This is a genomic window from Microbacterium sp. F2 (assembly GCF_052274505.1).
Lineage (GTDB): Bacteria > Actinomycetota > Actinomycetes > Actinomycetales > Microbacteriaceae > Microbacterium.
Genome location: NZ_JBNVBV010000001.1, coordinates 504,840 through 963,007 on the forward strand (window position 1 = coordinate 504,840; position 458,168 = coordinate 963,007).

General features: G+C 66.4%; 427 protein-coding genes, 14 tRNA genes, 1 other RNA gene and 3 pseudogenes (2 of these 445 cut by a window edge). 285 read left to right on the forward strand and 160 right to left on the reverse strand.

All coding sequences use genetic code 11. From position 1 onward, the window contains the following. Positions 1-675 carry the 3' portion of an NAD(P)H-dependent glycerol-3-phosphate dehydrogenase gene (locus ACQVDU_RS02520; protein WP_300592589.1) on the forward strand. The gene continues 462 nt to the left of window position 1, outside the view, so 675 of the gene's 1,137 nt are visible here — the last part of the coding sequence; its start codon lies off the left edge, out of view; it ends in the stop codon at positions 673-675. Beyond that, positions 575-1,663 (forward strand): D-alanine--D-alanine ligase family protein, encoded by a 1,089-nt coding sequence (locus ACQVDU_RS02525; RefSeq protein WP_300592587.1) that lies wholly within the window; start codon positions 575-577, stop codon positions 1,661-1,663. Before ACQVDU_RS02520 ends, ACQVDU_RS02525 begins: the two co-directional genes overlap by 101 nt. Before the next feature lie 28 nt (positions 1,664-1,691). On the opposite strand, the gene ACQVDU_RS02530 is transcribed toward ACQVDU_RS02525, so the two are convergent. Further along, complete coding sequence (locus ACQVDU_RS02530) at positions 1,692-2,192, reverse strand: DUF3515 family protein (RefSeq protein WP_300592585.1); 501 nt, start codon at positions 2,190-2,192, stop codon at positions 1,692-1,694. A gap of 33 nt (positions 2,193-2,225) precedes the next feature. Here ACQVDU_RS02530 and thiL point away from each other — a divergent pair, with 33 nt between their 5' ends. Then, on the forward strand, positions 2,226-3,209 hold the full coding sequence (thiL, locus tag ACQVDU_RS02535; protein ID WP_443476182.1) for a thiamine-phosphate kinase: 984 nt from the start codon (positions 2,226-2,228) through the stop codon (positions 3,207-3,209). Here the strand turns inward: thiL and rsmD are convergent. Then, positions 3,179-3,784, reverse strand: a complete 606-nt coding sequence (gene rsmD, locus ACQVDU_RS02540; protein WP_300591190.1) for a 16S rRNA (guanine(966)-N(2))-methyltransferase RsmD — start codon at positions 3,782-3,784, stop codon at positions 3,179-3,181. The two genes, thiL and rsmD, sit on opposite strands and share 31 nt — an antisense overlap. An 85-nt stretch (positions 3,785-3,869) precedes the next feature. Between rsmD and ACQVDU_RS02545 the strand changes: the two genes are divergently transcribed. The 6 genes from ACQVDU_RS02545 (at position 3,870) to mutM (ending at position 9,094) form a co-directional block, all read left to right on the forward strand. Continuing rightward, positions 3,870-6,056: an ATP-dependent DNA helicase RecG gene (locus tag ACQVDU_RS02545; RefSeq protein WP_300591191.1), complete on the forward strand. Its 2,187-nt coding sequence runs from the start codon at positions 3,870-3,872 to the stop codon at positions 6,054-6,056. A 25-nt stretch (positions 6,057-6,081) separates the two neighbouring features. Then, the gene (gene coaD / locus ACQVDU_RS02550) at positions 6,082-6,579 is read left to right on the forward strand and encodes a pantetheine-phosphate adenylyltransferase (RefSeq protein WP_292712420.1); all 498 of its coding nucleotides are present in this window, start codon (positions 6,082-6,084) and stop codon (positions 6,577-6,579) included. A 112-nt stretch (positions 6,580-6,691) separates the two neighbouring features. After that, entirely contained in the window at positions 6,692-7,183 is a 492-nt protein-coding gene (locus tag ACQVDU_RS02555; protein WP_300591203.1) for a YceD family protein, read from the forward strand. 33 nt (positions 7,184-7,216) lie between these two features. Next, a complete protein-coding gene (rpmF, locus tag ACQVDU_RS02560; RefSeq protein WP_195691641.1) occupies positions 7,217-7,426 on the forward strand; it encodes a 50S ribosomal protein L32 in 210 nt (69 codons plus the stop codon). Between the two features lie 13 nt (positions 7,427-7,439). After that, complete coding sequence (gene rnc, locus ACQVDU_RS02565) at positions 7,440-8,126, forward strand: ribonuclease III (protein ID WP_331791520.1); 687 nt, start codon at positions 7,440-7,442, stop codon at positions 8,124-8,126. A gap of 44 nt (positions 8,127-8,170) precedes the next feature. Beyond that, positions 8,171-9,094, forward strand: coding sequence for a bifunctional DNA-formamidopyrimidine glycosylase/DNA-(apurinic or apyrimidinic site) lyase (gene mutM / locus ACQVDU_RS02570; protein ID WP_363497231.1), 924 nt, complete (start codon positions 8,171-8,173; stop codon positions 9,092-9,094). On the opposite strand, the gene ACQVDU_RS02575 is transcribed toward mutM, so the two are convergent. Together ACQVDU_RS02575 and ACQVDU_RS02580 are read right to left on the reverse strand one after the other, a co-directional pair. Next, on the reverse strand, positions 9,084-10,163 hold the full coding sequence (locus tag ACQVDU_RS02575) for a GNAT family N-acetyltransferase (protein ID WP_443476183.1): 1,080 nt from the start codon (positions 10,161-10,163) through the stop codon (positions 9,084-9,086). The genes mutM and ACQVDU_RS02575 overlap by 11 nt on opposite strands. Positions 10,164-10,177: 14 nt before the next feature. Further along, a complete protein-coding gene (locus ACQVDU_RS02580) occupies positions 10,178-10,420 on the reverse strand; it encodes a hypothetical protein (RefSeq protein ID WP_443476184.1) in 243 nt (80 codons plus the stop codon). A 460-nt stretch (positions 10,421-10,880) separates the two neighbouring features. On the opposite strand from ACQVDU_RS02580, the gene smc reads away from it, so the two are divergent. The 3 genes from smc to ACQVDU_RS02595 are packed head-to-tail and all read left to right on the forward strand — an operon-like array spanning position 10,881 to position 15,832. Next, positions 10,881-14,387 (forward strand): chromosome segregation protein SMC, encoded by a 3,507-nt coding sequence (gene smc / locus ACQVDU_RS02585; protein ID WP_443476185.1) that lies wholly within the window; start codon positions 10,881-10,883, stop codon positions 14,385-14,387. A 15-nt stretch (positions 14,388-14,402) separates the two neighbouring features. Then, complete coding sequence (gene ftsY / locus ACQVDU_RS02590) at positions 14,403-15,275, forward strand: signal recognition particle-docking protein FtsY (protein ID WP_443476186.1); 873 nt, start codon at positions 14,403-14,405, stop codon at positions 15,273-15,275. Between the two features lie 56 nt (positions 15,276-15,331). Further along, positions 15,332-15,832 carry a DUF2004 domain-containing protein gene (locus tag ACQVDU_RS02595; protein ID WP_300591198.1) on the forward strand — a complete coding sequence of 167 codons (501 nt, stop codon included), beginning with the start codon at positions 15,332-15,334 and terminating at the stop codon, positions 15,830-15,832. Between the two features lie 15 nt (positions 15,833-15,847). Here ACQVDU_RS02595 and lipA read toward each other — a convergent pair whose 3' ends face one another. Both lipA and lipB read right to left on the reverse strand, forming a co-directional pair. Beyond that, positions 15,848-16,894, reverse strand: coding sequence for a lipoyl synthase (lipA, locus tag ACQVDU_RS02600; RefSeq protein ID WP_443476187.1), 1,047 nt, complete (start codon positions 16,892-16,894; stop codon positions 15,848-15,850). After that, positions 16,891-17,529 (reverse strand): lipoyl(octanoyl) transferase LipB, encoded by a 639-nt coding sequence (gene lipB / locus ACQVDU_RS02605; RefSeq protein WP_331791525.1) that lies wholly within the window; start codon positions 17,527-17,529, stop codon positions 16,891-16,893. The genes lipA and lipB overlap by 4 nt, the downstream gene beginning before the upstream one ends. A gap of 78 nt (positions 17,530-17,607) precedes the next feature. Here lipB and ACQVDU_RS02610 point away from each other — a divergent pair, with 78 nt between their 5' ends. The 4 genes from ACQVDU_RS02610 to ACQVDU_RS02625 all read left to right on the forward strand — a co-directional run bounded on the left by ACQVDU_RS02610 (position 17,608) and on the right by ACQVDU_RS02625 (position 22,827). Further along, entirely contained in the window at positions 17,608-18,168 is a 561-nt protein-coding gene (locus ACQVDU_RS02610; protein ID WP_300591201.1) for a TetR/AcrR family transcriptional regulator, read from the forward strand. A gap of 35 nt (positions 18,169-18,203) precedes the next feature. Next, a complete protein-coding gene (gene ffh / locus ACQVDU_RS02615; protein WP_443476188.1) occupies positions 18,204-19,772 on the forward strand; it encodes a signal recognition particle protein in 1,569 nt (522 codons plus the stop codon). A gap of 98 nt (positions 19,773-19,870) precedes the next feature. Beyond that, positions 19,871-21,055 carry a hypothetical protein gene (locus ACQVDU_RS02620; protein ID WP_443476189.1) on the forward strand — a complete coding sequence of 395 codons (1,185 nt, stop codon included), beginning with the start codon at positions 19,871-19,873 and terminating at the stop codon, positions 21,053-21,055. Next, complete coding sequence (locus ACQVDU_RS02625; RefSeq protein WP_300594725.1) at positions 21,052-22,827, forward strand: glycosyltransferase; 1,776 nt, start codon at positions 21,052-21,054, stop codon at positions 22,825-22,827. Before ACQVDU_RS02620 ends, ACQVDU_RS02625 begins: the two co-directional genes overlap by 4 nt. Positions 22,828-22,837: 10 nt before the next feature. On the opposite strand, the gene ACQVDU_RS02630 is transcribed toward ACQVDU_RS02625, so the two are convergent. Then, a complete protein-coding gene (locus ACQVDU_RS02630) occupies positions 22,838-23,290 on the reverse strand; it encodes a methyltransferase family protein (protein ID WP_443476190.1) in 453 nt (150 codons plus the stop codon). Between the two features lie 16 nt (positions 23,291-23,306). Beyond that, positions 23,307-24,467 (reverse strand): glutamate--cysteine ligase, encoded by a 1,161-nt coding sequence (locus ACQVDU_RS02635; protein WP_300594848.1) that lies wholly within the window; start codon positions 24,465-24,467, stop codon positions 23,307-23,309. 237 nt (positions 24,468-24,704) lie between these two features. On the opposite strand from ACQVDU_RS02635, the gene rpsP reads away from it, so the two are divergent. The 5 genes from rpsP to pyk (ACQVDU_RS02660) all read left to right on the forward strand — a co-directional run bounded on the left by rpsP (position 24,705) and on the right by pyk (ACQVDU_RS02660) (position 28,262). Continuing rightward, on the forward strand, positions 24,705-25,142 hold the full coding sequence (gene rpsP / locus ACQVDU_RS02640; protein ID WP_300594845.1) for a 30S ribosomal protein S16: 438 nt from the start codon (positions 24,705-24,707) through the stop codon (positions 25,140-25,142). A gap of 3 nt (positions 25,143-25,145) precedes the next feature. Further along, positions 25,146-25,376, forward strand: a complete 231-nt coding sequence (locus ACQVDU_RS02645) for an RNA-binding protein (protein ID WP_228178146.1) — start codon at positions 25,146-25,148, stop codon at positions 25,374-25,376. A gap of 1 nt (position 25,377) precedes the next feature. Next, the gene (gene rimM / locus ACQVDU_RS02650; protein ID WP_300594842.1) at positions 25,378-26,022 is read left to right on the forward strand and encodes a ribosome maturation factor RimM; all 645 of its coding nucleotides are present in this window, start codon (positions 25,378-25,380) and stop codon (positions 26,020-26,022) included. Position 26,023: 1 nt separating this feature from the next. Then, positions 26,024-26,716 (forward strand): tRNA (guanosine(37)-N1)-methyltransferase TrmD, encoded by a 693-nt coding sequence (gene trmD / locus ACQVDU_RS02655; RefSeq protein WP_300594853.1) that lies wholly within the window; start codon positions 26,024-26,026, stop codon positions 26,714-26,716. 124 nt (positions 26,717-26,840) lie between these two features. Continuing rightward, on the forward strand, positions 26,841-28,262 hold the full coding sequence (gene pyk, locus ACQVDU_RS02660; RefSeq protein WP_443476191.1) for a pyruvate kinase: 1,422 nt from the start codon (positions 26,841-26,843) through the stop codon (positions 28,260-28,262). A gap of 20 nt (positions 28,263-28,282) precedes the next feature. Here the strand turns inward: pyk (ACQVDU_RS02660) and map are convergent, their stop codons facing one another. Beyond that, positions 28,283-29,065 (reverse strand): type I methionyl aminopeptidase, encoded by a 783-nt coding sequence (gene map / locus ACQVDU_RS02665; protein WP_300594836.1) that lies wholly within the window; start codon positions 29,063-29,065, stop codon positions 28,283-28,285. Between the two features lie 113 nt (positions 29,066-29,178). On the opposite strand from map, the gene ACQVDU_RS02670 reads away from it, so the two are divergent. The 11 genes from ACQVDU_RS02670 to ACQVDU_RS02720 all read left to right on the forward strand — a co-directional run bounded on the left by ACQVDU_RS02670 (position 29,179) and on the right by ACQVDU_RS02720 (position 37,449). Then, the gene (locus ACQVDU_RS02670) at positions 29,179-29,670 is read left to right on the forward strand and encodes an MFS transporter permease (RefSeq protein WP_363497186.1); all 492 of its coding nucleotides are present in this window, start codon (positions 29,179-29,181) and stop codon (positions 29,668-29,670) included. 160 nt (positions 29,671-29,830) lie between these two features. Then, entirely contained in the window at positions 29,831-30,178 is a 348-nt protein-coding gene (gene rplS, locus ACQVDU_RS02675; RefSeq protein ID WP_228178152.1) for a 50S ribosomal protein L19, read from the forward strand. A 143-nt stretch (positions 30,179-30,321) separates the two neighbouring features. After that, on the forward strand, positions 30,322-31,089 hold the full coding sequence (lepB, locus tag ACQVDU_RS02680; protein ID WP_363497183.1) for a signal peptidase I: 768 nt from the start codon (positions 30,322-30,324) through the stop codon (positions 31,087-31,089). After that, the gene (locus tag ACQVDU_RS02685) at positions 31,086-31,754 is read left to right on the forward strand and encodes a ribonuclease HII (protein WP_443476192.1); all 669 of its coding nucleotides are present in this window, start codon (positions 31,086-31,088) and stop codon (positions 31,752-31,754) included. The genes lepB and ACQVDU_RS02685 overlap by 4 nt, the downstream gene beginning before the upstream one ends. Before the next feature lie 62 nt (positions 31,755-31,816). Then, positions 31,817-32,140 carry a DUF2469 family protein gene (locus ACQVDU_RS02690; protein ID WP_195691615.1) on the forward strand — a complete coding sequence of 108 codons (324 nt, stop codon included), beginning with the start codon at positions 31,817-31,819 and terminating at the stop codon, positions 32,138-32,140. Positions 32,141-32,234: 94 nt separating this feature from the next. Further along, the gene (locus tag ACQVDU_RS02695; protein ID WP_300590843.1) at positions 32,235-32,597 is read left to right on the forward strand and encodes a YraN family protein; all 363 of its coding nucleotides are present in this window, start codon (positions 32,235-32,237) and stop codon (positions 32,595-32,597) included. Continuing rightward, entirely contained in the window at positions 32,594-34,114 is a 1,521-nt protein-coding gene (locus tag ACQVDU_RS02700; RefSeq protein WP_300590844.1) for a YifB family Mg chelatase-like AAA ATPase, read from the forward strand. Before ACQVDU_RS02695 ends, ACQVDU_RS02700 begins: the two co-directional genes overlap by 4 nt. Beyond that, a complete protein-coding gene (gene dprA, locus ACQVDU_RS02705; protein ID WP_300590846.1) occupies positions 34,111-35,280 on the forward strand; it encodes a DNA-processing protein DprA in 1,170 nt (389 codons plus the stop codon). Before ACQVDU_RS02700 ends, dprA begins: the two co-directional genes overlap by 4 nt. A gap of 29 nt (positions 35,281-35,309) precedes the next feature. Continuing rightward, positions 35,310-35,837 (forward strand): DUF2087 domain-containing protein, encoded by a 528-nt coding sequence (locus ACQVDU_RS02710; RefSeq protein ID WP_300590847.1) that lies wholly within the window; start codon positions 35,310-35,312, stop codon positions 35,835-35,837. Between the two features lie 76 nt (positions 35,838-35,913). Then, positions 35,914-36,813, forward strand: a complete 900-nt coding sequence (locus ACQVDU_RS02715) for a tyrosine-type recombinase/integrase (RefSeq protein WP_300590848.1) — start codon at positions 35,914-35,916, stop codon at positions 36,811-36,813. 60 nt (positions 36,814-36,873) lie between these two features. Further along, on the forward strand, positions 36,874-37,449 hold the full coding sequence (locus ACQVDU_RS02720) for a DUF3060 domain-containing protein (RefSeq protein WP_300590849.1): 576 nt from the start codon (positions 36,874-36,876) through the stop codon (positions 37,447-37,449). Positions 37,450-37,483: 34 nt separating this feature from the next. Here ACQVDU_RS02720 and ACQVDU_RS02725 read toward each other — a convergent pair whose 3' ends face one another. Further along, positions 37,484-38,035, reverse strand: a complete 552-nt coding sequence (locus ACQVDU_RS02725; protein ID WP_363495336.1) for a murein hydrolase activator EnvC family protein — start codon at positions 38,033-38,035, stop codon at positions 37,484-37,486. Between the two features lie 351 nt (positions 38,036-38,386). Here ACQVDU_RS02725 and rpsB point away from each other — a divergent pair, with 351 nt between their 5' ends. The 9 genes from rpsB (at position 38,387) to ACQVDU_RS02770 (ending at position 45,008) form a co-directional block, all read left to right on the forward strand. Beyond that, a complete protein-coding gene (gene rpsB, locus ACQVDU_RS02730) occupies positions 38,387-39,277 on the forward strand; it encodes a 30S ribosomal protein S2 (RefSeq protein WP_300591008.1) in 891 nt (296 codons plus the stop codon). Between the two features lie 81 nt (positions 39,278-39,358). Beyond that, positions 39,359-40,186, forward strand: coding sequence for a translation elongation factor Ts (gene tsf / locus ACQVDU_RS02735; protein WP_300591009.1), 828 nt, complete (start codon positions 39,359-39,361; stop codon positions 40,184-40,186). Between the two features lie 86 nt (positions 40,187-40,272). After that, positions 40,273-40,995 carry a UMP kinase gene (pyrH, locus tag ACQVDU_RS02740; protein ID WP_292712555.1) on the forward strand — a complete coding sequence of 241 codons (723 nt, stop codon included), beginning with the start codon at positions 40,273-40,275 and terminating at the stop codon, positions 40,993-40,995. A gap of 47 nt (positions 40,996-41,042) precedes the next feature. Then, positions 41,043-41,597: a ribosome recycling factor gene (frr, locus tag ACQVDU_RS02745; RefSeq protein ID WP_292712557.1), complete on the forward strand. Its 555-nt coding sequence runs from the start codon at positions 41,043-41,045 to the stop codon at positions 41,595-41,597. Between the two features lie 8 nt (positions 41,598-41,605). Beyond that, positions 41,606-42,613 carry a phosphatidate cytidylyltransferase gene (locus ACQVDU_RS02750; RefSeq protein WP_300591011.1) on the forward strand — a complete coding sequence of 336 codons (1,008 nt, stop codon included), beginning with the start codon at positions 41,606-41,608 and terminating at the stop codon, positions 42,611-42,613. Between the two features lie 37 nt (positions 42,614-42,650). Then, positions 42,651-43,241, forward strand: a complete 591-nt coding sequence (locus tag ACQVDU_RS02755) for a DivIVA domain-containing protein (protein ID WP_300591012.1) — start codon at positions 42,651-42,653, stop codon at positions 43,239-43,241. Between the two features lie 56 nt (positions 43,242-43,297). After that, positions 43,298-43,984 carry a transglycosylase SLT domain-containing protein gene (locus ACQVDU_RS02760; RefSeq protein ID WP_300591013.1) on the forward strand — a complete coding sequence of 229 codons (687 nt, stop codon included), beginning with the start codon at positions 43,298-43,300 and terminating at the stop codon, positions 43,982-43,984. A gap of 9 nt (positions 43,985-43,993) precedes the next feature. After that, entirely contained in the window at positions 43,994-44,278 is a 285-nt protein-coding gene (locus ACQVDU_RS02765) for a hypothetical protein (protein WP_300591014.1), read from the forward strand. A 1-nt stretch (position 44,279) separates the two neighbouring features. After that, positions 44,280-45,008 (forward strand): alpha/beta hydrolase, encoded by a 729-nt coding sequence (locus ACQVDU_RS02770; RefSeq protein WP_300591015.1) that lies wholly within the window; start codon positions 44,280-44,282, stop codon positions 45,006-45,008. A 3-nt stretch (positions 45,009-45,011) separates the two neighbouring features. On the opposite strand, the gene ACQVDU_RS02775 is transcribed toward ACQVDU_RS02770, so the two are convergent. Continuing rightward, positions 45,012-46,076 carry an AI-2E family transporter gene (locus ACQVDU_RS02775; RefSeq protein WP_300591016.1) on the reverse strand — a complete coding sequence of 355 codons (1,065 nt, stop codon included), beginning with the start codon at positions 46,074-46,076 and terminating at the stop codon, positions 45,012-45,014. A gap of 167 nt (positions 46,077-46,243) precedes the next feature. Here ACQVDU_RS02775 and ACQVDU_RS02780 point away from each other — a divergent pair, with 167 nt between their 5' ends. Both ACQVDU_RS02780 and ACQVDU_RS02785 read left to right on the forward strand, forming a co-directional pair. Next, positions 46,244-48,115, forward strand: coding sequence for a glycosyl transferase (locus ACQVDU_RS02780; protein ID WP_443476193.1), 1,872 nt, complete (start codon positions 46,244-46,246; stop codon positions 48,113-48,115). Next, positions 48,112-49,062: a tetratricopeptide repeat protein gene (locus tag ACQVDU_RS02785; RefSeq protein ID WP_443476194.1), complete on the forward strand. Its 951-nt coding sequence runs from the start codon at positions 48,112-48,114 to the stop codon at positions 49,060-49,062. Before ACQVDU_RS02780 ends, ACQVDU_RS02785 begins: the two co-directional genes overlap by 4 nt. 42 nt (positions 49,063-49,104) lie before the next feature. Here the strand turns inward: ACQVDU_RS02785 and glgB are convergent, their stop codons facing one another. The 3 genes from glgB to glgX all read right to left on the reverse strand — a co-directional run bounded on the left by glgB (position 49,105) and on the right by glgX (position 55,536). Then, on the reverse strand, positions 49,105-51,273 hold the full coding sequence (gene glgB / locus ACQVDU_RS02790; protein WP_443476195.1) for a 1,4-alpha-glucan branching protein GlgB: 2,169 nt from the start codon (positions 51,271-51,273) through the stop codon (positions 49,105-49,107). Further along, entirely contained in the window at positions 51,270-53,231 is a 1,962-nt protein-coding gene (locus ACQVDU_RS02795; protein ID WP_443476387.1) for a maltotransferase domain-containing protein, read from the reverse strand. The genes glgB and ACQVDU_RS02795 overlap by 4 nt, the downstream gene beginning before the upstream one ends. Before the next feature lie 202 nt (positions 53,232-53,433). Beyond that, the gene (gene glgX / locus ACQVDU_RS02800) at positions 53,434-55,536 is read right to left on the reverse strand and encodes a glycogen debranching protein GlgX (protein WP_443476196.1); all 2,103 of its coding nucleotides are present in this window, start codon (positions 55,534-55,536) and stop codon (positions 53,434-53,436) included. 107 nt (positions 55,537-55,643) lie between these two features. Here glgX and ACQVDU_RS02805 point away from each other — a divergent pair, with 107 nt between their 5' ends. Genes ACQVDU_RS02805 through ACQVDU_RS02820 form a run of 4 tightly spaced genes read left to right on the forward strand, consistent with a single transcriptional unit; the run spans position 55,644 to position 60,859 of the window. After that, positions 55,644-56,831: a cysteine desulfurase family protein gene (locus tag ACQVDU_RS02805; RefSeq protein WP_443476197.1), complete on the forward strand. Its 1,188-nt coding sequence runs from the start codon at positions 55,644-55,646 to the stop codon at positions 56,829-56,831. A gap of 9 nt (positions 56,832-56,840) precedes the next feature. Next, on the forward strand, positions 56,841-57,938 hold the full coding sequence (gene mnmA / locus ACQVDU_RS02810; RefSeq protein WP_363495300.1) for a tRNA 2-thiouridine(34) synthase MnmA: 1,098 nt from the start codon (positions 56,841-56,843) through the stop codon (positions 57,936-57,938). 40 nt (positions 57,939-57,978) lie between these two features. Beyond that, entirely contained in the window at positions 57,979-60,312 is a 2,334-nt protein-coding gene (ligA, locus tag ACQVDU_RS02815) for an NAD-dependent DNA ligase LigA (RefSeq protein WP_443476198.1), read from the forward strand. Between the two features lie 58 nt (positions 60,313-60,370). Continuing rightward, positions 60,371-60,859 (forward strand): DUF4262 domain-containing protein, encoded by a 489-nt coding sequence (locus ACQVDU_RS02820; RefSeq protein WP_363495294.1) that lies wholly within the window; start codon positions 60,371-60,373, stop codon positions 60,857-60,859. An 11-nt stretch (positions 60,860-60,870) separates the two neighbouring features. Here the strand turns inward: ACQVDU_RS02820 and ACQVDU_RS02825 are convergent, their stop codons facing one another. Beyond that, positions 60,871-62,574 (reverse strand): long-chain-fatty-acid--CoA ligase, encoded by a 1,704-nt coding sequence (locus ACQVDU_RS02825; RefSeq protein ID WP_331791552.1) that lies wholly within the window; start codon positions 62,572-62,574, stop codon positions 60,871-60,873. Positions 62,575-62,656: 82 nt separating this feature from the next. Between ACQVDU_RS02825 and gatC the strand changes: the two genes are divergently transcribed. Genes gatC through gatB form a run of 3 tightly spaced genes read left to right on the forward strand, consistent with a single transcriptional unit; the run spans position 62,657 to position 66,008 of the window. Continuing rightward, the gene (gene gatC, locus ACQVDU_RS02830) at positions 62,657-62,956 is read left to right on the forward strand and encodes an Asp-tRNA(Asn)/Glu-tRNA(Gln) amidotransferase subunit GatC (RefSeq protein ID WP_443476199.1); all 300 of its coding nucleotides are present in this window, start codon (positions 62,657-62,659) and stop codon (positions 62,954-62,956) included. Beyond that, a complete protein-coding gene (gene gatA / locus ACQVDU_RS02835) occupies positions 62,953-64,476 on the forward strand; it encodes an Asp-tRNA(Asn)/Glu-tRNA(Gln) amidotransferase subunit GatA (protein WP_292709229.1) in 1,524 nt (507 codons plus the stop codon). The genes gatC and gatA overlap by 4 nt, the downstream gene beginning before the upstream one ends. Next, positions 64,476-66,008 carry an Asp-tRNA(Asn)/Glu-tRNA(Gln) amidotransferase subunit GatB gene (gene gatB, locus ACQVDU_RS02840; RefSeq protein ID WP_443476200.1) on the forward strand — a complete coding sequence of 511 codons (1,533 nt, stop codon included), beginning with the start codon at positions 64,476-64,478 and terminating at the stop codon, positions 66,006-66,008. Before gatA ends, gatB begins: the two co-directional genes overlap by 1 nt. 19 nt (positions 66,009-66,027) lie before the next feature. Here gatB and ACQVDU_RS02845 read toward each other — a convergent pair whose 3' ends face one another. Next, positions 66,028-66,612, reverse strand: a complete 585-nt coding sequence (locus ACQVDU_RS02845; protein ID WP_443476201.1) for a DUF2202 domain-containing protein — start codon at positions 66,610-66,612, stop codon at positions 66,028-66,030. 95 nt (positions 66,613-66,707) lie between these two features. On the opposite strand from ACQVDU_RS02845, the pseudogene ACQVDU_RS02850 reads away from it, so the two are divergent. The 3 genes and pseudogenes from ACQVDU_RS02850 to ACQVDU_RS02860 form a co-directional block, all read left to right on the forward strand. Further along, positions 66,708-68,000: pseudogene (locus tag ACQVDU_RS02850) on the forward strand (DNA polymerase IV); the annotation flags it as partial. A 58-nt stretch (positions 68,001-68,058) separates the two neighbouring features. Beyond that, complete coding sequence (locus tag ACQVDU_RS02855; protein WP_195691589.1) at positions 68,059-68,379, forward strand: hypothetical protein; 321 nt, start codon at positions 68,059-68,061, stop codon at positions 68,377-68,379. Next, complete coding sequence (locus tag ACQVDU_RS02860) at positions 68,354-68,944, forward strand: hypothetical protein (RefSeq protein WP_300593552.1); 591 nt, start codon at positions 68,354-68,356, stop codon at positions 68,942-68,944. The genes ACQVDU_RS02855 and ACQVDU_RS02860 overlap by 26 nt, the downstream gene beginning before the upstream one ends. Before the next feature lie 21 nt (positions 68,945-68,965). Here the strand turns inward: ACQVDU_RS02860 and ACQVDU_RS02865 are convergent, their stop codons facing one another. From ACQVDU_RS02865 to ACQVDU_RS02880, 4 genes are all read right to left on the reverse strand, one after another. Next, complete coding sequence (locus ACQVDU_RS02865) at positions 68,966-69,469, reverse strand: DUF2017 family protein (protein WP_443476202.1); 504 nt, start codon at positions 69,467-69,469, stop codon at positions 68,966-68,968. Beyond that, complete coding sequence (gene clpS, locus ACQVDU_RS02870; RefSeq protein ID WP_443476203.1) at positions 69,466-69,768, reverse strand: ATP-dependent Clp protease adapter ClpS; 303 nt, start codon at positions 69,766-69,768, stop codon at positions 69,466-69,468. Before clpS ends, ACQVDU_RS02865 begins: the two co-directional genes overlap by 4 nt. After that, on the reverse strand, positions 69,759-70,109 hold the full coding sequence (locus ACQVDU_RS02875) for a metallopeptidase family protein (RefSeq protein ID WP_300593556.1): 351 nt from the start codon (positions 70,107-70,109) through the stop codon (positions 69,759-69,761). The genes clpS and ACQVDU_RS02875 overlap by 10 nt, the downstream gene beginning before the upstream one ends. 29 nt (positions 70,110-70,138) lie before the next feature. Then, positions 70,139-70,214: transfer RNA gene (locus ACQVDU_RS02880), tRNA-Arg, on the reverse strand. A gap of 63 nt (positions 70,215-70,277) precedes the next feature. On the opposite strand from ACQVDU_RS02880, the gene orn reads away from it, so the two are divergent. Both orn and ACQVDU_RS02890 read left to right on the forward strand, forming a co-directional pair. After that, a complete protein-coding gene (gene orn / locus ACQVDU_RS02885) occupies positions 70,278-70,901 on the forward strand; it encodes an oligoribonuclease (RefSeq protein ID WP_443476204.1) in 624 nt (207 codons plus the stop codon). 36 nt (positions 70,902-70,937) lie between these two features. Next, positions 70,938-71,013, forward strand: a tRNA-His gene (locus ACQVDU_RS02890). A gap of 7 nt (positions 71,014-71,020) precedes the next feature. Here the strand turns inward: ACQVDU_RS02890 and yczE are convergent. After that, entirely contained in the window at positions 71,021-71,653 is a 633-nt protein-coding gene (yczE, locus tag ACQVDU_RS02895) for a membrane protein YczE (RefSeq protein WP_300593287.1), read from the reverse strand. Positions 71,654-71,712: 59 nt separating this feature from the next. Here yczE and yczR point away from each other — a divergent pair, with 59 nt between their 5' ends. The 7 genes from yczR (at position 71,713) to ACQVDU_RS02930 (ending at position 77,464) form a co-directional block, all read left to right on the forward strand. Then, positions 71,713-73,137 (forward strand): MocR-like transcription factor YczR, encoded by a 1,425-nt coding sequence (yczR, locus tag ACQVDU_RS02900; protein ID WP_300593284.1) that lies wholly within the window; start codon positions 71,713-71,715, stop codon positions 73,135-73,137. A gap of 19 nt (positions 73,138-73,156) precedes the next feature. After that, positions 73,157-73,369 (forward strand): hypothetical protein, encoded by a 213-nt coding sequence (locus ACQVDU_RS02905; RefSeq protein WP_443476205.1) that lies wholly within the window; start codon positions 73,157-73,159, stop codon positions 73,367-73,369. Positions 73,370-73,500: 131 nt separating this feature from the next. Then, on the forward strand, positions 73,501-74,025 hold the full coding sequence (gene msrA / locus ACQVDU_RS02910) for a peptide-methionine (S)-S-oxide reductase MsrA (RefSeq protein WP_300593281.1): 525 nt from the start codon (positions 73,501-73,503) through the stop codon (positions 74,023-74,025). Between the two features lie 160 nt (positions 74,026-74,185). Then, positions 74,186-74,659 carry a single-stranded DNA-binding protein gene (gene ssb / locus ACQVDU_RS02915; protein WP_443476206.1) on the forward strand — a complete coding sequence of 158 codons (474 nt, stop codon included), beginning with the start codon at positions 74,186-74,188 and terminating at the stop codon, positions 74,657-74,659. A 43-nt stretch (positions 74,660-74,702) separates the two neighbouring features. Continuing rightward, positions 74,703-75,224 (forward strand): DUF6993 domain-containing protein, encoded by a 522-nt coding sequence (locus ACQVDU_RS02920; protein ID WP_331791562.1) that lies wholly within the window; start codon positions 74,703-74,705, stop codon positions 75,222-75,224. A gap of 41 nt (positions 75,225-75,265) precedes the next feature. Then, positions 75,266-76,945, forward strand: a complete 1,680-nt coding sequence (gene ettA / locus ACQVDU_RS02925; protein ID WP_443476207.1) for an energy-dependent translational throttle protein EttA — start codon at positions 75,266-75,268, stop codon at positions 76,943-76,945. 6 nt (positions 76,946-76,951) lie between these two features. Then, complete coding sequence (locus ACQVDU_RS02930) at positions 76,952-77,464, forward strand: acyl-CoA thioesterase (RefSeq protein ID WP_443476208.1); 513 nt, start codon at positions 76,952-76,954, stop codon at positions 77,462-77,464. Between the two features lie 27 nt (positions 77,465-77,491). Here ACQVDU_RS02930 and ACQVDU_RS02935 read toward each other — a convergent pair whose 3' ends face one another. After that, complete coding sequence (locus ACQVDU_RS02935) at positions 77,492-78,403, reverse strand: acyl-CoA thioesterase (RefSeq protein WP_228178195.1); 912 nt, start codon at positions 78,401-78,403, stop codon at positions 77,492-77,494. Positions 78,404-78,471: 68 nt separating this feature from the next. Between ACQVDU_RS02935 and ACQVDU_RS02940 the strand changes: the two genes are divergently transcribed. Together ACQVDU_RS02940 and ACQVDU_RS02945 are read left to right on the forward strand one after the other, a co-directional pair. Next, entirely contained in the window at positions 78,472-79,137 is a 666-nt protein-coding gene (locus ACQVDU_RS02940; RefSeq protein ID WP_443476209.1) for a hypothetical protein, read from the forward strand. Positions 79,138-79,193: 56 nt separating this feature from the next. After that, positions 79,194-80,595, forward strand: a pseudogene (locus tag ACQVDU_RS02945) (APC family permease). Between the two features lie 20 nt (positions 80,596-80,615). Here ACQVDU_RS02945 and ACQVDU_RS02950 read toward each other — a convergent pair. The 6 genes from ACQVDU_RS02950 to ACQVDU_RS02975 form a co-directional block, all read right to left on the reverse strand. Beyond that, positions 80,616-82,283, reverse strand: a complete 1,668-nt coding sequence (locus ACQVDU_RS02950) for an FAD-binding dehydrogenase (protein ID WP_443476210.1) — start codon at positions 82,281-82,283, stop codon at positions 80,616-80,618. A 37-nt stretch (positions 82,284-82,320) separates the two neighbouring features. Continuing rightward, the gene (locus tag ACQVDU_RS02955; RefSeq protein ID WP_300590523.1) at positions 82,321-82,770 is read right to left on the reverse strand and encodes a globin; all 450 of its coding nucleotides are present in this window, start codon (positions 82,768-82,770) and stop codon (positions 82,321-82,323) included. Continuing rightward, positions 82,767-83,846 (reverse strand): mechanosensitive ion channel family protein, encoded by a 1,080-nt coding sequence (locus ACQVDU_RS02960; protein ID WP_443476211.1) that lies wholly within the window; start codon positions 83,844-83,846, stop codon positions 82,767-82,769. Before ACQVDU_RS02960 ends, ACQVDU_RS02955 begins: the two co-directional genes overlap by 4 nt. A gap of 70 nt (positions 83,847-83,916) precedes the next feature. Then, positions 83,917-86,460: an aminopeptidase N gene (gene pepN, locus ACQVDU_RS02965; protein ID WP_300590374.1), complete on the reverse strand. Its 2,544-nt coding sequence runs from the start codon at positions 86,458-86,460 to the stop codon at positions 83,917-83,919. Positions 86,461-86,541: 81 nt separating this feature from the next. Then, a complete protein-coding gene (locus tag ACQVDU_RS02970) occupies positions 86,542-88,215 on the reverse strand; it encodes a SulP family inorganic anion transporter (RefSeq protein ID WP_300590373.1) in 1,674 nt (557 codons plus the stop codon). After that, complete coding sequence (locus ACQVDU_RS02975) at positions 88,212-88,580, reverse strand: ArsR/SmtB family transcription factor (protein WP_300590372.1); 369 nt, start codon at positions 88,578-88,580, stop codon at positions 88,212-88,214. Before ACQVDU_RS02975 ends, ACQVDU_RS02970 begins: the two co-directional genes overlap by 4 nt. Before the next feature lie 67 nt (positions 88,581-88,647). Here ACQVDU_RS02975 and ACQVDU_RS02980 point away from each other — a divergent pair, with 67 nt between their 5' ends. The 7 genes from ACQVDU_RS02980 (at position 88,648) to ACQVDU_RS03010 (ending at position 95,043) form a co-directional block, all read left to right on the forward strand. Then, positions 88,648-89,178, forward strand: coding sequence for a ribose-5-phosphate isomerase (locus ACQVDU_RS02980; protein WP_300590371.1), 531 nt, complete (start codon positions 88,648-88,650; stop codon positions 89,176-89,178). After that, on the forward strand, positions 89,178-90,176 hold the full coding sequence (locus ACQVDU_RS02985; RefSeq protein ID WP_443476212.1) for an Fpg/Nei family DNA glycosylase: 999 nt from the start codon (positions 89,178-89,180) through the stop codon (positions 90,174-90,176). The genes ACQVDU_RS02980 and ACQVDU_RS02985 overlap by 1 nt, the downstream gene beginning before the upstream one ends. Positions 90,177-90,206: 30 nt before the next feature. Further along, positions 90,207-90,836: an FMN-binding negative transcriptional regulator gene (locus ACQVDU_RS02990; RefSeq protein ID WP_300590369.1), complete on the forward strand. Its 630-nt coding sequence runs from the start codon at positions 90,207-90,209 to the stop codon at positions 90,834-90,836. Then, complete coding sequence (locus ACQVDU_RS02995) at positions 90,833-92,329, forward strand: amidohydrolase (protein WP_443476213.1); 1,497 nt, start codon at positions 90,833-90,835, stop codon at positions 92,327-92,329. The genes ACQVDU_RS02990 and ACQVDU_RS02995 overlap by 4 nt, the downstream gene beginning before the upstream one ends. A gap of 54 nt (positions 92,330-92,383) precedes the next feature. Next, the gene (locus tag ACQVDU_RS03000; protein ID WP_443476214.1) at positions 92,384-92,923 is read left to right on the forward strand and encodes a gamma carbonic anhydrase family protein; all 540 of its coding nucleotides are present in this window, start codon (positions 92,384-92,386) and stop codon (positions 92,921-92,923) included. 378 nt (positions 92,924-93,301) lie between these two features. Then, on the forward strand, positions 93,302-93,610 hold the full coding sequence (locus tag ACQVDU_RS03005; protein ID WP_443476215.1) for a DUF6907 domain-containing protein: 309 nt from the start codon (positions 93,302-93,304) through the stop codon (positions 93,608-93,610). Beyond that, positions 93,604-95,043 carry a tyrosine-type recombinase/integrase gene (locus tag ACQVDU_RS03010; protein WP_443476216.1) on the forward strand — a complete coding sequence of 480 codons (1,440 nt, stop codon included), beginning with the start codon at positions 93,604-93,606 and terminating at the stop codon, positions 95,041-95,043. The genes ACQVDU_RS03005 and ACQVDU_RS03010 overlap by 7 nt, the downstream gene beginning before the upstream one ends. Here the strand turns inward: ACQVDU_RS03010 and ACQVDU_RS03015 are convergent. From ACQVDU_RS03015 to ACQVDU_RS03050, 8 genes are all read right to left on the reverse strand, one after another. Further along, on the reverse strand, positions 95,040-95,984 hold the full coding sequence (locus tag ACQVDU_RS03015; RefSeq protein WP_443476217.1) for a DUF4145 domain-containing protein: 945 nt from the start codon (positions 95,982-95,984) through the stop codon (positions 95,040-95,042). The two genes, ACQVDU_RS03010 and ACQVDU_RS03015, sit on opposite strands and share 4 nt — an antisense overlap. A gap of 299 nt (positions 95,985-96,283) precedes the next feature. Then, entirely contained in the window at positions 96,284-96,550 is a 267-nt protein-coding gene (locus tag ACQVDU_RS03020) for a hypothetical protein (protein ID WP_443476218.1), read from the reverse strand. Then, on the reverse strand, positions 96,550-97,704 hold the full coding sequence (locus ACQVDU_RS03025; protein WP_443476219.1) for a hypothetical protein: 1,155 nt from the start codon (positions 97,702-97,704) through the stop codon (positions 96,550-96,552). The genes ACQVDU_RS03020 and ACQVDU_RS03025 overlap by 1 nt, the downstream gene beginning before the upstream one ends. Before the next feature lie 904 nt (positions 97,705-98,608). Further along, positions 98,609-99,697, reverse strand: a complete 1,089-nt coding sequence (locus ACQVDU_RS03030; protein WP_443476220.1) for a DUF3631 domain-containing protein — start codon at positions 99,695-99,697, stop codon at positions 98,609-98,611. 71 nt (positions 99,698-99,768) lie between these two features. Continuing rightward, on the reverse strand, positions 99,769-100,509 hold the full coding sequence (locus ACQVDU_RS03035) for a bifunctional DNA primase/polymerase (RefSeq protein ID WP_443476221.1): 741 nt from the start codon (positions 100,507-100,509) through the stop codon (positions 99,769-99,771). A 540-nt stretch (positions 100,510-101,049) separates the two neighbouring features. After that, on the reverse strand, positions 101,050-101,244 hold the full coding sequence (locus ACQVDU_RS03040) for a helix-turn-helix domain-containing protein (protein WP_443476222.1): 195 nt from the start codon (positions 101,242-101,244) through the stop codon (positions 101,050-101,052). 803 nt (positions 101,245-102,047) lie between these two features. Further along, complete coding sequence (locus ACQVDU_RS03045) at positions 102,048-103,406, reverse strand: tyrosine-type recombinase/integrase (protein WP_443476223.1); 1,359 nt, start codon at positions 103,404-103,406, stop codon at positions 102,048-102,050. Positions 103,407-103,520: 114 nt separating this feature from the next. Next, positions 103,521-103,594 (reverse strand) — tRNA-Gly (locus ACQVDU_RS03050). 242 nt (positions 103,595-103,836) lie between these two features. Between ACQVDU_RS03050 and ACQVDU_RS03055 the strand changes: the two genes are divergently transcribed. From ACQVDU_RS03055 to ACQVDU_RS03085, 7 genes are all read left to right on the forward strand, one after another. Further along, positions 103,837-103,910: transfer RNA gene (locus tag ACQVDU_RS03055), tRNA-Pro, on the forward strand. A gap of 70 nt (positions 103,911-103,980) precedes the next feature. Next, the gene (tig, locus tag ACQVDU_RS03060) at positions 103,981-105,402 is read left to right on the forward strand and encodes a trigger factor (protein ID WP_443476224.1); all 1,422 of its coding nucleotides are present in this window, start codon (positions 103,981-103,983) and stop codon (positions 105,400-105,402) included. 70 nt (positions 105,403-105,472) lie between these two features. Beyond that, the gene (locus ACQVDU_RS03065) at positions 105,473-106,006 is read left to right on the forward strand and encodes a tetratricopeptide repeat protein (protein ID WP_300590365.1); all 534 of its coding nucleotides are present in this window, start codon (positions 105,473-105,475) and stop codon (positions 106,004-106,006) included. Between the two features lie 33 nt (positions 106,007-106,039). After that, entirely contained in the window at positions 106,040-106,627 is a 588-nt protein-coding gene (locus ACQVDU_RS03070; protein WP_363495190.1) for an ATP-dependent Clp protease proteolytic subunit, read from the forward strand. A gap of 32 nt (positions 106,628-106,659) precedes the next feature. Continuing rightward, positions 106,660-107,337 (forward strand): ATP-dependent Clp protease proteolytic subunit, encoded by a 678-nt coding sequence (locus ACQVDU_RS03075; protein ID WP_300594367.1) that lies wholly within the window; start codon positions 106,660-106,662, stop codon positions 107,335-107,337. A gap of 146 nt (positions 107,338-107,483) precedes the next feature. Continuing rightward, entirely contained in the window at positions 107,484-108,752 is a 1,269-nt protein-coding gene (gene clpX, locus ACQVDU_RS03080) for an ATP-dependent Clp protease ATP-binding subunit ClpX (protein ID WP_300594370.1), read from the forward strand. 58 nt (positions 108,753-108,810) lie between these two features. Continuing rightward, positions 108,811-109,368 (forward strand): dihydrofolate reductase family protein, encoded by a 558-nt coding sequence (locus ACQVDU_RS03085; RefSeq protein ID WP_300594372.1) that lies wholly within the window; start codon positions 108,811-108,813, stop codon positions 109,366-109,368. A gap of 27 nt (positions 109,369-109,395) precedes the next feature. Here the strand turns inward: ACQVDU_RS03085 and ACQVDU_RS03090 are convergent, their stop codons facing one another. After that, entirely contained in the window at positions 109,396-111,456 is a 2,061-nt protein-coding gene (locus ACQVDU_RS03090; protein WP_443476225.1) for a M3 family metallopeptidase, read from the reverse strand. A gap of 91 nt (positions 111,457-111,547) precedes the next feature. Between ACQVDU_RS03090 and ACQVDU_RS03095 the strand changes: the two genes are divergently transcribed. From ACQVDU_RS03095 to ACQVDU_RS03105, 3 genes are read left to right on the forward strand one after another with little or no spacing between them, the layout of a single operon-like run. Then, positions 111,548-112,162, forward strand: coding sequence for an ArsR/SmtB family transcription factor (locus ACQVDU_RS03095; RefSeq protein ID WP_443476226.1), 615 nt, complete (start codon positions 111,548-111,550; stop codon positions 112,160-112,162). Next, positions 112,159-112,383, forward strand: a complete 225-nt coding sequence (locus ACQVDU_RS03100; RefSeq protein WP_443476227.1) for a hypothetical protein — start codon at positions 112,159-112,161, stop codon at positions 112,381-112,383. Before ACQVDU_RS03095 ends, ACQVDU_RS03100 begins: the two co-directional genes overlap by 4 nt. After that, entirely contained in the window at positions 112,380-113,678 is a 1,299-nt protein-coding gene (locus ACQVDU_RS03105) for an MFS transporter (protein ID WP_443476228.1), read from the forward strand. Before ACQVDU_RS03100 ends, ACQVDU_RS03105 begins: the two co-directional genes overlap by 4 nt. Before the next feature lie 7 nt (positions 113,679-113,685). Here ACQVDU_RS03105 and ACQVDU_RS03110 read toward each other — a convergent pair whose 3' ends face one another. From ACQVDU_RS03110 to ACQVDU_RS03125, 4 genes are all read right to left on the reverse strand, one after another. Next, a complete protein-coding gene (locus ACQVDU_RS03110) occupies positions 113,686-113,937 on the reverse strand; it encodes a hypothetical protein (RefSeq protein WP_300594484.1) in 252 nt (83 codons plus the stop codon). A 1-nt stretch (position 113,938) separates the two neighbouring features. Beyond that, positions 113,939-116,506 carry a valine--tRNA ligase gene (gene valS, locus ACQVDU_RS03115; protein WP_443476229.1) on the reverse strand — a complete coding sequence of 856 codons (2,568 nt, stop codon included), beginning with the start codon at positions 116,504-116,506 and terminating at the stop codon, positions 113,939-113,941. A 210-nt stretch (positions 116,507-116,716) separates the two neighbouring features. Continuing rightward, complete coding sequence (locus tag ACQVDU_RS03120; protein ID WP_300594490.1) at positions 116,717-117,280, reverse strand: GNAT family N-acetyltransferase; 564 nt, start codon at positions 117,278-117,280, stop codon at positions 116,717-116,719. Further along, positions 117,277-117,900, reverse strand: a complete 624-nt coding sequence (locus tag ACQVDU_RS03125; RefSeq protein ID WP_300594493.1) for a pentapeptide repeat-containing protein — start codon at positions 117,898-117,900, stop codon at positions 117,277-117,279. Before ACQVDU_RS03125 ends, ACQVDU_RS03120 begins: the two co-directional genes overlap by 4 nt. A 271-nt stretch (positions 117,901-118,171) precedes the next feature. Between ACQVDU_RS03125 and ileS the strand changes: the two genes are divergently transcribed. From ileS to ndk, 4 genes are read left to right on the forward strand one after another with little or no spacing between them, the layout of a single operon-like run. After that, a complete protein-coding gene (gene ileS / locus ACQVDU_RS03130; protein ID WP_443476230.1) occupies positions 118,172-121,558 on the forward strand; it encodes an isoleucine--tRNA ligase in 3,387 nt (1,128 codons plus the stop codon). Beyond that, the gene (locus ACQVDU_RS03135; protein WP_443476231.1) at positions 121,555-122,907 is read left to right on the forward strand and encodes a bifunctional folylpolyglutamate synthase/dihydrofolate synthase; all 1,353 of its coding nucleotides are present in this window, start codon (positions 121,555-121,557) and stop codon (positions 122,905-122,907) included. Before ileS ends, ACQVDU_RS03135 begins: the two co-directional genes overlap by 4 nt. Beyond that, positions 122,904-123,320 carry a DUF4233 domain-containing protein gene (locus ACQVDU_RS03140; protein ID WP_443476232.1) on the forward strand — a complete coding sequence of 139 codons (417 nt, stop codon included), beginning with the start codon at positions 122,904-122,906 and terminating at the stop codon, positions 123,318-123,320. The genes ACQVDU_RS03135 and ACQVDU_RS03140 overlap by 4 nt, the downstream gene beginning before the upstream one ends. A gap of 2 nt (positions 123,321-123,322) precedes the next feature. Beyond that, the gene (gene ndk / locus ACQVDU_RS03145; RefSeq protein WP_292709311.1) at positions 123,323-123,739 is read left to right on the forward strand and encodes a nucleoside-diphosphate kinase; all 417 of its coding nucleotides are present in this window, start codon (positions 123,323-123,325) and stop codon (positions 123,737-123,739) included. Positions 123,740-123,781: 42 nt separating this feature from the next. On the opposite strand, the gene ACQVDU_RS03150 is transcribed toward ndk, so the two are convergent. Both ACQVDU_RS03150 and ACQVDU_RS03155 read right to left on the reverse strand, forming a co-directional pair. Continuing rightward, complete coding sequence (locus ACQVDU_RS03150; protein WP_300591576.1) at positions 123,782-124,192, reverse strand: hypothetical protein; 411 nt, start codon at positions 124,190-124,192, stop codon at positions 123,782-123,784. Positions 124,193-124,244: 52 nt separating this feature from the next. Then, on the reverse strand, positions 124,245-124,853 hold the full coding sequence (locus ACQVDU_RS03155; protein ID WP_300591577.1) for a vitamin K epoxide reductase family protein: 609 nt from the start codon (positions 124,851-124,853) through the stop codon (positions 124,245-124,247). Positions 124,854-125,120: 267 nt separating this feature from the next. On the opposite strand from ACQVDU_RS03155, the gene ACQVDU_RS03160 reads away from it, so the two are divergent. Then, positions 125,121-127,442: an Rne/Rng family ribonuclease gene (locus ACQVDU_RS03160; RefSeq protein ID WP_443476388.1), complete on the forward strand. Its 2,322-nt coding sequence runs from the start codon at positions 125,121-125,123 to the stop codon at positions 127,440-127,442. A gap of 9 nt (positions 127,443-127,451) precedes the next feature. On the opposite strand, the gene ACQVDU_RS03165 is transcribed toward ACQVDU_RS03160, so the two are convergent. After that, the gene (locus ACQVDU_RS03165) at positions 127,452-127,727 is read right to left on the reverse strand and encodes a DUF4031 domain-containing protein (protein ID WP_443476233.1); all 276 of its coding nucleotides are present in this window, start codon (positions 127,725-127,727) and stop codon (positions 127,452-127,454) included. Positions 127,728-127,944: 217 nt separating this feature from the next. Between ACQVDU_RS03165 and rplU the strand changes: the two genes are divergently transcribed. From rplU to ACQVDU_RS03215, 10 genes are all read left to right on the forward strand, one after another. Continuing rightward, positions 127,945-128,253 (forward strand): 50S ribosomal protein L21, encoded by a 309-nt coding sequence (rplU, locus tag ACQVDU_RS03170; RefSeq protein ID WP_195691534.1) that lies wholly within the window; start codon positions 127,945-127,947, stop codon positions 128,251-128,253. A gap of 21 nt (positions 128,254-128,274) precedes the next feature. Beyond that, positions 128,275-128,532: a 50S ribosomal protein L27 gene (gene rpmA, locus ACQVDU_RS03175; protein ID WP_292709323.1), complete on the forward strand. Its 258-nt coding sequence runs from the start codon at positions 128,275-128,277 to the stop codon at positions 128,530-128,532. Between the two features lie 97 nt (positions 128,533-128,629). Then, complete coding sequence (obgE, locus tag ACQVDU_RS03180; protein WP_443476234.1) at positions 128,630-130,138, forward strand: GTPase ObgE; 1,509 nt, start codon at positions 128,630-128,632, stop codon at positions 130,136-130,138. Further along, positions 130,135-130,962, forward strand: a complete 828-nt coding sequence (gene proB / locus ACQVDU_RS03185) for a glutamate 5-kinase (protein ID WP_443476235.1) — start codon at positions 130,135-130,137, stop codon at positions 130,960-130,962. Before obgE ends, proB begins: the two co-directional genes overlap by 4 nt. Before the next feature lie 10 nt (positions 130,963-130,972). After that, positions 130,973-132,253, forward strand: coding sequence for a glutamate-5-semialdehyde dehydrogenase (locus tag ACQVDU_RS03190; RefSeq protein ID WP_300594275.1), 1,281 nt, complete (start codon positions 130,973-130,975; stop codon positions 132,251-132,253). A 51-nt stretch (positions 132,254-132,304) separates the two neighbouring features. Continuing rightward, entirely contained in the window at positions 132,305-132,529 is a 225-nt protein-coding gene (locus tag ACQVDU_RS03195) for a hypothetical protein (RefSeq protein ID WP_228178960.1), read from the forward strand. Positions 132,530-132,536: 7 nt separating this feature from the next. Continuing rightward, on the forward strand, positions 132,537-133,136 hold the full coding sequence (nadD, locus tag ACQVDU_RS03200; RefSeq protein ID WP_300594278.1) for a nicotinate-nucleotide adenylyltransferase: 600 nt from the start codon (positions 132,537-132,539) through the stop codon (positions 133,134-133,136). Continuing rightward, entirely contained in the window at positions 133,133-134,179 is a 1,047-nt protein-coding gene (locus ACQVDU_RS03205) for a hypothetical protein (protein ID WP_443476236.1), read from the forward strand. The genes nadD and ACQVDU_RS03205 overlap by 4 nt, the downstream gene beginning before the upstream one ends. A 73-nt stretch (positions 134,180-134,252) precedes the next feature. Then, positions 134,253-134,603 (forward strand): ribosome silencing factor, encoded by a 351-nt coding sequence (gene rsfS, locus ACQVDU_RS03210; protein WP_443476389.1) that lies wholly within the window; start codon positions 134,253-134,255, stop codon positions 134,601-134,603. A 76-nt stretch (positions 134,604-134,679) separates the two neighbouring features. After that, positions 134,680-134,755: transfer RNA gene (locus tag ACQVDU_RS03215), tRNA-Ala, on the forward strand. A 66-nt stretch (positions 134,756-134,821) separates the two neighbouring features. Here the strand turns inward: ACQVDU_RS03215 and ACQVDU_RS03220 are convergent. Both ACQVDU_RS03220 and ACQVDU_RS03225 read right to left on the reverse strand, forming a co-directional pair. Continuing rightward, positions 134,822-135,508: a hypothetical protein gene (locus ACQVDU_RS03220; RefSeq protein WP_300590448.1), complete on the reverse strand. Its 687-nt coding sequence runs from the start codon at positions 135,506-135,508 to the stop codon at positions 134,822-134,824. Between the two features lie 63 nt (positions 135,509-135,571). After that, a complete protein-coding gene (locus ACQVDU_RS03225; RefSeq protein ID WP_443476237.1) occupies positions 135,572-136,864 on the reverse strand; it encodes a M15 family metallopeptidase in 1,293 nt (430 codons plus the stop codon). A 42-nt stretch (positions 136,865-136,906) separates the two neighbouring features. Between ACQVDU_RS03225 and ACQVDU_RS03230 the strand changes: the two genes are divergently transcribed. Next, on the forward strand, positions 136,907-138,184 hold the full coding sequence (locus ACQVDU_RS03230) for a glycoside hydrolase family 3 N-terminal domain-containing protein (RefSeq protein ID WP_443476238.1): 1,278 nt from the start codon (positions 136,907-136,909) through the stop codon (positions 138,182-138,184). 9 nt (positions 138,185-138,193) lie between these two features. Here ACQVDU_RS03230 and ACQVDU_RS03235 read toward each other — a convergent pair whose 3' ends face one another. Genes ACQVDU_RS03235 through ACQVDU_RS03245 form a run of 3 tightly spaced genes read right to left on the reverse strand, consistent with a single transcriptional unit; the run spans position 138,194 to position 140,672 of the window. After that, entirely contained in the window at positions 138,194-138,919 is a 726-nt protein-coding gene (locus ACQVDU_RS03235) for an SOS response-associated peptidase (protein WP_300590451.1), read from the reverse strand. 9 nt (positions 138,920-138,928) lie between these two features. Further along, complete coding sequence (locus ACQVDU_RS03240; RefSeq protein WP_443476239.1) at positions 138,929-139,966, reverse strand: App1 family protein; 1,038 nt, start codon at positions 139,964-139,966, stop codon at positions 138,929-138,931. 4 nt (positions 139,967-139,970) lie between these two features. Beyond that, positions 139,971-140,672 carry a DedA family protein gene (locus ACQVDU_RS03245; protein WP_300590453.1) on the reverse strand — a complete coding sequence of 234 codons (702 nt, stop codon included), beginning with the start codon at positions 140,670-140,672 and terminating at the stop codon, positions 139,971-139,973. A gap of 42 nt (positions 140,673-140,714) precedes the next feature. Here ACQVDU_RS03245 and ACQVDU_RS03250 point away from each other — a divergent pair, with 42 nt between their 5' ends. The 5 genes from ACQVDU_RS03250 to holA all read left to right on the forward strand — a co-directional run bounded on the left by ACQVDU_RS03250 (position 140,715) and on the right by holA (position 148,798). Further along, on the forward strand, positions 140,715-142,037 hold the full coding sequence (locus ACQVDU_RS03250; RefSeq protein WP_366945391.1) for an anthranilate synthase component I family protein: 1,323 nt from the start codon (positions 140,715-140,717) through the stop codon (positions 142,035-142,037). Between the two features lie 80 nt (positions 142,038-142,117). Beyond that, complete coding sequence (gene leuS / locus ACQVDU_RS03255) at positions 142,118-144,688, forward strand: leucine--tRNA ligase (protein WP_443476240.1); 2,571 nt, start codon at positions 142,118-142,120, stop codon at positions 144,686-144,688. 93 nt (positions 144,689-144,781) lie between these two features. Next, on the forward strand, positions 144,782-145,360 hold the full coding sequence (locus tag ACQVDU_RS03260) for a ComEA family DNA-binding protein (protein WP_300591039.1): 579 nt from the start codon (positions 144,782-144,784) through the stop codon (positions 145,358-145,360). A gap of 12 nt (positions 145,361-145,372) precedes the next feature. Beyond that, positions 145,373-147,760, forward strand: coding sequence for a ComEC/Rec2 family competence protein (locus ACQVDU_RS03265; RefSeq protein WP_443476241.1), 2,388 nt, complete (start codon positions 145,373-145,375; stop codon positions 147,758-147,760). A 9-nt stretch (positions 147,761-147,769) separates the two neighbouring features. Beyond that, entirely contained in the window at positions 147,770-148,798 is a 1,029-nt protein-coding gene (gene holA / locus ACQVDU_RS03270; RefSeq protein WP_443476242.1) for a DNA polymerase III subunit delta, read from the forward strand. A gap of 57 nt (positions 148,799-148,855) precedes the next feature. On the opposite strand, the gene rpsT is transcribed toward holA, so the two are convergent. Beyond that, the gene (gene rpsT / locus ACQVDU_RS03275) at positions 148,856-149,116 is read right to left on the reverse strand and encodes a 30S ribosomal protein S20 (RefSeq protein WP_300591042.1); all 261 of its coding nucleotides are present in this window, start codon (positions 149,114-149,116) and stop codon (positions 148,856-148,858) included. A gap of 107 nt (positions 149,117-149,223) precedes the next feature. Then, entirely contained in the window at positions 149,224-149,949 is a 726-nt protein-coding gene (locus ACQVDU_RS03280; protein ID WP_443476243.1) for an alpha/beta fold hydrolase, read from the reverse strand. Positions 149,950-150,024: 75 nt separating this feature from the next. Here ACQVDU_RS03280 and lepA point away from each other — a divergent pair, with 75 nt between their 5' ends. From lepA to era, 11 genes are all read left to right on the forward strand, one after another. Then, complete coding sequence (gene lepA, locus ACQVDU_RS03285) at positions 150,025-151,872, forward strand: translation elongation factor 4 (RefSeq protein WP_363495106.1); 1,848 nt, start codon at positions 150,025-150,027, stop codon at positions 151,870-151,872. A 10-nt stretch (positions 151,873-151,882) separates the two neighbouring features. Next, a complete protein-coding gene (locus ACQVDU_RS03290) occupies positions 151,883-152,527 on the forward strand; it encodes a DUF1990 family protein (protein ID WP_300594398.1) in 645 nt (214 codons plus the stop codon). After that, entirely contained in the window at positions 152,527-153,735 is a 1,209-nt protein-coding gene (gene hemW, locus ACQVDU_RS03295; RefSeq protein ID WP_300594401.1) for a radical SAM family heme chaperone HemW, read from the forward strand. Before ACQVDU_RS03290 ends, hemW begins: the two co-directional genes overlap by 1 nt. 110 nt (positions 153,736-153,845) lie before the next feature. Then, on the forward strand, positions 153,846-154,880 hold the full coding sequence (gene hrcA / locus ACQVDU_RS03300; protein WP_363495104.1) for a heat-inducible transcriptional repressor HrcA: 1,035 nt from the start codon (positions 153,846-153,848) through the stop codon (positions 154,878-154,880). 48 nt (positions 154,881-154,928) lie between these two features. Next, entirely contained in the window at positions 154,929-156,044 is a 1,116-nt protein-coding gene (gene dnaJ, locus ACQVDU_RS03305; protein ID WP_292709373.1) for a molecular chaperone DnaJ, read from the forward strand. Between the two features lie 2 nt (positions 156,045-156,046). Beyond that, positions 156,047-156,784: a 16S rRNA (uracil(1498)-N(3))-methyltransferase gene (locus ACQVDU_RS03310; protein WP_443476244.1), complete on the forward strand. Its 738-nt coding sequence runs from the start codon at positions 156,047-156,049 to the stop codon at positions 156,782-156,784. Positions 156,785-156,836: 52 nt separating this feature from the next. Then, positions 156,837-157,184 (forward strand): HIT domain-containing protein, encoded by a 348-nt coding sequence (locus ACQVDU_RS03315; RefSeq protein WP_300594410.1) that lies wholly within the window; start codon positions 156,837-156,839, stop codon positions 157,182-157,184. 64 nt (positions 157,185-157,248) lie between these two features. Next, a complete protein-coding gene (locus tag ACQVDU_RS03320) occupies positions 157,249-158,277 on the forward strand; it encodes a PhoH family protein (RefSeq protein WP_443476390.1) in 1,029 nt (342 codons plus the stop codon). Then, entirely contained in the window at positions 158,274-158,744 is a 471-nt protein-coding gene (gene ybeY, locus ACQVDU_RS03325) for an rRNA maturation RNase YbeY (RefSeq protein WP_228178927.1), read from the forward strand. The genes ACQVDU_RS03320 and ybeY overlap by 4 nt, the downstream gene beginning before the upstream one ends. Beyond that, positions 158,741-160,084, forward strand: a complete 1,344-nt coding sequence (locus ACQVDU_RS03330; RefSeq protein ID WP_443476245.1) for a hemolysin family protein — start codon at positions 158,741-158,743, stop codon at positions 160,082-160,084. The genes ybeY and ACQVDU_RS03330 overlap by 4 nt, the downstream gene beginning before the upstream one ends. After that, the gene (gene era, locus ACQVDU_RS03335; protein WP_443476246.1) at positions 160,081-160,980 is read left to right on the forward strand and encodes a GTPase Era; all 900 of its coding nucleotides are present in this window, start codon (positions 160,081-160,083) and stop codon (positions 160,978-160,980) included. Before ACQVDU_RS03330 ends, era begins: the two co-directional genes overlap by 4 nt. Positions 160,981-161,002: 22 nt before the next feature. Here era and ACQVDU_RS03340 read toward each other — a convergent pair whose 3' ends face one another. Next, positions 161,003-161,620: a hypothetical protein gene (locus ACQVDU_RS03340; protein ID WP_443476247.1), complete on the reverse strand. Its 618-nt coding sequence runs from the start codon at positions 161,618-161,620 to the stop codon at positions 161,003-161,005. 186 nt (positions 161,621-161,806) lie between these two features. Between ACQVDU_RS03340 and leuA the strand changes: the two genes are divergently transcribed. Continuing rightward, a complete protein-coding gene (gene leuA, locus ACQVDU_RS03345) occupies positions 161,807-163,567 on the forward strand; it encodes a 2-isopropylmalate synthase (protein WP_443476248.1) in 1,761 nt (586 codons plus the stop codon). 27 nt (positions 163,568-163,594) lie between these two features. Here the strand turns inward: leuA and ACQVDU_RS03350 are convergent, their stop codons facing one another. Then, complete coding sequence (locus ACQVDU_RS03350) at positions 163,595-164,320, reverse strand: trimeric intracellular cation channel family protein (protein WP_443476249.1); 726 nt, start codon at positions 164,318-164,320, stop codon at positions 163,595-163,597. Between the two features lie 36 nt (positions 164,321-164,356). On the opposite strand from ACQVDU_RS03350, the gene recO reads away from it, so the two are divergent. From recO to ACQVDU_RS03370, 4 genes are all read left to right on the forward strand, one after another. After that, positions 164,357-165,133 (forward strand): DNA repair protein RecO, encoded by a 777-nt coding sequence (gene recO, locus ACQVDU_RS03355; protein ID WP_443476250.1) that lies wholly within the window; start codon positions 164,357-164,359, stop codon positions 165,131-165,133. Beyond that, positions 165,130-165,942 (forward strand): isoprenyl transferase, encoded by an 813-nt coding sequence (locus ACQVDU_RS03360; protein ID WP_300594515.1) that lies wholly within the window; start codon positions 165,130-165,132, stop codon positions 165,940-165,942. The genes recO and ACQVDU_RS03360 overlap by 4 nt, the downstream gene beginning before the upstream one ends. 98 nt (positions 165,943-166,040) lie before the next feature. Next, entirely contained in the window at positions 166,041-167,435 is a 1,395-nt protein-coding gene (locus ACQVDU_RS03365) for a glutamate decarboxylase (protein WP_443476251.1), read from the forward strand. Between the two features lie 32 nt (positions 167,436-167,467). Next, entirely contained in the window at positions 167,468-168,118 is a 651-nt protein-coding gene (locus ACQVDU_RS03370) for a hypothetical protein (RefSeq protein WP_443476252.1), read from the forward strand. A gap of 46 nt (positions 168,119-168,164) precedes the next feature. On the opposite strand, the gene ACQVDU_RS03375 is transcribed toward ACQVDU_RS03370, so the two are convergent. Beyond that, positions 168,165-168,668, reverse strand: a complete 504-nt coding sequence (locus tag ACQVDU_RS03375; RefSeq protein ID WP_443476253.1) for a glutathione peroxidase — start codon at positions 168,666-168,668, stop codon at positions 168,165-168,167. 70 nt (positions 168,669-168,738) lie between these two features. Here ACQVDU_RS03375 and dusB point away from each other — a divergent pair, with 70 nt between their 5' ends. The 5 genes from dusB to ACQVDU_RS03400 all read left to right on the forward strand — a co-directional run bounded on the left by dusB (position 168,739) and on the right by ACQVDU_RS03400 (position 174,118). Beyond that, entirely contained in the window at positions 168,739-169,902 is a 1,164-nt protein-coding gene (dusB, locus tag ACQVDU_RS03380; RefSeq protein WP_363495086.1) for a tRNA dihydrouridine synthase DusB, read from the forward strand. Beyond that, complete coding sequence (locus ACQVDU_RS03385; protein WP_443476391.1) at positions 169,877-171,211, forward strand: deoxyguanosinetriphosphate triphosphohydrolase; 1,335 nt, start codon at positions 169,877-169,879, stop codon at positions 171,209-171,211. The genes dusB and ACQVDU_RS03385 overlap by 26 nt, the downstream gene beginning before the upstream one ends. 9 nt (positions 171,212-171,220) lie before the next feature. After that, positions 171,221-173,116, forward strand: a complete 1,896-nt coding sequence (gene dnaG, locus ACQVDU_RS03390; RefSeq protein ID WP_300590508.1) for a DNA primase — start codon at positions 171,221-171,223, stop codon at positions 173,114-173,116. Between the two features lie 53 nt (positions 173,117-173,169). Further along, on the forward strand, positions 173,170-173,958 hold the full coding sequence (locus ACQVDU_RS03395) for an ATP-binding cassette domain-containing protein (protein WP_300590509.1): 789 nt from the start codon (positions 173,170-173,172) through the stop codon (positions 173,956-173,958). An 84-nt stretch (positions 173,959-174,042) separates the two neighbouring features. Next, positions 174,043-174,118: transfer RNA gene (locus ACQVDU_RS03400), tRNA-Asn, on the forward strand. 24 nt (positions 174,119-174,142) lie between these two features. On the opposite strand, the gene def is transcribed toward ACQVDU_RS03400, so the two are convergent. Beyond that, the gene (gene def, locus ACQVDU_RS03405) at positions 174,143-174,709 is read right to left on the reverse strand and encodes a peptide deformylase (RefSeq protein ID WP_300590510.1); all 567 of its coding nucleotides are present in this window, start codon (positions 174,707-174,709) and stop codon (positions 174,143-174,145) included. Positions 174,710-174,765: 56 nt separating this feature from the next. Between def and ACQVDU_RS03410 the strand changes: the two genes are divergently transcribed. Continuing rightward, a complete protein-coding gene (locus ACQVDU_RS03410; RefSeq protein ID WP_292709411.1) occupies positions 174,766-175,773 on the forward strand; it encodes a DMT family transporter in 1,008 nt (335 codons plus the stop codon). 28 nt (positions 175,774-175,801) lie between these two features. Beyond that, a tRNA-Ile gene (locus tag ACQVDU_RS03415) sits at positions 175,802-175,875 on the forward strand. Positions 175,876-176,083: 208 nt separating this feature from the next. Here the strand turns inward: ACQVDU_RS03415 and ACQVDU_RS03420 are convergent. After that, a complete protein-coding gene (locus ACQVDU_RS03420; RefSeq protein ID WP_443476254.1) occupies positions 176,084-177,673 on the reverse strand; it encodes an SPFH domain-containing protein in 1,590 nt (529 codons plus the stop codon). Between the two features lie 240 nt (positions 177,674-177,913). Here ACQVDU_RS03420 and ACQVDU_RS03425 point away from each other — a divergent pair, with 240 nt between their 5' ends. Beyond that, positions 177,914-178,417: a DUF3145 domain-containing protein gene (locus ACQVDU_RS03425; protein WP_443476255.1), complete on the forward strand. Its 504-nt coding sequence runs from the start codon at positions 177,914-177,916 to the stop codon at positions 178,415-178,417. Positions 178,418-178,554: 137 nt separating this feature from the next. On the opposite strand, the gene ACQVDU_RS03430 is transcribed toward ACQVDU_RS03425, so the two are convergent. From ACQVDU_RS03430 to aceE, 7 genes are all read right to left on the reverse strand, one after another. Continuing rightward, a complete protein-coding gene (locus ACQVDU_RS03430) occupies positions 178,555-179,844 on the reverse strand; it encodes a lipocalin family protein (protein WP_300590514.1) in 1,290 nt (429 codons plus the stop codon). A gap of 424 nt (positions 179,845-180,268) precedes the next feature. Continuing rightward, on the reverse strand, positions 180,269-181,504 hold the full coding sequence (locus ACQVDU_RS03435; RefSeq protein ID WP_300590515.1) for a beta-ketoacyl-[acyl-carrier-protein] synthase family protein: 1,236 nt from the start codon (positions 181,502-181,504) through the stop codon (positions 180,269-180,271). A gap of 51 nt (positions 181,505-181,555) precedes the next feature. Next, a complete protein-coding gene (locus tag ACQVDU_RS03440; RefSeq protein ID WP_195691493.1) occupies positions 181,556-181,804 on the reverse strand; it encodes an acyl carrier protein in 249 nt (82 codons plus the stop codon). A 93-nt stretch (positions 181,805-181,897) separates the two neighbouring features. Continuing rightward, on the reverse strand, positions 181,898-182,899 hold the full coding sequence (locus ACQVDU_RS03445) for a beta-ketoacyl-ACP synthase III (RefSeq protein ID WP_300590516.1): 1,002 nt from the start codon (positions 182,897-182,899) through the stop codon (positions 181,898-181,900). After that, positions 182,896-183,831: an ACP S-malonyltransferase gene (locus ACQVDU_RS03450; protein WP_300590518.1), complete on the reverse strand. Its 936-nt coding sequence runs from the start codon at positions 183,829-183,831 to the stop codon at positions 182,896-182,898. The genes ACQVDU_RS03445 and ACQVDU_RS03450 overlap by 4 nt, the downstream gene beginning before the upstream one ends. 85 nt (positions 183,832-183,916) lie before the next feature. Continuing rightward, the gene (locus ACQVDU_RS03455) at positions 183,917-185,134 is read right to left on the reverse strand and encodes a PucR family transcriptional regulator (protein ID WP_300590517.1); all 1,218 of its coding nucleotides are present in this window, start codon (positions 185,132-185,134) and stop codon (positions 183,917-183,919) included. 10 nt (positions 185,135-185,144) lie between these two features. Further along, positions 185,145-187,874 (reverse strand): pyruvate dehydrogenase (acetyl-transferring), homodimeric type, encoded by a 2,730-nt coding sequence (gene aceE / locus ACQVDU_RS03460; protein ID WP_443476256.1) that lies wholly within the window; start codon positions 187,872-187,874, stop codon positions 185,145-185,147. Positions 187,875-188,083: 209 nt separating this feature from the next. Between aceE and ACQVDU_RS03465 the strand changes: the two genes are divergently transcribed. The 3 genes from ACQVDU_RS03465 to rnpB all read left to right on the forward strand — a co-directional run bounded on the left by ACQVDU_RS03465 (position 188,084) and on the right by rnpB (position 189,320). After that, a tRNA-Val gene (locus ACQVDU_RS03465) sits at positions 188,084-188,156 on the forward strand. A 1-nt stretch (position 188,157) separates the two neighbouring features. After that, positions 188,158-188,889 carry a zinc ribbon domain-containing protein gene (locus ACQVDU_RS03470; RefSeq protein ID WP_292709431.1) on the forward strand — a complete coding sequence of 244 codons (732 nt, stop codon included), beginning with the start codon at positions 188,158-188,160 and terminating at the stop codon, positions 188,887-188,889. Positions 188,890-188,961: 72 nt separating this feature from the next. Further along, positions 188,962-189,320, forward strand: an RNA gene (gene rnpB, locus ACQVDU_RS03475) — RNase P RNA component class A. 31 nt (positions 189,321-189,351) lie between these two features. Here the strand turns inward: rnpB and ppgK are convergent. Then, positions 189,352-190,149: a polyphosphate--glucose phosphotransferase gene (gene ppgK / locus ACQVDU_RS03480; RefSeq protein WP_292709433.1), complete on the reverse strand. Its 798-nt coding sequence runs from the start codon at positions 190,147-190,149 to the stop codon at positions 189,352-189,354. Positions 190,150-190,221: 72 nt separating this feature from the next. Here ppgK and ACQVDU_RS03485 point away from each other — a divergent pair, with 72 nt between their 5' ends. The 7 genes from ACQVDU_RS03485 (at position 190,222) to ACQVDU_RS03515 (ending at position 197,721) form a co-directional block, all read left to right on the forward strand. After that, positions 190,222-190,434, forward strand: coding sequence for an SPOR domain-containing protein (locus ACQVDU_RS03485; protein ID WP_292709435.1), 213 nt, complete (start codon positions 190,222-190,224; stop codon positions 190,432-190,434). 22 nt (positions 190,435-190,456) lie between these two features. Continuing rightward, positions 190,457-191,794 (forward strand): type I glutamate--ammonia ligase, encoded by a 1,338-nt coding sequence (gene glnA, locus ACQVDU_RS03490; protein WP_292709437.1) that lies wholly within the window; start codon positions 190,457-190,459, stop codon positions 191,792-191,794. A 17-nt stretch (positions 191,795-191,811) separates the two neighbouring features. Continuing rightward, positions 191,812-194,805: a bifunctional [glutamine synthetase] adenylyltransferase/[glutamine synthetase]-adenylyl-L-tyrosine phosphorylase gene (locus ACQVDU_RS03495; RefSeq protein ID WP_443476257.1), complete on the forward strand. Its 2,994-nt coding sequence runs from the start codon at positions 191,812-191,814 to the stop codon at positions 194,803-194,805. A 282-nt stretch (positions 194,806-195,087) separates the two neighbouring features. Then, positions 195,088-195,312, forward strand: coding sequence for a helix-turn-helix transcriptional regulator (locus ACQVDU_RS03500; protein ID WP_443476258.1), 225 nt, complete (start codon positions 195,088-195,090; stop codon positions 195,310-195,312). Then, the gene (locus tag ACQVDU_RS03505) at positions 195,312-196,634 is read left to right on the forward strand and encodes a site-specific integrase (RefSeq protein WP_443476259.1); all 1,323 of its coding nucleotides are present in this window, start codon (positions 195,312-195,314) and stop codon (positions 196,632-196,634) included. The genes ACQVDU_RS03500 and ACQVDU_RS03505 overlap by 1 nt, the downstream gene beginning before the upstream one ends. Positions 196,635-196,709: 75 nt before the next feature. Further along, positions 196,710-197,075: a helix-turn-helix domain-containing protein gene (locus tag ACQVDU_RS03510; RefSeq protein ID WP_211255132.1), complete on the forward strand. Its 366-nt coding sequence runs from the start codon at positions 196,710-196,712 to the stop codon at positions 197,073-197,075. Then, a complete protein-coding gene (locus ACQVDU_RS03515) occupies positions 197,041-197,721 on the forward strand; it encodes a hypothetical protein (RefSeq protein WP_292709447.1) in 681 nt (226 codons plus the stop codon). The genes ACQVDU_RS03510 and ACQVDU_RS03515 overlap by 35 nt, the downstream gene beginning before the upstream one ends. Before the next feature lies 1 nt (position 197,722). Here ACQVDU_RS03515 and ACQVDU_RS03520 read toward each other — a convergent pair whose 3' ends face one another. The 5 genes from ACQVDU_RS03520 to ACQVDU_RS03540 all read right to left on the reverse strand — a co-directional run bounded on the left by ACQVDU_RS03520 (position 197,723) and on the right by ACQVDU_RS03540 (position 205,640). Continuing rightward, positions 197,723-198,817: a DNA-processing protein DprA gene (locus ACQVDU_RS03520; RefSeq protein WP_292709449.1), complete on the reverse strand. Its 1,095-nt coding sequence runs from the start codon at positions 198,815-198,817 to the stop codon at positions 197,723-197,725. Positions 198,818-199,353: 536 nt separating this feature from the next. Beyond that, positions 199,354-203,841: a helicase-related protein gene (locus ACQVDU_RS03525; protein WP_443476260.1), complete on the reverse strand. Its 4,488-nt coding sequence runs from the start codon at positions 203,839-203,841 to the stop codon at positions 199,354-199,356. A gap of 71 nt (positions 203,842-203,912) precedes the next feature. Then, complete coding sequence (locus ACQVDU_RS03530) at positions 203,913-204,437, reverse strand: hypothetical protein (RefSeq protein WP_045246583.1); 525 nt, start codon at positions 204,435-204,437, stop codon at positions 203,913-203,915. A gap of 138 nt (positions 204,438-204,575) precedes the next feature. Next, positions 204,576-205,190, reverse strand: coding sequence for a hypothetical protein (locus ACQVDU_RS03535; protein WP_102209673.1), 615 nt, complete (start codon positions 205,188-205,190; stop codon positions 204,576-204,578). A gap of 9 nt (positions 205,191-205,199) precedes the next feature. Beyond that, complete coding sequence (locus ACQVDU_RS03540) at positions 205,200-205,640, reverse strand: single-stranded DNA-binding protein (protein ID WP_048809344.1); 441 nt, start codon at positions 205,638-205,640, stop codon at positions 205,200-205,202. A gap of 271 nt (positions 205,641-205,911) precedes the next feature. Here ACQVDU_RS03540 and cmtR point away from each other — a divergent pair, with 271 nt between their 5' ends. The 4 genes from cmtR (at position 205,912) to ACQVDU_RS03560 (ending at position 209,238) form a co-directional block, all read left to right on the forward strand. Beyond that, positions 205,912-206,271 (forward strand): Cd(II)/Pb(II)-sensing metalloregulatory transcriptional regulator CmtR, encoded by a 360-nt coding sequence (gene cmtR, locus ACQVDU_RS03545; RefSeq protein ID WP_045246602.1) that lies wholly within the window; start codon positions 205,912-205,914, stop codon positions 206,269-206,271. Further along, positions 206,268-208,169 (forward strand): heavy metal translocating P-type ATPase, encoded by a 1,902-nt coding sequence (locus ACQVDU_RS03550; RefSeq protein ID WP_228162905.1) that lies wholly within the window; start codon positions 206,268-206,270, stop codon positions 208,167-208,169. Before cmtR ends, ACQVDU_RS03550 begins: the two co-directional genes overlap by 4 nt. Positions 208,170-208,216: 47 nt before the next feature. Beyond that, positions 208,217-208,765 carry a signal peptidase II gene (locus tag ACQVDU_RS03555; RefSeq protein WP_102209671.1) on the forward strand — a complete coding sequence of 183 codons (549 nt, stop codon included), beginning with the start codon at positions 208,217-208,219 and terminating at the stop codon, positions 208,763-208,765. Between the two features lie 122 nt (positions 208,766-208,887). Then, positions 208,888-209,238 carry a hypothetical protein gene (locus ACQVDU_RS03560; RefSeq protein WP_138172282.1) on the forward strand — a complete coding sequence of 117 codons (351 nt, stop codon included), beginning with the start codon at positions 208,888-208,890 and terminating at the stop codon, positions 209,236-209,238. An 11-nt stretch (positions 209,239-209,249) separates the two neighbouring features. Here ACQVDU_RS03560 and ACQVDU_RS03565 read toward each other — a convergent pair whose 3' ends face one another. The 3 genes and pseudogenes from ACQVDU_RS03565 to ACQVDU_RS03575 form a co-directional block, all read right to left on the reverse strand. Beyond that, complete coding sequence (locus ACQVDU_RS03565; RefSeq protein WP_443476261.1) at positions 209,250-211,061, reverse strand: type IV secretory system conjugative DNA transfer family protein; 1,812 nt, start codon at positions 211,059-211,061, stop codon at positions 209,250-209,252. Continuing rightward, positions 211,058-211,648, reverse strand: coding sequence for a hypothetical protein (locus tag ACQVDU_RS03570; RefSeq protein ID WP_300591509.1), 591 nt, complete (start codon positions 211,646-211,648; stop codon positions 211,058-211,060). Before ACQVDU_RS03570 ends, ACQVDU_RS03565 begins: the two co-directional genes overlap by 4 nt. 1 nt (position 211,649) lies before the next feature. Then, positions 211,650-212,528: pseudogene (locus tag ACQVDU_RS03575) on the reverse strand (ATP-binding protein); the annotation flags it as partial. A 30-nt stretch (positions 212,529-212,558) separates the two neighbouring features. Here ACQVDU_RS03575 and ACQVDU_RS03580 point away from each other — a divergent pair. The 6 genes from ACQVDU_RS03580 (at position 212,559) to istB (ending at position 219,555) form a co-directional block, all read left to right on the forward strand. Further along, complete coding sequence (locus ACQVDU_RS03580) at positions 212,559-212,939, forward strand: restriction endonuclease (RefSeq protein ID WP_300591508.1); 381 nt, start codon at positions 212,559-212,561, stop codon at positions 212,937-212,939. A 5-nt stretch (positions 212,940-212,944) separates the two neighbouring features. Beyond that, a complete protein-coding gene (locus ACQVDU_RS03585; protein ID WP_300591507.1) occupies positions 212,945-214,411 on the forward strand; it encodes a hypothetical protein in 1,467 nt (488 codons plus the stop codon). Positions 214,412-214,426: 15 nt separating this feature from the next. Beyond that, positions 214,427-216,709, forward strand: a complete 2,283-nt coding sequence (locus tag ACQVDU_RS03590) for an AAA family ATPase (RefSeq protein WP_443476262.1) — start codon at positions 214,427-214,429, stop codon at positions 216,707-216,709. Then, a complete protein-coding gene (locus tag ACQVDU_RS03595) occupies positions 216,706-216,909 on the forward strand; it encodes a hypothetical protein (RefSeq protein WP_300591505.1) in 204 nt (67 codons plus the stop codon). Before ACQVDU_RS03590 ends, ACQVDU_RS03595 begins: the two co-directional genes overlap by 4 nt. 154 nt (positions 216,910-217,063) lie before the next feature. Continuing rightward, positions 217,064-218,758: an IS21 family transposase gene (gene istA / locus ACQVDU_RS03600; RefSeq protein ID WP_138176056.1), complete on the forward strand. Its 1,695-nt coding sequence runs from the start codon at positions 217,064-217,066 to the stop codon at positions 218,756-218,758. Further along, complete coding sequence (istB, locus tag ACQVDU_RS03605) at positions 218,755-219,555, forward strand: IS21-like element helper ATPase IstB (RefSeq protein ID WP_443476263.1); 801 nt, start codon at positions 218,755-218,757, stop codon at positions 219,553-219,555. Before istA ends, istB begins: the two co-directional genes overlap by 4 nt. Before the next feature lie 15 nt (positions 219,556-219,570). On the opposite strand, the gene ACQVDU_RS03610 is transcribed toward istB, so the two are convergent. Next, positions 219,571-219,960 (reverse strand): heavy metal-responsive transcriptional regulator, encoded by a 390-nt coding sequence (locus ACQVDU_RS03610; RefSeq protein ID WP_138176040.1) that lies wholly within the window; start codon positions 219,958-219,960, stop codon positions 219,571-219,573. A gap of 100 nt (positions 219,961-220,060) precedes the next feature. On the opposite strand from ACQVDU_RS03610, the gene merA reads away from it, so the two are divergent. The 5 genes from merA to ACQVDU_RS03635 all read left to right on the forward strand — a co-directional run bounded on the left by merA (position 220,061) and on the right by ACQVDU_RS03635 (position 227,586). Next, positions 220,061-221,437: a mercury(II) reductase gene (gene merA / locus ACQVDU_RS03615; RefSeq protein WP_138176038.1), complete on the forward strand. Its 1,377-nt coding sequence runs from the start codon at positions 220,061-220,063 to the stop codon at positions 221,435-221,437. 113 nt (positions 221,438-221,550) lie between these two features. Continuing rightward, positions 221,551-221,913, forward strand: coding sequence for a hypothetical protein (locus tag ACQVDU_RS03620; RefSeq protein WP_300591503.1), 363 nt, complete (start codon positions 221,551-221,553; stop codon positions 221,911-221,913). 119 nt (positions 221,914-222,032) lie between these two features. Next, the gene (gene mobF, locus ACQVDU_RS03625) at positions 222,033-225,566 is read left to right on the forward strand and encodes a MobF family relaxase (RefSeq protein WP_443476392.1); all 3,534 of its coding nucleotides are present in this window, start codon (positions 222,033-222,035) and stop codon (positions 225,564-225,566) included. Positions 225,567-225,824: 258 nt separating this feature from the next. Beyond that, on the forward strand, positions 225,825-226,202 hold the full coding sequence (locus tag ACQVDU_RS03630) for a sulfate permease (RefSeq protein ID WP_300591501.1): 378 nt from the start codon (positions 225,825-225,827) through the stop codon (positions 226,200-226,202). 232 nt (positions 226,203-226,434) lie between these two features. Further along, entirely contained in the window at positions 226,435-227,586 is a 1,152-nt protein-coding gene (locus tag ACQVDU_RS03635) for an acetate/propionate family kinase (protein ID WP_292711164.1), read from the forward strand. On the opposite strand, the gene ACQVDU_RS03640 is transcribed toward ACQVDU_RS03635, so the two are convergent. From ACQVDU_RS03640 to ACQVDU_RS03650, 3 genes are all read right to left on the reverse strand, one after another. Next, on the reverse strand, positions 227,583-228,074 hold the full coding sequence (locus ACQVDU_RS03640) for a DUF305 domain-containing protein (protein WP_252370853.1): 492 nt from the start codon (positions 228,072-228,074) through the stop codon (positions 227,583-227,585). The two genes, ACQVDU_RS03635 and ACQVDU_RS03640, sit on opposite strands and share 4 nt — an antisense overlap. Continuing rightward, positions 228,071-228,475 (reverse strand): four-helix bundle copper-binding protein, encoded by a 405-nt coding sequence (locus ACQVDU_RS03645; protein ID WP_292710973.1) that lies wholly within the window; start codon positions 228,473-228,475, stop codon positions 228,071-228,073. Before ACQVDU_RS03645 ends, ACQVDU_RS03640 begins: the two co-directional genes overlap by 4 nt. Before the next feature lie 160 nt (positions 228,476-228,635). Further along, positions 228,636-229,157, reverse strand: coding sequence for an AAA family ATPase (locus ACQVDU_RS03650; RefSeq protein WP_228162877.1), 522 nt, complete (start codon positions 229,155-229,157; stop codon positions 228,636-228,638). Positions 229,158-229,251: 94 nt separating this feature from the next. On the opposite strand from ACQVDU_RS03650, the gene ACQVDU_RS03655 reads away from it, so the two are divergent. From ACQVDU_RS03655 to ACQVDU_RS03730, 16 genes are all read left to right on the forward strand, one after another. Next, positions 229,252-229,536, forward strand: a complete 285-nt coding sequence (locus ACQVDU_RS03655) for a metal-sensitive transcriptional regulator (protein ID WP_045246014.1) — start codon at positions 229,252-229,254, stop codon at positions 229,534-229,536. A 49-nt stretch (positions 229,537-229,585) separates the two neighbouring features. Next, complete coding sequence (locus tag ACQVDU_RS03660; RefSeq protein ID WP_138172298.1) at positions 229,586-229,939, forward strand: heavy-metal-associated domain-containing protein; 354 nt, start codon at positions 229,586-229,588, stop codon at positions 229,937-229,939. After that, positions 229,936-232,221, forward strand: coding sequence for a heavy metal translocating P-type ATPase (locus ACQVDU_RS03665; protein WP_443476264.1), 2,286 nt, complete (start codon positions 229,936-229,938; stop codon positions 232,219-232,221). The genes ACQVDU_RS03660 and ACQVDU_RS03665 overlap by 4 nt, the downstream gene beginning before the upstream one ends. Positions 232,222-232,248: 27 nt before the next feature. Beyond that, a complete protein-coding gene (locus tag ACQVDU_RS03670) occupies positions 232,249-232,539 on the forward strand; it encodes a YHS domain-containing protein (protein WP_366945417.1) in 291 nt (96 codons plus the stop codon). 29 nt (positions 232,540-232,568) lie between these two features. Next, positions 232,569-233,150, forward strand: a complete 582-nt coding sequence (locus ACQVDU_RS03675) for a hypothetical protein (RefSeq protein WP_138178304.1) — start codon at positions 232,569-232,571, stop codon at positions 233,148-233,150. A 155-nt stretch (positions 233,151-233,305) separates the two neighbouring features. Next, positions 233,306-233,785 carry a DUF6153 family protein gene (locus ACQVDU_RS03680; protein ID WP_300591617.1) on the forward strand — a complete coding sequence of 160 codons (480 nt, stop codon included), beginning with the start codon at positions 233,306-233,308 and terminating at the stop codon, positions 233,783-233,785. 110 nt (positions 233,786-233,895) lie between these two features. Continuing rightward, positions 233,896-234,522, forward strand: coding sequence for a DUF305 domain-containing protein (locus ACQVDU_RS03685; RefSeq protein ID WP_300591619.1), 627 nt, complete (start codon positions 233,896-233,898; stop codon positions 234,520-234,522). A 211-nt stretch (positions 234,523-234,733) separates the two neighbouring features. Further along, positions 234,734-235,585 (forward strand): F510_1955 family glycosylhydrolase, encoded by an 852-nt coding sequence (locus ACQVDU_RS03690; protein WP_292710992.1) that lies wholly within the window; start codon positions 234,734-234,736, stop codon positions 235,583-235,585. A gap of 52 nt (positions 235,586-235,637) precedes the next feature. After that, the gene (locus ACQVDU_RS03695) at positions 235,638-238,085 is read left to right on the forward strand and encodes a phosphoketolase family protein (RefSeq protein WP_443476265.1); all 2,448 of its coding nucleotides are present in this window, start codon (positions 235,638-235,640) and stop codon (positions 238,083-238,085) included. Next, positions 238,082-240,694, forward strand: coding sequence for a heavy metal translocating P-type ATPase (locus ACQVDU_RS03700; protein ID WP_300591204.1), 2,613 nt, complete (start codon positions 238,082-238,084; stop codon positions 240,692-240,694). The genes ACQVDU_RS03695 and ACQVDU_RS03700 overlap by 4 nt, the downstream gene beginning before the upstream one ends. A gap of 19 nt (positions 240,695-240,713) precedes the next feature. Next, a complete protein-coding gene (locus ACQVDU_RS03705) occupies positions 240,714-243,920 on the forward strand; it encodes an HAD-IA family hydrolase (protein WP_443476266.1) in 3,207 nt (1,068 codons plus the stop codon). After that, a complete protein-coding gene (locus tag ACQVDU_RS03710) occupies positions 243,917-244,066 on the forward strand; it encodes a hypothetical protein (RefSeq protein ID WP_292711006.1) in 150 nt (49 codons plus the stop codon). Before ACQVDU_RS03705 ends, ACQVDU_RS03710 begins: the two co-directional genes overlap by 4 nt. 38 nt (positions 244,067-244,104) lie before the next feature. Beyond that, on the forward strand, positions 244,105-245,163 hold the full coding sequence (locus tag ACQVDU_RS03715) for a type II glyceraldehyde-3-phosphate dehydrogenase (RefSeq protein WP_443476267.1): 1,059 nt from the start codon (positions 244,105-244,107) through the stop codon (positions 245,161-245,163). Next, positions 245,153-245,470 (forward strand): DUF2933 domain-containing protein, encoded by a 318-nt coding sequence (locus tag ACQVDU_RS03720; protein ID WP_292711011.1) that lies wholly within the window; start codon positions 245,153-245,155, stop codon positions 245,468-245,470. The genes ACQVDU_RS03715 and ACQVDU_RS03720 overlap by 11 nt, the downstream gene beginning before the upstream one ends. Next, on the forward strand, positions 245,467-246,477 hold the full coding sequence (locus ACQVDU_RS03725; RefSeq protein ID WP_292711014.1) for a DMT family transporter: 1,011 nt from the start codon (positions 245,467-245,469) through the stop codon (positions 246,475-246,477). The genes ACQVDU_RS03720 and ACQVDU_RS03725 overlap by 4 nt, the downstream gene beginning before the upstream one ends. Further along, positions 246,474-247,988 carry a multicopper oxidase family protein gene (locus ACQVDU_RS03730; RefSeq protein ID WP_292711017.1) on the forward strand — a complete coding sequence of 505 codons (1,515 nt, stop codon included), beginning with the start codon at positions 246,474-246,476 and terminating at the stop codon, positions 247,986-247,988. The genes ACQVDU_RS03725 and ACQVDU_RS03730 overlap by 4 nt, the downstream gene beginning before the upstream one ends. Positions 247,989-248,294: 306 nt before the next feature. On the opposite strand, the gene glnA (ACQVDU_RS03735) is transcribed toward ACQVDU_RS03730, so the two are convergent. Beyond that, entirely contained in the window at positions 248,295-249,719 is a 1,425-nt protein-coding gene (gene glnA / locus ACQVDU_RS03735; protein WP_300592357.1) for a type I glutamate--ammonia ligase, read from the reverse strand. Positions 249,720-249,860: 141 nt separating this feature from the next. Between glnA (ACQVDU_RS03735) and ACQVDU_RS03740 the strand changes: the two genes are divergently transcribed. Then, entirely contained in the window at positions 249,861-250,256 is a 396-nt protein-coding gene (locus tag ACQVDU_RS03740; protein ID WP_300592360.1) for an RDD family protein, read from the forward strand. A gap of 15 nt (positions 250,257-250,271) precedes the next feature. Here the strand turns inward: ACQVDU_RS03740 and ACQVDU_RS03745 are convergent, their stop codons facing one another. After that, positions 250,272-250,982, reverse strand: a complete 711-nt coding sequence (locus ACQVDU_RS03745; protein WP_300592363.1) for a DUF4191 domain-containing protein — start codon at positions 250,980-250,982, stop codon at positions 250,272-250,274. Positions 250,983-251,137: 155 nt separating this feature from the next. On the opposite strand from ACQVDU_RS03745, the gene ACQVDU_RS03750 reads away from it, so the two are divergent. Then, complete coding sequence (locus tag ACQVDU_RS03750) at positions 251,138-252,475, forward strand: hypothetical protein (protein ID WP_363494977.1); 1,338 nt, start codon at positions 251,138-251,140, stop codon at positions 252,473-252,475. A 36-nt stretch (positions 252,476-252,511) separates the two neighbouring features. Here ACQVDU_RS03750 and sucB read toward each other — a convergent pair whose 3' ends face one another. The 3 genes from sucB to ACQVDU_RS03765 all read right to left on the reverse strand — a co-directional run bounded on the left by sucB (position 252,512) and on the right by ACQVDU_RS03765 (position 257,135). Beyond that, positions 252,512-254,218 carry a 2-oxoglutarate dehydrogenase, E2 component, dihydrolipoamide succinyltransferase gene (sucB, locus tag ACQVDU_RS03755; protein ID WP_300592369.1) on the reverse strand — a complete coding sequence of 569 codons (1,707 nt, stop codon included), beginning with the start codon at positions 254,216-254,218 and terminating at the stop codon, positions 252,512-252,514. A 62-nt stretch (positions 254,219-254,280) separates the two neighbouring features. Continuing rightward, positions 254,281-255,654 carry a dihydrolipoyl dehydrogenase gene (gene lpdA / locus ACQVDU_RS03760; RefSeq protein ID WP_300592371.1) on the reverse strand — a complete coding sequence of 458 codons (1,374 nt, stop codon included), beginning with the start codon at positions 255,652-255,654 and terminating at the stop codon, positions 254,281-254,283. Then, positions 255,651-257,135, reverse strand: coding sequence for a leucyl aminopeptidase (locus ACQVDU_RS03765; RefSeq protein WP_300592374.1), 1,485 nt, complete (start codon positions 257,133-257,135; stop codon positions 255,651-255,653). The genes lpdA and ACQVDU_RS03765 overlap by 4 nt, the downstream gene beginning before the upstream one ends. An 83-nt stretch (positions 257,136-257,218) precedes the next feature. Here ACQVDU_RS03765 and ACQVDU_RS03770 point away from each other — a divergent pair, with 83 nt between their 5' ends. The 3 genes from ACQVDU_RS03770 (at position 257,219) to ACQVDU_RS03780 (ending at position 260,436) form a co-directional block, all read left to right on the forward strand. Further along, on the forward strand, positions 257,219-258,136 hold the full coding sequence (locus tag ACQVDU_RS03770; RefSeq protein WP_300592377.1) for a proteasome assembly chaperone family protein: 918 nt from the start codon (positions 257,219-257,221) through the stop codon (positions 258,134-258,136). Positions 258,137-258,364: 228 nt separating this feature from the next. Beyond that, entirely contained in the window at positions 258,365-259,741 is a 1,377-nt protein-coding gene (locus ACQVDU_RS03775) for an RNA polymerase sigma factor (protein ID WP_300592380.1), read from the forward strand. Then, entirely contained in the window at positions 259,738-260,436 is a 699-nt protein-coding gene (locus ACQVDU_RS03780) for a coenzyme F420-0:L-glutamate ligase (protein ID WP_300592383.1), read from the forward strand. The genes ACQVDU_RS03775 and ACQVDU_RS03780 overlap by 4 nt, the downstream gene beginning before the upstream one ends. Before the next feature lie 6 nt (positions 260,437-260,442). On the opposite strand, the gene ACQVDU_RS03785 is transcribed toward ACQVDU_RS03780, so the two are convergent. Both ACQVDU_RS03785 and ACQVDU_RS03790 read right to left on the reverse strand, forming a co-directional pair. Next, positions 260,443-261,459 carry a sugar-transfer associated ATP-grasp domain-containing protein gene (locus tag ACQVDU_RS03785; RefSeq protein ID WP_300592386.1) on the reverse strand — a complete coding sequence of 339 codons (1,017 nt, stop codon included), beginning with the start codon at positions 261,457-261,459 and terminating at the stop codon, positions 260,443-260,445. A gap of 32 nt (positions 261,460-261,491) precedes the next feature. Beyond that, a complete protein-coding gene (locus tag ACQVDU_RS03790; protein ID WP_443476268.1) occupies positions 261,492-261,707 on the reverse strand; it encodes a DUF7455 domain-containing protein in 216 nt (71 codons plus the stop codon). Positions 261,708-261,870: 163 nt separating this feature from the next. Between ACQVDU_RS03790 and ACQVDU_RS03795 the strand changes: the two genes are divergently transcribed. Next, the gene (locus ACQVDU_RS03795; protein ID WP_363498517.1) at positions 261,871-263,946 is read left to right on the forward strand and encodes a DNA gyrase/topoisomerase IV subunit B; all 2,076 of its coding nucleotides are present in this window, start codon (positions 261,871-261,873) and stop codon (positions 263,944-263,946) included. Positions 263,947-263,978: 32 nt separating this feature from the next. On the opposite strand, the gene ACQVDU_RS03800 is transcribed toward ACQVDU_RS03795, so the two are convergent. Further along, positions 263,979-266,438, reverse strand: coding sequence for a DNA gyrase/topoisomerase IV subunit A (locus ACQVDU_RS03800; protein ID WP_300594804.1), 2,460 nt, complete (start codon positions 266,436-266,438; stop codon positions 263,979-263,981). A 71-nt stretch (positions 266,439-266,509) separates the two neighbouring features. Here ACQVDU_RS03800 and ACQVDU_RS03805 point away from each other — a divergent pair, with 71 nt between their 5' ends. Then, a complete protein-coding gene (locus tag ACQVDU_RS03805) occupies positions 266,510-267,631 on the forward strand; it encodes an alkaline phosphatase family protein (RefSeq protein ID WP_300594801.1) in 1,122 nt (373 codons plus the stop codon). A 23-nt stretch (positions 267,632-267,654) separates the two neighbouring features. Here ACQVDU_RS03805 and sepH read toward each other — a convergent pair whose 3' ends face one another. Next, complete coding sequence (gene sepH, locus ACQVDU_RS03810; protein ID WP_443476269.1) at positions 267,655-268,701, reverse strand: septation protein SepH; 1,047 nt, start codon at positions 268,699-268,701, stop codon at positions 267,655-267,657. Between the two features lie 210 nt (positions 268,702-268,911). On the opposite strand from sepH, the gene ACQVDU_RS03815 reads away from it, so the two are divergent. Continuing rightward, positions 268,912-269,205, forward strand: a complete 294-nt coding sequence (locus ACQVDU_RS03815) for a DUF4193 domain-containing protein (RefSeq protein WP_300594779.1) — start codon at positions 268,912-268,914, stop codon at positions 269,203-269,205. A gap of 25 nt (positions 269,206-269,230) precedes the next feature. Here ACQVDU_RS03815 and ACQVDU_RS03820 read toward each other — a convergent pair whose 3' ends face one another. Then, complete coding sequence (locus tag ACQVDU_RS03820) at positions 269,231-269,701, reverse strand: DUF3093 family protein (RefSeq protein WP_300594782.1); 471 nt, start codon at positions 269,699-269,701, stop codon at positions 269,231-269,233. Between the two features lie 24 nt (positions 269,702-269,725). Here ACQVDU_RS03820 and dut point away from each other — a divergent pair, with 24 nt between their 5' ends. The 5 genes from dut (at position 269,726) to dxs (ending at position 276,613) form a co-directional block, all read left to right on the forward strand. Then, the gene (gene dut / locus ACQVDU_RS03825; RefSeq protein ID WP_300594785.1) at positions 269,726-270,199 is read left to right on the forward strand and encodes a dUTP diphosphatase; all 474 of its coding nucleotides are present in this window, start codon (positions 269,726-269,728) and stop codon (positions 270,197-270,199) included. Then, positions 270,196-270,825 carry a DUF3710 domain-containing protein gene (locus ACQVDU_RS03830; RefSeq protein WP_300594789.1) on the forward strand — a complete coding sequence of 210 codons (630 nt, stop codon included), beginning with the start codon at positions 270,196-270,198 and terminating at the stop codon, positions 270,823-270,825. The genes dut and ACQVDU_RS03830 overlap by 4 nt, the downstream gene beginning before the upstream one ends. A 59-nt stretch (positions 270,826-270,884) precedes the next feature. Then, positions 270,885-271,577 (forward strand): DUF3159 domain-containing protein, encoded by a 693-nt coding sequence (locus ACQVDU_RS03835; RefSeq protein ID WP_300594792.1) that lies wholly within the window; start codon positions 270,885-270,887, stop codon positions 271,575-271,577. Positions 271,578-271,709: 132 nt separating this feature from the next. Continuing rightward, the gene (locus ACQVDU_RS03840) at positions 271,710-274,544 is read left to right on the forward strand and encodes an aconitate hydratase (RefSeq protein WP_363498430.1); all 2,835 of its coding nucleotides are present in this window, start codon (positions 271,710-271,712) and stop codon (positions 274,542-274,544) included. Positions 274,545-274,666: 122 nt separating this feature from the next. After that, the gene (dxs, locus tag ACQVDU_RS03845; RefSeq protein ID WP_443476393.1) at positions 274,667-276,613 is read left to right on the forward strand and encodes a 1-deoxy-D-xylulose-5-phosphate synthase; all 1,947 of its coding nucleotides are present in this window, start codon (positions 274,667-274,669) and stop codon (positions 276,611-276,613) included. Positions 276,614-276,682: 69 nt separating this feature from the next. On the opposite strand, the gene ACQVDU_RS03850 is transcribed toward dxs, so the two are convergent. The 4 genes from ACQVDU_RS03850 to ACQVDU_RS03865 form a co-directional block, all read right to left on the reverse strand. Next, positions 276,683-278,830: a 3-hydroxyacyl-CoA dehydrogenase NAD-binding domain-containing protein gene (locus ACQVDU_RS03850; protein WP_443476270.1), complete on the reverse strand. Its 2,148-nt coding sequence runs from the start codon at positions 278,828-278,830 to the stop codon at positions 276,683-276,685. 12 nt (positions 278,831-278,842) lie between these two features. Next, positions 278,843-280,048 carry a thiolase family protein gene (locus tag ACQVDU_RS03855; RefSeq protein WP_363498443.1) on the reverse strand — a complete coding sequence of 402 codons (1,206 nt, stop codon included), beginning with the start codon at positions 280,046-280,048 and terminating at the stop codon, positions 278,843-278,845. A 73-nt stretch (positions 280,049-280,121) separates the two neighbouring features. Beyond that, positions 280,122-281,324 (reverse strand): HRDC domain-containing protein, encoded by a 1,203-nt coding sequence (locus tag ACQVDU_RS03860; RefSeq protein WP_443476271.1) that lies wholly within the window; start codon positions 281,322-281,324, stop codon positions 280,122-280,124. After that, a complete protein-coding gene (locus ACQVDU_RS03865) occupies positions 281,317-281,901 on the reverse strand; it encodes a DUF3000 family protein (RefSeq protein WP_443476272.1) in 585 nt (194 codons plus the stop codon). The genes ACQVDU_RS03860 and ACQVDU_RS03865 overlap by 8 nt, the downstream gene beginning before the upstream one ends. Positions 281,902-281,926: 25 nt before the next feature. On the opposite strand from ACQVDU_RS03865, the gene ACQVDU_RS03870 reads away from it, so the two are divergent. Beyond that, a complete protein-coding gene (locus ACQVDU_RS03870) occupies positions 281,927-283,135 on the forward strand; it encodes an alpha/beta hydrolase family protein (RefSeq protein WP_443476273.1) in 1,209 nt (402 codons plus the stop codon). Here ACQVDU_RS03870 and ACQVDU_RS03875 read toward each other — a convergent pair. Next, a complete protein-coding gene (locus tag ACQVDU_RS03875; RefSeq protein ID WP_443476274.1) occupies positions 283,107-283,814 on the reverse strand; it encodes a dihydrofolate reductase family protein in 708 nt (235 codons plus the stop codon). The genes ACQVDU_RS03870 and ACQVDU_RS03875 overlap by 29 nt on opposite strands. Positions 283,815-283,973: 159 nt before the next feature. Between ACQVDU_RS03875 and zapE the strand changes: the two genes are divergently transcribed. The 3 genes from zapE to ACQVDU_RS03890 all read left to right on the forward strand — a co-directional run bounded on the left by zapE (position 283,974) and on the right by ACQVDU_RS03890 (position 287,070). Beyond that, positions 283,974-285,005, forward strand: coding sequence for a cell division protein ZapE (gene zapE, locus ACQVDU_RS03880; protein ID WP_443476275.1), 1,032 nt, complete (start codon positions 283,974-283,976; stop codon positions 285,003-285,005). A 182-nt stretch (positions 285,006-285,187) separates the two neighbouring features. Beyond that, complete coding sequence (locus ACQVDU_RS03885; protein ID WP_443476276.1) at positions 285,188-286,450, forward strand: ammonium transporter; 1,263 nt, start codon at positions 285,188-285,190, stop codon at positions 286,448-286,450. Positions 286,451-286,548: 98 nt separating this feature from the next. Beyond that, complete coding sequence (locus tag ACQVDU_RS03890; RefSeq protein ID WP_363498462.1) at positions 286,549-287,070, forward strand: type II toxin-antitoxin system PemK/MazF family toxin; 522 nt, start codon at positions 286,549-286,551, stop codon at positions 287,068-287,070. A 9-nt stretch (positions 287,071-287,079) separates the two neighbouring features. On the opposite strand, the gene ACQVDU_RS03895 is transcribed toward ACQVDU_RS03890, so the two are convergent. Continuing rightward, a tRNA-Val gene (locus ACQVDU_RS03895) sits at positions 287,080-287,155 on the reverse strand. Positions 287,156-287,299: 144 nt separating this feature from the next. Here ACQVDU_RS03895 and ACQVDU_RS03900 point away from each other — a divergent pair. From ACQVDU_RS03900 to ACQVDU_RS03910, 3 genes are all read left to right on the forward strand, one after another. Beyond that, a tRNA-Gly gene (locus ACQVDU_RS03900) sits at positions 287,300-287,372 on the forward strand. Positions 287,373-287,422: 50 nt separating this feature from the next. After that, positions 287,423-287,493, forward strand: a tRNA-Cys gene (locus tag ACQVDU_RS03905). Between the two features lie 26 nt (positions 287,494-287,519). Beyond that, positions 287,520-287,594: transfer RNA gene (locus ACQVDU_RS03910), tRNA-Val, on the forward strand. A 203-nt stretch (positions 287,595-287,797) separates the two neighbouring features. On the opposite strand, the gene ACQVDU_RS03915 is transcribed toward ACQVDU_RS03910, so the two are convergent. Next, complete coding sequence (locus tag ACQVDU_RS03915) at positions 287,798-288,571, reverse strand: hypothetical protein (protein ID WP_300594764.1); 774 nt, start codon at positions 288,569-288,571, stop codon at positions 287,798-287,800. A gap of 149 nt (positions 288,572-288,720) precedes the next feature. Between ACQVDU_RS03915 and ACQVDU_RS03920 the strand changes: the two genes are divergently transcribed. The 3 genes from ACQVDU_RS03920 (at position 288,721) to ACQVDU_RS03930 (ending at position 293,369) form a co-directional block, all read left to right on the forward strand. After that, on the forward strand, positions 288,721-290,739 hold the full coding sequence (locus ACQVDU_RS03920) for a DUF262 domain-containing protein (protein WP_443476277.1): 2,019 nt from the start codon (positions 288,721-288,723) through the stop codon (positions 290,737-290,739). A gap of 66 nt (positions 290,740-290,805) precedes the next feature. Further along, positions 290,806-292,815, forward strand: a complete 2,010-nt coding sequence (gene thrS, locus ACQVDU_RS03925; protein WP_443476278.1) for a threonine--tRNA ligase — start codon at positions 290,806-290,808, stop codon at positions 292,813-292,815. Beyond that, complete coding sequence (locus ACQVDU_RS03930; RefSeq protein WP_443476279.1) at positions 292,812-293,369, forward strand: HIT family protein; 558 nt, start codon at positions 292,812-292,814, stop codon at positions 293,367-293,369. Before thrS ends, ACQVDU_RS03930 begins: the two co-directional genes overlap by 4 nt. Positions 293,370-293,378: 9 nt before the next feature. Here ACQVDU_RS03930 and pdxY read toward each other — a convergent pair whose 3' ends face one another. Then, positions 293,379-294,230, reverse strand: a complete 852-nt coding sequence (gene pdxY / locus ACQVDU_RS03935; RefSeq protein ID WP_292711124.1) for a pyridoxal kinase PdxY — start codon at positions 294,228-294,230, stop codon at positions 293,379-293,381. After that, positions 294,227-295,582: an aminotransferase class I/II-fold pyridoxal phosphate-dependent enzyme gene (locus ACQVDU_RS03940; protein WP_443476280.1), complete on the reverse strand. Its 1,356-nt coding sequence runs from the start codon at positions 295,580-295,582 to the stop codon at positions 294,227-294,229. Before ACQVDU_RS03940 ends, pdxY begins: the two co-directional genes overlap by 4 nt. A 24-nt stretch (positions 295,583-295,606) precedes the next feature. On the opposite strand from ACQVDU_RS03940, the gene pdxS reads away from it, so the two are divergent. The 10 genes from pdxS to ACQVDU_RS03990 all read left to right on the forward strand — a co-directional run bounded on the left by pdxS (position 295,607) and on the right by ACQVDU_RS03990 (position 305,813). Beyond that, a complete protein-coding gene (pdxS, locus tag ACQVDU_RS03945; protein WP_425355658.1) occupies positions 295,607-296,536 on the forward strand; it encodes a pyridoxal 5'-phosphate synthase lyase subunit PdxS in 930 nt (309 codons plus the stop codon). Continuing rightward, a complete protein-coding gene (pdxT, locus tag ACQVDU_RS03950) occupies positions 296,533-297,132 on the forward strand; it encodes a pyridoxal 5'-phosphate synthase glutaminase subunit PdxT (RefSeq protein ID WP_443476281.1) in 600 nt (199 codons plus the stop codon). Before pdxS ends, pdxT begins: the two co-directional genes overlap by 4 nt. A gap of 36 nt (positions 297,133-297,168) precedes the next feature. Further along, positions 297,169-297,927, forward strand: coding sequence for a YebC/PmpR family DNA-binding transcriptional regulator (locus ACQVDU_RS03955; protein WP_292711133.1), 759 nt, complete (start codon positions 297,169-297,171; stop codon positions 297,925-297,927). Positions 297,928-297,973: 46 nt separating this feature from the next. Further along, a complete protein-coding gene (gene ruvC / locus ACQVDU_RS03960) occupies positions 297,974-298,537 on the forward strand; it encodes a crossover junction endodeoxyribonuclease RuvC (protein ID WP_292711135.1) in 564 nt (187 codons plus the stop codon). Between the two features lie 78 nt (positions 298,538-298,615). Next, positions 298,616-299,227 (forward strand): Holliday junction branch migration protein RuvA, encoded by a 612-nt coding sequence (ruvA, locus tag ACQVDU_RS03965; RefSeq protein ID WP_331791302.1) that lies wholly within the window; start codon positions 298,616-298,618, stop codon positions 299,225-299,227. Next, positions 299,220-300,242 carry a Holliday junction branch migration DNA helicase RuvB gene (ruvB, locus tag ACQVDU_RS03970; RefSeq protein ID WP_292711139.1) on the forward strand — a complete coding sequence of 341 codons (1,023 nt, stop codon included), beginning with the start codon at positions 299,220-299,222 and terminating at the stop codon, positions 300,240-300,242. Before ruvA ends, ruvB begins: the two co-directional genes overlap by 8 nt. 68 nt (positions 300,243-300,310) lie before the next feature. Then, positions 300,311-300,763 (forward strand): preprotein translocase subunit YajC, encoded by a 453-nt coding sequence (locus tag ACQVDU_RS03975; RefSeq protein WP_300593930.1) that lies wholly within the window; start codon positions 300,311-300,313, stop codon positions 300,761-300,763. Between the two features lie 19 nt (positions 300,764-300,782). Next, positions 300,783-302,504, forward strand: a complete 1,722-nt coding sequence (gene secD / locus ACQVDU_RS03980) for a protein translocase subunit SecD (protein WP_443476282.1) — start codon at positions 300,783-300,785, stop codon at positions 302,502-302,504. After that, entirely contained in the window at positions 302,504-303,493 is a 990-nt protein-coding gene (gene secF / locus ACQVDU_RS03985) for a protein translocase subunit SecF (RefSeq protein ID WP_300593926.1), read from the forward strand. Before secD ends, secF begins: the two co-directional genes overlap by 1 nt. A 52-nt stretch (positions 303,494-303,545) precedes the next feature. Continuing rightward, positions 303,546-305,813, forward strand: a complete 2,268-nt coding sequence (locus tag ACQVDU_RS03990) for a RelA/SpoT family protein (protein ID WP_300593923.1) — start codon at positions 303,546-303,548, stop codon at positions 305,811-305,813. Here ACQVDU_RS03990 and ACQVDU_RS03995 read toward each other — a convergent pair. Together ACQVDU_RS03995 and ACQVDU_RS04000 are read right to left on the reverse strand one after the other, a co-directional pair. Then, the gene (locus tag ACQVDU_RS03995) at positions 305,792-306,343 is read right to left on the reverse strand and encodes a hypothetical protein (protein ID WP_300593920.1); all 552 of its coding nucleotides are present in this window, start codon (positions 306,341-306,343) and stop codon (positions 305,792-305,794) included. The genes ACQVDU_RS03990 and ACQVDU_RS03995 overlap by 22 nt on opposite strands. Positions 306,344-306,410: 67 nt before the next feature. After that, positions 306,411-307,667: a DUF349 domain-containing protein gene (locus tag ACQVDU_RS04000; protein ID WP_300593917.1), complete on the reverse strand. Its 1,257-nt coding sequence runs from the start codon at positions 307,665-307,667 to the stop codon at positions 306,411-306,413. A gap of 125 nt (positions 307,668-307,792) precedes the next feature. Between ACQVDU_RS04000 and ACQVDU_RS04005 the strand changes: the two genes are divergently transcribed. The 44 genes from ACQVDU_RS04005 (at position 307,793) to ACQVDU_RS04220 (ending at position 355,137) form a co-directional block, all read left to right on the forward strand. Next, positions 307,793-309,157: a replication-associated recombination protein A gene (locus ACQVDU_RS04005; RefSeq protein ID WP_300593914.1), complete on the forward strand. Its 1,365-nt coding sequence runs from the start codon at positions 307,793-307,795 to the stop codon at positions 309,155-309,157. 159 nt (positions 309,158-309,316) lie between these two features. Beyond that, the gene (gene rpsD / locus ACQVDU_RS04010) at positions 309,317-309,946 is read left to right on the forward strand and encodes a 30S ribosomal protein S4 (RefSeq protein ID WP_300593911.1); all 630 of its coding nucleotides are present in this window, start codon (positions 309,317-309,319) and stop codon (positions 309,944-309,946) included. A 172-nt stretch (positions 309,947-310,118) separates the two neighbouring features. Then, a complete protein-coding gene (locus tag ACQVDU_RS04015) occupies positions 310,119-310,415 on the forward strand; it encodes an ATPase (protein WP_300593908.1) in 297 nt (98 codons plus the stop codon). A 63-nt stretch (positions 310,416-310,478) separates the two neighbouring features. Continuing rightward, positions 310,479-313,139: an alanine--tRNA ligase gene (gene alaS / locus ACQVDU_RS04020; protein WP_443476283.1), complete on the forward strand. Its 2,661-nt coding sequence runs from the start codon at positions 310,479-310,481 to the stop codon at positions 313,137-313,139. After that, positions 313,136-313,609 carry a Holliday junction resolvase RuvX gene (gene ruvX, locus ACQVDU_RS04025; RefSeq protein WP_300593902.1) on the forward strand — a complete coding sequence of 158 codons (474 nt, stop codon included), beginning with the start codon at positions 313,136-313,138 and terminating at the stop codon, positions 313,607-313,609. The genes alaS and ruvX overlap by 4 nt, the downstream gene beginning before the upstream one ends. Position 313,610: 1 nt before the next feature. Continuing rightward, complete coding sequence (mltG, locus tag ACQVDU_RS04030; RefSeq protein WP_300593899.1) at positions 313,611-315,254, forward strand: endolytic transglycosylase MltG; 1,644 nt, start codon at positions 313,611-313,613, stop codon at positions 315,252-315,254. A gap of 1 nt (position 315,255) precedes the next feature. Then, a complete protein-coding gene (locus ACQVDU_RS04035; protein ID WP_292710330.1) occupies positions 315,256-316,095 on the forward strand; it encodes a shikimate dehydrogenase family protein in 840 nt (279 codons plus the stop codon). Between the two features lie 4 nt (positions 316,096-316,099). Then, positions 316,100-317,344: a chorismate synthase gene (gene aroC / locus ACQVDU_RS04040; RefSeq protein WP_443476284.1), complete on the forward strand. Its 1,245-nt coding sequence runs from the start codon at positions 316,100-316,102 to the stop codon at positions 317,342-317,344. Beyond that, a complete protein-coding gene (locus ACQVDU_RS04045) occupies positions 317,331-317,882 on the forward strand; it encodes a shikimate kinase (RefSeq protein ID WP_300592875.1) in 552 nt (183 codons plus the stop codon). Before aroC ends, ACQVDU_RS04045 begins: the two co-directional genes overlap by 14 nt. Continuing rightward, positions 317,879-318,955, forward strand: a complete 1,077-nt coding sequence (gene aroB, locus ACQVDU_RS04050; RefSeq protein WP_300592871.1) for a 3-dehydroquinate synthase — start codon at positions 317,879-317,881, stop codon at positions 318,953-318,955. The genes ACQVDU_RS04045 and aroB overlap by 4 nt, the downstream gene beginning before the upstream one ends. A gap of 26 nt (positions 318,956-318,981) precedes the next feature. Continuing rightward, the gene (gene aroQ / locus ACQVDU_RS04055; protein ID WP_300592868.1) at positions 318,982-319,437 is read left to right on the forward strand and encodes a type II 3-dehydroquinate dehydratase; all 456 of its coding nucleotides are present in this window, start codon (positions 318,982-318,984) and stop codon (positions 319,435-319,437) included. A gap of 44 nt (positions 319,438-319,481) precedes the next feature. Further along, a complete protein-coding gene (locus ACQVDU_RS04060) occupies positions 319,482-320,138 on the forward strand; it encodes a TetR/AcrR family transcriptional regulator (RefSeq protein WP_443476285.1) in 657 nt (218 codons plus the stop codon). Further along, positions 320,135-320,989: a 3-hydroxyacyl-CoA dehydrogenase gene (locus ACQVDU_RS04065; RefSeq protein ID WP_300592862.1), complete on the forward strand. Its 855-nt coding sequence runs from the start codon at positions 320,135-320,137 to the stop codon at positions 320,987-320,989. The genes ACQVDU_RS04060 and ACQVDU_RS04065 overlap by 4 nt, the downstream gene beginning before the upstream one ends. 176 nt (positions 320,990-321,165) lie before the next feature. Beyond that, a complete protein-coding gene (efp, locus tag ACQVDU_RS04070) occupies positions 321,166-321,726 on the forward strand; it encodes an elongation factor P (RefSeq protein ID WP_300592859.1) in 561 nt (186 codons plus the stop codon). Between the two features lie 3 nt (positions 321,727-321,729). Beyond that, the gene (nusB, locus tag ACQVDU_RS04075; protein WP_300592856.1) at positions 321,730-322,164 is read left to right on the forward strand and encodes a transcription antitermination factor NusB; all 435 of its coding nucleotides are present in this window, start codon (positions 321,730-321,732) and stop codon (positions 322,162-322,164) included. 78 nt (positions 322,165-322,242) lie between these two features. Then, positions 322,243-323,808: a Rieske 2Fe-2S domain-containing protein gene (locus ACQVDU_RS04080; protein WP_443476286.1), complete on the forward strand. Its 1,566-nt coding sequence runs from the start codon at positions 322,243-322,245 to the stop codon at positions 323,806-323,808. A 71-nt stretch (positions 323,809-323,879) separates the two neighbouring features. Beyond that, positions 323,880-324,410, forward strand: a complete 531-nt coding sequence (pyrR, locus tag ACQVDU_RS04085) for a bifunctional pyr operon transcriptional regulator/uracil phosphoribosyltransferase PyrR (RefSeq protein ID WP_300592850.1) — start codon at positions 323,880-323,882, stop codon at positions 324,408-324,410. Next, positions 324,407-325,387: an aspartate carbamoyltransferase catalytic subunit gene (locus ACQVDU_RS04090; RefSeq protein WP_300592847.1), complete on the forward strand. Its 981-nt coding sequence runs from the start codon at positions 324,407-324,409 to the stop codon at positions 325,385-325,387. Before pyrR ends, ACQVDU_RS04090 begins: the two co-directional genes overlap by 4 nt. Further along, on the forward strand, positions 325,384-326,694 hold the full coding sequence (locus ACQVDU_RS04095) for a dihydroorotase (RefSeq protein ID WP_300592844.1): 1,311 nt from the start codon (positions 325,384-325,386) through the stop codon (positions 326,692-326,694). Before ACQVDU_RS04090 ends, ACQVDU_RS04095 begins: the two co-directional genes overlap by 4 nt. Beyond that, complete coding sequence (locus tag ACQVDU_RS04100) at positions 326,691-327,212, forward strand: PH-like domain-containing protein (protein WP_443476287.1); 522 nt, start codon at positions 326,691-326,693, stop codon at positions 327,210-327,212. The genes ACQVDU_RS04095 and ACQVDU_RS04100 overlap by 4 nt, the downstream gene beginning before the upstream one ends. Further along, positions 327,209-328,366: a glutamine-hydrolyzing carbamoyl-phosphate synthase small subunit gene (carA, locus tag ACQVDU_RS04105; RefSeq protein ID WP_443476288.1), complete on the forward strand. Its 1,158-nt coding sequence runs from the start codon at positions 327,209-327,211 to the stop codon at positions 328,364-328,366. Before ACQVDU_RS04100 ends, carA begins: the two co-directional genes overlap by 4 nt. Beyond that, positions 328,359-331,646 (forward strand): carbamoyl-phosphate synthase large subunit, encoded by a 3,288-nt coding sequence (carB, locus tag ACQVDU_RS04110; protein ID WP_443476289.1) that lies wholly within the window; start codon positions 328,359-328,361, stop codon positions 331,644-331,646. The genes carA and carB overlap by 8 nt, the downstream gene beginning before the upstream one ends. Then, positions 331,643-332,497 carry an orotidine-5'-phosphate decarboxylase gene (pyrF, locus tag ACQVDU_RS04115; protein WP_443476290.1) on the forward strand — a complete coding sequence of 285 codons (855 nt, stop codon included), beginning with the start codon at positions 331,643-331,645 and terminating at the stop codon, positions 332,495-332,497. The genes carB and pyrF overlap by 4 nt, the downstream gene beginning before the upstream one ends. Next, entirely contained in the window at positions 332,490-333,398 is a 909-nt protein-coding gene (gene gmk / locus ACQVDU_RS04120; RefSeq protein ID WP_443476291.1) for a guanylate kinase, read from the forward strand. Before pyrF ends, gmk begins: the two co-directional genes overlap by 8 nt. A gap of 60 nt (positions 333,399-333,458) precedes the next feature. Continuing rightward, positions 333,459-333,713 carry a DNA-directed RNA polymerase subunit omega gene (gene rpoZ / locus ACQVDU_RS04125; protein WP_195693834.1) on the forward strand — a complete coding sequence of 85 codons (255 nt, stop codon included), beginning with the start codon at positions 333,459-333,461 and terminating at the stop codon, positions 333,711-333,713. Between the two features lie 73 nt (positions 333,714-333,786). Beyond that, on the forward strand, positions 333,787-334,980 hold the full coding sequence (gene metK, locus ACQVDU_RS04130; RefSeq protein ID WP_443476292.1) for a methionine adenosyltransferase: 1,194 nt from the start codon (positions 333,787-333,789) through the stop codon (positions 334,978-334,980). Between the two features lies 1 nt (position 334,981). Continuing rightward, positions 334,982-336,976: a primosomal protein N' gene (locus ACQVDU_RS04135; RefSeq protein ID WP_443476293.1), complete on the forward strand. Its 1,995-nt coding sequence runs from the start codon at positions 334,982-334,984 to the stop codon at positions 336,974-336,976. Positions 336,977-336,992: 16 nt separating this feature from the next. After that, complete coding sequence (gene fmt / locus ACQVDU_RS04140) at positions 336,993-337,952, forward strand: methionyl-tRNA formyltransferase (RefSeq protein ID WP_443476294.1); 960 nt, start codon at positions 336,993-336,995, stop codon at positions 337,950-337,952. Continuing rightward, positions 337,949-339,331 (forward strand): RsmB/NOP family class I SAM-dependent RNA methyltransferase, encoded by a 1,383-nt coding sequence (locus ACQVDU_RS04145; protein ID WP_443476295.1) that lies wholly within the window; start codon positions 337,949-337,951, stop codon positions 339,329-339,331. Before fmt ends, ACQVDU_RS04145 begins: the two co-directional genes overlap by 4 nt. A 26-nt stretch (positions 339,332-339,357) precedes the next feature. Beyond that, on the forward strand, positions 339,358-340,053 hold the full coding sequence (gene rpe, locus ACQVDU_RS04150) for a ribulose-phosphate 3-epimerase (protein ID WP_443476296.1): 696 nt from the start codon (positions 339,358-339,360) through the stop codon (positions 340,051-340,053). A 34-nt stretch (positions 340,054-340,087) separates the two neighbouring features. After that, complete coding sequence (locus ACQVDU_RS04155) at positions 340,088-340,351, forward strand: phosphoribosyl-ATP diphosphatase (RefSeq protein WP_363493158.1); 264 nt, start codon at positions 340,088-340,090, stop codon at positions 340,349-340,351. A 37-nt stretch (positions 340,352-340,388) separates the two neighbouring features. Then, complete coding sequence (hisG, locus tag ACQVDU_RS04160; protein WP_341579045.1) at positions 340,389-341,228, forward strand: ATP phosphoribosyltransferase; 840 nt, start codon at positions 340,389-340,391, stop codon at positions 341,226-341,228. Beyond that, complete coding sequence (gene hisF, locus ACQVDU_RS04165; protein WP_443476297.1) at positions 341,229-341,993, forward strand: imidazole glycerol phosphate synthase subunit HisF; 765 nt, start codon at positions 341,229-341,231, stop codon at positions 341,991-341,993. Further along, positions 341,990-342,349 carry a phosphoribosyl-AMP cyclohydrolase gene (hisI, locus tag ACQVDU_RS04170; protein WP_443476298.1) on the forward strand — a complete coding sequence of 120 codons (360 nt, stop codon included), beginning with the start codon at positions 341,990-341,992 and terminating at the stop codon, positions 342,347-342,349. Before hisF ends, hisI begins: the two co-directional genes overlap by 4 nt. Continuing rightward, a complete protein-coding gene (locus ACQVDU_RS04175; RefSeq protein WP_443476299.1) occupies positions 342,346-342,933 on the forward strand; it encodes a Trp biosynthesis-associated membrane protein in 588 nt (195 codons plus the stop codon). Before hisI ends, ACQVDU_RS04175 begins: the two co-directional genes overlap by 4 nt. A 42-nt stretch (positions 342,934-342,975) precedes the next feature. Next, positions 342,976-343,206: a DUF6704 family protein gene (locus tag ACQVDU_RS04180; protein ID WP_228178708.1), complete on the forward strand. Its 231-nt coding sequence runs from the start codon at positions 342,976-342,978 to the stop codon at positions 343,204-343,206. A 2-nt stretch (positions 343,207-343,208) separates the two neighbouring features. After that, positions 343,209-343,985 carry an indole-3-glycerol phosphate synthase TrpC gene (gene trpC / locus ACQVDU_RS04185; RefSeq protein WP_443476300.1) on the forward strand — a complete coding sequence of 259 codons (777 nt, stop codon included), beginning with the start codon at positions 343,209-343,211 and terminating at the stop codon, positions 343,983-343,985. Then, a complete protein-coding gene (gene trpB, locus ACQVDU_RS04190) occupies positions 343,982-345,196 on the forward strand; it encodes a tryptophan synthase subunit beta (RefSeq protein WP_443476301.1) in 1,215 nt (404 codons plus the stop codon). Before trpC ends, trpB begins: the two co-directional genes overlap by 4 nt. Then, positions 345,193-345,978, forward strand: coding sequence for a tryptophan synthase subunit alpha (gene trpA / locus ACQVDU_RS04195; protein WP_443476302.1), 786 nt, complete (start codon positions 345,193-345,195; stop codon positions 345,976-345,978). Before trpB ends, trpA begins: the two co-directional genes overlap by 4 nt. 72 nt (positions 345,979-346,050) lie before the next feature. After that, positions 346,051-347,022, forward strand: a complete 972-nt coding sequence (gene lgt / locus ACQVDU_RS04200; RefSeq protein ID WP_292710431.1) for a prolipoprotein diacylglyceryl transferase — start codon at positions 346,051-346,053, stop codon at positions 347,020-347,022. Positions 347,023-347,117: 95 nt separating this feature from the next. Next, positions 347,118-351,698 (forward strand): glutamate synthase large subunit, encoded by a 4,581-nt coding sequence (gene gltB / locus ACQVDU_RS04205; RefSeq protein ID WP_443476303.1) that lies wholly within the window; start codon positions 347,118-347,120, stop codon positions 351,696-351,698. Further along, a complete protein-coding gene (locus ACQVDU_RS04210) occupies positions 351,691-353,157 on the forward strand; it encodes a glutamate synthase subunit beta (protein WP_292710437.1) in 1,467 nt (488 codons plus the stop codon). Before gltB ends, ACQVDU_RS04210 begins: the two co-directional genes overlap by 8 nt. A 70-nt stretch (positions 353,158-353,227) precedes the next feature. Further along, a complete protein-coding gene (gene pyk / locus ACQVDU_RS04215; protein ID WP_443476304.1) occupies positions 353,228-354,676 on the forward strand; it encodes a pyruvate kinase in 1,449 nt (482 codons plus the stop codon). A gap of 110 nt (positions 354,677-354,786) precedes the next feature. Then, the gene (locus tag ACQVDU_RS04220) at positions 354,787-355,137 is read left to right on the forward strand and encodes an SHOCT domain-containing protein (protein WP_292710595.1); all 351 of its coding nucleotides are present in this window, start codon (positions 354,787-354,789) and stop codon (positions 355,135-355,137) included. 218 nt (positions 355,138-355,355) lie between these two features. Here the strand turns inward: ACQVDU_RS04220 and ACQVDU_RS04225 are convergent. Next, positions 355,356-355,438: transfer RNA gene (locus ACQVDU_RS04225), tRNA-Leu, on the reverse strand. A 38-nt stretch (positions 355,439-355,476) separates the two neighbouring features. Between ACQVDU_RS04225 and ACQVDU_RS04230 the strand changes: the two genes are divergently transcribed. Next, the gene (locus ACQVDU_RS04230) at positions 355,477-356,097 is read left to right on the forward strand and encodes an ANTAR domain-containing response regulator (protein ID WP_300590605.1); all 621 of its coding nucleotides are present in this window, start codon (positions 355,477-355,479) and stop codon (positions 356,095-356,097) included. Between the two features lie 65 nt (positions 356,098-356,162). Here the strand turns inward: ACQVDU_RS04230 and ACQVDU_RS04235 are convergent, their stop codons facing one another. Beyond that, positions 356,163-356,618: a hotdog fold thioesterase gene (locus ACQVDU_RS04235; RefSeq protein ID WP_443476305.1), complete on the reverse strand. Its 456-nt coding sequence runs from the start codon at positions 356,616-356,618 to the stop codon at positions 356,163-356,165. A 50-nt stretch (positions 356,619-356,668) separates the two neighbouring features. On the opposite strand from ACQVDU_RS04235, the gene polA reads away from it, so the two are divergent. Genes polA through ACQVDU_RS04260 form a run of 5 tightly spaced genes read left to right on the forward strand, consistent with a single transcriptional unit; the run spans position 356,669 to position 363,112 of the window. Next, positions 356,669-359,317, forward strand: coding sequence for a DNA polymerase I (gene polA / locus ACQVDU_RS04240; RefSeq protein ID WP_443476306.1), 2,649 nt, complete (start codon positions 356,669-356,671; stop codon positions 359,315-359,317). A 27-nt stretch (positions 359,318-359,344) separates the two neighbouring features. After that, positions 359,345-361,018, forward strand: a complete 1,674-nt coding sequence (locus ACQVDU_RS04245; RefSeq protein WP_443476307.1) for a DUF885 domain-containing protein — start codon at positions 359,345-359,347, stop codon at positions 361,016-361,018. Between the two features lie 60 nt (positions 361,019-361,078). Continuing rightward, complete coding sequence (locus ACQVDU_RS04250; protein ID WP_443476308.1) at positions 361,079-362,143, forward strand: LLM class flavin-dependent oxidoreductase; 1,065 nt, start codon at positions 361,079-361,081, stop codon at positions 362,141-362,143. A 4-nt stretch (positions 362,144-362,147) separates the two neighbouring features. Further along, positions 362,148-362,912 carry an SGNH/GDSL hydrolase family protein gene (locus ACQVDU_RS04255; RefSeq protein WP_443476309.1) on the forward strand — a complete coding sequence of 255 codons (765 nt, stop codon included), beginning with the start codon at positions 362,148-362,150 and terminating at the stop codon, positions 362,910-362,912. Positions 362,913-362,944: 32 nt separating this feature from the next. After that, positions 362,945-363,112 (forward strand): hypothetical protein, encoded by a 168-nt coding sequence (locus tag ACQVDU_RS04260; protein WP_292710462.1) that lies wholly within the window; start codon positions 362,945-362,947, stop codon positions 363,110-363,112. Between the two features lie 93 nt (positions 363,113-363,205). Here ACQVDU_RS04260 and ACQVDU_RS04265 read toward each other — a convergent pair whose 3' ends face one another. Then, complete coding sequence (locus ACQVDU_RS04265) at positions 363,206-364,552, reverse strand: D-alanyl-D-alanine carboxypeptidase family protein (RefSeq protein WP_443476310.1); 1,347 nt, start codon at positions 364,550-364,552, stop codon at positions 363,206-363,208. Positions 364,553-364,837: 285 nt separating this feature from the next. Between ACQVDU_RS04265 and ACQVDU_RS04270 the strand changes: the two genes are divergently transcribed. The 3 genes from ACQVDU_RS04270 (at position 364,838) to ACQVDU_RS04280 (ending at position 367,133) form a co-directional block, all read left to right on the forward strand. Further along, positions 364,838-365,479, forward strand: a complete 642-nt coding sequence (locus tag ACQVDU_RS04270) for a hypothetical protein (RefSeq protein WP_443476311.1) — start codon at positions 364,838-364,840, stop codon at positions 365,477-365,479. Positions 365,480-365,504: 25 nt separating this feature from the next. Next, on the forward strand, positions 365,505-366,476 hold the full coding sequence (locus tag ACQVDU_RS04275; protein ID WP_443476312.1) for an AEC family transporter: 972 nt from the start codon (positions 365,505-365,507) through the stop codon (positions 366,474-366,476). 96 nt (positions 366,477-366,572) lie between these two features. Next, a complete protein-coding gene (locus ACQVDU_RS04280; protein ID WP_292710473.1) occupies positions 366,573-367,133 on the forward strand; it encodes an HdeD family acid-resistance protein in 561 nt (186 codons plus the stop codon). Between the two features lie 71 nt (positions 367,134-367,204). Here ACQVDU_RS04280 and ACQVDU_RS04285 read toward each other — a convergent pair whose 3' ends face one another. Further along, a complete protein-coding gene (locus ACQVDU_RS04285; protein WP_443476394.1) occupies positions 367,205-367,969 on the reverse strand; it encodes an SDR family oxidoreductase in 765 nt (254 codons plus the stop codon). A 138-nt stretch (positions 367,970-368,107) separates the two neighbouring features. Between ACQVDU_RS04285 and ACQVDU_RS04290 the strand changes: the two genes are divergently transcribed. The 4 genes from ACQVDU_RS04290 to ACQVDU_RS04305 all read left to right on the forward strand — a co-directional run bounded on the left by ACQVDU_RS04290 (position 368,108) and on the right by ACQVDU_RS04305 (position 370,783). After that, positions 368,108-368,605, forward strand: a complete 498-nt coding sequence (locus ACQVDU_RS04290) for an NfeD family protein (RefSeq protein WP_292710476.1) — start codon at positions 368,108-368,110, stop codon at positions 368,603-368,605. Next, entirely contained in the window at positions 368,598-369,527 is a 930-nt protein-coding gene (locus ACQVDU_RS04295; RefSeq protein WP_363493202.1) for an SPFH domain-containing protein, read from the forward strand. Before ACQVDU_RS04290 ends, ACQVDU_RS04295 begins: the two co-directional genes overlap by 8 nt. Then, a complete protein-coding gene (locus ACQVDU_RS04300) occupies positions 369,524-370,306 on the forward strand; it encodes a glycerophosphodiester phosphodiesterase family protein (protein ID WP_363493204.1) in 783 nt (260 codons plus the stop codon). Before ACQVDU_RS04295 ends, ACQVDU_RS04300 begins: the two co-directional genes overlap by 4 nt. 93 nt (positions 370,307-370,399) lie before the next feature. Further along, positions 370,400-370,783, forward strand: coding sequence for an RNA polymerase-binding protein RbpA (locus ACQVDU_RS04305; protein ID WP_292710486.1), 384 nt, complete (start codon positions 370,400-370,402; stop codon positions 370,781-370,783). Positions 370,784-370,855: 72 nt separating this feature from the next. Here ACQVDU_RS04305 and lnt read toward each other — a convergent pair whose 3' ends face one another. From lnt to ACQVDU_RS04350, 9 genes are all read right to left on the reverse strand, one after another. Further along, the gene (gene lnt / locus ACQVDU_RS04310) at positions 370,856-372,406 is read right to left on the reverse strand and encodes an apolipoprotein N-acyltransferase (protein WP_443476313.1); all 1,551 of its coding nucleotides are present in this window, start codon (positions 372,404-372,406) and stop codon (positions 370,856-370,858) included. Positions 372,407-372,456: 50 nt separating this feature from the next. After that, a complete protein-coding gene (locus ACQVDU_RS04315) occupies positions 372,457-374,946 on the reverse strand; it encodes a DEAD/DEAH box helicase (protein ID WP_443476314.1) in 2,490 nt (829 codons plus the stop codon). Continuing rightward, positions 374,943-375,704: a twin-arginine translocase subunit TatC gene (gene tatC / locus ACQVDU_RS04320; RefSeq protein ID WP_228179075.1), complete on the reverse strand. Its 762-nt coding sequence runs from the start codon at positions 375,702-375,704 to the stop codon at positions 374,943-374,945. Before tatC ends, ACQVDU_RS04315 begins: the two co-directional genes overlap by 4 nt. Positions 375,705-375,773: 69 nt before the next feature. Continuing rightward, the gene (tatA, locus tag ACQVDU_RS04325) at positions 375,774-376,043 is read right to left on the reverse strand and encodes a Sec-independent protein translocase subunit TatA (protein ID WP_228179074.1); all 270 of its coding nucleotides are present in this window, start codon (positions 376,041-376,043) and stop codon (positions 375,774-375,776) included. Positions 376,044-376,143: 100 nt separating this feature from the next. After that, on the reverse strand, positions 376,144-377,121 hold the full coding sequence (locus tag ACQVDU_RS04330; protein WP_228179073.1) for a helix-turn-helix transcriptional regulator: 978 nt from the start codon (positions 377,119-377,121) through the stop codon (positions 376,144-376,146). Beyond that, positions 377,118-378,050, reverse strand: coding sequence for a helix-turn-helix transcriptional regulator (locus ACQVDU_RS04335; protein ID WP_443476395.1), 933 nt, complete (start codon positions 378,048-378,050; stop codon positions 377,118-377,120). Before ACQVDU_RS04335 ends, ACQVDU_RS04330 begins: the two co-directional genes overlap by 4 nt. A gap of 123 nt (positions 378,051-378,173) precedes the next feature. Then, on the reverse strand, positions 378,174-379,136 hold the full coding sequence (locus ACQVDU_RS04340) for an FKBP-type peptidyl-prolyl cis-trans isomerase (protein WP_292732663.1): 963 nt from the start codon (positions 379,134-379,136) through the stop codon (positions 378,174-378,176). A gap of 4 nt (positions 379,137-379,140) precedes the next feature. Further along, positions 379,141-380,178 carry a tRNA (adenine-N1)-methyltransferase gene (locus ACQVDU_RS04345; protein ID WP_443476315.1) on the reverse strand — a complete coding sequence of 346 codons (1,038 nt, stop codon included), beginning with the start codon at positions 380,176-380,178 and terminating at the stop codon, positions 379,141-379,143. Beyond that, the gene (locus tag ACQVDU_RS04350) at positions 380,175-380,858 is read right to left on the reverse strand and encodes an HAD family hydrolase (RefSeq protein WP_366945438.1); all 684 of its coding nucleotides are present in this window, start codon (positions 380,856-380,858) and stop codon (positions 380,175-380,177) included. Before ACQVDU_RS04350 ends, ACQVDU_RS04345 begins: the two co-directional genes overlap by 4 nt. A gap of 125 nt (positions 380,859-380,983) precedes the next feature. Between ACQVDU_RS04350 and ACQVDU_RS04355 the strand changes: the two genes are divergently transcribed. After that, positions 380,984-381,850 (forward strand): PAC2 family protein, encoded by an 867-nt coding sequence (locus ACQVDU_RS04355; protein ID WP_300592570.1) that lies wholly within the window; start codon positions 380,984-380,986, stop codon positions 381,848-381,850. Positions 381,851-381,874: 24 nt separating this feature from the next. Here ACQVDU_RS04355 and ACQVDU_RS04360 read toward each other — a convergent pair whose 3' ends face one another. Together ACQVDU_RS04360 and ACQVDU_RS04365 are read right to left on the reverse strand one after the other, a co-directional pair. Next, positions 381,875-382,699, reverse strand: coding sequence for an undecaprenyl-diphosphate phosphatase (locus ACQVDU_RS04360; protein ID WP_300592573.1), 825 nt, complete (start codon positions 382,697-382,699; stop codon positions 381,875-381,877). 14 nt (positions 382,700-382,713) lie between these two features. After that, the gene (locus ACQVDU_RS04365; protein WP_443476316.1) at positions 382,714-384,021 is read right to left on the reverse strand and encodes a M20/M25/M40 family metallo-hydrolase; all 1,308 of its coding nucleotides are present in this window, start codon (positions 384,019-384,021) and stop codon (positions 382,714-382,716) included. 113 nt (positions 384,022-384,134) lie between these two features. On the opposite strand from ACQVDU_RS04365, the gene ACQVDU_RS04370 reads away from it, so the two are divergent. Then, a tRNA-Leu gene (locus tag ACQVDU_RS04370) sits at positions 384,135-384,219 on the forward strand. A 199-nt stretch (positions 384,220-384,418) separates the two neighbouring features. Here the strand turns inward: ACQVDU_RS04370 and ACQVDU_RS04375 are convergent. The 4 genes from ACQVDU_RS04375 to ACQVDU_RS04390 form a co-directional block, all read right to left on the reverse strand. Continuing rightward, positions 384,419-384,550 (reverse strand): hypothetical protein, encoded by a 132-nt coding sequence (locus tag ACQVDU_RS04375; protein ID WP_363493221.1) that lies wholly within the window; start codon positions 384,548-384,550, stop codon positions 384,419-384,421. Beyond that, on the reverse strand, positions 384,547-385,209 hold the full coding sequence (locus ACQVDU_RS04380) for a DsbA family oxidoreductase (protein ID WP_300591410.1): 663 nt from the start codon (positions 385,207-385,209) through the stop codon (positions 384,547-384,549). The genes ACQVDU_RS04375 and ACQVDU_RS04380 overlap by 4 nt, the downstream gene beginning before the upstream one ends. A 68-nt stretch (positions 385,210-385,277) precedes the next feature. Beyond that, positions 385,278-386,360 carry a VIT1/CCC1 transporter family protein gene (locus ACQVDU_RS04385; RefSeq protein WP_300591411.1) on the reverse strand — a complete coding sequence of 361 codons (1,083 nt, stop codon included), beginning with the start codon at positions 386,358-386,360 and terminating at the stop codon, positions 385,278-385,280. A gap of 97 nt (positions 386,361-386,457) precedes the next feature. After that, the gene (locus ACQVDU_RS04390; protein WP_443476317.1) at positions 386,458-388,305 is read right to left on the reverse strand and encodes a DEAD/DEAH box helicase; all 1,848 of its coding nucleotides are present in this window, start codon (positions 388,303-388,305) and stop codon (positions 386,458-386,460) included. Positions 388,306-388,377: 72 nt separating this feature from the next. Between ACQVDU_RS04390 and ACQVDU_RS04395 the strand changes: the two genes are divergently transcribed. Beyond that, on the forward strand, positions 388,378-389,226 hold the full coding sequence (locus ACQVDU_RS04395) for an SGNH/GDSL hydrolase family protein (RefSeq protein ID WP_443476318.1): 849 nt from the start codon (positions 388,378-388,380) through the stop codon (positions 389,224-389,226). Here ACQVDU_RS04395 and ACQVDU_RS04400 read toward each other — a convergent pair. After that, on the reverse strand, positions 389,201-390,013 hold the full coding sequence (locus tag ACQVDU_RS04400) for a TrmH family RNA methyltransferase (RefSeq protein WP_363493228.1): 813 nt from the start codon (positions 390,011-390,013) through the stop codon (positions 389,201-389,203). The genes ACQVDU_RS04395 and ACQVDU_RS04400 overlap by 26 nt on opposite strands. Before the next feature lie 101 nt (positions 390,014-390,114). On the opposite strand from ACQVDU_RS04400, the gene ACQVDU_RS04405 reads away from it, so the two are divergent. The 3 genes from ACQVDU_RS04405 (at position 390,115) to ACQVDU_RS04415 (ending at position 392,190) form a co-directional block, all read left to right on the forward strand. Continuing rightward, complete coding sequence (locus ACQVDU_RS04405; protein WP_363493230.1) at positions 390,115-390,996, forward strand: Sir2 family NAD-dependent protein deacetylase; 882 nt, start codon at positions 390,115-390,117, stop codon at positions 390,994-390,996. Beyond that, positions 390,993-391,601: a histidine phosphatase family protein gene (locus ACQVDU_RS04410; RefSeq protein ID WP_363493232.1), complete on the forward strand. Its 609-nt coding sequence runs from the start codon at positions 390,993-390,995 to the stop codon at positions 391,599-391,601. Before ACQVDU_RS04405 ends, ACQVDU_RS04410 begins: the two co-directional genes overlap by 4 nt. Before the next feature lie 115 nt (positions 391,602-391,716). Further along, positions 391,717-392,190, forward strand: coding sequence for an Lrp/AsnC family transcriptional regulator (locus ACQVDU_RS04415; protein WP_300593749.1), 474 nt, complete (start codon positions 391,717-391,719; stop codon positions 392,188-392,190). Here ACQVDU_RS04415 and ACQVDU_RS04420 read toward each other — a convergent pair. Beyond that, positions 392,162-393,154, reverse strand: coding sequence for an EamA family transporter (locus tag ACQVDU_RS04420; protein WP_300593746.1), 993 nt, complete (start codon positions 393,152-393,154; stop codon positions 392,162-392,164). The two genes, ACQVDU_RS04415 and ACQVDU_RS04420, sit on opposite strands and share 29 nt — an antisense overlap. 88 nt (positions 393,155-393,242) lie before the next feature. Between ACQVDU_RS04420 and ACQVDU_RS04425 the strand changes: the two genes are divergently transcribed. Continuing rightward, positions 393,243-393,797: a CGNR zinc finger domain-containing protein gene (locus tag ACQVDU_RS04425; protein WP_443476319.1), complete on the forward strand. Its 555-nt coding sequence runs from the start codon at positions 393,243-393,245 to the stop codon at positions 393,795-393,797. Here the strand turns inward: ACQVDU_RS04425 and ACQVDU_RS04430 are convergent. The 4 genes from ACQVDU_RS04430 to glgA all read right to left on the reverse strand — a co-directional run bounded on the left by ACQVDU_RS04430 (position 393,757) and on the right by glgA (position 397,120). Then, entirely contained in the window at positions 393,757-394,656 is a 900-nt protein-coding gene (locus ACQVDU_RS04430; RefSeq protein WP_300593740.1) for an alpha/beta fold hydrolase, read from the reverse strand. The genes ACQVDU_RS04425 and ACQVDU_RS04430 overlap by 41 nt on opposite strands. Positions 394,657-394,753: 97 nt before the next feature. Next, positions 394,754-395,011, reverse strand: coding sequence for a type B 50S ribosomal protein L31 (locus ACQVDU_RS04435; RefSeq protein WP_292735706.1), 258 nt, complete (start codon positions 395,009-395,011; stop codon positions 394,754-394,756). 86 nt (positions 395,012-395,097) lie between these two features. Further along, positions 395,098-395,886, reverse strand: coding sequence for an ABC transporter ATP-binding protein (locus ACQVDU_RS04440; RefSeq protein WP_300590423.1), 789 nt, complete (start codon positions 395,884-395,886; stop codon positions 395,098-395,100). Positions 395,887-395,896: 10 nt separating this feature from the next. Continuing rightward, positions 395,897-397,120 carry a glycogen synthase gene (glgA, locus tag ACQVDU_RS04445; RefSeq protein ID WP_300590422.1) on the reverse strand — a complete coding sequence of 408 codons (1,224 nt, stop codon included), beginning with the start codon at positions 397,118-397,120 and terminating at the stop codon, positions 395,897-395,899. A gap of 47 nt (positions 397,121-397,167) precedes the next feature. Here glgA and ACQVDU_RS04450 point away from each other — a divergent pair, with 47 nt between their 5' ends. The 3 genes from ACQVDU_RS04450 (at position 397,168) to ACQVDU_RS04460 (ending at position 399,862) form a co-directional block, all read left to right on the forward strand. Further along, a complete protein-coding gene (locus ACQVDU_RS04450; protein ID WP_292710568.1) occupies positions 397,168-398,409 on the forward strand; it encodes a glucose-1-phosphate adenylyltransferase in 1,242 nt (413 codons plus the stop codon). Between the two features lie 48 nt (positions 398,410-398,457). Next, positions 398,458-399,093: a phosphoserine phosphatase SerB gene (gene serB, locus ACQVDU_RS04455; protein WP_300592074.1), complete on the forward strand. Its 636-nt coding sequence runs from the start codon at positions 398,458-398,460 to the stop codon at positions 399,091-399,093. 70 nt (positions 399,094-399,163) lie between these two features. Beyond that, positions 399,164-399,862: an alpha/beta fold hydrolase gene (locus ACQVDU_RS04460; protein WP_300592045.1), complete on the forward strand. Its 699-nt coding sequence runs from the start codon at positions 399,164-399,166 to the stop codon at positions 399,860-399,862. A gap of 6 nt (positions 399,863-399,868) precedes the next feature. Here the strand turns inward: ACQVDU_RS04460 and fabG are convergent, their stop codons facing one another. Further along, positions 399,869-400,579 (reverse strand): 3-oxoacyl-ACP reductase FabG, encoded by a 711-nt coding sequence (fabG, locus tag ACQVDU_RS04465; RefSeq protein ID WP_300592047.1) that lies wholly within the window; start codon positions 400,577-400,579, stop codon positions 399,869-399,871. A gap of 142 nt (positions 400,580-400,721) precedes the next feature. Here fabG and ACQVDU_RS04470 point away from each other — a divergent pair, with 142 nt between their 5' ends. The 4 genes from ACQVDU_RS04470 to ACQVDU_RS04485 all read left to right on the forward strand — a co-directional run bounded on the left by ACQVDU_RS04470 (position 400,722) and on the right by ACQVDU_RS04485 (position 402,701). Then, a complete protein-coding gene (locus tag ACQVDU_RS04470; RefSeq protein WP_443476320.1) occupies positions 400,722-401,177 on the forward strand; it encodes a DUF4190 domain-containing protein in 456 nt (151 codons plus the stop codon). A 66-nt stretch (positions 401,178-401,243) separates the two neighbouring features. Then, the gene (locus ACQVDU_RS04475; protein ID WP_363493251.1) at positions 401,244-401,609 is read left to right on the forward strand and encodes a DUF3099 domain-containing protein; all 366 of its coding nucleotides are present in this window, start codon (positions 401,244-401,246) and stop codon (positions 401,607-401,609) included. Then, positions 401,599-401,823: a hypothetical protein gene (locus ACQVDU_RS04480; RefSeq protein WP_363493253.1), complete on the forward strand. Its 225-nt coding sequence runs from the start codon at positions 401,599-401,601 to the stop codon at positions 401,821-401,823. Before ACQVDU_RS04475 ends, ACQVDU_RS04480 begins: the two co-directional genes overlap by 11 nt. Next, positions 401,820-402,701: an SURF1 family cytochrome oxidase biogenesis protein gene (locus ACQVDU_RS04485; protein WP_443476321.1), complete on the forward strand. Its 882-nt coding sequence runs from the start codon at positions 401,820-401,822 to the stop codon at positions 402,699-402,701. Before ACQVDU_RS04480 ends, ACQVDU_RS04485 begins: the two co-directional genes overlap by 4 nt. A gap of 30 nt (positions 402,702-402,731) precedes the next feature. Here the strand turns inward: ACQVDU_RS04485 and ACQVDU_RS04490 are convergent, their stop codons facing one another. Beyond that, positions 402,732-404,330, reverse strand: coding sequence for an ABC-F family ATP-binding cassette domain-containing protein (locus tag ACQVDU_RS04490; RefSeq protein ID WP_443476396.1), 1,599 nt, complete (start codon positions 404,328-404,330; stop codon positions 402,732-402,734). Positions 404,331-404,440: 110 nt separating this feature from the next. Between ACQVDU_RS04490 and ACQVDU_RS04495 the strand changes: the two genes are divergently transcribed. Then, positions 404,441-405,079, forward strand: coding sequence for a biotin transporter BioY (locus ACQVDU_RS04495; RefSeq protein WP_443476322.1), 639 nt, complete (start codon positions 404,441-404,443; stop codon positions 405,077-405,079). 3 nt (positions 405,080-405,082) lie between these two features. On the opposite strand, the gene ACQVDU_RS04500 is transcribed toward ACQVDU_RS04495, so the two are convergent. From ACQVDU_RS04500 to sufB, 9 genes are all read right to left on the reverse strand, one after another. Further along, the gene (locus ACQVDU_RS04500) at positions 405,083-406,237 is read right to left on the reverse strand and encodes a MalY/PatB family protein (protein ID WP_443476323.1); all 1,155 of its coding nucleotides are present in this window, start codon (positions 406,235-406,237) and stop codon (positions 405,083-405,085) included. A 187-nt stretch (positions 406,238-406,424) separates the two neighbouring features. Continuing rightward, positions 406,425-407,015 carry a disulfide bond formation protein B gene (locus ACQVDU_RS04505; RefSeq protein ID WP_443476324.1) on the reverse strand — a complete coding sequence of 197 codons (591 nt, stop codon included), beginning with the start codon at positions 407,013-407,015 and terminating at the stop codon, positions 406,425-406,427. After that, the gene (locus tag ACQVDU_RS04510; RefSeq protein WP_443476325.1) at positions 407,015-407,173 is read right to left on the reverse strand and encodes a DUF5993 family protein; all 159 of its coding nucleotides are present in this window, start codon (positions 407,171-407,173) and stop codon (positions 407,015-407,017) included. The genes ACQVDU_RS04505 and ACQVDU_RS04510 overlap by 1 nt, the downstream gene beginning before the upstream one ends. A gap of 68 nt (positions 407,174-407,241) precedes the next feature. Beyond that, positions 407,242-407,946, reverse strand: a complete 705-nt coding sequence (locus ACQVDU_RS04515) for a lysophospholipid acyltransferase family protein (RefSeq protein WP_443476326.1) — start codon at positions 407,944-407,946, stop codon at positions 407,242-407,244. Positions 407,947-408,003: 57 nt separating this feature from the next. Beyond that, complete coding sequence (locus ACQVDU_RS04520) at positions 408,004-408,333, reverse strand: metal-sulfur cluster assembly factor (RefSeq protein WP_195693758.1); 330 nt, start codon at positions 408,331-408,333, stop codon at positions 408,004-408,006. A gap of 9 nt (positions 408,334-408,342) precedes the next feature. Beyond that, entirely contained in the window at positions 408,343-409,113 is a 771-nt protein-coding gene (gene sufC, locus ACQVDU_RS04525; protein WP_443476327.1) for a Fe-S cluster assembly ATPase SufC, read from the reverse strand. 11 nt (positions 409,114-409,124) lie between these two features. Next, a complete protein-coding gene (locus ACQVDU_RS04530; protein ID WP_300592068.1) occupies positions 409,125-409,466 on the reverse strand; it encodes a non-heme iron oxygenase ferredoxin subunit in 342 nt (113 codons plus the stop codon). Then, the gene (gene sufD / locus ACQVDU_RS04535; protein ID WP_300592070.1) at positions 409,463-410,653 is read right to left on the reverse strand and encodes a Fe-S cluster assembly protein SufD; all 1,191 of its coding nucleotides are present in this window, start codon (positions 410,651-410,653) and stop codon (positions 409,463-409,465) included. Before sufD ends, ACQVDU_RS04530 begins: the two co-directional genes overlap by 4 nt. Position 410,654: 1 nt before the next feature. Beyond that, positions 410,655-412,073 (reverse strand): Fe-S cluster assembly protein SufB, encoded by a 1,419-nt coding sequence (gene sufB, locus ACQVDU_RS04540; protein ID WP_443476328.1) that lies wholly within the window; start codon positions 412,071-412,073, stop codon positions 410,655-410,657. A 241-nt stretch (positions 412,074-412,314) separates the two neighbouring features. Here sufB and ACQVDU_RS04545 point away from each other — a divergent pair, with 241 nt between their 5' ends. Together ACQVDU_RS04545 and ACQVDU_RS04550 are read left to right on the forward strand one after the other, a co-directional pair. Further along, positions 412,315-413,304: a COX15/CtaA family protein gene (locus ACQVDU_RS04545; RefSeq protein ID WP_443476329.1), complete on the forward strand. Its 990-nt coding sequence runs from the start codon at positions 412,315-412,317 to the stop codon at positions 413,302-413,304. A 90-nt stretch (positions 413,305-413,394) separates the two neighbouring features. Then, on the forward strand, positions 413,395-413,835 hold the full coding sequence (locus ACQVDU_RS04550) for a dinucleotide-utilizing enzyme (protein WP_300590878.1): 441 nt from the start codon (positions 413,395-413,397) through the stop codon (positions 413,833-413,835). Positions 413,836-413,935: 100 nt separating this feature from the next. On the opposite strand, the gene ACQVDU_RS04555 is transcribed toward ACQVDU_RS04550, so the two are convergent. Continuing rightward, the gene (locus ACQVDU_RS04555; protein ID WP_300590879.1) at positions 413,936-414,856 is read right to left on the reverse strand and encodes a heme o synthase; all 921 of its coding nucleotides are present in this window, start codon (positions 414,854-414,856) and stop codon (positions 413,936-413,938) included. 225 nt (positions 414,857-415,081) lie between these two features. On the opposite strand from ACQVDU_RS04555, the gene tkt reads away from it, so the two are divergent. Genes tkt through pgl form a run of 6 tightly spaced genes read left to right on the forward strand, consistent with a single transcriptional unit; the run spans position 415,082 to position 423,225 of the window. Continuing rightward, entirely contained in the window at positions 415,082-417,181 is a 2,100-nt protein-coding gene (gene tkt, locus ACQVDU_RS04560; protein ID WP_300590880.1) for a transketolase, read from the forward strand. A 27-nt stretch (positions 417,182-417,208) separates the two neighbouring features. Continuing rightward, positions 417,209-418,318 carry a transaldolase gene (tal, locus tag ACQVDU_RS04565; protein WP_443476330.1) on the forward strand — a complete coding sequence of 370 codons (1,110 nt, stop codon included), beginning with the start codon at positions 417,209-417,211 and terminating at the stop codon, positions 418,316-418,318. Positions 418,319-418,325: 7 nt separating this feature from the next. After that, a complete protein-coding gene (locus tag ACQVDU_RS04570) occupies positions 418,326-419,945 on the forward strand; it encodes a glucose-6-phosphate isomerase (protein ID WP_443476331.1) in 1,620 nt (539 codons plus the stop codon). A gap of 13 nt (positions 419,946-419,958) precedes the next feature. Next, complete coding sequence (gene zwf, locus ACQVDU_RS04575; protein ID WP_292711326.1) at positions 419,959-421,509, forward strand: glucose-6-phosphate dehydrogenase; 1,551 nt, start codon at positions 419,959-419,961, stop codon at positions 421,507-421,509. Continuing rightward, on the forward strand, positions 421,506-422,453 hold the full coding sequence (locus tag ACQVDU_RS04580) for a glucose-6-phosphate dehydrogenase assembly protein OpcA (protein WP_443476332.1): 948 nt from the start codon (positions 421,506-421,508) through the stop codon (positions 422,451-422,453). The genes zwf and ACQVDU_RS04580 overlap by 4 nt, the downstream gene beginning before the upstream one ends. Continuing rightward, positions 422,446-423,225 (forward strand): 6-phosphogluconolactonase, encoded by a 780-nt coding sequence (gene pgl / locus ACQVDU_RS04585; RefSeq protein ID WP_331791232.1) that lies wholly within the window; start codon positions 422,446-422,448, stop codon positions 423,223-423,225. Before ACQVDU_RS04580 ends, pgl begins: the two co-directional genes overlap by 8 nt. 77 nt (positions 423,226-423,302) lie before the next feature. Here pgl and ACQVDU_RS04590 read toward each other — a convergent pair whose 3' ends face one another. From ACQVDU_RS04590 to ACQVDU_RS04640, 11 genes are all read right to left on the reverse strand, one after another. Beyond that, entirely contained in the window at positions 423,303-423,656 is a 354-nt protein-coding gene (locus ACQVDU_RS04590; protein WP_292711320.1) for an RNA polymerase-binding protein RbpA, read from the reverse strand. Beyond that, positions 423,656-423,904 (reverse strand): preprotein translocase subunit SecG, encoded by a 249-nt coding sequence (secG, locus tag ACQVDU_RS04595; protein WP_292711318.1) that lies wholly within the window; start codon positions 423,902-423,904, stop codon positions 423,656-423,658. The genes ACQVDU_RS04590 and secG overlap by 1 nt, the downstream gene beginning before the upstream one ends. A 145-nt stretch (positions 423,905-424,049) precedes the next feature. After that, the gene (gene tpiA / locus ACQVDU_RS04600; RefSeq protein WP_300592528.1) at positions 424,050-424,838 is read right to left on the reverse strand and encodes a triose-phosphate isomerase; all 789 of its coding nucleotides are present in this window, start codon (positions 424,836-424,838) and stop codon (positions 424,050-424,052) included. Next, a complete protein-coding gene (locus ACQVDU_RS04605) occupies positions 424,826-426,043 on the reverse strand; it encodes a phosphoglycerate kinase (protein ID WP_443476333.1) in 1,218 nt (405 codons plus the stop codon). Before ACQVDU_RS04605 ends, tpiA begins: the two co-directional genes overlap by 13 nt. A gap of 22 nt (positions 426,044-426,065) precedes the next feature. Next, positions 426,066-427,076 carry a type I glyceraldehyde-3-phosphate dehydrogenase gene (gap, locus tag ACQVDU_RS04610; RefSeq protein ID WP_300592534.1) on the reverse strand — a complete coding sequence of 337 codons (1,011 nt, stop codon included), beginning with the start codon at positions 427,074-427,076 and terminating at the stop codon, positions 426,066-426,068. Between the two features lie 152 nt (positions 427,077-427,228). Beyond that, complete coding sequence (locus ACQVDU_RS04615) at positions 427,229-427,855, reverse strand: superoxide dismutase (protein WP_292711307.1); 627 nt, start codon at positions 427,853-427,855, stop codon at positions 427,229-427,231. Between the two features lie 148 nt (positions 427,856-428,003). Next, positions 428,004-428,981 carry a DNA-binding protein WhiA gene (gene whiA, locus ACQVDU_RS04620; RefSeq protein ID WP_292711304.1) on the reverse strand — a complete coding sequence of 326 codons (978 nt, stop codon included), beginning with the start codon at positions 428,979-428,981 and terminating at the stop codon, positions 428,004-428,006. A gap of 95 nt (positions 428,982-429,076) precedes the next feature. Further along, entirely contained in the window at positions 429,077-429,955 is an 879-nt protein-coding gene (gene rapZ / locus ACQVDU_RS04625) for an RNase adapter RapZ (protein WP_300592554.1), read from the reverse strand. Between the two features lie 71 nt (positions 429,956-430,026). Further along, a complete protein-coding gene (gene uvrC / locus ACQVDU_RS04630; protein WP_300592538.1) occupies positions 430,027-431,985 on the reverse strand; it encodes an excinuclease ABC subunit UvrC in 1,959 nt (652 codons plus the stop codon). Between the two features lie 2 nt (positions 431,986-431,987). Next, positions 431,988-434,894, reverse strand: a complete 2,907-nt coding sequence (gene uvrA, locus ACQVDU_RS04635; protein WP_443476334.1) for an excinuclease ABC subunit UvrA — start codon at positions 434,892-434,894, stop codon at positions 431,988-431,990. Between the two features lie 84 nt (positions 434,895-434,978). Beyond that, the gene (locus ACQVDU_RS04640; protein WP_300592557.1) at positions 434,979-435,227 is read right to left on the reverse strand and encodes a hypothetical protein; all 249 of its coding nucleotides are present in this window, start codon (positions 435,225-435,227) and stop codon (positions 434,979-434,981) included. Between the two features lie 31 nt (positions 435,228-435,258). Between ACQVDU_RS04640 and ACQVDU_RS04645 the strand changes: the two genes are divergently transcribed. After that, a complete protein-coding gene (locus ACQVDU_RS04645; protein ID WP_300592544.1) occupies positions 435,259-435,705 on the forward strand; it encodes a MarR family winged helix-turn-helix transcriptional regulator in 447 nt (148 codons plus the stop codon). 315 nt (positions 435,706-436,020) lie between these two features. On the opposite strand, the gene ACQVDU_RS04650 is transcribed toward ACQVDU_RS04645, so the two are convergent. From ACQVDU_RS04650 to uvrB, 3 genes are read right to left on the reverse strand one after another with little or no spacing between them, the layout of a single operon-like run. After that, positions 436,021-436,257 (reverse strand): hypothetical protein, encoded by a 237-nt coding sequence (locus ACQVDU_RS04650; protein WP_300592547.1) that lies wholly within the window; start codon positions 436,255-436,257, stop codon positions 436,021-436,023. Beyond that, a complete protein-coding gene (locus tag ACQVDU_RS04655) occupies positions 436,254-436,679 on the reverse strand; it encodes a VOC family protein (RefSeq protein ID WP_443476335.1) in 426 nt (141 codons plus the stop codon). Before ACQVDU_RS04655 ends, ACQVDU_RS04650 begins: the two co-directional genes overlap by 4 nt. A gap of 10 nt (positions 436,680-436,689) precedes the next feature. Beyond that, positions 436,690-438,771 carry an excinuclease ABC subunit UvrB gene (uvrB, locus tag ACQVDU_RS04660; RefSeq protein WP_363493292.1) on the reverse strand — a complete coding sequence of 694 codons (2,082 nt, stop codon included), beginning with the start codon at positions 438,769-438,771 and terminating at the stop codon, positions 436,690-436,692. A 79-nt stretch (positions 438,772-438,850) separates the two neighbouring features. On the opposite strand from uvrB, the gene ACQVDU_RS04665 reads away from it, so the two are divergent. Next, on the forward strand, positions 438,851-439,480 hold the full coding sequence (locus tag ACQVDU_RS04665) for a DUF4126 domain-containing protein (protein WP_292734825.1): 630 nt from the start codon (positions 438,851-438,853) through the stop codon (positions 439,478-439,480). Here ACQVDU_RS04665 and coaE read toward each other — a convergent pair. The 10 genes from coaE to ACQVDU_RS04715 form a co-directional block, all read right to left on the reverse strand. Beyond that, complete coding sequence (gene coaE / locus ACQVDU_RS04670) at positions 439,420-440,040, reverse strand: dephospho-CoA kinase (RefSeq protein WP_300592143.1); 621 nt, start codon at positions 440,038-440,040, stop codon at positions 439,420-439,422. The two genes, ACQVDU_RS04665 and coaE, sit on opposite strands and share 61 nt — an antisense overlap. Before the next feature lie 2 nt (positions 440,041-440,042). Next, entirely contained in the window at positions 440,043-441,263 is a 1,221-nt protein-coding gene (locus ACQVDU_RS04675) for a hypothetical protein (RefSeq protein WP_443476336.1), read from the reverse strand. Next, positions 441,260-442,969 carry a sensor histidine kinase gene (locus ACQVDU_RS04680; RefSeq protein WP_443476337.1) on the reverse strand — a complete coding sequence of 570 codons (1,710 nt, stop codon included), beginning with the start codon at positions 442,967-442,969 and terminating at the stop codon, positions 441,260-441,262. The genes ACQVDU_RS04675 and ACQVDU_RS04680 overlap by 4 nt, the downstream gene beginning before the upstream one ends. Before the next feature lie 117 nt (positions 442,970-443,086). Next, on the reverse strand, positions 443,087-443,707 hold the full coding sequence (locus ACQVDU_RS04685) for a hypothetical protein (protein WP_292734712.1): 621 nt from the start codon (positions 443,705-443,707) through the stop codon (positions 443,087-443,089). Between the two features lie 81 nt (positions 443,708-443,788). Next, positions 443,789-444,397 carry an alkylhydroperoxidase domain protein gene (locus ACQVDU_RS04690; RefSeq protein ID WP_292711268.1) on the reverse strand — a complete coding sequence of 203 codons (609 nt, stop codon included), beginning with the start codon at positions 444,395-444,397 and terminating at the stop codon, positions 443,789-443,791. Then, positions 444,394-445,038, reverse strand: a complete 645-nt coding sequence (locus ACQVDU_RS04695) for a CMD domain protein (protein ID WP_443476338.1) — start codon at positions 445,036-445,038, stop codon at positions 444,394-444,396. Before ACQVDU_RS04695 ends, ACQVDU_RS04690 begins: the two co-directional genes overlap by 4 nt. A 17-nt stretch (positions 445,039-445,055) precedes the next feature. Continuing rightward, a complete protein-coding gene (locus tag ACQVDU_RS04700) occupies positions 445,056-445,814 on the reverse strand; it encodes an ABC transporter ATP-binding protein (protein ID WP_443476339.1) in 759 nt (252 codons plus the stop codon). Continuing rightward, positions 445,811-446,746: an ABC transporter ATP-binding protein gene (locus ACQVDU_RS04705; RefSeq protein WP_443476340.1), complete on the reverse strand. Its 936-nt coding sequence runs from the start codon at positions 446,744-446,746 to the stop codon at positions 445,811-445,813. The genes ACQVDU_RS04700 and ACQVDU_RS04705 overlap by 4 nt, the downstream gene beginning before the upstream one ends. Next, positions 446,743-448,797: an ABC transporter permease gene (locus ACQVDU_RS04710; RefSeq protein ID WP_443476341.1), complete on the reverse strand. Its 2,055-nt coding sequence runs from the start codon at positions 448,795-448,797 to the stop codon at positions 446,743-446,745. Before ACQVDU_RS04710 ends, ACQVDU_RS04705 begins: the two co-directional genes overlap by 4 nt. Positions 448,798-448,808: 11 nt before the next feature. Further along, on the reverse strand, positions 448,809-449,969 hold the full coding sequence (locus tag ACQVDU_RS04715; protein ID WP_443476342.1) for an ABC transporter substrate-binding protein: 1,161 nt from the start codon (positions 449,967-449,969) through the stop codon (positions 448,809-448,811). 249 nt (positions 449,970-450,218) lie between these two features. Between ACQVDU_RS04715 and ACQVDU_RS04720 the strand changes: the two genes are divergently transcribed. From ACQVDU_RS04720 to ACQVDU_RS04730, 3 genes are all read left to right on the forward strand, one after another. Then, positions 450,219-452,240: an FAD/NAD(P)-binding protein gene (locus ACQVDU_RS04720; RefSeq protein WP_443476343.1), complete on the forward strand. Its 2,022-nt coding sequence runs from the start codon at positions 450,219-450,221 to the stop codon at positions 452,238-452,240. Next, complete coding sequence (locus tag ACQVDU_RS04725) at positions 452,237-452,944, forward strand: SDR family oxidoreductase (RefSeq protein WP_443476344.1); 708 nt, start codon at positions 452,237-452,239, stop codon at positions 452,942-452,944. Before ACQVDU_RS04720 ends, ACQVDU_RS04725 begins: the two co-directional genes overlap by 4 nt. Before the next feature lie 183 nt (positions 452,945-453,127). After that, entirely contained in the window at positions 453,128-455,488 is a 2,361-nt protein-coding gene (locus tag ACQVDU_RS04730) for an ATP-binding cassette domain-containing protein (protein ID WP_443476345.1), read from the forward strand. Positions 455,489-455,672: 184 nt separating this feature from the next. Here ACQVDU_RS04730 and ACQVDU_RS04735 read toward each other — a convergent pair whose 3' ends face one another. Both ACQVDU_RS04735 and ACQVDU_RS04740 read right to left on the reverse strand, forming a co-directional pair. Then, positions 455,673-457,262 (reverse strand): MFS transporter, encoded by a 1,590-nt coding sequence (locus ACQVDU_RS04735; RefSeq protein ID WP_443476346.1) that lies wholly within the window; start codon positions 457,260-457,262, stop codon positions 455,673-455,675. 48 nt (positions 457,263-457,310) lie between these two features. Then, on the reverse strand, positions 457,311-458,168 hold the 3' portion of the coding sequence (locus tag ACQVDU_RS04740; RefSeq protein ID WP_443476347.1) for an SDR family oxidoreductase. Its footprint extends 81 nt past the window's final position; the window shows 858 of its 939 coding nt (coding positions 82-939); its start codon lies off the right edge, out of view; the stop codon is at positions 457,311-457,313.

The following is a 458,168-nucleotide window of genomic DNA, read 5'->3' on the forward strand; positions in this document are numbered from 1 at the left end:
GAGCAGCCCACAGCGGCGGTCATCGCATCCAGCAGCCAGGAGACAGCGGATGCCGTCGCCCGGCGCGCCCGCAACTCGTATTTCCGGACGTTCGTGAACACGGATGTCGTGGGCACAGAATTCGGCGGCGTTCTCAAGAACCTGATCGCCGTCGCGATCGGAATCGTGGATGGCGTCGGTTACGGCGAGAACACGAAGGCCTCGATCATCACGCGTGGCCTCGTCGAGATGACGGACTTCGCCGTCGCTCAGGGCGCGCACCCCGCGACCCTCCAGGGACTCGCGGGGCTCGGTGATCTGATCGCCACATGCCAGTCCCCGCTCAGCCGGAACAACACAGCCGGCCGTCTTCTCGGTCAGGGATACAGCTTCCAGGACGTGGTGAAGCAGATGGAGCAGACCGCCGAAGGTCTTGCCTCCGTTGCCCCCGTCTTGGCACTTGCCGCGGAGGCGGGCATCCACATGCCCATCGTCGAGCAGGTGAAGATGGTTCTGGACGGCACGATGAACCCCAAGGACATCGCGCCGCACCTCACAACGGACGACGACGAACCCCAGGGCGAGAGGACGCAGAATGGCACAGGCGACGGTGGCGGTGCTGTTTGGCGGTCGCTCCAGCGAGCACTCGATCAGCTCCGTCACGGCGGGAGGGGTGCTGCGGGCACTCGACCGTGAGCGCTTCCGCGTCATCCCGGTCGGCATCACCCGCGACGGCGTCTTTGTCCTCGAAGAGGACGACCCTGACAAGTTCGCCCTCGATGCCGCGCACCTTCCCGAGGTGAGCGACAACGGCACCCGCGTGCTCTGGCCCGAAGGTGGCGCCGACCGCGTGCTCCGCGTGCGCCGCGCAGACGGCACTGTTGACACACTCGGCTCCCTCGACGTGGTCCTGCCGATCCTGCACGGAGTCCACGGCGAGGATGGCACAGTTCAGGGTTTTCTCGACACCCTCGGCATCCCATACGCGGGAGGCGGCGTGTTGGATTCGGCGCTGTGCATGGACAAGCACTTCATGAAGATCGTGCTGCAGGCATCCGGTGTGACAGTCGCGCCGTGGATCACGATCACGCGCGATTCTTGGGCTTCGGATCCGGATGCCGCGCGGCAGGCTGCTCGCACGCTCGGCGTGCCGAACTTCGTCAAGCCGTCGCGGGCCGGCTCGAGCGTCGGTGTCTCCAAGGTGCACGACTGGGACGAATTCGACGCCGCCGTCGAGCTGGCGCTCGCCGAGGATGACAAGGCGCTCGTTGAGACCGCGATCGTCGGGCGCGAGATCGAGGTCGCCGTGCTCGAGACGCCGGGCTCCGCGCCGGCGCGTGCGTCGCTGCCCGGCGAGATCGTGTTGACCACACGCGAGTTCTACGACTTCGAGGGCAAGTACCTCGGCGGTGACGGAGCCGAGGTCGTGTGTCCTGCCGTGCTCACGGATGATGAGATCGCTGCCTTGCAGGCAGCGGCGATCCGCGCCTTCGATGCCGTCGGCGGGCGGGGACTCGCGCGCGTCGACTTCTTCCTTACTTCGGCTGGGATCTACGTCAACGAGTTGAATACGATGCCCGGCTTCACACCGATCTCGATGTTCCCGAAGTGTTGGATCGCCTCGGGGATGACGTACGCCGAGTTGATCAGCGATCTTCTCGACACCGCGCTGGCGCGCCGGTGATAGCCCCGCGACGATAGTCGTGCCGCGCTCACCCGTCTGTGGGTGAGGAGCTGCTGACCTGGTCAGTGCACTCGAGACCGTTCACGGGGAGTGTGTCGACGATGATGTTCCCAAGCGTGTCGAGGACCTCGGCGCTCGATACCGTGTCGCTGTCAAGGTAGACCTCGACGGCAGGATCGGTGCCGAACGACGTGAGCCGGTAATACGGCGCGTCGGTGTCGTCGACGATCCAGTCGACACCGCTCAGGGTCGAGCACGGGAGGGTCGTCGGGCCGGGAACTGCGACGCCGCAAGACACAAGAATGTTGCTCTTGCCGCCCTCGCCCCAGGCGCCGGTGGACTGAGCATCCGTCCACCGGCGCTCGAAACCATCGAGCGTCTGAGGGAACCGGACTGTCACATCAGCGCAATGCGGGTTGTTCGCATCGGGCGCCGGCTGCATCGACACCGTCGTGCTGCAGGCAGCGAGCACGAGGAGGCTCGTCGTGCACAGCACCGCCGCGGCGGAGGCGCGGCGGGCGAGTGGCATTGGTCCAATCTACCGCCGCGGTAGCGTGGAGCGATGCAGGATCCCTGGGTCGGTGAGCTCTCGGAGGGCGAGATTCTCTCTGCCATCCTGCGTGAGCTGGGTCCGTCTGCGGCAGAGGTGGGGCCGGGGGATGACGCAGCCGTGCTGACCGCGGCTGACGGACGTGTCGTCGCGACGGTTGACACGCTCGTGCACGGTCCGGACTTTCGCCTCGCCTGGTCGAGCGGCTTCGACCTCGGGTGGAAGGCCGCGGCGGTCAATCTCGCCGATATCGCGGCGATGGGCGCGCGCCCGACATCGCTTCTGGTCGCGCTCGCGATGCCAGACGCCACTCGGCTTTCTTTTGTCGTCGACCTTGCCCGGGGGCTTCGCGCCGGGTGCGACGAACTAGCACCGGGTTGCGTCGTGGAGGGCGGTGATCTGACGGTGTCTGACGTGCTCACCGTCGCCGTGACCGCGCTCGGCACCCTCGAGGGTCGCCCTGCGGTGCGTCGATCGGGCGCACGGGTCGGAGACATCGTCGCCGCCACGGGAGGTCTCGGAGATGCAGCTCGCGGCTTGCGCCTCCTCTTCGACCGCTTCCGGGATGCCGCCGGCAACCCGATCGCGGTAGACCGGGCGGGTCTCACGGCCGAGGAGGCGCGGGAGCTCGACGCGCAGCTTCGGCCTTCACCGCACATCGCCGACGGGGTGAGGGCCGCGATCGCGGGTGCGTCGGCCATGATGGATCTGTCGGACGGCCTCGTCCTTGACGCCGGGCGCATGGCGGCGGCATCCGGTGTCACCCTTGACCTGCACCGGGATGCGCTCGGCCCGCACCCCGACGACGCCCTCTCCGGCGGTGAGGACCACGGCCTCTTGGCGACCTTCCCGACGACGGATGCCGTACCCGACGGCTTCCGGATCATCGGGGTGGTCCGTGAGCGCGGGGAGGCTCCGGTCCTGGTCGACGGTGCCCGCTATGAGAGCAACGGCGGGTGGGATCCCTATCGCGACTGGGATGCGTCGCTCGGCTGATCGTCCGCGTCAGCGACGCTTGCCACGCACCGGAGCCACCAGACTGCCGTGTCACCGTACCGGCGTTGGCGTTCGAGCATGAGTCCGGTAGGAAGCACAGGCTCGGGGGAACGCGCGGCACGCTCGGTCACGACGATGGCGTCCGGAGCGAGCGAAGGGACGAGCAGTCGCAGAACCTGGGCGAGGTCCTCCTCGCCCAGGTCGTACGGCGGATCGATGAAGACCAGCGCATACGGTTCGCGCACGGCCGCGAGGTAGGCATCCGCAGAGGTTCGATGCACGCGGTATGTTCCGCCGGCAGCGCGCCGCACACGCTGCGCGTTGCGTTCGATGACGCTCGCCGCCCGCGGAGATTTCTCGACGAGGTCGACGGATGTCGCGCCCCGACTGAGGGCCTCCAGCCCCAGCGCCCCCGACCCGGCATAGAGGTCGAGCACCCGGGCACCGGCGATGGCGTCAGCGGCATCGAGCGAGCCGAAGATCGATTCGCGGACCCGGTCGCTGGTCGGTCGCGTGCCCCTTCCCGGAACCTCGAGGGTCAGGGAGCCGGCGGCGCCCGCGATGATCCGTGTCACCCGTCCACTGTACAAACCGGCACAGCGCCGCCGCGGGCGCAGCCTCGGCATCCGCGCGTCGGATGCTCTGCCTAAACTCAGGAGCATGGTCGCCCTCACGCTGTCGTCGCGGCTGGATGGCGCGCTTGGCGGCAAGACGGCCAAGGCTCTCGAGCGTGCTTTCGGGATGCGAACGGTGGGTGACCTGCTCGAGCATTACCCTCGTCGTTACGCGCGACGGGGAGAACTCACCCCCATTGCGTCCCTGCCCATCGGTGAACCTGTCACGATCGTCGCTGAGGTTCGCCGGGCCTCCGAGCGGCGGATGCAGAACCGCCGGGGATCTCTGCTCGAGGTCGTGATCAGTGACGGCAACGGGGAACTCACCCTGACCTTTTTCAATCAGTCGTGGCGGATGAAAGAGCTGACACCCGGCAGGCGCGGGGTGTTTGCAGGCAAAGTTGGGGAGTACCGCAGGTCGCTGCAGCTCGCCCACCCCGACTATGAGCTGTTCGACGACGAGGACCGCGCGAGGGCGACGGCCGAAGCCACAGCGAACCTTCCCGTACCGATCTACCCGGCCACGGCGTCACTGGCGAGCTGGCAGATCGCGAAGTTCGTGGGGATGGTTCTCGACGGGCTCGACGATCTGCCTGAGCCTCTTCCCGAAGATCTGCGGCGGGCTCACGGTCTGCTGTCGTATCGCATGGCTTTCGATCGCATTCACCGGCCCGACTTCCCGGATCAGGTTGAGCCCGCTCGGCAGACCCTGCGCTGGCATGAGGCGCTCGTGCTGCAGACCGCGCTCTTGCAGCAACGCCAGTTCGTCCGGGCGATGTCGGCGACGCCGCGAGAGCCAGGCGCGCTGCTCGAACGTTTCGACGCAGCGTTACCGTTCACTCGCACGCCCGATCAGGTATCGGTCGGCGATGAGATCTCCCGCGACCTGGTGGGCGAGTGGCCCATGAACCGCCTCGTCCAGGGCGAGGTCGGGTCGGGCAAGACGCTCGTTGCGTTGCGTGCAATGCTGCAAGTAGCCCAGAGCGGCGGACAGTCCGCTCTCATCGCTCCGACCGAGGTGCTCGCTTCGCAGCATCTGCGCTCGATCGCGCGGATGCTCGGGCCCGACCTGGCGGTCGAGCTCATGCCGACGCTGCTGACTGGTCAGTTGACGGCGGCCGAGCGCCGTCGGGCGGCGCTGCGCGTCGCATCCGGGCAGTCTCGCATTGTCGTTGGCACGCACGCGCTCCTGAGCGACGCGACAACCTTCGCTGACCTCGGACTGGTCGTCGTTGACGAGCAGCACCGGTTCGGTGTCGACCAGCGTGAGGCGCTGCGAGCGAAGGGGACGACGCCGCACGCGCTCGTGCTCACCGCGACGCCGATTCCCCGGACCGTTGCGATGACGGTTTTTGGTGATCTCGACGTCTCCACGATCCGCTCGATGCCCGCGGGTCGCGCTGGTATCGAATCATTCGTTGCGCCGATAGCCGACCGTCCCGCGTGGTTTGCGCGCGTGTGGGAGCGCGTGGCCGAAGAGGTAGCCCAGGGTCGTCAGGCCTTCGTCGTGTGCCCCTCAATCGATGCCTCCGCGGCGGGCAAGCCAGCAGCAGACGAGGTCGCCGATGTTCCCGCGACCGACGCTGCCGAAGCTACGGCAGAGGAATCGTCGCGCAAGACGCGCTGGGGCGTTGTCCAGGTCGCCGAACTGCTGTCGCGGCATCCGGCTTTCGAGAACCTCTCGGTCGAGATCCTCCACGGCAAGATGCCCGCGGAACAGAAGGATGCCGTCATGCAGGCCTTCGCCGCAGGGCGCATCGACGTTCTTGTCGCCACCACCGTCGTCGAGGTGGGTGTGGACGTTCCGAATGCCTCGACGATGGTGATCCTCGAGGCCGACCGCTTCGGCGTGTCTCAGCTGCACCAGCTTCGCGGCCGGGTCGGCCGGGGCTCTGTGCCCGGACTGTGTCTGCTCGTCACCGAGAGCGAGCAGGGAACGTCGGGGCGTGCGCGCGTGGAGGCTGTGGCGGCGACCCTCGATGGGTTCGCCCTCGCCGAAGTCGATCTCGAACTGCGCGGCGAGGGGGACGTGCTGGGCGCAGCGCAGTCCGGCGCGAGGTCGTCGCTGCGCCTCCTGCGCGTCGTGACGGATGCCGACCTCATCGCCCGCGCCCGGGCGGCTGCTGAAGACATCCTCGCGGCCGATCCGGCGTTGCTGTCTCACCGTCCGCTTTCGGACGAGATCGAACGGCGGGTTGGTCAGCAGGAGCGTGCGGCTCTCGCCAAGAACTGATGCTGACCCCCGATAGGGTGGAGGCATGAACAGTCGGATCGCCGTGGTTCCGGGTTCCTTCGATCCGCCGACGCGGGGTCACCTCGACGTCATCCGCCGTGCGGCGCGACTCTACGACCAGTTGCACGTTGTTGTCGTTCACAACCCGGGCAAAGAGGCGATGCTGCCGCTTGCGCAGCGGCTGTCACTGCTGGAGCAATCCATCGCCGAGGCCGACATCGAGGGCAGCGTTGTCGTTGCCTCCTGGAGTGTGGGGCTGCTCGTGGACTACGCGCGCGATGTCAATGCCGGAGTTCTCGTGAAGGGCATTCGCTCGCAGGCTGATGTCGTCTACGAAGTGCCCATGGCCGTCGTGAACCGCGATCTCGCGGACGTGGAGACCGTCTTCTTGCTGCCCGATCCGTCGCACGCGATGGTGTCGAGCTCGCTTGTGCGACAGGTAGCAGCCCTCGGCGGTGACGTCTCGGCGTACGTACCGCCCGCGGTCGCTCGATTCCTGCACACCGGCGGCCACGACCTCTGAGCCGTCATCGAGCCCGTTCCCTCTCACGCGGGTAGCATGGTCCCCCGTGAGTAGGCAGCACTCCGGACCGTTCGTGGTCCCCGTCCGTGACATCACGCACCGTCCCGGCGAGATGCGAGAGTTCTCCCTCGAGATCCCGGCGCCGCAGAAGTGGGGCGAAGGGTTGGTCTCGGTCGCGGAGGGCGAACCGATCGTTCTTGATGTCCGGGTGGAGAGCGTGCACGAGGGGATCCTCGCCACCGGCGAGGTCGACACCGAGTACACCGGCGTGTGCGGACGGTGCCTCAATGAGGTCGCCGAAGGCGTCCGCGTCGCGTTCCAGGAGCTTTTCGCGTATCCTGGGCAGGAAGAAACTGACTTCGAGGTTCAAGACGACCACGTGGATCTTGAAACTCTGGTCAGGGATGCGGTAGTCCTGTCGCTTCCATTTCAGCCGGTGTGTCAGCCGGATTGCCCCGGCCTTGATCCGGTCACGGGTGAGCGACTGACCGAGAGCACCGGTTCGCCCGCGAGCGAACCCATCGATTCCCGGTGGGCGGCGCTCCAGGGCTACACCACCCAGGACGACACCACAGACCACGGCGACCACGACGCACGCGCGTGAGTGGCTGCCGAGAAGAAAGAGAAGAGCTGAACAATGGCTGGTAACCCCCCGAAGCGCAAGGTCTCGCGTTCGAACACCCGCTCGCGCCGTGCGCAGTGGAAGGCCGATGCGCCCACCCTCGTCAAGACCGTCGAGAACGGCAAGACCGTCTACAGCCGTCCGCACCAGGCGAAGGTCGTCACCGACTCGCAGGGCACCGAGCTGTTCCTCGAATACAAGGGCCGCAAGGTCGCCGACGTCTGAGCGTCGCAGCGACGTGACGACTCGCGAGTCCGCTGAACTCGCGCAGAAGCTCGGGGTCGACATCGACCCCGAGCTTCTCGCGCTGGCACTGACCCACCGGTCCTGGGCCTACGAGAACGGCGGAGTGCCCCACAACGAACGGCTCGAGTTCCTCGGCGACTCCGTGCTCGGCCAGGCCGTGACCGTGCGGCTGTTCCGCGCGCATCCCGAACTCGACGAGGGTTCGCTCGCCAAGCGGCGCGCAGCCGTGGTGTCGACCGTCGCGCTGGCAGAGGTTGCCCGCGGCATCGATCTCGGCGCGTACGTCAAGCTCGGGAGAGGCGAGGAGCAGACCGGAGGCCGGGAGAAGGACTCGATCTTGGCCGACACCATGGAAGCCGTCTTCGGGGCCACCTATCTGTCGGCGGGCCCGGATGCGGCATCCGACCTCGTTCTTCGCCTGATCGAGCCGCTGCTGTCCGATCCAGACCGCTACGGAGCCGCCGTCGATCCCAAGACGGCGCTGCAGGAGCTTGCTGCCCGTCGTAGCGTTGCCCCGCCGGCGTATGAGGTCTCATCGACGGGGCCCGATCATGACCGCCGCTTCACCGCGATCGTGGTCGTCGGTGATCACCGCGCTGAGGGCGTCGGGACCAGCAAGAAGCACGCCGAGATGGCTGCTGCCCTCCGGGCCTGGCGCGACCTCACCGCGCGCACGTGATCTCGCTCCCCGAACGCGATGCCTGAGCACGATGCCCGAGAACGATGCCTGAACTTCCTGAGGTCGAGGTCGTCCGCGCCGGTCTCGCGCCGGCGGTTACGGATGCCGTCATCGAGTCAGCCACCGTCATCGATGGTCGCGCGCTGACGCGGCATCCGCCGGGAGCGTTGGACTTCGAGGCTCGGCTCCTCGGCCGCACCCTGGGGGGCCCGGCAAGACGGGGCAAGTTCCTGTGGATCCCGCTAGCCCCCGGCGCTCCGGGCGCGGTGCCCACCGAAGCTCTGGTCGCGCACCTCGGTATGAGCGGGCAGATGCTGCTGCGGCCTTCCGGGGCGCCTCCAGAGCGGCACGAGCGCGTGCGGCTCGACATCCGGCATCCGGAGCATGGCGATCTCGCGGTGGTGTTCGCTGATCAACGCACGTTCGGTTCGCTCGCGATCGATTCTCTTCAGGACACTGCCGACGCACGTGCGGGCGGATACGGCACTGACGACGCACTCGTCCCGGCTCAGGTCGCGCACATCGCGCGGGATCCTCTGGATCCGGGATTCGACCTTCGGGCCTTTCGCCGCACCCTGGAGCACAAGGCGTCGGCGATCAAGCGCGTGCTGCTTGACCAAACCGTGGTCTCGGGCATCGGAAACATCTACGCCGACGAGTCGTTGTGGGCAGCGCGAATCCACCCCGACACGCGGGCTTCGGACCTGAGTACTCGCGCCGTCTACCGCCTGATCGCCGAAGTGCGGGCCGTGCTGGAGAAAGCTCTCGCGGAGGGCGGCACGAGTTTCGACGCACAGTACGTCAACGTGAACGGGCAGGCCGGCTACTTCGCGCACTCCCTGAACGCGTACGGTCGCACCGGCCAGCCGTGCGCACGGTGCGGTGCCCCGATCGTGAAGGTATCGTTCACGAACCGCTCAAGCCATTTCTGCCCGCACTGCCAACGACCGCCCCGGCTCACAGCGTAAGCGTCTTCTTCCACGCGCCGATGTAGGCGACCGGGCGGAACCCGATCTCTTCGTTCACGGCCAGCATCGGCCGGTTCTCTTCGGCGTTGTAGGTGAGAATCCGCTGCGTGTGCGGCGCGAGATCACGCCACAGAAGAAGCGCAGCGGTCTTGATCAGCATGCCGAGTCGGTGACCGCGGTGCTCGCGAAGCACGAGCGTGTCCTCCTGGTGCGTCACGGGGTGACCGGGGCTCGACGCCAGCTCGGTGAAGGCCACGAGTCGGCCGGACCCGCGATCGCGTGCCGCGACGATGAGCACGTCGCGGCCCCCGTCGATCCAGTGAGTGTCGTGTTCGACAATCCTGGCAGCGTCCCAGCTCTCCTCCGCCATCTCCATTCCCGCGCTCGGTGCGTCCACACTCATCCGCGACTTCATCCAGGCGTAGTCGGTCACGAACTCCGGAGGAGTCGGTGGGTGCCACGAGACGATGTCGTATCCGGCTGCGGCCGCCGATGCCTGCTCATGGAGCTCGCCCACCAGCTCGACGCTGGTGGCCGAAATGTCGAGGATGCTCTTACGTTCGACCTGCTCCAGTGCGTAGCCGTGGCGGAGCGCAAATCGGGCAGCGTGATCGAGGGGAATCCGCCCGAAGCCGGTCGGCGGTGTCACCTGCTCACCGTCTGCCGTTGGATGCTCGATCCACGACTGAATGATGCGGCGGCCGTTCGCTGCGGCGGCTGCCTCCAGGATGCCGAGCGCCGTGCTTCCGATGCCGCGGCTCCACGCGTGGTGGCGGAGTTCGATCTGCGCGTAGGCGACGGTGGCATCGCCATCGTTCGGAAGATCAAGCCCTGCGCGTCCCACGAGCTCGTCGCCGCTCCAGACGCCCCAGATGAGCCGCTGCTCGAACGGGGACGGCTGGTAGTGGGGGAGGAGAACGGCAGGTTCGAGCTCCTCGTCTCGATTGCCGCTGATCTCGTCGTAGACGATGTTGCGGACCCTCACCATCTCGAGAAAGTCCGCGGCCTCGGGGGCGTTGAGACTGCTCGGGATGGTGAGGGGCCGGATATCGGGTGTTGCGGTTGTCACGTCAGATCCTTCGATCAGCGGGCGTTCAGGTGCCAAGCGGCCAGGCGCAGCGCGTGAGCTTCACGCTCTGCGCGTGCCCGCTCCTGCTCGTATCGGAGGCGTGCGACCTCGCGCTGTTCCCGGGAGGCCGCGCGACGGAGGTGCTGCGTGAGAACCCAGACGGCGATCCGCAGACTTGCGCGCTCGGCGACCGTCAGATGTCGACGGACCTGGGGATGGGTGGTGAGAGCCTCGACGGGCTCGAGTGTCGTGTACATGAGAGACCTTTGGTCAGCTGCTTATACCGGTGTTGTTCGGGCATGCAGCGGGGATGCATCCGTTCGCTGACCGGCTGGTCAGTGCAGATGCGGAGGAGTGAACGGACGGGTCGTCCGGGGGACCGGAACCAATGAGGTCAGGTGGCTCAACCAGCGCGGGTTACGCGGCGATGGGAGCGGCGAGCAGTCTCGGGGAGGTCAGTCCCATGGGCGCGCGCAGCGGTGTGTGTCCAAACAGTGCAGTGCGAATCATCATGGCTGTCCTCCTCTCGTGACGTGTCGCGATCTGGAACGCTAGCGGGTCGAACCCGACTTCGTCAAGCAAGCTCCCAGAATTCGAGGTCATCCGGGCGTGTCGCGCGTCCCGGGCCTGGCTCCCTCGGGGAAGGGTCGCAGCAGGGTAGCGTAGGTCGACGGTCGGTCGTGGGGTCGATACGCCACAGGTTGGGAGGGAACGCGCATGCACCTGAAGAGCGTCACGCTCAAGGGGTTCAAGTCGTTCGCCCAGCCGACCACGTTCGCTTTCGAACCGGGGGTGACCGCGATCGTCGGCCCCAATGGGTCTGGCAAGTCCAACGTCGTCGATGCCCTCGCGTGGGTGATGGGGGAGCAGGGCGCCAAGACCCTGCGCGGCGGAAAGATGGAAGACGTCATCTTCGCCGGTACCTCGACGCGCGGGCCGCTCGGTCGCGCCGAGGTGCAGCTCACGATCGACAACAGCGACGGTGTCTTGCCGATCGAGTACTCCGAGGTCACGATCAGTCGAACGCTGTTTCGCAACGGAGCGAGCGAGTACGCGATCAACGGGGAAGGATGCCGCCTGCTCGACGTGCAGGAGCTCCTGAGTGATTCGGGCCTCGGCCGTGAGATGCACGTCATCGTGGGGCAAGGCCGCCTCGACACCGTTCTGCAGGCTTCACCCGAGGACAGACGCGGCTTCATCGAGGAGGCCGCCGGCATCCTCAAGCATCGGCGCCGCAAAGAGAAGACGCTTCGCAAGCTTGAGGCGATGGAGGCCAACCTCACACGCCTGAGCGATCTGGCTGGTGAGCTTCGCCGACAGCTCAAGCCGCTGGGCCGTCAGGCCGAGATCGCCCGGGAAGCTGCCACGATCGCCGCTGTCGTGCGCGACGCGAAGGCTCGCTTGATCGCTGACGAACTGGTCGGTCTGCGAGCGGAGCTGGCTGACCACATGCGTGCCGAGCACGAGCGCCACGCCGAGCGGCTTGTTCTGCAGGACCGGTCGGATCAGCTGCGGGTCCGAATCGCTCAGCTCGAGGCGGAGCAGCGCTCCGAGGCTGTCGACGGTGCGCGGCGCGTGCTGTTTTCGCTCGAGCGTGTGCAGGAGCGTTTGCGCGGGCTGTACTCGCTCGCTGGGCAGCGGTTGACCCTTCTCGGGGAATCGGCAGACGACGACAGTGCGGCAGTCCGTACCGTCACGAGCGCGATGATCGATGACGCGCGGGCTGAGATCGATGAGGTGTCTGCAGGGCTCCTGGATGCCGAGGACGCGGCATCCGAGGCTGCCCGCGACGTCATGCGGGCTCGCGCCGAACTGGATGCGCTGGACGTAGACATCGCCGAGCAGAGCGCGTTGGTTTCGCAGCATGAGATGAAGCTCACCGCGCTGCGGGGCTCCGCGGACGCGGCGGAGTCTGCACTCGCGGCCATCGATGACGGCCTGGCGCGCCAGCAGCGCGCGCTGGACGCGGCGACGGCCCGCCGTGAGTCCGCGGCCGCCGAACTTGCCGGGGTCGATCCCGAGCTTGTCCCCGAGGGCAGCACGGCGCAGTACGCCGCGGAATACGACGAGGCGGGCCGCCGGGCGACGGATGCCGAGACCCGGGTCTCGGAGTTGCGTGACCGCCTTCACGGCACCGAGCGCGAGATCGAAGCGCTCACCGCCCAGACCACCGCGCTGACGCGTGCGCTGGGCGTCAAGAACGCCTCTGCCGACCTGATCGCTGAGGGAGCCCCCGGAGTTCGGAGCCTCGTCGGCGACGCCATCCAGATCACGCCCGGCTACGAGGCTGCCATTGCCGCGGTGCTCGGTCCCCGCGCCGAAGGTGTGCTGGTGGACAGTCTCGAGGATGGCTTCGCGCTCGCCGAGCGCGTGCGTGATGCCGATCGTGGAGTGGTCGATTTCGTCATCGGTGAGGTCACCGGGACAGGCGACGATCTGTCAGGTTTCGATCCGCTGCGCCCCGCCGCGGATGTCGTCACGGGTCCCGCCGGCGTGCTGGCGCTTCTGGCGCGCGTCCTCATCGCGGATGACCTCGACGCGGTTCGCAGGAGCGCGTCGTCGGTCGTTGCCGACCCTCGCAAGATCACCGTTGTCACCCGAGCCGGAGAGGTGTTCACCGGCTCGTCGCTGCGCGCGGGTGCCGGAGCATCACGATCGCGCCTCGAGCTTCTGGCCGAACGGGATGCCGCCGCCGAGCGTCGCGATGAACTCGTCGTGGTGGCCGACTCCCTCAGGGAGGCGCTCGCCGATGCGCGTGCCGCATCCGAAGAAGCCAAAAGGCACACCAGTGCTGCGCTGACACGCTTGCGCGAGCACGATGCGGCAGTGGCCGCGCACGCGGAGCACGTCAACCGAGCGACAGTGCAGCTGGAGGCTGCCAGCGCGGAATGCGAGCGACTTGAGGCGGGACTCGCGCAGGCGCAGACCGCACGGGACGATGCAGCGGCTGCCGCCGCATCGGCGCAGACACAATTGCAGCACGCGCTTGAGGCGCCGCGTCCCATCCTGGACGCCTCGGCGCGTGACGGGCTTCTCGAGGCGCTCGAGGGCGCGCGAGAGCACGAGATGCGGGCGCGACTCGATGTCGAAACGCTCCGGGAACGCGTTCGTGCCGGACAGGCGCGTGTGCAACAGCTCGAGCGCCAGCGTGAACGCGAGGCTGCGGCCGCTGCCGAAGCGGCTCGTCGTGCGGTCATCCGTCGACGCCAACGCCAGGTAGCCGCCGACGTCGCCGCAACCCTGCCCGCCGTGCTCGACTCGGTCGACCGGTCGGTTTCGGCGGCGCGTCTCGAGCTGGCGGAGGCAGAGTCTGCGCGCTCGGCCGTGACGTCGGAGTTGTCGGCAGTCCGTGCCGACGAGGCGGCGGTGAGGGAGCGTCTGGCAGGACTGACCGAGAGCGTTCATGGGCTCGAGCTGCAGATGCACGAGAAGCGCCTTCACGTCACGAGCATTCTCGACAGGGCACGATCGGAACTGAGTCTCGAAGAAGACATACTGATTTCCGAATATGGTCCCGATCAGCCGATTCCCGCCGACGACGGCGAGGAGCCGGTGGCTTTCGACCGCGCACATCAGCGCAAGCGACTCCAGGATGCGGAGCGCAAACTCGCCCAACTGGGTCGGGTTAATCCGCTCGCGCTCGAGGAGTTCGCCGCGCTTGAGCAGCGGCACACCTTCCTCACCGAGCAGCTCGCCGACCTCACAAGCACGCGCAAAGACCTCGTGACGATCATCGACGACCTCGACGAGCGGATGCAGACGATTTTCCTCGCTGCGTTCGAAGACACCCGCGCCGCCTTCGACGAGGTCTTCCCCGTCCTGTTCCCCGGGGGCTCTGGAAGCCTGAGCTTGACCGATCCCGACAACCCGTTGACCACGGGAATCGAGGTTGCGGTGCGACCTGTCGGGAAGAAGATCGAACGGCTCTCGCTGCTCTCCGGTGGCGAGCGATCGCTGGCTGCGGTGGCGCTGCTGACGGCGATCTTCAAGGCGAGGCCGAGCCCGTTCTACATCCTCGACGAGGTGGAGGCTGCCCTCGATGATGCGAACCTCGGTCGCCTCCTCGGCGTCTTCGAGCAGCTGCGCGGCAGTAGCCAGCTGATCGTCATCACGCACCAGAAGCGAACGATGGAGATCGCTGACGCGCTGTATGGCGTCTCGATGAGGCAGGACGGCGTCTCCGCGGTCGTGGGGCAGCGGATCGCCGACCGCGCAGCCAGCTGACCCTAGGCTGGAGGTATGGCCGAATCACCCTGGTCGTTCGGACGAGCGCTTCGCGGCATGTTCGTTAAACCCACGATCGATGAAACCACGTGGGAGGACCTCGAAACGGCGCTTCTGACTGCCGACTTCGGTCCCGACATCACCGAGCGCATCGTGGATGAGCTTCGCGAGAAGGTCGATCACTACCGGACCACCGATCCCCGTGACCTGCAGCGGATGCTCAAAGAGACGCTCGAGGAGCACTTCGCAAAGTTCGACACCACGCTCAAGCTCACCGAGCGCCCAGCCGTCGTCCTCGTGGTCGGGGTAAACGGGGTGGGCAAGACCACGACGATCGGCAAGTTCGCGAACTTCCTGCGCCGTTACCAGCGCAGCGTTGTGGTGGGAGCTGCCGATACCTTCCGCGCGGCAGCGGTCGACCAGCTCGCGACGTGGGCCGAGCGTGGCGGCGCGCACATCGTCCGGCCGCAGCACGAGGGGCAAGACCCGGCATCCGTGGCTTTTCAGACGATCGAGTACGCGAAGAACACCGGCACCGAGATTGTGCTCGTCGACACGGCAGGGCGCCTGCACACCAAGGGCGGCCTGATGGATGAGCTCGGCAAGATCCGCCGTGTGATCGAGAAGCAGGCGCCGATCAGCGAGGTGCTCCTCGTGCTCGATGCGACAACGGGGCAGAACGGCGTGATGCAGGCCGAGGCGTTCCTGGAGCACGCCGGTGTCACCGGGCTCGTGCTCACGAAGCTCGACGGGTCGGCGAAAGGCGGCTTCGTCCTCGCCGTGCAGGAGCGCACGGGCATTCCGGTGAAGCTCCTCGGGCAGGGCGAAGGAATCGGCGATCTCACCGGGTTCACCCCTCACGTTTTCGCTGCTGCGCTCGTCGATTGACGCCGCGCCGAGCATCAGGACTATCGGTCTGACCCCGAGGCTGGTTTCATGGGGTCATGGCGATCGAGCACGACTTCTTCGGCCTGCTGGAATCTGGCCCCGACGGTTCGATCTTCTGGTCTGAGAACGTGGAGTTCGCAGACCAGTCGGTCACCGTCGATCTGACCGCGCCCGACCAAGACGACGTCTCGCCGGCCGCACTCGACGTTGCCGCAAGCCTCATCTCGTCTCTCGAGACGATCGATCGGATCGCGCGCGAGGCGATGGTGTCGCAGTTGAGCGAGCGCACCAGCGAGGTGACCGAGTACATCCTGCAGCAGCAGGAAATGCTGGGCGAGGAGCTGGAGGCCTTTCTTGTCGACGTTTCGGGAGACACCCATATCGACGTCATCCGCGCTCTGCAACTGATGAGCATGACGATTCTTGCCGATGAGCACGGCGGATCCGATCCGTTTGCCGTGCTCGAGTACGCCCTCGACCCGGATGCCACCGATGACGTGCTCCTGGTGAACATGGCCTCCGATGGCACCGTGCTCTCGGTCACCAGCGCGGATTGACCGCGACCACCAGCCTCACACGGCTTGAGCGAAGCTCAGGCCCTCGCGCGCGATGTCATCAGCGAGGTGCGACAGGTTCTCGGGGATCTCCCGCCCCTTCGAGAGCATCGACTGTGCCCACAGGCGCCCCGCGCGGTATGACGAGCGGACCAGGGGCCCCGCAAGGACCCCGAGGAATCCGATCCGCTCGGCTTCCTCCTTGAACGAGACGAACTCGTCAGGCTTGACCCAGCGCGCGACCGGAAGATGGCGCGGGGATGGTCGCAGGTACTGCGTGATGGTGATGATGTCGGTTCCAGCCTCGTGGAGGTCGTGAAGCGCCTGCACGACCTCCTCCGGCTCCTCACCCATCCCAAGGATGAGATTGGACTTGGTGATCAGTCCTGCCCGCCGAGCCTGACTCAGCACGTCCAGCGAGCGCTCGTAGCGGAACGCCGGGCGGATGCGCTTGAAGATCCTCGGGACTGTCTCGACGTTGTGTGCGAAGACTTCGGGGCGTGCCGCGAAGACCTCGTCGAGAAGCGTGGGCTCGCCGTTGAAGTCGGTCGCGAGCAGCTCGACGCCGGTACCCGGGTTTACGGCGTGAATCTGCCGCACGGTCTCAGCGTTCAGCCATGCGCCCCCGTCGGGTAGATCGTCGCGGGCGACACACGTGACTGTCGCGTAGCGCAGTTGCATCCGCTTCACGCTCTCGGCAACCCGCCGCGGCTCGTCGATGTCGTAAGCCGCAGGCTTGCCCGTGTCGATCTGGCAGAAGTCGCAGCGACGTGTGCACTGGGATCCGCCGATGAGGAAGGTTGCCTCGCGGTCTTCCCAGCACTCGTAGATGTTCGGGCAGCCGGCCTCTTGGCACACCGTGTGAAGACCCTCGTCTTTCACCAGATGCTGCAGCTGGGTGTACTCCGGCCCCATCTTGGCTTTCGTGCGAATCCACTCGGGCTTGCGCTCGATGGGCGTCTGCGCGTTGCGGATCTCGAGTCGCAGGAGTTTTCTGCCCTCCGGGGCGGTCTGCGCTCCGCTGAGGGCTCCATCGCCGGTCGATCCTGTCCCGCACGCACTCATGCCGCAACCTCCGCATACTCTCGCTCGAACTGTTCGACGACGGTGGCCAGGATGTCTGCCGGGGCCACCGACGCGCCGGTAACCTCGCTCACGGTCGTGACGCCGGCATCCGTGATCCCGCAGGGGATGATCCCGCGGAAACCTGCGAGCGTGTTGTCGCAGTTGATCGCGAAGCCGTGCATCGTCACGCCCTTCTCCACCCGCACCCCGATGGCCGCGACCTTGTCTTCGGACAGGGGTCGGCGAACCCAGACACCACTGCGGCCCTCGACCTGGTACCCCTCGACGCCGTGCTGGGAGAGGACGGAGATGAGCAGCCGCTCCAGACGCCGCACGTGAGCGACGACATCGATCGGATCGGCAAGTCGCAGGATCGGATAACCGACGAGCTGCCCTGGGCCGTGCCAGGTGATCTTGCCGCCGCGGTCTACGTCGATCACCGGCGTCCCATCGGTGGGTCGTTCGTGCGCCTGCGTACGCTTGCCCGCCGTGTAGACCGGGTCGTGTTCGAGCAGGATGAGCGTGTCGGGGCGAGAACCTGCGACGACCTCGCGGTGGATGCGGCGTTGCATCTCCCAGCCGTCCAGATATGGCACCGTCGCGGGAGACAGACCCGCCACCACGACATCGATCACGAAAGCCTCCGGCGTGTTATTGGACTCCGTCTAACAATACGCCGGATCCTGGCAACACCGAGCGTGTACCCTTCCTCCATGTCGGGAGGACGACCACACGCGGTATCGCGGGAGTTGATCGCTGAAGCGGCGTGCGAACTCTTCCTCGAACAGGGATACGAGCGCACGACTGTCGCACACATCGCTCGCCGGGTTGGAGTGAGCCGTTCGAGCTTCTTCAACTACTTCGAGTCGAAGTCCGAAGTCTTCTGGTCGGGCCTGGACGAGAGGATCGGGTTCTTGGACGCGTTCCTCGCCGCTGCGTGCCCGTCATCGCAGCCGGCCGCGGTCGTGGCGGATGCCGTGCGTGAGGCCTTCTCGCGGTTCGCCCCCGATGCACTGGCGCTCGCGCTCGTGAACTCGGACGCCATGGGGATCGTTCCCGAGCTCACGCAGGAGATGGCGACGCGCCAGTGGCGCATTGCCGCTGCGATCAGTCCCTACCTGCGCCGCACGGGGGAGGAGGCGCTCGCAGCCGAAGTACATGCAGCTGCCTATGCGGGGGCTGTCATCGCTGCGCTGCGCGCCTGGGCGCTCGCCGGTGCGGGGCGTGAGCGGCTCGACGATCTGCTCGGTCGCGCTCTGGGCGTACTTCGCTGATCCCGCAGGGCACCCTCACGTAGAATCGGACGATCATGGCAACCTTTGGCACGCTCTCGGATCGCCTTACCGAAACCTTCCGCAACCTCCGTACCAAGGGCAAGCTCACGCCCGCGGATGTCGACGGGACCGTCCGTGAGATCCGGCGCGCGCTGCTCGATGCCGACGTCGCACTGCCTGTGGTGAAGGAGTTCACCGCGAAGGTGCGCGAACGCGCGCTCGGTGACGAGGTCAATCGCGCCCTCAACCCTGCCCAGCAGGTTGTGCAGATTGTCAACGAGGAGCTCATCGGCATCCTCGGTGGACAGCAGCGGCGACTGCAGTTCGCCAAGACGGCCCCGACTGTCATCATGCTGGCGGGCCTGCAGGGATCGGGAAAGACGACGTTCGCGGGAAAGCTCGCGAAGATGCTCGAGAAGGATGGGCACACGCCGCTTCTTGTCGCGTGTGACCTCCAGCGCCCGAACGCCGTGAACCAGCTCCAGGTCGTCGCCGAGCGGGCCGGAGCCGCGATCTACGCACCCGAGCCGGGCAACGGCGTCGGAAACCCCGTCAAAGTCGCCAAAGACGGCGTCGAGTACGCGAAGCAGAAGCAGCACGACATCGTGATCATCGACACCGCCGGCCGGCTCGGTGTGGATGCCGAACTCATGAAGCAGGCTGCCGACATCCGGAAGGCGACTGACCCCGACGAGGTGCTCTTCGTCATCGACGCACTGACCGGTCAGGACGCCGTGAACACGGCGAAGGCGTTCCAGGAGGGTGTCGACTTCACGGGGGTCGTGCTTTCGAAGCTCGACGGTGACTCGCGCGGCGGTGCGGCACTGTCCGTTGCATCCGTCACCGGCCGTCCCATCATCTTCGCGTCCACTGGCGAAGGGCTTGATGACGTCGAGCCGTTCCACCCCGACCGGATGGCAAGCCGCATTCTGGACCTCGGCGACATCCTCACCCTCATCGAACAGGCTCAGAGCGCCTTCGACGAGGCCGAGGCGGCCAAGATGGCCGAGAAGCTCGCGACGGAGCAGTTCACGCTTGAAGACTTCCTTGAGCAGATGCAGCAGCTCAAGAAGATGGGCTCGATGAAGAAGATGCTCGGGATGCTCCCGGGCATGGGGCAGATGAAGCAGCAGCTCGACGACTTCGACGAGCGCGAGATCGACCGCACCGAGGCCATCATCCGGTCGATGACCCCGGGTGAGCGGCGCAACCCGAAGATTCTGAACGGATCGCGGCGCCTGCGTATCGCGCGCGGCTCGGGGATGACAGTCACCGATGTCAATCAGCTGGTGCAGCGGTTCGAGCAGGCGGCGAAGATGATGAAGACCGTCGCGCGAGGCGGTGTTCCCAACATCCCGGGCATGGGTCCGGTCCCCGGCGGCGGTCGCCCCGGCGCGTCGGCCAAGCGCGGCAAGCAGTCCAAGACTCAGAAGGCACGTCAGGGTTCGCGGTCGGGAAACCCCGCGAAGCGTGCCGCCGAGAACGCCGGGCTCGCGACACAGAACGCGACGCCGACCGGCTCGGGCTTCGGGCTGGGCGGCGGATCGCAGGCTCCGAGCGAGGCGGACCTGGCTGAACTCCAGAAACTGCTCGGCAAGAACTGACGCCCGCGCTGATATTGCGCAGGTGGAGCCTCGCCACAGACCGGGGCTTTCGCTACAATCCGCACGTCATCTGTCTTCATCGGCGAGCGGAACCGAGAATGTCCGTGCTCAGCGGCCAGCACCTGTTCGACCGCGATGTGCCGCGCTTCCTGGAGAGCCCCGCGGGCGTGCTCCCGCCGTACCCTCGGCGCGCGTGGCTACGCTGGACGATGCGTGGCATCCTCGCACTGCCGCTCGTCATCGTCGTCGCGCGCTGCGCGCTCCTGGCCCCTGAGCCGTGGCATGACACTGCCAATCAAGCGCTCTTAGCCCGCGTCCGGGACGGCGCAGGCGCAGCGGATTTCGGGCAACTCCTCACGACCTTCTCACCACCGCTGGGCGCGCTGCCAGCACTGGTCCTTCCTTCGGAGCTGCTCCTCGCCGTCGGCGGGGCACTGCTCGGAGGCTTCTTCCTGCAGGGTCTCGACCAGGCGATGTTCCGCCGCGGACTGCACGGCATCATCCGTCTCGTCGTTCTCGTCTCGCTGCTGATCTCGCCGGTCTTCGTGCTGCTCTCGGCAACCGACATCACAATGTTCGGCGCCGTCGTCCTCTTCGGTCTCGGACTCATCGACATCGTGCGTTTTGAGAATCTCGCCAACACCCAGGCGGGATTTCGCGCGGGGCTGCTGCTCGGGGCTGCGGCGATGACGGACGTGCGGGCCATTCCTCTCGTTCTCACGGTCGCGATCGTGGGGACTCTGCTCATCCACTCCCGCCCGCAGGCCCGGGCGGCGAACGCGGTCATCGTGGCCTTTCCCACTGTCGCGGTCACTGTCGCGCTCGCCCTTGCCGGCGTGATCATCGGCTCGGGACCGCTCACCTTTCTCCGCACCGATGCGACAAGTGCCGCCCGTGCGATCGAGGCGCTAGTCTCTGACCCGCTCAGCGAGCCACTGATGCTGTACCTCGCTCCCGTGCTCGTCGTCGCCATAACTGCCGGGGTCTTCGGCTTCGCGCGCTCGGGCGTGATGATGCTCCTGATCGCGGTGGGTGCTCTGGCCGGCGTTCTGGTGGGTTCACCGCTGATCGCTGCCGCAGCGCTCGCCTACCTACTCGTGCATATTTCGGTCGCCATCCTTCCGACGGAATCGCCGGCGCAGCACGCCGCGATCGTCGTCATGTGTTCCGTGCTCGTCGGCATCGTCGGGTGGGTTGTCGCCGCGCGACTTCCCGAGGCCCAGGAGTGGTCGGTCATCTTCACGGGGTTCGGTCAGGTTCCTTCCGGCGGGGGCGACGGATGACAGACATCGATGTAAGCCTGCTGGATGTCGGCTTTCGCGCGGTCTACGCGCGCGAGGGATGGATTCCGCTCGCGGCCGGCGAGGACGGCACGATCCTGGTCGGCGCGTCGCGCGAGCTGGACCCCGCGCAAGAGGAAGCGATCGCCGACGATCTTGGCGCGCCGATCGAGGTGGTCCCGGTGAGCCAGCAGTTCATCATCGACGCCGTGATCGAGGTGTTCGCGGCAGAGTTCGCCGCTGAGGCAGCGGACGGACTCGCGAACGCGAATCCGGTGCGTTCGGCGCGCACCGTCCTCTCGCGGGGCCAGGTGATCGGGTTCGCGGTCGTGGCGAGCGTTGCGGTGCTCGGTGCGGTGCTGCTGACGGGCGCGACACTTGTCGTCATCCTCGCCGCCATCAATCTCTTCTTTCTTGCGAGCGTTCTGTTCAAGTTCGTCGTCGCCTTCCGGGGATCTCGCTACGACCTCGTGAACAAGGTGTCGCGGTTCGAGCTGTCGGTGCTCGACGAGGACGAGCTGCCGTTCTACACCGTGTTGGTGCCGGTCTTTCGCGAAGAGAAGGTCGTCGCCCAGCTCATGACGAATCTGGGGCGCCTGGACTATCCGCGTGACCGCCTCGAGGTGCTGATCCTCGTCGAAGAAGGCGATGACGCGACCCGGGCGGCGATCGCCCGGTCAGTCGTCCCGGAGCACTTCATCGTCGTGCCTATCCCGGCCGGCGTACCTCAGACCAAGCCACGCGCGTGCAATGTCGGCCTCGAACTGGCGCGTGGCGAGTTCCTCGTGATCTTCGATGCCGAGGATGCGCCCGAACCCGACCAACTGAAGAAGGCGGTCATCGTGTTCTCGCGCACAGACGAGTCGACCGCCGTCGTACAGGCCTCACTCAACTACTTCAACGCGCGAGAGAACGCCCTCACGCGCCTGTTCACTCTCGAGTACGGGGCATGGTTCGACTACATGCTCATGGGGCTCGAAGACTCCGACCTTCCGATCCCGCTCGGAGGGACGTCCAATCATTTCCGGATGACGGCGCTTCGACGTCTCGGGGGATGGGATCCCTACAACGTCACCGAGGACGCCGACCTCGGCATCCGTGCCAGTGCCCTGGGGTACCGGGTCGGTGTCGTTGATGCCACGACGATGGAGGAGGCGACCTCGCGCATTCCGCAGTTCATCAAGCAACGCAGCCGATGGATCAAGGGATACATGCAGACCGCGCTCGTCCACTCGAGGCAGCCCATAGCGCTGATCCGCCGGATCGGCCTCCGCCGGTTCGCTGCGTTCGCGCTCCTGATCGCCGGCACGCCCTTCACGTTCCTCAGCGTGATCCCCTTCGCGATCCTGCTCGTGCTCGCCCTCGCGTTGCCGTTCTACGTCGTCCCGGTCGAGGTCCCGCCGATCGTGATCGTCTTGAGCGCTTTGAACTTCCTTCTCGGCTACTCCCTGCTGATCTACATGAACATGATGGGTCCCTATAAGCGGGGACTCTTCGGGCTCGTGCCCTGGGCTCTCCTGAAGCCCCTGTTCTGGATCCTCCACTCGATTGCCGCGTACAAGGCTCTCTGGCAGCTGATCACCAGACCGCACTACTGGGAGAAGACGGAGCACGGCACCTCCCGGTTCGCTGCTCCGCATGCCGTCGCTGGGGAGCACCCCGATCCCGCGCCGGCAGAGGAGCCGTCCGCCGAGAAAGAGCCGGAGACGGAACTCACCCCGGAGGAGCGGGAGGCGCGCAGCGCCGTGGAGCGTCAACGCCGGATGTCGTGGTGACCCGGTCCTCTCAGCGGATGCCGCGGCCCCAGAGCATCAGGGGAGTGCGGCTCGCGTACTTCCGATAGTCATCGCCGAAAGCCTCGAGAAGGAACCTCTGCTCGACGTGCGCCTTGGTGATAAGCACGATGGGCAACAGCGCCCACACGACCAGGAGTTCGATCCGGCCACGCCATGCGACCCATCCCAGGGAGCCGACCAGGATGCCGAGATAGACCGGATTGCGTGTCAGGCGGAAGACCCCTGTCGTGCGCAGCGGGGCGTCATCTTTCGGTGCTACCCACGGAACGATGTCGCGCCCGAGAGCGGCGACCCCCGCGATGGATAGAGCGAGTCCGATGGCGCCGAGCGCGCCAGCGCTGACAGTGAGCCAGGGAGCAGACCAGAGCGCCTCGCCCGGCAGAAGAAGGAGGGCCAGGAGCACGAACTGTGCGATGACCAACCAGTCGGAGCGATGGCGCATGGTCACAGTCGTCGGGCTAGCGCAGCGCGTTCAGGTGATCGCGCAGGGTCGGGCCGTCACGGAATTCGGTGACGAGGTGTCGCACGACTGCTCTCAGGTCGCCAGCGTTCTCGTCCGCGACCCTCAGCTGCCGTTCGTAGCTCGCGCCGCTGGCGAGGATTGTCTCGACCCCGGCGAACTCCTTCGCGCACTTGAGCTCGACAGAGATCTCGGCGAGATCGTCGAGGACCTCGCGCAGATGCTCGCGCACGGGCACAGGTGTTCCCTCACGGTCGACGATGATCTCGGCATCCAGGCCGTACCTGGCTGCACGCCACTTGTTCTCCCGGATGAACCAGGGCTGGATCCCGGTCAGGTCTTCCCCGTCATCGAGTCGCCGCGAGAAGTGCTCCACCAACACCTGGACGAGGGCGGCTACTGCTGCAAGCTCGGGCAGGGTCGACATCCCGTCGCATGCGCGTACCTCGATCGTGCCCCAGCGCGGTGCGGGTCTGATGTCCCAGCGCACCTCGGTCGCGTCAGCCATGACGCCGGTGTTCACCATGTCGTCGAGGTAAGCCTCGAATGACTCCCAGTCATCGAGCAGCCAGGGGAGACCGGCAGTGGGGAGCTGTTGGAACACGAGAGCCCGGTTCGATGCGTAGCCGGTGCGGTCGCCTGCCCAGAAGGGACTCGACGCCGACAGCGCCTGGAGGTGGGGGAGGTAGGTCGACAGAGCCCGGATGAGCGGCATGACTTTGTTCACGTCCTCAACACCCACATGGATGTGGATGCCCCAGATCATCATGTTCCGACCCCACCACTGGGTTCGCTCGATGAGTGCCTGGTACCGCGTCTTGTTGGTGACCTCCTGGTCATACCACTGCGCGAACGGATGCGACCCGGCGCACAGCAGGTCGAGGTCTCGCGGCTCGGTCGCTGTCCGAAGGGCACGGATGCCGTCGACCATGTCTTCGGCGGCTTCGGCCACGGTCGACCCGATCCCGCTCGTGACCTCGACCGTATTCGTGAGCAGTTCGCTTGTGAGCGAAAAACGCTCGAGATCAATCGTGGGCGCGAGTTCATCGAGGACCTCGGGAGCCCGGCCGGCTAGGTCACCCGTGCTGCGGTCGGCGAGCATGAGCTCCCACTCCAGGCCGACGGAGGAGCGAGCGGATGTCGCAAAGCCGAGCGTCATGGCGTCAGTTTGGCATGCACCGGCACTCTCTGACCCGATTGCGACACGGTGCGACGAGTACCCCTCGACGGCACCTGCGCGTCGTCGGTTCTCGGCATCCGGTCGGATCTGGCAGAATAGAGGGTCGGACCGCGCTCGACCCTCTATCCAGCGCATCCGCCCCCTTTGAGCTTCCGCCGGGTGTGCACCCCACGCTCCAGGCGATCAGTTCGTTCGAATCCACCACACAGGAGAATCGTGGCTGTCAAGATCCGCCTCAAGCGGCTCGGTAAGATCCGTGCCCCGTACTACCGCATCGTCGTCGCCGACTCGCGCACCAAGCGCGACGGACGCGTCATCGAAGAGATCGGCAAGTACCACCCGACCGAGGAGCCCTCGTTCATCGAGGTCGACTCTGCTCGTGCCCAGTACTGGCTGAGCGTCGGCGCCCAGCCGACCGAGCAGGTGCGCGCCATCCTCAAGATCACCGGCGACTGGGGAACCTTCAAGGGCGACAAGAACGCTGTCTCCACGCTGAAGACCGCCGAGGCAAAGCCTGTCTTCGAGGTCGAGACCTCGAAGAAGTCGGTCGTCAAGCCCAAGGCCGAGAAGAAGGCTGAGGAGGCCCCCGCGGCTGACGCTGAGGCCGACGCTGCACCCGAGGCCGCTGAGTCGGCCGAGACCGCAGAAGCCTGATCCGTGCTCGCCGCCGCGCTCGAACACGTCGTCAAGGGGATCGTCGACAACCCGGATGACGTGCGTATCCTTTCGTCGGAGTCCTCACGCGGTGAGGTACTCGAGGTGCATGTGCACCCCGACGACCGAGGACGCGTCATCGGGCGCGGCGGTCGCACGGCCAAAGCAATCCGCACCCTGATCTCGGCGCTGGCCGACGGGCGCCGCGTGCGGGTTGACGTCGCGGACGACTGACGTGGTCGATTCGGACGGGCGCTCCGCGCCGCCCCCTTCGGCAGGAACCCAGCTGCGGGTCGGACGTCTCGTGAAGGCGCACGGACTCAAGGGTGCGCTGAAGCTTGAGCTTTACACCGACAATCCGGACGGACGTTTCGTTCCCGGTGCGACGTTCACCCTCCAGGTCCCCGACACCTCTCCCTGGCACGGCAAGCCGTTGACCGTTCGTGAGTTCCGCTGGATGAACTCTCACCCGGTCGCCTTCTTTGAGGGCGTCGATGATCGGACCGCTGCCGAAAGCCTCGTGCGTGCCATCCTCTGGGTCGATGAGGCAGCTGACGCGGCATCCGACGAAGAGGATGCTTGGTTCGACCACCAGCTCGTGGGTCTCGACGTTCGCCGCGATGGCGCCTCGGTCGGCCGCGTGATCCGCGTCGAGCACCTGCCGGCACAGGACCTGTTGATCGTTCGCGCTGACGCTGATCGCGAAGTGCTCGTGCCCTTCGTCAAAGCGATCGTGCCGGTCGTCGATCCTTCAGCGGGTTACGTCATCGTGACGCCACCGGCAGGCCTGTTCGAAGACATCGTCGATGAGGATCCCGAACCCGCCGCATCCTCCGATGAGTCTCCCGAGGACGCGGCAGCCGACACCGACGGGAACTGACGTGCGCATCGACGTCGTCACGATTTTCCCGGCGTTCTTCGACGTCCTCGAGGTCTCGCTCATCGGCAAGGCCCGCGAGCGCGGCCTGCTCGATGTCCGCGTGTACGATCTGCGTCAGTGGACTCACGACCGCCACCGCACTGTCGATGACACCCCCTACGGGGGCGGTGCCGGGATGGTCATGAAACCCGAACCGTGGGGCGAGGCACTCGACGAACTTGCGCCAGCTGATGCGTCAGCCCGGCCGACGATCGTGTTCCCGTCGCCGGCGGGGGAACTCTTTCGCCAGTCGACGGCGCGCGAGCTCGCGCGCGAAGAGCACCTCGTCTTCGGGTGCGGACGATACGAAGGCATCGACGAGCGGGTCTTCGAGGATGCCGCCGCGCGTGGCTCGGTTCGCCTCATCAGCCTCGGCGACTACGTGCTCAACGGCGGCGAGGTCGCCGCTATGGCGATGATCGAAGCCGTCGGACGCCTCGTTCCCGGGATGGTGGGAAACCCGGCGAGCATCGTCGAGGAGTCACACGAAGACGGGCTCCTGGAGTATCCGTCTTACACGAAACCCGCCGTGTGGCGAGATCGCGCTGTGCCCGACATCCTGCTCAGCGGCAATCATGGTGCCATCGCGCAGTGGCGTGCGCAGCAGCAGCTCGAGCGAACTCGTGCGCGTCGGCCTGATCTGCTGACGGAATGAGGATGCGCAGCTGAGGCGAGCCCTGAGCAGCGTCGTCAGTCACCGACTTGTCACACGCGAGAAACCCGCCGGTGTCGTCAGGGCGCCAGACTGAGAGCGACTCACCCGCCGAAGGGATCGTTGCATGCGCCGCGCCAAGATCGTCGCCACTCTGGGACCTGCGACATCGTCATACGACCAGATCGAGGCCCTCGTTCGCGCGGGAATGGATGTCGCCCGGCTGAACATGAGCCACGGCGAGTGGGACATTCACGAGCAGTCGTATGCCAACGTGCGACGAGCCGCCGACTCCACCGGGCGGCCGGTCGGTATCCTCGCGGATCTGCAAGGTCCCAAGATCCGGCTCGGACGCTTCGCCGACGGCCCGCACCACCTCGAGCCGGGCGACATCTTCACGATCACCACCGAGGATGTCGAGGGCACCCGCGAGATCTGTGGAACGACGTTCCCGCAGCTTGCCTCCGACGTCGTTGCTGGAGACACGCTGCTCATCGATGACGGCAAGGTTCGGCTGCGAGTGCTCGACACCGACGGCATCCGGGTGCGCACCGAGGTCGTGGTCGGGGGAGCGGTCTCGAACAACAAGGGCATCAATCTCCCGGGGGTCGCAGTCAGCGCGCCAGCTCTGAGCGCGAAGGACGAAGCCGACCTGCGCTGGGCGTTGGCGCTCGGCGTCGACATGATCGCGCTCTCGTTCGTGCGCTCGCCCAAGGACGCACAGCGGGCGCGGATCATCATGGCCGAAGAGGGTCGCCGGATTCCGATCATCGCCAAGATCGAGAAGCCCGAGGCTGTCGAACACCTGCAGGAGATCATCGACGCGTTCGACGGCGTCATGATCGCTCGTGGCGATCTTGGCGTCGAGCTGCCGCTGGAGACCGTGCCGATCGTGCAGAAGAGAGCGATCGAGCTCGCCCGCCGCTGGGCCAAGCCGGTCATCGTCGCGACCCAGATGCTTGAGTCGATGATCGAGAATCCGGTGCCGACGCGCGCAGAGACCTCGGATGTCGCCAATGCGGTTCTCGACGGCGCTGACGCGGTCATGCTCTCGGGGGAGACGAGCGTCGGAGCCCATCCGGTTACCGTCGTCGAGACCATGGCCCGAATCGTCGCATCCACCGAAGAAACCGGGCTTGAACGCATCCCTCAGCTCGGCACGAAACCGCGCACACAGGGCGGCGCCCTGACTCTTGCCGCCGCGACCATCGCCGACTTCGTCGACGCGAAGTTCGTGTGCGTTTTCAGTCAGTCCGGTGACTCGGCTCGTCGAATGGCGCGGCTTCGCCACCGCGTGCCGATCCTCGCGTTCACCGACCTGCCGGGAACCCGCTCACGATTGGCGCTCACCTGGGGTGTGGAGCCGTTCCTGGTCGCTCGCGCCACGTCGACCGACGGCCTGATCCAGTTGCTCGACCAGGTGCTCATCGAGACGGGCCGGGCCGCGCCGGGTGATGTCGTGATCATGACCGCGGGCGCTCCTCCCGGAACCCCGGGGTCGACGAACAACGTGCGGGTCCACCGCGTCGGCGCCTCCGACGGGTCGTGAACCCGGGACGAGGTACCGGCTCAGCTGACCCCGAGGAAGCTCCGGTCGGTGAGGATGACGGGGCCGTCCTCGGTGATGGCGATCGTGTGCTCGGAGTGAGCCCCGCGCGAGCCGTCAGCGCTGCGTAGCGTCCAGCCATCGGCATCCGTTCGCAGCTGGTCCGTCGACTGCAGGAACCAGGGTTCGAGCGCGAGCACCAGTCCAGCCCGCAGGGGGTACCCGCGGCCGGGCTTGCCGTCGTTGGGAACGTGCGGGTCACCGTGCATCTCGCGACCGACCCCATGGCCGCCGAAATCCGTGTTGATCGAGAGGCCCTCGCCGTGAGCGACGGCGGCCACGGCGGCCGAGATATCACCGATGCGGTTACCGATGACCGCTGCGCTGATCGCGGCATCTAACGCGCGCTCAGTCGTGTCGATGAGGGCGAGGTCTTCGTCGCGGGGCGTGCCCACCACGAAAGACACCGCTGAGTCGGCGACCCAGCCGTCGACGGAGACGGCGAAGTCGAGGGTCACGAGGTCGCCGTCGCGGATGGCGTAGTCGAAGGGAAGCCCGTGGAGCACGGCGTCATTGATCGACGTGCAGATGACCTTGCCGAACGGGCTTGCTCCGAAGGAGGGGTGGTAGTCGATGTAGCACGACTCGGCGCCGACTTTGCGGATCATCTCGTGCGCGCGGCGGTCGATGTCGAGCAGGTTCGTTCCGACGCGGGTCTCAGCGCGCAGGGTCGCGAGTACTTCGGCGACGAAGCGACCAGCCGGTTTCATCGCCTCAATCTCGGCAGGGGTGCGCAACTCGATCATCAGTTTCCTCTCGACCGGTCCATTCTGTCCGATCCGCTATCGATCGGCTGTGAGGATGCCTCGCATCGCGTGCCTCGGCCACGGGTGGCATGAGCCGGGCGTAGCATCGAATCATGTGGCTGCGACGCGCCTACTACGGCTGGATGATCCCCGCCGCGTTCGTGCTGCCGTTGTGGCTCTTCGTCGGCTGGATCGCCTTCGACGCCGGCGCGTGGGCCTTGCTGTGGGTCTTGCTCATGGCCATTCCCTCGGTACTGATCGGCCAGCTCGTCCTGACACTCTTGGTGCGGGCGCGTCCGACTGCTCGGGCTGCACGAGCAGTGTCGTGGTGGGATGTCGCGGGATTCACGGTCTGGCACGCTCTCACGATCGCGCTCGGCTTCTTCGTGGCGGCCTGGTGGTTCCCGGTCTTCTTGCTCACGGTCGCCGTCGGGCTGTCGCTGTTCTGGCTGATGCTCTGGCAGCTGTGGCGCGAAGCGCGTCCGGGCATCGCGACGCTGCGTAGCGCGTCTGGAGTGTCCTACATCCCGCCCTCGCCGGCGACCGCTCCGCGCCGCGAGGACCCCGAGGTCATCGTCATCACCGAGCAGCAGCCCGGCTCCTGACGGTTTTGTTCGCGGCGGCTGTCGTGGCAGAATAGCTGTTTGTGCCTTGACGGATTCTGCCTCAGGGGAATCCGCCGCCGGTCCTGACCGCGGTTCGGCACACCTCATCCTTTTCTATCCACCCGCGACCGACCTGTGGCGGCCGCAGAGAGTAGCGATCATGCAGACCCTCGATATCGTCGACGCAGCTTCCCTGCGCAGCGACATCCCCGCTTTCGGCCCCGGCGACACCGTCAAGGTGCACGTGAACATCGTCGAAGGAAGCCGCTCGCGCGTCCAGGTCTTCCAGGGTGTCGTGCTCGGTCGCTCCGGCGACGGCGTGCGCGAGACCTTCACCGTCCGCAAGATCAGCTTCCAGGTGGGCGTCGAGCGTACGTTCCCCGTGCACAGCCCGATCATCGACAAGATCGAGCTCGTCACCCGCGGTGACGTCCGTCGTGCGAAGCTCTACTACCTGCGCGAGCTTCGCGGCAAGAAGGCCAAGATCAAGGAGAAGCGCGACAACTGAGTCTGCGCCTCTCCACGTGTGCCCCGGCGCTTTGGTGCCGGGGCACACGTGTCTGTCCGGGCGTTGCACGACCCCCGGAAGACCCATCGTGTGACACCCTTATCTGAGCGTCCGGTATCACCTCGGACGGATTGGATCGCTGCATGACTTCCGACGCTGACGCACCCGCTGAACCCGTAACACGGGCACAGCGGCGTCGACAGAGTGGCAGACGCGGCGGTTGGCTTTTCCTGCGGGACGTACTGGTCATCATCCTGATCGCCGTCGTCGTTTCGGCGCTGGTGAAGACGTTCCTGGTCCGCTCGTTCTACATCCCGTCTGGGTCCATGGAGGACACGCTTCAGATCGACGACCGCATCCTTGTCGACGAGCTCACACCGCGCTGGAACGGGTACCAGCGCGGTGACATCGTCGTGTTCCAGGATCCGGGTGGGTGGCTTCCTCCGAGTGTGCGCCCGGCCCAGTCTCCGTTCGTCGAGGGCATCGACTGGCTCCTCACTCTCGTCGGTCTCTCGGTCTCGGATTCCGAGGACCACCTCATCAAGCGGGTCATCGGGGTTCCGGGCGACCATGTCGTGTGCTGCAACGCTCTCGGACAGATCACGATCAACGGTATTCCGATCGACGAGTCGGCGTACGTCAAGCTCGACCCGGGTCAGACCGCGCCGAACCCCGTGCCGTTCGATGTCGTGGTTCCCGACGGGAGCCTCTGGGTTCTCGGTGACAACCGAGACCACTCCAAGGACTCGCGATTCAACCAGGACCAACCTGGCGCCGGGTTCGTGCCGATGGAGAACGTCGTCGGTCGCGCATTCGTGACCACGTGGCCGATCTCGCGGTGGAGAATTCTTGATCCGCACAGTGAGGTATTCGCTGGCGTTCCCGCAGGCGAAGGAACCGGCGCGCAGTGACCGGGGCGTCGCGAGCGGTCCCGCGCCTGACTCTGGAGCGGCAGCTGTTGCGCGAGTACGACCTCGTCATCTCGTGCGATGAGGTCGGTCGCGGTGCCCTCGCCGGCCCGGTCGCCGTGGGGGCCACCGTGACGGATGCCGCGCTCTCGCGCCGCCGGGTTCCCGAGGGCCTGCGCGACTCAAAGCTGATTCCCGAACCGCGCCGCGCGGAGCTGGCTCGACGCGCTGCGGGCTGGGTCGTCGACAGTTCTGTCGGGTGGGCAAGCTCAGCCGAGATCGACGAGGTCGGCATCCTGCCCGCCCTCGGGCTCGCTGCCAGGCGTGCGCTGGCGGAGCTCACGACCCACGGTGTGGACATGTCGCGCGCGATCGTCGTCCTCGACGGGAACCACGACTACATCTCGCGGGCTGCGGGCCCTCGGCTGACGGTCCGCCCCGTGATCAAGGCCGACCGCGACTGTGCCGGCGCGGCGGCAGCATCCGTGATCGCCAAAGTCGCGCGGGACGAGCTCATGGTGGGTCTCCACGACGACCTGCCCGCCTATCAGTGGGTCCGCAACAAGGGGTATGCGAGTCCCGAGCACCGCGCCGCGATTCTCGAGCACGGGGTGAGTGACCACCATCGGGTGTCGTGGGCCTTCGCCGGAGCTCCAACGCTCTTCTGATACGCCCGGGGGTGCTCGACCGTGGTCGCTTGCCGCATCCCGGGAACTAGGATGAAAGCACCATGGATGACGAGGTCTTCGAGGACTACGACCGCGAACTGGAACTGGCGCTGTATCGCGAGTACCGGGATGTCGTACACCAGTTCCAGTACGTGATCGAGACGGAGCGACGCTTCTACCTCGCCAATGACGTCAACGTCGTTCGCCGGGACACGGAGCACGACTTCTACTTCGAGATCACGATGAACGACGTCTGGGTCTGGGACATCTACCGGGCGGATCGATTCGTCAAGTCCGTGCGCGTACTCACCTTCAAGGACGTCAACGTCGAGGAACTCCAGCGCGGCGACTTCCAGTTGCCTGACGAGCTCACGCTCGACAGCTAAGCGTCCTTCCTCCCCAGGCGCATAGTTCCCGAGCTTCTTCGCGTCTCGCCCCGATCCTCGCTGTCGCCGATGGGCGCGCAGCAACGCTGGGGGAATGGCAACGAAAGACGAACTCGGCAGGGCGGGTGAAGACGCCGCCGAGGCCTACTTTCGGGCGCGGGGCTTCGAGATCCTCGATCGCAACTGGCGTTGCCGCACCGGTGAGATCGACCTGGTGGTCGCCGATGCCGACACTGTCGCGATCGTCGAGGTCAAGACGCGACGATCCGCCGCCTTCGGGCATCCGTTCGAGGCGATCGACGCACGAAAGCTCCACCGCCTGCACCAGCTGGCGCGAGAGTGGCGCACCGCCCACCGTGATCTAGCCGGCAGCCGCCACGTACGCGTGGACGGGCTTGCGATCACCGGTGACCCCGCGACGCCGCTGCAGATCGAGCACTTGCGAGACCTCGCATGAGTCTCGCTCGCACCTGGGCGATCTCGCTCGTGGGAATCGAGGGCGTCGCCGTCGAAGTCGAAGCCGATCTCTCCGATCAGCTTCCCGACTTTCGCATCATCGGACTTGCCGACCGTGCGCTCGGGGAGTCCTCTCAACGCGTACGCAACGCCTGCGCCAATAGCGACGTTCCGCTTCCGAGTCGTCGATTGACCGTCAATCTCTCACCAGCGAACCTGCCGAAACACGGCTCCGGGTTCGATCTCGCGATCGCTGTCGCTGCCCTGGCTACACAACTGCCGCTGTCTGCTGATGCGCTCATGCGTACTGCGCATATCGGTGAACTCGGCCTCGACGGCAGATTGCGCCCCGTGCCCGGCATCCTTCCCGCCGTGCTGGCCGCAGCTCGGGCGGGACTCGAGACCGTCGTCGTGCCACGCGCCAGCGAGGACGAGGCAGCGCTCGTACCCGGAATCACCGTGGTCGGTGCGACGAGTCTCAGTGACGTTCTCTCCCGACATGGGATCGAGGCGCGGCTGCCCGAGGCCGATCCGGTGGATCTCCCCAGTGACCTTGGTGTACCGGAGGAGACTCTGGACCTCGCTGACGTGGTTGGACAAAATGACGCTGTCGCCGCGCTCCTTGTCGCGGCCGCTGGTGGCCACCATCTGCTCATGACGGGTCCGCCGGGCGCCGGAAAGACGATGCTCGCGCGGCGACTTCCCGGGATTCTGCCGCCGTTGGATGACGAGGCCGCGTTGGCTGCGGCATCCATCCGTTCGCTCTCGGGGAGCGCTGTCACTCATCTTTCGCGGGTCCCACCGTTTGAGGCGCCGCACCACAGCGCGAGTGCTGCAGCTCTCGTCGGCGGTGGATCTCGTGCGCCGCGCCCCGGCGCAATCGCGCGCGCAAGCGAGGGTGTGTTGTTCCTGGACGAGGCTGCAGAGTTCGCCACGACGGTGCTCGATGCGCTGCGTCAACCCCTCGAGTCCGGGCGCATCACCGTCCATCGAGCCGGATACACGGCATCCTTCCCCGCGCGGTTTCAGCTTGTGCTGGCCACCAACCCGTGTCCGTGCGGAAACCGGGGGCTTCGAGATGCCGTCTGTGAATGCCCGTCGCAGGCGATCAGGCGCTACCAGAACCGACTGTCGGGCCCGCTTCTCGATCGCGTCGACATCGAGCTGACCCTGCTGCGGGTGGGCCGTGTTCCCGAGGCGCGGGGAGCCCTGGACTCTGCCCATGCCCGGGCGCTCGTGGTCGAAGCCCGTGATCGGGCCGCGCGACGCCTGTCGAATACCCCGTGGCGGCGAAACGCCGATGTACCGGGCACGTGGCTACGCTCCGGCGCTGGGGCGCTCCCGCCCGCGGTTCGTGCCCCGCTCGATGGCGCCCTGGCGCGGGGCACTCTGACGCTGCGCGGCTATGACAGGGTTCTGCGGGTGGCGTGGACGCTCGCCGATCTCGAGGGGGAACGGATGCCGACCCCCGACCACATCGGGCGCGCACTGTTCCTGAAGCGAGGAACAGTCTCGTGATTGATCCGCAGCGCGCTCGAGACGAGCTCGGCCCTCTCGTGACGGGCCCACTCTCCGACGACGGCATTCTCGATCGGTATGCCCGCGTGGTCTGGAACAGCCTGACCGAGCCGGGTGACGCGGCAGCGGGGATCCTGACGGAATCGCTCGGGGCTTTCGAGGCGCTCGCACGGGTGCGGCGCGGGGACATCGGCGACAGCATCCTGGACCAGAGCGAGGCCCGTGCGGCACTGCAGCGGTGGGAACCGAGGATGCGGCCGGGTACGGTGGCTGGCCTCCTGCGTACTGCCCGTGCCGCTCGACTGCGGCTCGTGACCCCTGCCGACGAGGAGTGGCCCGATGCTGTCGACGACCTGGGAGCGCACGCACCCCTGGCACTATGGGTGCGCGGCGACCCGCGGTCGATCTCCGCGGCCCGCACGGGGGTGGCCATCGTCGGAGCGCGTGCGGCCACATCGTACGGGGAACATGTCGCGGGGGAGTTCGCCGCTGAACTTACCGCTTCCGGAATCCCCATCGTGTCGGGTGCGGCCTTCGGTATCGACGCCGCCGCTCACCGGGCGACCCTCGCCGGTGGCGGCTGCACGATCGCGCTCATGGCGGGCGGGCTGGAAAGGGCGTATCCGCAGGCCCACACCGAGCTTGTCGAGCGCATCGCCGCGACAGGTGCGGTCGTGAGCGAGGTCGCGCCGGGCTTCGCTCCCACGAAGTGGAGATTCCTGCAGAGGAACCGGCTCATAGCAGCCCTGTCGGCGGCGACAGTCGTGGTCGAAGCCGGGTGGCGCAGCGGATCGCTTAACACCGCGCATCACGCGAGCGCCCTGGGCCGCGCGATCGGAGCAGTGCCGGGGCCGGTTACCAGCGCAGCGTCGGCGGGTTGCCACCGGCTCCTGCGCGAACTCGAAGCGACCTGCGTCACCACCGCTGCCGACGTTCGCGAGTTGATCGGCTGGGGGGAACTCATGGGCCTGAGCGGTCGTGACGCCGAACCTCGCACCACCGACGCCACCCGTGTCCGTGACGCCCTCAGCACACGAGTGGCGCGCACCACGCAGGAGATCGCGCGGCGCAGCGGCCTCAGCACTGGAGAGGTTCAATCCCACCTCGGAATCCTGCACCTGGACGGAGTGGTGACGGCAGACGCGGGCGGCTGGCGGCTGGCGTGAGAGGCTCGGGGTGAGGAGGTCAGGCAGCGATGACACAGCAGACAGGCAACCGGTGGCGTCCGGTGATCGCCGCGCTAGCGAACCCCGACGTTCGCGTCGCCTTCGGCTTGTTGCTCATGGGCGGAGACGCTGCTGGCTATCTTGATGCGAAGTCACCGTCGCGGCGCGAGCACATCGTCCGGGTGCTGACCGCGTCGGGCGCAGTTCGCGTGGAAGAGGGCGGGCTGGAGCTTGAACCGACGGTGTTCGGCGACATCCTTGCCGAGGCGTCGCCCCGAAAGGCAACGGATATCGGAAGGTTCCTCGTCGACGGGCGCATCACGCACTACCCGGCGTCGCTACGCGAGCGTGATGATCTGTTGCGATGGGTTGTCGGGCGCGTTCTCGAGCACGGTGAGACGGTCTCGGAACCTGTTCTCACCGGCCGGTTGCGCGTGCTCGTCGATGACACCGCACTCTTACGGCGCTACCTCGTTGATTCAGGCCTTGTTGACAGGAGCCGGGATGGGGCTGCGTACACGCTCCGGGGCGAGGCCGCGGATACCCCGCCTTCGTGAGCTGGAGACTGCGGCACCTCGCGCCACACCGGGTTGGGCGCCGTCGCCGCTTGGTCGGCTGAGGCATCCTGTCTGCATGGACATCTCCGAGGCTGCAGAGCGCTACCTGCGCTACGTCGCCGATGTGCGCCGGCTGTCTCCTGCAACGGTGCGCGCGTACCGGTCGGATCTGACCGACCTGGCCGATGCTGTGGGTCCCACCCGGGTACAGGATGTCGATCTCGAGATGCTGCGGAACTGGATGTGGCGCGCGAGCGAGCGCGGCGACGCTCGGTCCACCCTCGCGCGGCGTGCTGCTGCGGTGCGCACCTTCTTTGCGTGGGCACTGGATGCGAACCTCATCGACACGGACCCTGCGGTGCGCCTCGTCGCGCCCAAGCGCGGGCGAACGCTGCCGAAGGTTGCCTCTGCCGACGGCCTTGCCCAGTTGCTCGATGAGCTCGGGCAGTTAGCAGGAACGGGGGGCGACGCGGTTGATCTGCGTGATCACGCCATGCTCGAGCTGCTCTACGGGGCAGCGCTGCGCGTCTCGGAGCTGTGTGCCCTAGACCTGACAGATCTCGACAACGGGCGCCGGACCGCGCGCGTCTGGGGCAAGGGGGCGAAAGAGCGGGTCGTGCCCTACGGGGGTGCCGCTGCGCGCGCACTGGATGCCTACCTTGTGCGAGGTCGGCCGGCGCTTGCCGTGACCGATACCGCCCGCAGTGCACTCTTTCTCGGCGTTCGTGGCGCGCGCATCGGCTCGCGTACCGTCTACGACGTCGTCGCTCGACGCGTCGGCGCGCTCACCGGGGGGAGTGTGGGCCCGCACGCTCTGCGACACTCCGGCGCCACCCACCTCCTCGATGGTGGTGCCGACCTGCGGTCGGTGCAGGAGATGCTCGGCCACGCGAGCCTGGGTACGACGCAGATTTACACTCATGTCTCCAGCGAGCGGCTGACGGCGAGCTACCGTCTCGCGCACCCGCGGGCGTAGACGGACGCGGCACCACCCCTGCGTCTCTGACGATCTGCGCTTCCCGCGTAGGGTAATCGCATGCATGCTCCGCGCCGCACGCTCGGTGTCGCCCTGGCCGTCGCCTCGGCTTTCGCGCTCGCCGGATGCATCGCGCTCCCGGGACCTCGTGTCACCGTCGTTCCGACACGGGGAGCCGTGACTCCGGTTCCCTCGCCCTCCTGGGAAACGCAGGCACCGACTCCGGCACCTACAACCACGGTCTCTCCGACATCCGCACCAGATGCGCTCTGCGTGAACGGGAAAGCCGTCCTGGCAGGCAACGATGTCGTGTTCTCGCTGACGGGCGACTGCGCCGACGTGACGATCGCCGGCAACCGGATCGTCGTGCAGATGGACGGATCAGCGGACACCGTGTTGCTCCAGGGGAGCAATAATGATGTCGCGATCGGCGACATGGGTGATGTGCGTATCGAGGGAAACGACAACAGCTTCGTCAGTGGCGGGATCGGATCTATGCAGATCGCTGGTGACCGCATGCGCATCGACGCTGACGGTGCCATCGGCGACATCACGGTCAACGGAAACGACAACACCTTCAGCGCAAGCGGGTACGGCACGATTCAAGACAACGGCGGCAGAAACGTCTTTGGTTGATCCCGTCGCCCACGGCTGATCTGGTTTCTTTTGGCTAGCCACAGCACGGGAGCAGTACAGCGCGGGGCACGCCGCCCAACAGCACGATTGGGTTGATGTACTCGCCATTCCAGCGCACGCCGAAGTGCACTGCTCCGACGGGGGTGTGGCCGCCCTCGCTCACGACACCGACATCTTCGCCTCGCGCGACGCGGTCACCTGTCGACAGGGATGAGGTCACGGGCTCCAGCGTCGTCACGAGCCCGTTTCCGTGGTCGATCGTGATCACATCCCGATCGACCACGCGACCGGAGAACTGCACGACGCCTGGCGCCGGCGAACGGACGGTTCGGACGCCGAACAGCGCCAGATCGACACCACGGTGACCTGGCCCGTAGCGATGCGCCGGTGCGACGTATGCGGTGAGGATGCGAAACCCCGACACCGGCCAAACCCAGTCATCCGCCACCAGCGCTGGGTCCGGCGATCGCATCGTGTGTGTGTCCGCTGCGATCGCTGGCGCAGCCGACGCAGGGACGGATGCTCCCAGTGCGACCGTAAGAGTAAGCGCGAGGACGGTGGGCAGAACGAGTCGAGAGGGGGACATGTCAGTCAGCATTCACGCTGCGCTGATGGCCTCGGGCTGCCGGTGCCGCGCCGGGGGACAGGCACCGGCGGGAGTAGGGCTGGGGAGGAGACCGCGAGTCGAGGTAGTGCACTTCTCGCGTCAACGCATCGCGTATCTCGCGGATGCTCTCGCTGGTACACTGGGAGGGCATCCCGATCTCGGGGTGACTTCGCGTGCCTACAGCCTGGCTATCTGTCAGGTGGCACGACTTCCATCGGTCTGAGCTCACCAGAGCACAGCGGAAGCGTGTCGGGCACCAGGATCGTCGGTCGCCGACCGACGAGATCAACCGTAAGAGACGCGGATCCGCGTCAGCAAAGGAGTACGGCCATGGCCGTCGTTACGATTCGCCAGCTGCTCGACAGCGGCGTGCACTTCGGACACCAGACCCGCCGGTGGAACCCGAAAGTCAAGCGCTTCATCCTCACAGAGCGCAGCGGCATCCACATCATCGACCTGCAGCAGTCGCTGACCTACATCGACAAGGCGTACGAGTTCGTGAAGGAGACCGTCGCCCACGGTGGCACGATCCTCTTCGTCGGCACCAAGAAGCAGGCGCAAGAGGTCATCGCCGAGCAGGCGACCCGCGTGGGTCAGCCCTACGTGAACCAGCGGTGGCTCGGTGGCCTCCTCACCAACTTCGTCACCGTCTCCAAGCGGCTTCAGCGCATGAAGGAGCTCGAGGAGCTCAACTACGACGACCCGGCAGCGAGCGGATTCACCAAGAAGGAACTGCTCATCAAGAAGCGCGAGCTCGACAAGCTTCACAAGTCGCTCGGCGGTATTCGCAACCTGCAGAAGACCCCCTCGGCGATCTGGGTCGTCGACGCCAAGCGTGAGCACCTCGCGATCGACGAGGCCAAGAAGCTCGGCATCCCCGTGATCGGCATCCTCGACACCAACGCCGATCCCGACGAGTTCCAGTACCCGATTCCTGGCAACGACGACGCGATCCGCTCTGTGGGCCTGCTCACCCGCATCATCGCGGATGCCGCCGCTGACGGTCTCATCCAGCGCCACCAGCCGGCAGGCGAGGCTGAGGCTGCTGAGCCGCTCGCCGAGTGGGAGCGCGAGCTTCTCGAGCAGGGCGCGCCGGTTGTCACCGACGTCGCCGAGGTCGAGACCATCGCCACCGAGTCCGAGGCCGACGCTGCCGGCGCGGCCGCGCACGAGGCCGTCGCCGGTGACGCGGACGCCGCCGCTGACGCCGAGGCCAAGTAAGCCGATCGACATCGCTCCGGTGGCGCCACTGCGCCACCGGAGCATCCACGAGAACTCACCACGAACAAGGAGCCACCACCCATGGCAAACTTCACGATCGCCGACATCAAGGCGCTGCGCGAGCAGCTGGGCACGGGAATGGTCGACACCAAGAAGGCACTCGAAGAGGCTGACGGCGACGTCGAGAAGGCCGTCGAGATCCTGCGCCTGAAGGGCGCGAAGGGCAACGCCAAGCGTGCCGACCGCTCCACGAGCGAGGGCCTCATCGCGGCCCGCGAGTTGAGCGGCAAGGTTACGCTCATCGAGCTCGCGTGCGAGACCGATTTTGTCGCGAAGAACGACCGCTTCGTCGCTCTGGCAGACAAGGTCGTGGACGCTGCTGCCACGATCGGTGCGAACTCGGTCGAGGAGGCCCTGGCCGCTTCCGCCGGCGCGGGAACCGTCGAGCAGCTGATCTCGGACGAGGCAGCGATCATCGGCGAGAAGGTCGAACTTCGCCAGGTGCGAACGATCGAGGGCGAGAAGTTCGAGATCTACCTGCACAAAACCAACAAGGACCTCCCGCCGCAGGTGGGCGTCGTGCTGGCCTACACGGGTGACGACGCGGAGACCGCTCGCGCGCTGGCGCAGCACATCTCTTTCGCCAACCCGTCGTACCTCTCGCGCGATGACGTTCCGGAAGCCGACGTCGAGAAGGAGCGAGAGATCGTCACCGAGATCTCGCGCAACGAGGGCAAGCCCGAGGCGGCACTCCCGAAGATCGTCGAGGGCCGTGTGAACGCCTACTTCAAGCAGGTCGCTCTGCTCGACCAGGACTACGCCCGAGACAACAAGCTCTCGGTCGCCCAGGTGGCGAAGGACGCGGGCCTCACGCTCACAGACTTCGCCCGGTTCAAGGTCGGCGCGTAAGCATCATGTCGAAAGGGTCCGCACCATCCAGTGCGGGCCCTTTCTGATGTGCTTCGGTAGGTTGTAGTCGACAAGAGGAGATGTACGTGGCGGATGAATCGACGGGGCGCCGGCGTGTCCTGCTCAAGCTTTCCGGGGAAGCATTCGGGGGAGGGCAGCTCGGAGTCAATCCCGATGTCGTCAGCCAGATTGCACGCGAGATCGCTGCGGCGGTCGACGAGGTGGAGATTGCCGTCGTCGTCGGTGGCGGTAACTTCTTCCGCGGCGCCGAGCTCAGCCAGCGGGGAATGGACCGTGGTCGGGCGGACTACATGGGGATGCTCGGCACCGTCATGAACGCGCTGGCGCTTCAGGACTTCCTCGAGCAGGCGGGCGCGGCAACCCGCGTTCAGTCGGCGATCTCGATGACCCAGGTCGCCGAGCCATACATTCCGCGCCGCGCTGAACGCCACATGGAGAAGGGGCGCGTTGTGATCTTCGGGGCAGGCGCAGGCCTTCCCTACTTCTCGACCGACACCGTTGCGGCCCAGCGTGCGCTCGAGATCGGTGCGAGCGAGGTTCTCGTCGCAAAGAACGGCGTGGACGGCGTCTACACCGCAGATCCGCGGAAGGATCCGACCGCGACCCGCATCGATCGGATCACGTACCTGGACGCGCTGCAGCGCGGTTTGAAGGTTGTGGACTCGACAGCCTTCAGCCTGTGCATGGACAACGGCATGGACATGCGCGTTTTCGGCATGGAGCCCGAGGGGAACGTCACACGTGCTCTTCTCGGCGAATCCATCGGCACGGTCGTCACGGTCGGCTGAAAGCCTGCCGACTAGACTGTGCAGGTCACACGCAGTAAGGAGTCGCCGTGATCGCGGATGTCTTGACCGATGCCGGAACCCGGATGGATCGTGCAGTGGAGGCCGCGAAGGATGACTTCGCGACCGTTCGCACGGGACGCGCCAACCCGCAGCTGTTCCAGCGGATCATGGTCGACTACTACGGTTCGCCGACCCCCCTCGCCCAGCTTGCGTCGCTGAACAATCCGGAGGCGCGCACGCTGGTCATCAATCCCTACGACAAGTCGGCGCTCAAGGCGATCGAGCAGGCGATTCGGGATGCCCCCAACCTCGGCGCGAACCCCACGAACGATGGCACGATCGTGCGCGTCACGATGCCGGAGCTGACCGAAGAGCGGCGCAAGGAGTTCGTGAAGCTCGTGCGCGCGAAGGCTGAGGACGCCAAGGTGCACGTGCGCGGCATCCGTCGTAAGGCCAAGGACGACCTCGACGCGCTCAAGAGCGACATCGGGGAAGACGAGCTTGGTCGCGCCGAGAAAGAGCTCGATGCGCTCACGCGCGCCCACGTCGACCAGATCGACGAGGCGCTCAAGCGCAAAGAAGCTGAGCTTCTCGAGGTGTAACGGTCGACATGACCGATGACCGTTCCGATGCGCGCGTCCCTGGCGATTCTGCCGGAGATGCGGCCGATGATGCCGGCCCTGGCTTCCAGACGCCGATGCGCACCGCGCGAACCGAGTTCGAGCAGCATGTGGCACACGCACGTGCAGAGTTCGAAGAGGCCAACGAGCGCATCAAGAAGCGCACCGGCAGGGACCTGATTCTTGCGATCCTCATCGGTGTGGGGATCGGGGCCGTCGCGCTTCTGTCGCTGATCTTCATCAAGTGGGCCTTCGTCTTTTTGGCTCTGGGAGTCGTCGTTCTCGGCGTTGTCGAGTTCTCGCGTGCGCTGGCAAGTTCTGACCGTCGCATCGATCTGGCTCCCCAGATCGCGGCAGCAGTCGTCGTGCTCCTCTCTGGCGCGTTCCTCGAGCTGTGGCTGCATTGGGTAGCGCTGTTCGCTGCCCTGGCGTTCGTTGTCGTCTGGCGCCTGATCGCTCAGATGTCAGCTGCCGACGGCCGTCCATATACGGCGGTCACCAGTGATGTGCTCGCGAGCACGTTCGTGGTCTTCTACGTCCCGTTCCTTGCGAGTATGGCGATGGTGCTGCTACGCCAGGACGGCGGCGAGTGGTGGATCCTCGCCTTCATTGCGGTCGCCGTCGTGGCCGACACCGCTGCGTACGCCGCCGGGCTCACCTTCGGAAAACATCCGATGGCGCCGCGGATCAGTCCGAACAAGACCTGGGAAGGCTTCGCCGGAGCCGTCGTCGGTGCTGTTGCTGCAGGCATCCTGCTCGGGATCTTCTTGCTGGGTGTGCCCTGGTGGGCCGGTGCCATCCTGGGTGCGGTGATTCTCGCCACCGCCACGACCGGCGACCTTGGCGAGTCGATGGTCAAGCGCGATCTCGGTATCAAAGACATGAGTTCGTGGCTGCCCGGACACGGCGGCGTCCTCGACCGGCTCGATTCGATTCTCCCGTCGGCAACAGCGGCGCTGGCGCTGTACTACCTGTTCGCGCCGTTGGTGGCAGCATGATGTGGTCTAGCGGCGTGAGGCTGGTATCCGAATGACGATGACTTCTTCTCCTGAATCGGCAACACCCGCCGTTCCCGAGCCGGCCCGCGCGCTGTTCCCCGTCACACGCGGACGCGTGAAGGGCTACGAGCGCGCCGCGGTCGACAGCTTCCTCTCACACGCACGGGATGCCTTCGAGGCTCCGGGCCACCCGTCGATGACCTCGGGCCAGATCCGTGCTGCTGCTTTCCCGCTCGCGCGTCGCGGCTACGAGATCACGAGCGTCGATGCGGCGCTCACCCGAATCGAGGACGCCTTCGCTCGGCGGGAGCGGGACGCGGCCATTGCTCGAGTCGGGACTGATGTCTGGATCGCCCGGACGCGGCGCGACGCGCAGACGGTGCTCGACCGGCTGCAACGGCCGTCTCGTCGTCGCTTTCAGCGAACGGGGGCCCTGCGCTATGGGTATCGGATCGACGAGGTCGACTTTGTCATGAACAAGCTTGCGCGATATCTCGAGACAGGAAGCGGAGCGACGATCGACCAGGTTCGAGGAGTCGCATTCCGTATGCAGCGCGGTGGATACCGCGAGGTCCAGGTCGATGCCGTCCTGGATGCTGTCGTCGAGATCATGCTCGCTGTCGAGTGAACTCGCGCGTCGCTCCGGGAGCATGCGCGGCTGGGCCTCGATAGAATCGGGTCATTGTGACCGATGAGAGCCGTGGCGCCGAGGTAACCGCACGCGCGAGCGCTGAACTCGCCCAGCGGGCTTCCAGCGTGCCGCGCGCAGCTGCAGCCCCCGTTGGCCACTGGTCGAAGCGGCGTGGGGTGCTAGCCGTGTTCGCAGCCTTCGCGGCGCTCGGATTCGTCGCGGCGAACGCTGGCCCCAGTGGGATGGCTTTTGCGACTGCCGAGGATGACACGCCCGAGGCGGTCTCGCTCTATGCGAGTTCAATCGTCGACGCGCAGTCGATCGTCGTGGACACGGATGCCGAGGCTGCCGCTTTCGATCCGGATCGCGGCGGCTATGAGGTGTACGTCAAGCCCAAGCCGACTCCGACCCCGGTTGTCGCATCCAGCGGCGGCGCAGCAGCGCCGTTGTTCTACTCGGGTGGTGGCTCACCCGCGGAGTGGATGTCGGCGGCGGGGATCGCCGAGAGCGACTGGGGATACGTCGACTACGTCGTCTCGCGAGAGAGTGGTTGGAACCCCAACGCGACGAACCGTAGCTCGGGGGCCTGTGGTCTCGTTCAGGCGCTGCCGTGCAGCAAGGTTCCCGGTAGTGGCTACAACCCGGTCGATAACCTCCGGTGGGCAAACGGCTACGCCGTGGGGCGCTACGGCAGCTGGGCCGGCGCTTACAACTTCTGGGTCAACAATCACTGGTGGTGACCGGCGAAAATGCCACGATCTCATCGTCGCCGCCCCGAGCCTGCCGGCGATGACGGGCTCGACCGCCTGATCGCGGGCTGGAAGCGAACCGAAGTACGCCGCGGCGTGGAATGGATTGTGCAGCCGGTCGCGGCGGCGCAGGCCACGAAGTCGTATGCGTGCCCCGGGTGCGTCCGCCCTATCGAGCCGGGTGCCGCCCACATCGTTGCGTGGCGCGCAGATGGCGTTCTCGGCGACGCCGCAGATCTCGCGGCTCGCCGACATTGGCACTCACATTGCTGGAGGATCAGCTGACATGGAGATTCGCGGACCGATGCTGCTTCCCGCTCGCCGGGAAGAGATCGAGCTTCACACGCAGGACGGTTTGCGGCTGGTCGGTGAACTCGCCCTGCCCGCTGAGCGCGCACCGCACGCAACGCTCGTCACCCTGCATCCGCTGCCGACGGCGGGCGGGTTCATGGACTCGCACATCTTCCGCAAGGCTGCGGCACGACTGCCCGCCCTCGCCGACCTTGCGGTGCTTCGATTCAACACCCGGGGGACGACCTCGCCGCGCGGGACCAGCGATGGCTCTTTCGACGGCGGCGACTCGGAGCGGTGGGATGTCGCCGCGGCGATGTCGTTTGTCGCGGAGCGAGGGTTGCCTCGTCCGTGGATTGTCGGCTGGTCTTTCGGGACGGAGCTGGCGCTGAAATATGCCGCCGATCATGACGTCGAAGGAATCGTGCTGCTGTCGCCGCCGCTGCATCGAACCACCGACGACGAACTCGCGGGGTGGGCCGAAGACCCCCGGCCGATCATCGTGCTCGTTCCGGAATTCGATGACTTCCTCCAGCCAGAGGAGGCGGCGCAACGCTTTTCGGTCATCCCGCATGCCACGCTCATTCCGGTCGAGGGGGGTCGTCACCTGTGGGTGGGCGAGAACCAGACGAGAACGGTCCTGACCGAGATCGTCGCCGCGATCAACCCCGATGCCCTCCCATTGCTGACGGAGTGGGATGGCGAGCTCGGCGATCCTGCCTGAGACTCAGCGCTCGTTCTGCCGGGGGATGACGACCTGCCGGTAGATGATCAGGACGCTTGCCGCCGCCGGGATGGCGATCAGGGCGCCGAGGAGCCCGAGAAGGGATCCGCCGGCGAGGGCTGCGACAACAACGACTGCACCGGGAATCGCGACGGCGCGACTCATGATGCGGGGCGAGATGACGTAGGCCTCGAGCTGCATGTAGATGAGGTAGTAGATCGCGGCGATGAGCGCAATCGTTGGCGAGCCAAGGCCTGGGATCAGGCACGTCAGCACGATGATCGTCGAGCCGGTGAGCGTACCGACGAGCGGGATGAGCGAGAACAGCAGGGCCACAACGGCGAGCACCGCCGGGAAGGGTGCCTCGATGATGCTGAGAAAGATCCAGCTCAGGATGCCGTTGATGACACCAAGACTGACCTGGCCGATGACGTAGTAGCCGACCGAGTTGGTGATCTGTTCGGCGAGATCGACGAACCGTTGCCGTTTGGATGCCGCAACGAGCTGGTACACCGCCTTCTTGAGCGAGGGGATCGATGCCGTGAAGTAGATCGTCAGGATCAGCACGATGAAGGCACCGAACAGTCCGCTCGCGATCGTCGCGCCGATCGCAAGGATGTTGCCACCGATCGACCCGCCGATCGACGCGAAGTCCAGGCCCTCGAGCCACTGCAAGATGTAGGCGAAGATGTCGTCCCATGCGAGCATCGGGAAGACCGACTCGAGCCAGGCCTGTAGCTCGTCCGGCCACGACGGGTTCTGCAAGATGCGGGTGACCTCGACGACGAACTGCGTGATCTGTTCCACGATGATCGGGAGCACCATCAGGATGACGCCGGCGAAGATGCCGAGCACGACGACGATGGTGATGAGAACTGCAGCCCACCGGGGCACGCGGCGGCGGATGAGCCACGAAACCATCGGTTCGAGGCCGAGCGCGAGAAACAGCGCGGTGCCGACGTAGAGCAGGATCGTCGACAGCGTCTGCACACTGGCGATGAGCAGGAGTCCGAGGCCCACGCCGAGGGTCGCGACGAATGCGACGCGGAAGGGGTTCTGCAGCTTCACGGCACCTCGTTCTCTCTGGCGTAATCCGCCTGGCGATCAGGATACGCATAGCCGGGCCCGGGAGGGTGATGCGCCCCTTCCCTGGGGACTTTCAGCACATGTTCGCTAGTCTGAAATGTCGAGTTTTCCGGTGTGCGACGACGTCCGCGCGCCGAGGAAGGTATTTCGTGCGTTTCGTATGGGCTGTGGTCGCGCTGGTTCTGGCGACCGTGATGATCGGGGCGGGAATCGCCCAGCGGACGATCTTCCAGGGCCCACGCTCCACGACAGCCGATATTTCGATCACTCAAGACGAACCGTATCTGGTCATCGACGGTGCGGTACTGACCGCAAATCCCGGTTCCCAGACGCTACGAGTCCTCGGCGATGGTTCGGTGTTCGCCGCCTACGGTCGAACGGCTGACGTGCAGGCGTGGCTTGCAGACGCCACCTACAACCAGGTCGTGCAGACCGAGGATGGTGCGCTCGTCACCGAGGAGGTCGAGCCGACGCCTGAGCCCGAGCCGACTGTCGCCCCCACCGCCACGCCGGCAACCGACGCGCCGGCCGGCGATGGGGCGGCGACGGGGGATGCCGCGGCCGAGCAGGGAACAGCCGAGGAAGCGATTCCCGGGCGGAACCCGGCGGGCTCTGACCTCTGGCTGGATGAGTACCAGCAGGACGACCTCGTCATCGCGCCACTGCAGCTTCCCGCTGACATGAGCGTCATCATTGCCTCGGACGGAACGGAACCTGCCCCGACGACAGTGAGCGTCACCTGGCCGATCGAGAACTCCACGCCGTGGGCCGGACCCCTTATCGTCGGTGGCGGCATCCTGATGGCCGTCGGTGTCGTGCTGTATGTGCTCGGCATCCGTCATGTGCGCCGTTCACGTGGCCCGCGCCGCAAAGGTCTGCCGCTTCCGGTCACCGAGCCGATCGATCTGTCTGTCGCCGAGGCCGACAAGGGCGTGATCAGTTCCGGTAAGCCGCGGCGCGCGCTGGGCCGTGGCCGCACATCCTTCCTGGCGCTCCCGGTTGTGGCGGTAACAGTTGGTCTGCTCTCTGGCTGCACGTCGGATGCGTGGCCGCAGCTGGTGCCGTCCGAGACGCCGAGTCCGACCGCGTCGGTCATCGTGCCGGAGGGTCAGCAGGCCCCAGCGGTTACCAAGCAGCAGGCAGAGCGGATCGTCGAGCAGGCGGCTCAGACTATCGCTCAGGCTGATGAGGCGAAGGATGCCGACCTCGCCGCGACCCGGCTCGACGGCGCGCTCTTGGCTGAGCGCAAGACGAACTACACCCTGCGGTCAGCCATCGCCGACTATGCGATGCCGACCGCGGTTCCTGGCAAGCCTGTCGAGGTCGTCCTGCCGCAGGCCTTCAACGGCTGGCCCCGGTCGTTCCTGGCTGTCGTCACGGATGACGAGGCCAACACCTCGAGCATCATGGTTCTGACGCAGGCTGATCCGTGGACGCCCTACAAGCTGAGCTATATCGGCAACCTCGGGGGCAACACACTGATGCCCGAGCTTGCGCCGTCGTACATCGGCGCGAGTCAGCTTGCCCCGGATTCACCGTTCCTGCTGCTTCCACCCGATGAGCTTGCAGCCGCATACGCTGACGTGCTCGATAAGGGCGACGAGTCGGCGTTCGCGGGCATGTTCGACGAGCAGAGCGACCTGTTCCGTGCCGGCGTCGTCGCCGATCGGAAGGAACGTCTCGACGCCTTCAACCAGACCGGAGCTGAGACTGGCAGCCTGACTTTCAGCGCTGCCGCCGGTGAGTTCGCTCCGTTCGCGATCGCCACGCTGGAGAGCGGCGCGATCGTCGCGGTCAGCATCGCCGAGACCGATACCGTCAAGCCGACCAACGCGGACGCGGTCATCAAGTTGGACAACAACGCGACGGTGAAGACACTCGCGGGCGCCGACCAGTCGGCATCCGGATTCTCGACGACCTTCAGCGACCAGCTCTTCTTCTACGTGCCGGAGAAGGGGTCGAGCGAACCGATCCGTCTTCTGGGCTACTCGAGTTCGATTCTGAAAGGCTCTGTGCTGTGACACTTCCCGGCTCCAACGTTCCTCTCCGGGGCGCCGTCGACCTGTCAGCTCTGCGCAATCGTCCGGCAGCCCCGTCGCCGAGCGAGCCGGCTGCTGGCGGTCCGGCGGGCGGAAACACAGCACGGCTGGTGATCAACGTCACCGACGCGATGTTCCCGGAGGTTCTGGAGCTCTCCAAGACCGTGCCCGTCGTTGTCGACCTCTGGGCCGAGTGGTGTGGGCCCTGCAAGCAGCTGAGTCCTGTTCTCGAGCGCGTTGTCATCGAGTACGCCGGTCGGGTGGTTCTGGCGAAGGTCGACGTCGATGCCAACCCCCAGCTTGCTCAGGCGTTCCGTGCCCAGTCGATTCCGATGGTCGTCGCCCTGGTCGGCGGTCAGGCAGTGCCCCTGTTTACGGGCGCAGTTCCCGAGCAGCAGGTGCGTGACGTGTTCGCTCAGCTGCTGCAGCTTGCCGCGCAGAACGGCGTCAGCGGCTCTGTCGGGTTAGGCGAGCAAGATTCTGCCGACGATGATGGTGCTGCTGTCGAACCGGCGCTCCCGCCACTTCACGCCGAGGCGTTCGCCGCGATCGAGTCTGGCGACTATGCGGCGGCGATCTCTGCGTACGAGCGTGCTCTCGCCGAGAACCCACGCGACACGGATGCGCGTGCGGGCCTTGCGCAGGTGCAACTGCTCTCACGGGTCCAGGATGCCGACCTCCAGGCTGCGCGTGCTGCGGCAGCCTCTGCACCCACCGACGTCGACGCCCAGCTGCTGGTCGCCGACCTCGATGTTGCGGGTGGCCACGTTGAGGACGCCTTCGATCGACTGCTGGACCTTTTCGCGGCACTGCCTGACGATGTGCGCGCACCCGTGCGGGAACGTCTGCTCGAGTTGTTCGGCATTGTGGGCGACGACGACCCGCGCGTCATCCGGGCGCGCAGTCGCCTCGCCTCGCTGCTCTTCTAGGAGCGGTTCTTCGAGCAGCGCAGTGCGGCGGCTCTCGCCTCATCAGTCGCGGATCGTCGAGGGGACGCGCGCCTGCGGGTCGTAGCGCAACCAGATGACGCTCGTTGCGGGCAGCACCATTGACGCTCTGCCGTCCTCCGCGGCAACAACCATCCCGAGATTGCCGACGCCGGCACCCCCGTATTCGTGGGCATCGGTGTTGAGGATCTCGCGCCAGACTCCACTGTGGGGAAGATCGAGCGCGTAGTTCGAGAGCGTCGATCCCGAGAAGTTGCACACGGCGGCGACGATGTTGCCGTCCCAATCCCGTCGGGTGAAGGCGAGCACGTTCGGGTTCCACGTCGGAGCGCCGATGCGCGAGAACGCTGACCCGTCGTTGTCGCGACTCCACAGGGGCGGGTTCGCGCGGTAGGTGCCGTTGACGGCGCCGACGAAGTCTTGGAGCTGGCGGTGGGTCGGCTGGTCGAGGGTCCACCAGTCGAGGCCGCGCGACTCGGACCACTCCGCCATCTGCCCGAACTCCTGCCCCATGAAAAGCAGCTGCTTTCCGGGGTGCGCCCACATATAGGCGAGAAACGCGCGCATGTTCGCGAGCTTGGCGGCATGATCACCGGGCATCCGAGAGAACAGACTCCCCTTGCCGTGGACGACCTCGTCGTGGCTGATGGGAAGAACGTAGTTCTCGCTGAACGCGTAGACGAACGAGAAGCTCAGCTCACCCTGGTGGTATGAGCGGTAGAGCGGGTCCCGCTTGATGTAGTCGAGGCTGTCGTTCATCCACCCCATGTTCCACTTGAAACCGAAGCCGAGTCCGGCGTGGTCTGTGGGGGCGGTAACGCCCGGGAAGCTCGTCGACTCCTCGGCCATCATGCTGATGCCGGGGAACGTCTTGTAGCACGTCGCGTTGACCTCTTGGAGGAAGCGGATCGCCTCGAGGTTCTCTCGCCCGCCGTGGATGTTCGGTTCCCACTCGCCCGGGTTACGGGAGTAGTCGAGGTAGAGCATCGAGGCGACGGCATCCACGCGAAGCCCATCGACGTGGAACTCGTCGTACCAGTAGAGCGCGTTGGCGACCAGGAAGTTCCGGACTTCGTTGCGTCCGTAGTCGAAGATGAGCGTTCCCCAGTCCTTGTGCTCACCGCGACGCGGGTCGGGGTGCTCGTAGAGCGCGCGGCCGTCGAACTTCGCGAGCGCGAACTCGTCTTTGGGGAAGTGTCCGGGGACCCAGTCCATGATGACGCCGATACCTGCCTGGTGCAGGCGGTCGATGAGGTATTTGAGGTCGTCGGGGCTGCCGAACCTGCTCGTGGGTGCGAAGTAGCCTGTCACCTGATAGCCCCAGGAGCCGCCGAACGGATGCTCGGCGAGGGGCAGGAACTCCACGTGGGTGAATCCCAGTGCGTTGACGTGCTCGATGAGCGGATCGGCTGCATCGCGATAGGACAGACCGGGACGCCACGAACCGAGATGCACCTCGTAGATCGACATGGGTTCGGTGACCGGGCGGCTCTTGGAGCGCCGCGCGGTCCAATCCGAATCATCCCAGCGGTAGGCGGATACGGTGACGACCGATCCGGTGGCCGGCGGAACCTCGGCTCGCCGGGCCAGCGGATCAGCCTTCAGTCGCCACTGGCCGTCCGGCCCCTGGATCTCGTACTTGTAGACGGTTCCCTCGCCCACAGCCGGGATGAAGAGCTCCCAGACCCCCGAGTCGCCCATCGAGCGCATCGCGTGGGCTGCACCGTCCCAGCCGTTGAAATCGCCGACAACGCGGACCGCGCGCGCGTTCGGCGCCCAGACGGCGAAAGCTGTGCCGTGGCTGTCTTCGTGGGTGCGCACGTGAGAACCCAAGACGTCCCAGAGTCGTTCGTGGCGTCCCTCCCGAATCAGGTGAAGATCGAGTTCGCCGATCGTCGGGGAGTGCCGGTAGGGGTCGTCAGCGCGATAGTCGGGGCCATCGTCGTAGGACGCGTCGATTCGGTACGAACCGATCGGTCCGGTGACCGTGCCTTCCCAAATGCCCGCAGTGAGATGTTCGAGCCTGACGCGCTTACCGCCATTGAACACCGCGGTGACCGTCGCCGCGAGCGGCCGGCGGGTGCGAACGACCCAGGTGTTCTTGCCGACGGGATGGATGCCGAGAACGCTGTGCGGGTCGTGATAGCCGCCGTGCGCGACGGCGTCGAGCGTGGCAGGGTCGATTGTGGTCATTGCTGTGCCTCAATCCGCAGGATGTGCACGGGCTCGCGGAAGGCGTCGAGCCGTACGTAGTTGTGGTCGGTCCAGGTCCACTGCGCGCCGGTGATGAGGTCGGTCACGCCGAACGGCTGTCCAGGCTCCACCCCCCACACGCGTGAGTCGAGGTGGACGGTGGTTTCCCGCATCGAGTGGGGGTCGACGTTCACCACCACCAGGATCGTGTCGGATTCGCCGGTGGGGGAGAGCGCAGCATCCAGGTGCTTCGAGTAGACGAGGATCGCGTCGTCGTCGCTCCAGTGGACCTTCAGGTTGCGGAGCTGGCGCAGTGCCGGGTGCTCCCGGCGGATCTCGTTGAGCCGTGTAAGGAACGGTGCGAGGGACGAGCCTGCCGCGTCGATCGCCTCCCAGTCCCGGAACTTGTACTCGTATTTCTCGTTGTCGATGTTCTCTTCGGAACCGGGTCGCGCGACGTTCTCGAACAGCTCGTAGCCCGCGTACACGCCGTAGACCGGCGCAGCGGTGGCGGCGATCGCGGCACGGATGACGTACGCCGCGTGCCCGCCATACTGCAGGTACTCGGTGAGGATGTCGGGGGTGTTCACGAACAGGTTCGGCCGCAGGAAGTCGGCGGTCTCATGAGCGAGAGAGGAGAGGAACTCCTCGAGCTCCTCTTTCGTGTTGCGCCAGGTGAAATACGTGTAGCTCTGCTGGAAGCCCGCCATCGCGAGCCCCTGGAGCGGAGCTGGCCGCGTGAAGGCCTCGGCGAGGAAGACGACGTCCGGATGCTCGGCGTTCACCTCGTGGATCAGCCATTCCCAGAACTGGAGCGGCTTGGTGTGCGGGTTGTCGACGCGGAAGATGCGGACACCCTGCGCGATCCAGTGGCGAACGATGCGCAGCACCTCGGTGCGGATCCCCTCGGGATCGTTGTCGAAGTTGATCGGATAGATGTCCTGGTACTTCTTCGGGGGGTTTTCGGCGTACGCGATCGACCCGTCGGGAAGGGTCGTGAACCACTCCGGGTGGCTCGTCACCCACGGGTGATCCGGGGATGCCTGTAGCGCGAGGTCGAGGGCGACCTCGAGTCCTTCGGCGGCAGCTGCTCGCACGAACGCGCGGAAGTCGGCGAGAGTTCCGAGATCGGGGTGGACGGCGTCATGCCCGCCCTCTGCTGCGCCGATCGCCCACGGAGAGCCGGGGTCGCCCGGTCCGGGCGTCAGCGAGTTGTTCGGACCCTTGCGATTCGTTCGTCCGATCGGGTGGATCGGAGGCAGATACACAACGTCGAAACCCATGCCCGCGACCGCGGGGAGGCGCTTGCTTGCAGTGCGAAAGGTGCCGCTCTTGACAGTGCCGTCTTTGCGGAGCTTCGCGCCCTCGGAGCGGGGGAAGAACTCGTACCACGCGCCGACGCCGGCGCGCTCGCGCTCGACGAGCAGTTCGCGGTCACGCCCCACGGTCACGAGGGACTGCAGCGGGCGAGCCGTGAACGCCGCCTCCAGACGCGGATCGTCGATGAGGATGAGCGGGTCGCTCACGGCATCCGAACGGAACTGCTCTGCTATCTCGGTGAGCATGCGGCGCTCGGCTGCAGGTCGGTCGCGTTCAGCAGCGCCGCGTTCGCACAGCAGAGCACCCATCTCCAGCATGAGGGGGACATCGACGCCGGCGAGCACCTTGACGTGGGCCGCGTGGTGCCACGTCGCGAAGTCGTCGGCGAAGGACTCGAAGTGGAAGGTCCAGATCCCTTCCTCGAGGAGCACGACATCGGTCCACCAGCGGTCGAAGCCGTCACCTGCGGGCTCCAGACGGTGGAGCGATTCGTCGCCCGACGGTGAGGTCAGGCGCAGGTGAACACCGATGCGATCATGACCCTCGCGGAATGCTGTGACGCCGAACGCGACGGCTTCGCCATGAAAGGCGCTGGGGCTGTAGCGTTCGTCAGGGGTATCGGGACGGGGTCGCACCATCGGGATGCGTCCCATCGCGGCATCGGTGGCCGGCGCGAGTGGTGAGGCTGGGCGCACCGGGATTGCGGTGGCGCTTCGCCACGGCCGAGGAACGGGAGAGCGTCTGCTGGTTGCCACGCTTCGAACCTACCCCGCTCACCGCCGGCGGGAACAGGTGTGGACACGCGCCGCGCCGTCGGCAACAATGCCCCCCGGATAAGGTTCAGGCCGGGTCAGCGACAAACAGGCGCATCGAGGTCGGACCGAGCTCGACAGAGGATCCAGGCTCGTGCGAGCTGATCTCGGTCGACGGATGCTCGTCTTCGCTCGACCAGACCGCACGATAGCGAGAGACGCCGTCGACGCGCGGCAGCAGCACAGTTGCCGGACGTTCGGTGCCGTGCACCACCAAGAGAGTTCGGTTGGGTTCCTCGACCTCGGGAGTGGAGGTCGCGAGGTATTGCAACGTACGATGCGTCGGATCAGCCCACCGCGCGCCCGACATCATCTCGCCGTGCTCGTCGTACCAGTCCATCACGGATGCCGACGGCGTCTCCTGGTCGTCGCGCGCGAACCGACTCGGGCGTAGGGCGGGATTCTGTGCGCGCAGGGTCAGGAGCCGCTGCACGTGGGCGAAGAGGTCTGCCTGCCACGGCGCGTGCTCCCACGGCAACCATGTCAGCGAGCCGTCGTGACAGTAGGCGTTGTTGTTTCCGTGCTGCGTGCGTCCGAACTCATCACCTGCGGTGATCATTGGGACTCCCGCGGAGAGCAGGAGCGTACCCATGAGGTTGCGCATGGCCCGGCGCCGTGTGGCGAGGATGACGGGGTCATCCGTCTCGCCTTCGGCGCCGTGATTGAACGATCTGTTCGTGTCCGCGCCGTCGCGATTGTGCTCGCCGTTCGCCGTGTTGTGCTTGACGTCGTAGGAAACGAGATCGTGGAGCGTGAAACCGTCGTGGGCTGTGACGAAGTTGACGCTGGCGAGGGGGCCCCGCTCGGCACTGAACGTGTTGGAAGAGCCCGCGAGGCGTGTCGCGAACCCGCCGACTCCCACGGGCGCGGTCGCGGCGCGACGGCCGTAGTCGACATCGCTGAGCCAGAAGTTGCGCACGCGGTCCCGGTAGCGGTCGTTCCACTCCATCCAGCCCGGACCGAAGCTGCCCGTCTGCCATCCGCCCATCCCGACGTCCCACGGTTCGGCGATCTTCTTGACGTCGGCAAGCGCGGGGTCGTCGACGATCGCGCGCAGCAACGGATGCTCGGGCGTGAACGCGTGTTGGCTGTCACGCCCGAGGGTCGTGGCGAGGTCGAAGCGGAACCCGTCGACCTGCACGTCGTTCGCCCAATACAGCAGAGAGTCGAGGACGAGGCGGGAAGCGGCATCCGTGGCAGTATCCACGCTGTTCCCGCAGCCGGTGACGTCGATGTACGCGCCGTCGGCGTGCTGGCGGTAGTACCCGCGGTTGTCGATACCGCGGAAGCTCGACCGCGGTCCGCCGATTTCGGCTTCGGAGGTGTGGTTGTAGACGACGTCGAGGATCACCTCGAGGCCTGCTTCGTGCAGGAGCTTCACCATCCCCTTGAACTCCCGCAGCACCGCCTCAGGACCCCGGCGCCGGTTCTCTTCTGTTGCGTACGCGGCGTGCGGGGCGAAGAAGCCCACAGTGTTGTATCCCCAGTAGTTCGTGAGTCCCAGCTCGAGCAGGCGAGGCTCGGTCGCGAACTGATGGACCGGGAGCAGCTCAATGCTGGTGACACCGAGTGTCGTGAAATGCTCGATCATCGCTGGGTGTGCGAGTCCCGCGTAAGTGCCGTGCAGGGCGGGGGGCACCTCGGGATGACGCTTGGTCATCCCCTTGACGTGACCCTCGTAGATGACCGTGCGGTCCAGAGGGATAAGGGGTTTGCGCGCGCCGCACCAGTCGAAGTCGCCAGCGACGACGACGGACCGCCAACCGCTTGAGCCGCTGTGCACGAGACCGCGCGCGTAGGGATCGATCAACAGCGATGACCGATTGAAGGTGTTGCCGGGGCCGGCGGGTCCGTCGACCTGGATCGCATAGTGCGTTCCCTGCCGAAGACCGCGTGAGAACCCCGACCAGATATCCCCCTCGGTCCGCGAGAGCGCAACGGTTTCTACGACCCAGTCCAGGTCGTCGCCGTCGAAGATCAGCAGGTCGATCGAGGATGCGTGCGCCGACCAGATCCGAACCGTGCCGCCCCCGTCATGCAGCCGGACGCCGAGGTCATCGAACCGCGACGACAACAGACCGGCGTCGGTCGTGTCGGCGCGCGAAAGTACAGCTGACTCGGGGATCGGCATGCGTAGAGCATAACGACGGCGCGGGGACCACCGGCCCACCCTCGGGGGCTGTCGCTCCCTCGGCGGCTGTCGCGCCCCGGTACCGGGGTCAGTGGCACAGTGGAGTCGTGAGCATCTATTTGGATCACGCCGCGTCGACTCCGCTGCGCCCTGAGGCGCGCGAGGCCTGGCTGGAGGCGACTGCGGTCGTCGGCAATGCGTCGTCGATCCACGCGAATGGCCAGAGCGCTCGGCGAGTCCTGGAGGATGCGCGGGAGCGGCTCGCTGCCGCGGTCGGGTGCGATCCGATCGAGATCGTGATCACCTCCGGCGGAACCGAAGCCGTGAACCTCGCCCTCAAGGGGCTCTGGCAGACGCGCCGCTCGGGAACATCCGACATCGTGCTTCCCGACGGCGAGCACCACGCATCGATCGACCCGGTGGAATGGATCGCTCGGCGCGATGGTGCAGGCATCCGGAGCGTGTCGCTGACACTCGCTGGACGCATCGACGCTGCCGAGTTCGCGGCGGCTCTCCCGGGCGCTGCGCTGGCAACGGCTCTTGTCGCCAACAACGAGGTGGGTACGGTCAACCCGGTTGCCGGTCTCGCCCAGGCCGCCGCCTCAGAGCGTGTGCCGTTGCATCTGGACGCCATTGCGGCGTTCGGGCATGTGCCGGTGTCTTTCACGCAGCTGCGGGGCGATGCTCGCCCCGGCGCCGGACTGCTCGCCATGAGCGTGTCGGCGCACAAGGTCGGTGGCCCCATCGGAGTCGGCGCACTCGTGGTCGCGCGTTCTGCCCGATTGGATCCGCTGCTGCACGGCGGGGGACAGCAGCGAGGGTTGCGCTCGGGGACGCAGGATGTCGCGGGAGCTGCGGCTTTCGCGGTGGCTGCTGAGCTCGCGGTCGCGGAGCTTGCCGAGGAGTCAGAGCGCTTGTCGGTGATGCGCGACAGGCTGATCGCGGGAGTTCTCACGACGGTGCCCGGCGCCGAGCTGCTCGGTGATCCGGTCGATCGCCTCCCGGGAAACGCGCACATTCTCTTTCCTGGTGCGTCGGGGGAGTCGCTTCTGTTCCTCCTCGACATGGCGGGCGTCTCGGTATCGACGGGGTCGGCGTGTCAGGCGGGTGTTCCCGAGCCGTCCCACGTCGTGACGGCCATGGGCAGAAGCGAGCGGGAGGCGCGCGAGGTGCTGCGGTTCACGCTGGGGCGCTCCACAACGGATGCCGACATCGATGCAGTCCTTCGCGTGCTCCCCGATGCGGTCGAGCGCGCGCGGGCGGCATCCGGTCCCCGTCCAGACGGCCGCTCGTAGACTGGGACCATGCGTGTTCTGGCGGCGATGAGCGGCGGAGTCGACTCCGCCGTCGCCGCTGCGCGCGCCGTGGATGCCGGGCACGAGGTCGTCGGGGTGCATCTCGCGCTTTCACGTGCGGGCGGCACGCTGCGCACGGGAAGCCGCGGCTGCTGCACGATCGAGGACGCCATGGATGCCCGTCGGGCCGCCGATCGCCTGGGCATCCCGTTCTACGTGTGGGACTTCTCGGAGCGGTTCCGCGACGAGGTGATCGATGATTTCATCGCCGAATACCGCGCGGGACGCACGCCAAACCCCTGCATGCGCTGCAACGAGAAGATCAAGTTCGCGGCGCTGCTGGAGCGCGCAATCGAGCTCGGCTTCGATGCCGTCTGCACCGGTCACTATGCGACGCTCGTCGAGACGCCGGAAGGCCGCGAGTTGCACCGGGCCTCGGATGCTGCGAAAGACCAGTCGTACGTGCTCGGTGTTCTCGACGCCGATCAGCTCGCGCACTGCCTCTTCCCGCTCGGCTCGACGCCCTCGAAGGCGGTCGTTCGCGCCGAGGCCGAGGAGCGAGGCCTGACGGTCGCGCACAAGCCCGATAGTCACGACATCTGCTTCATCCCGGATGGCGACACGAAGGGGTGGCTCGCCGAGCGCGTGGGTGTCGCGGAGGGACCCATCGTCGATCGCTCCGGTGCGCAGGTGGGAACCCACGACGGTGCCCACGCCTATACGGTCGGACAGCGGCGCGGACTCGCGCTCGGCACACCCGCGCCAGATGGCAAGCCGCGGTTCGTCCTCGAGATCCGGCCCGTGACCAACACTGTGGTCGTGGGACCCAAGGAGGCTCTCGCAACCGCCGAGATCGCGGGATCGAGGGTGAGTTGGGCAGGACGTGCGCCGGGTGCGGCATCCTTCCCGTGCGACGTGCAGATCCGGGCTCACGCCGATCCCGTGCCGGCGCGCGCGGAGCTCGTTGACGGCGAGGTCGTCGTGACCCCCGATGAGCCCTTGGACGGGGTCGCGACTGGGCAGACGGCGGTGCTCTACGACGGCACCCGCGTGATCGGCCAGTTCACGATCGATCGCACCCGCTCGGCCGTCCCCGTCGAGGTCTGAGCCTCCGCGCGGTGTCGTGGGCGCTGCCTAGACTTCAGTCGTGGCCACGAACGACCCTTCCTCTGCATCTGCGACGAGCACCGACGCGGAGCTCGCGCAGCTCAGTCTCGATGATGCTCGCGCCGAGGCTGCACGGCTGACCGACCTGATCGTCGACGCACGCGACGCGTACTACGGCCGGGACGAGGTTCTCGTCGACGACGCCACCTATGACGGGTGGATGCAGCGACTGGAGGCGCTCGAACGTCTGCACCCGGAGGTTCAGGGGCAGGACTCTCCGACGCTGTCGGTGGGCGCGGCATCCGGCACGCTCTTCGCGCCCGTCGAGCACGCCGAACGGATGCTGAGCCTTGACAACGTCTTCAGCGAAGAGGAGTTCCGTGCGTGGGCAGCTCGTGTGCAGCGCGACGTCGGTGGTTCGGTTCACTACCTGTGCGAGTTGAAGATCGACGGTCTCGCGCTGTCGCTGCGCTACGAGCGTGGGCGCCTCGTGTCGGCGGCCACCCGCGGTGATGGGCGCGTGGGGGAGGACGTCACCGAGAACGTTCGGGATGTCGCGGGGATCCCGACCGTGCTTGCCGGCTCAGGGCATCCGGAGCTCGTCGAGGTGCGAGGAGAAGTGTTCTTCACGGTCGCGGACTTCGCGTCGCTCAACGCCTATCAGGAGTCGGTGGGCGACCGGCTGTTCGCGAATCCGCGGAACGCCGCGTCCGGGTCTCTGCGCCAGAAGCGCGACGGTAAGAACGAGCGCCAACTCGAGGCGATGCACGAGCGGCTCTCGCGACTGCGCCTGACCGTCCACGGCATCGGTGCGTGGCCGAATCCTCCCGTGGCGACCCAGAGCGAGGTCTATGGCCTGCTGGAGTCGTGGGGGCTACCCGTGAGTCGTTACTTCACGGTCGCTGAATCCGTCGATGCCGCTGCCGACTACATCCGTCACTACGGCGAGCACCGGCACGATGTCGAGCATGAGATCGACGGTGTCGTCGTCAAGGTCGATGAGCTGGCTCTGCACGACGAGCTGGGCGCGACCAGCCGCGCCCCGCGGTGGGCGATCGCGTACAAATACCCGCCCGAGCAGGTGAACACGAAACTGCTCGACATCGTGGTGTCGGTCGGTCGCACCGGTCGAGCAACGCCCTTCGCGGTCATGGAACCCGCGCGGGTCGCCGGCAGCGTCGTGCGCCAGGCGACGCTGCACAATCAGGATGTCGTGAAGGCCAAGGGCGTGTTGATCGGCGACACGATCGTCATCCGCAAGGCCGGCGACGTCATCCCAGAAGTTCTGGGCCCGGTCGTGGAGCTGCGTGACGGCAGCGAACGCGCATTCGTCATGCCGACGCACTGCCCCGAATGCGGCTCTCCGCTCGCCCCAGCGAAGGACGGCGACATCGACCTGCGGTGCCCGAACACGAGATCGTGTCCCGCTCAGGTGCGGGGGCGTGTGGAGCACATCGGGTCGCGGGGCGCTCTCGATATCGAGGGTCTCGGCGAGGTGTCAGCCGCGGCGCTGACGCATCCGTTGCGGCCCGAGGTGCCGCCGCTGGTCACCGAAGCCGGCCTCTTCGATCTGCGTGCCGAGGACCTGTTTCCGATCGACGTCGAGGTCCGGGATGCTGAGACGGGACTCGTTCGTCTCGATGCTGACGGCGAGCCGGATGCGCGCAGCCCGTTCCGTCGTCAGCGTAAGGCTCCCCTGGAAGGCCGTGCGCCGACCCCGTCGCGCCCCGATCCTGTTTTCGATCCCGACGGGCCGTTCGATGGCGATGCCGACTTCATTCTGTCGGCGGCGGCGCATGAGCTGCTCGAGAATCTCGAACGTGCCAAGACGAAGGAGTTGTGGCGTTTCTTCGTCGCGTTGAGCATTCGTCACGTCGGCCCGGTCGCTGCCCGCGCGCTGGCGCAATGGTTCGGGTCGATCGACGCGATCCGTGCAGCGTCCCGTGAGGAGCTCGCCGCAGTCGAGGGCGTTGGCCCGATCATTGCCGATGCGATCATCGATTGGTTCGAGGTCGACTGGCACGTGGAGATCGTCGATCGCTGGGCGGCTGCCGGAGCGCAGCTTGCCACTCCCGGGCATCCGGGTCCTGGCGCTGCTGTCGCCTCGGGCGGCGTGCTCGAGGGCGTCACGATTGTGGCTACCGGGACCCTCGAGGGATACACGCGCGAGGGCGCACAAGAGGCGATCTTGGCAGCTGGCGGCAAGGCTGCCTCGAGCGTGTCGAAGAAGACGGATTTCGTCGCGGCGGGACCAGGCGCGGGTTCGAAGCTCGCGAAGGCCGAGGAGCTCGGCATCCGCATCATCGACGCCGCGCAATTCCGTGTCCTTGTCGAGCAGGGTCCTGCGGCGCTGGGGGAGTGGTCGGGCGCATAAGTCAGTGTCGTACCTTTGTTCTAGTCTCGGTATCAAGGTCACTGAGGGAGGACAAGATATGAGCGCAATGGACGCCGCGACGCAGGCATGGCTCGACCAAGAAGATCGCTACACCGTCGAGACCATTCGCAAGCACGGTACGTACATCCAATACGTCGGCGGGGATGGGGACCTTGAGTGCGCGCCGTTCGCCTACACGGTTGGCCTGTATGGGATCGGTCATCCTGAGCTCGTGATTCTTGGTGTGCGGGCCGAGACTGCGGCAGCGGTTCTCAACGATCTGTCCGGGCGTATCCGAGAGGGATCCGATCTCGTCCCGGGCGAGATTCTGAGTTTCGAGGCATGGCAGCATCGGGTCCGCGTTGAGGTGGTTCCCAACCCGGGCGAGATCGCCTTCGCCGCCAATCGGTTCTACGAGCGACCGGACGCGTTCTCGGTTCCGCTTCTCCAACTCACCTATGACGATGTCAACGGCCACTTTCCGGACGAGGCGGGCTACTCGATTCCCGTCTGGATTCAACCGCGGCCTGGGCAGTGGCGAGCCTGATACCGCAGGGCTTACTCCTCGCCCGAGAGCTCCAGGAGCTTGGTGCGGACCTGTCGGCGCAGCACCTTGCCGATCAACGACTTCGGCAGCTCGTCGACGACGAAGATCCGCCGCGGAACTTTGTAGGGGGTGAGGATGCTGCGCGCGAAGTCGCGGATCGCCGTCTCGTCGATCTCGTCGACGCCCGGATCGAGCACGATCGCTGCGACGACCTCTTCGCCGGAGCGATCCGACGGCAGCCCGACGACAGCGACATCGGCGACCGCCGGATGCTGTCGTAGCACTGCCTCGACTTCGGTTGGGGCGACGTTGAAGCCCCCGGTGATGATGAGTTCCTTGATGCGATCGACAATCCGCACAAATCCCGCTTCGTCGATCGTGACGATGTCGCCGGTGCGGAACCAGCCGTCCACGAAAACTTCTTCGGTCTCTTCGGGTCGGCCGTAGTAGCCCGAGAACACCTGGGGACCGCGCACGATGAGTTCGCCGCGCTCGCCCGGCGCGACATCCACGGTCGGATTGTCAGGGTCGACGACCCGGCACTCGGTGCCCGGGAGGGGCAGCCCCACGGTTCCGGGGACGCGATTGTCGGCAACCGGATTGGCCATCAGCACGGGGGAGCACTCGCTCAGTCCGTACCCCTCGACGAGGTATCCGCCGGTCTCGGCCTCGAACGGCACGACGAGCTCGTGGGGGAGTGCCATCGCTCCCGAGATCGCGATGCCTGTGCCCGCGAGCGAGATACCGGTGCGCTGGGACTCCTTCAAGAGCCGATCCGCGATCGGGGGAACGAGCGGCAAGAAAGTCGCCGGATGCTTCTTCGTGACATCGAGCACCATGTCGGGATCGAATCGGGGGAACAGCACCAGGCGTGCACCCATCGACATCGCGAATGTGAGGCACAGGGTCAGCCCGTAGGCGTGGAACATCGGCAGGACCGCGTAGACCACGCATCCTTCACCGCGATGGATCGTGGGGACCCACCCTCGCGCCTGTGCCGCGTTCGACAGCAGGTTGCGGTGTGTCAGCGACGCGCCCTTGGGGCTGCCCGTGGTGCCGCTCGTGTACTGGATGAGGGCGAGATCGTCGGTCGAGGGTGACGGGTGAGTGGCAGGCAGGGGCTCGTGACCGGTGACCTCGTCCCAGCTGACGGCCCCACTGACTCGTTCGGTGAGCGCCGTGCGCGCTTCGCGTGCTTTCGCAACCGGGAGCCTCAGTGCCAGCTGCATCGTCCACGGCATCGCCTTCGTGATGTCCACGGAGATGAGCGTGTTGACGCGCAGGTCGCGCGGGAAGTCCTGGACCGTGCGCACGACCTTGCTCCACACGATCGCGTGCTTGGCGCCGTGATCTTCGAACTGCTTGCGCAGTTCCCTCGGCGTGTAGAGCGGGTTGTGCTCGACCACCACGGCACCCAGTCGCAGGATGGCGTAGAAGGCGACGATGTGCTGCGGACAGTTCGGCAGCACGATGGCGACAGGGTCGCCTGCCCGAACGCCGTGTGCGTGCAATGCGGCAGCCGCGCGCTGGATCTGCTCGTCGAGCGACCGGTAGCTCGTCGTGCGTCCGAAGAATTGCAGCGCCGGTGCGTCGGGATAGTCCCGGACGGAGGCGGCGACGATGTCGATCAGCGACCCGCTGACCGGCTCGAGGTCCTCGGGGACCCCCTCCGCATAGCTGGCGATCCACGGGCGGGGCGGGTTGTAAGAGGTCACGGTACCCAGCCTAGGGGCGTGGCCCGTCGTCCGGGAGAGGGCTCGGTGGGGCCGCGTCATCGGCCCGACCTAGAATGGTCCGGTGTCTGAAATCACCTCCGATCTCGTGCGCCATCTCGGTGTGCTCGCCCGGATCCGCCTGAGTGACGACGAGGTCGAGCGCCTCACCGGTCAGCTCGACGCGATCGTCGACAACATCGCCAAGGTGTCTCAGGTCGCCACTCCCGATGTGCCCGCGACGAGTCATCCGATCGCCCTGCGCAACGTGTTCCGCGCCGACGTTCCCGGCGACATGCTCACGCCCGAGCAGGTGCTGCAGAACGCTCCGGATGCGGCAGACGGCCGCTTCCGCGTGACCGCGATCCTGGGAGAAGAGCAGTGACAGACCTCACGCGCCTGACCGCAGCCGAGCTGGCTGCCTCGCTGGTGTCCGGCGAGATCTCGAGTGTCGAAGCCACGCGAGCGCACCTCGATCGGATCGCAGCGGTGGATGCCGACATCCACGCCTTCTTGCACGTCAGCGACCACGCGCTTGAGGTTGCTGCCGGCATCGACGCGCGGCGTGCGGCAGGCGACGACCTGCACGAGCTGGCGGGAGTCCCTCTCGCCATCAAGGACGTGTTGGTCACGACCGACATGCCCTCGACGAGCGGATCCCGCATCCTCGAGGGGTTCATGTCGCCCTACGACGCGACGGTCGTCGCCCGCTCGCGCGCCGCCGGCCTCGTGCCGCTGGGCAAGACCAACATGGACGAGTTCGCGATGGGGTCGTCAACCGAGCACTCGGCTTACGGTCCCACGCACAACCCGTGGGACCTCGATCGGATCCCCGGCGGGTCCGGCGGCGGTTCTGCGGCGGCGGTCGCAGCGTTCGAGGCGCCGCTCGCGCTCGGCTCCGACACGGGCGGCTCGATCCGCCAGCCCGCTCACGTCACCGGCACGGTGGGGCTCAAGCCCACGTACGGTGCCGTCAGCCGGTACGGGGCGATCGCTCTGGCCTCGAGCCTCGATCAGGTCGGACCGGTCACGCGTACGGTGCTCGACGCGGCCCTGCTGCACGACGTGATCGGCGGTCACGACCCTCATGATTCGACCTCGCTTGCCGAGGACTGGCCGTCGTTTGCGGATGCCGCGCGCGAGGGTGCCCGTGGCGATGTTCTGAAGGGTCTGCGTGTCGGCGTCATCCGGGAGCTTCCCGACAGTGGCTTCCAGAGCGGAGTGTCAGAGTCGTTCCGCGCTGCTCTGGCGCGTATGGAGGCGCAGGGCGCCGAGATCGTGGAGATCAGCGCCCCGCACTTCGAGTACGGCGTCGCGGCCTACTACCTGATCTTGCCTGCTGAGGCATCGAGCAACCTCGCGAAGTTCGACTCGGTTCGTTTCGGACTGCGCGTCGACGTTCCCGGGGGAACGGTCGAGGATGTCATGGCTGCGACCAGAGATGCCGGTTTCGGTGACGAGGTCAAGCGTCGCATCATCCTGGGAACCTACGCGCTGAGCGCCGGGTACTACGACGCGTACTACGGGTCCGCGCAGAAAGTTCGTACGCTCATTCAGCAGGACTTCGACCAGGCATTCGCGCAGGTCGACGTCATTGCCACTCCCACCGCCCCGACAACAGCGTTCCGTTTGGGTGAGAAGATCGACGACCCGCTGCAGATGTACCTCAACGACGTCGCGACGATTCCCGCGAACCTCGCAGGCGTCCCCGGCATCTCGCTTCCCTCGGGCCTGTCGGTTGACGATGGACTGCCGGTCGGCATCCAGTTCCTTGCCCCGGCGAGGCAAGATGCCCGGCTCTACCGTGTCGGCGCGGCGCTGGAAGCTCTGCTTGTCGACGAATGGGGTGGTCCGCTGCTTGATCGCGCCCCGGTGCTGGGCGCCGCGACGGGAGGTCGTGCCTGATGGCTACCGCAAAGCTCATGGACTTCGACAAGGCGCTCGAGATGTTCGAGCCCGTGCTCGGATTCGAGGTTCACGTCGAGCTCAACACCGAGACCAAGATGTTCTCGGCTGCCGGCAACCCCGCCCACGCGGCAAACCACGACGCTGCACCCAACACCCTCGTCGCTCCGGTCGACATGGGGCTTCCGGGGGCGTTGCCGGTGGTGAACCAGACAGCCGTGCGCTCCTCGATCAGCTTGGGCCTCGCGCTCGGCTGCTCGATCGCGCCATCGAGCCGGTTCGCGCGCAAGAACTACTTCTATCCCGACCTCGGCAAGAACTATCAGATCTCGCAGTACGACGAGCCGATCGCGTTCGAGGGCGCGGTCGAGGTCGAACTCGAAGACGGCACGATCGTCGAGGTTCCGATCGAGCGGGCCCACATGGAAGAGGATGCCGGAAAGCTCACCCACATGGGCGGCTCGACCGGTCGCATCCAGGGTGCCGAGTACTCGCTCGTCGACTACAACCGCGCGGGCGTTCCGCTGGTCGAGATCGTGACCAAGCCGATCTTCGGCGCCGAGCACCGCGCGCCCGAGATCGCCAAGGCGTACGTGCGAACGATCCGCGACATCGTGCTCTCGCTCGGCATCTCGGAAGCGCGTCTGGAGCGCGGAAACCTCCGCTGTGACGCGAACGTGTCGCTGCGCCCGCGCGTTGCGGCCGGTGAGCCGCCGGCGCCGCTGGGCACGCGCACCGAGACGAAGAACGTCAACTCGATGCGCTCGGTCGAACGGGCGGTGCGCCACGAGATCCAGCGCCAGGCCGCGATCCTGGCAGCCGGCGGGACGATAACGCAAGAGACCCGGCACTGGCACGAAGACACCGGCACGACGTCGCCCGGTCGCCCGAAATCGGACGCCGACGATTACCGATACTTCCCCGAGCCCGACCTGCTCCCTGTCGAGCCGTCGATCGAGCTGATCGAGGAGCTTCGTGCGGCGCTCCCCGAGGCGCCGGCTGCGCGTCGTCGTCGACTCAAGACGGAGTGGGGCTTTACCGACCTCGAGTTCCAGGATGTCGCCAATGGTGGCATCCTCGCCGAGGTCGAGGCCACGATCGCCGCGGGTGCGTCGCCGGCAGCAGCCCGCAAGTGGTGGACCGGCGAGATCGCCCGGGTAGCGAACGCTCAGGACCGCGAAGCGAGCGACCTGGTCTCGCCCGCTGACGTCGCCGCACTGCAGGGCCTCGTCGATGCGGGAACACTCACCGACAAGCTGGCCCGGCAGGTTCTCGAGGGCGTCATCGCCGGGGAGGGGACTCCCCAGGAGGTCGTCGACGCGCGCGGCCTGGCGGTCGTGTCAGATGACGGGGCGCTCATCGCAGCGATCGACGAGGCACTCGCGTCTCAGCCCGATGTGCTCGAGAAGATCCGCGATGGCAAGGTTCAGGCTGCCGGTGCCATCATCGGCGCGGTGATGAAGGCGATGAAGGGCCAGGCTGATGCTGCGCGCGTGCGGGAGCTGATCCTGGAGCGCGCTTCGCAGTCCTGACCGGCGAAGATCTGCTCGATCAGGCTTGCCGCTCGAACGCAGCCAGGTGGTTCTCCGAGCCCCTCAGCAGGCGCTCGACGACGACCGCAACATCATCGGGAGCGCCATCGAGAGTGTTCTGCAGATCGGCGATATCGGCCTGCTCGATGAGTATGCCGACGTCGATTGCGGCCGCCCTGGACTGGCTGCCTTCGGCCACGAGCTGGTCGTAGAGCGCCTGGAGGTCGGGGTCGGTGAACACGCCGATCTCGTCCGAGCGCGGATCGGCAATGTCGTACTCCACGAGGAGTGTTGCTACGGCATCCTGATGCGAGATCTCGGACGCTGCGATGTTCGCGAAGACGTTGCCGCCCCAGAGGTCGCCGAGCACGGTGTAGACGTCGTGCGCGAGCTTCTCCTCTTCGATGAGATAGAGCAGCTGAGCGTCGACGTCACCTGAGGCGGCGTCGGCGAGTGGGGGCTCGGTCGACGTCGGTAAGTTCTCGGTCGTCGGCGCCGCGGAAGCGTCAACAGGGGCGCTGGGCGGCGTCGTCGTGCATGCCGTCAGCCCCACCATCGTGAGTGCGGCCGCCGCGACGGTAAGAGAACGGGTAGTGGTGATCACGGTGTGCTCCTTCGATCCGCTTGCTAGATACCCCCTAGGGTATTTATTATCGCTGAGCGCCGTCCATCTGGTGGTGATGGGAATGCCGAGAGAGCACTGTCGGTGGTGCGGGCGAGAATGGATGCATGGGACGAGGGGACGGCAGGAATCGCCTCGTGTCGCCCGACGATGCGGATGACACCGGCGCCGACATCCTTCACGTCGACATGGATGCGTTCTACGCTGCGGTCGAGGTGCTCGATGACCCGACCCTCGCGGGAAAGCCCATCATCATCGGTGCGCCCGAGAGTCGGTCGGTGGTGTCCAGCGCTTCGTACGAGGCTCGCGCGTTCGGCGTTCGTGCCGCGATGCCGGTGGGGCAGGCACTGCGCCTGTGCCCACAGGCCATCGTGGTTCCGCCTCACTTCGACCGTTACGTGGCGCTGTCACGCGAGGTCATGCGCGTCTTCCACGACATCACGCCGATGGTTGAGCCGCTCTCGATCGATGAGGCCTTCCTGGATGTGCGAGGAGTGCGGCGCCTGTGGGGTTCTCCCGGAACGATCGCGCGGATGCTTCGCGCCCGCGTGCGTGACGAGACTGGCCTGACCTGTAGCGTCGGCGCCGCAGCAACCAAGCACGTCGCGAAGATGGCTTCGACGCTGAGTAAACCGGATGGCCTTCTGATCGTTGCCGAAGCCGACACCGCAGCGTTCCTCGCGCCACGTTCGGTGCGCGCGCTATGGGGAGTGGGACCGAAGGCTGCCGAGGCACTCGAATCGCGAGGCATCCGTACGGTGTCCGACGTGTTGGACACACCGCAGGCCGTTCTCGAGCGCGCCCTGGGTGCAGCGATGGGGGAGCGCGTGTGGAACCTCGCGCGTGGACGCGACGCGCGGGAGGTCACGGCGACCCGTGTTGAGAAGAGCGTGGGGCACGAGGAAACCTTCCACACCGATATCAGCGACGCTGCAGTCCTGCGATCGGAACTGCGTCGCCTGGCAGACCGGGTGGCGGCGCGACTTCGTGCGGCATCCTGGGAGGCCGGTGCGGTGGCGATCAAGGTGCGATTCGCTGACTTCAGCACCGTTTCCCGCTCGCGCAGCCTCCCTGAGCCGAGCTCGGTCGGGCAACGTATCGGGGAGGTCGCGCTCGAGCTGTTCGACGCCATCGACCGTCGACTACCCGTCCGGCTCGTCGGTGTTCGCGCTGAGAAATTGCGCACCCTCGCCGAGTCTGCGCCGGCGCTCTGGGACGATGACGGAGAGTGGCGCCGCGTCGAGTCCGCGCTCGACACTGCCGCGGCGCGGTTCGGTCGAGGTGCGATCACCCGCGCGACGCTTATCAGCGAGCGCGGCGGCGGGACGCTTCCCTCTAACCCTCGACTCCCTCGCGATGATCCGCGCTGACCAGGATCGGATCGACGCCGCCCTGTCTTCGAGGGTCTCGGGCCGGTAGCGTGGGGCTATGCCCAACATCGCGCTCGAACTCGGCAAGCAGGCAGCATCCTTCGGCGTCTCCGGGATCTACGGAGAACAGCAGGACGTCGACGGCATCAAGATCATCCCGGTGGCACTCGCATCCTCTGGGTTCGGTGGAGGCTCGGATGAGGGCGGCAACGGGGGCGGCGGCGCTGGCGGCACCGCGATCCCGATCGGCGCCTACATTCGACGCGGCGACGACCTGCGCTTCGAGCCCAACCTGATCTCTCTGCTCGCCGTCGGCATCCCATTCGTGTGGGTCGCCGGCCACGTGCTCATTCGTGTCATCCGCGCGCTCAAGAAGTGACGACCCGGTCGGTCAGGTTCTGACCGACGCCACCGGCGTCCTGCGTGACGACATCCTGGCGTGTGCCGCGCCGTCGCCCGTCATCCTGATCGATGGGCGCAGCGGGGCCGGCAAGACGAGCCTGACCCGCCTCCTTCTCGATCGCTGGCCGTTGGATGCCTTGCCGCAGCTGCTTGCTCTGGATTCGACCTACCCGGGATGGGATGGCCTGGATGCCGCCGTCGAGGATGTCACGCACAACGTCCTGATCCCGCACGCCGCCGGGCAGCACGGGCGCTGGCGGCGGTGGGACTGGGGTGCAGGTGAGTACGCGGAGTCCCATGGTGTTGACCCCGGTCTGCCGCTCGTGGTCGAAGGATCCGGCATCCTCACCCCGGCGACTGCGGTGCTCGCGGGTGTGCGGGTCTGGGTCGAATCGCCAGCCGACTCTCGACGAGAGAGGGCCCTCGAGCGCGATGGAGACACCTACCGCCCACACTGGGAGCGTTGGGCGCGGCAGGAAGACGATCACATCACTCGTGATGAGCCCGCGGCGCACGCTACGCGAGTCTTCGTCGTTCCCTGAGCCGACCCGCGTCGCGCCCGGTCAGAATTCGCCGGAGTCCGCGTCGATCGCGGTGACGAGGCTGTCGAGGCGGTAGCCGAGCCAGTCGTAGATCCCGAAACGCGGATCAGCGGCGTCGTGGTCGTCGTCGGCCTGAATCCCGAGCCGCGTCGCCAGCACGAGCCGAATCGCCGACAGCGTGCGCAGCAACGCGCTCACGTCATCGGCGCTCGCGTGCACGACAACCTCTTCCGTGAGTTCCGGGTCGTCGGATGCAACCGGCAAGGTCGGGAGCGTCGGGCGCAGGATGCCGAGAACGGTCTCCGCATCCGCGTGGCGGCGATCGAGGAGCTCGCGCTCGGTCAAGCGACGGAACTCGCGAGCCGCAGCGTCATCGTCGAGATACCCCTCGGGGACGAGGCGTGCCACGGCATCATCGCTTGACGCATCGGTCGTGGCATCGAGGAGGTCCCGGAACTGCTCCGTCATCTGCGAGAGGTGCAGAGCCTCGATGCGCGTGATCGCCATCACGAGTTCGCGGGTCATGCCGGCGCCCTCCGCACAGTCGCCGAAAGCCCGTAGTCATGCATGGCATGAACGTGAAGCTCCATCTGTTCGCGCGCGCCCTCAGCGACCACGGCGTGACCCTCATGATGCACGGCGAGCATCAGAGCCTCGGCCCGCTCCGCGCTGAAACCGAAGTAGCTGCGAAAGACGTGGGTGACGTAGTTCATGAGGTTGACGGGGTCATTCCAGACGACCGTCTGCCACGGCATGTCAGCGGCGTGGCGTGTGTCGACATCCTCATCGGCCCGAGGGAGTGTCGCGCTATTCATCAAGCCCATCCCAACTCGTGGAGTCGGTCATCGTCAATCCCGTAGAAGTGCGCGATCTCGTGCACGAGAGTCGTGTGGACCTCAGCGCGAAGTTCGTCCAGATCATCGCACGCCGCCAGGTGGGCTTCACGATAGACGATGATCCGATCGGGGAGCTCACCCACGCCATATCGGTCGCGTTCGGTCAGCGCCCACCCGTCGTAGAGGCCCAGGAGGTCGAGGGAACCATCCTCGCCGCGGTCTTCGACCACGAAGATGACGTTGTCGAGTCCGTCGACCATGTCGTCGGGCAGCCGGTCCAGTTCCTCGACGACCAGGTGCTCGAACGCGTCGGCATCCATCTCGATCATCGTGCCCCCGCGCCTTCCCGCCACTCATCTGGTGCCCCCGACTGGACTCGAACCAGTAACCGTCGGATTAGAAGGCCGATGCTCTATCCATTGAGCTACGGAGGCGCATCCACCAGATTACCGGGAGCCGCCGCGGGTGCCGTGAGTGCCAGCTCTAGGATGGGCGGCATGGCTTCGAGCGAGAACGACCGGCTGGTATGGATCGACTGTGAGATGACCGGACTGGATCTCGCCGTCGATGAACTCGTCGAGATCGCTGTCATCGTCACCGACTTCGAGCTGCGTCCGCTGGATCCCGGCTTCCAGATCGTGATCAAACCCGACGCCTCCGCACTGGCGAACATGAACGATTTCGTCACCGCTATGCACGAGAAGTCTGGCCTGCTCGAGGAGATTCCGAACGGCGTCAGTGTCGCCGAGGCCGAGTTCGAGGTTCTTGAGTACATCCAGCGCTTTGTGCCGCTCGAAGGCAAGGCGCCGCTGGCGGGCAACACGATCGGCACCGACCGGATGTTCCTTGCCAAGTACATGCCTCGCGTCGATCGGTGGCTTCACTACCGCAACGTCGACGTCTCGAGTGTCAAGGAGCTCGCCAGACGCTGGTACCCGCGTGCCTACATCCACGCGCCGGCGAAGGATGGCGGTCACCGCGCCCTCGCCGACATCAGCGAGTCGCTGCGCGAGCTTGCCTACTACCGCAGCGTCGTGTTCGTTCCGGAGCCGGGTCCGACCAGCGATGAGGCCAAGCAGGCAGCGGCTGCCGCCGTGTCGGCGTTCGCCTCTGGCGTGTGAGAGAATCTTTTGGTTGCGCACTCCGGTGCGCACATGGTGGGTATAGCTCAGTTGGTAGAGCACCTGGTTGTGGTCCAGGGGGTCGCGGGTTCAAGTCCCGTTACTCACCCCAAGTAGTCCTACCTCGGTGAAGCGAGGGGAGCGGCCGGCACGGCGCCACGCGGTGTTGTCGCCCGCATGCGAGCGGTGTCGAACAGCGGCAACGTGATGTGGACGAGGGGGCCGATGGTCGCCGCGAACAGCACGGTGCCAAGACCGACCGTGCCGCCCAGAAGCCACCCGATGACGAGCGCTGTCAGCTCGACGCTGGCGCGAGCTGCCCAGATCGGCATCCCGAACCGGCTGCGCAGACCCGTCATGAGTCCGTCGCGAGGGCCCGGCCCGAAGCGGGCACCGATGTAGAGCCCCGAGGCGATGGCAACCAGCAGGATGCCTCCCACAAGCACAGCGTGCTGAGCGACGAATCCACTGATCGGTGGCAGTACCCAGAGGGTCACCTGCATGGCGGTGCCAACGGTCAGGATGTTGGCGAGGGTGCCGATTCCGGGGCGCTGGCGAAGCGGAATCCACACCAGCAGAATCGCGAGGCCGAGGATGTTCGTCATCCATCCGACGCCGATGCCCGTCCTGATCGACAGGCCCTCGGCCAGCACGGTCCAGGGGTCGACGCCCAGACCAGCATCCACGGTCAGCGCAGCTCCGACACCGTAGAGGGGGAGCCCGATGAGAAGTTGCAGGATGCGGCGAGGCATGGCACCATCCAAGACCAGAAGTGGACTGATGTGACCAGTCCAATTAGGAAGGAGTGGCCATGGAGTCGCGAATGTCTGCGCGTTCGCTGACGCTTGCTCTAGGCGGATGGCGCACCCGTGAACCGGCGTATGAGGCCCTCGCTGACGGCATCCGTCTGCTGTGCTTGGACAACCGCATCGCGCCGCGGACTGCGCTTCCGGCGGAGCGCGAACTGGCATCCGCTCTTCGGGTCAGCCGTAGCACCGTGTCGATGGCTTATCAGAGCCTTCGTGACTCCGGTCACATCAGCAGCCTGCGCGGTTCGGGAAGCGTTACTCTCCCGCTCGGCCGCCGGGAGGTCGGGCGCGTGCTCGGAACGGCGGGCACCATCGACTTGCAGCAGGCGAGCCCACCAGCGTGGCCTGGCCTTGCCGGGCACATGGCGGAAGTTGCCGCCGATGCGGCGACGCTCGCCTCGCGGTCAGGGTACGACGTTCTCGGACGCGCTGAGCTGCGGGAAGCCATCGCTGAGCAGTTCCGCGCTCGTGGCCTGCCGACCGAGGCGCGCCAGGTCATGATCACCCCCGGCGCCCAAAGCGCAATCCATCTGCTGGCGAGCGTGCTCATCGGCCGCGGCGATCGCGTAGCGATCGAGACTCCCACGTATCCGCATGCGGCAGACGCGTTGCGGCGTGCGGGCGGGCGGCTCGTCGGCATCCCGGTGACGGCTGAAAGTGGATGGGATCTCGAGCGCGTCGAAGAGTCCTTCGCTCGTACCCGGCCCTCCCTCGCTTACCTCATGCCCGACTTTCAGAACCCGACGGGCCGCAGCATGTCGGCGCACGAGCGCGAGACCATCATGGTCGCGGCGAGTCGCTCGGGAACCCGGCTCGTGATCGATGAGACCACAGCCGACCTCGACATCGATCGTGGGGTTCATGACCGTGGCTTCCGTGGGACCGACGAGTCCCTGGTCGTGCGCGTCGGGTCACTCGGCAAGACCGTATGGGGCGGCTTGCGGGTCGGATGGATCCGGACCGATCATGACCTCATCGACCGGCTTGTGCAGGAACGCCCGGCGTACGACCTCGGTACTCCCGAGTTCGAGCAGGCAGTGGCGACGGGGCTGATCCCTCGGCTGCCCGAGATCGCGCGCCATCGCGGTGAGTTCCTGCGCGAGGGACGGGATGCCCTCGTGTCAGCGCTCTCGGAGCTGCTGCCGGAGTGGCGCGTGCCCTCGGTTGATGGAGGAGTTGCCCTCTGGGTCGAACTGAACGCACCGTTGAGTTCGGCGCTGGTGCTCCAGGCTCGAGCGGCGGGCCTGCTCCTGTCGGCCGGTCCGAGGTTCGCGCCAGATGGCGGAAACGAACGGCACCTCCGCATCCCGTTCACCGCGCCGCCCAGCGACCTGCGCCGAGCTGTCGAGATTCTCGCGGACGTCTGGCCGGGGGTGCTTCGAGATGCTCCGCACGGTGTTCGGGATCTCTGGAGCTCACCGGTCTGAGCCGCCGGCCTCGGGTCAGATGTCAGGTCGACAACAGGAGCGCGTCGATGGCGTCATCCCGGTTCCCGAACTGTCCGAGCGCATGGAATCGCCGGTCGCTCGGATGGAAGCGCTTGACGGAGAAATGCTCGCCCTGGGCGTCTCGACCGACGCGCACGTGACCGATGGGGCCGCGGCCGGGATCGACAACGCGCCAAGCATCGATTCCGATCGGTATGAGCTGTATGCGTGATGCCTGCATCTGTGTCTCCCTCCGCGATCGAACATAGATCCGACCACCGACACGTCGCGGGGAACAGCAGTTCGCGGGAGACTGTTGTGTTCAGTGGCGCCGAGAACCCGGCGCCACAACAAGGAGAAATCATGCACACGTTCGTTCTCGCAGGCGGCTGCTTCTGGTGTCTCGACGCGGCTTACCGTGCTCTTCGCGGAGTGTCGTCGGTCGTTTCGGGCTATGTCGGCGGCACCGTCGAGAACCCCTCTTATGAGCTTGTCTGCACGGGCCGCACGGGGCACGCCGAGGCCGTCGCGGTCACCTTCGATCCCGACGTCATCTCGGACGACGTGATCCTGGATGCCTTTTTCACGATGCACGACCCGCGGCAGCTGAACCGACAGGGTAATGACGTCGGCACCCAGTACCGCAGCGCGATGTTTCCCGCCGACGACCACCAGCGGGAGCTCTTCGAGGCTGCGCGCGATCGCGCGGCCGAGTGGTGGGATGGCGGCATCGTCACCACGATCGAGCCCCTCGGTGAGTTCTACGCCGCGGAGGAGTATCACCAGGACTTCTTCGCGAAGAACCCCACGCAGGGGTACTGCCTGGCTGTCGCGGTCCCCAAGGTGAACAAGGTGCGGGCGCGCTTCTCGGAGTACGTCACGGCCTGAGGCATCCTCCCCAGCCGTCCTCGCGCGGCACCTGTCCACTCCTGAGCAGGGTCGTGCTCCACCGGGCGCGCTGGTCGGCGAGCCTGATCTCAGCGCTGGTACCCGACGGGCACTCGGGTACCAGCGCAGCCCGGAACGGCTCTGGGCGGGAAAGGGAGAAATGTACGACACCATCACCGTTACGGGAAACGTCGCGGGAAACCCCGAGTTCAAGGTCACGGCGGGAGGGCTCGCCGTCGTGAACTTTCGGCTCGGGAGCGCGCAGCGGCGCCTCGACCGCTCGACGGGCACCTGGGTCGACGACGGCACGAACTGGTACAACGTCTCCGCTTTCCGGGGACTTGCCGAACACATCGCGGCTTCGGTCACGAAGGGCGAGCCGCTGGTGGTTACGGGCCGGCTACGTCTTCGCCCCTGGGAATCCGGAGGCAAGAAGGGAGTCAGCATCGACATCGATGCCGAAGCGGTCGGCCACGACCTGCGGTGGGGAACCACGTCCTACACGAAGCAGGCCACGGGGGCTAACGCGTCTGCTTCGCCGTCGAGCTCGGGCGAAGCTGAGGATGCCTGGGCGGCACCGGGCCTCGACAGCGCCGCCCCGGCTGTCCCGGTCGGTGGCGAGACACCGTTCTAGCCTCCCAGCGTGCAGTCGGCGGAGGGGCTCTAGACTCCTCTGCGTGTGCGCCGATCGACTGACAACCCGGTTCGTGCCGGCGAGAGCTCTCCGATCCGGCGTTGTCGTCGGACTACTCGGGGCGGCTCTGGCAGCCGGTGTTCTCGCTGGATGTACTGCAGCGCCCACCCCGTCGCCGACACCGACGGTGAGCGTCACGCCGACTCCCACCGAAACAGCCCCTGCTGCGCCGCAACAGGTGAGTGAGGCAACGACAGCCGATGAGGCCCTGCCCTTCTTCACCGACGTCGTTGCAGCCGTGTGGGCGACGGATCAGCGCTTCCAGGGACGCGCCTACATCGATGGCCTCACTCAGGTCGGGTTCGACAAATCGGCAATGGAGGTCACGTACGACGAGTCGACTGTCGGGAACCCGGCTGAGAGCATCCAGTTCTCGGTCCGGTGGGGGGAGGAATGCCTAGTCGGTCAGGTCGGCCCTTCCACGGGAGACCCCGTAGTGGCCGTCATGCCGGGCCTCCAGACCGGCCTGTGCCTGATCGGAGACACCCGACCCATCGACTGGTGACGCGCGGGCGACACTCGGGCGGCCCGTAGACTGGTCGGGCTATGGCTGAGTACATCTATCAGATGGTCCGCGCCCGCAAAGCTGTGGGCGAGAAGCTGATCCTCGACGACGTGACGATGGCGTTCCTCCCGGGCGCGAAGATCGGAATGGTCGGCCCGAACGGTGCCGGCAAGTCGACGATCCTGAAGATCATGGCGGGTCTTGACGCCCCGTCAAACGGAGAGGCGATCCTTACCCCGGGGTTCAGTGTCGGCATCCTGATGCAGGAGCCGGAGCTCGACGAATCCAAGACCGTTCTCGAGAACATCCAAGACGGGATCGCGGTCAAGGCCAAGCTGGATCGGTTCAACGAGATCTCGGGCCTGATGAGCGACCCTGACGCTGACTTCGACAGCCTGCTGGCCGAGATGGGCACGCTGCAAGAAGAGATCGACGCGGCAGACGCGTGGGACCTCGATTCGCAACTCGACCAGGCCATGAATGCGCTGCGCACGCCCCCGGGAGATGCGCAGATTTCGCTCCTTTCGGGTGGCGAGAAGCGCCGCGTCGCCCTCACGAAGCTCCTGCTGCAAAAGCCCGACCTGCTCCTGCTGGACGAGCCGACGAACCACCTCGACGCCGAGAGCGTGCTTTGGCTCGAGCAGCACCTGCAGAAGTACGCAGGTGCGGTGATCGCCATCACCCACGACCGGTACTTCCTCGACAATGTCGCTGAGTGGATCGCGGAGGTCGATCGCGGCCGACTGATCGGCTACGAAGGCAACTACTCGACCTACCTCGAGAAGAAGGCGGAGCGGCTGGATGTCCAGGGCAAGAAAGACGCGAAGCTTGCCAAGCGGCTGAAGGAGGAACTCGACTGGGTTCGCTCGAACGCGAAGGGTCGTCAGGCCAAGTCGAAGGCTCGTCTGGCTCGATATGAAGAGATGGCCGCCGAGGCCGAGCGCACTCGCAAGCTCGACTTCGAGGAGATCCAGATTCCGCCGGGGCCGCGCCTGGGAAGCGTCGTGATCGAAGCCAAAAGGCTCCAGAAGGGGTTCGACGGTCGTTCCCTCATCGATGGACTGAGCTTCAGCCTTCCGCCCAACGGCATCGTCGGTGTCATCGGCCCCAACGGTGTGGGTAAGACGACGCTGTTCAAGACCATTGTCGGCCTTGAGCCGCTCGATGGCGGCGACTTGAAGATCGGCGAGACGGTCAAGATCAGCTACGTCGACCAGTCCCGCTCGAACATTGATCCCACGAAGACGCTGTGGGAGGTCGTGTCCGACGGGCTGGACATCATCACGGTCGGTAAGACGGAGATTCCCTCGCGTGCCTACGTGTCGAAGTTCGGCTTTAAGGGACCTGACCAGCAGAAGAAGGCAGGCGTCCTCTCTGGTGGTGAGCGGAACCGCCTCAACCTGGCACTCACCCTCAAGGAGGGCGGAAACCTCCTGCTGCTCGACGAGCCAACGAATGACCTCGATGTCGAGACTCTTCAGTCTCTGGAGAACGCCCTGCTCGAGTTCCCGGGTTGCGCCGTGGTCATCACCCACGACCGGTGGTTCCTCGACCGCATAGCGACGCACATCCTTGCGTACGAAGGTACCGACGAGAAGCCGGATGCCTGGTACTGGTTCGAGGGCAACTTCGAGGCCTACGAGAAGAACAAGCTCGAGCGACTCGGGCCGGATGCGCTCAACCGCGCGAGCTCCACGTACCGCAAACTCACGCGCGACTGACCCGGCATGAGCGAGACCGAAGCAGGTGTGTCCGGCGGGGCTCGGCTGCACCTACCGATCCACCTGCGGTGGGGCGACCTCGACGCATTCAATCACGTCAACAACACCTCAATGCTCAAGCTCCTCGAAGAGGCGCGGGTTCGCGCGTTCTGGCGACCCGGCACCGGCGAGAGTGCACCGCCAACGGCCGTGATGGACTCGAGTCTGCACGCCGGCGTCCTGACGCTCATTGCTCGCCAGGAGATCGAGTACCTGCTCCCTGTTCCCTACCAGCGGCATCCGTTGGACGTCCAGCTCTGGTTCGGCAGGCTCGGTGGTTCCAGCATCGACGTATGCTACGAGGTCTGCAGCCCGCTGGAGACCGCTGGCGCGGACGGCCAGCAGATCTACGCGCGTGCAACGACGGTTGTTGTGAAGGTGGATGCCGAAACCGGCAGGCCCGTGCGTCTGAGCGAGGTCGAACGGGAAGCCTGGGCGCCCTACGTCGGTGAACCGTTGCGATACGGACACAGCCGCTGAGCGGGCGCAGACCGGACGCTAAGCAGGTCAGTCGCGGTCGTGCGGCAGGCGGATCGTGATCTCCTGCGCGACGCTCGCCACCAGTATTCCTTCCGAGGAATAGATTCTGCCGGTAGCGAGACCCCGGCCTCCACGGGCACTGGGTGATTCCTGAACGTAGAGCAACCACTCGTCGACACGCGCGAACCGGTGCCACCACATGGCGTGGTCGAGGCTCGCAACCTTGAGTCCCGGTGTTGACCAGGCGACGCCGTGAGCGCGCAGCACGGACTCCTGGATCGTCATGTCGCTCAGGTAAGCGAGCGCGGCGCGATGCAGGTCGGGGTCGTCGGGCAGCGATCGGCGCGTACGAAGCCACACCGCCTGGTGAGGGACGTGCTCGCCTTCCACGTGAAGATAGATGGGGCCGGGAACATGGCGCACATCGAGCGGCCGGTCGGTGAACATGCGCTTGCTCATGGGATGCAGACCGACCAAGTGATCCTCGAGGTCGGGGAGCTCGTCCGCGTGAGGGATGCCGCTCGGCATCGGCTCCGCGTGTTCCACGCCAGGGCCCTCATCCTGGAATGAGGCGATCATCGAGAAGATCGGCACGCCATCCTGGTACGCCTGTGTTCGGCGGGTCGAGAATGATCGCCCGTCGTGGATCCGATCCACCGCGAAAGTGATTCCCGCAGAGGAGTCTCCCGGTCGCAGGAAGTACCCGTGCATCGAGTGGACGGTTCGTCCGGGCGGCAGCGTGTGCGATGCCGCCACGATGGACTGGGACAGCACCTGGCCGCCGTACACACGTCCGAGCGGCATCGACTGGGAGACGCCGGTGAAGATGTCTTCCGTCGTCCGGGCACCGCTGAAGGAAAGCGTGAGAACGGCGAGGAGCGAAGCTACCGGATCGGCTTCGACGACCTCCCGGGGGGTGTTCGTGGCGCCGTCGGTCATCGGTTCTCCCGGAGCTTGCTGGTATCGCCGCGGCCGCGGCAGCTGTTCCGCTTGGTAGTTTAGGTCGGATGCCGACGCCCCTGAATCTCGCCGACGCCGAGACCGCTGTGGACGCCCAGACCTTCGCCTCGCGAGCTGCACGTGTCGGAGACGGCGCCGTCCGCCTCCGAGCCGCCGATGGCATGCTCGTCATGACCTGCGCCCCCATCGCGCCGCGCGGGATCCTGGACACGGCGCCGACGATCCTCGGCGTCCGAGTCCTCGCCGTTGACCCGGAGCTCGCGTGCGACCTGGTGGTCGATGGCGCCTCTCTGCGGGCTCAGGGCGTGACACTTGAGTTACCCGACGCCGGCATGCGCGCGGCCTGGGCCGGCATTTCCCCTCCCGTTTCGGGCTGGACGCTCGGCGGCGAGATCTCATCGACAGACCTCGCAGCGGCTGCCCACCGCGGCATGGAGGAGGTCGCGACATCGGTCCCCACGAACGCGGGTGAGGATGTGGTGCGTCAGATCCGTGCAGCGGTGTGGGGAGCGCCGGATGCAGCCCTCGGCGGACTACCGCGCGGCGTCGGATTTGTCGCCCAGGTGCTTGGCTTTCTCGGGTCAGATGCCGAGAGTGTGCCGATGCGCGAAACCGGTGCCTGGGTGCGGTTGTCTCTTCGCCGCGGGCACGTTCTGGTGCGCAGATCCGGGATGAACCCGCGCGGGCCGCGGGCCGGGGGCGTCCTCGGCTGAGGGCCGGCCGAAACATATGCTTGACCGCGAATTCGCCGTGCCCCTACGGTGACGGAATGGCGACTGCGCCGATTAACTTCACGGCACCCGAGGGCAAGGGGTTGGCAGCCGGCACCCTGGGCTTGTGGGGATCGACCGTCATCGGGTTGGCATCGACGGCGCCGGTGTACTCGCTGGTTGCAACGCTCGGGTTCATCGTCATCGCGGTGGGCGCGCAGGCGCCGATCATCTTCGTGCTGGCGTTCGTGCCGATGCTCTTCATCGCCTACGCGTACCGGGAACTCAACCGTGAGATCCCGGATTGATGCTCTCTTGGCCGATAACGCCGTGTTGGTGACGGCAACGGGTGTGGTCTTTATCGTGGCGATGACGCGGATCAGCTGGCGAGGCGTCGAGATCGGCGAAAGGGTTCAGAACATCCTGCTCGGCCTGCAATATCTCGCACTCGCGATCTTCATCGTCGCAGCCCTCTGGCACTTCTTCGCAGGCAGCGCACCCGATCCGACGCCGTTCGAGTGGTCCTGGCTGAACCCGTTCGCGATCGGTGACTGGAGCGGCTTCGTTCAGGCCATCCTGCTTGCTCTGTTCATCTACTGGGGCTGGGACACAACGCTGGCGCTCAACGAAGAAACGAAGGATCCGCGGCGAATCCCGGGCCGCGCAGCGCTGCTCACGACAGTCATCCTGCTGTTCACCTACGTCGCGGTGACGATCGCGGCGATGATGTACGCCGGACTCGGTGACGGCCCGACGGGTCTCGGAAACGAGACCAACGCCGACGACTTCTTCATCGCGATCAAGGATGGGCTTCTCGGCCCGCTCGGGTGGGTGCTGGTCGTCGCGGTCATGGTCTCGGCGATCTCATCGACCCAGACGACGATCCTTCCGACAGCTCGTGGCACCCTCGCGATGGCTGCCTACCGCGCTCTCCCCAAGCGGTTCGCGACAGTGCATCCGCGCTTCAAGACTCCATCGTTCTCGACCCTGTTCATGGGGATCGTCGCGGTCGTGTACTACGTCGGGATGACGCTCATCAGCGACAACATCCTGCAGGACTCGATCCTCTCGCTCGGGCTCGCTATCGCGTTCTACTACGGCATCACGGGCTATGCGTGCGTCTGGTACTTCCGTCGCGAACTGTTCACCTCACGGCGGAACTTCTTCTACAAGTTCCTGTTCCCGCTGCTCGGTGCGCTGATGCTGACCTACGCGTTCGTACAGTCGGCCATCGACATGTACAGCGTCGACTACGGGTACACGGTGCCCTTCGGCGTCGGCGGCACGTTCGTCCTGGGAGTCGGCGCGCTCGCCTTCGGGGTGCTGCTGATGTTCCTCTGGTTCCTGTTCCCGCGTGCGAAGTCGTTCTTCCGCGGCGAGAGCCTCAACCGCGACACACCGGTCATGGTCCGCGACGAGCCGTCAGCGTACGGTCGCTCGGTGGACGGCGGACTGACCTGACGCCAGGCCGCGTGACTCGGTCACACGGTCGCTGCTGCGCCCCGTCCAGCCGCGCGGCCCGAGAACAGGCATCCTCCGACGAAGGTGCCTTCGAGCGCGCGATAGCCGTGCACGCCGCCGCCACCGAACCCACTGGCCTCGCCCGCGGCGAACAGTCCCTCGATCGGCTCGCCGCCGGCTCCGAGCACCCGCCCGGTCAGATCAGTCTCGATGCCGCCGAGCGACTTGCGCGTCAACACGTGAAGCTTGACCGCGATGAGCGGCCCCGCAGCGGGGTCGGTGATGCGATGCGGGGCAGCCGTGCGGACGAGCCTGTCACCGCGGTAGGCGCGAGCCGAGCGCAGCATCGCGACCTGGGCGTCTTTCGTGAAGTCGTTGCCCATCTCACGGTCACGAGCTTCGACCTCGAAGCGGACGCGGTCGGCATCCAGAGCCTCGCCGCCGGGGAGCGCCCGCATGCCGTCGATGAGGCTGTCGAGGTCGTCTCGGATCACGAAGTCGGCGCCATGGTCGAGAAAGGCTTGGACGGGACCGGCAGCGCCCTTCCCGAGCCGCGAGCGCAGCAGCAGTCGCACGTCCTTGGCGGTGAGGTCGGGGTTTTGTTCGCTGCCTGAGAGCGTGAACTCTTTCTCGACGATCCGCTGCGACAGCACGAACCAGGAATGGTCGTGGCCGGTCGCGCGGAGGTGTGCGAGGGTGCCGAGCGTATCGAAGCCGGGGAACAACGGCACGGGAAGGCGCGCGCCGGTGGCATCGAGCCAGATCGAGGACGGACCGGGCAGGATCCGGATGCCGTGCAGCGGCCAGATCGGGTCCCAGTTCTGGATGCCCTCGACGTAGTGCCACATGCGGTCGCGGTTGATGAGGTTTGCGCCGGCGGCCTCGGTGACACCGAGCATGGAGCCGTCGACATATGCAGGAACTCCCGTGACCATGTCTGTGGGGGCCGTTCCCAGTCGCTCGGGCCACCACCTGCGCACCAGGTCGTGGTTGCCGCCGATCCCTCCGGATGCGACGACTGTCGCGCCAGCCTCGATCTCGAACCGCCCGACGATATCGCGTGACGTTACCACGCCACGGGCGGCGCTGGAGGGCGCGAGAACATCGCCGGCAGCGCCCGTCACGGCACCGTCTCGCACCGTGAGCGAGGTCACGCGGTGCCGTGGGAGCGCTGTCAGCATCCCGGCCCGCTCGGCATCCTCGAGTGCCGCTTGGAAGGGTGTGACAAGCCCGGGGCCGGTACCCCCCGTGATGTGGAAGCGGGGCACGGAGTTCCCGGGGCCCCCGGCGGTGTAGCCGCCGCGCTCCGCCCACCCGACGACCGGGAAGAAGCCAACGCCGCGTTGGCGGAGCCAACTGCGCTTCTCACCCGCGGCGAACTCGAGGTAGGCCTCGGCCCAGCGGCGGGGCCAGGCATCCTCGGGGCGGTCGAACCCCGCCGTGCCGAACCAGTCCTGTCGTGCCAGTTCGAGGCTGTCGCGGATTCCCATTCGCCGCTGCTCGGGCGAATCGACGAAGAACAGTCCACCAAACGACCACCACGCCTGTCCGCCGAGGTTCGTGCGCGGCTCCTGGTCGAGGACTGTGACGCGCTTGCCGGCCGCGGCTGCCTCCGCGGCGGCGACAAGGCCAGCCAAGCCCCATCCGATCACGAGGACGTCGGTGCGGTGAACGGATGCTTCGGTCATGCGACTCCCTTGTCGTGAAATGCCGGCGTCGTGCGCGTCAGTTCTCTGACGTCAGCGGAATGTCTGTGCGACCGCCCGCCCCCGGCCCGATCTCGGTTCGTTCGAACGTGTTCACCATGGCATGCGCGGCGCGACTGAGGTAGTCCCAGAGGAGTTCTTCGTGAAGGGGCGACAATCCCGCCTCGTTGACGGCGGCGCGCATGTGTGCGAGCCATCTGTCACGCGCGTCGGGATTGACGTGGAACGGTGCGTGCCGCATCCGCAGGCGGGGGTGGCCGCGCTGCTGGCTGTAGGTCGTCGGCCCGCCCCAGTACTGCTCGAGGAACATCAGCAGACGCTCTTTAGCCGGCCCGAGGTCCTCTTCGGGGTACATGGGACGCAAGACGGGGTCATCTGCGACCCCTCGGTAGAAGCCGTCGACGATACGCACGAACGTCTCGTGTCCGCCCACCGCCTCGTAGAAGGACTGCTGCTCGGGCGTGCTCACGTCTCTGCTTCCTCGGATGCTTCAGAGTCGGCATCCGTCTTCTTGCTCGTTCGCTTGGCGCGCCAAACGGGCCGATCCGGAACCCCAGGATGCGCGATCGGGGTCGGTTTGGTTCGGGGCGGGTTGGCGCCGCGCACCCGGCCGGCAGTCTCGAGACCCGACAGCATGATCGAGTTCATCTGCGGCAGGGTCAGACCCAGGCCGTCGATCGCGCGCTTGAGGCGCATCCGGAGCTCACGGGCGACGTCATCCTTGGCCCCGGCCCGCGTCTTGATCACGATCCGGATGACCAGCGCGTCTCCTGACACCGACTCAAGTCCCCAGACCTCGGGGTCCTCGATGATGCGGCTGCGCCACTTCGGCTCCTGCGCGAGCGCACGGGCGGCATCCAGCATCGCCTGTTCGACCTCGTCCACGTCGGCGTCGACGGGCACGGCAAGGTCGATGATCGCGCGCGACCACCCCTGCGACATGTTGCCGATGCGGGTGATCTCGCCATTGCGAACGAACCAGAGCGTGCCGTTGACGTCGCGCACCTGCGTGATGCGCACGCTGACATACTCCACGACTCCGGTGGCAAGGCCGAGGTCCGCGACGTCGCCGATGCCGACCTGGTCTTCGGCGACGATGAAAATCCCGTTGAGCACATCCTTAACGATGTTCTGGGCGCCGAATCCGAGGCCTGCCCCGATGGCTGCGCTCAGCAGCGTGAACGAGCCCATCACCTGTGGGCCGGCGAGGATCAGGATGATCAGCAGGATCGCGACGATCACCACGGTCACGTTGACGATGTTCTGCATGATGGACCCGAGCGTGCGGGTGCGCTGCACCAGGCGAACGGATGCCAGCGGCGAGCGCTCAAGTGCCTGCGTATCGTCGACGCGAGCACGAGACTTGGCGCCTTCGACGATCCGGCGAACGACCCGTCGGATGATCAGGCGCAGCACCCAGACGACCACCACGGCGCTCGCGAGGACGATGACGATCTGCAGAAGCGTGCCGCCGATCTCACCGAGCAGCTTGAGAAAGCCATCCCACAGGCTTCCCGAGGTGGTAGCCGTATCGAATCTGTGCATCAGACGAATCCTAGAACCTGCGCCCCGAGCGATGCTGGATCACTCGGGGCGCAGGTGGTGGCAATGTGGCTCAGTTCGCGTCGCGCTCCTGGACCGCCAAGGCACGCTCGACCCCGGCGAGGTTTTCGGCCACCAACCGGCGCAGCGCTGCAGGCGCTTCCGCGTTGGCGGTGAGCCACGCGCGCGTCGCGTCGCGAAGCTTCGCGTTCGCCAGCGGTGCGGGGTACAGGCCGAGCACAAGGTACTCGGCGATCTTGTAGGTGCGCGATTCCCAGACCGGAAGCAGCATCGCGAAGTATTGGTCCACGAACTCATCGAGAAGCAGCACGCCGGCAGGGTGCGTGAAGCCGAGACCTGCGGCACGTACGAGCGTGTTGGGCAGGCGATCGGAGTCGACCAACGACGACCACGCAGCACTCTTTGCTTCGGGGGTCGGCAGCGCAGCTTTGGCCTGGGCGGCGAACTCGGCGCCCTTGGCCGTGTTGTCTGCAGCCAGCGCTTCGTCGATGACGCCCTCGGTGATGACCCCGCCTGCGGCCAGCGATACCAGCAGCTGCCACGACAGGTCAGTGTCGATCGTGAGACCGTCGAGGCAAATCTCGCCGGCGCGCAGACCACGCACGGTCTCCCAGTGTTCCGGGGTTGCAGCGGAACTCGCGAACGCGGTGACGAACTGCAGTTGGCTGTCGCTTCCGGCATCCGCAGCTTGGGCAAGGGCCCATAGCCCGTCGGCCACCTTCTGACGAGACGTGTCGCGCTTGTCGGGGCTCACATAGGAGTTGGCCGCCAGCTGAAGCTGCGCGAGAGTCGTTCGCACGGTGGTCGACTCGGTCTCAGAGGCGATGTTGCCGAGGACCAGGTCGAGATAGTCGGATGCCGACGCCTCGGCATCCCGCGTCTGATCCCACGCCGCACCCCAGACGAGCGAGCGGGCAAGCGGGTCGGAGATCTTCGAGAGATGGTCGATCGCCGTCTGCAGAGAGCGCTCGTCGAGACGGATCTTCGCGTACGCGAGATCGTGGTCGTTCAGGAGCACTAGGTCGGGCCGGGCGAGGCCGACGAGCTCGGGTACGTCGGTGAGGTCTCCGTCGACGTCCAATTCCGTGAAGTGGGTGCGAACGAGTTCCCCGTTCTGCAGGTCGTAGAACCCGACCCCGAGCCGGTGCGGACGGATGGTCGGATAGTCGGCCGGTGCCGTCTGCACGATCTTGAACGCCGAGATCGTGCCATCTGCGGCCTCGACAATCGCGGGGGAGAGGGTGTTGACGCCCGCGGTCTCGAGCCACTTCTTCGACCACTCGGTCAGTTCGCGTCCGCTGGTGGTCTCCAGCTCGGTCAGCAGGTCGCGAAGTTCCGTGTTGCCGTATTCGTGCTTACGGAAGTAGGCGCCCACCCCGGCGAAGAACTCGTCGATCCCGACCCACGCGGCCAGCTGCTTGAGCACCGAGCCGCCCTTGGCGTAGGTGATGCCGTCGAAGTTCACCTGAACGTCTTCGAGGTCGCGAATCTCCGCGACGACGGGGTGCGTCGAGGGGAGCTGGTCCTGGCGGTAGGCCCAGGTCTTCTCCATCGCGTTGAAGGTCGTCCACGCCTCGGTCCACTCGGTGGCCTCGGCCGTGGCGATCGTGGAGGCCCACTCCGCGAACGACTCATTGAGCCACAGATCGTTCCACCACTTCATGGTGACGAGGTCCCCGAACCACATGTGGGCGAGCTCGTGCAGGATCGTGACGACGCGGCGCTCCTTGACGGCATCCGTCACCTTGCTGCGGAATACGTACACCTCGGTGAAGGTCACGGCTCCCGCGTTCTCCATCGCACCCGCGTTGAACTCGGGGACGAAGAGCTGATCGTACTTCGCGAACGGGTACGGGTAGTCGAACTTGTCTTCGTAGTAGGCGAAGCCCTGACGCGTCTTCTCGAAGATGTAGTCGGCGTCGAGGTACTGCCACAGGCTCTTGCGGGCGAAGATCCCGAGCGGGATGACGCGGCCCGACGCGCTCGTCAACTCCGAGAACGTCGACTCGTAGGGCCCCGCGATGAGAGCGGTGATGTACGACGAGATGCGTGGGGTCGGCTCGAACTCCCACGTCGCGACGCCCTCGCCGCTGGGTGTGGGTTCAGGGGTGGGGGAGTTGGAGATCACCTTCCACGACGCGGGAGCGGTCACCGTGAACTGGAACGTCGCCTTCAGATCGGGCTGCTCGAACACGGCGAAGACCCGCCGGGAGTCGGGCACTTCGAACTGTGTGTAGAGGTAGACCTCGCCGTCGACCGGGTCGACGAATCGGTGCAGACCCTCGCCGGTGTTCGTGTATTCGCAGTCGGCGACGACGATGAGTTCGTTCTCAAGGGCCAGCTCATCGAGCGCGATCCGGGACTCCGCGAACGCGGATGCCGGAATGCTGCGCCCGTTGAGCGTGATCGAGTGGACGTTCCGCGCGATCAGGTCGATGAACGTCGACGCGCCCTCGGTTGCGGTGAACCGCACCGTTGAGGTGGAGCGGAACACCTCCGGGCCGGTGGTCAGATCGAGCTCGACCTCATAGGACTGCGTGTCAAGGACGCCGCGACGTTCCTGCGCTTCGATGCGGGTGAGGTTTTCTCCAGGCACTTTCGGATGCTCCCAAGTGTGTGAGGGTTCAGGGATGCCGCGACACGGCCTCGCGCATTGTGGGCGCGACAACCCCCAAGCCTACGCCGCGAGTTCTCGCGCGATGTGACTGCGGGCGTGGGTTATCGCTGCGGGCAGGTCAGCGAAGAGGTGATTCTGGTGGCGCAGGGAATCCAAGACCCCGACTCGCCGGAACAGACCGTCGTGAAGCGGCTGCACACCCTTGATCAACACCGTGATGCCGCGTCGCTCGAGCGACTGGATGATGTCGGCCAGCATCCGTGCGCCCGTGGCGTCCACCAGCTCGAGTTGAGACATCCGGAGCACGACGACCGAGACATCGGTGAGAGACGCGACCTGCTCGAAAACGCGGTCGGCGGAGGCGAAGAAGAGGGGCCCGTCGATGGCGATGATCGCGATCCGTTCATCCCCGTGGACCGCTTCTCCGTTGATGGGTTCGCGGCGCACGCCGGTTTGGCGGGAGAGGCTGCGCACCGCAATGACTCCTGCGAACAGAACGCCGATGATGACCGCAACGATGAGATCGAATGACACCGTCACGAGCGCGGTGATGACGAAGGCGATCGCATCGGCGCGTGTCGAGGTCATGATCGCTCGCACCGTCGAGGCATGCACCATCCGGACAGCCGTCATCATCAGCACCCCTGCGAGAGCAGCGAGCGGGATCGCGCCGACGGGCTGGGAGATCACCATGACAACGAGCAGCAGGACGAGCGCGTGCGTGATCGCGGCAACGCGTGTGCGCCCACCTGAACGCACGTTCACGGCCGTTCTCGCGATGGCGCCGGTGGCAGGCATCCCCCCGAAAAGTGCGGAACCGAGTGAGGCGATGCCCTGGCCGACGAGTTCGCGATCGGGGTCATAGGGTCCCGTGTCGGCAAGCGACGCCGCAACACGAGCCGAAAGCAGCGACTCGATGGCCGCAAGCGCCGCCACTGTCAGCGCGGGTAGCAGCAGCTGACCGATGACAGCCGGGTCGAGCGAGGGAACGGATGGCGCCGGCAGGCTCGAGGGAAGGGCGCCGATCGTCGATAGCGGCGTAGCGACGATCAGGGCAAGCACCGTCACGACGGCGATACCGATCAGGGAACCGGGAAGGGCGCGGTGAATCCGAGGCGCAATCAGCATGATGACGGCCACGATCGCGGCGGCTCCCAGAGACCACGGCACATACGACCAGTCGGCCTCGGCGATCGATTGGACGGCGGCGATGATCGCGTTCGACGAGTGTTCGCCGGCGTGCACGGCATGCGGTGAGGTGAGAAGCGGGACCTGCTGAAGGAAGATGATGACTGCGATCCCCAGGGTGAACCCTTCGATGACAGGCCAGGGGATGAACGAAACCGCGCGACCGAGCCGTAGAGCGCCGGCAGCGATAACGATGACGCCCGCGATCGCCGTGACAGCGACCACGGCACCGGCACCATGGGTCGCGACGATGGGAACCAGAACGACGACCATCGCTCCGGTCGGCCCGGAAACCTGCACATTGGACCCGCCGAACACCGCCGCCAGGATGCCCGCGACGATCGCCGTGACCAGGCCCGCTTCAGCTGAGAGACCGGAGCTCACGCCGAACCCGAGCGCAAGTGGCAGCGCGACGATTCCGACGGTGACCCCGGCAACGAGGTCTCCCCGCCACGTGCGTGGCAGTCGGCGATAGTCCTGGATGCTCGGCAAGAGCGCTCGCGCCGATCGTGCGAGCGACCGGGCCGAGCGTCGTGCCCGGCTCATGGCGCTACCGTGCCGAACGAGGGCAGTGTGTCGACGTGGGCCAACTGAGCACTGTCGGCTTCCAGCATGCTCAGGAGCAGCGCTCGTGCGACAGCCAGCAGGTCGGCAACGCGGGGATCGGCAAGTCGGTAGAACACGTGGCTGCCTCGGCGCTCCGACTGCACGAGGCGATGGCGGCGGAGCACCGCCAGGTGTTGCGACAGGTGCGAGGCCTCGAGCGCCGTCTCAGCTTGCAGATCGGCCACGCTCACTTCTGGGCTCGAAGACAAGAGTTCAAGGATGCGGATGCGGAACGGATGCGCGAGCCCCTTGAACAGGTTGGCCTTGACTTCGTAAAGCGGGCGTTGGGCATCATTCAATGGCATGATGAAAACATCATATCGGCGAATATCGGTCCCCGTCGCTCACCGGCGCTTCCCTAGGATGGGAGCCATGCGCATCCATATCGCCACCGACCACGCCGGCATGGAGTTCTCCACGCAACTCCAGCACCATTTGGCCGAGCAGGGTCACGAGGTCATCGACCACGGTCCGATCGAGTACGACGCCGTCGACGACTACCCATCGTTTTGTATCCGTGCCGCTCTTGGCGTCGTCGCCGATCAGAGCGCGGGAGTCGAAGCTCTCGGGATCGTGTTCGGGGGATCGGGCAACGGTGAGCAGATCGCCGCGAACAAGGTGCGTGGCATCCGTGCCGCCCTCGTGTGGAGCATCGCAACCGCGGAACTCGCCCGGCAGCACAACGATGCGAACGTCATCGCCATCGGAGCCCGGCAGCACTCTTTCGACGAGGTCGTGACCTTTATCGACCGGTTCATCGAGACGCCGTTCTCGAACGAGGAGCGTCACGTGCGCCGGATCGGCCAGATCGCGGCGTACGAGGCCGACGGGTCTCTGCTGCCTGACCCGCGTGATGTGGCGAGCACCGCGGCGACGGACTCGTTCGACCCAGAAGCTGGTTGATGCCCGAGGGTCATTCCGTTCACCGGATCGCCCGGCAGTTCGCGCGGAACTTCGTCGGTCGTCTGGTTGACGCATCCAGTCCGCAGGGCCGCTTCGCCGAGGGTGCAGCTGCGCTCGCGGGACGAGAGATGCTCGAGGCCCGTGCCGTCGGCAAGCAGATGTTCCTGCGCTTCGATGGGGATCTGTGGCTGCGTGTGCACCTCGGTATGTACGGTGCGTGGGACTTCGCGGGCGTGATCGACGCCGACCCGACCATCGCGGCGGCCAACGGCCGGATGGGGCAGACCAACCAGCGCGGCACGGTGATCGACGAGCCGATTCTGGATGCCGCGGGCGAGAATTCGCTCACCTCGATCGGGGCCCCCCGGCGAGCACGGGTTCACGTGCGGATGTCGGAGCAGACGACAGGCCTGCCCGACGAGGAAGGTCAGTGGCCGCCGCCAGTGGTTGGTCAGGTTCGGCTGCGGTTGCTCACCGATGAGACGTGCGCTGATCTGCGGGGACCGACAGCATGCGAGCTGCAGACGCCGGATGAGGTAGCCGCCTCGATCGCAAAGCTCGGGCCGGATCCGCTCGTCGACGATCTCGCCGAGGGTGAAGAGCGGTTCACCGCCCGGGTGCGGCGGGCGCCGACACCGATCGGACTGCTGCTGATGGACCAGTCGGTCGTCAGCGGAATCGGCAATGTCTATCGAGCTGAGCTTCTGTTCCGTGCGCGATTGAACCCGCACACTCCTGGGCGTGACGTGCCGGAAGAGACGGTGAGGTCACTCTGGCGTGACTGGACGCGACTGCTGCAGATCGGCGTCGAGACCGGCCAGATGATGACGATGGACGACCTGGATGCCGACGCCTACCGCCGCGCCATGGCACACCGCGACGACCGTCACTGGGTCTACCACCGCGCCGGGCTGCCGTGCCGAGTCTGCGGCACCGCAATCATCGTCGAAGAGGCTGCGTCGCGGAAGCTGTACTGGTGCCCCCGGTGCCAAGCGTGACCATGGATCCTGCCGCCTTAGGCTGAACGCATGCGCCAGAACCCGAGCTTCGCCATGACCGATGTTGGCGAGTTGCGGCGGGTTGTCGAACACAATCCGTGGGCGACACTCGTCAGTTCGACGGATGACGGTCTCGTCGCCTCGCACTATGCAGTGCTTCTGGATGACACGAGAGACGACCTCACCGTCGTCGGTCACGTCGGCAAGCCCGATGACCTGATCCTGGGGCTCGGAGAACGTGAGCTTCTCATCGTCTTCCAGGGGCCGCACGGCTACATCTCACCCGGATGGTACGGTGACCGGCCGAGCGTCCCGACCTGGAACTTTGTGACAGTCCACCTGCGGGGCGTACCCGAGCTGCTGTCCACGGAGGAGAACCTGCGCGTGCTCGATCGCTTGGTTGCGCGTTTTGAGTCCCCGATGTCCGAGCCCCGGCTGCTGTGGGAGCGCCCGAACGATGCCGACTTCGTCGAGCGACTCGAGCGCGGCACCGTGGGCTTTCGCCTCACGCCGACGTCGGTGACGGCCAAGCGCAAGCTCAGTCAGAATCGTCCGGTCGAGCTCGTCGATCACGTCATCCGTGAGCTTGAGAACGACGGCCCGCATCACAATCCGACGCTTGCCGCGGAGATGCGCCGCGCGAACGACGCCCGCGCATGAGTGCCCTCGGCGCGACGGTGTCGACAATTGTCGGCGTGCAGATCACAGGACCGGGAAGCGAGCTCTTGCCCGTCGACGGCGCGTATGACGTCTTCATCGAGGGTGGCCGTATCAGTGATCTTGCCCCCGCCGGCGCTGTTCGTCCGGTCGGCGAGGTGCTGCAGGCAGATGGTGCCTGGCTCATCCCGGGGCTGTGGGATCACCACGTGCACACGGTGTCCGCCGCTCTCACCCGACAGCGTGAGCCGCTCGGTGCTGCCGAATCAGCGTTTCATGCCGCTCACATCATGGCGGGCGCCCCGCTCCTCGGTCGCGGCATCCGTGTGGGTGCCGGCTTTCGGGATGCCTTCTGGCCCGACGAACCGACGCTCGAGATGCTGGATGCGGCTACCGGCGCCGTCCCCGCGTATCTGATCAACGCGGACCTGCACAGCGTGTGGCTGAACTCCGCTGCCTTCGCGCGCGAGGAGATCACGCCTCCTGACGCATCGGGGATGCTCCGGGAGGAGCCGGCGTTTGAGATCACTCGTCGGCTGGCGGCTGCGAGCCCCGATGATGCCGACGAGGCAGTTGCCGACCTCGCACGACACGCCGCATCCCGTGGGGTCGTCGGGATCGTCGACCTCGACATGGCCTGGAATGCGGATGCCTGGTCACGCCGCGTCGCTGCGGGCTTCGACACGCTGCGCGTCGATTTCGGCACCTACCCGTCGGAGCTCAGCCGGCTCATAGAGACGGGATGGCAGAGCGGAGACCGGCTGAGCGAGCTGGTGACGGTGGGACCGTTGAAGGTCATCACCGATGGGTCGCTGGGAACCCGAACGGCCGCGTGCTCGCATCCGTATCCCGGCGATGCACACAATCACGGGGTTCTGACCATCCCGCCCGCGGAGCTGGTCGCACTCATGACGGATGCCGCGGCTCACGGCATCTCATGTGCGATCCACGCGATCGGCGATCTCGCGAACACTCATGCGCTTGACGCGTTCGCGGTGACGGGAGCGACCGGAACGATCGAGCATGCCCAGCTGGTTTCGGCCGTCGACATCCCGCGTTTTGCTCGCCTCGGTGTCGGGGCGAGCGTCCAGCCGGAGCATGCGCTCGATGACCGGGACCTCTCCGACACGATCTGGTCGGCCCAGATCGCCAGGCCATACCCCTTCCGGGCTCTCGTGGATGCTGGAGCGAATCTGCTGTTCGGCTCCGATGCGCCGGTGGCGCAGCTCGATCCGTGGGCGGCGATGGCATCGGCGATCTATCGCACCCGCGACGGTCGCTCACCGTGGCAGGTCGACCAGGCCGTTGACGCACGTGTCGCGCTGGGTGCGTCGACACACGGGGGCTCCACTGCTCCCGGTCGCATCGAACCGGGGGCGGTCGCAGACCTCGTGCTGTGCGGGGAAGATCCGATGACGGCATCCGAATCCGCGCTGCGGTCGATGGAGGTTCGTGCGACCCTGCTCGGAGGACGGGTGACGCACCTCGCGCACTGACCCGACCGGACATCGGCCTGGCCGGGCCGAGCGGCGCTGCCCTACTGTCGGAGCATGACCTCAGATTCCGCATCCGTTCTCTCTGTCGCCGGGCTGACTCCCGACATCGACGAGTCCGCGTTCCTCGCGGCAGGCGCGCGCGTGATCGGCGACGTGCGGCTCGGGCCCGAGTCCAGCGTCTGGTACAACGCTGTGCTCCGCGGCGACAGCGCGTCGATCACGGTCGGCGCCGGTTCGAATCTGCAAGACAACGTTTCGGTGCATGTGGATGCCGACAGCCCGGTGGTCATCGGCGAGAACGTGTCGGTCGGTCACAACGCCGTCGTCCACGGCTGCACCGTCGAAGACGGATGCCTCATCGGTATGGGATCCGTGATTCTCTCCGGCGCCGTCATCGGTGCGGGATCACTCGTGGCCGGGGGAGCACTCGTTCTCGGCGGCACGATCATCCCGCCCGGATCGATGGTCGCCGGCGTCCCCGCGAAGGTGCGTCGTGAGCTCACGGAAGACGAGAAGCTCGGCATCCTGCGTAACGCCGAGGTCTACCGCGAGCACGTCGCAGCGCACCGCGAGGCCCGCGACGCGGGCGAGTAGGCCTCGGTGGGTTGGAGGGGGCGACGGGAATCGTCCCCACCGCCACTCCACGCGCCGCTCCGCGCCGCGCGGAGCCTCCGGCGGCGTGGGCCCACCCTGCGGGTTCGCTTCCCGCAACACGCACAATCGCCCTCCCGCACGGCCTTCGGCCGCACGTGAGAGCGATGGAGGGGGCGACGGGAATCGAACCCGCACAACCAGTTTGGAAGAAAACCCAGACCCTCTACCTAGTACCGCGTCTTCTCGCGAAAAACCGTGATCAGGCGCGAGAACAACTTAACACGTGGTGACCTCTGTTTACCTCCATTGACACGGGTGGAGTCCACGCGAGTCCACGTGATGGCACCGTGTCGCGACCAGCGGGTAACGTGCAGCGCCATGAGCGCTGAGACGGGATATGGAACTGGCACGTTTGACTGCCCCATCGCGTGGTGCGACGGACGGACTGAGGAGCACGGTGGCGACGGAGGATCGCCCGATGACTGGCTGCACAGCTGTGACGTCGCACGGCCCGCGTTGCGGGGCTCGCGGACTTCGCTGGTGCAACGGATTGCAGAAGGTGGCGGCCCTTCGAGGGTCTCGCTGGTCGTGAGCGTGGATGCTGACTACGCGCTCGACGAGGCTCGCGAGGTCGCAGCGGAGTTGCGCGCGATCGCTGAGATCCTTGAGGGGGTGGCCGCGTGGTGACTCGTGCGCGCATCACGCCGGCGTGGGCGTCTGCGCTCGACGAGTTCTCTCGGCGTCTGCGGCCTGATGCGGTGAATCCGACAGCGGCAGATATTGCGCGAGTGACGCGGCTCCGTCGCTTTGCACTTGACGTCGGCGACGATCCCTGGCGAGTCAGTGAGGCAATGGTGACTCGCTGGCTCTCCCAGCTAGAGGGCTCATCGATCACGGTGAAGAAATACAGGCAAGCTCTCGCTACCTTCTATCGCTGGTCTGTTGCGAGCGGGTACCTGATCGAGTCGCCGGTGGCGCCGCGCGGCAGGAGCCGCTATGAACTGGATGCTCGGTGGACGGATGCGCTCGAGCGGTTCCGCAAGCAGCAGCGAGGCGCCAGAGTGAGTGCCGAGACGATTGACATTCGTGTGGGCCACGTTCGGCGGTTTGCGCGGGAGGTCGGGGCGCGCCCTTGGGACGTCGTTGCCGAAGACGTTGCTGCATGGATCGCAGCCCTCGATGTCGCTCCGTCCACGCGGGCGAAGATGCGCGACAGCCTGCGGGCGTTCTACCGCTGGGCAGCTGCGCTCGGACTCATCGACAGCGATCCGACAGCAGAGCCGGATCGCAGGCTGGCGGCTCGTCGCGATCTTCCAGAGGTTTGGGTCGAGCCGGTTCGCGCCTATCGATCGTGGCTGAGAATGTCCGGCCACCCTGAGACAACGGTCGATCTGCGGCTTCACCAGCTGGGGAGGCTCGCGCGAGATCATCCTTCGTTGAGCCCTTGGGACGTGACGCTGGATGATCTCATCGATTGGATGTCGGGCAAGCGTTGGTCAAACGAGACCCGCAGGGCCCAGCGCTCGGCGTTGCGTTCGTTCTATCGCTGGGCCGTGGACACCGGCCGGGTGGATGACGACCCGTCCGAGCGGCTGCCGGCGATCAGGGTGGGTGTCGCTCGTCCGCGTCCTGTGCTCGACGATGAGTACGCGGCGGCTCTCGCGAAGGCGGACGCTGGCGACCGGCTCGCGTTGCGGATGGCGGCGGAACTCGGGATGAGGAGGGCCGAGGTTGCTGTCGCGCACTCGCGGGACCTCATGGACGCGACCGATGGCGCTTGGCTGTTGGTGCACGGCAAGGGCGCTCGCGAGCGGGTCATCCCCGTGCCTGAGGGTCTCGCGAACCTCATCCGCGGGACTACCGGTTACCTCTTCCCGGGGCAGTCGAACGGCCACGTTTCTCCGGCATGGCTGAGTCGGCGGATATCACGGCTGCTGCCGGAGGGCATATCCATGCACAAGCTGCGCCACAGATTCGCGACAGTCGGCTTCAACGTCGACCAGGATCTCTTCACGCTTCAGCAGCTTCTAGGCCACGCCTCGCCGGCAACGACTCAGCGGTATGTGCTCGTCAACGACGAGGCGAAACGGAGACTGGTCTCGGCGGTAGGGGCGCTCTAGCTTCCAGAGTCGCTGCGTTTCTTTCGCTCGATGGCCGCTCGAACTCCCTCGGGCAGTTTCTGCCACAGCTCGCGCGTCTGAGCAGGGCGCGCAATCAGCTCGTCCACGAGGTCATTGATTGCATCGAACAGCAGCTCGGATATCCCAGCGTCATGCGCCTCGTCGAGGTACATGAAGACCAGCTCGTTGCTGCCGTCCTCATCGGCGTGCAAGGACTCGTTCCCGAGGAAACGCACGACGTCGAGCAGTTCACCGAGTGAACTGCTCACGCGAGGCTTGAGCTCAGCGATGCGCGTATCGAGTTTCGCTCTCGAGGAGGTCGGGGCAACAATGCGGAGGAGCCGCTCAAGCGCGGCTCGTACAAGCGCAGCCCCAGCACGACGCGATATCGACAGCACTTCGCCCGCTTCGACGAACAGAGCGCGGACAGGTTCGGGCATTTCCGGATGAGGGGCCGGCGCCGCCGACGCGCGGGGGTAGATCACCTGGTCGTCACGCCAGACGCTGCTGCGTCCGCACGCCTGACAATGCGCGGCTCTCCACGTTGGACTGAAGTCCGTTCGGGGCACGAGGGATTTAACGTCGGGCCAATGCTCAGTGTCGCGAAGGTCGGACCAGGCACCTCCCTGTGGATTCACCATGATCCTGCCCACGCCTGTTGCGCCCAGGCGTCGCACCACGGGCAGTTGAGCGTCGGCGCTGGGAAGGGTCTGGGCAGGGCAGCCGAGCCGGTGCCACCTTCTGTTGATGTCATCGAGTCGCTCCTCCGTTGGTGCTGGCTTGTCAGTGGTGCATGAGATTCTCGCAGACAGGCTGACTCGCGCAGCAGCTTTGTCCTGCCCTACGGGGTTTGGGGTAGATCGATCTGCTTCGCTCTCGTTTGCTCGGAAACCTCGGTTTTTGTGGGAGAGCTGGGAGAAAACGGAAGCGGCATTCGTCATCGTCGTTCTCGTTTCGTGTCGGGCTCGGTTTTTCTGGACGGATCGGGGAGAAATGGAAGCGGCTGCGCGTGGGTGTCCCGATGTCTTCCCTCTAAAAAAGCCACCGCCGCTTCGCGCTTCGGGAACTCGTGCACATCGGTAACACGGTGCACTTTCTCGACGTTCGTGATGACTAGAGCCGTGCACACCGGTGACACGGTGCACTTTCTCGACCTTCGTGATGAGTAGAGCCGTGCACAGCGGTAACAGAGTGCACGGCTCTACGAGCTTTGTGCACGGGTCTTACCCGTGCACATCGGTCACACGTCGATCAGTTGTCGCAGGTCGAACACCAGCTCTGCCCGATCGATCCCGAGCCGGCGCGCGCACTCAGTGATGAGGGCGTCGATAATCCCGAGTGCTGGGCCGAGCTTGAGCGCGACATCGGCCGGTTCGTTTTCGAGCGCCCACCGCAACAGGCGGTCAGCTCGCGCGGCCGCTGGTGCGCGCGGGGCAGGGTCGCCGAGAGCGGCGATGATGTCGAGGATGAGCGGAGCCGAGTAGAACGGCAGGGATCGCTTCTCCATCAGTGCATCTCCAGCGTGCGCCCGCTCGCGACCGGCACGACTCGGACGGCGATGCCGTTGCGCTGAATCGTCCGAACGGCTTGATCGTAAGCGGACTGGTCAACGTCGACAGTGACCTTGATGTTCTTCTGGTCGGGCAGGCTGTAGATCTTCTTCTCGATGGCCTCCGTGTTCTCTGTCGCTTTGCCGGTCTCAGCGTCGATGTAGATCTGCTTCCCATCCGGGAGCGTGACGATCGTGTCGCCGAACTCGTCGACCTCTCTGGTTGCGTCCGCTGTGTGGTCGGCGACGTTCGCGAGCGCCTGCGACATGATGTCCGCGCGCGCGGCGCCGGCCTCCATCTCGGCGGTGAGGGAGCTGTAGGCGCCGGTAGCTCTCCCGAGCTGGTCGAGCTGCTGCGCTTGCTGGTCGTAGGACAGTTCTCCTGCATCGCGTGTCCGCTCGAATGCGGCTCGCTGAGCATCAAGCGCGTCAGACACGGCCCGGATACTCTCCTCTTGCCCTGCTTGCGCGAGGATCGCAGTCGCAACGGACACGCCCCACAGCTCGGCGTTCTCCGACGCGGTCTTGAACTTCTCCGGGTCGGTGATGATCTCGTTCGCAGCTGCGATGATCTGCCCGGCGGAGAGGACCCTGCCGCCGGCCTCGATGTACTTATCGGCCCATTCGCCGATGCGCTCTTGCGAGAGCTGGTTTGCCTCATCGATCTCCTCGAAAGCCCCGATGATCAGACCGAGGCCGGCGGCGCCGGCGGCGGTGGCGGCAAGTCCTGCGATCCCGCCCAGGGCGCCCGATCCTGCGAGCCCGCCGAGGGTATCCTGGGCGATCTGTGGCAGGTCTTCGAGGTCGCCGCGGAAGCTGGAGAACGTCTCGCCGAGGTTCTGTCGCAGCTCGCCAGAGACCTCGGCGCCTTTGTCGCCGAGCTTCGAGAATCCGCGGGTGCCTTTGTCAGCGACGTCCTCGGTTGCCCGTTCGGTGTCTTTCGCAGCCCGAGCGATATCGTCGAAGCTCCGCTCGAGGCGGCCAAGCGATCGCTCTGCGTCGCGCGCAACATCATCGAGGCTGTCAGACACGCCCGCGAGCGCCCGTCCGACGTCGTCGGTGCCGCGTTCAAGCTTGCGGGTGTTGGACAGGAACTCCACTTCGATAGGCATCAGTGTGTCTCCCCGTTCCAGTGAGCGACGCGGTCGTGTACGTTCGCGGCGGCGAGCGCATCAGTTTTTGCTCCGTATAGTTCGGCGGTCCCACCGCCACAGGACGTGCAGTGCACTGCGAACTCGCCCTCGATCTCGATCACCTCAGCGTGCATTTTCGTTTCCTTTCCTCTGTACGTCTCGACTGCGCTGCGGCCGCACGATCCCGCGCGGCCGCAGCGCGCATGTCATCGGTGCGCTGCGCGCTTTCGGCCGCGCCGAGTGGACATCTCATCGGACGGCGGCGAAGCGATACCGAGACGGGTACGCACCGCCGAAAGTCGATTGGTCGAGCCTTCCGCGACGAGTGCGGATTCGAGCTGTGATCGCAATGCGGCGAGCGCTACGGCAAAGCACGCTCCGCACGATTCAAGGCGAGGGTGTTCTCCTGCGCGCTTCTCGGGCCACAGGTCAAGCTTTCGCTTGTCGATGGCGCCGTCACTCGCACGGTCCCGTGATCCGCAAACTGGACACGCGGGAGGGAGGGTGATTGCTGCTTGATGAACTCGGCCCGTCACGATTGCTTTGCACCGGGCGATCGTTTCGTCGTGAAGCTCGAGAGCGAGCGGGCTTGCGCCTCGGGCGCGTTCGCCCGCTTGCTCGATTCGTCTAATCGAAGCTAGCTGCGCGCCTCTGAGTGGAGAGTTGTCCAGTTTGCGCGCCTGACGGCGGTGGATTGCCGGATACTCGGCGCGGTAGTCCTCCGGGACGTGGAACAGTGAGGAGGGATCGTCGTACCCGGGAGGCAGGCCGTTAGCCGTCTTCAGCTCGTGGTCCGATCGGAGGTGCGCGCCCCTGGGGTTGCGGGGGTCCATTATGTCCTTGCGGGTGGTGGCCATCGGTCATTTCCTTTCGTGGGGCTGTCTCAGAACGGTTCGTCGTCGATCAGCGTTGGGTGTGGGTCTTGCGGGTCCGGCGTCGGGTTCGGATCGGGTGGTAGATAGCGCTCCCAGGCGTCGGCAAAGTGATGGCGGTAGAACCCCTTGTGGGTCTGTGCGCCGAGCCGGATCGTGTTGCCGGTGGGGATGTCGTACTGTTTCAGCTTTCGCGAGAGGTAGTTCGGATTGATTGGCTGCCCGCTCAACATCACGCCCCACGGCGCCGCATCAAGCGCGCAGAGCTTCTCGATGAGGTCGGTGGTGGGAAGCGCGTGGTGCTCGCGCATCACTGTCCGTATGTCTGCGAGCAGGCGGATGCCGATCGTTGCTGGCCGGTCGTCCTGTTCTCCGATCATGTGGAGTGCTGCTGAGCGGGCCAGGGTGGGCCAGTTGCCTCCGGCAGCGTCCGCGACGAGCACGAGCGGCTCCCAGACATCTGCGTTTCGGTCTTGGATCTGCTCAGGGAGGACTGCTCGTCCATCCCTTAGGTCGTCGCGGACGGAATCTGCCCACGCCGATAGCGCTGCGCGGATGCGGTTTGACTCATCAACGACATCGCGGGGGCGATACGGCTCTACCCTTTCGCCTGGGGATCGCCGGCGCATGCGCACGACGACGGAACGGGTCATGAGGGTGTCCGGCAGGTCGTTGAGGCCGGCGAGCGCGACAGGGCAGAACGATGACCACTCTTCGGCGAATATCTCTTTGCCGCGGGGCACTGCGCGGCCCACCGTCGCGCCGCGGCGGTAGCCGCTGTTGAGCATTGCGCGCTTTTCCTCGGTTGCCTCACTTGGACGCTTGGTGAAGACCGCATCAACCTCGTCGAAGAGCACCGTGGGGAGCGGATCGCCGTCGTCGACGGCGATCCGGCGAAACAAGTACGCTGCTGACACGTTTACGGTGTGCACCGGGTCTGTAACGAGTCCTGATGTGACCTCGAGCGCGCGGGACTTCCCACTTCCCGGCTCGACCGACAGGAACGCGATGCGAGGGGTGTTGTAGAAGCAGTCGATGACGTGGGTGTGCGCAATCCATAGCGCGTGCGCGACAAGGGCGTGAGCGTGGGGGTATGCCACGAACCGCGAAAGGTAGGCAGCGACGTCGTCGAGGACAGCGGCCGGGTCTGAGGGGCGAGGGGCAGTGGGAATCAACGCGGCGCGGCCTTTCGTTGTGCGCTGGAGATGGTGCGACGTGCTTCGAGTTCATCGAGACCCGCGATCGTGGCAGCAGCCTCGAGGAGATCGAAGATCTCGGCTGGCGCGGCCTCCTCGACCGCGCGGCACGCCGCCCAGAACAGCCCTGCGTTCCGGTTACCTTCCTGCAGTCGTTCGACGTACGCCACGAGCTGCAGTTGCCGTGAAGGTGAGGGAGCGCCCGCAAGGGCACGTCGCGGCTTGTGACGAGGGGCGATGAGCTCTCTCAGCGTCGTGGGGAGCGCAGAAATCGGGTGAGGCCGCCAGGTGTATGCGCCACCGCTTGTGGGGTGGATGCTCGGCGGCAGCACGGTATAGCCGGTGGAGGTCTTGACGTCGATTCCGGGAGGAAGGGCCGTGGAAGTGACTTTGCCGCCCGGGTGGAGATAGAACCTGTGATGACCTCCGGTGCCGCGCCCTGACAGCACAAGAAGGGTCGGGGGCAGAGGTCCTCCGGCGACTGCCTCGAGCGCGTGCAAAGACCCGTGGTTCTGAGGGTCGATATCGAGCACAACAGCGGTGCTGGGTACGCGAGCGCCAATGTTGTGGTCTCGGCCGGCCCACCACTCGCGGATGCGGTCGGGGTCACCCGTCGCATCCTTGACTCCGTGTCGCGTGATCGGCACCTTCCCGCGCAATGGAATGATCTCCCACCCCGCCTCCGCGAGGGCGAGTGCGTCGTCGAGGGTGGGCATCAGAGTTCCCCGTGTCGAGGTGCCATTCGGCTCAGAGCGGCGGCGATGTTGAGCAGCTCTTCACGCTGAGGTCGCAGTGACGGCCGCGCGGCGAGTCTGCGCAGAGAGACGAGCGCCGTCTCCCAGCGTTCTGAGCGTTGCCGTGGCGGAGGCGTCCGTTCGAGGGCGGCCAGGTGTTCGGCGGCCGCGGTGAGCAGCTCTCGATCGGGCGGTGCTGCGGAAGACGATACGGCGGAGAGCGTGGTCAGTAGTCGCAGGCGGACTTCCTGCCGGCGCGCGGCGATCTGGGCGGGTGATCGGCGGAATGGGTAGGCGGCGTTGATCACGGTCTCGAGTCCTCTCCGCGGAGGGCACGCGCTGCTACGGCGATCTCTCTGCGAGTGAGAGTGACCGGCACTGGTGTCCGCGCCGCAAGTTCCGCGAGCGCACGGCGGAACTCGCGGCTGCCGGGGTGGAGCTTTCGGGTCTCCGCAGGGAGCAAACTCAGCGCCGCACGGAGGTATCGCGCCGGGAGTGACTCGACGTTCGATGTCTGGGCAGTCATCGGGCCGGCCGGGTGTTCGCCTCGAGGTAAGCCTCGAGATCGGAGATGCGGATTCGCACGAGCGATCCGATCTTTGCGACCGGTACGCGGCGCTGGTCGACGAGCCGGCGGATCATTCGCACGGACGTGCCGGTGTAGGCAGCGGCTTGCTCGACAGTGAGGAACTGGGGTTCGAGTGGGAAGGTTGACATTGCCGAGAACTCCCTCCGGGAGTCACGGGACGACCTTGATGCGCGATTGGTCACGCGGGAGTAGCGTCAGCGCAGCGGCACGGCTTGCGATTCAGACAACGGCGAACGCGCGGCGGTCGCCCCTGGGGGAGAAGGTCCGGCTGGTGTCTGTCACGCCCTGCGCTGACGCGCGCGTGACGGGGCGCGGGGAGCAGCTGGCCGGCTGCGTCGGCGGGCGCGCAATGCGGGAGCAGGCGGGCCAGAAATCGGAGGCGAGCCCAGCGCAACTGCGGTGGAGATCAGCGAGGCGAGTGTGACTAGGAGGCGCAGAAGCGAGTCCGCGTTGAAGCTACTCCGGTCGCTGACCGTGTTCTCGGTGATTACTGCCTGCACCTCATTGACGAACTCCCGCATGTCCGCGGCGGAACCGTCGGCGAGGATTGCTCGCATCCTGAGTACCAATCGAGCAACGGCATGCGGTGGGAGCGACCTCAGCTCGAATAGGGCGGCTGCGTAGTCGGAATCGGGCGAGTCCGAGTCAGTCGAATCGGCGCCGGCCGCGACCGCGGATATCGCTCCGACCAGGGCGAGACGGTCGACACGAGCACGATCGGCGGGCAGCGTGGCGCCTCTGCGCCAGGCTTTCCGTGTCGTGTCGTTCACGTTGTGTCTCCCGTTGTCCGCGGTTCCCTGTGGGTGATCCCGAATATCACACGTGTTCCCCTCGAAACGCGGGCATTTGTCGGGTTGGTCGGCGTGTCGGGGGCGCGCTGTGCACCGTGTGACCGATGTGCACGGGTTTCCCCGGAAGCCAGGCTGTCCCGTCATCGCTGCTGAGAGTCCGTGCCGGAGGCAGCCGAGAACATCGCGTCGAGGCGCGCAGCGAGCAGCTGGTCGGAGTCGTCGACAGCGTGCGCGTAGATCTGTGCGGCGCGATTTGTTGTGTGCCCGAGCCGGCGCTGCACGTCGGGGAGGGAAGCTCCCGCGCGATAGGCGAGGGTCGCTCCGGTATGGCGCAGATCGTGCCAGGTGAGGTCGGGACGGCCGATCGCCTTGCGGGCACGGCCGAAGAGGACTGATCGGCGGGACGCTGACACAGGCGCGCCGCCTTCAAGCGCGAACACGAGCGCGTCGGGCGCGTCGGGTACGAACTCTCGCAGATGTCGCTCGAGGGCTTCGAGTACGAAGCGGGGGAGGTGGATCTCCCGCCGGCTCTTGACGGTCTTTGGTCTCCCGAACGCAATGCCGCCACTCGGCAGCTGTATAAGCGCTCGCTCGACGTGGAGCGTCCCCCGGTCAATGTCGACGTGCCGGCGGGCGAGGGCGAAAAGCTCGCCGGCGCGTAGGCCGGACCATGCGGCCACGGTCACCGCTGCGGCGAGTCGAGCGGGCATGTGCGCGGCGAGGGCTGCGACTTCAGCTGGGCTTGCCGTGCCCCGCTCCCGGTGGCGAGCTTGGCCTGCGCCCTTCAACTGACAGGGCGAGGACGGGATGAGCCCGTCAGTGAGAGCCGTGTTCATGAGAGTGCGAAGCAGTCGGTACGCATTCGCTGCGGCGGACTCACCAGCGTTCTCGGGCACGGGTCGATGAACCGTGGGTAGGGGGGCTCCTGCGCAGCGCCAGGCTGCGAAGACGCGCTCAGGGATGCGCCCCGAAACGGGGACGGAGAGGCCTCGAGCGATCGCCCAGGCTCTCGCGGGATGACTGGCCCGCGCGCGCTCTCGCGCCGCGCGCGCCGTGGCGCGCTCCTGAGCGCGGGTGAAGACGGCTGCGTACCACGCACGTACGACAGCGGGGGAGATATCCGTTATCGGCATCGCTCCCAGTTCCACGCCGCGTGCGCCATCGCTCGCGGACACGTGCGGGAGGACCCATGTTTCGAGGGTGCGTGCGTACAGGTCTCGTGTTCGCGGGGATAGATCGGGGCGCGCCGCGAGCCAGGCATGGCCAAACTCCGCGAGGGTTACTGCGCTGTCGTCGGGGTCTCGCCAGAGTCCCCGGGCTCGGTCTGCCCGTTCTGTCGCGAGCCACGCGTGGGCCTCGGCCTTCGTCTCGAAGGTGCGCGGCGCGCTGTACTTGCGGCCATCCTGTCGGTAGAACGCTCGCCAGCGGCCTGAGGGGAGCTGCTCGGCGCTTCCCCACATGCCTGGTGCACGCCGTCGTGAGCGAGGGGAGGGAGCCATGTTCGGCCTCTCGATTCGGCCCGTGAGTCCACGGGAGTCCACGAGAGGGTCTGAACTCGCTCTCTACTTCCCCCACTCGCCTTTGAGAATCCGCGGATTCTCAAAGGCTGTGAGTGGAGGGGGCGACGGGAATCGAACCCGCACAACCAGTTTGGAAGACTGGGACTCTACCATTGAGCTACGCCCCCGCAGCGGCCGGAGCCGCAGCATCCGACAGTCTATAGGGCACCGCGACCCGTCCTCGCATCCGCCGCCCGCCGGTGCCTCCCGAAGGTAGGAGAAATCGCCGGCGTAGGACGAATGCCGGGCGAATCGTCCTACCCCGAGGAGAGCCCCAACGCCCGGGAGATCGACGGCACCCCGCAACGCTGGCCCGCGCGTCAGCTAGACTTCTGTGGGCCGTCTGTCGCACAGCGCGTGAGATCCCGCCCGGGGCGTAGCTCAGCTTGGTAGAGCGCCCGCTTTGGGAGCGGGAAGTCGCAGGTTCAAATCCTGTCGCCCCGACGTCACGGCCCTACACCCAGACCTTTCACCGCGCTTCGGTGCGGTGCAGCACGAGGAGAACAACACAGGCATGGTCACCAGCACTGTCGAGAAGCTCAGCCCGACCCGCGTCAAGCTGCTGCTCTCGATCACCCCCGACGAACTCAAGCCGAGCATCGCGCACGCGTACGAGCACATCGCGAAGGATGTCCAGATCCCTGGCTTCCGCAAGGGCAAGGTTCCGGCTCCGATCATCGACCAGCGCATCGGTCGCGGGGCAGTCCTCGAGCACGCCGTCAACGACGGACTCGACCGCTTCTACCGCGAGGCAGTGGAGGCGCAAGAGCTGCGCGTCATCGGACGCCCGAGCGCCGACATCACCGAGTGGCCCAATGAGAAGGACTTCTCTGGCGACCTGAAGGTCGAGATCGAGGTCGATGTTCGCCCCGAAGTCACCCTCCCCGCCCTGGACAATCTCACCGTGGAGATCGAGGCGGTCGAGGTCGACGACGCTGCCGTGGATGCCGAACTCGACAAGCTTCGTGCTCGCTTCGGCACGCTCATCACCGTGGACCGCCCCGCCACCTCTGGCGACTTCGTCGAGCTCAACCTCGTCGCCACCATCGAAGGTGCCGAGATCGACCGCGCCGAAGGCGTGTCGTACGAGGTTGGTTCGGGCGAGCTGCTCGAGGGCATCGACGAGGCCATCGAGTCGCTCACCGCAGGTGAAGACACGACGTTCCGCTCGAAGCTCGTCGGTGGCGACCACGCCGGTGAAGAGGCCGAGGTTGCGGTCACCGTGACCAGCGTCAAGGAGCGCGAGCTGCCCGAGGCAGACGACGACTTCGCGCAGATCGCGAGCGAGTTCGACACCATCGCGGAGCTGCGCGAGAGCCTGCGTTCCACCGCTTCCCAGCAGTCGGGCCTGCAGCAGACCGCCGCTGCGCGCGACAAGCTCGTTGACATGCTGATCGAGCAGGTTGAGATTCCGGTGCCTGCCGGCCTCATCGAAGACGAGGTTCACCAGCACCTCGAGGGCGAAGGTCGTCTCGAAGACGACGAGCACCGCGCCGAGGTCACCGAGGCATCCGAGAAGCAGTTCCGCACGCAGATGATCCTCGACAAGCTCACCGAGACGTATGACGTCAAGGTCTCGCAGGATGAGCTCACGCAGTACCTGATCCAGTCGGCTGCGCAGTACGGTATGTCGCCGCAGGACTTCGTGAACGCGATTCAGCAGGGCAACCAGCTTCCGGCGATGGTGGGCGAGGTTGCGCGCAGCAAGGCGCTTGTCCGCGCACTGCGCGACGTGAAGATCGTCGACACGGCCGGCGCTGCCGTCGACCTGTCCGCGCACCTCGTGCTCGCCGAGGACGAGGCTGAGGAAGAGGTCGTCGAGGAGGCTCAGGACATCGCCGATGCCGCAGCCGACGCCGACGAGATCATCGAGGCCGAAGAGAAGCCGGCGCCGAAGAAGCGCGCACCGCGCACCTCGAAGAAGGCCGACGCCTAGTAGACCAAACGGTTACGAAGGGCGGATGCTGCAGCACGCAGCATCCGCCCTTTGCCCTAGCAAGGGGTAGATGGTGCAGACCTGGGATAAGCGGGTGGCTGCCGTGTGGGCGGATGATTCCCTCACCGACGAGGAGCGAATTGTGCTCATCGATGCGATCGCAGCCGAGCGCGCCGGAGACGATCCGCGTGCGTTGTTCGAACGCGCAGGCGCACGGGATGCCGCCGGGTTGGAGCGCGAGGCAGAGTCCCTGTACCGCGCAGCGATTGCCGCGGGCCTTTCGGGCCCCGAACTCCCGCAGGCTGTCATCCAGCTCGCGAGCACGCTGCGCAACCTTGGCCGTGTCGAGGAGGCTCTGGACCTGCTCCGGCCCGAGTACGAGCGCGGTGCCGCGGTGGAGCTCCGAGACGAGGTAGCCGCGTTCTATGCCCTCACGCTCGTTTCGGCAGGTCAGCCGGATGCCGCGGCATCCGTCGCCTTGGCGGCCCTCGCACCGCACCTCACCCGTTATCGCCGCTCGGTCGAGGCGTACGCCCGGGAGCTCACCGCGCCGCACGATCTGCCTACGGCGAACACGAGCGGGTCGCCCGAACCCCGCCGGTAGATTCGATGTCACGCAACGAACACGGGAGCACACATGGCTGAACCACTGGTCGCGACGAGCGTCTTCGACAGGCTGCTGAGAGACCGCATCATCTGGCTGGGGTCGGAGGTGCGCGACGAGAACGCGAACGAGATCTGCGCGAAGATTCTGCTTCTTGCTGCGGAGGACTCGCAGAAGGACATCTACCTCTACATCAACTCGCCCGGTGGCTCGATCACGGCGGGTATGGCGATCTACGACACGATGCAGTTCGTGCCCAACGACATCGTCACCGTCGGTATCGGCATGGCCGCCTCGATGGGCCAGCTGCTGTTGACCAGCGGGACCAAGGGCAAGCGCTACATCACGCCGAACGCGCGTGTGCTGCTGCACCAGCCGCACGGTGGTTTCGGTGGCACCGCGAGCGACATCCAGACGCAGGCGCAGCTGATCACCTCGATGAAGAACCGCCTCGCCGAGATCACTGCCGCGCAAACCGGAAAGTCCGTCGAGCAGATCAACGAGGACGGCGACCGCGACCGCTGGTTCACCGCCGACGAGGCGCTCGAGTACGGGTTCGTCGACCACATTCGTGAGCACGCCGCCGATGTTGCAGGCGGCGGCGGAACCGACACGAAGTAACCAGCGGCGCGAGCGAAGAAGAGAGTAAACGCATGAACACCCCGAACCTCCGCCTCCCGCAGGCCTCGCCCTCAGCGCTGCAGATGCCCAGTAGCCGCTACGTCCTCCCGCAGTTCGAGGAACGCACCGCCTACGGCTACAAGCGTCAGGACCCCTACAACAAGCTCTTCGAGGACCGCGTCATCTTCCTGGGTGTCCAGGTGGACGACGCCTCGGCAGACGACGTCATGGCGCAGCTGCTGGTGCTCGAGTCGCAGGATCCTGACCGCGACATCATCATGTACATCAACTCGCCCGGTGGATCCTTCACCGCGATGACGGCGATCTACGACACGATGCAGTACGTCTCGCCCCAGATCCAGACCGTGGTCCTCGGCCAGGCCGCCTCGGCTGCTGCGGTGCTGCTCGCGGCGGGGGCTCCTGGCAAGCGCCTCGCACTGCCCAACGCTCGCATCCTCATCCACCAGCCCGCCATGGGTGAGGCCGGTCACGGGCAGGCGTCAGACATCGAGATCCAGGCGGCGGAGATCCTCCGTATGCGTACGTGGCTCGAAGCGACGCTCGCGAAGCACTCCCACCGCAGCGCTCAAGAGGTCAACCGCGACATCGACCGCGACAAGATCCTCTCCGCGGAAGAGGCCGTCACCTACGGGCTGGTCGACCAGGTGCTCACGACGCGCAAGCGTCAGCCTGCGTTGCCCGCAAAGTAAGACCAGAAACCGGGCCCCGGCATCCGTCATACGACGCGGATGCCGGGGTCCGGCCCTGTCGGCACGAGCTGCGCGCAATCCCACCGGATGTCGCCGGCCTCGGTTAGGCTCGGACCACAGCCGCCCGGAACGAGGAGGACCCCCTGATGGCACGCATCGGTGAGAGCGCTGATCTGTTCAAGTGCTCTTTCTGCGGTAAGAGCCAAAAGCAGGTGCAGCAACTCATCGCCGGACCCGGCGTGTACATCTGCGACGAGTGCGTCGAACTCTGCAACGAGATCATCGAAGAGCGCATGGCAGAGTCCGGTGATGGCGTTGTCGCCGACTTCGATCTGCCCAAGCCGCGCGAGATCTTCGCGTTCCTCGAGGAGTACGTCGTCGGCCAGGAGCCTGCCAAGCGCGCGCTGTCGGTTGCTGTCTACAACCACTACAAGCGTGTCCGTGCCCACTCGACGTTGCAGCCTGCCGAGCAGCGCGCTGAAGACATTGAGATCGCCAAGAGCAACATCCTTCTTCTGGGCCCGACGGGCTGCGGAAAGACCTACCTCGCCCAGACGCTTGCGAAGCGCTTGAACGTGCCGTTCGCGGTTGCTGATGCGACCGCACTGACCGAGGCTGGCTACGTCGGTGAGGACGTCGAGAACATCCTCCTGAAGCTCCTGCAAGCGGCCGACTTCGACACCAAGCGCGCTGAGACCGGCATCATCTACATCGACGAGGTCGACAAGATCGCCCGCAAGGCCGAGAACCCCTCCATCACGCGGGATGTCTCGGGCGAGGGCGTGCAACAGGCTCTCTTGAAGATCCTCGAGGGAACCGTCGCATCGGTGCCGCCGCAGGGTGGTCGCAAGCATCCGCACCAGGAGTTCATCCAGATCGACACCACGAATGTGTTGTTCATCGTTGCTGGCGCGTTCGCCGGGCTGGAAGACATCATCTCGTCGCGCGTTGGCAAGCACGGGGTGGGCTTCGGGGCACCCCTTCACAACAAGGGCGACGACCTCAGTTTGTTCAGCGAGGTTCAGCCCGAGGATCTGCACAAGTTCGGCCTGATCCCCGAGTTCATCGGGCGGCTTCCCGTTGTCGCATCCGTGTCGCCGCTTGACCGTGAGGCCCTTATTGAAATCCTTACGGCTCCCAAGAACGCTCTCGTCAAGCAGTACCAGCGTATGTTCGAGATCGACGGAGTCGGCCTCGAGTTCGACGACGAGGCGCTGGTCGCGATCGCAGACCTCGCTGTCGCTCGAAAGACCGGCGCCCGTGGATTGCGCGCGATCCTCGAAGACGTGTTGGGTCCGATCATGTTCGAGATTCCGTCGGCCGAGAACGTGGACAAGGTCATCGTCACGCGCGCCGCCGTCGAGGACGGCGCAGCCCCAACCCTCGTGCTGCGGCAGGCTCGTAAGTCCGCCTGAGCTGGCGGCCACGTCCCGCCCGCTGAGGGATGTCGGGACTCCCGAGTAGCGTCGCAGCGTGACGAGATTCATCTACGACACCGCGACCAGCCTTACCGGCTGGATCGCTGACTCCGACCACTCCTTGCAGTGGCTCTTCGACGTGCCCGGCGGCACGGAGCCCGATCCGGAGCTCCTGCCGCCCACTGATGCGCTCATCGTCGAGGGCTCATCCACGTACGAGTGGCTCCTGCGCGAGTCTGACCTCGTCGATCACCCTGAGAAGTGGCAGGAGCTGTTCGGCACTCGGCGCACGTTCGTCTTCACGACGAGGAACCTCCCCGTGCCAGAGGGCGCAAACGTGACGTTTGTGTCAGGACCCGTGTCGGCCGTGTTGAGCGAGATCCGCGAGGCGGCGGGCGAGTCAGACGTCTGGATCGTCGGCGGCGGGGAACTTGCCGCGCAGTTCTACGACGCCGGCGCGCTCGACGAGATCGCCATATCGATCGCGCCCGTTGCGCTGACCAGCGGTGCGCCCCTGTTTCCGCGTCGGGTTGAGTCGGATCGACTCCGCCTCGTCGAAGCGCGTCAGGTCGGCCAGTTCGCGCGGCTGCGGTTTCTCGTTACGCCTTCATAAGCGTGTGCGGGATGCTCGCTACGGGCGTCAGGTGTTGAGGCCTCGGCGACTCAGGAGGGGGGCGATCTCCGCATCCCTGCCGCGGAAGTCCCGGTACGCCTCGAGCGGATCCTTCGACCCTCCGACGCCGAGGAGCCGGTCACGGAATCGGTCCCCGTTCGCCCGAGTGAGACCGCCGTTCTCATGGAACCACGCAACGGTGTCGGCATCCAGTACTTCGCTCCAGATGTACGAGTAGTAACCCGCGCTGTAGCCACCGGAGAAGATGTGGGCGAAATACGTGGATGAGTACCGCGTCGGGACTGCGGGGTTATTGAGCCCGATCTCGGCGAGGGCGGATGCTTCGAACGCTGCGACATCACGGTCGCTCGCTGCGTCGGCCGCCGAGAGCGAGTGCCACGCCTGATCGAGCCAGGATGCCGCGAGGGACTCGCTCGTTGCGAACCCCTGGTTGAAGCTCTCAGAGGCGTTCAGTCGCTCCACGACCTGGGCCGGGAGCGGCTCGTCGGTGTCAATGTGGCGCGCATAGGCTGCCAGGATCTCGGGCCAGAAGATCCACATCTCGTTGACTTGGCTCGGGAACTCGACGAAGTCGCGGAACACGTTGGTGCCGGCGAAGTGCGGGTACGTGACTGTCGCAAACAGTCCGTGCAGCGCGTGTCCGAATTCGTGGAAGAAGGTCGTCACTTCATCGAGGGTCAGCAGGGTCGGAGTTCCGGTCTCAGGCTTCACGACGTTGAGATTGTTCACCACGACCGGCGCCGTGCCGCGCAGGCGTGATTGGGACACGATGGAGTTCATCCACGCCCCGCCGCGCTTCGAATCCCGGGTGTAGAGGTCGAGCAGGTAGAGCCCGAGCGCCGACCCATCGGCGTTGAACACCTCGAACACCCGCACATCGGGGTGGTACCCGGGAAGATCGGGGCGTTCGGTGAAGGTGATGCCGTAGAGCTCCGTAGCCGCGCGAAAGACGCCGTCATGGAGCACGCGCTCAGCCTCGAACCAGGGGCGGAGCGCCGCGGCGTCGATATCGTACTCGGCTGCGCGGACCTTCTCGGTGAAGTATGCCCAGTCGTGCGCTTCGATCGTGAACGGCTCGGGTTCGGCATCCGCCATCGCTTGAAGGGCAGCCTGCTCGGTGCGCGCGTTCCGGGCAGCGGGTGCGGCAAGACGGAAGAGTAGGTCACGCACAGCTTCCGGGTTTGCCGCTGTCTCATCCGACGTGACGTAGTCCGCGTGCGAGCGGTAGCCCAGAAGCTCGGCGCGCTCGGCTCGCAGCTGCACGGTCTCGCGAAGAACAGGGCGGTTGTCGTTTCCGTTGTCACGTGTGCCCCGAGCCCGGGATGCCGCCATGATGCGCGCCCGCGAGTCGCGGTTGCGGAGCGATCCCAGATACGGGTGTCCGGTGAAGAGGGTGAGAGAGACGAGCCAGGCGCCCGCGATGCCGCGGTCGGCAGCGGCGCGGGCAGCGGCAGAGATCTCGCCGTCGGCGAGTCCATCGAGCTCGGTGACGTCGTCGAACACGACGGCGAGATCATTTGTGTCGTTGAGCAGATTCTTCTCGAACGTTGTGGTGAGTGTTGAGAGGCGACCGTTGATTTCCGTGAGGCGCGCCTTCTGGGCTTCGTCGAGGCCTGCGCCTGCGTGGGTCATCTCGCGGTAGTGGCGCTCGACAAGGTAGCGATCCTCGGGCGCGAGCCCGAGATCATCCAGCTGGGAATGCACGCTCGCGATGCGTCGATAGAGCTCAGCGTTCAACTGCACGGCATCCGTGTGCGCTGCCATCAAGGGGGCCAGCGCTTCTTCGATCTCTTGGATCTCTGGCGTCGCGTCAGCGGACGACACCGTGTAGAAGGCAGATGCCACATCGTGGAGCAGCTCGCCGCTGCGCTCGAGGGGCACCAGCGTGTTCTCGAAAGTCGGGGCGGCGGCGACATTGACGATCGCGTCGATCTCACGTCGATGCGCGGCGAACGCCTCGGTGAACGCCGGCAGGTAGTGCTCTGGTCGGATTGCCCGGTAGTCCGGGAGTCGGTAGGGGAGCGAGCTTGCGGCAAGAAGAGGGTTCGACATGTCGACGTCGGTCATGGACCCAACCTATCTCCTCGGATCCGTACCGCAAACCAACCTTTGCAAACGAATACTTGCAAAGAAAGCTTTGCGGTCTTATCGTGGAGGTGTGAACAGATCGCCAGACGACGCGGGTGATGTGCCCCCGCGCATCGGTGAGGCGCGTGAGCTGGATGTCGGCGCGCTGCGCGCGCTTGCGCATCCGCTTCGTGTCGAGATCTACGACATCCTCAGTCAGTTCGGGCCGCAGACGGCGAGCTCGCTGGCGGAGCAGCTGGGGGAGTCGTCCGGGGCGACGAGCTATCACCTGCGTGCGCTCGCCAAACACGACCTCATTCGCGAGGTTCCCGATCGAGGCACGGGACGCGAGCGCTGGTGGGAACGACCCAAGGGCGCGGTGTCGATGACCAGCCCTACGTCCGTCAGAAGTCCTGCGGGCCGCGCCGCGAGCCAGGTTGTGATCAGCGAGTTCTATCGACGCCGTAACAGGCAGCTCGAGGAGTTCATAGCGCGCCAGATTCGCAAGGATCCCGACGAGTGGACGGCGATGCTCAGCACCGCCACCGTTCGACTGACGGATGCGCAATTCGAGGAGCTCGGGCATGAACTCGAGGCCGTCATCGACTCGTATGTCGCGCGCTACCGCGAACAGCAAGGCGAGGGAGTGCGGCCGTTCACCATCCGAACCGACGTGTTCCCCCTGACAGACCCGGAGCAATCATGACCACCATCAGCACTGTGGCGGCGGCCCACTGCGACCAGGTGCAACCGAGCGCGATCGAGCGGGCGGCGCTGGTCGTTCTGCGAGCACTGGAACGAAACATCGAAGTGCGGGTTCGACGGCGGGCATCGACCCGTCCGATCCGGCACGCTGCACAAAGCGCGTACGCCGAGGGGCGTGCGGATGCCTGCGCCGGCGCCCATGTCGGCATCCTGCCGCGATGACTGTCGCCTCGAGCCCCGTCCGGCGTCAGCTTCCGCTCGGCCGGGACTTCGGGAAGCTCTGGACCGCTGCGGCATTCAGTAACCTCGCTGACGGGGTGGGGCGCACGGCTGTCCCGCTCATCGCAACGACCCTGACGCGGGACCCGGTCGCCATTGCCGCGGTGGGAGCGCTGGCCTTCGTTCCCTGGCTGTTCTTCGGGCTTCCCGCTGGCATGATCGTCGACCGGTTCGATCGACGCCGGGTCATGGCCTCGGCCAACGTGCTGCGCGGCGCCGTTGCGGTGGCCCTTGCCGCTCTGACCGCGGCCGGTCATCTTGAGCTGTGGCATCTGCTCGTCGCGACTGTGGTTTTCGGCATCGGTGAAACCCTGTTCGACAACGCGACCAATGCCGTGATCCCCTCGCTGGTCGGTAGGCCGGGGCTGGACCGTGCGAACAGCCGCATTCAGGCTGCACAGATCACGATCGACAGTTTCGTTGCCCAGCCCATTGCGGGTGTGCTGTTCGCGATCTCGCTCGTGCTCCCGCTCTGGGTTGGCTCGATCGGGTATCTGGTCCCGATCGCCCTAGCGCTCATGCTGCCGGTTTCCGCTGCCTACGCCTTACGCGGTTCCAGGTCCGCGGAAGCAGAATTTGCGACGGACGAGGTGGCGGCGCCTGGGGAGCGACTTCCCGCATCTGACCCGCAGCGCGTCTCGACCAAGGATGCGGCGCTGTACCTCTGGCGCCACCGCTATCTGCGCGCGCTCGTGGTGTTCACCTCGATCCTTGGCGGCGCATTCGCCTTCGCACAGGCGCCGACGATTCTCTACTTCCTCGAGACACAGGGTGTGGCGCCAGCCGCAATCGGCTTCGTCACCGCAGGAATCGGCGCCGGCGCGCTGCTGGGCTCCCTGGTCGCCCCCGCACTTGTGCGCCGCTTCGGCCGGGGCGCTGTCATGCTGGTCGCGAATCTCGGCGCAGGGGTGTGCCTGGCGCTCGTGGGAATCGCCCCCGAGGTGGTCAGCGCGATCGTGGCCTACGCAGGAATGGCCTTCGCGGTCTCGCTGTGGAACGTCCCCTGGGGGGCGCTGCGGCAGATGATCATTCCGGGCGACATCTTCGGTCGGGTGCTCGGTATCATCCGGAGTCTGACCTGGGGACTGTTCCCGATCGCCACGATGCTCGGCGGTCTGGTCGCGCGCGTGGACCTTCGCCTCCCCTATGTGATCGCTGCAGTCGTGACGATCATCGCTGCCCTCGCCGCCGCGCGACTTCTTCTGGCAGCGAGCCGGGTGTCAGCGAACGAGGAGTGACCTCCGCTCAGGCGAACTCGTCGTCGGGATCATGGTGCACGACCGCCTCGCCGTCGGCGCCAAGCGTCACGATCACGCCGGTGTCGAGTTCAGCGATCGGTCGCCCCTCGAGCCACGTGAGTGTCCAACGCGGTGTCGGTTCCTGAGCGAGCTGCCCGGCAGAGATCAGCTCCTCGACAGCGGTGATCTGTGCGCGCAGGACCTCGGGTACGGCCTGCGGAGGTTCCGTGCCCAGGGCCCACCGGGTTCCGAGTTGCATCTCACGCCTCCCCGAGTTCGATGGATGCGACGGTCGTGCTCTCGGCATCCGTGTAGGTGATCGAGGCGATGCGCCCCACGGCCTTCAGGTCGCCCTCTGCCAGCTTGAGTCGCTCCACCGTCGCAGCCGGTGCGCCGAGCGTGATCGACGTGACCGGCGTCTTCTGGGAGGCCTTCGCCTCGGTCTTCGCGCGACGGATGCCGATGAGTGCCGCACCGACAGCGGTCAGCACGGCGGGGTCGCCGTCGATGCCGAGCGGCTCGGGCCATGCTGCCGTGTGAATCGAACCCTCCTCGAACCACGACCAGGCTTCTTCCGTTGCGAAGGAAACGATGGGCGCGAGCAGGCGCAGCTGCGTCGAGAGTGCGATACGCAGGGCAAGGGCGGCGGATGCCTGACCGACATCGGTCTGGTCGTAGGCTCGCTCCTTGACGAGCTCGAGGTAGTCGTCGCAGAAGGTCCAGAAGAAGGACTCGGTCAGCTCAAGCGCGCGGGCGTGATCGTAGGCATCCAGCGCTGCCGTTGCATCGCGCACGACGCCATCGAGCGTCGCGAGCATCGAGGCATCCAGCGCATGAGTGATCTGCGCGCCGTCCGGGACGGGGAACGAGAGGACGAACTTCGCGGCGTTCAGGATCTTGATCGCGAGGCGCCGACCGATCTTGATTTGCGTCGGGTTCTGCGGATCGAACGCGGCATCCGTGCCCAGGCGGCTGGATGCAGCCCAGTAGCGCACGGCGTCCGATCCGTGCTGCTCCAGGATGTCGGCGGGCGTCACCACGTTGCCCTTCGACTTGGACATCTTCTTGCGGTCGGGGTCCACGATGAACCCCGAGATCGCGGCGTCACTCCACGGCGCGCGGCCGTCTTCGAGCGCGCTACGCAGCATCGTCGAGAACAGCCAGGTGCGGATGATGTCTTGACCCTGCGGGCGCAGGTCGAACGGGGCGACGAGATCCCACAGCTCGGGGTCGCGCTCCCAACCGCCAGCCAGCTGCGGCGTGAGCGACGAGGTGGCCCAGGTGTCGAAGATGTCGCGCTCGCCCTCGAAACCGCCGGGCACGCCGCGCTGATCCTCTGTGTAGCCCGGCGGAACATCGCTCGTGGGGTCGACGGGAAGCTGATCGTGCTCCGGGAGCAGAACGCGCTCGTAGTCGCGCTCACCGTTCTCGTCGAGGCCATACCAGACCGGGATTGGCACCCCGAAGAAGCGCTGGCGCGAGACGAGCCAGTCTCCGGTGAGGCCGCCGACCCAGTTCTCGTAGCGCACGCGCATGAAGTCCGGATGCCACGCCAGCTCCTTGCCGAGGGCGATGAGCTTCTCGCGCAGCGCCTCGTCGCGGGCGCCGTTGCGGATGTACCACTGGCGCGTCGAGACGATCTCGAGGGGGCGGTCGCCCTTCTCGAAGAACTTGACGGGGTGGGTGAAGGGCTTCGGGTCGCCGATGAGCTCTCCCGACTCCTGCAGGAGCTCGACGACGCGTTTCTTGGCGCTGAAGACTGTCTTGCCTGCAAGCTCCGCGTAGGCGGCACGCGCGGCATCCGTTGTGATGACCTCGGGAGCATCGGCGATGATGCGGCCATCCATGCCGATGATCGTGCGGTTGGGGAGATCGAGTTCGCGCCACCAGATGATGTCGGTGACATCGCCGAAGGTACAGATCATCGCGATGCCCGAGCCCTTGTCTGGCTGCGCGAGCGGATGCGGGAGCACCGGCACTTCTACGTCGAACAGCGGCGTCCGCACGGTCGTGCCGAATGCGGGCTGGTAACGCTCGTCGTCGGGGTGTGCCACCAGCGCGACACACGCGGCGAGGAGTTCGGGACGCGTGGTCTCGATGTGGATGTCTCCGCTGCCGTCGCTCTTGTGGAAGGCGAGTCGGTGGTAGGCGGCAGGCTGCTCGCGGTCTTCGAGTTCTGCCTGCGCGATCGCCGAGCGGAAGTCGATGTCCCACAGCGTCGGCGCGAGCGACTGGTACGCCTCGCCACGCTCGAGGTTGCGCAGGAACGCGAGCTGGCTCGTGCGCATCGTCTCGTCCGAGATCGTGCGGTAGGTCTGGGTCCAGTCGACCGAGAGTCCCAGCATCCGCCACAGGTCTTCGAAGTGCTTTTCGTCTTCGACAGTGAGCTTCTCGCACAGCTCGATGAAGTTGCGGCGGCTGATCGGCACCTGGTCGGCGGCCTTGCTGCTCTTGTTGTCGCCGCCCTCGTAGGGGGGAGTGAAGTCGGCGTCATAGGGGAGTGAAGGATCGCAGCGCACACCGTAGTAGTTCTGCACGCGGCGCTCGGTGGGCAGGCCGTTGTCGTCCCAGCCCATCGGGTAGAAGACGGTCTTGCCCCGCATCCGTTCGAAGCGCACCTTCACGTCGGTGTGGGTGTAGCTGAACACGTGGCCGATGTGGAGCGACCCGGATGCCGTCGGCGGGGGAGTATCGACGGAGTAGACCCCGGCCCGGCCAACTTCTGCAGCGCGAGCCCGGTCGAAGCCGTACGTGCCGGCATCCGTCCAGGCGGCATCCCACTTCTGTTCGAGACCCTCGAGGGCGGGCTTGTCGGGAACTGCGGCCATGGGGTCTCCTTGGGCGATATGTGCGGCACTGTGTGAGCGTGCCTGAGTGTGGGATACGCCTCGATTCTACCGGGGCGAACACTGTCGAGCCGGTGAGCGCCCCCCGACCGCGCGACAATTCGTTCCGGCGCCGAGAATCTGCTGGGGCGCCGCGCTCGGGGCGCCGGATCGGATTCTCGTGACTGTTGGGGTCCCGGATAAGCAGCGGGATCAGGGCAACGGATGCCGAGAGTGCCAGTCCTCGCGGGTGATGGCGAATGCCAGATGCGGCATGTCGATGTCGCGGTAGCGGATGGTGAAGCGCTCGCGCACCGTCATCCCGAGTCGAATGGCGACGTTCATCGACGCGATATTTATATCGCGCACCCTCGCGTAGATCTCGGGGACGTCGAGATGGGCGAAGCCCCAGTCGAGGCACGCGGATGCCGCCTCGGTCGCGTATCCGTGGCCCCAACGCTCCCGAAGCAGGTGGTAGCCGACCTCAATGACCTGAGCTTCACCCACGGCCTGGATCGTGAGGCCGCAGTCTCCGATCAGCTCGCCGGTGCGAGCATCCACCATGGCCCAGAGTCCGATGCCGTCGCGTTCGTAGCGCGCGAGCTGCCGCGCGATCCAGTCCACGGTCTCGTCTGGCGAGAAGCCGTGCTCGTAGGCGGCCATCGCGATCTCGTCACCGAGGACGCGGTGCAGAGCGGGCTTGTCCTCGAGAGTGAGTGGCCGCAGCCGCAGCCGTGGGGTGTGCAGCCCGGCGAAGGCATCCGTCGCCTTCTTCATTCGAGCACCCGGATGCCGAGAGCTGCAGCGAAGGATGCTGCGTGGTGTTCGATCTGGCGGGGCGAGAGCGTCGCACCGCTGAGCCCAGCAGGGTCTGTGAACGAGAGCGCCTCGAGACCACGGAGATCGAGGTTCTTGCTGCGCAGGCTTCGAGAGTCGACCTCGTCGGCGTGACATCCGGAGACCTGCACGCGATCGAGGGATGCCTCGGGGAGGTCGAGCGAGCCGAAGCGGCAGTCCACGAACCGAACGTCGCTCAGCGTCGCGAGAGCGAGGTTCGCGTAGTCGATGCGTAAGCCGCGGAACTCGACGCTGTCGAGCTCGGCCCCGCTGAGTTCGAGAGTTGCGAGCCGGCCACCGTCTATCGTCACGGTTCGCCAGGCGCTGCCCGGCGCGATCAGCCGCGTCGCACGGATGCCGCTGATCAGCACATCGCGCAGGGATGCGCCCGTCAGGGTGAAGGCATCGAGGTCGGCATCCGGGATGGCGCACTCGGCGATTCGGCCGAAGGATGCGTCGACGTCGCCGTGAAGCGGGGCCAGCCTCGCGCCGATGACCTCGTCGTGACCTGTCAGCGTCTCTGCGGGCTCGAGGACCCGCGGTAGGTCGGGGCTGCTCACTCGAGGTGGCAGCGGTCCGGTGGATCGAGAACGAGGCACGCATCCACCCTAGGCGCCGCTAGAATTGAGCAATCAGCACCGATCCGGCCATCACCGGGGAGCTCTCGGAAGAACCGTCCCGCGAGGGGCCCAGTAGAACCGAGCGGGTCAGGCCCGTCATAGCCGCAGTGAGAGGGGCTCGACCGGACGCAGACCGGAAGAGCACGCAGGGTGGTACCGCGGTCCGCGAGGATCGTCCCGGCGCAACAGTCCGTGACCCTTGCGAGATGACATGAGCTACCCCCGCCCCTCCGCCTTCGGACCCGCTGCCGACGTTTCGCCGAGCCCGCGCTTTCCCGCGATTGAACGTGACGTGCTCGCGTTCTGGAAGCAGGATGACACCTTCCGCGCCTCGATCGCGCAGCGCGACGGTGCCGAGGAGTGGGTCTTCTACGACGGCCCGCCCTTCGCGAACGGTCTTCCGCACTACGGGCACCTCCTGACGGGATACGCCAAGGACCTCTTCCCTCGCTTCCAGACCATGCGCGGCAAGAAGGTCGACCGTGTCTTTGGGTGGGACACGCACGGCCTTCCCGCCGAACTCGAGGCGATGAAGCAACTTGGCATCACCGAGAAGGCCGAGATCGAGCAGATGGGCATCGCCGCGTTCAACGCGAAGGCTCGTGAGTCGGTGCTGACGTACACCCACGAGTGGGAGGACTACGTCACCCGCCAAGCGCGCTGGGTCGATTTCGAGCGCGGCTACAAGACTCTCGACACCGGATACATGGAGTCGGTGCTCTGGGCGTTCAAGAGCCTCTACGACAAGGGGCTCGCGTACGAGGGCTATCGGGTGCTGCCTTACTGCTGGCGCGACGAGACCCCGCTGTCGAGCCACGAGCTGCGCATGGACGACGACGTCTACAAGATGCGCCAGGACCCCTCCGTCACGGTCACCTTCCCGCTGGTCGGCGCCAAGGCCGAGGCGCTCGGGCTCACCGCCGTCCGGGCGCTCGCCTGGACGACGACCCCGTGGACCCTGCCGACGAACCTCGCCCTCGCGGTGGGGCCCGACATCCGGTACGTCGTGGTCCCCGGTGGTCCGAACGGAGCTGCCGATGTTCATCGCGCGCCCGGTGGGGAGGTGGATGACGCTGTCGAGGCGACCGCGCACGAGTACCTGCTCGCCGAAGACCTGCTCGCCGGTTACGCGAAGGACCTCGGGTACGAGAGCGTCGAGGATGCGCGCGCGGCGGTCTCGCGCAGCATCCTGGGGTCGGAACTCGCCGGCGTCTCGTACGACAGGCTCTTCGACTACTACGCGGATGCCGAGATCTGGGGCACCCAGAACGCGTGGCAGATCCTCGTCGACGACTACGTCACGACCAGCGACGGCACCGGCATCGTCCACCAGGCCCCGGCCTACGGTGAAGACGACCAGCGAGTTTCAGAAGCCGCCGGCATCCCGACGATCCTCTCGCTCGACGAGGGGGGCAAGTTCCTGCCACAGGTGACGGATGTCGCCGGACAGCTGTGGATGGACGCCAACCGTCCCTTGATCCGCCTACTGCGCGACGGCGGCCGGTTGCTGCGCGAGGCCAGCTACGAGCACTCGTACCCGCACTGCTGGCGCTGCCGGAACCCCCTGATCTACAAGGCAGTCTCGAGCTGGTTCGTGCGGGTGACCGAGATCAAGGATCGCCTGATCGAACTCAACGAGCAGATCACGTGGGCTCCCGAGAACGTCAAGCACGGGCAGTTCGGCAAGTGGCTCGAGGGTGCTCGCGACTGGTCGATCAGCCGCAACCGCTACTGGGGCTCACCGATCCCGATCTGGAAGAGCGACAACCCCGAGTACCCGCGCGTCGACGCCTACGGATCGCTCGAAGAGCTCGAGCGCGATTTCGGCACGCTACCGCGCAACGAGGCAGGTGAGGTCGACCTGCACCGGCCCTACATCGATGACCTCACGAGGCCGAACCCCGATGACCCCACCGGCGCATCGACGATGCGGCGGATCGAGGACGTCTTCGATGTCTGGTTCGACTCGGGCTCGATGCCCTACGCGCAGGTGCACTACCCGTTTGAGAATCACGAGTGGTTCGACGAGCACGCGCCCGCCGACTTCATCGTCGAGTACATCGGGCAGACCCGTGGCTGGTTTTACGTGATGCACGTGCTCTCGGGTGCCCTCTTCGACCGTCCGGCCTTTACGGGAGTCTCGTGCCACGGCATCGTGCTGGGATCCGATGGCCAGAAGATGTCGAAGTCGCTGCGCAACTATCCCGACGTGTCGGAAGTGTTCGACCGCGACGGATCCGACGCGATGCGGTGGTTCCTCATGTCGAGCTCTGTGCTGCGCGGCGGCAACCTCGTGGTCACCGAAGAAGGGATCCGTGCCGGGGTTCGTGAGTTCCTCTTGCCGCTGTGGAACGCGTGGTACTTCTTCGCCACCTACGCCAACGCGGCCTCCGGGCCCGACGGCGCCGGGTACGAGGCATCCTGGCGCACCGACTCGACCGATGTGCTCGACCGATACATCCTGGCTCTGCTGGGCGACCTGGTCACCGGCGTCGCGGCTGACCTTGAGGTGCTCGACTCCACGAGCGCGGCTGAGAAGCTCCGCGACTTCGCCGAGGCCCTCACGAACTGGTACATCCGCCGCTCTCGCGACCGGTTCTGGGAGGGCGTCACCGACGACCCGCGAACCCGCGAGGCGTTCGACACGCTCTACACCGTGCTCGAGACGCTCACTCGCGTCGCAGCGCCGCTGATCCCGCTTGTCGCCGAGCGTGTCTGGCAGGGGCTCACGGGCGGTCGCAGCGTGCATCTGCAGGACTGGCCGGATGCGGCATCCTTCGCGCCCGCGACCGACATCCGCACGGCTATGGATGCCGTCCGCGAAGTCTCCAGCGTCGCCAATGCGCTGCGCAAGAAGGAGGGCAAGCGCGTGCGCCTGCCACTCTCGCGCTTGACGGTGGCGGTCACTGATGCCGCATCCCTCGGCCAGTTCGAGGGAATCCTGCGCGATGAACTCAACGTCAAGAGCGTTGACCTCGTCGAACTCACCGATGGTCTTGCCGAGTCCTACGGCATCAGCCAGAGACTCGCCGTCAACGCGCGCGCGGCCGGTCCGCGCCTGGGCAAGCAGGTGCAGCACGTCATCGCCGGGGCAAAAGCAGGCCTCTGGAACGAAGAGGATGGCGTGATCGTCGTCGATGGCATCGCCCTCGAGCCCGGCGAATACGACCTCACGCTCGAAGCTGGGGGAGTTGCCGAAGGCACGGCGATCGCGCTGCTGGGCGCAGGCGGGTTCGTCCTACTCGACACGACCACGACGCCTGAACTGGAGGCCGAAGGGCTGGCGCGCGACGTCATCCGTGCCGTGCAGGACACACGCAAGGCCGCCGGGTTCGACGTGAGCGACCGCATCCGTCTCGAGGTGGAGTTCGAATCTGAAAGCGATGCCACCGCGGTGGTCGCTGGTTTCGATGCTGCTGACGTCGCGGGGGAGACGCTTGCTGTGGCCTACGCCATCTATGGACCCGGCGAGCAGACCTTGCTCAAGAGCTGGTCGCCCGTGGGTGAGATCGAGCACACGGAGCGCGTCTCAGCGGGTACCTATGCGAACGCCGGTGGATTCCGCGTGATCGTTGGCAGGGCTGGAGGAGCCGCATGAACGAGCGAGAGCGCGCAGACGCCGTCTACGAGATCCTGCTGAGTCGACAGGGCGAGCAGTGGGTGCAGCCGCGGATCGAGCGGACGCAGAAGCTGCTGGACTATCTCGACAACCCGCAGCGCACGTACCGGGTCGTGCACGTAACCGGCACGAACGGCAAGACTTCGACGAGCCGCATCATCGAGAGCCTTATCCGCGCTCACGGCCTTCGCACGGGCCTGTTCACCAGCCCGCATCTGGAGCGCTTCACTGAGCGCATCCTCATCGACGGCGAGCCGGTGAGCGATGAGGCCCTCGTTGCAGCCTGGGACGAGATCGCCCCGTTCATCGACCTCGTGGATGCCGAACTCACGGCATCCGGTGATGCGGAACTGACCTTCTTCGAGCTGCTGACGGTGCTGGCCTTCGTCGTGTGCGCCGACGCGCCCGTCGATGTGCTGGTTCTCGAGGTCGGCATGGGCGGGCTGTGGGACTCGACCAATACCGCCGATGGCGATGTCGCCGTGTTCGCCCCGATTGATCTCGACCACGCCGCGCGGCTCGGCGACACGATCGAGCAGATCGCCACCGTGAAGGCAGGCATCATCAAGGACGGCGCGGCTGTCGTGTCAGCGCGGCAAGCGCCATCGGCTGAGGCGGTGCTGCGCGGACAGGCCGGAAGACGAGACGCGACGTTCGCAATCGAGGGCGACCAGTTCGCGCTGCAGCAGTCTGCTCTGGCCGTCGGCGGCCAGCTGATTTCGGTCCGCGGGCTGGCCGCCGAGTACGCCGATCTTTACCTGCCGCTGTATGGCTCGCACCAGGGCTTCAATGCTGCGCTGGCGATCGCTGCCGTTGAGGCGCTCATCGGGGGCGGTCGGCAGCCGATCGCCGCCGACGTGCTGGTGGAAGGTCTGTCCAGCGTCACGTCACCGGGAAGACTCCAGCTCATCGGCACGGAGCCGACGGTGCTCGTCGATGCTGCACACAATCCGCACGGAGCGCGAGCTCTCGCCCAGGCCCTCGGCGAATCGTTCGACTTCGACGAGTGGGCACTGGTGATCGGCGTCCTCTCCGATAAGGATGCCGACGGCATCGTGTTGGCGTTGAGTGAGGTCGCGACGGCGTTCTTCGTCACGGCACCCGATTCTGATCGAGCAACGGATGCCGACGTACTGGCCGACCTGCTCGAGGCGCGGGAACTTCCCGTCGCCGTCTTTCCTGAGCTCGAGTCAGCTGCCGAAGCCGCGAGGACGTGGGCGAGCTCGGCGCCGCGCCGCGCTGTCATCGTCACCGGGTCGGTAGTGCTCGCAGGTGAAGCGATCACGCTCTCGGCGGACAACGAGTGGAAAGCGGGGTCCGGCGCGTGAGCGCGGACGGGCCCGCGGCGTCTCCGCGTCCACGCCGTGCTCGCGGTGCCCGAGAATCCCTCGGATCGGTCGTTCTCGGCTTCGAGTCGATCATCGTGTTTCTCGGCGGCCTCGTCGTGTACGGCCTTCGCGTGCTGCCTGACGGGATCGAGCCGTGGTGGGGCATCATCGGGGGTTCGGTCCTGGCGCTGTTGATGGTCATCACCGCCGGACTGCTGCGTCACTCGTGGGCGATCGCTGTGGGCTGGGCTTTACAGGTCGTCGTACTTCTGGGCGGCTTCCTCGTGCCCGCACTCGTCATCGTCGCGATCATTTTCGGTGGCATGTGGGCGTATGCGACGATCAAGGGGGCATCCCTCGATGCTCGCAACGCCCGACGCGCGGCACCCCCCGAACCCTCGAACGGAGAATAACGATGTCGACCGAAGAGACCCTCGTTCTGGTGAAGCCCGACGGTGTCGCGAGGGGCCTGACCGGCTCGATCCTCGCGCGCATCGAGGCGAAGGGATACGCCCTCGTCGACATCCGCCTGGTAGAACCCGACCGCGACCGACTCGAGAAGCACTACGCCGAGCACGCCGGCAAGGCCTTCTACGAGCCGCTTCTCGAGTTCATGATGTCCGGTCCATCGGTCGCCATCCGTCTTGCCGGCAATCGGGTCATCGAAGGTTTCCGTTCCCTGGCCGGCACGACCGACCCCACGACGGCAGCGCCGGGAACGATTCGCGGCGACTTCGGCCGCGACTGGGGGCTCGCCGTCCAGCAGAACCTCGTCCACGGCTCAGACAGCCCCGAGTCGGCCGCCCGTGAGCTCGGGATCTGGTTCGGCTGAGAACTCTGCAGTGCCTCGGTGTGGCCAGCGTGGTGGTGCTCGCTACCGTACGACGGTGAACTCCACCTCGGCCGCTGCGCACGACGCGCCCTCGGGGCAGGTCGCGATGTCCCAGTAGTTCGAGATCGACGCTACGGCTTGTCCCGGGCGGATCGTCGGCGGCACAGTGATCGACACCGAAAACGACCCGTCGGGGTTTGGCGTGACCCGCGCTTGCGCGAGGGGAATCGTCTCGCCGGCGGGATGGATTCGAACGGTCAACTCCGCGCCGCCCGGCAGCGGGCAGGCATTCGTCGTCGATACGGCCACGATTCTGCCTGGACGCGGGTTGTCGGGATCAACGGCCAGCGTCGGCACGCAGACTCGTGACGGTTCTGCCAGACATGCTGTGAGTGGAGCGCCCGCGATCACCAGAAGGGCCGCCATCGCGGCGATGCGGATGCACCGATTCATGGCGCAACGCTAGACGTGTGAGCCTCAACCCGTCCAGGGAGTGCAGCGAGGCTTACAGGCCGAAGATGTTGGTGAGCGCGCGCGTCGGCGCCAGCTGCGCGATGATGACGATGATGCCGTAACTGACGATGGTTGCCAGCGGCACCCACCGCATGAGACCTTGCGAGAACCGGAGCAGGCCGGGCGATGCCCCGAAGGCACCCGAGCGCATGGCATGAACGGTGACCGCGTAGAACGTGGGAATGGTCACGCTCCAGGTCACCATGCACCACGGGCACAGGGTTCCGAGTACGAACAGGCTCTGGCTGATGAGCCAGATCACGAACCCGAACGCGAAGAGCATCCCCGCCCAGAACAGCAGCCAGAACCACCGAGCAAAGCGTGCGCCGGCGAGCAACGCCACACCGACGACGATCGGTGCGACCCAGCCTGTAAGACCCAGGATGGGGTTCGGGAAGCCGAAGACGCTGCCCTGCCAGGACTGCAGGTTCGCCGTGCACTGCACCAGGATGCTGAAATCACATGAGGCTGTCGCGTTCGGGTCTGCGAGCAGGTGGAACCGTTCGACGGTGAGACTGAAGGCGGCGTACCACCCGATGATGCCGGCGAGGATGAGCCAGATGGCGAGGCCGACAGGGCGACGAGTGGATGCTTCGGGCATGCGTCGATTCTGGCATCCGTCTTCATAGGAGTCGCCTGAAAGCGTGGGTCTTCGAACCAATGGAGTGTTTGTGCTCCGATAGTGCGATAATTGCCGGGACGAGTCCGCGGCCGCGCCGCGGGACATGTCGTCACAGACTTCCGGGCAATGGCTGCCCGTCGCAGCGTGAGCTTCGAGCCTGCTGCACACCGAGTTGATGAGCGACCTGCCGGTCGCAGAGATGTCGTCGGGCGACGCGCGGGGTCGCTCGACAAGGAGTACGCCGACATGGGCGATGAGAACGATGTACAGAACACAACTGAAGCCGACACGGAAGGCGTGCGGGACGACCTGAGCGAAGCCCTCGTCACCGCCGAGACCGTAGAGCAGACCGCCGCGGAAGACGCGTTGACCGACTCAGCACCTGCAGAGGACGCTCCGGTCGTCGCTCCTGAGGCGGACACGCCGGAGAGTGTGATCGATGAGGGTGTTGCGGAGCAACCCGCGTCCGTCGAGCCGGAGAGCAACGACGAGGCTGAGGCGACCGAGGAGCCGACGGGTCCGCCCACCGCTGTGAGCCTCGGGCTGCTGCCCGAGAACTTCGTGTCTGCGGTTTCGACTGCGCTGATGTTCTATGCGCCCGAGGTCGCGCCTCTTCCCCCACTTCCGGAGGACGAACCTGACGACTCCGAGCCCTCCGGGTCATCGCGGCGCCGCAACCGTCGTCGTGGTGGGGGAGAGCTTCGCGAGGACAACCGGTCGAACGGGTCGCGCCAGCGTCCTGCCGAGGTGATCACCGAACCCCAGCGGATCAAGGGTTCGACCCGGCTTGAAGCGAAGAAGCAGCGTCGTCGCGATGGCCGCGAAGCGGGCCGTCGCCGCACCGTCGTGACCGAGGCCGAATTCCTCGCTCGGCGTGAAGCCGTGGACCGCGTGATGGTGGTGCGCTCGAAGAACGGGCGGGTCCAGATCGGGGTGCTCGAAGACAACGTGCTCGTGGAGCACTATGTCGCGCGCAGCCAGGATGCCTCCCTGATCGGCAACGTCTACCTCGGCCGCGTGCAGAACGTGCTTCCGAGCATGGAAGCCGCCTTCGTCGACATCGGTCGGGGCCGCAACGCCGTTCTCTACTCCGGCGAGGTGGACTGGGATTCTGTCGAGACCGGCAACCAGCCGCGTCGCATCGAGCTTGCGCTGAAGTCCGGTGACAAGGTTCTCGTTCAGGTGACCAAGGATCCGGTCGGACACAAGGGAGCCCGTCTCACGAGTCAGATCTCCCTGCCCGGCCGCTACCTCGTCTACGTGCCCGGCGGCGCGATGAACGGTATCTCACGCAAACTCCCCGACACCGAGCGTGCGCGACTCAAGAAGATCCTCAAGGAAGTCCTGCCCGAGTCATCCGGCGTCATCGTGCGCACCGCGGCCGAGGGTGCAACCGAAGACCAGCTGACGCGCGATGTTCAGCGTCTGACCGCGCAGTGGGAACACATCAACCGTCAGGTCGAGACCACCGGTGCTCCGGCGCTGCTGCACTCCGAGCCAGACCTGCTGGTGAAGATCGTCCGCGACGTCTTCAACGAAGACTTCTCGCGGATGCTCATCCAGGGTGAGGATGCGCTGCACACCATCTCGCGTTACCTCGAGGGTGTCGCGCCCGACCTGCTCGAGCGCGTCTCGGAGTACGAGGGTGACGCTGATCCGTTCGACGAGTTCCGGATCACAGAGCAGATCGAGAAAGCGCTGGACCGAAAGGTGTGGCTCCCCTCGGGCGGTTCGCTCGTAATCGACCGCACCGAGGCGATGACCGTTATCGACGTCAATACCGGCAAGTTCGTCGGCTCCGGCGGCAACCTCGAAGAGACGGTGACCAAGAACAACCTCGAGGCCGCTGAGGAGATCGTTCGTCAGCTCAGACTGCGCGACATCGGTGGAATCATCGTTGTCGACTTCATTGACATGGTGCTCGAATCGAACCGTGACCTCGTGCTGCGTCGTCTCGTGGAGTGCCTAAGCCGAGATCGGACGAAGCACCAGGTCGCCGAGGTCACGTCCCTCGGCCTCGTCCAGATGACCCGAAAGAAGCTCGGCCTCGGCCTGCTCGAGACCTTCAGCGAGCCCTGTGAGGTTTGCGCCGGCCGCGGGGTCATCGTGCACCACGATCCCGTCGTGAAGCACCGCGCCCCGGCTTCCAGCAACGGTTCGCCGCGTCGGAGCCGAGGTGCCGCCTCCGGTAACGGCGCCTCCTCGTCGTCGCCTTCTCAGGCGGGCAACGGCACGCATGTGATCACCGAGGGTGTGAAGTCAGCCCTCGCGCAGATCGCGGCATCCACGATTCACGCCCCAGTCGACGCGGCGACCGTTGAAGAGGTCGTTGTGGCGGCGGTGCAGGAAGCGAGTGAGCCGGCACCCGAGAAGCCCAAGCGCCGCAAGAAGAAGGCAGAAACCGAGAAGCCCAAGTCCGAGAAGGAACTGCTCCTCGATTCGGTGCTCAACGCCCTTCCCGAGCCGAAGGCACCGGGCCAGGGACGGGGTCGGCGTCGCGTGACGACTGCCGCGCTGACGGGCACCCCCGTGTCTGCGACGCCGACGGCGTCAGACGACGAGTCCTGACGGTCGTCGCTAGGCGCCGTGGCGGCGCTCGCGTGCCGTCACACGCAGCCCTGACGCGATGAGGGCGCGAACGAGGGTATGGCCGTCGACGGGCTTCGCCCCGGCCGCCACGAGCCTCTCGTGGGCCTCGGCGGGCACGTCGTAGTGGTCACGGTCGAACCCCCGGCGGGGGATGTCGTTCCGGTCGGCGAACTCGTGAAGCTCGGCGAGGTTGCTGTCGCTGATCAGGTGCGACCACAATCGGCCGTGCGCCGGCCAGCGCGGGTCGTCGATCATAATCGTCACGGGCCGATCATAGGTGGTGGTCAGCGCGGGTCGGCAGTGGTGCGCGTCGCTTTGCGAGTACGGTGTCGCATCAGGTAAAGTATTCCTTTGGTGCGTCGTGTGCCGCGTTCCGGACGGCGGCACGTCAGGGCCTCGGTTCCGCACCGCAGCTGTCATCCTCACGGATGGCCCCTCAGACAGACCGGAGCACTGTGCTCCCAGAAGAAACAGGTGTGAAGTGGTTTACGCAGTAGTGCGCGCCGGCGGCCGCCAGGAGAAGGTCTCGGTCGGCACGATCGTCGTTCTCGACCGTCTCGCCGCCAAGGTCGGCGACAAGGTCGAGCTTCCGGCAGTGCTGCTCGTGGACGGCGACACCGTCACGACCGACGCTGCGAAGCTTTCGAAGGTGAGCGTGACCGCCGAGGTTCTCGGCGAAGAGCGCGGCCCGAAGATCGTCATCCAGAAGTTCAAGAACAAGACCGGCTACAAGAAGCGCCAGGGGCACCGCCAGGACCTCACGCGCGTCAAGGTCACCGGCATCAAGTAAGACCCAGGAAGAGGCGCAGTAATGGCACACAAAAAGGGCGCAAGCTCTACCCGTAACGGTCGTGACTCCAATGCCCAACGACTGGGCGTGAAGCGTTTCGGCGGCCAGGTCGTGAGCGCGGGCGAGATCCTCGTTCGTCAGCGCGGCACACACTTCCACCCCGGCGCGAACGTTGGTCGCGGCGGAGACGACACGCTCTTCGCCCTCTCGGCCGGCGCTGTCGAGTTCGGCACCAAGGGCGGCCGCAAGGTCGTCAACGTGGTGGCCGCCGCAGAGTGATCTGCAGCTGACACATCAGTTTTCGGAAGGGGCGGGCTTCGGCTCGCCCCTTCCCGTCATCCGGCCCTGATAACCATCCGAAGACAGGAGAAAGCGCATGGTCACTTTCGTCGACCGCGTCACCCTGCACCTTCGTGCGGGCAAGGGCGGAAACGGATGCGTGTCGGTACGCCGCGAGAAGTTCAAGCCACTCGCCGGCCCCGACGGAGGTAACGGTGGTCACGGCGGCGACATCGTGCTCGTTGCCGACCCGCAGGTGACGACCCTGCTGTCATACCATCATTCGCCGCACCGGTCCGGCGGCAACGGCGGATTTGGAATGGGCGACAACCGGTCGGGTGCTGCCGGGGAGTCGATCGAACTTCCGGTTCCTCTGGGTACCGTCGTGAAAGACCCGTCCGGCGAGGTACTTGTCGATCTCATCGAACCCGGTATGCGTTATGTGGTGGCACCGGGTGGTCTCGGCGGTCTCGGCAATGCCTCGCTCGCCTCGCCGAAGCGCAAGGCGCCCGGTTTCGCGCTTCTCGGTACACCCGGCTGGGAAGGCGACGTCGTCCTCGAGCTCAAGACAGTGGCCGATGTTGCACTGGTCGGTTTTCCCTCCGCGGGAAAGTCCAGTCTGATCGCCGCCATCTCAGCCGCACGCCCGAAGATCGCGGATTATCCCTTCACAACTCTTCATCCGAACCTCGGTGTCGTCGAAGCCGGCGATGTGCGCTTCACGGTCGCGGATGTCCCTGGACTGATCGAGGGGGCAAGCAGTGGTCGCGGGTTAGGTCTGGAGTTCCTCAGACACGTCGAGCGCTGCACGGCGCTCGTTCATGTCTTGGACTGCGCGACGCTCGATCCGGGCCGCGATCCGCTCACAGATCTCGATGTGATCCTCGCGGAGCTTGCCGCCTACCCGGTTCCTGAGGGTCAACTGCCGTTGCTCGAGCGCCCCCAGGTCATCGCTCTGAACAAGGTCGATGTGCCCGAGGCGCGGGATCTCGCTGATCTGGTCCGTCCGGAGCTTGAGGCACGCGGATACCGCGTCTTCGAGATCTCAACGGTGAGCCGGTCGGGCCTGCGCGAACTGAGCTTCGCGCTGGCATCCATCGTCGCCGATCACCGGGCTGCGCAGGCCGACACACCGAAGCCCGAACGTGTCGTCATCCGCCCGCGTGGTGCTGAGCAGGACTTCTCGGTTCGCGTTGAGGGCGGAACCTACGGCCCGATATATCGCATTCTGGGGGCGAAGCCCGTTCGGTGGGTCCAACAGACCGACTTCCAGAACGACGAAGCCGTCGGATACCTCGCCGACCGGCTCGAGAAGCTCGGCGTCGAAGACGAGTTGTATCGCCTCGGGGCAACACCGGGCGCAACTGTCGTCATCGGCGGGGACGACGGAGTGATCTTCGACTGGCAGCCCTCGCTGAGTTCGGTGGCGGAGCTGATGACGGCACCGCGCGGCACGGATCCTCGCCTCGACCAGAACTCGCGCCGCACGACCGCGCAACGTCGTGAGCGCTACCACGAGCGGATGGATGCGAAGGCCGAGGCGCGAGAGGAACTCGAGGCCGAACGGCTGGCAGCACGGAGCGAGGCGGAGGACGACGAGCAGTGACTGTGACCGAGCGCGAAGGTCTCTTCGGCTGCCGACGAGTTGTCGTCAAGGTCGGATCATCGTCGATCAGCGGTGAACACGCCTGGCGCATCGACGCAATCGTCGCGGCGATCGCCGCAGCTCATGAGCGCGATACAGAAGTCGTTCTGGTCTCCTCGGGAGCCATCGCCACAGCGCTTCCGCTTCTGAAGCTCGACGGCCGCCCGGATGACCTGGCGACCCAGCAGGCATCGGCTGCGGTGGGGCAGAACGTGCTCATGTGGCGATATCAGACCAGCCTCGACAGATTCGGCATCCTTGCCGGGCAGGTCTTGCTCACTGCCGGCGATCTCGAGAATGCGACCCACCGCTCGAACGCACGGCGAGCCATGGAGCGACTGCTGGGGCTTCGGATCCTTCCGATCGTCAACGAGAACGACACTGTCGCGACGCACGAGATCCGTTTCGGTGACAACGACCGACTTGCTGCCCTGGTGGCCCAGCTCGTCGGAGCCGATGCGCTGGTGCTGCTCAGCGATATCGAAGCGCTCTACACGCGGCCGCCGGACGAGCCCGGCGCAACCCCCATTGACCGTGTGGAACCCGGCGATGATCTGCACGGCTTCCAGTTCGGTTCCGTGGTCGTCAACAGCGTCGGAACCGGGGGCGCTGCCACGAAGGTCTCCGCGGCGCGGCTCGCAGCCGGCGCCGGTGTGGGCGTTCTTGTCACCAGCGCCGATCGCGTTGACGAGGCGCTGCGCGGCGAGAACATCGGCACGTGGTTTGCCCCGAACCCGCATCCGGTCGCGTCTGCTCTCACCGGCCCCATTGCTGTCGATCGGTAGGCTGGCTCTCATGTCAACCACGCTGATGTCACCGACGGATGCCGTCACCGGCGCTCGGGAACGGATGCAGCACGCCAAGCGAGCGGCGCGCACGGTGGGTCTTCTCACTGCGGCGCAGAAGGCCGAGATGCTGAACGCCGTGGCCGACCGACTCGAAGCCGATACCGGCGTGATCGTCGAGGCAAACACGGCAGACGTGGACCGGGGTCGTGAGACCGGGCTTTCGGAGGCGCTCCAGGACCGGCTAAGGCTCGATCCCGCCCGCGTCGCGGCACTGGCGGCAGCGGTGCGCGAGGTCGCTGAGCTTCCGGATCCGGTTGGTCGGGTGCTTGACGAGCGTCGGCTCGAGAATGGCCTGTCGCTGACGAAGGTAGCGGTGCCGTTCGGTGTGGTCGGGTCCATCTATGAAGCGCGCCCCAACGTGACTGTCGACATCGCTGCGCTTGCGCTGCGCTCTGGCAACGCCGTCGTCTTGCGCGGCGGCTCTGCCGCCGAGAACAGCAACCGGGCACTCATCGCGAGCATGCGGGCTGCACTCGAAAGCGTCGGTGTTGATGCCGAGGCAATCCAGACAGTGGATGACTTCGGTCGTGATGGCGCACGGGCGATGATGCAGGCTCGTGGCCTGATCGATGTGCTCGTGCCGCGGGGGAGTGCCCAACTTATCGAGACTGTCGTCACCGAATCGACAGTTCCCGTCATCGAGACCGGGGCCGGTCTTGTTCACATCGTTCTCGACGAGAGCGCGCGAGCTGACTGGGCACTGGATATCGTCGTCAACGCCAAGGCGCAACGGCCGAGTGTGTGCAACGCCGTCGAGACGGTGCTGGTTCACCGTGGCGCCGCTGACCGCCTCGTGCCGGATCTTGTCGGCGCGCTCCAGGCCGCTGGCGTGACCGTGCATGGTGACGCCGACGTGTCGGCTCGCGCCGAGGGCGTCATCCCCGCCACACCCGACGACTGGGCAACCGAGTACCTGAGCCTCGATGTCGCCATCCGTGTCGTCGACGATCTGGATGCCGCGCTCGAGCACATCCGCACGTATTCGTCGCAGCACACCGAATCGATCATCACCGAGGATCCTGCCGCGGCTGAGCGGTTCCTCGCGGAGGTGGATTCTGCGGTGGTTATGGTCAACTCCTCGACGCGCTTCACGGACGGGGGCGAGTTCGGCTTCGGGGCCGAGGTCGGGATCTCGACGCAGAAGCTCCACGCACGGGGGCCCATGGGGCTTCCCGAACTCACCAGCACGAAGTGGCTGGTGCGCGGTGCCGGTCAGGTGCGCGGCTGAGAGCTAAGCTGGGTAGGCGCACTTGTCGCCGCAGCCACGAACGGAGTTTCAATGACCCTCGTCTCGCTTCTTGCCTTCGCCGCAGAAGAGTCGGAGCACCACGGCAACGTGGCATTGGAGACCGTCATCTTCGGGATCATCGCTCTGGCCGTCTTCGGACTTCTGGCGCTCGTGACTGCGTCGTACCGCAACGTCGCTAACCGCCACGCGCACAAGGCGGAAGCGTACGCGAAGACCCACGCGGCTGAGCTGCAGCGATCGGGGCACGGCCACTAGGCATCCGATGTCGGCAGCACGAGCACGCCGAATCGGGGTGATGGGCGGGACGTTCGATCCCATCCATCATGGTCACCTCGTCGCGGCAAGCGAAGTCGCCGACTCTTTCGGACTCGACGAGGTCGTCTTCGTGCCTACCGGACGGCCGTGGCAGAAGAAGAACGAGGTCACGGAGTCCGAACACCGGTATTTGATGACGGTGATTGCGACGGCATCCAATCCCGGCTTCTCGGTGAGTCGTGTCGATATCGATCGCGACGGCCCGACCTACACGATCGACACGCTGCGCGACGTGCAGCGACTCAATCCAGACGCGGATTTGTACTTCATTACCGGCGCGGACGCCATAGCGCAGATCCTCAGCTGGAGAAATCATGATGAACTGTGGGAGTTGGCGCATTTTGTCGCCGTCTCTCGACCCGGGCACGTTCTCAACACCGACGGGCTTCCCGTCGAGGACGTCAGCCAATTGGAGATCCCCGCGCTGGCGATCTCGTCGACGGACTGTCGGGAACGGGTTCGTGGGGGACACCCCGTGTGGTACCTCGTTCCTGACGGAGTCGTCCAATACATTGCGAAGCACCATCTGTATCGGAGCAACGAATGACGAATGAGCAGCAACCGAACCAGCCGTTGACGCGTCGGCAGCTTCGGGAGCTGCGCAGCACGGGTGCAACCCCGATCCTGACGCCCGAGGGCACACCGATCATGCCCCCGGCACAGAACGCGTCGCCCACTCCAACGCCGGTTCAGACGTCGGTCGACACTGATGATCACCAGGATGCCGAGCACGAGCCGGTCTCGGCTGATTCTGCGAGCGACCAGGCATCCGCCAGCGGCGGGACAGCAGACGCTTCCGAGCCTGCAGCGCCAGCTGACTCCTCGAGCGAGTTCACGTCCGCGGCAGCTGAGGGATCTTCATCGGCTGACGAGCTTCCGACTTCGAGCCCGACCGGACCGACGGTCGCAGCCGACGGGGCGCCGCTGACCCGCCGACGTGTGCGGGAGCGCACCGGGAACACGGATGCCCTGACTGTGAGCGGTACTGACGGTGACCACAGGGCGCCCTTCGTTTCGGTTCCGCCGGCGTCGCCGGAGGAGCATCCGATCTCGCAAGCCGCCGCGGGGCTCGCCTCTGACGAACCCGTAGAGCGCGGCACGGTGAGTCCGCAGCTTGGCTCTGCACTGCTTGCGGGCATGGCCACCGAACCCGACCCGCGCCCGAGTTTCGACCAGCTCATCTCCCGTCCGAGCGCGGGATCGACCGGTACTGGCAGCGCGCTGATCGTGACAGATTCACCGCCGCAGGGCATCACCGCGCCGGTCAACGCGACAGGAGAGGTGCTGGTCACCGGCAGCTTGGCCCTTCCCGACCTTTTCGCGACGACCGGTCAGATGCCTGGCACTTCCGAGGCGCTCGACATCGATGCGACGTTTGCCGACGGGGAACTCCCGCAGCACTCGTCGCCGACGCCGATTGCTGCCAGCGCCGCGATCAGCACCGTCAAAACGACAGCCGAGATCATCAAACCCCCTGTGCCCGAGAAGGGATCGCGACTCATGCTGACCCTGGCGATCACCGCCGGGGTACTTGCACTGGCACTCGTAGGCGTCCTGATCCTCGCCTTCGCAACCGGAGTCTTCTCATGACGCGCTGCCCGGGCTGGTCGCTTCGCGCGGGCGCGGAGGCGCGCGCGTGACGGCTACCGACGTATCGAAGCAGATGCTCGCGATTGCCGCTGCCGCGGCGGAGGCCACGGGCGCCGAAGATCTCGTGGCGCTGGATGTCTCGGAGCCGCTCCCTCTTGTCGACATCTTTTTGCTCGCGACCGGTCGCAGCGAGCGAAATGTCGCCGCGATCGCCGACGAGATCGAGGAGAAGCTGCTCGAGGTCGGTCACAAGCGTCTGCGTCGGGAGGGGCGCCAGGAATCCCGGTGGATTCTCCTGGACTTCGGCGATCTGGTCGTTCACGTGTTCCACGAGCAGGAGCGGGCTTTCTACGGCCTGGAGCGGCTCTGGAAGGACTGCCCGGTCGTGCCCATCGATCGGCCGGCGCGGGCGGTAACCGACTGAGGACGGATGCTGCGTCGGTTCGGCTGCCGCCCGCCGATGTAGTAATCTGTTGTAGTTGCCTCTCGGGGCAGCATCCGGGCCTGTGGCGCAGCTGGTAGCGCACCTGCATGGCATGCAGGGGGTCAGGGGTTCGAGTCCCCTCAGGTCCACCAAACGAGGAAGGGCGCCCCATGCGGGCGCCCTTCCTCGTTCCCTCCGGAGAGGTCTACGCGCCCACTCTAGAACCAGGTGAAGGGGACGATCACCGTCAGTCCGAGGGCAAGCAGGAAGATGGCGCTGCTCACGCCGATGAGAATCCACTGCGCTCGACGGTTTCGGATCACTGCGGCGATACCGAGAAGGAAGAGCGCGATTGCCATCAACACTGTGTTGAGCGTCAGTCGATCGCTGTACTGATTTGCCTCGTCACCCTGAGCGAGCAGGGCCTTTGCAGCAGTATCCGCGTCCGACCACGCGCCGAACAGTGCGTACTGGTAGTCCTCCGAAGCCTGCGGGTCGGTGTAGGTGGTCGGGTCGGCCTCGTTCTCAGCCTGGGCCCATGCGATGGCGGCGTCGAGGTCCTCCGAGACGCTCGTGAAATACAGCTGGTCATACTTCTCGGATGCCGCGGCGGCGACATCCGGGTCGGTGCCCTCCATCTCGATCTGATACTCCGAGAGGCGCGTGAGTGTCTCGGCATCCTGCACGTACTGCTGGTTTGCCTCCAAGTAGATCGACTCCGCTTCGGTCTGGGCAGCCCCACCGCGTGAGTACGCGGCTGCCTGCTGACCGCCGTAGAGAGCGGCCTCGAAGGAGACGTATGCGGTGGCAACAGAGACCACGCCAAGGAGGATGACGATGAGGAGCTGGAGGTCCTCAAGGAATGAGTGTCGGCGCGACGATACTGCGTCGGAAGATTCGGGCATGAGCGAGATCGTACTGCCTCGGCGAGGTTGCCGATGTCACCCTCGCGGCCGTGGAAATCCTGCTCAGCTGTAGACCGAGGTAATGCCCAAATACTCCTCGAGCGACAGCCCGCTGTTGTACACCGCCGTCGCGGTGTCGACGCCGAGGTAGCGCAGGTGCCAGGGCTCCCAGATGTATCCGGTCACGCCCTCTTTACCCTGCGGGTAGCGCACGATGAAACCGAACCGGTGCGCGTTTGCGGCGACCCATTGACCCTCGGGCGTGTATCCGAACGCTTCCGTGATGGTGTTCAGATCAAACGCGAGGCCCGACTGGTGCTCACTGTGCCCGGGCCGCGCCGAGTACCGGTCGGCAGCAGCCGTACCGTCGCGGGAGGCGTAGCTGTTGTAGACCTTGACCTGTGTCGCATAGGAGCGGAACCCGCTCGCAATCCAGAGGTTGTACCCGAGCGATGCAGCTTCGGCACGCATCCGCTCGAACGCGGCGAGTGTGTCGCCAGTCAGTCCGTTCCCGTACCAGCTGGGCAGGCGATAAGTCTTGTTGGCGATGAGGATGCCGTTGATATACGTCGGTTGGACGTCGTCGTCTCCACCGCCGCTGTTGCCCCGCGCCTGCGCAGCCTCAGCTGCGGCTTGCGAGTCCTGGACCGCGGTCCATGATTGCTGGTACGCGCGGATCCGCTGCGACGCGCTACCAGCCGCGGAGTCGCCGAGCGCGGCGACCGCGGCAGCGTACGCATCCTTGGTCTCCTGCGAGGCAAGACTCGGCACCTCGACCGCTGCGCCGTGAGCTGCTGCAGATGCAACGACGGCGTCGATGTCGGCCAACGCCGCAGTGGTGGCGGCTTCAAGCTCCGAGGTCGACTGTTCGGATGCCTGGGCGGTCTCGGTCAGGTGGGCCGCATCCTCGGTGAGCGATTGTGCCTGCGCGAGCTGAGCCTCTCGGCCTTCGGGTACGTCTGGTGTCGAGCGCGGGTCGGGTGCGGTTGTCGTAGCCGTCACCTCTCCCGGCGCGGCGATCGTCAGCAGCCCCGCCGCCACTAATGCATCCAGCGACGCTCGCAGTGTGTCGAGCGTCGCAGAATCCTGCAGCATCTCGGCGTTCGTGACCTCGATGACCGTCGACGCCTCGGCTGCCGCGGCGATGGCATCCGCCTGGGCAGCGCTGAACGCGGCGGCAGAGTGGTCGACCGCCTCTCCGGAGGCCACCCACTCAGCGAGTGCGTCATCGAACGCGGTGCGGGCCTTGGCGTTGTCAGTCGTGATCGTCCCGACGACGCCTGCCGTGGTGAACACTGCCGCGAAGCCGAGGAACGTCCGGCGCGCGATCGCTCGGTCTTTGCGGCTTGCCCCCATGCAGACAAGGGTAGTGCGCGTGAGAACGGGTAGCGTGAACACGTGAGTTCGGCAGGTCGCCATCGATTCCGTGCGGTACGCCGCGGAGAAGACGCGGGCATGCTCACGCCCGTGACGCGCGCGGGGATCGCGGCAGCAGCCGTGGCCTGCTCCGTGCTGGGAGCTCTCCTCCTCGCACCGGCGGCGGACGCCATGAGCTCACCCTCCGGGGCCACGCAAGCGCCGGCAGGTGAGGTTGTCGTCGTCGCCGGCACACACGAGAGCGTCGCCGCTCGAGCCACCGCGGCCGTTGCGGCGATGAGTCTCAGCGAGCGCGCCGCGAGCGTGATCATGGGGCACATCTCGACAACCGACCCCGGCGTGCTTCGCGACTACATGTCGAGCACCGGCGTCGGCGGGTTCATCCTCATGGGCGCGAACATCCCGGACTCCGAAGACCGGTTGCGCGAGATCACTGCGGCGCTCACGGTAGACCCGGCGGTTCCGCCGCTGCTGGGCATCGACCAGGAAGGCGGCGACGTGTCGCGCCTGCCGTGGGACGATTTCCCGTCGTCGGTCACGCTCAAGAATGAGCCGCCGGAGGCTACCGAACTCGCTTTCGCCGGGCGAGGTGCACTCGTCCAGCGCGCGGGCATCTCGGTGAACTTCGGCATCGTCGCCGACATCACCGACGACACCAGCATGTTCATCTACCGCCGGGCGCTCGGGACAACGCCCGAAAGTGGTGCCTCACACGTTGCTGCTGCGGTGGTCGGCGAGGAACCCGAGGCGCTGTCGACCCTCAAGCACTTTCCGGGCCATGGCGCTGCCCCGGGCGACTCGCACCGCGGCATCCCGTCAACGACAGAGACCTACGACCAGTGGCGTCAAACGGATGCCGTCCCCTTCGCGGCTGGCATCGAGGCCGGTGCTCCGCTACTCATGTTCGGGCACCTCGCGTACACATCGATCGACGAGAAGCCCGCGACCCTGTCGAGCGAATGGCACCGCATCGCGCGAGAAGATCTCGGCTTCGACGGCGTCGCGATCACCGATGACCTCGGGATGTTCGAAGCGTCGGGCCTCCGCGAATACCAGGATCCCGTTTCCAACGCCGTCGCTGCCCTCGCCGCGGGCAACGACATGCTGCTGTCGGTGTTGGGAACGAACTCTCAGACCGCGGCAGAGCTGACGGCGGGCATCGTCGCCGCCGTTGAGTCCGGCGCCCTTCCAGCGGAGCGCCTCGACGAAGCCGCGGTGCGAGTGATGACGCTGCGGCTGCAGACTGCAGGTGCCGGTCGCGGTCTCGTGCCCTGCTCATCCTGCGCGCCTGCGGCCTGATCCCGCTCGTCAGGGGAGCGGCGGTCCTGGCACGGGCTCGATCAGCGCGGGTGAGTTGTTCCGGACGTTCCCGACGTCTGAGCTGACCGGATATACCTCCAGGGTGTCGGCAACCATCTCGGCAGCGTCGACGGCGGCATCCAGGATGTCTCGCGGGTAGTCGACAGTGGGGTCGAGCCAGGCGTCAGCGTGATCGGGATCCATGAAGACCGGCATCCTGTCGTGGAGCGATCCGAGTCCACCGGAGGACGCACGCGTGAGGATCGTGAACGAGAGCACCCACCGGTCGTCAGCATCCTCGGGCTTCGACGGGTCTTTCCACCATTCATAGAGCCCGGCGAAGAGCAGAGGTTCGTCGTCGGCAGGATGGATGAAATACGGCGTCTTGCCGGCATCCGTGCGATGCCACTCGTAGTAGCCGGTCACGGGGACGATCGCGCGCCGCTTCTCGAGTGCGGCGCGGAACATCGGCTTGTCTTCGAGCTCCTCGGAGCGAGCGTTGAAGGCTCGTGCCCCGATCGAGAGGTCTTTCGCCCAGCCGGGGACCAGGCCCCAGCGTGCGCCTTCCAGCCGCCGTACCGGGGGTTCGGTCTTCGCGGAATCGAGCACGATCGCAGCCCTGTCGGTCGGCGCGACATTGAACGACGGTCCGGGCAGGTCATCGCCGACGAGGTCGACGCGAAGCGTCCCCACGAGCTCGGTTCCAACACTTGCCACGACGAACCGTCCGCACATGCGGCAAGACTACGCGGGGGATACCCCAGCGGCCTGGAGTCGGTCGAGCAGGCCCGCGCCATCGGATGCCGTCACCCACGGCACTTCGGCTGCCGAGTGGTCGTTCACTGCGGTTCGGCCGCCAGCGAGCACGGCCTCAGCAGGGGAGAGGCGGCGGATCGCGACAGCCGCCACGTGTCCGGGGTTCTCGCTGGCGAAGGCCGTGTAGATCGCGTCGTCGTGCTGACCGTCATCACCCACGAGCAACCAGCGGATGTCGGGGAACTCCTCGGCGAGGCGTTGCAGACTGTGCTCTTTGTGGGCTCGTCCGCTGCGGAACCAGCGGTCATGGGTGGGACCCCAGTCGGTGAGCAGGAGCGCTCCCGGCGGGAAAAGGTGGCGTCGCATGAACCGCACGAGCGTCGGTGCGACGTTCCATGCCCCTGTCGACAAGTAGACGACGGGACAGCCCGGATTCTCGCGCGCAAGCCGCTCGAGAAGCACAGCCATCCCGGGTACCGGCTGCCTGGCGTGTTCGTCGACGACAAAGGAGTTCCACGCCGCCAGCAGCGGACGCGGGAGCGCTGTCACCATGACGGTGTCATCGACATCCGAGACGATGCCGAAGCGCGCATCCGGTGCGACGACGAAAACGCGTGATTCAACGGGGGCGCTGCCTTCAACGGTCATCGTGAACGTCTGCCATCCGGGCGACAGGGCGGCATCCAGCACGACATCCACGACACCGCCGCGGTCCGCGTTCACGGTATGCGTCTGGCCGGCTACGGTGACGTCCACACGAGCGAAGCCGACCGGAACGGCGAGGAAGCTCCGCCATCCGCGCACTGATGCGTACTCCCCGCCGCCGCGCGGCTTACGTGGCGGGACGATCAACACGCGTCCAAGAACCCGGATCCAGCCATCGCCGCCATACCCCGCAAACGGGGTCACCGTGGGCTTGAGGCCGCGCGCGCGGGTGCGTCGCTCCCGCCAGGTGTGAAAGCGTCGCTCAAGTCGTGCGAGCCACAGGATCTTGGGGGGCGCGGGGGTTTCCTCCGGTCCGGGCACCCGTTCAGTCTGTCATGCCATCGAGGCTCGGGTTTCGTGGGGCATCTTCCGACGGAGTGCGCTCGTCATCGGCATCCATGTGCCGCCGCTCGATGCGGTGCAGCACCTTCTTGCCTAGGTAGATCGCCAGGATGAACAGCGCGATAGCGGCGACGAAGATGTATCCGGCGTAGTGGGCGCTGTCGGCGAGGTCGCGGTAGGTTCCCGCTGCGGCCGACGCAACCGAGACGTAGATCGTCGCCCACAGGATGCAGGCAGGCGCTGTCCACGCGAGGAACCGCCGGTACGCGAAGCCGGTCATCCCGACGGTCAACGGCACCAGGGAATGCAAGACCGGCAGGAATCGGCTCAGGAAGATCGCGATCCCGCCACGCCGGTTGACGTACAGCTCGGCCCGGATCCACGAACGCTCACCGATGCGGGCACCGAGGCGTGAGTATCGGATGCGCGGGCCGAGGAATCGTCCCAGCCAGAAACCGATGCTTTCGCCGATAAGCGCGCCGATCACGACCGCGACCCCCAGTGCCACCCCCTCCCAGGGGCTGCCGACAGCGGTGCCGGCGATGATCACAATCGTGTCGCCGGGAACCACGAGTCCGACCAGGACACTGGTCTCGAGCATGATGGCAAGACCTGCGACGAGGGTGCGCACGACCGGATCGACTGCTTGCACCGTATCCAGCAGCCACGTGAGCCACTCGTTCATCCTTGAAGCGTAGAGCCGCCGACAGCGTTTAGCCTGTGAGGCGTGACCACGCCGCCGTCGAACGTTCAGCTAGCGGTGTGGCGTGAACCCGAGCAGGTCTTCTGCGGATGGGCGCATCGGTACGAAAACGCGTTCTGGCTGGATGCCGGCCCCGGCGCGACCTCCGGGCGGAGCTGGGTCGGCATCGGTGAGCCCGTCGCTTCGGATGCTGTCGAGCGGGTGGTCTTGCGGGGGAGTGCTGCCGAGGACGACTCGCGCTCGGATGAGCGTGGCCCGCGGCCCGGGGCATGGGTTGGCTGGTTCGACTACGACGCCGGTGCGCGGCGGGCGGGGGCGCCGTCGTTCCCGGACTCGGGCGGCGACGCCCGATGGATGCAGGTGCGCGTTGTCGTCGAGTTCGACCATGCGGCATCCATCGCGACAGTGTTTGCGGCGGGTGGCGCTGGAGAGCTCGCTGCCGAACTCCTGGACCTCCAGCATCCGGGTGAGATTCCGCAGCCGACGCCGGTCGTCTCGTCGGCACGACACGACGCGACAACCTACGCGGCCCTGATCGAGCAGTGCCGCGAGCAGATCCGCCTGGGCAACGCGTACCAGCTGTGTCTCACGACGCGATTCGAGGTGGAAGGCGTCGACGATGCTCTCGCTGCCTACCGGCGCCTGCGACGTGGCGTCAGCGCTCACCACGGCGGCTTCGTGCGGATCGCGGACCGAGCGCTCCTGAGCGCGAGTCCCGAGCAGTTTCTCGAGGTCGACCGCGGCCGCATCCGGACTCTCCCGATCAAGGGAACCCGTCCCCGCTCGGCTGACGCGGAAGTCGATGCCGAACTCGCCGAAGATCTGCGCACGGATGTCAAAGAGCGGGCCGAGAACGTCATGATCGTCGATTTGATGCGCAACGACCTCTCGCGCATCTGCCAGACCGGCACCGTCACTGTCGAGCGACTCTTCGACGTCGAGTCCTATCCAGCCGTGCATCAACTCGTGAGCACGGTTGCGGGCGACCTCCTCCCCGGACTCGAGGTGGGCGAGCTTCTCGGCGCGACATTTCCTGCCGGCAGCATGACGGGCGCGCCGAAGCTCTCGGCGATGTCGATCCTGCACCGACTCGAGGGTGCGCCGCGGGGTCTCTTCGCCGGATGCTTCGGTTGGATCTCGCCCCAGGGAGACCTGGATCTGGCGATGGTCATACGCTCGATCGTCATCGAGCAGGATCACGCCTATGTCGGCGCTGGCGGCGGTATCACCTGGCTCTCGCAGGCATCGTCGGAAGTCGCGGAGGTCGTCGTGAAAGCGCGCGGACCACTCGCCGCTCTCGGCGCATCAGTCCCGCCGAGCTGGGCGACAGCCGCCCCGGGCGCGTGATTCCAGGCATCCGGTAGCCTGGATGGTGCGCTTTCGCGCCTCTTCCCTGCATCCCGATTGGTACCCGTTACGTGAGTCAGATGGCCCCTACCGACACCGTTGCCGCCCACGGTCCCGAAGGCGGGTATGACCCGCAAGCGGTCCAGGCCAAGTGGCAGGAGCGCTGGGCGGCCGCCGATCCGTTCCGCGCGGGCGGGACCGATGACACGCGTCCACGCAAGTACGTGCTCGCGATGTTCCCGTACCCGTCGGGTGACCTGCACATGGGGCACGCCGAGAACTACCTCTACTCCGACATCGTCGCCCGCAGCTGGCGCCACCGGGGCTACAACGTGCTCAACCCGATCGGGTGGGACTCATTCGGTCTGCCGGCAGAGAACGCGGCGATCAAGCGCGGCGCCGACCCTCGCGAGTGGACCTACGCGAACATCGACCAGCAGAAGGCCGGTTTCCGTTTGTACGGGGTCTCGTTCGACTGGAACCGGGTACTGCACACGAGCGACCCGGAGTACTACCACTGGAACCAGTGGCTGTTCCAGCGGCTGTTCGAGCGCGGCCTCGCCTACCGCAAGGAGAGCCCGGTCAACTGGTGCCCGGTCGACCAGACGGTGCTCGCGAACGAGCAGGTCGTGGATGGTCACTGCGAGCGCTGCGGCGCTGAGGTCATCAAGAAGAAGCTCACCCAGTGGTACTTCCGTATCACCGACTACGCCGATCGCCTGCTCGATGACCTGAACCAGCTCGAGGGCTTCTGGCCCCACAAGGTCATTCAGATGCAGCGCAACTGGATCGGCCGTTCGGTGGGCGCAGACATCGACTTCGAGATCGAGGGTCGTGCCGAGAAGGTCACGGTCTTCTCGACCCGCCCCGACACGCTGTACGGCGCAACCTTCATGGTTGTCGCTCCCGACAGCGATCTGGCTGCGGAACTGGCATCCGGCTCAACGCCCGAGGTACGGATGCGGTTCCAGGACTACCTCGAGACCGTGCAGAAGCAGACCGAGATCGAGCGTCAGAACACGGATCGCCCCAAGACCGGCGTGTTCTTGGACCGCTACGCGATCAACCCGATCAACGGTGAGCGTCTGCCGATCTGGGCCGCCGACTACGTGTTGGCCGACTACGGCCACGGCGCGGTCATGGCGGTTCCGGCACACGATCAGCGTGACCTCGACTTCGCGCGCGAGTTCGGTCTCCCCATCCGTGTTGTGGTCGACACGACGGCACCTGCCACCGGCGCGATTCCGGTCATCGCTGACGACCGGCCGCTGTCGGAGGATGCCGATGACATCGAATCGATCGATCCCGCGAAGACGGGTGTGGCGCTCACCGGTGAGGGGCGTCTGATCAACTCCGGGTCGCTGGATGGGCTGAGTAAGCGCAATGCCATCACGCGGATCACCGAGGAGCTGGAAGCTGCCGGAACCGGTCGCGCGTCAAAGTCCTATCGGCTGCGCGACTGGCTCATTTCTCGCCAGCGCTTCTGGGGAACGCCGATCCCGATGGTGCACACCGAGGACGGTCGGATCGTGCCGGTGCCCGAGGATGAGCTGCCCGTGCGGCTTCCCGACGCTCACGGCCTCGACCTGGCACCCAAGGGCACGTCGCCGCTGGGCGCGGCATCCGAGTGGATGGCGACCACCGATCCCGAGACCGGTGCCGCGGCTCTCCGCGACCCCGACACGATGGACACCTTCGTCGACAGCTCGTGGTACTTCCTGCGATTCCTGTCTCCGGGCAACGGCTCGGTTGCCTTCGACCCGGCTGAGGCTCTGCGCTGGGCGCCGGTGGACTTTTACATCGGGGGCGTCGAGCACGCCATCTTGCACCTGCTCTACGCGCGGTTCATCACCAAGGTCCTCTTCGACATGGGACTTGTCGACTTCACCGAACCCTTCTCGAGCCTCATCAACCAGGGCATGGTCATTCTCGGCGGCACGAAGATGTCGAAGAGCAAGGGCAATCTCGTTCTCTTCCACGAGGAGCTCGCAACCCACGGTGCCGACGCGCTGCGCGTGGCTCTCGCCTTTGCGGGCCCCGTCGAGGACGACAAGGACTGGGCTGACGTTTCCACGACGGGTGCGCAGAAGTTCCTCTCGCGAGCGTGGCGCGTCGCGCAAGACGTCACGAGCGAACCGGATGTCGTGTGGGCTGAGGGTGATGTTGCGCTGCGCCGCATCACCCACCGCCTCTGGGCCGAAGCCCCGGGCCTGATCGAGCAGACGAAGTTCAACGTCGTCGTCGCTCGCCTGATGGAACTGGTCAACGCGATCCGGAAGACCATCGACACCGGTGCGGGACCCGCGGACCCCGCCGTCCGGGAAGCGGCCGAAGCCGTGGCGATGATTCTGGACCTGTTCGCCCCGCACACGGCAGAGGAGATGTGGGAAGCGCTCGGCTATGAGCCGTTCGTCGGACTGGTCGGGTGGCGTCAGGCTGATCCGACCCTGCTCGTCGAGGACACGGTCACGGCAGTTGTGCAGATCGACGGCAAGGTGCGTGCAACGCTCGAGGTCTCGGCCAAGATCGACGGTGCCGACCTGGAGGCTCTGGCTCGCGCAGACGAGCGGGTCGTTCGTTCGCTGGCCGGGCGCGACATCACCCGGGCCATCGTTCGCGCTCCCAAGGTCGTCAGCTTCAGCACGAACTGACGCCTTCCTCCCCACGGCAGGTTCGCGAGCGCTTCTGCACCGCCGAGGTCGACGCGTCGATCCCCGGTTGCGCCCTGCCTCTAGCGTCGCGGTGTGGGTGGGCTTGCGCGCGAGGATCGACGTCGCTGGGGCGTCGGTGCGGTCGTCATTCTCGCCCTCGGCGGCCTTGCGATCGCGGTGATCGTCGGGGTTGTTCGCGGTGCGGCATCCTCGCAGTCGATGACCCCGGCACCTGTCACGGTGGCGACGGCGTCCGCCTCGCTCTACGTTCACGTCTCGGGAGCGGTGAACGCGCCGGGGCTGTACGTGTTGCATCCCGAGGCGAGGGTCGTCGATGCCGTGGCTGCAGCAGGAGGATTCGCCGACGACGCTGAGGCTGCTGGAGTCAATCTCGCCCGACCCGTGTCCGACGGGGAACAGCTGATCGTGCCGAGGGTGGGGGAGGCACAGCCGGCGGGACCCGCGGGCGTCGCGGCCGACGGTCGGGTGAATCTGAACACTGCGGATGAGGGCGCGCTCGACACGCTGCCCGGCGTTGGACCCGCTATTGCCGGACGGATCATCGAGTGGCGGGAGGCAAACGGACGGTTCGCGAGCGTCGATGACCTGCTGTCGGTGTCGGGGATCGGACCCAAGATGCTCGAGTCCATTCGTGATCTCGTCACGGTGTGAGCGGGGCGTCGTGTGCTGAGCGGAGGGCGGCGCTGGCGTGCCGCGCGGCTCGTGCCGGCCGCGGTTGTGGCATGGGCGACGGCTTTCGTGCTGGTCAACGCACCTGCGCTCGCGCCGATGGCGGTCGTGGGCCTGGCGGTGGCTGGTGTCGGTGGGGGAGTTGTGCTTGCTGCGATCTCGCGACGGCCTGCGTCGACCGCGGCGTCGGAGGCTGGCGGCGTGTATCGGCGCTCCCTTGCGACGGCAGGCGTCTTGTCTGTTGTCGTTGTGGCGCTGGCGGCGGCAGCTGGGGTCGGCATCCATGTTGCGTTGGCCCAGCCTGGGCGGGATGCCGCGCTCGAAGCCTTCGGGAGCGGCTCGCGTGTGGTCGAGGTCGAGGCGATCGTTACCGGGAAAGTCGAGCCACGCGCTGGCGGCCAACGCGCGTTCGATGCCTCGATTCGACTCCTCGGAACCGATGGAGGTGCTCTCAACGGGTGGACTGACGCGGCAGTTCGTGTGTCGGGCGAGCAGGTCAGCAGCGGGCTGGATGTGGGCGCACGTGTACGGGTGAGTGGCACGAGCAGGCCAGCCTATCCGGGCGACCGGGCAGTCGTTCAGATCCTGGCGCACCAGACAGAGATCGTCGAACCGCCCACCGGCATCCTGCGCATCGCCGCCGACCTCCGGCAGTCGCTCGTACATGCCGCGGCGGGGCTTCCCGGCGGCGGGGGAGAACTTGTACCGGGGCTCGCGGTGGGCGACACGTCCGCGGTCAGTTCTCAGACGGATGCCGACATGAAGGCATCCTCGCTGTCCCACCTCACCGCGGTGTCGGGAGCCAACTGTGCGCTCGTCGTGGGGATCGCGTTTGTCGTTGCGGCTGGGCTGGGAGCGGGCCGCCGCGTGCGTGTGATTTCCGGTCTCGGTGCGCTCGTCGGGTTCGTCATTCTGGTCACGCCGGAGCCGAGTGTCGTTCGTGCCGCGATGATGGCCGGAATTGCCATGATCGCCGTTCTTCTGGGTCGCGCTGGCGCCGGTGTCGCCCTGCTGAGCGCAGCAGTCGTCCTGCTCCTGCTCTTCGACCCCTGGTTGGCGGGCTCCCTCGGGTTCGCGCTCTCCGTGGCCGCCACGGCGGCGCTTCTCACGCTCGCCCGTCCGCTCGCCTCGGGCCTGACACGTGTGATGCCCGCACCGCTGGCGCTTGCCCTCTCCGTCCCGCTCGCCGCGCAGCTGGCGTGCGGACCGCTATTGGTGCTCATCGATCCGTCGGTACCGCTGTGGGGAGTGCCGGCGAACCTGCTCGCAGCGCCCGCGGCCCCCGCAGCGACGGTGCTGGGTCTTGCCGCGTGCCTTGCCGCGCCGTTTCCCGTGCTCCAGAGCGGTCTGGCAGCACTCGCGTGGCTTCCGGCGGCGTGGATCGCCGGCATCGCGGATGTCGCGAGCGGGTTGCCCTTCGCGAGGATTCCCTGGGCGGATGGGCTTGTCGGTGCGCTCTCACTCGCTCTGGTGGGCGTACTCGTCACACTCGCGCTCGGCATACCCGGGCAGAATCGACGGTCCGCCCGCATCCGCCGCGGTTCGGCGCTCCTGCTCGCAGCTGTCGTCACGATCTTCACCTGCACCACGGTGGTCACCACGATCACGCAGAGATGGGGCATCCCCGGCGACTGGTCGATTCTCATGTGCGATGTGGGCCAGGGAGACGCGCTGCTCGTGCGTAGCGAGGGTGCGACGGCGCTCATCGATACGGGCCACGATCCCACGCTGATCAGCGCATGCCTCGACCGGGTCGGCATCACGCGCCTCGACCTGCTCGTGCTGACGCACTTCGACAAAGACCACGTGGGCGGCACCGAGGCGGTGATAGGTCGCGTCGGCACCGTACTGCACGGTTCGGCGGACGGAAGTGCCGACGAACGGCTCTTGGCAGATCTCGCGCAAGCTGGAGCGGAAGTGGTCTCGGCGCAGGAAGGCATGACGGGCACGCTCGGAGGCGCGCGATGGAGTGTGCTCTGGCCTCGCGCCACAGCGCTGTTTGCCCCGGGCAACGACTCGTCGGTGACGGTGAGCGTCGAAGGCGGTGGCGTGCCGCGGTCACTGTTCCTCGGCGATCTCTCCGCGGATCCGCAACGGATGCTGCGCGCGAGCATGCGTGGGGCCGTCGAGGTCGTCAAGGTGTCGCACCATGGCAGTGCTGACCAGGACCCGGGTCTGTACGAGCAGATCGCGCCGCGCATCGCGCTCATCGGTGTGGGAGCCGACAACACCTACGGGCACCCCACCGCAACGACATTGGCCATGCTGCAGGGCAGTGCCGTTGGGCGCACCGACCAGGATGGGATCGTCGCGGTCGTCGGGGAGGGCGAGACCCTCGCGCTGTGGCGCGAGCGCGCGGCGTCTGTCGTGGGCGGCGGATAGGCTTTCGGCATGGCCGCACCCCGTCGCTCGAGTTCTTCGAAGTCGGCGATCCGGCAGGTGCCGTGGCGGGATCCGCGTCCCGCGCCCATCGTGCTGGTGTCAGGTCCCGAAGACGTCTGTGCTGAACGCGCGATCGCGGGCCTGCGTGACTACGTGCGCGCCGAGGATCCGGCAGTGGAGGTGACCGACCTGCGCGCCGACGACTATGTCGCGGGAACGCTGCTGACCGTCACCTCGCCCTCCCTCTTCGGTGAGCCGCGCCTCGTGCGCGTGTTCGGGGTCGAGAAGGCATCCGACTCGTTCCTCACCGAAGCCCTTGCCTACCTCGAGGCGCCCCAGGAAGGCGCAACCGTCGTGCTTCGGCACACCGGCGCGAGTGTGCGAGGAAAGAAGCTGCTCGATGCGATTCGCAGCGGCGCGGCGGACGCCGTCGAGATCGCGTGCCCGGCGGTCAAACGGGATAGCGACCGGTACGACTTCGCCGCCGCCGAGTTCTCTTCCGCGAACAAGCGCATCGCGCCTGCCGCCCTCCGTGCCCTCGTCTCGGCGTTCTCCGACGATCTCACCGAGCTCGCCGCGGCGTGTCAGCAGCTCATCGCGGATGTCGATGGCGATGTCACGGAAGACATCGTTCGGCGGTATTACGGAGGGCGGGTCGAGACCACGGCCTTCGCGGTGGCCGACACTGCGATCGCGGGACGGTATGGCGAGGCGCTGATCACCCTGCGACACGCGTTGGCGAGCGGCGCCGACCCCGTGCCCCTCGTTGCGGCGATCGCATCCAAACTGCGCACCATGGCGCGCGTTGCCGGCCTGCGCGAGTCCTCCGCCGCGATTGCTGCTCGGATCGGCGTGAAGGACTGGCAGGTGGACCGGGCTCGTCGGGATCTCGCCGGCTGGAACGAGGAGTCCTTGGGTCGCGCCATTCAGGCGGCGGCACGAGCGGATGCCGAGGTCAAGGGTGCTTCACGAGACCCGATCTTCGCTCTTGAGCGACTCGTGACGGTTGTGGCAACGCGCAGCGAGTTCGGAAGCTGACGGTCGAAGAACGACAAAGCCCGCCCCGAAGGGCGGGCTTTGCATGAAGCGTGAGGCTCAGAGAGCCGCGACCTGCTTGGCGATCGCCGACTTGCGGTTCGCAGCCTGGTTGGCGTGGATGACGCCCTTGCTGACTGCCTTGTCGAGCTTCTTGGTCGCGGTGGCCAGAGCCTTCTCGGCGGCGGCCTTGTCGCCAGCGGCGACGGCCTCGCGGGTGCGACGCACCTCGGTCTTCAGCGCGCTCTTGACGGCCTTGTTGCGCTCGTGAGCCTTCTCGTTGGTCTTGTTGCGCTTGATCTGCGACTTGATGTTCGCCACGTGGAGACGTTCTTTCGTTCGAGTGATGGATGGACTGCCGGCGACGAGAGAGGGGCGTCCACCAGCGATCGTGAGGGTAAAACCCACACACAAGCCAATCAGCGAGTCTACCAGGTCTGTTCGATGGTCGTGAGCGCGAGGTTCAGGACCGCGTTGAACACTCGCGGTCGCATGGCCGTGACCAAGTGGCTCGTCCGCGGAACAACGATCAGTTCGGCATCCGGTGCGACCCGCGTGAACAGCCGCTCGTTGACCCGCAGCTGGTCGAACTGGCCGTTCACGAACCACAGTGGGACCTCGATCCGGCCGAGGGCCGACAGCAGGTCCAGCACCGACAAACTGCGAAGTGCCGTGTCTTGCGCGTCGAGCGCATAGCCCCCAGCGCCGAAGTCCGCCCGTGTCTCTGGTGGCAGCGTGGCATCCAGCACCCGTTCACTGAGCCACGCTCCGCGGTTCGGGAGCGAGTCGAACCCGCGGGCGAGAAGTCGATAGGTCTGCAGTGCGGCACCGCGCGGAATGGCCGTGCATGATGCGGCAATCAGGCCGGCGATCGGAGGGGCATCCTCTTGCCCGGCGTACTCGATCGAGAGCAGTCCGCCCATCGAGTGGGCGACCAGCAGGACGGTGCCGTGTTCCTCCGCGGCACGGCGCACGGCCTCATCGATCGTTGCGAACGCACCGTCGAGCAAGAACGTCTCGTTCATCCGCGACCCGTGCCCGGGGAGGTCGACGGCTGTCACGGGGTTACCGCGTTCGGTCAGGTACTGCTCTTGCGCCCGCCACATCGTGCGGGAGGTGCGGATGCCGTGAACGAGAACCACCGCGACCGCCATGTCGGTAGAGTAGCCCGCCGTCGCCGTGAGGCAAGGGGGATGCGACAGTGCGCACGCCGGTAGAATCGTGCGGATATGTCCCCCCGTGCCTCTACGCCGCTGCAGCCGGCAGCTACGCCGCCCGCGCAGATCCGCAACTTCTGCATCATCGCGCACATCGACCACGGCAAGTCCACCCTGGCCGACCGCATGCTGCAGATCACGGGCGTCGTCTCTGATCGCGACATGCGTGCGCAGTACCTCGACCGCATGGACATCGAGCGCGAGCGCGGAATCACCATCAAGAGCCAGGCGGTGCGGATGCCCTGGCAGACGGATGCCGGCACCTTCGCCCTCAACATGATCGACACTCCTGGTCACGTGGACTTCACCTACGAGGTGTCGCGCTCGCTCGCGGCGTGCGAAGGCGCGGTCCTGCTCGTGGATGCCGCGCAGGGGATCGAAGCGCAGACGCTTGCGAATCTCTACCTGGCGCTCGAGAACGACCTGCACATCATCCCGGTGCTCAACAAGATCGATCTACCCGCCGCGGACCCCGAGAAGTACGCGGCTGAACTCGCGAGCCTCATCGGCGGCGATCCGGCCGATGTGCTGCGAGTCAGTGGCAAGACCGGGCAGGGCGTGGAGGAGCTTCTCGACAGAATCGTCGCTGAGATCCCAGCCCCCACCGGTGACGCTGACGCGCCGGCCCGCGCAATGATTTTCGACTCCGTCTACGACGCCTACCGCGGCGTCGTGACCTACGTGCGGATGGTGGACGGCAAGCTCGAACCGCGCGAGCGCATCCAGATGATGTCGACCCGGGCAACGCACGATCTTCTGGAGATCGGAGTCTCCAGTCCCGAACCGACCCCGACCAAGGGCCTCGGCGTCGGCGAAGTGGGGTATCTGATCACCGGCGTGAAGGACGTGCGCCAGTCGAAGGTCGGCGACACGATCACGAACCAGCGCAAGCCGGCATCCGATGCCCTTCCGGGCTACACCGACCCCAAGCCCATGGTCTTCTCGGGCATCTACCCGATCGACGGCAGCGATTACGCCGATCTGCGCGAAGCGCTCGACAAGCTCAAGCTCTCGGATGCCTCACTGCAGTACGAACCCGAGACCTCGGTTGCGCTGGGCTTCGGCTTCCGCTGCGGGTTCCTCGGGCTCCTGCACCTGGAAATCATCACTGAGCGACTCTCGCGCGAGTTCGACCTCGACCTGATCACCACCGCGCCGTCGGTGACCTACACGGTCACAACCGACACCGGAGAGACTGTCACCGTCACCAACCCCAGTGAATACCCCGACGGTCGGGTTGCCGAGGTGTCGGAACCAGTGGTGAAGGTCGGCATCCTGTTGCCCAAGGATTATGTGGGTACGGTCATGGAGCTGTGCCAGTCCCGACGCGGGTCGCTGCTCGGTATGGACTACCTGAGCGAGGACCGCGTAGAGCTGCGCTACAACATGCCGCTCGGTGAGATCGTCTTCGACTTCTTCGATCAGCTCAAGTCCAAGACGCAGGGTTACGCGAGCCTGGACTACGAGCCGGCTGGGTCGCAGACCGCCGATCTCGTGAAGGTCGACATCCTCTTGCAGGGTGAGAAGGTGGATGCCTTCAGCTCCATCGTCCACCGCGACAAGGCGTATGGGTACGGCACGATGATGACTGAGCGCCTCCGCAAGCTCATCCCGCGCCAGCAGTTCGAAGTGCCCATCCAGGCCGCCATCGGGGCGCGGATCATCGCCCGCGAGAACATCCGCGCGATCCGTAAGGACGTGCTGGCCAAGTGCTATGGCGGTGACATCACCCGCAAGCGCAAGCTGCTCGAAAAGCAGAAAGAGGGCAAGAAGCGCATGAAGATGGTCGGTCGCGTCGAGGTCCCCCAGGAGGCGTTCATCGCAGCGCTCTCGGGGGACGTCGAGGGTAAAGACAAGTAGTCTGATCGCCATGCGCCGCGGAACCTTCCGGGACGAGACCGTCGACTATGCAGCAGTCGGGGCCACACAGGCTACCGACCTCATGCAGTACCCGCCGGAGAAGAGCGTCCCCGCCGAGGAGTCCTGGCGGATCGGTAGCGGTCAGGCACGATTCGAGTCGGCGACCGAGTCGCTCTTGTCATGGGCGCCGCTGCGCGGGGCCGGGTTGTCGTTGGCCGACATCCGTCCGGCATCCGGGTCCGGCTACGCCGGCGTCGCGTACGACTCGGATGGCGCGCCGATAGCGCCGTCGCGACGCGACGCCGAGCAGCGTTTCGACGCCGAGGGCACTCCGTATGTCAGCGCCGGCGCTACAGTGCATGTCACCGGCCGGCTCAGCGGCTACCGCGCGGATGCCGAACTGCGCGTCATTCTGGCCGTCGAAGAACCCCGGCGCACGGCTTATGCGCTCGGCACCGTGGGCGGCTCTGTCGTCAGCGGCGAGGAGCTGTTCCTGGTCGAGTGGCGCGATAACGACGAGGTCTGGTTCACCGTGCGCGCATTTGACCGTCCCGTATCGACGCTGTACCGGCTGGTACCGCGCTTCGTCCGCGGGCGGCGGCGACGGCTCTTCCGGGCCTACCTGACGGCGGTATCGCCGCTGTTCGCTCCCTGATGGGCGCAGCGCTTCCCCTCGGCGATCCCGTTCCGCGCGACGGATCGCTTCCCGGGGCGGTCATCGACCCCACCGCCCCGCTGTCTGCATACGTCCATATTCCGTTCTGCCGCGTCCGCTGCGGCTACTGCGACTTCAACACCTACACGGCCGAGGAGTTGCGTGGCGCGCGCCGCGAGGACTATGCGGGGACGCTGCTTCGAGAGATCGACCTCGCGTCGGGCGTCCTTTCTGCCCATCCGAGGCCACTGAGCACGGTGTTCTTCGGCGGGGGAACGCCGACGCTGCTTCCTGCCCGCGACCTCGCAGTCATTCTGGTAAGCCTGCGGGATCGCTTCGGGCTCGAGCCGGATGCCGAGGTCACCGTGGAGGCGAACCCCGACACTGTCACACCTGAGGTCACCGAGGAACTGGCCGGTGCGGGAGTCACGAGGTTGTCGATCGGGATGCAGTCAGCGGTGCCGGAGGTGCTTCGGACGCTCGACCGGACGCACCGACCCGAAAACGTTGCGACGGCGGTGCGCGCCGCACGAGACAGTGGTCTGGCAGTAAGTGTCGACCTCATCTACGGCGCGCCAGACGAGACCCTCGATCACTGGCGACGCAGCGTCGAGGCCGCCCTTGCGCTGGAGACTGACCACATCTCGGCATATGCGCTGATCGTCGAAGAGGGCACTGCGCTGGAGCGCCGCATCCGACGCGGAGAACTCGCCACACCCGACGACGATCTGCAGGCTGCCATGTACGAGCACGCTGACACAGCGTTCGAGGAGGCCGGCTACGACTGGTACGAGGTGTCCAACTGGGCGAGGACCCCCGCCGACCGTTCGCGGCACAACCTTGCGTACTGGCACGGCCACGACTGGTGGGGTTTCGGTCCTGGCGCCCACAGCCACGTCGGAGGCGTGCGGTTCTGGAATGTCAGGCATCCTGCTGCCTACGCGCAGCGGCTCGCTGCCGGCGATTCACCGGGGGCGGGCTTGGAGGTCCCCGATGAGGAGGCGCGACTGCTCGAGCGCGTGATGCTGCGGGTGCGTACGGTGGAGGGTCTGCCGGTTTCGCAGCTGGCATGGCAGAGCCGACAAGCCGTTGCCGGTCTCGTCGCGGATGGACTCGTCGACGGTCGCGAGGCGGTGCGGGGGACCCTTGTGCTCACTCGTGCCGGGCGACTGCTGGCTGACGCGGTAGTCCGCGCGCTGACCGCGTGATCCAGGGCGTGGGGGAGAGGCATCCGCTAGAATTGGCACTCTGAGGATGTGAGTGCCAGTGCCACGTCGAGCCGCTGTAACGGCCGACGCCGGATGCGGAAGGAGGCGACATGGTCAGCGAGCGTGGGCTTCAGGTCCTGCGGGCTATCGTGCAGGACTACGTCGATACCCGCGAGCCCGTCGGAAGCAAGGCCATCGTCGAGCGTCACGCGTTCGGCGTATCAGCGGCCACGATCCGCAACGACATGGCGCTTCTCGAAGACGAAGAACTCATCGCGGCACCCCATACCTCGTCGGGGCGCGTCCCGACCGACAAGGGCTACCGCGTCTTCGTCGACCACCTCGCCGAGATCCGGCCCCTTTCACCGGCCCAGCGCGCAGCCATCGCGAGCTTCCTGCAGGGGCCCGGAGACCTGGATGACGCTCTGGCGCGAACGGTGCGGGCACTCACACAGCTCACCGGCCAGGTGGCCATCGTGCAGTATCCCTCGTTTGCCAAGGCGACCATCACGCACGTTGAGCTCGTGGCACTTGAGCCCACCCGGGTGCTTGTCATCGTCGTCACCGATACGGGACGTGTGTCACAACGCCTCGCGCTTCTGACCGTGGCCCTCGACGAGTCAGATCTCGCGCGCGTTCGCGCCGAGGTGTCGACACTGCTTGTCGGCCGCAGCGTCCGTCAGGGGGCGAAGCGCGTCGAGGAGCAAGCAGACAGTGACGTGCGCACCGCCCACCAGTCGGCGGTCACCGAGATCCTTCGAGTCGTGCAGGAGGAGCTTGACGAGTTCCGTCAGGATCGGCTCGTGATGGCTGGCGCGGCAAATCTCGCGCGTCGCGAGAGCGACTTCCGCGGAAGCATCTACCCGCTTCTGGAGGCGATCGAAGAGCAGGTGACGATCCTTCGCCTGATGGGGGAGATGGTCGCCGATGACAACGGGCTCGCAGCCAGCATCGGACGTGAGAACGAGGCGTTCGGGCTGTCGGAGGCATCCGTCATCGCAAGTGACTACGATGCGACGGGCGCGCGGGCACGCGTCGGGCTGATGGGCCCGACTCGAATGGACTATCCCAGCAACCTCGCGGCGGTACGTGCAGTAGCGCGCTACCTCACGGGGCTGCTCGCCGAGGACGAAAAGGGCCGATGAGCCCGTACGAACTGCCCGCGACAACACGCGGGATGCAGAAAGGTGACCGTGGCTGACCACTACGAGGTCCTTGGCGTGTCGCGAGACGCGTCGCCCGAAGAGATCAAGAAGGCATATCGCCGCCTGGCCCGAGAGCTTCACCCGGATGTGAACCCGGGGGAGGACGCTGCCGAGCGGTTCAAACTCGTCACGCATGCCTACGACGTGCTCAGTGACCCGCAGCAGCGCCAGCGCTACGACATGGGCGGCGGCCAGAACGGTGGTTTCGGCGGAGCCGGCGACTTCGGTGGCTTCAGCGACATCTTCGAGAGCTTCTTCGGGGGAGGGGGCGCTGCTCGCGGCGGGCGCCCGCGGTCTCGCAAAGAGCGGGGCCAGGATGCGCTGGTTCGCGTCGACCTCGACCTGAAGGATGTCGTTTTCGGTGTCCATCGCGACATCGACGTCGACACCGCCGTCATGTGCGAGACCTGCAATGGTTCCTGTACGCAACCCGGAACGACGCCGGTTCGCTGCGATATCTGCCATGGCACGGGCCACATCCAGCGCACCGTACGAAGCCTCCTTGGCAACGTCGTCACCTCCCAGCCGTGCGGCACATGTCAGGGGTACGGCACGACGATCCCCTATCCGTGCGCGACGTGTCAGGGGCAGGGTCGCGTTCGGGCTCGTCGCACTGTGTCGATCGACATTCCGGCCGGTGTTGACACGGGCCTGCGCCTACAACTTCCCGGATCGGGTGAAGTCGGACCGGGCGGCGGCACGCGGGGCGACCTGTACATCGAGGTCTCTGTCGCGACGCATCCGGTGTTCAGCCGCGAAGGTGACGACCTGCTCGCAACCCTCGAAGTCTCGATGCCGGATGCCGTTCTCGGCGCGGCCACGACGATCGAGGGCCTGGACGGACCGGTGGACCTCGAGGTGCGTCCCGGTGTTCAATCAGGCGACGTGCTGACCATCAAGGGTCGAGGCATCACACCGCTGCGTGGCAATTCACGCGGTGATCTGCGCGTGGGTGTTCATGTGGTCACACCGACGAAGCTCGACGCCAAGGAACGGGCTCTCATCGAGGAGTTCGCCAAGCGGACGAAGGCACCTGCGCCCCACCTGGCTGAATTCCATCAGGGTCTGTTCTCGAAGTTGCGCGATCGGTTCCGGAACGGCTGATCGTGCCGCTTCACTTCGTCGTCGACGAACGACTGGACGCCGAGACCGGCCAGACCGTGACCCTCACTGGTGCTGAGGCGCATCACGCAGCCACGGTACGTCGGGTCCGTGTGGGGGAGACCGTGACGCTCGGTGACGGCGCCGGCGTGTGGATCGAAGGCACGTGCGAGGCAGTCGCGGCGCGCGAGGTCGTCGTGCGTGTCACGAACCGGGAGGACCTACCCCGCCCATCCGTGCGGATCGAACTCGTCCAGGCGCTCGCGAAAGGCGACCGCGACGAACTGGCGGTCCAAGCGTCGACGGAACTGGGCGCGGATGTCATCACGCCCTGGCAGGCTGCCCGCAGCGTGTCGCGCTGGGACGCGGCCAAGCGTGAGAAGGGCGTCGCCCGCTGGCGCCAGATCGCACGAGAAGCGGGCAAGCAGGCGCACCGCGCGTGGCTTCCCGAGGTCGGCGCGCCGGTGACGACGGTGCAGTTGTGCGCGCGGGCAGCGACGACCCGGATGCTCGTGCTCGAGCCGACAGCGACGGTACGCCTGACCGAGTGGAAGCCCGAGCAGACCGACGGTCGCGACATCGCCCTGGTCGTCGGACCTGAAGGTGGGATCGACGCCGGCGAGTTGAACTCACTCGAAGCTGCCGGCGCGACGCTCGTGCGCTTGGGTGACCACGTCCTGCGTACCTCGACGGCAGGTCCCGCAGCGATCGCGGTGCTCAGCGCCAGCCTCGGCCGGTGGTGACTGTACCGGCGGTAGCTGGGCCCGTGGGAGAGGCCGTCGGTAGACTGAGAGCATGACCGAGCCCTCCGTCTTCACTCGTATCCTGCGTGGCGAGATTCCCGCAGAGATCCTCAGCGAGACCGAGAACGTGTTCGTCATCCGCGATATCGCTCCGCAGGCGCCGCTGCACCTGCTTGTGATTCCCAAGACCGCCGAATACCGCGATGTCACCGAGCTTGCCGCGGGTGATCCTGCGTTGCTCGCCGAGATGGTGGCCGTGGCCAAGGATGCCGCTGCAGAGCACGGCAGCGGTGATTTCCGACTGGTGTTCAACACCGGGTCTGGCGCGGGGCAGACAGTCTTCCACGTGCATGCCCACGTGCTCGGCGGCGACCTCGCAGAAGGCAGTCTCGGTGGCTGATCCGGACAGCCGCGCGGAATCCGAAGATCGCGTCACGGAGCGGTTGTTCGCCGACGGTGTCGCCATGGTCCAGCTTCTGGGGCCGCAAGACCGGCTGCTGCGCGTCGTCGAGCGCGAGCATCCGGATGTCGACGTACACGTCCGCGGGAACGAGATCACCCTCGCCGGCAGTGCGGTGGCTGTCGCTGCGGCACGGGAACTCGTCGAAGAACTGCTCACCATGACCCGCACCGGCCACGATCTGGCACCAGCGGATGTCTCCAGCTCGAACCGTATCCTGCGAAGCGATGGCAACCCGCGTCCGTCCGAGGTGCTCGGCGAAGCGATTCTCTCGAGCCGTGGTCGAGTCATCCGTCCCAAGACGCTGGGGCAAAAGTCCTATGTGGATGCGATTGAGCAAACGACGATCACGTTCGGGATCGGGCCGGCCGGTACGGGCAAGACCTATCTGGCCATGGCCAAGGCCGTGCAGGCGCTGCAGCGCAAAGAGGTCAGCCGCATCATCCTGACCCGGCCCGCCGTCGAAGCCGGCGAGCGCCTCGGTTTTCTTCCTGGAACGCTGACCGACAAGATCGACCCGTACCTGCGTCCGCTCTACGACGCGCTCAACGAAATGATGGATCCAGAGATCGTGCCCAAGCTCATGGCGACGGGCACGATCGAGGTTGCCCCCCTCGCATACATGCGCGGCCGCACGTTGAACGACTCCTTCGTTGTTCTGGACGAAGCTCAAAACACCACCCCCGAACAGATGAAGATGTTCCTGACTCGCCTGGGCTTCAACACGAAAATGGTGGTCACGGGCGACATCACGCAAATCGACCTGCCCCAGGGGGCGTCGGGTCTGCGCCTGGTGACGAAGGTGCTGAGCAGGATCGACGACATCCACTTCGCATACCTCACGAGCGATGACGTCGTGCGCCACTCGCTTGTCGGCAGGATCGTCGACGCCTACTCCGAGTACGACGAGCAGCGACTGTCAGCAAAGCGGGAACGCGACGAGGCGAGCGAACTCAGCAATCGTGCTGAGCGCCGAGGGGCGAGCCGCCCTTCCGGTCCGCGCGATCACATGCCCAAGCGAGGACGCCGATGACGATCGAAATCACCAACGAGTCCGGAATCGACGTCGACGAGACAGTCCTGCTCCGGCTCACAGAGAACAACCTCGCTGAGTTGTTCGTCAGCCCGGATGCCGACCTCGCGATCCTCCTGGTCGACGAGGGCGCGATGGAGTCGCTGCACGTCCAGTGGATGGACGAACCGGGTCCCACGGATGTTCTCAGCTTCCCCATGGATGAGCTGCGTCCCGGTACCGAAGATGCGCCGACTCCCGAAGGTCTGCTGGGCGACATCGTGCTGTGCCCGCAGGTCGCTGAGAGTCAGGCTCAGGCTGCCGGTCACTCCACGATGGACGAGCTGATCCTGCTCACGACCCACGGACTCCTGCACCTGCTCGGCTTCGATCACGCCGAGCCGGCGGAGGAACGCGAGATGTTCGCCCTCCAGCGAGACCTCATCGTCCGATTCCACGCGGCCGAACGCCGTCGTCTCAAGCCGTGACCGCGGCCCTGCTGCTTGCCGCAGCCGCCCTCCTGGTCGCCTTCGGTGGTCTGATGGCGGCTGTGGATGCAGCGCTCGGTGTGACCTCCCGATCCGACCTCGAGGAGATGAGCCAGAGCGGTAGCAACGCTGCGTTCATCCGCGGAATCGCCAATGATCCCGCGGCGCACGCCAACGCCGCGGGCTTCATGCGTGTGCTTTCTGAGACCACCGCAGCGGTGCTGGTCACTGTCGCGCTGTCGATCCTCTTCGACAGCATCTGGTGGGCGATGCTCGCTGCCGCGATCATCATGACGGGAATCTCGTTCGTCGTGGTCGGGGCGAGCCCGCGAAGCGTCGGCCGGCTGCACGCCAAGGGGCTGCTCCGGGGGGCTGCCCCCGTCATCCGCGCGATGCGCATCGTGCTGGGCCCGCTCGCTCACGGTCTGGTCGCGCTCGGCGACCGCGTGACGCCCGGTGTTGCCCGCGGCTCGTCGTTCGCCTCCGAAGAGCAGCTGCTCAGCATGGTGGATGAGGCAGCATCGCAGGACCTCATCGAGGAGGACGATCGCGAGCTCATCCACTCCGTGTTCGACTTCACCGACACCTATGTGCGGGCGGTCATGATTCCGCGCACAGAGATGGTGACTGTCGACGCTGACACGACGACCAAGGACGCGATGGAGCTGTTCCTCGACAAGGGAGTCTCGCGCGTTCCGGTCGTCGACGACGAAGCCGATGACGTCATCGGGATGCTCTACCTCAAAGACCTGGTGCAGTTCGCGTACCGCGATGAGGCAGGATGGCGCGCTGCTGCGATCTCACAGCTCGCGCGACCTGCCGTGTTCGTGCCCGAATCGATGCGAGCCGAGACTCTGCTGCAACAGATGAAACGGGAAGCCGTGCACGTGTGCATGGTGGTGGACGAGTACGGCGGGGTCTCGGGCCTCGTGACCCTCGAAGACCTGATCGAAGAGCTGGTCGGCGAGATCGCCGACGAGTTCGACCCGCGGGCCACCGAGATCGCCGAAGTCGCAGAGGGACGCTATCGCGTGAGTGCCCGACTGGGACTTGCGGAGGTCGGTGAACTCTTCGACCTCGATCTCGAGGACGACGAGGTCGATTCGATCGGGGGACTGTTGGGCAAGCAGCTCGGCAAGGTGCCGCAGCCCGGAGCGGTGACGGATTTCGAGGGTCTGCGAATCACCGGCGGGGCCTCCCGCGGCAAGGGCCGTGGCATCACCACCGTGTTTGTGGAGCGCATTCCGCCCGCGACCGACGCGGAAGACCACTCAGCTACTGACGATGAGGACTCGGCTGCGACAGTCGAGAAACCATCTGAACGGAAGGTGCGCTCGTGAGCGACAGCGATTTCCGGTCCGGGTTCGTGACGTTTGTGGGACGCCCGAATGTCGGCAAGTCCACGCTCATGAACGCCCTCGTCGGCGAAAAGATCGCAATCACGAGCGACAAGCCGCAGACCACCCGACGGGCCATTCGCGGCATCCTGAACCGCCCCGGCGGGCAGATCGTGATCGTCGACACTCCAGGTCTCCACCGCCCGCGCACGCTCCTCGGCCAGCGCCTCAACGATCTCGTCGAAGAGGTTCTCGGAGATGTTGACGTGATCGCCTTCTGTGCTCCCGCGACCGAGAAGGTCGGCCCGGGAGACCGCCGCATCGCCGAGTCTCTCGACGGGTACGCGTCGGCGAAAAAGATCGCCCTGGTGACCAAGACTGACGTCGCCTCTCGCGACCAGATCACGGAGCGGCTGATGGAGGTCGACGCTCTGCGTGAGGACTGGGCAGCGGTGATCCCACTCTCGGCGGTCACAGCCGATCAGCTCGGGGTTCTGGCTGACGAGATCCTGAAGCTGCTACCCGAAGGCCCAGCCCTCTATCCCGCCGACGTCGTCACCGACGAGTCCGATGACGACCGGATCGCCGAGATCATCCGGGAGGCGGCGCTCGATGGCGTGCGGGATGAGTTGCCGCACTCCATCGCCGTCGTCGTGCAGGATGTCGAACCCCGCGAGGACTCGGACCTGATCGACGTGTACGCCGACATCGTTGTCGAGCGCGACAGTCAGAAGGCGATCATCATTGGCAAGAAGGGGTCGCGACTCGCACGAGTCGGTGCCACTGCCCGTGAACAGATCGAGCCGCTCCTCGGGTCCCGTGTCTTCCTGTCACTGCACGTCAAGGTAGCGAAGGACTGGCAGCGAGACTCGAAGCAGCTCGGTCGCCTCGGCTTCTGAGATCACGTGCAGAGCACGCTTCTCACCCGAGTGAGCGGAGGGCCGACTGGATGATCACGACGTCGTCGCCATACTGGGCATCCGCAGCGTCCTGCAGGGTGCCGTCATCCCAGATCACCTGTGCCCAGACGTATCCGTCCTGCGTCCATGTCGCGAGTAGAAGATCGCCGAGAGCAGTCGGTAGTTCGCTCGCGATCTCGTCCAGTTCGGCAGCCGGTGTTTCACCCGAGACGCCTCCCGTCGGGTCCACCGGCCGAATCGGATCGTAGAGAGCGAGCATGATCGGCGGCTGAGTTGCGGTGAACACATCGCCATCGAAGGTTCCGAAGACCGCGTAGGTACCCCATCTCGTACCGCCGGATTCCTCGAAGCCGTCGACACCGTCCCAGCTCCAGCCCTCGAGCGGCAGCCCGTCGCACTGCGGCGGATAGGACTCGGCGATCGGCCCGAGGCAGAGCGTCACGTCTCCGGCGACATCCACAACGGTGCCGGTGCCGACCACGTCGCCGTGCGGCGGACTGATCTGCGCAGTCGCCAGCGAGCCGCCGGATGCACCGGACCCGCTGGCGCATCCGGCGGTGATCAGCAAGAGCGTTGCCGCGGCGAGCGCGGCGGTACCGAGACGAGTCGTAGTCCTCATAGTGAGAGAGTGTCGACCGCGCGGCAAACGTCTCGAAGTCGGTAGAGCAGATTGCTGATAACATCGCCATATGCGTGCACTCTCGCTTCTTCTTAGCTGCCGCGGCGGGGCCATCTAGGGCCTACCTCGTCGCGGAGCTTCGTGTCGGCCCGTTCACCTCGAGCCAGAAGCAGGAAGAGCGACACCATGAAGAACACTCAGCAGCCGTCGGGGATGCCGACGCACAAGTACGTTCCCTATCACGAGCAGATCCGCGTGTCGGTTCCCAACCGCACGTGGCCCGACGCGAAGATCACGCAGGCGCCGCGGTGGTGCGCGGTCGACCTGCGCGATGGGAATCAGGCGCTCATCGATCCGATGAGTCCCGAGCGCAAGCGGATCATGTTCGATCTGCTCGTGAAGATGGGCTACAAAGAGATCGAGGTCGGCTTCCCTTCCGCGAGCCAGACCGACTTCGACTTCGTGCGTCACCTGATCGAAGACGATGTCATCCCGGATGACGTCACTATTCAGGTCCTGACGCAGGCGCGCGAGCACCTCATCGAGCGGACGTACGAATCCATCCGTGGCGCAAAGCGCGCGATCGTGCACCTCTACAACTCCACGAGCATCCTGCAGCGCGACGTCGTGTTCCGCACCGACAAGCAGGGGATCATCGACATCGCGCTCGCAGGTGCTCGTCTGTGCCGCAAGTTCGAGGCGATGGTTCCCGACACCGAGGTCTTCTACGAGTACTCGCCCGAGAGCTACACCGGCACCGAGCTCGAGTTCGCGGTCGACGTGTGCAACCAGGTTCTGGAGATCTTCGAGCCGACGCCCGAGCGGAAGGTGATCATCAATCTGCCGGCGACGGTTGAGATGGCAACGCCGAACGTCTACGCCGACTCCATCGAGTGGATGAGCCGCCACCTGAACCATCGCGAGAACGTCTTGATTTCGCTGCATCCGCACAACGACCGCGGCACCGCGATCGCCGCAGCCGAGCTCGGCTACATGGCAGGCGCGGACCGCATCGAGGGATGTCTGTTCGGAAACGGCGAGCGCACCGGAAATGTCGACCTGGTCGCACTGGGCATCAACCTGTTGACGCAGGGAGTCGACCCCCAGATCGACTTCAGCGACATCGACCAGGTCAAGCGCACCGTCGAGTACTGCAACCAGCTGCCCGTCCACGAACGCAGTCCGTGGGCTGGCGACCTCGTCTTCACCGCCTTCAGCGGGTCGCACCAGGATGCGATCAAGAAGGGCTTCGAGTCGATGGATGCCGCCGCCGTGGCGCAGGGGGTCTCTGTGGACGAGCTGCTGTGGGCTGTGCCGTATCTGCCGATCGATCCCAAGGATCTCGGCCGCTCCTACGAGGCCGTCATCCGCGTGAACTCGCAATCGGGTAAGGGTGGCGTCGCTTACCTCTTGAAGACCGACCACGCCTTGGACCTGCCGCGTCGACTGCAGATCGAGTTCTCGGGCGTCGTGCAGGCAAAGACGGATGCCGAGGGCGGCGAGGTCACGAGCGACCAGATCTGGTCGATCTTCACCGACGAATACCTGCCGAGCACGGTTGCCGACGAGCGCTGGGGCCGGTTCGAGTTGCTCTCGACGCGCACCGAGAGCGACATGACCGGTGACGTCGTCCTCGACGTACGGCTGCGTGATGGTGATTCGGAGATCTCGGCTCGCGGGAACGGGAACGGACCGGTTGCCGCGTTCTTGGCGGTGCTGCGCGAACAGGGGTTCGACGTCACCGTGTACGACTACGTCGAGCATGCTCTCAGCGCCGGCGGTGATGCCCAGGCCGCGGCCTACGTCGAATTGCAGGTCGAAGGCGAGCGCCTGTGGGGTGTCGGTATCGACGGCGACATATCGACGGCGTCACTCAAAGCCATCGTCTCGGGCGTGAACCGTGCGATCCGCGTCCGCGAGGAGTCCGGAACTCTCGCGGCCGTCTGACAGCCGAGTGCACGCGGGGGTGGCCGGTCAGCCGGTTGCCCCCGCGTCGCCGTTGTCAGCAGCTCTGGTGCCGCCGACGACGGTGATCGCGGAGGTCTCGACGGCGACCTTCCGGCGGTAGAGAGCGCGCTGCTCAGGAAGCGAAATATCGAAGACGACGGCGAGCAGTCGGATGACCGTCGTCACGGCGACAGCGATGATCGCCGCGGCGGTCAGCGGTGCCCCGAGTGAGAACGAGACGGTGAGCACGACGCATCCGGCGCCCGCGGCCACGGCATAGAGCGATCCGACGTGCATGATCGCGACCGGCAAGCCCATCAGCACATCACGCAGGATGCCGCCCCCGACCGCGGCGGCGACGCCCACGAAGATCGCGGGAACCTCGGGCAGCCCGAGATACAGCGCTTTGCTTGTGCCGAAGGCGCCGAACAGGCCGATGACGAGAGCGTCGAGTCCGACGATCAGCCAGCTGACCCGTTCGAGGATCGTCGCGAGCAGCATTCCCAGGAGCGCGGCTGCGACTGCTGTGATCAGGTACCAGTTCGACTGCAACGTCGTCAGGGTGACGTTCAGCAGCAAGTCGCGGATGAGACCGCCACCCATCCCCATGACGATCCCGATGATCGCGACGCCGAGAAGATCAAGCCGCCGTTGACCGCGGAATCCCGACGCGAACAGGGCTCCCTGCAGGCCACCGAGCGCCACGGCAGAGAGATCTGCCCAGAGCGGGATCACGAAGAGTGGCTCGTTCACCCGTCCATTGTCGCTCGATGCCGGGATAATCGAGGGGTGCCCACCTACCGTGACGAAGTCGTGGTTCTGCGCACCCACAAATTGGGTGAAGCGGACCGGATCGTCACGCTGCTGAGCCGACGCCACGGCAAGGTCCGCGCTGTGGCCAAGGGCGTGCGCCGCACATCGTCGCGGTTCGGCGCTCGTCTCGAGCCCTTCATGGTCGCCGATGTGCTGCTGTATCAGGGGCGCTCGCTCGACATCGTGCAGCAGGCTGACAGTCTTGGCGCGTATGGCGCCGACATCGCGCTGCACTACGACCGCTACACTGCCGCGCACGCGATGGTCGAGGCCGCGGACCGCCTGAGTGAGTCCGAGGCGACGACACCGCAGTATCTTCTGCTGCTCGGCGGCCTCCGGGCCCTCGCTCGCGGCGAGCATGCGTCGCGCAGCATCCTCGATTCGTACCTGCTTCGCGTCATGGCACTGTCGGGGTGGGCACCCGGGCTTGAAGCGTGCGCCCGCTGTGGGCGCGTCGGCGAGCACACCTCGTTCGTTGCTCAGCTTGGTGGGATGGTGTGTCCCGACTGCGCGCCGGTCGGATCCGCGCGGGTGGATGCCGAGACCCTGAGAGTGATGCGCGCGCTGATGACGGGGGAGTGGGACGTGGTGGATGGGGCATCGGCCGGGGCAGGCGGGGCGGCATCCGGCCTGATCGCGGCGTACACCCAGTGGCACCTCGAGCGCGGCATCCGGTCGCTCGAACACCTCGGTACCTTTGCGCCGCCCCCACAGCAGCCGGCAGCCGTTCAGACGATGGAACCCACTCCATGAGCCCCAAGCCCTACACCCACCGTGACGCCGTGCCCTACCGACCGATCGATTGGACAGGTCTCTACCCGCCCGAGTTCCCCAAGGGGTCAGTTCCGAACCATGTCGCCATCGTCATGGACGGAAATGGACGCTGGGCCAACCGACGCGGCCTCACGCGTGTCGAGGGCCACAAGGCCGGCGAGGCGGCGCTCCTGGACGTCGTGGCCGGTGCCATCCAAGCCGGTGTCAAACACCTGTCGGTGTATGCCTTCTCGACCGAGAACTGGTCTCGCTCACCCGACGAAGTCCGCTTCCTCATGGGGTTCAATCGCGATGTGCTGCACCGCCGTCGTGACCAGCTCAACGAATGGGGCGTCCGGGTGCGGTGGGCCGGTCGTAAGCCCCGACTGTGGTCGAGCGTCATCAAGGAACTGCAGTTTGCCGAGCAGCTGACCGCAGACAACGATGTCCTGACGCTCACGATGTGCGTCAACTACGGCGGTCGGGTAGAGCTCGTCGATGCGGTGCGCTCGATCGCCGACGATGTCGCCGCGGGCAGGCTGCGTGCCTCTGCGGTGAGCGAGAAGCTCATTGCGCGTCGGCTCTACCAGCCGGAGATGCCGGACGTGGATCTTTTCATTCGGTCCAGCGGCGAACAGCGCACATCGAACTTCCTCCTCTGGGAGTCGGCATACGCGGAGTACGTGTTCCTCGACACCCTCTGGCCGGACTTCTCCCGGGCAGACCTGTGGCGAGCGATCGACCTCTACCTTGGCCGGGACCGCCGCTTCGGCGGAGCGGTCGACACTCCCGAGCCTCCCGCTCTGTAGCAGCTCGAAGGGCGGGATCCACGCCGGATCCGTTCATCCCGTCGGTAGCGAGCCCCGCGTGAGTCCTGAAAGACTCGGTAGCAACCCGAGGAGATGCCATGCTGCACGAACGCGACACCATCCGTGACGAAATCTTCGACGAGGTTTTTGCCTCGACCGAGCTGTCGGCGAGCCTGCCGAAGTTCCAGATGCCCCAGAGCGAGCAGCTCGCGCGGCACGCATATCGGCTCGTTTCCGACGAGTTGATACTCGACGGCAACTCGCGCCAGAACCTTGCGACGTTCTGCCAGACCTGGCTGGAGCCCGAAGTTCGGGACCTCATGCGCGAGACACTCGACAAGAACATGGTCGACAAGGACGAGTATCCGCAGACCGCGGCGATTGAGGCACGATGTGTTCACATCCTCGCCGAACTTTGGAACTCTCCCGAGGCAGAGAACACCCTCGGCACATCGACGACCGGCTCGAGCGAGGCGGCCATGCTCGGCGGTATGGCACTGCTGTGGAAGTGGCGCGAGCGGCGACGGGCAGCTGGACTGTCGACAGACAAGCCGAACCTCATCTGCGGGCCCGTGCAGGTGTGCTGGCACAAGTTCGCCCGCTACTGGGATATTGAGCTGCGCGAAATCCCCATGGAACATGACCGGCTGATCATGACGCCGGATGAGGTTCTTTCTCGGGCCGACGAGAACACGATCGGCGTGGTACCCACGTTGGGTGTTACCTTCACCGGCCAGTACGAGCCAGTGCAAGCAGTCAGTGCGGCACTCGATGACCTCCAGGCACGTACCGGACTCGACATCCCCATCCACGTCGACGGTGCGAGCGGTGGCTTCCTCGCACCCTTTACCGCCCCCGACATCGTGTGGGACTTCCGCCTACCCCGTGTGAAGTCGATCAATGCGTCAGGTCACAAGTTCGGTCTGGCACCACTGGGGGTCGGGTGGATTGTGTGGCGCGACGCATCCGAACTTCCCGAGGATCTGATCTTCGAAGTGAACTATCTCGGCGGCAACATGCCGACCTTCGCGCTCAACTTCTCCCGTCCCGGCGGACAGGTGATCGCCCAGTACTACAACTTCGTGCGACTCGGTCGGGAGGGGTACCAGCGCGTTCATCAGGCCTGCTACGACACCGCGATGTACCTCGCGGCGGAGATCGCGAAGCTCGGTCACTTCGAGATCATCAACGATGGCAGTCCCGAGCACGGCATTCCGGCTGTCTCGTGGAAACTCGTCGAGGGAGTCGAGCACGGATTCACCCTGTTTGATCTTGCCGACCGGCTGCGTACACGGGGCTGGCAGGTCCCGGCCTACACCATGCCCGCCAACCGGCAAGACCTCGCCGTGCAGCGCATCCTTGTCCGCGCCGGATTCAGCCGCGACGAGGCATCGCTCCTGATGGATGACTACCGTGATGCGATCGCTCACTTCGACAAGCACCCGGTATCCGTCCCGATGAGCGAGGAAGAGGCGGGCAGCTTTCACCACTGAGCCAGCAGGTCCCCCGCGGTACGCTCGGACACGTGACCGATCCGGCAGACGCGCGCGCGAAGCGTCTGCGCCGGGAGTCTTCTGGCTTCCTCATCGGGTCAGCGCTGTTCGGCGTGGGCGCTGTTCCCGCCCACGCCACGGCTGCGGGCCCGCTGGGAAGCGCGTTGACGTTCTTCGTGGGCTCACTCTTCTTCACCCTCGGGGGCTTCATCCAGTTCGCCCTCAGCGGTCGTCGCCCGCCTCGTGGCCGGTGGCGTAGCGCGGACGCGGCGGACTGGTGGTCCGCGCTTATCCAGTTCATGGGCACGGTGCTGTTCAACGTCAGCACCGTCACGGTGCTCGTCGCCGCTGTGCCGGCGACGCCGGGTACGTTCAGCGGGTGGCGACCGGACGTTTGGGGCTCGGCTGCGTTCCTCGTGTCCTCGATATTGGCGATGGTCGCCGCGAATCGGCGACATGAACTATGGGACCCGTTGGCGCGAACGTGGCACGGCACGATCCTGAACATGCTCGGCTCGATCGCCTTCGCGTTCTCTGCTGTCGGCGCGTTCGTGGTACCCGCGACTGGCGCGGTGCTGAGTGAGTTCTGGGCGAACGGGGGAACGTTTGTCGGTGCGATCTGCTTCTTCGTTGCGGCACTACTGGCCCGTCGGTTCATCCCCCAGGATGCCCCCGCCCGGTGAGCTGAGCGTATCCCGCTCAGCTCACCGGGGGTTCCTGCCTGCGCTCCTAGCCGCGAAGCGACTCCTCGATCACCGCGACAATCGCCGGGTCGTCAGGCTTTGTCGTCGGACGGAACCGGCGCACAGTGCCGTCGGGCGTGAGCAGGAACTTCTCGAAGTTCCACAGCACGGGACCACGCTTACCCTCGGCATCCTTCGCCTTCTTGAGGGCCTTGTAGAGCGGCGCGGCGTGGGAGCCGTTGACCTTGACCTTCTCTACCACCGGAAACGAGACGCCCCAGGTGGTCGCGCAGTAGTCGAGAATCTCGTCCATGCTGCCCGGCTCCTGCCCCATGAACTGGTTGCAGGGGAACCCGATGACGGTGAATCCGCGAGCGCCGTAGGTCTTCTGTAGCTGCTCGAGTTGCTCGTACTGTGGCGTCAGACCGCACTTCGAGGCGACGTTGACCACCAGCACGACACCGTCACCGTAGTCGGCCAGCGTCGCCGTGTCGCCGTCGGCCGTCGTGAAGGGGATGTCGCGGAGGGAAACCTGCTGCACGTCGGTCATGGGTTCAGGCTACCGTCGCCCCCGAGGGACAGCGCGGCGCGGCAACGCGCAGGTCTGGGAGAATGGGTGGATGCCGTCATCACCGTCCGCCACGTCCGTCGCGCCGCTGCGAATCGGTCCGATCACGGTCGATGCGCCGGTCGTGCTCGCACCGATGGCCGGGATCACCAACACGGCGTTTCGGCGGTTGTGTCGCGAGTACGGCGCGGGCCTCTACGTCAGCGAAATGATCACGTCGCGTGCGCTCGTGGAGCGCAACGAGACGACGATGCGGTTGATCACTCATCACGAGTCCGAGACGCCGCGGTCGATTCAGCTGTACGGCGTGGATCCTGCCACGGTGGAGGCTGCGGTACGGGTTCTTGTCGAGGAGGACCGCGCAGATCACATCGACATGAACTTCGGATGCCCCGTCCCCAAAGTCACGCGCAAGGGAGGTGGTGCCGCCCTCCCGTGGAAGCTCGGCCTGTTCCGTGAGATCGTGACGCGCGCCGTTGCCGCAGCGGGACCCATCCCCGTGACGGTGAAGATGCGCAAGGGAATCGACGACGACCATCTCACCTACCTCGAGGCGGGCAGAATCGCCGAGGACGCCGGCGTCTCAGCGGTCGCACTTCACGCCCGCACAGCCGCCCAGTTCTATTCGGGGGAGGCTGACTGGGAAGCGATCGCTCGTCTCAAAGAGCACGTGAGCTCGATTCCGGTGCTCGGCAACGGTGACATCTGGGCAGCCGAGGACGCGACGCGGATGATGGCTGAGACCGGATGCGACGGCGTTGTCGTGGGTCGCGGGTGCCTCGGGCGGCCCTGGCTGTTCGGAGAGCTGGCGCGGGCGTTCGACGTGGATGCCGGACCGCTTGTCGACGCAAATCTGGGCTTCGTCGCGCGTGCCTTCCGTCGGCATGCGGAGCTTCTGGTGGAGTTCTTCGAGGACGAGGGCCGCGGATGCCGCGACATCCGAAAGCATGTCGCCTGGTACTTCAAGGGCTATCCGGTGGGCGGCGATCTCCGAGCCAGACTTGCGACGGCATCCTCTATCGCCGAGATCGACGAGCTGCTCGCGCAGCTGGACCTCGACGCTCCCTATCCGGGAAGCGCAGCCGAGGGTCAGCGCGGGCGCGCGGGAACCCCGAAGCGCCCTGCTCTGCCGGACCGCTGGCTCGAGTCTCAGGACATTGACGGCGTCGACTCGTGTGCGCTGGCCGACGCTGAACTGGACCACAGCGGTGGCTGAGCGAGGTGTCCCGGTGCATCGCGGGTATGCGGATGCCGATGCCGAACGATTCTATAGCGAGCACCACCGATCGCAGCGCGACGGTTTCGCACGGGACCGGGCGCGCGTGCTGCACTCGGCGGCGCTTCGCCGCCTTGCCGCCAAGACCCAGGTCCTGAGCCCCGCAAGCCCCGCCGATTTCGCTCGTAACCGGTTGACCCACTCGCTCGAAGTCGCACAGGTCGGACGTGAGCTTGCCACGGCGCTCGAACTGGCGCCCGACGTCGTCGACACCGCGTGCCTGAGCCACGACCTGGGGCATCCGCCCTTCGGTCATAACGGCGAGCGTGCCCTGAATGACTGGGCAGAAGACATCGGTGGATTCGAAGGAAACGCGCAGACCCTGCGGATCCTGTCGCGCCTGGAACCCAAGGTCATCGACGCCAACGGCCGGAGCCACGGCCTGAACCTCACGCGCGCAAGCCTGGATGCCACCTGCAAGTACCCCTGGACCTCCGAGCATCCGCTTCCCGACCCGGGCGGCCGGCTCAAGTACGGGGTGTACGAGGAGGACGAGGCGGTCTTCACCTGGATGCGCGAGGGCGCACCCGGGCGGGTTCGCTGTATCGAGGCCGAGGTCATGGACCTCTCCGACGACATCGCTTATTCCGTCCACGATTTCGAAGACGCGATCGTCAACGGCTACCTTGATCCGGCGCGCCTGGCCGATCCTGCCGAGCATGACGCTCTCATCACTGCGATTCAGACCTGGGTGGGCTACGACTTTGCGCGAGACGAGCTCGAAGACGCCCTCTACCGCCTGATGCGGATGCCCGAGTGGGTCGCGAGTTTTTCGGGCACGCGCTCCGACCTTGCACGCCTGAAGAACCTGACCAGCGACCTCATCGGGCGTTTCGCCCGTGCCGCCGTCACGGCGACCCGCGCGGCAGCCGGAGGCCCGGATCTGACCCGCTTCCATGCTCACGTCGTGGTGCCTCGCGTCATCGAGGCCGAGATGGGGGTGCTCAAGGGCATCATTGGTGCTGTGGTGGTGAGCATCGATGGTCGTAAGGCGCTCTACAAAGAGCAGCGGCGCCTGCTCAAGCGCCTGGCCACAGCGCTGTGGGAGAACCCGCACGAGCTGGATGCCGTTTACCGCGAAGACTTCGATCACGCCGTGACCGACCGAGAGCGACGCCGCACGATCGTCGATCAGGTCGCAAGCCTGACCGATCAGCACGCGATCTCGTGGCACGGCAGGCTTGTCGGTGACGTCGATGTCGCCTCCCTCGGGATCTGGGTACCCGGCACGCCGATGCGGGCACGGTAGGGCGCCCGGATGCCAGGACGTATCGCTCAGGCCGACATCGACGAGGTGAAGGCGCGTACGAACATCGCGGATGTGATCGGCGAACGTGTTGCGCTCAAATCCGCCGGTGTTGGTTCGCTGAAGGGACTGTGCCCCTTCCACGACGAGCGCAGTCCGAGCTTCCATGTGCGGCCGCAGGTCGGCTTCTATCACTGCTTCGGGTGTGGCGAGTCGGGCGACGTGTATTCGTTCCTGCGCAAAATGGACCATCTGAGTTTCACCGAGGCCGTCGAACGCTTGGCCGGACGCATCGGTTACACGCTTCACTTCGAAGAGGGCGGCGCTGCCCCGGAGAACTCGGGTCGCAGTCGCCTCTACGCAGCAAACGCTGCCGCTGCTGAGTACTTTCGTGCCCAACTTCTGACGCCCGAGGCCGAGATCGGACGCCGGTTTCTGGGCGAGCGAGGGTTCGACGCTGCTGCCGCTGCTCACTTCGGCGTGGGCTTCGCGCCCAAGGGCTGGTCGAACCTGTCGGATGCCCTCACTGCGCAGGGGTTCACGCGTGAGGAGCTCTTGGCTGCCGGACTGCTCTCACAAGGTCAGCGCGGTACGTACGACCGTTTTCGTGGCCGACTCATCTGGCCGATCCGTGATGTGACGAGCCAAGTCGTCGGCTTCGGGGCGCGACGGCTGCTCGAAGATGACCAGGGCCCGAAGTACTTGAACACGCCGGAGACGTCGATCTACCGGAAGTCCCAGGTGCTCTACGGACTTGATCTGGCCAAGCGTGACATCTCGCGGGAGCACCGGGTCGTGGTCGTCGAAGGCTACACCGATGTCATGGCGTGCCACCTGGCGGGAATCACAACGGCGATCGCGACCTGTGGCACGGCGTTCGGTAGCGATCACATCACGGTGCTCCGGCGCGTCATGGGCGACGATTCGAGTGGGGGAGAGGTGGTCTTCACCTTCGACCCCGATGCCGCGGGTCAGAAGGCAGCCCTCCGCGCCTTCGCCGACGAGAAACGCTTCTCTGCGCAGACCTATGTCGCTGTGGCCCCGGACGGTTTGGACCCGTGTGATCTACGTCTCGCCCGCGGCGATGATGCCGTGCGCGCCCTCATGACGAACAAGTCACCGATGTTCGAGTTCGTCATCGACCAGCGTCTCGCACAGTACGACCTCGGAACTGTCGAAGGGCGGGCGTCCGCTCTCCGTGCGGCAGCACCGGTGGTGGCCGACATCCGAGACCCGTCATTGCGCCCCGGATACGTTCGTGTGCTCGCGCGCCGGATCGGACTCGACCTCGACGAGGTGGGCGCTGCGGTGACTCGGGCTTCCCGCTCCCGCGACGCGGGCGGAGGGCCGCAGCGACGCGGGAGCGACGGTGCGACATCCGAGCGCCAGCATCCGGACGATGGGCCCCTCGCCGCGTCCCCGCCTGTGCTGGTCCCCACGATCGCGTCGCTTCCGCGCACGCGTGATGTCGTGATCGAGCGGGATGCGCTCATGGCTGCACTGCAGTTCGGGCACCGTCTCGACGATGCGACCGTCCGGCGCGCCCTGGGAGCCGCGTTCCGGCATCCCGCGCTCGACGCGGTTCGCGTGGCCGTGGTTGAGGCGCCCGACTACACCCGAGCGGGGTGGGCAGTACAGGCCGTAGACACCATCCGCGAGCCCTACCGCGCCCTCGGCTCGGAGCTGCTGATGTCCGCGTTCCCGGCTCTCGGTGAGGCGGATGCCGCAGCGTCTGCATCCGATCTGATGCGCCGACTGATCGTCCGACGCGTCGATTCGGAGAAGGCGGAACTGGTGCGCGCCGTCCAGCGCGTGCCCCCGGATTCCGAAGAGGGACGTCGGATTCGGTTGCAGTTGCGCGAGCTCGACCTTGAGCGGCAGCGGTGGACAGGAGACAGCGAACGCTGATCGTGTCGGAGTCCAGACTGGATCCCAGCGCGACGGCACGGCAGGATGAGGGTATGTCTCCTCGTCGCAGGGCCACCGAAGCGGCGATCGTGTGCTCGGACCTCTCGATCAGTCACACCGGTCGCGGCGAGACCGACAAGCTCATCGACGGCATCACCTTCACTGTTGCGCGCGGTTCGGTCCTGGCGCTCATGGGTCCTACCGGTGCCGGGAAGTCGAGTCTGCTTTCAGTACTTGCCGGTCGCGCACACGACGGGGTCTCGGTCACGGGCGGCGACGCGCTTGTCGATGGCATTTCGGTGCGGCGGCCCGGCAGGGCCATCCGCGAACTGACCTACTTCGCTGGATACCTGCCCCAATCTGCGGGAGCGCACCTGCCGTCTCGGCTGACGGTCTCGGAGGTGATCGCCGAGCCGATCACCTCGAGAGAACGCCGCATCAACCAGAAGGCCCTCGCGATCCGGGTCGCGGGGCTGCTCGATGAACTCATGCTTCCCCTCGGCGCTGCCAATAAGTTCCCGTACGAGCTGTCAGCCGGGATGCGCCAGCGCGTGGCCCTCGCCCGCGCCCTCGTCGTTGATCCGCGAATTCTCGTGGCCGACGAGCCGTTTGCGAATCTCGATGTCGAAGTGCGCAAAGCCGCGCGCGAGGCCATCACGAGGCGACGCGATGACACCGGCATGGCCGCGGTCATTTCCACGCATGACCCCGAAGCCGTCAAGGAACTCGACGCCAACGTGCTCGTGCTGCGAGGCGGACACGTCGTCGCCTTCGGCCACGGCACGAACGATCTCATCTGGACGCCGAGCACAGAAGCCGACCGCCGATTCGTCGTCTCCTGACGGCGCGACGCGGGGGTGCCCCGCGTCGTTGACACCCCGTCGGCTTTGCTAAGATAGTGGGGTTGCCTGCTGCGGCGGGCATATTCCTCGGTAGCTCAATTGGCAGAGCAATCGGCTGTTAACCGATAGGTTCTTGGTTCGAGTCCAAGCCGGGGAGCCATTACTTCTCTTCCTCGTCGATGGTTCAGGCGTCGAGGTCGTCGACGCCTGGCATCCATGAATTGCCCGGCGTACCCCAGCCCTGTTTGCGAGATATCTTCTGCGCGGTGCGCCAATCGCGGTCACCGAGCCTATCCACATAGAGCACGCCGTCGAGGTGATCGAATTCGTGCTGCAGGATGCGCGCGCGCCAGCCGTCGACCTCGATATCGACCCGCTCACCCTCGAGATCGATTCCGGTCACCCTGGCGCGCTCGGACCGGCGCAGTGGGAACCGCTCACCGGGGAAGGACAGGCAGCCTTCGGACTCCTCGTCGGGATCTGGCTCGCCCGGCTCGAGGGGAGCAATCCACAGTTCCGGGTTGATGACCACGCCACGCCACGGCGCACCGTCGTCATCGGTGTAGCTGTAGGTGAAGATCCGAAGCCCCACGCCCACCTGCGGGGCGGCGAGCCCGACGCCGGGCGCGGCATCCATCGTCTCGTACATGTCGGCGACAAGGCGACGGATGTCGTCGTCGATCTCTGCGACGGGAGTGGCGGGAGCGTGGAGGACGGGATCGCCCATGATGCGGATCGGGAGAACAGCCATGCGACAAGCCTATTGAGACACACGGCGTCCGGCCGACGCCGGGATAGGGTCGAAAGGTGCTCCTCCTGACCGTGTCGGCAAGTGTGACCGACCAGATCACCGAGGCGTTCCGTGACCCCGCAATTCTCGCGGGTATTCCTCTCGCACTGCTCGGCGCCATCTTCATGTCCTTCGGCGCCCAGTATCAGTACCGGGGAGTTCAGAAGGTCGAGAAGGTCACCGGTCGGTCCGGTGGGAACGGACTCGACCGCAACCACCTTCTGAACTTGCTACGACGGCCATCGTGGTTGGCGGGCACCATCATGCTCGGCCTGGCCATCGTTTGTCAGCTGGCTGCACTCTCCGTAGCGCCGCTGATCGTCGTCCAGCCACTCGGCGCCGTCTCGCTGGTCATCACGACCCTGTTGAACGCGCGCATCAGCGGCCATCGCCCGACCCGCCAATCGATCCGATCGATCGTCGCGGCAGTGGGCGGGATCTTCATTTTCGTGACGATCGCCGCGTTCTTTGCCACCGAGCGTCCCGTCACTCAAGCGCAGCTGCTCATCATCCTCGGTCTGTTGGCCGTGACCATCGTCATCTTCGCGGTTCTCTGGCTCGTGTTCCGCAAGCACGGCCTCGCGCTGTTCTATATCGTCGCTTCGGGGGTTCTCTACGGGTTCGTGGCGACGCTCGCGAAAGTCGTCTTGAGTCGGATCCGCGACCAGAACTTCGACTGGCTCACTCTGCTGTGCGTCGTTGCCCTGCTGGCTGCGGTGGCGGTCGGGGCGTACTTCGTCCAGACGGCGTACAGCCTGGGACCACCCGATCTCGTGATTGCGGGTCTGACCGTGATCGACCCGATCGTTGCGGTCGCGATCGGCCTGGTCGTGCTGCAAGAGGCCGAGACGGCGCCACTGTGGGCTTTCATCGGATTCGGCATCGCCGGCGCACTGGCGATTTACGGAGTGATCAGCTTGGCGCGCAACCACCCGCAGGTGATCAGCGACAGTCTGGAGCTACCGTTCACGCGCGCAAGCTCGTCCGACGATTCATCCGACGACGGGCAGAAGTCCTCGTCGTGAGCGGACGCCCGGTACGCTGATCTGGCAGGGGGCGGTGGCCAAGCTGGTCAAGGCAGCGGGCTCATAACCCGACGATCGTGGGTTCAAGTCCCACCCGCCCTACGAACAGAACCCCGCTTGCTGGCGGGGTTCTGTTCGTTGTGGGGGTGTTGCCGTCGAGCGCACTCGTGGGTGGGCCCCGTTCGCCGGAGGCTCCGCGGGTCGCGGAGCGGGCCGTGGAGGGGCGAAAGGGACAAGTCCCACCCGCCCTACGAACAGAACCCCGCCCTCTGGTGGGGTTCTCTTCGTTGTGGGGGTGTTGCCGAGAGTGCTACTCCGACCTCGGCTTTGCCGCGCCCTTCGATGCGCTCGGGACGGATGCGGGGTCGCTCGCAGCTGCATCCGCCATGCCAGTGCCGAAGGCGCGGCCGACAGTCTGACCCTGAATGATGGCGGCGAGGTCAATGCCGGTCGCTGCCTGCACGCTGTCGAAGACCGACTTCATGGCTGTCGCGCTGTCGGCGCCGATGACGCGGGATGCGCCCTCCTCGCCTGAGCCGCCGCCGACGATCGATACGTTGCCGATCGCCGAGTAACCCTTCGCGAACTCCGCCATGATCGAGGGGAGCACATCGAGCACACGTTGCGACAGAATCGCCTCTTGGTTGGAGGCGATGGCTTCTGCTTCGGCCTCGATCGATTCGGCGCGGGCCTGACCTTCGGCCCGGATCGCGTCGGCCTCCGCCTCGGCACGCAGGCGCCTCGCCGTGGCTTCTGCGTCCGCGAGCGCACGCAGAGCACTAGCCTCACCGGCGGCGCGCGCCTCGGCAGCGGCAGCCTCTCCCGCGGCGCGGGCGCGGTCTGCCTCTGCCTGCTGCTCGGCGATCCGCGTGCGAGCCTCTGCCTCTTTGATCTTCTCGATCGCGGCAGCCTCTGCGGCACGTTCGCGGGTGTAGAGCTCGGCCTGCGCCCGGGTCTCGGCCTCGTAGCGCTGAGCGTCGGCGACGCGCTTGACGTCGGCATCCAGTTGGGCCTGCCGGTTCTCGGCCTGCTGCTGCAAGACCGCCTGTTCAGCCTGAGCTCTCGCGAGCTGCTCAGCCTGTTCGGCCTCAGCACGAGCGCGACCGATACCGGCGTTCGCATTGGCGGTATTGGTGTCCAGTGCCGTCTGCTCGATCAGATTCGCTTCCTGGTTCGCGATGTTCTTTTGATTGATCGCGCGGTCGGCGTTGGTTTGCGCGATCTCGGCGGCCTGGCGCTTGGCCTGGATTTCCGGCGCTCCGAGGGACTGGATGTACCCCATCGCGTCAGTGATTCCCTTGATCTGGAACGAGTCGAGGATGAGACCTTGTTCGGCCAGTTCATGGGAGACATCGACGGCGATCTGATCCGAGAATTTCTTGCGTTCCCGCATGAGTTCGACGACCGACAGCGTCGCAACGATGCCACGGAGCGCTCCCTCGAGCTGCTCCGTGGTGAACTGCTCGATCGCCTTGTCCTGTGACGCGAAACGCTCGGCGGCGCGGCGAACGAACAGCGGGTCGGATCCGATCTTGACGATCGCGACACCATCGACGTTGAGCGTGACGTTGTCGAGCGACTGGGCCTCGGCATTCAGCGACACCTGGCGAGAGCGCAGCGAAATGATCTCGTGGCGCTGCGTGAGGGGATTCACGAGCGACTTGCCGTTGACGATCACGGTGACCGGGGACTCGGTCATCTCCGACCTGCTCGTGCCGTCGGCATCCATCACTGTGGTCTGGACGCGCTGCTTGCGGCCCGAGATGACGAGAGCTTCGTCGGCGCGGGCCACCTTGATCCAGGCCCTCGCCAGCAGGAGGCCGATGAGCGCGACGATGATCGCCGCGACGACTGCTACGCCGATGATGATCAGAATGCCGACAAAACCGGCTGCCTCCATGGGCGTCTCCTTCGGTTTGGGCAGCGCGCCAGAGGAGGCGCGCTGCGAGAGTCGCGTGTGGCCCCCCGACCCAGCCTTTCAGACGGGCGGTCTCGCGCAAAGCCCCAGTTCGCGCCGCGGTCACGTCGGAATGACAGGCTTGTGATTCGGCTCGCCCCAGGCGATAATGGGCCCGATAACAGAACAGCCACAGATCTCCTGAGGACGTTGGGGAAGACGCACCTCGGAACGGAGATCGATATGGCTACATCAATGACGCGCGGTGTGGTGATGATTCACTCCGCGCCACGGGCGTTGTGCCCCCACCTGGAGTGGGCGGTGGGTCGCGCGCTCGGTCGTGCGGTGAACTTCGACTGGGCGGACCAGCCTGTGCTCCCCGGTGCACGGCGTGCCGAGTACTTCTGGTCGGGACCGGTCGGAACCGGGGCAGCAATCGCCTCCGCGATGCACGGCTGGGAGCACCTGCGTTTCGAGGTCACCGAAGATCCGTCGGCCGCTTCGGATGGTGCCCGGTGGATGCACACTCCCGATCTCGGAATCCATCACGCGCAGACGGATGCCGCCGGCAATGTCGTCGTGGGGGAAGACCGGATTCGCTATGCGATGGAGCTCGCGGCGCGCGATGTCCATGACATGCAACGCGAACTGCAGGTCGCGCTCGGTTCGGCATGGGATGACGAACTCGAGCCGTTCCGCCACGCCAGTGACGACGCCGCCGTCGTGTGGCTTCACAAGGTGGGGTAGAGACTTCGCGTGCCGCGCGCGTGCGTACCGGATGTCGGATGTGACGATTCCCGGCGCTGGGAGAGCGTGGCAGCACGTGACGATGAGAACGGGTTCCTCTGAGCGATGGTGCAGAGGAACCCGTTCTGCCTCTGGCTTCAGCAGTTCGGCGGTGTCGGACTTCCGGCCGGCGGGCGGCCTTGGATCTCGCCCCAGGCGTACCCGCTGACCGCCTTTCCGTCGAGTGTGCCGGAGTAGGAGAAGAGACCCTCGTAGACCGCGCGTCCGAGAGCGTTCAGTTCCTGATCCTGCGCGGTCGCGCGGAACACGAGGTCGGCGCCGGGGCGCGATGCTGAGGCATCCAACGTCACGGCATACGAGAGCTCATAGACATAGCAGCTGTGCGGCGAGGTCCATGCGCTTGCTGGGTCGGGCGTGATGTGGATCGCGCCCTGCGGCCAGTTGGCGGTCGGGTTGAGGGTTCCATTGGCTGATTGGGAAGATCCGGCACCGCCGAGCATGGCGTAGTAGAGATTTCCGACGTCCTGCTGGCCTGTCACCGCGATCAGCATGCCCTGTTCGGTATCGGGCAGTTGGACCGAGAACTCGGTCCAGGCATACCCATTGCTCACGATGTACTTCGCGGAATCGTTGTACGTTTCGGTGAGATTGTCGAAGAACAGCACGCCGCCCGTGCCGCCGCCGGCGTATGTCGATCCGATCTGTATCGACCACGACTCGACCTCGACGAGCGGCATCGAGTAGTAGTGCGAGCCCTGCCCGGTCATCGGGTCGTTGGTTTCGGCGAGGTAGCTTCCGATGTCTCCGCCATAGGTGTTCATGATGGCCGTGCGCTGATCGGTTGTAGCGATGGGGCCACTGGATGCCGGTAGTGGCGTCCCGTCGAACATCCACAGCGGGAAGAACCCGTTGGGTCCGTATCCCCACTGAATGATGCCTGTTGTATCGCGTGCCCGGATGGTCAGTGTGGTCGGTTCGCTGACGCCGGACTGGTAGATCCCGGTGTCGACCGAGACGGTGAGCTCGTAGACCGCGCCGACGGCGCCGATGGCCCCGGTAACAACTCTCATGTCGACCGTCTGCGGTGATTGGCCGTTGTTCTGCTGTTCGACGTGGATCTGCCAGGGCTGGTAGCTGATGCTCGTGGGAACCGTGATGTCGGCAAGGCCATCGATTCCGCCGAACGCGGGACCGGTGTTCTGGTCGAGGCGGTTGAAGATGAGCCCTGACTCTTCGATGGTGAGGAGGGGTACCTGGAGGCCCGGGATGACCGAGTTTCCCTGTGACATCAAGGCGATCGCGTTGATGCTGCCGTCACTGCCGACAAGGTGTCCGAAAAACTCATAGGACTGCGAGTCGTACTGGGGGAGCCCTGTGGACAGGTAGGCCCGAAATCCGGTGCAGTCGCGCCCCTGTGCGAGCGGCACGGGGGAGTACTTGGCGATCGAGCCGAACGCGAGGACGGGATCCGTCGGGGGAGTGTCGCTGGTGGGGCACGCCGGCGGAATTGTCGGGGTCGGGGTGGGCGTCGGCGCGGGATTCGGTGTCGGCTGCGGCGTCGGGCGATGGGAACCACCACCACCGCCGCTTCCGGGACCTGTTGGTGTGGAAGGCGACGGCGTCGGACGTGTTGTTGCCGTGGTGGCGGGGGTTGGGGTCGCCACACGCCCCTGGATGGTTGCAGAGGGCGAGGCTGAGGGGGATGCAGAGGCCTCAGGCGCAGCCGTCGGAGGTCCGAAAGTGCAGGCGCTCAGCCCAAGGAGGGTCAGCGCCATGACCGGAGCCAGCACCATCGCGCGAACAGAACCCACGGGTCGAGTCTCCCACACGGGGTCAGCCCGGCAGGGTTCCTTAGATGTTGCGGAACGCGGCGACGGCGTTGTGTCCGCCGAATCCGAACGAGTTGCTGATTGCGACGTGATCGCCCTCACCGAGTTCGACGGCTGCACCCACCCGCAGCGGGATCTCGGGATCCTGCTCCGTGATGTTGATCGTCGGGGGAGCGATGCGGTTGTGCAGCGCCAAGACGGTGAAGACGGCCTCCAGAGCGCCGGTACCGCCTAGCAGGTGTCCCGTGGAGCCCTTGGTTGCCGACACGGGGATCTCGTGAACGCGGTCACCGAAGACCGACAGCAGCGCCTTGTATTCGGCGATGTCTCCGGTCGGTGTCGAGGTGGCGTGTGCGTTGATGTGCGTCACGTCATCGACAGAGGCGTCCGCCTGCGCGAGAGCCTGCAGAACTGCGCGGGAAGCGCCGAGGCCCTCGGGCTCGGGCGCCGTGATGTGGTACGAGTCAGCCGTGACGGAGCCGCCGGCCACGACGGCGTAAATCCGGGCACCGCGGGCACGCGCGTGTTCTTCGGTCTCGAGCACCAGCGCGGCGGCGCCCTCACCCATGACGAAACCGTCACGGTCGATGCTGTAGGGGCGTGACGCGTGAGCCGGGTCGTCGTTGCGGCGTGACAGGGCCTGCATTGAGGAGAAGGCAGCGAGGGTGATCGGGTGGATGACCGACTCGGTGCCGCCCGCGATCACGACATCTGCGAGGCCGAGGCGGATGTGCTCAACGGCATTGACGATCGACTCGGTGCTGGATGCGCAGGCCGAGGCCACGGTGCGTGCGTATGCACGTGCTTCCAGATGCATCGAGATAGCCGCGGCAGGAGCATTGGGCATGAGCATGGGAACCGACATCGGCATGACTCGACGCGGGCCCTTCTCGCGAAGGGTGTCCCACCCGTCGAGGAGAGTCCACAGTCCGCCGATTCCGGTGGCGAAGTCGACGCCGAGGCGCTCAGGGTCGACGTCCGGGGTGCCTGCGTCGGCCCACGCTTCGCGGGCAGCGACCAGTGCGTACTGAGACGACGGGTCGAGGCGCTTGGCTTCGGGCCGGGCGAGCACGGTGTCTGCCGGGACGCGTGCCGAAGCGGCGAACGTCACGGGAAGCTCGTACTTCGAAACCCAGTTATGCTCGAGCGAGCGCGCGCCAGATTCGCCGGCCAGCAGTGCCGACCAGGACTCTGGCGCCGTTCCCCCGATGGGGGTTGTGGCGCCGATACCGGTGACGACGATACGTGAACTGCTCATGTAGTCCTCAGGGATGGTCCGGTGGGGGCGGCGCCCCCACCGGAGATCGGGTCACGCCTGGTTCGACGTGATGTAGGTAACGGCGTCGCCGACGGTCTTGAGGTTCTTGACCTCGTCGTCGGGAATGGTCACGCCGAACTTCTCCTCGGCGTTGACGACGATTGTCATCATCGAGATCGAGTCGATGTCGAGGTCGTCGGTGAACGACTTCTCCATGGCGACCTCGTCGGCAGAGATGCCGGTCTCGTCGGTGATGAGCTCGGCGAGTCCTGCGAGGACGTCGTCGTTTGTGAGTGCCATGGGTATCTCCCTCTGGGTTGATATGGATGGGTTGTGGTCGGTGTGGGCCTCAGGTGAGACCGTCCTGCAAGTCTAGAGTTCGAGGTTCGTGACTCACGGAAGGACGACGACCTGCGCGCCGTAGACCAGGCCCGCTCCGAAACCGATCTGCAGGGCCAGGCCGCCGCTCAATTCGGGGTGTTCCTCGAGAAGCCGGTGCGTCGCGAGCGGGATGGAGGCGGCGGAGGTGTTTCCGGTCGTCTCGATGTCGCGTCCTATCACGACGGACTCGGGAAGCCCGAGCTGCTTGGCGAACTCGTCGATGATCCGCATGTTCGCCTGGTGCGGAACGAAGGCAGCGAGGTCGGATGCCTCGACTCCGGCAGCCGCGAGGGCCTCACGGGCGACCTTGACCATCTCCCATACCGCCCAGCGGAAGACCGTCGGGCCTTCCTGGCGCAGCGTAGGCCACGGTGCTTTACCGTCGCGGAACTCCGTCAGCGTGTGGTTCATCCCGACGGCGTCGGCCTTCGAGCCATCCGAGCCCCACACCGTCGGGCCGATCCCCGGTGTCTCCGAGGGGCCGACAACGGCAGCACCAGCACCGTCGCCGAGGAGGAAAGAGATCGAGCGGTCGGTCGGGTCGACGATGTCACTGAGCTTCTCAGCTCCGATCACGACGGCGTAGTGTGCGCCGCCCCCGCGGATGAGAGCATCGGCTTGCCCCACGCCGTACGCGAACCCCGCACACGCGGCGTTGAGGTCGTACGCTGCGGCATCCTTTGCTCCGATGCGCTCCGCAACGATCGCCGAAACTGACGGGGTCTGCCGGGGGTTGGAGATCGTCGCCACGATCACGGCGTCGATCTTGTCCGGAGAGACGCCTGACTTCGAGACGGCTTCGGCGGCGGCATCCGCGGCGAGGTCGATCGCGGTGGTCGTTTCCACCGCACGCACGCGGGTCACGATTCCCGTCCGCTGGCGGATCCACTCGTCGCTTGAGTCGATCGGACCGACGAGATCATCGTTCGGAACGACTCGTTCGCCCCGGGCGGCGCCATAGGCATAGATCCGTGTGTGCGCAGCGCCCTGGGGCTGACGAAGGGACGCGGTCATTCGGCTTCTCCTTGAGCGGATGCGGTGGCCAGAAGCTCGGCCGCTGATGTGAGGTCTTCGGGAGTCTTGACCGCGACTGAGGGTACTCCGCGCAGAGCACGCTTCGCGAGGCCGACAAGCGTGCCGCCGGGAGCGAACTCGATGAGTCCCGTGACGCCCGCGGCTGCGAAAGACTGCATACACGCGTCCCACCGAACCGGGGAGGCAACCTGATCGACGACGAGCGAGAGCGCCTCCGCGCCGCTGCTTACTAGCGAACCGTCTCGATTCGTCCACAGCTGCAGGCCCGGATCGGACGGGGTCACGGCTGCTACAGCTGACCGCAGTGTCTCGACCGCCGGCGCCATGTAGTGCGTGTGGAAGGCGCCCGCAACCGAGAGCGGAATCACACGGGTCCCCGCCGGCGGCTCGGCGCTCAGCGCGGCGAGCGCCGCTGCCGCACCTGCCGCCACGATCTGTCCGCCCCCGTTGAAGTTCGCCGGTGTGAGCTCGAGCTCGGCGAGGCTCCCCTCGACGATTGCCTGGTCGCCGCCGATGACGGCGCTCATTCCGGTGTCTGCGAGCGATGCGGCATCGGCCATCGCCCGGCCGCGGATCCCGACAAGTCGTAGGGCAGTCTCCGCATCAATGACGCCCGCCGCTGCAAGGGCGGCGAACTCGCCCACGGAATGCCCGGCGACCCCGTCGACAGGCGTAGAGACGCGCTGTGTGAAGAGCTCCCACGACAACACCGAGGCCGCAACAATGAGCGGCTGTGCGATGCGCGTGTCGCGGATGGTGTCGGCATCCGCCTCGGTTCCCGCTCCGATGAGGTCGACCTCTGCCCACTGAGAGAACTGCTCGAGCCGCGCACGGACTCCATCGAGTTCGAGCCAGGGTCGGAGGAATCCTGGTGTTTGGGAGCCTTGACCGGGGAAGACGGCGATCATCACCATCCCATCCTGCCAGCGTGTCGAGAGGTCATTCTGGAGATTCTGATCGAGAAACCGCGCATTCGTTTGTCGCGCGTCTACACGATCACGCTGATACGCGGCGGTGCAGCGCGGTAGGTCGGCGCCGCACGGACTCGGTGCCCATCGACCCCAGAATAAGCGCGGTCTGGAGGATGAGGGCCTCGCGGGGACCCGTGGCATCCCAGCCGATGACTTCCGAGACGCGCTTGAGGCGATACCGAACCGTGTTCGGGTGCACGAAGAGTTCGCGCGCGGTGGCCTCGAGCGACCGACCGTTGTCGAGGTAGCTCCACAGGGTCGTGACAAGATCCGTCGAATGCGCGTGCAGGGGACGGTAGATGCGTTCGATCAACGTCTGCTTGGCCAACGGATCACCGGCCAGCGCGCGCTCCGGAAGCAGGTCATCGGCCTCGACCGGCCGCGGCGCATGCCGCCATGCGCGGGCAACGGCAAATCCCGCCAGTGCTGCGCGGGCGCTCATGCTGGCATCGACCAGCGCCGGCACCGCGGGGCCGAGCACGAGGTATCCCGGCCCGAAGCCGGGCTCGAGGCGCCGAGCGATCTCGGGGAAGGGCAAGTCCTGCTCGGCGTCTTCTGAGCGCGGTGACGGCTCTGACCTCCCGATCACCAGAACCAATCGGGATCCCTGCACCCCGATGAGCACATCCACGCCGAGCTTGCGCGCGGTTCGGCGCAGCTGGTCGACGTCGAACTGTGGCGGTGTCGTGCCCACCAGAACAGCGACTTCTCCGTGGCCGTGCCATCCGAGCGCCGCAATCCGGCTCGGCAGCTCCTCGTCGGTTTCGCCCGTGAGGATCGAATCCACGACGAGAGCTTCCAGCCGTGCATCCCACAGCCCGCGCGCCTCGGCGGCTCGGGCATACACGTCGGCCGCCGCGAAGGCGACCTCCCTCGAGTAGAGGAGGATCGCCTCACGCAGGCTCTCGCTCTTGCTCGCGATCCGCTCTTCGGTCACCGTCACTGACACACGGATGAGCTGAAGCGTCTGCTGCAGGCTCACACTGCGCAAGAGTTCTCGGGGCGCAGCGGCGAAGATGTCTGCGGCGATCCACGGCGTCGACTGCGGATCGTCGTACCACTGGATAAATGACGTGATACCGGCCTGGGCCACCAGGCCCACCGCGGACCGACGCGCAGGCGGCATCTCGGAGTACCAGGGCAGGCTCTGCTCGAGCCGCTGGATCGTCGCGGTGGCGAGATCCCCCGAGATGCGGCGTAGCCACGCCAGAGTCTCGGCCTTGTCGGTGGGATGCGCTGTCATGGCCGGGTCGTCAGCTCTCCCCGCCTGCGTTTCCGCTGGTGCCAGCCTTGACGTTGTGCAGGTCGTACTTGCGGATCGCCTGGCCGGCAAGGGCCCGGTCGACGACGCCGTCTTCAGCCAGTGCCTGCAGCGTGCGAACCACGATCGAGGGGCCGTCGATCTTGAAGAAGCGTCGTGCTGCCGGACGCGTGTCCGAGAACCCGAAGCCATCGGCGCCGAGCGTTGCGAAGCGCCCCGGAACCCACGGACGGATCTGATCCTGTACGGCGTGCATGAAGTCACTGACGGCGACCACGGGGCCCTCGGCATCCTGCAGCTTCTCGCTGATGTAGGCGCGGCGAGGCTCATTCTCGGGGTGCAAGAAGTTGTGCTCGTCGGCGGCAAGGCCGTCGCGGCGCAGCTCCGTCCACGACGTCACCGACCACACGTCGGCCTGAACGCCCCAATCGTCGCGCAGCAACTGCTGGGCTTCGAGTGCCCACGGCACACCGACCCCCGAGGCGAGCAGCTGCGCACGCGGGCCGTCGCCCTCGGCGGTGGAGATGCGATGGATGCCGCGCACGATGCCCTCGACATCCACACCCTCGGGCTCTGCGGGCTGAACGAGCGGCTCGTTGTAGACCGTGAGGTAGTACATGACGTCGGGGTCGGGGTGGTGCCCGCCGTACATCCGCTCCAGGCCCGACTGCACGATGTGCGCGATCTCGTAGCCGTACGCCGGGTCGTACGACACCGTCGCAGGGTTCGTCGACGCCAGAAGGTGCGAGTGGCCGTCGGCGTGCTGAAGACCTTCACCCGTCAGGGTCGTGCGTCCGGCGGTCGCGCCGATCACGAAACCGCGAGTCATCTGGTCGCCGGCAGCCCACTGGGCATCGCCCGTGCGCTGGAATCCGAACATCGAGTAAAAGACGTAGACGGGAATGAGCGGCTCGCCGTGCGTTGCGTACGACGTACCCGTAGCGGTGAACGCAGCCAGCGCGCCGGCTTCGTTGATGCCGACGTGCATGATCTGGCCCTGCGGGCTCTCCTTGTAGGCAAGAAGCAGGTCGCGGTCGACCGACGTGTAGTTCTGGCCGTGCGGGTTGTAGATCTTCTGCGTCGGGAAGAACGCGTCGATGCCGAAGGTCCGTGCTTCATCCGGAATGATCGGCACGATGCGGTTGCCGAAGCCCTTGGCGCGCAGCAGGTCCTTCAGGAGCCTGACGAAAGCCATCGTCGTGGCGACTTCCTGCGTTCCCGAGCCCTTCTTCGGGAGCGCGTAGACGTCGTCGCCCGGCAGCGTGATCGGGGTGTGCGAGGTCCGGCGCTGGGGGAGGAACCCACCAAGCGCGCGGCGCCGCTCCATCATGTACTGGATCGTCTCGTCCTGCGGGCCGGGGTTGTAGTAAGGCGGCAGGTACGGGTTCTCCTCGAGCTGGGCATCCGAGATCGGGATACGCATCGAGTCGCGGAAGTGCTTGAGGTCTTCGAGCGTCATCTTCTTCATCTGGTGGGTCGCGTTGCGTCCCTCGAAGTGATGGCCGAGACCGTAGCCCTTGATCGTCTTGGCGATGATCACGGTGGGCTGGCCCTTGTGCTCGACTGCTGCCTTGTAGGCGGCGTAGACCTTGCGGTAGTCGAGACCACCGCGGCGCAGCTTGCCCCAGATCTCCTCGTCGCTCCAGTCCTTCACGAGGGCTGCGGTGCGCTCGTCGCGGCCGAAGAAGTGCTCACGGATGAACGCCCCATCTTCAGCACGGTAGGTCTGGAAGTCACCGTCCGGGGTGGTGTTCATGAGGTGCACGAGTGCGCCGTCGGTGTCTTTGGCGAGCAGCTCGTCCCAGCCGGTTCCCCACACGACCTTGATGACGTTCCAGCCCGCACCCCGGAAGAAGCTCTCCAGCTCCTGGATGATCTTCCCGTTGCCGCGCACCGGCCCGTCGAGACGCTGGAGGTTCGCGTTGACGACAAACGTGAGGTTGTCCAGGCCCTCGTTCGCGGCGACCTGAAGCTGGCCGCGGCTTTCGACCTCGTCCATCTCGCCGTCACCGAGGAATGCCCAGACGTGGCTGTCGCCGACATCCTTGATGCCACGGTTTGTCAGGTACTTGTTGGTCATCGCCTGGTAGATCGCGTTAATCGGGCCGAGCCCCATCGAGACGGTCGGGAACTGCCAGTAGTCAGGCATCAGACGTGGGTGTGGGTACGACGGGAGGCCGTTGGGCGCCGCCGACTTCTCCTGCCGGAAGCCGTCGAGCTGGGCCTCGGTCAGGCGTCCTTCCAGGAACGAACGAGCGTAGGTTCCGGGGGAGGCGTGCCCCTGGATGAAGATCTGGTCGCCGCCGGAGGGGTGGTCCGGGCCGCGGAAGAAGTGGTTGAAGCCCACCTCGTAGAGCGATGCAGAGGAAGCGTAGGTCGAGATGTGACCACCGACGCTGATGCCGGGGCGCTGGGCGCGGTGGACCGTGATCGCCGCATTCCAGCGAATCCAGCGTCGGTAGCGGCGCTCCAACTCCTCGTCGCCGGGGAAATCGGGTTCAGCATCCGGCGAGATGGTGTTGATGTAATCCGTGGTCGGCACCTGCGGCACGTTGAGCTGAAGCTCGTGCGAGGTCTGCAACAGGCTGAGCATGATCTCTCTGCCTCGCCCCTGGCCCTTGGCCGAGACGAGTTGCTGCAGGGACTCCTGCCACTCCGTGGTCTCGTCGGGGTCGCTGTCCAGCGGCCCCTGCGAGTACGGATCCTGATCGTTGACGGTCACGTGAAACCTTTCTTCGACGGGCAGGGTGTGCCACGAACGGGCGGCCGAGCGCTGCAGGGTAAGCACCGCAGGGTCTGGTCGTGCGCGTATCTGTATGGCAGACCACGACCCAGCCTAGCGATTCCCGCATCCGGTGGGAGCGGTCGATGAGCCACAGCTGTCTCAGCAGAAACGGTGGATGCCGCATCCGCCCCGTAGACTCGCCTCGAGGGCCTTTAGCTCAGCTGGTAGAGCGCCACGTTTACACCGTGGATGTCGTCGGTTCGATCCCGGCAGGGCCCACATGAATGCGAGTCCCGACGATCAGCGCCGTCTTCTCGAGGTTGCTGCCCTCGATGCCCGCACCCGCGCTGCTTCTGCTGCGGCACGCTCACCTGAACAGGCAGCTCGGATTTCAGAGCTGATGCAGACGCGGACAGAGCTGAACCAGGACCTCGTTCGCGCGCGGGGAGCTGTCGATGACGTCCGCGCAGAGCAACGTCGCCTCGACGACGACCTGAAGGTGGTCGAGGCGCGTATCGCCCGGGACGCCACACGGCTCGCCGACTCTGCCAACGCCAAAGAGGCGCAGAATCTCGAGCACGAGCTCGCCGCGCTGGCGCGGCGAAAGAGCGATCTCGAGGACGCGGACCTCGAGGCGATGGAGCGGGCGGAGGCAGCTGAAGAGATCGTCGCGGGCCTGGAAGCTCGACTGCGCGAGGTCAACGAGGAGGGCGCATCACTCAGTGCCGGCGCCAAGGCTGCGGTATCAGCGGCCCAGGCCGACGAGGCGGCGGCGACCCGGGATCGCGAGGCTGTCGCATCCACGGTTGACCCCGATCTTCTCGGCCTCTACGACAAGCTCGCCCAGCGCAGTGCCGGTGCCGCCCTGTTGACCCGACAGACCTGTGGTGGGTGTCACATGGTCCTTGCGGGCAGCGACCTCAGTGCTCTGCGCGCCGCCGCGCCGGAGGCCGTCGTGACCTGCCCAGAGTGCGGCTGCATCCTCGTCCGCACGGAAGAGTCCGGGCTCTAGACCCCGCTGCGCTGCGTCCGCCTCGGCGTTGAGTTGAATCGGAAAGCTGCCGCGTAGACTCGGCGGTGCGAATGGGTCGGCCGGACGGTCGCGTCGCGGCAGTGCCGCGCCGAGGAACGTCCGGGCTCCACAGGGCAGGGCGGTGGGTAACACCCACCCGGAGCAATCCGCGAGACAGTGCCACAGAAAGCAGACCGCCGGGCTCGTCCCGGTAAGGGTGAAAGGGTGGTGTAAGAGACCACCGGAGTCGTGGTGACACGGCTCGCACGGTAAACCTCGTCCGGAGCAAGGCCAGACAGGGGATGACGACGCGGCTCGCCGAGTCCCCGGGTAGGCCGCTAGAGCGGCGCGGCAACGCGTCGCCGAGAGAGATGACCGTCGACGGAGCACCAGCTCCCGAACAGAACCCGGCGTACAGGCCGGCCCATTCGCCCGGCTGACGCGTTGCAGCGCCTGACGGATTCAGTCCGCGGCGGTGGTCTGGGCCAACTGAGGCATCGCCCCGAGCGAGAGCGCGGCTGCGCCGATGATTCCGGAGTTGTTGCGGTGCACGGCCGGCACGATCGGGGTGTTGAGCTTCAGCAGCGGCAGGAACTCTTCCGGGTGCTTCGACACCCCGCCGCCGACGACGAACAGGTCGGGGGAGAAGAGGAATTCCAGGTGGCTGTAGTACCACTGGAGCCGCTTGGCCCACTTCTCCCATGACAGTTCCTCGCGCTCCATCGCGGAGTAGGCGGCGTAATACTCGGCGTCCTTGTCCTTGCCGGGACGGGCGAGGTGGCCGAGTTCGGAGTTGGGAATGAGGACACCGTTGTAGATCATGGCCGAGCCGATACCCGTGCCGAGGGTCGTGAGCAGAACGAGGCCCTGGACCCCCTTCGCGGCACCGTAACGGACCTCGGCAACCCCTGCGACATCCGCATCGTTAGCGAAATGGATGTCGCGGCCCAGGCCGTCCTCGAAGAACTTCTCGGCCTCGAACCCGATCCACTTGTCGGAGACGTTCGCTGCCGACAGGGTCTTGCCATTCTTGACGATCGCGGGGAATGCAACGCCCAGAGGGATGTCGGTGTCCGCGACCTCGAGCGTGTCGAGAACCTGCTTGACGGCCTCCAGCACCGCGGGCGGCTCCGCTCCCGGGGGAGTGGGCACCTTGATGCGATCGGTGACGAGCTCACCCGCTTCGAGGTCGACAACACCTCCCTTGATTCCCGTGCCGCCGATGTCGATGCCCACTGCGCGGGTCAGGTCAGATGCCATGCGATCAGCCTACCCATCCGCGCGCCTCTGATCAGTAGGATCGAGTCAACGGAACCCACCGAGGGAGCAGACGTGTCCGCTGACGCCGAGAAGTACTGGTACAACCTGACCACTGGTCAGGTGGAGAAGGGCTTCGAATCGCCCGCGGTCGACCGTGCCGGTCCGTTCGACACCGCAGAAGAGGCGGCTCGGGCGCCGGAGATCATGAAGGAGCGTTCGCGCGCCTGGGCCGATGACGAAGCCCGCGAAGACTCCTGGGGCTCCGGCGGCAGCGCCGCCCACTGACGTTCGTACCGAGAGGACCTCCATGGACAAGCAGCGGGACTTTGTTCTTCGCACGATCGAGGAGCGCGGCGTCAAGTTCGTGCGCCTGTGGTTTACCGACGTGATCGGCACGCTCAAGTCGGTGGCCATCGCGCCAGCCGAGGTTGAGGGCGCGTTCACGGAAGGCCTGGGCTTCGACGGCTCCGCGATCGAGGGGCTCACCCGCTCCTACGAGTCCGACCTTCTGGCGCACCCCGACCCGACGACGTTCCAGATCCTGCCGTGGCGCGGTGAGATCGACCCGACCGCGCGCATGTTCTGCGACATCACGACTCCCGATGGCCAGCCTGCTGTCGCCGACCCTCGCCATGTGCTCAAGCGGACCCTCGCAAAGGCCGCGGACGCGGGATTCACGTTCTACACGCATCCCGAAATCGAGTTCTACCTTCTCAAGTCGTCGGCGTACGGAGCCGATGGCCCCGATCCGGTCGATTCCGCTGGATACTTCGACAACGTTCCCGGCGGCACAGCGCACGACTTCCGTCGCCGGTCGGTGCGGATGCTGGAAGACCTGGGCATCTCGGTCGAGTACAGCCACCACGAGGGTGGTCCCGGGCAGAACGAGATCGACCTGCGCTACGCAGATGCGCTGGCGACAGCGGACAACATCATGACCTTCCGCACGGTCATCAAAGAGGTCGCGATCGAGCAGGGCGTCTACGCAACGTTCATGCCCAAGCCCCTCAGCGGTCAACCCGGCAGCGGCATGCACACTCACATGTCACTGTTCGAGGGTGATGTGAACGCCTTCTACGAAGAGGGCGCCCAGTACCAACTGTCGAAGGTTGGACGGCAGTTCATCGCGGGGCTCCTGCGCCACGCAAATGAGATCAGCGCCGTCACCAATCAGTTCGTCAACTCGTACAAGCGTCTCTGGGGCGGCGACGAGGCGCCGAGCTTCATTTGCTGGGGACACAACAACCGCTCAGCGCTCGTGCGCGTCCCGATGTACAAGCCCAACAAGGGTCAGTCCTCGCGCGTCGAGTATCGTGCTCTGGACTCGGCGGCCAACCCGTACCTCGCGTACGCCTTGCTCCTGGCTGCCGGTCTCAAGGGCATCGAGGAAGGCTACGAGTTGCCGGCCGAGGCGGAGGACAACGTCTGGTCGCTCACCGATTCCGAGCGCCGGGCCTTGGGGTACGCACCGCTCCCGGCTAGCCTCGACCAGGCGCTGGAGTACATGGAAGACTCCGAACTCGTGGCAGAGACCCTCGGTGAGCAGGTGTTCAACTACGTTCTGCTGAATAAGCGTCGTGACTGGCAGCATTATCGTGCGCAGGTCACCCCGTACGAGTTGAAGAGCAACCTCGAGATGCTCTGACGCGCGCGGGACCGCCGATGGCATCCACCGAACGGACCACGGGTCTGACGGAGCTCGCGCGCGTGGGCTTCAGCGAGCTCGCTCAGGCTGATGCTGGCCTCACGGAACTTGCTGGGTCGCTCGGGATCGACCGAGCCCAGATCGCGGCTCCTGCGACAAACGCTGCCGACCCCGACGCGGCGCTGCAGGCTCTTCTCCGGGTTGCGCGTCGTGATTGTGACGCCCTCCGGGTAGCGGCGCTCGATGAGCGACGCTGGGCCCACCTGTGGTTGCTGCTCGGGGCTTCACGAGGCTTCGGGGAGTTCTACGGCAGGCATCCGCGCGAAATCGTGCAGCTTGAGGGAGGGGCTGACAGCCTGCCCAATGAAGCCGAGCTTCGTGAGGCTCTCCTAAGTGCAGTCGGGGTGGAGGGAGGGTTTGCCGACGACGGGTCCGAGGCTGCCTGGGTTCGGCTGCGGATTGCGTATCGGACGGAACTGGCCCGAATTGCGCTGTTCGACCTGTCGCACGTTGCCCCGGAGGCAGTCCTGGACACTGTGTCTGCTGCACTCGCCGACGCTGCGGGCGCAGCTCTCGAGGCATCCCTGTGCATCGCCAGGACCCGCATCTCGACGGGGGGACCCGCTGGCCAGTTCTCGCGCGAGCAGGTCGATGCGACGCAGTTCGCGATCATCGGGATGGGCAAGTGCGGGGCCCGCGAACTGAACTATGTCTCTGACGTAGACGTGATTTTCGTTGCGGGAACGGATGACGAGTCCCTTGTCTCCGAGGCCCGCGCCGTCGACATCGGCACCCGACTGGCCGTCCAGACCATGCGAGGCATCTCTGGTGTCGAGATCGAGCCGCCGCTGTGGGAGGTCGATCCGAACCTGCGACCCGAGGGCAAACAGGGAGCTCTCGTGCGCACGCTCGAATCGCACGTTGCCTATTACGAGCGCTGGGCGAAGAGCTGGGAGTTCCAGGCACTTCTGAAGGCGCGGCCCATCGCGGGCAATAGAGCCCTCGGAGATGCGTACATCGACGCAGTCCGGCCGCGTGTGTGGGCGAGCGCCACACGCGAGAACTTCGTCGACAGCGTTCAGCGGATGCGCGAGCGCGTCACAGACCACATCCCGCCCGACGAGGTGGCCCAGCAGATCAAGCTTGGTCCGGGTGGCATCCGCGACGTGGAGTTCACTGTGCAGTTGCTGCAGCTGGTGCATGGCGTGAGCGACGAGGCGATCAGGCAACGGGGCACGCTCGCGGCGATCGATGCGCTGGTGACCGAGGGGCACATCGGGCGCACGGATGCTGCAGCATTCGCGCGCGACTACCGGCTGTTACGGCTCCTCGAGCACCGTCTGCAGTTGCGTCGGCTCTCACGCACGCACCTCATGCCGACTGATCTCGACGAGTTGCGGGTCTTGGCGCGTTCGTCCGGTCTCGCGGATACCGGCGCAGATCTCGTCACTCAGTGGGAATCGATCAAACGGGAAGTCCGCGATATTCACGTGCGGCTGTTCTACCGGCCGTTGCTGTCGGCCGTAGCAGCACTACCCGCCGAAGAGCGCGCCCTGTCCGAGGACCAGGCCCATGATCGGCTCGCGGCGATCGGCTTCCGCGATCCGCCTGGCGCTCTTCGCCACATCCGCGCGCTCACGACAGGGCTCAGTCGAAAGGCGACAATCCAGCGCCACCTCATGCCTGTGATGATTCGTTGGTTCGCCGACGGCGTCGATCCCGATTACGGTCTGATCTCGTTCAGACGCCTGAGTGAGCGTCTCGGCGATACTCCGTGGTTCCTTCGAATGCTGCGGGACTCCACGGGTGCGGCTGAACGCCTGACGCGTGTGCTCTCCGGTTCGCGATACGTCGGAGAGCTCGTCGAATGGATTCCGGAATCGGCAGCCTGGCTGGACGGCGAAGACCAGCTGAGACCGCGATCAGGCGTGGCGCTGCAAGAAGAAGCGCGGGCCATTCAAACTCGCCACACTTCTATCGAGGATGCAGCTCGGGCGGTGCGGGCATTGCGTCGACGGGAGGTGCTGCGCACCGCAATGGGCGGGGTTCTTGGCATCCTGTCCATAGACGAGATCGCCGAGGCGTTGACGACGATCGCCGAGGTGACGATCCAGGCGACACTCCGGGCAGTACGCCGCGACGTCGTGCCTCCCGAGGACGACGCCCTTGACTTCTCGGTCATTGCTATGGGCCGCTTCGGCGGGTCGGAACTCGGTTTCGGCTCGGACGCCGACGTTCTCTATGTCTACCGCGCCAACGGCGTGGACGAGAGCCGTGCTGCGCAGCTGGCCGGCGCGCTTGTTGCAGGTCTTCGTCAGCACTCGGAGGACCTGAGGCTCCCGCTCGACCTGGATGCCGACCTTCGACCCGAGGGGAGGTCGGGCCCCATGGTCCGGTCTCTGGATTCCTACGCGGCTTACTACCAGCGGTGGTCACTCTCCTGGGAGGCGCAGGCGCTCCTTCGCGCGCGGGGTGTGGCAGGCAGTGTGAAGCTCATCGGTGCCTTCACGGAGCTCGCCGACACAGTCCGCTATCCCGAGCGAGCCGATGAGAACGGTTTGCGAGAGATCAAGCGCATCAAAGCCCGCGTCGAGAACGAGCGGCTCCCGCAGGGGATCGATCCGGCTCGCCATCTCAAGCTCGGTCCTGGTTCTCTCAGCGACGTCGAATGGCTCGTGCAGCTTCTCCAGCTTCAGCACGCGCACGCGGTGCCCGATCTCCGCACGACATCAACACTGCGCGCACTGGACGCCCTCGTGACGCATGGTCTCCTTCCCGTGAGCGCTGCAGATCGCCTGCGACACGCCTGGGTGCTCGCGAGTCGGCTGCGGTCTGCGAACACGCTGCTTTCAGCGCAGACGAGCGATGTCCTGCCCAGCGACCGACAGAAGCTCGACGGCCTCGCGCGCCTGCTTGAGTATCCGCCCCACTCGGCATCCCAGGTGGAAGAGGACTATTTGGGTGCGACCCGGCGTGCCAGGCGGGTGTTCGAGAAGTACTTTTACGGCTGAGTCGGCGGGCGATGTCAGTTCACGCGAAAGCCCCGCATCCAATCGGATGCGGGGCTTTCGTCGTACCGGGTCTCAGACGCCGAAGTACAGCTCGGCTTGAGGATCTGAGAACCGGAGGGTGTCCCACAGGATCGTACTCCCCTGTGAATACAGGGAAGTGCGATGTTAAGCATGGGGTGGGTCGCTGCTGCCGCTGTCCGAGAACCTGTCCGTTTTGCGGATTCTTGGCCGTCCTACGGGGTTCGCTGGAGGACGACGGGTGGTGCCGCCTACCTCATTGGTATGAGCGACGACCGCCCCCGCCTCTGGACTCCGCAGGAGCTTGCAGAGTACACGGGCATCCCGATCAGGACGCTCGCTGACTGGCGGACCGAGCTTGCGCGCAGCCGAGGTCTCGGATTGCCGTTCGTCGCACTCTCGTCGCACAACGTCCGCTACCGCGATGAGGATGTCGAAGCGTTCATCGCCGGGCGGATCGTGGCCCCGACGGACAGGGCGGGCGACTGATGGCGCGGCCGAAGCGCGCACTCGGCGAACTCGGCAAGGTGACCTACACCGTCGAGCCGAGCGGTCTCGTCATCGCGCGAGGACGGGTCTATGACGGCAACGGGCATGAGCGCCGTCCGAGCGGCAGCGGAGCGACCGAGGCCGAGGCGCTGGCCGCGTTGCAGGAGGCGGCTGATGTCGCTGTCGGTCGAGTCCTGGCGCGACGAACGCAGTTCATGACCGTCGCAGAGCTGGCGACGACGTGGCTGAAGACGGCGTATCACGACGACGATCCACGGGTGCTGCGCCAGCGCCGCGAGCAGACGGTCGATGGCTACGCATCGGTGGTCCGAGCGCATGTCATCCCGCGTGCCGGTGCCATCCCCATTGCCGACATCACCGCCGACCGCGCCGACGGTCTGCTCATGGACATCGCACGAGAGAAGTCGGTGACGACCGCGAACAAGGTGCGGAACGTGATGTCGCTCATGTTCGACTGGGCGATCCAGCAAGGGCACTTCTCGGCTGCCGGGTCGATCCAGCAGACGCGGTATGGAGCGGTCGTTGTGGCGAACCCGATCCGTGCGACCAGGCGAGCGGATGAGCCGGACACGGTGTACTTCGAACTCGACGCGGTGCCGGTAAAGTACGTCCTCCATCTCATCCGCGACGTGTGGCCGGAGCGGCATCGGACGCGCTATCCGGTGGGCCGTCGGCCCAACTACAAGCTGCTCGCCGACTACATCCTCATCACGCTCGGCACCTCCGAGAGGACCGCGGAGCCGATTGCGATCCGGTTCCAGGACGTGCGGTTCGAGGCGGTGGAGCAGCCGGACGGAAGCCTGACGATGGAGGCACTCGTCTGGGTGGGCGGGACGATGGTTCGCACGAAGTCCCGCGGTCTGTTCCGTCAGGACTCGCCCAAGGCGGAGCGGCAGAAGCGTTGGGTTCGCGTTCCGAAGTTCGCAGCCAAGGTTCTGAGTGAACTCGTGGCGAGCCACGTTCCCGATCCCGAACGGAATCCAGACGACGTCCTGTTCACTACCGAGCGCGGCCGTCCGCGCGATCCCAGCGCGGTCGGCGAACTGTTGCGGATGTTCCGCCGCGAGTTCGAGCCGGAGCTGCTGGCTATCGGGGTCGATGCCGAGCACCTCACCTTCCGTAGCCTCCGCAAGGCCGTCGCTGCGGCGGTATCGGACACGGCCGGCGTCGAGGTCGCACGCGATCTGCTCGGGCACAGTGACGCGGCGATCACCGAGGGGCACTACGCGAAGCGCCCTGATCTCATCGTCGAAGTCGCGGCCGATGCGCTCGACGAGGTGTTCGCGGGCATCGACGCATGAACTGCCGCGAAGAGGGAGAACTGATGATGCACAGATACGCTTCGCTGACTGTGCAGGTGGAGGTAGGATGTGAGCATGACCCCGGCACCCTTGACGATCGACCCCGAGGACGTGCGCGCCAGCGCGCGGGAGACTTCGGAGCTCCCCGCCTGGTTGGAGAAGGTGGCGGAGTACGTCCAGCGCGCGGCCTCCGAGGGCGAGACCGTCACGTTGACGGCGAAGCAGCGGATGCTCACCCCGGAGCAGGTCGCATCGCTGACCGGGGTGTCGCGCTCCACTATCTCTCGCAAGATCAAGGCGGGGGAGATTCACGCCGTCAAGGTCGGCAACCGCAACCGCATCCCCTACGAGGAATACCAGCGGTGGTGGGACCAGGCGATGGGCGACGTGATCGAGCTGGTGCGCGATGACCTCCGGGAAGACCTTTTCGGCACCCGGTGACGTGACCTTCGTCTTCCTCGATGCGAATGTCGTAGCCAAGCCCGTCACACGCACCCTGTTGATGGTCGGCGCGAGCCGCAGCGGGTTCGTCGTGGGATGGAGCGCGACCGCCGAGGCGGAGGCTGCCCGCCACATGCGCCCGAACGCGACCCGGCCCGTGGACTTGCGGCGGCGCTACGGCGGCGAGTTGACCCCTACCGGGAACGTGGCGAGGCGGTTCGAGGCCACGGACGCCAAGGACCGCCAACTCGTTGCCGACGCGGAAGCGGCCGGGGCGCGATTCATCGTCACCGAGGATGTGGACGACTACGGGCTGGCCGATCTTGCCAGCGTCGGCATCTCGGCGGTGAACCCCGACCTGTTCCTTGCGGAGCGTCTGACGCGCGCGGCGTACACCTTTGTCATCCGGCGATTCGTGGAACTCCAGGTGAGTCCACCGACGACGCCCGCGCAGTTCCATGCCGCCATCGCCAAGAACCACCCGCGCCTATTCGCCACACACGCTGACCTCTACGAGGTCGAGCCCGAGCGCGGCATCCACGGCGAGCCGGAGGTGATCTTCCGCGGCACGCGCTGCCTGCGCTGCGAGCGGATCGTCGCGGATCCGGCCACGGTCATCGACGGGCTCGGCCCGGAGTGCCGCTGAGCTACAGCCGCGGGGCGTTGCCCGACAGCGTGGCCGCGGGCGTCGCGGCGACGAAGGCGGGGGAGTCGTCTTCCCGTGCCGTGCCCTCTCGCGAGCCCAGGTTCGGCTCGTAGGTGCGCACGGTCTCGACGGTCAGCTCGGTGCAGCTTGTCTGGACGCCGGGTGCGTTCAGGCCGTCGGAGGCCGGGGGTTCCGGCATCTGGATGTCGTGGGCTCCGGTGACGATCCGCGCTGTCCCGCTGCACAGCAGTTCGTGTGGGCCTGAGCTGGTGGCGCTCGTGATCGGGCCAGGCACAGCCCCGACATCGCGGCCGAAGGTGGCGGCGCGAGCGGCGACCAGGAGCGAGCCAGAGCGGACGCCTGCCTCGACGATGACGCTCGTGTCCGAGAGTGCGGCGAGTAGCCGTGCGCGCTGCACGAAGCGCAGCCTGGTCGGCGCGCATCCGGGCGGGATCTCGCTGAGCAGAGCGCCGTTCGCGGCGATGCGCTCGAACAGCTGCTGATTGCCCGCCGGGTAGGGCCTGTCCAGGCCGCCAGCGAGGACGGCGATGGTCTTACCGCCCGCGTTGAGCGCGCCCCGGTGGGCGGCGGCCTCGACGCCGTAGGCGCCTCCACCGACGACGATGCCGCCGCGCTCAGCGGCTCCGGTCGCAAGCTCGGCGGCGACGAACTCGCCGTAGCTCGACGCGGCGCGAGATCCCGTGAGCGTGACGAGCCGCTGGACGGGGGTTCGGAGGGTGTCGACCTCACCGAGCACCCACAGCGCCAGCGGCGGGGTGACGCCGCCGATGGCGAAGCCCTCGGGCCACTCGGGATCGCCGGGGATCGAGACGTGCAGGCGGTGACGCTGGGTTGCGTCGATGACCTGCTGGAACGCCTGGGGCCTGAGCCGGGGAGCGGCGAGGTCTCGCCAGAGCGCGGCAGCCTCCGTATCGACGCCGGGGACAGGCTCGGTCGAGGTGAGGAGGCGAAGTGTCTCCTGGGCCCCGACCGCGGCTATCACCGCGGCGGTGGTGGCCTCGCCCGGCTCGAAGGCGATGGCGAGCGCGATCCTGGCGCTCCGCTCATTGGTGGTGAGCGATTCGATCGTCTCCATGTTCGCGTCCTCTCCGCTGTCCAGGCACCTGGCCTCACGAGAGAGGTGCACCCGTGGTGCCGCCCGGAGGCGGCTCGGCAGTGGCGGCTACAGGGACGGCGTACTGCTCGGGGGTTGTCGCGTCGGATCGCTGGAGTCGAACGGTTCGACCGTCACCGTGACGGCTCCCTCCCGCGACCCCAGGTTCGGCTGGTAGCCGCGCACAGCCTCGATGGTTAGCTCGACGCGCACTGACTCGAGTGAGTCAGGCTCGGGGCGGGGCTCGTCCTGCATCGCGGCGAGCTGGGACTCGACGCGGGCGAGGTCTTCCTCGGCGTCGGCGAGGGTCTGTGCGTGGCGGAAGGGCTGGCCGAGGCGCTGCTGGGTGTCGGCGACGGTCTGCTCGGCTTCTTCCAGGTCTTCGCGGGCCTGGTCGAGAAGGGAGGGGATGCCGCTGACGCGGTTCTCGATGCGCTGCACGAGCCCGAGCCCGGCTTCAAGGAATGACTCCTTCGGCAGCGTGAATCCCGAGCGGGGCACCTCGGGCAGGGAGAGGGTCACATCGAGGGCGGCGAGCCCGGAGCGGGCCTCGACGTGGATGTCGAAGCCTGAGATGCGGCCGATGATCCCGAAGTCCTTGTGCCCGTACCGCGGCAGCCACTTCCGCGCCTCGAGTCGCCCATCCATGCGGCGAGGGCGTGGGCGGCTTCGGAGCGGGAGTCGTAGTCGCGCGCGCCGAGCGTGATGCGGAACCTGTCGCCGCTCGTGTCGATCATCCGCGGGGCAGCGGCTTCCAGCCCGCGAATGTCCGCGGCGGCGCGCTCGGCGGCTGACCGGGCGCGGTTTCCGGTGTGGACGAGCATGTCCTCGTTGCGCTCGTGCGCGCGCTGGAGGCGGCGGAGCCGGTTCACCTCGTTGAGGATGACGGAGTGCTCCAGCAGGAGCGGATTGCCGGAGGCGATTGCCTTGGCCTCTGCTGCGGACAACGCGGAGGTGTCGATCTCCTCGATCTCTCGGGCGTTGATCTTGCCGCGCAGGAGCTGCGCGAACGACGCGGCCTTCCGCTCGACGGTCTGCCACATGTAGGAGTCGAAGGAACGCTCGGTGACGTAGCGGACGATCGCCACTTCCTCGTTCTGGTTGCCCTGCCGCATGATGCGACCGTCGCGCTGCGCGATGTCGGAGGGCCGCCACGGGCAGTCCAGATGGTGCAGCGCGATGGCGCGGGCCTGGACGTTCGTGCCGACACCCATCTTCTCCGTCGATCCGAGGAGCACGGCGACGTGGCCGGCACGGGCTGCGGCGAACAGGCGGGCCTTCTCCACGTCGGTCTTCGCCTCGTGCATGTATCTGACCTGCTCGGCGGGGATGCCGCGCTGCACGAGCTGCTGCCGCAGCTCGTCGTAGGCGTTCCACCTGTCCTGGTTCGGGGTGCCGATATCGGAGAACACGAGCTGGAGCGACCCGCGCACCGTGGAGGGTTGCCCGGTCACCGTGTCGAGGTACTCGTTGTCGCGGGTGCGCTCCCAGATGCGGTGGATCGCGTCGGCGGCGACGTCGACCTTGCTCGGCCCGGACGGGTCGCGGGAGATGACCATGCGGATGTCGAGCGCGGCCTTGCGTCCGTCGGTGGCGATCAGGAGCATGTTGTCTTCGTCGGGCCGCACCTGGCGGGTGGCGACCTTCTCGGCGCGCTCGGCGAGGGATGCGACGTACTGTTCCAGCTCGACGGTCGGCTGCACCGGCACGGTGGAGGGCGCGCGGCTGCCGTCGTCGCGCTGCACGAGCGCGGGCACGGGCAGGTCGAGGTCTTCAGCGGTCTTCACGTCGGCGAACACCGACCACATCCGGAGCAGCTCCTGCCCGTTCTGGAACCGGGCGAAGCGGGTCTTCATTCGGAAGGTACTGCCGGTCGGCGAGATCTCCATCTGCGTGACCAGCTCGCCGAACGTTGCCGCCCACGCATCGAACGCGCCGACACCCGCCGACTCCAGCACGTCGGGCCGCAGGTATCGCTGCATGACATAGGTTTCGGTGATCGAGTTCGAGATGGGCGTCGCGGTCGCGGCGGTCACGACCCGCTCGCGCCCCGCGGAGCGGAGGTATTCGAGCTTCATGTGCAGGTCGCTCGCGCGATCCGAGCCCTCGATGGCCGCGTCCCTGATGTTCGACTCGGTGGCGAGATTCTTGTACATATGCATCTCGTCGACGATGACGTAATCAATGCCGGTGTCCTCGAAGCAGACGCCGCGGTCGCGGTCGGAGTCGAGCCGATCCTTGAGCTTGTTCTCCATCGCCAGGAGCTTCCGCTGGATGCGCTTGACGCTCATCCGCTGCTCGCCGGTCGCCTCGCCCAGCACTCGCCGCACGTCGTCTACCTGCCCGCGGATGTACTCCTGCTGCGTCTCGGCGCGCAGCGGGATCTTGGCGAACGCCCCCTGCGTGAGGATGATCGCGTCCCACTCGTTCGCGGCAGCGCGGGCGACGAACAGCCGCCGCTTGTCTGCCGTGAGGTCGAGGCTCGACGCCGCGAGCACGCGGGCGCGCGGGTAGATCTGGAGCCACTCGCGCCCGAACTGCTCCAGCATGTGATTCGGCACGACCACGACGGGCTTGCCGATGAGCCCCATCCGGCGCATCTCCATCGCGCCCATAATCATTTCCGCGGTCTTGCCCGCGCCGACCTCGTGGAACAGGCCCGCGGCGGGCTCGGACACCATGCGCGCGACAGCGGCTCGCTGGTGCGTGCGCGGCTCGAAGTTCGACGCCAGGCCGGGCAACGACAGATATGCCCCGGCATCCGTGTAGTCACGGAGCACGATGGAGTTGAAGCGCCGGTTGTACTCGTCCACGAGCGCCTGCGCGCGTGCCGGGTCTTCCCACACCCACTCGCTGAACCGCTCTTGGAGGCCGTCGGCCTTCTCCTGCGCTGCGGCGGTCTCGACGGGGTTGAGCACGCGACGCACCTTGCCGTCGATGTCCTTCTCCTCGTCGTAAACGAGCATCGTCCGCTGCTCCATGACGGCCTGTGCGATGTCCGGCGCGGGGCGGCGGGGCGTGCCCCATTCCGAGGTGGAGGGCAGCCCCTGCCGACCGCCGCGAATCTCCCACATGCCTGGCAGCGGGTTCTCCACGCGAACGTCGGGCGCGCGCAGAGTGCTACGCAGGAACTGCTCGTGCACGTCGGCGCTGATCCAGACGGCGCCGAGCTTCGCGTGGATGTCCTGGATGCCCAGCGGCGCGGGCAACACCTCAGCGAGCGCATCGACGTTGACCTGGAACTCCGGGTCGTCCTCGGCGCGGAGCCGTGCCGCTTCGAGCTTGACCCGCACGTCGCCCGACAGATACTCCGGCGCGTGGGTGAGCTGGTTCGTGACCGGATCGGCGAACACGAGCGTTCCCAGCGCCGCGCGCGCCTCGCGGTCGTTCATGCCGAGCAGATCGGCGACGAGGGTGATGTCGATGCGGCCGGTGCGGTCGAGGCTGACCGCTATGGCGTCGGCCGGGCTGTCGACACCCTGCACCTCGGCGCGCGGCACCACCACACGGTGGCTCATGATCGCGGCAGGCGACGCGGACTGATCCTCGTCGTCGAACTGCTCCAGCGCGAGCACCAGGGGACCGAACGGGTCGGAGCGCAGCAGCCGGATCGGTGTCGGCACGATGCGCGCGAAGGTCTCCTCGCCGTCCTCGTTCGTGCGCCCGGTGGGGCGCAGCGTGTAGCGGTTCAGCGCCCCGTAGGTGCCGACGTACTTCAGGTAGTCGCGGCGCAGCGTCGTGCGGGTGAGCACGATGTCAGGCGTGTCGTCCACGCTCGCCGCTTCCGCGGTCAGCAGGCGGGATGCCCCGTCGCGCAGACGCAGCAGTGCGCGTAGCTCGCGCTCGGCGGACTTCGGCACCGCAAGCGGCTCCAGCGAGCCGGAGACAACGGTGCGGAAGCCGCCGGTCTCGCTCGCCACGATGCTGCCGTCCCATAGCTCCGGCGCCGACGGGGTGAACGCTGCCCGGCGCGCCTGCTGCTCGGCGGTGCGCTCGGTCATCGTCAGCCCGGCCCGGCGCGCGGAGAACACGATCTGGTCGACGGCGACCGCGAGTTCCGCCTCCAAGTCAGCCAGATCGGTCGTGATGGTGAGCGTGGCCGCGTCGTACATCCCGTGGCCGACGCCGACCTCCCCGAGCATCTGCTCCGGGTGCTCGTCGAAGTAGCGGTTGATCCGCATCGGCACGCCGTCGATGGGCACCTGCGCGACCGTCTCCCAGGCGTCGTCGCGCATCTGCTCGCCCTCCGGTCGCCGCCGGAACACGAGCAGGTCGGTCACCACCTCCGTCCCTGCGGCGCGGCGGTGCGCCCCGGTGGGCAGGCGGATCGCGCCCACGAGGTCGGCCAGCTCGTTCATCTCCCGCCGCGCGCCGGGGTTCTGCGCGTCCATCGTGAAGTGCGAGGTCAGCACCGCGACGATTCCGCCGGGCCGGGTCAGGCGCAGCGACTTGATGATGAAGTGGTTGTGCATCGACTGCCGGGTCGCGTTGTGCAGCGGGTCGTGCAGAGTGACGCTGCTGAACGGCACGTTGCCGATGGCTGCGTCGAAGTGTCCTTCAGGCAGTCGGGTGTCGGCGAAGGACTCGGCGCGGACGGTCGCGTGCGGGTACAGCTCGGCGCAGATCGCCGCCGTCAGTGGATCGAGTTCCACCCCGGTCATCTGCGCCGACGCCGGCGCGAGGCCGATGAACGTACCCGCGCCGGAACCGGGCTCCAGCACCGCGCCGCCGCGGAACCCCAGCCCGTCCAGCAGCCGCCACACCTGCCGGGCGATCATCGGGTCGGTGTAGTGCGCGTTGATCGTCGTGCGCGCGGCGGCATCCCACTCGTCGTCGCTCAGCAGCTCGCGCAGCTCAGCGCGCTCGGCATCCCATTCGGGCTTCAGATCATCGAAGACCTCGGGGATCGCGCCCCAGCTCGACCAGCGGGCGAGCACGCGCTGACCCTCTGGAGACGCGGGGCGACCCGTCGAGTTCAGATCGTGGATGAGGTGGATCGCCTCCACGTTCGCCCGATAGCGTGCCTTCGCGCCCGAGGGGCCAAGGTCGTCCTGCGAGGCGGGAACGAACCGAGGCGCTACCGCAGCTCGCGGAAGAAGCGGATCGTCGCCGCCTCGGCGAGCGTCGCCCGGTTCGCCCGCATGTACTCCCGTGGGGGCTCCGTCGCCACGAGCTCCAGCAGGAACTCGACCGGCAGCGCCCACGTCTTCGCCATCTCCTCCAACTCCACGGAGGAGGGCATCGAATCCGGGCAGTCCTGCATCCGCTCGGCCCAGAGGACCAGGTTCTCGTCGGAGGGACGGGTCTGCTCCCATTCCTCCCGTGCCTGATCCAGCGGCAGGCTCGGGTCGGTGACCCACGCCAGTTGCGACATCACGACCTCCTCCGCCTGTCTCCGGGCCGCTGTCAGCCGGGCGACCTTCTGCAAGAAAGTCTCCCCCTGCCGGTCGCTGCCCGCCAGCATCGACGCGAGGTTCGTCACCTGCGCCTGCATCTCCAGGCCCAGCGTCTCGAAGAACGTCGCCGGATCGCTCAGCTCCGCCACTCGGCTCGGAGCTGTCGCCTGCCAGTGCTCCAGCGCCATCTGCCCGTACTTGTTCATCGCCTGCCCCGGTTTCGCGAGCGGTGGCGAGCGCGGTGTCGGCGGCGGGCTCGTCGAGCCCCCACAGGTCGAACTCCAGTTGCCCCGGCCAGGGCTTCCGGGATCGCTGCCGCGCCATTCGCCGTCACCGCCCGCGCCCTACTGCTCCGCCGCGAGATGGGCGTAGAACTCGTCCTCGATGGCCTGCCTGCGAGCCACGTCGTCCTTGACGAACTGCGTGAAGTCGGCATCCCGGTCGGGGATCACCGTCTCCACCAGCATGGGATGCTCGTCCTCGCCCGGCCACACCGCCTGCCGCGTCGGACGGTCGGTGTTGAGCTTCGTGCCGCACGCGGTCACCGCGTCCCGAAGCTGCGGCACGAACGCCCAGAAGTCGCGCCACCAGCCGAACGGTGCCGAGCCGTGCTGCTTCTTGTCGTAGGCGTTGAGGTAGTGCTGCCGCAGCGCCGACAGCGGCCACACCAGCTCCGGGTGCCGATGCCAGAACGGCGGCACGACGTTCACGCTCAGGCCGAACTCGTGACGCAGCCAGTTCACGAAGGCGTTCAGCTCCAGCCACTCCACCTGCGCCTCGGCCGCGGTCAGGATGTTCCAGTTGACGGGGCGCGGCGGCTCCGGCGTGTCCTTCGCCTCGGCGTCCGGCTCCTTGGCCGGCCTCGGCGAAGGTGTCACCGGCTCGGGCTCCGGTTCCTCGAGCGGAGGCACATCGAAGTCGGGGTCATCGGGCGGGAACAGCGTCTCGTCGGTGGTCATGACGCGGCCTCACAGCGTCATCGGACGGGGTGACGGTTGCTGGGGGATGGTCGGGTCTGGCGCTTCGATGGCTGCGCTCTCGACGTGCTGCGTGCGCGAGCGGCCGCGATCGACGGCGTAGCTCGTGCGGGCGGCATCGGGGCCGATGTGCGTGGCGATGAACTCCTCGCCGCTGATCGTCTCGCCGTTCTTCTCGTAGCTGAACTTCTGGACGTGCCCGCTGGCGACGAAGGTGTCGCCGCGCGCGAACTTCTCGTAGGCGTGCTCCGCGGTCTTCCGGAACATCTTGAACGGGTAGAACTTCGTCTCGCCCTGGGTGAACGAGCCGTCCGGGTTGCGCTCGAACTGCTCCTGACCGATCCAGGCGAACAGTCGCGCCTCTCCTTTCTCGTTGAAGGACAGTTGCGGGTCGCTGGCGAAGAAGCCCCACAGGGACTCTTTGGTTCGCATCGGGATGCTCCTAACTTCTCCTGCCGAGAGAGGACTGCTACCCGATAGGTGCGCAAGCTCGACCGTCCGCGCCCCGGGCTACTGTGATGACATGGCTGAGAGGCGAGCGTCGCCTGGGCAGAGAACGCTGTAGGGACTCTTCGGAAATGTCCATTTCGTGGAGGAAATGTCCACGAGATGTCTATCCGGGACATCTTCCGGGAGGATCGCGGGTCGAAGAGCGAAGGTGCAAGCGCGAGACCGAGTACAGCCACTGATGTATAGTCAGCATGTGCTGACTATTGCCGATCGACTCGATGTGATGAACCGGCTCGGCCGAGCTATGGCCGACCCGACCCGCTCTCGGATCCTCCTGACCCTCTTGACCGGCCCGAGTTATCCGGCGGTGCTGTCTCGTGATTTGGGGCTGTCCCGCTCGAACGTGTCGAACCATCTGACGTGTCTGCGCGGGTGCGGGATCGTGGTGGCTGAGCCCGAGGGCCGGCAGACCCGGTACGAGGTCGCAGACCCGCACCTCGCGCGCGCGCTGACGGCGCTGGTTGATGTGACGCTCGCGGTCGACGAGAGCGTGCCATGCATGGACCCGGACTGCGGGGTCGAGGGCTGCGTGGCGGGGGAGGTTCGGGCGTGAGCGCGGTCACGGGCTCGCAAGCCGAACACGTCGACCTCGACGACGATGATGACGATCACCGGCCGTGGTATCGGAGCCCGAGCGTTCTGATCCCGATCGCCTCCGGCGTCGCGTTCGCCGCCGGTCTGGTGTGCGAGTGGACCGGCGCGGAGACCGCGGGTCTGGTGTTGTTCTGGATCGGTCTGCTGCTGGGCGCGTACACGTTCGTGCCGGGCGCGCTGCGCAAACTGTTCACCAAGGGCAAGCTCGGTATCGGCCTGCTCATGACGATCAGCGCCACCGGGGCGGTGATCCTCGGCTACGTCGAGGAGGCCGCCGCACTCGCGTTCTTGTACTCCATCGCGGAGGCGCTGGAAGACAAGGCCATGGACCGCGCCCGCGCAGGGCTGCGGGCACTGTTGAAGCTCGTGCCCGACACCGCACTCGTCAAGGGCGGCGACGCCACCACGGAGGTGGAGGCGAAGGAGCTGCGTGTCGGCGATGTGCTCGTTGTCCGGCCGGGCGAACGGATCGCGACAGACGGCATCGTGCGTGCCGGGCGGAGCAGCCTGGACACGTCCGCGATCACAGGCGAGTCGATCCCGGTCGAGGTCGAGCCCGGCATTGACGTGTCGGCCGGGTCGATCAACACCACCGGCGTCCTCGAGGTCGAGGCCACCGCCGCTGGCACCGACAACTCGCTCACCACGATTGTGGAACTGGTCGAGCAGGCGCAGGCCGAGAAGGGCGACCGCGCCCGCCTGGCCGACCGCATCGCCCGCCCCCTCGTTCCCGGCGTGATGATCCTCGCCGTGCTGGTCGGCGTGCTCGGGTCGCTGCTGAGCGGCGACCCCGGGGTGTGGATCACCCGTGCTCTGGTCGTGCTGGTCGCAGCGTCGCCGTGTGCTCTGGCGATCGCTGTCCCGGTCACCGTCGTATCTGCCATCGGCGCCGCGTCAAAGTTCGGTGTGGTTGTGAAGTCCGGTGCCGCGTTCGAGCGATTCGGTGGCATCCGCCACCTCGCCGTCGACAAGACCGGCACTCTGACCCGCAACAAGCCCACTGTTACCCATGTCGTCACCACCGGCGCGACCCAGGATGGTGTGCTGGCATGGGCAGCGAGCCTGGAAGGCCACAGCACGCATCCCCTCGCCGCAGCGATCACCAACGCGGTTCCCGGCGCTCCGGCCGCTACAGACGTCCGCGAGACCGCCGGCCACGGCATTGTCGGCACCCTCGACGGAGCTCGTCTCGCCGTAGGGAGTCCACGTTGGCTAGACGCTGGCACGCTGGCCGACGAAGTGCAGGCGATGGAGTCCGAGGGGATGACCGTTGTCATCATCCACCGCAACGACCAGCCAGTCGGCGCGATCGGGGTGCGGGACGAGCTGCGTCCTGAGGTTCCTGAGGTCATCGCCACGCTGAACCGGCGCGGGATCGGGGTGACGATGCTCACCGGCGACAATGCCCGCACCGCCGCGGCCCTCGCCGTACAGGCCGGCATCAGCGACGTGCGCGCCGAACTGCGTCCCGAGGACAAGGCCGCCGCTGTCGCGGAAATGTCGAAGTCGCAGCCCACCGCGATGATCGGGGACGGCATCAACGACGCCCCCGCTCTCGCGGCCGCGGACCTGGGGATCGCGATGGGGGCCAAGGGCGCGGATGCTGCGATCGAGTCCGCCGACGTCGCGTTCACCGGCCACGACCTGCGTCTCATCCCGCAGGCTCTCGCTCACGCCCGTCGCGGCCGCAGCATCATCAACCAGAACGTTGTGCTGTCCATCGCGATCATCGCAATCCTGCTGCCGCTGGCGATCACCGGCATTCTGGGCCTCGCCGCCGTGGTGCTGGTGCACGAAGTCGCGGAGGTCATTGTGATCCTCAACGGGCTCCGCGCGGCGCGGCGCACGAAGGCATGACCGGTCTCGTTCATGGCCTCGCGCAGGGAAGGGCGGATGCCGTGAAAATGAATTCCGCCGGCCCTATTGGCTCGCGCGTCCGACCACGTCTATTCCTGATCGCGTGCGCCGTCGCTGCCGGGGCGGTGCTGATCGACCAGGGAACCAAAGCACTCGCCCTTTCACGGCTCAGCGAACAAGCCCGCATCCCACTCCTCGGAGACTGGCTCGGCTTGCAGCTCGCGTTCAACCCCGGCACCGTCATGTCCCTCGGATCCGGCTCAACCTGGCTGCTCACCATCATCGCGGCCGCGGCATCCGTGGCTCTGCTCATCGCCGCCACGCGCGCCCGCACCGCCGGGTGGGCGGTCGCGATTGGCCTGCTATGGGGCGGCGCGGTCGGCAACCTCCTGGACCGCCTGCTCGCCCCACCCGGATTCGGTCGCGGCCACGTCACCGACTTCCTCGCCTACGGCAACCTGTTCATCGGCAACCTTGCCGACGTCATCCTCGGTGTCGGCGTCGCCCTCGGCATACTCCTCTACGTCTCGCAGTCGAAGGGCAGAAGGTCGAGTCATCAGCCCGACGAGCACAGATCGACTCCGAAAGACATCTAGAAGCATGCTCGCGGCGGCTTTCGAGGACATTCCGCCTGTCACTTCCGCGTCCTGCCGCTGCGAAGATGGACATTTCTGAGCGGTCCCTACAAACGCGAGAGGTAGGTCGTCCAGTGTCGTTCGTGAACAACTCGACCGGCGAAGAGTTCGAGGATGAAGACGAGTACCTGCGTTCGATGAAGCAGGATGACTCCTACCAGTTCTCATACGACTATGAGTACGTCGCCGACAGATTCGGCGACGGTGATGACGACGTGAAACTGGAGAACGCGAGGCTCAACGTCTCGCTGACTTGGGACGACTACTCGGCTCCGGGATACGTCGTCTCGTATACCGTCGATTCGCCGACCCCGATTCCAAACGACTGGACGGGCGACGCCGACCAGATCTTCAATGACTTGTGGCTTGCCGTTACCGCGGACCTGAGTTCGCTTGGTATCGGCTCGCAGCTGCACAAAGACTGGCCGATCTAGCCTCCTCACAGTCAGTCGTCGGTGACTGTTGCCTCACCTATCCCTGCGGTGCCCGGCCGCATGATCGCCTCGACCTCGGCGCGCTGGGCGAGCAGCGTCTCGGCTTCCGGCCGATGGAGCCAGTAACGCATGGTCGTGATGATCGGCGGCGCGGAGCGCAGCAACACGAGCGAGGTGCACTGGGGCAGGGTGCGGATGTCTTCGACCTTCATGATCGGGACGCGGCGGATCGAGCGTTGGTTCGAGCGCAAGCCGCGCTCCCCGATGGTCACGGAGTCAGTCGTCTCGTCGCGTTCGCCGATCAGTGTGGAGATGTCCTGGAGGTGCCGTGTGTCCGTCCCGCCGCCGAGGACGATCTTGGTGATGCTCGCATCCCACATCGCGGTCGCGGCGTCGTCGCCCCAACGACCTCGCGCCTGGGCGAGCGACTGGAACACGGGCATCACCGTGAGCCCGGTGCCGCCGCCCTCCGCCATGAGGACCGGAAGCGAAGGCAGAGGCGCGAGGTTCCCGATCTCGTCGAGCGCGAGCAGCACAGGCGGATCGAGCCGCGCGCCCGGCGAGCGCGCGGCGATGCGCCGAGCCGTCTCTACGAGGTCTTCGATGAACGCCGCGACGAGCGACGAGGACGCCCCCGCTCCGGCTCCTGTCGCCAGCAGGTAAAGCGTGCCGGACCCGCGCAGGAACGCCTCGGGGTCGAACTGCTCGTCCTCGCTGGGGCTGACCGCCTCCAGCACCCGTGGGTCGGCGAGCGAGGCGAGGGAGAGCGAGACGCCCTGCCAAATGGAGTCGCGGGTGCGAGGGTCGGATTGCAGCATCCCGTCGAGCGACTCGGCCCATCCGGTCGCGGCGTGGGGGTGCGACGCGAGAATGGAGACGGCATCCGCCGCAGCCGCAGGGTCGAGCGTCCAGCGGAATAGCTCGGCGGGTTGCCGGTGATCGAGCGCCGCGGCGTGCAGAAGCGCCTGTAGCGCCGTGCGCGTCTTGCCTTCCCAGAATCCGCCGTTCTCGACAGAGGGGCCGGAGAGCCCGGTTCCCGCGGCGAGACCTGTGCCGCGGATCATCGCGGTCAGGGGCACCTCGCACCCGCGGATCGGTGACCACCGCAGACCCGCGGGCACGCCCTCGGCGAGGTGCTGGGGATCGAACACGGAGACTGGGCCGCCGTGCGACTGGCGGGCGCGGAGCGTCGCCGTGAGGTTGTCTGGCCGGGTCGAGGTCGTGATGACCGCACCGGGCGCGTCGAGGATGGTGTTGATGACGATGTTCGCGCCCTTGCCGGATCTCGGCGGGCCGATCAGCAGGATCGAGTCCTCCACGGATGTCCACACGCGCTTGCCGCGCGAAGTGCCGAGGAGGTAGCCGACCTGCTCGGGTTTCGGGTCGGTGAGCGAGGGGCGCAGGGTCTTCGCTCGACGCAGGAGGTCGCGTTCGGATGCGGCCCGCTGCACATCGCGCCCCTCGGCGATTCCCTCGATCCGGTTCGGGTCGGCCTTGGTCCGCTTGCCCAGCTCGCGCACCCATCGCCAGATGAACCACGTCGCCGTTCCGACGGCAGTGAGCAGGAGTGCGACGGTGATCCAGTAGGCGACCGGGCTGAGTGACGCGGAGCCGAGTGCCGAGCCGGGGTCATCGGGGTGGAAGACCACGCCGACTCCCGCTTCGAGACCTGCCGCAGGCTGGGGCGCAACTGTGACGAACGCAGCGATGCTCCCGGCCAAGCGCAGCGCACCGGCCAGCAGCATCGCACCGATGAGCGCGCCGAGGGCGAGGTTCGTCAGCTCGTCGCCGAACGCCCTGGCTCGCGGTGACGAACTGGTCATGCCGGGTGTCCGATGACGCAGGTGCCCGAGACGCGGCCGAGCAGGATGACCTCGTGCGTGGGGCTCAGATCGAGCAGACCCGGCTCGATCTGAGCCCTTGCCGCTCCGTCGCCGCTTGCCGCGGCGTGCCGGACGATGACCGCTACGGCCACATCCTCGCCTGGTACGAAGCCCTCGCCATTCTGGAGTGCGCGCGGGTGCGAAGGCTCCGTCGCATCCCGCGCGGAGTCGCCATCCTCGACCGAGGCCCGCGGTCCTGCGGGCGGGGACTGGTCGAGGGACACGGGGTGCAGTGGAGCGGTCACGATATCCGTGTAGATGGTGCCATCGAGTTCGTGCACCACGACGCGGACTGGGGAGCGGCGCTGCTCGATCACTTCGCTGATGATCTGCGCGAACGAGTGCCGCTGCCACGGCGGAGCGAACGTCGGCGGACCGAACAGCTTCCCGTCGACCACGACGCGCAGCGTCGCGTCCGCCTGCACGGTCATCGTCACGACCGGCAGCACGGGCGGCACGTTGGCTGAGTCCTCCTGCTCGGCGCTCTCTGAGCGAGCGCGGCGTCGCCGCGAAAGGGTGATGGACATTTCACGCTCCTCTGGCCTTCTGACCTGTCTCGTACATCGCAAGTTCGGCAGGGTGGAGCTGGTGCTGGACGACGAACGAGCGGTTCTTGATCCTCCAGAGCCCCTGCCCGGTGCCGAGGCCGGGCAGCAATCCCTGCTCAGTTCCGGTGAGTCCGAGGGCCTGCGCAGTCGCTCCGAGCTGATCGCTCTCCTGCCTGTAGATCACCCGTGTCTCGGCGTTGGCGAGCAGGGACGAGGCGAGTGCGCGCATCGCCGAGCCCTGGTCGCCTACGTTGTCGAGGTCGCTGAGCTTGTGGAAAATGAGCAGGTTGGCGATGCCGTAGTGCCGCGCGAGCCGCCACTGTGCATCCATCCGGCGCAGCAGCGCCGGATGCGACATGAGCCGCCACGCCTCGTCGTACACGACCCAGCGCGGGCCGCCCGCCGGGTCGAGCAGCGCCGACTCCATCCACGCCGACGAACACGTCATGAGCACGGAGATGAGCGTCGAGTTCTCCGCAACCCGCGACAGGTCTAGCGACACCATCGGCAGCGACGGGTCGAAGCGCACGGTGCTCGGGCCGTCGAACAGTCCCGCCAAGTCACCGGCCACGAGTCTCCGAAGCGCGTGTCCGACGAGTCGGCCGTCCTCGGCGAGCCTGCCATCGTCGTTCTCGGCGTTCGGAGCGAGGATGCGGTCGACCACCATCGGAAGGATCGGCACATCGGCCGAGCGCACCGCATCGGCGAGCGCGATGTCGACGGCGGTGTGCTCCAGCGGGGTGAGGCCGCGGTCGAGGACGGTCTCGGCGAGCGCGCCGATCAGGTCGCGTCGCCGTGAGGTGACCTGGCTCTGCCACTCGGCATCGCTGAGGCCCGAAGGCCGGTGCCCTTCACCGAGAATCAGACCGCACAGGATCTCTCGAAGGCCGTGCATACTCCGAACAAGAACGTCTACGAGTACGTCCTCGACGACTCGCAGGTCGAGCGTGAGTTCGGTGCGGCACTCGATATCAGCGAAGAGGTATCCGTCTTCACGAAGCTCCCGCGCGGCTTCAAGATTCCGACTCCGCTCGATGATTACAACCCTGATTGGGCAATCGCCTTCCAGGAAGGGGCAGTCAAGCACGTCTACTTCGTCGCCGAAACGAAGTTCTCCCTTTCATCGCTCGAACTGCGCGGCGCTGAGAAGGCGAAGATCGACTGCGCCAACAAGCTCTTCGAGAAGCTCGACCAGGTAGCCGGTACGCCGGGCGTCAGGTACCACGGCGTGACGAGTTACGACCATCTGCTGCAACTCGTTGGAGCGTGAGCCGGATGGTCATCGAGCTGTACTTCTCCCAGCACTTCGGGGTATCGCCTAAGGTGCTGGAGGACTACGGCGCGTTCGATGTCAGCCTCGCCTCCGACCTACCACTCTTCGTCGACCCCTTCCTGCTCTTCAACAGCAAGAAGCAGGAGTACCGCGATCTCCACGACGGAATGATCCGCTACCTCGTATTCCTCCGCGACCGGGCCATCCCCGATCTCGATCCGGGGCTCATCAAGGCCTGGTACATGTTCCAGGAGGTGAAGCAGAACTGGCTCGGATTCACCGTCCTCGGCAACTCGGGGAGTGGACTCGGCAAGGACTTCGCCCGCGCACTGCACAGCTCTCTCGGCTCGATCCTGAAAGGGTTCGGGTCGGAGTCGATCACCAAGGGTGCCCACCTGGAGAAGCTCGCGCTCATCAAAGAAGGCGTCGGGCGCGACAACATCAGCGACTTCACCACGAACCTCATCAAGGGTTACCTGCTGGAGTACACGCAGGCGTTCGCTCAGGCGCATCTGTCGGCCGACCGGCGCGGCACATTCTCGGTCGCCCGCGCGGTCTTCAACTACGAGACCGAGATCTGGGAATCGCGCCAATACGAACTGCCCGCGCTCCGCGGGGACTACGTTCTGCTCACCCCGGCCGACATGCTCACCAAGGACGACACCTGGATCAGTCGTTCCGACCTGGTGCGCGAATTCAGCAGCATCCCCGACGCCATCGAAGATGACCAGCTTCGCGCGCAGGTCAACAACTACCTCTTCAAGAAGCTGAGCGACAAGCCCACCAAGAAGGAGTACTCGGACCTGGCGGCTGCGGCGATCCTCCAGTTTCCCGAGGTCATCGACTACTACATCCGCCAGAAGGAGGAAACCGGGGAGCAGGCAGTCGGCCTCAGCGCAAGACGGCGGCAGGAGGTCTTCGAGATCCTCGTGCAGATGGTGCAGAAAGTCGTCGAAGACATCCGCACCAACACCTCGCTGTACCTGACGCCGGTCACCAGCTACGACGAGGCGCTGACCCGCGCCAACGGATTCAAGAAGTACGTCGAGAACCAGGACGGCCACCGGCTCCTCAACAAGCCCGGCCAGGAACGCCCCCTCGCCACGGAGAAGGAGGTCCAGCTCTTCTTCGGCCTCATTTTCTTCGGCAGCGAGTTCGACGTGAACCGCGAGGTCAACAACGGGCGCGGTCCCGTGGACTTCAAAGTGAGCAAAGGAGCCGTCGACAAGTCGCTGATCGAGATCAAGCTCGCCAGCAACAGCCAACTGAAGCGGAACCTCCAGAACCAGGTCGAGGTCTACGAGAAGGCGAACGGCACGCGCAGCTCGGTCAAGATGATCGTCTGCTACACGGAGGCGGACGTGGCGAAGGTCGATTCCGTCCTGAAGGAGCTGGATCTCCGCGGCGAGAAGTCCATCGTCGTCATCGACGCGCGCGCCGACAACAAGCCCTCGGGCTCGAAGGCATAAGGCGGTTCAGCAGCGATGCTTCAGTACCTTCGGCTGCGCGGTGCCCCCGCCTTCGACCCGGCATCCGGTACAGACATCGGCCCGCTCAAGCCGGTGAACTTCTTCTTCGGGTCCAACGGCTCCGGCAAGACGACGATCAGCCGCGCCTTGGCCGACTCGACGCGGTTCACGGGAACCACCTTGGAGTGGAACCCAGCGACCAGCGTGCTCGGCATCAAGGTCTACAACCGCGACTACGTCAATGCGACGCTCACGCCCGCAGGCCACCTGGCTGGCGTGTTCCTCCTGGGCGAGACGAACGCTGAGATCCAGACCGAGATCGAATCGCTGACAGGACCGAGTGGTTCCATCGCCGCTGCCAAAGAAGGCCTTGCGGGACTCCGCGCCTCGTTGGACGCGAAGAACGGTGAGATCGATGGTGTCCGTACCGCGCTGAAGGAGGCGGCGTGGGCGAAGCGCAATGACGTCCCTGCAGAACTGCGTGAGATGTTCACGGGGTACAACAACAGCAAAGATCGGCTTCTGGACCGACTGCTCGAAGTCGCGGCGGCGAACCTCTCTGCCTCCGAGGACTTCACGGCGCTTACCTCCGAGGCAGCAGCAGTTCTCGCGGAAGATGCGCAACCGCTCCTGGAGCTGCCGCTTGGACGCGACATCAAGATCGAAGACGCGCCGGGCCACTCTCTCTTGGGCGCGGCAGTCGTGGGTAGCGGGGATGTGCGCCTCGCGCCTCTTATCCAGCAGCTCGGCAACGCCGACTGGGTTCAGCATGGTCGTACCCATCTCGAACACGCGAACGGTGTCTGCCCGTTCTGCCAGCAGACCGTTCCATCCGACCTCGGTGAGCAATTGGAGGCGTACTTCGACCGGACCTACGTCGAGCAGATGGAACAACTGTCGGCCCTCAACCAGCACTTCGAGTCCTGGGAGCAGCAGTGGACGACCTATCTCGATGATCTGCCAGCGAAGCCGGGCGTCGCCGAGCACCTCAATGCCGAACGGCTAGCGACCGCGCGTGCTGCGCTGGAGCTGGTGATCGCTGAGACCCGAGCACAGCTGAGCGCAAAACTGTCCGGGCCGTCGAGCATCCTCTCGGTGCCCGATCCCTCGCCGCAGGTAGAAGGCGTCAACGCCGTTGTTCGGGAGGCCAACACGGCAATCCAGGGCTTCAACCTACTCCTCAGGAACCGATCAGCCGCGAGGAAGTCGCTTCTCGACCGCTGCTGGGTCGTGTTCGCCCGGGTGACCCTCGTCGCCGAACTCGCCCGCTATGAGGGAGCGATGCCTGGTCACCTGACGGGGAAGGAAAGCATCGAAGGGCAGATCGTGTCGGCGACGGCGGACATCCGCGCCAAAGAGTCGCGCCTCCGCGAGCTTCAGGCGAAGGTCACATCAAGCAAGCCGATCATCGACCGCATCAACCGCCTCTTGGATTCCGTCGGCTTCCATTCCTTCTCACTGGCGGAGTCGACAGCAGTTCAGGACGGTTACACCCTCGTCCGCTCGAACGGCGACGTCGCAACGGAGACCCTCAGCGAAGGCGAGCGGACATTCATCACCTTCCTCTATTTCGCTCAGTCGCTACATGGCTCGCCGCAGGATGAAGCCGAGCCGAATGATCTCCTGGCGGTGATCGACGACCCGATATCAAGCCTCGACAGCGATGTGCTGTACGCCGTCTCCACCCTTGTCCGCAGGCTCGTCGAGGATGTCGCAGCAGGCACAGGCCGAGTGCGGCAGCTCCTGCTCATGACGCACAACGCTCACTTCCACAAGGACGTGACCTATCGCCCGCACGGCGGCCCGAAGCTCGGGTCTTGGAAGTACGGTGTCGTGCGGAAGCGAAGCGGGCAGTCGAGCGAAGTCGAGCTACGCGACGACAACCCGATCCAAACCGCCTACGGTGCCCTGTGGGACGAGGTCAAGAGGTCGGCCGAGCGTCCCTCGGAGAGCGCAGTCGGCCTCCAGAACACCTTGCGTCGCATCCTGGAGACCTACTTCAAAGTGCTCGGCGGTGTCGACGATCCCGCCATCATTGCCAAGTTCGAGGGAGACGAGCAAGTCATCTGTCGCTCGCTCTTCACCTGGGTCAATGCTGGCTCCCACTCGATCTTCGATGACCTCGACTACTCGCCGACGCCGAGCACCGTAGAGGCCAACCTCCGTGTGTTCCGCCGCATCTTCGAGGAGCAGGGGCAGATCGGTCACTACCGCATGATGATGGGCGAGCCTGTCGAAGAAGTCTCTGCGGAGGATCAGGCGGTCGAGGTCGAGTCGGGGAGTGAAGCAATCGAATGACCGACATCCCCACGGGGCTGACCTCACGCCAGGAGATCGTTGAAATCGACATCTTCGACAGGCTCAGCGGGTCGATCCGCGACGCACTCCTCGCAGAGTTGTCGCAGAAGCCGGAGCACAAGATCATCTCCCTGTCGATCACGTCCTACAGCGAGTTCGCCACGAGCTACCGTGCGGTCGCCGTCATCGAGTACCTGTAGGCATCGTGGGCAAGCGCGCCGACAGTGATGAGCACTATGTGGCTCTGTCAGTCTGTTTTGGCCCCGGGGTGACGGCTAGGAGTGGCCCCACTTTCTGACTTGCCGGGGCGGTTCTGACGGTTTGATCTGGCCCCACCCGAGCGTGTGTTTCGTGTTGCTTCAGGATGAGCGGGCCCGGCAGGGGTCGAAAGTGGAATTGTTCGCGGATATCCGGCGTGCCTCGCGCGTTGACGGGCTATCGGTGCGCGCGTTGGCAGACAGGTTCGGGGTGCACCGTCGCACGGTGCGGCAGGCGCTGGCGTCGCCGGTTCCGCCGCAGCGGAAGACTCCGACTCGGATGTCGCCTCGGCTGGGGCCGTACAAGGCGGTGATCGACGCGATGCTCACGCAGGATCTGGACGCTCCTCGCAAGCAGCGGCACACGGCGACAAGGGTTCTCGCGCGGCTGGTCGACGAGCACGAAGCGACGGGACTGTCCTACTCGACGGTCCGCGACTACGTGCGCGTACGTCGTGCTCAGATCGACGCCGCCGCCGGGCGCCGCGTCGAGGTGTTCGTCCCGCAGGAGCACGCACCTGGTGAGGAAGCCGAAGTCGATTTCGGCGAGGTCTGGGTGATCCTGGCCGGGGTGAAGACGAAGTGCCACATGTTCACGTTCCGGCTCTCGCACTCGGGGAAGGCGGTGCACCGGGTGTACTCGACGCAATCGCAGGAAGCGTTCCTCGAGGGACACATCGACGCGTTCGACGAGATCGGTGGGATCCCGACCCTGCACATCCGATATGACAACCTCACGGCCGCGGTGCAGACGGTGCTGTACGGGAAGGGCCGTAGTCGGATAGAGAACGACCGGTGGGTGCTGTTCCGCTCGCATTACGGGTTCGACTCGTTCTACTGCCAGCCCGGGATCGATGGCGCCCATGAGAAGGGCGGCGTCGAAGGCGAAGTCGGTCGGTTTCGTCGCACCTGGCTTTCTCCGATGCCGGTCATCGACTCGCTCGCCGAGTTGAACGAGCAGATCCGCCGGTGGGACGCGCGCGACAACGAGCGGCGTATCAACACCCGGATCCGCACTGTCGGGCAAGACTTCACCGACGAACAAGCACGCCTTGCGTCATTGCCAGGCGAGCTGTTCGACCCTGGCCTGGTGCTCTACCCGCGGGTAGACCGTTCGAGCCTGATCACCGTGCGGATGGCGAGGTACTCCGTGCCCGCCCGTCTGATCGGGCGAAAGGTGCGCGTCTCGTTGCGGGCGTCTGAACTTGTGGTGTTCGATGGCCACGCCGAGGTCGCTCGGCACGAGCGGGTCGTGGCCCGCGGCGGCGAATCGATCAACCTCGACCACTACCTCGAGGTCCTCAGACGCAAGCCCGGCGCGTTGCCCGGATCCACCGCGCTGGCCCGTGCACGCGAAGCCGGCGTGTTCACGACAACGCATGACGCGTTCTGGCAGCAAGCGCGGAAGGTCGACGGCGACAGCGCCGGCACAAGGGCGCTGATCGACGTGCTCCTGCTCCACAGGACCATGCGAACCGTTGACGTGATCGCAGGGATCCGTGCCGCGCTCACGGTCGGGGCGGTGTCTGCCGACGTCGTCGCGGTCGAAGCCCGCCTGCACGCGGCCGGGCCCGAGTCAGACCGTCATCGCGTTGAACAACCGCGACGTGATGTGCAGCGAGTTTTCAGCCTCACCCAGCGTCGCCTCGCGGATCCGGCCGCGGTGATCGCCGGACTCCCAGCCGACCGGCGGCCGCTGCCATCCGTCGCCCACTACGACGAACTCCTCAGCCGACGTCCCGAACCGGAACCGCCGGTCACCGATAAGAGAGAAGGAATCACCGGAACATGACCACTCCCACCAACGTCACCACGACCCTGCGTCGACAGCGCGGGCTGACCGAAGAAGCCGCCGCGGCCGCCGTTGACCAAGCCTGCCGCAGGCTCCGCCTACCCACCATGCGGGCCGTGATGCACGAAGCGATCACGGCCGCGGAACGCGAGCAGCTGACCTACCAAGGCTTCCACGCCGAACTCCTCCTCGCCGAGTGCGACGACCGGGACCGAAGGTCCGTGGTCCGCCGCGTGTCCGCAGCCGGGTTCCCGAGGAACAAATGGCTCGGCGACTTCGACTACGACGCGAATCCGAACATCAACCCGGCGACGATCCATACCCTCGCGAACGGGGACTGGATCCGCCGCGGCGACCCGCTCTGCTTGATCGGGGACTCCGGCACCGGGAAGTCGCACCTGCTCATCGGCCTGGGCACCGCCGCAGCTGAGAAAGGCTTCCGCGTCCGATACACCCTCGCCACGAAGCTCGTGAACGAGCTCGTCGAAGCCGCCGACGAGAAACAGCTCACCCGTACCATCAACCGGTACGGCCGCGTCGACCTGCTCCTGATCGACGAGCTCGGCTACATGGAACTCGACCGGCGCGGCGCGGAACTCCTGTTCCAGGTCCTCACCGAGCGCGAAGAGAAGAACTCCGTCGCGATTGCATCCAACGAGTCAATCAGCGCTTGGACGAAGACCTTCACCGACCCGCGCCTGTGCGCGGCGATCGTGGACCGGCTCACGTTCAACGGCACCATCATCGAAACCGGCACCACCTCCTATCGCCTCAACTACACCCGTCAGCGGCAGTAGCGATCCGAAAGCCATTCAGAGGTAGCGGCAGATGGACTCCGGTGTGCAGGCTTCGGACGCCGTAGCGGCCGCGTGCGCTCGAAGCTCGGCAATGCTCCCTCGCAGGGCGTGCAGCTGCTCGAGCTGCTCGTCGATCTCCACGAGTCGGCGGTCAAGGAGGTCCCGCACATGCGCGCACGGCGAACGGCCCGCGTCGCGAACATCGAGGATCTCCGCGGCCTGCGCAAGGGTGAGGCCCGCCGCGCGGGCCCGGCCGATGAACGCGAGCCGTTGCACCGTCTCGTCGCCATAGCTGCGGTACCCGGCCGGTGTGCGCTCCGGCGGCGGCAGCAGTCCGCGCTCCTCGTAGTACCGCAGCGTCGACGGCCTCGTCCTCGCCTTCTCCGCGAGCTCTCCGATCCGCATTGTGACACCTCCACCAACGGGCTTGACCTTCAAGCATGCTTGAAGGTCCATTCTGACGGATGTGACCGCGCAAGCGGCCCGGTTCACCCGAGGAGGCATCATGACGCAGCACAGCGAGTTCGATCTTGCGGTGATCGGCACGGGCGGGGCGGCGATGTCCGCCGCGATCCACGCCCGACTCGAAGGGGCCAGCGTGGTCGCCATCGAACGCGGCACCCTCGGCGGTACGTGCGTGAACGTCGGCTGTGTGCCCTCGAAGACGCTCCTCGCCGCCGCGCACACCCGCCACGCCGCCCTCGCGAACCCGTTCCCCGGCGCCCCCACGTCCGCCGGCACTGTCGACCTCGGCGCCCTCGTGCGGCAGAAGGATGACCTCGTCGGCATGCTCCGCCAGACCAAGTACGCCGACATCGCCGCCGCCTACGGGTTCGACATCCTCCCCGGCGCCGCCACATTCACCGACCCGGCAACCCTCCTCATCGACGAACGACCGGTTCGTGCCAGGTCGTATCTCGTCGCCATCGGCGCCGAACCGCACGTCCCGGCCATCCCCGGGCTTGAGCACGTCGACTACCTCACCTCGACCACGGCAATGGAACTCACCGAGTTGCCCGCCTCGCTCGTAGTGATCGGCGGCGGCTTCGTCGGCCTCGAACAAGCCCAGCTCTTCGCCCGCCTCGGCGTGGCCGTCACCATCATTGGCCGGCTCGCCCCGCACGCCGAGCCCGAACTCTCCTCCGAACTCCGCAAGGCCTTCCTCTCCGAGGGAATCACCGTCGTAGGCGACCGCGCCGCCACGATCATCCAGGACGACGGCGTGGTGCGGGTGCGCACCCGCACCGGCAAGGCGGTCACCGGAGAACGCGTCCTCATCGCCACCGGACGCACACCACGCGCCAACGGGCTCGACCTCGCCGCGGCGGGCGTCGCGACCGACGACCGCGGCTTCATCATCGTCGACGAGCAGCAGCGGACCACGAACCCGGTCGTGTTCGCCGCCGGCGACGTCACCGACGTGCCCCAGTACGTGTACGTCGCCGCGATGGCCGGGAAGATCGCAGCCCGCAACGCCCTCGGCCACCACGAACAGGTCGACTACACCGGGCTGCCCTCCGTCCTGTTCACCGCGCCGCAGCTCGGCTCCGCCGGCATCACCGAAGCCGAAGCCATCGCCGCCGGATACCGGTGCGCCTGCCGATACCTGAGGCTGTCCGATGTGCCCCGAGCCATCACGAACCACAACACCCGCGGCGGCATCAAGATCGTCGCCGACGCGGACACCGGCAAAGTCCTCGGCGTCCATGCCCTCGCCGAAACCGCCGGCGAGATGATGCTCGCCGCGACCTACGCCATTAAAGCCGGATTCACCGTCACCCAACTCGCCGACACGTGGGCCCCGTACCTCACCATGGCCGAAGGCATCCGCCTCACCGCGAACCTCTTCCGCAACGAACTCCCCACCTCCTGCTGCGCCTGACAGCAGACAGCGCCCCACATCGAACCGACGCCTCGACGGGGCCACTTCAAAACGTCACCCCGGGGCCAGATCAGGTTGACAAAGTCAACTATGTTCTCGACCTCTGCGACGAGGTGATCGGGGTCCGCGGGGAGCGACAGGCGACGTTCCTGTGGCTTGTCGGTGACGTGTCGCCGACGACCGGACGGGCTCGCAGGCTCCCCGTCGACGGGTATTGGCCTGCGCTGGGGCTCGTCGTCGAGTTCCAGGAGAAGCAATACACCGTGGCCGTCCCGCTGTTCGACCGTCGCGCGACCGTCTCCGGTGTGCCTCGTGGCGAGCAGCGGCGGCTCTACGACCAGCGAAAGGCGGAGATCCTGCCGCAGCAGGGTATCCGGCTCGTCGTGATCCACAAGTCGGAGTTCACGACCAAGGCCGACAGGATCGTGCGCGATCATGAGCGCGACATCGCCGTCGTCCGCGCCCGCCTTGTCTGACCTCGGAAGCCCGCCATGACCGGTACACGTCTGGCACATCGAGGCTGACCCCGCCTGACGGCGGGCTCAGCGGCTCACCTCTTCTTTGACGAGAGAGGCGGTGCCGGGTGTCGGTTTCGATGCGGGTCATGGATGCGGGGGACGGCTACAAGTACCTGCTGCGCACCGTGGCATCCGCCGACGGCGAGCGGGCGCTCTCGACTCCGCTGACCCGTTACTACGCAGAGCAGGGCACTCCACCCGGCTGCTGGATGGGCGGCGGCCTTGCCGCGCTCGGGAACGGCGAGATCCACGAAGGTGCGCAGGTGTCCGAGGCGCAGCTCCAGCTCCTGCTGGGTATGGGCCTTGACCCGGTGACGGGCGATCCGATGGGGAAGGCGTACCCGGTGTTCCCGGCCGTTGAGGATCGGATCGCCACGCGGCTCTCCCGGCTCGATCCGGCGCTGGGCGCGGCGGATCGCGCCGAGGCAGTCGCGGTGATCGAGACCGAGGAATCGGCGCGCAGGTCGCGGCGGGCGGTCGCGGGGTTTGACTTCACGTTCTCACTGCCGAAGTCCGCGTCGGTGCTGTGGGGTCTTGCGGACGCAGCGACTCAGGCGCAGTTCGCAGGGGCGCACCATGCGGCCGTTGCAGAGGTCGTTGCGTTCATGGAGCGGGAGGTTGCGGCGACACGCTCGGGCGCAACCACCCGCGACGGCGCTGTTGCGCAGGTCGAAGTGACGGGGCTGATCGCCACGGCGTTCGATCATTTCGATTCGCGGGCGGGTGATCCGCAGTTGCACACGCATGTAGTGGTGAGCAACAAGGTGCGCACTGTGTTCGACGGCAAGTGGCGGTCGCTGGACAGCCGGCCGCTGCACGCGGCGACCGTGGCGCTGAGCGAGCTGCACAACGCGGTCTTCGCCGACCACCTCACCCGCGCGCTCGGCGTGGGTTGGGAGCGGCGCGAGCGGGGAGCTGACCGCAATCCGGTGTGGGCGGTCGCCACGGTGCCGGAGGAGTTGGTCGCGGAGTTCTCGTCCCGGTCCCGGCACATCGACATCGAGAAGGACCGCCTGATCGCCGAGTACGAGATCGCGCACGGGCACGCGCCGTCGCGGGAGACGATCATCCGGCTGCGGCAGCAGGCGACGCTGGCAACCCGGCCCGACAAGGAAGTCCGCCCACTCGCCGACCTCGCCCAGGAGTGGCGCACCCGAGCGAGCCGACTGCTGGGCCGGGACGCAACCGAATGGGCGCGAGAAGCCGTCGCGGTCGAGCCCGCGAAGCTCCTGCGCGCGGAGGATGTGCCGCTGGAGCGGATCGCCAGGCTCGGCGCGTCGGTGGTCGCCGCGGTTGCCGAGAAGCGCACGACGTGGAGCCACTGGAATCTCTACGCCGAGGCCGCACGCCAGACGATGGGCTGGCGCTTCACCGCCACCGAGGACCGCGAGGCGATCACGGGGATGGTCACCGACGCCGCGGAGCAGGCGTCCATCCGGCTCACGCCGCCCGAGCTGGCCTCCAGCCCCGCCGCGTTCCAGCGCGCGGACGGGACGAGCATGTTCCGCCCCCGCAACACCGCCCGCTACAGCGGTGCCGCGGTGCTCGCCGCCGAGGACCGTCTGCTTGCACGCTCCCGCGAGCAGGTTGCACCGCGCCTGGCCGACGCAACCATCGCGCACGCGCTGCAACCCCACCGTGGGCGCACGCTCGGCGACGACCAGCGCGCCGCGCTCGCAGCGATTGCGTCGTCGGGTCGGGTACTCGACCTGCTCGTCGGCCCTGCGGGGGCGGGGAAGACCACCGCGCTGCGCGCGCTGCGGCGTGCGTGGGAGGCCGAGCACGGGCGCGGCGCGGTCGTCGGTCTGGCACCGTCCGCGGTCGCGGCCGAGGTGCTGGCCGGTGACCTCGGCATCCCGACGGAGAACACCGCGAAGTGGTGGCAGACCCACCGCGACCACGGCACCGGGTTCACCGCCGGGCAGCTCGTGATCGTGGACGAGGCATCCCTCGCCGGGACGCTCGCGCTCGACCGGCTCGTGCGCGTCGCAGCCGACGCCGGAGCGAAGGTGCTGCTCGTGGGCGATCCCGCGCAACTCCAGTCCGTCGACGCCGGGGGAGCGTTCGGGATGCTCGTCGCCGACCGTGCCGACGTGCCCGAGTTGACCGACGTGCGCCGCATCACCGCAGCCTGGGAGAAGGGTGCCACCCGCGATCTACGCAACGGCCGCATCGAAGCCATCGACACCTACCAGGCCCACGGTCGTATCCGGGCGGGCGAAACCGAGCGCATGGCCGACGCCGCCTACGCCGCCTGGCAGCGCGACCGCGCGTTGGGGCTGGCGAGCATCCTCATTGCCGAGTCGAGCGCGATGGTCACCACCCTGAACCGGCGCGCCCGCGCCGACCTCATCCTCGCCGGGCAGGTCGACGCGCGCGCCGAGGTGCGGCTGCACGACTGCACCGAGGCGTCCGTCGGGGACGCGATCATCACCCGCCGCAACGACCGTGAACTGCGCACCGGACGCGGCTGGGTGCGCAACGGCAGCCGGTGGACGATCACCGCCATCGGCATCGACGGGTCGCTACGAGTGCGGCCTGCCGGGCGACGCGGAGGCGCGACGCTGCGACTCCCTGCCGGATACGTCGCCGAGCATGTCGAACTCGGCTACGCGGTCACCGCATACCGGGCGCAAGGAGTCACGGTCGACACCGGACACACGCTCATCGAGCCCGGCGCGACCCGCGAGAACTTCTACGTCGCCATGACCCGTGGCAAGGCCGGGAACTTCGCCTATGTCTCCCTCAACCGCCCCGATGATGACCACATTCACCCGCCCGCTCAGGACACCCTCGTGGTCGCGGCGCGCAAGGTGCTCGCCGGGGTGCTCCAGCACGTCGGCGCGGAACTCTCCGCCCGCCAGACGATCGCCGCCGAGCAGGATGTGTGGGGCTCGGTCGCGCAACTCGCCGCCGAATACGAGACCATCGCCGCCGCCGCGCAACAGCCACGGTGGGAGGCTCTGCTGCGAAGGACGCGGCTCACCGAGGCCGAGGCATCCGCAGCAATCGACTCGACCGCGTTCGGCGTGCTCAGCGCAGAGCTGCGCCGAGCCGAAGCCGACGGCTACGATGCCGAGCGCCTTCTGAGCGCTCTCGTCGCTTCTCGTCCGCTCAATGACGCGGGCGATGTGGCCGCGGTGCTCCACGAGCGGGTGATCCGCGCCCTGGAGCACACGAACGGCGCGGGGCGCGTGCGCCAGCCCGCCACGCCCATCGCCGGAGTCGTCACTCCCGCGCTCGGCCCGATGGACGACGATATGCGCAGCGCACTCCGTGAACGTGCCGCGCTCATCGAGCAGCGAGCAGACGCGCTCGTCACCGAGGCCGTCGAGTCCTCGGGGGAGTGGATCTCGGGACTCGGGATGGAACCCTCTGATCCGCAGCTCGCCGCACTTTGGCGACGCGAGGCACGCACCGTCGCGGCCTATCGCGACAAGTACGGCATCGCCGTGGCCAGGGGGCTCGGCCTTGTCGGCGATGATGCTTCGCAACGCGCAGACGCGGCACGAGCACGCGCCGCGACCCTTCGCGCGCAACAGCTCGCGGTACGCGCGGCAGAACCTGGACCGACCACCCGCAGTCTCAGGGTCGCTGGGCCGCGCCTGTAAGGGCAGAACGGGCATGCTCAGCGACTGCTCATTGCGAGCCGACATGCCACTGGGCTGGAGTGCGCGCCAGACGCGGGGCTCCTTACTTGGCGCTCTCGCGACTCCCGCCGCATCCCTTCCGCGTCTCGCGGGTCGGGCGTACCCTGATCTTGAGGTAGTAGCCACGATTTCTAGGTCGCTTTCGACGGTCCCTCGGGACACTCACCACATGATCTACCTCCTCGGCGGAGCTACGCACCCTCTCGGGAGGCGGACATCGTGTTCCGACTGCTCTGGAATCTCAGCATCCGAGTTCGGCTGTTCCTGCGGACGTACATGCCGACGAACATCCTGCTCGACGCGCTGCACACGCGCCGCGGCCCGAAGTGGGGCGTGCCCGCCATGCTCATCGCCGTGCTGTACCTGCTCGGCGCGTGGCTGCTGACGGTGTGGATCGCCGACGGCGGGCCGGGCTGGCTGAACCTGGTCGTGCTGCTGTTCATCTGGAACGCGCTGAAGTTCCTCGTCAACGGCCCGATCACCCTCATCATCCTGATCCGGGCTCGCCGCGCCGAGCGGCGCCAAGCCTTCGAGCAGAAGTCGGCGGCTTACGCGATGGGCGGGCCTCCTCCGGTGCTCGCCTCTACGAGAGGCTGACAAGCCCCGCTGTCGCGCCTCTCATACCGCAGGCCGCGCGAAAGGGGGGAGGGAGCGACCGAGGCGCTACCGCGCTAGCGCGCCGATTAGCCGACTCCGGCTGTTCGTTGGACGCCGTCAGGCGCAAGAAGCACCGACGCGTGGAAGGTTCGGAGTTGGCATCGACGGGGGGCCACTCATGGCACATAGAATCCGACGACGATGACGATTGAGCACTTTCTGGGGGCTACGGATGACCGTCGTGCTGGTGCTGAACGCGGGCTCCTCCTCGATCAAGTGGCGGCTGGTCGACGGGCAGTCCGGAACGGCAATCCGGGGCGGCACCGTGGAACGGCTCGGTCACGATGCCTCCGAGGGAACGGGGCACGGTGCCGCGATCCGGGATCTGCTTGCCGAGCTGCGCCATGAACCTGTCGGCGTCATCGGTCACCGGGTGGTGCACGGCGGCAGCCGGTTCGATTCCGCGACGCTGATCACCGACGAGGTGGAGCAGCAGATCGACGATCTCGCCGCCTTGGCGCCGCTGCACAACCCAGTCAATCTCGCGGGCATCCGCGCCGCCCGCGCCGTGTTCCCCGGCGTCCCGAACGTGGCGGTGTTCGATACCGCGTTCCACCGCACCCTGCGCCCGGCAGCCACCGCCTATGCGCTGCCGCCGGAGCTCGTCCGGCAGCATCGGATCCGCCGGTACGGGTTCCACGGCATCTCCTACCAATACGTCTCCGCCCGGGCGGCCGAGCGGCTGGGGCGGCCGCTGTCGGAGCTGCGGCTGATCGTCTTCCATCTGGGGAACGGCGCCTCCGCCTGCGCGATCGCCGGCGGGCGGTCCGTGGACACCTCGATGGGCATGACGCCCTTGGCAGGACTCGTCATGGGCACCCGCGCCGGCGACCTCGATCCCGGAGTGCTCATCGCCCTCGGCCGAGCGGGCCTCGGATGGGACGAGCTTGAGGAGCTGCTGACCCGCGAGAGCGGCTTGCGCGCTTTGGCCGGCACCGAGGACATGCGCGACATCCACGCGGCTGCGGTCGCCGGCGATCCCGCCGCGACTGCGGCGCTGGAGGTCTACCACTACCGGCTGCGGCACTACCTCGGCGCCTACCTCGGCCAGCTCGGCGGCGCCGACGCGATCGTGTTCACCGGCGGTGTCGGCGAGAATGCCCCGGCGACCCGCGCCGCCGCCGTCTCCGGCATGGAGCGTCTCGGGATTCGCCTCGACGACGAGCGCAACCGCGCGACGGCGGGGCGGGAGGCGCGGACGGTCTCCGACTCCCGCTCCCCGACCGCCGTCCTGGTCGTGCCCACAAACGAGGAGCTCGAGATCGCCCGGCAGTCTCTAGCCGCGGTGACTCGGCCCGACGCTGATCCAGCAGGGCCGGTCTAGTTCCCGAGCCGCTGCAGGATGTCCTTCATCTGATCGATTTCTTGTTGCTGGGACTCGACGATCTCGCCGCAGAGGTCTTTGATCTCCAGGTCGGTGATGTTCGACTGTTCGCAGAGCAGGATGGCTCGGGAGTGGTGGGGGATCATCGAGTCCAGGAACTGCTGGTTTCCCACGAACGTCGCGGCCCTTCCCATGAAGAACGCGCCGACCGTGAGCAGGGCGAATGCGACGATGAGCCCGATGTTGAGCGGCTTGTTCGGGAACATGCGCCACATGATCGCGATCATGATGATGCCCATCGGGAACACCATCATCAGGGCCATGTAGAGGTTGCTGATGTTCAGGTAGAGATCGCCGACGACGTTGATCAGTGCGAACGTGAAGAAGTACATCACCACCAGGCTCAGGGCCAGCGCGATGAGCAGGCGCAGGTAGCTCTTCGCACCGCCGGTGTGCGAGGCCCGTTCGTGCGGGGTGTGGTCGCTCACAGCAGGCCGAGCAGCTTCTCGCAGGCCTGCTCGCAGGTCCGGCAGGCTTCCGCGCACACCCGGCAGTGCTCGTGCATGCCGGCGTGCTGTTCGCATTCGTCGGCGCAGGCCGTGCACGCGGTGCGGCAGGCTTCCAGGGTGGCTCGCGTGACGTTCGCGTCGTAGCCGGTGCGCCGCGACAGGATGCGACCGGTTGTCTCGCATAGGTCCGCGCAGTCGAGGTTGGTCCTCACACACTTGGTGAGGTCGGCGATCATGTCCTCGCTCAAACAGGCGTCGGCGCACGCGCTGCACGCCTGGGCGCAGTCGACGCAGGCCTGAATGCAGGCCAGTAGTGCCGCCTGATCGAGGTCTCCCAGATCCTTCGGGTGGGTCCGGAGCATCTGATCCGCGATGGTCATCTCAGTCCTCCTTCTCGTCGGCCCGTATCGGGTCGGTTGCGAAGAACCGTAGGCCGGGCGGCAGCGGTCGACGACCGGCTTGCATACGCTAGGGGGGTATGTTATGAGGAGTCCTGCCTTCCACACCCGGGCAGTAGGCGCCCGGGAGCGGCGACCGGCGCTAGAGCCGGTCGAGGATGAAGTCGACCCGCTCCTGCGCCCCGAGCACTGGGACGTGCACGATCGGGAACGGCAGCGCCGCGTATACCTCGGTGAGCAGGTGATGGATCCGCTGCTGGGCGGCGGTGTCCTCGGTGCGGGCGTAGTCCGGCGCCAGCGGCAGCAGGTCCAGGATGAACGTCGTGCGGTAGTCCACCTGCTCGAGCGCGGCCACCAGGATCGGGTCGGGTTCGAGCTGCAGGAAGCGGTAGTAGGCCAGCGAGTCTGGGATGGCCCGGTCCAGAAACACCGTCGTGGCGGGATCGAGGGCGGCTTCCTCGGCGAGCTGCATGTCCAGCACGCCGCGCTGGAACTCGCGCTGCTTGGCGCGGACCTCCTCGACGGTTCGCCCCTCGATGCGCTGGAGATCGATGTAGTGGCGGGCGTGCTCGATGGTGGTGGTGTAGCCGCGGTCGCGTAGCAGGTTCACGGTCGTGGTCTTGCCCGAGCTAGGCCCACCGGTGATGACGTACCAGTTAGTCACGTTCGCCCTTTCAATTTGCGTTCTCCGGGAATATTTGGACTGACATGTACCCTATACCCCTAGTAGGTATATGGTCAGGTAGGAGGTGGTCGGAATGGCACACGGATACGTGGATGACAAGCAGGCGCTGCTGGCGCGGTTGCGTCGTGCGGAGGGTCAGGTGCGCGGGATCGCGCGGATGGTCGATGAGGACGTGTACTGCATCGACATCCTCACCCAGGTCTCCGCGGTGACGAAGGCGCTGGAGTCGGTCGCGCTGACCCTGCTCGAGGATCACCTCGGGCACTGCGTCGCCCAGGCGACCGCCGAGGGTGGCCCCGTCGCGGAGGAGAAGCTGCGTGAGGCGAACGCCGCGATCGCGCGGCTGGTCCGCTCCTAAACATTCGTCCCCACAAACATTCATTCAATGCTCGCGAAGGGAGCACATCATGACCGGACAGGGATTCCAGGACCTCGGACTGCAGGCGACTAGCGGCGGCGGTTGCGCGTGTTGCAGCCCGACCACGCACGGCACCGCGGCGAAGGCCGAGGCTGCACCGCCGGCTCAGCCTGGGGTGGGTGGCGTGTCGGCGCAGTTCCTGGTGGAAGGGATGACCTGCTCGCATTGCGTGCGCAGTGTGACCGAGGAGGTCTCCGCCATCGACGGCGTCTCCGGCGTCGAGGTCGATCTGCACGCGGGCGGCGTCTCGACGGTGACCGTGTCCAGCACCGCCCCGGTGGACGCTGCCCGCGTGAGGGAGGCGGTCGAGGAGGCCGGATACAGCCTCGCCAGCGCGTCATGAGTACGGCTACGGATGTCGATCTCGACATCACCGGGATGACGTGCGCGTCGTGCGCGACGCGGGTCGAGCGGAAGCTGAACAAGCTGCCCGGGGTGGAGGCGACCGTCAACTTCGCCACCGAGAAGGCCCGTGTCCACGCCGAGTCCCCGGTGGCGGTGGAGGAGCTGATCGCGGCCATCGAGCAGGCGGGGTACGGGGCGACCGTTCCTGCCCCACCCGCCACCGACCCCGTCGAGGGGCAAGCTGGTGCGCCTCGCGATGAGGAGCTGCTGTCGTTGCGGCAGCGGCTAATCATCTCGACGCTTCTGGCGGTGCCCGTCGGGGTGCTGTCGATGATCCCTGCGCTGCAGTTCACCTCCTGGCAGTGGCTCGCCCTGACCCTCGCCGCCCCCGTGGTGGTGTGGGGGGCATGGCCGTTCCACCGGGCCGCGGCGATCAACGCCCGCCACGGCGCGGCCACGATGGACACCCTGATCAGCGTCGGCGTGCTGGCCGCGTTCGGCTGGTCGCTGTATGCGCTGTTCTTCGGCGGCGCCGGGATGCCAGGGATGCGGATGAGCGTCACCTTCGTCGGCACCCCGCAGTCCGGCGGTCACGAGGTATACCTGGAGGTCGCCGCGCTGGTGACCGTGTTCATCCTGCTCGGCCGCTACCTCGAGGTCCGCGCCAAGCGGCAGTCCGGGGAAGCGCTTCGAGCCCTGCTCGAGCTCGGCGCGAAGGACGCGGTGGTCCTCCGGACAGGCGTCGAGCAGCGCATCCCCGTCGGCCAGCTCGTCCCCGGCGACCGCGTCGTGGTGCGGCCGGGCGAGAAGATCCCCGCCGACGGCCTGGTCGCCGAGGGCGTCTCGGCGGTGGACGAGTCGATGCTCACCGGCGAGTCCGTGCCGGTGGAAGTCGGCCCCGGCTCCCGCGTCGTCGGCGCGACCGTGAACACCGGCGGTCGCCTGCTGGTGGAGATCACCCGCGTCGGAGCGGACACCGAGCTGGCCCGGATGGCCCGGCTGGTCGAGGAGGCGCAGACCGGCAAGGCGCAGGTGCAGCGCCTCGCCGATCGGGTCTCGGCGATCTTCGTGCCCGTCGTCATCGTCCTCTCGTTGGCCGCGTTCGCCGGCTGGCTGATCGCCGGAGCCGGGCTGGAGGTCGCCTTCACCGCCGCGGTGACGACCCTGATCATCGCGTGCCCGTGCGCGCTCGGGCTGGCGACGCCGACCGCGTTGCTGGTGGGAACCGGCCGCGGCGCGCAGCTGGGCATCCTGATCCGCGGACCGCAGGTGCTGGAGCAGACCCGCCGCATCGACACCGTCGTGCTGGACAAGACCGGCACGGTCACCGCCGGCACCATGACCGTCACCGGCATCCACCCCGCCGAAGGCACCGACCCGGCGGAACTGCTCCGAGTCGCCGCCGCGCTGGAGCACGGCTCAGAGCACCCCATCGGCCGCGCCATCACCGCCGCCGCGACCGTTGCGGCAGGCGCGGTGGAGTCCTTCTCCGCCGAAGCCGGTCAGGGCGTGCACGGCATCGTCGAGGGCCGGATGGTCGCTGCCGGCCGCGCCTCGTGGATCACGACGCGATGGGCCATCCCGGTCCCCGAGGAGCTCGCCGCGACGATCGCGGCGGACGAATCGGCGGGAGCGACCGTGACGGTGGTGGCGTGGGACGGGCAGATGCGCGGCACGATCAGCGTCGCCGACACCGTCAAGCCCACAAGCCCCGAGGCGATCGCCCGACTCCGGGAGCTCGGGTTGACCCCGATCCTGCTCACCGGCGACAACCCCGGCGCCGCCCGCGCGATCGCCGACCAGGCCGGGATCGAGGACGTCCGTGCCGGGGTCACCCCGCAGGGCAAGCTCGACACCATCCGCGACCTGCAGGCCGCGGGCCGGGTGGTCGCGATGGTCGGCGACGGCGTGAACGACGCCGCAGCCCCCGCCGCGGACCTCGGCATCGCGATGGGCACCGGCACCGATGCGGCCATCACCGCCGCGGACCTGACCATCGTCTCCGGCGACCTGATGCTGGTCCCGGATGCGATCCGGCTGGCCCGCCGCACCCTGGGCACGATCAAGGGGAACCTGTTCTGGGCGTTCGCGTACAACGTCGCCGCGATCCCGGTCGCGATGCTCGCCCTGCTCAACCCCATCCTCGCCGGCGCCGCTATGGCGTTCAGCAGCGTGTTCGTGGTCACCAACAGCCTCCGGCTGCGCCGCTTCCGCCCCCTGTCCGTCCCGACCCCCAGCGCAGCCCCGGTCTCGCGGGAGCCCGCCCCGATCCGGGCCTGACCCATCGCTCAAGAAGGAGAAGACATCATGTCCCACGACCACGATCACTCGGGGCGCGACCACACGGATGACCACGCTCACGAGCATGCTCACGGAGCGCAGAATCACAGCGCGCACGAGCATCACCATCACGAGCCTCCGGCGGGGGCAACGAACCTGGTGACCTGTCCGGTGATGCCCGGCAACCGGGTCGATCCGGCGTGGGCCGAGCAACGCGGCCTGTTCCGGGACTACGAGGGCGCCCGCTACTGGTTCTGCTGCCCCGAGTGCGGTCCGCTGTTCGACGCCGACCCGGCCCGCTACGCCCACGCCGCCTGACTGACGACGGCGACAGAACGGAGCGCACGGTGGACACCGCGGTTGGATTGGTGCAAGCGTACTTGCGGGTAAACGGATACTTCACCGTCGCCGAGTACCCGGTGCTGGACGCGGCCGGTGCCGACAGGCCCCGCACCGTCACCGACCTGGACATCCTCGCGATCCGGCTCAACCGCGCACCCGGCGACGATCCGGACCCTGCGCTCGGCGCCCGGCCGGGCATGCCGGACATGATCGTGGGCGAGGTCAAGGAAGGCGCCCCTAAACTCAACCCGGCTATGCGCGACCCCGCTGTGCTGGAAGCCGCCTTCGCGCGGTTCGGCTGCTGCTCACCCGCCGACGCGCCCGCCCTCGTGCAAGAGCTGCTCACGGTCGGGCAGGTCACCGCCCCGGAAGGTCACCTGATTCGCGCCGTCGCGTTCGGCAATACCGCGAATCCAGCCCAATCGGCCTCGTGGCACACCGTCGCCCTCGCGCACGTCCTCGACTACCTCCGTCGCCACCTGGACCGCAACTGGGCGGCCGTCGGACGCACCCAGATCAAAGACGACACCCTCGGGCTGCTCGCACTGATCGAGAAGTCCCATCGCAGCGGGGCCGGCCTACGATGACCGAGCGCCCGACACGTGCCATCCAGGATCTTCGCCCGCACCGCGGCCCGGTTCAGTCGACTCGGCTGGTCACGACGCTCGCGCGTCGCCTCAGGTGCGCGCCGATCAGAATCCGGCGCGCCCGGAGTAACCTGGATGCGGGAAGGAGGTCGGCGGTGAACCACATCCGAGCTCTCGTGCACGCCCGGTCCGGGCTGCACCGGCTCCTGCTGACCTTCACCACCGCCCTTCTGCTGATCGGCGGCCTGCTGGCCATGCATACACTCACCGGCACCCTCTTGGGCGGGCATTCCGACACGACGGCGACCGCGTTCGAATCCGCCCATGTGGACGCCGGCACCGACATGAGCGCCGTCACCGCGACCGAGACCACGCCCGGCATGAACTCCGAAGCTGCTGCCGGTCATTGCGCAGGCGACTGTGGCGGCTCGGGCGGAGTGCCGGATCACTCGATGCTGACGATGGTGTGCGCGCTAGCACTGCTAGCCGCCGCCATCGTGCTGCTGGCGCCGGTCCTGCTGGCTCGCCTCGGCGTCGCCCTCGCCCTGCTGCGACTCCACGGACGCATTGTCCTGGCCGCGCTGCCGCACCCGCGACCACCCTCTCTCCTCGTCCTGTCCATCAGTCGAACCTGATTCCCCGCCCGTGCCGGCGCGACCGCGTGCCGGACGGTTCTCTCGCCGTGCCCACCCCGGGCGGGCGGAATCAGCTCACCCGTTTCGACTGACAGATAAGGACCCCTCTCATGCGTTTCCGTACCCTCGCGCTGACCACCGGCGCTCTCGCCATCGCGCTCGTGCTCGCCGGCTGCGCCCCCACGGGCAGCTCTATGCCCGGCATGGATCACGGCCCCGGCGGCATGACCAGCACGACACCCGACACCACCGAGGAAGCGTCGTTCAACTCGGCGGACGAGATGTTCGTGACGATGATGATCCCCCACCACGAGCAGGCCATCCAGATGGCCGATCAGATCCTGGCCAAGGACGGCATCGACGAGCGGGTCGTGGCCCTCGCCGAGCAGATCAAGGCCGCTCAGGATCCCGAGATCCAGACCATGAAGGGCTGGCTCGAGGACTGGGGCATCCCCTACGACGACTCCATGTCCGGCATCGGCGGCATGGAGGGCATGGACCACGGCGACGGGATGATGTCCGAGGAGGACATGGCGGCCCTCGATGCCGCTACCGGTGTCGAGGCGACCCGCCTGTTTCTGGAGGGCATGATCACCCACCACCAGGGCGCGGTCATGATGGCCGAGATGGTGCTCGACAACGGGCAGAACCCGGATGTCGCCGCGCTGGCGCAGCAGATCATCGACGGGCAGACCGACGAGATCACCACGATGCAGGACATCCTCGCCACCCTCTGACCCCCCCCGGCCCCTCGGGCGGAGCCGATACCAAGCCGGCTCCGCCCGAGCCCCGGCGACCCGCCAGGCCATCGCTTCCAGGAACCGGCAGCGTGACCCGTCGAAAGGCCCCCGTCATGACGTCCCGCACCCTGGCCGCCTCCCTGGTGGCCATCCTCCTCGCCCTGATCATCCTGTCCGTGGCGACTGTTCTCTTCATCGGAGCCATCGCATGAGAAGCCAAACCATCACCGTCGCCGCGGCGGCAATCGTCGCCGTCGGGCTCCTCCTGGCCGGCTGCGCGGGCTCTACCGCCCCGGCGCCCGCACCGACCGAGCCTGCGTTCGGGCATGTGCACGGCATCATCGACCTCGGTGAGGGCACCGTGCTGCTCGGCGCGCACACGGGCCTGTACACGCTCACTGCCGCCGGCGTGCTCGCAGGCCCGGTGGGAGGCAACGACTTCGACGCGATGGGCCTCACCGCCCACGGCGACACGCTCTACGCATCCGGGCACCCGGGACCGGCCACGCCGACCGAGCTCGGTGAGCACAACCTCGGCATCGTCCGCAGCATCGACGCCGGCGCCACCTGGGAGCCGGTCGCCTTCACCGGGCAGGAAGACTTCCACGTCCTCACCGCCACCGCCGAGGCGATCTACGGGATCGGGTCCAGCTCGATCACCGTGCGCACCAGCCCCGACGGCGGAACCACCTGGGTCGACGGCGCCAATCTGCCTGCCGTCGACCTTGCCGCCACACTCGACGGCGCCCTCTACGCGGCGACGCAGGATGGGGTCCAGGAGAGCCGCGATGCCGGAGCCACCTTCGCCCCTGTCCCCGACGCGCCGCTGCTGTACCTGCTGGAGTCTGATCCGGCGGGCGGGCTGGTCGGCGTCGACACTGACGGCGCCCTCTGGCGCCTCAACGGCGCCGGCTGGGAGAGGTCCGGAACGGCCAGCGGCACCGTCCAGGCGCTCGGCACCACCGCCGACGGCGCGATCGTGCTCGTCGACGACCGCGGCGTCGTGTGGATGCGCGGCACCGAAGCCACCGTGGTCCTCCCGTCAGGAGCACGATCATGAACACCATCACACCCGGCGGCCGCTGCAGCCGCGGATCCGGAGGACACCGACCATGAGCACGACATCGACCCGCTGGGTCCGCCACACCACCCCGCTCACCGCGGAAACCCTGTCCGGGGTGGACGCGTGGTGGCGCGCGGCGAACTATCTGAGCATCGGGCAGATCTACCTGCAGGGCAACCCGCTGCTGCGCACGCCCCTCACCCGTGACGACATCAAGCCGCGGCTGCTGGGGCACTGGGGCACGACCCCGGGGCTGAACTTCCTCTACGCGCACCTGAACCGGGCGATCATCGACCGCGACCTGGACACCCTGTACGTCACGGGGCCAGGGCACGGCGGGCCGGGGATGGTTGCCAACGCCTATCTCGACGGCACTTACACGGAGCTGTTCCCCCAGATCGCTCAGAACGAGGACGGGCTGCGGGCGCTGTTCCGGCAGTTCTCCTTCCCCGGTGGCATCCCCTCGCACGCGTCCCCGGAGACGCCCGGGTCGATCAACGAGGGCGGGGAGCTCGGGTACTCCCTCGTGCACGCCTACGGCGCCGCGTTCGACAACCCGGGCCTGCTGGTCGCGTGCGTGATCGGCGATGGGGAGGCTGAGACCGGGCCGCTGGCCACGGCCTGGCACGGCAACAAGTTCCTCAACCCCGCCCACGACGGCGTCGTCCTGCCGATCCTGCACCTGAACGGTTACAAGATCGCCAACCCGACCGTGCTGTCCCGCATCCCCGAGGAGGAGCTGGTCGCGTTGCTGCGCGGCTACGGTCACGAGCCGTTCGTCGTCACCGTCGGCTTCGACGACGAGGACCCGCGGGAGTCTCACGCGCGGTTCGCGGGAGTGCTGGACACGGTGCTGGACCGCATCGCCGACATCAAGGGCCGCGCCGCGAACGGAACTTTGGAGGGGCGGCCAGTGTGGCCGGCGATCGTGTTGCGCAGCCCGAAAGGCTGGACCTGCCCGCCGGTCATCGACGGGCTCCCCGTGGAGGGCACCTGGCGCGCCCACCAGGTCCCGCTCGCCGAGGTCCGCGACAACCCGGAGCATCTGCGGATCCTCGAGGACTGGCTTCGCTCCTACCGTCCCGACGAACTCTTCGACGCCGCCGGCGCCCCGCTCCCGGCGACGGTCGCGGTCGCGCCAGACGGCGCGCGGCGGATGAGCGCGAACCCCGTCGGCAATGGCGGGCAGCTGAGCGTCCCGCTGCGCCTCGGTGACTTCCGCGCGTACGCCCACCTGGTTCACCCGGATAGGCGGGGCGCCACATCGGCGGAGGCGACTCGGGTGCTCGGAGAATGGCTTGCCGATGTGATCCGGGACAACCCGGACAACTTCCGCATCTTCGGACCCGACGAGACCGCCTCCAACCGGATCGCACCCGCCGTCTACGAAGCCACCGGCAAACAGTGGAACGCGGCCGTGCTCCCGGTAGACGAGCACCTCGCCCCGACCGGCCGCGTGATCGAGGTGCTCAGCGAGCATCAGTGCCAGGGCTGGCTCGAAGGCTACGTGCTGACCGGGCGACACGGGCTGTTCAACTGCTACGAGGCATTCACCCACATCGTCGACTCGATGTTCAACCAGCACGCCAAGTGGCTCGAAGCCGCCCGGCATGTGCCGTGGCGGGAGCCCATCCCGAGCTTCAACTACCTGCTGTCCAGTCACGTCTGGCGGCAGGACCACAACGGATTCAGCCACCAAGACCCCGGCTTCATCGACGTCGCGCTGAACAAGAGCCCCGACGTCGTGCGGGTCTACCTGCCGTTCGACGCGAACACCCTGCTGTCCACCTACGACCACTGCCTGCGTTCCACCGGGTACATCAACGTCGTCGTCGCCGGCAAGCAGCCCGCCCCGCAGTGGCTGACCATGGATGAGGCGATCGAGCACTGCACCCGCGGGCTCGGCATCCTGCCCTGGGCCGGCACCGAGACCGAAGGCACCGAGCCGGATGTCGTCCTCGCCGCTGCCGGAGACGTGCCCACCCTCGAGACCCTCGCCGCGGCCGCGCTGCTGCGCGAGCACATCCCGGAGCTGAGCGTGCGGGTCGTCAACGTCGTCGACCTGACCCGTCTGCAGTCCGAGGACCAGCACCCGCACGGACTGTCGGATAGGGAGTTCGACGCGATCTTCACTCCCGACAAGCCGGTGATCTTCGCCTACCACGGCTACCCGTGGCTGATCCACCGGCTCACGTACAAGCGCGCGGGGCACCAGAACCTGCACGTCCACGGCTTCGTGGAGAAGGGCACCACCACGACCCCGTTCGACATGGTCATGCTCAACGACCTGGACCGGTACCGGCTCGCGATCGACGTTCTGGACCACGTCCCAGGCCTGGCCGCACGTCGCGCCGAACTGCGTCAGGAGTTGCAGGACGCCCGGTTGCGCGCCCGCGCCCACACTCGCGAGCACGGCACCGACATCCCCGCCGTCGCCGACTGGCAATGGCCCCATCCCGGCACCACCGACCTCGCCATCGGGAAGGAACCCCAATGAACGACACCAAGACCGTGACGTTGCAGGTCAGCGGCATGATCCGCGCGACTTCGAAGAATGTCACCGAAGCCCACCTGGCCCGCCAGCCGGGTGTGATCAGCGTCGACGCGAACCCCGTCTCGCAGACCGCGACCGTCACCTACGATCCGCAGACCACCTCCGTCGCGTACCTGCAGCAGTGGGTCATCGAATGCGGGTACCACTGCGCCGGGCAGTCCGTGCCCGACCACATCTGCGACCCCACCCACGAGCCGCACGACCACGCGACCACGCAGGGGCACGACACGCATGTCGGCCACGGGGGCCACGAGGCGCGCACCGATCACGGCGGGCATCCCGAGCATGCTGGCCATGAACCGCACGACGGGCACGACGGGCATGAAGGCCATCAGGCAATCGCAGCGGACGGACACGATCACGTTGGTACCGCGGTCGCTGGCGAGCACGCCCACCCGGCGGCGGGCGCGGGTGATGAGCATGCTGGCCATCCGGCAACCGCCGCGGACGGGCACGATCACGGGACGGAGGCGTCCGGGCACAGTGCGCAGGAGATGATGGGCCACGGCGGGCACGGCGGGATGTCGATGGACGCGATGATCCGCGACATGCGCAACCGGTTCCTGGTCGCGCTGATCCTGTCGATCCCGATCACCCTGTGGTCGCCGATCGGCCGGGAGGTGATCGGGTTCGAGGTGCCGGCCCCGTTCGGGCTGCGCGATGACGTGTTCATGCTGATCCTGTCGCTGCCGGTGATCTTCTACTCGGCCTGGATCTTCTTCGACGGGGCCTACCGGGCCCTGCGCGCCCGCACACTGGACATGATGGTGCTGGTCGCGGTCGGCGTCGGCGCCGGTTGGATCTACAGCCTGATCATCACCCTCACCGGCGGCGGCGAGGTGTTCTACGAGGCCGCGACCGTGCTGGCCACCTTCGTGCTGCTCGGGCACTGGGTGGAGATGCGTGCCCGCGGTGGGGCGAACGACGCCATCCGCCGCCTACTGGAGCTCGCCCCGGCCCGCGCAGTCGTCATCCGCGGTGGCGAGGAGGTGGAGATCCCCACGTCCGAGGTGGTCCCTGGCGACCTGATGCTGATCCGCCCCGGGGCGAAGATCCCCACCGACGGCACGGTGGATGAAGGGGAGTCCGAGGTCGACGAGTCGATGGTCACTGGCGAGTCCATGCCGGTTGAGAAGGCGCCGGGCTCAGAGGTGATCGGCGCGACCGTGAACACCGTCGGCACGCTGCGAGTGCGGGCGACGAAGGTCGGCGCCGACACCGCGCTCGCGCAGATCGTCAAGCTCGTGCAGGAGGCGCAGAATTCCAAGGCACCCGGGCAGCGTCTTGCCGACCGGGCGGCGTTCTGGCTCGTCCTGGTCGCCCTGATCGGCGGCACCCTCACCTTCCTGGTCTGGTTCCTCGCCGGGATGGACGTGCCGATGGCGATCCTGTTCGCCATCACCGTCGTGGTCATCACCTGCCCCGACGCTCTCGGACTCGCGACCCCGACCGCGATCATGGTCGGCACCGGCCTGGGCGCCAAGCGCGGCGTGCTGTTCAAGAACGCCTCCGGGATCGAGACCGCCGCCCGCATCGACACAGTCGTGTTGGACAAGACCGGCACCCTCACCAAGGGCGAACCGGAGGTCACCGACTACCTCCCGGTCGGCACGGACGACCTGGAGCTGCTGTCCCTCGCTGCGGCGCTCGAGCGAGAGTCCGAGCACCCGCTGGCGAAAGCGATCGTGACCTATGCCGACGAGCGCGGCATCCCTCGGCGGACCGCGACGGCATTCCGCAACGTCACCGGGCAGGGGGCGATCGCGACCGTCAACGGGAAGCAGGTCGTCCTCGGCAACGCTCGGCTGATGGCGTCCGAGGGCATCGACACCAGCGCGGTCGCCGCGCAGCAGCAGGCCCTCGCCAACGGTGGTCGCACCGCGATCATGTTCGCTGTCGACGGGAAGATCGCCGGGGTCATCGCCCTTGCCGATGCCGCCCGTGACACCGCAAGAGCAGCGATCGACGCGCTGCATGAGCAGGGTATCGAGGTGGCGATGCTCACGGGCGACAACAAGCCCACCGCCGAACGGATCGCGTCGCTGCTGGGCATCGACACGGTCATCGCCGACGTGCTCCCCGAGGACAAGTCCGCGAAGATCGCCGAGCTGCAAAAGGCCGGCAAGAAGGTCGCGATGGTCGGCGACGGCGTCAACGACGCGCCCGCCCTCGCCCAGGCGGACCTCGGCATCGCGATCGGCGCTGGCACCGACGTCGCGATCGAGACCGCCGACGTCGTGCTGATGCGCTCCGACCCGCTGGACGTCGCAATCGCGCTGAAGATCGGCAAGGGAACGCTACGGAAGATGCGGCAGAACCTTGGCTGGGCCATCGGATACAACGCCATCGCGCTGCCCATCGCTGCCGGAGTGTTCTACCCGGCCTTCGGGATCATGCTCACCCCAGAGATCGCCGCCATCAGCATGTCCGGCTCCAGCGTCATCGTCGCAGTCAACGCGCTCCTTCTGAAGCGGCTGCGCCTGCCCGCCCCGGCCGATCCGGCAACCGCGAGCACTCCCACCACGGCCTCGGCGTCCGGCGGTGCGTCATGAACCCTCACGGTGCGTCACGATGAGGGCCGATCGGCGATCGCAGGCGCAGAGGACTCATCGTCTTGACACTGCCTACGACGCAGTCCTCTTCGACCTGGACGGCGTCGTGACGAACACCGCCGCCAGCCATGCCGCCGCGTGGAAGCAGCTCTTCGACGAGGTGCTGCGAGATTCGCGCGTCCACGTGGATGATCCGCAGAACACCTTCGACCCGGTGGCTGACTATCGGCGATACGTGGACGGGCGGAGCCGAGAGGACGGAGTGGCGAGATACCTCGCCGCCCGCGGCGTCAGGCTGGATGCCGGGCAATCCGACGACCCACCGTCGGCATGGACGATCGCCGGGATCGCCGCGCGCAAGAACGCACTCTTCCTTGCCGAGCTGCGCACGCGCGGACTGCGGGTCTATCCGGGCACGGCAGCGCTGCTGCGGCGCCTGCGGGACGCGGCCGTACCGGCCGGTCTGGTCACCGCGAGTCGAAACGCGCAGCAACTGCTGAACACAGCTGGTCTTACCGGCGCCTTCGACACGGTCGTGGACGGCCAAACCGCGCTCACGCATCACTTGCAGGGCAAGCCTTACCCCGACATGTTCGCCGAGGCAGCACGCCGCCTCGGCGTTCCTCCCGCTCGCATTGCGATCGTCGAGGACTCGGTCGCCGGCGTGGAAGCCGGCCAACGCGGCGGTTTCGGGCTCGTCGTCGGAATCGACCGCGCCGAACAGCGCGAGCAACTCGAAGCCGCGGGCGCCGACGTCGTGCTCAACGATGTCGGCGAGCTGGATCTGGGCCTCTCCACGACGGATCCCTGGCGGCTGGTCTACGAAGGCTTCGACCCCGCGCACGAGGGGCACCGGGAGACACTCACCGCGCTGGGCAACGGCTATCTGGTGACGCGAGGGGTACGTCCCGAGCACCACGACGACGGCATCCACTACCCGGGCACCTACCTCGCTGGCGTCTACAACCGACTGATGAGCACTATCCACGGCCGCGCTGTCGAAGAAGAACACCTCGTCAACACACCGAACTGGCTTCCGGTGGACCTCCGAATCGGAAACGGACCATGGCTTTCCTCCGGACAGGCGCCGACGCTCAGCGAACGACGCGAGCTCGACCTCCGACGCGGGCTCGCCACACGCCGCGCCGTCCTTGCCGGCCCGGACGGGCATCAGCTCTTCCTCGTGCAGAGGTCCTTCATCTCCATGGACGACCCTCACCTGGCCGTCCTGGAGACCACGATCAGTGCACCCGACTGGAACGGCACGCTCACCCTGCGAGCAGGAGTCGACGCGGGGGTACGCAACTCCAACGTGGCCGCCTATATCGGTTCGGACACCACACACCTCGCCCCGCCGGCGTTCCGCCACGCCGACGACATCACCGTGTGCGAGACACACACCCGGCAGAGCCGGATCCGTATCGTCACCGCCGTCCGCACGCGTCTGACCGGTGCCGCCGCCGTGACGGAACACCTCACCGAAACGGCCTCGCAGGCAACGCGAGAGTTCCGCGTCGAGCTGGAACGGGGCCGAGCGGTCACTCTCACCAAGACCGCGGCGATCTTCACCTCCCACGACCGAGCCATCAGCGAACCGAGTGCCGCCGCACTCGACCTGTTCGAGAGGCGCGGCCAGGATGTCGCAGGGCTCCTCGAACGGCACGAGGCGGAATGGCGACGCCTCTGGCACCTGTTCGCGGTGACGCTGGACGCCGATACGCACAGTCAACTCGTACTGAATCTGCACGTCCTGCACCTGCTGCAGACCGTGTCCACTCACACCACCGCGCTCGACGCAGGGGTGCCCGCACGCGGCCTGCACGGTGAGGGGTATCGAGGTCACGTCTTCTGGGACGAGGTCTTCGTGCTGCCCATCCTCGACACCCGCGCCCCGCAAGTGAGCCGGTCGCTGATCGAGTACCGGTGGCGGCGCCTGAACGAAGCTCGCACAGCCGCGACGGCCGCCGGCCTGGGCGGGGCGCTGTTTCCCTGGCAGAGCGGCAGCGACGGCCGCGAGGAGACGCCCACCGCGCTCTACAACCCGCGTTCCGGCAGATGGATGCCGGACAACTCACGTCGCCAGCGTCACGTCGGGCTCGCCATCGCCCACAACGCCTGGCAGCACTATCAGGCCACCGGCGATCTCGACTGGCTCGCCGAGCGCGGCGCCGAGCTCATCATCGAGGTGACCCGCCTGTTCGCCTCCCTCGCCGAACACGACCCGACCACGGACAGATTCCACATCGCCGGAGTGATGGGTCCCGACGAGTTCCACGATGGCCCGCCGGACGCTCCCGGCACCGGGCTGCGCGACAACACCTACACCAATGTCCTGGCCTCTTGGGTCGCCCAGCGGGCCGGCGACACGCTGGGAGTCCTGGCCGGCTACCGAGCCGACGGCCTGTGCGACCGGCTCAACGTCACCGACGACGAGATCGCGCTCTGGGCGCGCCTGAGCAGACGGCTCACCGTCGGGTTCCACGCCGATGGGATCCTCACCCAGTTCGACGGTTATGAGGACCTGGAGGAGCTGGACTGGGGTCACTACCGCGACGAGTACGGGAACATCGGCCGACTCGATCTCATCCTCGAATCCGAGAACGACAGCACCAATCGGTACAAGCTCGCCAAGCAGCCCGACGTCGTCATGCTCGTCTACCTTCTCGGCCGTCACGGGCTCCGTAAGCAGCTCGCCGCCCTCGGCTACCCGTTCTCCGAGGCCGACCTGGTCCGCACCGTCAACTACTACCTGACCCGAACCGCCAACGGTTCTACGCTCAGCCGCGTCGTGAACGCCTCTGTCCTGGCCGGCATCGACCCTGCACGCTCGTGGATCGCGTTCCGCGAAGCCCTGATCGCCGACCTCGACGACTCCCAAGGCGGCACGACTCGCGAAGGGATCCACCTGGGTGCGATGGCCGGCACGGTAGATCTGCCCGTCCGCTCCTTCGCCGGCATGACCGTCGGCGACGACGAGCTGACCTTCGCGCCGCAACTCCCTCCACACCTGACCCGAGTCGCGTTCCAGGTCAGATATCGCGACCATCTCCTCGACGTGACTCTCGGCCGAAGCGGTCTAGAACTGCACGCCCACCCGACCACGGCCCCAGTCATCCGGCTGCGCGTCGGCAGCGACGGCGGCCAGCTCTCCGCCGGCGAAACGAAGGTGTTCGCCGTCCGCTCAGCTGATGCCAGGACACGCTCCGTCTCCAAGGAGTCTCGATGAGCACGCACCGGCGCCGATACCGGCGGATCGCATCGGTTCTGGAGAGGCATGGCCTCGGCCTGGCCACCGGCCTGATCGGTGCCGGCGCGGGCGCGGTCACCTCCCTCGGCGGCTATCTGCTATGGACCACGCGGCGGCGACGATGACGACCGCGCCCCCCGCACCCTCTCAGAAAGGCACGCTCATGAACCCCATCCGAGTCGGCGTCAACGGCTATGGTGTCATCGGCAAGCGCGTCGCTGACGCGATCCTCCTGCAACCGGACATGCGCCTGATCGGCGTCGCGGACATCGCCACCGACTGGCGCATCAAGTCCGCCGCGAACCGATTGCCCGTGTTCGCCTCCACCGCTGAGGTGCGGCAGGGTATGCACGACGCGGGTGTGACCGTCCGCGGGAGCCTCGACGAGCTGCTCACGCAGTGCGACGTGATCGTCGACACCACCCCCAAGCATGTCGCGGCCCGCAACCTGGAGCGCTACCGCGGGGCTGGGGTGAAAGCGGTGCTGCAGGGTGGCGAATCCCACGCCACCACTGGGCATTCGTTCGTCGCCCAAGCCAATTACGCCACCGCCCTCGGCCGCGACAGCACCCGGGTGGTGTCCTGCAATACGACCAGCATCGTCCGCGTCCTCGGCGCCTTGGACACGGCGGGGCTGCTTCAGCGCGCCCGCGGAGTGCTCATCCGCCGCGCCACCGACCCGTGGGAGTCGCACCTGGGTGGCATCATGAACACGATGGTCCCGGAGCCGACCATCCCCTCCCACCAAGGTCCCGACGCGCAGACCGTTCTCCCGGGCCTGGATGTCGTCACCATCGCAGCCAAGGGCGCCCACACCCAGACGCACACCCACTTCTGGACACTGCAACTATCCCGGGAGGCCGCCCGGGATGAGGTGCTGGACGCCCTCCGTGCCGCGCCCCGCATAGCCTTCATCCGCATGTCCGACGGCTTGATCGCCCTCAATTCCACCATCGAGCTGATGCGCGACCTCGGCCGGCCCCGAGGGGACATGTGGGAAGTCGCCATATGGGAAGACCTGGTCACCGTCACCGGCAACGAAGCGTACCTCGCCTACCAGGTCTACAACGAGGCCATCGTCGTGCCCGAGACCATCGACGCGATCCGCGCCCTCTCCGGCACCGTCACCGATGCCGAGACCTCGATCCGCCTTACTGACAAGAGCCTTGGCATGCGCCAGGACTTTCTCACCCGTCCGGAGGACTCCGACCATGACCGATGACCAGCATCCGCACCCCGGTCAGGAACCAGGTGTCGCTGCGCCGCGGCGACGGATGCCCCTGTCTGCCTGGGCCATCATCGGCCTGGCCGTCGTCGGAATCGTCATCTACCTGTTCATCGACCACTTGCCGCACGTGCTCGCGGCCCTCCCATATGTGGCGATCATTGGCATGGCAGCGATGCACATCTTCGGCCACGGCCACCACGGCGGCAGCCATCACACCAATCACGACCACGCAGGCGGTGCTCGCCAGGATGGCGCCGCCGTCGACGGTGAGACCAGCAATGGCCCCCGCGATCCGTCATGACCGTCGCCCACCCGTGGCTGCGTGCCACCCCAGTCGGACATCCTCGGCCCTGGCGGATGCTGTGGATCACGGCAGCCTGGGGTTCCTGTTTCGTCGGCATCACCATCGCCCTTGAGGACGCGCCGGTGCTGTGGCTCGCGGCACTGCGGGCCCTCATCGCTGGTGCCGCCCTCGCGTTGCTCATCGGCATCCAACGGGTGCCGATCCCGCGCGACCCGCGGACCTGGGCGCTCGTTGTCTGCCTCGGAGCGGTGAACATCGCCGTGGTGTTCGCGACGATGTTCGGCGCTGCTACCGGACTGTCTACCGGAATCGTGTCGGTGCTCGCCAACGCTCAGCCGATCCTCATCCTTCTGCCCGCGTGGTGGATCTATCGCGAACGCCCCACCCCCGTCGCCATCGTCGCCATCGCCCTCGGCTTCGCCGGGCTGCTCGTGATCGTGTTGCCGGTAGGGCTTGGCAGTGGGGCGTGGATCGCGTTGACCTCGGCGGCCGCTACGACTGCCGGCACCCTCATCGGGCGGATCGTGCAGGCGGACCCGCGATTCGTGGCCGCCGCGCAACTGCTCATCGGAGGGGCTCTCCTCGCTGGCACCGCCGCTTTCGCGGAAGGACCCCCGAGGATCTACTGGAGCATCCCGTTCCTTCTCGCCCTCCTGTTCCTGTCGCTGGTCGGGACCGCCGCGACGACAGTCGCGTGGTTCACCGAAACCCGACGTGCCCGTCTTGACATCCTCGCTGCGTGGACCCTGCTCGTGCCGGTGTTCGGAGTGCTCCTGTCCCTGGTGGTCCTGCGGGAAGACCCCGGTCTGTGGGGCTGGATCGGCATTGTCATCGTGCTGATCTCGATGGCCTTGCTCGCAGCGGGATCCCGGTGCCGATCCTCCGCGGCGGGAATCGCGGCAGTAGCTACCGTCCCACGAACCGCCGAACACGCAACGCCCGACTCGGACGGACGAGACGAAAGTCACCGCCACCCCATGCGACCCGAGAGGAAACACCGATGACTGTGCCATCAGACCCGCGTACCCGCTTCCTGCTCACACGACGAGCGTTCCTCGGCGTTAGCGTCGGCACCCTCGCGACCATTGCGCTGGCCTCCTGCGCTCCCGCTGCGAACTGGGTGCAGCCCGACGGCGCCCCCGTGCGGGAGGCCGAACGCCGCCGCGGAGGCACCGGCAAGGTCACCACCGCGACATTGACCGCCGCACCCAGTGCGCTTGACCTCGCCGGGACCACCGCAGCCACCTGGGCGTTCGGTTCGATCCCGGCCCCCGTGATCCGTCTCGGCGCTGGAGACACACTGAAAGCGACCGTGCGCAACCAGCTGGACACCGACACCTCCGTGCACTGGCACGGGCTCGCACTGCGCAACGACATGGACGGCGTACCGCCAGTCACCCAGCAGCCCATTCGGCCCGACGAGAGCTTCGACTATGAGTTCATCGCCTCCGACCCTGGAACCTACTGGTTCCACCCCCACGTCGGGGTGCAGCTGGACCGCGGCCTCTACGGAGCACTGATCGTCGAGGATCCTGCCGAGGCCGGAGATTACGACGACGAATGGGTCATCATCCTCGACGACTGGCTCGACGGCGTTACCGCCACTCCCGACGAGGTCCTCGCCGAGTTGAGCCGGGGGATGGGAACGATGACAGGCGACATGTTCATGCGCATGGGCAACACGCTCATGGGCGCCACGTCCGACCTACTCGGCGGCGACGCCGGTGACGTCTACTACCCGACCTACCTCATCAACGGGAAACCGGCTGGGGACCCCGCCCAGTTCACTGCCTCGCCTGGTCAGCGGATTCGGCTTCGGATCATCAACGCCGGTAGCGACACCGCATTCCGCGTCGTAGTCGGCGGACACACGCTCACGATCACTCACACGGATGGGTTTCCCGTCACTCCGAGCGAAGTCGACAGCATCCTCATCGGCATGGGAGAGCGATACGACGCGGTCATCACCCTTGCAGATGGCGTCTTCCCCCTGATCGCGCAAGCCGAAGGCAAACGCGACCGCGGTTTCGCGCTCGTCCGCACCGGCGACGGCTCGGTGCCTGCAGTCGACGTAAGCGTCCCGGAACTGGACAGCGACCGCGTCGGTACCGCAGACCTACTCAGGGCAGCCGGTGAGGTAACGCTGCCGACAAGAGGGCCCGATCGACAGGTCTCCATCGCGCTCACCGGAAGCATGGCCGCCTACGACTGGGGCGTCGACGGCCGCCGCTTCGACATGAGCGACCCGCTCCGAGGCGCACATGAGATCCGGCAGGGGGAGCGTGTCCGGCTCACGATCGACAACCAGACGACGATGTGGCATCCCTTCCATCTGCACGGTCACACCTACCAGCATCAAGACGGCGGCCCCCGGAAGGACACCTCGATCATCCTGCCGCAACAGACCCTCACCGTCGACTTCGACGCCGACAACCCCGGCCTCTGGGTCGCCCACTGCCACAACATCTACCACGCAGAAACCGGCATGACCACGGTGATCGGCTATCGGGCGTGACTACGGACCCGGTCACGACAGTGAACAGGTAACAGCGCCGTCGACCGGACGGGGGCCGTGGGTCAATGCGGTGTGACCGCATCGTCACACGACGCGGCTTGATTGTCGGTCAGCCTGGCCGCGCCGCAGCCGCTGACGGCACCGCAGAAGCGGTCGTCCGTCCCGTCCGAAAACCTGTCCGTTTACCGCCCGTAGCCGTCCGTAAACGTCCAGAGGTAGACTGAGCCCCAGACGGCGACTGCCGCCTGGGGCTCAGTAAATTGCTGGCCTCTGAGACCGGGAGTGCGGTCCCAAAACCCCTCGGAATCAGACCCCGAAGTACAGCTCGTACTCGAAGGGGTGAGGACGGGCGTTCATCGGCTGGATCTCGTTCTCGAACTTGTAGTCGATCCAGGTCTCGATGAGCTCGGGCGTGAACACGTTGCCACGCAGCAGGAACTCGTGGTCGGCGCGCAGCGCGTCGAGCGAGTCGAGCAGCGAGTTCGGCACCTGCGGGATGAGCTTGGCCTCCTCGGGGGGCAGCTCGTACAGGTCCTTGTCGACCGGCTCGTGCGGCTCGATGCGGTTGATGATGCCGTCGAGGCCGGCCATCATCTGCGCGGCGAACGCGAGGTACGGGTTGCCCGATGCGTCGGGCGCCCGGAACTCGATGCGCTTGGCCTTCGGGTTGGTTCCGGTGATCGGGATACGAATGGCCGCCGAGCGGTTACCGGCCGAGTAGACCAGGTTGACGGGAGCTTCGTAGCCCTTGACCAGACGCTTGTACGAGTTGAGCGTCGGGTTGGTGAAGGCGAGCACCGCGGGGGCGTGTGCGAGCAGACCACCGATGTACCACCGGGCGATGTCCGACAGTCCACCGTAGCCGGCCTCGTCGTAGAAGAGGGGCTTGCCATCGAGCCACAGCGACTGGTGGGTGTGCATACCCGAGCCGTTGTCGCCGAACAGCGGCTTGGGCATGAAGGTCGCGACCTTGCCCCACTCGTGCGTCGTGTTCTTGACGATGTACTTGAACTTCAGGATGTCGTCTGCCGCGTGCACCATCGTGTCGAAGCGGTAGTTGATCTCCTGCTGGCCACCGGTACCGACTTCATGGTGCGAGCGCTCGAGCACGAAGCCGGACTCGATCAGCTTCAGCGTGATGTCATCACGCAGGTCGGCGGTCTTGTCGACCGGCGAGACGGGGAAGTAGCCGCCCTTGTAGGGAGTCTTGTTGGCGAGGTTGCCGCCGTCCTCCTCGCGGCCGGTGTTCCACGCGCCCTCAGACGAGTCGACGGAGTAGAAGCTCGTGTTCTGCTTCACTTCGTAGCGCACGTCATCGAAGATGTAGAACTCAGCCTCGGGTGCGAAGAATGCGGTGTCTGCGATGCCGGTCGAGGCGAGGAACTTCTCTGCCTTCTTGGCAACCTGACGCGGGTCCTTGTGGTAAATCTCGCCCGTACGGGGGTTGTAGATGTCGAAGATCATGATCAGCGTCTTGGCCTCGCGGAACGGGTCAAGGTACGCCGTCGTGACATCCGGGATGAGCTGCATGTCCGACTCGTGGATGTTCGCGAAACCGCGGATCGAGGATCCGTCGAACAGCTGGCCGACGGTGAAGAAGTCCTCGTCGACGGTGGATGCCGGAATGTTGAAGTGCTGCTGCACACCGGGAAGATCCGTGAAACGGATGTCGAGGAACTTGACGTCCTCGTCCTTGATGAACTTCAGCACCTCAGATGAATCTTTGAACATGAAGACTCCAGAGGTAGGGCGTGGTGATACCCGTGTCGGGTTTCCCAAAACGGTAGTCGGCAGGGATTGCCCTGCCGTGTCCCTATTGTTTCGGGCATGTTACGAGCCTGTCGAATCGGCTCGCCCAGATAGGCTCTTCCGGTGACCTCAGTTGCCCAGGACTACCCCGGTAAACGCCTCGGACTTCCGGAGTCTGGGCCCGGATCGATCGGTCGCCTCGGCCGTCGAGTCGGTGCGTTGTGCGTCGACTACGGTGCGGCGTATCTCATCTCGGGGTTCTTCGGGTGGGACGCACTCGCCATTCTCGGCATCTTTGCGCTCATTCAGATCGCCTTCTTGCCGACGCTGCAGGGCAGCCCCGGACATCGGATCTTCGGGTTGACGCTCCAGCGCGTGGAGGGGGGCTGGGTGGGTCTGTGGCGACCGGTGCTGCGCACCCTGTTGCTGATCGTGGTGATCCCGGCTGTCATCTGGGATGCCGATCAGCGCGGGTTACACGACAAGGCGGCGGGCACAGTCCTGCTTCGCAGCCGCTGACCGCGCTGCCAGGACTCAGCGGGGGCGCGGTGCCCGAACCTTGGTGGGATCGATGCCCTTAGGAATCGGCAGCGACGTCAACGTCTGGGAAACCGAGTCGACTCGCTTGATGACGGCAGCCATCGTTGCGCGGTCGATCTTCTTCGGCAACTTCTTGATCCGTGTCGCGAGCTGTGAGATCGGCACGTCCTCGTCGCCGTGCCCGACGTAGATCACTGTCAGCGGTACACCGGATGCCACCCGCTGAACTTTCTGGCGCTCGTCGTTGACCAGCCGGGTCAGACGCCCGCGTGAGCCCTCACCGATGATGACGACGCCACCGCGGCCGATGACACGGTAAACCGCTTCCTGGGTCTTCGGATTAACGCCGACGGGGTTCTCGTTCGCCTGCCACGAGCGGCCGAGCGATGTGGAGATCACGTGGCCGGTGGCGCCGGGTACGCCGTCGATGCGCTTGTACATGGCGCGTGTCGACAGCCGGGTCGTCAGGGTCAGACCCATCAGGACACCGAAGAGAAGACCGGTGACACCCCAGAGAATGATGCTCCAGACAGCGACCGGGGGAATGAGGAACCCGATGCCAACACCGAGGGCGGCACCGGCGAGCACGACGCCGACGAGCAGCCAGGGGAGACCTCGGTAGGTCTGCTGGGTGAACGTGTACAGGGTACGAAGCTGGGAGAAGAAGCCTGGCCTTTTCTCGGGTGAGGACGCGCGTGCTGCCATCCCTCCAGCGTACCCGGCACGGACGCGCTGCATGAGTAGCGGCCTCGTCCAGCCGCATCCGCGCGAGCTCCTCCCCAGGCTGCGATCGGGCTTGCGGGTCCCCGCATCGGCGACGGGCTTATTGCGCGGGTGATGTTGCTACTCAGGCTGGGGACATGAGTGATGCAATGCCCGGGTGGGCGGATGATCCGTTCCTGATCGCGTTCACCCCGCTGCGTCGTGTCACGACAAGAGAGTCACCCTACGCGGGAACGCTCGTGCGCAGCCCGGCAGGTGTCCACCTGCTGATCGATCCTGAACAGGTGCCTGCCGGGGAGCTGTTCTGGACGCCACAGGATGACACGCACGTGCTCCGGGCACTCGACGTCGTGCACATGGGCGCCTCGCGCTCTGAAGCCGCAGTCGGTGCGCTGGTCGAAGCGTGCCGGGAGCCCCTCGAAACGTATCTCGAGACTCGTGAGAGCCGGCGGTCGCCTCTCACGGAACCGGAGTGTGCCACCATCATGATCAGCCTGTTGCGCGGGGCGTACGAGCTGCGTGCTGCAGCTGGGAAGGATCTCGGCGGAGCATGGTGGCTGTCCGGCTCCGCCAGGCCCGTCTTCGCGCTCGGGCCCGGCGCGGAACCCGCTCGGGAGAGCGCATGCCGCATCCTGAACCGACTTCCGCTCGATGATGCGCGGGGTGGCTCCGTCCGGGATGCCATCGTGGCTGTCTTGCGAGCCGATGACCACCGCGCAGGTGGCTTCGATGCCTGTGAGCGAGCCGTGTTCGAGTGGGTCGAGCCCGGGCCGCTTCGTCCGTCGTCCGAAGCCCCGGCCACTGTGCGGCTGGTTCCGAGCCCGGCTGTGGTTGAGGCCCACCTGCGGGCCGAGTCGCGGGTCGTGCCGCCTGATGAGCCTGGTGCCTTCGATCGGCTCGTGCGCGGTGGCGATGGCGGATGGCATGAGACTCTCGCGGACGTGGCTGCCTCTGCCCGTGGCGCTCTGCGTTCATTTCGACGTGGCCCGAGAGCGGGGCGCCCTGTCGGGCGGGGTCGGCTGGTCATTGGTGCAGTTGCCGTAGGCGTGGTCCTGGCTATTGCTGTCACGGTCCTGGCGCCTGATGCGCGCAGTGCGCCAGCAGAAAGTGCACCGACCGGAGATGCCATCTCGCCGGATACCGGCGAAACTGCCTCGTCCAGCTCCCGACTCGAGGCGGACGCGCCTGATCTGCCTCGCGTGGCGGGCGTCATTCTCGACGCCATGTCGACGTGTGCCGGGGATGCCGCCTGCGTGGGGACGGTTGCCGAGCGTGGGGATGTGGCATTCGCTACCGGCGCCGCCGCCGCTCCTGCTGCTCTTCGGACCCTTCATCTGGTCGATGAGTACGGGGATGTCGCGGTCGTTCGCGCCGAGGCCGACGGCTTTCCGCCGCAGCTCGTTGTGATTGCACGTCACGACGACAGATGGCTGCTGCGTGAGGTTCTCGACCTCACGCAGCAGCCATCTGCGTAGCGCTGGTACGTTCTTGCCGGCTCGACGCCGATCCCGTCAGATGCCGAGATCGCCGGCGAAGTCTGCCTCTTCGAGGCGCGCCTTCACGGCACCGAGGAAGCGGGCCGCATCCGCACCGTCAATGATCCGGTGGTCGTACGACAGGGCGAGGTAGACATACGAGCGAACGGAGATCGCATCCTTTCCGTCAACCTGCACGACGCCGGGTCGCTTGACGACAGTGCCGGTGCCGAGGATCGCGGACTGCGGCAGGAAAACGACCGGCGTGTCAAACAGCGCGCCACGGGAGCCGGTGTTGGTCAGCGTGAACGTGCCGCCGGCGAGCTCGTCGGGCTTGAGCTTGTTGTCCCGCGTCCGGGCCGCGAGATCGGCGATCTCGTGAGCGATCTGGGCGAGGTTCTTCGTTGCTGCATCGCGCAGGACGGGAGTCAGCAGGCCCCGCTCGGTGTCGACCGCGATCGAGAGGTTCTCGGTTGCCGGGTAGACAATCGAACCCTCGTCGACGGTGGCGTTGATGACGGGGTACGCCTGCAGAGCCTCGGCGGCTGCCAGCGCGAAGAAGGGCAGGAACGAGAGCTTATCGCCCGTCTTCTTCTGGAAGTCGCCCTTCACCGCATCGCGGAATGCCGCAACCTTGGTGATGTCGACCTCAACCACGGTGGTGAGCTGAGCCGTCGACTGCATTGACGCGACAGCGCGCTCTGAGAGAACCTTGCGCAGCCGCGACATCGGCTGCGTGGTCCCACGGAGCTCAGAAACCTCCCGGGCAGCACGCTTGGGCGCATCAGTTGCGGCTGCGGGCGTCGCTGCCGGCTCGGCAGCTGCAAGGACGTCCTCCTTGCGGATCCGTCCGCCGACGCCGCTTCCCTTGACCGTCGAGAGGTCGACGCCCTTCTCCTGCGCGAGCTTACGAACGAGCGGGGTCACATACGTCTTGCCGTCGCCGTCGGACTCGGGCGCCGCTTCGTCGGCGGCTGCCTCGGTCACTTCGGACGAAGTCACGGGAGTTTCTGCCGTCTGGCTCGGCGCTGCGGGCTTCTCGGGCTCAGCCGCGGGCTTCTCGGCAGCGGGCTCCGGCGTCGGCTCAGGAGCAGGTGCGGGCTCTGGGGCGGACTGCTGCGCGGCACCGTCACCGATTCGGGCGAGCGTCGCGCCGACCGAAACCGTCTCGTCTTCTTGCACGAGAATCTCCTGCAGCGTTCCCGCGACAGGGGAGGGGATCTCGGTGTCGACCTTGTCGGTGGAGATCTCCAGCAGCGGCTCGTCGACCTCGACGGTGTCGCCAACGGCCTTCAGCCACCGGGTCACCGTGCCTTCGGTCACGCTTTCACCGAGCTCGGGTAGGACGACGTCCTTGCCCTCGCCGGACGGAGCGGCCTGCGCTGCGGGAGCGGGTGCAGGTGCGGGCTCTTCGGCCGGGGCGGGCTCGGGCTCGGGAGCCGACTCCTGCGGCGCCTGCTCGGCCGGAGCCTCCTCGGCGGGAACGTCCGACGAGGGTGCGGATGAGCCGTCACCGATCTTCGCCAGGATCGCGCCGACCTCGACGGTCTCGTCCTCGTCAACGAGGATCTCCTCGATCACGCCGGAAACGGGGGAGGGGATCTCGGTGTCGACCTTGTCGGTCGAGATCTCGAGAAGCCCTTCATCGGCCTGAACTGTGTCTCCCACTTTCTTGAGCCAGCGGGTCACCGTTCCCTCCGTAACACTCTCGCCGAGTGCGGGGAGGACCACGGAAGTGCTCATGAGTTTGTCTCCTTCAGGATGCCGATGTCGTTTCCAGCTTAGTGATTCTGCGGGGGCGGTCGTCAGATCGCATGTAGTGGCTTGCCCGAGAGCAGCAAGAGCGCTTCGCCGAGCGCCTCGCTCTGTGTCGGATGAGCGTGAATGAGGGGGGCGACGTCTTCAGGATGCGCGTCCCAGCCCACGAGCAACTGTCCTTCGGTGATGAGCTCGCCGACGCGATCGCCGACGAGGTGCACACCCAGGACCGGGCCTTCGCGCCGCCGCACGACCCGCGCGAATCCGGTGGTTCCCAAGATCTCGCTCTTGGCATTGGCAGCCAGCGGAATCTCCGCGACTTGAACGGCATCCTCACCGAACCGTTCGACCGCCGCCGCTGTCGTGAGCCCAACGGAAGCTACCTCCGGACTCGAATACGCGACGCGCGGCACGGAGTTGTCGTCGAGCGGGGCGACGGACAGCCCGGCGATCCGCTCCGCCACAGCGATGCCATGAGCGAAGCCGCGATGGGCAAGTTGTGGCCCCCGAACGATGTCACCCACAGCCCAGACGTGCGGTGCGGTCGTGCGCAGCTCGGCATCCGTCACGACGAACCCGGCAGCGAGTTCAACGCCAGCTTCCTCGAAGCCGAGGTCAGCGGTAGCCGGAACCCGGCCCGCCGCGACCAGAACGTAGTCTGCGGTGCGGGTCGAGCCATCCGACAGGGTCACCGTGACGTGGTCGTCGCTCGCGTCCACACCGGTGCACGAAACCCCAAAGGTCGTCGTGATCCCGCGCTTGCGGAACGCCCGGAGCAGCGCCGCACTGCTGGCTTCGTCTTCTGAGGGAAGCAGGCGGGCGAGCGGCTCGATGATCGTCACCTCTGCGCCGAACGAGCGCCAGATGCTGGCGAACTCGACCCCGATGACGCCGCCGCCGAGGATGATGACGGATGACGGTACCTCGTCGAGCTCGAGCGCGGTGTCGCTGCTTAACACCCGCCCGCCGAGAGGCACATCGGCAAGCTCGCGGGTGCGCCCGCCGGTGGCAAGGATGATGTCGGATGCCGACAGGGTGCGGCCTCCCACCCGAACCCGCAAACCGGGTTCGAGATAGCCGTCGCCGGCCACGGTGACGACACCGCGCGCGGCGAGAAGTCCGGTGAGACCTGCGTGCTTCTTGCTGACGATCTTGCGACGGTAGTCGTGGACCGCGGCCATATCGATGGCGTCAAGGCTCGCGCTCACGCCGTGGTGGGCAGCGTTCCGCACGACATCGGCGACTTCTCCGGAGTGCAGCAGCGCTTTCGTGGGGACGCAACCGCGGTGAAGGCACGTCCCGCCCACCTGGTCTCGCTCGACCAGAGCAACCGTTCGTCCGAGTTCCCGGGCGCGCAACGCTGCCGCGTAGCCTCCGGAGCCGCCTCCGAGTACAACGATGTCGAAGGCGTCCTCGCTCATCGGCCGGCCTCGCTGATCACGAACTCGATGAGGCTCCGGGTCGTCGCTGCGGTCGGACCCTTGTCTGTAAACCCGAAGGGGGCACCCTTGTTCATGCCCACACCGGCGATGTCGAGATGAACCCACGGGATCCGAACTCCGCTGCCGTCGGCGTCGTCGCGTGTTCCGACGAAATGACGAAGGAACAGACCCGCGAAGAGGGATCCTCCCGCGGGGTCACCGACCTTTGCATTGCGAAGATCCGCGATCGGAGAGTCGAGTTCATCGACCATGTGGTCGGGAAGGGGCATCTGCCAGGCGAGCTCGTTGACACGATCCGCTGCCGCAAGGTAGCGGGCGACGGCCTCGTCGTCGCCCATGACGCCTGCGTGCCGCGTTCCCAACGCTGTGGTGATCGCACCAGTGAGGGTTGCCACATCGACGATGACGTCGGGGTGCTCACGGCTCGCCGCGACAAGCCCGTCGGCAAGGACCAGCCGGCCCTCGGCATCCGTGTTCAGTACCTCGACCGTCGTGCCATCGGCGATGCGAAGGACATCGCCCGGGCGTGTCGCCGTCCCCGAGGGCATGTTCTCGGCCAGACACAGCCACGCTGACACGCGCACGGGAGCACCGATCTCAGCGACCGCGCGAAGCACAGCAAGGACCGTTGCCGCGCCGCACATGTCGTACTTCATGTCGACCATTCCGGCGGCGGGCTTGAGCGAGAGCCCACCGGAGTCGAACGTGATGCCCTTGCCGACCAGAGCCACGTGACGCGTCGCGCCGTCCGGCGCATACTCGGCGCGAACGAGGCGTGGGGGGCGTACCGAGCCGCGACCGACACCGAGGATGCCACCGAACCCGCCGGTTGCCAGATCGGTTTCGTCCCACACCTGGACTGTTGCCGGGAGGTCTGTCAGCAGGTCGCTGGTCGCCTCCGCCATGTCGGCGGGGCCGAGGGCGTCGGCGGGGGTGGTCACGAGGTCCTTCACGAGCGCGACTGCTTCGACCACGGCGCGGACTCGTGCTGCATCCGCGGGCGGAACCGCTGCCGCAGCATGAACGACGACACGGCTGGCGCGGGGCTTCGGCGGTTCCTTCTTGAAGCTCGCGAAGCTGTAGCCGCCGAGACCTGCGCCCTCGGCGGCTGCGAGCGCCGCGTCTGCCGTCTCGTGGAAGGGCAGAGCCACGGCGACAGCGGCGAACCCGGTCAGAGTGCGGCATCCGACACCGACGGCGTTACGAACGGATGCCGCGTCCCGACCCGCACCGCTGCCGACGACGGCAACGGGCTGCGCGAACAGCTGCGGAACCGCCACCCGGGCATGCGATCCCGCCGCGCCTGTGAACCCGATCGACTCCAGGCTCTCGCGCAGTCCGGGAAGGGATTCCCACTCGTCGTCAGCGGTTGCGGAAACAAGGGGGATCACCATCACCACCGCGTCTGCGTCGTGTTCGGTAACCGGGGCTTCGCTGAATTCGACGACAGGACTGGCCATGCATTCATCCTAGGTCGGGGCATGTTCGCTCTGAGCGGCACGCGTCGGGGCGGCCACTGCGACCACGCGCCTAGCATGGAGGCATGACCTTGTCGGTACCCGTTTATCACCGCGTCGCCAGCGCCCCACCGGTGCCCGCGGGTCTGCCGCTCGTGATCGCGCTCACCGGTTTCACCGACGCCGGATCCGCCGTGAGTCGGGTCGTCACCTACCTGAGGGAGGATCTGGAGCCGACGCCCATTGCGGTTTTCGAGAACGACATCCTTCTCGACTACCGCGCGCGTCGCCCGGTCATCTCTTTCGAGCACGACCACCTCACTGACTATCGGCCTCCCCGGCTGGAGCTCTCGCTCGTTCACGACGCCTTGGGGCAGCCGTTCATCACGCTCACGGGGTACGAGCCGGATTTCGCCTGGGACTCGTTCACAGCAGCGGTCCTCGAGCTGGCCGCTGAACTTGACGTGGCGAGCGTGACGTGGGTACACGCCATTCCGATGCCTGTCCCTCACACACGTCCGCTGGGAACGACAGTGAGCGGGACCCGGACCGAGCTCACGGCGGCGCATTCGGTATGGCAGCCAGAGACACAGGTTCCCGCGACCGTCGGCCACCTCCTCGAGTACCGCTTTGCCGAGACCGCGGCGGATGTTGCGGGCTTCGTGCTTCTGGTGCCGCACTACCTCGCAGATACGCAATATCCTGCAGCGGCTCTCGCCGCGCTCGACAGCGTCACGGTCGCCACGGGATTGGTCTTCGCCGGTGACGAACTTCGGGAAGAGAACCGCGAGTATCTCGAGAAAGTGCAGGAGCAGGTTGGCGGAAGCGACGAACTGCAGCGGATGATCGAGACCCTCGAAGAGCGTTATGACGCGTACATGGCGGGGGCGACGAACGCCACGCCGATCATCCACACCGGTGACCTGCCGACCGCGGACGAGATTGCCGCCGAACTGGAGCGGTATCTGGCCACCCGGCCCGCGGGCGACGACGACAAGGCTTGAGCGTCACCTGTGCCGGGGGAATACGCAACGCGTCACACTCGTTGTTGCTGATATCCGTTAGCGACGGCCGGGGGAGTGGGCCAGGAATCGCGGACGGAGTATGAGACAATGGTGGTTCGACCCATTGTCACCCGTGGCCGTCACAGGCCGCGGGACTTGACAAGGGTCTTACTAGCGTCCGAAACCAACAGCGCGGCAATCAGATCGCCGTGCGCTGAGAGGCGAAACGTGACCGCAAGCACGACACCCACCCGTACGCGCGCCAAGAAGGCCGACGCGGACGCGCTGGCTACTGAGATCGAGAGCGACGACGAGGTCGCCACGACTGCTGCCAGCAAGCGTCCCGCAGCCAAGAAGCGTAGCGGCGCGACGGGCGCGAAGGCCAGCGCGAAGAAGACATCCACGAAGAGCGCGGATGACGACGCCGACGACATCGACGAGGACGAAGAACTCGACGAGGCTGATGTGGACGGCGTCGACGAGGGAGCCGACGACGAGTCGTCTGACTCGGAATCATCGGATGACGCACCCGACTCGCCGGCCGCGAAGGACGCGTCTGACGACGATGACGTTGACGACGACGAAACACCCAGCAAGCCCGTCTTCACCGAGCCGCTCCCCAGTGGCGCCATCGTCATCAGCTCGAGCGACGAGGATGACGTCCCGATCTACTCGACGCAGATCACCGGTGCGACAGCTGACCCGGTCAAGGATTACCTGAAGCAGATCGGTAAGGTTCCGCTGCTGAACGCGGCCGAAGAGGTCGAGCTCGCTATGCGGATCGAGGCGGGTCTGTTCGCCGAAGAGAAACTGTCGAACATGACGCCTGCAGAGAAGTCCAGCCAGCTCGGCCTGGACCTGCAGTGGATCGCCCGCGACGGTCAGCGTGCCAAGAGCCACCTGCTCGGAGCTAACCTGCGCCTGGTTGTCTCGCTTGCGAAGCGTTACACGGGTCGCGGGATGCAGTTCCTCGACCTCATCCAGGAGGGAAACCTCGGTCTCATCCGTGCCGTCGAGAAGTTCGACTACACGAAGGGCTTCAAGTTCTCGACCTACGCGACGTGGTGGATTCGTCAGGCGATCACCCGAGCGATGGCAGATCAGGCGCGCACCATCCGTATCCCGGTGCACATGGTCGAGGTCATCAACAAGCTCGCCCGCGTCCAGCGGCAGATGCTGCAGGATCTCGGTCGCGAACCCACCCCCGAAGAGCTCAGCCGCGAACTGGACATGACGCCCGAGAAGGTCATCGAGGTCCAGAAGTATGGCCGCGAGCCGATCTCGCTGCACACACCGCTTGGTGAGGATGGCGACAGCGAGTTCGGTGACCTCATCGAAGACACCGAGGCTGTCGTTCCGGCTGACGCTGTCGGTTTCACGATGCTGCAGCGTCAGCTCGAGTCTCTGCTTGACTCGCTGTCCGAGCGGGAAGCCGGCGTCATCCGCATGCGTTTCGGACTCGGTGACGGTCAGCCCAAGACGCTCGACCAGATCGGCGACACGTTCGGTGTGACCCGTGAACGGATCCGCCAGATCGAGTCGAAGACGATGGCCAAGCTTCGCCACCCGTCGCGGTCGCAATCGCTGCGGGACTATCTGGAATGACCGGCGTCGCCAACGAGGGGAAGTCGCTCGACGTCGAGATCGACGGCGCGAGCTACCGGCGGATCCCGATCCGCACGCGCGTTGTGATGCCCGGTGATGACCTGGATGACATCATCCGCGAATACGCCCTCGAGCACGCCATCACCGGCGACACGCTGTTCGTCACCGAGAAGATCGTCGCGATCACCCAGGGGCGCTCGTACGCGGTGTCGGAGATTCAGCCGCGCAAGCTGGCCCTGTTTCTGTCGCGGTACGTGACGCGTACTCCGTATGGGATCGGCCTCGGAATGCCCGAGACCATGGAGATGGCGCTGCGCGAGTGCGGCACGCCGCGCATCCTTTTCGCTGCGGCGGTCTCGGCCGTGACGAAGGCCTTCGGCCGCTCGGGCGACTTCTACCGGATCGCCGGCGACCGCGCCCGTGCGATCGACGGCCCGACCAGTGGGACCATCCCGCCGTACAACAGCGCCGTCGTGCTGGGGCCCGAACGTCCCCGGGAGGTAGCTCAGCACCTCAAGACGTTGCTGGCCCCCGGCGTCGAGGTTGCGGTGGTGGACATCAACGACCTCGGTGGGAACATTCTCGGGTCGACGCTCTCGAAGACTGACGAGAAGACGCTTCTCGCCGTGCTTCGCGACAATCCGCTCGGCCAGGGTCACCAGTCAACGCCGCTCGGCATCGTGCGCGCGGTCTAGCGCTCCTCAGAAACCGATAGCTGCACGGTACTTGGGCTTGTGGCCGGTGCGGATGCCGGTCACGCTGGGCTTGTTCTCGTAGACCCCTGCCGCCCAGTTCCCCTCGACGAGGACCGGGCCTTGGGGAGTCACCACGACGTCCCACCCCACATAGCGCACTGTCGGAACGACACGTGCCACCTCATCGATGAAGACCCTGACGTCGTCGAGCATCGGCAGGGTGAACTCGGAAATGCGGCGCCCGGTATCGGGATGAAACTCGTGCACGTTGCCGTGCGAGTCGTAGCCGGGGCCCACAGCCCGGCCGTCGTCGTCGAGCATCGAATAGAAGCCGCCGAAGCTCATCTGGTCGCTGACTTCTCCCCGGCCGAACTTCTGCGCCATGGCGAGGATGTGTGTGCGTTCGCCGTCGAAGAAGGTCGTGACCCGGGTCGTATTGACCGTGCCCGGGCAGAAGGCGGCAAGATCAGGATGCTGGGTGATCACCTCTTCGGCGAGGAGTTCCCCGCGCTCCAGCAGACCGGTGTGGAACGCCGACCAATCGGTGACGGCATCCGCTCGATAACGGTGGACGCCGGATCCTGCCTGCCCGACCGGCTCCTTGACGATGACGGTGCCGTGGCGCTCGACGAAATCGCGCAACTCGTGCGCGTTATCGGCCGTGACCGTCATCCATTCGCGGTGGAGGAAGGGTGCAAACGTGCTGTTGAACGCGATCTTGTTGTGAAACTGGGCTCGGTACCGCGGGTCGTCGTAGCGCTGTGACAGCTCGTTCGAGACGGGATGCGTCATGTATGTGGCGCGCTCGGCACGGCTCAGAATCGCGAAGTCGTAATCAACGTAATCCTGGAATCCCACCTGACGCACGCCAGCCGACCAGAGCATGTCGGCGAGCACGGCAGGAGTCCAGCGACCGTGCTCTCGCGATGTCTCGCGCGCTCGCTGCCACAGCGAACCGACGTCGATCCGGAGTGCCCGCGCGGCGCGATAGTGCATCCGCGTCCGCGGATCGAGCGATGCCATTCAGATGGTACGGGGCGAGAGTTGTGCTGAAGTCACTCAGCGCTCAGTCGGTGTGTCTCGTCGTGCCAGCTCGTGGCGATCTCGCGCAGCTTCTCTTCGTAGCGGCGTCCGTGGTGGGCGCAGAAGAGCAGCTCGCTGCCGTTGACTTCGGCGGCAATGTACGCCTGTGCGCCGCACGAGTCGCAGCGGTCGGCGGCGGTAAGACGGCTCTCGATGACGTCGATCTCTGCGGGTGAAAGGGTAGCCATGGTCATGCCTCCTCGGTGCGTCACTCCTGGCGATGTCATGACATACAACCACGGGGATGTTTCGGGTATGCCGCTATTGGGTCACATTTCGCTGAGCGCGTACGGCGGCCCCCCGTGCCGCGTGGCTCCGCAGCGATCCCAGCGACGCCGCGTAGCCTGAACGATTGTGACCTCCGAGTATTCCGCCCACCATCTTCAGGTACTTGAAGGCCTCGAGGCGGTTCGCAAGCGGCCCGGAATGTACATCGGATCCACCGATTCGCGCGGACTGATGCACTGCCTCTGGGAGATCATCGACAACTCCGTCGATGAGGCGCTTGCCGGGCACGGTTCGACGATCGAGATCGTGCTGTACGCCGACGGGAGCGTCGAAGTGCGCGACCGAGCCCGCGGCATCCCGGTCGACATCGAACCCCGCACCGGGCTATCGGGCGTTGAGGTTGTCTTCACGAAGCTGCATGCGGGCGGAAAGTTCGGTTCCGGGTCGTACAGTGCGTCGGGCGGGCTCCATGGTGTGGGAGCGTCAGTCGTCAACGCACTGTCGGAGCGACTGGATGTCGAGGTCGACCGCGGCGGCAAGACGTGGGCGATGTCGTTCCACCGCGGTGAGCCGGGCGAGTTTGCCGGTCCCACGCCGGACTCTGCGTTCACGCCGTTCGAGAAGAGCTCCGTCCTGCGCGTTGTCGGCAAGGCCGCGAAGGGTGTCACTGGCACACGCATTCGGTACTGGGCCGATCGGCAGATCTTCACCCGTGACGCGGCGTTCTCCCTCGAAGACCTGCAGCAGCGGGCTCGACAGACGGCGTTCCTCGTGCCGGGCCTGACGATCACGATCACCGACGAACGCAATCCTGAGACACCGGTCACGACGGAGTATCGCTTCGACGGCGGGATCTCGGAGTTCGCCGAGTATCTCGCCCCGGACGCCGCGATCACCGACACCTGGCGGTTGCAGGGTACAGGGACGTTTACCGAGACCGTCCCCGTGCTGCAGGCATCCGGGGCCATGGTGCCGACCGAACTCGAGCGATCGTGCGAGGTCGACGTCGCAGTGCGCTGGGGCACCGGCTACGAAACGACGTTGCGCTCTTTCGTGAACATCATCGCGACCCCGAAGGGCGGCACGCACCAGCAGGGCTTCGAAGCCGGCCTCATGAAGGTGATTCGCACTCAGGTCGAGCAGAACGCGCGCCGACTGAAGGTGGGCAACGACAAGCTCGACAAGGACGACATCATGGCGGGCCTCACTGTCGTGCTCACCGTCCGACTTCCCGAACCGCAGTTCGAGGGCCAGACGAAGGAAGTGCTCGGCACGCCCGCGGTACGCCAGATCGTCTCGACCGTGGTGGCCCGGGAACTGGCTGCGCGATTCTCCTCATCCAAACGCGATGACAAAGCCCAGACCTCGCTGCTGCTTGACAAGGTCGTCGCCGAGATGAAGGCGCGGATCTCGGCGCGCGCTCACAAAGAAACGCAGCGGCGCAAGAACGCTCTCGAGTCCTCGTCGCTCCCAGCCAAGCTCGTGGACTGCCGCTCCAACGACGTCGCCGACTCCGAGCTGTTCATCGTCGAGGGCGATTCGGCTCTCGGCACCGCCAAGCTTGCGCGCAATAGCGAGTATCAGGCGCTGCTCCCGATTCGCGGAAAGATCCTCAACGTCCAGAAGGCGTCGATCAGCGACATGCTCTCGAACGCGGAGTGCGCGTCGATCATCCAGGTCATCGGTGCCGGGTCGGGTCGGTCGTTCGACATCAGCACGGCGCGCTACGGCAAGGTGATCCTGATGAGCGACGCTGATGTCGACGGCGCTCACATCCGCACGCTTCTTCTCACGCTCTTCTTCCGCTACATGCGTCCGCTGATCGAAGAGGGGCGTGTGTTTGCCGCCGTTCCTCCGCTTCATCGTGTGGTCGTGAAGCATCCGGGGACCAAGCCCAACGAGACGTTGTACACGTACAGCGAGGCTGAGCTTCACGCGCTGCTGAACCGGCTGACAAAGGCCGGCCGCACGTGGCAAGAGCCCATTCAGCGCTACAAGGGCCTCGGCGAGATGGATGCCGAGCAGCTGGCGACTACCACGATGGATCGCGCTGGTCGAACCCTGCGTCGCGTGCGGGTACAGGATGCCGAGGGTGCGGCATCGGTCTTCGAACTGCTCATGGGTAACGACGTCGCACCGCGGCGCGAATTCCTGATCGAGTCGTCAGACCGGCTCGCCCGCGAGCGCATCGACGCCTGATCCGCGCAGGCAAGAGCCGCTGGTGTAGCGACTCAGCGGACGACAGTGCCGATCGCTGCGACGCCGGCTTCGAGTGACACCCCTGAGGCGTCGCGCTTCGCGCCCGCGGGCGGCAGCGTGCGCGCCGCCCCATCCTGCGCGACCGCGCGCGGGTCGGATCCTGCCCAGGCAAGAACCAGGCGGTCTTCGCCCTTCAGCAGTCGGTGCGCGCGCACGCCGCCGGTGGCACGTCCCTTCGGGGGGAACTCACCCAGCGGCGAGACCTTGCCTGAACTCACATCTGCCCCGGCCAGCGCGCCTGCGCTTCCCGCGGCCGTCACCACGACAGCCTCGGCAGCATCCGCGGCGGGGATCACGGCAAAGCCGATGACGGACGCGCCTGAGCCGAGTCGGATGCCCGCCATACCGCCCGCTGCACGACCCTGCGCACGCACGGCGCTCGCCTCGAATCGCAGAAGCTGCGCATCGTCGGTGATGAAGAGAAGCTCGGCGTCGTCGGCGGCCAGCGCCCCGCCGACAACAGCGTCCCCCGGCTTCAGGGAGATGATCTCGATCTCATCGCGGGCTGCGATTTCGCTCGGAAGCACGCGCTTGACGACCCCCTGCGCGGTACCGAGCGCGAGCGGGATCGTGCCATCGAGCGGAACGATCGCAATGACGTGTTCTCCGCCCGAGAGCCCGAGGTACTGGTCTGCGCGGGTTCCGGCGGCGAGTTGCACGGCGTTACCGGGAACCGAGGGGAGATCGACCGGCGTGAAGCGCACAAGACGTCCGCGGGTCGTCAGGGCTCCGAGGTGGCCTCGCGTTGTCGCGTCGGCGGCGCTCCGGATCGCATCATGCTTCGACCGGCGCGTGGGAGACACGATTCCCCCACCCGTCGCGTCGGGATCGAGGTCCGCCCGAACCATCCGGCCTGTCGCCGAGAGGAACACGCGGCACGGAGTGTCGGCGATTTGCAGATCGACGGGCTTCTTCGACGACGAGCGCGACGCGACGGGCCCGCCGTTGAGCAGCAGAGTACGGCGCGGCGTACCGAATGCCTCGGCCGCGGCATCCAGCTCGGTGGCGACCTGCGCGCGGATCAGCCTGTCGCTCGCGAGCAATGCCTCGAGTTCGGCGATCTCAGCTTTCAACGCGTCGCGTTCCTGCTCCAGTTCGATACGCGAGAAGCGGGTGAGTCGGCGCAGCCGCAGCTCGAGGATGTACTCGGCTTGTGGTTGTGAGAGGTCGAAGACCTCCATGAGTCGGGTACGTGCCTGCTCGCCGTCATCGGAGGTGCGGATCACCTGGATGACTTCGTCGATGTCCACGATCGCGATGAGGAGGCCCTCGACCAGGTGAAGCCGCTCGCGCCTCTTGCCGAGGCGGTGGCGGCTGCGCCGCGTCACGACCTCGATGCGGTGACCGACATAGACCGCCAGCATCTCCTTGAGACCGAGGGTCTGCGGCTGCCCCTCGACGAGGGCGACGTTGTTGATACCGAAAGAGTCCTCAAGCGGTGTGAGCCGGTACAACTGCTCGAGCACCGCGTTCGGATCGAACCCGGTCTTGATGCCGATGACCAGCTGCAAGCCGCGGTGCCGGTCGGTGAGGTCGGTGACATCGGCGATGCCCTGCAGCTTCTTGGAGGTGACGGCATCCTTGATCTTCTCGATCACCCGCTCGGGGCCGACGAGGTAGGGAAGCTCGGTCACCACAAGGCCGGTTCGTCGCGGGCCGAGAGACTCGATCGACACCTTTGCGCGGGTTCGGACCGAGCCCCGGCCCTTCGCGTAGGCATCCTTCACTCCGTCGAGTCCGACGATGATGCCTCCCGACGGAAAGTCGGGCCCGGGAACGAACTCCATGAGCTCTTCGACCGTCGCTTCGGGATTCTCCAGCAGATGGATGGCTGCGGCCACGACCTCGATGAGGTTGTGCGGCGCCATGTTCGTGGCCATACCCACTGCAATGCCCGACGCGCCATTGACGAGCAGGTTCGGGAAGGCTGCGGGGAGCACTGCTGGCTGCTGGAACTGTCCGTCGTAGTTCGGGATGAAGTCGACGACGTCCTCATCCAGGTTCTCTGTCAGCGCGAGTGCGGGAGCCGCGAGGCGTGCCTCGGTGTATCGGGGAGCGGCAGGTCCGTCATCCAATGACCCGAAGTTGCCGTGCCCGTCCACCAGCGGAACACGCAGCGAGAAGGGTTGGGCGAGGCGTACCAGGGCGTCGTAGATCGCTGCATCTCCATGGGGGTGGAGCTTTCCCATGACCTCGCCCACGACACGCGAACTCTTCACGTGGCCGCGGTCGGGCCGCAGACCCATGTCTGCCATTTGGTAGAGGATGCGACGCTGCACCGGCTTCAAACCATCGCGGGCGTCGGGGAGGGCCCGCGAGTAGATCACCGAATACGCGTACTCGAGGAACGAGCCCTGCATTTCTGCTGCGACGTCGACATCCTCGATCCGCTCGGCGACCTCAGCGGGCTGGGGGGGACGGGATGACGGCATGACAAAACCTCGGACGCTGGAACGGACGCACCTCGCCCTGCGGGAAGAGGGCGCGTGGGAGACTGGCGTGGATGCCGATCACACTACCTGCGCACTCGCCGAGAACCCGGAGCCTCACCGACGTCGTGCCGGAGATGTTTCGTTCGCTGCGTGGGGAGGGCACCTGGCTGCGGCCTGTCCGCAGCACCGTCCTGGTCATGCTCGACGGTGTCGGAGCCGCACAACTCCGGGCGCGCGCTGGCCACGCGCGGTTTCTCGCGAGTGTCGGCGGTCCGCGGGATGTCGCGCGCACGACGTTCCCTTCGACCACAGCGAGCGCGCTCACGAGTCTCCTCACCGCGACAAACCCTGGACGCAACGGCATGCTCGGGTACCGTGTGCGGGTTCCCGAGACCGGCCGAATTGCCAACCTGCTGCATGGGTGGGAAGACGGCGATCTGCCGTCGGATTGGCAGCCGGAGACACCGCTCACCCGCCCACAGACGCAGCACGGGCCCGTCTACGTGGTTTCGAAGCCGGAGTTCGCCACCTCGGGCTTTACCCGTGCGACCACCGACGGTGCCGATTTCATCGGGGTCGCTGACCTCGATGACCGAATTGCCCGGGCCGGTGCGATCGCGGCGCAGCATCCGGGAAGTTTTACCTACCTCTACGTTCCTGAACTCGACGGCATCGGTCACCGCGTCGGCTGGGAGTCGGGTGCATGGACCGACGGTCTCGAACGCGTGGATGCCGCGCTTCGCGACCTGGCCCAAGCGGCACCCCAGGCAGGCCTGCTCATCACAGCGGATCACGGCATGATCGATGTACCAGCGAGTCGTCACGTGCTCCTGGATGACGGTGACCCGCGCATTGAGGGGGTCGCCGACATCGCGGGAGAACCGCGCATGCTGCATCTGTATACGCAGCCGCAGGCAGCCGATGCGGTGGCCGGTGTCTGGCGGGCGGTCGACGCCGAGCGCGCTTGGGTCATGACCCGTGACGAAGCGATCGCCGCCGGGGTGTTCGGGACCGTGAACCCAGACATGGTCGAACGGATCGGGGATGTACTTGTCGCGGCGAGGGCACGGGTCGCCTACTACGACAACCGGCTCGACGACCGGTCACCACAGCGCATGGTCGGACAACACGGATCGCTCACGCTCGAGGAGTCTGTCGTTCCTCTGCTTCGAGCTGGCGCATACGCCGCCTGACCGTTGTCGCTGCGTCCTTCAGGCTACTCGTCCGAGCGGGCGCCGAAGACGATCTCGTCCCAGCTCGGAAGGGCAGCGCGACCGCGCCGACGAGATGACGACAGTTGCGTCGCCTCGAGGTCAGCAGATTCCTCTTCAGCTGCCGCCGGCGGGGGAGCGGTGGCTTCGTCGTAACCGGGCTCGAGGGCATCGAACAGGGCAACCGGTGCACGCTCCGCCTCATCGGTGCTGGGCTCCGGAGCGGACTCCCGCTGACCGCGACGTCGTCGCAGCGCTTCGAGCAGATCCGCTGTCTCGGGGGACGTTGTCACGACGGGATCGGCGGCGCGCTTGGTAGCAGCCTCGCGAACCGCAGCGCTCGCCCGCTCCGGGGTGCGCTCTGCAGGTCTCTCCGCGTCGCGTGCCTGGTCATCGTCTCGTCGGGGACCGAACGCTCCGGAGTCGAATCGCGAGTCATCCTTCGACGGCGAAGGATCGAGAGCGCGCAACCGTGGGATGAGACCATCGGGGAGCGAGCCCTGCCGCGACAACTGCGTCGCATCGGTGTTCAGCGGCGACAGCGTCGTGCGGCGCGGGTCGAACCCCCAGCGGGCATCGTGATCGACTTCGCCGGTGCGGAACTCGAGCTTGATGACCCAGCCGGTGGCATCCTTCCAGCTGGTCCAGCGTTCCGCGGTGGCACCCGCTTCGGCGAGCTTCGCACGCACCGCTGCGCCAAACGTCGACTCACCGTCGGGCTCGAGCTCAACAGAAACGAGCACGGGGACTGCCAGCGCTTGGCTGAGAACGTGCTCGCGTTCAGCAAGGACGGGGCCCTCGTACCGGCGCACGTCTTCGACCCGAGCTCCCAGAAGTTCCGCGACTTCCTCCGCGCTCAGCCCCGCACGGATCTGCGTCTGGATCTCACGGGGGCTCGGCCGGGCAGCCGTCGTATCGGACTCGCGTGCTCGCCGCGCGCGCCGAACTTCGAATGCCAGCGCGTCATCAAGTGCGAGCGTGAACCTGTCGCCCGACTCCGTTGCGAGGATCAGCTGATCGTCTTCCGTTGCGATGACTTTGAGCTGTTCCATCCCACGCTCCTCCCGTGCCTCTGCGGCGTGTCGGCCCCATGGTGACACACCGAGCCGCCGCGGCAGGGAATATCCGTCGCGCGCCGCTCGTTTCGTGGACGTCGGCATACGGACCGAGCATTTGCAAAATCCCGATCCGTCGTGCAAACTATCGCCGCCCATAGCGGCCCCGCAGCACCGCACCACAGCATCACGCAACGGAAGTAGAGAATGGCCACCGACTACGACGCACCGCGCAAGAGCGACGACGACAGCGAGTCCATCGAGGCGCTCAAGGAGCGGGTCCCCGACAAGATGTCGGGTTCGGTCGACGTCGACGATTCCGACAACCCGTCGGGCTTTGAGTTGCCGGGGGCAGACCTCTCAGACCTGGAACTCGACGTCGTGGTTCTGCCGCCGCAGCAGGATGAATTCACGTGCGCAAGCTGCTTCCTCGTGAAGCACCGCTCGCAGGTGGACCACGAGGAGGCCGGCGGAATCATCTGCAAGGAGTGCGCGGCCTGATCCCGGCGCGCTATCGCCGAAGCGCCTAGCGCGCTGTCTGAGCGCGTCGAATCGCCGCAGCGAGCCTGTCCGGTGTTCGGCTGGAGATGACCCAGGCTCGTGCCGGGTCATCCGGGTCGACGACAGGGACGACGACGACGCCGTCGATTCCGCCACGGATGACGTGCCACGCCGTCGCATCCAGGCCCGGACCACGGGCGAAGCGCGCATCCTCATTCGTGAGGGCAACGGGTTCGCCGAGGTAGCGAGCCTCAATCCAGGCTCGACCGGCGAAGAGGCGACCGTCGGCGACGCGCACCGTCGGGCTCACCCAGACCAGGAGCGCGATCGCGACGACGCCGATCGCTGCGCCGGCGGCCAGTGCGACGGTGGTGTCGATGGGGGTGAGAACCAGTGCCGCCATGGGTGCCACCACTGCGGCAGACACGATCACCCACAGCGACGGCCCCAGCCGTTCGCGATAGTCGGCCGCGGTCTGGACTCTCGTCGTTGCCATCGTGTTCTGCATTACCCTCGTTGCGTGACCCCATCCGTGGACATCCCCATTATCGCCGCCCACCCGCCGACGTATAGCCATCCGGGTGATGCCGGCGCGGATCTGGTCGCCGCTGAGGCTGTGCGCCTCGAACCGGGGGAGCGCGCGCTGGTGGGAACCGGTGTTCGCATCGCCCTCCCGGATGGCTACGCGGCCTTTGTCGTTCCCCGGAGTGGGCTTGCAGCCAAGCACGGCATCACCGTTGTGAACTCGCCGGGCACAGTCGATGCCGGCTACCGCGGCGAGATCAAAGTGTGCCTTCTCAACACCGACGCACGCGAACCATACGAGATCGCGGTCGGCGACCGTATCGCTCAGATGATCATCATGCCCGTCACCATCGCCCGGTTCCTCCCCGTCGAGGAACTGCCCGATAGCGCCCGCGGCGAGGGCGGGTTCGGATCGACCGGCTACGTCGGGGGTAGCGTTGACGCTATGGGACGGAGCGCAGCACGATGACGGAGCAGATCGACGAGGGTTCACCGAACGCCTCGGCTGATGGACCCGAGAAGGATGCCAAGTCCGCTCCCGTAGATCGGGATCAGTCTGGCCCCTTCGATGAGGCCGAAGCGCGCGCCGTGCGTCCCTACATCGACCTCGGCGCGATCAAGATCCTGCCGCGGGAAGGGCTGAACCTACGACTCGAGGTCGAGGAGCAGACCAAGCGCATCGTGGCCGTCGGGCTTGACTATGCCGGTTCCACGTTGCAGGTCCAGGCCTTTGCGGCGCCGCGATCGACCGGATTGTGGAACGAGACGCGAGACCAGATCCGCGCGCAGATCCGCCAGCAGGGCGGTCGCGTCGAGGAGCGTCAGGGCCCGCTCGGCCCGGAGCTCCTGGCGGAAGTACCCGTTGTCGCGGGGACGGATCCGTCGGCAGGCAAGCGCATCGCGCGCTTTATTGGCGTGGATGGGCCCCGGTGGTTCCTCCGTGGCGTTGTGGGTGGTGCTGCGGCCACCGATGTGGACGCTGCAGCGCAAGTCGAGGATCTGTTTCGGTCGATCGTCGTGGTGCGCGGCACCACGCCCATGCCGCCGCGCGACCTGATCCCGCTTCGAATGCCCGCAGCCCCGGGTACCACGTGAGCATTCCGCCCTCGGGCGCCGATGATGCTCCACAGCCCGACGAGTCAGCCGCTTCCTCTATGAGCGGAGAGCAGCCTCGGGTCTCGGATGCCGTCAGCGCCGCTCTTGGTGAAGCTGCTCGTCGCGCTGGTCTTGATCCCGCACAAGACGTCACGACGGGTCGCGCTGTCTGGGCTGCGATCGGCGGCTGGCGCGGCATCCTCGAATCAGTCCTCCCGAGCCTCGCCTTTCTCCTGCTGTACACACTCACGAGCGAGCTCGTGCTGGCGCTGGGTGTCTCGGTGGGGCTCGCACTGGTCTTCACCGTGGTGCGGCTTGTTGCCCGCTCGTCGGTGAACGCCGCGCTCGGGGGCTTGATCGCCGCCGCAGCAGCTGCAGCGCTTGCCCTCTGGACCGGGAGGGCCGAAGACAACTTCGTTCTTGGCTTCGTCACGAACGCCATCTACGGATCAGCGTTTCTCGTGTCAGCCGTGGTGGGATGGTCGTTGATCGGACTCGCCGTGGGATTCCTCATGGGCGAGGGGACAGCCTGGCGACGTGATCCGCGCAAGCGTCGGGTCTTCTTCTGGCTCTCGATCGCCTGGGCCAGCCTGTTCGCTGCGCGCCTGATCGTTCAGCTCCCGCTCTATTTCGCGGGAGACGTGACCGCGCTCGGAACCACCAAGCTGCTCATGGGTATCCCGCTGTTCGCCCCACTCATCGCCGTGACGTGGCTGGTGGTTCGGGCGCTGTATCCGCGACGCACCGAGTGATAGCATTTATCTTGACGTCAAGATACTTTTCGGCTTCAGATCCAGTAAGGGTCGCCTTGCTGGCAGGGTCTGATTCCGACGAACAAGATGGGGAGCGACCGGCTTCCCGCCTCCGCCGACGAAGGAGCACACATGTCCACCGTTGACAGCTTCGGTGCCAAGAGCACACTGACAGTCGGGGAGACCGACTACGAAATCTTCCGGATCGACTCCGTCGCCGGGTACGAAAAGCTCCCCTTCAGTTTGAAGGTGCTCCTCGAGAACCTGCTTCGCACCGAAGACGGCGCGAACGTCACGAAGGAGCAGATCCAGGCGCTCGGCTCCTGGAACCCGGATGCCGAGCCCGACACCGAGATCCAGTTCACCCCCGCTCGCGTGGTGATGCAGGACTTCACCGGTGTTCCCTGCATCGTCGATCTCGCCACGATGCGTGAGGCGGTGACCGCCCTCGGCGGCGACCCCGCCAAGATCAACCCGCTCTCGCCCGCCGAGATGGTGATCGACCACTCGGTCATCGCGGATCTGTTCGGCACGCCGAACGCCCTCGAGCGCAACGTCGAGATCGAGTACGAGCGCAACGGCGAGCGTTACCAGTTCCTGCGATGGGGCCAGACTGCCTTCGACGACTTCAAGGTCGTTCCCCCCGGCACCGGCATCGTCCACCAGGTGAACATCGAGCACCTTGCGAAGGTCGTGTACGACCGGGAAGTCGGCGGCGTGCTCCGCGCCTATCCCGACACCTGCGTCGGCACGGACTCGCACACCACCATGGTCAACGGGCTTGGCGTGCTCGGCTGGGGAGTCGGTGGGATCGAGGCTGAGGCCGCCATGCTCGGCCAGCCGGTGTCCATGCTCATTCCGCGGGTCGTGGGCTTCAAGCTCACCGGATCCATTCCGGCCGGTGTGACCGCGACCGACGTCGTGCTCACGATTACCGACATGCTCCGTAAGCACGGCGTGGTCGGCAAGTTCGTCGAGTTCTACGGCGAGGGCGTTGCATCCGTGCCGCTTGCCAACCGCGCGACCATCGGCAACATGAGCCCCGAGTTCGGCTCGACTGCCGCGATGTTCCCGATCGACGACGTCACGCTCGACTACCTGCGCCTGACGGGCCGTGACGAGCAGACTGTTGCGCTCGTCGAGGCTTACGCGAAGCTGCAGGGGATGTGGCACGACCCCGCGCGTGAACTCGTCTTCAGCGAGTTCATGGAGCTTGACCTCGGTACTGTCGTCCCCTCGATCGCCGGTCCGAAGCGCCCGCAGGACCGCATTCTTCTCTCCGAGGCCAAGTCCCAGTTCGAGAAGGACATCCTCAACTACGCCACGCCCACCTCATCCGAGTCGATCGTCGACCTGGAGTCGCAGGGGTCCTTCCCGGCATCCGACCCGGGCGGGGAACCCGGTGATGAGGACGGGCACGTGCACAACGTCCTGATCTCCTCCGGAGGGCCTGCGGCGGCATCCAAGCCCGTGAAGGTGACCACGCCCGACGGGCAGAGCTACCTGCTCGACAACGGCGCAGTCACGCTCGCAGCGATCACCTCGTGCACCAATACCTCGAACCCGTCGGTCATGCTCGCCGCAGGCCTGCTGGCGAAGAAGGCCGTCGACAAGGGACTCAAGCGCAAGCCGTGGGTCAAGACGACCCTAGGCCCCGGATCGAAGGTCGTCACCGATTACTACGAGTCCTCCGGTCTCGACAAGGCGCTCGAGGGGCTCGGCTTTTATACGGTCGGCTACGGCTGCACGATCTGCATCGGTAACTCCGGTCCGCTCATCGATGAAGTCTCGGCAGCTATCAACGACAACGACCTCGCGGTGACCGCCGTGCTCTCGGGCAACCGGAACTTCGAGGGGCGCATCAGCCCGGACGTCAAGATGAACTACTTGGCCTCGCCGCCGCTCGTGGTGGCCTACGCCCTCGCCGGCTCGATGAACTTCGACTTCGAGACCGACCCGCTCGGCAAGGATCAGGACGGGAACGACGTGTTCCTGAAGGACATCTGGCCCTCGACTGAGGAGGTCCAGGAAGTCATCGACTCGTCGATCTCGCGCGAGCAGTTCATCAAGCAGTACGCGACGGTGTTCGACGGTGACGAGCGCTGGCGCAGCCTCCCCACCCCGGATGCCGCGCAGTTCGAGTGGGACGAGAACTCCACCTACGTCCGCAAGGCCCCGTACTTCGACGGAATGACGATGGAGCTCACCCCGGTGAGCGACATCCGCGGAGCTCGCGTGATGGCAACGCTCGGCGACTCGGTGACGACCGACCACATCAGCCCCGCGGGGAACATCAAGGCCGGCACGCCCGCCGCTCAGTACCTCGCCGAGCACGGCGTCGCGCAGAAGGACTTCAACTCCTACGGTTCGCGCCGAGGCAATCACGAAGTCATGATCCGCGGAACGTTCGCCAACATCCGACTGAAGAACGAACTGGTCGCAGCGGTCAACGACGGTCAGATCGTCGAGGGCGGCTACACCCGGGACTTCACGCAGGAGGGCGGCCCGCAGTCGTACATCTACGACGCGAGCATGAACTACCAGGAGCAGGGGATTCCGCTTGTCGTGTTCGGCGGCAAGGAGTACGGCTCGGGCTCGTCGCGCGACTGGGCGGCCAAGGGAACGAACCTGCTGGGCGTGAAGGCCGTCATCACCGAAAGCTTCGAACGCATTCACCGCTCGAACCTCATCGGAATGGGAGTCGTGCCGCTGCAGTTCCCCGCCGGAGAAAGTTGGAAGTCGCTCGGCCTGGACGGCACCGAGATCATCAGCATCACCGGCCTCGAGCAGCTCAACGAGGGCGTGACCCCGAAGACGGTGCGCGTGACCGCTGAGCCGAGCGAGTTCTCACCGGAGGGCAAGCAGACTGTCGAGTTCGACGCGATTGTTCGTATCGACACACCCGGTGAGGCTGACTACTACCGCAACGGCGGCATCCTCCAGTACGTGCTGCGCTCGCTCGTCTGAGAGTCGAACGCAGCCGAGGGGCGAGGTCGAGACACGGGAGTGCTCGATCCCGCCCCTCGGCTCATCGATAGACTTGCGAGATGGCATTTCCGGCTGGGATGCCACCCGACGGGAGGAGTGAGATGGCTTTGCTTCCCACGATCCGCTCGCCACGGGATCTGGACGCTCTCACGACGGATCAGCTCTGCGAACTTGCGGAAGAGGTGCGCGCGTTTCTTGTCGAGAACGTCGCTCGCACAGGAGGCCACTTAGGGCCGAACCTCGGCGTGGTCGAACTGACCATCGCACTGCATCGGGTGTTCTCTTCGCCGGATGACCCGATCATCTTCGACACCGGGCACCAGTCATACGTCCATAAGCTCCTCACGGGGCGCCAGGACTTCTCACAGCTGCGCAGCCGTGGCGGCCTTGCCGGCTACCCCCAGCGCTCAGAGAGTGAGCACGACGTCGTCGAGTCATCGCACGCGTCCAGCTCCCTCAGTTGGGCCGACGGAATCTCCCGGGCGTTCGCCCGCACCGGGCGCCGTGACCGCCATGTCGTTGCCGTTGTCGGTGATGGCTCGCTGACCGGCGGCATGACGTGGGAAGCGCTCAACAACATCTCGGACGACAACGACCGCAATCTCGTCATCGTCGTCAATGACAACGGACGCTCATATGCCCCGACGATCGGCGGCATGGCACGCTACCTGAACCGCGTGCGTACGGCATCCAGCTACGAGACGCTGCGCAAGCGGTCCGACCGGATCTCCAGCCGGCTCGGGCCCGCGGCTCGCGCCTTCTACCGGGGGGTCCGGGGCGGAACCCGGGGTTTCCTTTCCCGATTCACGAACAACGAGGCGTTGTACTCGAACCTCGACATCAAGTACCTCGGCCCGATCGACGGGCATGACCTTCCGATGCTGATCGAGACACTCGAGCTCGCAAAGGAGCACGGGGCACCGGTTATCGTGCACGCGATAACCGAGAAGGGGCGCGGCTACGAACCGGCGCTCCGCGACGTTGCCGACCAGTTCCACGCTGTCGGCAAGATCGACCCCGTTTCGGGTGAGCCCGTCGGCGGTTCCGGTGCATCGGCGTGGACTGACGTCTTCGCTCAGGAGCTCGTGGAGGTGGGGTCCGAGCGCGAAGACGTCATCGCCATCACCGCTGCGATGCTGCGCCCCACCGGCCTGCAACCCTTCGCTGAGCGCTTTCCGCAGCGGGTTTATGACGTTGGCATCGCTGAGCAGCACGCCGTGGCTTCAGCGGCGGGTCTGGCCTTCGGGGGGCTGCACCCGGTCGTTGCCGTCTACGCGACCTTCATGAACCGCGCCTTCGATCAGGTCATGATGGATGTCGCACTGCACCGTGCGGGGGTCACCTTCGTCCTCGACCGCGCGGGGGTCACCGGGCCCGACGGGCCCAGTCACCACGGCGTCTGGGACCTCGCCATGCTGCAGCTCGTGCCCAACATCCGAATCGCGGCGCCTCGCGACGCGGAGCGTCTGCGCGAAGAGTTCCGCGAGGCGGTTTCGGTGTCCGATGCCCCAACCGTTGTGCGGTTCCCGAAGGGGTCGGTGCTCCCCGACCTGCCTGCGGTCGAACGTCTCGATGACGGGGTCGACGTGCTCGCTCGCGGCGGCGCGGAAGACGTCTTGCTGGTCGGCATCGGGCCGATGGCGCACATCGCAATGGACGTCGCGACCCGACTACGTGCTCAGGGGATCGGTGCGACTGTCATCGACCCCCGCTGGGTGATCCCCGTCCAGCCGTCTGTGATCGATCTCGCTGCGGCGCACCGCCTCGTGATCACGATCGAGGACGGCATCCGTGTCGGGGGGATCGGGACCCGCGTTCGCCAGGTGCTGCGGGAGGCGGGCGTCGACACTGCCGTTGACGAGCTCGGGCTTCCCGATGAGTTCATCGCTCATGCGACCCGTGAGCAGATCCTCGAGGATGCCGGGCTTGTCGCCAGCAAGATCGCCCAGGATGTCGTCGCGCAGGTCCTCGGCACCAGGATTCCGATCGCACGCCGGGCTGAGAACAGCGCCGATTTCGTCGCCGAGTTCGCGGAACGCCGCGACTGACGCGGCAATGCACACGAGAGAGGGGGCCCGGCTGATCCAGCCGGGCCCCCTCTCTCGTGTGCGGTCTGATCAGACGGCGGCGATTCCTCGGATGGGCGGTTCGTGGAAGGTGCCCCCAAAGACGCGCTGAGATGCCCCTTCGCGATCGAGGTACGGCGAGGCGCCGCCGTCGATGAAGGGCCAGCCTGCACCGAGGATCAGGCAGAGATCGATGTCTTCGACCTCGGGCACGACACCCTCATCGAGCATGATGCGGATCTCCTGCGCCAACCCGTCCTGCACGCGGCGAAGGATCTCGTCTTCGCGCGCCGGTGCAGTGCCCACGGCCGGCTTGAGGATCTTCTCGGCAGCCTTCGTCCAGCCAGTGACCTTGCCGTTCTTGTCCTTCTCGACGACCTGCGGCAGCTCCGCCAGCTCGTGGAAGTTCTCGTTCGCATAGAAGCGCTCTGGGAAGGCTGCAGCCATCGTGTCCTGCACGTGCGCGGCGACCTTCCAGCCCACCAGATCGATGAGCTGGAAGGGTGTCATGGGCAGGCCGAGGGGGCCGAAGGCCTTCTCGACCGTAAGCAGCGGCGTGCCTTCGTACACGGCCCGAGCCGCCTCGCCCATGACCTTCGCAAGAAGGCGGTTGACGACAAAACCCGGGGCATTGGCGGTGAGAACAGCGTTCTTGCCGAGCCCCTTGGCCACGACGAAGGCGGTCGACAGTGCCGCCTCGTCGGTCGCGGGTGTTCTCACGATCTCGATCAGCGGCATCACTGCGACCGGATTGAAAAAGTGGAATCCGACGAGTCGCTCGGGGTGCTCGAGCTTCTCGCCGATCTCCGCCACCGACAGGGACGAGGTGTTTGTCGCGAGAATCGCGTCTTCGGCGATGATCTTCTCGATCTCACCGAACACCTGCTGCTTGACTCCAACCTCTTCGAAGACCGCCTCGATCACGAAGTCGCAGTCTGCGTACTCGCTCTTGTCCGTGGTGCCGTGAATGAGTGCGCGCAGGCGATTCGCGGCATCCCCGTCGAGACGTCCCTTCTGCTCGAGCTTGCCGATCTCTTCGTGGATGTAGGCGAGCCCCTTATCAACGCGCGCCTGATCGAGGTCGGTGATCAGGACGGGAACCTGGAGCTTGCGCACGAAAAGCAGCGCGAACTGGCTGGCCATGAGGCCCGCCCCGATGATCCCGACCTTCTGGACCTTCTTGGCCAGAGCCCTGTCCGGCGCACCGACGGGTCGCTTAGCGCGCTTCTGCACGAGGTCGAACGCATACATGGATGCCGCGAACTGATCACCGGTGATGAGATCAGTCAGCGCCTCATCCTCGCGCGCGAACCCCTCCGCTTTCGTGCCACTCTTGGCCTTATCGAGCAGGTCGAGTGCCACATAGGGGGAGCGGGGGACCGTGCCGATGCGGCTCTCGAGCATCCCGCGGGCCATCTTGATGGCGATCGGCCATTTGGTGAGACGCTCGATCTTGCCCGGCTCGTTCTTGCGCTCGACCTTGACGGAGCCGGTGAGGACGCCATCTGCCCACCGCAACGAATCCTCGAGGTAGTTCGCCGCGGGGAAGATCTCGTCCATGATGCCGAGGTCATAGGCCTGCTGGGGCTTCAGCACCCGGTTCTGCTTGAGTGGGTTGGATATGACGACCTCGAGCGCGTTCTCGATGCCGATGAGATTCGGGAGCAGGTACGCCCCACCCCACCCCGGGATGATGCCCAGGAACACTTCAGGGAGTGCGATGGCGGCCGCCGAAGCATCCACCGTGCGGTACGTGGAGTTCAAGGCGATCTCGAGCCCACCGCCGAGGGCGAGGCCGTTCACGAAGGCGAAGCTGGGGACGCCCAGGCTCGACAGCTTGCCCAGAACCTGGTGACCCCGCTGCGCGATGAGCTTTGCGATCGCGGCCGAAGGAACCCGCGAAACGTCGCTGAGGTCAGCGCCCGCTGCCAGGATGTACTGCTTGCCCGTGATGGCGACCGCGTGGATCTCACCCGCGGCGGCCCGAGAGGCTAGACGGTCGAGCGTCTCCCCGAGCTCCTTCAGCGTTGCCGGTCCCAGCGTGTTGGGTCGGGTGTGATCGCGACCGTTGTCCAGGGTGATGAGGGCGAGCGTCTTGCCCGAGGCCAGACGCACGTCAGTCACCAGCGAGTGCGTGATGACCTCGCCGTCGGCGAGGGCATCGAGCGGCGAGAAGTCGATCTCGTCATAGTTGGTCATGGCGGCGAACTCCTACTTCTTCTTCTTGCCGTCGTAGTGCGGGTTTTCCCAGATGACCGAGCCACCCTGTCCCAGGCCCACGCACATCGCGGTGAGCCCGTACCGAACGTCGGGGCGCTCGGCGAACTGCGCCGCAAGCTGAATCATCAGGCGCACACCGGATGCTGCGAGGGGGTGGCCGAGGGCAATGGCGCCGCCCCACTGGTTCACGCGGGGGTCGTCATCCGCAATGCCGAAGTGGTCGAGCAGCGACAACACCTGAACGGCAAAAGCCTCGTTGAGCTCGAATAGCCCGATGTCATCGATTGTGAGGCCGGCCTTCTGCAGCGCCTTCTCGGTCGAGGGGATCGGACCGATGCCCATGATCTCGGGTTGCACTCCGGCGAAAGCGAACGACACCAGCCGCATCTTGGGGGCAAGCCCGAGCTGCTTGACCGCATCGCCACTGGCCAGCAACCCCATCGTCGCACCGTCTGTCAGCGGTGACGAGGTACCTGCGGTGACGCGCCCGTGGGGGCGGAAGGGGGTCTTCAGCGATGCGAGTCCCTCCATTGTCGTTTCCGGGCGGCGACCCTCGTCCTCGGTCGCGAGTCCCCAGGCGCCGTCAGCTGTCTTGATCGCAACAGGGACGAGATCCGGCTGGATCTTGCCGGCGTCGTATGCTGCCTGCGCCTTCTGCTGGCTGAGCATCCCGAAGCGGTCGGCGCGCTCCTTGGTGAGCTGTGGGAAGCGGTCATGGAGGCGTTCGGCCGTGACGCCCATGTTCAGCGCGCCGGGGTCGACCATCTTCTCGGCGACGAAGCGCGGGTTGGGGTCTGCGTTGGAGCCGATCGGATGACGCCCCATGTGCTCCACACCGCCCGCGAGTGCGAGGTCGTACATGCCGAAACCGATCGAGCCGGCCATGGTGGTGACGCTTGTCATCGCGCCTGCGCACATCCGGTCGATCGCGAAGCCCGGAACGGTCATCGGTAGTCCGGCGAGGATGGCCGCTGACCTACCGAGCGTCAGGCCTTGATCGCCCGTTTGCGAGGTCGCAGCGATCGCAACATCGTCAATGCGGTCCTTTGGGACGTCAAGATTGCGTTCCATCAGCCCGATGATCGCCTTGACTGCCAGGTCGTCAGCCCGGGTGTTCCAGTACATGCCCTTTTCGCCCGCGCGCCCGAATGGGGTGCGCATACCGTCGACGAAAAAGACGTCCGACATTTCGGCCACTCTGCCTCCAAGGATTGGGAATGAAGCCAGCCTAGGAACGCGTCAAAACGGCACAGAATCGGTTGGGTCGAACCTACGAAGCGCTCTCCGAGGCCTCGGAGGAGGGTTGACCGGATTCCACAAAGGCTTCAGCGATCACCTGTGCAGTCTGCTCAATCTGCCACGGTCGCGCACCGAGTTCCGCCAGCGCTGCGGCGATTCCGGCGGCGTCGGTGACAGCCGGGGGAGCCCAGGCGACGCGTCGCAGCAGCTCTGGGGTGAGAAGGTTCTCGACCGGCATATGCAACGACTGCGCGAGTTCGTCGATCGCCGGCTTGGCTGCCTTGAGCCGGGCGTCGGCCTCGGGCGCTCGGTCGGACCATGCTCTCACCGGCGGGATCGTGTCGGTGTTGCGCACCCGCTCGGGCGGGAGATCGAGGTCGGCGCGTCCCGCTTCGAACGCCGCCCACCATCGATCGAGTTCGGAGCGGCTGGCTCGACCGGTGAACTCCTTGAGGCCTGCGAGCTGCTGCTTGGTCTTCGGATCCGCGAGGATCGCGGCGACCAGAGCCCGGTCGGGAACGAGGCGTCCGGGCGAGACATCCTGCGTGATGGCGAGTTCTTCGCGGGCAAGCCACAGGGCCCGCGCGATCGCCAGCCCGCGGCGCCCACGCACCGTATGGAGACCGCTGAGTCGGCGCCACGGGTCTTCCCTCGCTGGCTTCGGCTCCCGGGTGAGCACAGCGGAGAACTCTTGCGCAGCGAACTCCGTCTTGCCGGCATCCGCGAGCTGCTGCGCAAGGATGTCGCGCACATCGATGAGGTACTCGACGTCGAGCGCAGCGTACTCGAGCCACGCTTGTGGAAGCGGACGGGTCGACCAGTCGGAAGCCGAGTGAGCCTTCGCGAGAGTGACGCCGAGGGTCTCTTCAACGACGGCGCCGAGGCCCACGCGCTCTCGTCCGAGGAGTCGTGATGCTAGTTCGGTGTCGAAAATCGTCGGAGGCTCGAGGCCCAACTCGCGCAGGGAAGGCAGGTCCTGACTGGCGGCGTGAAAGACCCACTCGAGGTCACCGATTGCCTGCTGCAGCGACGAAAAGTCGGTGCCGACCGCTGGCGGGTCGACCAAAATCACGCCGGCGCCGCGGCGGAAAAGCTGCACGAGATACGCGCGTTGCGAGTAGCGGAACCCGGAGGCGCGCTCAACGTCGACGGCTACCGGGCCTTCTCCTGCTGCGAGGTGCGCAGCCGCGGCACGGAGGGCGTCGGCATCCGTGATCACGGTGTATTCAGCCACGGCTTACCCTGCGGGAGGTTACTGTTGCGATCTGCTCAGACCCGGGCGGAAGTCCCGCCAGCATGCACACGAGCTCTGCCCACGCCTCGACGTGCGCGTCGAGGTTCGCGGTCGGTGTCCACGACGCGCGAAGTTCGATCTGCGCGCCATCGCCTTCGTCGGCGAGACTCCCGAATCCCTTCGAGAGGGTCTTCGTTGCGGTGCCTGAGGGGGAGTGATAGGTAGCGGCGTGTGCCTGTAGGGCGTCGGTGAGCCACGACCACGTCACATCCGCCAACAGCGCGTCGATGCCGATCTCGGGCTCCAGTGGCGCCTGCGCAAAGCACACGATGCGCCACGCTCCGTTCCACTGGGAGGGCTCGTCCGGGTCGTGCAACAGGATGAAGCGACCCGTTCCGTACGCTGAGTCGATACCGGATGCCTCGGGCCTCACGTCGGCAGCAAGGGCCAGTGCGTGAGGAGCAAGGCCGGTCGGTGCGGGAATCTCGCGGACCGTGAGGTCGTCACGAAAGGTGGCCTCGCGAATCACCGCGGCCACGTCGTCGAACGCCACCCCCGACAGAAGGTCTCCGGTCACCCCGACAGACTAGAGTGAGGACCCCATGGTCGAGTCCAGGCGCGCCGCCTCCCCACAGTACGTCGTTGTTGTCAAAGCGGCTCTCACGGTGATCTCGTTGGCCCTCGGTGCCGTCCTTGCGCTGTGGGGCGGTATCGCCGTTCGCATGGCCCGGAAAGTCGTCACGCCGGCGGCTCGGATCCCCGATTGCCGCATTCTCGAGCTTGATACGTCTGCCCAGACCATCACGTTCACGCGGACCCCCGACACTGAACTCGCTGGCCGATATGGCCTGTTCACCACGGGCACAGAGCGCTACCTCAAACTCGGATCCGTGCTGTCGGAAACGACCGACACGGTCAAGCGCAAGCTCCTAACGCACGTCGGTCCCCAGGCGCGGATCGTCAGGGATGCCGCGTTCAGCGGGTGGTATTACGAGCGCCCCGAAGAACTGCACCTACCCTTCAGTCCGGAGCTGGTCGGCTCGGCGCTCGGACCCTGCCCCGCGTGGCTATTTCCCGCCGGTGAAGGCGACATCTGGGTGATCCAGGTGCACGGGCGTGGCACCACGCGAGCGGAGTGCCTGCGCGCCGTGCCGATCTTCCACGGGTTGGGAATCACGTCGTTGGTCGTCTCGTATCGCAATGACGGCGAGGCGCCTCGGAGCCGATCGGGTACCTACACACTCGGAGCTACCGAGTGGCGCGACGTCGACGCCGCGGTCGGGTTCGCCCGCCGGCGGGGCGCGAAGCGGGTCATCATCATGGGCTGGTCGATGGGCGGCGCGATTGCGCTGCAGCTTGCCTTGAACTCGGCCCACCGTGACCTCATTGTCGGACTCATCCTGGACTCGCCAGCCATCGACTGGCGGAGCATTCTCGACTACCAGGCGCGGGAGATGAAGCTTCCCGCGCCGATCACGCGCCTGGCGATCACTGTCCTTGGTGCCGATTGGGCGACGGCGCTCACCGGCGCGGGAGCAGCGATTCCGTTCCGTCGACTCGACGTCCTTGCCCGCTCGGCGGAGCTTCGGCATCCGATACTCATCCTCCACAGCGACGATGACGGCTTTGTCCCCTCGGATGCCTCCCACGATCTGGTCGTCGCGCGTCCCGACCTCGTGGAACTCGACGTGTTCAGTGTGGCTCGTCATACCAAGCTGTGGAACTACGACCAGGAGCGCTGGACCGGCCGGATCACGCGGTGGCTCATCCAGCGCGGGTTCGTCAGCGAGCGCGCAGACGCAGATAGGTGAATCCCTCGTCGTCGACGAGGTGACCGGCGAGCTCCGTCGCGACGGCGTTGTGGATGCCCAGAAACGGATGCTCGGCCGGTGTCAGCGCTGGTGCGACGGTGATGCAGTACTCGTCGATGACTCCCGAATCCGCGAACTGTCGAGCCAACGACGGGCCGCCCTCACACACGAGGTGACGCAGGCCCCGATCCCGGAGAGCGTCAACGACGAGCTCGGGCGTGGGCTCGTCGGCAGGGAGTCCGACGACCTCGGCCGACAGGTGGGCGACGGATGCCTTCACCTGCTTCGCCCGGGATGCGGGGCACAGCGCAATCAGGGGTTGGTCCGCCTCGTCAGGCATCCGGAGTCCCTCCAATGAGCCGGAACGGGTCACGACCGCGAGAGCTGCCGACCGGGGGAGGAGGTAACCCTCGGCGCGCACTGTCTGAGCCCCGACGATGACGGCATCGGCCGCCGCACGGATGGCGCTGAGAATGAACCGGTCGGCCCCGCCGGTGAGGGTCTCACTCGTGCCGTCGGCGCCGACGGCGGACCCGGTGAGCGAGGTGATCATGTTCAGTCGCACGGACTCTGGATCTGCGGACCCGTAGCGCGCGGCGATCCACGCGCGTGCTGCATCACGGTCGTCATCGACGTCGATCGAGTCGAGGCTTCGTGGCGACAGTTCGGTCACGATCATGGAGAGATCCTCTCTGGGCCCGCGGGAACTCCGTTGGGGGAGTCCTCGCGTGCGCGGGGTGTGGTGACAGCCCGCGTAAAGTAGGAGGGTCCTCCCGCCCCCCCTGACTCTAGGCGGCACGCGGCACGCCCGCATCCGTCTCCACTGCGGAAGCCACCCATGCCAGCATCCGGCCCCACCGGCATCGTCCACCTCGCAACGCGCTCACCCGAGCTCTCCGGCGACCAGATGGTGGCGGCGCTCACGCCCCCACCGCAGTTTGCGCATGCGTCATTCGAGTCGTACCGCGCCGACCCGGCCTTCCCCTCGCAGCAGGAGGCGAAGGAACTGCTCATCGCCTTTGCCGGTGGGCGCCCCGAGGCGCCGCGCGGAGGGCTGTTCCGGCGCCGACCGAAGGAACCCGAACTGAAGCCCGGCGTATACCTGGACGGTGGATTCGGTGTCGGCAAGACGCACTTGCTCGCCGCGATCTATCACGCGATGCCGGTACGCCGGAAGTACTTCGGATCGTTCATCGAGTACACGGCTCTGGTCGGGGCGCTGGGCTACCAGAACGTCGTCAAGCTCTTCACGGGAGCCGACCTGCTGTGCATCGACGAGTTCGAGCTCGATGATCCCGGCGACACGATGGTCATGACGCGTCTGCTGGGCGAACTGGTGGCCACGGGCACCCGGCTTGCGGCGACATCCAACACTCCGCCCAATGCCCTGGGTGAGGGGCGATTCGCCGCGCAGGACTTCTTGCGTGAGATCCATGCGATGGCCGAGAGCTTCCAGACCATTCGGATCGATGGAACCGACTACCGTCACCGGGATGTCGACGGACACGCGGTGTCCCTGGACGTTGCCGACTACGAAGAGGCAATCGCATCAGCATCCGGTGATGGGATCGTGAGCGACGACGCCTTCGAGGACGTCGTCGCTCAGCTGGCGCGCGTCCACCCGTCGCGCTATATCCGCTTGATCGAGGGGGTATCCCTCGTCGGCCTTCGCGACGTAGAAGTCTTCGCCGACCAGTCCGCGGCGCTCCGATTCGTCGCACTGGTTGACCGCATCTACGACGCGCAGATCCCGATTCGCGCGACCGGCATCACCCTGGACCGGGTCTTTCCTGACGAGATGCTCGCCGGCGGATACCGCAAGAAGTACCTCCGCGCGATCTCGCGCCTGGTCGCTTCGACTCTCGCGTGAATTTCGTGGTGACCTCGGGGTCACACGAAACCTGATGTTTACCTGAGCGCAGGTCGTGTAACAGACGCGAAACACAGGGCACCCTCTGGTCGAAACCGGTCGCCGCGAGACTGGCTCCGCAAGTGCATCGGCTACCCGCGTCGATGCAGCTTTCGACACACGACACGAATTGAGGACTCTCAATGGATGCTGGAACTCTCGCCTGGGGTATTACCTCATCGGCGCTAGTCCTGTTCATGACGCCCGGCGTCGCCTTCTTCTACGGTGGTCTCGTCAAGGCGAAGAGCGTCATCAGCATGATGATGATGAGCTTCGGCGCGATGGCTCTGATTGCTGTGCTTTGGATCCTCTACGGATTCAACATGGCCGCCGTGAGCGACCCCTGGGCCTTTGCAGGAAACCCCTTCTCGAACTTCGCACTCTCGTCGCCTGAGCTTTCCAGCTCGGACTTCGTGCTCGCGCTCTTCGGCTCCACCTTCGCGATCATCACGGTGGCCCTGATCTCGGGCGCCATCGCTGACCGCGCCCGGTTCGGATCGTGGATGATCTTCGCCGGCGTGTGGGCGACTGTCGTCTACTTCCCCGTGGCCGCATGGGTCTGGGGTGGCGGCTGGATCATGAACCTCGGAACCACGCTGTTCGGCGAGGAGTCCGGGATCTTCGTGATGGACTACGCGGGTGGTACTGCCGTTCACATCAACGCGGGTGCTGCAGCCCTTGCGCTGGCACTCGTGCTGGGCAAGCGCATCGGCTTCCAGAAGGGCATCCAGAAGCCGCACAACGTGCCGCTGGTCATGCTCGGCGCATCGATCCTGTGGTTCGGCTGGTTTGGCTTCAACGCGGGTGCTGAGGCGAACTGGTACTACGCCGACACCGAGACCTACGGCTCGATGGGTCCGGACAGCCTCGCTGGCGTCATCGTCATCAACACCCTCGGCGCGACCGCCGCTGCCATCATCGGTTGGCTGATCGTCGAGAAGTTCAAGGACGGCAAGGCTACGTCGGTCGGTGCTGCTTCGGGTGCCGTTGCCGGTCTCGTTGCCATCACCCCCGCCTGTGCGTTCCTGACGCCCGGCTGGGCGCTCCTGCTCGGTCTCGTCACCGGTGTGATCTGCGCCTTCGCTATCGAGCTCAAGTGGAAGCTCGGCTACGACGACTCGCTCGACGTTGTCGGCATCCACCTGGTCGGTGGTGTCATCGGAACGCTGTACCTCGGCTTCTTCGCAACCGAGACCGGTCTGTTCCTCGGTGGCGGCATCGAGCAGCTCACGGTACAGGCGATCGCAGCCTTCGGCGTCCTGATCTACTCCTTCGTCGTGGCCTGGATCCTGGGCTTCGCGATCGAGAAGACGATCGGCTTCCGCATCAAGAACGAGGACGAGCTCGCCGGTGTCGACACCAGCGTGCACGGCGAAGAGGGCTACTCGCTCGCCGAGCAGGTCTGATTCACCCGGAGTTCGTCTCCTTACCCTCAGGGGCGTCGCGACTGGTTCGCGGCGCCCCTGAGGCGTTTTCTCGTGTGTTCGCCGGTTAGGGTGACTTCGTGAATCGGCTGTCATCGCTTGTCCGTAAGGTTGCGCGTGCGCTCACGCCGCCGATGCGCAGGAAGGAACGTACGGATGCCGCACCAGACGCGCCGCCGCTCGCCGTCCGCACGCGGCTCATTGCGGCACCTGGCGCGAACGGCCTGAAGATCAGTTATGCACCCGAAGCGGACGGGGACGCTGACGCCGGCGAGATCGTGTGGACCTGGGTGCCTTACGCCGAAGGCGACGGACGAGGCAAGGATCGTCCGGTTCTCGTGATCGGCCGCCAGGACTCCGATCACGTCTACGCGGTGAGACTGACCAGCCAGCCGCACGACGGTGACCGGGACTACATCGCGATCGGGGCAGGGCCGTGGGATGCGCGAGGGAGAGCATCCTGGGTCGACATCGAGCAGCTCTACAGCGTGCATCATCGGGGGATGCGCCGTGAGGCCGCCGCGCTGGATCTCGACCGCTTTGTACTCGTCGCTAACGCGCTGCGTAGCCGCTACGGCTGGGATGCCGAGAAGCGTCGGTGATACTCAATGTGGTGGGCGATACCAGACTCGAACTGATGACCTCTTCCGTGTGAAGGAAGCGCGCTACCAACTGCGCCAATCGCCCAAGACCCTCGCGGGCCGAGTCTCGATCCTACCGGATTCCTGGTCAAGCACACGACCGCGGACTCCGACACGCGCGGAGCCGTTTCGGTTTTGCGCGGCGGCGATTCTCGACTAAAGTCGATCAAGCGCCACACGGTGGCGCAATGCGGATGTAGCGCAGTTGGTAGCGCATCACCTTGCCAAGGTGAGGGTCGCGAGTTCGAGTCTCGTCATCCGCTCGAGTGCGGGGCTTCCTTCGGGAGCACGACACGTGGGTCGAACCACACACGGTGGCGTGGCCGAGCGGCTAGGCACCGGCCTGCAAAGCCGTTTACACGGGTTCGAATCCCGTCGCCACCTCGCATGACAACTGAATAGCCTTTTAGGCGCGATTGGCGCAGCGGTAGCGCGCTTCCCTGACACGGAAGAGGTCACTGGTTCGATCCCAGTATCGCGCACCACCTGAAACCCCCGGAATTCCGGGGGTTTTTCGTTTACGTTGCTGGCACACGGCACGACGCCGTATCACCACGTTCCGTCGCGCCCTGTGGCGGAGCTGAGCCCATTGCGGCCGCAGTGTGGCGCGACCGAAAGGGTCCAAGATCCACGCTCACGACGAAGGCCCCCACCCTTCATCGGGTGGGGGCCTTCGAGTCGTTGTGGATCAGGCCTCGCTCATCGCGAGCTTCTCCTTCTGACCCTTTGCTGCGTAGTAGGCGGCACGGGCTGCATCCCGGCGCGCCTGCTCGGCCTGGCCGGCCTCGCGAATCTCCTCCGAGACCGGGTAGTACTCGGTGGTGGGCTTGCCGTGGTACTTCTCGATATAGGCGTCAAGCTCCGGGCCCGATGTCCACGAGGTGATGAGGCAGTAGCGCGGCTTGTCGCCCTGGTGGTGGACAGCGTGCCAGAGTCGCTGGGTGTCGACGATCAGCTGAGCACCGGCGGGAAGAGCGATGCGGTACTCGATGCTCGGGTCGGTGCGGTTCTCACGAAGGACGAAGTAGCTGTCCTTGTCGTCGGTCAGATTGAAGAAGCCGCGAACGACCCAGCCGGTGCCATCGGGGTTCAGGCGGTTGTTGTCGTCCTGGTGGAGGTTGTACAGGCAGTCCGCGTAGGAGTTCGGCTGCAGCTCGATGATGCGGCAGCGTCCGACGTTCGCGCCCGGCTCCTTCGCCCGTGCAGTGAGAGTGGGAGCAAGTTCGGTCTGCGAATCGATCCAGACGCCGTCCTTGTCGGTGCGGGGCGGCTGGTGATTCCAGAAGCCGTTGCACTCGATCTCGCCCTTGGCCGAGGCGAGGGGAGCGAATCGGGTGTCACCCGAGGACTTCCAGTCCACGTATTCGATGTCGAGCCATTCCTTCGGATCGACGGGCTCGTTGTAACTGTCGAGGACGACAAAGCCGGTCTCGTCGAGAGCGGCGCTCTTGATGTAACCCATAGGGTCTGTGCCTTTCGGTCGGTGAGCCAGCGCGTTTTTACAGGCCCAACTTAGGTAACCCTACCTCCGGCCCTGCGCGGGAACCTGGGCATCCGCGCCGTGATTATTAGACTCGTCGGGGTCGTCCACACAGCCGGAGGAGACACTCGATGATCACTGCGACGAACATCCGCGCTCACGCCGTGAATACGGTCGCGTGGCTGGCGTCGGCTCAGGCCACGATCGTCGTCCCGGTCTATCAGCGGCAGTACCGGTGGGATATCGGGGGCTGCGAACAGCTCCTGAGCGACATCCGTGCCGTGGCCGATCGGGATGACGACCAGATGCACTTCATCGGCTCGGTCCTCAGCGCAGCCGATTCGGCGGGCCCACGCTCGGGCGAAGACGCCGAGGAGTGGGTGCTCATCGACGGGCAGCAACGCATCACGACGCTGATGCTTCTGGTTGCTGCCCTGTTCCACACCATCCGGGACGAAGACTCCGTACTTGCAGAGGAGCTTCAGCGCGTGTTCCTTCACGGCGCGACCGGTGACACGAAGCTTCGGCCCCATCGCGAGTGGGCAGGACTTTTCCGTGAAGTCGTCGTTGGGGCTACGGATGTCGCGCCGACGCCCTCGCGGTTCGCCGACAACTATGCGTTCTTTCGTAGTCAGATTGCCGCCGATGATGTCGCTCGGGTCTGGCGCGGACTCCAGCGGCTGGAGCACGTCGCCATCTCACTCGGCACCGGCGCCAATGCCCAGCAGATCTTCGAGAGCCTGAACTCCACCGGCGAGCCACTGCGCGACCATGAGCTGATTCACAACTACGTACTCATGGGACTCTCGCACGCCGAGCAGTTGGTCATCGAAGACGAGTACTGGGCCGCCATCGAGCGGAGCACCGGTGAGCACATCGCGTCGTTCTGGGCTCACTATCTCGTCATGGTCGGCGGACGCGAGGTCGCCACGACCGCATCGGGTCGCGGTGTCTATGACGTGTTCCGGGCGCATTTCCCTCGACTCGACCCCGCGGCGCTTCGAACCCAGGCGGAGCAGTGGAGATCCTTCGCCCAGCTCTACGCGACGCTGCTTGACCCCACGGGTGAGCCGGATGCCGAAATCCGGGTGCGTCTGCACCACCTCAATACGTTCGGCCGCGGGATGTACCCGTTGGTCATGTCGCTGTACGCGCGACACCGCGGCGGCGAGGTCGGACGTGACGATCTCCTCGACGTGCTCGACGACCTGCAGTCGCTTCTCTTGCGCCGCGATGTCGTCGGCGTGGGCTCGGAGCGCCTCGTTGCCCGCCTTGTGCGCGCATCCCGGGACGGCATCGACTCGCTCGTCGCGGCAATCTCGCGCCTGACTCCGTCGGATGACCGTGTGCGCGTTGCACTGAAGCACAGCCCCCTGCCGCATCCGGAGTATGTTCTGTCGCGGCTGGCCGACACCGATCCGGCGCAGAATGACCTCGTCATCGACCATGTCTTCCCGCCCGCGCCATCGGATGACTGGACCGGCGGCGATGGGCGGCGGTGGAAGGACTACAGCGAGGACGAACAGAACAGTCATCGTGCCCTGGCCGCGACCCTGGGCAACCTCACGCTGCTGGAGGAGGCACTCGCGGCTCAGGTCTTCGGCGCCGACTTCCCCGTTAAACGCAAGGTCTACGGGAAGAGCTCCCTCGCCCTGACGCGGCAGCTGGAGTCCATCGAAACGTGGGGGACAGCTGCGATCAGCGTTCGGTCCGCGCAACTCGCTCAGCAGGTGATGACCCTCTGGCGACGCCGAGGACCACTCATGATCGACGATGACGGTTTGACGCCCATCCTGGATGCAATTGCGCGGCGCGGATGGCCTCGCGGGTGGGAGCGCGAGTTCTCGTATGTCGAGTACGTCGGTGAGCACTGGGAAGTCCCCGACATCAAGTACCTCTTCAATCGAATCTTCAAGCGACTGTGGGCGGATCGACGTGACGCTGTCATCGCGTACTGCTCCCGGCGAGGTGGGCCCGTCTACAACGATCGCGCGTGGAACGGTGACTGGGACAGCCTGGATGACGAGCACCACCTCTACATGGGATGGGACTCGCGCTACATGATGGCTGCCGTGCAGGGAGTGCTCGAGGAGGCGGGGCTCGCGCCCGAGGTGTTCGTCAAGTACTCGTACATCGGGCAGATCATGTGATCGCTCTGGTCCGACGCCCCCGCTCGGCTCGGTAGCCTTGAGACTGACATCGCCCAGGAGTTCGCTGTGACACAACCGCTCGTCCCGTCTGACGTGGCCTATCCCGCCGACGGCTTCGCTCTCTTCCCCGACCGCTCTGTCGTGGCCCTACGGGTCAACGGCACCTTGCGGGATCTCGCGACGGTTGTGACCGCTGAGGACACGGTGGAGCCGGTGACGATCGACAGCCCCGACGGGCTCGACATCCTTCGCCACTCCACCGCGCATGTGCTCGCCCAGGCCGTGCAGCGGATCCGTCCGCAGGCGAACCTCGGGATCGGACCTCCGATCACCGACGGCTTCTACTACGACTTCGGCGTCGACGAGCCTTTCACGCCCGAAGACCTCAAAGCCATCAAGAAGGAGATGGAGCGCATTGTCCGCGAGGGTCAGCGCTTCACCCGTCGCGTTGTCACCGAAGACGAAGCGCGCGCAGAGCTTGCCGACGAGCCGTTCAAACTCGAGCTCATCGGCCTCAAGGGCGGCGGTGCGGATGCTGCCGAGGGCGCCTCGGTCGAGGTCGGCGGTGCGGAACTGACGATCTACGACAACGTGACCCGCGACGGCGAGACGGTCTGGAAGGACCTCTGCCGCGGCCCGCACGTGCCCGGCACACGAATGATCGGCAACGGCTGGGACCTGACCCGGATCGCCGGCGCCTACTGGCGGGGCAGCGAGAAGAACCCGCAGCTGCAGCGCATCTACGGCACCGCGTGGCCGACCAAGGACGAGCTTCGCGCCTACCAGCACCGACTCGAAGAAGCTGCCCGCCGTGACCACCGTAAGCTCGGCGCGGAACTGGACCTCTTCTCGTTCCCTGACGAGATCGGGCCGGGCCTTGCGGTCTTCCACCCCAAGGGCGGCATCATCCGCTACGAGATCGAGCAGTACATGCGCCAGCGCCTGCTCGCCGCAGACTACGACATGGTCAACTCGCCCCACATCACCAAGGGCGACCTCTTCATGACCAGCGGTCACCTCCAGTGGTACGCCGACGGGATGTACCCGCCGATGGAGCTCGACGAAGTCGTGGATGCCGAGGGTCACGTGACGCGGCAGGGGCAGGAGTACTACCTCAAGCCCATGAACTGTCCGTTCCATAACCTGATCTTCCGGTCGCGGGGTCGCAGCTACCGTGAGCTTCCGCTGCGTCTGGCGGAGTTCGGCACGGTCTACCGTTACGAGAAGAGCGGGACCCTCGCGGGGCTCACTCGCGTGCGCGGGATGACCCAGGATGACGCACACATCTACGTCACGGCCGATCAGGTGCGCGACGAACTCACCCGAAACCTCGACTTCGTGCTGTCGGTGCTGCGCGACTACGGTCTGCAGGACTTCTACCTCGAGCTGTCGACGAAGGAGGAGGGCAACCCGAAGTTCATCGGTGACGACGCCCTGTGGGCAGAAGCTACCGAAACGCTGCGCGAGGTGGCCGAAGCTTCGGGTCTCGAACTCGTGCCCGACCCGGGCGGCGCCGCGTTCTACGGACCGAAGATCTCCGTGCAGGCCCGCGACGCCATCGGCCGCACCTGGCAGATGTCGACGATCCAGCTCGACTTCAACCAGCCCGAGCGCTTCGAACTCGAATACACCGGTCCCGACGGAGCGAAGCACCGTCCCGTCATGATCCACCGTGCGCTGTTCGGTTCGATCGAGCGCTTCTTCGCGATCCTGCTCGAGCACTACGCGGGGGCATTCCCGGTGTGGCTTTCGCCGACGCAGGTCGTCGCGATCCCGGTCGCCGAAGAATACGGCGGCTACCTCGATGAGATCGTGGCGCGCCTGCGTGCGCGCGGGGTGCGGGCCGAGGTCGATCACTCCGATGACCGGATGCAGAAGAAGATCCGCACACACACGACGCAGAAGGTGCCGATCCAGCTGATCGCGGGGGAGCAGGACCGCTCCGCAGGGACAGTCTCGTTCCGCTTCCGCGACGGGACGCAGACCAATGGCATCCCCGTCGACGACGCGATCGAGCGCATCCTGACGGCGATCGCCGAGCGCACGCTCGTGGACACTGCGGAGGACCTGGCATGACGGATGCCGCGGCATCCGAGTCAGACACCGTGCCCTCATCTGAGTTCGCGGGAGTGCCCGACGGCTTCCAGCGCCTCTGGACTCCACATCGGATGGCGTACATCCAGGCCGGTGCCGACGCAATGCGCGCCGCGTGTCCGTTCTGCGCGGCGCCCGGCAAAACGGATGCCGACGGCCTGATCGTCCACCGCGGCAAGAGCGCCTACGTCTTGCTGAATCTCTTTCCGTACAACTCCGGTCACCTGCTGGTGTGCCCGTACCGCCATACGGCAACGTATGACCAGGCGACGGCCGAAGAGACCCAGGAGATCGCCGAGCTCACGCAGACGGCGATGCGCGTGCTTCGCGCCGTCTCGCGATGCGATGGTTTCAACATCGGAATGAATCAGGGCGCGGTAGCCGGCGCTGGGGTTGACGAGCACCTGCACCAGCACGTCGTCCCGCGATGGGCCTCGGATGCGAACTTCTTTCCGATCATCGCGCGCACCAAGGCACTCCCTCAGCTCCTGGGCGACGTGCGCGAGACTCTCGCGGCAGCCTGGCCGACCTCCTGAGCGACGGGGTCAGCGGACCCGCGTGACCTCGAACTGCATCCGCGGGTGGGCGTAGGCCTCCTGCGACTCGACTAGCTGCAACTCCCGCTCGCCCGAGTCATACGTGTTCTGCAGAAGGTCGAACACGCTCGACACGGTGCGTGCGAGAGCAAGCGCTGGGTCACCGGTGGCGCCGTAGTGGGCGGTGAACAGCGCGGCAGTCACATCGCCAGAGCCGTTCGCCTTCATCGGGATTCGCGGCGTCTGCACGATCCACGCGCCATCGTCGGTGACGGCGAGCATCTCGATCGTTCCTTCGGGTGCGTCCGGACGTTCGACGCTGGTGACGAGGACCGTGCGCGGGCCCATGTCGCGGGCAAGGTCGGCCGACACGAGCGTGGATTCGAGATCCGCCGGTTCGGTTCCGGTCAGAAACCCCAACTCGAACTGGTTCGGGGTGATGATGTCGGCAGCTGGAACTACGCGCTCGCGCAGCAGCACCGGGATGGCGGGAGCGACGAAGCATCCGGACTTTGCGTTGCCCATCACCGGATCACAGGCGTAGACCGCAGCCGGGTTGGCCGCTTTGACCCGCGCGACGGCATCCAGGATGACATCGCCGATTCCCTCCGAGCCCTGGTAGCCCGACAGCACCGCGTCGATCTGCGGAAAGACCCCGCGTTCCTCGATGCCGGTGAGTACTTCGGCGACGTCGGCGGGGGAGATCAGCGGTCCGCGCCACGCGCCGTACCCGGTGTGGTTTGAGAAGTTCACGGTGTACACCGGCAAGACCTCGACGCCGATGCGCTGCAGGGGGAACACCGCTGCAGAGTTGCCGACGTGGCCGTAGGCGACGGCTGACTGGATCGAAAGGATCTTCATGAGGGCTGGCCTGCTTTCGTGGAACGAGCCGCTTCGATAGCAGCTGACAGATCGGATGCCAGGCGTGTCGCCTCGGCATCGGTGAGGTCGTGCACCGTCAGGCGCAGGTGCTGCGCGGCATCCTCCCCGGTTAGCACGAACTCTTCACCTGAGCGCGCGAGCCACCCGCGCCGCATGAGGTACTCGCCAACGTCTCGAGCAGGCACTCCGAGCGGCACCCACAGATTGAGACCGTCGGCTGCATGCGCCGGAACACCGGCATCCTGCAGCAGCGTGGCAACTGCCGCGTTGCGCTCGGCGTAGTGCTCTCCTGCCCGCCGGATGTCGTTTCGCACTGCATCATCGGTGAGCAGCGCGTGAGCGAGGCGCTGCAGCAGATGGCTCACCCACGTTGTTCCCGGGCTCAGACGCAGCGCGAGGCGTGCCGCCGTGTCGGGATCGGACGCGGCAACCGCCAAACACATGTCAGGACCCAGGAACTTCGACACGGATCGGACGAGAGCCCAGCGTTCGTGCGCGGGTCCGACGATCGTGTGAAAGGGACGCTCCGAGAGGAGGGAGAAGTGGTCGTCCTCGACGACGAGAACGTACGGATGCTCGGCCAACTCGGCACGCAGCGCCGCTGCCCGCCGGGCCGACAGGCTGGCGCCCGTGGGATTCTGCGCGCGCGGGGTGCTCACGATGGCGCGCACCCCGGCATCCAGGGCCGCACGGAGCCCGGCGACTGTCATGCCCTCGTCGTCGACGGGAACCGGCACCGCCCGGTATCCACCCAACCGCAGGATGTTCATCGTCGACAAGAAGCACGGATCTTCGACCGCGACGGCATCGTCACGAGTGAGGGATTGGCCGAGCAGCCGTTCGATCGCGTCTGAGGCTCCGCCCGTGATCGTCAACTGCAGCTCGGGCTGATCGACCATCGCCTCGCGCATCCACGCGGTGGCCCACGACTCGAAGTCGCGGTCGATGACCGGCTCCCCGTACAGCACGGGTCGGCCGATGACGCAGGAGAGCAGCCGGGCAGGATCAGGGATCAGTGCAGCATCCGGGTTACCGGTGCCGAGGTCTCGCAGCACGGTTCCGGCAGAGAACCCTTCTTGCGGCATCCGGGGCGATCCGGCGATGAGCGTGCCGCCTCGGCCGCGCGTCACGACAGTGCCCGCCTGGGCGAGATGCCGATAGGCGGCGACGACGGTATTGCGATTCACGCCCAGACGCTCGGCCAGGGCGCGGACCGGAGGAAGCGCATCTCCGGGAGCGAGCATGCCGCGTTCGACAAGGCCTCGAACGCTCTCGGCGATGTCGGTCGCCGTGGAGCCGGCGATAGCCGGTTGAGCATCGAGAGCAGTCATCCCGACGAGTCTAAGCGGTGGGACATGCTAGGTTTTGGCATAGGTCAAGACGAAAGGGTCCTCGTGTCCGCATCCACCACCGGTTCGTCTCGCGTCAAGCGGGGTCTCGCCGAAATGCTCAAGGGCGGCGTCATCATGGACGTCGTCACGCCCGACCAGGCGAAGATCGCCGAGGATGCTGGCGCTGTCGCCGTGATGGCGCTCGAGCGGGTGCCCGCCGACATCCGCGCCCAGGGTGGTGTCTCGCGCATGAGCGACCCCGACATGATCGACGGCATCATCGAGGCGGTCTCGATCCCGGTCATGGCCAAGGCCCGCATCGGCCACTTCGTCGAGGCTCAGGTACTGCAGGAACTCGGCGTGGACTACATCGACGAGTCCGAAGTCCTCTCGCCCGCCGACTACGTCAACCACATCGACAAGTGGGGTTTCACGGTGCCGTTCGTCTGCGGCGCCACGAACCTCGGTGAGGCCCTGCGGCGCATCAACGAGGGCGCCGCGATGATCCGCTCGAAGGGCGAGGCCGGCACCGGTGACGTCTCCGAGGCGATGAAGCACATCCGCAAGATCAAGGGTGAGATCGCCGCGCTCGGCGCTCTCTCCAAGGACGAGCTGTACGTCGCCGCCAAGGATCTTCAGGCGCCCTATGAACTCGTCGCCGAGATCGCCGAGACCGGAACACTGCCGGTCGTGCTCTTCGTCGCCGGGGGCGTTGCGACTCCGGCGGATGCCGCCATGATGATGCAGCTTGGCGCCGATGGCGTCTTCGTCGGCTCGGGCATCTTCAAGTCCGGCAATCCGGCGCAGCGCGCCGCAGCGATCGTGAAGGCGACGACCTTCTACGACGACGCGAAGGTCATTGCCGACGTGTCCCGCGGCCTGGGCGAAGCGATGGTGGGCATCAACGTCGCCGACCTTCCCGCGCCGCACCGACTGGCCGAGCGGGGCTGGTGAGCGCGACGCGTCCGCACGTCGGAGTGCTCGCCCTCCAGGGCGACGTGCGCGAGCACGCGGCCGTGCTGCAGGCCCTCGATGTCGAAGTCTCCCTCGTGCGCCGACCCGAGGAACTCGCCGCTGTCGACGGGCTCGTGATCCCCGGCGGGGAGTCCAGCGTGATCGACAAGCTCTCGCGGGCGTTCGGGATGCGCGAGCCCATCATGGCCGCTCGCGAGGCCGGAATGCCGATGTACGGCACGTGTGCTGGCCTCATCCTGTTGGCCGATTCCATCGTTGACGGAATCGAGGGCCAGCAGACATTCGGAGGCCTTGACGTGGTCGTTCGCCGCAACGCGTTCGGGAGCCAGGTGGACTCGTTCGAAACCGATCTCGTCGTCCCGGCTTTCGGCGATCAGAGCGTCCACGCTGTCTTCATCCGCGCGCCGCTGGTCGAGCAGGTGGGGGAGCTCGCCGAGGTGGTGGCATCCCTCGACGATGGCCGGGTGGTCGCCGTTCGTCAAGGTGCGCTGCTCGGAACCTCGTTCCACCCTGAGGTGACCGGTGAGACCCGCTTCCACGAGCTGTTCCTGCAAGCCGTGCGCGCGGCAGCCTGACGGTGCCCGCGTCGCGCGGCCGATAGAATCGAGCGCATGTCCGGCCACTCCAAGTGGGCGACGACCAAGCACAAGAAGGCCGTCATTGACGCGCGTCGTGCAAAGTCGTTCGCCAAACTCATCAAGAACATCGAAGTCGCAGCCAAGCTCGGCGGTGCCGATCTCTCGGGTAACCCGACGCTGTACGACGCCGTACAGAAGGCGAAGAAGACGTCGGTTCCCAACGACAACATCGATCGCGCGATCAAGCGCGGCGCGGGAATCTCCGGCGACTCGGTCGAGTATCTAACGATCCTCTACGAAGGCTACGGACCCAACGGCGTCGCGCTCATGATCGAGTGTTTGACCGACAACAAGAACCGCGCGGCCGCGGAGGTGCGCACCGCGCTCTCGCGCAACGGGGGAACGCTGGCCGACCCCGGGTCGGTCGCGTACAACTTCCACCGCAAGGGCGTCATCGTCGTCTCCGGCGAGGGCACCACCGAAGACGACGTCATGATGGCAGCTCTCGAAGCCGGCGCGGAGGAGATCGAGCCGCACGCGCAGGGGTTCGAGGTCATCACCGAGGCATCCGACCTCGTCGCGGTGCGCTCGGCACTGCAGGAGGCGGGGCTAGATTACGAATCGGCGGATGTCGAGTTCGTCCCCTCTCTCAAGGTCGAGGTCGACGCCGATACTGCGCGCAAGGTCTTCCGCCTCATCGATGCTCTCGAAGACAGCGACGACGTCCAGAACGTCTACAGCAACTTCGACCTGAGCGCCGAGGTGCAGGCCGAACTCGAGAACGACGAATAGGGCGCGCCTTCTGGGCACCGCCGCTCGTCGCGCCTAGCGTTGCCGGGTGGCGACTGTTCGTGTGCTCGGAATCGACCCCGGTCTCACCCGCTGCGGCGTGGGTGTCGTGGATGTCGCTGCCGACCGCTCGGCCGTCCTCGTGCATGTCGGCGTGATCAGGACGGATGCCGACCTCGCCATCGAGCGCCGTCTCGCGGGCATCGCGTCCGGCATCCGAGAGATCCTCGATCTGCATCGGCCGGATGTCGTGGCTGTGGAGCGCGTATTCGCCCAACAGAACCGGAGCACGGTCATGGGTACCGCGCAGGCCAGCGGTATTGCGCTGATGCTCGCGGGCGAGCGGGGTCTTCCGGCGGCTACGCACACGCCAACGGAAGTCAAGGCCGCGATCACCGGATACGGCAGCGCAGATAAACGCCAGGTCCAGACGATGGTGGCCCGCATCCTGAGGCTGGACGCCCTGCCTCAGCCCGCAGACGCTGCAGATGCGCTGGCGCTCGCTCTCTGCCACGCGTGGCGGGGTGCTCCGCAGACGGGCGCGGCGAGCGGTGGCTCGTTGACCAAGGCGCAGCAGGCCTGGCGGGATGCCGAACGGCGCGCCCGGGTCTGAGCGTGTCGCTCGAACAAATGTCCTATTCGCCGCATAGCCTGCTCTGAGGCGCGCGCAGCGCCGAACGGAGGGAGCACGATGATTTCGTCAGTGCGGGGCATCGTCGGCTACGCCGATCAGGACTCAGTGGTGGTCGAGGTCGGGGGAGTCGGACTCACCGTCGCCGTGACGCCCGACGTGGCCCGCTCGGCGCGCGTCGGCGAGCCGCTGTTTCTGCACACGTCGTTGATCGTGCGGGAAGACGCTTTGAGTCTCGTCGGCTTCGAGGCCCGCGACGAGCTGACGACGTTCCTCCTTCTGGTCGGAGTCACCGGCGTCGGCCCCAAGTCCGCACTGGGCGTGCTCAGCGCCATGTCCGTCGACCAGATCGCCACCGCCGTCGCTGCCGAAGACGACGCGCCGTTCCGGCGGGTATCGGGGATCGGGCCGAAGACAGCCAAGCTGATCGTGCTGCACTTGACAGGGAAGGTCATCGCCCCCGCCGTAGCCTCGCGCGCAGCATCCGTCACCGATAACCGGGCCGATGCAGTAACCGCAGCGTTGACCGGACTGGGATGGCCCGAACGCCACGCCGCCGAGGTGGCAGCCGCTGTTCTGGAGGATGCCGCGGCAGAGGCATCCGTGCAGGACCTGCTGCGTCGAGCACTGGCTGAACTCGGCCCGGCGCGAAAGGAGCCCCTGCGTGGATGATCTGACCGACCCCACACCCTCGAAGGATGAGTCAGAGCTCGCGATCGAGGGGGCGCTCCGGCCGGCATCCCTCGCGGAGTTCGTTGGGCAGACGAAAGTGCGGGGACAACTCCAGCTCCTCCTCGACGCAGCCCGACTTCAGGAGCGCCCCGCCGACCACATTCTGCTGGCCGGACCGCCGGGCCTGGGTAAGACGACGCTGGCCATGATCGTTGCCCACGAGAGCGAACGTCCGCTTCGAATGTCGAGCGGACCGGCGATCCAGCATGCCGGCGATCTAGCGGCGCTGCTCTCAAGCCTGACGCCCGGTGAGGTGCTCTTCATCGATGAGATCCACCGCATGGCGCGCTCTGCTGAAGAGATGCTCTACCTCGCGATGGAAGACTTCCGGATCGACATCATGGTCGGCAAAGGGGCCGGCGCGACGAGCATCCCGCTCGATCTGGCCCCGTTCACGCTCGTGGGCGCCACGACGCGCGCGGGCCTGCTCCCCAACCCGCTGCGCGACCGCTTCGGATTCACCGCGCACCTCGAGTATTACGAGCCCGAAGAGCTCGAACGCGTCCTCGAGCGGTCGGCCCGGATGCTTGATGTTCCGCTGCCAGCCGAATCCCGTGCCGAGATCGCCCGGCGTTCGCGAGGAACCCCGCGCATCGCCAACCGTCTGCTGCGACGAGTCCGTGACTACGTCGTGGTCCACGGGGGAAGCGCCACCGCAGCATCCGTAGACGCAGCCCTCGACCTCTACGACGTCGACGCGATCGGGCTCGACCGACTTGATCGCGCTGTCCTGGAGGCGCTTGTGCGCCGTTTCCACGGGGGGCCGGTCGGACTCAACACGCTCGCCGTGACCGTCGGGGAAGAGGCAGACACCATCGAGTCCGTCATCGAGCCCTACCTCGTGCGGATCGGATTCATGGGGCGTACGCCGCGCGGGCGCGTGGCAACTCCCGACGCCTACGCGCACCTCGGCGTGCGTCATGCCGATCAGACGCTGAGATTCGATGACCTATAATTCCTGGAGGCTTTGACCCCCACGCGACCCGACGTCTGCGCGGCCGCACCCGAAAGGCGCCCCTCTTCATGAACTTCCAGGATTTCTTCCTCAACTACGGTCTGCTCATCCTGCTGGGCGCCCTCCTGGTGTTCATGTTCTGGAACTCCAGTCGCCGCATGAAGAAGCAACGCGAGGAGCAGGCTCAGAAGGCTCGCCAGACCGTTCCGGGAGCCGAGGTACTGCTGCAGGGTGGCCTCTACGGCACGATCGTGGAGTTCGACCCCGACAACCTCGACCAGCCTGCGGTGGTCGAGATCGCTCCCGGTGTTGACATCAAGGTGCACAGCCAGGCAATTCTTCGTGTCATCACCCCGGCTGACGAGGTCGAGGACGAAACCGATGACGGGTTCGACGACATCGTCGACAACTATCACGAGACCCACGACGGCGAGTCGTCGGACGCTGTGACCCCGGACGCGGAGCCGGCAGCAGAGACCGACGCCGACGGGCGTGACGGCGACACCAAGCCCAACGCCTGATCCTTCCCGAGAGCATCCCGTGGCCGCATCCACTCCTGTTCGCCGTGCCTGGCGGGCCCTCACCGGCCTGCTGACGATCACGGCGGTACTGTTCGGCATCAACGCCCTCGGCGTCTACGTTTTCAACGCGAGCTCGTGGACCCCTGAGCTCGCTCTCGACCTTCAAGGTGGCACCCAGATCATCCTCGAAGCGCAGACTGCAGACGGGACGAATCCGTCGGCCGAGCAGATGAATCAGGCCGTCACGATCATCCGGCAGCGCGTTGACGCATCCGGTGTCGGCGAAGCCGACGTCACCACAGAAGGTGGCAAGAACATCGTCGTCCAGATTCCTGGTCAAGCTGACGAAGAGACGCGGCAGCGCATTGAGGCGTCAGCGCAGCTGCAGTTGCGTGCGGTTCTCTACTCCGGATCTCCGGCGACAAGCTTCGTGGGCGATGACGGCGAGTCCACTCCGTACCCCACGCCGGATCCGGCACTCGAATCCACGCCCACGGTGGAGCCCACGAACGGGAGCGACCCCGCGTGGATCACTCCTGCGCTCCAGGCCGAGTTCCTCGCGTACAACTGCGCCGATCCGGCCAATGATCCCGCTAACGCACCGACCGACGAGCCCCTCATCACCTGTGATGCCAACGGGACGGTCAAGTACATCCTCGGGCCGGTAGAGCTCGACGGGTCGTCGATTGTGGATGCGACCAGTGGACTTGAGCAGACCTCCGGACAGTGGGTCGTCAACCTTCGTTTCGACGAAGCGGGAACCGAGACGTTCGGTCAGATCAGCCAGAGACTGTATGGTGCAACGCCACCGCTCAACCAGTTCGCGTTCGTCCTCGACGGCTACGTACTGACTGCGCCCTCGATGAACGGCGTCATCCTCGACGGGCAGCCGAGCATTAGCGGCACCTTCACCCAGGAGACGGCGAAGGTCCTGGCTGACCAGCTCAAGTACGGCGCCCTGCCGCTGAGTTTCGCCGTCGTGAGCTCTGACACGATCTCGGCAACCCTAGGATCGCAGCAGCTGCAGATCGGTCTGATCGCCGGTCTCATCGGCCTCGCCTTGGTCGCCATCTACTCGCTGATCGTCTATCGCGCACTCGGGTTCGTGATCATCGCATCCCTGGTGGTGATGGCGGTTCTCACCTACGTGATGCTGCTGATCCTCGGCTGGCGCATGGGCTTCCGACTCTCGCTCGCGGGTGTGGCCGGTCTGATCGTGTCAATCGGGTTCACCGCTGACTCGTTCATCGTCTACTTCGAACGCATTCGAGACGAACTGCGAGACGACAAGTCGATCACGGGCGCCGTCGAAGACGGCTGGTCGCGGGCAAAGCGCACGATCTACATCTCGAAGTCGATCAACATCCTTGCCGCTGTCGTGCTGTACATCCTTGCGGATGCGACGGTGAAGGGCTTTGCGTTCACTCTCGGGCTCACAACGGCGATCGATGTCCTCATCTTCATCCTGTTCACCCACCCGGTGATGCAGCTGTTGGCTCGAACGCGATTCTTCTCGTCCGGCCACCCGCTGTCGGGCCTCGATCCCGACGCGCTCGGCGCGGTCTACCGGGGCCGCGCGCAGTTCCGCGCGCCGGTTGTGACGCCCAAGACGGCAGCCGAGAAGCGGGCGTCCCGGTCGCGGGGCGAAGCCGCGCGTCGCCAGACGATAGCCGAGCGCAAGCTCGCCGAGTCTCGCACACCCGGGTCTACCCAGCCCACCGAGGGAGAGGACACCCCCTGATGCGCTCTCTCAACCAGCTCGGAAACGACCTGTACAGCGGCAAGACCTCCTTCCCGTTCGTCGGCAAGCGGCGACTGTGGTTCATCATCGCCGCGGTCCTGGTGATCGGCTCAGCACTCGTGCCCTTCATCCGGCCGATTCAGTTCTCGATCGAGTTCACGGGTGGATCGCAGTTCACCGTTTCGGGAGTCACCAACCCCGATCAGTTGATCGCGACCGCAGCTGTGCAGTCCGTCGTGCCCGGCGCGACGACCAAGGTTGCAACCGTTGGAGCTGAGACCGTTCGTGTCCAAACGGACCAGATGACGGACGCCGAGACGCGAGATGTTGCGGCAGCGCTTGCCGAGGCTTACAGCGTCGACGCGAGCGAAGTGACCACCTCGTTCATCGGCCCGAGTTGGGGTCAGGATGTCACGCGCCAGTCGCTGTGGGGTCTTGCGATCTTCCTCGCGCTGACGTTCATCATCCTTGCGCTGTACTTCCGCACCTGGAAGATGTCTGCGGCGGCGATCATCGGCCTCGTCGACGTGCTGGTGATTACGGTCGGGATCTACGCGCTCTTCGGCTTCGAGATCTCTCCCGCGGCAGTCATCGGGTTCCTCACGATCCTCGCGTACTCGCTGTACGACACGACTGTCGTGTTCGACAAGGTCCGCGAGAACACGTCCGAAGACGGAGAGATATCGGGTCGAACCTTCGGCGAGTCGGTGAACCTGGCTGTCAATCAGACGCTGGTGCGCTCGATCAACACCACCGTCGTTGCGATCCTGCCGGTCGGTGCGATCCTCTTCATCGGTGCATTCTGGCTCGGCGCCGAGACGCTGACCGATATCTCGCTGTCGATCTTCGTCGGGATCATCGTGGCGGCCTATTCGACGCTGTTCGTCGCGGCACCGCTGTTCTCGCTGTTCCGCGAGGGCGAGGCGCCCATCCGCCAGCGCGATCAGCGCGTCATCGCTGCCCGCGAACAGGCGGTAGCTTCGGCCTGATCGCCTCAACCGCGGCGTAGGATATGGGCTCCAGCGAAGGGAGGGCTATCGGGTGACCGAGACCGTCCCGCCCGCCCAGAGCGTACCTGCGGGCTCTTCGTCGCTGTTGCGGCTCGTTCCGCGCATCTTCTCGCGGGCCGCGCGCCGCGACGACGTCGAGAAGCTCTTGCGCACCGTCCGCACGCACCATCCCAAGGGTGACCTGGCGATCATCGAACGTGCGTACGCGATCGCGGACCGCGCCCATGCGGGACAGAAGCGCCAAAGCGGCGAGCCCTACATCACGCATCCCTTGGCGGTAGCCCAGATCCTCGCAGATCTGGGCCTCGGACCCAAGGCCGTGGCCGCCGCGCTCCTGCACGACACCGTCGAGGACACCGGCTACTCACTTGACGCACTCACTGCCGAGTTCGGCGACGAGGTGGCGATGCTCGTCGACGGTGTGACCAAGCTCGACAAGGTCAAGTACGGCGAGAGTGCCCAGGCCGAGACCGTGCGCAAGATGATCGTTGCGATGTCTCGCGACATCCGTGTTCTGCTCATCAAACTCGCCGACCGGTTGCACAACGCCCGGACCTGGGGCTTCGTTCCGCCCGAGAAGGCCCGGAAGAAGGCGACAGAGACCCTCGAGATCTACGCGCCGCTCGCGCATCGCCTGGGTATCCAGACGATCAAGTCCGAGCTGGAAGACCTCTCGTTCGCGGTTTTGCACCCGAAGCTCTACGCCGAGATCGAGAGCCTCGTCAAGCAGCGCACGCCGCAGCGTGAGAAGTACCTGCAGAACGTGGTCGACGCAGTCGACTCCGATCTGCGTGAGCTCCGCATCCGCGGGCGCGTGCTCGGCCGCCCCAAGCAGCTGTACTCCGTGTACCAGAAGATGGTGGTGCGGGGTCGCGAGTTCGACGACATCTACGACCTCATCGGCATCCGGATTCTCGTGGCGTCCGTGCGGGATTGCTACGCCGTGCTGGGTGCCATTCACGCCCGGTGGACGCCGCTCCCGGGGCGGTTCAAGGACTACATCGCGACGCCGAAGTTCAACCTGTATCAGTCGCTGCACACGACGGTGATCGGCCCCGAGGGGCGCACCGTCGAAATCCAGATCCGCACCCACGAGATGCACCAGCAGGCCGAGTACGGTGTGGCGGCGCACTGGAAGTACAAGGAACGGATGGCCGGCGGGAAGGTCGACGACAAGGCCGTCGACGCGGATCTCGCCTGGCTCGCGCGGATTTCGGACTGGCAGGCAGAGACCGCCGACCCCGGGGAATTCCTCGACTCGCTGCGCTTCGAGATCGGTGCCAAGGAGGTCTACGTCTTCACGCCCAAGGGTCGTGTGATCGGGCTTCCAGCAGGGGCCACTCCCGTGGATTTCGCCTACGCGGTGCACACCGAAGTCGGTCACCGCACGATGGGCGCGAAGGTCAACGGGCGCCTTGTTCCCCTCGAATCAGAGCTCAAGAGCGGCGATGTCGTCGAGGTGTTCACGTCGAAGAACCCGGATGCCGGGCCCAGTCAAGATTGGTTGAGCTTCGTCAAGAGCACCAGGGCCCGCAGCAAGATCCGCGGGTGGTTCACGAAGGAGCGGCGCGAAGAGGCGATCGAACAGGGCAAGGAGTCGATCGCGCGCGCGATGCGACGCCAGAATCTGCCGCTTCAGCGGCTCATGAATCAGGACACCCTGAGCGAGGTCGCCCACGGTTTGCGCTACGAAGACGTCTCCGCGCTCTACGCAGCTGTGGGCGAAGGACACGTCTCGACCCAATCCGTCATCGAGAAGGTGACGGCGCTGGTCAGCGCCTCCAACGACACCGCAACGGGCCCAATCGACCTCCCGCACGTCGGGCGCTCGCGCCAGCCGCGAGCAGGGGACTCGGGCGTCCTCGTGCGCGGCGTGCCCGACATCCTGGTCAAGCTCGCGAAGTGCTGTACTCCGGTTCCCGGCGACGAGATCCTCGGCTTTGTGACGCGGGGGAGCGGCGTCTCGGTCCACCGCGCGGACTGCACGAACGTGGCCTCGCTGCGCTCAGACCCCGAGCGTCTCATCGAGGTCGAGTGGGCACCGACGACCAAGAGCGTGTTCCTCGTGCAGATTCAGGTCGAGGCTCTCGACCGGTCGGGTCTGCTCAGTGACGTGACCCGTGTGCTCAGCGAGCACCATGTGAACATCCTGTCGGCGTCGGTGTCCACGACGAACGACCGCCTCGCCCTGAGCCGCTTCGTCTTCGAGATGGGTGACATCGTGCATCTGGACCGCGTCCTTAACGCTGTTCGCCGCATCGACGCCGTCTACGACGTCTACCGCGTGACCTCCTCGTAGATTTCCCGGGAGCGCAGTATCTCGAGAGCCCGCACTTTGTGTGGGACCGTGCCGGCGTTCTCCAACCAGTTGATCCCCGCCCGGAGGGTCTCAGGATCTCGCGCGAAGCCGTTGAGGGCTGCTCCGTGGTCGGTGTCGCCGACGCGGGCAAGGTCTGCAGCCGTGCGTGCCGGCGTCGTGACGAGCACCCCACCGATGCGGCAGAGGTCGGCCTCGGGGAGGTAGCTGTCGCGGTAGTGGAGCCGGCGATGGATGACCCCGTGGATGCGGTGCGGCACCGCTCGCTGCACGGTATGCCTGGCCGGCGGGTCGCTGATGGCACCGTACACCCATGCTGCCGAGAGGTGTGTCGCTGCCATCAGGTCGCGAAGCAAGCGTCCGAGAGATGCAGCTCGGGCACTCGGCGTCTCCACGGTGTCGGCAGGCATATACGCGGCGTCCACCTCGATGAGGTGACCGTCGAGCCGCGCGGCCGACAGTTCAGCGAGCGAGAGCCGCTCGTCGACGAAGTACAGGAACGGCGAGGTCATCCCCGCAGTCTGCCCGGGGCAGACTCGGTCGACGGTGCGCTCGTCTCAGTCTGTGGAGAAGTCCTGGTCAGCCCTCGAGGGCGCGAAGCCATGCCCGTCGAGCGTCGAGCGCCTCGTTTGCCTTCTTCATCGCGCGCTGATCCTTGCGGGCGGTGGCTTCGGCAAGCTCGGCCTCGAGCTTCTCGATCGCGTCGTAGAGCTGGCGCGTCATGTCATTTGCGCGCGCCGTCGTCTCCGGGTTGTTGCGGGTCCACTCGGCATCCTCCCGCGCACGAACCGACACCTCGATCTTGCGCAGTTCGTCGTCGAGAGCACGTTCCTGCTCGCGGGGGAAGATCCGACCGATGTCATCCCACGACCGCTGAATCGCGGTGAGAGCGCTGCGTGCGGCGGCAAGATCCGCCATGTCGAGAATGGGACGAGCGCGCTCGATGAGCTCGCGCTTCGCCTCGATCTTCTCCTTCGAGGCTTCGACCTCCGCGGCCTCGCGACCCGCACGTGCCGAATAGAGCGCATCGCCTGCCGCCTTGAATCGTGCCCACAGGGCGTCATCGACCTTCTTGCCGGCGCGGCCTGCGGCCTTCCACTCGTTCAGAAGGTCACGGTAGGCGCCGATCCCGTCTTCGCCGCGCGGCGCCAGCGCCTCCGCGCGCTCAACCAACCGGTTCTTGCGTTCGCGTACGGCCTTGTGAGCCTCGTCGAGTTCGGCATAGAACTCTCGGCGGTGCTTGTCGACGGTGGCCCGAGCGTCCCGGAACCTCTTCCATAGCGACTGCGAGACCGACTTGGGAAGGTGCGGCCCGTTCTGCTGGTGCGACTGCCACTGGTCGAACAGCGAACTCATCTCAGCCGAGGCTGTCTTCCATTGCACGGTCTTCGGGTCCCGTGCGGCGATCGCCTCGGCCTGCTCGACGAGCTGCGTCCGCTCGGCGATCGCGGCATCGACGGCCTCACGCGCCTGGGCCGCTTCAGCGGCACTCGCTTCGGTCAGCGACGCAGTGAGAGCATCGACGCGGGCGCTCAAGGCCGCAAGGTCGCCGACCGCGGATGCTCCGGAGATCTTCCCGCTGAGGGTTGCCGCCGTCGCGCGCAGATCGGCGGCACTGGCACCGCCACGGCGGTGGCGAACTTCCAGCAGCGTGACCTCCGATGCGAGGTCGGCGAACTTCCGCTCGTAGTAGGCCAGGGCCTCCTCGGCGGTACCGTCGGGATACTGGCCGACGACCCGCCACTGGTCGCCTTCGCGCACCGAAACCGTGCCGTCATCATCGACGCGGCCCCAGGGCTGATCGACGGGGGTGGAGGACGAAGCTGTGTCTGACACGGAAGGCACCTCAATGCGGCGGAGCCGCCTGCGGGGGGATGGACGCTTAAGCCTAATACGCAGCGCTGCCGCGACCAGGAGTCGATGCTGTAGCGATGTCGTGCCGCGCGGCTAGCCTGGGACCTATGGCGACTACGGCGGGGCTCTTCTCGGGGCAGACCCCGCTACCGGTACGAATGCGACCGACCTCCCTCGACGAGGTAGCTGGTCAGCAGCATCTGCTTCGACCGGGTGCGCCGCTCGTCGTGCTTGCCGACCCCGATGGTGGCTCACGAGCCGCGACATCCGTCATCCTCTGGGGGCCACCGGGCACCGGCAAGACCACCCTCGCCCAGGCTGTCGCGCGCTCATCAGGCCGCCGCTTCGTCGAACTTTCGGCTGTCACCGCCGGTGTCAAAGACGTTCGCGAGGTCATGCAGGATGCCCTCACGCAGCGCGATCTCTACGGAACCTCGACGATCCTCTTTCTCGATGAAATCCACCGATTCACGAAGGCGCAGCAGGATGCCCTGCTGCCGGGCGTCGAGAACGGCTGGGTCGTCTTGATCGCAGCAACCACCGAAAATCCGTCGTTCTCCGTGGTTTCCCCTTTGCTGTCCCGGTCACTGCTGTTGACCCTGCAGCCGCTGACGGATGCCGATCTCGCTGGACTCATCGATCGAGCGGTCTCTGATGCGCGCGGGCTTGCCGGTGCGGTAAACCTGACCGATGAGGCACGGGCTGCCCTGGTGCGGCTCGCTTCCGGGGATGCCCGCCGCGCTCTGACTGCCCTGGAGGCGGCGGCGTCACTTGCCGAACCGGAAGCTGACGAGGCAGTTGGCACGATCACCGCCGAGCACGTTGCGCAGGCTGTCGACCGTGCACTCCTTCGCTATGACCGTCAGGGCGACGAGCACTACGACGTGATCAGTGCGTTCATCAAGTCGATCCGCGGATCGGATCCGGATGCCGCGCTGCACTACCTCGCGCGCATGATCGAGGCGGGGGAGGACCCTCGCTTCATCGCGCGCCGCCTGATCATTTCAGCCGCCGAGGATATCGGCCTCGCAGATCCCCAGGCGCTTCCGCTTGCCGTTGCGGCTGCGGATGCCGTCCAACTCATCGGTTTCCCCGAGGGGCGCATTCCCCTCGCCGAGGCGACGGTTTACCTGGCAACGACTGCCAAGTCCAACGCCGCGTATCTGGCTATCGATGCCGCAATCGCCGACGTACGCCAGGGCGGTGGCGGTCGGGTGCCGCCGCATCTGCGTGACGCTCACTATCCGGGGGCCGCGCGGCTCGGACATGGGAAGGGCTACCGCTATCCCCACGACGACGAGCGCGGGGTGGTTGCGCAGCAGTATCTTCCCGACGCACTTCGTGACCGCAGCTATTATCACCCGACCGCGCGCGGCGCAGAGCGGGAGATCGCGGCGCGGTGGAGCCGTATCCGCCGCATTCTCGGCAGACCTGACGAACCTGGCTCGGGTGCCGCTTCCGGCGCCTACTGACCGCTCTGGTAGACTTGTTCGGTTCGGAACCGAGTTTTCGGATATCCCCACACTCGAGAAAAACCCCTTCGGTGCGCTGCGACGTGCGAATCGAGGCGGAGTGCGGGATACGTCCATGAGCCGCGAAAGACGCGGCCATGTCATCGGAAGGAATCCTTCGTGCCTACGAAGTCCCAGGATCGCCGCAAGGTGCGCATGTCGCGTGCCCTCGGCGTCGCACTGACCCCCAAGGCTGCTCGTTACCTCGAGAAGCGCCCCTACGCACCGGGCGAGCACGGCCGCACCAAGCGCAAGGCCGACAGCGACTACGCCGTTCGCCTCCGTGAGAAGCAGCGTCTGCGCGAGCAGTACGGCATCCGCGAGAAGCAGCTTCGTATCGCGTTCAACGAGGCCCGCCGCAAGGACGGCCTGACCGGTGAGAACCTGGTCGAGCTGCTCGAGATGCGCCTGGACGCGCTTGTGCTTCGTGCCGGTTTCGCCCGCACCACGGCGCAGGCCCGTCAGCTCGTCGTGCACCGCCACATCCTCGTCGACGGCAAGACGGTCGACCGTCCGTCGTTCCGTGTCGTACCCGGCCAGCTCATCCACGTCAAGGCGAAGAGCGAAGGCCTCGAGCCGTTCCAGGTCGCCGCAGCCGGCGGACACGCAGAGGTTCTGCCCCCGGTTCCGGGCTACCTCGAGGTCGAGCTCGACAAGCTCCACGCCCGTCTCGTGCGTCGCCCCAAGCGCGTCGAGGTTCCTGTGGTCTGTGACGTTCAGCTCGTCGTTGAGTACTACGCGGCGCGCTAAGCGGCGCGTAGTACAGCCGCGAAGCGGCCAACAGCACTGTTACGCGGCGCGCTAAGCACCGTTGCGCGGCGCGCTAAGCCGCGCGTTGGCAAGGGCGTCGGGGAGACCCGGCGCCCTTCGCTGTTCTCGCCTACGATGGAATGAGCCGCCGTCGCGGAAAGGGAGTGAGCGCATGAAAAACCTGCTGTGGTTCGCACTGGGGCTTGCCGGGGGTTTCGTCGCCGCCCATTACGTCAACAAGGATCCGCGCGGACACGAACTGCTCGCCGAGGTGGATGCGCGTATCTCGCAGTTCACCGACCGGATCGCGGATGCGTATCGTGAGCAGGAAGCCCGGATTGTCGGGATCGTCGAAGATGCCGTGGATTCGGCATCCGCGACCGTCGACGCCGTGACCGAGGCCGTGACGGACGCTGCCGGCGATGCCGCCGACGCAGCGAAAGACGCCGCCAAGAAGTTCACCGACTGATCTCAATGCGTGCGTGCGTCGCCCGGGCCGGGCGATGCCGTTCACCCGTGCAAAGGAAACCCGATGAAGACCGCTGAGATCGCCCAGCGCTACCTCGACTACTTCGAGAAGAACGATCACGTCATCGTTCCGAGCGCATCGCTGGTCACCGACGACCCGTCACTGCTTTTTACCGTCGCGGGAATGGTGCCCTTCATTCCTTACCTCACCGGGGTCGTTCCTGCGCCCTACCCTCGCGCTGCTGACGTGCAGAAGTGCATCCGCACCAACGACATCGAAGAGGTCGGCAAGACCGCACGCCACGGAACGTTCTTCCAGATGCTGGGGAACTGGTCGTTCGGCGACTACTTCAAAGCTGGCGCCATCGAATACGCCTGGGAACTGCTGACCTCGCCCGAGTCGGCCGGCGGCCTCGGCTTCGCCGAGCGCGACCTCTGGGTCACCGTGTACGAGGACGATGACGAGGCAGCCGGGCTCTGGAAGAAGATCGCCGGGCTTCCCGATGAGCGTATCCAGCGCTTCGGCAAGGAAGACAACTACTGGTCGACCGGTCAACCGGGCCCCGCGGGGCCCTGTTCCGAGATCTATTTCGACCGGGGACCGGCGTACGGCCCGGACGGGGGACCGGCAGTCGATGACAGCCGGTTCACCGAGATCTGGAACCTCGTGTTCATGCAGTACGCGATCACGAACGTTCGGTCCAAAGTCGATTTCGATGTGGTGGGCGAGCTCCCGCAGAAGAACATCGACACCGGCATGGGCCTGGAGCGGGTCGCGTTCATCAAGCAGGGCGTCGACAACATGTACGAGACCGATCAGGTGCGCCCTGTGCTCGATCTCGCCGTCGCGCTGTCGGGCCGCACCTACGGTGCCGTCCACGAGGATGACGTGCGATTCCGCGTTGTCGCCGATCACGTTCGTTCCTCGCTCATGCTGCTCTCCGACGGGGTCCGCCCCTCGAACGAGGGACGTGGCTACATCCTCCGCCGCCTCATGCGCCGCACGGTTCGTGCGATGCGCCTGCTCGGTGTCGACGCGCCGACGTTCCGCGAGCTGTTCGCCGCGTCGCGGGATGCCATGGCTCCCGCCTACCCGACTCTCGCTACCGACTACGACCGGCTGGAGTCCGCGGCGGTCGCCGAGGAAGAGACGTTCCTTCGTACGCTCGCAGCAGGATCGACGATCCTCGATCTTGCTGTGGCTGAGACCAAGAGCTCCGGCAAAGCCGAGATCGCCGGCTCCGAGGCGTTCCTGCTGCATGACACCTACGGTTTTCCGATCGACCTCACGCTCGAGATCGCCGAAGAGGCCGGTCTGTCTGTGGACCGGGCCGCTTTCGACTCGCTCATGCACGAGCAGCGCCAGCGCGCCAAGGCCGACGCGAAGTCGCGCAAGCGCGCCATCGCAGATCATTCGGTCTACCGCGAGTTCCGCGCCCTCGGCGAAACGACGTTCACGGGATACACCGATCTTGAAACCGAGTCCCGCATCCTCGGGGTTCTCGTAGATGGGGTCTCTGTCGATCGTGCCGCCACCGGTCAGGTGGCCGAGGTGATCCTCGCCGAGACGGCACTGTACGCGGAGTCGGGTGGTCAGGTCGCCGACAAGGGAATCATCGTCGGTCCCGGCTATCAGCTCGATGTCATCGATGTGCAAAAGCCGGTGCCGGGCCTGGTGAGTCACACAGTGGAGGTGACCAGTGGCGAGGTCGCTGTCGGGTTGGCTGCGACCACGATCGTGGATGCCGCCAACCGCCGCGCGGCAGCACAGGCGCACTCCGCGACCCACCTCGTTCATGCTGCCCTTCGCGACACGCTCGGGTCATCGGCCACGCAGTCGGGATCGCTGAACCGCGCCGGCTACCTGCGCTTCGACTTCGCGTGGACTCAGGCTCTTTCTCCTGAGACGAAGTCTGAGATCGAAGAGATCGCAAACAACGCTGTGCGCGACAATCTGCAGGTCACCACGCGTGTCCTCGCGCTCGACGAAGCCAAAGAGCTCGGCGCCATGGCCCTGTTCGGGGAGAAGTACGGCGACACCGTTCGGATGGTCGACATCGGCGGACCGTGGTCGCGCGAGCTGTGTGGTGGCACCCACGTCGCGACGAGCGCCGAAGTTGGCCTCATCAACCTCGTGGGCGAATCCTCGGTCGGCGCCGCCAATCGTCGTGTCGAGGCGCTCGTCGGCGCTGATGCGTTCCGTGAGCTCGCGGCCGAACGAGCGATCGTCTCACAACTGACCTCGTCGCTGAAGACCCCCCGAGATCAGCTACCGGCGCGCATCGCCGAGCTCGCCGCGAACCTCAAGGCAGCCGAGAAGAAGATCGCGTCGCTGCAGGCGAAAGCTCTGAGCGAGCAGGTTCCGGACCTCGTTGCCGGCGCTCGTCGTGTGGGCGCACTGTCGGTCGTCACCGCCAACCTCGGCCGCGCAGGCTCGGCTGACGACCTCAGAGCCGTCGCGCTGAAGGTCCGCGAGCGACTCGGTTCCGACGCTGCGGTCGTCGCTCTCGGAGGCGAGGTCGATGACCGACCGGTCGTCATCGTTGCCACGACCGATGCGGCACGCTCGCTCGGCGTGAAGGCCGGCCCCCTGGCAAAGGCTGCCGCGACGACACTCGGCGGTGGCGGTGGCGGACGCGACGACCTCGCCCAGGGCGGTGGCGCCGATGTCAGCGCGCTGGCTCGCGCCCTCGATGACGTCGTGGCGGGGCTGCCCCGGCCGTGAGCGGATTTCGCCGCGGCATCCGTCTCGCCGTCGACGTCGGGAAGGCTCGTGTGGGCGTCGCCCAGTGCGATCCTGACGGCATGCTTGCGACGCCGACCGAGACTGTCGCGCGCGGCGACGGCACGATCGGGCGCTTGGCTGAGCTCGTATCCGATATGGATCCGATCGAAGTCATCGTCGGCCTGCCGATCAATCTGCGGGGAGAACGCACCGCCTCGACCGACGACGCAGAGGCGTTCGCCGTCGAGCTGGGTGCACGGATCACCGTTCCGATCCGGATGCTCGATGAGCGCCTGAGCACGGTCTCGGCGCACAGCGCCCTGCGCGCATCGGGCAAAACCACCCGAACTTCTCGTACCATGGTGGATCAGGTCGCCGCCGTCGTGCTGCTGCAGCAGGCGTTGGACATCGAGAAGAGCACCGGCCGCCCACCGGGTGCGCTACTACCCCCCGCCGAGGAGCCTGCCTGACATGCCCGACGATTCGTCACCGTTCGACGATCCGTTCGCCGATCTCTTCGGAAAACTCCCGGACGGTCGGTCGCGCGGGACCGGAGGTGCAGCCTCGGCCTCGTCAGAGCCGCCTGCGCCCACCACCGGGAATTCCGCCCGGAGCGGCGCCACCGAGCACCCGGACGAGCAGGCCACCGAGAACGCCGAACCGCCAGCACCGGTTCCAACTTCCGAGGGATTGTCCACGCCGGCTCCACCGTCACGGCGTGCAGCGCGTGAGGCCCGTGCCGCCGGCACGACCGGCGGCACGCCGTCAGATCCTCAGCTCCCCGCACAGCCGACGAGCACGGCTGGCTCCGCCGCGGCAGACGACGATGTGCCGCCGGAGCTGTTCTGGGCCGCGGTCGCAGCGCCGCCGGCCTCAACACAAAGCCTCACCTCGACCTCGACCTCCGCCCCTCGCGCGGAGCGTCCCGCGCCGGCACCGACCGGCACCCTCGATGACCTCTTCGCAGGAGAGCGCACCACGGATGACATCGGCATGACCCCTCCACCGGCAGAACGCCGCCGTCGCCGACGCGGCGGATGGATCGCCCTCATCGTCGTTCTCGTGCTCTTCGGCGGAGCTGCGGCAGGCGGCTGGTGGGTGTGGTCGACGTACGAGGACAAGATCCGCGAGGTGCTGGGCTGGGAAGAGCCGCAGGAATACGAGGCGGGGATCGCCACCGGCGAAGCCTTCCTCACGATCGTGTCGGGGGATACCGGCGCATCGATCTCACCCAAGCTCTACGAGGCAGGTGTGACGAAGACGCCTGACGCGTTCTACGACTACCTCGTCGCCGAAGACCTCAATCCGCCGTTCGTCCCCGGCGTCTTCCGGCTCCAGCAGCAGATGACGTCGGCAGCGGCGCTGGAGGCGATTCTCGATCCCGCCAACAAGATGGAAAACACCGCGCAGTTGCGCGAGGGACTCACGGTCGATCAGTCGATCCAGATCCTCTCCGACAGCCTCGGAATCCCGCTCGAGGACTTCCAGGCCGCAGTGGCCGACCCGGGTCTGTACGGCGTGCCCGTCAATCAAGCTATCGTCGCTGCCGGTGGGCAGCCGCTGGAGGGCTGGCTGTTCCCCGCGACCTACACCTTCGACCCTGGCGTGACCGCACAGCAGGTCATTCAGACGCTCGTCGATCGCGCGGTTCAGTCCTTGGATACTGCGGGCGTACCCGTCGACGATCGGGAGCGCATCCTCACCGTCGCGTCGATCATCCAGCGCGAAGCCCGTTTTGAGGCCGATTTCTACAAGGTCTCGCGCGTCATCCAGAACCGCCTCGATCAGGGCATGAAGCTGCAAATGGACTCGACGGCTCAGTACGGCTACGGCGAGTTGCATGACGGCACAGTAAGTTCATCGGGCGAGGCTCTCACCGACAACAATCCGTGGAACACGTACGTCATCGATGGACTGCCAGTCGGCCCCATCGCCAACCCGGGCGACCTCGCGATCGACGCGGCGATGCATCCTGAGGACGGCCCGTGGCTGTACTTCGTCACGGTGAACCTCAACACCGGCGAGACGGTCTTCACGACCAACTACGACGACCACCTGGCCGCCGTGGAGCAGTGGCGCCAGTGGTGTACGGACAACCCCGACGCAGGCTGTTGAGGTGACGCAGCGACGTACGCGTCTGGAGGTCTGGGGCGACCCGATCGAGCACAGTCGGTCACCCCAGCTCCACGCAGCCGCGTACCGCGCGCTCGGCCTGGATTGGTCCTACGGACGCCGCCGCGTCTCGGCGGAGAGCTTCCCTTCGGAGTTGCACTCGCTCGACGACGCCTTCCGCGGCCTGTCGGTCACCTATCCACTCAAAGAAGCGGCTTTTGCGGCATCCGTTACCCGCGATGCGCGTGCGGAACTTACCGGAGCCGTAAACACCGTTCTGCTGACCGGTGCCGGGCCTTCCGGATTCAACACGGACGTCGGCGGCATCGTCGGGTCTCTCGCCGAGTGCGGAATCACCGAGTTGCGTCGCGTCAGGATCGTCGGGGCAGGCGCCACGGCGACATCTGCGCTCGTGGCTGTCACGGAGCTTGGTGCGGACGAGATCGAGGTCGCAGCCCGGCGGCCTGAAGCTGTCGCCGGGCTCCGCGAGATCGGCGACAGGCGTGGACTCACCGTTCGCGGCGTCCCTCTCGCGCAGCCTGAGCTTGCACCTGTCGACCTGACGATCGCGGCGCTCCCCGGCGGTGCTGTGGTGGCTGACGCAGGCGCCGATCGGCTCGCATCGGGCGGTGGAGCGTTGTTCGACGTTGTCTACGGGCAAGGGATGACGTCCCTGCAGGCCGCCTGGCTCCGCGCCGGTCATCCGATTCATACGGGAGAAGGGATGCTACTGCACCAGGCGGTGCTGCAAGTGCGGATCTTCGTCGGCGGCGATCCGGCAGTGCCACTTCGCGACGAGTCGACTGTTGTCGGCGCGATGCGAGCAAGCCTCATGGGAGACTAGACCAATGCTCCGCGTGCTCACGGCCGGCGAATCGCACGGCCCCGAACTGGTCGCCGTCATGGAGGGTCTTCCCTCTGGCGTTCCCATTTCCCGCTCCGAAATCCAGGCTGATCTTGCCCGCCGCAAGCTCGGGTACGGGCGCGGATCGCGCATGAAGTTCGAAGAAGACGAACTCACGATCTCCAGCGGCGTCGTCCACGGGATGAGCCTGGGCAGCCCAATCGCGCTGCGCATCGCGAATACCGAGTGGCCCAAGTGGGTCGAGGTCATGAGCGCTGAACCCATCGAACTGACCGAGAAGTCGCGCGGTCGCGGAGCAGCGCTCACCCGTCCCCGCCCCGGGCACGCCGACCTCGTCGGGATGCAGAAGTACGGGTTCGACGAGGCCCGGCCGATTCTCGAGCGGGCAAGCGCGCGCGAAACGGCCGCCCGTGTCGCGCTCGGGGCCATTGCTCGGGCGTTCCTCGCCGAGCTCGGAATCCGTCTTGTCTCTCACACGGTAGGTATCGGTCCGGTCGAAGCGCCGCGGGACGCTCCGCTGCCTACGCCCGACGATGTCGAAGCGCTGGATGCCGACCTGATGCGCTGCTTCGATCCCGAGACCTCGGCGCGGATGGTCGCCGAAGTCGACGACGCTCGTAAAGCCGGCGATACCCTCGGCGGTGTCGTCGAGGTCCTTGCGTTCGGACTCCCGCCGGGGCTCGGCAGCCACGTTCACTGGGATCGTCGGCTCGACGGCAAGCTGGCGCAGGCGCTCATGAGCATTCAGGCGATCAAGGGCGTCGAGGTCGGCGACGGCTTCCTGACGGCGCGGCGCCGGGGCTCGGAGGCTCACGATGAACTGTTCGCGACCGATGGCGGCATCGCCCGAGCCACGGATCGCGCCGGGGGTACTGAGGGTGGCATGTCAACCGGAACCGTCCTGCGGGTTCGCGCCGGAATGAAGCCGATCGCCACCGTCCCGCACGCACTGCGCACGGTCGACGTGGCATCCGGCGAGACCGCTAGCGCGCACCACCAGCGATCAGATGTGTGCGCTGTCCCGGCAGCCGGCGTGGTCGCCGAAGCCATGACAGCGCTCGTGCTCGCTGAGGTCGTACTCGAGAAGTTCGGGGGCGACAGCGTCGCCGAGACGCGTCGCAACCTGCAGTCCTACCTGGCAGCGATTCCCCCGGCCCTGCGCACGAGCTCAGAAAGCGACGAATCGCTGCTGGACGCGGCAGTTCTCACCAGCGATGGCCCCCGCTAGTCCGCTCGTTCTGGTCGGCCCCATGGGGGCGGGAAAGACGAGCATCGGACGTCGCGTTGCCAAAGCACTGGGCGTGACGTTCATCGACACGGATGCCGTGGTTCAGCGCGAGCACGGGCCGATCGAGCAGATCTTCGAGATCCAGGGCGAGTCAACCTTCCGCTCCTGGGAACGTGCGGCGATCCAGGACGCCCTCGGGCGCGGCGGCGCCGTCGTGTCGCTCGGCGGCGGAGCCGTGCTGGATGCCGACACTCGTGCGGACCTCGCGACGTGCGATGTCGTCATGCTCACGGTCGACCCCCGCGTCGTGGCAGGGCGGATTCAGGGAACGGCGCGCCCGCTTCTGTCCGGCGAGGACCCGCTAGAGCGGTGGCGACGCATCTGGCAGGAGCGTCGTCCCCTCTATGAAAGTGTCGCCGACATCACGATCGACACGTCGACCGGTCCCCTCCAGCACGTCGTGGACGAGATCGTGTCGTGGGCGCGCCACCGCACCGAGTCCTCCGATCCACTCGCCACCGGGAAAGAAGAGTCATGACCGCTCCGACGACGATCGCCGTTACCGGCGACAGCCCGTATGACATCACGATCGGTCGCGGCATCCTGGACACCGTTGGTGCGGCACTCCCGACTGCTGCTCAGCGTGTGCTCATCGTGCACCCGCCGACCCTGTCAGCGCAGGCTGAAGAGCTGCGCGGACGCCTACAGGGCGACCGACAGGTGCTTCTAGCCGAAGTGCCCGACGCCGAGGCCGGCAAGCGCGTCGAAGTCGCCGCATTCTGTTGGCAGGTCATGGGCCAGGCGAACTTCACTCGTACTGACGCCGTCGTCGGCTTCGGCGGGGGAGCGGTGACAGACCTGGCCGGATTTGTCGCCGCAACCTGGCTGCGCGGCGTCTCGGTGGTGCAGGTGCCAACGACGGTCCTCGGCATGGTCGATGCGGCAGTGGGCGGAAAGACGGGCATCAACACCGCCGAGGGAAAGAACCTCGTGGGCGCATTCTGGCCGCCGGCTTCCGTCGTTTGCGACCTCGACCTCCTCGAGACCCTGTCACGCAACGAGACTGTTGCTGGGTTCGCCGAGGTCGTGAAGGCGGGCTTCATCTGGCATCCGGAGATCCTGGAGCTCATCGAGAGGGATCCCGACGCCGCGACGAACCCGGCATCCGACGCGTTCCGGCGGTGCATCGAGTTAGCGATCGGGATGAAGGCCCGCGTCGTCTCCGAAGACCTGCGTGAGGCAGGGCTTCGCGAAGTCCTCAACTACGGCCACACCCTCGGGCACGCCATCGAGCACACCGAGCGGTATCAGTGGCGCCACGGCGCGGCGATCTCCATCGGCATGGTGTTCGCCGCCGAACTCTCGCGACTGGCCGGACGACTCTCGGATGACGCCGCCCAGCGTCACCGCGACATCCTGACCACCCTGGGCCTGCCGACCACCTACCGAGCCGGGGCATGGCAGCAGCTGCTGTCGACGATGCAACGAGACAAGAAGACGCGGGGAAGCATGCTGCGCTTCATCGTCCTTGACGACATCGCCCGCCCTACGGTTCTGCAGGCCCCCGACGAGTCGCTCCTGTTCGCTGCATACCAAGAAGTGGCGGGGTGAGCCGGGCGCACTGATAACGTGCACACGTGACCGCCCGCCGCCTGCTGCTTGTGAACGGACCGAACCTCAACCTGCTCGGCACTCGCGAGCCCGAGGTCTACGGTCGTGAGACGCTCGCGGACGTCGAGCGGATGACAACGGCTGCCGCAGCACAGCGTGGCTTCGCCGTGACGGCGGTGCAGAGCAACCACGAGGGCGTGCTCCTGGATGCTATCCACCAGGCGCGCACGACGTGCGCCGGCATCGTGATCAACCCGGGGGGCCTCACGCACACGTCAGTCGTGTTACGGGATGCACTCGCGGCTGTCGCACTGCCTGTGGCCGAGGTTCACATCTCGAACGTGTACGAGCGCGAGGAATTCCGTCATCACTCGTACGTCGCCGACGTGGCCGCAGTCCATGTGATCGGCGAAGGGGTCGCCGGCTACGCGCGGGCGACCGGCCTGCTGATCGACATCATCGCTGGTGTCGCAGACGGCTGACGGACCTGAAAACTGAGTAGACTCATTTATGAGGGTACTCAGATATGACTGCGGAACAGAGCCGCCGAGAGCGCAGCAAGCTGCAGAAGCGTGCGCGCATCTTCACCGCTGCACGCACGCTGTTCGCGCAGCACGGTTACGCCGCAGTGACCACGCAGCAAGTCGCAGAACACGCTGATGTCGCCGCAGGCACGGTGTTCCGCTACGCCGCAACCAAGGCAGAACTGCTCCTGATGGTGTTCAACGCCGACTTCAGAGCCTGCGTCGAACGCGGCCTCGCCGAGGCCGCGTTCGTCTCACCCCCGACGGCTGCAATCTGGACGGCGCTGGCACCGACGCTCGCCGCCGCCGCCGCTCGCCCCGCCGATACCGCGGCCTATCAGCGCGAGCTCATCTTCGGCGAGGCCGCAGACCCGCATCGTGCGGAGGGGCTCGCCATCGTTGCGCACCTGGAGGAGGGAATCGCGCGACTGCTCGCGGGGGAGCACCCTCGCGATGACGCGCACAGCGCGGCACGCGCAGTGTTCGCCTGCGCGCACGTCGTTCTGGTGCGCGCGAGCACCGGCGGCGCCCTCTCTGCCGCACAGCTGCAGGTACAGATCGAACAGATCGTCGCCGGTTGGGACCGGCGCACCATCCGCGCGGCCGACATGTCGCGCACGGCCAAGCGGGCGATCCCCGCTGGAGAGAAGGAATCATGACCGACATCACCACTGTCGCCGTCCTCGGCACAGGCGTTCTCGGTTCGCAGATCGCGTTCCAGACCGCGTACAGCGGATTCGCCGTTACGGCGTATGACATCAGCGACGACGCGCTGGCCGCGGCGCGAGAACGCTTCGCCCGCCTCGCCGCGACCTACCGGGCCGAGGTCCCCGGCGCTGCCGAAGACGGCAAAGCCGACCTCGCGCTGATGCGCCTGACACTCACCACCGACCTGAGCGTGGCCGCCCAGGCCGACCTCGTGATCGAGGCCGTTCCCGAGGTGCTTGACCTCAAGCGTGACGTGTACATCAAGCTCGGCGAGCTCGCCCCGGAGAAGACGATCTTCGCAACGAACTCGTCGACGTTGCTGCCTTCTGACATGGTCGAATTCACCGGGCGGCCGGATCGCTTCCTCGCGCTGCACTTCGCGAACCGAGTGTGGAAGTTCAATACAGCCGAGGTGATGGGCACCACGCATACCGATCCCGCGGTTTTTGCCACCGTGCAGGAGTTCGCGACGGAAATCGGCATGGTGCCGATCGCGATCCACAAGGAAAAGGCCGGCTACGTTCTGAACAGTCTTCTCGTCCCCCTGCTGAACGCCGGTATGGGCCTCGCCGCCGGCGGGTACGCGTCGGTCGAGGACATCGACAAGACCTGGCGGATCGCGACCGGCGCCCCCTTGGGCCCGCTGCAGATTCTCGATGTGATCGGACTCACCACGCCGTACAACATTCTGACGCACAGCTCGACGGGCGACGAGAAGCTCGCTACCTGGCTGAAGGAGACCTACATCGATCAGGGCAAACTCGGCATTGCCACGGGCGAGGGCTTCTACAAGTACGCGTGAAGCCATCGCGGCAAATGTGCGGCCGGGCACGTCGCCCGGCCGCACACGACTTCCTCCCGTGTGGGCGGCGGTGGCCCGCCCGTGTTTGCCGCCCCTGATCCCGTAGAATGATGCGTCGGGCCTGCCTCGACGAGTTCAGCTGCCCCTCGGAACCCCCAGAACGGAACTGAACACTCATGGCATCCACCGCAGACATCAAGAACGGCGTCGTCCTCAACATCGACGGACAGCTCTGGAGCGTCGTGGAGTTCCAGCACGTCAAGCCCGGCAAGGGCGGCGCATTCGTGCGCACCAAGCTGAAGAACGTGATGACCGGCAAGGTTGTCGACAAGACGTTCAACGCGGGCGCCAAGGTCGAGACCGAGAACGTCGACCGCCGCGACTTCACCTACCTCTACAACGACGGTGACGGCTTCGTGTTCATGGACGTCGCCGACTACGACCAGATCACGGTCGGCGCCGCGACCGTCGGCGACGCCGCGAACTTCCTGCTGGAGAACCAGCAGGTGCAGATCGCGCTCAACAACGGCAACCCGCTATACATCGAGCTGCCGGCATCCGTCGTGCTCGAGATCACATACACCGAGCCGGGCCTCCAGGGCGACCGCTCGTCGGCGGGCACGAAGCCCGCCACCGTCGAGACCGGCTACGAGATCCAGGTGCCGCTGTTCCTCGAGACCGGCACCAAGGTCAAGGTCGACACCCGCACGGGTGAATACCTCGGCCGGGTCAACTGACGCGTGAGCGCACGCACGAAAGCGCGCAAACGCGCGCTCGACATTCTCTTTCAGGCAGACGTCCGTGGAGAGGATGTCGCACTGACCCTCGCCGCGGAGGCCCGCCGTGCCGCCTCCGAGCCCGCGCGGGAAGCGTCGTGGCTGTACGCCCGCGAGATCGTGGACGGCGTGATCGACAACGCAGCTGCGATTGACGACGCGATCACGGCCGCATCGAAGGGCTGGACGCTCGCCCGGATGCCCGCCGTGGACCGCGCGCTGCTGAGGATCGGCACCTGGGAGATCGTGTACAACGACGGCGTCCCCGCCGCTGTCGCGATCGACGAGGCTGTCGAGCTCGCGAAGGAATTCTCGACCGACGACTCCGGAGCCTTCGTGCACGGTGTGCTCGGCCGGGTAGCGCGCGGGGGCGAAGCTTCCGCGGAAAAGACCGACTGACCGCGCCGCAATTGCACGGCGTGAACCCGCGGCCGCCGCGGAGGTGCCGCCTACACTCGTCTCGGGAGAGGAGCGTCCATGCGCATCACCGGACTCGGACATGCTGGCATGTTCATCGAGACCGCGGGAGGTTCGATCCTGTGCGACCCGGTCATCGGGCCGTCGTTCTTCGGGTCATGGTTCCCGTTCCCCGACAACCGGGGCTTGGACTGGGAGCGCTTCGGCGCCGCCGACTTCCTCTACATCTCGCACCGGCATCGCGATCACTTCGACCCCCGGATGCTTCACCGCTACGTCCGTCGCGACATCCCCGTGCTCTTGCCGGAATATCCGACCGACGACCTTGAGCGCGACCTGATCGACCTCGGCTACACGAACATCATCCGCACGGAGGCCGGTGTTCCGCTCACGTTCGGCGCGATGACGCTCATGATCACGCCGCTGCGGGCCCCCTCCGACGGTCCGATCGGCGATTCGTCCCTGTCGGTGGATGACGGCACCGCCAGCATCCTGAACCAGAACGATTCGCATCCGCTGGACCTCGAGAAGCTGCTCTCGTTCGGGCGGCCGGACGCCTATTTCACGCAGGTCTCCGGTGCGATCTGGTGGCCCATGGTCTACGACCTCCCGCAGGACTCGAAGCAGCACTTCGCGCAACTCAAGCGCGAGGCTCAGAACAAGCGCGCGATGTACTACATCGACAAGGTGGACGCCGCGCACGTGTTCCCCATGGCGGGGCCCCCGATGTTCCTGCGTGAGGAGCTCTTCCGCTACAACGGCACGGGCCTCGAGAACGACTCGATCTTCACCGACCAGGCGGAGTTCCTCGAGCACCTGCGAGCAGAGCGACCCGACAAGTCCGGTCACCTGTTCGTTCCCGGAACGCAGGTCGACATCGCCGGCTCCGACGTGACGATCACGCAGACGCTGTACACGGATGCCGAGATCGACCGCATCTTCCACGACAAGTGGACCTACCTCGCCGAGCAGCGCGACAGTCGGCAGGACGAGGTCCGCGCCGAGGAGTCGCGGCGTGCGGCGGTGCTCCCGCCGGCGGAGATGCTTGCGGCGATCAAAGAGTGGTGGGAGCCGCTCCTGCGGCGCGCACGCATCATCCGGGACGGTGTGGGCGGCAACGTGCGGTTCCGCATCGGCGACCTGGATATGGTCGTCGACTTCCCGAAGGCAAAGGTGCGCGAGTACGCGGGGGAGGAGTGCATCTACTGGTACACGATTCCCGCTGACCTCGTCTCGACCAACATCGCCGACCACGAGATCGACTGGTCGAACTCGATTTTCCTGTCGATGCAGTTCTCGGTGGGGCGCAGCGGAAAGTTCAACGAGTTCCTCACCACATTCCTCAAGTGTCTCTCCCGTGACCGTATCGAGTACGTGGAGAACTGGTATGCCGAGCAGTCGGACCAGACCGAGGATGTCCAACTCGAGGACTGGGTCGTGCAGCGCCGCTGCCCGCATCTGCGGGCCGACCTCACAAAGACCGGCAAGATCGAAGATGGCGTGCTGACCTGCTCCCTGCACGACTGGAAATGGGACCTTGGCAGCGGCAAGTGTCTGACGACGACGGGGCATCCCATCCGGTCGCAACGAATGACCGAGACGGCTGACGCGCCTGCCACTTCCTGACGAGCGCTTCCGGTAGGCTCGAAACACAGCAACCTTTAACACCGTCCCGTGAGGCGGAGAAGGGAGCGACGATGAGCACCCGCGCAGTCATGCAGGATGCCGACATCTCACGCGCTCTGACGAGAATCTCTCACGAGATCATCGAATCCAATCGCGGCGCTGGCGAGCTCGTCCTCCTCGGTATCCCGACCCGCGGCGTCCCGTTGGCAGAGCGCATCGCTTCGCTCATCAGCGGCTTCACCGGTCAATCGGTGCCCGTCGGCTCGCTCGACGTCACGATGTACCGCGACGACCTGCACCGCAATCCGACGCGGACGCCCCATCCCACACGAATCCCAGACTCGGGCATCGACGGCAAAACCGTTGTGCTGGTCGACGACGTGCTCTTCTCAGGGCGCAGTATCCGCGCATCCCTGGATGCCCTGCAAGACATCGGCAGGCCTGCCGCCGTGCGCCTCGCGATCCTCGTCGACCGCGGACACCGGGAGCTGCCTATCCGGCCCGACTTCGTGGGAAAGAACCTGCCCAGCTCCCGCTCCGAGCACGTCGCCGTGCGCCTGCGCGAGATCGACGGCGAAGACGAGGTGAGCATCCGATCATGAGGAACCTGCTCGACACCGCAACCCTGAGCCGGGCCGACGCACTGCGGATCCTGGACACCGCGGAGGATATGTCAGACACGCAGCGCCGGGAGATCAAGAAGCTTCCGACCCTGCGCGGCAAGACCGTCGTCAACCTGTTCTTCGAGGACTCGACTCGCACACGCATTTCCTTCGAGGCAGCAGCCAAGCGCCTTTCCGCTGATGTCATCAACTTCGCCGCAAAGGGCTCGTCGGTCTCGAAGGGCGAGTCCCTGCAAGACACCGCGCAGACGCTGCAGGCGATGGGCGCGGATGCCGTCGTCATCCGCCACGGAGCATCCGGCGCGCCACACACCCTTGCCACGAGCGGCTGGATCAGTGCGGGCGTCGTGAACGCGGGCGACGGAACCCACGAGCATCCCACCCAGGCCCTGCTCGATGCCTTCACGATGCGCAAGCGTCTGTACGGCGAAGACAGCCGCGGACGGGATCTCGCCGGCACTCGGGTCGCGATCGTCGGCGATGTGCTTCACTCCCGTGTGGCGCGCTCGAATATGTGGCTGCTGCACACGCTGGGGGCGCACGTCACACTCGTCGCCCCTCCGACGCTTGTGCCCCAGGATGTGTCGGCCTGGCCCGCTCACGTCACCTACGACCTCGACGAAGCGATCGCCGCCGCACCCGACGTGCTGATGCTGCTGCGCATCCAGTTGGAGCGCATGAACGCCGCATATTTCCCCAGTGAGCGGGAGTACGCGCGGCGCTGGGGTTTCGACGCACGGCGGCTCGCAGCCCTCGGCGCCGATAGCATTGTGATGCACCCGGGCCCCATGAATCGAGGGCTCGAGATCTCCGCCGAAGCTGCCGATTCGGCGCAATCGACAGTCTTGGAACAGGTAGCCAACGGCGTGTCGGTCAGGATGGCGGTGCTCTACCTGCTGCTGGCGGGTTCGACGACAACGACAGCGACGACATCGACAGGGGAGGAACGAGCATGACCGAGGTCCTCCTGATCCGCGGCGCTGAACTCACGGACGGCACCCGCACGGATCTGATCGTTCACAACGGAATGATCGTGGAGACAGGCGCCGGGCTCGACAAGCCCGGAGCTCGCGTCATCGACGCGTCAGGGCTCATCGCGCTTCCTGGGCTCGTCGACCTGCACGTCCATTTCCGCGAGCCCGGGTTCGAGGCATCCGAGACGATCCTGACCGGCTCCCGGGCGGCAGCCGCTGGCGGATTCACCACCGTCTTCACGATGCCGAACACCTCACCGGTGGCCGACACCGCCGGCGTGGTAGAGCAGGAACTCGCCCTCGGATCGGCCGCTGGCTACGTGACCCTGCAGCCCATCGGTGCTGTCACCGTAGGGCAGAAGGGCGAGCGTCTCGCCGAGCTCGGGGCAATGGCGGCCTCCCGGGCCCGGGTCCGTGTGTTCAGCGACGACGGGTTCTGCGTCTGGGACCCCGTCATCATGCGCCGCGCCCTCGAGTACGTGAAGGCTTTCGGTGGCGTGATCGCTCAGCACGCACAGGATCCGCGGCTCACCGAAGGGGCGCAGATGAACGAGGGTGTCGTGTCGGCCGAGCTCGGCCTCGCGGGATGGCCAGCTGTCGCCGAGGAGGCCATCATCGCGCGTGATGTGCTGCTCGCAGAGCACGTCGGGTCGCGCCTGCACGTCTGTCACCTCTCGACGGCGGGGTCGGTCGACATCATCCGCTGGGCCAAGAAGCGCGGAATCGACGTGACTGCCGAGGTGACGCCCCACCACCTGCTGCTCACCGAGGACCGGGTCCGCGGGTATGACGCCCGATTCAAGGTCAACCCGCCGCTTCGCACCACCGAAGACGTCGAAGCCGTGCGGGAGGGTCTCGCCGACGGCACGATCGACATCGTTGCCACCGACCATGCGCCGCATCCGAGCGAGACCAAGGCGTGCGAGTGGCAGGCTGCATCTCACGGAATGGTCGGCCTTGAGAGCGCGCTCCGCATCGTGCACAGCACCATGGTGGAGACCGGTCGCATGACCTGGAGCGATGTGGCGCGCACGATGGCGGCAGCGCCGGCGCGGATCGGGAGCCTCAGCGGGCACGGAACCCCCGTGGCCGCTGGTAACCCGGCGTCGTTCACGCTCTACGACCCGGCTCCGACCCGCACGTTCTCGGTCGATGACCTTCGAGGACGGAGCCGAAACTCGCCCTACCTCGGGGAAGAACTACCCGGCGAAATCCGGTGGACGATCAATCGCGGCACCGTGACTGTCGCGGACGGGGCGCTTCTCGAGACGCCAGGAGCCCTGTCATGACCCGTGAGGCCGCCGTCCTGGTGATGGTCGCCGTGGCCGTCGTGCTGCTGGGGCTCGCCGCCTGGGGCTGGGTGCGTCGTGCCCGCCGTGATCGGACACCCCTCATCCAGCCAGCCGAGTTGAACGATGCCGACGTACTCCGCGAGACGATCGACGCGCTCTACGTCGCGACCACGGTCCATGACGCTCCGCTCGAACGGATCGCGGCGCCGGGCCTCGGCTATCGATCACCGGCGACTGTCACCGTGACGGATTTCGCTGTCGCGCTGGACCTGACCAACCAGCCGCGCATCACCATCGGGGCCGACCGGATCAGCGCCGTAACCCAGGCAACCCTCACGATCGATCGTGTCGTCGAGAAGGACGGCCTCGTCCGTCTGAGCTGGCTCGCCGACACGGGTGTGGTCGTCGACACGTACCTGCGCCCTCGGGAGACTTCGGCCCGGCACCTGGCCGACGTTCTCGCGCCCCTGGCCACTGCACCTGACCCCTCCACCGCAACCGGAGATTCCGAATGAGCTTGTTCACCACCGATCCCGCCGTGCTCGTCCTCGAGGACGGCACTCGATTCCGCGGCCACGCCTATGGCGCACGGGGAATGACCCTCGGCGAGGTCGTCTTCGCAACCGGCATGACCGGCTACCAGGAGACCCTCACCGATCCGTCGTACGCGGGCCAGATCGTGCTGCAGACAGCTCCTCACATCGGCAACACGGGGATGAACGACGAAGACCCTGAGTCACGCCGGATCTGGGTCGCCGGCTACATCGTGCGCGACCCGTCACGTGTGGTGTCGAACTGGCGTGCTGACGAATCCCTCGACGAGGCACTCGAGCGCGACGGCATCGTTGGAATCAGCGGGATCGATACCCGCGCCGTGACCCGTCACATCCGTTCCGCGGGGTCGATGCGGGGCGGTGTCTTCTCGGGAGAGGCTGCAGCCCTCGATGCCGAGGATCATCTACGCCTGGTGCGAGACGCACCATTGATGGCCGGTCAGAACTTGTCGGCATCCGTATCGGTGAGCGCACCCGAGGTGACTGCCGCAACCGCAGAGCGGCTCGGGTCGCTCGCTGTCATCGACCTCGGTATCAAGAAAGCCACGATCGACAACCTCGCAGCGCGCGGGTTCGACGTTCACGTGTTGCCGCAGGATGCGACGATCGACGACATCCGGGCGCTCGACCCGGTCGGCGTCTTCTACTCGAACGGTCCGGGTGACCCGTCGGCCTCAGCCGATCACGTGTCGCTCCTGCGATCCGTCCTCGATGATCGAGTTCCGTTCTTCGGCATCTGCTTCGGAAATCAGCTGCTCGGCCGCGCGCTCGGACTGGAGACCTACAAGCTGCCGTTCGGCCACCGGGGCATCAACCAGCCGGTCCTCGACAAGCAGACCGGCCGCGTCGAAATCACAGCCCACAATCACGGCTTCGCGGTCGATGCGCCCCTCGATGGGCCCTTCGACAGTCCCCAGGGTTACGGTCGCATCGAGGTGAGCCACATCGGGCTCAACGATCGCGTCGTCGAAGGGCTTCGCGCCCTCGACATCCCGGCCTTCTCGGTGCAGTACCACCCCGAAGCTGCCGCCGGCCCCCACGACGCCAACTACCTGTTCGACCGGTTCGCCGACCTCGTTCGCGCGAACCTCAGCACGAAAGAAGCGAATGCCTAAGCGCGACGACATCCGCTCCGTCCTGGTCATCGGCTCCGGTCCGATCGTCATCGGCCAGGCTTGTGAGTTCGACTACTCCGGAACCCAAGCCTGCCGCGTGCTGCGCGCCGAAGGTGTCCGGGTGATCCTGGTCAACTCGAACCCTGCCACGATCATGACCGACCCCGACTTCGCCGACGCGACGTACATCGAACCGATCACGCCCGAGGTCATCGAGACGATCATCGCGAAGGAGAAGCCCGACGCGATCCTGCCGACGCTCGGTGGCCAGACGGCTCTGAACGCCGCGATGGCGCTGCACGACCGCGGCATTCTCGAGAAGTACGACGTCGAGCTCATCGGGGCGAAGGTGGACGCGATCCGCAAAGGCGAGGACCGCCAGATCTTCAAGGAGCTGGTCATCGAAGCGGGCGCGGATGTCGCCGCGAGCCGCATCTGCCACACGATGGATGAGGTTCTCGCCGGCGCCGAAGAACTGGGCTATCCGCTCGTCGTGCGCCCCTCGTTCACGATGGGCGGACTCGGTTCCGGTTTCGCCTACACCGAGGCCGACCTGCGCCGCATCGCGGGCGCCGGCCTGCACGATTCGCCCACGCACGAAGTGCTGCTCGAGGAGTCGATCCTCGGGTGGAAGGAGTACGAGCTCGAGTTGATGCGCGACACCGCCGACAACACGGTCGTGGTGTGCTCGATCGAGAACGTCGACCCCGTCGGTGTCCACACCGGCGACTCGATCACCGTCGCGCCGGCGCTGACGCTGACCGACCGCGAGTACCAGAAGATGCGCGACATCGGCATCGACATCATTCGCGCCGTCGGTGTCGACACGGGCGGCTGCAACATCCAGTTCGCCGTCGACCCGACGAACGGTCGCATCATCGTGATCGAGATGAACCCGCGCGTCTCTCGCTCCTCGGCGCTGGCGTCGAAGGCCACCGGCTTCCCGATCGCGAAGATCGCCGCGAAGCTCGCCATCGGGTACCGACTCGATGAGATCCCTAACGACATCACCAAGGTCACACCGGCAAGCTTCGAGCCTACGCTCGACTACGTCGTCGTGAAGGTTCCGCGCTTCAACTTCGAGAAGTTCCCGGCCGCCGACACGACGCTCACCACGACCATGAAGTCGGTCGGCGAAGCGATGGCGATCGGCCGCAATTACGCGACGGCGCTGCAGAAGGCGCTGCGGTCGCTCGAGAAGCGGGGCTCGAGCTTCCACTGGGGGCCCGAGGAGCGCAGTGTCGAGGAGTTGCTCGAGATCGCGCGCACGCCGACCGACGGCCGGATCGTCGTCCTCCAACAGGCCCTGCGTAAGGGCGCGACAGTCGAGCAAGCGTTCGAGGCTACCGCGATGGATCCGTGGTTCCTCGACCAGATCGTGCTCATCAATGAGGTCGCGGCCTTCATCGCCGCGGCGGGGGAGCTGAATGCCGAAACGCTGCGCATCGCCAAGGAGCACGGCTTCAGTGACGCGCAGATCGCCGAGCTGCGCGGGATCACCGAGACCGAAGCCCGCGGCATCCGACACGGCCTCGACATCCGCCCCGTGTACAAGACCGTGGACACCTGCGCTGGTGAGTTCCCCGCTCTGACCCCGTACCACTACTCCAGCTATGACGCCGAGACAGAGGTCATGCCCTCCGAGCGCACCAAGGTCGTGATCATCGGATCGGGACCGAACCGCATCGGTCAGGGTGTCGAGTTCGACTACTCGTGCGTGCACGCCTCGTTCGCCTTGAGCGACGCGGGCTTCGAGACGATCATGGTCAACTGCAACCCCGAGACCGTGTCCACCGACTACGACACCTCTGACCGGCTCTATTTCGAGCCCCTCACGCTCGAAGACGTCCTCGAAGTGCTGCACGCCGAGGCGCGCTCGGGAACGATCCTCGGCGTCGTCTGCCAGCTGGGCGGACAGACACCGTTGGGACTTGCGAAGGGGATCGAAGCCGCCGGCTACACGATCCTCGGCACGAGCCCCACGGCGATCGATCTCGCCGAAGAGCGGAGCCTGTTCAGCGGCATCCTCGCCGACGCGGGACTCGTCGCGCCACGCCACGGCACCGCGGTTGACGTCGACGGCGCCGTTGCCGTGGCCGAAGACATCGGGTACCCGGTGCTTGTCCGTCCGAGCTTCGTTCTTGGTGGACGCGGCATGGAGATCGTCTACGACACGGCGAGCCTGCGCGACTACTTCGTTCGCGTTGCCGACCAAGCGATCATCGGCCCCGGGATGCCGCTCCTGGTCGACCGGTTCCTCGACGACGCGATCGAGATCGATGTCGACGCGCTCTACGACGGTCACCAGCTTTACATCGGCGGCGTGATGGAACACCTCGAGGAGGCCGGCATCCACTCCGGTGACTCGAGCTGCACGCTGCCACCCGTTTCGCTCGGACGGACCGAGATCGATCGCGTTCGCGAAGCAACTCTCGCCATTGCGGCGGGCGTCGGGGTCCGAGGGCTCCTGAACGTTCAGTTCGCGATCAGCGCGGGCGTGCTCTACGTCATCGAGGCCAACCCACGGGCCAGCCGCACCGTTCCGTTCGTGTCCAAGGCGCTGGGAATTCCGCTTGCCAAGGCGGCCAGCCGGATCATGGCAGGCTCCACGATCGCTGATCTCATCGCTGAAGGCCTCCTGCCGGCATCCGATGGCTCGCGCGTTCCGCTTGACGCCCCGGTCGCCGTCAAGGAAGCCGTTCTGCCCTTCAAGCGGTTCCGGACCAAGGACGGGCAAATCGTCGACTCCGTCCTTGGGCCTGAGATGCGATCCACGGGTGAAGTCATGGGGATCGACCGCGACTTCCCCACGGCCTTTGCGAAGAGCCAGGCCGCCGCATACGGCGGGCTGCCGCTGGAGGGAACGGTCTTCATTTCGGTATCGGATGCTGACAAGCGCGCGGTCATCCTGCCGGCCCACCGGCTGCAGGAACTCGGGTTCGAGCTGCTTGCCACGGAGGGTACTGCCGAGATCCTTGCCCGCAACGGAATCGCCGTCGAGGTCGTCAACAAGTACTCCGCGACGCAAGCGTCGGGTGAGACCAACGTCGTCGACCTCATCAATGAGGGACGCATTGACATCGTGGTGAACACCCCGAGCGGCGGGATGGCCCGAGCCGACGGATACGAGATCCGCGCCGCTGCTGTGGCCGGCGACAAGGCCCTGTTCACGACGATGGCAGTCCTCGGCGCCGCAGTCAGCGCATTCCCCGTGCTCCGCGAGGGTTTCGAGGTCAAAAGTCTGCAGGACTACGCCCGCGAAAGGGCTGCACGCGCGTGAGGTCGTTCGGTTCACGCCTGTGGGAGACGCTCGGTCAGTCTGGCCCGCTGTGCGTGGGTATCGACCCTCACGGGAGTCTGCTCGATTCCTGGGGATTGGACTCCAGCGCCCAGGGAGCCCGGCAGTTCGGACTCCGTGTGGTGGAGGCGTGCGCGGGTCGAGTCGGCATCGTCAAGCCTCAGGTTGCGTTCTTCGAGCGCTACGGCTCGGCAGGGTTCGCGGCACTTGAAGACGTTATGGCCGCTGCGCGTGCGGCGGGGCTGATCGTCATTGCAGACGCCAAGCGCGGCGACATCGGAACCACGATGGACGGCTACGCCGCGGCGTGGCTCGAACCCGGCTCGCCGCTCGAGGCTGACGCCGTGACACTGAGCCCGTACCTCGGCCCCGACTCGCTTTATGCCACCGTCACGACCGCGATCCGCCGAGAGAAGGGGGTCTTCGTTCTCGCAGCGACGAGCAATCCCGAAGGCAGGCCGGTACAGACTGCACTCACGAGCGATCACTCGGGTCCCGATGACGAGCGCGTCGCGGCGCGGGTTGCGCGCGAGATCGGGTCCCTCAACATCGGCCTGCCGGGGGCGCTCGGTTCGGCGGGACTCGTGGTCGGGGCAACCGTCGACCGCGCTGCGTTCGGACTCACCGACGTCATCCTTGCCGGCACCCCGATCCTGGCGCCTGGCTTCGGTGCGCAGGGCGCGCAACCGGCCGATCTGCAGCGCCTGTTCGGATACGTGGCAGCCAATGTCATCGCATCAGAGAGCAGAAGCATCCTCGCCGTCGGCCCCGACCGCCTCGCCTCGCGTATCGAGGAGCGCGCTGCGCTGTACCCGCGGACCAGCCATGACTGAGCGCCCCGCCCCTCCCGAAGTCGACCGCCTCGCAGCATCCCGTCGGGCCGTCGCCGCCAGGCGGGAGCGTGCCTCTCTGAAGCAGGATGTCGCGACCCGCGTGATCAGCCCGCAGGAGCTGCTGCGCCGCGCGCTCGCCGCGCCGGATTCACCTGCCGGTGCGATGCGGGTCACCGAGTTCCTCACCGCGATCCCCGCGATCGGCGTCGGCAAGCGGGACAGAATCCTCGAGAATCTGCAGATCTCGCCGGTGAAGCGCCTCGGCGGTCTCGGCCGTAGGCAGCAGCAGGCGTTGCGAGCCTTCCTCGATGAGCGCCTGCCCGAGCCGCAACCACGCGCTGACCGGTCTGCCCTGGTAGTGCTCGCGGGGCCTACGGCGGTCGGCAAAGGGACCGTGGCGCAGCACATCCGGGCTCACCACCCCGAGATCCACCTCTCCATTTCGGCGACGACCCGACCGGCTCGGCCGGGGGAGCGCGATGGCGAGCACTACTACTTCGTCGACGATGCGGAGTTCGATCGGCTCATCGCAGATGGCGAGCTTCTCGAGTGGGCAACGGTCCACAACGCGTACCGCTACGGCACTCCGCGCGCACCGATCCGCGCCGCGCTCGATCGCGGTCAGGCGGTGCTGCTCGAGATCGATCTGCAGGGCGCACGGCAGGTGCGTGCGGCCCAACCTGACGCAACGCTGGTGTTCCTGCTCCCACCCAGCTGGGACGAGTTGGTCAGCCGATTGGTCGGACGCGGCACCGAGGACACGGAAGAACGGGCGCGACGCCTCCGCACAGCGCGCGTCGAGTTGGCGGCCCAGGATGAGTTCGATTACCGCGTCGTGAACGCCGACGTCGCCGTTGCGGCGCGCGAGGTCGTAGAATTGATGAATGCGCCCGCGCGCTGAGCGCGACTGCGGCGCCACAGACCTCTCACCGACATCCGTCGCCAGCGAAGGGATTCCGCCATGGCCGGGAACAACAAGGGCATCATCGACCCCCCCATCGACAGCCTTCTCGAGAAGGTTGACTCGAAGTACCAGCTCGTGATCTACGCATCAAAGCGCGCCCGGCAGATCAACGACTACTACTCCGACCTGCACGAGGGAAACCTCTTCGACAACGTGGGACCGCTGGTTGATTCAACTGTCGAGGACAAGCCGCTGACCATCGCGCTCCACGAGATCAACGAAGACAAGCTTCGCCTCCGTCCGATCGACTGACGGTCACCTGTTCGCGCGCCGGTGTCGTAGGCCGGCGCGATACTGATCGGCGTCCACTACTGACGGGAGCTCCATGACCGCGTTGCGTCTGTTTACGTCCGAGTCGGTCACGGAAGGTCACCCCGACAAGATCTGCGACCAGATCTCTGACAGCATCCTCGACGCCATCCTCAGTGAGGATCCGACCGGGCGCGTCGCGGTCGAGACCCTCGTCACCACCGGACTGGTGCATGTCGCGGGTGAGGTGAGCACGTCCGCCTACGTCGAGATTCCCGCGATCGTTCGCGATGTGGTCAACCGCATCGGATACACCTCGAGCGAGACCGGCTTCGACGGCGACTCGTGCGGCGTGAGCATCTCCATCGGCGCGCAGTCCTCCGATATCGCGTCAGGTGTGAACAAAGCCTTCGAGCAGCGTGAACGCGGATCATCCGATCCTCGTGACGAGCAGGGCGCGGGCGACCAGGGCATCATGTTCGGCTATGCGACGACCGAGACTCCTCAGCTGATGCCGATGGCCGCGTGGACGGCGCACCGCATGGCTGAGCGCCTCGCCGAATCGCGACGCTCAGGTGCGCTGCCGTTCCTGCGTCCCGACGGCAAGACGCAGGTCACCCTCGGCTTCGAGGGGGCCGTGCCGCGCACCGTCGAGTCGGTGGTGCTCTCAACCCAGCACCACCCCGACATCGCGCAAGAAGACCTGCGCGCCCAGGTGCAGGAGACCGTCATCGATCCGGTTCTGGAGAGCACCGGACTCGATCTTTCCGCGGTCACCTACTACATCAATCCCGCTGGTCCGTTCGTCATCGGCGGCCCGAAGGGCGATGCAGGCCTCACGGGCCGGAAGATCATCATCGACACCTATGGCGGTGCCTCGCGCCACGGCGGCGGAGCCTTCAGCGGGAAGGACCCCTCGAAGGTCGACCGCTCTGCTGCCTACGCTATGCGGTGGGTCGCGAAGAACGCCGTGGCCGCAGGACTTGCTGATCGGCTCGAGGTGCAGGTCGCCTACGCCATCGGCAAGGCCGCTCCGGTCGGCCTGTACGTCGAGACGTTCGGAACCGGTCATGTGGCCGACGACATCATCACGACGGCGATTCTTGACGTGTTCGACCTGCGCCCGAAGGCGATCATCGACCAGCTCGATCTGCTTCGCCCGATCTATGCGCAGACCGCAGCCTACGGGCACTTCGGTCGAGAACTCGCCGACTTCACATGGGAGCGCACGGACCGCGTCGACGACCTGCGCTCAGCCGCCGGTCTCTGACATGACCGCTCGGCGCATCGCGCGAGTGCTCCTGGATTCCCCGCTGCCCCAACTCGACCGGCTCTTCGACTACGAGATTCCCGACGAGCTGGCCCCTGAGGCTCACGAGGGCGTCCGCGTACGCGTGCCGCTTCGTGCGGCCGGCCGGATCGTGGACGGCTTCATCGTGGAGCTGGACGACGAACCGTCCGCTGACCGCCCCCTGTCGGAAGTCGAATCGGTCGTCTCGCCGGTGGCCGTGCTCCCTCGGCGACTTTACGACCTCGCACGACGCGTCGCCGACCGCTCGGCGGGGTCGGCATCCGACATCCTTCGCCTGGTGGTGCCGCGACGGATGGTGCGAGCCGAGCGCTCGTGGCAGAACACGGCACGAGCGGGCATTCCGGAGGTTCCGGCATCCACCGCAGAGTGGGCGGCCGACGCCCTTGCCAGCTTCCCCGGTCTGACCGAGTCGCTCACCCGCGGCGCTCGCATCGCCCTGACGGCACCGACAACGCCCGCCACGCCAGGCTCTTCTGCGCCGGGGTGGGTGGGCATCCTTGCTGCCGCGGCCGCGCAGGTGCTCGCGGCAGGACGCAGCAGCATCCTTGTCGTTCCTGACCACCGCGACCTCGACCAGCTCGAGCAGGGCCTGATCGCACACGGACTCGGCGAGGCAGTCATCCGGACGGATGCCGCTCAAAGCGCGCCTGCCCGCTACGGTGCGTACCTCCGCGTGCTCGAGCCCACGCCGTCGATCGTGATCGGCAATCGATCGGCCGTCTACGCGCCAGTCAACGCGCTCGGACTCGTCGCACTCTGGGACGATGGCGACCCGCTCCTGCGTGAGCCGCTGTCACCGGGCGTCCACGCGCGCGACGCGGCGCTGGTCCGGCAGGAGCAGGAACAGTTCGCGCTCGTCTTCGCCGGGTTCACCCGCACCACCGACGTCCAACGTCTTGTCGACATCGGCTGGGTGGAGGAGCTGCGCGCAGCCCGTCCCGCAGCGCCGCGCGTCGTGCTCACGCCGCTGCGCGAGGGGGAGACCGGGGCCGCGCGGATTCCCTCTGCGGCCTTTGCGGCCGCACGCGAAGCGGTGCGGAACGGGCCGGTTCTGGTGCAGGTCGCTCGACCCGGGTACGCGCCAGTGCTCACCTGTGCCGACTGTCGGCATCCCGCGCGTTGTCGTTCCTGCGGCGGACCGCTTCATGCTGGAGCGCGAGGGGCGACACCGACCTGTTCTGCATGCGGACGGCGCGCTGAAGGCTGGACCTGCGCCTCCTGCGGTGGCGCACGATTCCTGCTCATCGGATCCGGGAGCCGCCGCACCGCCGAAGAACTCGGACGCGCGTTTCCCGGCATCCGAGTCATCGTCTCGGATGCCGATCATCCCGTTCTCGAGGTGCCAGACACACCGGCGCTCGTCATCGCGACGCGGGGCGCGGAGCCTCGGGCCGCCCGCGGATTCCGCGCGGTGCTGCTCTTGGACGGCGAACGGATGCTGCTCGCAGATGATCTGCGGATCGCCGAGCACTGTCTGCGCTGGTGGTCCAACGCGGCGGCCCTGGCTGCACCGGGTGCGCCGGTGCATCTGGTCGGAGTCGCCGGGACCCTCGGCCGAGCACTGGCTACCTGGTCCCAGCCTGCCTTCGCACGCGCTGAACTCGCCGAACGCGCAGAGCTTCGCATGCCTCCCGCGGTTCGTGTTGCCTCGCTCGAAGGACCTCGACCGGCAGTGGAGACCGCGCTGGCCGCCGTGCGGTCGGATGTGCCACGGCTGCGGGCCGACGACGTGCTCGGGCCCGTGCCGCTGCCCACCACCGGCTCGCACGATGACGACGTGCGCGCGCTCGTGCGCTGCGACTATCACGACGGACCTGACCTCGCACGTTCCCTTCGGGCGGCGCTCGTTGCCGCGGCGCTGCGGGGACGCCGCTCACGCAGTCGCGGCGGAGCACGCGCGACGCTACGCATCCGTCTCGACCTGCCCGACCTGAATCTGGAGACACAGCCATGAGCCGGAAGAGACAGCCATGAGAATCGTGTTCGCCGGAACGCCCGAGCCGGCCGTACTGTCGCTACGCGCCCTCGTCGACGCCGGTCACGAGGTGCCTCTCGTGATCACGCGGCCTGACGCGCAGATCGGTCGCCGCCGCGTCGTGACGCCTTCGCCGGTGGCTACCGCCGCTGACACGCTCGGCCTGTCGATGCATCGCACCGCACGTCTCGACGATGTAGCACTCGAGGCGGTACGCGCTGCTCACGCCGACCTGGGCGTGATCGTCGCCTACGGCGGCCTGGTCCGCGAGCCCCTGCTCTCGACGCCTCGGCACGGCTGGATCAACCTCCACTTTTCAGCCCTGCCCCGGTGGCGGGGGGCTGCTCCCGTGCAGCACGCCATCATCGCGGGAGACCCCGAGGTGGGCGCCGACGTCTTCCAGCTGACGGCAGGCCTTGACGAGGGAGACATCTTCGGCGAGGTGCGCTTTCCGCGCCCGATTGAGGCGACGGCGGGGGAGCTGCTCGCGACCCTCGCGGATGCCGGAGCAGACCTCTTGACCACGGTCGTCGGCCAGATCGCAGACGGCACTGCGCGAGCCCGCCCTCAAGAGGGCGACCCGAGCTATGCGCCGAAGCTCTCGATCGAGGACGGTCGTGTCGACTGGCAGCAAAGTCGGGAGCAGATCATGTCACGGATCCTCGGCGTGACCCCCGAGCCCGGTGCCTTCGCGACCGCGCAGGACGCGCGGCTGAAGATCCTCGCCGCCGTGCCGGCAACCTCCGAAGCGCCACGGTTGCGCCCCGGGCTGGTCGCAGCTCACGCGAAGCAAGTGATCGTCGGAACCGGCAGCGATCCGATCGCACTGTTGCGTGTCCAGCCAGCGGGGAAGCCCGCGATGGATGCCGGAGATTGGTGGCGCGGTGCACGGCTGAGCGAGCTGCAGTTCGATACTGACGGTCAGATGACCGGCGATGTCGGAGCCACGGCATGAGCGGCGCGCCGTCGGCCCGCCGAGTCGCCTTCGACACGCTGCGTGCGGTCCACGACGCCGACGCGTACGCGAACCTCGTCCTGCCGACAGCCATCGCCCGGGCACGACTGAGCGCGGCAGATGCCGCGCTCGCGACGGAGCTGACATACGGGACCCTGCGGCAACAGGGAACCTGGGATGCTGTCATCGCTGTCGCTGCCAACCGGCAGGCAGAGAGCGTCGACCCGCCAGTCCTGGACATCCTGCGGCTCGGGGTGCATCAACTTTTGGCCACGAGGGTCCCGCCGCACGCGGCAGTCAACGAGTCGGTTGCTCTTGCGCGCTCCAGTGCGGGGGAGCGCTCTGTCGGTTTCGTCAATGCTGTGTTGCGCAGAATCGGCGAAGCGGATGCCGCGACCTGGATCTCCCGCGCCGAAGAGGCTGCACGCTCCGACGACGAGCGCCTTTCGGTGCGCACCTCCCACCCGGTATGGGTTATCCGGGCTCTCCGGCGCGCTCTCGACGACGAAGGGCGCGCGGGCGAACTCCTCGATCTTCTCGTGGCCGACAACGACTCGCCCCGCGTCACGATGACGGCTCTCCCGGGGCTTGCCACCGTTCCCGAAGAGTCGGAGCCGACATCCTTCTCGCCCTATGGGTTCCGAGCACCGGCCGGGGATCCCGGCAGGCTCGTGGCAGCCTCGAATGGGGCGCTGCGCGTCCAGGACGAGGGATCCCAGCTCGCAGCCCTCGCCCTGTCGGAGGTCGACACGGTGCGATCCGGGGAGCGCTGGCTCGACTTGTGCGCGGGCCCGGGCGGAAAGACCGCGCTGCTGGCTGCCCGCGTGCTGCAGGCGCGGGAGGCCGGGACCCCGATCGACCTGGAGGCGAACGAAGTCTCGTCCACGCGCGCCGGGTTGGTTCGTCGATCCCTCGAGCCGATCCCGTTCGAGGTTGTCGTCTCTGAGGAAGACGGCAGGGAAAGGGCAGGCGCTGACGCGTACGACCGGATCCTCGTCGACGCGCCCTGCACCGGCTTAGGTGCCTTGCGCCGCCGACCAGAGTCGCGCTGGCGAAAGTCCCCGCAGGATGTCGCACCGCTGGCCGACCTGCAGCGCGAACTGCTCTCTGCCGCGGTGATCGGGCTCCGGCCTGGCGGTGTCGTCGCTTATGTGACGTGCTCGCCGCACCTCGTCGAGACCCGCGATGTGGTGGCGGCGGTGCTGGATCAGCACCGAGACGAGCTGGACGAGCTGGACGCGCGAGACGTACTGCGCCGGGTGTCGCGGAGCACGCTGGACCTGGCGAGCCCGACGGGCGGCGGGGGGCGAGCGCAGTTGTGGCCCCACCGGCACGGCACCGATGCGATGTCGATCGCGCTCCTGCGGCGGCGAAGCTGACAGGCACCCTCGCCCATAATGGACGGGTGAGTTCCCCCGACGCCGCGACGCATGATCCCGCGGTGCGCATCAATCCCAGCATCCTTGCCGCCGACTTCGTCAACATGCAGGCGGAGCTGCAGCGCATCGCCGCCGCCGACTTCGTCCACGTCGACGTGATGGACAACCATTTCGTTCCGAACCTCACGTTCGGACCGCAGATGGTTGAGAGGATCCACGCGACGTCTCCCGTGCCGCTGGATGTTCACCTCATGATCGACGATGTCGACCGCTGGGCCCCGGGCTACGCCGAGATCGGCGCGGCATCCGTGACCTTCCACACGGAGGCCACGTCAGAGCCGGTGGCTCTCGCCCGGCGGTTGCGCTCTCTCGGCGCACGCGCCGGAATCGCGCTCAAGCCGGCTACGCCGGTCGAGCCGCTCTTCGATGTTCTCGACGAGTTCGACCAGATCCTCGTGATGACCGTCGAACCGGGGTTTGGCGGTCAGTCGTTCATGGCGGACATGATGCCGAAGCTCCGCCTGCTCGCCGACGAATGCCACCGGCGCGGCTCTGCGGTCTGGCTGCAAGTGGACGGCGGGATCTCGCCGTCCACGATCGAGCAGGCCGCCGCAGCAGGTGCCGATACGTTCGTCGCCGGATCAGCCGTGTTCGGGGCGGATGACCCGGATGCCGCGATCGCGAGCCTGCGCTCCCTCGGTGCCCACGCTCATCGGCACTGACCGGGCTACCCCCGCGGTTCGCTACCCTGGCATAGTGAAGTCGTTCGAGGAGCTGTTCGCCGAGTTGACGGTGAAGGCGCAGACCCGTCCCGAGGGATCGGGGACCGTTGCCGAGCTCGATGCAGGCATCCACACGATCGGCAAGAAGATCGTCGAAGAGGCTGCCGAGGTGTGGATGGCCGCCGAGTACGAGTCGGATGAGGCAGCAGCCGAAGAGATCTCGCAGTTGCTGTATCACCTGCAGGTGTTGATGCTGGCGAAGGGGCTTTCGCTCGAGGACGTGTACCGACATCTCTGAACCCGTCGCCTCTCCCGCTTCGACCCGAAAGACCCCCATGCTCCGAATCGCCGTGCCCAACAAGGGTTCGCTGGCTGAGACGTCCGCCGCCATGCTCACCGAAGCTGGATATACCGGCAGGCGTGACCCGAAAGACCTCCACGTCATCGATCCCGCGAACGAGGTCGAGTTCTTCTATCTCCGCCCGCGCGACATCGCAACGTACGTGGGCTCCGGCGCCCTGGATGTCGGCATCACCGGCCGTGACCTTCTCCTGGATGCGCGGATGCCTGCGCGCGAGATCGAATCCCTCGGATTCGCGGACTCGACATTCCGCTTCGCGGGGCCTCCCGGACGCTTTACCGACCTCGCTGACCTCGAGGGAACGCGCGTCGCCACCGCCTACCCCGGCCTCGTGGACTCGTTTCTCGACGAACGGGGGATCGCGGTCGACCTCGTCCCGTTGGACGGCGCTGTCGAGTCGGCGGTGCGGTTGGGCGTGGCGGATGCCGTCGCCGATGTCGTCTCGACGGGTACCACCCTTAAGCAGGCGGGGCTCGAGATCTTCGGCCCCGTGCTCCTGGAGTCAGAAGCCGTCCTCATCGGAGGGCCGCGGGAGGTCGAGGGGACCGAGACCCTCCTGCGGCGGCTGCGCGGAGTGATGGTTGCCCGCCGCTACGTTCTCATCGACTACGACCTGCCGGCGGACCTCGTCGACCGGGCAGTTGAGATTGCGCCCGGCATCGAATCGCCGACGATCTCGCCGCTGCGCGACCCGTCGTGGGTGGCAGTGCGCGTCATGAGCCCCCGCAAGGGCGTCAATCAGGTGATGGACGCGCTGTACGGCATCGGTGCTCGCGCCATCCTGGTGACCGAGATTCACGCGGCGAGGCTCTAGATGGCTGTCGCGACGCGCGTCATCCCGTGCCTCGACGTCGCCGCCGGGCGCGTGGTGAAGGGCGTCAACTTCCTGAATCTTCGCGACATGGGCGACCCTGTCGAGCTGGCAGCTGCGTACTTTCGCCAGGGCGCCGATGAGATCACGTTCCTCGATGTCACCGCAACTGTCGACGAGCGTGCAACGACATACGACGTGGTCCAGCGCACGGCAGAAGAAGTCTTCATCCCGCTCACCGTCGGGGGAGGGGTGCGTTCGGCAGACGATGTCGCTCGGCTGCTCGGGGTCGGCGCCGACAAGGTGGGAGTGAACTCGGCAGCGATCGCCCGGCCCGGACTCGTGGATGAGATCGCCGACCGCTTCGGAGCCCAGGTGCTCGTACTGTCCCTGGATGTGAAGCGCTCAGACGCGGTCGACTCGGGGTTCGTCGTCACCACCCACGGTGGGCAAACGGAGACGACTCTCGATGCGCTCGCGTGGGCTCGCGAGGCCATCGATCGCGGCGCAGGCGAGCTCTTGGTCAACTCGATCGATGCTGATGGCACACGGGAGGGTTTCGATCTCGAGCTCGTCTCGCTGATGCGCGAGATCTCGTCAGTACCGGTGATCGCCTCCGGCGGCGCGGGATCGGTCGAGCATTTCGCACCTGCCGTGCACGCCGGAGCAGATGCGGTGTTGGCGGCCAGCGTCTTCCACACCGGTCAGCTCACCGTCGGTGACGTGAAGTCAGCGCTGGCAGCCGAGAACGTGGAGGTGCGAGCGTGACCGATCTCGAGGAGCGCATCGCGGCAGTCGCCTTCAATGCCGACGGTCTTGCGCCGGCCATCATCCAGCAGTGGGATACCGGCGAGGTGCTCATGCTCGGCTGGATGGATGCCGAAGCGCTCCGACGCACGCTCACGACCGGGCGCGTGACCTTCTGGTCTCGCTCGCGCCAGGAGTACTGGCGTAAGGGCGACACATCCGGACACGTGCAGTATGTGCGCGGCGCCAAACTCGACTGCGATGGCGACGCGCTGCTGATCGAGGTCGAACAGATCGGTGCAGCGTGCCACACCGGCACGCGGAGCTGCTTCGACACGACCGACCTGAAGCCCGCCGTCACCCACGGGGACGCATGATCGCGCGGGCTCGGCTCATCGGCGTTGTCGCTCTGCTGATCGCGGGTGCGACGGGGCTCATCTCATCGACCCAGACCTGGCTGCTCGTGTCCTTGACTGACGGAGCCGCGGAGCCGCTCGCGGTAGCCGGCGCCTCTGCCGTGGTGCTCCTCGCGCCGCTGAGTCTGACGGCGTTGGCCCTCGGCGCCGCTCTCTCCATCGTCGGCCGGATCCTGCGTCCCGTTTTCGGTGTGATCGGAGCCGTACTCGGGATCGTACTAGCCGTCCTGACGGCGCCGATCGCCTTCAACGCACCGGTAAGCGCCGTCGCGTCCGAGGTGGCTGCCGTGACCGGCATCCGCGGCGACAGCGCGATCGCGGCGCTTGTGGCAGGGATCACTGCGACGCCTTGGCCCGCCGTCACCCTCGTCGCTGCCGTCCTCATGACGGCCGCGGGAATCTGGGTTCTCGCGACCGCGCGCCTGTGGCCCGAGGGCGGGAAAAGGTACCAGTCAGAGCGGGTCGGTCGACGTCGGAGCGGCGAACCGCTTGATGCGATTGACTCGTGGGATGACCTGTCCCGTGGCGGGGACCCCACGACCTGACCGCTAGACTGACCACAGCCCGCGCACTACCGGAGGATATCCATGAGCAACCCCATCGGCGACCCCGGCCACGGACACTCGCCGGCGGCCTGGACGGCTGTCGTCATCATGCTCGCTGCCATCGCCCTGGGCACAGTGGCGTTCTTCCTCGAGATCGTCTGGCTGGTGTGGGCGTCGGTTGTCCTCGTCGTGGTGGGGGCGCTCGTCGGCTGGATCATGGCGAAGGTCGGCTACGGCGTAGGCGGCTCCAGGTACACCGCGAAAGAGCATTGAGCATGCTCGCCGACCTCACGGCCGGCGCTCTCGAGGACGCCCGGACGCGCGAAGCCGTGCGACCGCTCGCGGATGTCGAACGCGCCGCGCTCGCCCGCCCCGCTGCACTCCCGGCGCTGGCGCACCTTGCACCCGCCGAGCGTGTGCGCATCATCGCCGAGGTGAAGCGCGCAAGCCCCTCACGCGGTGACCTCGCCGACATCCCCGACCCGGCTCACCTCGCGTCGCTCTACGAGCGCGGCGGAGCGTCTGCCATCTCGGTCCTCACGGAGCAACGTCGGTTCAAGGGGAGTCTCGCCGATCTCGAGTCAGTCCGCGCCGCAGTATCTCTGCCGGTGTTGCGGAAGGACTTCGTATCCACCGAGTACCAAGTCTTCGAAGCCCGCGCCGCGGGTGCAGACATCGTTCTACTCATTGTCGCGGCCCTCGATCAGCAGGTCCTCCTGCGCCTGTTGCATCTGATCGAACAGCTCGGCATGACGGCCCTTGTCGAGACTCACTCACTCGAGGAGCTTCATCGTGCCGCCGACATCGGTGCGCGCCTGGTCGGTGTCAACGCACGAGACCTCTCCACGTTTCACCTCGACCGAGACCTGTTCGGGCGCCTGCGCGACTCGATTCCCGCTGATGCCATCGCCGTCGCGGAGTCGGCGGTACTGGCGCCGGCCGATGTCGCGCACTACCGGGCCGCCGGCGCTGATGTCGTCCTCATCGGCGAGGCGTTGGTGACCGGCGACCCCGTCGCGACCCTCACGACGTTCCTGGAGGCAGGATCATGACCACGAGTCTGCGCGAACAGCGCGGTCCCTTCTTCGGCGATTTCGGCGGACGTTTCATGCCCGAGTCGCTTATCGCCGCGATCGACGAGCTCACTGCCGAGTACGAAGCCGCTCGCATCGATCCGTCGTTCCACGCGGAGTTCGTGCGGCTGCTGAACTCGTACGCAGGCAGACCCTCGGCGCTCACCGAGGTGCCTCGGTTTGCCGAGCACACGGGGGCCGGTCGCGTCTTTCTCAAACGCGAGGACCTGAACCACACCGGGTCCCACAAGATCAACAACGTGCTCGGACAGGCTCTGCTCACGCAGCGGCTCGGCAAGACGCGCGTCATCGCTGAGACCGGAGCCGGTCAGCACGGCGTTGCGACGGCGACGGCCGCTGCGCTGTTCGGTTTCGAGTGCACCATCTACATGGGCGAAGTCGACACGCAACGCCAAGCACTGAATGTCGCCCGTATGCGCCTGCTCGGCGCCGAGGTCATCCCGGTCACGACGGGGTCGAGGACGCTCAAGGATGCCATCAACGAGGCGTACCGCGACTGGGTCGCCAGCGTCGAGACCACCAACTACATCTTCGGAACGGCTGCCGGCCCGCACCCGTTCCCCGCGATGGTGCGTGATTTCCAGAAGGTCATCGGCGAAGAGGCGCGCGCTCAGCTCCTGGATGAGATCGGACGGCTTCCCGATGCTGTCTTCGCGTGCGTCGGAGGGGGATCGAATGCGATCGGCATGTTCGACGCCTTCCTCGACGACGAGGGGGTCGCCCTCTACGGCGTAGAGGCGGCCGGCGATGGTGTGGACACGCCCCGGCACGCGGCATCCATCGAGCGGGGCACGCCGGGCATCTTGCACGGCGCCAAGACCTACGTATTGCAGGACGAAGACGGCCAGACCGTCGAGTCGCACTCGATCTCTGCAGGCCTGGACTATCCCGGGGTCGGACCCGAACACGCCTGGCTTGCCGACATCGGTCGCGCGCACTACATCCCTGCCACCGACACCGAGGCGATGGAGGCCCTGCGCCTGCTGTCGCGCACGGAGGGCATCATCCCGGCTATCGAGTCCGCCCATGCACTGGCTGGAGCCCTGCGCATCGGACGCGAGCTCGGACCGGATGCCGTTGTTGCGATCTCACTGTCAGGTCGCGGCGATAAGGACATGGACACAGCGGCCCGGTGGTTCGAACTCTACGACGAGGGAGCGCAGCCGTGAGCGCCGTCGCCGCCGCGATCGACGCGGCCCGCAATGAAGGTCGCGGCGCTCTCATCGGGTACCTCCCCATCGGCTATCCCGACCTGGAGACCAGCATCGAGGCCGCGGTGACGTTGGCCGAAGCCGGCGTCGACATCCTCGAACTCGGCCCGCCCTACTCAGACCCCGTTATGGACGGCCCGGTCATCCAGGAAGCCACCAACGCTGCGCTGGAAGCGGGCTTTCGGATGCGCGACACCTTCACCGCGGTCCGCGAGGTCGCTTCACGAACCGACATCCCCGTGCTGGTCATGACGTACTGGAACCCTGTCGTGCAGTACGGGGTTTCCCGGTACGCCGACGACCTCCGCGCAGCCGGTGGCGCCGGGCTGATCACGCCCGACATCACCCCAGACGCGGCAGCCGACTGGCTCGCCGAGAGCGCGCGTACGGGCCTTGACCGGGTCTTTCTCGCCGCCCCGAGTTCGACCGACGCTCGACTCGAGATGATCGTGCGGGAAACCACCGGGTTCGTCTACACGGTCTCGACGATGGGTATCACGGGGGAGCGGGCCCAGTTGGATGCCGCAGCCCGTGCCCTTGTCTCGCGCCTCCGCGAGCACGGCGCCGAGCGCGCGTGCGTGGGAATCGGCGTCTCCAACGCCGACCACGTGCGGAGCGTCCTCGAGTACGCAGACGGAGCGATCGTCGGGACGGCGCTCGTGCGCGCCCTGCGCGACGGGGGCCTCGACGGACTAGCTGCTGCCGCGCGCGAACTCGTCGCCGGCACCGTCCGCGAGTGAGCGCGCCCCACTCGAACTAGACTCACGACGTCGGCCCTCCGGCCGGCGCCCCACCAACCGAGGACGATCGACATGATCACCGCTTTCCAGAACGTCCTGACGAGCATCCCCAGTCCGAGTGTCAGCTACATCGACCTCGGGCCGCTGCGCATCCATTTCTACGCGTTGTGCATCATCGCCGGAATCATCGTCGCGGTCCTGCTCACGAACTACCGCCTGACCAAGCGCGGTGCCGAGAACTGGATCGTCATCGACATCGCCCTGCTGGCGGTCCCGCTCGCGATCATCGTCGCCCGGATCTACCACGTCCTGACCCACCCCGGCTTCTACTTCGGCGAAGGTGCCGACATCTGGGCCATCTTCCGCATCTGGGAGGGCGGCATCGCCATCTACGGAGCCCTCATCGGCGGAGCGATCGGTGCGTGGCTCGGATGCCGCTGGACCGGCATCCGATTCTGGTCATTCGCCGACGCATTGGCGCCAGGTCTGATCATCGCTCAGGCCATGGGACGCCTCGGCAACTGGTTCAACCACGAGCTGTTCGGTCTTCCCACAGACCTTCCCTGGGGCCTGGAGATCGAGTCCACCAACGCGGCCTTCCCTCCGGGCCTCGCCCCCGGCACACTCTTCCACCCCACGTTCCTCTACGAGATGATCTGGAACCTCCTGGGAGCTGCCGTACTGCTGTGGGCGGGCCGTCGTTTCGCGCTGCAATGGGGCCGCCTGTTCGGTCTCTACCTCATCTGGTACAGCGCGGGGCGCATCGTCTGGGAGTCGATCCGGATCGATCCGAGCGAGATCTTCCTCGGCATCCGCGCGAACGTGTGGGCAGCGATCTTCGGCGTCATCATCGGCGCTGCGATCATGATCGTGCAGAAGCGCCGCCACCCCGGGCGGGAACCCTCACCGTACGTTCCCGGTCGCGAGCGCGCCGCGAAAGGCACTGTACAATCGCAGGACACTCCCGACTTCGTCGACGTCAGCGAACCACCGGCCCCCGAAGTCACCGCCGGCAGCGCCACAAGCACCCCTCGGCCGCAGTGATCTGATCACCGGAGCAGTACCCAGATCACCGCGTACACCACACACAGCCGGGCCGACGTCGTCCCATCTTGAGCATCAACGTGAGGACGGTAGCAATGGCATCGAGCCCCCGTCGCATCGCCACCGGCGAATCCGGCTTCCCCGCCAAGCAGGGGATGTACAACCCTGACTTCGAACGGGACGCGTGTGGCCTGGCCATGGTCGCGACCCTGCGCGGCGAGCCCGGTCACGACATCATCGATCTCGCACTGACTGCCCTGCGCAACCTCGAGCACCGGGGTGCCATCGGTTCGGATGCCGGTACTGGCGACGGCGCCGGCATCCTTACCCAGATGCCGGATGCGTTCCTGCGCGCGGTCGTCGACTTCGACCTTCCGCCGGTGGGGGAGTATGCGGCCGGCATGGTTTTCCTGCCGCTGGATCACGAAGCTCGGACCGAGCAGAAGGCCGGCATCGAGCGGATCGCTGCGAGCGAGAACCTTGAGGTCCTCGGGTGGCGCGAGGTCCCCACCGAAGATGAGCACCTCGGCAAGCTCGCGTTCGAAGCTCGCCCAGCCTTCGAGCAGTTGTTCGTCTCGCGCCCCGCCGTCGGCGACGCTCACGCTCTGTCGGGAATCGCGCTGGATCGCCGCACCTACCGCCTCCGCAAGCGCAGCCGCACCGAGCTCGGCGCGTATTTCGTCTCGCTCTCGGCGCGCACCCTGGGTTACAAGGGCATGGTGACGACGCTGCAGCTCGAGCCGTTCTACCCCGATCTGCAGGACGAGCGCTTTGCATCCGAGCTCGCCGTGGTTCACTCGCGGTACTCGACGAACACCTTCCCCTCCTGGCGACTGGCGCAGCCGCTGCGCATGCTCGCACACAACGGCGAGATCAACACCGTCAGCGGCAACCGCAACTGGATGCGCGCACGCCAGTCCCAGCTCGAGTCCGAGCTGATCGGCGATATCCGTCCGCTGCTCCCGATCTGCACCGACGGCGCCAGCGACTCGGCCTCCTTCGACGAGGTGCTCGAGTTGCTCACGCTCACCGGCCGGAGCCTGCCCCACGCCATCATGATGATGGTGCCCGAGGCCTACGAGAAGCAGGTCGGACTCGACCCTGATCTGCGCGCGTTCTACGACTATCACGCGATCCAGATGGAGCCGTGGGATGGCCCGGCTGCCCTGATCTTCACGGATGGCACGCTGGTCGGCGCGACACTGGACCGCAACGGCCTGCGTCCCGGACGGTGGACCGAGACCACCGACGGCCTCGTCGTCATCGGCAGCGAGACCGGTGTGCTCGATTTCGAGCCCGAGCGCATCAAGCGCCGCGGACGCCTGCGTCCCGGTCGCATGTTCCTCGTCGACACGGCGCAGCGCCGGATCATCGAGGATGACGAGATCAAGCGCGATCTCGCAACGATGCAGCCCTGGCAGGAGTGGCTGGATGCCGGCCGCGTGCGTCTGTCCGAGCTGCCTGAGCGTGAGCACATCGTGCATCCGATCGCGTCGATCACCCGCCGTCAGCGCACCTTCGGCTACACCGAAGAGGAAGTCCGCATCCTGTTGACCCCGATGGGGCAGAAGGGCGCGGAGCCGCTCGGCGCCATGGGTAGCGACACTCCCGTTGCGGTCCTGAGCGATCGCCCACGTTTGCTGTTCGACTACTTCACGCAGCAGTTCGCTCAGGTGACCAACCCGCCGCTCGACTCGATCCGGGAAGAGGTCGTGACCTCGCTGTCGCTCGGCATCGGTCCCGAGCGGAACCTCTTGGACTGGGGTCCGAGCCACACGCGCACCGTGACGCTGGACTTCCCGGTCATCGACAACGACGAGCTCGCGAAGATCCAGCACATCGACACCGCCGTTCCCGGACGTTCCTCGGTCACGATCCGCGGCCTGTACCGCGTCGAGGCGGGACACAAGGGGATGCAGAAGCGCATCGCCCAGATGTGCAGCGAAGTCGATCAGGCAATCGAAGACGGCGCCGAGTACATCGTTCTCAGCGATCGAGACTCCAACAAGGACCTCGCGCCGATTCCCTCGCTGCTGATGGTCGCTGCCATCCATCACCACCTGATCCGGCGCGAGACCCGAATGAAGGTTGGGCTGGTCGTCGAGGCTGGCGACGTGCGCGAAGTGCACCACGTCGCGACATTGCTCGGTTACGGGGCCTCAGCTGTGAACCCGTACCTTGCCATGGAAACCGTCGAGTACCTGGTGCGCGCCGGTTACATCACCGGTGTGACGCCTGAGAAGGCCGTCAAGAACCTCATCTATGCGCTCGGCAAGGGCGTTCTGAAGATCATGTCGAAGATGGGCATCTCGACCGTGTCCTCGTACGCGGGCGCCCAGGTGTTCGAAGCCGTCGGCCTGTCGCAGGAGTTCGTGGACGCCTACTTCACCGGTACGGAGACCAAGCTCGGCGGCGTCGGGCTCGACGTCATCGCCGCCGAGAACCGTGCCCGGCACGCCTACGCCTACCCCGAGGACGAAGCAGAACGCGCACACGAGCGCCTGTGGACCGGCGGTGAGTATCAGTGGCGCCGAGACGGCTCGCCGCACCTGTTCAACCCTGAGACGGTCTTCCGCCTGCAGCACTCGACACGCACGCGTCGGTACGACGTGTTCCGCGAGTACACGAAGCTCGTTGACGACCAAGCCAGCGAGCTGAAGACCCTGCGCGGACTCTTCCGTCTGCGCACCGGCGTGCGCCGCCCCGTGCCGATCGACGAGGTCGAGCCGGTGTCGGCGATCGTGAAGCGGTTCTCAACGGGCGCCATGAGCTATGGCTCCATCTCGAAGGAAGCCCACGAGACCCTCGCTATCGCGATGAACCGGATCGGTGGCAAGTCCAACACCGGCGAGGGCGGCGAGGATGTCGACCGTCTGCTCGATCCGGAACGTCGTAGCGCGATCAAGCAGGTTGCCTCGGGCCGATTCGGCGTGACGAGCCTGTACCTCACCGAAGCAGAAGACATCCAGATCAAGCTCGCGCAGGGCGCCAAGCCCGGTGAGGGCGGGCAGCTGCCACCGACCAAGGTCTATCCGTGGGTCGCGCGCACTCGGCACGCCACCGCGGGTGTCGGCCTTATCTCGCCGCCGCCGCACCACGACATCTACTCCATCGAGGACCTCAAGCAGCTGATCTTCGATCTCAAGCGCGCCAACCCCCACGCCCGCATCCACGTCAAGCTGGTCAGCCAGTCGGGAATCGGCGCGGTAGCAGCGGGTACGGCGAAGGCCCTGGCCGACGTCATCCTCGTCTCGGGCCACGACGGCGGGACGGGCGCGAGCCCGCTCAACTCGCTCAAGCACGCGGGAACGCCGTGGGAGTTGGGCCTCGCCGAGACCCAGCAGACCCTGATGCTCAACGGCATGCGGGACCGTGTGGTCGTACAGGTCGATGGCCAGATCAAGACCGGTCGCGACGTCATCATCGGCGCGCTGCTGGGTGCCGAGGAGTTCGGCTTCGCCACCGCTCCGCTGGTCGTCTCCGGATGCATCATGATGCGCGTCTGCCATCTCGACACCTGCCCCGTCGGTGTCGCCACGCAGAACCCCGTGCTGCGGTCGCGGTTCACCGGCAAGCCGGAGTTCGTCGAAACGTTCATGGAGTTCATCGCCCAGGAAGTGCGCGAGTACCTGGCAGAACTCGGGTTCCGCTCGCTGGACGAGGCGATCGGCCACCACGAACTGCTCGACACCAACCGCGCCATCGAACACTGGAAGGCGAGCGGTATGGACCTGACCCCCGTGCTGGAGGGTCCTGCGTTCGCCGACGACGAGCCGCGGCGCAACCTGCGTGCGCAGAACCACGAGATCGACGAGCACTTCGACGTCCCGATCATCGAGCGAGCCCAGGATGTCATCGCCCATGGCGGTCAGATCACGATCGACCTGCCGGTGCGCAACACCGCCCGCGCGGTCGGCACCTTGCTCGGGCACCACGTCACGAAGGCTCAGGGCCAGAACGGTCTGCCGGCCGGATCCATCACGATCAACCTCACCGGGTCGGCCGGGCAGTCCTTCGGTGCCTTCATGCCCGCGGGAATCACCCTGCGACTGACGGGAGACTCGAACGACTACGTCGGTAAGGGGCTCTCGGGCGGTCAGATCGTCATCCGGCCTCCCCAGAATGCAGCCTTCGACGCGTCGCAGAACGTCATCGCCGGCAACGTGATCGGTTACGGCGCCACGCAGGGAACGCTCTTCCTGCGCGGCATCGTGGGCGAGCGCTTCTTCGTGCGCAACTCCGGGGCCACCGCTGTCGTCGAAGGCGTCGGCGACCACGCGCTCGAGTACATGACCGGCGGGCTCGCCGTCATCCTCGGTCCGACGGGTAGGAACCTGGGTGCCGGTATGTCGGGTGGAACCGCGTACATCTACCGGCTCGACCCCGACCTCGTGAACCGGGATGCGCTCGCCACGGGTGAGCTCGAACTCGGACCACTGGGCTCCGGCGATGCGGAGATGCTGCGGGACCTGCTCGCGCAGCACGCTGAACAGACCGGTTCCGCGCTTGCTGCGGACTTCCTCGCACGCTTCGATGAGGAAGTCGCCAACTTCGTCCGCGTCGTTCCTCGGGACTACGCCGCCGTGCTACGCACGCGGCAGGAGGCCGTGGACGAGGGCCTTGACCCCGACGGCGACGTCGTCTGGACTCGCATCCTGGAGGTGACCGGTGGCTGATCCCAAGGGCTTTCTGAAGGTGACGGAGCGGGAACTTCCCGCCCGTCGTCCGGTGCCTGTTCGCATCATGGACTGGAAAGAGGTCTACGAACCCGGTGACAGTGCTGTGCTGCGTCGGCAGGCCGGACGCTGCATGGACTGCGGCATTCCGTTCTGCCACCAGGGGTGCCCGCTCGGGAACCTCATCCCGGAGTGGAACGACCTCACGTGGCGCGGAGAGGGTCGGGCGGCTATTGACCGCCTGCACGCGACGAACAACTTCCCGGAGTTCACGGGCCGGCTCTGTCCCGCGCCGTGCGAGAGTGCGTGCGTACTGGGGATCAACCAGCCAGCGGTGACGATCAAGCAGGTGGAGGTCTCGATCATCGATCAGGCCTTCGCGAACGGCTGGGTCGACCCCAAGCCGCCGGGGCGGTTGACCGGCAAGACCGTGGCAGTTGTCGGTTCGGGCCCCGCGGGTCTGGCGGCCGCACAGCAACTCACGCGCGCCGGTCACACCGTGGCCGTGTACGAGCGGGATGACCGCATCGGCGGTCTGCTGCGTTACGGCATCCCGGACTTCAAGATGGAAAAGCGCCACCTCGAGTCCCGGCTTCGTCAGATGCAGGACGAGGGCACGCGGTTCCGAGCCGGCGTGAACATCGGTACCGACATCACCTGGGACGCCCTGCGCGCCCGGTATGACGCGGTCGTCGTCGCGACCGGCGCAACAGTTCCGCGTGACCTCCCCATCCCGGGACGCGACCTCGCCGGGGTTCACTTCGCGATGGAGTACCTCGTCGAGTCGAACCACGCTGTCGCAGGGGATGCCGTCGCCAATCAGATCAGTGCCGAGGGCAAGCACGTCATCGTGATCGGTGGCGGCGACACCGGTGCTGACTGCATCGGAACCGCCCACCGCCAGGGCGCGCTGAGCGTCACGAACCTCGCGATCGGACGTCGCCCTCCCGAGGCACGCCCTGACGCGCAGCCCTGGCCGATGGCCCCGACCCTGTTCGAGGTGCAGTCCGCTCACGAGGAAGGCGGGGAGCGGATGTATCTGGCCTCCACCGTCGAGTTCCTGGGCAACGACGCCGGCGAAGTTCAGTACCTTCGTGTCGCCGAGACCGAGTTCGTGGATGGCCGGCGCGTCCCGAAAAGCGGCACGGAGCGCGAGATCCCGGCAGACCTCGTTCTCATCGCCATGGGCTTCACCGGCCCCGAGCGACTTCTCCTCGAGGACCAGCTCGGTACCAGATTCACCGATCGCGGCAACGTTGCCCGTGAGGACGATTACCAGACGACGCATCCGGGGGTGTTCGTTGCCGGTGACGCCGGCCGCGGTCAGTCCCTCATCGTCTGGGCGATCGCCGAAGGACGCGCGGCCGCTGCAGCGGTGGACCGGTATCTGATGGGTGACACGGAGCTTCCGTCTCCTGTTCACCCCACGGATGTCGCCATCGGCGTGGCGCACGCGTAGGCTGGGCCCGGCCCCTGCCTGTACCCGCAGGCCTTCTGCCTGCATCACGCAAACAACGGAGCACACTCGGATGAGACGCGCGAAGATCGTCGCAACCTTGGGCCCGGCAACCTCGACATACGAGATGGTTCGCGCCATCATCGATGCCGGCGTTGACGTTGCCCGCTTCAACCTTTCCCACGGCGACTACTCGGTACACGAGAACAATTTCGCCAATGTCCGCAAGGCCGCAGACGACGCACAGCGCGCCGTCGCGGTCCTCGTGGATCTGCAGGGACCCAAGATCCGTCTCGGAAAGTTCGAGAACGGACCTCACGAGCTCGCGCCCGGAGACATCTTCAAGATCACCATCGAGGACATCCTCGGCACGAAGGACATTGTCTCGACGACGTTCAAGGGTCTGCCTGCTGACGTGAAACCGGGCGACTTCCTGCTCATCGACGACGGCAAGGTTCGTGTCAAGGTCCTCGAGACAGACGGAACAGTCGTCACGACCGAAGTCATCGTCGGTGGTCCGGTGTCCAACAACAAGGGCATCAACCTTCCCGGGGTCGCGGTCAACGTTCCCGCCCTCTCCGACAAGGACGAGGCAGACCTCCGCTGGGGTCTGCGTACCGGCGCCGATCTGATCGCGCTGTCGTTCGTCAGGGATGCCAAGGACGTGCAGCGTGTTCACGTGATCATGGCCGAGGAGGGCCGTCGGGTTCCGGTCATCGCCAAGATCGAGAAGCCGCAGGCCGTCGACAACCTCGAGGAGATCATCGACGCCTTCGACGGCATCATGGTCGCCCGTGGCGACCTCGGCGTGGAGCTTCCGCTGGAAGCCGTTCCGATCGTGCAGAAGCGCGCAGTAGAGCTGTGCCGCGCGATGGCCAAGCCGGTCATCGTCGCCACGCAGATGCTCGAGTCGATGATCAACAACCCGGTGCCCACTCGCGCCGAGACCAGTGACGTCGCCAACGCCGTTCTGGATGGTGCCGACGCCGTCATGCTCTCGGGCGAGACGAGTGTGGGGGAGTACCCCGTTGTCGTCGTACAGACGATGGCCCGCATCATCGAGTCGACGGAAGAACACGGACTCGAGCGCATCGCTCCGATTCACACGAAGCCGCGCACGCAGGGCGGCATCATCACGCTCGCGGCCAATGAGGTCGCTGACTTCGTCGAGGCAAAGTTCCTGTGCGTGTTCACGGAGTCGGGGAACTCGGCTCGCCGTCTGTCGCGTCTGCGGCCGAAGATCCCCATGCTCGCTTTCGCACCCGACCCGGCGATCCGCCGTCGGATGGCAGTGACGTGGGGCATCCAGTCGACCCTTGTTGAGCACGTATCGCACACCGACCGGATGTTCCTCCAGGTCGATGACTACCTTCTCTCGAACGACCTGGCACAGGTCGGCGACAAGGTCGTCGTGATCTCGGGTTCGCCTCCCGGAATCGAGGGCACGACCAACGACATCCGCATTCACAACGTGGGCGATGCGGTTCACGGCAAGGCTCCCGCCTACCAGAACGCGGGCTGACACTCGCTTCACACGAAACGGTCGCGCTCGGCACTAAGCTGCGCGCGACCGTTTCGCATTCGGAGGTAGCCGTGCTCGGCGTCTGGGACATTTTCTTGTTCGCGCTCGTGATGTTCTACATCGCCGCGTACATCTACGTCGTCGCCCTGATCATCATCGATCTCTTTCGCGACCACACGCTCGCAGGCGGCTGGAAGGCGCTCTGGATCATCTTCCTCGTGCTCGTGCCCTTCCTGACGGCTCTGGTCTATGTGATCGCTCGAGGACGCGGGATGGCAGCTCGTGCGAGCATCCGGCGCGGCGTCGTTCCCGAGACCGACGACTACCGTCCTGCCGCTGCCGCTAACCCGACTGCCGAGATCGAGCGCGCCAAGGCCCTGCTGGATGCCGGCACCATCTCGCAGGGCGAGTTCGACGCGCTCAAGAGCAAGGCGCTCGGGAACCAGTTCTTCGGAGCCTGAGCGGCACCATCGAGACGTGATGAAGGCCGCAACCCCGACGGGTCGCGGCCTTCATCACGTGCCGGTGGTGGGAGTCGTCCCCACGGCCACTCCACGCGCCGCTCTGCAGCGCGCGGAGCCTCCGGCCGCGTGGGCCCACCCACCGTGCGCTCTTCCCAAGCCACACCATCGAGACGTGAGAAGAGCCGCAACCCTGACGGGTCGCGGCTCTTCTCACGTGCCGGTGGTGGGAGTCGAACCCACACGCCCTTTCGGGCAACCGATTTTGAGTCGGTCGCGTCTGCCATTCCGCCACACCGGCCGGGGACGTCCGCATTGACCATACCGTAGGATTCAAAGGTGACAGAGCAAGAGCAGGCAGCTACGTCCGCCGCCAACACCCCCCGCCGTGTCGTCGTAGCCGAAGATGAGTCCCTCATCCGACTCGACATCGTCGAAATCCTTCGCGACAACGGGTTCGATGTCGTCGGCGAAGCCGGAGACGGCGAGAGCGCGGTCCAGTTGGCCACGGAGCTGCGTCCTGACCTCGTCATCATGGACGTCAAGATGCCCCAGCTCGACGGCATCTCCGCTGCCGAAAAGCTCAACAAGAACAACATCGCTCCGGTCGTTCTGCTGACGGCGTTCAGCCAGAAGGAACTCGTTGAGCGCGCGAGCGAGGCCGGTGCCCTCGCGTACGTCGTGAAGCCCTTCACCCCGAACGATCTTCTTCCCGCGATCGAGATCGCCCTCGCTCGCCACGAGCAGATCCTCACCCTCGAGGCCGAGGTTGCCGACATGGTCGAGCGGTTTGAGACCCGCAAGCTCGTGGATCGGGCCAAGGGCCTGCTCAACGAGAAGATGGGCCTTTCCGAGCCTGAGGCGTTCCGGTGGATTCAGAAGGCATCGATGGACCGTCGGCTCACGATGCAAGACGTCGCCAAGGCGATCATCGAACAGCTGGCGCCGAAGAAGGCTTGAGGCCTCGGCTTCACTCGGCCAGTAGCTCCTCCCACACGTGACATCAGTTCACGCGCGAAGCTCGCTCACCCTTCAGGGCGTGTGAGCTCTTCGGGGAGCGGCACATCCTTGATGAGGTTCGTGATGCGGATGGTGGAGCATCGTCGACCCTCGTCATCGGAGACGACGATCTCGTGAACGGTCATGCTTCGACCGAGGTGTACGGGGGTGCATACCCCCGTAACCAGGCCCGAGCGCGCGGATCGCGTGTGGGTCGCGTTGATGTCGACACCGAGCGCGAGGCGCCCGGGACCTGCCCACAGATTCGCCGACATCGACCCCAGAGACTCGCCCAGCACGACGTATGCGCCGCCGTGCATGAGGCCCACGGGCTGCGTGTTTCCCTCGACGGGCATCGTCGCAACGGAACGTTCAACCGTGAACTCGAGGAACTGCATCCCCATCTTCTCGGCGAGAGTCCCCATCCCGCGCCGCGCAGCCCACTCCATGCCGTTAACGTTCGCCGGATGCTGCGTGCTCATGACCACCCTCGGGGAGAAGTGCTGTCGGAAGCCGTGGGTAGGCTGACAGAGTGACGGACTCCTCGAAGCCTACCCTCCTGGTCGTCGACGGCCACTCGCTGGCCTTTCGGGCGTTTTTCGCCCTCCCCGTCGAGAACTTCACCACCAAAGACGGGCAACACACCAACGGGATCTACGGCTTCCTGTCGATGTTCGTGAACCTGATCAAAGCAGAAAAGCCCACGCACGTCGCTGTAGCTTTCGACACGTCGCGCCAGTCGTTCCGTACCCGTGAATACGCGGAATACAAGGCGAATCGTGCCGAGACGCCGAAGGAGTTCCAGGGACAGATCCCCCTGCTGCAGGACTGCCTCCGGGCCATGAACATCACGGTGCTCCAACAAGAAGACATCGAAGCCGACGACATCCTCGCCACTCTGGCAACCCGGGGCGCGGATGCCGGCTACAACGTGCTCGTCTGCTCCGGTGACCGCGACACGATTCAGCTCGTCGACGAGCGCATCACACTGCTCTACCCGAGCGTGCAGGGAGTGTCGCAGCTCAAGCGATACGACCCTGAAGCCGTGCGGGAACGTTACGGCGTTCCCCCCGAGCAGTACCCCGACATCGCAGCTCTCGTCGGCGAGACCAGCGACAACCTCCCGGGTGTCCCCAAGGTGGGGGAGAAGACCGCGGTGAAGTGGCTCACCCAGTTCGGCACACTTGACGACCTGCTTGAGAACGCCGACCGTGTCACGGGAGTGGTGGGAAACAACCTGCGTGAGCACCTCGACGACGTCAGACGCAACCGTGCACTGAATCGGTTGTTGCGCGACGTCGAGCTCCCCGTCGGCCCCGACGAGCTGGTCGTCACCGGTATGGATGCCCAGGGTGTTCGCGACATCTTCGCGCGACTGGAGTTTCGCACCCTCCTGCCGCGCGTGTTCGAAGCTCTGGGCGGTGACGAGCCCGCGGACGCGTCACCAGCGGTGCAACTCCCCGTTGCGACAGAGGTGGACGCCGATGCTGCGGCCGCCTGGCTGGCAAGCAGCTCCGACGAGGTCGCGGTCACCGTCGTTCCCGATGCGGGCGCCCCGGGCTCGGCATCCCTGCCCGCCCGTCTCGGATTCGCGCGAGGCGACGATGTCGTCGAGACGAGCTGGACGGCGGAGTCCGAAGCGCGCCTCTCGGGCTGGTTCGCGTCTGATAGCCCGAAGGTCTTCGCTGACGCCAAGCCGCAGATCAAGATGTTGCGACGCGCGGGCGTCAGCGTCGCGGGAGTCGCGTTCGACACGGCTTTGGCCGGGTGGCTCCTTCGCCCGAGCTTTCCCGACAAGACACTCGGCGATCTCGTCGACCGCTACCTGGGAGAGAAGCTTCCCGAGGCCGATCCCACGCAGCTGATTCCCGAAACCGAGGGAGCCACTCCCGGGCAGCTGTCATGGTTCACCCAGCGGGTCGCAAATGCGCTTCGGGCGGAGCTTCCTGACGACCTAGCCGGCGTGCTCCGCGAGATCGAGCTCCCGACACTCGACGCGCTCGTCGACATGGAGCTCGACGGGGTGGCAGTCTCGCACGACACACTTGCAGGCTTCTCGGCAGAACTCGGCGCCCGCGCCGATGGGATCGCTGCCGAGGCGTTCGAGACGATCGGCCATGAAGTCAACCTCGGCTCTCCGAAGCAGCTGCAGGAAGTCCTGTTCGAAGAACTCGGCCTTCCCAAGACCCGCAAGACCAAGACCGGGTATTCGACGGATGCCGCGGTGCTGGCCGATCTCCAAGAGACCAATCCGCATCCGTTCCTCGGTCTGCTTCTCCAACATCGCGAAGCGACCAAGCTGAGGCAGATCATCGAGTCGCTGGATGCCGCGATCGGCACCGACGCGCGCATCCACACCACCTACGTGCAGACGGGAAGTCAGACGGGGCGGCTCTCGAGCACCGACCCCAACCTGCAGAACATCCCGATCCGGACCGAAGACAGCCGACGCATCCGTTCAGCGTTCGTTGTCGGTGACGGCTACGAGACACTCCTCACCGCAGACTATTCGCAGATCGAAATGCGCATCATGGCGCATCTGTCGGAGGACCCCGGGCTCATCGAGGCCTTCAACTCCGGCGAGGACCTGCACCGCTTCGTGGGCGCTCGCGTGTTCGGTGTGGATCCCGCCGATGTCACCCCGCAGATGCGCACGAAGGTCAAGGCCATGTCGTATGGCCTCGTCTACGGCCTCTCCGCTTTCGGGCTGTCGAAGCAGCTGCGTATCGAGCAGGCAGAAGCCAAACAGCTGATGATGGAGTACTTCGCGCGATTCGGCGCGGTGCGCGACTACCTGCGCGCGTCCGTCGAGAAGGCTCGCATCGACGGGTACACCGAGACGATCTTCGGTCGCCGTCGCCCGTTCCCCGACCTCACCAGCCCGAACCGCGTTCTGCGCGAGAACGCCGAACGCGCGGCGCTCAATGCCCCCATCCAGGGCAGCGCTGCCGACATCATGAAGATCGCGCTGTTCCGCATCCACCAAGACCTCCGCGACAGCGACCTGCGTTCGCGGGTGCTGCTGCAGATCCACGACGAACTCGTGGTCGAAGTCGCCCCGGGGGAGTGGGACAGGGCTGAAGAGATCGTCAGACACAGAATGGCTGACGCTGCGACGCTGTCCGTGCCGTTGGATGTCGAAGTGGGCCGCGGCGGCGATTGGAATCTCGCCGGGCACTGACCGCTCGTTCTGGTTAGGCTCGAACGCATGACTGAAGCTCCTCGATCTGCCACGCCCATCGACGCGATCGCAGATGCGTGGGTCGACACGCTCGCGGAGCGTGTCCCCACCCTCGCCACCTACATCGGTCGCTCCGAGCACAATGCACGCTACGGCGACTATTCTCCAGCGGGCGCTGACGCACTCGCCGACGAAGCCCGCACGACGCTCGCTGCGCTGCGCACCACCGAGCCCGTGGACGACATCGATCGCGTCACGAAAGCAGACCTTACCCGCGAGCTGGAACTCGACCTCGAACTCCACGACGCCCAGTGGCATCTTCGCGACCTGAACGTGATCGCCTCGCCGCCGCAGGACATCCGTGCGGTCTTCGACCTCATGCCCACCGACACAGCGGAGGACTGGTCTGTCATCGCGACGCGACTGGGAGCGGTCCCAGAGGCGGTACGCGGCTACATCGAAACCCTCCGAGCCGGAGTCTCAGCTGGGGTCGTACCCGCCAGGCGCCAGGTGCGCGAAGTCGTGACCCAGATCGGGCGCTACACGAGTGACCGCGGCTTCTTCGCGGAGTTCGCCGCCGAGGCCGCACCCAACGACGGGCAGCTTCCGGCATCCCTCGCCCGTGAGCTCGCCGACGCGGCGGGCGCTGCCCGCGTGGCGTACGAAGAGCTCGCCGATGTTCTCTCCGCCGAGGTCGGCCCTGCCGCTTCCGAGCAGGACGGAGTCGGCCGGGACCTGTACGCGCTGCACTCTCGACGCTTCCTCGGTGCGACCATCGACCTCGATGAAACCTACGAGTGGGGCATCGAAGAGCTCGCGCGCATGGTCGCCGAGCAGGAACAGATCGCCGACGAGATCCTTTCCGGCGCGAGCGTCGAGGAGGCTGTCGCGTTCCTCGAGAGAGATACCTCGCGAAAGCTTCACGGTACCGAGGCGCTGCAAACGTGGATGCAGCAGACGAGCGATCATGCCGTGGCAGAGCTCGGGAAGACGCACTTCGACATCCCCGAACCGATCCGCACGCTCGAGTGCATGATCGCGCCCACCAAGGAGGGCGGGATCTACTACACCGGCCCGACCGATGACTTCTCGCGCCCCGGGCGCATGTGGTGGTCGGTTCCGGAGGGCGTCGAGGACTTCGACACGTGGCGAGAACTGACGACCGTCTATCACGAGGGCGTTCCCGGTCACCACCTGCAGATCGCTCAGGCCGTCTACAACCGCGCACAACTCAACTCGTGGCGGCGTCTGCTGGCCGGTACGTCGGGCCACGCCGAAGGTTGGGCGCTGTATGCGGAGCGCCTCATGGAGCAGCTCGGCTACCTGGATGACCCCGCCGACCGGCTCGGCATGCTCGATGGGCAGCGGATGCGGGCGGCGCGTGTGGTGTTGGACATCGGTGTGCACCTCGACAAGCCCCGCCTGGATGGCGACGGCGTGTGGGATCACGACTACGCGCTGGCGTTCATGCGCCGCAACGTCAACATGTCAGACGAGTTCATTCAGTTCGAAGTCAACCGCTATCTCGGCTGGCCCGGGCAGGCACCGTCCTACAAGGTCGGCCAGCGGATCTGGGAGCAATTGCGCGACACGGTGGCCGAGCAGCAGGGTGAAGCGTTCGATATCAAGGCGTTCCACAAGCGCGCGCTCGATGTCGGCGGAGTCGGGCTCGACACGTTGCGCGCGGCCTTGCTGACCTGAGGAATGGAATAGCAACCGAACTCGTATGGTTCTATGCAGGTGCATGGAAAGGATGCCGTCATGATTCAGTTCGGTCTCGATACGTTCGGTGATGTCACGGTCGATGAGAGCGGAGCACCCCTCTCAGACGCACAGACGTTGCGTAATCTCGTCGACCAGGCTGTCCTCGCCGACGAGCTCGGCATCTCGTTTATCGGGGTAGGGGAGCACCACCGCCCCGACTTTGCGGTGTCGAGCCCCGAGATCGTGCTCGCGGCCATCGCTGGTCGGACCCGCGACATCCATCTCGGCACTGCCGTCACCGTTCTCTCTTCAGACGATCCGGTGCGGGTCTACGAGCGGTTCGCGACCCTGGATGCCATCTCGAACGGTCGTGCCGAGGTGGTACTGGGCCGTGGGAGCTTCATCGAGTCCTTCCCCCTGTTCGGGTACGACCTGAAGGATTACGAGGCCCTGTTCGAGGAGAAGCTCGAACTGTTCTCCCTCTTGCGCCAGGAGCGCCCGGTCACCTGGTCCGGAACCACCCGCGCCGCGCTCACTGGTGCTGACGTATACCCGAAGACCGAGGGGTCCGGCCTGACGACCTGGGTGGGCGTCGGAGGGTCACCCGAATCCGTCGTCCGGACAGCGCGGTACGGCTTCGGCCTCATGCTCGCGATCATCGGCGGACCCGCTGAGCGCTTCGCACCCTATGTTGAGCTCTTCCATCGTTCGCTGGCCTCGTTCGGGCACGATCGCAAGCCGGTCGGCGTCCACTCGCCGGGTCACATCGCCGATACCGATGAGCAGGCGTGGGAACAGGCGTATCCTGCGTTCGAAGCGATGAACAACCGTATCGGAGCCGAACGCGGGTGGCCGCCCTACAGTCGGATGCGGTTCCAGCACGACGTCGGAGCCGGGGGAGCGGTTTACTCGGGGTCACCCGACCGGGTTGCTCGCAAGATCGCCGACACCGTGTTGACGCTGGGGATCGACCGTTTCGATCTGAAGTACTCGAACGGCACGCTCGGACACGAGCAGCTGATGCGCTCGATCGAGCTCTACGGCACCAGGGTGATCCCGATGGCGCGCGAGATGATCGCGGAAGGCGCAGACCGGCAGCGCGATGAGGCACCCGTAGGCTAGGGGAGTGCAGGAGATCCGCTACGTTGCCATCGGTGATTCCTTCTCCGAAGGCGTCGGCGACGAGCTGCCTGACGGCACCGTCCGGGGGTGGGCAGACCTCACCGCTCTCGGCTGGGCCAACGCACTCGGTGCTCCGATCGCGTATGCGAACTTCGCTATCCGCGGCAAGCTTGCGTGGCCCATCGTGGAAGAGCAACTGGAGCCGGCCCTCGCTCTCCGTCCGACCCACCTCTCGTTCAACGGGGGAGGCAACGACATGCTGCGACCCCGCACGACGATCGAGAGCATCGCGGACGCCTTCAGCACCGTCCTGCGCCGGTGCGATGAGGAAGGGGTCCGTCTAGTTCTGCTCTCCGGCGCCAACCCCTCAGCCCAGCTGCCGTTCCGGTCGCTGATCCAACGCCGCGGAGACGACCTCTCGCGAGCAGTAGTGGCACGAGTCGCCGACCGTCCCGATGTTGTCCGGGCCCTCAACTGGCCGGATCGCGAGCTGTCGCATCCGTCGTTCTGGTCTGCCGACAGGCTGCACATGAACTCGCGCGGGCACCACCGGGTGGCTGCGCGCCTCCTCGGCGCCCTGGGCCACCCCGCACCAGGGGAGTGGTGGTCGATGCCCGAGCAGTCCACCGCCGACGCGGTGCGTGGTTTGGCCTACTATCGCGCGCACGTCGGCCCATGGGTTCGTCGACGACTGACAGGCACGTCGTCGGGTGATGGCCGGATGCCGAAGTTCGGGAATTGGGTGACGATCGAGCCCGCTGGAGCCTGAGCTGGTCTATCGTGGGGCACAAGGGGGTGGCGATGATGACGTTCTGGAACCGGGTGACTCGCCTCTTCGTTCGCAAGCCCGTCTCGTTCTCCGAGGCGAAAGAAGGCCGCGAAGCGCAGGAAGCTGTTGATCGAGCGCGGGCTGCCGCTCAGCATCAGTTCCAAGACAGAACCGTGCGCAACAGCGGCTGGTTCACGTGACTCCGCCCGGATGAGGCCATATGCCAGATCCGGAATCTAGTGTCAAGGCGCTCTGGGTGACCACGGTGAGCTGCGCGCCGACTGGTGCCGAGTTCAGCCCGCGACGAGCTCCGTAGGGTGTGTCAGTCGCCACCAGTCGGTCGGCGGATCGATTGACTCGGTCACGATGAGGTCAGCGCTCTCGCTGTGCGGACCGGCTGTCCAGGTGATCTGACCCACGACGTCGCCGGTCGCGAACTCGGTCGGGTTGTCCATCGCAACCTCGACCGCGATCGGCGTGTCAGACCACGTGAAGATGTCGACGTCGCGCGCGATCACAACCTCCGTGGTTCCACCCCACGGTGCCGTGACGGTGCCGATGTGGTCGCCTGCCAGTCCGACAGGGACGTCGTGGAACCCCCGGCGGATGCTGTCGAGCATGCGAAGCACATCGGCATTGGCTGACTCCCGCGTCGCGCCGCCCTGGATTGCGCCTGTGACATCCAGGTGCATGCCTGCGATGTCCAAGCCCGCTGTGAACACGAACGCGTAGGTCCCGTACCCGAGGTTGCCGGTCTTCATCCCCGTTACTCCGTCGACGCCCAGCAAGGCGTTGGTGTTCTGCAGCGATCCGGGCCCCGGGATCGTGAGCGAGGCTGTTCCGACGATCGACGCGAGGGTCGGGTTTGCGGCGGCAAGCTTTGCGATAGCGACCAGATCAGTGGGCGTGCTGACATTCGCGGAGTCGAGCCCCGTGGGTTCGACGACCGTCGTGCCGGCCAGACCATGGGCCTGGAGCCAGTCGCTGGCCGCCGCGCGGAAGCTGGACACCGAGCCGAACGCCCATCGACTGATGGCCTCGGCGTAATTGCTCGCCGAGGGGATCAGCATCGTGGCCAGCGCATCGTGCAGCGACATCCGTGTGCCCGTGGGCATTGCCGCGATCGTCGCTCCACGAACGTAGTACTGGTCGTAGAGATCGTGATCGGCTTTCGAGAACGTGATCGTCGGGCCGGGATCGGATGCGTCCGCGAGCGGGTACTTCTCAAGTACGACGAGTGCCGTGATGATCTTGCTGACGCTTGCCATGACCTGCGGATCCTGGGGACCGGACGTCTGCCAGATTCCACTCGCGCCCTCGCCGAGATACACTTCCCCGCCTGACACGCTCAGTGCTGAAGAGCCGAAAGACGGAAGCGAGATCTGAGCTGCAACGGGAGACTCGACGGTCGGCGCCTGCCACTCCAGCGTCGCGGCAGGCAGGGGAGTGTTCAGCGCCCAGGCGACGTACCCACCCGTCGCCACCATCCCGACAACCATCACGATGGCGATCACGAGACCCGTGATGCACAGCGCCCGCGAGGGACCGTTGGTGGCGACAAACGCGTCGTCGTCCGAGTCCGGGGTCATGAGGTCAGCGATCGTGACCTGTTCGTCGGCGTCCGGGGGAGGAGTGGTCATGACAGCCGACCCTTGGCGCTCACCGCGCAACCAGGCCAGGCACGATCATCTGAACCGACACGTCCCCGCATCCGACACGCCCTCCGCGTCACGCACCACACCCGATAGAACGAGGCTAACCCGGGAGCCCAGCGAGCACGAGCGCTGCCAGGCCAGGAGAGCGGGCTCAGCCTCGAGCAGCATGGTCAGTTCAGAGTGATCTGACATAATGTGCATTATCGGCGACTATCCACGATGGCTCGGTTGTAACCGAGCCGACGCAGTCTGGCTCGTTAGGCTCGAAGGATGCGGCGGCGAAACCTGACGTGGACGATCGGTGGCAGCGCACTGATCCTGGCCGGTATCGTCGCGATGCTGGACGCCGTCATGCTCGGCTCTTCTCTACGTCCGGTTCTCACTGTGATCGCCGAGCTTGCTTGGGCCGTCGGCGTCACCGTGTTCGCCGTTGGACGAACGAGGTACGAAAGCATCGTCGCGCGAAGACCTTTGGGTCTCGTCACGATGCTGATCGTGGCGTGGTGGCATGTCGTCGCCCGCATCGTCTTCGACGTGATGACACCGAACGGCGGCTTCGCCACACCAGATTCGATTCCGCCAATGTACGTCGTCTTGGGTTACCTCGACCTGTTGATACCGCTCGCCGCCGGGACCATCGCGACCGTCCAGATCGCGCGGACCCGCATCGTTCCGTCTCCGTGGCGGTGGGCGCCGCTCTGGGTTCTCGGACTGAGCGTCCTCGTGGGCGTCATGACCCAGGGCATGTACGCGACCATGGCACTCCCGCAGCAGGCCGTCGCCGACGTTGCAACACTCCTCGGCGCACTGTCGAGCCTTGCGAGCACAATAGGACTCGGCGTCCTCGCGCTCATCCTCAGCGAACGCGACCGCGCCGAAAGCGTCCACATCTTCCGCTCCGGCCACCCGTAGCTCAAGCACCACGGTGGCGTGATTCGTGCGTCTGGCACCGGCGGTAGCGTGGAAGGATGCGAGTTCCGGACCTCCCGTGCTGAACGTTGCGACGGGGCTCGCGGTCATCGGCCTCGCGATCGCGGTCGGGTACGTCATCGGACGCATCAACCTCCTCGGCCCGCAAGCCGGCCCGGTTCTCGGGCGTTTGGTGTTCTTCGTCCTCTCCCCTGTGCTGCTGTTCGTCGTGTTGTCCGAGGCCGACATCGCCACCCTCTTTTCCGCACTCCTGCCGGTCTCGGCGATCACTGCGGTCATCATCATCGGTCTGTACGCGGCGATTTCACGCCTGTTCTGGCGGCGTACCGTGGGAGATTCGCTGATCGGCGCACTCGCCGCGGGTCAGGTGAACTCCAACAACATCGGCATCCCCCTCTCGCTCTATCTGCTGGGCTCGGCCGCCTACCCCGCACCGGTCATCCTGTTCCAGCTCCTTGTGCTCGTCCCGATCTCGATGGCGATCCTCGAGAGCGTCACCGCGACGACACGGAACGTCGGGAAGATTGTGGTGCGTACTGTCACGAATCCGGTCGTGATCGGATCGGTCGCGGGAACGCTCGTCGCGGCGACGGGGCTTCAGCTTCCCTCGCTCGTGACCGAGCCCCTGCACTTCCTTGCCGCTGCCTGCGTCCCCGTGCTGCTGCTGAGTTACGGGATGTCGCTCCACGGACAGCGGGTTCTCGCGGCCGGTGGGCACCGCCGCGAGGTCATCCTGGCGACAGCGTTCAAGCTGATTCTGATGCCCCTGCTGGCGTGGGTGCTCGCGAGCGTCGTCTTCGGGCTTCCGAAGGCGGAAACGCTCACCGTCGTCGTCCTGGCGAGCCTCCCAACCGCTCAGAACGTCTTCAACTTCGCCCAGCGCTTCGGCGTTGCTGAAACTATCGCGCGCGACACAGTCTTTCTCACCACGATCGGGTGCATCCCCGTTCTGGTTGGTGTCCTCGTCCTTTTCGGGTGATCTCAGGCCGACATACCCCTCCCACTCCCCCGAAGCCGGGTCGGAACGCTACGCTGAGAACGCAAGCTCTCAGCTAACTCCCAGAAAGGGAATGCCATGTCAACCGAAAGCTCCGTCGCCAAGGAGGCCATCAACGGCGTCCGCACGGCGCTCGGCATCGCCGGTGTCCTCTCGCTCATCGTCGGAATCCTGATTCTCGTCTGGCCGGGCCGCACGGCCATGGTCGTCACGGCGATCATCGCGATCTATGCGATCGTGGGTGGGCTCGTCTACGGCGGCCTCGGCATTTTCTCGAAGTCGATGGGCGGATGGTCGCGTGTCGGCCACATCATCCTCGGCGTCATTTTCATCGCCGCGGGTATCTTCGCCTTCTTCAACCTCGCAGCAACCACGGGATGGTTCGCCGTCTTCCTCGGGATCCTCGTCGGAATCATGTGGATCGTCGAAGGTGTCGTTTCACTGACGACGCTCAGCGATGCAGCTTCCAGGGGCTGGACGATCTTCTTCGCGATCATCAGCATCGTCGCCGGTGTCGTTCTGCTGTTCTCGCCGCTCTGGGGCGCAGTCGTGCTCTGGTGGCTGCTGGGGATCTCGCTCGTCGTGCTCGGCATCATCCAGATCGTGCGTGCCTTCACGTTCGGCAAGAAGAGCGTCTGATCACTCACGCCATAGCAGAAGGCCCCGGGGATGCCCGGGGCCTTCTGCTATGAACGGATGCAGTGACGAGGTCACTCCCCCACGAAAGAGCTTGTGTCGCCGACGAGCCGCGTGTTGTCTGCGGGAATCGGGTCCACGGCGGCCTGTGCGACCTCCGCGGCGAACTCCGAGACGTTGTAGAGCTTGCCTGCTGATTCGCGGCGCGAGGCGATCGCTCCGGGGTTCGCACGTTCCAGCAGCGTTGCGGTGATGGTTCCCTCGATCATGTCCCCGGAGACGACGACGAACCCGATCCCGCGCTCGAGGAGCGCCGGAATCCGCTCGCGAAGCGCGTCTTCGCCGGCGCGCTTGGAGAGGGCGACGGGCTCGTACTCCGGCATCGTCGGAGTCGTCCGAATGAAGTGCGCCTGGTGACTGGTGACGAACACCACCCGTGCGTCACCGCGAAGAAGCGGCACGGCCGCCTCCAGAACGCTGACCTGAGCGTCGCGATTGAGCAGTAGCGCATAATCGTCTGCCATTCCGGCTTCCATGCCGCCTGACGCGTTCAGGACGAGGATGTCGAGCCCCCCGAACGCCTGCTCGACGGCAGCGAACATCGCCGCGACCGACTCAGGATCGGTCAGGTCGGCTCCCACGACGAGAGCGTCGACGCCAAGTTCCCGGACCTCGGCGGCAAGCTTCTCGGCGCGTGGAGCCTTGTTGCGGAAGTTGATGACGACGTTCGCTCCCGCGGCTGCGAGATAGCGGACGGTGTCGGCACCGATTCCGCGCGACGAACCGGTGACGAGCGCGGTCTTTCCGCGCAGGGTTCCGGGGGCGATCGGGGTGGAAATGTCGCTCACAATTGCTCCTGTTGCAGGTCGGCCCGTCGGCCGCGGGGCAGCACCGGAATGGCGCGCGTACCGACCCTACCAACCGGTCCGCGCCGGGCCCTGCGTTGATAGGGTCGGACCAGGAGGAAGGAGACTCGGATGTTGCCCGATCTCACGCAGTATCTGTGGATCCTCTGGCTCGCTCTGGCAGTCCTGTTTGTGATCATCGAGCTCCTCACCCTCGAGTTCACGTTTCTGATGCTCGCTGCCGGAACACTGATCGGCGGCCTCGGGACGAACCTGTTGGGCGGCCCGTGGTGGCTTCAGATCGGGCTCGCCGCAATCGCCTCAGCACTTCTCCTGTTCACGATTCGCCCCCTCCTGCTGCGCGCGCTCCATCGAAGTTCGCCGGTCGTCCTCACGAACGTCGATGCGCTCGTTGGGATGCCGGCCCGTGTGACCCGCGCGTTCACGCAGGGGGCAGGTGAGGTGAAGCTCGACAACGGCGAGACATGGACGGCACGACTGAGCGCCGGTCTGACGGATGCTGAGGCGAACGTCGGACAGCCGGTCAGCGTCATCGCGGTACGGGGCGCCGCCGTCGAAGTGGCTCCGCAGCCCCGGCCATCGACAGAAAGGACCATGGAACATGATTGACATCGGCGCGTTCGCGGGTCAGATCTTCGTCATCGTCCTGCTGCTGGTCATTGCGATCTTCGTGGTCGTGGTGATCTTCCGATCGATTCGGATCATTCCGCAGGCCACAGCCGGCGTCGTGGAGCGCCTCGGCCGGTACCACAAGACCCTCTCCCCCGGCTTGAACCTTCTCGTGCCGTTCATCGACCGGGTGCGGCCGCTGATCGACATGCGCGAGCAGGTCGTTTCTTTCCCCCCGCAGCCGGTCATCACCGAGGACAACCTCGTTGTCTCGATCGACACGGTCGTGTACTTCCAGGTGACGGATGCCCGCGCGGCCACCTACGAGATCGCGAACTACCTCGGCGCGGTGGAGCAGCTCACGACCACGACGCTGCGAAACGTCGTCGGTGGCCTGAATCTCGAGGAGGCACTGACCAGCCGCGATGAGATCAACACGAAGCTGCGGGTCGTGCTGGATGAAGCGACGGGTAAGTGGGGCATCCGTGTCTCGCGTGTGGAGTTGAAGGCGATCGATCCCCCGGTATCCATCCAGGACTCGATGGAAAAGCAGATGCGCGCCGAGCGTGACCGTCGTGCGGCGATCCTCACCGCAGAGGGCACGAAGCAGTCCGCCATCCTGCAGGCAGAGGGCGCACGCCAGGCCGAGATCCTGCGGGCCGAAGGCGAAAAGCAGGGCCAGATCCTGCGGGCACAGGGCGAAGCTGAGGCCATCGCTACAGTCTTCAACGCCATCCACGAGGGCAATCCGGACGACAAGCTCCTCGCGTACCAGTACCTGCAGACTCTTCCGAAGATCAGCGACAGCGCGTCCAGCAAACTCTGGATCATCCCGAGCGAGTTCACGGAGGCACTGAAGGGTGTATCCAGTGCGTTCGGACCGCGAGATGCCGCGAAGCCTGCACCTGACGAGCAGGCGTGACGCACCCCTACTTCGTCGATGCCCCGTATCCGCGCGTCCTTGCGCACCGGGGGTTGACGGTTGACGACGCGATAGCGGAGAACTCCTACGCGTCGGTCGCCGCGGCGCAGCGAGCGGGCGCGACCTACGTGGAGTCCGACTGTCATCTCACCCGCGACGGCGAGGTCGTGCTGTTCCATGATGCGGATCTTCGTCGGGTCACCGGCGATCCTCGACGCATCGTCGACGTCGATCTCGCGGAATTGACCGCCTTGATGGCAGATCGCGGTGGCCTGATCACGTTACGCACTGCGCTCGAGGACTTCCCGACCGTGAGGTTCAACCTCGACGTGAAGGCGCCCGGCGCCGCTGACGCCGTGGGTGCCCTGGTCGCCGGCCACGGTGAGCGCGTCCTCCTGACGAGCTTTGCGGATGCCCGCCGACGAGCGGCCCTGGCATCGGCCGCTCGTCACGCACCGTCCGGCGCGGTCGCGCCTGCAGCATCGGCGGGACGCGAGACGATTGCCCGCGTCGTCTGGGGTCTCGTCGCGCGGTCGCCGCGGCTCGTCACATCTTCACTGGCGGGAGTCGACGCACTGCAAGTCCCGGAACGGCAGGGGCCGGTGCGGGTGGTGACGCCGCGATTGATTGAGGCCGCTCACGCGCACGGGGTCGAGGTGCATGTCTGGACCGTGAACGATCCCGCAGACATGCTGCGGCTTGTCGATATGGGAGTCGATGGCATCGTCACGGACCGTGTAGACGTTGCGCTCGAGACTCTCGGACAGCGCCGCCGCTGAAGATCGGCTGAGAATGCTCTCATCTGCGGGTCGGCATGGATGATCTGCCCAGGTGAGCGCGTTATACCTGTACAGCGACGAGAGGACCACACAATGGCAGACCGAAGCCTCCGCGGCATGAGACTCGGCGCCTCCAGCCTACAGAGCGAGGACGGCGTCGTATTTCATGAGCGAGCACAATTCACCTACTCCTGCACGTCTTGTGGGCGTGACACCACCATGACCTTCGCGGCAGATGCCGAGGTCCCTGAGACCTGGGAATGCCGCACCTGTGGCGCCGAGGCTTTGCTCCGCGTCGATGGTGAGACTGTCACCGTTGACCACGGCGACGTCAAAGCCCCCCGCTCGCACTGGGACATGCTTCTGGAGCGTCGTACGATTCCCGAGCTCGAGGAGCTCCTTGAAGAGCGCCTCGCTTTCGTCCGCTCGCGCCGCGGCGCCGGCGACGACGTCACGGTCGACAAGCTGAGCGCCTGACAGACGCCCACCGCAGCCTCCACCGATGCGGTGCGTGAAACGGGACCGATCCGATCACGGGTCGGTCCCGTTTCATGTCCGGCGGCGGCTCGCGACGATGCCGCTGGCAACCAGGCCGACGATGCTGAGGATTGCGATTGCGATGCCCAGCGAGCCGCCGATCACGATGCTCGGCGTCAGACCGGTTCGCAGCGGAACGTCGGTGAGCATCGCACCAGCCTCATCGGCGGGCAGTGAATCGATCGTCGCACCGTCGGGGCCGATGACCTGGCTTGTCCCGACGGTGGAGATGTTCACCACGGAACGACCGGTCTCGATCGCGCGCGTGCGTGCGAAGGCGAGCTGCTGCAGGTTCTCATCGGTGTTGCGGAAGTCGGCGTTGTTGGTCTGGAACATGTAGACCTCCGCACCGTCGCGCGCGCCGTCGTGGATGACGTCGTCGTAGATGACGTCGAAGCAGATCGCGAGCCCCACCCCGGTGCCGTCGATGTCGACGAAGGGAGGGTTAGATCCCGGGGTGTACTCACGCCCGATGAGCCCGATCAGGTCGGGCACGATCATCTCGTAGAACCACCTGTCGGGCACGTACTCGCCGAACGGAACCGGGTGGGTCTTGTCGTGATACTGCACGGCGCCCGCTCCCGCTTCCCACAGCATCGAGGTGTTGTAGGTCAGGTCGCCGCGCGTCGTCGCGGCGTTGACAAGAAGCGGAGCATCCACCGCCTCCGATAGTCCGTCCAGAACCGCGGCGGTGGTCGCGTTGGTCATCGGGTCCGAATCGATCCCACCTTCGGGCCACAGCAGCACATCCATGTCCTGACCGATCAGGTCGGTGGATGCTGACAGCTGCGCGTTCAGAATGTCGTTGCGTTGACGGGCATCGAAGTAGCCGGACGGGCCGTTTCCCTGCACGCTCCCCACGGTCATCGTGCCCGCCGGGGTGGTGGGGAACTGCGGCGTGATGAGCAAGACGACCCCGAGGCCCGCGACCGGCAGCGCAGTGCGCACATCCGACCACTGGCGCAGACGCAGCCACTCGATGATCCCGGCGGTGAAGGCGACCATCAGGAACGACAGGCCCGTCACCCCGATCCACGAGGTCAGGTGTGAGAGAGGGCTCTCGGATTGGCTCATCCCGATCCGCGCCCACGGGAAGCCGGTGTAGGGCCAAGACCCGGTGACAAGTTCCCGCAGTACCCACAGACCCGCGATCAGCAGCGGCGTGAGGACGAGCTGAGCCCACCGGCCAGGGACGGCTCTCGGCATCCATCGGTAGGCCAACGCGATGAGCACCGACCCCAGAGCGACGTAGATCGTGGCAACGACCGCCAGGGCGAACCACGGGATCACGCCCAGGTAGCGGTTTAGCCACACGATGTGGACGAGATAGAACGTGATCCCGAAGATGAACCCGACAAGCAAGGCGCCCCAGGCGCTGCGCCCGATGAGTGTCACCAGAGACAGTCCGACCCCGACGAAGGCGAGCGGCCACCAGCCCACCGACGGGTATGCCAGGTCCAGAATGAGCCCGGCGGCAACTGCCACCAGCACGGCCGCCCACAAGGGCAACAGCGGACGCACGTCAGTGGCGCGACTCTGCGTGGCGCTCGAGGCTTCGGGCATAACGTCCAGCCTAGATTCGGACGGCTATGGCGCGGCTGAAGGTTCGGCGATCACACCGACGAGTACGCCACGATTCCGCGCCGAACGCCATCGAGCGCGCGGCGCGCGACCGCGGCGAGACCGGGCTCGGCCACCAACGACATCTGGTCGAGAAGGTCGATCGTTTGCTTGGCCCACCGTACGAAATCGCCCGCCGCGAGGTCAGCCTCGCGCAGCACGCGGTCCAGCGGCATCCCCTTCGCCCACGAGTGCATGGCGAGCGCGAGTCCCGCAGCGGGCGGCTCCGACCCGGGCAGGCGTGAATCGCGTTCGAGATCGTCGAGGCGTTGCCAGAGGTCCAGGGTCTGCGCGAGAGCCTCGCGGAACGCACCGCGGGGAAGCGCTCGCTCCCCCGGCTCGTCACGGCGTGGCTCGTAGACCAGCGCGCAGGCCAGGGCCGCCAACGACGGCGCGTCCAGCGAGTCCCAGAGACCGAGGCGCAGTGACTCGGCCACGAGCAGATCCCGCTCGCCGTAGATCCGCCGCATCGTCCGACCAGCGGCCGTGAGCCTGGCCGCACCCTCTGCATCCACGCGCACGTAATCAAGGGACGCCAGAACGTCGACGATACGGTCGAAGACCCGGGCGACAGTTCCCGTGCGCGCGTCGATCTGGCTACGAAGGCGCTCGACGGTGCGATCGAGCTTCCAGTACCGCTCTGCCCACCGGGCGTGATGCTCCCGGTCCGGACACTGGTGGCACGGATGCCGCTGCATGCGTCTACGCAGCTCGCTGATCTCGCGCTGACGCTTATCGCGCGTCTGGCGTGAGGCATTGGCGTCCTTGCGATTGAGCTTCTCGAGGTCGCTCAGCTCGCGACGGATACCGGAGTATTCGGCGAAGTCGCCCTTGTCGCAGCTCATCGCCTTGGCATAGCCAGCGAGCGACTCCTCGGCATCCTTCACCTGCCGGGCAAGACCGACCACAGCACGGTCGGCCTGGAATTGCGCGAAGGAGGATTCCAAGATCTCGCGAGCCCGGGCCCTGCCGAACTGGTCGATGAGGTTGACGGCCATGTTGTACGTCGGGCGGAAGCTGGAGTTCAGCGGATACGTACGCCGGGACGCCAGGGCAGCCACGGCCTGCGGGTCGAGCCCCTCGGTCCACTGCACGACGGCGTGGCCTTCGACATCGATCCCCCGGCGTCCAGCTCGACCGGTCAGCTGTGTGTACTCGCCCGAGGTGATCGCGACCCGCGCTTCGCCGTTGAACTTCTCGAGCTTCTCGAGCACGACAGTTCTCGCCGGCATGTTGATCCCCAGCGCGAGGGTCTCGGTGGCGAACACGACCTTCACGAGCTTGCGCTGGAAGAGCTCTTCGACGACCTCTTTGAACGCCGGCAGAAGACCCGCATGATGCGCAGCGACTCCCCGCTCAAGGTTCTCGCGCCATTCCCAGAATCCGAGGACAGCCAGATCCTCCTCGAGCAGGGTTCGGGTGCGCTCCTCGACGATCGCCCGGATCTCCGCCCGCTCCTCGGGTGTCGTGAAGCGGGCTCCGGACCGGCGAACCTGCTGCACCGCGGCATCGCAGCCGGCGCGGCTGAAGATGAAGAAGATGGCGGGGAGCAGATTCGATCGCGCGAGGAGTTCGATCACCTCGGGGCGATCGAGCCGTTCGATCCGTTGTGCATTCGCCGATCTCACCGGCCGCTGACCGCCCTTGTGGGGGCGGCGATGCTGGCCGTCACGGCCGCGACTTCCTGACATTGCGGCACTGCGGCCAGCCTGAGCGCGCCGATTGTTCTCGTAGGTCGGGCCCTTGAACGAGCGGATGCGCATGAGCTCTTGGTTCACCTGCGCCGTCGCGATGCCGGCGCGATCGTCGAACAGCGGCAGAAGGTCGCCGCGCACCAGAACATGCTGTTCGAGCGGAACCGGTCGCGTCTCAGACACGATGACGTCAGTGTCTCCGCGCACGGTGTCGAGCCAATCACCGAACTCTTCGGCGTTCGAGACCGTCGCCGACAGCGAAACGAGACGCACCGCCGGCGGCAGATGGATGATGACCTCCTCCCACACTGCACCGCGGAACCTGTCGGCGAGGTAATGGACTTCGTCCATGACGACATAGCGCAGGTCGCGGAGCGCCGGTGAGCCCGCGTACAGCATGTTGCGCAACACCTCGGTCGTCATCACGACGACGCGAGCATTTCCGTTGATGTTGGTGTCTCCGGTGAGAAGCCCCACATCATCGGGCCCATAGACATCGACGAGTTCGCGGAACTTCTGGTTCGACAGCGCCTTCATCGGCGTCGTGTAGAACGCCTTGTCGGAGGGCTCCCGCATCGCCAGATGAATCGCGAACTCGCCGACAATGGTCTTTCCCGCCCCCGTGGGCGCAGCGACGAGCACGCTTCGCCCCGACTCGAGCGCGTGGCATCCGGCGATCTGAAACGGATCGAGATCGAAACGCTGATCGTCGGCGAACGCCGCCGTGACCGGATACGCACGGGCTGCTTCGGCCCGCGCAAATCGCTCCGCTGGGCTTGGAGCACTCACCCCGTCGCCTCAGGCGGCAGCAGGGCTGCGTCGCGCTTGGATTTGCGTCGGTCGAACAGTAGCGACACACCGGCTGCCGCGAAGAAGAGCACGACGAGGATGCCTGCCAACATCAGCATTGACACGGCGTCAGCTGCGGGTGTTGCAACCGCCGCGAAGAGGGTAGCCACCAGCACTGCAACCCGCCACCCTTTGAGAATGCCGCGGCCCGAGATCACCCCCGCGACGTTCAAAGCAACGAGGAAGACGGGTAGGACGAAAGAAACCCCGACCACAAGGAGGAACTTGAAGACGAAGTCGTAGTAGTACGTTGCGTCGTAGAACAGGGAAGTCTGGTCTGGAGCAAAGGTCGCCATGATCTCGACGACGTGCGGGAGCACGAGCCACCCCACGGTAGTCCCCGCGAAGAACAGCGGAACAGCTGCCCCGACGAACCCCGCCGTGTAGCCGACTTCTTTCCTTGTGAGTCCCGGCATGATGAAAGCCCAGATCTGCCACAGCCAGACCGGTGCAGAGATCAGAAGACCGGTCGCGAAAGCGATTCGGATGCGGAGATCGAACGGACCGGTGATCGTCGTGAACATCACCTCGACCTTGTCGGTCTCGCCACGCATGGCCGCCACATCTGCGATCGGAATCGTAATCAGCCGGATGATCGGATCGGTGATGATGAACGCCACCACCATGCCGACGACGAGCGCGAGGGCAGCGATCATGAGCCGCTTGCGCAACTCGATCAGATGTTGCCCGAGAGACATCCTCCGGTCACGGCGCGGCCGGTCGGGCTCTCCTACCTCCGGCAGGGAACTGGTCGCCACGCGGCCGGGTCAGGCTGTGGAATCTCGGCCGCTGGATGACGCGGCCTGCGACGAGCCAGCAGAACCCGTCGAGGACGAGTCAGCGGCTTCGGACGCTGCGACGTCGGGCTTCGCGGCATCCTTGGAGTCGTCGTCCTTCATGGCCTTCATCTCGCCCTTGAAGACACGGGCGGACTGGCCGAGGCTCTTTGCCAGCGCGGGCAGCTTCGCCGCGCCGAACAGCAACAGGATCACCGCGAGAATGATCAGCAGGTGCGGCCACCCGAATGCGTTCCCCATGGGGTCTCCTCACGATTGCGGTTTCTGCAGTCTACCCCGGTGCCGCTCACCGGTACCGGAACCTGGCCTGAGAACCATCCATATCCCTGTTTTGGTCTTCTTATGTCTGCTCGGGGTACTGGGCGAGGCCCGCCTCAGCCCACTCCCGCGCCGCTTCGCGGGCGCCTGTCGGCGCGAGAATCCGCACGTCTCCCCCGCGACGTGCTGCAAGTCGTCGCAGGCTCAGCACATCAGCCACCCGCATCCGTGCGGTGCTCACCCCCGCCGTGGTAGTGACGGTCGCTCGATCGAGGTAGTCACCCAAGAGTGGGGCGACGGATGCCGGGAACTCGAAGGTCACGTTCACGTCGCCCGCTGCATCGTCGCCGGTGTCGGCGAACCAGCCGGGTACGGTTTCTTGCCCGTGCGTGATCGGGATGTCGGTCAGGGCGAGATCGCTCACGCGGTCAAGGTGGAAGGTCCGCATCGCCTCTCGCAGATGGCACCAGCCCTGGAGATACCACTGCCCTTGGGCTATCAGAACCTTGACGGGATCGACCGTGCGTGTCGTCGGTGACCCTTCGGGAGTCTTGTAGGTGAAGCTCACAGCGACCCGACGACCGAGAGCGTCGGCTACGAGACGGCGAACCGCATCGACCGGCTCCGATGCAACGACGACGGCAGCAGGTGCGCGAGACGCGCCGCGCGCGAGTTTCGCCAGCAGCCCGGTATACAACTGCGAATCCCCCACGCCGGGGATCGTGGCCGCAAGCTGCAGTCCCGCCAGCAGAGCAGCAGCTTCGCGGGCGGTCAGTCGTGGCGCCCGCTCGAGACCCACGGAGTTCGTGATCGCGATGAGGTCCCGCTCGTCCAGCAGGTCCCAGTCGATGTCGAAGAGCTCGTTCGCCATCTGCCAATAGCCGGAGTCTCCGGGCAGCCCGATGACGGTAAGGCCGCGCACCATGGTGCGCATCTGCTCCGCGGTGACGTCGAACTCGTCTGCAGCCTCGGCCACTGACACCTCGCCCTTGGAGATGAGGTATGGCACCAACTGCAGGAGCAGTGCTGCGCGGTCGGTCGCGATCGACGAGCCGCTCATCCGTTCCCTCCGTTGTGCGCATCCCGAGTAGAGCGAAGCCGCCGAATGACCTCTGCTTTGACGTCATCCGGTTCGACGACACGGACTTCCGGACCGTACGATGCCAGCTCGTCGGCGACGACGTGAAGATCCACGTACGGCACCCACCAGCCTTGCGCCGCAGGTTCCGCGCGACGCGAGAGGCGCAACCACGCCTCGGTCCCGGGGTCGATCTCCACCAGTGCCCTCTGCCGCTGTGCGAGCTCGCGCAGCCCGTCGAGCGCGCGGGCACCCGCACCCTCGCGCAGCGCGGGGTCTCCGACGGTTCGACTGATCACGACGTCATCGACGATGCGCGTGAGAAGGAACGTTCGCGGTGCGTCGAGGTCCAGATCGAGCCCGTATACGTGCCACCGAGCCTCGAACTCGACGAGCGCGAGCGGCTGCAGCCGCCGCACTCGCGGCGCAGCGCTTCCGGGCCGCATATATCGGAAGCTCACGATTCGCGAGTCCTCGATCGCCCGCTGCAGGGGCGCAAACGACGGTTCGCGCAGACTGATCCGCGGCGAGTATCCGAGGATCGGATCCTCGACCGGAATGCCGAGCGCGCGAATCTTGCGTAGGCCGCTGCGCGCATCCGCCGACAGAGAGCTTTCCCTCCACACGCCTCCGGCCAGGTTCAGCAGAGCGAGCTCGGCCGGCGTGAACTCGATATCGGCAGGCAGCTCGTACTCGGCGGTCGGTACGCGGTAGCGAGCCTCGCGAAGATCGTCGGGATCGGCACGGTCACCGATCGTCTCGATCGGGACACCGAGTCCACGAAGGCTCTCTTTATCGCGCTCGAACATCTTCTCGAGCGCGTCCTTCGACGTGCCGGCTTCCGACTGCTCGCGGTAGCCCGACACCGACGACAGGATCGTGTCCTTCGTGAGGCCCTGCTCGGTCGCCATCAGGGCGACCACGAGGTTGACAAGCCGCTCCTCGGGCGGGATGCGCACAGTGGACTTCGAGGGCACGCCCCTCATCCTAGGTCCGCGATGGGCGGCATCCTCTCTTGCCGTGGGCGATTTCGCTCAGGAGGCCGGCTCTGGATCGAGCCCCAGGATGTCGATGACGAACACCAGCGTCGCTCCGCCGGGAATCGGCCCCTGACCGGCATCGCCGTACCCCTGGTCCGGCGGCACCACGACGAGAACCTGGGATCCGACGGTCTGACCCTCGAGAGCCGCGGCGAAGCCCGGCACGACCGCGGTCAGATCGAACGAGACCGGATCGCCGTCCCAGCTCGTGTCGAAGACCTCACGCGTGTCCCACAGCAGACCCGTGTAGTGGGCGCGAACCGGCTGCTCGCCGGTGACGACCTCGCCGTCGCCCTTCTTGATCGTTTGGATCGAGAGTTCGGTCGGGGCCGGGGCATCAGGGATGATGACTCCGGGTCGCCCGTTCGGGGCGCGGACGACGGACGGAAGACCGTTGCTGTCGGTGAACTGGTCAGCGCCATCCGCCTTCGGAAGGTAGACCTTCCGAACGTCGACGACGGCGACCGCGGAACTGCCCTCCTCGAGCCCGATCTGCGTCGCGGCAGCCGGGTTGATCGCATCTGCCGGTAGGGCGACAACGACGCGGTCCCCTTCCTGCGCGCAGTGAAGAGAATCCTCAAGCCCTGGCAGGGTGTCGATCCACCGCGACATCGAGAAAACGTTCTCGAGCGTCACGTCGTAGGAGGTGGCGACGGCCGGCTCACCGGTCTGACCGTTGAGGACCACCATGTCGAGGATGACCATCTGGTCGGTCGTGATGATCGGCGTCCCCTCCCCCTGCGTGAGGTCGGTCCATGCGAGCTCATCCACCTGGAACGGGGTATAGACCTCGACGTCGGGCGCCTCGCCGAACTCACCGGTGACTGTCACGAGATCGGTCGCTGCGGGGTCGGTATCGGTGACACGAGCGCACCCGTCGGCTGGGCTTGTCGAGCAACCGACGAGTCCGGCAGCTGTCAGTCCGAGGATCGCGAGGAAGGCGGGTGTCTTTCGCACCGGATCAGTCTAGGTGGTCAGGCTCAGCCGTTTCGTCGACCGTCACAGGGCCGCCGCCGGTGGCGGCTTGGCGGGCACCGTCAGCCGCCTTCTGCGCTTCGCGAACTCGTTTCCGCAGGTTCTTGTCGGTGATCTGACGGTCACCGACGGCACCGGGAGTCCACAGCTCGACATCCTCGTCGCCGTAGCTGCTCTTCGAGGCACGCCGCTTCTGCTCGGGCGCGACAGCGCCGGGCGCGAGGCGTCGAGCCCACAGCAAAAAGCCCGTGTGCGCGACCATTCGGTGGTCTGGGCGAACGGCGAGACCCTCGACGTGCCAGCCTCGCACCATCGTCTCGTTCGCGTCGGGTTCGGTGAACAGGCCGGTGTTGCGGATGTACTCGGCTACGCGGCTCAGTTGCGTGGCGGTCGCGATGTAGCAGAGGACTACCCCGCCCGGGGTCAGGGCCTCCGCAACGGCGTCGATGCACTCCCACGGGGCGAGCATGTCCAGGATGACGCGGTCTACCGTTCCGGGTTCGACGGCCGTCGGCAGCTCAGTCACGAGGTCGCCGACACGAACGTCCCAGGATGCCGGGCGGTGACCGAGGAAGGTCTCGACGTTGGCCTGCGCGACCTCGGCAAACTCCGGGCGTCTTTCGAACGAGACGAGACGGCCAGCGTCACCGATCGCGCGCAGCAGCCAGAGGGAGAGCGCGCCGGAGCCCACGCCCGCTTCCACCACAACAGCTCCCGGGAACACGTCAGCCTCGGAGAGGATCTGCGCGGCATCCTTCGGATACACGATCGCTGCCCCCCGCGGCATCGACATGACGAAGTCACGCAGCAGCGGGCGAAGTGCCAGATACTCGTGACCGGCGCTATTGACCACGACCGACCCGTCGGGGATGCCGATCAGGGTCGCGTGCGGCAGCACGCCATGGTGTGTGTGTAGTTCCCCGCCTTCGCGAAGCGTGATGGTGTGAAGCCGGTTCTTCGGGCCGGTCAGCTGGACGCGATCACCGACCCGGAAGGGACCTGACAGACGGGGTGTCGTGCTCATGCAGCGCCGACCTTTCGATGTGCCCGGTGAAGCTCACCGAGGTCGGAGGCACTCACGCCGTGAAGCGTGGGCCACACCGCGTGGGCACCCGCTCCCTCGAGCGAGACCATGGCTGGAACGCCCAGGACGACCGATCCCGCCGCCACCGCAGAGCGCAACCCGTTCGGCGAATCCTCAATGGCCAGGGTGTCGACGGGGTCTACGCCGAGCGACGTGCACGCCTGAAGATACGGATCCGGATACGGCTTCGGACGAGTGACGTCATCGCCCGCGACCACGATGTCGAAGGCGTCGAAGTCGATGAGCTCGGCAATGTGGGTTGCCATCCGTCGCATGGACATCGTCACCAGGGCGGTCTTCACACCGGCATCCTTGAGGTCGGCAAGAAGTTCTTTCGCGCCCGGACGGAACGGCACACCGTCCCGAGAGATGCTGTGCATCACCTCGGTGGTGAGGTGATCGATGATGTCGTGGGTCGACATTCGCACTCCCTCCCCCTGCAGGATCCGTGCGGAATCCTCCAGAGCGAGCCCGACCAGCGACAACGCCTTCTCGTGGGTCCAGGTGCCACCGTAGCTTTCGACGAGCGGCGTCTCTGCCGCGATCCAGTACGGTTCCGTGTCGACGAGCGTGCCGTCCATGTCCCAGAGCACAGCGGAGAGGGCGGATGGTGCAGTCACCGAACCATGCTACCGACGGCCCCACTGGCGATCGCCCACGCCCGGGTCCCCACGACCTCGCCGTTTCTCGCACCCGGCTGACGGCAGCGTCCTATTCTGGTTGGATCGCCACCTGAGGAGGTCACGTGGAGGGACTGGGACGCAGGGTTCTCGTCGCCGCATTCGACGGCTGGAACGACGCGGGTGAGGCAGCGTCCTCGGCCGTCGCTCATCTGCGCGACTCCGGCGGCTACGAAACTGTCTACTCGGTCGACCCCGAACTGTACTTCGACTACCAGTACACGCGTCCGCAGATTCGTACGACGGCGGATGGGGCGCGGGAGCTGACGTGGCCCGAGACAACCATCCTCAGGCCGACCCGAGCAACACGGGGCACGCAACTCTGGCTCCTCACGGGAGTCGAGCCTGCGCGAGCCTGGCAGGCTTTCGCCTCCGAACTGGTCGATGTTGCCCTGCGCGAAGACATCACCGGCTTTGTGTCGATGGGGTCGATGATGTCGGATGTTCCGCACACGCGCCCGATCTCCGTTTTCGCAGGCAGCGAGAGCGAGCCGGTGAGGGCAGCCCTCGGACTTGAGCGCAGCTCGTACGAGGGACCCGTCGGCATCCTCAGCGTGATCTCGCACGTCGCCACAGCCGCTGGCATCCCGTCAGCGCAGTTGTGGGCAAGCGTGCCGCACTACGTCGCCGGCCACACTCCGTCGCCTAAGGCGAGCCTGGCCCTGCTCGATCGGCTCGAAGACATCACCGGCGCGAAGGTGGATCGGGGTGACTTGCCGGCGCAGGCACGCACCTGGGAAGCCTCGATCGATGCGGCGGCAGCCGATGACGAAGAGATGACGGAGTACATCCACCAGCTCGAGCGCACCCGAGACACCTGGGACTCACCGGAGGCATCCGGCGACGCGATCGCGCAGGAGTTCGAGAAGTACCTGCGTCGCCGCGGCGATGGACCCGGTCGGGGTGGACGCGACGAGCCCCGCAAACCCTGACGCCTCTCAGCTGGGGTCGCCGACTCAGTAGGGCTGGATGACACCCATGCTCAGCAGCACGAGCAGCGCCGCACCGAGAGCTACCCGGTAGACCACGAACGGCATAAAGCTGCGCTTGGAGATCCAGCTCATGAAGAACGCGATGACACCGAGTGCGACGACGAATGCCACACCGGTGGCAGCGGCGGTCTCGATCGGGGTGAACGGCCCCTGCTCGTCCCAGCTCTTGGCGACCTGATAGAAGCCGCTTCCGAAGACCGCGGGAATCGCCAGGAGGAACGCGTAGCGGGCTGCCGCCGCGCGCTCATAGCCGAGGAACAGTCCCGCCGTTATCGTGCCGCCCGAACGCGAGACCCCGGGAATCAGCGCAAGGGCCTGCGCGAACCCGAAGATGATGCCATGCCCCAGGGTGAGCTGGTCGAGCTTTCGACGCTTCGCACCCACGAGGTCGGCGATGCCCAGCAGCACACCGAAGAAGATCAGCATCCCCGCAACCAGCCACAGGGATCGCAGGGTTGTCTCGATCTGATCCTGGAAGAGCAGACCGAGCACGACGATCGGCACCGATCCGATGATGATCAGCCACCCCATGCGGGCGTCCGGGTCGTTCTGCGGCACCTTGCGCACGAGAGCGAGTGACCAACGCGACACGATCCGAACGATGTCGCGCCAGAAGAACACGACGACTGCGGCCTCGGTACCGATCTGGGTGATCGCCGTGAACGCTGCTCCAGGGTCCTGCGCACTGGGCAGAAACTCTCCCAGGATGCGCAGGTGAGCGCTCGATGAGACCGGTAGGAACTCGGTGAGTCCCTGCACAAGGCCGAGGATGATTGCTTCCAGCAGCATGGATGCCTTCCGGATCAGTACGACAGCAGCAGATCGGTCAACACCCGCTGACCGAAGACAAGCGCGTCGAGCGGGACCCGCTCATCAACGCCGTGGAACATACCGGTGAAGTCAAGGTCGGCAGGCAACCGCAGCGGCGCGAACCCGTAGCCGCGGATGCCGAGCTCGGCCAAGGCCTTGTTGTCGGTGCCGCCGCTCATCAGGTACGGGAGGACCGGAACACCCGGATCGTGTCGCCCGAGCGCAGCGACCATGGCATCCACCAGTTCGCCCTCGAAGGGCACCTCGAGACCGATGTCGCGGTGGACGACCTCGATCTCGATGTCTGGCCCGACGATGTCCTGAATGGCGCGAAGGGCGCCGTCTTCTCCATCCGGAAGCGTCCGCACGTCGATCAGCGCCTCGGCGCGATCGGGAATGACGTTGTGCTTGTATCCGGCGGTGAGCGCCGTCGGGTTGCTGGTCGTACGGATGGTCGAGCGCAGGAATCGCGAAGCCGGTCCGGCTGCGGCGGCTACGGCATCCGGGTCATCGGAGGGCTGCCCGGTGAGTTCGGCGATCCGCTGCGTCAGCCGCTCCGTCGTCGCGGTTAGCTCCACCGGCCATGCCGTGCGCCCCAGCGCAGCGACGGCCTCGGCGAGGCGGGTGACGGCGTTGTCTTCGTGGAATGCGCTGCCGTGTGCCGCCCGGCCTCGGGCGACGAGGCGAATCCAGACGAGGGCCTTCTCCCCCACCTGAAGGAGGTAGGCGCGTCGTCCAGCGAGGTCGATCGAGTAGCCGCCGACCTCGCTGATGGCTTCGGTCGCGCCAGCGAACCATTCAGGGCGGTCACGGACAACGAGCGCCGAGCCTTCACCGCCCCCGTTCTCTTCGTCGGCGAAGAAGGTCACCACGAGGTCCCGGGCTGGCCGGCGTCCGCTGCGCAGGATGTCGGCAACGGAGGTCAGGATCATGGCGTCCATGTCCTTCATGTCGACCGCACCGCGTCCCCACAGCATGCCGTCGCGAATCTCTCCTGCAAACGGATCGACCGACCAGTCCTCCGCCACCGCTGGCACGACGTCAAGATGGCCGTGCACCACAAGTGCGGGCTTACCGCGGTCGACACCCGGGATTCGCACGCCGACGTTCGTTCGCCGTTCAATCGGCTCGTAGATCTCGGGCGTCAGATCGAGTTTGCGAAGATAGTCGGCCACGTATTCCGCCGCTTCCCGTTCGCCCCGGGCATGTCCGCCACCCCAATTCGTGGTGTCGAAACGGATGAGGTCCCGGGCGACGACGACGACTTCGGGAAGCTCGGACTCGGTATGTGACACGGCCACAAACCTACCGCGCTCAGACGACGCGAATGTTTCGGGTCGAGACCCCGAGCGATTATCGGCGGCGCCGTTGTCGTGATAATGTCGATCTTCGGTTGCAAGACCGAAACCACTCTGCGCGGGTGGCGGAATAGGTAGACGCGCTAGCTTGAGGTGCTAGTGCCCGTATAGGGCGTGGGGGTTCAAGTCCCCCCTCGCGCACAGACGAAAATGGGTCCCGAAAGGGGCCCTTTTTCGTTTGTCTGGGAGGGGTCGACGCGAGCGCCCCGGGGGTGGGCCCACGCCGCCCGAGGCTCCGCGCGCTGCAAAGCGGCGCGTGGAGTGGCGGTGGGGACAAGTCCCCCCTCGCGCACAGACGAAAAGGGTCCCGAAAGGGGCCCTTTTCGTTTGTCTGGCTTCGCTAGCTCGTCGATGCGTCGTCGGCGACGGAACCGGGGATGATGCACGAGTCGCCTTCGCAGACGACACCGCCGCCGCCGAGCATTGTGAACGGCTGGGCGGCGGCCTGCGGTGTCGGGGAAGCGTCGGTCATGCGGGAGTCCGCTCCGATGCCACCTGCGCAAGCACCTGGGCGAAGGTCTCACTCTCCTGCGCTCCGGAGACACCGTACTTGCCGTCGAAGACGTAGAAGGGTACGCCCTGGATGCCGTACGCAGCGGCCTGCGCGACATCCGCCTTCACCGCTGCGGTGTACTGGCCCGACTCGAGCGCCCGGACGACGTCGTCATGGTCGAGCCCGACGGTTGCGGCGAGATCGGCGAGATCCTCGATCCGGCCGACATGCCCGCCGTCGACGAAGTAGGCCTTCAGGAGGGCTTCCTTCATCTCTGCCTGCACACCGCGCTCCTTCGCGTAGTGCAGCAGTTCATGGGCTTTGATCGTGTTCGTCTGGTGGATGTGGTCGTAGTCGTATGCGAGACCCTCACCCGCAGCGAGTGTCGTCACGCGCTCGACCATCTGAGCGGCCTGCTCGGGCGAGACGCCCTTCCGCTCGGAGAGGTACTGTACCGGTGAGCCGTCGTAGTCAACCGGAGTATCGGGGGCCAACTCGAAGGAGTGGTACTCGATCTCCACGGGAACTCCCGAGGCCAGCACACCCTTCTCGAAACGTCGCTTCCCGATGTAGCACCAGGGGCATTGCACGTCCGACCAGACGTCGACCTTGATCGGGGCAGCAGAAGACTCGCTCATGTCACATCGAACCGCGACATCGCGGGGACTATTCCCGTCGGCACCCATCGCAGGCCCAGGCGCCCGCATCAGCCGACCGACACGCCGAAGAGCAGTCCCAGAACGTACGTCACCGCTGCTGCTCCAAAGCCGATCGCGAGCTGCCGTAGCGCACGCTTCAACGGCGGACCACCGGACAGCAGCCCGACGGTCGCGCCCGTCGCCAGGAGCGCAACGCCGACGAGCGCCAGCGCCGTCACAACTGCCGCGAGTCCCGACAGTCCGAATATCCACGGCAGCACCGGAATGATCGCTCCCGAAGCGAAGAACAGGAAGCTCGAAATCGCTGCGCCCCACGCGCTTCCGACGACGTCATCCTCGCCCTCGCCGCCGATGCCACCGCGAGCAAGCGCACCGGGGCCCGCCGCTTGCGCGTCGCCGATAATTGCGCGCGCCGCCGCAAGAGCCTCGTCTTCCGGCATCCCTCGTGTTCGGAACACCAGCGCCAGCTCGTTCGCATCGAGATCGAGGAACGACAAGACGTCGTCCGCGTAATCGTTCGGCTGCGTCGCCGCCAGCAGCTCACGCTGGGATCGCACGGACACGAACTCACCGGCGCCCATCGACAGCGCACCGGCGAGCAGACCCGCGATACCGCTGAACAGCACGAACTGCGGGGCGACTCCGGTCGCACCGATTCCCATGACGAGGGCGAGGTTCGAGACCAGGCCGTCGTTCGCGCCGAAGACCGCGGCCCGGAACGTCCCCGACAGCCGCCGTCGTCCGCGGGCGGCAAGCCCACGCACGACCTCGTGGTGGATCTTCTCATCGGCAGCCATCTGCGAGGTCGCGTGCGGATCGCTGTCGTAGGGAGAACGGGCCTCGGCGTTCTGAGCGAGCGCGAGCACAAAGATCGATCCGAAGTGCCGCGCCATCCACGCGAGCGTTCGCGTCGACAGTCGTGGCCGGGGCAGCGTTTCCGGCTCGCCGCCGAGCAACTGGAGCCAGTGGGACTCGTGCCGACGTTCGGCATCCGCGAGGGCTTCCAGGATCGCCCGCTCCTCGCCGGTGCGGCGGGCAGCCAGCTCACGGTATACGCGCGCTTCGGCGCGCTCGTCCACAAGGTACTGAGCCCACCTCCGCCGCTCGCCAGCCGTCGATTCGGCGTTCATCGGGCTCCTTCTGGGGTCCTCCCCAGGGTAGGAGACACGGCGAGGGCCGCCCGCTCGAATCCGAGGATTCGCAGCATTTTGGAGAACCGAATCCCGGCTACGACCTCACCCGGACGCGCAGCACATCAATACGCGCCTGAAGCTGCGCGACCGTCGCGTGCGAGACTGCCGGGCCCCCGCAGATACGGCGAAGCTCGGCATGGACATGGCCGTGCTGTTCGCCAGACTGCCTCGCGTACAGCCCCACGAGGCTGTTGAGCAGTTGCCGCTGTTCCTTCAGCGTGCGGTGCAGCGCAGGAGGCGGCGCGGGCGGCGCGTCATCCATCGCCCCCGCCTCACGCTCTCGCGCTTCGCGCGCCTGCCGGTGGCGGCTTTGCCGCGCCTGCCGCTGCATCAGCAGATCGTGTACGTGTTCGGGTTCGAGGAGCCCGGGAAGGCCGAGGAACTCCTCCTCTTCGGGCGTTCCCGGCGTGGCGAGCTGTCCGAACTCCTTACCGTCGAACAGCACACGGTCAAAGTGTGCGATGGCGCCGAGAGCCGCGTACTCGAACTCGTCGGTCAACGCGTCGGATGCGGCATCCTCGCGCTCCGCAGCCGCGAGCAGGTCGTCTTCAGCCGACCATTCGCCGTCCTCGTCCGAGGGGCGGTCGAGCGCGTGATCGCGCTGGCGTTCGAGCTCTCCGGCCAAGGCGAGCAGCGGCGGCACGTGCGGCAGGAAGATGCTGGCCGTCTCGCCGCGGCGCCGCGCCCGCACGAACCGGCCGATCGCCTGCGCGAAGAACAGCGGCGTCGACGCCGAGGTCGCGTACACCCCGACCGAGAGCCGCGGCACATCAACGCCCTCGGACACCATTCGCACGGCGACCATCCAGCGGCTCGTATCGGCGGCGAACGACTCGATGCGGGCGGATGCCTCGGGCTCATCAGAGAGCACGACCGTCGGCTCTTCGCCGGTCACCGTCTGCAGGATCTGTGCGTACGCCCGCGCGGCAGTCTGATCCGTGGCGATCACCAGGCCGCCGGCATCCGGAACGTGCTCTCGCACTTCGGTGAGCCGGCGATCGGCCGATCGCAACACTGCAGGAATCCACTCGCCGCCCGGATCGAGAGCTGTGCGCCAGGCCTGCGCCGTGATGTCTTTCGTGTTGTCTTGCCCGAGCTGCGCTTCCATCTCGTCGCCGGTGCGGGTTCGCCACCGCATGTGGCCGGCGTAGACGAGAAAGAGCACGGGACGCACGACCCCGTCTTCGAGGGCGCGCCGATACCCGTAGTCGTAATCGGTACGAGACACGCGGATGCCTTCAGCCGTGGGGTGGTACTCCACGAACGGGATGGGCGCCGTGTCACTGCGGAAGGGAGTGCCCGACAGCAGCAGGCGTCGTGTCGCGCGTCCGAAAGCCTCGCGGAGCGCGTCTCCCCAGCTGAGGGCATCACCGCCGTGGTGCACCTCATCGAGGATCACGAGCGTCCGTGCCGTCTCCGTGACCCCCTGGTGCACTGACGCCTTCGTGGCTACCTGCGCGTAGGTGACCGCGACCCCGTGGTAGTGGCGGGCGGGACGGGTGTGACGGTTCGTGAAATGGGGGTCCAGGCGCAGCGATACTCTCGCCGCGGCATCCGCCCACTGGGTCTTCAGGTGCTCGGTCGGGGCAACGACGACGACCCGGTCGATGATCCCGCGCCGCAGCAACTCGGTTGCCAGGCGCAGAGCGAACGTCGTCTTGCCGGCACCGGGCGTCGCGGCGGCCAGGAAGTCGCGAGGTCCACCGCCCGGGCCATCGGGCCCGTCCATGTCGAAGTACTGATCAAGCGCCTCTGCCTGCCACGCGCGCAAGCGCCCGGCAGTTCCCCACGGGGCGCGCTGCGGATAGGACGGCGACAGGTGTTCGGCGGCGAAGCTCCCCCGCGGGTGATCGGATCCCGGGACCGGCGCTGTCTCGTGCACGCTCCCCCTCCCCACACACATCGGTCGCTCGTCGGACCGCCCGACTACGATAGACGACCAGGAGGACAGAGAATGGCCGCCACCGACGAACACCGCACTCCGTTCATCGCCAACAGCGAACCTCACCCCTGGCGACGGTTCGTGGCTCTCGGCGACTCGTTCACGGAGGGCATCGGCGACCCCGACCCCGCTCATCCCGGATCACACCTCGGCTGGGCCGACCGCGTCGCCGACGTGCTGGGGTCGCAGTCCGAGGACTTCGCCTACGCGAATCTTGCCGTGCGCGGCAAGCTCATCGCCCAGATCGTCGACGAGCAGGTAGAACCGGCCCTCGCACTTTCTCCCGACCTCATCACGTTCTGCGCCGGCGGCAATGACGTCATCCGTCCCGGCACCGATCCTGACGAGATCTCCCAGCTGTTCGAGGATGCCGTTGTGCGCTTGAGCAGCACCGGCGCGACAGTCGTGATCTTCACGGGCATCGACACGAGTTTCACCCCGGTGTTCCGCGCATTTCGCGGCAAGATCGCGATCTACAACGAGAACCTGCGCGCCATCGCCGACCGCTACGACTGCATCGTCGCCGACCAGTGGTCTCTCAAAGAGATTCAAGATCCGCGCTTCTTCGATGACGACAGACTCCATCTGAACGCGCTGGGTCACCACGAAGTGGCACGGATGGTCTTGCGCGCGTTGAACGTGTCGAACGATCTCGTGCCGATGCAGCCAGATCCCTTCCCTTCCCGCACGTGGCGCGAAGCGCGTGCCGGCGATCTGGTCTGGGCACGCACGCACCTCGTGCCGTGGGTCCTGCGGCGCCTGCGTCATCAGTCGTCCGGAGACAACCTGACAGCCAAACGTCCGCAGCCGCTTCCGGTAGCGACTACTGGTGCGATCACTCTGCCGCGTGAGGATGCCTGAGCGCCCACAGCGCGACGGCGCTGGCCGCGGCGACGTTCAGTGAGTCGACACCTCCCGCCATCGGGATGGTCACGACGGTGTCGGCAGCGGCGAGAGCTTTCGGTGTGAGCCCGTCACCCTCGGCGCCGAGCATGAGCGCCACGCGGGAGGCCGGCTCGAAGTCATCGAGCGAAACAGCGTCCTCGCGCAGCGCGAGTGCCGCGATCTGGAACCCTTCCTCGTGCAGGATGCTGCGCGTCTGGTCCCAGTCGGGCAGTCGCGTCCACGGCACTTGGAAGACGGTTCCCATGCTGACCCTGACGCTCCGCCGGTAGAGCGGGTCGGCACAGCGCGGCGAGACGAGCACCGCATCGGCGCTGAGGCCTGCGCAGGCACGAAAGATCGCACCGACGTTGGTGTGGTCGACGATGTCTTCGAGCACGACCACGAGTCTCGCTTCTCGGAGGACATCCCGAAGCGGCGGCATCTCTGGCCGGTGCATGGCCGCCAAGGCGCCACGGTGCACGGCGTAGCCCGTGAGGCGCTCAGCGAGGTCGGCCTCGACAACGTACACCGGCACGTTCGGGTGCTGTGCGAGCAACGGGACGAGATCATCGATCCACTTCTCCTGCACCAGGACCGAACGCGGCCGATGACCCGCGCCCAACGCGCGGCCGATCACCTTCGCAGACTCCGCGATGTACAGGCCTCCGGCAGGCTCGATGCGGCGGCGCAAGGCGACATCGGTGAGATCCCGGTAATCCTCAAGCCGCGGGTCCGTTGCATCTCGGACGTCGATGCGCTGCATCCCTCGATCCTCTCATTCATGCGGTGCAGGCCCAGCAGCACGAAACATCCCCGAAAACCTGGATGCCTAGACTGGAATGAGGCAAGGCAGAGGAGGCAGGCATGTCGCTCATCGACGGTGCTGCCGCGGACGTTCCCGAAGCCCTCGCCCGAGCGCTACGCGTCCTTGACGGACGCACCATGACGATCCTCACCGGAGCCGGAGTATCAACCGATTCCGGCATCCCCGACTACCGGGGAAAAGGCGCGCCGGCGCGGCGCCCGATGACGGTCGAGCAGTTCCTCGGAAGCGATGAGGCGCGTCGCCGCTACTGGGTCGGCTCGCATCTCGGCTGGCGGAGCTTCGCCTCGGCGGAACCGAACGCCGGGCACCGAGCCATCGCCGGGCTCGAAGAGCACGGGATCGCGACCGGGGTCGTCACGCAGAACGTCGACGGTCTTCATGTGCGCGCCGGTAGCCGTCGTGTCGTCGAGCTGCACGGCACGATGCGCCGCGTGTTCTGCATCCGCTGCGGTCAGGTCTTCGACCGACGAGACCTCTCGTCGCGGGTGGAGAGCGACAACCCGTGGCTGGTCACCACCCACGAGCTGCCCCTCGGACCCGACGGAGACGTGACGCCCGAGACGACCGAAGGGTTCGTCGTGCCGGATTGCTCCGTGTGTGCGGGAACCCTCAAGCCCGACGTCGTCTTCTTCGGCGAGTACATCCCATCCGAGAAATTCCGCGAAGCCGAGCAGCTCGTCCTGGGTAGTGACGCGCTGGTCATTGCCGGATCGTCGCTCGTCGTGAACTCGGGGATCCGCCTGCTCGAACGAGCACGACGACGCCGCATCCCCATCGTGATCATCAACCGCGGCCAGACGCGGGCCGATGCTCGCGCAACCGTGAAGATCGACGGCGGAACCTCCGAGGCCCTCACCGCGCTGCTGGAGGGGCTGGCGCCCACCGGGCACCGGGAGCTGGCAAGTAGTCTCGAGAGGTGATCCACCTCACGCTCATCCGCCATGGCGAGACCGACTGGAATCGCGCTCGGCTCATCCAGGGCAGTACCGACATACCCCTCAACGACACGGGTCGGGAGCAAGCCCGGCAGACCGCCGACCGGCTGAGCGGCGTGCTCGATGACCCGGCCGCTGCGCGCATCGTCAGCAGCGACCTCTCCCGTGCCCGTGAGACAGCGCAGATCATCGCTGACCAGTGGGGCTCGCCAGCCCCACTGGCGTATCCCGCACTGCGTGAGCGCGCGTACGGCGACGCTGAGGGGGTCACCATCGAGGACTTCGCCGCACGGTGGGGCGATTGGTACACCTCCGAGGTCCCCGGCGCCGAGTCACGCGAACTGCTGCGCCTCCGGGCCTTCGAAGGCTTTGACACCCTTGTCACCGATGCGCTCCGGTCTCAGCCCGATGTCACGCACATCTTCGTGGTCACCCACGGCGCACTCATCCGCTCTGTCATCCATCACGTGAGCGACGGCAGGTTGCCGGCGCGCCAAGAGCGGCTGGCAAACGGATCCGACTACACCTTCCACTACTCACCCGACGGGCTGACGCTGATCGAGTACGCCGGCACCACGGTTTCGCTCTGAGCTGGGCATACCGATCTGCCCACTGGAATGCACTACGCAGCTCGCTCAGTTTCGTAATGACATTGTGAGCAACATGACCAATCCGCGAATCGGCAACATGCTAGCCTTCCGCGATATGACCGCTCTTGACCATGTCGACCTCGAGCTCTTGGCCGCGCTCGCGGAAGACCCGCGCGCGACAGTTGTTGCGCTCTCGGATCGTCTCGGTTTATCCCGAAACACCGTGCAGGCGCGGATGTCGAGGCTCGACAAGGCCGGAGTCTTTCTCTCGTACGAGCGAGCCCTCTCCCCCACGGCGCTGGGCTTCCCGATCGAAGCATTCCTCAACGTCACGGTCCGTCAGGGGGAACTGCCGCGCATCACGGCAGAACTCGAGCGGATTCCCGAGATCGTTCAGGTGCATGGCCTGAGCGGAACCGTGGATCTGCTCGTGCGGGTCGCGTGCCGCGACACACAGCATCTGTTCGACACCGACGCCCGCATCCTCGCGATCGAGGGTGTGGAGCGCACCGAGACCTCGCTCGCGATGGGTGAGGTGATCGGTTACCGCGTGCGCCCGCTCATGGAGCTGGCACGAGGGGAACGCTAGCCGCCTCCTCCTTCGCGGCCTCACCCGGGTCGGATCGCACCAGGATCACGCCTGCCAAGATCATCGCTCCCCCGACAGCTTGCATGACGGTCGGGACTTCGGCGATCACAAGCCACGCGATCAGCAGGGCGAACAGCACTTCGGTGAGCCCGACGAACGATGCGACGCGGGATCCGAGCATCGATCCCGCTCGCACTCCGAACGCGTAGCCTCCGGCGGTTGCCACGACGATCACCCATACGATCGGGATGTACCAGGGAACGCTCACGCCGGCCAACACAACGTCGACGGCCGGTGCGGTGAACGCAAAGAGGCCGGTGCCGACCAGCACACCCATGAGAAGAGCGCCGGTAATGAGGCCGCCCGAGGCCAGCGCGAGGGGCGGGATGTCGTCGCCGGTCTTCTCGGCGATGAGAAAGTACGCGGCGGTACAGGCCGCAGCGGCCAAAGCCAGCAGGGTGCCGATCAGGTCGAAGCTTGCACCAGCGATGTCGACGACGAGTACGAGCCCAACGATCGCAAGAACAGAGCCCGCCAGAATGCGACGCGTGGGTGCGCGCCGGGTCCGAACCCAGGCGAGCCCGACGAGAAGGACCGGGGCGAGGTACTGAATGAGGAGGGCCATCGCCACCGGCATCCGTTGCAGCGCGGCGAAGTAGAAGATTTGACACCCGGCCACTCCCGTGAGCCCGAACGCGATGATCAGCAGTCCGTGCTTGCGAAGAAAGCCGGGCCGGCGACGGATCGTAACGATCAGAACGGGCGCGAGAATCAGCGCCGCGCCACCCATACGCAGCAACAGGGTCGCGCCCAGACTCCAGCCCGCCTCCATGAGCGGCTTCATGAAGCTCCCCGAGGACGCGAAGCTCAGGGCAGAGAGCAGACCGATCGCAAGCCCAGCCACCGACGAGTGCCGGCCCGCGGGGGCAACGAGAACGGGGACCGGAGTGGTCGGAGCGGACATGGGCGGCCTGTCAGGAGTGAAAGGGGTTGACACTCGTGACACACTGGTCACGAACGAAACAGTAGCCCTCGGAATGTCAGGAGTCAACATGGTCTTTATCCATGACACCGAGATGGCCCTGCGCGCGGCCGTCGACCTGGTCAACACCCTGCCGCTCAACGGCGACGAAGACACTCTGACGACCGCGGACGAGTACGAGGCCTTCCTTGCGCGGTACCCGTACAGCGGCAGGATTTCGCGCACGAGGCAGGAGCGAGAGGCGGTGCGCAGCATCCGCATTCGGCTGCGCTCACTGTGGGATGTCGACCGCGAAAGCGCCGTCCCGTTGGTCAACGCGATGCTTCGCGATGGCGAAGCCCTCCCCCAACTCGTGATCCACGACGACTACGACTGGCATGTGCACGCGTCGGATGACGATGCACACCTGGCCACCCGCATCCTCGTCGAGACCGCCATGGCGTTCGTGGAGGTCATTCGCATGGACGAGTATGACCGCGTGCTCGTCTGCGAGGCTGATGACTGCGAGGGTGTGCTGGTCGATTTCTCTCGCAATCGCTCAAAGCGCTACTGCGACACCGGCAACTGTGGCAACCGCATGAATGTCATCGCGTATCGAGCTCGTCGAGCCCAAGAAAGCTCCTGACCGCCGCTGCCGCAACCTGTGGCGTCTCATAGTGGATGAGGTGGCCCACATCGGGGATCTCCACGAGGTTCGCGTCAGCAAACAGTCCCGCGAGCACACGCTCGGCCTCGATGGGGGTGATGTCGTCGCGGTCGGCGGCGATCAGCAACGTTGGCTGAGAGATCTGCGGCGCGAACTCCCGAACGTCGTGGGAGACCGAGGTCACGAACGCGTCGTGCAGCACGTCCCGGTCGGCAAAGCGGGAGAAGTACGTGTCGTGCTGGTCATGGATGAACCGGCGGAGCTCCGGGTCCTTCGTCTTGGCCATGGAGACACTCATGACCCGCACCACAACGCCGTTGCGCAACAGGGCTGTGCCCGCCCGGCTCGGCATCCGTGCCCCGGCCCAGTAGTAGAAGACAGCAAGCCTCGTGAGGATGCCGCGCGGGCCCTCCAGCGCGGGTGCGCCGATCGGATTGACAAGGATCACGCGGGGCGTCGCCAACCCCCCGGCCACGGCGGCCGAAACGACGATCGAGCCGAAGGAGTGACCGAGGATGACGGCCCCCGGCGCGACACGGGCGACGAAGTCGGTCAGCCACTCGGCGTAGAGGGCGAGGTCGTGACGGCGCCCGGGAACCGGCGCCGTCTCGCCGAAGCCGGGGAGGTCCGGCGAGATGACGCGGACGTCCGGGAGGTAGGCGACGACGGGCTCGAGACCGTGGTGTTCGCCGCGAAAGCCGTGCACAGCGACGATCGTGATCGGCGCGTCAGCGGGCCCGTACTCCCAGAACACGGTGGTCCCCCCGAGTACCGGCACTTCGCGACGTGTCACCGGTATCTCGTCCAGGAGCGCGGCGTACGGATGCGGGGCGGGCACCCGACGAGTCTAGTGACCGTACCTCATCTGGTCGGGCAGGCCCATAATGACGAAGACCCCGCTCGAAAGCGAGGTCTTCGTCGTGTGCGATTCGGGCTTACTTGCTCGAGCCGCCGAAGTTCTTGAAGCGCTGGTTGAACTTCTCGACGCGACCGGCCGAGTCCATAATGCGCTGCTTGCCCGTGTAGAACGGGTGCGATGCCGAGGAGATTTCGACGTCGATGACGGGGTACTCCACGCCGTCGAGTTCGATCGTCTTGTCGCTGCTGACCGTCGAACGCGTGAGGAAGGTCTCGCCGGAACCGAGGTCGCGGAACACGACAGCCTGGTAGTCGGGGTGAATGTCAGTCTTCATGGGGTTCCTTGCCGAGATAGGGAAAGAAAGTCTGCGGTGCGCTGGCACCAAAGGACGAGTCTACCAGGTTCGCGTGCGGATGCCGATCACAAGGTCCTCGCTCGCGCCGCGTAACGGCCAGCCTCCTGATGCAGAGCGATCGGCACCCCGAACGCCGTGCTGAGCGCGTCCTCGGTCAGAGTCTCGCGCAACGGTCCCGCAGCGACGACGGCACCGTCGCGGAGCAACAGCACGTGAGTGAAGCCCACCGGGATCTCTTCCACGTGGTGGGTGACCATGACCATGGCGGGAGTCGTCGGCTCGGCAGCGTAACCGCTCAGAAGTGTGAGAAGTTCCTCGCGCGAGCCCAGGTCCAGGCTCGCGGTGGGCTCATCCAGCAGCAGCAGTTCGGGGTTTGTCATGACCGACCGAGCGATCTGCACACGCTTCTGCTCGCCGTCAGAGAGTGTTCCGAACGTTCGCGTTGCGAGATCGTCGAGTTGCCACTCGGCAAGGACTCGCATCGCTCGACGGATATCGACCTGGTCGTACTCTTCGCGCCAGCGACCCATGACCGCATAGGCAGCGGTCATCACGACATCCAGCACCGTCTCATCCGGCGGGATGCGACGCGCCATGGATGTCGAGGCAAAACCCACGCGTGGGCGCAACTCGAAGACGTCGGTCCGCCCAATCCGCTCCCCCAGGATGCTCACGCGACCAGAGGTGGGATGAAGGAGCGATGCACACAGCTCGAGCAGAGTCGTCTTGCCCGCCCCATTGGGGCCGAGGACGACCCATCGCTCATCGTCGGACACGGTCCAGTCGATGTGATCGATGATGTCTCGGGCGTTTCTGCGAACGACGACGTCGGAGAATTCGAGCACCTGAGCCATGCCGTCAAGCCTATCGGGAGCCGCGGATCACCTCTGCGTACAGCGCGGCGGTTTGCTCCGCGATGCGCTGCCAACTGAACGCGGTCGTCGCGCGCTCTCGACCCGCCTGCCCGTAGGCCTTCGCCGCCTCACGATCGCTCACGACCTCGCTCAGAACGCGGGCCAAGTCGGCAACGAAAGCCTCGGGATCCAGTGGCGTTCCGGTGCCGTCCGAGACCTGCTCGATGGGCACGAGCCTGCCCGTCACACCGTCGACCACGACTTCCGGGATGCCGCCGGTAGCGGTGCCGACGACGGCTGCTCCGCATGCCATCGCCTCGAGGTTCACGATGCCGAGGGGCTCGTAGATCGAGGGGCACACGAAGGTCGTCGCCGCTGTCAGCGCTACGCACAGCTCGTGCCGGCTGAGGTGTCGGTCGATCCAGACGACCCCATCCCGAGTCTCCTGCAGGCCGCGGACAAGACCCTCGACCTCGGCGAGGATCTCAGGGGTATCCGGAGCGCCGGCACACAGGATCAGCTGCACCTCCGGGTCGAGGAGCTCGGCTGCGCGAAGGAGGTACGGCAGGCCTTTCTGGCGGGTGATGCGCCCGACAAAGACGACGGAGGGTCGGGTCGGATCGATGCCGAGCGCAGCAAGCGTCTCGGCATCCTCGACCGGATGCCACTGCTCGGTGTCGATGCCGTTGTAGATGACCCGGACGGTCGCGGGGTCGAGGCCGGGGTAGCTGCGCAGGATGTCGGCACGCATGCCTTCACTGACCGCCACGATCGCCGCAGCCCCGTGGTAGGCGGTGCGCTCGATTTCGCTCGAGACCGCATACCCGCCACCGAGCTGCTCCGCCTTCCAGGGACGAAGCGGCTCGAGACTGTGCGCGGTGACGATGTGCGGGATGCCGTTGAGGAGGCCGGCGATGTGCCCGGCGAAGTTGGCGTACCAGGTGTGAGAGTGAACGACGGCGGCACCAGCGACGTCATCGACGATGAGCAGATCGGTGCCCATCGTCTGAATCGCCGCGTTGGCATCACGCAACTCCGCGGGTGTGACGTAGGACGTCGTATCAGTCTCGTCGCGGTCAGCGCCGAACGCACGCACCTGAACCTCGAGCGGCTCATGGCCCGGTGCATCGGTTGCGGGTAGCGCGCGGAGGGCTTTGACGAGCTCCGCGACGTGGACGCCTGCGCCTCCATAGATCTCGGGCGGATACTCCTTGGTGACGATGTCGACGCGCATGTGTCGAACGCTAGTACAGGGTCGTGGGGCGGCATAGTGTTGGGGGTATGGCTACGTCGCCCAAGATCTTTGGAATCGTCCTCGCCGGTGGAGAGGGCAAGCGGCTGATGCCGCTGACCGCCGACCGAGCCAAACCCGCTGTTCCCTTCGGCGGTCAGTACCGTTTGATCGACTTCGCTATCTCGAACCTGATCAATTCGGGGCTTCGGCAGATCGTTGTGCTCACGCAGTACAAGTCGCACAGCCTCGACCGACACATCTCCCAGACCTGGCGGATGTCCCCGATGCTGAGCTCCTACGTCACGTCGGTGCCTGCCCAACAGCGGCTGGGCAAGCGCTGGTTCTCGGGGTCTGCCGATGCGATCTTGCAGTCGATGAACCTCATCATCGACGAACAACCCGACATCGTCATCGTCATCGGCGCCGACCACGTCTACCGCATGGACTTCCGCCAGATGCTCGACGCCCACATCGCATCGGGCGCGCGGGCGACTGTTGCCGGCATCCGCCAACCGATCGGCCTGGCGAACCAGTTCGGCGTCATCGATGTCGAGCCCGGTTCGACGCGGATCCGCGAGTTCCTCGAGAAGCCGCAGAATCCGAGCGGTTTGGCGGATGCTCCGCACGAGGTGCTGGCGTCGATGGGTAACTACATCTTCGACACGGATGCCCTCATCGAGGCCGTCGAGGCCGACGGCGAGATCCCGACATCGAACCATGACATGGGCGGCGACATCGTGCCGTATTTCGTCGACCGCGGCGAAGCGAGCGTGTATGACATGAAGCTCAACGACGTTCCGGGCTCTACGGATCGGGACCGGTCGTACTGGCGCGACGTCGGAACCATCGACTCGTTCTTCGACGCGCACATGGATCTGATCTCGACGCTCCCGGTGTTCAACCTCTACAACACCGACTGGCCGATTCACTCGCAGACGGTCAACTCGCCGCCGGCGAAGTTCGTGCGCGACTCGGTCGGAAGGATCGGGACCGCCATCGATTCGGTGGTTTCGCTCGGTTCAGTGCTCTCCGGGACGCACTTGGAGCGCAGCGTCGTCGGGCCGTGGACTCTGGCAGCTGGCGGGTCGACCATCACGGATGCCGTGCTGTTCGACTATGTGCGCGTGGGACCGGGTGCGCGCGTTCACCGCGCAATCCTGGACAAGAACGTCGTGGTCGCAGACGGCGCCACGATCGGGGTCGACCGGGCCCATGACCTCGAGCGTGGATTCACCGTCACCGACTCCGGAATCACGGTGGTCGGCAAGGGCGTCGTCGTCGAGCGCTGATCTTCCCGTTCCGGCTCAGCACGACCGGGCCGGTAGCGTAGTCGGGTGATGCCAGCCCGTTTCCTTGTCGTCCTCGATGCCGATTCGACGCTGCTGCGTAACGAGGTGATCGAGCTCATCGCGGATGAGGCTGGTCGCGGAGCGGAGGTCGCTGCCGCGACGGAGGCCGCGATGCGCGGCGAGGTGGACTTCGCTGCGAGCCTGCGAACACGCGTTTCTGCTCTGACAGGAGTTCCGCTTGCTGCGTTCGAGCGCGTGCTCGCGCGCGTGGAGCCGACGCTCGGGGCATCCGAGTTCATCGCTGGTGTCCACGACCGCGGCGGCGTTGTCGGTGTCGTGTCCGGCGGTTTCCACGAGGTGCTCGATCACATCGCACCCGCACTCGGGGTGGATCGCTGGCGAGCAAATCGCCTAGCCGCCTCCGATGGTGCTCTGACAGGAGCCGTGGACGGTGAGATCATCGATGCCGAGGGGAAGGCAGCAACCCTGCGCGAGTGGGCGCGTGTGCTTGAGCTACCCCTCTCGCGGACGATCGCGGTGGGCGACGGCGCCAATGATCTACGCATGATGGCGGCGGCGGGCTTGGGCGTGGCTTTCAACGCGAAGCCGACAGTCCGAGAGCTTGCGAATGTCGTGATCGACCCGGTCGATCTGCGCGAGATCCTCCCGCTCCTCCCCCGCTGAGCGCCACCGCGGACGATGGGTCGCGCCTCAATCGATGGTCTGTGTCGGATGCCAGGACTAGCGTGACGACATGCACATCATTCTGATCCCCGGCCTTTGGCTCGACGCGTCATCGTGGGACGACATTGTTCCGGCGCTTCGCGACGCCGACCACGAGCCGCATCCTGTGACGCTTCCGGGGGTTGGCGAACCGGCCGACGCCTCCGGTGAGATCGGCATCGCCGACTGGGTGGATGCCGTCGTCGCGATGATCGACGGGCTCGAGGGTGACGTCGTGCTCGTCGGCCATAGCGGAGGGGGCAACGTCGCATGGGGCGCTGCAGACCGTCGCGTGGACCGGGTGACGCGGGTGATCCTGGTCGACACGCTCCCGCCGACCCCTGGCGGGATGATCTGGGAGTTCCCCGTCGTCGACGGCGTGGTGCCCTTCCCCGGGTGGGACACGTTCGAGAACCCGGAGATCCGGGATCTCTCCGAGGCGGTGCGAGCCGACGTGGCGAAGCGGGCGCTCTCGGTGCCAGCACGCGTGCCGACCGACGCGATCACGCTCACAGACGAGCGACGTCACCGCGTGCCGATGACCATCCTGATGGGTACTGCCAGCGCCGACGAGATCAGTGGCCTGCTTGAGGAACCGCCGGCGTGGGCAGCAGAGCTCGCCGCCAGCGAGCACCTCTCGATCGTCGAGATCGACTCGGGTCACTGGCCGCAGTTCTCGGTTCCCGATGAGCTCGCTAAGCACCTCGTCGCCGCCATCAGGGAGACCTGAGCGGGGTCAGTGCCCCATACCCAATCCGCCATCGACCGGGATGACCGCTCCCGAGATGTAGGCGGCATCGTCTGAGGCGAGCCAGGTGACGACGCCGGCTACCTCGTCGGGAGTCGCGAACCGGCCCGCAGGAATCGTCGCCTTGTACTGAGCCTGGGTCTCCTCCGGCAGCTCAGCAGTCATGTCGGTTTCGATGAAGCCGGGCGCAACCACGTTCGCGGTGATAGCGCGGCCAGCCAGCTCGCGCGTCAGCGAGCGGGCGAAGCCCACAAGCCCACTCTTCGACGAGGCGTAGTTGATCTGTCCGGGCGAGCCGTAAAGGCCGACGACGCTCGAGATCAGGATGACGCGTCCCCACTTTGCTCGCAGCATCCCCTTCGCCGCCCGCTTGACGACACGGAATGCGCCGCCGAGATTCGTCGCCACCACCGAATCGAAGTCGTCTTCGCTCATACGCAGCAGCAGAGTGTCCTTCGTGATCCCGGCGTTTGCGACGACGATCGTCACGGGTCCGAGCTTCTCTTCCACCTCGGCGAAAGCGGCGTCGACGGCCGCGGCATCCGTGACATCAGCGCGAACCGTCAGCGTACCGGCGGGGCCCTCTCCAGAACGCGCGGTCACGGCGACGGGGTACCCCTCCGCGACGAAACGCTCGGCGATGGCGCGACCGATGCCGCGATTGCCTCCGGTAACGAGAACGACGTGATCGGTGGACATGAAGCAGCTCCTGCGGTCGATTCGACCCGCGGTGTGAGCGGGACCGCCCCAGACTACCGTCCACGTTGACACGCCCGGGGGCGACTGGAACGCTGGTGGAAGCACGAATGATCGTGCGGATGCGTGTCAGAAAGGCCGAACTGTGAGCGACCAGAACTCCCCCGCAACCCCCGAGGAACAGCCGCCAGCGGCAGCTCCGGTACCGCCGGCGCCGACGGCTCCCGCTGCGTATCCGCCGCCGGCCCCGCCCGCACCCCCCGCGTACAGTGCGCCGGCGGCTCCGCCCGCCTACGGCGCGGCTCCGGCGTACGCCGCGTACCCGCAGGGCCCCAAGACCAACACGCTGGCGATCGTGTCGCTCGTGTCATCGCTCGTGGGCGTGTTCGTGATCCCCATCATCGGCCAGATCGTCGGGATCATCACCGGCCACATGTCGCTGAGCCAGATCAAGCAGACGGGCGAGGGCGGCCGTGGGCTGGGGCTCGCCGGCGTCATCATCGGCTGGGTCTCGCTCGGCCTGTGGATCCTGGGCATCATCGCACTCGTGCTCTTCTTCGTCGCCGTCGGCACCGCAGGGATGACGAGCTACCGATCCTGAGACGCACCACATCAGCGCGGCCCCGACGGATCCCGTCGGGGCCGCGCGGCGTACTCTGGTAGCACCGTGAAATCATCAGCAAAGCCGCAACCGGCGACGTCCCTTCCCCGGGCACCGAAAGAGGACGCCGGCAAGCGGTCGACGACGTATCTCGTGATGATGGCGATCCGTCTCGTCTGCTTCGCCCTCGTCCTGTTCGTCACGCCCTACAGCTGGTACACCTGGGTCTTTGCGGCCATGGCGATCTTCCTGCCGTACCTCGCCGTCGTCATCGCCAACGTCAGCGCCGACATGACGGCACCCACGGCACTCGGACCGGAGCGCATGATCGAGGCTCCCGCGCCCAGCGCGGCACCGTCCCCCGCTGCTACGCAAGCGCCGCAAGTGATCCGAATCGACGAGAGTCCGCAGGAGCGCGCGGGTGAGAGCTGAATCCGCGTCACCGGGCTCCGAGACGATCTGTTCGCGCGCCGGATGCCGAGAGGCCGCGCGCTGGAGCATCCGGTGGCGAAACCCGCGAATCCACACGGGAGATCGCAGCAAGACCTGGCTCGCGTGCGATGAGCATGTCGGTTACCTGCGCGAGTTCCTCACTGCCCGCTCGTTCCCGGTGAGCGTTGACGCATTCGCGGCGGAACAGGCGTGAGTGAGCACGAGGCGCCCGCGGCAGAGCACGAGGCGCCGGCGGCAGGGCACAGGGCGCCCGCGGCGGTGCGGTGGACGGCGTACGTCGCCGTCGCGGTGCTGTTCGCGATAGCGTGCGGATTTCTGTCGAACTGGCAGTTCACGCGCAACGCTGAGCGCTCGCAGCAGCTTGCGCTCGTCGAGGCCAACTACGACGCCGAACCGGCGACGCTTGATGATCTGGTTCCTGCGACCGGGGAGCTACCGGTCGATAACGAGTGGCACCCGGTTGCGCTCGAGGGGACCTATCTCGTCGATGACACCGTGCTGGTGAGGAACCGCCCGCACGGCGGTACTGCCGCCTTCGAGGTACTGGTGCCGTTCCAGACCACGGATGGCCGGATCCTGCTCATCAACCGCGGTTGGGTACCGCCCGCCGAAGACAGTGATCCGAGTGCGATCCCCGCGCCCCCGGCAGGGACCGTCGAGGTGATCGCGCGGCTGCGGCCGGGCGAGTCGCTCCCCCGATCCGGCCGAACCGACGCCCCCGAGGGCCAAGTGCCGACGATCCACCTTCCCCTCATCGCAGAGGAGCTCGGGGGCGATCCCGCCTTCATCACGAGCGCCTACGGTGTGATGGTCTCGGAGTCGCCGACCGCGGCATCCCTCCCGAATCCGCTGGAATCCCCCTCCGATGACCCCGGGCCCTACCTGTCGTATGCGATTCAGTGGATCCTGTTCGCCGTCATGGGGTTCTTCTTCATCGGCTATGTGATTCGCACCGAGATTCGTCACCGTCGGGAGGAAGCAGACGACTCCCCCCGTCCCCCGCGCGGCCAGCGCCGTCGCGACCGCGATATGGCCGAGGAAGACGAGATCCTCGACCGGCTCCCCCAGTAGTTCGCAGAGTGGGACGACCGAGGGCGAGCGTCACGCGAGCGTGATGAGGTCGATATAGTCGCGACCCCAGATGTCTTCAACACCGTCGGGCAGAATGAGGACCCGCTCGGGGTTGAGCGCCTCGACAGCGCCCTCGTCGTGCGAGACCAGGATGACGGCGCCCTCGTAGTGAGCAAGCGCGCCGAGGATCTCATCGCGGGATGCCGGGTCGAGGTTGTTCGTCGGCTCGTCCAGCAGCAGCACGTTGGCGCTCGAGACCACCAGTGTCGCGAGCGACAGGCGGGTTTTCTCCCCGCCCGAGAGCACGCCGGCCGGCTTGAGCACATCGTCCCCCGTGAACAGGAACGACCCCAGCACCTTGCGCGCTTCGGTCGCGGTGATGTCGGGCGCCGCGGACATCATGTTGTCGAGTACGGAGCGGCCCACATCGAGGTTCTCATGCTCCTGCGCGTAGTACCCGATCTTCAGACCGTGCCCGGGCTCGATCTGCCCGGTGTCGGGACGATCGACTCCGGCGAGGATGCGCAGCAGTGTCGTCTTCCCGGCGCCGTTGAGACCCAGCACGACAACCTTGGATCCGCGGTCGATCGCGAGGTCGACATCCGTGAAGATCTCCAGCGATCCGTACGACTTCGACAGGCCGGATGCCATGAGCGGCGTCTTGCCGCACGCTGCGGGCTTCGGGAAGCGGAGCTTGGCGACGCGGTCTTCTTGCCGCACCTCGTCGAGCCCCGAAAGAAGCTTCTCGGCCCGTGCGAGCATCTGGTGGGCTGCCGCGGCCTTCGTCGCCTTGGCCCCGAACTTCGCTGCCTGCTGCTGCAGCGCCGTCGCCTTCTTCTCGGCGTTCGCACGCTCCTTCTTGCGGCGCTCCTCGTCGGCCACGCGCTGGCGCAGATAGTTCTTCCACGACATGTTGTAGATGTCGATGACCTGGCGATTCGCATCGAGATAGAAGACGCGGTTGACGGTCTCACCGACGAGCTCGACATCGTGCGAGATGACGATGAGGCCACCCTTGTAGTTCTTCAGGAACTCTCGCAGCCACACCACACTGTCGGCATCCAGGTGGTTCGTCGGCTCATCGAGGATCATCGTCTGCGCGTCCGAGAACAGGATGCGGGCAAGTTCGATGCGACGGCGCTGACCACCCGAAAGCGTGCTGAGCGGCTGGTCGAGGATGCGGTCGGGCAGCGCCAGGTTGTGGGCGATCGAGGCGGCTTCAGCCTCGGCGGCGTACCCGCCCAGCGCCTCGAAGCGCTCGGTGAGCGATCCATACCGGCGCATGGCGCGCGCCGCGACATCGGCGTCGTCATCGGCCATCGCGAGGCTCGCCTCGTGCATTCCGATGGCGAGCTGACCGAGCCCACGCGCGTCCAGGATTCGGGTGCGGGCGAGGTCTTCGGGATTGCCCGACCGCGGGTCCTGGGGCAAGTACCCGAGCTCCCCGCTGCGATCCACGCGACCGCCAGCCGGCAGAAGGTCACCCGAGAGCACCTTCGTGAGTGTCGTCTTGCCGGCACCATTGCGGCCCACGAGCCCGACCTTGTCGCCCGCGCCCACGCGGAACGTGACGTCCGACATGAGCACCCGGGCTCCCACGCGAATCTCGAGGTCGTGCACGGAGAGCACAGCAAAGCTCCGTTTCATTCGGTGAGAAGGGTACAAAGGGGCCGATGGCCAGCCCCCTAGTATAAGTCGCAATACCCCTCCGCCTGGCTTCCCACCGATCAAGGAGCACCATGACGACTGCCGCAGCACCGGCTACGCGCACCCGGGTTCTCGCCGACATCATCGCCCGCCCCTCCTCGCGGGCACGCGCGTTCGCCATCGACGCCGGACTCGTGCTGGCGGGAGTCGCCGTCGTGGCGCTTCTGGCGAAGGTGTCGTTCTTCATCGGGCCGATCCCGATCACGGGACAGACTCTCGGCGTCATTCTTGTTGGCGCTGCGCTGGGGTCTGCTCGAGGTGCTGCCGCGATGACGACCTACATGTTCGTCGGTCTGCTCGGCCTGCCGGTTTTCGCGGGGCCAGTCGCAGGTCCCGCTTATCTGCTCGCCCCCTCGTTCGGGTTCATCCTGGGCTTCATCCCCGCGGCGTTCGTCGCCGGATGGTTCGCTGAGCGCGCCTGGGATCGCAAGCCCCTGCTCGCCTTCACGGGATTCGTGATCGCCAGCGTCATCCCGTTCGTCATCGGCATCCCCTACATGGCCTTCATCCTGTCGACCGTGATGGGCCAGGACATTTCGCCCGCCGGCGTGCTCGACGCAGGTCTGTGGCCGTTCATCGTTCCCGGCCTGATCAAGGCTGGCTTCGCCGCACTTCTGATCCCCGGCGCGTGGGCCCTCGTACGGCGGATCGACGCCGCAAAGAAGCGCTGAGGTTCAGCGGGAGAGGGCGCCAATTCGTTCGATCGCGTCGCGGAGCACTTCCGGCGAGCACCCGAAGTTGACCCGCACGAACCCTCGACCCTCGTCGCCGAAGGTCGGACCGTGGTGGACGGCGACTCGCGCCTCGGTGAGGATCCGCTCTGCGGGGTCCTCGCCCCACCCCAGACCCGACAGATCGACCCACGCGAGGTATCCCGCATCGGGGATCTTATACCGCGCCGCCGGTACGTGTTCGGCGAGCAGGTCAGCGAGCAGGCGCCGGTTCGCGTCGAGCGCGGCGAGCAAGGCATCCAGCCACTCATCGCTCTCGGGCGCGAAGGCCGCGACGCCTGCCAGTGCACCGAAGTGACCCGTTCGCCACTCGACTTCCTTCGGCAACTCCTGCACGACGCGTCGCGTGTCATCAGCGGCAGTGAGCATGAGCGCGCACTTCAGACCCGCAAGATTGAAGGCCTTGCTCGCGCTCGCAACCGCATATCCGACGGATGCCGCGAGTGGCGATGCGCTCAGAAACGGCGTGAACGTCGCCGGCGCATGAACCAGGGGCGCGTGGATCTCGTCGCTGACGACGATCGCACCGTGGCGTGCAGCGATCCCGGCGAGGGCTGCGAGCGTCTCGCGGGAGTGCACGGTGCCGGTGGGGTTGTGCGGGTTGCACAGCAGAACCGCGCGGGCGCCTCCGGCCAGCGCCGCCTCGATGCCTGCCAGGTCCAGGGCGTATCCGGCATCCGCGAGTAACGGCACCCGCTCGACGACTCCCCCCGCTTCCGGAATGAGGTCGTAGAACGGCGGGTACACGGGAGGCGTGATGACGACGCGGTCACCGGGCGAGATCGTGGCTCTGAGGATCTCGACGAGACCCATGACCACGTCGCCCGTCGAGCGGATGTGTGCAGGGTCGACCTCCCAGCCGTAGCGCCGCCCCGCAAACCCGGCGTACGCCTCAGCGATCCCCGGCTTCGGTGGCGTGTATCCCGTGTCACCGATCTCCACTGCCGCGCGCAGACGCGCCGTGATCGCCGGCGCAAGCGGGAAGTCGGTCTCTGCGACGAACAGCGGCAGCACATCGGCGGGATAGGCGCGCCACTTCGTGCTCGTCCGCTCACGCAATCGCTCGATCGGGAGGGCCTGGAGGGGACTCACGGTCATTCTCCGAGCCTAGTCCTGCGAGCGGAAACAGCAGGCCCACCCGTTCCCGAGGGAGCCGCGCAGCGGGGTGCCGGCCACGGGGCTGGCACCGGGCCTGGCGGGAGCGGGCGAAGCCCGCGAGGGCATGTCCCCGTGGCCGGCACCCCGCGGAGCGGCGAACACGAGGCTTAGGCCGACAGCACGAACCTCAGCCGAACAGGAGGTACCGGGACGGGTCATCCGGAAGCACCCAGTTGAAGCCCTCTTCGGCGAACACAACCACGAGGTTGATCGCGATCGTGGCGACGAACGCCCACACCACGACCCAGGCGAGAATGCGCAGCCAGGGAGTGGCCGGCGCCACCGGCAGCACGTCCTGCGCGAAGACTGCGACGACGCCCGCGAACACGATCACGACGACGAACGTGATGAGAGCCCAGGTGTACAGGTGCAGGCCCAGAACCGCCTCGCCATATCCCGGATCACCGGGCAGGATGTGCAGCAGGATCTGGCGGATCGAGATCACCGCGCCCACGACGGCACCGAGAATGGCAAGTCCGAGGCCGGTCGCAAGCTCGCGCAGCAGAAGCTCGCCACGCAGCGCGCGGACGACGACGTACAGCGCCCCGAGGCTTGCCAACATCATGCCCATCCGCTGCAGGATGCACAGCGGGCACGGTAGTTCGCCGAGACCGAACTGGAAGACGAACATCGCCATCGACAGGATGCCGACATAGGCGACCAGGAAGGCCACGAAGGCCCAGAACGAGAGCTTGCGAACGATGAGCGGGGCGGCCATCAGAAGCTCAACTCCAACACGTCGGTCGCGTGGTACGCGAACAGACCGAGCACGGCAAGCGCGGCGATGGCCCACGAGCCGATGACCAACCACCGACTCTTGGAGAGGATGATGACGAGGGCCACCGCGAGCAGCAGGCCGAAGATGAGGGTGTCCACGGCCTCACCATAGTGGGGGCCCGAGTTCGGCATCCAGAGGAATGCGGTTTCGGCGCGCCGCCTGGCGTTCAGTCGCGCGAGCTCGCGTTCACCTGGCCCGAACGCTCCTGCCCGGTGAGTGCGGCGATGGCGCTCATCGTGCGCTCGGTGATCTCCCGCCGGGCCTTCCCTGCCGGGACGCCATCCAGATCGGAGAGATCGAGCGGCTCACCGAAGCGCACTTCGATTCGGGGCCTGCCCGGCACCAGATGACTCAACGGCCTGATGGTGCCGGTACCGATCAGACCCACGGGGAGGACCGTCGCGCCGGTGTCGTACGCCATCCACGCCGCTCCCCCGTGCCCCTCGTGCAACCTGCCGTCGCGAGAACGCGTGCCTTCGGGAAAGACGGCGAAGACGCTGCCGGCTCGCAGGATGCCGGCACCGGCGTCGAGCGCCGCGCGAGCGTCACGGCCCGTTGCACGGTACACCGGCACGCCGCCGATCGACGTGAAGAACCAGCGCATGAACCGCCCGAGTGCGCCGGACCGGGTGAAGTACGACGACTTGATCAGGAACTGCACCGGACGCGCAGCCGAGGTCGGGATGATGACGGTGTCAAGGGATGACAGGTGGTTGCTCGCGAGCAGGACGGGTCCGCGTGCGGGCACGTTCGCTCGCCCGACAATGCGCGGGCGATACAGGATCCAGAACAGCGGCCGAAGCACGAGCCGCCCGAGGAAGTAGATGAAACCGGGCCGTGTTGTGGCGCGAGCCGGAGCGGGAGCTGTCACGTCGCCACCTTATCCGCGGCACGGCCGGGTGAGGGCACGGCCAGACGAGTGATCGGTTCAGATGGCGAAGCCGAGGGCGCGCATCATGTCGCGTCCGTCATCCGTGATGCGCTCGGGCCCCCATGGCGGCATCCACACCCAGTTGATGCGGAAGCGTTCCACGACATCGTCGAGAGCCTGTGCGGTCTGCTCCTCGAGAACGTCGGTGAGCGGGCACCCGGCAGAGGTCAGCGTCATGTGGATGACGAGAGCGTCGTTCTCGTCATCCCAGCTGAGGTCGTAGATCAGTCCGAGGTCGACGACGTTGATCCCGAGCTCGGGATCCATCACGTCTTTGAGAGCCTCGGTGACCTCGTCGAACTTCTCAGGGCTGAGAGTCGCGGTCATGACTTGATCCTAGGCGCCGGAACCAGCGGCGGGCTCGAGGAAGCGATCGTATCCTTCGGACTCAAGCCGGTCTGCGAGCTCCGGACCACCTTCTTCGACGATGCGACCGCCGACAACGACGTGCACGAAGTCCGGGTGGATGTAGCGAAGGATGCGGGTGTAGTGCGTGATCAGCAGCACGCCCATGTCAGTCTCGGCCTTGGCGCGGTTGACGCCCTCGGAAACGATCTTGAGCGCGTCGACGTCCAGACCCGAGTCGGTCTCATCGAGCACGGCGATCTTCGGCTTCAGGAGTTCGAGCTGGAGGATCTCGTGACGCTTCTTCTCGCCGCCCGAGAAGCCCTCGTTGACGTTGCGCTGCGCGAACTTCTCGTCCATGCGGAGGTCCGCCATGGCCTTCTTGACGTCCTTGGTCCACGTGCGGATGGCGGGTGCCTGCCCGTCGATCGCCGACTTGGCGGTGCGCAGGAAGTTCGTCACGGTCACGCCGGGGATCTCGACGGGGTACTGCATCGCGAGGAAGAGGCCCGCGCGCGCACGCTCGTCGACAGACATCTCGAGGACATCTTCACCGTCGAGCGTGATCGAGCCACTCGTCACCGTGTACTTGGGGTGCCCGGCGATCGTGTACGCGAGGGTCGACTTGCCCGACCCGTTGGGGCCCATGATCGCGTGGGTCTCGCCCGTGCGAATCGTGAGCGTCATGCCGTTGAGGATCTCGGTCTCACCGGCATCCGTGTCGACCGTGACGTGCAGGTCGCGGATCTCGAGAACAGCCATGGGGTTCCTTTTCAGTGGATGTCTGTGGTGACGGGCTTGGTGACGGCGGGGTCGATCAGGACGTCGTCGCCCTCGATCGTGACCTCGTACACCGGCACCGGCTCGTACGCGGGAAGGTTCAGGGGCTTGCCGGTCAGAAGAGAGAACGCAGAGCCGTGGGCCCAGCATTCCAGGGTCTCCCCTTCGACGAAGCCGTCGGCAAGCGAGATGTCCCCGTGCGTGCAGGTGTCCCCGATGGCGTGGACGTCGCCGTTTGAGTCCTTGACGACGGCGATCGCAACACCGTCGACCACGACGCGCTTGGCGGCATCCTGTTCCAGCTCGCTCAGCGAGCACACGCGGGTGGCGCTCACGCAGCCGCCTCCTGTTCGAGTTCGGCGGTGACCGCCTCGGTGAGTTCGGCCTCGAGCTCGGGGATGCCGAGGCGCTGGATGATGTCGCTGAGGAACCCGATCACGACGAGCCTGCGGGCTTCCTCTTCGGTGATGCCTCGCGCCTGCAGGTAGAAGAGCTGCTCGTCGTCGAAACGGCCGGTGGCGCTCGCGTGACCCGCACCCTGGATGTCGCCGGTCTCGATCTCGAGGTTCGGGATCGAGTCGGCGCGCGCGCCATCGGTCAGCACGAGGTTGCGGTTGGCTTCGTACGAGTCGGTGCCGACGGCGTCTCGTCCGATGAGCACATCCCCGACCCAAACGCTGCGCGCGCTCGAGCCCTGCAGGGCTCCCTTATAGAGGACGTCTGCTGTCGTGTTCGGGCCGCGGTGGTGGACGTACACCTGGCTTTCCAGGTGCTGGCCGGCGTCGGCGAAGGACAGACCGTAGAGCTTGCCCTCGGATCCGGCGCCGGCGAGATCGACCGACGGGTTCACCCGCACGACCGCACCGCCGAGGCTCACCACGGTGTGGCGAAGGGTCGCGTCGCGACCCACCACGGCCTGATGCGCCGCGACATGCACCGCGTCGTCATCCCACCGCTGCAGCGAGACGAGTGTCAGGTTCGCACCGTCACGGACGATGATCTCGACGTTCTGGGCGAACCGCGCCGAACCTTCGTGGCGCAGCACGACTGTCGCGCGCGAGTGAGGGGCCGCTTCGATCACGACGTGGGAATGTGCACGCAACGACGCGCCGGCGCCCGTGAAGACGACTTCGACCGGCTCATCGAGCTCGGCATCAGCTGGCACCTTCAGGTACAGGGCTTCCGCCGAGCGCTGCCACGCGATGGCGCTGGGCAGGTCCTCGGGCACAAACGCCTCGCCGCGCGGGGCCTGGCCGATGGCGAGGCCGGCTGCCGCCAGCGGGCCGGTGACCGTGATGCCGACAGCACCCTCGTCGCCGGGCTCGTCCGCGAACAGCGGAGCGACAGCCGCGATGGGGCTGTGCTTCCAATTGACCTCGCGGCCTGTCGGTGCGCCGAACGCTGCGGGGTCGTAGGAACGCGGGCGTTCGGAGCGAGTCTGGACGGGAACGACGTCCCAGCCCCCGTCGGTGTGCGCGGTCGATCCGGGCGCCGTCGCCGACGCCTGTGCGGTAGTCGTCATCTCAGCCGACGCTGCCTTCCATGCTCATTTCGATGAGCTTGTTCAGTTCGAGGGCGTACTCCATCGGCAGTTCGCGCGCGATGGGCTCGATGAATCCGCGGACGATCATGGCCATGGCCTCATCCTCGGGGAGCCCCCGCGACTGCAGGTAGAAGAGCTGCTCTTCACTCACCCGCGAGACCGTCGCCTCGTGTCCGAGCTGCACGTCGTCGACGCGGATATCGATCGCCGGGTAGGTGTCGGAGCGGGAAACGGTGTCGACCAGCAGCGCGTCACAGCGAACCGTGTTGGCGGAGTGGTGAGCGTTCGGGTCAACGCGGACCTCACCCCGATAGCCAGCGCGTCCGCCGCCACGCGCGATCGACTTCGAGACGATCGAGGATGTCGTGTACGGCGCCATGTGGATCATCTTCGCGCCGGCATCCTGGTGCTGTCCCGGGCCGGCGAAGGCAACGGACAGGGTCTCGCCCTTCGCGTGCTCTCCCATGAGGAAGACCGACGGGTACTTCATCGTGACTTTGGAGCCGATGTTGCCGTCGATCCATTCCATCGTGGCGCCCTCGTGGGCAACGGCACGCTTGGTGACGAGGTTGTAGACGTTGTTCGACCAGTTCTGGATCGTCGTGTAGCGCACGCGCGCGTTCTTCTTCACGATGATCTCGACGACCGCGGAGTGCAGCGAGTCACTCTTGTAGATCGGAGCCGTGCAGCCCTCGATGTAGTGGACGTACGAGCCCTCGTCGGCGATGATCAGCGTCCGCTCGAACTGGCCCATGTTCTCGGTGTTGATCCGGAAGTAGGCCTGCAGCGGGATCTCGACATGAACACCGGGCGGCACGTAGACGAAGGAGCCCCCCGACCAGACCGCGGTGTTCAGGGCTGCGAACTTGTTGTCACCGGCGGGGATGACGGTGCCGAAGTACTCTTCGAAGAACTCCGGGTGCTCCCGCAGAGCGGTGTCGGTGTCCATGAAGATGACACCCTGCGCCTCCAGGTCCTCGCGGATCTGGTGGTAGACGACCTCGGACTCGTACTGCGCCGCAACGCCGGCGACCAGGCGCTGGCGCTCGGCCTCGGGGATGCCGAGACGTTCGTAGGTGTTCCGGATCTCTTCGGGAAGGTCTTCCCAGGTCTGCGCTTGCTTCTCGGTGGAGCGCACGAAGTACTTGATGTTGTCGAAGTCGATCGCGCTGAGGTCAGCACCCCAGGTGGGCATGGGTTTGCGGCCGAACAACTGCAGGCCCTTGAGGCGGGTCTTCAGCATCCATTCGGGCTCGGACTTCAACGACGAGATCCCACGGACCACGTCCTCGTTGATTCCGCGCTGCGCCACTGCGCCGGCGGCATCGGTATCGTGCCAGCCGAACTCGTAGACTCCCAGGCCTTCGAGCTCGGGGCGCTCGATCAGCACATCGGACATCGGTTTTCTCCTTCGCGGCCATTGCGGTGTCATCCGCACCGACATCCGTCGCCCCCGGCGGAGTACCGGAGGGGATGTCGCTTACGGGCCCTTTCACGTCGTCGGCGGATTCTCGCGCCTAGACTGGTGATGATCCTGCGGCATTTCTCCGCGGAATCAGACCCTTCGAGTCTACAGGCATCGACCCGCCCCCGGGCCGAGCACGCCGCGCCCCCACAGGGCGATCCCAGGAGTGAAGACCGTGTCCGCACCGTCCCCGTCCCCCGCCCGCGTTTCGTTGCTCGGGAGGTTCTGGGCCTGGCTTCCCGACCATGTCGATCGGCGCGTCCGCGTCGCCGCGTGGTTGTCGTTTCTCGCCGAGGTGCTGATCATCGGAACCGGTGGCGCGGTGCGCCTGACCGGTTCAGGCCTCGGATGCCCCACCTGGCCCACCTGCACCGCGGAGTCGCTCGTGAACACGCCCGCGATGGGTATTCACGGGTTCATCGAATTCGGGAATCGGACGCTGACAGGGCTTGTCGGCATCCTCGCTCTCGTCGTTCTGGTCTTCGTTCTGAAGATGCGTCGAGAGCGCCGCGACCTTTTCGTCCTCTCCCTGGTGGTGTTGCTGGGCATCATCGCTCAGGCCCTGGTCGGAGGCATCACGGTGCTGACGGGACTAAACCCGTTCATCGTCGGATTCCACTACGTCGCTTCGGTCATCCTCGTGGCGGTGTGTGCAGCCTTCCTCGTTCTCATGCGCACGCCGGGCGGTCCCCGCGTACGCGTCGTCACCACGGTGCATGCGATCTGGGTGCACGCCACCACCGCCGTGCTGGCGGTCACGATCTTCTTCGGAATCCTGACCACCGGGGCCGGCCCACACTCGGGCGACGCAGATGCCGGACGGAACGGCTTCAATGCAGAGATCCTCGAGCACGTGCACGCCTGGCCGTCGTACGCGCTCTTCGCGATGACTCTCGTCCTGCTCGGCTTCGCCTATCGCCGGCGCCGTGAGATACCGCGCGTGGTGGCGTGGACCCAGGCAGTTCTCGGCGTGGAAGTGCTCCAGATCGCCGTCGGGCTCTTCCAAGCACGCAACGGACTGCCCCCACTGGCGGTGGGCATTCACATGGTGCTGGCATCGCTCCTGGCCGCAGCGATGACCGCACTCGTCCTGAACCTCAAGCAGCCGGTCAGGGTGTCTGACACCGCGGAGGACCCCGCCGACGCACAGGCGATCCATAGCTGACGCATCGACACAGCACGCGTCCAGGGACCAGACTGGTCGCGCCGATCTCTTCGGCGTGACCGAAATCCATCCCTTCGCAGGAGTTTCCCTATGACCAATCGCCTTGCCCGCAGCGTCCCCTTCTGGGTGCTGCTTCTCGCCTCCCTCGCCAGCATCGGCGTCGGGCTCTGGCTCGTGCTGACCAAGGTGAGCGAGATGAGTGCGACGCTCGCGGATGGTTCGGCCACCTACGAGCAGGTGTACGTGAGCCCCGCGTGGATCGGATTCGGCGGTGTCCTGGTGGGCGCCGGCATCCTCGGTGTGCTGCTCGTGCTGACCCTCGCCGCCCTCCGCTCGGCCCTGCCCACCCCCGTGGCCGAGACTGCCTTCGTCGAAGAAACCGTCATCGTCGAGGAGGCGGCTCCCGCTGCCGAGCAGGCGCCGGTCTTCGAGGATGCCGATGTCGAGACTTCAACGACCGACACCGCGCCGCCGGCGGCTGCAGCAGAAGCAGCCGCTCAGGCCGACACCGAGGCACCGGAGAACCGCTGACCTCCGCCCCCGGCTGATAGAGAAGGCCCCGCTCGCCGAACATCGTTCGACGGGCGGGGCCTTCTCTCGTGCGCGTCGGGGCACGAGAGCGATGGCGTTCCTAGAACGGAAGCAGCGGGTCGACGGCGATCGCGACGAACAGCAGCGTCAAGTACGTGATGGATGCGTGGAAGACACGCATGGGCCGCGGCTCCGTGCCGCGCACCGCGCGAGCGTAGAGGACATGTGACTCGTAGATGAACCAGCCGCCGAAGACGAGTGCGGATGCCGTGTACACGATCCCCATCGAGGCGACGGGAATCAGCAGCAGCGACGTCACGACTGTCGCCCACGCGTAGAGGATGACCTGAAGGCCGACCTGCGAGCCGGAGCGCGTGGCGCCGAGCATGGGAACGTCCACCTCGTCGTACTGGTCGCGGTACTTCATCGACAGCGGCCAGTAGTGCGGCGGAGTCCACAGGAAGACGAGCAAGAACAGGATGAGTGCGGGCCACGCCAGCGATCCGGTGACGGCACTCCAGCCGATCAGGACCGGGAAGCATCCGGCGATGCCGCCCCACACGATGTTCTGTTCGGTGCGGCGCTTGAGAATCATCGTGTAGATGACGACGTAGAAGAAGATCGCGCCGGCCGACAGTGCTGCCGCGAGCCAGTTGGTCGTGAAGCCGAGCCACAAGGTCGACGCGACGGCAAGTGACCACGCGAAGATCAGCGCCCCACGGGGAGAGACCTCGCCGGTGACGAGGGGACGGTTCTCGGTGCGCTGCATGTGCGCGTCGATATCGCGGTCCAGGTACATGTTGAACGTCGCTGCCGATCCGGCGCTTGCCGAGCCGCCGATGACGGTCGCGACAACGAGCCACAGCGGCGGGAACCCCTGCTGCGCAAGGATCATGACGGGAACCGTCGTCACCAGCAACAGCTCGAGAACGCGCGGCTTGGTCAGGGCGATATAGGCGCGGACGGTGCGGCCGAACGATGCGGGTGCGAGCTGCGCACGCGTCGTCGTGGAAATGTCCATTGCCCTCACTATCGGCCGTCACCCAGGGATTTCCAGTCTATGGCATTGCCCGCAGGCTGGTTCTCTGAGGTCCCCTCTACGGCTTCGAAACACGGCCCACTGCGGGAACCGGAATCGCTATGCTGAAAGCACACGCGCGCTCTGCGCCGGCTGCTCTTCCCGTGGTGACGCGGTCTGCGGACCGGTGGTCTCAGGGCGCACCCCTCTCGAACGGAAGGCAATCCGGTGACGGAACTGCGTTGGGATGAGATCGACAAGCGCGCGGTGGACACCGCTCGCGTTCTCGCGGCGGATGCCGTAGAGAAGGTCGGTAACGGACACCCCGGGACGGCGATGAGCCTCGCTCCCGCGGCCTATCTGCTGTATCAACGGGTCATGAAGCATGACCCGACTGACACGCACTGGCCCGGCCGCGACCGCTTCATCCTCTCGTGCGGTCACTCCTCGCTCACGCAGTACATCCAGCTCTACCTCGGCGGATTCGGCCTCGAGCTCGACGACCTCAAGTCGCTCCGCACGTGGGGCTCGCTGACCCCGGGCCACCCCGAGTACGGCCACACCAAGGGCGTCGAGATCACGACAGGGCCGCTCGGCCAGGGTCTGGCATCCTCGGTCGGCTTCGCCTACGCCGCGCGGTACGAGCGGGGCCTCTTCGACCCCGAGGCACCGGCCGGCGAGTCGCCCTTCGACCACTTCATCTACGTCATCGCGTCCGACGGCGACCTTGAAGAAGGTGTGACGAGCGAGGCATCCTCGCTTGCCGGTCACCAGCAACTCGGCAACCTCGTCGTCATCTACGACTCCAACCAGATCTCGATCGAGGACGACACGAACGTCGCCCTGACCGAGGATGTCGCGGGGCGCTACGAGGCCTACGACTGGCATGTGCAGACCGTCGACTGGAAGAAGTCGGGTCAGTACGTCGAGGACGTACACGAGCTGTACGAGGCCATTGAGAAGGCGAAGGGCGTCACCGACAAGCCCTCGATCATCATTCTCAAGACGATCATCGGCTGGCCCTCCCCCGGCAAGCAGAACAGCGGCAAGATCCACGGCGCTGCCCTCGGCGGCGAAGAGCTCGCAGCGACCAAGAAGGTCCTCGGCTGGGATCCCGACACGACCTTCGATGTTCCCGATGACGTCATCGCCCACACGCGTTCGCTCGTCGAGCGCGGCGAGGCCGAGAAGGCTGCCTGGCAGGAGAAGTTCGATGCGTGGGCAGCGGCCAACCCGGAGCGCAAGGCGCTGTGGGACCGACTCCACGCCCGCGAACTCCCCGCGAACATCGCCGAAGCGCTCCCCCAGTTCGAGGCAGGCAAGGATGTTTCCACCCGCGCCGCGTCCGGCCTGGTCATCAACGCCCTCGCCGCGGAGCTTCCTGAGCTGTGGGGTGGTTCGGCCGACCTCGCGGAGTCGAACCTGACGACCATCAAGAATGCAGCGTCGTTCATCCCGGAGGAGTGGTCCACCCACGAGTGGAGCGGCTCACCGTATGGTCGTGTGCTGCACTTCGGCATCCGCGAGCACGCAATGGGATCCATCCTCAACGGCATCGTGCTGCACGGCCCGACTCGCCCGTTCGGCGGCACGTTCCTGATCTTCAGCGACTACATGCGTCCCCCGGTGCGTTTGGCCGCCCTGATGAACATCCCGACGCTGTTCGTGTGGACGCACGACTCGGTTGCGCTGGGTGAAGACGGTCCGACGCACCAGCCGATCGAGCAGCTCGCCGCACTGCGCGCGATCCCGAACTTCGCTGTTGTGCGCCCAGCCGACGCGAACGAGACAGCAGCCGTCTGGCTCGAGCTCGTCCGCCGTCACGAGGGCCCCGCAGGAATCGCACTGACTCGCCAGAACGTTCCGACGTTCCCCCGTGGGACAGGTGAGGCATCCGGCGACGAGTTCGCTTCGGCCGAGCTCGCCGCCAAGGGCGCGTACGTGCTCGCCGACTCACCTACGGGCACCGTCGACGTGATCCTGATCGGGACAGGCTCCGAGGTTCAACTCGCCGTGGACGCTCGCGCGCAGCTTGCCCAGCAGGGCATCGGCGCACGCGTGGTCTCCGCTCCGTCGCTGGAGTGGTTCGCCGAGCAGGACGACGCATACCGCGAGAGTGTGCTGCCGGCATCCGTCAAGGCACGCGTCTCGGTCGAAGCGGGCCTGGCGATGCCGTGGCGCGGGATCGTCGGCGACGCCGGCCGGTCCGTGTCGATCGAGCACTTCGGCGCCTCGGCTGACTACAAGACGCTGTTCCAGAAGTTCGGCATCACGACCGAAGCAGTCGTGGCCGCCGCTCACGAGACGATCGCCGCCGCTGGCGCCTGAGCCGCGGCCGCACACGAAGGAGAAGTCATGACCACCCCCACCGAGAAGCTCGTCGCCGAGGGCGTCAGCATCTGGCTCGACGACCTGTCGCGCGAACGGATCAGCTCCGGCAACCTGGCGGCACTGATCACCGATCGCAACGTCACCGGCGTCACCACCAACCCGACCATCTTCGCCGGTGCGCTTGCGAAGGGCAGCGCCTACGACGAGACGATCCGGGACCTGAAGTCCCAGGGTGCCGACACCGAAACGTCGATCTTCACGATCACGACGACGGATGTGCGTGACGCCGCCGACATCTTCCGCCCCGTCTACGACGCGACCGGCGGCGTAGACGGCCGCGTATCGATCGAGGTCTCCCCCGAGCTCGCTCACGACACCGACGGAACGATCGCCCAGGCGAAGGAACTGTGGAAGGTCGTTGACCGACCGAACGCGCTCATCAAGATCCCGGCGACCAAGGCCGGGCTTCCCGCGATCACCGAGGCTATCGCGTCGGGTATCTCGGTCAACGTGACGCTGATCTTCAGCCTGGAGCGCTACGCGGCGGTCATCGACGCCTACCTCACCGGAATCGAGCAGGCCAAGGCCGCCGGTCACGACATCAGCACCATCCACTCGGTCGCCTCGTTCTTCGTCTCGCGCGTGGACACCGAGGTCGACAAGCGCCTCACGGCTATGGGGACGGATGCCGCGGAGGCGCTGAAGTCACGCGCAGGCATCGCCAACGCCCGCTTGGCATTCGAGCTGTTCGAGAAGGAGTTCGCTACCGAGCGCGCAACGGCGCTCGTCGCCGCCGGCGCCACTGTGCAGCGCCCCCTGTGGGCCTCCACGGGAGTGAAGGACCCCGCGCTTCCCGACACGCTGTACGTCACCGAGCTGGTGGCACGCGGCACCGTGAACACCATGCCCGAGAAGACCCTCGAGGCGACCTACGATCACGCCGACGTCATCGGTGACACGATCACCGGCAACTACGCAGATGCTCACGCCGTGTTCGACGACCTCGCATCGGTGGGTATCGATTTCGCCGACGTCACGCAGGTGCTCGAGGACGAAGGCGTCGAGAAGTTCATCGCCTCGTGGCACGAACTGCAAGCGACGGTGACAACCGCCCTCGAGAACGCGGACGTCTGAGCCGGCGATGGCATTCGACATCCACCTGACCGGGCACGTCAAGTCAGTCGTAGAGGCGACGCTGCCCGGTCTCATCGGCGAACTCGTCGCCTCCGGCCTCACCGCGGGTGACAGCTCGCTGTGGGGCCCGGATGCCGAGGCCGAGGCATCCCGCCGACTCGGGTGGCTCGAGGCCGTCACGGTCTCGCTGCCGCTGGTCCCCCAGATCGTCGCGCTCCGCGAGGAGCTCACGTCCAAGGGTCTGACGCGCATCGTGCTCGCGGGCATGGGCGGTTCTTCGCTCGCCCCCGAGGTGATCGCGCAGACAGCCGGGGTGCCGCTCGTCATCCTGGACTCGACAGCACCCGGTCAGGTGCTCGCCGCCCTCGACGGTGATCCCGAAGCCGGCGGCCTCGAGCGCACCGTTCTCGTGGTGTCCTCCAAGTCCGGGTCCACGGTCGAGACGGACTCCGCAAAGCGTGCCTTCGAGGCTGCCTTCCGGGATCTCGGTATCGACCCGACCGAGCGGATCATCGTGGTCACCGACCCCGGTTCACCGCTGGACGAATCCGCTCGCGCCGACGGATACCGGGTGTTCAACGCCGATCCGAACGTCGGCGGGCGGTATTCCGCGCTGACGGCTTTCGGGCTGGTCCCGGCGGGCCTTGCCGGTGCCGACATCGAGGAGTTGCTCGCCGAAGCCGATGCGACGCTGCTTGAAGTGGCGATCGACAGCCCTGAGAACCCCGCGCTGGTGCTCGCTGCGGCGATCGCCGGCGGCTCTCCACGACGTGACAAGCTCGCGCTCATCAGCGACGGCACGCACATCGTCGGTCTCCCCGACTGGATCGAACAGCTCATCGCAGAATCCACCGGAAAGAATGGCACCGGCATCCTGCCGGTTGTCATGCTGCCCGTCTCCCCCGAGCTCGAGACCAAGCCAGCCGACCTGCAGGTTCTGCGCCTGGTCGACGAGGCTAACGAGTTCCACCTTTTCGAGCACCACCAGGGCGAGATCCTCGTCAGCGGATCCCTGGGAGCGCAGTTCGTCGTGTGGGAGTACGCCACGGCGATCGCGGGCAGGATGCTGGGCATCAACCCGTTCGATCAGCCCGACGTCGAGTCGGCCAAGGAAGCGACGCGGGGACTCCTCGAGCGCACCCCCGAACCGACCCCGCCCGCGTTCACCGTCGACGGCGTCGAGGTGCGGGTCACGGATCCGGCCCTCGCGGCATCCGGCACGATCGCCGGCGTCCTCGATGCGCTGTGGGCACAGCTCCCGGATGACGGCTACGTCTCGGTGCAGGCCTACGTCAACCGCCTCGCCATCCCACAGCTCCAGGGCCTGCGGGAGCTCGTCGCAGCGGACTCGGGCCGGCCCGCCACGTTTGGCTGGGGTCCCCGGTTCCTGCACTCCACGGGGCAGTATCACAAGGGCGGGCCGGCCACCGGCGTGTTCTTGCAGATCGTGGAGCGCACCGATGTGGACGTCGAGATCCCTGGCCGCCCGTTCACCTTCGGCCAGCTGATCGCCGCGCAGGCCGGGGGCGACGCCGCCGTCTTGGCGGCTCACGGACGACCCGTGGTCACGCTCACGCTCACCGACCCCCAGGTCGAGGTCCTTTCCCTATTCGAAGCGGCTCAGTAAGGCATCCCACCCGATGACAGTCGAGATTTCTCGCGGGCACAATCCGCTGCGCGACCCTGAAGACGCACGCCTGAATCGGATCGCGGGGCCCAGTGCTCTCGTGATCTTCGGCGTGACCGGCGACCTCTCTCGCAAGAAGCTCATGCCGGCCGTGTACGACCTCGCCAACCGCGGCCTGCTCCCTCCCGGGTTCGGGCTCGTCGGGTTCGCCCGCCGGGACTGGGAAGATCAGGACTTCGCCCAAGTCGTGCACGATGCGGTGCGGCAGCATGCGCGCACCGCATTCCGCGAGGAGACCTGGCAGCAGTTGCTGCAGGGCATCCGATTCGTGTCGGGCGAGTTCGGCGACGATGACGCCTTCGCGCGTCTGCGCGAGACCGTGCAGAGCCTCGACGAAGAACGCGGCACCATGGGAAACCATGCGTTCTACCTGTCCATCCCCCCGAAGGACTTTCCGGTTGTCGCCCGTCAGCTGCGCACCTCGGGGCTCGTGGATGACACCGCCGACCGGCCGGAGCGCTGGCGCCGCGTCGTCATCGAAAAGCCGTTCGGTCACGATCTCGCCTCGGCCCGCGAGCTCAACGACGCACTGCGCTCAACCTTCCCGGCCGACTCGATCTTCCGGATCGACCACTACCTCGGCAAAGAGACGGTCCAGAACATCCTCGCGCTGCGGTTCGCGAACGAGCTTTTCGAGCCCATCTGGAACCGCAACTACGTCGACCACGTACAGATCACGATGGCCGAAGACATCGGCGTGGGCGGCCGTGCCGGCTACTACGACGGCATCGGGGCGGCGCGCGATGTCATCCAGAACCATCTGCTGCAGCTTCTTGCGCTGACGGCCATGGAGGAGCCCATCAGCTTCGACGCGAGCCACCTGCGTGCCGAGAAAGAGAAGGTTCTCGCGGCCGTCACGCTTCCTGCAGACCTGTCACTCGCGACAGCGCGCGGTCAGTACGCCGGCGGCTGGCAGGGTGGCGAGCACGTCACCGGATTCCTCGACGAAGACGGCATGAAGCCCGATTCGACCACCGAGACTTATGCGGCGTTGAAGCTCGAGATCAACACGCGCCGCTGGGCCGACGTGCCCTTCTACCTGCGCACCGGCAAGCGGCTCGGACGCCGCGTGACCGAGATCGCCGTGGTGTTCAAGCGCGCCCCTGAGCATCTGTTCACGCGGTCGCAGACATCCGGGCTCGGTGAGAACGCGCTCGTGATCCGCGTGCAACCGGATGAGGGCGTCACGATCCGCTTCGGCTCCAAGGTGCCCGGCGCGAGCACCCACGTACGCGACGTCACGATGGACTTCGGCTACGGGCACGCCTTCACCGAGGCCAGCCCCGAGGCCTACGAGCGGCTCATTCTCGACGTTCTGCTCGGCGACCCCCCGCTGTTCCCCCGCCACGAAGAGGTCGAGCTCTCGTGGAAGATCCTCGACCCGGTCGAGGAGTTCTGGGCACAGCAAGGCGGACCGCTCGACCAATACGAACCTGGGTCGTGGGGGCCGAAATCGGCAGACCAGCTCCTTGCCCGCGACGGACGCACCTGGAGGCGGCCATGATCGTCGATCTTCCCGATACGACAGTCAGCAAGATCTCTCGCGCACTCATCGACGTGCGTGAGGAGGGCGGTGCCGTAGCGCTGGGACGAGTGCTCACCCTCATCATCGTCACGACGAACGGCGGCACCGAGGACGGCATCGAGGCAGCCAACGACGCCTCGCGCGAGCATCCGATGCGGGTCATCAGCCTGCGCCTCGACCCCGGGGGCGAGCCGAAGCTGGATGCCGAGATCCGCGTGGGCGGCGACGCCGGCGCGAGCGAGGTCGTCGTGTTGCGCGCCTCTGGCGCTGCAGCATCCAACGTCGAGAGCCTCGTGACCGGTCTGCTGCTGCCCGACGCGCCCGTCGTCGTGTGGTGGCCAGACAACCCGCCCGCGACTCCCTCCCACTCCCCGCTCGGCCGGATCGCACAGCGACGCATCACGGATGCCTCCACCGTGCCCTACGAGACCTCGCGCGTCGCACACCTCGGCGACTGCTACTCGCCGGGCGACACCGACCTCGCCTGGACGCGCCTCACGCACTGGCGCGAGCAGCTCGCCGCCGTGCTCGACCAGCCGCCGTACGAGCCGATCACCGGCGTGGAGGTTCGGGGCGCTGCAACATCGCCCTCGACTGCGCTGTTGGCTGCGTGGCTGCGTCTCACTCTCGGCGTGCCGGTGGACTGGCACTACCTCTCCGCCGACGAATGGAGCGACGGCATCAAGTCGGTCCGCCTCACACGCGCCAGCGGAGACATCGTTCTCGAGCGTTCCTCAGCCGCGATCGCCCGGTTGTCGCAGCCCGGGCAACCGCAGCATGACCTGGTGCTGCCGCGCCGCACACTGCGCGAGTGCCTCGCCGAGGAGCTGCGCCGACTCGATGCAGACCTCTTGTATGGTCGAGTGATCACCGAGGGCTGGGCGCTGCTCGACCCGACACCGTCGCAGGAGACCGATGGTTGAGATCACGAACGAGAAGCGGGTGCTCATCAGCCCCGACCGGACTGCGCTCGCGGAGTACGTGGCGAACCGGTTCCTGCGCCGTATCGAGAAGCAGGCTGATGAACCCGCCGTTCATGTCTCCCTCACGGGCGGAACCATGGGCATCGCGGTGCTCGAGGCTGCTGCGGCAAGCCCGCGGCTTGCGGGCCTCCGCTTCGACAATGTGCACTTCTGGTGGAGCGACGAACGCTTCGTCCCACGTCACGACTCCGAGCGCAACGACAAGCAGGCACGCGAGGCTCTTCTCGATCGACTGGACATCCCGGTAGGCAACATCCACAGCGTTGCCGCCAGCGATGAAGGCGTGGACCTCGACGAAGCTGCGCGCGCCTATGCGGCAGAGCTCGCGCGCTACGGGCAGCCTGGCGGACCCGCGTGGCCCTCGTTCGACATGTGCTTTCTCGGGGTCGGTCCCGACGCCCACATCGCTTCGCTGTTTCCCGATCATCCCGAGATCCGTGACACCGAGCACGCGGTGCTCCCGGTCCGGAATTCGCCCAAGCCCCCGCCCGAACGCGTGACCTTCACCCGACCGGTGATCAACGCGTCGCAGCGCGTCTGGCTGGTCATGTCCGGCCCTGACAAGGCCGCAGCTCTCGGCCTTGCCCTCGCCGGCGCCAACTACACGAGCGTCCCCGCCGGGGGCGCCAAAGGACGGCGACGCACCGTGTTCTTCGTCGACCGAGAAGCGGCCGAGCAAGTTCCCCCGGAGCTGATCGACCAGGAATACTGACCATTCATGACAATGGCCCCGGACCTCCCTCAGGGGAGACCGGGGCCATTGTCATGCAGGCTGCCCTGCGAAAAGTCTCAGAGGCCGCGGCGCTCGCGCAGGGACTTCAGCGCGTCATCCAGGAGCGCGTCGGCTTCTTCTTCCGTGCGACGCTCCTTCACGTAGGCAAGGTGCGTCTTGTACGGCTCAGCCTTCGCCAGCTGAGGCGGGTTGTCTTTGTCGCGACCTGCGGGAAGCCCGGAGTGCGGCGAATCGATCGTCTCGGGGATCTCCTCGTCGGGGATGCCAGCCGCGAAGTAGCGCACAGTCTCGTTGCCGAGGGCATCCCAGTACGAGACGGCGACACGGTCTGCGTGATAGCCGTGATCCTGTTCGCCCATGGGTCCGGCACCCACCCGGGTGCCGCGGATTGCATTGCCGCCGGTTGCCATCAGATCACCTGGAACTTCGTAATGAGGCCAAGTCCCACGATGGTGATGAACCATACGAGGGCCAGCACGATGGTGAATCGGTTGAGGTTTCGTTCTGCCAGACCCGAGGACCCCAGAGCCGACGTCATTCCCCCGCCGAACATGTCGGACAGGCCACCGCCTCGGCCCTTGTGCAGCAGGATCAGCAGGGTGAGCAGCAGGCTCGTGATGCCGAGGATCACCTGCAGGATCAGTTCGAGAATCGCCAAGACGTGAAACCTTTCGTCGCGACGGTGTCTCGTCGCACAAGCGTCCAGTATACGGAAAGAGGCGCGGGATTCGCCTCGGCCCGCCGCGCTGTGGCTGGGCGACCGGTCCTCCGGCTGCCCAGCCACAGCAGTAATCGGAACGGCCCTAGACGCCGACGTGCTTCTGGTAACGGATGATGGCGGCGAACTCATCCACGACGAGACTCGCACCACCCACCAGCGCGCCGTCGACATCCGGCTCGCGCATGAAGCTCGCGATGTTCGCGGCCTTCACCGAGCCGCCATAGAGCACACGAGTGCGCTCGGCAGCGTCTGCGCTCAACGATTCGGCGACGACCGCGCGCAGCTTGGCGCAGACATCCTGAGCCTGGTCGGGAGTAGCTGCCTGGCCCGACCCGATCGCCCATACCGGCTCGTACGCCACAACGATGTCGGCGTCAGCCGGCACGTCAGCAAGAGCGGTCTTCAGCTGCCCGACGGGCACAGCGCTAGCGCCGTACTTCTCGAGGTCCTCCGCGGTCTCACCGACGCAGATGACCGGCACGAGACCGTGTCGCAGCGCAGCCTGAACCTTGCTGGCAACGACCTCGTCGGTCTCGTGGTGGTATTCACGGCGCTCCGAGTGACCGATGATCACGTAGCGCGCGTCGAGCTTCGCAAGAAACGCCCCCGAGATGTCACCGGTGTACGCACCCGAATCCTTCGGCGACAGATCCTGCGCGCCGAGGGCGAACGGGATCTTGTCGGCATCCAGCAGGGTCTGCACGGTCCGCAGATCGGTGAAGGGCGGGAAGACCGCAACCTCGACCGAGCCGTCCTCGTGCTTGGCGTCCTTCAACGTCCAGTGCAACTTCTGGACGAACGCAACGGCCTGCAGGTGGTCGAGGTTCATCTTCCAGTTGCCGGCAATGAGCGGTGTTCTCACTGCTCCCATCCGAGGACCTCCAGTCCGGGTAGCTTCTTGCCCTCGAGGAACTCGAGGCTTGCCCCACCGCCGGTGGAGATGTGGCCGAACTGGTCGTCCGTGAAGCCGAGCTGACGCACGGCGGCTGCCGAGTCGCCACCACCGACGACGCTGAGGCCGTCCACCTCGGTCAGCGCCTGCGCGACGGCCTTGGTTCCCGCGGCGAAGGCAGGCATCTCGAACACGCCCATGGGGCCGTTCCAGAACACGGTCTTGCTCGCACGAATCGCGTCGGCGAAGATCGTCGCCGTGTCGGGGCCGATGTCCAGCCCCAGGCCCGTCGCACCGAACGGGGTCTCCTCGAGCGAGTCGGCAGGAGCGACGACGTGCTCCGCGTCGGCGCTGAAGGATGCAGCCATCACAGCATCCACCGGAAGCACGATCTCGACGCCGCTCTCCTGCGCCGTCGTCATGTACCGGGTGACCGTGTCGATCTGGTCCTCTTCGAGCAGGCTCTTACCAACCTCATAGCCCTGGGCCTTGAGGAAGGTGAACAGCATGCCTCCACCCACCAGGATGCGATCGACGCGCGGCAGCAGGTGCTCGATGACGCCGAGCTTGTCGCTGACCTTCGAGCCGCCGAGCACGACCGTGTAGGGTCGCTCGGGCTTCTCGGTGAGGCGGTCGAGGACGTCGACCTCCTTCTCGATCAGGAAGCCCGCCGCAGACGGCAGGATCTCGGCGAGGTCGTACACGCTCGCCTGCTTGCGGTGCACGACACCGAAGCCGTCCGACACCAGGGCGTCGCCGAGGGATGCGAGCTCGCGGGCGAACGCGCCGCGAATCTCGGCATCCTTCGCCGTCTCCCCCGCGTTGAATCGCAGGTTCTCGATGACCGCGACATCGCCGTCTTCCAGCGCGGCGACGGCGTCGTGAGCCGACTCACCCACGGTGTCACGCGCGAACGCGACGGGCTTGCCGAGCAACTCCGAGAGGCGCTGAGCCACCGGCTCGAGGCTGTACTTCGGGTCGGGTGCCCCATCGGGGCGTCCCAGGTGCGAGCACACGACGAGGCGCGCTCCCTGGTTGATGAGGGCGTTGAGTGTGGGAACGGAGGCCCGCACGCGGCCATCGTCCGTTATGACGCCGTCTTTCAACGGAACATTGAGGTCACAACGGACGATGACGCGCTTGCCGGCCAGCGAACCCAACGAATCGAGGGTGCGCAGAGCCATGTCTGTTACCGGATGCCGAGGCTCAGAGCTTGCTGGCGACGAGCTCGGTGAGGTCGACGAGGCGGTTGGAGTAACCCCACTCGTTGTCGTACCAGGCCGAAACCTTGACGAGGTTGCCGCTGACGTTGGTCTGGCCTGCGTCGAACACCGACGAGTGCGGGTCGTGAACGATGTCGGTCGAGACGATCGCGTCGGTGTTGTACTTCAGGTAGCCAGCCAGAGCGCCCTCGGCAGCAGCCTTCTCGTAGGCGGCGTTGATGGTCTCCTTGGTGAGGCCCTCGGCCGGCGTGATGATCGTGAGGTCCACGATCGAACCGGTGGGAACCGGAACGCGGTACGACGAACCACTCAGCTTGCCGTTGAGCTCGGGCAGCACGAGGCCGATGGCCTTGGCAGCACCGGTGGCAGCCGGCACGATGTTCAGCGCGGCAGCGCGAGCACGGTGCAGATCGCCGTGGGGGCCATCCTGCAGGTTCTGGTCAGCGGTGTACGCGTGAGCGGTCATCATGAAACCGCGCTCGATGCCGAAGTTGTCGTTGAAGACCTTCGCGAGGGGCGCCAGGCAGTTGGTGGTGCACGAGGCGTTGGAGATGACGTGCATCGTGGCGGGGTCGTACTCGCCGTCGTTCACGCCCATGACGAAGGTTCCGTCGACATCCGTGCCGGGTGCCGAGATGAGGACCTTCTTCGCGCCGCCGGCAATGTGCTTGCTGGCGTCAGCCGCCTTGGTGAAGCGGCCGGTCGACTCGATCACGATGTCGACGCCCAGCTCGCCCCACGGGAGGTTCGCGGGGTCGCGCTCTTCGAAGACCTTGATGCTCTTGCCACCGACGGTGATGGAGTCCTCGGTGTACGAAACCTCTTCGCCCAGCCGTCCGCCGACCGAGTCGTACTTGAGGAGGTGGGCGAGCGTCTTGTTGTCGGTGAGGTCGTTCACCGCCACGATGTCGAGGTCCGCGCCCTGCTCCAGAGCTGCGCGGAGGTAGTTGCGTCCGATACGGCCGAAGCCGTTGATACCGATCTTGACAGACACGGTGTCTCCCTGATTCTTATCGCGCCGAAGCGCCGGGGGTCAGCTCCGGATCGACGACCCGGAGAGGGGTGTCATTTGTGGTGTGTGCCAGCAGACAAATGAGGCTGCCGGAGCCCCCGAGCGGGCGAGGGCTCCGCGGCATCCTCACCTGATCATGACCCTAGCAGCAGACCTGCCGTCTTCTCACGAGCCGTGACAAAGCGGTCCTGGACGTTTTGCCAGTTCACGATGTTCCAGAACGCCTTCACGTAGTCAGCGCGGACGTTCTTGTAGTCGAGGTAGTACGCGTGCTCCCACACGTCGAGCATGAGCAGCGGCACGCTGGCGGCGGCGAGCTGGCCCTGCTGGTCGAAGATCTGCTGGATGATGAGGCGCTCACCGATCGAATCCCAGAACAGCGCCGCCCAGCCCGAGCCTTGCACGCCGAGAGCGGCAGCGGTGAAGTGAGCCTGGAACTTGTCGAAGGAGCCGAAGTACTCGTCGATTGCTGCAGCGAGCTCGCCCGTGGGCTTGTCGCCGCCATCGGGCGACATGTTCGTCCAGAAGATCGAGTGGTTGGTGTGACCACCGAGGTTGAACGAGAGGTCCTTCTCGAGCTTGTTGACGTTGGCGAGGTTCCCGGTCTCGCGGGCCTCGGCAAGCTGCTCCAGAGCGGTGTTGGCGCCCGTCACGTACGCCTGGTGGTGCTTGTCGTGGTGCAGCTGCATGATCGTCGCACTGATGTGCGGCTCGAGAGCCGCGTAGTCGTACGGGAGGTCAGGCAGGGTGTAGGTGGCCATATGCTCTTCTCTTCCTGTCGTCGCGGCGCCAGGAATGCCCCGGCGTCGCTGGGGTGACAGTTGCCATCCTAGTGAGGCGGAGCACCCACTCGGCGGGTCTTGCGCGAGAAGACAACAGCCGTTACGTCGCGGTCACCTAGCGGCTGACTCAGTCCAGGGCGCTGGCAGGAACGGCGGATTCCGTTCCGGGAATGCCCTCGGCTGCCGCCTTCTTGTCGGCCATCGCGAGAAGGCGACGGATGCGGCCGGCCACGGCGTCCTTTGTGAGCGGCGGATCGGCGTGGTGACCCAGCTCGTCGAGACTCGCGTCGCGGTGCGCGAGCCGCAGATCACCGGCCTCGCGCAGGTGATCCGGGATGTCTTCACCGAGGATCTCGAGCGCTCGCTCCACGCGTGCACACGCGGCCACCGCGGCCTGAGCCGAGCGACGCAGGTTCGCGTCGTCGAAGTTCACGAGCCGGTTGACGCCGGCGCGAACCTCCCGACGCTGACGCATCTCGTCCCAGTGTGCAGCGACCTGGCGTGCACCCATGACGGCCAGTGCCGTGCGGATGGCATCCCCTTCGCGTACGACAACGCGCGGTGCACCGCGCACCTCGCGCGCCTTCGCGCCGATGCCGAGACGGTGCGCTGCCCCGACCAGGGCCATCGCCGCTTCCGAGGAGGGGCACAGCACATCCAGCGACGCGGATCGTCCGGGGTCGGTCAGGGCGCCGGCGCCCAGGAATGCGCCGCGCCATACGGCGGCGAGGTCGCCGCGCGAACCCGTCGTGAGCTTGTTGGGAAGACCCCGCACGGGCCGGCGCCGCTGGTCGAGCAGGCCGGTTTGACGAGCAAGCGTCTCTCCCCCGTCGATGACGCGCACCGCGAAGAGGGCCCCTGCCCGCGAACCGGATCCCTGCGTCTGGACGATCTCGGGCCGGACGCCGTAGATCTCCATGAGCTCTCGGGCGACCCGCCGAGCAAGCGCCTCCGAGTCGACCTCGGCCTCGACAGCGACGCGGTTGGCGATGGAGTGGAGGCCTCCGGCGAAGCGGAGCAGTGATGTCAACTCAGCGACCCGGGCGCTGGGAAGCGGATCCCGGACTGCGATGAGCTCTGCTTTGACATCGGCCGTCAGCGACACGGGGCTCCTTTCGAGGGTGCCGGCACGGCCGGCGGATGACGCTCTAGCCTACTCGGGCGCACCCCTCGAATTCTCGGCTGTCTCCTGGTTCGGCGCTACTCTCGGCCGAGGTCGCGGTGCTTCACACGCACGGCGACCCCTGCCTCGTCGGCCAGTCGCCGGGCGAGTTCTTCGACCACCACGACCGAGCGGTGCTTGCCTCCCGTGCAGCCGACAGCGACGACCGAATGCCGCTTGTTCTCCCGCTGATAGCCCTGCAGCACGGGCTGGAGGGCTGCGGCGTACGCATCCACAAACTCCCGGGCACCGGGCTGGGCGAGCACGTACTCACGCACCTGCGGGTCCTGCCCCGTGAAAGCACGAAGCGAGGGGTCCCAGTACGGATTGGGTAGAAACCGCATGTCGGCGACCATGTCGGCATCCGTCGGCAAACCGTATTTGAAGCCGAAGCTCATGATCGTGAGCATGTGGCGAGCTGCGCCCTCATCCGAGAAGAGCTCGAAGATCCGCGTCGCGAGTTGGTGCACGTTCAGCGAGGTCGTGTCCACAACGATGTCGGCGCGTTCCCGAATCTCCGAGAGCCGATCTCGCTCGGTGCGGATGCCGTCGATGAGAGTGCCTTCGCCCTGAAGGGGATGCGGGCGTCGCACGGCTTCGAATCGCCGCACGAGCACATCGTCTGAGGCGTCGAGGAAGACGATCCGCACGTTGCGGCGCGAGCGCAACTCCCCGACCTCGGCCGGAAGGGCGGTGAACAGGTCCCGGCCGCGAACGTCGACGACGGCGGCGACTTTCGGCAGCGCGGATGCCGCGATCTCGGACAACTCGAGCATCGGCTTGAGCATCTGCGGTGGCAGGTTGTCGACGACATACCAGCCGAGGTCTTCGAGGGCGTTTGCAGCAGTTGAGCGCCCGGCGCCGGACATTCCGGTCAGGATGAGCACATCACTCGTTGTGGCTGTCGTCTGGTCCATCGGGACCTCTCGTCCTGTGGTGGCGCGGTCTGCGGGCTCGTCAGGCACCGGGCCTCCCGAGCACGGCCAGCCTATCGACTCGCCAGGTGCGCGTGGATCGTGGCGGCAAGCTTCGGGCCGACGCCGGGAAGTTCCTGAATCTCCTCGGGCGTTGCGTTCTTGAGCGCGGTGACCGATCCGAAGTGGCGAAGCAACGCCCGGATACGGGCATCGCCGAGCCCGGGGATCTCGGCGAGCACGGTCTGGATGTCGCGCTTGCGCCTTCCTCGCTGCTTGGTGATAGCGAAGCGGTGGGCTTCGTCGCGCAACCGCTGCAGGAGGTACAGCGCCTCGCTGGTGCGCGGCAGGATCACCGGATAGTCCTCTCCGGGGAGCCACACCTCCTCGAGACGCTTGGCGATGCCGCACAGAGCGATCTCGGAATGGCCCGCGTCGGCTAGCGCCCGTGCCGCGGCGTTGACCTGTGGCTTGCCGCCGTCGACGACGAGCAGCTGTGGGCGGTAGGCGAAGCGGGGGCGGCTGCGGGCCGTCACGACGGTACCCTCGGCGGTCGGGTCCGAGCTGACGGATGGCTCGGTCGCGGCATCCGTCTCGCCCGTCGCGGTTTCGGTGTCAGGCGCCGCATCCCGCTCGTCGTCGATATATGCAAGTCGGCGCATGAGCACTTGATAGAGCGAGTCGGTGTCGTCGGTGGTCTGCGCAACACCGAAGCTTCGGTACTGGTCCTTGCGTGGCAGCCCGTCTTCGAACACGACCATGGAGGCCACCACATTCGTGCCGCTGAGGTGCGAGACGTCATAGCACTCGATCCGCAGCGGCGCTTCGTCGAGACCCAGCGCCTCCTGCAGATCGGTCAGCGCCTGAGAACGCGCGACATAGTCGCTCGTGCGCCGTGTCTTGTGCAGCAGAAGCGCCTGTTGCGCGTTGAGCGCTGCGTTCTTCATGAGGTCGGCCTTCGCGCCGCGCTGCGCGATCTGAATCGTGACGTTTGTGCCACGCTTCTCGCGAAGCCAAGCCTCTAGTTCCGCGGCGTCGTCAGGAAGCGCGGGAACGAGCACCTGCTTGGGGATGTCGGCACGGCCCGAGGGACCGTAGGTCCGCTGCAGGATCTGGTCGACGAGCTCTCCCCCGCTGATGTCCAGTTCCTTCTCGATCGTCGTTGCCCGCACTCCACGCACGCGCCCGCCGCGGATGACGAAGTGCTGCACGGCGGCGGCGAGTTCGTCCTCCGCAATGCCGAACAGGTCGGCATCCGTGTCATCGGGCAGCACGAGCGCACTCTTGTTGAGCACCGCCTCGATGGCCTGGAGCCGGTCGCGAAAGACCGCTGCAGACTCGTAGTCCATCGCTGCTGACGCTTCCTTCATCCGGGCCGTCAGCTGCCGGGTGAAGCGCTGATCACCACCGGACATGAACGCGACGAAGTCGTCGACAATCGCGCGGTGCTCCTCGATCGTCACGCGGCCCGAGCACGGTCCGCCACAGCGGCCGATCTGGCCGGGGAAGCAGGGGCGACCGGTGGCCATCGCTCGCTTGTATGACGAGTCGCTGCAGGTGCGAATCGGGAACACCTTGATCATGAGGTCGATGACCTCATGCACCGCCCACACCTTGGGATACGGACCGAAGTACTTCGCGCCGCGGATCTTGTGGTTTCGCGTCACCATGACCCTCGGAGCTTCATCGGCGAGGGTCACTGCCATGTACGGATAGGACTTGTCATCCTTGTACCGCACGTTAAACGGCGGCGAGAACTCCTGGATCCACATGTACTCCAGTTGCAGTGCCTCGACGTCGCTGCCGACCACCGTCCACTCGACGCCGGTGGCCGTGGTGACCATCCGTCTGGTGCGCTCGTGGAGAGTGTGTAACGGCGCGAAGTAGTTCGAGAGCCTGGCCCGCAGGTTCTTCGCCTTGCCGACGTAAAGGATGCGGCCGGCGTCGTCGCGGAACCGATACACGCCCGGATTGGTCGGGATCTCCCCCGGCGCCGGCCGGTAGGCGAGCTGGGGGTGGGTGGCGCGGGCCACGCTCAACCCGCCTTGCGGGCCGCCGGCGCGTCGTGGGCGTCGAAAAGCTCGGCCAGGAACTGTCCGGTGTAGCTCTCGGGAACCGCCGCAACCTGCTCCGGCGTTCCGGTGGCGATGATCTCGCCGCCGCCCGAACCGCCTTCGGGGCCCAGATCGATGATCCAGTCGGCCGACTTGATCACATCGAGGTTGTGCTCGATCACGATCACCGTGTTGCCCTTGTCGACCAGGCCGTTCAGGACCTCCAGAAGGCGACGCACGTCTTCGAAGTGCAGGCCCGTGGTGGGCTCGTCGAGCACGTAGATGCTGCGTCCGTTGCTCCGCCGCTGCAGTTCGGTCGCGAGCTTCACGCGCTGCGCCTCACCACCGGACAGCGTGGTTGCTGACTGGCCGAGCCGCACGTAGCCGAGGCCGACGTCGACCAGGGTCTTCATATACCGATGGATGGCCTGGATCGGCTCGAAGAACTCAGCTGCCTCGGCGATCGGCATCTCGAGGACCTCAGCGATGTTCTTGCCCTTGTAGTGAACCGCGAGCGTGTCGCGGTTGTAGCGCTTGCCGTGGCAGACCTCGCAGTCCACATAAACATCTGGCAAGAAGTTCATCTCGATCTTGATGGTGCCGTCGCCCGAGCACGCCTCGCAGCGTCCGCCCTTCACGTTGAAGCTGAAGCGGCCAGGCTGGTAGCCGCGCGCCTTGGCTTCCGGAGTCTCGCTGAAGAGGGTGCGGATACGGTCGAAGACACCGGTGTAGGTGGCCGGGTTCGAGCGCGGTGTGCGCCCGATCGGGGCCTGGTCGACGTGCACGACCTTGTCGAGGTTGTCGAGACCCGTGACGCGCGTGTGCTTGCCGGGCACCGTTCGTGCTCCGTTGAGCCTCGCGGCGAGCACCTGATACAGGATGTCGTTCACGAGCGAAGACTTGCCCGAACCGCTCACACCCGTCACCGCTGTGAGGACACCGAGCGGGAACTGGGCACTGACCTGCTTGAGGTTGTTCTCGCGGGCGCCGACGACTTCCAGCATCCGCTTCTTGTCGATCTTGCGGCGCTTGCGCGGCGTCGGGATGCTGCGGCGGCCAGCAAGGTAGTCGCCGGTGATCGAGTCGGAGTCGGCGAGGAGCTCGGCCAGGGGCCCGGAGTGCACAACGTGGCCACCGTCGACGCCGGCACGGGGACCGATGTCGACGATCCAGTCAGCGGCGTGGATCGTTTCTTCGTCGTGTTCGACGACGATGAGCGTGTTACCGAGGCCCTTGAGCTTCAGGAGCGTCTCGATGAGGCGACGGTTGTCGCGCTGATGCAGGCCGATCGACGGTTCGTCGAGCACGTAGAGCACGCCGGTCAGTCCCGATCCGATCTGGGTAGCGAGACGGATGCGTTGCGCCTCGCCGCCCGAGAGCGAACCGGCCGAACGGCTGAGGTTCAGATAGTTCAGCCCGACCTGGATAAGGAACTCCAGGCGCGCGCGGATCTCGCGGAGCACCGCGGCGGCGATCATCGCCTCACGCTCGGTGAGTTCAAGATTCGCGAAGTACTGCTGCGCGTCAGCAAGGCTCAGGCGTGAGGCATCCGCGATCGAGTGCCCGTGCACCAGAACTGCGAGCACCTCGGGCTTGAGGCGGTCGCCATTGCAGGCGGGGCACGGCACTTCGCGCAGGTACTCCGACCAGCGCTGGCGCTGCGTGTCTGACTCGGCCTGCACGTACTGGCGCTCGATGTAGGGCACGACGCCCTCGAACCCGGACGTGTACCGCATCTCACGGCCGTAGCGGTTCTTCCACTTGACGTTGACCTTGAAGTTCTCGCCGTGCAGGACCGCGTTCTGAACCTCGGCCGTCAGGTCCCGCCAGGGGGTGTCCAGCGAAAAATCGAGGTCATCAGACAGGCCTTCGAGGAGGCGCTCGTAGTACTGGAACAGCCCCTTGCCCTGCGTCGTCCACGGGATGAGGACGCCCTCGCGGATCGAAAGCTCGGGGTCGCCCAGCATGAGCTCGACATCCACTGACATCCGTGTACCGAGGCCAGAACACGTCGGGCAGGCGCCGAACGGGGCGTTGAATGAGAACGTCCGCGGCTCGATCTCGGTCAGCTGCAACGGGTGACCGTTCGGGCACGAGAGCTTCTCGCTGAACGACTGCCACGCGTCGTCGCCCTCCTCGTCGACGAAGTTGACCTGCATGATGCCGCCGGCAAGGCCGAGCGCGGTCTCGACCGAGTCCGTGACGCGGCTGAGGATGTCGGGGCCAGCGACGAGGCGGTCGACGACTACCGCGATGTCGTGCTTGTAGCTCTTCTTGAGGGTGGGGGGCTCGGCAAGCTGGATGAGGTCGCCGTCGACCACGGCACGGGCGTAGCCCTTCGCAGAGAGCTCTTTGAACAGGTCGACGAACTCCCCCTTTTTCTGGCTCACCACGGGCGCGACGATCTGGTATCGCGTGCGCTCGGGCAGCTCCATGAGCTGGTCGGCGATCTGCTGGACGGTTTGGCGCTGGATCTGCGCACCGCACTCGGGGCAGTGCGGGACCCCGATACGCGCCCACAGCAGACGCATGTAGTCGTGGATCTCGGTGATCGTGCCGACCGTCGAACGCGGGTTGCGGTTGGTGGACTTCTGATCGATCGAGACGGCGGGGCTGAGCCCCTCGATGAAATCGACGTCAGGCCGGTCGACCTGACCCAGGAACTGGCGCGCGTAGGAGCTCAGCGACTCGATATAGCGACGTTGCCCCTCGGCGAAGATCGTGTCGAACGCAAGGCTCGATTTTCCGGACCCCGACAGCCCCGTGAACACGACCAGTGAGTCGCGCGGGATGTCGAGATCGACGTCCTTGAGGTTATGGACGCGGGCGCCGCGAACACTCAGTGTTCCACTGCTGTGGGCATGCGAAGAGACGGAGACGATGGGCACCCGTCAAGTGTAGGTGTGGCCTCCGACATCGGCTCCGGAGTGCGCTTCCGGCGTACCGAACGCCCGGTTCGTGAGTTGGACCCGTCAGGGGCAGTGCATGAGGGGCTTGTCGCCGGAACGATCGAACGTGTGGCGATTCATGGGCTGATGGCACAGCGGGCACGCGCGCTCGGCGCGCTCCTGTGCGGACGGTTCCGGCTCGAGCCGACTCACCTGCGCGGGTCCCGCGACGCGGATGAGGTTCGTGTTGAACCAGGTGTACCAGCCGCCTGCATCGCGCACCCGCTCACGGAGCGGTCGCTTAGGCACCTCATTCGTTCGTGTCACGATTATTAGTGTACTAACTAATTGATAGACTGGCCACATGTCCGACGAGGAAGATCTGCTGAAGCTCGACAACCAGGTGTGCTTCGCGCTGGTGACGGCAGCGCGGAACGTCGTGTCGATCTACCGACCGATCCTCGAGCCGCTCGGGCTGACGCATCCGCAGTACCTCGTGATGCTCGCGCTGTGGGAGCAATCACCCAGATCACTGGGCGAGCTCGCCGAGGAACTCGCTATGGAGCCCGCAACCCTCTCCCCCCTCGTCAAGCGGCTCGAAGGCCAGGGTCGCGTGACACGCACCCGGCGGCCAGAGGACGAGCGCGTTCTCGACATCGGCTTGACCCCTGAGGGACAGGCTTTACGCGAGCAGGCACTCGAGGTGCCACGACGCATCATGGCGGTGACGGGACTGGGGGTCGAACAGCTCAAAGAGCTGCGTGACGGTTTGCAGCCGTTCGCTGGCAGGATGCCGCACCTCGCTGGCTGAGGCATCCGCCCCGACCCGGCGGGGCCAGGATGCCGCACCGATCCGGACGGTCGCAACGGCGCGCAATCTCCCCGACACGCCGAGAACTCAACCCCCGACCTCGGCGCGTCGCCCCAAGCATGCGCCGTTGCGACAGGCCAGCGGGTCGATCGGTCGGCGGCTGAGGGCCAGCGGATGCGCTGGACGAGTTGCACTGGATGCCCGTCGGGGTCTTCGACGAAGGTGACCCGGAGTGCACCGCCAAGAAACTCATGTGGGTCGCCCGGGTTGAGACCTCCGGATGCGAGCGCCAGGGCGCGGGCGGCGTCGAGATCGTCAGTCCAGAGGTGATGACGGCGCGATGCCCCGTCGTGACCGGCTCGATCCCGTGCGCTCCGCTGCCGGCCCTGGCAGCGCGAGGCCGAGCGAGAAGCCACCCAGCAGCATCTCGATCTTCACCGGAGGATCGCCGCCGCCGCGAAAGGTCTCGACGAAACCGAACGCGCCATAGAACCGCGCGGCGCGCTCGCAGTCGGCGACGAAGAGGATCACCTGCGGGTCGGTGAACATCATGGTCCGATCGTGACATGGCCTCGGTCATCGAGCGGCCAGCCCGGGTTGTGGGCGACCTCCCACGGATGCCCATCGGGATCGATAAAGACACCCGAGTAGCCTCCCCACGGTGTGGGAGCCCCGGATCGACCGATGCGAGCGCCCGCGGCATCCGCGGCGACCAGAACGGCATCGACCTCGGCGGGCGACCGCACGTTGTGGGCGAGAGTTACGCCGCCCCATCCGCCGCTGTCGTCGACCATCGAGTCCGCAGCGAGTTCGGCACGGCTCCAGAGCGCGAACGCGAAGCCGTCGAGCTGGTAGAAGGCCACGACGCCGGGAACCGAACCCGGATGCGGTTCCCACCCCAGCCCGCGATAGAAGGCGATCGCACGCTCGAGGTCGGCGACGCCGAGAGTGATGAGGCTCAGGCGCTGTTCCATCTGTCCCCCGCTATGCGTGGCCGGCGCGTTCCATGGCCCGCAGTTCCTTCTTCAGGTCCTGCAGTTCATCGCGCAGGCGTGCGGCAAGCTCGAACTTCAGCTCCCCGGCTGCGGCGAGCATCTGGTCGGAGATATCTCCGATCATCGCCTCGAGCTGAGTCGCGCCCTCGGCTGCGATCCCCTCGCGGCGCAGGTTCGGCGTGGGGCTCTTGCCCTTGCCGTTCTTGGATGCCGCGGCATCCTTGCGGTTCAGCATCGCCTTCGTGTCGGCGCCCTCTCGAATCAGGGCATCGGTAATGTCGGCGATCTTCTTGCGCAGCGGCTGCGGGTCGATGCCGTGTTCCTTGTTGTACGCGACCTGCTTTTCGCGACGACGGTCGGTCTCGTCGATCGCCGCGCGCATCGAGTCGGTGATCGTGTCGGCGTACATGTGCACCTGCCCCGACACGTTTCGGGCGGCTCGACCGATCGTCTGAATGAGCGATGTTCCCGACCGCAGGAACCCTTCCTTGTCGGCATCCAGGATCGACACGAGCGAAACCTCCGGAAGGTCGAGGCCTTCGCGAAGGAGATTGATGCCGACCAGGACGTCGTAGACGCCCTGACGCAGCTCGCTCAGCAGCTCGACACGGCGAAGGGTGTCGACATCCGAGTGCAGATAGCGCACCCGCACACCGTGCTCGCCGAGGAAGTCGGTGAGTTCCTCGGCCATCTTCTTCGTGAGGGTCGTCACGAGCACGCGCTCGTCACGCTCGACACGAATGCGGATCTCCTCGAGCAGGTCATCGATCTGGCCCTTGGACGGTTTGACGACGATCTCTGGGTCCACGAGCCCGGTGGGGCGGATGATCTGCTCGACGACACCGTCAGCGATCCCCATCTCGTACCGCCCGGGAGTGGCGGAGAGGTAGACGGTCTGCCCGACCCGGTTCTTGAACTCGTCGAAGCGCAGCGGCCGGTTGTCGAGCGCGGACGGCAGGCGGAAGCCGTGGTCCACGAGGGTGCGCTTGCGTGAGGCATCCCCCTCGTACATCGCCCCAATCTGCGGCACGGTGACGTGCGATTCGTCGATCACGAGCAGGAAGTCGTCGGGGAAGAAGTCGAGGAGGGTGTGTGGCGGCTCGCCCTGTTGGCGGCCGTCGAGATGCCGCGAGTAGTTCTCGATACCCGAGCAGAAGCCCAGCTGCTGCAGCATCTCGAGATCGAACGTCGTGCGCATCCGTAGCCGCTGGGCCTCCAGCAGCTTCTGCTGCGACTCGAGCTCTTTCAAACGCACCGCGAGTTCTTCTTCGATCGTGCCGATCGCGCGCTGCACCGTGTCGGTTCCGGCCACATAGTGCGAGGCCGGGAAGATCGGCACCGAGTCCATCTTCTGGATGACGTCCCCAGTCAGCGGATGCAGCAAATAGAGAGCCTCGATCTCGTCACCGAACAGCTCGATGCGGATCGCGTATTCCTCATAGACCGGGATGATCTCGATCGTGTCGCCGCGGACCCGGAAGTTGCCGCGCGAAAAGTCGACGTCGTTGCGGTTGTACTGCATCGCGATGAACTTGCGGATGAGGGCGTCGCGGTCGTACCGCTCCCCCACCTGTAGCGCGACCATGGCCCGCAGGTACTCCTCGGGCGCACCGAGGCCGTAGATGCACGACACCGTCGAGACCACGACCACGTCGCGGCGCGAGAGCAGCGAGTTCGTGGTGGAGTGGCGAAGCCGCTCGACCTCGGCGTTGATCGACGAGTCCTTCTCGATGAAGGTGTCTGTCTGCGGGACGTAGGCCTCGGGTTGGTAGTAGTCGTAGTACGAAACGAAGTACTCGACGGCGTTGTTGGGCATGAGCTCACGGAACTCGTTGGCTAGCTGGGCCGCAAGGGTCTTGTTGTGGGCCATCACGAGCGTGGGCCGCTGCACCTGCTCAATGAGCCAGGCCGTCGTTGCGGACTTTCCGGTACCAGTAGCGCCCAGCAGCACGACATCCGTTTCGCCGGCGTTGATGCGCGCCGCGAGTTCGGCGATCGCCTGCGGCTGGTCACCTGACGGGGAGTACTCGCTGACGACTTCGAAGGGCCTGACGGATCGTGTGGTCTGCACTCCTCCAGCGTAGGCGGGGGTTCCGACATCGAGGCCGCCCGGCATTTCGGTGGGCGCAAAGGATGCCTACTCTGGAGGCGTGCTCGAGTTCTTCGTGGGATCCGGTCTTGCCGCAGCAGCGGGGCTGAACGCTTGGATGCCGCTGCTGGTGCTCGGGCTCGCGAACCGCTTCTTCGACGCGATCGAGCTGCCGGCGGGGTGGGCCTGGCTGTCGAGTGACATCGCCCTCTGGATCATCGGGGCGCTGCTCGTCCTGGAAATCGTCGCCGACAAAGTGCCGGTGGTGGACTCCATCAACGATGCGGTGCAGACCGTCATCCGGCCCGCATCCGGAGGAATCGCGTTCGGCGCCGGAGCAAGCGCCGAGACCGTGCGCGTGGATGACCCCAGTGCGTTCTTCGCGAATCAGAACTGGGTGGCCATCGGCATCGGGGTTGCGATTGCGCTCGCCATCCACGTGGTGAAGGCATCCATTCGCCCGGTCGCGAACGCGGCGACGGCCGGAGTCGCAGCGCCGATAGTGAGCACCGTCGAGGATGTCTCGAGCCTCGCACTCTCGATCTTCGCGATCGTGCTGCCGATCCTCGGATTCCTGTTGCTGATCGGCGCGATCGTGGCTGCAATCGTGGTGATTCCGCGCTGGCGACGTCAGCGGGACCGGCGGGCCGCGATCCGCAACGGCAACGCCTCCCAGAGCACGTCGACCTGATCTCGGGTCTGCGCGAGCGTCCCCGCCGTGTCGATCACGACGTCGGCGATCGCAAGTCGCGCATCGTCGGGAACCTGCGATCCGATTCGGGATGCAGCCTCCTGCGGACTCATGCCGCGAAGCTCTACCAGGCGCTGTTCGCGAAGCTCGGCGGGGGCGTGTGCGACGACGACCAGTTCCCACGGGTCATCCACCCGCGCCTCCACCAGCAGCGGCACGTCGTACACGACGACGGCGTCGGGATCGGCGGCGAAGGCCTGCCCGAAGCGGCGAGCCGACTCCTCCCGCACGGCGGGATGAACGATCGCGTTGAGCACGGCGAGCCGGTCCGCGTCGCCGAACACGAGGGAGCCGAGCGCGGCGCGGTCGAGTGCTCCGTCGACCGTGAGGATGCCGTCACCGAATTCTGCGGCGATGCGGTCGAGCACCGGCGACCCGATGCTCTGGACGTCGCGGACGACCTGATCGGCGTCCACGACCACGGCGCCGAGCTCGGACAGCCGTGATGCCACGGTGGATTTGCCCGCCGCGATTCCCCCGGTGAGTGCGATGAGGGGCATGATCAGCTCTCCGCCGGTGCTGACGTCGGCGCGTCGGGACCCACGGAGGCGGGCGGGTTCGAGCGCGGCGGTTCTGCGATCAGCACCGAGATGTCGCCGGTCTTGGCCGAACGGGTGGATGCCGCATCCGCTGCGTCGATGAGCGCGCCGGCGCCGTAGCCGAAGTCGTGGGTCACGGCGACGCCGATGCCGACGACCGGGACCACGGCGTCGGGGACGGTGCGCAAAGCCTCGAACACGGCGGTGGCGAGTCGGGATGCCTGGCGCCGCGCCTCGCCCGCGTCCCACGACGTATCGCACACCCACAGCACCGTGGCGCCGTCGTCACCGATGACCGCGAGGGGCTCCACGGTGCGCCGCACGGCGTCGCGGGCAGCAACAGCAACGTGGCGCCCGACCTCGTTCCCGAACGCCTTCGCGATGAACGGCAGGTCATCGATTCGCATAGCGATCACACCGATCCCGACGCCTTTCTCTTCGGCGCGTTCGAGCACATCGGTGACCGTCGCACGGAACTGCGGCTCGGTCAGGATGCGGTCGCTTCCGTCAACTGCCACGAGGTTGGTGTACCCCCGCATCCCTGCGCGGCCCGCACGCAGGATGGAAGTGACGATCGCCGCATTGATGACGAGCGTGATCGTGACAAAGCTCGCCGGGACTGTGGAGAACCACGCCTGAAACACGGGATCATCGGGTCCACGCAGGAGGAAGACGAGGGCCCTCGCGGCCGTATAGAGCGCCTCGATCACGAGCACGATGGCGAGGGCAATGGTCGTGCGGGTCTGCGCCAATCGACCGCGTGCGGTCTCCCATACGCCAAACGATGCCAGCACCGCCAGCGCGGCATACATCCAGACAACCCCTGCCCAGTCGCCGCCTTGCGGACCCTCGACAACGACGGCGATGAACGCAACAGCCATGCCCACACCGACCGTGCCGTAGGCCCAGCCGATGCGGTGTCCGTTGTAGCTGCGGCATCCGATCCAGATGAACCCCGTGGCCGCCACGAATGCCGCGTTTCCGGCGGCCACCGCGATCCATCCGCCACCGGCTGCCCAGATCGCGTAGGCGATGGTGGTCAGGATGCCGGCCAGAAAGGCGATCGACCAGTGCCGACCCGACACCTCGTCGCGGCGAATGAGGGTTTCGGAGATGTAGATGATCCCGACGATCAGCACGACCGCTGCCGTCATGACGCTGACCGAGTAGAGGTCGAGAGTCATCTCGTCGCCTCCATGTCGGAGCGGCCCGCCGTGGTGATCGCGCCCGACATGTTGAGTGCCTCTTCGGGGTCGATCGGCGGCAGCGGAACGTCGACCTGGGCGGGAACCCGCACGAGGAAGACAGAACCGACGCCCTGCTCGCTGCCGACGATGATCTCTCCGCCGTGCGCGCGAACGATGTCGCGGCAGATCGCAAGACCGAGGCCCGTGCCGCCGACGTCGGTTCGGGCCCGGAAGAATCGCCGGAAGAGGCGGCTCTGGTCATCGGGCGACAGGCCGATCCCGTCATCGCGCACCAGCAGATATGACGCGACGTCATCGCCGTAGACGGCTAGCTGCACCGATCCTCCTTCGCGCCCGTACTTGATGGCGTTACTGATGAGGTTGTCGGCGACTTGGCGCATCCGTGCCGGGTCCACGTAGGCATGCGTGGGTTGCACGTCGTCGGTGAAAATCGTGATCCGCCGCTCGAGCGCGGAGGGTTCCCACGCCTCGGCGGACGCCAGCACGAGCTGCTGAAGGTCGACGTTCTCGGGCGACACCGTCACATCGACTGTCGATTTCGACGACGACGTGGCCGAGAGGATGTCGGAGATGATCTGGATCATCCGTTCGGCGTTCTGCGTGGCCACGTCGAGGTCGCCACGTACCTTCTCGGGGATGCCCTCCGTCTCCAGCGCCAGGTCGAGATAGCCGACGATGGCGGTCAGCGGCGCGCGCAGTTCGTGCGACACCGATGCAACCACGTTGTCGCGAGCGAGGAGCGCGGTGCGCTCGGCGGTGACATCTCGCGAGATCACGACGGTGCCGGCATCCGCTCCCTGGGTGTCTCGCAGGCGCCGCGCCGTCACGCTCAGGGCCCGTCGCGTGGTGTCGGGAGCACCGAACCAGACGATCTGGTTGTCGAAGACCTCGCCCCGCTGCGCGCGAGCAACCGGCATCCGTTCCGGGACGAGGGGGGTCTGGCCGTCGGCGTCGAATGCCGGGAGGCGGTTGTGTCCGTCGGCGCTGATGAGCGCGTGCTGCATCCGCGCGTGAGCCTCGTTCGTGACCGTGACTGCACCGTCCGGTGAGATTCGGATGACACCGAAGTCCACCGAGTCCAGAACCTGGGTGACCAGCTGCTCCTGATGCTGGGTGCGTTCCAGGCTCTGTCCGAGCACCAGTGCCTGTTTGTCGAGCAGCGTCCGCTGCGCGGCGAAGCGGCGCAGACTGAAGTACGCCCCGGCCGAAACAGCAAGGGTCACGATCGGTAGGAGAATCAGCGCAAAGCTGAACGCCGACTCCTTGCCGGCGGCGATCACCCACCCATACGAGACCCAGACGAACAGATTCGCCGCGAGGAACCCCGCCAATCCCAATGACGCAGACAGCCACATCACGGGAAAGAGCCACAGCAACGCAATACCGGACTCGGGGAAGGCGGCCCGCATGAACAGGATCGCGACGACGTCGATCACCGGGACGATACCCACGGCCCACGGCGAGATCGCGTTCCACGGAACGAGCATCGTCACGATCGTCATGACGAACACCATCGCGACACCGACGAAGAACAGCGTGAGATCCCCCGGGATGGCGGCGATGATCGCAAACGCGGTGATGACCAGAACGACGACGGCGAGCATCACCTGCTGCAGCACTGCCATGCGTGCTTCGGTGCCGTCGCGGCGCAGGGCGAAGTCGTCAGCGAGAGAGCGCCACAAAGTACTTCGACCTGCTGCGCGGCTCGCACCGCGGCGTGCAGAGCCGGTTTCCACCTTCCCCATAGATGAACGTTATCGCGCAGGCGGGGCGGGTGGAGTCCTCCGCGCGCTGCCCGATCAGAAACCGAAGTCGCCGAAGTCTCCGAAGCCGCCGTCCGCGAAGCCCGTGTCTCCGGCTCCGGATGCGTCGGCCCAGCCAGGGTCGCCCCCCGTGTCGGTTCCCGCCTCGGCTGTTCCCGGATCCGTGGCACCGGCGTCGGCAGCGAAAACCGGAGCCATGAACGCGGACACGAGCGCGGACCCGATGACATACCCGGCGACGGTTCCGAGGAGCGACGAGCCGACCATCGAGCCGAAAGACGGCCCCTGACGCTGGCCGCCGAGCGTGCGCTCCATCGAGCCGGGATTCATGTACTCGGCTCGGGTGGCGGCACGGGCCATCTCGTTCGGGTCGGTCGAGCGGGGCTGCTCGGATGCCGGGAGGGTGGCTGTCATGTCGGCAAGCACCTGCTGCCGCTGTTGCTCGGTGAGCCTCGCGAAAGCCTCGGCGTGAACCTGCTCGATCGTCTCGGGCGGCGCTGTGCGCAGAAGGTAGCGGTACCGCTCGATCGCGATCTCGTCCTCGGACTTCGGCGGCGTCGTGGACGGATAACCCGCGGGACGCGGCGCGGCGGGCTGCTGCGCGTACGGCTGCCGGTTCTGGGGCTCGGTGCCGAAGAGTCGGTCAAGGAAACCCATGGTGTCCTCCGTGGGGTCGAGTTCGGGAACTCCTGACGCTATCCAGCGCAGCTTTGGGAGGGCTGTGAGCTGCGGGAGTTCTCAGGCGCTCGGCGGCACTCCCGGCTCCCCGATCGAGAGCATGAGGCGGTTGGCCCAGTTGAAGAACGACGCCGCGAGGATCGCGTCGAGCACCTCGAGGTCATCCAGACCCGCAGCATCCAGCCCAGCCAGCTCGGCAGCGCCGAACGCGGAGGGAGTCTGCGTCAGCGCGACACTCGCGTCGATGATCGCGTCCCAGCGCTGGTCGATGCGGGCCGATACTCCCTCGTCCAGGATGCGCTGCACGTCCTCGCGTCTGCCCGACTGCTGGGTCGTGAACGCGGAGTGCACCGACGCGCAGTACACGCATCCGTTGACCCGGGATGCCGCGGTCGCGGCAAGTTCGCGCTCGGCGCGCGGCAGCCCGGCATCCGTGTTCAAGAAGATGTCGAGGTCGGCCTTGGTGCGCTCTCGCAGGATGTCGGGGTCGCGTGCCAGCAGCCGGAAGTAGGGGTTCTTGACCCGCGATCGCTGCACGAGCGCCTCGTAGTGGTGCTCGGTGACCTCTTCGATCGGCAGCGGCTCCACCCACGGAACCCAGTCGAGGGTCTCTTGCGTGAATCGGGTCGGAGGGACCAGACCCTCGGGTGCGGGGATGACGGCGCTCACCGGCCGGCTCCTTCCGTGATCGAAACGGCGGGATCGACGACAGCGCGGGCATCCTGCAACGCACGAAGCCCCGCGACGACGCGCAGCTGGAAGGCGAGGAACGCGACGAGTTGCGAGAGCGTGACGATTCCGGTGGCGCTCCACCCGGCATCCTCGAGTCGCTGCAGGTCAGCGGGTCCCGCGTCCCGCGGGTGCAGGGTCAGCAGGTGGGCGTGTTCGAGTGCCGCACTGAGCCGATCACCGAGGACGTAGGTCGACGCGACATCCGTGATGACGAACCGCGGACCGGGGACGCTCTCGGGCGCGTTTTCGCCGGTGAAGGCGCCGTAGGGTCCCGCGGGCGTGAGACCCACAGCAAGATCGGCGAGGTGCAGCACGGTCGACACGAGCCGCTCGTCCTCCCGCGCGAGAAGCGCCTGGTAGTAGGCGACGGCGCTGTCTTGCCGGTGCAGTGCCGCGACGAAGGTGGCGACGGCGGCGCGCTCGGCCAGGCTCGCGTGTGCAGTGTCGGCGGGGGCGAACAGCGCGTCATAGCTCCCCTGCGCGTGACGGCGCGACTCGGGGCGCCGCGCGCGGAGCCGGTCGATCGCGGAGTCCGGATCGATTCCCGCGAGCACGTCGATGACATCGATCGTCGGCATGGGTGTCCTTTCGGTGGTCAGGCGACGCTCTGGCCGAGGTAGGCCTCCCGCACCTGCGGGTTGGCGATCAGATCGGATGCCGTGCCTTCCAGACGCACCGTGCCGCCGGCCAGCACGTAGCCGCGGTGCGCGATCGAGAGCGCGAGTTCCGCTGCCTGCTCGACCATGAAGACGGCGACCCCGCGCTCACGGTTGATGCGCTGGATGGTGTCGAGCACCTGATCGACGATGATCGGCGCGAGCCCCATGGTGGGCTCGTCCATGCAGATCAGGCGCGGCCGAGACATCAGGGCGCGCGCAAAGGCGAGCATCTGCTGCTCGCCGCCTGACATCGTGCCGGCCTCTTGCCGGCGCCGTTCTGCCAGACGCGGGAACAGGTCGTACTGCGCGTCGAGGTCTTCGCGCAGCGCGCGGGCGCCGCCCCGGCGCGTGTGGGCGCCGACGAGCAGGTTCTCTTCGATCGTCATCTCCGGGAAGACCCGCCGGGCCTCCGGAACACTCGCGATTCCCGCCCGAACCACATCGGCAGTCGTGTCGCCCAGGACGCTGCGGCCAGCGAATCTGATCTCGCCGCTGCGAGGTTTCACGAGGCGCAGGATCGCCTTCATGGTGGTCGACTTGCCCGACGCGTTGCCGCCCAGCAGCGACACGATCTCGCCCTCGTGGATGCGGTAGCTCACGTCCTGAAGGGCGTGGAACTCGCCGTAGTAGGCGTTGATGCCCTGCACGTCCAGAAGCGGCTGCGCGGCATCCGTATCGCTGACCTCGATGCTCATCGTGCGCCTCCCTGCCCGCCATCGGTCGGATCGCTCGCCGCCGGCGACTCGATCACGTCTTCGATGTGGTGCGTGCGTGCCACGACCCTCGCTCGGCGCGAACCGAGGTAGGCCTCGATGACCGCGGGGTCGTTCTGCACCTCGTGCGGCGTCCCCTCGGCGATGATGCGGCCGCCATCCATCACGATGACGCGGTCGGAGATCGTCATGACCAGCTCGAGCTTGTGCTCGACGACGACCATCGTCTGCCCCTGGGCCTTGAGGTCGAGCAGCTGGTGCATGACCTCCTTGGTCTCAGAGACGTTCATGCCGGCGGTGGGTTCGTCGAGCAGCAGCAGGCGCGGGTCGGATGCCAGGGCGCGAGCGATCTCGGTGCGCCGACGGTTTGCGTATGAGAGGGTCGCGGCGGGGTCGTTGCGGCGCGCCGTGAGCCGTGTCGCGAATCGCTCGAGGTGGGTGGTGACGCGCGCCTGCAGTTCGAGCGCTTCGCGGCGTTGGGCGGGCGTGCCGATGATGGCGAGCACGGTTTCGACAATGAGCGCGATCCAGCGCAGCACGGGAATAGTGCGGATGCGCGCAAGCGGCGCCGACGCGCGCACGAGGGGCGTCTGACCGACGAGCACGTTCTCTTCGACCGTGGCGTTGCCGAAGACGCGGCCGTTCTGGAACGTGCGGCGGATGCCGGCGCGGGCGATCACGTCGGGCGTGCGTCCCGTGATCGCAGTCTCGCCGATGGCGATGCTGCCGCGGTCGGGGCGCAGTTCACCCGAGAGCAGATTGATCGTGGTGGTCTTTCCCGAGCCGTTCGGACCGATGATGCTGACGACTTCGCCGGGCGCGATGGCGAACGAGACGCCGTCGACGGCGGTCAGCGCCCCGAATGACTTGGTGAGGTCGCGCACCTGCAGAAGGGGCTGGTTCGGAGTGCTCATGAGCGGGTCCCCTCTCCCCCGCGGGCATCCGTTTCCGGGGCCGCGCCGGGGCCGGCGAGCGTGCCGACGAGTCCGGCGGATGCCGACTGCTCGGCGACCACGGCGGTTCCCGCATCCTTCCGCCGGAACAGCCGAGCAAAGGGCAGTGGGAGGGTCCAGATGCCCTGCGGGCGGAACCAGATCAGCAACAGCAGCACGACACCGTAGATGAGCAGTCGCGTTTCGCTGGCGACGCGGAACAGTTCGAGCCCGCCGACCAGAACGATCGAGCCGAGCACGGCGCCGAAGGGTCGCAGCATCGAGCCGAGCACGGCGATGATGACGATCTGGAACGACAGGTTCGGGTTGAAGATCTTCGGCTCGACGAATCCGTATTGCGCGGCCCAGAAGGCGCCCGCGACGCCGGCGATGAACCCGCCGACGGCGAAGGCGAGGGACTTGTATTGCGGGGTCGCGATTCCCGCCGAGCGGGCCGCCACGTCGTCGTCGCGGATCGCGCGCCACGTGAGGCCCAGGTGCGAGCGACCGAGGCGGTGCACGAGCAGGATGAGCACGAGCAGGATGCCGAGCCCCAGCGCGTAGAACTGGGTGGTCGACGAGATCTGGATGCCGAAGATGTCGGGCAGGGGGATCTGCGCGATTCCGCTGCCGCCGCCGGTGATCGGCGTGGCGACCAGGAGCACGGCCGAGATCGCCGCTCCCGTAGCGAGCGTCGCGATCGCGGGATAGTGCCCCGAGAGCTTCCACGACGGCGCGTTCAGCAGCGCGATCAGCACGGCGGCGACGAGGCCCGCGAGGGGGGCCGCGACCAGGAACGGGAGTCCGGCATCCTTCGTCAGCATCGCCGCCGCGTACGCGCCGAGGGCGACCGGCCCCGCCTGACCGAGCGAGAGCTGCCCGGCAGCACCGCCGATCACCGTCATCGAGAGGGCGATCATGGCGAAGGCGAGGATCTGCACGCCGATCTGCACGGCGTAACCGTCGAAGACCCCCGGGATCGTGGGGATGAGCGCGAGAGCGATGAGCACCGCGATCTGCCAGCGCCGCATGACGACCGGGCGAGCCTGGGCGAAGAAGGTTCCGGTGAGTGGTTCGCGGCGCACGGTCTTCTTGCCGAGGATGCCTTCCGGGCGAATCCAGAGCACGAGAAGCAGCGCGCCGAACGTGATGAGCTGGCGGGCCGAGTCGCCCCACAGGCCCACGCCGAAGGCCTCGGCGACACCGAGCACGAGTCCGCCGATGACGGCACCGAGGAGGGATCCGAGGCCGCCGATCGCGGCGGCGGCGATACCGGCCAGGCCGATCTGGAAGCCCTGCGTCGGGGCGATCGTCGTGAAGTACGCGGCGACAAGCACGCCGGCCAGCCCGCCGAGGGAAGCCGAGACCATGAACGCGATCGACTGCACGCGCGCGACCGGCACGCCCATCTGCGCCGCCGCCTCGCGGTCTTGCGAGGTGGCCCGGATCGCGCGTCCGATCTTCGAGTAGCGCAGGACGCCAGCGAGCACGAGCATCAGGGTCACGCTCGTGACCAGGATGACGACGTCGATGAGCCGCAGCGTGATGCCGCCGATCTGCCACGTGATGTCGGGAAGACCCGAGTCGAACCGGCGCACCTCGGGCCCGAAGACGATCTGGGTGAGGTTGTCGAGGATGATCATCACCGCGATCGTCGCGAGCACTGCCGCGATCGGCGCCTTACCCGCGAACGGACGAACGGCGACGAGGTTGATGAGCCACCCAAGCGCCGCGGTAACGATGATCGCTGCCAGTGCACCGAGCCACAGCGGCATCCCGAGACTCGAGGTGACCAGCCACCCGACCATGGCGCCCACTGCGAACAGCGACCCGTGCGCGAAGTTCACGACGTTCGCAACGCCGATCACGAGCGAAAGGCCCAGCGCCACGAGGGCGTAGGCGTTTCCGTTGATGAGGCCGGCGATGAGCAGGTCGAACACGAGGCTCCAGGGGTCGGGACGGGGCGGTGCGAGTCGGGGGCGGATGCTGAAACGCGAGAGCCCGGATGACCGAGACCCTACGGTCCCGGTCATCCGGTGCGTGCTCAGCCGACCTGGTCGGTGAGGACGAACTGTCCGTCTTCGACGACCAGCCACTGGAAGCGCGGGCTGTCGATACGACGCTCGTCGTTGTAGGTGGCGGTGCCGTAGATGATCGAGGGGATGTCGGTTCCGTCGCGCAGAGCGTTGCGGATGCCCTCACGGTCGAGGGTCTCCGCGTTCTCGGCGGCCCAGGCCAGCTGCTTGAGTCCGTCGTACGCATAGGCGGCGAACAGGTTGGGCGCGTGCCCGAACTCGTCGGTGTAGGCGGTCACGAAGCTCTCGACCGCCGGGTCGTCGGACTCGGGGTAGAAGGTCGTGTCGACGTACACGCCCTCGGCGGCATCCTGTGCCAGGTCGAGGAACTCGGCCGAGTAGTTCGAGCCGACGGCGAGGAACGGAACATCCAGGCCCGTCTGCTCGGCCTGCTGCACGAGCAGGGCCGTGGTGCCGTAGTACGTGTAGAAAATGACGACGTCGGGCTTGGCGTCGCGAGCCTGCACGAGCTGCGGACGGAAGTCGGTCGAGGCCTCTTCCACCGGCGAGCTGTAGACGATCGTGTCGCCGTTCGCTGCGGCCTGATCCTGCAGCACACTGAACGCCGTGTTGCCCCAGTCGGTGTTGAGGTAGAAGACGGCGATGTTCGAGCCGATCTCGTGCGCGGCATCTTCGATCACTCGCGCCTCGACAGCCTGCGTCACCGACGGGCTGAAGATGTAGTCGCCGGTCGCGGTGAACTCAGGGTGCGAGTTGGTGATGCCCAGCTGCAGCAGACCCGCACGCTGGTAGATCGGGCTCGCGACCATCGAGGTCGCCGACGAGAAGTCACCCAGCACCGCGAGGACCGAGTCGTCGCTCACGAAGCGCTGCGCGATCGTCGTCGCCTGGCTTGCCTCGCCCTGGCTGTCTTGGAAGTCGATCTGCACCTCGCGGCCGTTGATGCCGCCGGCGCTGTTGATCTCGTCGAGCGCGATAGCGAAGCCCTCCTGCCAGTTCTCGCCGTACTCGGCCTGGTTACCGGTCAGGGGGCCAGAGACGCCGAAGACGATGGGTTCGGTGCTGTCGGCATCCGTGCTGCCGCCGCTGCTCGAGGCGCAGCCTGCCGCGACGAGTGCGGTCGCGGTGAGGGCGGCGGCTGCCGCAAGGGTGCGCGTGCGCAGATTCATGCTGACTCCTGGTGGGAAGGGGTGCTGTGGCGCCGTGGAATACGGCCGGACACTGCCGCTTTCGTCGAAGCGACCTGGCTATCTTGTGCACGCAGCGCCGGAATCACGCATTCGGGCCGTCATGAAGCGAAGCATTTCGTCACAAACCCCCTGCTCCGGTGTCACAGATTGCGGTGTTTGCGCACCCCAAACGACAGTTTGTGACACCCGAGTTCGCGTTTCAGGCCTGAATTGCCTAGACAAGAAGGTATGTCTGCTGGCCCCGCGATCGCGCTCGTCGGCGGGGGCCCCCGCGGCGTCTCGCTGCTCGAACGCCTTGTGTCGGCGCTGGCCGAGCTGCCGGAGCACGACGCCACGCGGGTCGACGTGTACCTGATCGACGATGTCGAGGTGGGTGCTGGGCGCGTGTGGCGCACCGACCAGACCCGCGAACTGTGCATGAACACCCTCGCGGATGCCGTGACGCTGTTCACCGACGAGTCGGTGCAGATGGCCGGCACGGTGCGGCCGGGCCCGACGCTGTATGAGTGGGCGATCCTCGCCGCCCACGCCGAGGCGCCGGATGACCGGACTGCCGAGATCGTGGCGGCCATCCCCGAACCGCGCCGGGCCGGTTTCGCCGAGGCGCCGGTGCGCGAAGGATTCGTCGCCGACTACCGCGACGAGCTCGCCGCCCTGCGCCCGGAGTCGCACCCGAGCCGGTCGCTGTACGGCGAATACATCGCCTGGGCGCTCGCACGAGTGATGCGGGTGGCGCCGGGCGGCGTCACCGTGCACCCGCGCATCGGACGCGTGACGGCGATCGTCGAACGCGGTGGGCGTCAGGTGCTGCAGCTCACGGATGCCGAGGGCGACGCATCCGAGATCACCGTCGACTCCGTCGTTCTGGCGACCGGATGGCTCGCGAACCAGCCCACCGCGGAGGAGAGCGCACTCGCGGCATCCGTCTCAGCACGACCGGATCTCGTGTGGGTGGCGCCCGGGAACCCCGTCGACCAAGACCTTTCGCGTGTTCCCCCGGGCGAGGATGTCATCATCCGGGGTCTCGGGATGGGGTTCTTCGACACCGTCACGCTGCTCACGCTTAGTCGCGGCGGGCGTTTCGTCACGGATGCCGCCTCCCCCGGCGGTCTGCGGTACGAGGCATCCGGGGCCGAGCCGATCTTGTGGGCTACCTCGCCGCGGGGCGTGCCGTACCGCGCGAAGACGCTCTACGGAAGCCTTCCCCCGCGCTCCCCACAGCGAAACCTGCGCGCCCTACTCGACGCCGGAGTGTCTCGGCCGATAGACGTCGAGGGCCTGCTGTGGCCGGCGATCCGCAAGGACGCGTTCGAGGCGTATTACGAGACGCTGCACCGCGTTCGACCCGAGGCGCTGACCGGCTCGTTGGATGACCTGCGGGAGGCGATCGCTTCGGATGCCGGTGATGCAGACTCGCTGGCCACGGCTGTCGCGCCGTACGTCGCTAACTCCTCGGATCTGTTCGATCTCACCGCCGCGCTCGACCCGTCGAACCGATCCTTCGCCGATCGTGAGGAGTTCAATGCGTGGGTTGCTGACTTCCTCGCGGATGACCTGCGCGAAGCCGAGCGGGGCGCTGACTCACCGCTGAAGGCTGCGCTGTGGTCGATCGGGTCGGCCCGGCAGCCCGTGAGCCTCGCTGGCGCGTTCGGCGGCTTCGATGCGGCGACCCGGCGCGGGGCCTTCGGGCGCCTGCTCTCGATCGGCGGGATGTTCGGCTCCGGCCCGCCAGCCTTCCGCAACCGGCAGCTGCTCGCGCTGCACGCCGCGGGCATCGTGCGCTTCCTCGGCCCGCGGCCCGCGTTGAGCATCACCGACGCCGGGTTCCGCGTGGTGTCTGGGCAGATTCCGGATGCCGAGACCACGGCCCGCACCCTGATCGACGCGTGGATGCACATGCACGATGCCGGTTCCAGCGCCGATCCGCTGGTGCGATCGCTGACGGATGCCGGACGTCTGCGCGTCTTCCAGGTCGCGGACCGCGACGGCGAGCTCGGCGCGACCGGCGGCATCGACATCGATCCCGACACGGGCCTGCTCGTTCGCGCCGACGGTAGCCTCGATCCCGCCGTGCACGTCGCAGGCATCCCGGTTGACGAGGTCGTGCACGACACGATCATCAGCCCGATGCCGGGCACGAATCCGACCATGCTGCGTGAGACCGATCGCGTCGCCCGCAGCGCTGTGCGGATCGCGCTGCGCGCGGCATCCGTTTCGCCCACCGTTTCGCTCGCAAGGAGTTCTGCATGACCGCATCCGATCTTCGCCCCCAAGCCCTCGTGACCGGTGCCACCGGAGGCATGGGCGGAGCGATCGTGCGGGAGCTCTCGCGCACCCACGACGTGATCGCGGTCGGGCGCAGCGCCGATGCGCTGAGCGAACTGGCAGCGCAGACGGGCGCGACGCCGTGGGTTCTCGACATCACGGATGCCGAGGCCCTCGCCGCCCGCACCGCCGAGCTCACGCGCCTTGACGTTCTGGTGCACGGCGCCGCGATCGCCGCGGTCCACACCACCGAGACTGCGGCTCCAGCAGACTGGGAGCGGCAGTTCGGCATCAACGTGTTCGCCCCGGCCGAGCTCACGCGTCAGGTGCTGCCGTTGCTGCGCGAGAGCCAGGGAACCGTCGTGTTCATCGGGTCGGGGGCGGGGACTCGGCCGGTTCCGGGGCACGCCATCTACACGGCATCCAAGCACGCGCTTCGCGGCTTTGCCGACGTGCTGCGCATCGACGAGCAGCGCCACCGCGTGCGCGTCGTAACCCTGGCGCCGGGCCAGACCGACACCGGGATGCTGCGCACGCAGTCGGCTGAGATGGGAACGCCCTACGAGCCCGAGCGCTACATCAAGCCCTCGTCGGTTGCCGCTACAGTGCGGTTCCTCGTGGATGCCTCTCCCGACGTGCACCTCACCGACATCGCCGTGCGGCCACGGGTCGAGATCGCGCGCCTCTGACGCCAGCGCTTTCCAACGTCGCTAACTCCTCAATTCCGGCGCGAAGTTCGGTGATGCCGCGGGCAGTATCCGTCTCCTGCCACCGAGATTGCTGAGTTAGCGACATCGGGCAGCGGGCAGCCAGGCGGGATGCCGTCACGAATCGAGAAGACGGATGTCGCGGCATCCGGCTAACGTGTGCTCATGTCTGCACCGACGCCGCACGCCGCCGACGCCCACGACCTGATCCGCGTGCAGGGTGCGCGCGAGAACAATCTCAAGAACGTCGACGTCGAGCTGCCCAAGCGCAGGCTTACCGTCTTCACCGGAGTGAGCGGGTCGGGCAAGAGCTCGCTCGTGTTCGGCACGATCGCCGCGGAGTCCTCGAGGATGATCAACGAGACGTATTCGACGTTCATCCAGGCGTTCATGAACACGCCGCCGCGCCCCGACGTCGACGTGCTCGAGGGGCTGACGCCAGCGATCATCGTCGACCAGGAACGGATGGGCGCGAACGTCCGGTCCACGGTCGGAACGGCGACGGATGCCAACGCCCTGCTGCGGATCCTGTTCAGTCGGGTCGGCCAGCCGCACGTCGGCGGCCCGCAGGCATTCTCATTCAACGTCGCCTCGGTCAGCGGCAAGGGCGCGGTGACGATGCAGACGGCGGAGGGCAAGAAGGTCGAGCGGCGCAGCTTCACCGTGACCGGTGGCATGTGTCCGCGGTGCGAGGGCATGGGACAGATCAACGACGTCGATCTCGCGCAACTGTTCGACGAGACCAAGTCGCTATCCGGTGGCGCCATGACCGCGCCCGGGTATTCGGCCGACGGCTGGTACGTGAAGATCTTCGGCGCGGTCGTGCCGCTGGATGTCCCCATCCGAGATTTCACCGAGCAGCAGCGGCACGACTTCCTCTATGGCGAGACACGCAAGGTCAAGCTCGAGAACACGAACATGACCTACGAGGGGCTCGTACCGAAGATCCAGAAGTCATTCCTCTCGAAGGATGTCGAGGCGATGCAGCCCCACATCCGGGCGTTCGTCGAGCGCGCCGTCGCGTTCCAGCCGTGCCCCGAGTGCGGTGGCACGCGCCTGAACGAAGGAGCACGGTCGTCGAAGATCGCCGGCACGAGCATTGCGGATGCCTGTGCCATGCAGATCTCGGACCTCGCCGCGTGGGTGGAGGGGCTCGACGAACCGAGCGCCGCTCCCCTGCTCCGCAGCCTCGGCGCCCTGTTCGATTCCTTCGTCGACATCGGGCTCGGCTACCTCTCACTCGACCGCGCTTCGGGAACCCTTTCGGGCGGCGAAGCGCAGCGTACGAAGATGATCCGGCACCTGGGTTCGGCGCTGACAGATGTCACGTATGTCTTCGACGAACCGACGGTCGGGCTGCATCCGCACGACATCCAGCGCATGAACCGGCTCCTCGAGCAGCTTCGCGACAAGGGCAACACCGTGCTCGTCGTCGAACACAAGCCCGAGACGATCGCGATCGCCGACCACGTCGTCGACCTGGGGCCGGGTGCCGGCTCGGGCGGCGGCGAGATCATGTTCGAGGGCACTGTCGAGGGTTTGCGCGCCTCGGGCACCCTGACCGGCCGCCACCTGGATGACCGGGCGCAGCTCAAACCCGCCGTGCGCGAGCGGACGGGCGCGATCGAGGTTCGCGGCGCAAGCTCGCACAACCTGCAGAACGTGGATGTCGACATCCCGCTCGGGGTGCTTGTCGCCGTGACGGGCGTTGCAGGGTCGGGCAAGAGTTCGCTGATCCACGGGTCGGTCGCCGGGCGCGAGGGCGTCGTCGCGATCGATCAGAGCGCGATCAAGGGTTCGCGCCGGTCGAGCCCCGGCACGTACGCGGGGATGCTGGATCCGATCCGTAAGGCCTTCGCAAAAGCAAACGGCGTCAAGCCGGCCCTCTTCAGCGCGAACTCCGAGGGCGCCTGCCCGGTGTGTGGTGGGTCGGGCGTTATCGTCACCCAGCTCGGGCCCATGGAGCAGGTCGAGTCGCCGTGCGATGTCTGTGACGGCAAGGGCTTCGCCGAGACCGTTCTGGAGTTTCGACTGGCCGGCAAGAACATCGTCGAGGTGCTCGACATGGCGGCATCCGAGGCTCTCGAGTTCTTCGGTTCGGGTGAGGCTAAGGTACCGGCGGCTGCGGCGGTCCTCGGGCGAATGGTGGATGTCGGACTCGGCTACATCCGGATCGGCCAGCCCCTGCCGACACTCTCAGGCGGTGAGCGGCAACGGCTGAAGCTTGCCGTGCAGATGGGCGAGAAGGGCAGTGTCTACGTGCTGGACGAGCCCACGACGGGCCTGCACCTCGCGGATGTCGAGAACCTGCTCGCCCTGCTGGATCGCCTGGTCGACTCAGGTGTGTCAGTCATCGTGATCGAGCACCATCAGGCAGTGATGGCTCACGCCGACTGGATCATTGACCTCGGCCCCGGTGCCGGCCACGACGGCGGCAAGGTCGTTTTCGAGGGCACGCCCGCCGACCTCGTGAAGGCCCGGTCGACGCTGACGGGCCAGCACCTCGCCGAGTACGTCGGCGCCTGACCCCCGCGCGAGCGCTGCGCGCCGCATCCGTGCCGCGTCGCTAACTCCTCACATCCGGGCAGGAATCGGAACGATCCGCCGACGGATGCCGGCACTCACGCCGAGATTGAGGAGTTACCGCCGACGCCACCGAAGCGCTGCACAGTCCGTTGAGCGAGCGAAGCGAGACGAAACGCGGCCAGAATCAGGCCTTGTCGGCGTCGGCCTTCTCGTATGAGGCGACGAGCTCGAGCTCCTTGGACTTCTTGGGCAAGAAGATCCAGACGACCGCGGCGCCGATGGCGATTGCGACAGCTCCGACGGCGTAGGCCGCGATCGCGCCGGTCTCGAGCGACTGCTGCGCAGCCTGGATGATCTGGTCCTTGTACTGCGGGTACTGGTCGGCAACGTGCAGCGCCGACGCGTACGAGGCCTGCAGCGCCGCGGTGACCTGGTCGCTGATGCTCGAAGCCTCGGATGACTCGGCGATGAGCTTGCCGAACGCGTGAGCGAAGCCCGCCGCGAGGATGGCACCGAGCACACCCTGCATGATGGATCCGCCGAGGTCCCGCTGCAGGTCGGCGGTCGCCGAAGCCATGCCCACCCGGCGCACCGGCGTCGATTCGGTGATGGCGCGGGATGCTGGGGTCATCGCGAATCCGGCCCCGATACCGATCACCATGTAGCCGAGCGAGACGTACCAGAAGGGCGTCGTCTCGTTCCAGAACAGCGCCATGATGAAGCCAACGAGCACGAAGATGTAGCCGAGCATCATGGTGAACCGCGAGCCACGGGTGAGCACGAGCTTGGCCGATTGCGGGGCAACCAGCAGCAGACCGATACCGGCGGGAACGATCGAGAGGGATGCCTCGAGTGTCGAGTATCCGAGGATGTTCTGCTGGAACTGCTGACCCACGAACATCGCGCCCATCAGCGACCCGAACACGATCAAGCCGCCCGTTGCGGGAGCCCAGAACATCCGGCGCCGGGCGACCTTCAGGTCGTAGAGCGGGCTCTTGGCGGTCAGCTGGCGCCAGGCGAAGAGGGCGATCAACACCACCGCAGAGATCAGCAGGATGACGCCGAATGTGCGCGTGGTCGGCACGAACACTGTCGACAGTCCGAGCACGATCGACCCGATCATGAACACCGAGATCACACCACCGAGGTGGTCGACCTTGTCTTTGTTCTCGGCGACGTGCGAGGGTACATAGAGCAACACGAGGATGAAGCCGATGAGCGCGAACGGCACCGCGAGCAAGAACGCCGATCCCCACCAGAACCACAGCAGCAGGATGCCGGCAAGCACCGATCCGATGACGGTTGAGGTGGCACTGACCGCCGACCACAGCGCGATTGCGAGGGTGCGCTGCTTGCCGGGGCCCCACAGCGCCGTGATGAGCGAGAGGGTCACCGGGTAGGCCATGCCCGCGGCGATACCGGTGAAGATGCGCGCAACGACGAGCATCTCGATGGATGCCGCGAAAGCAGCGAAGAAGCTGATGATGACCGTCAGCCCGAGGCCGATCACCAGCAGCTGCTTACGCCCATAGCGGTCGGCGACGGCGCCGAGATAGAGCACCGACATCGCGAGGCCGAGCGAGCAGCCCACAGCGACGAGGTTCAGCGCGGTCTGCCCGGCCCCGAACGCATCACCGATATCGGGGAGCGCGATGTTCGCCGCCGCAAGGTTGATGTTGCACACCAGCGCGCCGAGGATCAGCGCCGCCAGCACGAGCTTCGGGCGGGCTGGTGCGGCGGGGGCGGCGGGCACGGATGCTGCAGCGTCGGTCACGCCATAACACTAGCGATGCGCGGTCAACGGCACCGGCATCCGCTCGCGTCACGCCGCTGCGGCGGCAAACCTCACGCGCGTGAGCTCTTCCGAAGCGTCCCACAGGCGGGCGGCATCCGTCTCGCTGCGCAGCGGCTTCCAGAGCTTCTGCAGCCCCGGTCGGCCACCAACCTGCCCGAGACCCTGAGGCCCGAAGAACTCGCCGCCAACGCCGGTCGTCGCAGCCATGAGCGCCGGCAGCGCTGCGGACTCCGGCGTTCCGGCGAGGCCTAGCCGCGACATCCGTCGAACCATCCGGATGTCGCGGGTGTCTTCCGACCTGCCAATCTCGGGGCGGGCGGCGAGCAGACTCGTCGGGGCGACGCCCGGGTGCGAGATCGAGCTCGTGATCCCCCAGCCGGATGCCACGCTGCGACGCTGCAGTTCGAGTCCGAACAGTCCGCAGCCGAGCTTCGACTGTCCGTACGCGCGCATCTCGTCGTACTCGCGCTGCCAGTTGAGGTCACCCCAGTTGATGCTGGCGCGCTGCGCGGCAACACTCGTCTGCGTCACGACACGGGCGTGACCCGCCCGCAACAGCGGCAGGAGGTGCGCGGTCAGCGCCACGTGCGCAAGGTGGTTGGTGCCGAACTGCATCTCGAAGCCATCGGCGGTCGTCTGCCGGGCAGGCGGGCGCATGATGCCGGCGTTGTTGATGAGCAGGTGGATGGGCGACGCCTCGGCGACGAGGGTCTCGCCCAGGGCCGCCACCGACGCGAGCGACGAGAGGTCGAGGTCACGCAGCGCCACCTGGGCGCCGGGATGGGCGGCACGAATCGTCGCGATCGCCGCCTCGCCCTTGGTGCGGTTGCGCACGGGAAGCACGACCTCGGCGCCGGCTCCCGCGAGGGACCGGGCGATCACGAA

Excerpts from the sequence above, each read along its gene's own strand:
- ACQVDU_RS03645 (WP_292710973.1), bottom strand. The coding sequence starts at position 228,475 with ATGACCATCGCGGATCAGATGCTCCGGACCCACCCGAAGGATCTGGGA.
- ACQVDU_RS03420 (WP_443476254.1), bottom strand. The coding sequence starts at position 177,673 with ATGGAGGCAGCCGGTTTTGTCGGCATTCTGATCATCATCGGCGTAGCA.
- ACQVDU_RS04650 (WP_300592547.1), bottom strand. The coding sequence starts at position 436,257 with ATGATGTTCACCGACCCGCAGGTGATCCTCTTCGTCGCCGACTGCGAG.
- ACQVDU_RS04405 (WP_363493230.1), top strand. The coding sequence starts at position 390,115 with ATGTCGCTCATCGACGGTGCTGCCGCGGACGTTCCCGAAGCCCTCGCC.
- holA (WP_443476242.1), top strand. The coding sequence starts at position 147,770 with ATGGCCGCACCCCGTCGCTCGAGTTCTTCGAAGTCGGCGATCCGGCAG.
- thiL (WP_443476182.1), top strand. The coding sequence starts at position 2,226 with ATGCAGGATCCCTGGGTCGGTGAGCTCTCGGAGGGCGAGATTCTCTCT.
- ACQVDU_RS03025 (WP_443476219.1), bottom strand. The coding sequence starts at position 97,704 with ATGCCTATCGAAGTGGAGTTCCTGTCCAACACCCGCAAGCTTGAACGC.
- ACQVDU_RS03820 (WP_300594782.1), bottom strand. The coding sequence starts at position 269,701 with ATGGCAACGACGAGAGTCCAGACCGCGGCCGACTATCGCGAACGGCTG.
- ACQVDU_RS03470 (WP_292709431.1), top strand. The coding sequence starts at position 188,158 with ATGAATGCGAGTCCCGACGATCAGCGCCGTCTTCTCGAGGTTGCTGCC.
- ACQVDU_RS03660 (WP_138172298.1), top strand. The coding sequence starts at position 229,586 with ATGACCGGACAGGGATTCCAGGACCTCGGACTGCAGGCGACTAGCGGC.
- ACQVDU_RS03955 (WP_292711133.1), top strand. The coding sequence starts at position 297,169 with ATGTCCGGCCACTCCAAGTGGGCGACGACCAAGCACAAGAAGGCCGTC.
- ACQVDU_RS03535 (WP_102209673.1), bottom strand. The coding sequence starts at position 205,190 with ATGACCACCGACGAGACGCTGTTCCCGCCCGATGACCCCGACTTCGAT.
- ACQVDU_RS03315 (WP_300594410.1), top strand. The coding sequence starts at position 156,837 with ATGACCGAGCCCTCCGTCTTCACTCGTATCCTGCGTGGCGAGATTCCC.
- ACQVDU_RS03555 (WP_102209671.1), top strand. The coding sequence starts at position 208,217 with ATGAATTCCGCCGGCCCTATTGGCTCGCGCGTCCGACCACGTCTATTC.
- ACQVDU_RS03360 (WP_300594515.1), top strand. The coding sequence starts at position 165,130 with ATGAGCCCCAAGCCCTACACCCACCGTGACGCCGTGCCCTACCGACCG.
- glnA (WP_292709437.1), top strand. The coding sequence starts at position 190,457 with ATGGACAAGCAGCGGGACTTTGTTCTTCGCACGATCGAGGAGCGCGGC.
- ACQVDU_RS04500 (WP_443476323.1), bottom strand. The coding sequence starts at position 406,237 with ATGACCGTGAGTCCCCTCCAGGCCCTCCCGATCGAGCGATTGCGTGAG.
- ACQVDU_RS03700 (WP_300591204.1), top strand. The coding sequence starts at position 238,082 with ATGAACGACACCAAGACCGTGACGTTGCAGGTCAGCGGCATGATCCGC.
- dxs (WP_443476393.1), top strand. The coding sequence starts at position 274,667 with ATGGCTTTGCTTCCCACGATCCGCTCGCCACGGGATCTGGACGCTCTC.
- lpdA (WP_300592371.1), bottom strand. The coding sequence starts at position 255,654 with ATGAGCGAGGACGCCTTCGACATCGTTGTACTCGGAGGCGGCTCCGGA.
- nadD (WP_300594278.1), top strand. The coding sequence starts at position 132,537 with ATGTCGGCAGCACGAGCACGCCGAATCGGGGTGATGGGCGGGACGTTC.
- zwf (WP_292711326.1), top strand. The coding sequence starts at position 419,959 with ATGACAGTCGAGATTTCTCGCGGGCACAATCCGCTGCGCGACCCTGAA.
- ftsY (WP_443476186.1), top strand. The coding sequence starts at position 14,403 with ATGGCCGAATCACCCTGGTCGTTCGGACGAGCGCTTCGCGGCATGTTC.
- ACQVDU_RS02795 (WP_443476387.1), bottom strand. The coding sequence starts at position 53,231 with ATGGTGCGACCCCGTCCCGATACCCCTGACGAACGCTACAGCCCCAGC.
- glgB (WP_443476195.1), bottom strand. The coding sequence starts at position 51,273 with ATGACCACAATCGACCCTGCCACGCTCGACGCCGTCGCGCACGGCGGC.
- ACQVDU_RS04180 (WP_228178708.1), top strand. The coding sequence starts at position 342,976 with ATGAGCAACCCCATCGGCGACCCCGGCCACGGACACTCGCCGGCGGCC.
- ACQVDU_RS03540 (WP_048809344.1), bottom strand. The coding sequence starts at position 205,640 with ATGCGAACCAAAGAGTCCCTGTGGGGCTTCTTCGCCAGCGACCCGCAA.
- ACQVDU_RS02725 (WP_363495336.1), bottom strand. The coding sequence starts at position 38,035 with ATGTCCCCCTCTCGACTCGTTCTGCCCACCGTCCTCGCGCTTACTCTT.
- efp (WP_300592859.1), top strand. The coding sequence starts at position 321,166 with ATGGCATCCACCGCAGACATCAAGAACGGCGTCGTCCTCAACATCGAC.
- leuS (WP_443476240.1), top strand. The coding sequence starts at position 142,118 with ATGGCCCCTACCGACACCGTTGCCGCCCACGGTCCCGAAGGCGGGTAT.
- ACQVDU_RS04400 (WP_363493228.1), bottom strand. The coding sequence starts at position 390,013 with ATGCAGCGCATCGACGTCCGAGATGCAACGGACCCGCGGCTTGAGGAT.
- tpiA (WP_300592528.1), bottom strand. The coding sequence starts at position 424,838 with ATGGGAGCAGTGAGAACACCGCTCATTGCCGGCAACTGGAAGATGAAC.
- ACQVDU_RS03220 (WP_300590448.1), bottom strand. The coding sequence starts at position 135,508 with ATGCCCGAATCTTCCGACGCAGTATCGTCGCGCCGACACTCATTCCTT.
- clpS (WP_443476203.1), bottom strand. The coding sequence starts at position 69,768 with ATGGGCTTGATGAATAGCGCGACACTCCCTCGGGCCGATGAGGATGTC.
- ACQVDU_RS04435 (WP_292735706.1), bottom strand. The coding sequence starts at position 395,011 with ATGAAGACTGACATTCACCCCGACTACCAGGCTGTCGTGTTCCGCGAC.
- ACQVDU_RS04220 (WP_292710595.1), top strand. The coding sequence starts at position 354,787 with ATGTTCTACATCGCCGCGTACATCTACGTCGTCGCCCTGATCATCATC.
- dusB (WP_363495086.1), top strand. The coding sequence starts at position 168,739 with ATGCCGTCATCACCGTCCGCCACGTCCGTCGCGCCGCTGCGAATCGGT.
- ACQVDU_RS04450 (WP_292710568.1), top strand. The coding sequence starts at position 397,168 with ATGGCTACGTCGCCCAAGATCTTTGGAATCGTCCTCGCCGGTGGAGAG.
- sucB (WP_300592369.1), bottom strand. The coding sequence starts at position 254,218 with ATGAGCACTTCCGTGGTCCTCCCCGCACTCGGCGAGAGTGTTACGGAG.
- rsfS (WP_443476389.1), top strand. The coding sequence starts at position 134,253 with ATGCTCGCGATTGCCGCTGCCGCGGCGGAGGCCACGGGCGCCGAAGAT.
- ACQVDU_RS04730 (WP_443476345.1), top strand. The coding sequence starts at position 453,128 with ATGTCTGCACCGACGCCGCACGCCGCCGACGCCCACGACCTGATCCGC.
- ACQVDU_RS04330 (WP_228179073.1), bottom strand. The coding sequence starts at position 377,121 with ATGAGCGGCTCGTCGATCGCGACCGACCGCGCAGCACTGCTCCTGCAG.
- ACQVDU_RS03070 (WP_363495190.1), top strand. The coding sequence starts at position 106,040 with ATGGCTGAACCACTGGTCGCGACGAGCGTCTTCGACAGGCTGCTGAGA.
- ACQVDU_RS03100 (WP_443476227.1), top strand. The coding sequence starts at position 112,159 with ATGACCACCATCAGCACTGTGGCGGCGGCCCACTGCGACCAGGTGCAA.
- ACQVDU_RS03510 (WP_211255132.1), top strand. The coding sequence starts at position 196,710 with ATGACCCCGGCACCCTTGACGATCGACCCCGAGGACGTGCGCGCCAGC.
- sepH (WP_443476269.1), bottom strand. The coding sequence starts at position 268,701 with ATGGAACAGCTCAAAGTCATCGCAACGGAAGACGATCAGCTGATCCTC.
- yczE (WP_300593287.1), bottom strand. The coding sequence starts at position 71,653 with ATGCCTCGCCGCATCCTGCAACTTCTCATCGGGCTCCCCCTCTACGGT.
- ACQVDU_RS04375 (WP_363493221.1), bottom strand. The coding sequence starts at position 384,550 with ATGACCGACGCTTCCCCGACACCGCAGGCCGCCGCCCAGCCGTTCACA.
- ACQVDU_RS03585 (WP_300591507.1), top strand. The coding sequence starts at position 212,945 with ATGGTCATCGAGCTGTACTTCTCCCAGCACTTCGGGGTATCGCCTAAG.
- rpmA (WP_292709323.1), top strand. The coding sequence starts at position 128,275 with ATGGCACACAAAAAGGGCGCAAGCTCTACCCGTAACGGTCGTGACTCC.
- ACQVDU_RS04580 (WP_443476332.1), top strand. The coding sequence starts at position 421,506 with ATGATCGTCGATCTTCCCGATACGACAGTCAGCAAGATCTCTCGCGCA.
- ACQVDU_RS03040 (WP_443476222.1), bottom strand. The coding sequence starts at position 101,244 with ATGTCAACCTTCCCACTCGAACCCCAGTTCCTCACTGTCGAGCAAGCC.
- ACQVDU_RS04175 (WP_443476299.1), top strand. The coding sequence starts at position 342,346 with ATGATCGCGCGGGCTCGGCTCATCGGCGTTGTCGCTCTGCTGATCGCG.
- ACQVDU_RS03020 (WP_443476218.1), bottom strand. The coding sequence starts at position 96,550 with ATGGAGAAGCGATCCCTGCCGTTCTACTCGGCTCCGCTCATCCTCGAC.
- lipA (WP_443476187.1), bottom strand. The coding sequence starts at position 16,894 with ATGAGTGCGTGCGGGACAGGATCGACCGGCGATGGAGCCCTCAGCGGA.
- serB (WP_300592074.1), top strand. The coding sequence starts at position 398,458 with ATGCCAGCCCGTTTCCTTGTCGTCCTCGATGCCGATTCGACGCTGCTG.
- ACQVDU_RS02635 (WP_300594848.1), bottom strand. The coding sequence starts at position 24,467 with ATGACGCTCGGCTTTGCGACATCCGCTCGCTCCTCCGTCGGCCTGGAG.
- fabG (WP_300592047.1), bottom strand. The coding sequence starts at position 400,579 with ATGTCCACCGATCACGTCGTTCTCGTTACCGGAGGCAATCGCGGCATC.
- ACQVDU_RS03445 (WP_300590516.1), bottom strand. The coding sequence starts at position 182,899 with ATGACCGCGTCCCTTCGTCAGCCCCAGGGCGCTGCGCACACACGGATC.
- ACQVDU_RS03975 (WP_300593930.1), top strand. The coding sequence starts at position 300,311 with ATGAACTTCCAGGATTTCTTCCTCAACTACGGTCTGCTCATCCTGCTG.
- ACQVDU_RS03135 (WP_443476231.1), top strand. The coding sequence starts at position 121,555 with ATGAACGAGCGAGAGCGCGCAGACGCCGTCTACGAGATCCTGCTGAGT.
- ACQVDU_RS04440 (WP_300590423.1), bottom strand. The coding sequence starts at position 395,886 with ATGGCTCAGGTGCTCGAATTCTCCGACGTCGTCGTTCGCAGAAACGCC.
- ACQVDU_RS02990 (WP_300590369.1), top strand. The coding sequence starts at position 90,207 with ATGCGCCAGAACCCGAGCTTCGCCATGACCGATGTTGGCGAGTTGCGG.
- ACQVDU_RS04495 (WP_443476322.1), top strand. The coding sequence starts at position 404,441 with ATGACGACTGCCGCAGCACCGGCTACGCGCACCCGGGTTCTCGCCGAC.
- ACQVDU_RS04705 (WP_443476340.1), bottom strand. The coding sequence starts at position 446,746 with ATGAGCACTCCGAACCAGCCCCTTCTGCAGGTGCGCGACCTCACCAAG.
- ACQVDU_RS03515 (WP_292709447.1), top strand. The coding sequence starts at position 197,041 with ATGACCTCCGGGAAGACCTTTTCGGCACCCGGTGACGTGACCTTCGTC.
- mutM (WP_363497231.1), top strand. The coding sequence starts at position 8,171 with ATGCCTGAACTTCCTGAGGTCGAGGTCGTCCGCGCCGGTCTCGCGCCG.
- ssb (WP_443476206.1), top strand. The coding sequence starts at position 74,186 with ATGTACGACACCATCACCGTTACGGGAAACGTCGCGGGAAACCCCGAG.
- ACQVDU_RS03205 (WP_443476236.1), top strand. The coding sequence starts at position 133,133 with ATGACGAATGAGCAGCAACCGAACCAGCCGTTGACGCGTCGGCAGCTT.
- ACQVDU_RS03505 (WP_443476259.1), top strand. The coding sequence starts at position 195,312 with ATGGCGCGGCCGAAGCGCGCACTCGGCGAACTCGGCAAGGTGACCTAC.
- ACQVDU_RS04060 (WP_443476285.1), top strand. The coding sequence starts at position 319,482 with ATGACTGCGGAACAGAGCCGCCGAGAGCGCAGCAAGCTGCAGAAGCGT.
- ACQVDU_RS02700 (WP_300590844.1), top strand. The coding sequence starts at position 32,594 with ATGAGTCTCGCTCGCACCTGGGCGATCTCGCTCGTGGGAATCGAGGGC.
- ACQVDU_RS04720 (WP_443476343.1), top strand. The coding sequence starts at position 450,219 with ATGTCTGCTGGCCCCGCGATCGCGCTCGTCGGCGGGGGCCCCCGCGGC.
- trpC (WP_443476300.1), top strand. The coding sequence starts at position 343,209 with ATGCTCGCCGACCTCACGGCCGGCGCTCTCGAGGACGCCCGGACGCGC.
- ACQVDU_RS02625 (WP_300594725.1), top strand. The coding sequence starts at position 21,052 with ATGACAGACATCGATGTAAGCCTGCTGGATGTCGGCTTTCGCGCGGTC.
- ACQVDU_RS02720 (WP_300590849.1), top strand. The coding sequence starts at position 36,874 with ATGCATGCTCCGCGCCGCACGCTCGGTGTCGCCCTGGCCGTCGCCTCG.
- ACQVDU_RS04245 (WP_443476307.1), top strand. The coding sequence starts at position 359,345 with ATGACTGAAGCTCCTCGATCTGCCACGCCCATCGACGCGATCGCAGAT.
- ACQVDU_RS03730 (WP_292711017.1), top strand. The coding sequence starts at position 246,474 with ATGACTGTGCCATCAGACCCGCGTACCCGCTTCCTGCTCACACGACGA.
- ACQVDU_RS02545 (WP_300591191.1), top strand. The coding sequence starts at position 3,870 with ATGGTCGCCCTCACGCTGTCGTCGCGGCTGGATGGCGCGCTTGGCGGC.
- ACQVDU_RS03235 (WP_300590451.1), bottom strand. The coding sequence starts at position 138,919 with ATGTGCGGACGGTTCGTCGTGGCAAGTGTTGGAACCGAGCTCGTGGGG.
- ACQVDU_RS03290 (WP_300594398.1), top strand. The coding sequence starts at position 151,883 with ATGCGCCGCGGAACCTTCCGGGACGAGACCGTCGACTATGCAGCAGTC.
- ACQVDU_RS03150 (WP_300591576.1), bottom strand. The coding sequence starts at position 124,192 with ATGAATCGGTGCATCCGCATCGCCGCGATGGCGGCCCTTCTGGTGATC.
- tsf (WP_300591009.1), top strand. The coding sequence starts at position 39,359 with ATGGCAAACTTCACGATCGCCGACATCAAGGCGCTGCGCGAGCAGCTG.
- ACQVDU_RS03120 (WP_300594490.1), bottom strand. The coding sequence starts at position 117,280 with ATGAAGAAGGCGACGGATGCCTTCGCCGGGCTGCACACCCCACGGCTG.
- ACQVDU_RS04415 (WP_300593749.1), top strand. The coding sequence starts at position 391,717 with ATGACCGCTCTTGACCATGTCGACCTCGAGCTCTTGGCCGCGCTCGCG.
- rpsB (WP_300591008.1), top strand. The coding sequence starts at position 38,387 with ATGGCCGTCGTTACGATTCGCCAGCTGCTCGACAGCGGCGTGCACTTC.
- ACQVDU_RS03690 (WP_292710992.1), top strand. The coding sequence starts at position 234,734 with ATGAGAAGCCAAACCATCACCGTCGCCGCGGCGGCAATCGTCGCCGTC.
- ACQVDU_RS03830 (WP_300594789.1), top strand. The coding sequence starts at position 270,196 with ATGACGGAGCAGATCGACGAGGGTTCACCGAACGCCTCGGCTGATGGA.
- dnaG (WP_300590508.1), top strand. The coding sequence starts at position 171,221 with ATGCCAGGACGTATCGCTCAGGCCGACATCGACGAGGTGAAGGCGCGT.
- ACQVDU_RS04550 (WP_300590878.1), top strand. The coding sequence starts at position 413,395 with ATGACCAATCGCCTTGCCCGCAGCGTCCCCTTCTGGGTGCTGCTTCTC.
- ACQVDU_RS03670 (WP_366945417.1), top strand. The coding sequence starts at position 232,249 with ATGTCCCACGACCACGATCACTCGGGGCGCGACCACACGGATGACCAC.
- ACQVDU_RS03155 (WP_300591577.1), bottom strand. The coding sequence starts at position 124,853 with ATGCCCGAAGCATCCACTCGTCGCCCTGTCGGCCTCGCCATCTGGCTC.
- mobF (WP_443476392.1), top strand. The coding sequence starts at position 222,033 with ATGCGGGTCATGGATGCGGGGGACGGCTACAAGTACCTGCTGCGCACC.
- ACQVDU_RS02985 (WP_443476212.1), top strand. The coding sequence starts at position 89,178 with ATGCCCGAGGGTCATTCCGTTCACCGGATCGCCCGGCAGTTCGCGCGG.
- map (WP_300594836.1), bottom strand. The coding sequence starts at position 29,065 with ATGATCGAGTTGCGCACCCCTGCCGAGATTGAGGCGATGAAACCGGCT.
- ACQVDU_RS04065 (WP_300592862.1), top strand. The coding sequence starts at position 320,135 with ATGACCGACATCACCACTGTCGCCGTCCTCGGCACAGGCGTTCTCGGT.
- ACQVDU_RS03160 (WP_443476388.1), top strand. The coding sequence starts at position 125,121 with ATGGGCGATGAGAACGATGTACAGAACACAACTGAAGCCGACACGGAA.
- ACQVDU_RS02820 (WP_363495294.1), top strand. The coding sequence starts at position 60,371 with ATGAGCGCAATGGACGCCGCGACGCAGGCATGGCTCGACCAAGAAGAT.
- ACQVDU_RS02670 (WP_363497186.1), top strand. The coding sequence starts at position 29,179 with ATGTGGCTGCGACGCGCCTACTACGGCTGGATGATCCCCGCCGCGTTC.
- ACQVDU_RS03190 (WP_300594275.1), top strand. The coding sequence starts at position 130,973 with ATGTCAACCACGCTGATGTCACCGACGGATGCCGTCACCGGCGCTCGG.
- ACQVDU_RS04520 (WP_195693758.1), bottom strand. The coding sequence starts at position 408,333 with ATGACCGCGACTCTCAGCCCTGAGAAGTTCGACGAGGTCACCGAGGCT.
- ACQVDU_RS04700 (WP_443476339.1), bottom strand. The coding sequence starts at position 445,814 with ATGAGCATCGAGGTCAGCGATACGGATGCCGCGCAGCCGCTTCTGGAC.
- sufB (WP_443476328.1), bottom strand. The coding sequence starts at position 412,073 with ATGTCCGATGTGCTGATCGAGCGCCCCGAGCTCGAAGGCCTGGGAGTC.
- ACQVDU_RS03520 (WP_292709449.1), bottom strand. The coding sequence starts at position 198,817 with ATGGAGACGATCGAATCGCTCACCACCAATGAGCGGAGCGCCAGGATC.
- ACQVDU_RS02960 (WP_443476211.1), bottom strand. The coding sequence starts at position 83,846 with ATGCACAGATTCGATACGGCTACCACCTCGGGAAGCCTGTGGGATGGC.
- aroB (WP_300592871.1), top strand. The coding sequence starts at position 317,879 with ATGACCGCTCCGACGACGATCGCCGTTACCGGCGACAGCCCGTATGAC.
- ACQVDU_RS03440 (WP_195691493.1), bottom strand. The coding sequence starts at position 181,804 with ATGGCACTCACAAACGACGACGTCCTCGCAGGACTCGCCGAGCTCATC.
- ACQVDU_RS03105 (WP_443476228.1), top strand. The coding sequence starts at position 112,380 with ATGACTGTCGCCTCGAGCCCCGTCCGGCGTCAGCTTCCGCTCGGCCGG.
- istB (WP_443476263.1), top strand. The coding sequence starts at position 218,755 with ATGACCACTCCCACCAACGTCACCACGACCCTGCGTCGACAGCGCGGG.
- ACQVDU_RS03655 (WP_045246014.1), top strand. The coding sequence starts at position 229,252 with ATGGCACACGGATACGTGGATGACAAGCAGGCGCTGCTGGCGCGGTTG.
- ACQVDU_RS04555 (WP_300590879.1), bottom strand. The coding sequence starts at position 414,856 with ATGGACATTTCCACGACGACGCGTGCGCAGCTCGCACCCGCATCGTTC.
- ACQVDU_RS02555 (WP_300591203.1), top strand. The coding sequence starts at position 6,692 with ATGCGAGAGTTCTCCCTCGAGATCCCGGCGCCGCAGAAGTGGGGCGAA.
- trpB (WP_443476301.1), top strand. The coding sequence starts at position 343,982 with ATGACCACGAGTCTGCGCGAACAGCGCGGTCCCTTCTTCGGCGATTTC.
- ACQVDU_RS03455 (WP_300590517.1), bottom strand. The coding sequence starts at position 185,134 with ATGACAGCGCATCCCACCGACAAGGCCGAGACTCTGGCGTGGCTACGC.
- ACQVDU_RS02875 (WP_300593556.1), bottom strand. The coding sequence starts at position 70,109 with ATGATCGAGATGGATGCCGACGCGTTCGAGCACCTGGTCGTCGAGGAA.
- gltB (WP_443476303.1), top strand. The coding sequence starts at position 347,118 with ATGGCATCGAGCCCCCGTCGCATCGCCACCGGCGAATCCGGCTTCCCC.
- ACQVDU_RS03245 (WP_300590453.1), bottom strand. The coding sequence starts at position 140,672 with ATGAACGAGTGGCTCACGTGGCTGCTGGATACGGTGCAAGCAGTCGAT.
- ACQVDU_RS02935 (WP_228178195.1), bottom strand. The coding sequence starts at position 78,403 with ATGACCGACGGCGCCACGAACACCCCCCGGGAGGTCGTCGAAGCCGAT.
- ACQVDU_RS04505 (WP_443476324.1), bottom strand. The coding sequence starts at position 407,015 with ATGGCCGCCCCGCTCATCGTTCGCAAGCTCTCGTTCTGGGCCTTCGTG.
- ACQVDU_RS03000 (WP_443476214.1), top strand. The coding sequence starts at position 92,384 with ATGACCTCAGATTCCGCATCCGTTCTCTCTGTCGCCGGGCTGACTCCC.
- rapZ (WP_300592554.1), bottom strand. The coding sequence starts at position 429,955 with ATGGACCAGACGACAGCCACAACGAGTGATGTGCTCATCCTGACCGGA.
- ACQVDU_RS04145 (WP_443476295.1), top strand. The coding sequence starts at position 337,949 with ATGAGCGGCGCGCCGTCGGCCCGCCGAGTCGCCTTCGACACGCTGCGT.
- ACQVDU_RS03500 (WP_443476258.1), top strand. The coding sequence starts at position 195,088 with ATGAGCGACGACCGCCCCCGCCTCTGGACTCCGCAGGAGCTTGCAGAG.
- tig (WP_443476224.1), top strand. The coding sequence starts at position 103,981 with ATGGTCACCAGCACTGTCGAGAAGCTCAGCCCGACCCGCGTCAAGCTG.
- ffh (WP_443476188.1), top strand. The coding sequence starts at position 18,204 with ATGGCAACCTTTGGCACGCTCTCGGATCGCCTTACCGAAACCTTCCGC.
- mnmA (WP_363495300.1), top strand. The coding sequence starts at position 56,841 with ATGCGTGTTCTGGCGGCGATGAGCGGCGGAGTCGACTCCGCCGTCGCC.
- ACQVDU_RS03750 (WP_363494977.1), top strand. The coding sequence starts at position 251,138 with ATGAGTGATGCAATGCCCGGGTGGGCGGATGATCCGTTCCTGATCGCG.
- ruvA (WP_331791302.1), top strand. The coding sequence starts at position 298,616 with ATGATTTCGTCAGTGCGGGGCATCGTCGGCTACGCCGATCAGGACTCA.
- rplS (WP_228178152.1), top strand. The coding sequence starts at position 29,831 with ATGCAGACCCTCGATATCGTCGACGCAGCTTCCCTGCGCAGCGACATC.
- glgA (WP_300590422.1), bottom strand. The coding sequence starts at position 397,120 with ATGCGCGTCGACATCGTCACCAAGGAGTATCCGCCCGAGATCTATGGA.
- ACQVDU_RS04460 (WP_300592045.1), top strand. The coding sequence starts at position 399,164 with ATGCACATCATTCTGATCCCCGGCCTTTGGCTCGACGCGTCATCGTGG.
- ACQVDU_RS03780 (WP_300592383.1), top strand. The coding sequence starts at position 259,738 with ATGACCGGCGTCGCCAACGAGGGGAAGTCGCTCGACGTCGAGATCGAC.
- pyk (WP_443476191.1), top strand. The coding sequence starts at position 26,841 with ATGCGCCGCGCCAAGATCGTCGCCACTCTGGGACCTGCGACATCGTCA.
- smc (WP_443476185.1), top strand. The coding sequence starts at position 10,881 with ATGCACCTGAAGAGCGTCACGCTCAAGGGGTTCAAGTCGTTCGCCCAG.
- ACQVDU_RS03765 (WP_300592374.1), bottom strand. The coding sequence starts at position 257,135 with ATGGCCAGTCCTGTCGTCGAATTCAGCGAAGCCCCGGTTACCGAACAC.
- ACQVDU_RS03835 (WP_300594792.1), top strand. The coding sequence starts at position 270,885 with ATGAGCGGAGAGCAGCCTCGGGTCTCGGATGCCGTCAGCGCCGCTCTT.
- valS (WP_443476229.1), bottom strand. The coding sequence starts at position 116,506 with ATGGCCGCAGTTCCCGACAAGCCCGCCCTCGAGGGTCTCGAACAGAAG.
- ACQVDU_RS03320 (WP_443476390.1), top strand. The coding sequence starts at position 157,249 with ATGGTCCAGCTTCTGGGGCCGCAAGACCGGCTGCTGCGCGTCGTCGAG.
- leuA (WP_443476248.1), top strand. The coding sequence starts at position 161,807 with ATGAAGAACACTCAGCAGCCGTCGGGGATGCCGACGCACAAGTACGTT.
- ACQVDU_RS04395 (WP_443476318.1), top strand. The coding sequence starts at position 388,378 with ATGGCCGCCACCGACGAACACCGCACTCCGTTCATCGCCAACAGCGAA.
- ACQVDU_RS03570 (WP_300591509.1), bottom strand. The coding sequence starts at position 211,648 with ATGTCCATCACCCTTTCGCGGCGACGCCGCGCTCGCTCAGAGAGCGCC.
- aroC (WP_443476284.1), top strand. The coding sequence starts at position 316,100 with ATGCTCCGCGTGCTCACGGCCGGCGAATCGCACGGCCCCGAACTGGTC.
- ACQVDU_RS03800 (WP_300594804.1), bottom strand. The coding sequence starts at position 266,438 with ATGCCGTCATCCCGTCCCCCCCAGCCCGCTGAGGTCGCCGAGCGGATC.
- tatC (WP_228179075.1), bottom strand. The coding sequence starts at position 375,704 with ATGTCTCTCGGGCAACATCTGATCGAGTTGCGCAAGCGGCTCATGATC.
- ACQVDU_RS04090 (WP_300592847.1), top strand. The coding sequence starts at position 324,407 with ATGAGGAACCTGCTCGACACCGCAACCCTGAGCCGGGCCGACGCACTG.
- ACQVDU_RS03745 (WP_300592363.1), bottom strand. The coding sequence starts at position 250,982 with ATGGCAGCACGCGCGTCCTCACCCGAGAAAAGGCCAGGCTTCTTCTCC.
- coaE (WP_300592143.1), bottom strand. The coding sequence starts at position 440,040 with ATGCCCCTCATCGCACTCACCGGGGGAATCGCGGCGGGCAAATCCACC.
- ettA (WP_443476207.1), top strand. The coding sequence starts at position 75,266 with ATGGCTGAGTACATCTATCAGATGGTCCGCGCCCGCAAAGCTGTGGGC.
- ACQVDU_RS04695 (WP_443476338.1), bottom strand. The coding sequence starts at position 445,038 with ATGCCGACGATCGATGTCATCGACGTGCTCGCGGGAATCGATCCGGAC.
- ACQVDU_RS02580 (WP_443476184.1), bottom strand. The coding sequence starts at position 10,420 with ATGTACACGACACTCGAGCCCGTCGAGGCTCTCACCACCCATCCCCAG.
- ACQVDU_RS02530 (WP_300592585.1), bottom strand. The coding sequence starts at position 2,192 with ATGCCACTCGCCCGCCGCGCCTCCGCCGCGGCGGTGCTGTGCACGACG.
- gatB (WP_443476200.1), top strand. The coding sequence starts at position 64,476 with ATGGCTACCGCAAAGCTCATGGACTTCGACAAGGCGCTCGAGATGTTC.
- ACQVDU_RS02620 (WP_443476189.1), top strand. The coding sequence starts at position 19,871 with ATGTCCGTGCTCAGCGGCCAGCACCTGTTCGACCGCGATGTGCCGCGC.
- ACQVDU_RS04615 (WP_292711307.1), bottom strand. The coding sequence starts at position 427,855 with ATGGCCACCTACACCCTGCCTGACCTCCCGTACGACTACGCGGCTCTC.
- ACQVDU_RS03005 (WP_443476215.1), top strand. The coding sequence starts at position 93,302 with ATGAGCGCTGAGACGGGATATGGAACTGGCACGTTTGACTGCCCCATC.
- pdxS (WP_425355658.1), top strand. The coding sequence starts at position 295,607 with ATGCTAGGTTTTGGCATAGGTCAAGACGAAAGGGTCCTCGTGTCCGCA.
- zapE (WP_443476275.1), top strand. The coding sequence starts at position 283,974 with ATGCCAGCATCCGGCCCCACCGGCATCGTCCACCTCGCAACGCGCTCA.
- ACQVDU_RS03075 (WP_300594367.1), top strand. The coding sequence starts at position 106,660 with ATGAACACCCCGAACCTCCGCCTCCCGCAGGCCTCGCCCTCAGCGCTG.
- ACQVDU_RS03225 (WP_443476237.1), bottom strand. The coding sequence starts at position 136,864 with ATGGGGGCAAGCCGCAAAGACCGAGCGATCGCGCGCCGGACGTTCCTC.
- ACQVDU_RS03435 (WP_300590515.1), bottom strand. The coding sequence starts at position 181,504 with ATGAGCAGTTCACGTATCGTCGTCACCGGTATCGGCGCCACAACCCCC.
- def (WP_300590510.1), bottom strand. The coding sequence starts at position 174,709 with ATGGCTGTTCTCCCGATCCGCATCATGGGCGATCCCGTCCTCCACGCT.
- ACQVDU_RS04250 (WP_443476308.1), top strand. The coding sequence starts at position 361,079 with ATGATTCAGTTCGGTCTCGATACGTTCGGTGATGTCACGGTCGATGAG.
- rpmF (WP_195691641.1), top strand. The coding sequence starts at position 7,217 with ATGGCTGGTAACCCCCCGAAGCGCAAGGTCTCGCGTTCGAACACCCGC.
- ACQVDU_RS03045 (WP_443476223.1), bottom strand. The coding sequence starts at position 103,406 with ATGGCTCCCTCCCCTCGCTCACGACGGCGTGCACCAGGCATGTGGGGA.
- lgt (WP_292710431.1), top strand. The coding sequence starts at position 346,051 with ATGATCACCGCTTTCCAGAACGTCCTGACGAGCATCCCCAGTCCGAGT.
- hisF (WP_443476297.1), top strand. The coding sequence starts at position 341,229 with ATGGCTGTCGCGACGCGCGTCATCCCGTGCCTCGACGTCGCCGCCGGG.
- ACQVDU_RS02950 (WP_443476210.1), bottom strand. The coding sequence starts at position 82,283 with ATGACCGAAGCATCCGTTCACCGCACCGACGTCCTCGTGATCGGATGG.
- lnt (WP_443476313.1), bottom strand. The coding sequence starts at position 372,406 with ATGCCCGAAGCCTCGAGCGCCACGCAGAGTCGCGCCACTGACGTGCGT.
- ACQVDU_RS03665 (WP_443476264.1), top strand. The coding sequence starts at position 229,936 with ATGAGTACGGCTACGGATGTCGATCTCGACATCACCGGGATGACGTGC.
- ACQVDU_RS03425 (WP_443476255.1), top strand. The coding sequence starts at position 177,914 with ATGGCTACATCAATGACGCGCGGTGTGGTGATGATTCACTCCGCGCCA.
- ACQVDU_RS02980 (WP_300590371.1), top strand. The coding sequence starts at position 88,648 with ATGCGCATCCATATCGCCACCGACCACGCCGGCATGGAGTTCTCCACG.
- ACQVDU_RS04015 (WP_300593908.1), top strand. The coding sequence starts at position 310,119 with ATGAAAAACCTGCTGTGGTTCGCACTGGGGCTTGCCGGGGGTTTCGTC.
- ACQVDU_RS04380 (WP_300591410.1), bottom strand. The coding sequence starts at position 385,209 with ATGAGCGAGTCTTCTGCTGCCCCGATCAAGGTCGACGTCTGGTCGGAC.
- mltG (WP_300593899.1), top strand. The coding sequence starts at position 313,611 with ATGCCCGACGATTCGTCACCGTTCGACGATCCGTTCGCCGATCTCTTC.
- ACQVDU_RS03495 (WP_443476257.1), top strand. The coding sequence starts at position 191,812 with ATGGCATCCACCGAACGGACCACGGGTCTGACGGAGCTCGCGCGCGTG.
- ACQVDU_RS03195 (WP_228178960.1), top strand. The coding sequence starts at position 132,305 with ATGACCCTCGTCTCGCTTCTTGCCTTCGCCGCAGAAGAGTCGGAGCAC.
- ACQVDU_RS02770 (WP_300591015.1), top strand. The coding sequence starts at position 44,280 with ATGGAGATTCGCGGACCGATGCTGCTTCCCGCTCGCCGGGAAGAGATC.
- ACQVDU_RS04305 (WP_292710486.1), top strand. The coding sequence starts at position 370,400 with ATGGCAGACCGAAGCCTCCGCGGCATGAGACTCGGCGCCTCCAGCCTA.
- ACQVDU_RS02715 (WP_300590848.1), top strand. The coding sequence starts at position 35,914 with ATGGACATCTCCGAGGCTGCAGAGCGCTACCTGCGCTACGTCGCCGAT.
- ACQVDU_RS03365 (WP_443476251.1), top strand. The coding sequence starts at position 166,041 with ATGCTGCACGAACGCGACACCATCCGTGACGAAATCTTCGACGAGGTT.
- ACQVDU_RS03035 (WP_443476221.1), bottom strand. The coding sequence starts at position 100,509 with ATGCCCACCCTCGACGACGCACTCGCCCTCGCGGAGGCGGGGTGGGAG.
- coaD (WP_292712420.1), top strand. The coding sequence starts at position 6,082 with ATGAACAGTCGGATCGCCGTGGTTCCGGGTTCCTTCGATCCGCCGACG.
- ACQVDU_RS03590 (WP_443476262.1), top strand. The coding sequence starts at position 214,427 with ATGCTTCAGTACCTTCGGCTGCGCGGTGCCCCCGCCTTCGACCCGGCA.
- ACQVDU_RS03595 (WP_300591505.1), top strand. The coding sequence starts at position 216,706 with ATGACCGACATCCCCACGGGGCTGACCTCACGCCAGGAGATCGTTGAA.
- ACQVDU_RS03280 (WP_443476243.1), bottom strand. The coding sequence starts at position 149,949 with ATGGCGGTCGCGGTGGTTCTCGTTCACGGCATCCGCACCTCCCGCACG.
- ACQVDU_RS04425 (WP_443476319.1), top strand. The coding sequence starts at position 393,243 with ATGGTCTTTATCCATGACACCGAGATGGCCCTGCGCGCGGCCGTCGAC.
- glnA (WP_300592357.1), bottom strand. The coding sequence starts at position 249,719 with ATGTTCAAAGATTCATCTGAGGTGCTGAAGTTCATCAAGGACGAGGAC.
- ACQVDU_RS02940 (WP_443476209.1), top strand. The coding sequence starts at position 78,472 with ATGCCGACGCCCCTGAATCTCGCCGACGCCGAGACCGCTGTGGACGCC.
- ACQVDU_RS03930 (WP_443476279.1), top strand. The coding sequence starts at position 292,812 with ATGACGGATGCCGCGGCATCCGAGTCAGACACCGTGCCCTCATCTGAG.
- ACQVDU_RS03720 (WP_292711011.1), top strand. The coding sequence starts at position 245,153 with ATGACCGATGACCAGCATCCGCACCCCGGTCAGGAACCAGGTGTCGCT.
- ACQVDU_RS03015 (WP_443476217.1), bottom strand. The coding sequence starts at position 95,984 with ATGACGAATGCCGCTTCCGTTTTCTCCCAGCTCTCCCACAAAAACCGA.
- yczR (WP_300593284.1), top strand. The coding sequence starts at position 71,713 with ATGGAGTCGCGAATGTCTGCGCGTTCGCTGACGCTTGCTCTAGGCGGA.
- ACQVDU_RS04675 (WP_443476336.1), bottom strand. The coding sequence starts at position 441,263 with ATGACTCTCGACCTCTACTCGGTCAGCGTCATGACGGCAGCGGTCGTG.
- ACQVDU_RS02710 (WP_300590847.1), top strand. The coding sequence starts at position 35,310 with ATGACACAGCAGACAGGCAACCGGTGGCGTCCGGTGATCGCCGCGCTA.
- ndk (WP_292709311.1), top strand. The coding sequence starts at position 123,323 with ATGTCGACCGAAGAGACCCTCGTTCTGGTGAAGCCCGACGGTGTCGCG.
- pgl (WP_331791232.1), top strand. The coding sequence starts at position 422,446 with ATGGTTGAGATCACGAACGAGAAGCGGGTGCTCATCAGCCCCGACCGG.
- ACQVDU_RS03920 (WP_443476277.1), top strand. The coding sequence starts at position 288,721 with ATGATCACTGCGACGAACATCCGCGCTCACGCCGTGAATACGGTCGCG.
- ACQVDU_RS03695 (WP_443476265.1), top strand. The coding sequence starts at position 235,638 with ATGAGCACGACATCGACCCGCTGGGTCCGCCACACCACCCCGCTCACC.
- ACQVDU_RS04100 (WP_443476287.1), top strand. The coding sequence starts at position 326,691 with ATGACCCGTGAGGCCGCCGTCCTGGTGATGGTCGCCGTGGCCGTCGTG.
- gmk (WP_443476291.1), top strand. The coding sequence starts at position 332,490 with ATGACTGAGCGCCCCGCCCCTCCCGAAGTCGACCGCCTCGCAGCATCC.
- ACQVDU_RS03375 (WP_443476253.1), bottom strand. The coding sequence starts at position 168,668 with ATGACCGACGTGCAGCAGGTTTCCCTCCGCGACATCCCCTTCACGACG.
- ACQVDU_RS04045 (WP_300592875.1), top strand. The coding sequence starts at position 317,331 with ATGGCCCCCGCTAGTCCGCTCGTTCTGGTCGGCCCCATGGGGGCGGGA.
- ACQVDU_RS04655 (WP_443476335.1), bottom strand. The coding sequence starts at position 436,679 with ATGGAACAGCGCCTGAGCCTCATCACTCTCGGCGTCGCCGACCTCGAG.
- carA (WP_443476288.1), top strand. The coding sequence starts at position 327,209 with ATGAGCTTGTTCACCACCGATCCCGCCGTGCTCGTCCTCGAGGACGGC.
- ACQVDU_RS03090 (WP_443476225.1), bottom strand. The coding sequence starts at position 111,456 with ATGACCGACGTCGACATGTCGAACCCTCTTCTTGCCGCAAGCTCGCTC.
- ACQVDU_RS03885 (WP_443476276.1), top strand. The coding sequence starts at position 285,188 with ATGGATGCTGGAACTCTCGCCTGGGGTATTACCTCATCGGCGCTAGTC.
- metK (WP_443476292.1), top strand. The coding sequence starts at position 333,787 with ATGACCGCGTTGCGTCTGTTTACGTCCGAGTCGGTCACGGAAGGTCAC.
- ACQVDU_RS04715 (WP_443476342.1), bottom strand. The coding sequence starts at position 449,969 with ATGAATCTGCGCACGCGCACCCTTGCGGCAGCCGCCGCCCTCACCGCG.
- ACQVDU_RS03940 (WP_443476280.1), bottom strand. The coding sequence starts at position 295,582 with ATGACTGCTCTCGATGCTCAACCGGCTATCGCCGGCTCCACGGCGACC.
- clpX (WP_300594370.1), top strand. The coding sequence starts at position 107,484 with ATGGCACGCATCGGTGAGAGCGCTGATCTGTTCAAGTGCTCTTTCTGC.
- alaS (WP_443476283.1), top strand. The coding sequence starts at position 310,479 with ATGAAGACCGCTGAGATCGCCCAGCGCTACCTCGACTACTTCGAGAAG.
- ACQVDU_RS02970 (WP_300590373.1), bottom strand. The coding sequence starts at position 88,215 with ATGAGCCGGGCACGACGCTCGGCCCGGTCGCTCGCACGATCGGCGCGA.
- ACQVDU_RS03705 (WP_443476266.1), top strand. The coding sequence starts at position 240,714 with ATGAGGGCCGATCGGCGATCGCAGGCGCAGAGGACTCATCGTCTTGAC.
- ACQVDU_RS04135 (WP_443476293.1), top strand. The coding sequence starts at position 334,982 with ATGACCGCTCGGCGCATCGCGCGAGTGCTCCTGGATTCCCCGCTGCCC.
- ACQVDU_RS03770 (WP_300592377.1), top strand. The coding sequence starts at position 257,219 with ATGACCTTGTCGGTACCCGTTTATCACCGCGTCGCCAGCGCCCCACCG.
- pyk (WP_443476304.1), top strand. The coding sequence starts at position 353,228 with ATGAGACGCGCGAAGATCGTCGCAACCTTGGGCCCGGCAACCTCGACA.
- ACQVDU_RS04335 (WP_443476395.1), bottom strand. The coding sequence starts at position 378,050 with ATGGCGACCGAGCAGGGCCTCACGAAGGACACGATCCTGTCGTCGGTG.
- ACQVDU_RS02525 (WP_300592587.1), top strand. The coding sequence starts at position 575 with ATGGCACAGGCGACGGTGGCGGTGCTGTTTGGCGGTCGCTCCAGCGAG.
- ACQVDU_RS02975 (WP_300590372.1), bottom strand. The coding sequence starts at position 88,580 with ATGCCATTGAATGATGCCCAACGCCCGCTTTACGAAGTCAAGGCCAAC.
- ACQVDU_RS03715 (WP_443476267.1), top strand. The coding sequence starts at position 244,105 with ATGAACCCCATCCGAGTCGGCGTCAACGGCTATGGTGTCATCGGCAAG.
- ACQVDU_RS03815 (WP_300594779.1), top strand. The coding sequence starts at position 268,912 with ATGGCCACCGACTACGACGCACCGCGCAAGAGCGACGACGACAGCGAG.
- ACQVDU_RS03110 (WP_300594484.1), bottom strand. The coding sequence starts at position 113,937 with ATGCAACTCGGAACCCGGTGGGCCCTGGGCACGGAACCTCCGCAGGCC.
- ACQVDU_RS02690 (WP_195691615.1), top strand. The coding sequence starts at position 31,817 with ATGGATGACGAGGTCTTCGAGGACTACGACCGCGAACTGGAACTGGCG.
- ACQVDU_RS04605 (WP_443476333.1), bottom strand. The coding sequence starts at position 426,043 with ATGGCTCTGCGCACCCTCGATTCGTTGGGTTCGCTGGCCGGCAAGCGC.
- ACQVDU_RS04265 (WP_443476310.1), bottom strand. The coding sequence starts at position 364,552 with ATGACCACTCCTCCCCCGGACGCCGACGAACAGGTCACGATCGCTGAC.
- ACQVDU_RS04645 (WP_300592544.1), top strand. The coding sequence starts at position 435,259 with ATGTCCGACGAGGAAGATCTGCTGAAGCTCGACAACCAGGTGTGCTTC.
- ACQVDU_RS04260 (WP_292710462.1), top strand. The coding sequence starts at position 362,945 with ATGATGACGTTCTGGAACCGGGTGACTCGCCTCTTCGTTCGCAAGCCC.
- ACQVDU_RS02765 (WP_300591014.1), top strand. The coding sequence starts at position 43,994 with ATGCCACGATCTCATCGTCGCCGCCCCGAGCCTGCCGGCGATGACGGG.
- ACQVDU_RS03635 (WP_292711164.1), top strand. The coding sequence starts at position 226,435 with ATGACCGTCGTGCTGGTGCTGAACGCGGGCTCCTCCTCGATCAAGTGG.
- ACQVDU_RS03710 (WP_292711006.1), top strand. The coding sequence starts at position 243,917 with ATGAGCACGCACCGGCGCCGATACCGGCGGATCGCATCGGTTCTGGAG.
- ACQVDU_RS03565 (WP_443476261.1), bottom strand. The coding sequence starts at position 211,061 with ATGACCAGTTCGTCACCGCGAGCCAGGGCGTTCGGCGACGAGCTGACG.
- ACQVDU_RS04360 (WP_300592573.1), bottom strand. The coding sequence starts at position 382,699 with ATGCTGCTGGAAGCAATCATCCTCGGCCTTGTGCAGGGACTCACCGAG.
- ACQVDU_RS04270 (WP_443476311.1), top strand. The coding sequence starts at position 364,838 with ATGCGGCGGCGAAACCTGACGTGGACGATCGGTGGCAGCGCACTGATC.
- ACQVDU_RS04685 (WP_292734712.1), bottom strand. The coding sequence starts at position 443,707 with ATGGGTTTCCTTGACCGACTCTTCGGCACCGAGCCCCAGAACCGGCAG.
- ACQVDU_RS02905 (WP_443476205.1), top strand. The coding sequence starts at position 73,157 with ATGTCAGGTCGACAACAGGAGCGCGTCGATGGCGTCATCCCGGTTCCC.
- ACQVDU_RS03875 (WP_443476274.1), bottom strand. The coding sequence starts at position 283,814 with ATGATCGTGACCGAACTGTCGCCACGAAGCCTCGACTCGATCGACGTC.
- hisG (WP_341579045.1), top strand. The coding sequence starts at position 340,389 with ATGCTCCGAATCGCCGTGCCCAACAAGGGTTCGCTGGCTGAGACGTCC.
- pyrR (WP_300592850.1), top strand. The coding sequence starts at position 323,880 with ATGAGCACCCGCGCAGTCATGCAGGATGCCGACATCTCACGCGCTCTG.
- tal (WP_443476330.1), top strand. The coding sequence starts at position 417,209 with ATGACCACCCCCACCGAGAAGCTCGTCGCCGAGGGCGTCAGCATCTGG.
- ACQVDU_RS02610 (WP_300591201.1), top strand. The coding sequence starts at position 17,608 with ATGTCGGGAGGACGACCACACGCGGTATCGCGGGAGTTGATCGCTGAA.
- ACQVDU_RS04280 (WP_292710473.1), top strand. The coding sequence starts at position 366,573 with ATGTCAACCGAAAGCTCCGTCGCCAAGGAGGCCATCAACGGCGTCCGC.
- ACQVDU_RS04345 (WP_443476315.1), bottom strand. The coding sequence starts at position 380,178 with ATGAGCACGACACCCCGTCTGTCAGGTCCCTTCCGGGTCGGTGATCGC.
- ileS (WP_443476230.1), top strand. The coding sequence starts at position 118,172 with ATGAGCTACCCCCGCCCCTCCGCCTTCGGACCCGCTGCCGACGTTTCG.
- ACQVDU_RS02750 (WP_300591011.1), top strand. The coding sequence starts at position 41,606 with ATGACCGATGACCGTTCCGATGCGCGCGTCCCTGGCGATTCTGCCGGA.
- ACQVDU_RS03805 (WP_300594801.1), top strand. The coding sequence starts at position 266,510 with ATGCCGATCACACTACCTGCGCACTCGCCGAGAACCCGGAGCCTCACC.
- ACQVDU_RS03840 (WP_363498430.1), top strand. The coding sequence starts at position 271,710 with ATGTCCACCGTTGACAGCTTCGGTGCCAAGAGCACACTGACAGTCGGG.
- carB (WP_443476289.1), top strand. The coding sequence starts at position 328,359 with ATGCCTAAGCGCGACGACATCCGCTCCGTCCTGGTCATCGGCTCCGGT.
- ACQVDU_RS04290 (WP_292710476.1), top strand. The coding sequence starts at position 368,108 with ATGTTGCCCGATCTCACGCAGTATCTGTGGATCCTCTGGCTCGCTCTG.
- ACQVDU_RS04570 (WP_443476331.1), top strand. The coding sequence starts at position 418,326 with ATGGCATTCGACATCCACCTGACCGGGCACGTCAAGTCAGTCGTAGAG.
- hrcA (WP_363495104.1), top strand. The coding sequence starts at position 153,846 with ATGGTCAGCGAGCGTGGGCTTCAGGTCCTGCGGGCTATCGTGCAGGAC.
- ACQVDU_RS03785 (WP_300592386.1), bottom strand. The coding sequence starts at position 261,459 with ATGGCATCGCTCGATCCGCGGACGCGGATGCACTATCGCGCCGCGCGG.
- lepB (WP_363497183.1), top strand. The coding sequence starts at position 30,322 with ATGACTTCCGACGCTGACGCACCCGCTGAACCCGTAACACGGGCACAG.
- merA (WP_138176038.1), top strand. The coding sequence starts at position 220,061 with ATGACGCAGCACAGCGAGTTCGATCTTGCGGTGATCGGCACGGGCGGG.
- glgX (WP_443476196.1), bottom strand. The coding sequence starts at position 55,536 with ATGCCGATCCCCGAGTCAGCTGTACTTTCGCGCGCCGACACGACCGAC.
- hemW (WP_300594401.1), top strand. The coding sequence starts at position 152,527 with ATGGGCGCAGCGCTTCCCCTCGGCGATCCCGTTCCGCGCGACGGATCG.
- ACQVDU_RS03915 (WP_300594764.1), bottom strand. The coding sequence starts at position 288,571 with ATGGGTTACATCAAGAGCGCCGCTCTCGACGAGACCGGCTTTGTCGTC.
- ACQVDU_RS03995 (WP_300593920.1), bottom strand. The coding sequence starts at position 306,343 with ATGACCTCGCCGTTCCTGTACTTCGTCGACGAGCGGCTCTCGCTCGCT.
- ACQVDU_RS04420 (WP_300593746.1), bottom strand. The coding sequence starts at position 393,154 with ATGTCCGCTCCGACCACTCCGGTCCCCGTTCTCGTTGCCCCCGCGGGC.
- ACQVDU_RS03725 (WP_292711014.1), top strand. The coding sequence starts at position 245,467 with ATGACCGTCGCCCACCCGTGGCTGCGTGCCACCCCAGTCGGACATCCT.
- ACQVDU_RS02865 (WP_443476202.1), bottom strand. The coding sequence starts at position 69,469 with ATGACCCGCGAACTCGTGATGGCGATCACGCGCATCGAGGCTCTGCAC.
- tatA (WP_228179074.1), bottom strand. The coding sequence starts at position 376,043 with ATGGGGAACGCATTCGGGTGGCCGCACCTGCTGATCATTCTCGCGGTG.
- secF (WP_300593926.1), top strand. The coding sequence starts at position 302,504 with ATGCGCTCTCTCAACCAGCTCGGAAACGACCTGTACAGCGGCAAGACC.
- ACQVDU_RS03395 (WP_300590509.1), top strand. The coding sequence starts at position 173,170 with ATGTCTCCTCGTCGCAGGGCCACCGAAGCGGCGATCGTGTGCTCGGAC.
- ACQVDU_RS02930 (WP_443476208.1), top strand. The coding sequence starts at position 76,952 with ATGAGCGAGACCGAAGCAGGTGTGTCCGGCGGGGCTCGGCTGCACCTA.
- ACQVDU_RS03530 (WP_045246583.1), bottom strand. The coding sequence starts at position 204,437 with ATGAACAAGTACGGGCAGATGGCGCTGGAGCACTGGCAGGCGACAGCT.
- rpoZ (WP_195693834.1), top strand. The coding sequence starts at position 333,459 with ATGGCCGGGAACAACAAGGGCATCATCGACCCCCCCATCGACAGCCTT.
- ACQVDU_RS03870 (WP_443476273.1), top strand. The coding sequence starts at position 281,927 with ATGGTCGAGTCCAGGCGCGCCGCCTCCCCACAGTACGTCGTTGTTGTC.
- fmt (WP_443476294.1), top strand. The coding sequence starts at position 336,993 with ATGAGAATCGTGTTCGCCGGAACGCCCGAGCCGGCCGTACTGTCGCTA.
- ACQVDU_RS02855 (WP_195691589.1), top strand. The coding sequence starts at position 68,059 with ATGCCCAACATCGCGCTCGAACTCGGCAAGCAGGCAGCATCCTTCGGC.
- ACQVDU_RS04295 (WP_363493202.1), top strand. The coding sequence starts at position 368,598 with ATGATTGACATCGGCGCGTTCGCGGGTCAGATCTTCGTCATCGTCCTG.
- obgE (WP_443476234.1), top strand. The coding sequence starts at position 128,630 with ATGGTCACTTTCGTCGACCGCGTCACCCTGCACCTTCGTGCGGGCAAG.
- lepA (WP_363495106.1), top strand. The coding sequence starts at position 150,025 with ATGTCCCCCCGTGCCTCTACGCCGCTGCAGCCGGCAGCTACGCCGCCC.
- sufC (WP_443476327.1), bottom strand. The coding sequence starts at position 409,113 with ATGGCTGTTCTCGAGATCCGCGACCTGCACGTCACGGTCGACACGGAT.
- msrA (WP_300593281.1), top strand. The coding sequence starts at position 73,501 with ATGCACACGTTCGTTCTCGCAGGCGGCTGCTTCTGGTGTCTCGACGCG.
- ACQVDU_RS04590 (WP_292711320.1), bottom strand. The coding sequence starts at position 423,656 with ATGGCAACCGGCGGCAATGCAATCCGCGGCACCCGGGTGGGTGCCGGA.
- ACQVDU_RS03610 (WP_138176040.1), bottom strand. The coding sequence starts at position 219,960 with ATGCGGATCGGAGAGCTCGCGGAGAAGGCGAGGACGAGGCCGTCGACG.
- ACQVDU_RS04080 (WP_443476286.1), top strand. The coding sequence starts at position 322,243 with ATGCGCATCACCGGACTCGGACATGCTGGCATGTTCATCGAGACCGCG.
- ACQVDU_RS04710 (WP_443476341.1), bottom strand. The coding sequence starts at position 448,797 with ATGACCGGGACCGTAGGGTCTCGGTCATCCGGGCTCTCGCGTTTCAGC.
- ACQVDU_RS03790 (WP_443476268.1), bottom strand. The coding sequence starts at position 261,707 with ATGGCTACCCTTTCACCCGCAGAGATCGACGTCATCGAGAGCCGTCTT.
- ACQVDU_RS02630 (WP_443476190.1), bottom strand. The coding sequence starts at position 23,290 with ATGCGCCATCGCTCCGACTGGTTGGTCATCGCACAGTTCGTGCTCCTG.
- ACQVDU_RS04725 (WP_443476344.1), top strand. The coding sequence starts at position 452,237 with ATGACCGCATCCGATCTTCGCCCCCAAGCCCTCGTGACCGGTGCCACC.
- ybeY (WP_228178927.1), top strand. The coding sequence starts at position 158,274 with ATGACGATCGAAATCACCAACGAGTCCGGAATCGACGTCGACGAGACA.
- ACQVDU_RS02995 (WP_443476213.1), top strand. The coding sequence starts at position 90,833 with ATGAGTGCCCTCGGCGCGACGGTGTCGACAATTGTCGGCGTGCAGATC.
- ACQVDU_RS03065 (WP_300590365.1), top strand. The coding sequence starts at position 105,473 with ATGGTGCAGACCTGGGATAAGCGGGTGGCTGCCGTGTGGGCGGATGAT.
- ACQVDU_RS04385 (WP_300591411.1), bottom strand. The coding sequence starts at position 386,360 with ATGAACGCCGAATCGACGGCTGGCGAGCGGCGGAGGTGGGCTCAGTAC.
- ACQVDU_RS03685 (WP_300591619.1), top strand. The coding sequence starts at position 233,896 with ATGCGTTTCCGTACCCTCGCGCTGACCACCGGCGCTCTCGCCATCGCG.
- ACQVDU_RS04095 (WP_300592844.1), top strand. The coding sequence starts at position 325,384 with ATGACCGAGGTCCTCCTGATCCGCGGCGCTGAACTCACGGACGGCACC.
- ACQVDU_RS04005 (WP_300593914.1), top strand. The coding sequence starts at position 307,793 with ATGGCGACTACGGCGGGGCTCTTCTCGGGGCAGACCCCGCTACCGGTA.
- ACQVDU_RS02595 (WP_300591198.1), top strand. The coding sequence starts at position 15,332 with ATGGCGATCGAGCACGACTTCTTCGGCCTGCTGGAATCTGGCCCCGAC.
- ACQVDU_RS03340 (WP_443476247.1), bottom strand. The coding sequence starts at position 161,620 with ATGAGGACTACGACTCGTCTCGGTACCGCCGCGCTCGCCGCGGCAACG.
- orn (WP_443476204.1), top strand. The coding sequence starts at position 70,278 with ATGGCTTCGAGCGAGAACGACCGGCTGGTATGGATCGACTGTGAGATG.
- pdxY (WP_292711124.1), bottom strand. The coding sequence starts at position 294,230 with ATGAAGATCCTTTCGATCCAGTCAGCCGTCGCCTACGGCCACGTCGGC.
- sufD (WP_300592070.1), bottom strand. The coding sequence starts at position 410,653 with ATGACGACTACCGCACAGGCGTCGGCGACGGCGCCCGGATCGACCGCG.
- ACQVDU_RS02755 (WP_300591012.1), top strand. The coding sequence starts at position 42,651 with ATGACTTCTTCTCCTGAATCGGCAACACCCGCCGTTCCCGAGCCGGCC.
- ACQVDU_RS02695 (WP_300590843.1), top strand. The coding sequence starts at position 32,235 with ATGGCAACGAAAGACGAACTCGGCAGGGCGGGTGAAGACGCCGCCGAG.
- ppgK (WP_292709433.1), bottom strand. The coding sequence starts at position 190,149 with ATGGCATCTGACCTGACCCGCGCAGTGGGCATCGACATCGGCGGCACG.
- ACQVDU_RS04235 (WP_443476305.1), bottom strand. The coding sequence starts at position 356,618 with ATGAGCACGCAGCATCCGGCGAACGTTAACGGCATGGAGTGGGCTGCG.
- ACQVDU_RS03850 (WP_443476270.1), bottom strand. The coding sequence starts at position 278,830 with ATGACCAACTATGACGAGATCGACTTCTCGCCGCTCGATGCCCTCGCC.